The organism is Brucella haematophila (assembly GCF_005938105.1).
GTDB classification, from domain to species: Bacteria; Pseudomonadota; Alphaproteobacteria; order Rhizobiales; family Rhizobiaceae; genus Brucella; species Brucella haematophila.
Map to the genome: position 1 here is coordinate 229,764 of NZ_VCPE01000001.1, position 367,906 is coordinate 597,669.

A 367,906-nucleotide genomic window follows, 5' to 3' on the forward strand; every position below is an offset into this window, starting at 1 on the left:
TGAGGCCAAAGAGAATGGCGATCGGGACGCTGATGACCGCTGCAAAGGCTGCAAGCGCCATCGTATTCCAGAAACGCGGCCACAGGAGATCGGCAACCGGTTGCTGATTGGCAAGCGAGGTGCCGAGATCGCCGGTCACGAAACCTGCCAGCCACGCGAAATAGCGTGCGAGGACCGGTTGATTGAGGCCGAGGCTTTCGCGCAGCGTCGCAAGCGCTTCCGGCGTGGCATTCTGACCGAGAATGGCGGACGCCACGTCACCCGGCAGGATCTGCGTGCCGGCGAAAATCAACGCCGACACGAGGAACAGCGTGAGGAGCCCGAGCCCCACACGCTTGATGATTAGAACGAACATTTATGCTTCCAGCCAGACTTTTTCGGCAAGGCGCGCACCCATCAGATTGAACATCGGATGCGTGGTCACGCCCTTGAGCTTCTTGGAGGTGGCGTCGAGATAGTCGCCGAACATCGGAATAAGCGCGCCACCATCATTGCTGATCATGGCCTGCAATTCGGCGTAGATTTCCTTGCGCTTGGCTTGATCGAGCATCGCACGGGCCTCAAGCAGCTTGGCGTCGAAATCAGCGCTCTTCCAATGCGTATCGTTTTGCGATGCGTTGGATGCATAAGCGACCGACAGGGCCTGATCGGCGGTCGGGCGACCACCACGATAAGACATGCAGAACGGCGCCTTCATCCAGACATTGTCCCAATATCCGTCTGCAGGTTCACGCTTGATATCGATCTCGATACCCGACTTGGCGGCGGCGGTGCGGAAGATCGCAGCGGCATCGACAGCGCCCGTGAAGGCTGCATCGGAAGCAGACAGCTGGATTTTCAGCGAATCCATGCCGGCCTGTTTCAGATAGAACTTGGCCTTTTCCGGGTCATAGGCGCGCTGCGGCAGTGCTGCGTCAAAGAACGGGTCGGTGCTCGGGATCGGGTTGTCGTTGCCCAGACGTCCATAGCCGCGCAAGGCGGTCTTGAGCATCTGTTCACGGTCGATGGCGTGCTTGACGGCAAGACGGACATTGTTGTCGGTGAACGGTGCCTGCGTGCAATCCATCAGGAAGGAGAAGTGCTGGCCGCCGGACGACTGGACGATGTTGAGGTTCGGATTGCGCTTCAACAGATCGACGGTCTTGAAGTCGAGCTGGTTGATGGCGTGCACCTGACCGGACATCATGGCGTTGGTACGGGCAGACACATCATTGATAACGATGACTTCAACTGCATCAACCCATGCCGTGTTCGGCTTCCAATAGCTTTCATTGCGCGTGAAACGCGAACGCACACCCGGTTGGAAACGCTCGAAAACGAAAGGTCCGGTGCCGACCGGCTTGTTGAAATCGGTCCAGTCTTTCGGAACGACGAGGAAGTGATAATCGGACAGGATGTAAGGCAGATCGGCATTACCGCTCTTCAGCGTGATCTTGACCGTGCCAGCATCGACCTTGGCGACATCGGTGAATTCCGATGCGAGCGAACGCGCGCCAGATGTGGTTTCACCGCGATGCAGGTTGATCGAATAGATGACGTCGTCGGCGTCAAGCGTCTTGCCGTTATGGAAGGTCACGCCCTGACGAACCTTGAAGGTCCATTCCTTGGCGTCGGCTGATGGTTCCCAGCTTTCGAACAGCTCAGGCACAGCCTTGTTATTGGCGTCGATTTCGACAAGGCCGTTCATCAGCATGTAGGCCTGATTGACCGGAACCCAGTCCTTCAGAAGGCGCGGATCGAAATTGTCGGTCGTGCTGCCGCCGCCGATGCCGAGCTTGAGCACTCCGCCTTTCTTTGGCGCGCCTTCGCCTGCCGCCGCAGCGGGCGAGGTGATCAGGCCGCTCATACCGGTGATGCCCACCAGACCGAGGCCGGCTGCGCCCGCCATGAAAGAACGACGCGTCAATTGAAACTGGCTTTTTTGCTCAGGCATTCTGTACCCCTGTGTTTAAGTCATAGCTTATCGGCTTTTGCGGGTGGGGTAGCTTACTGTAGCCCTTATTTTCAAGGGTTGATGTCGGATTTCTGGGTATGACTTTTAAGCATACCCCCATGCGAAATGTGTGTCTTGGCATTTGCGCGAACAGGAATAAAGGAGCGTCCAACAGTACCGGCAGGGGCGCTTTTCCGTAAGGGAAGCTGTCCCTGCTTTTTCAGATTTGGATGATCCTGGAGATCGAAAATGGGTTTGCCGGATGTTATCGGCTTGGTGGGCGCGTTCTTTTACCTTCTTGGCTATGCGCTGATTCAATTGCGTATTTTTACTGTCGACGATCCGGTCATTCCGCTGCTGAATGTGCTGGGCGGCGTCGCCCTGATCTATTCGCTGGCTTGGAACTTCAACCTCGGCTCCTTCATTTCGCAGGTAGCCTGGCTGGTTATTACCGTTTTCGGGTATATCCGCTTCCGCATGGTGTCGCGCCGCCGCGCCGCACTCCCGCAGGAATGATGCGTTTCGCCGGCCCGATCATCTTTACGTGATCGGATCGGTTCCATTGCTTGCAATCAGCCAGTCGGCCACTTCCCGCACGATTTTGCGTTGGTGACGGTCGGCAGGTCGCATCAGATAGAAATAGGCGTCCGACCGCATCATGTGGCTGTGTACGGGCACCAAAGTCCCGCTCGCAAGCTGTTCCTTGATCAGCCATGTCCAGCCGAGCGTGATGCCGATGCCTTGCGTTGCCGCGGCGACGCAAAGGCCGTAATCGCCAAGCCGCCATTCCAGCGCGCCGGCGGGCGGCGACAGTTTGGCATCGTGCCACCATTCCGGCCATCCCTGCCATTCGCGCATTGTATCTTCGATAGCAAGCAGCACCGGCGCTTCCTGCTCCATGATATTGGGCACGCCCGGTGCCGATACCGGCACAACTTCCTCTCGACCCAGCACTGTGAGATTGACGCCGATGGGGCGCTCTTTGCGATAGAACAATGCAAGATCGAACTCATCGAGGCGCAGGTGGGCGACGTCATCCGTCACGCGCAGCCGGATTTCAATGCCTGAGATCTCTGCCTTCAACTTGCCTATGCGTGAGAGAAACCATTGGTCGGCAATGCCGCGCGAACAGGCGATGGTGATCTGCCGGGGGCCGATCCACGCCCGAAGGCCATCTGTGACAGCGCTGAGATCGCCAAGCAATCGACTGACTTCGGAGGCATAACTTTCGCCGATGGCGGTCAGCTGTACGCCGACGGGCAGACGATTGAAGAGCTTGGAGCCGATGAAGGCTTCCAGCTTGCCGATCTGTCGGCTGACAGCGCTCTGTGTCAGGCCCAGCTCCAGACCTGCACGGGAGAAACTGCCAAGTCTGGCCGCGCTGTCGAAAACCACCAGCGCATTGAGCGGCGGCATGGATTGACGACCGACTGCCACAGTTGACTACTCCCGTTTGCCAGAAGGCATGAATTGAAATTTCGGTTTGGTTTTGTGTATCCGAACCGTGTTCGTCAAGCCCTCTCAGGGAATATCCAACCGCTCAGAGAAACGGTTCGCCAGCCTAAGACGCTTTCAGTGCGGCGATATCTTCGAGCAGAGCGGAAGCGTTTGCGGATAAGGTGCAGCCTTTTTCACCGAGATAGCGCACGGCATTGCGTGCCGAGGTGCGATCCGTCGCATTGCCTATGAACGTTGTCAGCGAATCTTTGAACTCCAATACGATATTTTCTGTGCCACGCATGGTGCGATAGTCGACGCGTGACACGCTGGAATATGGCTTGGAGCGTAGGCGAAAAAGCCGGAATTCAATGCGGTCATCATGGAGCGTTAGCCGCGGCCCGATGTTGTTATGGCCCCAAGCTATCCAGGGAAGCGCTTTCCATCCGCCGAAAGATGCCTTCAGCGGTATATTCAGTGAATTCTGCTCGTTCATTGCTTCTAGCTAATGGAAGAACTGAACGGAGGAAAGTCGATTGTCGACAGACACTGAATGCCGCATTGGTCAAAGTGGCTACGGTTGATGTCGTGTTGTGTGGGACAGACCAAACAGAAGCCGATCTGTCCATATTTTCAGCGTCTGGTGCACCAAAACTGCGCGCATAAGAATGGCCGCTATAAACCGCAGCGGCGATGATCGACGGTGCTGCCGACTATGGATTGCGCACGGCCATTGCCGTGACTTCAACCCGCATTTCCGGGGTAGCGAGGCCTGCAACGCCCACGGCACAACGAACCGGAAACGGCTTTTTGAAAAAGCGCAGATAGACTTCGTTAAAAGCCGGGCGTTCATTGATGTCGGTCAGATAGATCGTCAGGTGAATGACATTCGCCAGACTGCTGCCCGCCTTTTCGAGCGATGCTTTGAGGCTATTCAGCGTGCATTCGCTTTGAGCGGTTATGTCGCCGGTCTCCATGGAACCATCTGCCCGGATGGGAACGTGGGTGGTCACCAGGAAATTGCCGATGCCTGCGACATCGGAAGAAATCTCGCTTTCGTCCGTATCCTCAAGGAAATAGGGCGTTGTGCTGTTTGTCATGGCCTTCTCCAATCGTTGGCAAGCATCTGTATCCTGTGACGCGGTTTTCGGATAAGTTACGCGTTAAAACAAGCAGCCAGAGCATTGTTATGGCTCAAACTGCATGCGAATTACTTTTTTGCCATGCTTTGGTAAGGACTGACCCGTGTGAGGTCGCGATAATGTGTAGTCACGCGGTGCGTAAGCTATTGCGATGGTGGTTTGCTGGGGCTAGAAGCGGCGCAAGAGCGCGAGGCTTCCTTCACAACGGCGGCCAATTCTGGTCTGAAAGCAATCCATGACTGAAAAACACTCTCATCGCGGGCTGGTTGTCGCCGCGATTATGGCAAGCATGGCCATGATCGCCGTCGAAGCAACGATTGTGTCGACCGCGATGCCGCAGATCGCAGCGCAACTTGGCCAGCTTAATCTGTATTCCTGGGTGTTCTCGTCATTTCTTTTGACCCAGACGGCGACGACTGTGGTGTTTGGAAAGCTCGCCGATATCTATGGGCGAAAGCCGGTTCTCGTCGTTGGCATTGCCCTGTTCTTGGTCGCTTCGGTGCTGGCGGGCTTTGCATGGTCGATGCCGTCGATGATTGTTTTTCGGCTTTTGCAGGGCATCGGGGCAGGGGCGATCCAGCCTGCGGCCATGACCGTAGTGGCCGATCTTTTTCCGGGAGCGCAACGCAGCAAGGTTCAGGGATATCTTGCCAGTGTCTGGGCCTTGTCAGCCGTTGTCGGTCCGTTGCTTGGTAGTCTGATCATTCACAATTTGAGCTGGGCTTGGGTGTTCTGGATCAATGTGCCAGTCGGTATTCTGGCCGCATCCGGCTTTCTCCTTTTCCTGCATGAAGAGAAGCGGTCAAGTCGCGTATCGGTTGATGTGCTTGGCGCGGCACTTTTCGCCGTCTCCATCTCCTCCCTGATGATTGCACTCACGCTCATGGAGAGCGCGGTTTCGCTGGAGGGAATTCTTGCGCTAGCGCTTTTCGGTGTTTCGCTGGTCGCCTTCATCTGGCAGGAGCGCCGCGCGAAGGAGCCGATGGTTGCGCCTGATTTGTGGCTGAAGCGTCCCATCGCGTTCTCCAATCTTGCGGTTTTCCTGGCGAGTATGTCGATCATGGGACTGACAACATTCCTTCCGATGTATGTGCAGACGGTTCTCAACCGTTCTCCGGTGGTCGCGGGCTTTGCCCTGACCATGTTGCTGCTGGGCTGGCCGTGCGGAGCGACGATTGCATCGCGACAGTTTACGCGTTTCGGATTGCGTCCAATCATGATTGTGGGCAGCATCTGCATTCCGATCGGAACGTCGCTGCTTGTCATGCTCACCCCATCCAGTTCAGCCACACTCGCTGGGGCCGGTTCTTTGATCATGGGGTTCGGTATGGGGCTGCTCAACATCGGGGCGCTGATCCTGACACAGGACAGCGTGAGCTGGTCTGAGCGTGGGAGTGCCACGGCATCGAACGTCTTCTCGCGCAATTTGGGCAGTACGCTTGGAGCGACTGTTCTGGGAGCGGTGCTGACCTACGGTCTTGCGAACGCCAATCACGGTGAGGCGATTACGTCAGAACAACTTCGCGACCTGTTGAATGGTGCGGAGATGTTGATGGACCAGCAGGCGCTTCGGCTTGCACTTCAAAATGCGCTGCACGCGACCTTTGTGGCGATGATGCTGATTGCGGTCTTGATTGTGCCAATCTGCCTTTGTGTCCCACGGGTCAAAAAGACCTATGAAGAACAAGTGGTGACCTGAGCGTTCAGCAAGATCGGCCGGAAAAGCGAAAAGCCGTCGACTTTCATCCAGTCGGCGGCTTCTTTTTTCAAAACCAACGAGGTTTTTAAGGTCGATTATTTGTAAGCGGAAACCACGATCTCAATCAGCGTGTCGCCGCCCAGATCGGCAACGCCAACGGTTGCACGAGTTGGCAACAGCGAAGGATCGATCCATTCCTTCCAGACCTTATCCATTTCAGGCTTCTTGTTGAGATCCGTTACGAAGATGGTGGCTGCCAGAAGCTTGGTCTTGTCCGTGCCAGCCTGCGCCAGATAGCTGTCGAGCTTGGCGAGGATTTCGCGGGTCTGCCCGGCCATATCCAGGCTTTCGTCGTCACAGGTGGTTCCACCGACATAGACAATGCCGTTGTGCTCGACGACGCGATGCATGATCGGCGTCTGAATGAAACGCTCAGCCATAGTTTAATCCTTTCAGATGGTTGGGGAATTTTCCGGTTGCTCGCCGGTAACGGCGAAAACAGCATCGGGGGTTTGAGGAAGTGCTGCGATTTCGCTGAGCGGCACCGGTTTCACCGGGGCACGCAGACGATAGAAGCCGACCGTTTCCGGCGCGCGGTTTTGCACCTCGGCCAGAATTTCCGTGACAGTGGAACTGCACATGCGACCCTGACAAGGCCCCATCCCGCAGCGGAACATGGTTTTCAGTTGGTTCGGGCCGGCGATGTTACAGGTCGCCGCGTCGCGGATTGCGCCTGCGGTCACTTCCTCGCAACGGCAGACAATCGTGTCTCTGTCTACCGGTGCGCGAAATGCCTGTGCAGGCAGGTAGAGCGCATCGATAAAGGATCGCCCGCGTTCAAAGCGCCGCGCCTGCGCACGCAGCTTTGCGATTTGCGAACTCAACGTTGTGGCCAATGCCGGAAAGATATCCCGACAGGCCGCGAGCGCAGCGATACGTCCGCTCTGTTCGGCAACCAATGCACCGCCAATGCCGCTGCCGTCACCAGCAATATAGATGGACGGAACAGACGAACGACCATTCTCGTCGAGTTGTGGTTGAAAACATTTTTGGCTGTCGTTCCACACAAGCGCGCAGCCGGAAGCATTGGCGAGATTGTTATTGGGGATCACACCCTGATGCAGGAACACGCTATCGACAGCAAGCCTGTGCATCTTGCCTTTTGCCGAAAAGCAGATCGCTTCCGCTTCGTCTTTTCCTTCAATGACGATATCGGTGACACCGGAATAAACCGGTACCGACTTGCGCACCTTCAAAAGCAGGGAAAGCCCCTTCAAGGCATAGGGGGAGAAAAGGAATGAGAGCAGGTTTGGCGCAGCTTTCGCGTAATTTGCGCCGGGCGTCGTATCGAGCAGAGCCGCAACCTTGCCCCCCGCCTGTAACAGCTGCGCGGCGAACATGTAGAGCAGCGGACCGGTTCCTGCCAGAACCACACGTCCGCTGGGCAGGAGGCCGGAAGTCTTCAGTGCAATCTGTGCCGCGCCAACGGTCATTACACCCGGCAATGTCCAGCCCCTGACAGGCATCGGGCGCTCCATCGCGCCGGTCGCGAAGATCGCCCGGCGCGCGGGGACAATCCCGCTCTTGCCGCCCACTGACACGCGCAGCGCCACGCTGTCGCCGCCATCCTGTGGTTCCACGCTCCAAACGAGGGCCTGCGGCACATAGGTGGCATTGCTGGCGATGAATGCTTTCAGGACTTCTTTGCCCCGCCAGTAGTCGGTGCCGAGAAACGGTCTGCGGGCAGTCGTATTGTGTTCAATGCCACGGTAAATCTGGCCGCCGGCGGCTGGGTTTTCGTCGAACAGAACCACGTTGGCGCCAGTGGCGCTTGCCTCTGCGGCTGCCGACATGCCTGCCGGTCCGGCGCCGATAATGGCGAGGTCGTAGGCCGCGTCGAGCGCATGAATATCGGAAATTCTCTTGAGCATGGTCGTCACAGTTCCACCCGACGCGCGCCGGTCTGCGAAGAAATGACCATTCCATCGACCACGGGCGTCATGCAGGCCTGGCGGTTCTGAACACCATCAATGGTGACCAGACACTCAAAACAGATACCCATCAGGCAATAAGGCGCTCGCGGCTGATTGCCAACGACACTGTCTCTGAGCCGGGTGATGCCCTCTCCAAGCAGCGCTGCGGCGACAGTTACATTGGCAGGCACCGTCAAGGTGCGCGCATCGAATGTGATCGTCACGGTTTCCTCTGGTGTCTCAGTTTTCAGGAACATTTTAGGAGACATGAAACCTCCGGCCGGAGAACGCATCACCAGCAAGTTGTTTGGCATCGGCTGCTATTTCCTGCGCCACGATCAGGGCGTGGTTGGCTGCAAGCGTGACGCCAGAATGGCACATGACGACATACGCGCCCTTGTGGCTTTCGGATTGTTCGTAGACAGGCAGGCCGTCCGGTGTCTTGACCCGAAACCCGGCCCAACTGCGAATGACATTGACATTGGCCAGATGCGGGAACGTCCGCACCGCTCGGTTGGCGAGAACTGCACTGATATCCTGATTGGTGGCGATCCGATCCGTATGGATTTCCTGACTGTCGCCGATCATGACGCCGCCTTCATCCGCTTGCCGCAGCGTCGCCGCCGTATAGGGAAAGAAGGGCGCGCATTTCTCGGTTACAAGAATTTGACCTTTGCTGCGCACAACCGGCGCTTCAAGACCGACACTCTTGGCGAGCTCTGCATTGCCGTTGCCCGCAGCCAGAACGATGCGTTCGGCAAAGACCTCGCCCCATGCACCGCTTAACAGAAAGCCACCGTTTTGCGGGGTGATGGACGAGACTTCACAGTGCGGTTCGTAGGACGCGCCGAGTTTGATCATGCCCGTATGCAAGGCGCGAAACAGGCGCAGTGAATTCACGTCGCCATCCATCGGCGAATAGATCGAGCCGATCACATCCCGACCGATGGAGGGGACCATCCTGGCCGTTCCCTGATGGTCGAGCACAACATGTTCCGGGGCGTCATTGCCAAGCTCCCGTGCTACTGTTGCGACGTCTTCGGCAAACATTTGAAGCTCGCGCTCGTCGAGGCAGAAGGTAAAAGCACCGGTCTGTTTCAACGCCACATCAAGCCCGGTCACATCCCGCAACTCGTCTGCGAAAGCGGGCCACAGGCGCGCAGATTGCATTGTCCAACGGGCATAGTGTGGTGCCCCTACGCCTTTGCCCTGTACCCAGATGAGCGCGAAATTGGCGCGGGATGCGCGCAGGGACAGGTCTTCTCCATCGAGAAGCATTGGACGCAGACCAGATCGGGCGAGACCCCAGGCGATGGCAGAGCCCACCAGTCCCGCTCCGATAATGATTATGTTTTGGTCCGGCAATCTGCGCATTCGTAAATTCAATCTGTTGTCACAGCGTCGTCAGGGTTGGGCCTGACGAGAGTCAGGCCCGATTGTGTTGGCTCAGTTTTGCGGGCTTACCTCCACCTTGAACCACTTCTCGGAAAGCTTCTTCACCGTGCCGTCGGCAATCGCGGCCTGAATAGCAGTATCGAAGCGACATTCAGCGGCTTGCCGCCTTCCGGCAGATCGGCGAGGTCGCTGTCATCCATGACTGCGAAGGAGTTGATGGCTGCCGCATAAGGCGACGAAAACGCAATCACTTCCTCACGCTTCGGCGTGATGCTCATGCCTAGTTTTCCTTAGCTTCTGCGCGGTCTCTAAGAATTTGCGCAGCTCTGGTCCGATATTTCTCCTTCACCTCGTCGGGCACGCCGCCGCCGACACTTGCGCCACTGACGATTTTGCCAATGGCAGCATCCCAGTCCAGGTCAGGGTCTGGATTTTCGTGTTCAAACAGTTGTTTCGCAAGCTCTTCGATCTCTAACTGCTTTTCAAGTTCGCTGCTCATATTTTCCTTCCTCCGCTGTTTAGGGCAGTCGCCCGCTGCCATCCTCGTGGTGGCGAACCATGTATTTGCGGATCAATAAATCAAGCGCGTCTCTGGCTTCTGCCTCAGTCAAGTGTGCTTGAACATGTCCGTCAATCACGACGACTTCGCCACTGAACTTATCGAAAACGGACCAGGTGTTGTCGGCTTCTTGCCGGACCTCAAAACCATTCTCAATCATGGCATTCCTCCGCGCCACTACCGCTGCCGCCCGTTTCGAGCCTGTTGCTTTTTCCCCGCTCGAAGCGTTTGAGAAAAGTATCAGCGCATCGTGAGCTGGTGTCAGTTGCTGTAGCTCCCCCGAGGAAGCTAAACGAAATTGCCCTGCGTTCGTTCCGGGCAACAAATCACATGGCGTCATGGAAAGGTGCGGCGTGGGCCGTTACGTTCAATCGTCCAGTCTGGGTTGAACGCCGATATGGGTGTTGCCCCATGTGGGGTCGATACCGTGATAGGTGTCGTATAGGCGTATACCGAGCGCCGTCAGGAGAATAACGCCTCCGAGCACAACGATTGAGGCAACGAGTTTTTCAGAGTTCATGAGCGGTTGTTCTGATTGTTTCGATCTGAAGTGCCGTTTGACATATTAGAGGCAACTGGAATAGCTTTTAATACGTGATGCGACGAATCTAAGATCGATGCCCGCCTCGGTAACTTCCTCATAAATATGGAAAAAATAATGGATAGTGCAGTGCTTTTCCTGCATGCACGCGGACGGTCGGCCGATGAGATAAGAAATCTGGATTGGAGCAAAAATCCGATTGGGGAGCCGGATCACTGGCCAGCACCGCTCGTCACCGCTGTGCAGATGATGCTCGCCTCACACTTCCCCAAGGCAATTGTCTGGGGGCCTGAGTATACGACGATCTATAATGACGGCTTTCGGCAGATTCTCGGCGAGAAAGAGAACTGCATGGGCGCATCCTTCCGCGATATCTGGGCGGAAGTATGGGACGAGTTGCTTCCGATGATTGAGCGCGCTTATGCCGGAGAAGCGACATTTATTGAAGACTTTCCGCTGGTTATCGACCGCCACGGTTACTCCGAACAATGCTATTTTACATTCTGCTACAGCCCGATTTTTGATGAAAAAGGGCGTGTTGCCGGGATGATCGATACGGTCATCGAGACCACCTCCAAGGTAGAATCCGAAAAGCATGCCAGGATCCTGAATGCGGAGCTGGCGCATCGGATAAAGAATACTTTTAGTGTGGTTTCAGCGATTGCGAGCCAGACCTTCAACAACAATGCAGATGACGATGTGATCCATACATTTACCAGGCGACTTTTTGCACTGGGGAATGCCCATGATGTCCTGCGGCTTGGGAAAAGTTCGGAAGGTTCACTGCGGGAGATTGTGAACGGCATTACAAATGCGCTGGCGGTCAGCGACCGGGTCCGGCTTGAAGGCAGGGATATTATGATCGGCCCGAAAGGGGCGTCCACACTGTCGCTACTCATTCACGAACTGACCACCAATGCGATCAAATATGGGGCGCTTTCCAATGATAGCGGCCATGTGCAGTTGCTGGCGAAGGTAACGAAAGGCCAGAACGAGCCGACCTTAACGCTTTTCTGGAAAGAGATGGATGGTCCGACTGTTGTAAAGCCGCAAAAGTCCGGATTTGGTTCGAAGCTGATCAGAATGGGGCTTCTGGGTTCGGGTGAAGTCAAGTCGGATTTCAAGCCTGAAGGCTTTGCGGCAGAGTTCTCCGCCCCTCTCCGGCAATTGCAGGGCGAGGGGCGGCTCTTCGATTCTACTTGATATGGCGATACTGGGTGGGTTTGGCTGCAAGGCAGCGCAAATTCACCGCACTTCGAGTACCTCTCCGCTCCGGCTATCGATGACGACGCGCATGTCATTGTCGTCTCGATCTATGCCTCTGACCACGTACACATTTCGGCGTCTGGAAACGCTTTCCACCTCATCCATGCCTTCGTTGCGCGCAATTCTTGCTGCTCGACGCTCGCTGATTGTTTCGCCGTAATCACGGCGATCACGATGCATTCTGCGGTCATCATCTGGATTGACCTGAATGCCGTTTGGTCCGATTTCAATGCTTTGCGCTTGTGCCGGGACGGTGGACACAAGGGCTGTCACTATGACTGCTGCGATTGCCGAAAACCTGTACATGGCAATTATCCATTATTCGTTTAGCGCCCGCCGCAATAATGAACGAGATACCCAGCCGCCGGTTCCTGACGCGACGGTCAACTCTCTTAACAAAACGACACATTCAGCAGTACGTAAGATGGATAGGTAGCACGCTAAGCAGTTCGTGTGTCATCATCAAATAAAATGAACTGTTGAAGCGGATATATTGTGCTAATGCACCTCACCATCGATAGCAGTATGGAAATATTCAAAAGATGGAATGGATTCCGGTATTCTTGATCGCGTTCAAGGTTCTCGTGTTGGGCGCGGCCATGTTCTTCGCCATCAAGTTTCACTACGATGAAGATAAAAAGAAGAAGAATAGCGAAAAAGGCGGGACGTAAGCGCCCGCCGTGGTGCTTAGAAATGATGCTCCGTCTGAGGCGGAGCACGCTATCATCTTGCTGAGGTAGGCGCCGCTGGCTACAAGTGCGCCATGATTTCATTTCCTTGGTGGGTTACCGTTCTCGTTATTATGTCGATCTATTGGCCGGTTACCGTGATGGTAGCGGTGGCGATAGTCGTGACAGCATTTCTTGGAACAAAGAGCATCGGCTGGCGGCTGGCGTGGATCGCGTTGGCGGCACTGATCGTAGCGCCAGTCATATGGTTTTACACGATACTATAAAGGCAGTGCTCGGCTTACCGCCGTCAGATTGTACATCGCGTGGATTTCGACCCACGTATAGGTCTGGGTAAACCATCCGCATATGCCGCGCCTCCTCGTTTGCAAAAAGGTAGGGCGCTTACTGTTGGCGTCTGGTCGTGTGGTCGGATTCTGGCGCAATCATTGATTGGCGTTTGAAGTAGGCGTTGACGCGGCGTTCGCTGCGGTGATGCAGCCAATAAACCGCAATGGGCAGTATAATGAATCCCGCGCAAGTTACACGAAATATCCAGATTGCTCCGGTCGTGCCAAACAGCTTGAGGACCAAAATACCCAAGGGCGCGTTGCTTTGAGTTGGATCGACGAAGATAATGCCAAGCAAGCCAGCCGGTATAAACCCCGCCGCTAGCAAACGAATTTTCCAAATGTCACTCATATCGCGCCTCCCAACTGAGGAGGGAACTTATATTTTCGTGTAAAATCAGTCACGGCTTATTTGCGGCGTCCAGCCAAGGCGTCTTCGCCTTCCTGTTTATGATCGCGGCAGAACCAGAGCTGAGCCGTAGCGGTCTTGTAGCCGAACGATCTCCATGCTTTGCAGCCTTCGCATCGCAGTAGTGCTCAAAGAGCTTTCCGCTCTTTGAAGGGGTGATTCTATCGTCCTTGAAATCGCTGATTGAAGTACCAATAGCTATGTTCAAGACAGGTTCAACGAACCTAAAGAGCACTACTTTTGTGTAACGCTTCCAGTCTGTAAGCCATTGATTTGTTTGGGGATCGAATGGTGGGCGTAACAGGGATTGAACCTGTGACCCCTACAATGTCAATGTAGTGCTCTCCCGCTGAGCTATACGCCCATTCGATGTGCCGCATACACCATATCGCGTTGCGGCCGTCAATGGCCTTTTTTGAAGTTTTTTCGTCTTTTTGTTGAAGACTTTTCAAAAGCCCGGAAAACCGCGACTTGGCCGGTGATCGCCTTAGGCGGCGATCAACATTTTTTCGATTTCGTTCACCAGGTCACGCAGGTGGAATGGCTTGGAAAGCACTTTCGCATCGCGCGGGGCGTCAGAATCAGGGTTCAAAGCAACGGCAGCGAATCCCGTGATGAACATTATTTTCAGGTCGGGATCGATTTCCGTTGCACGGCGCGCGAGTTCGATGCCGTCCATTTCCGGCATAACGATGTCGGTCAGCAGCAGTGAGAACGGCTCTTCCTGCAGTCGTTCATAGGCGCTGGCGCCATTATCGAAATGTGTTACGTGATAGCCCGCCTTTTCCAGTGCCTTCACGAGGAAGCGGCGCATATCGTTGTCGTCTTCAGCAAGAAGAATTCTTTTCATTGGTCCGTCCGAATTTCCCATCGTTCGCTCCAGTGCTCGGGCAGCGTGAACGATTCAATTTTCCACTCTAGAAAACGCTTCTTTGGTAAATATGAAATGAATGCTCGCGCGAATGTTAATTGTTATGGCATGCATTTGGCAACAAGCTGTCATTTGTGACGGGATTGCCGCAGTTTTCGGTTCATGATCGAATTCGGAACTAACTGTTGGTATTTGCACCGGCGCAGCGGTTGACGTAATTTGCCTAGTGGTCTGATTCCAACATTTGCATCCCTTGGTTCAAGCGCTGAGCAAATGTTGGAATCAAAAAGACCACTAGCAAGTATGTGTATCTAGTGGATTTTTCGAATTTGACGTTTGAAACAGCGTATGTGTCAGTCGGGATTCAAACGTCAAATTCAATCCACTAGCCCGGCGGCGTGCTGTGTCCAGTCACCGCGAAGATGACATGCATAAACGGATCAAAATATGAGTTTGGAGCGTGATTTCAGCCTGATACCGCCTTTCGAGGTGAATGCTCCGGCGGAGCAGCGAATTCCGTTCGTATTCAACTCGCCGCATAGCGGTCGCTATTATCCGCAATCCTTTCTGGAATTATCCCGCCTCGACAGCCTTAGTATCCGCCATTCGGAAGATTGTTATGTCGATGAGTTGTTCGCTTCTGCCGTCCGACTCGGTGCGCCATTGCTCAAGGCGCATTTCCCGCGCGCATTTCTCGATGTGAATCGCGAAGCCTACGAGCTTGATCCGCGCATGTTCACCGAAACGCTGCCGCCTTTCACCAACAGCCAGTCGGCACGGGTTGCCGGTGGGCTGGGCACTGTGCCGCGTCTGGTGGGCGAAGGACAGATGATCTATTCGGGACGTATCCCGCTTGCTGAAGCTTTCTATCGTATTGAAGATCTCTATAAGCCCTATCACCGCACGCTTGAAGGCCTGCTGCAATCGACCCGCCAGCAGTTTGGCTATGCGGTTCTGATCGATTGCCATTCCATGCCGGGCGGCGTGCGTCCGGGGGAAGTGGCTTCGCGCCCTGATTTCATCATCGGGGACCGGTTTGGTCGCTCTTGCAGTGAGCGCCTCACACAGGCGGCTATCGAGCTGTTGCGGGATCTCGGCTACACGGTTGCGCATAACAAGCCCTATGCGGGTGGTTTCATCACCGAGCATTACGGTCGCCCAGCCGTTGCGTGCCATGCCTTGCAGATTGAGATTAATCGCAGTCTCTATGTAAACGAGCAATCGCTGCACAAGCTTGCGGGCTTCGATACTTTATGTGGCGATCTGCATCAGTTCCTGAGTGATCTCACATCCTTGCCGGACGATCTGTTTATCGCACCGCCGCTCGCTGCCGAATGAGATGTTGGGCACGGCGTCGCACAAATGCGACAAGCCTATGGTAAGTCTAGGCAATCCAAGTCAGCATGCAGATAAAAAGAACCGCGCTCGTACGATACGAACGCGGCCAAAGACTAGGGAGGAAATGCCCCGAAAGGCATCGACAGGAAGACCTGTCTAGTCTTTAAGCTACGCGCTAAAGCTGGTTGCGTCAAGAAAATGCGCATCTTTTTTGGGCGAATTTTTTCTTGCTCAATAATTGAGCAAAATTAGCATGGATGCACAAGTTGCAGCCATGTCTTGGAAACAGGAGAATGGGGTTGCTCATCGACAAGGCATTTTTTTCCGAAGTGGCAGCGGCAGCAGCGGCTGAAACTTTGTCGCGCTTTCGTCAGTTGAACGAGGTGGACAACAAATACAGTGTCGGATTCGACCCTGTTACCGAAGCGGACCGGGCTGCGGAACGGGCGATTCGTGCCGTTATTGGCCATCGTTATCCGGAACACGGTATTCTGGGCGAGGAATACGGCCCGGAAAATACCGACCGCAGCCATGTCTGGGTTATCGATCCCATAGATGGCACTCGCGCCTTTATCTCCGGTCTGCCGGTCTGGGGCACGCTGGTCGGCCTGACGGTCGATGGTGATGCACGCGCCGGGATGATGTCGCAGCCGTTTACAGGAGAGCTGTTCTATAGCGACGGCGAGGGCTCCTATTTGCTGCGCGAAGGCGATGGTGATGAGCCGCGCCGTCTTTCCGTGCGCAAGGGAGCCACCTTGGCGGATGCGACGCTGTTCACGACGACACCAGCGATGTTCAAAGGAGATAACCGCAAAGGGTTTGATCGGCTTGAAAGCGCCGTGCGCCTGTCGCGTTATGGCGTCGACTGCTACGCCTTTGCGATGCTTGCAGGCGGCTATGTCGATATCGTCGTTGAGGCCGGCTTGCAGCCTTATGATATTGTGGCGCTGATCCCGATCATTGAGCAGGCAGGTGGCGTGGTCACTCGTCGCGATGGCGGGCCTGCCGAAGAGGCTGGTGATATTGTTGCAGCCGCAACGCCGGAACTGCACAAGGCCGCGCTCGATTTGCTGAACGGTTAAAACACTTCGGGGAATCGGTCTGACAGGCTGATTCCCCGTTCCTGCCTGTCAGACGCCGGAGAACTCCGGCTCGATGGTTTCCGGCATGGTTTCGACGTCCGACGATCCGGGAATGAAGGCGTCGAAGGCGGCCCAGAGCTGCTCGCGATAAAAATCGGCTTCCTGCAACAATTCGTGGCGTCCGCCGTCGATCGTAATCAGTGAAACATTGCGGGTGCGCGCAGCAAAGCGTTCAAGCACCGGCGTTGAGACAACGCGTTCGTCGCCCGCTGCAATGATCAGCACAGGCACGCTGGGACTTTCTTCATAAAAATCCGGCTGATTGATGCGGCGCGCCGTTTCGAGTGCACCCCACACCCAGCGCACTGTCGGTCCGCCTAGCGCCAGATCTGGAAAGAGACGCGTGATTTCCGTATTGCGCATAAAACGCGCAGGGTCGCTGGTCAGCGGGTTTCCGGCAAAGGGGCGTGCGGTCAGCCTTTTTCCGCCCGAGGCGTAGAGCGTTCCAAGCCCGACGCGCCGTAGTGTGGCAGCCAGGCGGCGGACGACGTCGTCACTCAGTTTCTGTGTGGCAAGCCCCATGAAAGGCGCACACAACACCATGCGTGTGATACGGGACGAGAGACTGCCCATCGAGGCCAATGCCACCATGGCGCCGGAAGAATGGCCGAGAATGTAGAAGGGCGGCGGACAATCGGGCAGAACAATATCGGTCAGAAAGTGATCGAGATCTTCCTGATAGTCGTCGAAACTGCGGACATAGCCGCGAAGCCTGTCCCGCAGCAACCGGTGCGAGCCGCCCTGGCCGCGCCAGTCGAAGGTGGCAGCGACAAAGCCGCGTGCCGTCAGCTCGCTCATCGTCTCGAAATATTTTTCGATGAATTCGTTTCGGCCTTGCAGCACAATGACCGTGCCGCGCACCGGGCCTGATTCCGGCTTCAGAATGCCATAACGCAGCGTTCTGTCAGGATAATCGGAATGACTCGTGAAAAAGCCCGACTTTATGCCATGCGGAATCGGATTCGCATCGGTTTCGAACAGTAGTTCCGACATCCGTTGCGCAGCCTTTCCCGAATGATAATGCCCTGATCATCTCGAGTATTATGCGCGAAATGATGACAAAAAGTAACCGGAAGTTCGCTTCCGAACTTCCGGCCAAAGGATCGTCAGGTGCAAGGGACGTTGCGGCCAGACGTTCCGACTTCTCAAACTTTTAGTAACCGCCGGGGCGGCGTTCGCCGACGATACGACCGGAGAAGGCATCGACCATAACGATGACGCGACGACCATTCGGACGTGTGGCGCGGACCATATAGGTGTCGCGATCCCGGCGCATGTCGCCGACTGCATAGCCGCGGCGTTCCAGCATGCGGGTTACGTCGCGCGGGCGCAGCGTATCGCGATTGCCCCAATCAGGGCGGCGATCCGGGCGACCATAACCGGGCGGCGGAGGCGGAGCATCCGGGCGCGGCGGGCGTGGGCGATAACCATCATTGTTGTCGTAATACTGAACCTGGACGCGCAAACCCGAGCTGTCAGCGAGGGAAGGGGTCGCAAAGCCGGTAGCGACGGTGGCAAGTGCGGCAAAAGCGAGAACAGCTTTTTTCATAACCGTGATCCTTAATAAAACCTGTCGAGCGACAGGCATGACGGGACATTTATTAGCCCCAAGCAGATGAACGCTCGCGGAAGATGATGTTCATTTTGGGTTCACTGTGCGGTTGCTCCCAAAAATGTAGGCTCCTATGGATCAGGAGTTGTTACGTGAAGTGACATGCCGTGTAGGCAAGGTGAGAGAGATTGTTGTTTGAGAACGGCCTTGAAAAGCAAAACAGCCATTCCCAAATGAGTTTTGCGGTCGCCAAAAAGGGGCCGCCGGCACCAAGGAATTCGCCATTAAGGGAGTTTCGCCGCCATGCATGACCGTGAAACCGCAGAGCGGTTTTCGAAATCGGTCATGCCGAACCATGCATCATGTCGCTCTGAAGGAGGGCTAACACATGCGTCACGTAGATTTTTCCCCGCTTTATCGTTCCACGGTTGGTTTCGACCGGCTTTTCACCATGCTTGATTCGCTCGCTTCGCCGGAGGGCACCCAGTCCTATCCGCCGTATAATATCGAGCGCACGGGTGAGAACACCTATCGCATCACCATGGCCGTTGCGGGCTTTTCCGAAAGCGAACTCGAAATCGAAGCCCATCGCAACCAGTTGACCGTGAAGGGTCAGAAGGCTGACGAAAATGCATCCGATATCGGTGAAGTGCTTTATCGCGGTATTGCTTCGCGTGCTTTCGAGCGCCGCTTCCAGCTTGCCGATTTTGTCGAAGTCGCCGGTGCAAGCCTCAAGAATGGCCTCCTGCACATCGACCTCAAGCGCGAGATTCCTGAACAGATGAAACCGCGCAAGATCGAAGTCGCCAAAGCTGGTTCCGATAGCGCTCAGCAGATCGAAGCCAAAACCGCGCACTAAGTGCGGATAAGCCTGTAGAAATAAGAAAGGCGGCGCTGCAAAGCGCCGCCTTTTCTTTATGCCAACCGGAGTGTTGGTGTCTGAATCAAAAAGCGACAGGCCGTGGCGAAAATGGTGGTTTCGAGAACCGGAGCGCAGCGTACTTTTGGGTACGTGAGCACCGGAAGCACAGAAATTGCCATTTGCAGACCGGCATGGCGACGTTTGGATCAGACACTCAAGCGATCATATCGCCGAACCGGTCCACATCCTCTTCCGTGTTGGCGAAGCTGGTCACGAAGCGTGCGAAAATCTCGCCCTCACCGATGCGGTTTTCTTCCGAATGCGGCGGGTTCCAGTCGTAGAAGATCGCTCCGGCATTGCGCAGGCGGTCATAGACCGACTGTTTCATGATGGCGAAGACTTCATTGGCTTCCGGCTTCCAGGCAAGGCGCATTTGGCTGGACGCGTTGACGTGGCCTGCAAGGCGGGTTGCCAGTGCATTGGAATGACGTGCCAGTTCCAGCCACAGACCGTCTTGCAGATAGGCGTCGAACTGGGCTGCCACAAAGCGGGTCTTGGAAAAAAGCTGTGCTGCGCGCTTGCGAATGAACGGCAGATCCTTTGCGCGCGCCGGGTCCATGAACACCAGCGCTTCCGCGCACCAGCAGCCATTCTTGGTGCCGCCGAACGAGACGATATCGACGCCTTGCTTCCATGTCATTTCGGCTGGCGTCAGGCCGAGCGTGACCAGAGCATTGGCAAAACGTGCACCATCCATATGTAACGGCAGACCGGCATCGCGGCAGATTTCGGAAATAGTGGCGATTTGTTGCGGTTGATAGAGCGTACCGACTTCCGTAGCCTGCGTGATGCTGACGGCCATTGGCTGTCCGGCATGGACGAAAGCCGGGTTGAAGCGCTTCAATTCCCGCTTGAGCAGTTCAGGGTCGATACGACCGAGCGCGCCATCAATGGGGTGAAGACGTGCGCCGCCGGTGAAATATTCGGGCGCGCCGCACTCATCCTCTATGACATGTGCTTCGCGGTGCACCAGCGAAACGCCGCCCGGACGGTTGACGCTGGCCAGCGCCAGCGAGTTGGCAGCCGTTCCGGTGCCGACGAAGAAGACGGCCACTTCGCGCTCGAATACTTCGTTGAAACGCTGTTCGACACGCTTGTCGAGTTCGCTTGCGCCATAGGCGGCGGCAAAACCGGCTGCATGCAGCGAAAGGCTTTCGGCAATTTTCGGATGGGCGCCCGCCCAGTTGTCTGAAGCAAAATGCACGGCTGTCTCCACTCGCAACGATTCCGGTATGTGCAGCGATCGCTGCTGTGGGTTGTGTATAACCGGAGTTGAGGAAGGCGATAATACTGAAAGTGGTGAAAAAACGGACGCCGCCTGTCACTTTTCTATGCTTTGTGCGTTGTCTTGGAGCCGCGCCAAACTGACGCAATCGGCACCATACGCAATTAAAAGTCTCAATGATATGCACATGCGACATTTTATTACGGAAGTGGCTGAGAAAAATTGCGTTTCCATCTTGTGAGGCAATTTGAATTCTGTCATACGTAATTAGGACAGCAATGCTGTCCAATTAAAAGCTGATGCAGGCGGAAAACACGCATAGAACCGTGCCGTCGGTTTCAGAAATAAAAGCGCTGTGCTGGCAGGCCCATGGCTTGACGGTCACCGGCGCTCCGACTGTGACAGGGGAGATTCGAGTGCGCCTTCATCTGGCGGGCTGAGTGTTGTCTGTCCGAGCCTGATGAGAATAAGGCGCTAAACATCGTTCCTCGCACCGGCTTTGCCCGCTTGGCTCTGCCATTTGCCCGGAACCTCGTCCAACGCCTTGTCGATAAGGCTTTCCATAGAATGAATACACCAGCGAGATGGTTGTCACTATCTCGGTATATACTGATCGCGCACCTCATGAAGAGGGCCAAACGGAGGGAATGACGATGACGCATTTGACGCCATCTGTATCGAATGTGGTTTCTCACAACGTACAGAACGGAACGGTCAAAGCTGCGACGACCGCTTCCACCCGAACGACGCGAAAAACTAAGGCGGCGGGTGTCCCGCCAGCTCAAGGTCTCTACGATCCGCGCAACGAACATGATGCGTGCGGCGTTGGCTTCATTGCCCATATGAAGGGCAAGAAGTCGCATGAGGTCGTGGAAAACGGCCTCAAGATGCTGGAAAACCTCACCCATCGCGGCGCCGTTGGCGCTGATCCGCTGATGGGCGACGGTGCAGGCATTCTTGTACAGATTCCAGATCGCTTTTTCCGCGAGGAAATGGCGCGTCAGGGCATCGACCTGCCGCAGCCGGGCCACTACGGCGTTGGCTATCTGTTCATGCCGCGCGACGCCCAGTTGCGCGCCCATGCCGAAGAAATCGTCAAGGAAGTGATCGCTGCCGAAGGCCAGCAGTTCATCGGCTTCCGTGAAGTGCCGGTCGACAACGCGTCTCTGTCGAAGGCTCCGGATATCGCCGCGACCGAACCTTTCCATGTTCAGGTCTTTATCGGCCGCAACCCGATGCTGGAAACCGACGATGAGTTCGAGCGCCGCCTGTTCGTGCTGCGCAAGGTCATTTCCAACCGCATCTATCAGGAAAACGATGGCGACGATAACGGCTTCTACGTCGTTTCCATGTCGGCGCGCACGGTCGTCTATAAGGGCATGTTCCTGGCTTATCAGGTTGGTGCTTATTATCAGGATCTGCGCGATCCGCGCTTCGAAAGCGCGGTGGCGCTGGTTCACCAGCGTTTTTCGACCAACACCTTCCCGTCCTGGCGTCTGGCTCACCCTTACCGCATGGTCGCGCATAACGGCGAAATCAACACGCTGCGCGGCAATGTGAACTGGATGGCGGCGCGTCAGGCTTCGGTCGACTCGGAACTGTTCGGCAACGACATTTCCAAGCTGTGGCCTATTTCCTACGAAGGCCAGTCGGATACGGCCTGCTTCGACAATGCGCTGGAATTCCTGCATCAGGGCGGATACAGCCTCGCTCATGCGATGATGATGCTGATCCCTGAAGCATGGTCCGGCAACAAGCTGATGTCGGATGATCGCCGCGCATTCTACGAATATCACGCTGCCCTGATGGAGCCATGGGACGGTCCTGCCGCTGTGGCCTTCACCGACGGTCGCCAGATCGGCGCCACGCTGGACCGCAACGGTCTGCGTCCGGCCCGCTACATTGTGACTGACGATGATTTCGTCATCCTGGCTTCGGAAGCCGGTGTTCTGCCGGTGGAAGAAAAGAAGGTCGTCAAGAAGTGGCGTCTTCAGCCGGGCCGCATGCTGCTCATCGATATGGAAGAGGGGCGCATCGTTTCCGACGAGGAAATCAAGTCGCAGATCGCGCAGAACCATCCCTACAAGCAGTGGCTTGGCAACACACAGCTCATTCTGGAAGACCTCAACCCGGTCGAACCGCGTGCGCTGCGCAAGGATGTGAGCCTGCTCGACCGCCAGCAGGCCTTCGGTTACAGCCAGGAAGACACCAAGCTTCTGATGTCCCCGATGGCGACCACCGGTCAGGAAGCTATCGGTTCGATGGGTACGGATACGCCGATTTCGGCCATGTCCGACAAGTCGAAGATGCTGTTCACCTATTTCAAGCAGAACTTCGCGCAGGTCACCAACCCGCCGATTGATCCGATCCGTGAAGAACTGGTGATGAGCCTTGTCTCCTTCATCGGTCCGCGCCCGAACATTTTCGACCTTATCGGCAATTCGCGCCGCAAGCGTCTGGAAGTGCGCCAGCCGATCCTGACCAATGGCGATCTGGAAAAGATCCGCTCCATCGGTCACACGGAAGATCGTTTCGACACCAAGACGCTCGACATTACCTATAATACGGGTGAGGGCGCAGCCGGTATGCATGGCGCTATCGAGCGGCTGTGCGACCGTGCCGAAGCGGCTGTTCATGGCGGCTATAACATCGTCATCCTGTCTGACCGTCAGGTTGGTCCGGACCGCATTCCGATCCCGGCTCTGCTGGCGACGGCTGCCGTGCATCACCATCTGATCCGCAAGGGTCTGCGGACTTCGGTCGGCCTCGTGGTCGAATCGGGCGAGCCGCGCGAAGTGCACCATTTCGCTTGCCTTGCAGGCTATGGCGCCGAAGCGATCAACCCGTATCTCGCCTTCGATACGCTGCTCGACATGCATCGCCGCCGCGAGTTTCCGCCGGAAGTCGATGAATATGAAGTGGTCAAGCGCTACATCAAGTCGATCGGCAAGGGCATTCTCAAGGTCATGTCCAAGATGGGCATCTCGACCTACCAGTCCTATTGCGGCGCGCAGATTTTCGATGCGGTCGGCTTGCAGTCGAGCTTCGTCGACAAGTTCTTCTTCGGTACGGCCACCAGCATCGAAGGTGTTGGTCTGGACGAAATCGCGGAAGAAACCGTGCGCCGTCACACCGATGCCTTCGGTAACGACCCGGTTCTGCTGACCTCGCTGGAAGTCGGTGGCGAATATGCCTACCGCATGCGTGGTGAAGCACATCTTTGGTCGCCGGACGCGGTCGCCAAGCTGCAACATGCCGTGCGCACCTCGAACCCGGATACATTCACCGAATATACAAGCATGCTCGACTCAAAGTCGGCGCAGGCCAAGACCATTCGCGGCCTGTTCGATATTCGCTTTGCCGAAGATCGCGGTCTCAAGCCAGTTTCCATCGATGAGGTTGAACCGGCGGTCGATATCGTCAAGCGCTTCTCGACCGGTGCCATGTCCTTCGGCTCGATCAGCCGTGAAGCGCATACCACGCTGGCACGGGCGATGAACGCCATTGGCGGCAAGTCGAACACGGGCGAAGGTGGCGAAGAGCCGGATCGTTTCTATCCGCTGCCGGACGGCACGCCGAACCCGGAACGCTCCGCGATCAAGCAGGTTGCGTCGGGCCGTTTCGGTGTGACGACCGAATATCTGGTCAACTCCGATCTGATCCAGATCAAGGTTGCGCAGGGTGCAAAGCCCGGCGAAGGCGGCCAGCTGCCGGGTCACAAGGTCGATGCGACCATCGCGAAGACCCGTCACTCGACCCCGGGCGTTGGCCTCATTTCGCCGCCGCCACACCATGACATCTATTCGATCGAAGATCTGGCACAGCTGATCTACGACCTGAAGAACGTTAATCCGGCTGCCGATATTTCGGTCAAGCTGGTGTCGGAAGTGGGTGTCGGCACGGTTGCCGCCGGTGTTGCCAAGGCACGCGCCGACCACATCACCGTATCGGGTTATGATGGCGGCACGGGCGCTTCGCCGCTTACCTCGCTGAAGCATGCCGGTAGCCCATGGGAAATCGGCCTTGCCGAAACGCACCAGACGCTGGTGCTGAACGGGCTTCGCTCCCGCGTGGCCTTGCAGGTCGATGGTGGTCTGCGGACCGGTCGTGACGTGGTGATTGGTGCGCTGCTGGGGGCTGACGAGTTCGGTTTCTCGACGGCTCCGCTGATTGCTGCTGGCTGCATCATGATGCGCAAGTGCCATCTGAACACCTGCCCGGTGGGCGTGGCGACGCAGGACCCGGTTCTGCGCAAGCGCTTCAAGGGCACGCCGGAACACGTCATCAACTTCTTCTTCTATCTGGCGGAAGAAGTGCGTGCGCTGCTGGCTTCAATGGGCTTCACCAAGCTGGAACAGATCATCGGCGAAACCGAGTTTCTGGAAAAGCAGACGATGATCGACCATTGGAAGGCCAAGGGTCTCGATTTCAGCCGCATCTTCTACAAGCCTGAGGCCGAAAAGCACGAGATCTACTGGACCGAGCGTCAGCATCATCCGATTGAGGACGTTCTGGACCGTAAGCTGATCGCGGAAGCCATGCCTGCGCTCGAAGAACGCAAGCCCGTCAAGATCGACATCGGCATCAAGAATGTCGACCGTTCTGCCGGTGCCATGCTGTCGGGTGAAGTTGCCAAGCGGTTCCGTCACAAGGGCCTGCCGGATGAAACCATCGCCGTTACGCTTCGCGGCACGGCTGGCCAGTCCTTCGGCGCATTCCTGGCGCGCGGCATTTCGTTCGAGCTGATCGGCGATGGCAACGACTATGTCGGCAAGGGTCTTTCGGGTGGCCGCATCGTTATCCGCCCGCCGGAAGATACGCGTATCGTCGCCGAAGATTCCATCATCGTCGGCAATACGGTGCTCTATGGTGCGCTTGAAGGCGAGTGCTACTTCCGCGGCGTTGCAGGCGAGCGTTTCGCCGTCCGTAACTCCGGCGCAGTCACGGTTGTCGAAGGCGTGGGCGATCACGGTTGCGAATACATGACCGGCGGTGTCGTCGTGGTTATCGGTCAGACGGGTCGCAATTTCGCGGCGGGCATGTCGGGCGGTGTCGCCTATGTGCTTGACGAGGAAGGCGATTTCGCCCAGCGCTGCAACATGGCAATGGTCGAACTGGAACCGGTTCCGGAAGAAGACGACATTCTCGAAAAGCTGCATCACCATGGCGGTGACCTCATGCATAAGGGCCGTGTGGACGTTTCGGCCAATATGACCCATCATGATGAGGAACGTCTGGTGCAGTTGATCGCCAACCACCTGCATTACACAGGCTCGACACGGGCGAAGGATATTCTCGACAACTGGGAGAGCTATCGTCCCAAATTCGTGAAGGTCATGCCGGTCGAATACCGTCGCGCTCTGGAAGAGATGGAGCGCATGCAGATCGGTGTCGCGGCTGAGTGATCCTGACAAGTGGAGCCCGACCTTCGGGTCGGGCGCCCTTCGCCACATGAAGAGATAACAACGCTCTGACATGCCTGCGCGTTCAAGAATGACGCGGCGGACAGGGCAACTTCCGGCAAAGCAGGCCATGCGCTGGTCTCAGGCCGAGGGGAGTAGAAGAATGGGTAAGGTAACTGGTTTTCTAGAGATCGACCGGCAGGTAGCAAAGTACCAGCCTGCGTCGGATCGTATCCGTCACTTCCGTGAGTTCACCATTCCGATGACGGATGGTGAAGTGCAGAAGCAGGCTGCGCGCTGCATGGATTGCGGCATTCCGTTCTGCCATGGGCCGACGGGCTGTCCGGTGCACAACCAGATCCCGGACTGGAACGATCTGGTCTATAACAACAACTGGGATCAGGCGATCCGCAACCTGCATCTGACCAATAATTTCCCGGAATTCACGGGTCGCGTCTGCCCGGCGCCTTGCGAAGAAGCCTGCACGCTGAACCTCGAAGATACGCCGGTTGCGATCAAGACAGTCGAGCAGGCTCTGGGCGACAAGGCCTATGAGCTGGGCTATATCGTGCCGCAGCCAGCCGCCAACAAGACCGGCAAGTCGGTTGCGATCATCGGTTCCGGCCCGGCTGGCCTTGCCGCGGCACAGCAGCTGGCGCGCGCTGGTCACATGGTTGATGTCTATGAGCGCGAAAGCCGTCCCGGCGGTTTGCTGCGTTACGGCATTCCTGACTTCAAGATGGAAAAGCACCACATCGACCGCCGCGTGGCACAGATGGAAGGTGAGGGCGTCCGCTTCCTGTGCGGCGTGAATATCGGCGTTGACAAGCCGCTGCGCGGTCTTCTCGATACCTATGATGCCGTGCTTTACAGCGGCGGCTCCGAAAGCCCGCGCCCGGCAGGCATTCCCGGCGCCGATCTGGAAGGCGTTTTCGACGCCATGCCTTATCTGGTGCAGCAGAACCGCCGCGTCGGTCGCGAGAACATCGAATCCGTCGCCTGGGCTTCGGCTCCGATCCTCGCTGGCGGCAAACATGTCGTCGTGGTCGGCGGTGGCGACACCGCATCGGACTGCGTGGGCACTGCCTTCCGTCAGGGCGCGGTTAATGTCACGCAGCTCGACATTCGTCCGCAGCCGCCGGAAAAGGAAGACAAGCTGAGCGTCTGGCCTTACTGGGCCACCAAGATGCGCACGTCTTCCAGTCAGGCTGAGGGTGCAGCACGTGAGTTTCAGGTCGCAACGCTGGAATTCATCGGCGAAGAAGGCCGGCTGACCCATGTGAAGTGCTGTCAGGTCGATGAAAAGCGCAAGCCGATAGCCGGTTCGGAATTCTTCATCAAGGCTGACCTTGCATTCATCGCCATTGGCTTCGCCGGTCCGGGTGAAGACAGCGTGGTCAAGGAACTGGGCGACAAGCTCGACGTCGCAACCGATCGTCGCGGCTCCAAGTCGGTCAAGGCCAATGAGCAGGACTATCGCACCAATGTCGAAAAGCTCTATGCCGCAGGCGATGTGCGCCGTGGTCAGTCGCTGGTCGTCTGGGCAATCCGCGAAGGCCGCCAGGCAGCGCATGCCATCGATGCCGATTTGATGGGTAGCTCTGTTTTGCCCCGTTAAGAGATAAGAGATTAAAACTGAAAAAGCCCGGAGTTTCCTCCGGGCTTTTTTGTGTCTGTTGGCGGTTTAGCTTTCGCTGCGCCGGGCCTTCATCACCAGATAGGCGATGGCGAGGAACACGAACCAGAATGGCGTGACCTTCAGGGCCGCTGCGGTGTCGGGTTCTTGCGCCAGTGCCCACAGAATGAAGGCGAAGAAGGCGAAGACCATCACGACGGCAGCTCGTCCGCCCGGCATTTTGAACGTGGACTGTTCATGCAGATCGGGGCGCTTGCGGCGATATTGCAGATAAGACGCCAGAATGATCGACCAGATGAAGATGAAAAGCAGCGCCGAGATCGTCGTGACAATCGTGAAGGCTTCAATGATGCTCTGGCCCGCATAAAGCAGAACCACACCTGCCAGCAGGAAAATGCACGAGAAGAACAGCGCGTTGACCGGCACCTTGCGGTTATTCAGCTTGCCAAGCGTCTTCGGCGCCAGCTTCGAAGTGGCAAGGCCGTAGATCATGCGCGAGGTCGAGTAGATGCCGGAATTTGCGCTCGACGTTGCCGAGGTGAGCACGACGAAATTCACGACATGGGCGGCAATGCCGAGACCGGCCAGCGAGAACATGGCGACGAACGGGCTGGAGCTTGGATCGACCTGATCCCATGGGATCACGGTGATGATCACAAACAATGCGCCGAGATAGAACAGCACCACGCGGATCGGGATCGAGTTGATTGCCTTTGGCAGATTACGCACCGGGTCCTTGGTTTCGGCAGCGGCGGTGCCGACCAGCTCAATGCCGACAAAAGCGAAGACCGCGATCTGGAAACCGGCCACAAAGCCGAGGAAGCCATTCGGGAAGAAACCGCCGTGGTTCCACAAATGCGCGACCGATGCCTGGCTGCCGTTTGGCAGGGTGAAGCCGGTCGAGAGCATATACACACCGGCAATGATCAGCCCGACAATGGCGACGATCTTGATGAGTGCGAACCAGAATTCGATTTCACCGAAATTGCGCACGGTGGGCAGATTGAGTGCCAGAAGCGTGAAGATCAGCCCCAGCGCGGGGATCCAGAGCGCCAGTTCCGGAAACCAGAACGACACATAGCCCGACACGGCCACCACGTCAGCCACGCCCGTCACTATCCAGCAGAGCCAGTACGTCCAGCCGGTGAAGAACTGCGCCCATGGGCCGAGATAGTCGCCCGCGAAATCCGCGAAGGAACGATATTCGAGGTTGGAGAGCAGAATTTCGCCAAGCGCGCGCATCACGAAGAACAGCATAAAGCCGATCACCGCATAGACGAGCAGGATCGATGGGCCAGCCAGCGAAATGGTCTTGCCCGAGCCCATGAAAAGGCCGGTGCCGATGGCGCCGCCAATGGCGATCAGTTGCAGGTGTCTGTTGGATAGATTGCGCGCAAGGTGGGTATCCTCCTCCCGATCGGAATCGACAGAAGGTTTGGATGCGATGTTCATTCAAACGCCTCTTTTTATCTGGCAGATGCCAGATAGACCGCATCCGCAATTGTGCGCCCAATTGGGCGAACGGTGCTTTCTGATAAACGATGAGAACGGGGATGGGAACAGCGCGGAATATAATAATTAGGCTAAGATTTGACGGGGAAACCGCTAATCAAGGCGCTAAAATAAGATTGATATATCTAGTAGCGAGCTATTAGTTAGGGAGTTGCACTTGGGCGGGGCCATGAAAAATCGTCGGCCCGACCGGGTGCGGGTTTTTTCTCGACCGGTGCCGGACGTGGTGTTTGCGGTCGAACGCCAAGATTTCCGCCGAGCAGAACGCCGCTATCGTCCTTGTTGATGTCGCGCAGGCTGACAGGCGCTACCCGGTCCACCGGCCTGGATGGGTCTTGTGCCCCGGCAGCAGGCAGGGGCTGCCCCTCTTCCTTGCCGCCGCCCAGATAGGCGCGCAGCGGCTTTTCGGCATAGAAGGCGAGCTTGCGTTTGCCAGCCGAAGTGATGTTGATGCCATCATTCCCGCGCAGGCGTGCGGTCTGACCGTTAATGTCGAAGCCGGTCTGGGTGAAATTGCCGTCCTCGTCGATGAAACCATCCCAGACATCGGCAAACTTGCCGCCAGCCTTCTCCGTGGTGTTGCGGTAGATTTCATTCAGCGCCAGCATATCCTGTGACATGCCTTTCGGGCGGAACGACGGCTGCCCCACCCAGACGAGCGGATAGTGGCGGTCGCTGATCACCTTGACGAACTGCGTCACGCGCTTCTGATATTCGGCGGTCCATTCCGGCGAGCGGGCGACGAGGCTGGCACCATTGGTCGTGATCGCCTGGCGGTCGTTGGAACCGATCATCACGACAACTGCGGCAGGTTTTTCCTCATCGAGTATCTTGCCGATATTGTCCGGCCAGTTGAAATGATCGTCGCGCACGAAACCTGACGAACCGTTGATACGGCTCGCCACTGTCAGGTCCGGGTCGGATGCGAAGGCAATATTGAGGCCTTCGGCCAGTCCGCTGCCGATGAAGTCGCCGACGACCAGAACCTTCTTCGCGTCAGGGTTTTTCTCCACCACAGGCACTGCGGGCACGGCTGGTTCGGGAGCGGGTTTGCGCGAGACAGGCGATGTTGCCTTCGGTGTGCGCTTTGGCTTTGGCCGGCTTTGCTGGGGCTGGGGTTGCTCATATTGGCGCTGGGGTTGCCGCGAACCGAACAGCAAGTCGAGCAGTGTGCGTGGGCGATCCTGTGCCGAAGCGCTGGCCAGACCGGAAATCAGCAGCGCAAATGCCGCCAGCATGACACTGGCAGTTTTCAACATATTGCCTGCAATCCGAGGTTTGCGCATCCATTCCGCTTTCGTTGCAAAGCCACAGTAACCCGGTCGGCCGCAAAATGAAATGGAGCGCGCTTCAAAGGAAACGCGCTCCGATACATCAGCCTGTTGTCTTAACGGCGGCGCAGAACAGACAGCACTTCCTTGCTCGGGTGCCCATCCGGCTGCAAGCCGTTGCGCTGCTGGAACGCTTCGATAGCCTTGCGAGACGTCGAACCGATCTTGCCGTCGATATTGCCGTCATAATAGCCGAGCGCCTTGAGATGCGTCTGCAATTCCTGACGCTCATTCATTGTGATCGGCGTAAAGGGACGGTTCCAGTCCTGACGAAGGCCCTGATAACCGCTGATGCGGTCTGCCAGGAGGCCAACAGCCAGCGCGTATTTGTCGGCATTGTTATAGCGCTTGATGACGAAGAAGTTCTTGGTCATCAGGAATGCCGGACCCTGACGTCCATCCGGCACCTTCAGCGTTACCTTTTCGCTTGGGTCGGGGAATGCGCGTCCATTGGCGCGCACAACACCGCGCTTCTGCCATTCGGCGACGCTCAGCGAACCGGACGGGAATTTGCCGCCAGCCGGAAGCACGACTTCATAACCCCATGTTCGGCCCGGCTGCCAGCCGTTGCGATGCAGGAGATTGGCAGCAGTGCCGAGCGCATCGGGAATGGAATTCCAGATGTCGCGCTTGCCATTGCCGTCCATATCGACCGCATAAGCCTGATAGCTGGTCGGGATGAACTGCGTATGGCCAAGGGCGCCTGCCCACGAGCCGGATAGATGCCCGCGATCGATATCGCCAGTCTGGAGAATTTTCATCGCGGCGATCAGCTGCGTGCGCCCATATTTGGCCCGCTTCGGATCGGCATAAGCCAGCGTCGCGAGCGAACGAACCGCATCGCGCATCACGTCGTCACGCTTGAGAATCTCGCCGTAATTGCTTTCCATCGACCAGATGGCCAGCAGAATATTCCGGTCAACCGAGAAGCGCTGTTCAATGCGCTGCAGCCACGGGCCCCATTTGCGGGCCATGTTCTGGCCGACACCGGTGGAATCTTCGTTCACACGGTTGTCGATGTAGTTCCAGACAGGCTCGGTGAATTCCGGCTGATAACGGGCCTTCTCCAGCACGACAGGATCAGGCGCGTCGACACCGCGAAACGCGCGGTCGAAGGTCGACGGTGAAACACCGGCGTTGATGGCGACCGGACGGAAGCTCGCCACCCACTGGCGAAATTTCGCGTCGGCAAAAGCCGAACCGGTCGAGAGGGCGGATGCCAGCACCGCAACAGCAACCGTCGCGGTTGCCTTGAGCTTCAGCGTCTGTCCCAGTGTGAATGGAAATCGCAGCATTCTGTGTTTCCCTTCTGCAATCGTCTTCATGCCGGAATGTCTTCTCTTCCGGCGCGTGTCTTAAGAATGTCGATGCCGCTCGGTTCAGATTGCATATGCTCACTAATACCATCCACCGTTGAAATTTGGCAGTGTAAAATTGGGCATCGACCAGTTGAACGTTCAAATTAAGCCATGTCGGTTAGCATTTGGTTTACCATGGAGAGGGGGAGGGAAAAATTGCCCGAAAATTGGAAAAATTTTTGAATCAAGCAACATTAAGAATGGGTCATTTAATGTGATGGTATGACTTGTGTAATTTCGTCGTTCTTTAATGAAATAGCCTTATTTGAAATTCAGTTGCTTCAATGCTTTGATAGCAAAGTAGCGTTAGTGAAAATCGAGGAGACGAATGAGTTCGATCCGCAAAATCCGCAAAGCCGTTTTTCCTGTTGCCGGTCTCGGCACCCGGTTCCTTCCCGCCACCAAATCCATTCCAAAGGAAATGCTGACGGTCGTAGACAAGCCCGTCATCCAGTATGTGGTCGATGAGGCGCGTGAGGCTGGCATCGAACACCTGATTTTCGTCACCGGACGCAACAAGGCGGTCATCGAAGATTATTTCGATGCGCAGGTTGAGTTGTATGCCACGCTTGCCGAACGCGGTAAGAAGGCCGAGCTTGATCATCTTCAGGATTTGCAGCCGCAGCCGGGCACGACGAGCTTTACCCGCCAGCAGGTTCCGCTGGGCCTCGGTCATGCCGTCTGGTGTGCCCGCGAGCTGGTCGGTGACGAGCCGTTTGCGCTTCTGTTGCCGGACATGGTGATGCAGTCGAAGAAGGGCTGTCTGGCCGAAATGGTCGAGCTTTACGAAAAGACCGGCGGCAATGTCATCGCGGTGCAGGAATGCGACCCGGAAGAGGCGCATAAATACGGCATCGTCGGCAAGGGCAATGCGATCGGCTCCGGCTTTGAGATCACCCAGATGGTCGAAAAGCCCGCCAAGGGCACCGCTCCGTCCAATCTCTACATCAACGGTCGCTATATTCTGCAACCGGAAATCTTCGAGCTTCTCAGCAAGCAGGAAAAGGGCGCTGGCAACGAAATCCAGCTCACCGACGCCATGCTGAAGCTGGCTGATGCGCAGAAATTCTACGGCTTCGACTATCAGGGCCGCACTTTCGACTGCGGTTCCAAGGCTGGCTTTATCGAGGCCAATGTCGCTTTTGCCCTCTGGCGCAAGGATATCCGGCCGTCGGTGGAAGTCTCGATCAGCGAATTGCTGGAAACGATCAAGCCTGCCTGAGATCGCCAGCTGAAAATCAAAAACCGCCTTCAGTGATGAGGGCGGTTTTTTTTGGATCCAGAGCATTCCCAGCAAAAGTACGAAGCGTTTTTGCGTTGGATAATGCGGTACGAAACAAGACTGCATTTCCAGCAAAAGTGCGTAACGCCTACGCGGGGAAATCAATCCATTGGACTGATTTCTGATCCCGCTGCGATGCGTAGGACACTGCGTAAATGCAAATAGCGTTTAGCGCTGCACTTTCACGCCGAGATAAATGCTGTTGGATTTATACTCGCGCTCCGAGATCTGGCTCGTCAGGAATTCATGACGCAGGCGCGTATCAATCCCCACGAAACGGTTGATCCAGTATGTCGCGCCGATTTGTGCGCCCAGCGTATAATCCGTGCCGGTGCCATCCTTGTTGGCGCGAACCAGTGCGTCGAGCCTGCCATTGAGGCTCAGGTCTGACCGGATGCGATGCGTGACGTCAAGGCTCGCAAATTGCAGCAACGATCCGGCAATGCCTGGCGTGGTGGACATATCCACGGTGGTTTGTGAATAGAGCCGCACATCGGTGCCGCGCAATGGTGACCAGTTGAGCGCGGCGTTGATCGACGGTCCGCTCACCGCGCCAAGCCTGTCGTCATCGCTGGTGGCGCGCATGTAGCCGGCGGCGAATTCGCCGTTCAGTTTTTCGCCCATATCCACCATCAGACCGCCGCGCAGCGCAAATTGCGAACCGCTGCGTTCATAGCCGTTGCTATCCACGCGCTCATCGAAAATGCGTTTGCCAAGTTCGACTTCAGCAAACGGCTTGATGGCCTGTGACATGGAAAAACCGCCGCGCAGCGTGATGCTGGCATAGGTGTTGTCACGGTCCTTCTGGCTGACAGTGCCGCCAGAAGCCATTTCTGCGTCGCCATACATATCGTGTTCGACGCGGGCGGTTGCGCGACCGAAAACAAGCCCGGTATCGTGTTCAACGCCAAGGCTGCCATTGAGTGTGTGAACGAGCGGACGCTTCAATGCGCCGACAACGCCGTTCGGGTTAGAAGCGCTTTCACGCCGCAACCGGTAACCCGCGCCAGTATTGACCGTGGTCTGATCCGTCAGGTCGAGGCGCAGATTGCCCTGAATGTCGATCTGCGGTTCGCTCACATCCTGACCGGAAATCGATTTGCTCAACGTGCCCGATGCATCGAGCGTCGCCTGATGCCGCGCCCAGTCGGACTGCGCATTGAGGCGCAGCGTGGTTTCCGACAGCACCGAGCTGGAGCCGGTTGGGCTGTTGTCGCCGTTCGACGTTGCACGGATGCCTTGTTCGAGTGATGGGCGCAACACAAACGACCCGGCACGCATGCCGACCGGCGCAAAGGGATCAGCCTCTTGTGCCGGGCCGCGACCCTGTTCCGGCGCCTGACGCGTGTTTTCACGCTGTGCTCGCCCGCTATCACTATCCGCTTCGTTGGTTATCGCACCGACGCGCATGGTGTCGGGTTGCAGGGCCTGCTGATCCTGTGCCCGCGCAACCGGGGCCGCTTGCTGCTGACTATCGGCCGCAGCGGCATTGTCTTGTGTCGGTGCATAAAATGCGTCGGAACCGTCATCGCTGCTGGTGGTGGCAGTACTGTCGGAACGGCCAGGCGCGGCCAGCCCCCGCGTGGCGAGCGTATCCGGCGAAGAGGCGGAAAGCACGTCTTCGGGGACACTACCGCGCAAATAGGCGTCCTGAGCATGCGAAAGGGAAGGGATGATAGCCATCGCCGCACCCGCCAGAAACAGGCTTCTCAGCCTGCGGGCAATGGGCGTCGAACCGCCGGATAGGGGCATGGCAAATGGCATATGTGATTTCAAACCGTTGCAACGTGGTAGATGAACGGTAAAGGCACATGGTTAATTCTTGGTTGCCATTGCCGGTGTTGCCGAGCGAAAGCAATTATTTATCGGCAATAAAAGCTTGGACAACGGACAGCGAAGAGGCTAACGCTTTCGGCCATGGAAAAGCTCGATCAGACCCAGATTTCGACGGGTGCGGAAGCGGCCATCGCTTCGGCGCTCCGGACCATTAGAACTGAAAACGAAGGCCTCGCCGCGCTTGAAGAAGCGCTTGGCAACGGCTTGTCCGGCCCCTTCACGGAGGCTGTGAATCAGATCATTGCCGCCAAGGGGCGTCTGGTCGTTACCGGCGTCGGCAAGAGCGGCCATATCGGCGCGAAGCTCGCAGCAACTTTTGCCTCGACGGGAACGGCTGCATTCTTCGTTCATTCGGCGGAAGCCAATCACGGCGATCTTGGCATGATCGACCGCGACGATGTGATTCTGGCGATTTCCTGGTCTGGTGAAACGGCAGAGCTGAAGGGCGTCGTCAATTATTCGCAGCGCTTCGGCATTCCGTTGATTGCGATAACCTCACGCGAAGATTCGGCACTCGGTCGCGCGGCCAATATCGCGCTTATACTGCCCAAGACGGCGGAAGCATGTCCGCATGGTCTGGCACCCACGACGTCGACCATGTTGCAGCTTGCCATCGGCGATGCGCTGGCGATAGCGCTTCTGGAAGCTCGCGGCTTTACGCCGAGCGATTTCAAGACTTTCCATCCCGGCGGTTCGCTGGGCGCGAGCCTTATCCATATCCGCGATATCATGCATCGCGGCGACCGCATTCCGCTGGTGCGGGTTGGCACCGCGATGGTGGACGCAATGAAGGTGCTGGCGCAAAAGAGTTTCGGCTGCGTGGTCGTGGTTGATGAAGGCGGCGCATTGGCCGGTATCGTCACAGACGGCGATATTTCGCGCAATCTGCATCGCAGTCTTGCGGAGCTGGCGGTTGATGACATCATGACCCGCAAGCCCAAGACGGTGGACCAGAATATGCTGGCGACTGCCGCACTCAACGCAATCAACGAAAACCATATTGGCGCATTGATCGTGGTCGAGGACAACCGCCCTGTCGGCCTCGTGCATTTCCACGATCTGTTGCGGATTGGGGCTGCCTGATTAAGGGAGTAGGGGAATAAGGCAGTAAGGGAGTATGTTTCAGTTTACTTGAAACGGATGCCGTGCACCCTATTCCCCTATTCCCCTATTCCCCTATTCCCCTATTCCCCTATTCCCCTAAACCGCCACTTCTATCTCCAGCGAAACCGGATCGAAGGCCACGACGCGAACTTCTGTTCCTGCGGGCAGGTCCGGTCCTTTCACACGCCATGTCGTATCGTTGATGCGAATGCGTCCGCGCCCATTGATAATAGGCTCGGTCAGCGTGGTGCGCTGACCGACGAGCTGTTCGCCGCGCCGGTTAAGCAGAGGTTCGTCCAGATTGTCGCTCTTCGAGCCGAAGAAACGGCGACCCGCCAGTGCGAAAACGACAGACAAAACAAGAAAGACAACCAGTTGGAACTGCCAGCCGAAGCCGGTAGCTGATGACAAGAGGAAGGCTAGGCCTCCGGTCACCAGTGCTGCGAGGCCGAACCAGATGAAGAAAATGCCGGGCGCCAGAATTTCCAGAATGAGCAGGACCAGTCCAAGAACCAGCCAGCTATAGATGCCAAGTCCGGACAGAAGTTCGATAATCATGGCGCTCCGTCCTTGCTTTAGCTGCGGTTGGTCGGCGGAACACTACGCGGACGCGACAGACCCGGTGATGGTGGTGTCGGATCGACAGGCTTGTTGCCGTCGCCGAACACTTCCCGCGCGATGGCGCCGATTCCGCCGAGCGAACCGATAAGCGAGCTTGCCTCCAGCGGCATCAGCACGACTTTCTGGTTCTTGGCGCTGGCGATATTGCTAAGCGCTTCGGTGTATTTCTGCGCCACGAAGTAATTGAGTGCCTGCACATTGCCGTTGGAAACGGCATCCGACACCAGTGTCGTGGCCTTGGCTTCGGCCTCGGCCAGACGCTCGCGGGCTTCTGCTTCGCGCTTTGCGGCTTCCAGCTTGCCCTCGGCTTCGAGAATCTGCGACTGCTTCTGGCCTTCGGCGCGCAGAATTTGCGCATTGCGGTCGCCTTCGGCTTCCAGAACCTGTGCGCGCTTATCGCGCTCCGCCTTCATCTGGCGGGCCATCGAGGTGACGATATCTGCCGGCGGATTGATATCCTTGATCTCCACGCGGGTCATTTTGATGCCCCACGGGTGGGCTGCTTCGTCAACCACACGCAGCAGGCGATCGTTGATCGCATCGCGGTTGGAGAGCAATTCGTCGAGGTCCATCGAACCCATGACCGTGCGGATATTGGTCATGGTGAGATTGAGGATCGCATATTGCAGGTTGGCGACTTGATAGGCTGCCTGCGCGGCGTTCAGCACCTGATAGAAGGCAACGCCGTCGACACCGACAATGGCGTTATCGCGGGTGATGACTTCCTGCGTCGGGACATCCAGCACCTGTTCCATCATGTTGAGCCGCGCGCCGATGCGGTCGAAGAACGGGACGATGAGATTCAAGCCCGGATTGAGCGTGCGCGTATAGCGGCCGAAACGTTCCACCGTATAGTTGAAACCCTGCGGCACCGTCTTGATGCCCGCAAAGAGTGTCGCCAGAACCAGCGCAGCCAGAATAAGCAGCGTGATGTCGAAACCTGTCATTGTCTAAACCTCATCCGTTAGGGGAGTAGGTGAGTAGGGGAATAAGGGAGTATGAAAACCTATTCCCTTACTGCCTTAATCCCCTATTCCCTTATATTACACCCATCCCAGCAATTCGCGCCGTACCATCGTTTCGATGACCTTCATGCCTTCTTCACTGTCGTTGAGGCAAGGGATGTGGCTGAAATTCTCGCCGCCGTTTTCATGGAAAAGATGGGCGGCTTCATTACCGATCTCGTCAACCGTTTCCAGGCAGTCCACGACAAATCCCGGATTGAGCACCGCCACGGATTTGACACCCTGTTTCGCCAGATTTTCCACGGTTTCGTCTGTGTAGGGCTGGAGCCATTCCTCCGGTCCGAAGCGGGACTGGAAGGTGGAGCGGAACTGGTTTTCGTCCATACCGAGCCGGATGCGCAGAAGGCGCGAGGTTTCCAGACATTGTTCGCGATAAGGATCGCCCTTGTCGGAATAGCTTTTCGGAATGCCGTGATAGGAAGCGAGGATCACTTCAGGCTTGAAGGACAGCGTTGCGAGATGGCTTTCAATGGAGCGTGCCAGCGCTTCGATATAGACCGGCTCCGTCTCGTAAGACGGAATGGTGCGGCTTGCGGGCATGAAACGCTTTTTCATCAGCGCTTCGAAAAACTTGTCATTCACCGTCGCGGTCGTGGTGGCCGAATATTGCGGGTAGAGCGGGAACACGACTATGCGCTCGCAGCCCTGTTGCAGCAGTCGGTCAGTCACGCTTTCGATGGACGGCTGGCCATAGCGCATCGCCCAGTCCACGACCACGTTAGGAATGTCTGCGAGTGCGGTGCCAAGCTTTTCGCCTTGAGCGCGCGTATAGGTGCGCAGCGGCGATTCATTCTTCTCGCGGTTCCAGATGCGGTCGTACAGCTTGCCGGAACGCTTGGGGCGCGTGTTGAGCACGATGCCATAGAGAATCGGATACCAGAACAGGCGCGACCACTCGATCACGCGGCGGTCGGACAGAAACTCGGCAAGATAGCGCCGCATCGGGGCGTAACTCGTGCCATCCGGCGTCCCCAGATTGACCAGCAGAACCCCGACTTTGGGCAGTTTCGCGTGCGCGGACTGATCTGGGTTCTGGTGTACTGTATCAATCTTGCTCATGAGCCGACTCCTATCCCGCTGGAAAATAGAGCATTTCCAGCAAAAGTGTGAAACGGTTTTACGCGGGAAATGCGTAGTAAGCAAAGGCCAGAAAAAGCGACAAATTACAATCCTGACAATTGCAGACAACAAAAAATTCAAGCGGCGCGAGCATAGCCCGCGCCGCTTGAATTGGAATGGATGTTAGAGCATTTCCAGCAAAGGTGCGTAGCGCCTACGCGGGGAAATCAGTCCACTGGACTGATTTCTGATCCCGCTTCGATGCGTAGGGTAATGCGTAAAAACAAATAGATAGAGCGGTTCCATGATTCCGTTTTAATCGGAACCGCTCTAATGTCGCTTTTAGCTGGTTGCGCGGCGGTTCAGCGAGAAGCGCGAGCCTGCCGAAGAGGTGCAGTTCAGCTGGTTTTGCGAAACCAGAGCGCAATTGACCTTGGACGAGGTGCCACGCACGATCGAGCGCATGTCGATTTCAACGAGCTGCGGCGACTGATAGCGATAGTTGCCTTCTGCCAGCCGTTCGTTGGTGTCGGTGGTGCGGGTTTCGAAAATGCCGCCGTTGAACGACGAAACGATGCCGTTCGGATCGACCCAGCTGCCCTCGATACCGCTTGGTGCGCGGGAGACAGTTGGGACATTGCCGCCGACCGGTCCGGTCGTTTCGCAAGCCGCCAGCACAAGCGACATGACGGCAAGTGGGGCAACGATGCGGAAGCTTTTCATGTCCATTCTCTCTCCAATGGGGATAATGACTTGTGATGAATCGAAATTTACACGAAAACAAGTCCCCAATGTGAGGATTGGCCGCCGGATCTGTTAATTTATTGGTAATGATGCAAAATCGCCGCGCAGATCACCGTGGACAGCGGCGTTACGCCATGAATATTAGCCCAAAAGATATGAGCATCAGGACGATAAGCAGGCTCGCCGACCATTTGGTCGCGCGGCTGATGAAGGTGCTGCGTGCCGGATTATTCTGGATGGCTCCATAAGAGGCGAGGGACTTCGCCGCCTGATAGATGGCCAGATGGACGACCATAGAGACAAGGCCAATCGTCCATCCAATCTGCACAGGCTGGCTTGGATGGCCCGGCACACCCAGAATCCACGGCAGGATCAGCAGCCCGCTGAGCAAAGCCACGAGATCGGGAAAGCGGTTGGCCGCTATGCGCCTTAATTGACCGGACATTCTGGGAAAATCACATCGATTTCATTCGGACGGCTCAGATGCAAAGGCCCGGTCGATGCCGGGCCTTGCTCTGTTTTATCAACGCACCAGAACGTTGCGGAACTGCCATGGGTCTTTGGTGTCGAGGTCTTCATCGAACAGATGTCCGCGACCCTCAAGCGGCGTCCAGTCGGTGTAATAGCCTTTGACGGGTCCGAGATATTGCATCTGGACTTCGAGGCAGCGGCGATAGTCGATCTCGTCGGTTTCCACGATGCCGCTGTTCGGGTTTTCCAGTGCCCAGACCATGCCGGCGAGAACGGCGGAGGAAACCTGCAGACCCGTTGCATTTTGATAGGGCGCGAGCTTGCGTGCTTCTGCGACGGTCAGCTGCGAGCCGTACCAGTAGGCGTTCTTGTCATGACCATAGAGCAGAACGCCCAGCTCGTCCGAGCCGTCGAGGATTTCCGCTTCTTCGAGCACATGTTGGACGGGTTGGGCTTTGCCGCTCGCGCCGAACATTTCGTCCAGCGAGAGAATGGCGTCATTGCTCGGATGATAGGCATAATGGCAGGTCGGACGGTAATCGAGCTTGCCCTTCTTGTCCCGCACCGTGAAGTAATCGGAGATCGAAATCGCTTCATTGTGGGTAACGAGCAGGCCGTATTGCGCGCCAAGCGTCGGGCACCAGGTGCGGATGCGCGTATTGCCACCGGGCTGCTCAAGGAAAATCGCAGCCTTCGTGCCCTTCTTCTGCTTGCGTGCATTTTTCGGCTTCCACTTTTCGTGGCTGCCCCAGCCGAGTTCGGCAGGCTGCAAGCCTTCGGAAATGAAGCCTTCCACGGACCATGTATTCCAGAACGTGTTGAACGGCTTTGGTTCCTTGGCGCGTTGCGTGTCGCGCTCGGCAACATGCACACCCTTCACGCCAGCCTTTTTCATCAGCTTGGCCCAACCGTTACGGTCATCAGCCGCCGGTTCGGTGAAGTCGAGCTTGAGTTCCGTCGCCAGATCGACAAGCGCTTTCTTGACGAACCACGACACCATGCCCGGATTGGCGCCGCAGCATGCGACGGCGGTCGGACCGCCGGGGTGCTTGCGCTTTTCGGCCAGCAGGGTTTCGCGCAGCGCATAATTGGTGCGTGCGGCATTATCCACCTTGGCGTCGAAATAGAAGCCAAGCCACGGCTCAACAACAGTGTCGATATAAAGTGCGCCGTTCTTGCGGCTATAATGCATCAGATCGACTGATCCGGTATCGACCGACAGATTGACGACAAATGCCTGTCCTTCCGCACCTTTAAGGAACGGATCCAGCACTTCCGCGTAATTATCCTTGGTGATCGCCTGCTTGACGAAACGAATGCCCTTGTCGTCGAGGATCTTGCGGTTCTTCTCGCTCGGGTCGATCACGACCATCCGCGATTTGTCGAATTTGAAATGACGTTCTATCAGCGGCAGGGTACCGCGCCCGATCGACCCAAAGCCGATCATGATTACGGGGCCGGTGATCTCGCTATAGACTTGCCATTTCGCTTTCGCCATTTTCTTCCTCTGTGTGAGCCGCTTAAATTTGCGGCGTTTCGTTCTGTTACCGTTCGTCGGCAGGTTTGAAACCGCAACGATAACACAACTTCATACAAAGAAAGAAACGTCACACCCCTATGACATGCAGACGTGTTTAACGCATTTTAGGAATTTAGCCTTCAATCAGCTTGGCGCGGATCATGCCGCGCAGCGAATTTCCGACCAGAATGTTGCGCGCATTTTTGAGATCGTCGACAGAAACAGTGCCTTCCGAGACCACGCCATTCTTCAGAAGCTCGCGGCGCAGAACGCCATCCAGCAGTCCGCAGGATAGAGCAGGCGTCACACAGGTCGTGCCGCCAATATCGAGGAAAAGCGACGTGATGGTGCCTTCGCAGACCTCGTTGCGGTCGTTCAGCAGGATAACCTCGTCCACTTCCGCTGAAGAATATTCTTCGCGGGCGGCGATATAGGCCTGACGGCGCGTCGTCTTGTAACGAAGCAGGTGGTCGTTGTGATCGAGGCGGGTGCGCGCAATCGCTATGCGCCACGTCGTTTGCTGCGGCAGCGGCTCATAACTGTAGGCCACAACATTGGCAACGCCGTCAGGCGCCAGTGTGAGCCGCAGTTTCAGGGCGCGGTCACCGGAACCTGCCTCTTCAATCTGCTGGCGGATGGCGTCCATATTGCAGGAGAAACCAAGCTCGCGCGCAGACTGTTCCAGCCGCGCCAGATGCAATTGCAGACGCAGAACCCCGGACAGAGGCTCCCATCGCATGGTTTCAATTAGCTGATACTCTGGTTCCGCACTGACGGTGTGTGCCCCGTCGCGAACCGTGCTTTCAGAAGGCATTCCTCATACTCCGCTTGCGCCGTGGAATCGAAAACCACGCCGCCCCCGACATTGAAGATTGCACGATTTTCGTCGAGAAGCGAGATCGTGCGGATGGCGACATTGAAGCGCATTCGTCCGCTTGGCTCAATCCAGCCGAGCGAACCGCAGTAAATGTCACGTGGGTTGGGTTCCAGCTTGCGCAGGATTTCCATGGCGCTGATCTTCGGCGCGCCGGTAATCGAACCGCAGGGGAAAAGGGCTGCAAATAGCGACCGCAGGGGAATATCGCTTTTCAGCCTTGCTCGTACCCGACTAATCATTTGGTGTACCGTTGGGTAAGATTCAACCCGGAAAAGCTCAGGCACGTCGAGTGAGCCGACTTCACTGATGAGCGAAATGTCGTTGCGCAGCAGATCGACGATCATGCGGTTTTCCGCCTGGTTCTTGGGATCGTTCATCAGAAAGGTGCGGTTCGCTTCATCTTCCTCGGGCGTCGCTCCACGCGGCATGGTGCCTTTCATAGGGTGGGTCTCGATCCACCCGTCCGCATCCACCTCGAAGAAAAGCTCCGGTGAGCGCGACAGGACAGTCGGGCCGCCGAGATCGCAATAGGTCGCGTAGCGGACCGGCTGGCGTGCGGCAAGCGCGTTGAACAGCACCAGCGGATCGCCGCCCCATTCCGCATGAACCGGAAAGGTCAGATTGCCCTGATAGCAATCGCCTTCGCGCAGGTGCTGATGCAGGCGTTGAAACCGCGCTTCATATTCGGCTGGCGTCCATTCGGCGACAGGATCGCGCAGATAGGTCGCATTATCATTGCCGCGATGATGCAAATCGTCGTCCGATGGACCGTCGAAGACGCCGAAGCACAGAAGGGGTGCTTTGCGCCCCTCCGGCAGAAGGGGCTTCAGCTTTGGCTCAAGAAGATATCCGGCCTCATAGGAAAGATAGCCCGCCAGCCATTTCCCGTCCGCATGGGCGCGCTGCATCACTTCCCATGCATCATCGAATTCACCCGGCTCGTCGGCGCGGATGATGGTCGAGGGAGCCGCGAAAAGCACGTCGCGGCCCGCCTTGTCGTCCCGAAACAGGATCAGCGGTTTGTTACCCGTTCGGGTCACTTTTGCCTCAGTCTTCCATGGCTTCGAGTTCGTCAATGATGCCTTCGATCACCGACAAGCCCTTGCTCCAGAAGTTCGGGTCCGTTGCATCAAGGCCGAACGGCGCCAGCAATTCCGTGTGATGCTTGGTACCGCCCGCTTTCAGCATGTCGAAATATTTCTGCTGAAAGCCCTTTTCGGAATTCTGATAGACGGCATAGAGCGAGTTCACCAGACAATCGCCGAAAGCGTAGGCATAGACATAGAATGGCGAATGGATGAAGTGCGGAATATAGGTCCAGAAGGTCTCATAGCCCGGATTGAGGTGTACTGCGTCGCCGAGGCTTTCGCGCTGCACATCCATCCAGATTTCGCCGATGCGCTCTGACGTCAATTCACCTTCGCGACGCTCGGTGTGGACGCGACGCTCGAACTGGTAGAAGGCGATCTGGCGCACGACCGTATTGATCATGTCTTCGGCCTTCTGGGCCAGCATGGCCTTGCGTTCACGCTTGTCCTTCGTCCGCTCCAGCAGCGAGCGGAAGGTCAGCATTTCACCAAAGACCGAGGCGGTTTCGGCCAGTGTCAGCGGGGTCGACGCCATCAGTGCGCCCTGACCGCCAGCAAGAACCTGATGCACGCCATGGCCAAGCTCATGGGCAAGCGTCATCACGTCGCGCGGCTTGCCCATATAGTTGAGCAGCACATAAGGATGCGCAGATGGCACGGTCGGATGCGCGAAAGCGCCCGGAGCCTTGCCGGGGCGGACTGGTGCATCGATCCAGTTCTTGTCGAAGAAATCCTTGGCAATCGCGGCCATTTCCGGCGCAAAATTGCCATAGGCCGAAAGCACGGTGTCGCGCGCTTCATCCCACGAAATCAGGGCCTGCGGGGTTTCCGGCAACGGTGCATTGCGATCCCAGTTTTCCAGTTTGTCGAGGCCGAGCCACTTGGCCTTCAGCGCATAATAGCGGTGCGAAAGGCGCGGATAGGCGTCTTCGACTGCTTTGGCCAGCGCATCCACAACTTCGCGTTCGACGCGATTTGCGAGGTGGCGGCTGTCGGCAATATCCTGAAAACCGCGCCACCGGTCGGAGATTTCCTTGTCCTTGGCCAGCGTGTTGGTGATCAGCGTGAAAATGCGCAGATTGGCGCCAAATGTCTTGGCCAGCGCTTCCGAAGCCTTCTTGCGGACCGCGCCATCGGCATCCTGAAGCATGTTCAATGTCGGCTCGATGGCCAGTTCCTGACCGTCGACCTCGAAACGCAGGCCCGACATGGTCTCGTCGAACAGGCGGTTCCAAGCGCCGAAGCCGGTGATCGACTTTTCATGGAAAAGCTGTTCCAGCTTGTCGTCCAGCTGATAGGGCTTGTCCTTGCGCAGATCGGTGAGCCACGGACGGTAATGTCCGATTGCCGCATTGGCATCCATGGCCTTGTCGAGAATTGCGTCCTCGATGCGGTTCAGTTCGAGGCTGAAAAAGATGAGATGCGTGCTGGCGTCGGTCAGTTTTTGTTGCACATCGCCAAAAAGCTTCATGCGCTTCGGATCGGTCGTATCGCCGTAATAATAGAGCCCGGCATAGGAGGCGATGCGCCCCAGCAACTCGTCCAGTGCTTCAAACTGCTTGATCGCATCGGCAAAATTGCCGCCGTCAGCTTTCGCTGCTTCTGTGCCGAGCTTACCCTTCCAGCGCTCTTCAAACGAGACCGAATCCTTCATGGCCTTTTCGATATCGGCCTTGAGCTGCGGGCTGTCGGGCGCGGCATAAAGATCGGCCAGGTTCCATTCCGGCAGCTTGCCGAGATCGGTCTTTTCAGCAGCGGCGCTGTCGCCAGACGGGGCCAAAACCGGCGCGTGAAGAACTGCGTTGAACGAAACAGAGTCTGAAAAACGGGTCATAAGCATTCTCCTGTTGGCCTTCTTCTCGCATGTCTGGCCGGGATCGCCAAGAGGCACAATCACGCGATACAACCGGTGTGATGTAAGCGACCAATAAAATGCCAGTAACTTCCGCGATTACTTTTTAGGCGCTTCAAGCAATGAGTGTTTTTTAGCCGAAAATTTTGTGAATGTAGCGTCAGATACTGTTTTAAGGTCTTGCAATTGTTAGCGGTCTGGCTCCAAATAGCGCGCCTGGAGCATCAAACTTTTATTGGTTTTTTGAACTGTTTAATGTGTTCGGGCGCGGGAACTCCACAGGTTGATTAAAGCTTTTAATGGGCACGCGCATTCTCATAGCGGATGATGATCCGATTCACCGACGCAATATTGAGGCGATGGTCCAGCGCATGGGGTATCGCACGATCCTGACCGACGGGGGCAGCGGCGCGCTCAGCTTCGCGACGCAACGCAAGGATATTGCGCTCATCCTGCTCGACATGGCCATGCCGGATATGGATGGGCTGAGTGTTCTCGCCAAGATGCGTGATGCAGGCGTGACAACTCCAGTGATCGTACTTGTCCAGAACGATGGGCTTAACAGGGCCTTGCAGGCCATCAAACTCGGCGCGATCGATTTCGTGACAACGCCTGTCGTGCCTGAGCGCGTTCAGCTTTCCATTTCCAATGTGCTCAAGCTCGATGCACTTGCACATGAGGTGCGCCGCAACCGCTCGCTCAGAACGCATTTTCCGCTCTCCGATATTATTGCCAGAAGCCCGGACATGGAGCGGGCGATGGTTGCCGCAAGGCGCGCTGCCGCGCTGGATGCGCCGCTTCTGCTCGATGGCGAGCCGGGCAGCGGCAAGGAAACGCTGGCTCGCGCCATTTGCAGCGGCGGCGCAAGATGGCGTGAGACATTCATTACGGTCGATTGCCGCACGCTGACATCGGACAATGTGGATCAGATCCTGTTCGGTGCGTCGGAAACTGCGCGTGTACCGGGGCCTGCGCTCGCAGGGCCGGAGGGCGTTTTCGGCAAACTGGTGAGCCCCGATGGCGGCACGCTCTATCTGGATGAAGTCGGCTTCCTGCCGCGTCATGCCCAGATGCGGCTTTATTCGGCGATGCAGACGGGACAATTCGAAGCGGCAGGCGTTCAATACCCATTCAATGCGCGCGTCATGGCTTCCACGACGCAGCCCCTCAATGATCTTGTCCATATGGGGCGGTTTCACCCCGGGCTTGGCCAGTTGCTGGGTTCGTTCACGCTGCCGGTTCCGGCCTTGCGCAACCGACCTGAAGACATTGCGGTCCTGCTGCATCACTTCACGATGCGCTTTGCCAGTGAGGAGCGGCGCGGTCATATCACCGGCGTTGCGCCGCATGTGTTGGAGCGGTTGAAGACCTATGACTGGCCGGGCAATGTGCGCGAGCTGAAGAATGCGGTTTTCCGTGCTGTCCTGCTATGCGAAACACGCGAGCTGACTATGGCGGATTTCGGGGAGCTGGTGAGCAATACAGACAGCTGGACAGGTGCATCCTACACCGGCCCGAGGACAGCAATGCCTGTCGGCGCCGCATCCGGCAAGGTGACGCCCGGCATCATCAGCGGCATGAATGCCGAGGGTGAAGTGCGCACACTTGCTGCTGCCGAAGAAGAGATGATCCGCTTCGCTCTGGCACATTACGATGGGCAAATCAGTGAAGTCGCACGTCGTTTGGGCATCGGAAGGACCACGCTTTACCGGAAGCTGAAGGAATATGGCATTGATGTGACCTCCATCTCCGGCAGGGGATTCGATGACGGTCATGACGGGGATAACACCCCTTTCAGGCGTACCGCAGGATAATGAAATTAGCTTAACTTATTGAATTTTATAAAGTTCTAATCCTCTTTCTTTAGAGGTCAGGTCGACTGTTGCCAATTAAAGACTGTTAATAGTTTTTTTACCATAGCGAAAATAGATGCGCTCCTGTGTCTTTTTTGCCATGGTGTTTCCGCATTTGTTGTTCACTAAGCGTCCATTAACCATTAAATCCGACAATTGGATCAATGGCGGAACGAAGCGGATTTCGTGCGGCGCTCAGAAAAGGTCACTTGGAAAGAGAGCTGCGGGCGAGACGATTTGCAACTGTTGTGACTGACAGTTGCCGCAAGTTTCGGACTTGTAGCCTCTGGGGGCGGACAAAACTTTAAGGCGATACGATTCGATGAACAGCATATCGACCATGAAAGCGCATTTCGCGAATGTCTGGCAAAAAGCCCGGATTGGTGCGAAGGCGCGTCTGTCTCTCTCGTTTTCCCTTGTTGCGGCGGCAATTGCCCTCGTGGGTACCCCAACGCAGGCTTCGGCTGAAACCCGCTCCCTCAAGCTTTATTACGTCCATACCGGCGAAAAGGCGGAAATCGTCTTCAAGAAGAATGGTCGCTATGTGCCCGAAGGGCTGAAGCGTCTCAATGTCTTCCTGCGCGACTGGCGTCGCAATGAGCCGACCAAGATGGACCCGCGCCTGTTCGATCTGGTCTGGCAGGTCTATCAGTCCACCGGCTCGCGCGAATATATCAATGTTGTATCGGCCTATCGCTCTCCGGCGACCAACGCGATGCTGCGTTCCAGCACGCGCGGCGTTGCCAAGAAGAGCCAGCATATGCTGGGCCGCGCGATGGACTATTACATTCCTGGCGTTAATCTGGCCAAGCTGCGCGGCATCGGCATGCGCTACCAGATCGGCGGCGTCGGCTATTATCCGCGCTCCGGCTCGCCTTTCGTGCACATGGATGTCGGCAATGTCCGCTCCTGGCCGCGCATGAGCCGTCGCGAACTGCTGGCATTGTTCCCGGATGGCAAGACCGCTCACCTTCCGGCAGACGGTAAGCCGTTGCCGGGTTATGAGCAGGCTCTGGCCATGATCGAAAAGCGCAAGGCCGGCGGTGGTGGCGATATCATGGTCGCCAGCAATTCCACGTCGACGCGCAAGAGCAAGACGCTGTTTGGCGCGCTCTTTGGCGGCGGCGCTGACGAAGAAGAAGATAATGGCGATGTGGCCGCTCCGGCAACGGCGCGTCCGGCGCGTGCGACGGCTCCGGCCAAGCAGGCTCCAGCCGCGGCACCGGAAGAAGAAGCGCCTACCCAGCCGACCGAAACGATGGTGGCTGCATTGCCGCCGCGTGAAGCGCCGGTTCCGATGCAGGCTCCGCGTCCTGAAACTGGTTTGAATCCGCAATCGCTCGAATCTCAGGCGCAGACAGGCAATGTAGCCGATCAGGGTGCTGCTGTTGTGGCGATGAATGTACCGATTCCGGCCCGCAAGCCTGAAATGACGCCGCAGGATGCCGTGGCGCTTGCGGCTGCCAATCCCGACGCCGCGCAGGTGGCCGATGCTTCTCCGCTCATGAACGGCTTCGTGCCGATCCCGTCAGCACGTCCGCAGCTTGAAGGTGACGATGCGCAGGCACAGCTCGTTGCCTCGGTCATCCCGTCGCAGCGTCCGGAACGCCCGGGTGAACAGCCTGCCGCTTCCGGTCAGGATGCCATAGCTGCGCTGGTCAGCAATCATGAGAACGATGCCGTGGCTGTCGCTGGTGCGGGTTCTTCGCCAACGAATCCTGGTGAGGCGGGCGCTTTGCCGCTGCCGAAGCAGGCCCCGCGCGCCGAGGCCAATACCCAACTCGCAATGTTGTCCAGGAAGGATGAGATCGGTGAACTGATCGCGCCGCCAAGCGACGACTATGACTCCGAGCCGGTCGCCAAAGTGGAGTTGAAGCCAGCTCCGGTTCAGACCGCCGCTCTGGCGCCAGTCGCGGCGCCGGTTGAACCTGCTGTGGCCCGCACCAAGCAGCCAGTCGCAGTTGGCAAGGCCGTTGATACCGGCGTTCGCACCACTGCCAAGGGTGCCCGTCGCGTTGCCAAGGCGTCTGCGGCCAAGCCGCGTGTCGTGGTACAGCCAGCAGCCGTGCACAATGCGGAAATGGCAATGTCGTCGGAATCCATGTCGCAGAAAGCCCCGGTTACCAATCCGGTTCTGCGCAACGATGCAATGCGTACCGCGCCAGCAATGGTCTATACGGCGGGCTTCCAGCAGGGCGACCTGCAAAGCGAACGCGCCAACAAGTTCAGCGGCAATGCTGTGACCTTCCTGACCGTCGCAAAATTCACCGCAACCAATTGATCATCGATAACAGATCAAACAAAAGGGGCCTTGAAGGCCCCTTTTTTAGTGCACATCCCGAAAAGTGTGAAACGGTTATCGGATAAGATGTGGGTAAAAACAAACGGTTAGAGAGCGTTTCGATCTGACTGAAGCAGATCGAAACGCTCTCTAATGGTCAGTTATCGGAGTGTCAGCCTTTCAGGCTGGCGGCATCGCTCGCAAGCTTGGTGATGGCATCCCATTCGCCCGCTTCCACCAGTTCCTTCGGGGCAACCCACGAACCGCCGACGCAAACGACGTTTGGCAGCGAGAGATAGGTTTTCGCATTGGCAAGGCTGATGCCGCCGGTGGGGCAGAAGAATGTTCCGGCCAGCGGAGAGGAGAGCGCCTTCAGGAAAGACGCGCCGCCTGCCTGTTCAGCCGGGAAAAATTTCAGATGTGTGTAGCCTTCCTCACGCAGCGCAAGCATTTCGCTCGGCGTGATGGCGGCTGGCAAAAGCGGGACGTCGCTATCATTGGCCGCGTCGACAATCTGCTTGGTCGCGCCAGGGCTGACGATAAAGCGCGAACCGGCCTTTGCTGCCTGCTCGTACTGCTTGGCGTTGAGGATGGTGCCTGCACCGACAATGGCTTCCGGCACTTCATTTGCGACAGCGCGAATGGCGTCCAGTGCCGCTGTCGTGCGCAAGGTGATCTCGATGGCAGGCAGGCCGCCCTTGGCCAATGCGCGCGCCAGCGGCACGGCATGTTCTACCTTGTCGATCAGCAGAACCGGGATCACCGGCTGGCCTGTCATGACGGGGACGAGAAGATCGGTTTTCTGAGGCATCGGCTCGCTCGGCTGTTGGAGTATTTCGGCGTCTTTTGCGGAATGTGCAACGATTCCGAAAAAATGGACATGCACGGAATGTGATAAATCGATTTAAATGGATGCGGCGAACTTGTCCACAGCCGGGACAAGCTTGTTTTCAGGCCGCAGTCTTGAGTGTGCCAATCTGCTTTAGCCAGCGCTCATAAGCGGCGGCCATGCGCGTATCGTAGTTGTTGCGGGCGTAGGAGGGGCCGTTATAGCGCTTTGCAAAGCCGCGCCAGTCGCAGATGCGCATGACATCTGCCAGTCCCGCCTTCTCGATAAAGCGCAACATCAGCCGCACCTGACCGGCAACCGATCCACGCGCTTCCGCCACCAGTGCATCGACTGAAGCAAAACCGAGCCATTCCCAATGCGCACCCATGACCTGACCCAATCCCCATGAGGTGGATTCCAGTGCGGCCTTTTTGTCGAGACCCATGGCGCGCTCCAGCAGCAGCCAGCGGTCACCTTGCGATTTCGGATTGGCGATCTTGCCTGATTCTGGTGCCGACAGGCCGTTTTTGCGGGCATAATCGCGAATGCGCCCCGAAAGCCTGCGGTCGAAATAGTGCCCTTCAAAGCGGATCGCCGGTTCCTTGTGCCCATCCACATCATAAAGCGCGCGACCGCCGCTTTCCACTTCCGCAACTGCCAGCAAGGCGGCAGGCTCGATTTGGGCCTGTTTTGCCATGGCGGTCATTGCATCGATGGTTTGTCTGTCGAACATGCATTTCTCCTCTTGGATGGTGGTCTTCGAGGGGATTTTCGCTGCATCCGAGGCCCAGAGGATAAAGTAGTCTTGAATTCGCCGTGTCAGGGGATTAGTTGCGGGGTAGATTTTCAAAGAAGACACAACCGATGAGCAATTTGCCTTTTACAGTCGCCGCCCTTTATTGCTTTGCGCCTCTGCCGCAATATGAAAGCCTGCGTGAGCCGCTGGCCCAGCTTTGCTGCGGCAACGGCATCAAGGGGACGCTGCTTCTGGCTGCCGAAGGGATCAACGGAACGGTTGCCGGTTCGCCAGCCGCGATTGAAAAGCTCGTCCAGCATATCACTGCCATTCCGGGCCTCAGCCAGCCTGAGCTGAAATATTCCCATGCAAGCGAAATGCCATTCAATCGCATGAAGGTGCGGCTGAAGCGGGAAATCGTCACCATGGGCGTCGATGGTATCGATCCGCTGAAAAGCGTTGGCACCTATGTTGCCGCGCAGGACTGGAATGCCCTGATTGCCGACGAAAATACGGTCGTTGTCGATACGCGCAACGATTATGAATATGCCATCGGCACTTTCGAGGGCGCGATCGATCCGCAGACGAAGACTTTCCGCGAGTTTCCGGATTGGGTCGAGCAGAACCGAGATAAGCTGGAAGGCAAGAAGATTGCCATGTTCTGCACTGGCGGTATCCGCTGCGAAAAGGCAACAGCTTTTGTGAAAGGCCTTGGCTTTGACGATGTCTTTCATCTCAAGGGCGGAATTCTCAAATATCTCGAAGAGGTTCCGCAGGAAAAAAGCATGTGGAATGGCGAGTGCTTCGTCTTTGACGAGCGCGTTGCCGTTGGCCATGGCCTGACCGAAAGCGATGTGGAGCTTTGCCGCGCCTGCCGTCGCCCGATTACGCCGGAAGACAAGCTCTCGAAGTTCTTCGAGGAAGGCATTTCCTGCGCTGGCTGCTACGATGAGCGCACGCCGGAAGACCGCGCCCGTTTTGCCGAGCGCCAGAAACAGATCGGGCTCGCCAAAGCCCGTGGTCAGCACAAGCATATCGGCAGTTGATCGCACACAAACCGGACCGGCACTATAGTTGTAAATTCGTCAGGCCGTGGCGAAAAGAGTGATTTTAGAGCACCGGAGCGGAGCGTACTTAAAGGTACGTGAGCACCGGAGCGCAGAAAATTGCTCTTTGCAGCCCGCCATCACGAAGAATACACCTATAGTGCTAGCCAAATAAGTTGCACCGCATTAAGGTGGCTTCGATTCTGGAACGATATGAATTCGTTACAGAATTTTGGGCGGCTTTTGCATGGACGCCCGTGCAGTAAGGGTCTGACGGCATCCGGGTCGCGTTTGCCTCCATCACGCCCATCATCGCAAAAAAAGCGCGCCGGTTCGTTCCGGCGGATGATGGTGTTTGTCCGTTCAAGCGGGCAATATGGAGGGTAGTCATGAAAAAACTTATAGCTGCATTTCTTATCACAGTTGCCGCTGGTGCCGCTTCGGTCGCGCATGCCGCCGAAAAGGTCACGGTATTCGCCGCCGCGAGCATGAAGGATGTGATCGAAGAAGCTGCCAAGCAGATCAAGGCCAAGGATGGCACGGAAGTGGTTGCTTCCTTTGCATCTTCGTCGGTGCTGGCCAAGCAGATCGAACAGGGCGCACCGGCCCAGATTTTCATTTCCGCCGATCTGGACTGGATGGATTATGTCGAGAAGGCCAATGCCATCGACAAGGCATCGCGCAAGGTGATCGCAGGCAATGCGCTGGTTATCGCCACGCAGAAGGATACGCCGAAGGCCGATGCCAAGGAGCTGTTGAGCGCTGGCCGTTTCTCCATGGGCGATCCGTCCAACGTACCGGCCGGTAAATACGGCAAGGCGGCGCTGGAGAAGCTCGATATCTGGAAAGACGTCGAGAAGAACGGCGTATTCGCCGAGAATGTGCGTGTTGCCCTGCAATATGTCAGCCGTGGCGAAGTGAAAGCCGCCATCGTCTATGCATCTGACCGCGCTGCCGCGCCGGATCTGGTCGAAGCCTATCGTTTCCCGGCAACCAGCCATGCGCCGATCCTCTATCCGGCTGCTCTCATTGAAAAGAATGAAAGCGATGCCGCGAAGGCCTTCCTTGCATTCCTTGAAAGCGATGCAGGTCAGGCGATCATCAAGGATAAAGGCTTTGTCGGCGCTGCGGAGGCGGGCAAGTGATGATGGAAGCCGGCGTCTGGCCGATTGTCCTGTTGTCACTCCGGGTAGCCGGAATTGCCATCATCTTCGCTCTGCCAGTCGCCTTCCTTGTCGCATGGATTCTTGCCCGGTTTGATTTTCCGGGCAAGTCTCTGGCACAGGCACTTGTGACCATGCCGCTGGTTCTGCCGCCGGTGGTCACAGGCTATCTGCTGTTGATCCTGTTCGGTGCAAGAGGTGCCTTTGGCGCTCCCTTGCAGGAATGGTTCGGCCTGTCCTTTTCCTTCCGGTGGACAGGGGCTGCCCTTGCCGCCGGTGTCATGGCGTTTCCGCTGCTCGTCCGTCCGATCCGCCTGTCGATTGAAGGGCTGGATCGCGGGCTTGAAGAAGCGGCGCGTACATTGGGTGCCAGCCGGTTGGTGGCGTTCTTCACTGTGATCCTGCCGCCGCTTCTGCCCGGGGTTCTGGCCGGGGCTGTGCTTGGCTTTGCCAAGGCGCTCGGTGAGTTCGGCGCGACCATCACCTTCGTTTCCAATATTCCCGGCGAGACGCAAACCCTCTCGCTTGCGATTTATGCTTTGATGCAAACGCCATCGGGCGATGCCGAAGCATTCCGACTGATTGCCATTTCCGCCGCGATTTCCATCATAGCCGTCGTGCTGTCCGAATGGTTGCAGCGCAGGCTTGCCGGAGATGTAAAATGAGCGGGCTTGTTGTTTCCATAAAGGGCCGCAATGGCAAGTTCGCCGTTGAAGCCGATTTTGCAGCGGGCGGTGGTGTAACTGCTCTGTTCGGTCATTCGGGAGCAGGCAAGACCACGCTTTTGAAAATGATTGCCGGAACGCTGCGCCCCGAAAGCGGACGTATTGCCGTTGGCGATTTTGCGCTGTTCGACGCGGATAAGGGCATCAATCTGCCGCCGGAAAAGCGACGCATCGGCTATGTGTTTCAGGAAGCCCGTTTGTTTCCGCATATGAGCGTCAAGCGCAACCTGACCTATGCACGCTGGGCAGGCCACCGGCAGGCCACGCGTAATTTCGACGAGGTGGTGAAGCTTCTCGGCATCGAACCGCTTCTCGACCGTCGTCCACCCACGCTTTCCGGCGGCGAGCGCCAGCGTGTCGCCATCGGTCGTGCACTATTGTCCGATCCGGCGCTGCTGCTGCTCGATGAGCCGCTTTCCTCGCTGGACCATGCGCGCCGACAGGAAATATTGCCCTTTATCGAACGGCTGCGTGACGAAAGCCATGTGCCGATTGTCTATGTCAGCCACGAGATAGACGAAGTGGCGCGGCTTGCTGATGAAATCGTGCTGCTTTCCGGCGGCAAGGTGACGGCAAGCGGCGAAGCGGCGGAGATATTTCCGCGCATCGGGGCAGATCCAGCCATGAGCGGCGAGGGTAGCGGCGTGCTTCTGGAAGGCACGGTCGCATCCTATGACGAGAACTATAAGCTGGCCGAGATCGACCTGGGCGGTGCGTCGTTCCAGTTGACGGATACGGGTCTGAAGCTGGGCATGCATGTGCGCCTGCGTGTGCGGGCGCGGGATGTTTCTCTGGCCCGTGTCGCGCCGGATGCGATCAGCATTCGCAATGTGCTGCCGGTCACGATTACGGGCATCGAGGCAGGTGAAGGCCCCAATGCGCATGTCTCTCTCGACTTTCAGGGGCGGTATCTGGGTGCGCGCCTGACACGTCGTTCGGTGGACGATCTTGGCTTGCGGACAGGCGACCGGGTGGTTGCGCTGGTCAAGGCCGTCTCGGTCGATCGGGCCGCCATTCGAGAAAAATGAAACGGCTACAATAATCTGGTTTGCGCGGCCCGGCTTTTATGCTCCTGTCGTTCCCGAAATGGGAGGCCCTTCCGGGTAATGACATGAGTGATTTGCAGAACTGGACCCCACGTCCAAGGCCGGAACGAAAAGTGCTGGAAGGCCGCTATGTGCGCCTGGAGCCGCTTGATCCGCAAAAGCATGGCGACGAGCTTTTCGCGGCGTCATCGGTGACCGATGCCGACCAGCGTTTCACCTGGTTGTTCGAATTTCCGCCCGCGACCCGCGCCGAGTTCGAGCCTTGGCTGGAGAAGGTTTCGAAAAGCGAAGATCCGCTGTTTTATGCCGTCATCGACAAGGCCAGCGGTAAGGTGGCCGGTCGCCAGACCCTGATGCGCATCGACCCGGTCCATGGTGTGATCGAGATCGGCAATATCTATTGGGGGCCGCTGATTTCGCGCAAGCCGGCAGCGACGGAAGCACAGTTTCTGTTCATGCAATATATCTTCGATGAGCTTGGCTATCGTCGCTATGAGTGGAAGTGCAATAACGACAACGCGCCTTCCAAGCGCGCAGCGGAGCGTTTCGGTTTCACCTTCGAGGGAATTTTCCGCCAGCATATGGTGGCCAAGGGCAAGAACCGCGACACGGCATGGTATTCGATCATCGACAGCGAATGGCCTGCGCTGAAGAAAGCCTATCAGGCATGGCTTGCACCGGAAAACTTTGATAGTGACGGCCAGCAGATAAAAAGGTTTGAGGAGTTCCGCAATCTTGGCTGAACCGCAGAAAAGCCATCCGGCCATCGCCGCCGCCGTCATCCTGATCGGTTTCGGTGTGCTCGCTTATTTCGTGCCGAGCATCATGCTGGCGCTGGGCGCGCGCTCGCATGTGGCAGCAGCGATCTTCGCAGTTGTTTTCGTACTGGGCTTCTTCGTCATTTTCTGGCTTCGCGCGCGCAGTCAGAAAAAGGAACGATAGTCTGCACTAACAACGTTAGTGCAGGTCTTTCGTATAGACGAATTTGGGCATGCTCCAGTTGAAGCGCAGCGCCAGAAGACGCAGAACAAGCCCTGCCGCCATCGCCACGAAGGCGGCGGGGCCTTGCGGGACATTCAGGTAAAGACCGCCAAGATAAATGCCGCCGGTAACGACCGATACGGTCGCGTAGAGTTCCGAACGGAACAGCAGCGGGACATCATTGCACAGCACATCGCGCAGAACACCGCCGACGCAGCCGGTGATCATGCCCGCTGCAATGACGATGATGATCGGCATATTCATGCCAAGTGCAACACCACAGCCAATCACCGTGAACACCACCAGACCGATGGCATCAAGAAAAAGAAACATCTGCCGCAGGCGGTGCATATAGCGCGCGACGAGGATGGTGGCCAAAGCCGCAAAACCTGTGATCACCAGATAGCTTGGATGCTGCACCCATGACAGTGGATGGTGATTGAGCAGAACATCGCGCACCGATCCGCCGCCAAGCGCGGTAACGCAGCCGAGCAGGAAAACACCAATCCAGTCCATCTCGCGGCGTCCCGCAGCCAGCGCCGCGGTCATCGCTTCAGCGACGATGGCGGTGATATAGAGCACGTGAATGAGTTCTTCGCTTTCCGCGCCGCTCATGCGTTGTTCCTAGTCTGATTGCTCAGACGCAGTATTGGCCTCTATCCGGATAAGATTTGATAAACAGGACCGATATTGTTGGATAATCGAGCGTAAGGGTAAGGGCGGATGAAGCTGCTCAGCGGTTGGATTTGTGAATGCTCGCGAAGATATTGGCTGCGAGATAGCTTTCGTCGAAACTGCAAATCTGCATGAGTGCCGTCCGGTTCAGGAACTTCACCTCGTTATTTCGGAATGTCAGCAGATTGTCCTCGCGCAGTTCCCTCAGCATTCGATTGGTGTGGATCGGCGTCAGTCCGAGCGCGTCGGCCAGCTCACTTTGGGTGATGGGGCAATAGAAGCCGTTCTCGTCGCCAGTGCCATTGGCCCGGGCACGATAGCCGAGTTCCAGAAGAAGATGCGCAACACGCGAGATTGAGGCGCGCCTTCCCAGGCTGATCAGGTGCTCCAGCAGGATGGTGCGCTGGCGCGCTGTCATTTCCATGAAGGCCATGGCCAATCGCGCCGATTTCAGCATGTTTTCGACCAGCGTATCGAGATTGATTTCCAGCACCGAGATATCGGTGATGGAAAACAGCGTGTAATAGTTGAAGCCCAATCCCGTGCGGAAACCCAGAAGGTCGCCCTTCATCGGAAAATCGAGAATCTGCCTGTCGCCATTGGGCAGATCGCGATAGATGCAGCACCACCCGCTATTGATGATGAGCACCGAATTCGTCCAGTCACCTTGTCTCGATATGATTGTATGCGGTGAATAGTGTCTGGTCGAAACCGGCATCGATCGCAGAACATTAAGGTCATTTGCCTCGAAGGTCGCATCGATGGGTGGATTCTTGAGAAGATTGAGCAGCGTGTTGTCTTCGTTATTCAGCCCCATCGGCGTTACCCGGTGCATGGTTTGGATATCAGGATGATTGCCCGGCTCATCCTGCACGAAATCGCGTCATATTGGATGACAAGCTTCCGTGAGGGGCAATGATTTGGCAAGGGGGCATTTTCTACCACTAATTGGGTAGAATAGCGGATACACTCTAAACCATATTTCTATTCGCCCGTTAATCTAGGTTAATGACAGCCCGGGGGAGTTCGGCAATAATTTAGGAAAATAAGATATATAAAAGAACTTAGGGCGACTGAATACAATCATAAAATAGAACATCATGTAATCCACATGTTTAATGAAGGTTAGACATGGAGACGGATTGCGTTCTTGAAAAATTCAGAGGGCGTTAAAATGAATATTTCTGCACAGTTCAAGGATAAGGAAGAGAGCCTCAACTCTCGCAACATGTATACGAGCCGCATTGCTGATCAGCGCGACTATACCAAGGAACGGGAACAGTCTCTGGTTGTCATCATAGACAGCCGCGCACTGGATCGCGAGTGTCTGGCGCATGGACTGACCAATAATTGCGCCGATATGGCCATTGCAACTTTCAGTTCATTCGAACAATGGCAACATCAGCGTCGCAGCCGGACCGCATCCGCAGTGCTCTTCAATGTGGGCGGACAGAAAGTATCCGACCCGGCGGTCGGCAATTATCTCAAGTCTCTCGTCGCCGAATGCGCGCCTGCGCCGGTGATCATTCTCGCCGACAAGGAAGAAATATCGCAAGTCGTTCGCGCGCTTGAGCACGGGGTGAAGGGCTATATCCCGACGTCGGTCAATCTCAATGTCTGCATCGAAGCGCTGCGTCTCGCCATGGCGGGCGGCACCTTCGTGCCAGCGAGCAGTGTTCTGGCTCTCCGCCATGCAACGGAGACGGGTGCGCAGCGTATTCAGCCATTGGGCGGCATGTTCACGCAGCGCCAGGCCGAGGTCGTCAATGCATTGCGTCGCGGCAAGGCCAACAAGATCATCGCATATGAGCTGAAGCTCCGCGAAAGCACTGTGAAAGTGCATATTCGGAATATCATGAAGAAGCTCAAGGTCACGAACCGCACGGAAGTCGCCTGCATCATTAACGAGCTGTTCCCTTCGGAAACCTCATTTTCCGAACTGTAAGCAACGTTAAGTCCTAGCTGATCTTCCCGTGAAGGAGCACTGTTGTGATTATCTCCGACGTTTCGTCAGGAAGCGCGCGGCAGCCGGTTGCCGACCTTCTGGATACTGTTAAGCGCAGAAAACTGATGCTGACCGTGCCCGTTCTGGTGGGCATAGGGGTTGGTTGTCTGGGCTACATGAATGCTCCTGTCTCCTATGTTTCGGAGGCGGTGGTTGTTCTGGATATGCGGCGCTTGCAGGCGCTTCCAAGCGAAAGTGCCATTACGCCGCTGCCGCAAGATAGTCCGGTTTTGCGTTCAGAGCTGGATATCATCAATTCGCGGATGATGGCGCGCAAGGTGATCGATATTTTGCAGGCGGACGGCGTCACGGTGCCCCCCGCAGCCACACCGAATAGCGACGCCGCTGCACGTGAGCGGGATCAGATCGATCTTCTGCTTTCGCGGTTGCAGGTTACCAATGACGGCCGGTCCTACACGATTTTCATTTCGTATCGGGCATCCGATCCGGTCTATGCGGCGAAGGTCGCCAATGCGTTCGCGAACGCCTATCTCGACCATCAGGTGGATGTTCAGCAATCGGCGGCCAAGCGCGTCAGCGAGTGGCTGGGTGAAAAGCTTGTCACATTGCGCAACGATCTCGAAACAGCCGAACGGGCTGCGGAAGATTTCAGGCAGAAATCCGGTCTGGCGGGCGATCAGGGGCAGATGACGTTTCAGGCGCAGCGCGTTGCGGCTTTGAATACGGAGATTGTCGCGGCAACCGGGGCTGTGTCTTCGGCAGAGGCTCGATTGCAGACCGCACAGGCGCTGAAAGGAAGCAGCGATGCACCGGCCTTGGCTGAAGTTCTGGCGTCTCCGGCGATCCAGCAATTACGCAATGAAGAGGCGCGTGTTGAGCGCCAGCTTGGTGAATTGCAGACAAATGGCGCCGTGAAGAGCGCCGAGATACCTGTTTTGACGGCAGAGCGCGACGCGCTGCGGCAGCAGATTGTTGGACAGGTTGACCAGATCGTGCAAAGCCTCGGCAATGAAATCCAGATCGCCCGGCAAAGGCGGACCAGTCTTGAGCAAGCGTTGAAGGCCGCAGAAGCTGACCTTGCCAGCGCCAATCAGGCGCAGGTGACGGCGGCACAGCTCGACCGCGAAGCCAATGCCAGCCGCGTTGTCTATGAAAGTTATCTGACGCGATACAAGCAGCTGATCGAGCAGGATGGTATCGCCTCGGCGGAAGCGCAGCTTATTTCCAGTGCAGAACCGGCCATGGCCAAGGCAAGCCCGAAACTGATGAACTGGCTGTTGCTGGGCATCGGTCTGGGTGGGCTTTTCGCCGTTGCCGGTACGATGCTGAAGGAAACCTTCGACCGGATCAGGCCAGCCCAGACCTCATCGCTGGCCTTGCCGGGCATTCCGGCTGCCACCTTGTTGCCCAACACGCCACGCTTGACCGTACCGCTGTTGATCAATGGCGGGCTGGACCCGGCCAGCGCTTTTGGTCGTGCGATCAAGTCTGTGCATGATCGTTTGCGGGTTCTGACGCGGGGGCGTGATTCACTTGCTTTGTCGGTGATTTCGCTATCCGATGCCGATAGCAAAAGCCTTGTGATCACCGCGCTCGCCCAACAGTTTGCCGCGAGCGGTGTATCGATTGCGGTGATCGATGCGACCAACGGCCAGTCAGGCCTTTGTGCGGCTTTCGGTCTGCCCATCGGGGATTTGCAGCCACCCGCTACAGCCAAAAAGTTGAGCGGAGCGGCGCTGATCCACGACCATGGCTCCGGTATCGATATTATCAGACCGCACCAGCCAGCGCTGGAAGGCGACTGGCTGAGTGGGCTCATTGCGCAGTTGCGCGCCGATCACAAGATCATCCTGGTGGATTTACCGCCCTTCAAGGAAGACAAGCGGTCGATTTTGATGTCGCGCGCTACGGATACAGCGCTTCTTGTGGTCAGCGATGACCGGCGCGATTCCAGCGCAACCAATGCGCTGGTGCAGACGCTGGCATCTTTTGGCCGCAAGCCCGCGCTCGCTGTCGTCAGTCAGGCCCCGGCCATCTATGCCGGGCGGGTGACAAGCACGCTGGCAACGGTCCGCGCCCTGTTTTCCGGGCTGTTCAAGCGCCGCAGCCGAACGCCGGATCTGGCGCCGGATCAAAACCAGAGACAGGTTTAGTTTAGGAGGGGGCCATGCCGAAAATTCCATATAAGCGTCGTTTCGCCCGCCATTTACATGCATCGGTGTTTTCCGCGATGCTGTTCCTCGGCGCGGGCAGCATGGCGCTGGCCGACGGGCAGATTTATCGCATCGGTTCCAATGATGTCTTGCTGGTCACGGTCTACGGCCAGCCTTCGCTGACCGGGCTTTATCCTGTCGATGTGGATGGAAACATCGGCTATCCCGTTGTCGGCAGCATTCCCGTTCGCGGTCTCACGACAACTGAAATCAGCGAGAAGATCGCAGCGTCTTTGTCGCAGCATATTCCGGGCCTGACGGTGACGGCGACGATCAACCAATATGCGCCGGTCTTTGTCGTGGGTGATATCAAGGCACCCGGCAAATACGAGTATCGGCCGGGCATGGTTGCGCTGGAGCTGATGGCGCTGGGTGGTGGCGCAGGCAAGGGCGAAGCGCCTGCCGTAACTGCCGGTATGCAATTGATTGCCGCACAACAGGAATATTCCGATCTGCAATTGCAGATTTCCGCCCAGACAATCCGCCGGGCGCGCTTGGCTGCGGAACTGCAGGGAACCGATTTTGACTACACGCCATCGCAGCAGTCCAACGTATCAAAAGACGATCAGGTGATGGTTCAGCATATGCTGGAGGGCGAGCGGACACTGTTCGATGTGCGTCGCAACAATATGAAAGCCGAACGGCAGGCGCTTGAGGCGCAGGTCTCAAGCTACGGCGACGAAATCAACACCCTGCAGGAAAGCATCAAGCTGCACGATACGGAAATCCAGCTCTTGCAGGAAAATGTCGATTCCAGCCGGTCGCTGGTCGATCGTGGCCTCGCGGCCAAGTCGAACCTGCGTGATCAGGAGCGTGACCTGTCGGCGACACGCCGTGATGCGCTGGAGTTGGCTTCGTTTCTGGCACGGGCACGGCAAAACCAGCTCGCCATGCAGCAGCGCATCGCCAATCTGGAAGAAGTCCGGCGCAGCGATGCGGCAACCAGCTTGCAGGAAGTCGATCTCAATCTGGCGCGGATGGAACGGCGCAGCGGTGCCCAGATACAAACCATGGCGGAAATCGCCAAGTCGTCCGGCAATATCTCGTCAGCCGATATGCGAAAGAAACTGATCTTCACAATCAGCCGCAACGTAAACGGCGCGTTTCAGGATATTATCGGTAACGAACGGACGGAAATCAAACCGGGCGACATTCTGCGTATCGAACTCGATATGAGCAAAATCAACACGTCGCCGTCGTAAGCCAGTTCACATCTGGAACCCTCGTGCTTCGAGACGGCGCTGCGCGCCTCCTCAGCATGAGGGGTGTTGATGCAACATCAGTGAAGGGGGATCGGTCGCGGTCACTATGCCGCGACGGCTTCAGCGTTTTCTTCCACCCAGGCGGAATAGACAGCGCGCAAGCCGTCTTCGAGGCTGATGCGCGGCTTCCAGCCGAGTGCGGCCATGCGAGATGTGTCGAGAAACTTGCGCGGCGTGCCGTCCGGCTTGCTCAGATCGTGCTCGAACCGGCCCTCATAGCCCACAACACGGGCTATCAGCAGCGCCAGATCCCGGATCGAGATTTCCTCGCCGGAGCCGATATTGACGGGCTCGAATCCATCGTGAAACTGCAAGAGATGCAGGCAGGCATCGGCCAGATCATCGACGTGCAGGAACTCGCGCAGCGGCGTGCCGCTGCCCCATAATGTCACCTGTTCAGCGCCCATGATCTTGGCTTCATGGATCCTGCGCAGCAGCGCTGGCAGCACATGCGAAGTCTTCGGGTCGAAATTGTCATTCGGGCCGTAAAGATTGGTCGGCATCGCCGTCATGAAGCGGTCGCCGAACTGGCGCGCGCAAGCTTCGGCATATTTCAGCCCGGCAATCTTGGCGATGGCATAGGCCTCATTGGTCGCTTCAAGCGGCCCGGTCATCAGGGCGTCTTCGGTCAGCGGCTGCGCCGCGTCGCGTGGATAGATGCAGCTTGACCCCAGCCAGAGCAGGCGTTCAACGCCAGTCTGGTGCGCCGCGTGGATGACATTCATGCCGATGGCGAGGTTGTCATAGAGAAAATCGGCGGGTGACTGCGCATTGGCGAGAATACCGCCGACATGGGCTGCGGCGATGATGATAACGTCTGGCCTGCGACCCGTGATGAAGTTCTCGGTCGGTCCCTGACGGGTCAGGTCCAGCGCGCTATGCGCTGCGGTGATGATGTCGCAATCCGTGCCGTGCAAACGGCGCAGGATGGCTGAACCGACCATACCGGTGTGACCCGCAACAAAGACCTTTTTGCCAGCCAGTGAATAGACCGGTTCTGTGGTTACATCATTGTCCGTAGAAGTCATTGCGCCCAGCCTCCCGCATGATATTGCGCAAATCCCAATCCACCATCTCCGCGACGAGGCTGTCGAAGCCCGTCGTATGCTGCCAGCCTAGGCGGTCATGGGCTTTCGAGGCGTCACCCAACAGGAAATCCACCTCATTCGGACGGAAATAACGCGGATCAATCTCGATCAGACAATTGCCGGTCTTCCGGTCAATGCCGATTTCTTCTACGCCATCGCCCTTCCATTCGATCTGCTTGTCGACAGCCTTGAAGGCATGTTCGACGAATTCGCGCACCGTATGCGTCTCGCCGGTGGCGAGCACATAATCGTCGGGCGTTTCTTCCTGCAGGATACGCCACATACCCTCCACATAATCGCGGGCGTGGCCCCAGTCGCGGCGAGCGTTCAGATTGCCAAGGCGCAGCTTGTCCTGCAAACCGCGCTCGATGGCTGCGACGGCACGAGTGATCTTGCGGGTGACGAAAGTCTCGCCGCGCAGCGGGCTTTCATGGTTGAACAGGATGCCGTTCGACGCATGGAAACCATAGGCCTCGCGATAATTCACCGTGGTCCAATAGGCATAGAGCTTCGCTGTAGCATAAGGGCTCTGCGGCATGAATGGTGTATGCTCGTTCTGCGCGTTCGGCGAGGAATTGCCGAAAAGCTCCGAAGTTGAAGCCTGATAGAAACGGCTGGTTTTGCCGAGGCCCAGAATACGGATGGATTCCAGCAGGCGGAGCGTGCCGAGCGCATCGGTATTGGCGGTATATTCCGGCGTTTCGAAACTCACCTGCACATGGCTTTGCGCGCCGAGATTATAGATCTCGTCCGGGCGCACTTCCTGAATGACGCGGCACAGATTGGTGGCATCGGTCAGGTCGCCGAAATGCAGGCGAAAACGCACGTCTTCATCATGCGGGTCCTGATAAAGATGATCGATACGTCCGGTGTTGAACGAAGACGAACGCCGCTTCAGACCGTGAACGCGATAGCCCTTCTTGAGCAGGAGTTCACTCAGATAGGCGCCATCCTGACCGGTGACGCCGATGATGAGTGCGACTTTCTCACGCTGATTATCATGCAAGCTATCGTGCAATCTATCGTTCAAGGGACTGCCCTCCGTCCAGAATATCCATGAGAGCATGTTTACCGATTTCGTGTCGCGGCAGAACGGCTCCAAAACGGCAAGGACAGGCGTGCCGGACCCTCTTCGGGTGAAGCGGCAACGGCGTCCGATATGCACCGATGCACCCAAAGAGGTAGGCACTTCGCCCGCTTGGCGTGCCGCCCATGCCTTTGGGTTTCTTGCGATAAACGACCCGCTGTTGCGATGCTGGCTTCACGAAGGTCGAGAAGACGGGAGACGGGGCTCATGCGCGTTGTGCTTGCCAATCGCTATTTCTATCCGGACCAGTCCGCGACAAGCCGCATGGTCACTAGTCTGGCGCAGACGCTTGTGGGCGAGGGCATTGAAACGGCGGTTCTGGCCAGCCGCAGTTTTCATGACAAACGGAAAGAAACCTTGCCCGCGCGAGAGACGGTTGACGGTGTCGATGTGCATCGCATCTGGACCTCCGGCTTCGGCCGCGGAAAACTGACGGGACGGGCGGTCGACTATGCCACGTTCCACCTTTCCGCTGCGGCCTGGTTCGCAACCCATGCCCGCAAGGACGATATCTGCGTGATTTGCACCGACCCGCCTTTGCTGTCGGTTTCGGCTGCGCTGCCGATCCGGCTTCGGCGGGCAAAGCTCGTCAACTGGGTGATGGATCTTTTCCCGGAAACCGCCATGGAACTTGGGCTGGTCAAACCGGGCAGCGCATCGGCAAGGCTGGCGCTGGCGCTGCGCAACTGGTCCATGCGCCAGTCGGCGCTGACGATCTGCCCCATTGAGCGCATGTCGCGTTATCTGTCTTCAACGGGCATAGCACGCGAGAATTTAAGCGTTGTGCATCATTGGGCGGATCGCAACGAGATCATGCCTGTCGCCCCGTCGGAAAATCCGCTGCGCTGCGCCTGGGGGTTGGGGCGCAAATTCGTCATCGGCTATTCCGGCAATTTCGGGCGGGCGCATGAATTCCAGACTGTCCTTGATGCAGCCGAACGGCTCAAACATATGAAAAGCATCGTCTTCCTGATGATTGGGGAAGGGCAGCAGCGCGGCTTTGTCGAAAGCGAAGTCAAACGGCGCGGCTTGACCAATGTGATGATGAAACCGTTTCAGCCTGTCGAAAAACTCTCCGAAAGCCTCGGCGCCGCCAATGTTCATCTGGTGTCGCTCAAGCCGGAACTGGAACACTGCATTGTGCCGAGCAAGTTCTACGGTGTTCTGGCAGCGGGCCGTCCGACAATCTTCATTGGCGATCCCGATGGCGAGATAGGCTCCATTGTTCGCGATTTTGAATGTGGCGCAGCACTGCGCCCGGGCGAGGTGGATCGTCTGGTTGACGCCGTCTTGCACCTGCGCCATTCGGCGGTTGGGCGCATGACCATGGGCAACAATGCGCGCTATCTGATGGAGACGGCCTATTCCCGTGAATATGGTGCAGCCATGTGGCAAACGGCAGTCGCGCGGCTGGAAGAGAAAAGCGTACCCGCAGCAATGCCGGTTCTGGATCGCAAATTCCAGTCGGGAGAGCTTCGATGATGGATGGCTCGGTTGTCGTCAGCCAGCTTGGGGCGCGTATGCATTATGCCGTACCGCGTATTTTTGCCGACCGGCAGCGGCTCGCGCATTTCTATACCGATATATGCGCGCTGCAAGGCTGGCCGCGTCTGCTGAACGGGTTGCCGCCGACGATGCTTCCAACCGCCGTGCGGCGACTGATCGGACGCGCGCCACAAGGCATCCCGCAGGAGCAGATGACGACTTTTCCGGGCTTCGGCCTGCATTCGGCTGTGCGCAGGCTCGCCAACCAGACCGGACCGAAATCGACAGCCAATGCCATCTGGGCGGGGCAAAGATTCGGACAACTCGTGGCGGGCAGCGGGTTCCATGGTGCGAGCGGGGTTTATGCCTTCAGCGGTGAGGCGCTGGAACAGCTGACCGCAGCGCGACAGGCCGGGCTGTGGACCGCCGTGGAACAGATGATTGCGCCGCGTACCGTCGTTGATCAGTTGGCTTGCGAGGAGGAAGTGCTCAATCCCGGCTGGCATTTGTCCGTTGCAGACGATGTGCATGCCGATGACTTTGCAGCACGCGAAAGGGCCGAATGGGCCATTGCCGACGCTGTGGTCTGTCCTTCGGAATTTGTGGCGCGCCATGTGATCGAGGCCGGATGTCAGCCGGATAAGGTGGTGGTCGTGCCCTATGGAGTGGACAAGCGCTTTCCGCTCGATCGGTCGCCACGCTTGCCGGGACCGCTGCGGGTGCTGACGGTTGGCGCGGTGGGGCTGCGCAAAGGCTCGCCTTATGTCGGCGCGGTTGCCAAGGCGGTGCGGGATATCGCGCAGTTTCGCATGGTCGGGCCGATTGACGTGCAGCCAGAAGCGGTTGCGACCCTGTCGGCCAGCGTGGAGCTGACCGGCCCGATCCCGCGCAGTGAAATGCAGGCGCAATTTGAGTGGGCGGATGTGTTTCTGTTGCCGTCGCTTTGCGAAGGATCAGCCACCGCCGTCTACGAAGCGCTGGCTGCGGGCTTGCCGGTTATTTGTACGGACAATACCGGCAGCGTCGTGCGGCATGGTGTCGATGGCTACATCGTGCCGATACGCGATGTGGTTGAGACGGCGGATATTCTCAAACAACTGGCGGGCAATCCGGCCATGCTGGCCCGGATGAGCGACAGCGCACGCGAGCGCGCCGCCGATTATACGGTTGCGCGCTATGGCGAGCGGCTTGTTGCAGCACTTTCGCAGCACACACGGAGATTGGCGGCATGAAGATCGTTCACGTCATCGGTTCCTACGATCCCGCCAAAGGTGGTCCGCAGGCCGTCATTGTCAGGCTTGCAGCGGCGCAGGCCGCGCTGGGGCACACAGTGACGATTGTCAGCTATAGCGACGAAGACGTGAACCGCCGCGCTGCAAAGGCGGCTGAAACAATACCGGATTTTGACAAGGTGCAGACATTGCTGTTGCCCATGCCCGATTTGCGGGAAATGCTGCTGGGAAGCCGTGCGGCAAAGGCGATGGCGCAACTGATCCGCTCGGCGGATTTTGTGCATCTGCACGGTGTTTGGGAAACAAACCTGCTGCGAGCTTCCATGCTGTGTCGGCGGTTCGGCGTGCCTTACTGCATCTGTTGTTGCGGTATGCTCGATGTGTGGAGCATGCAGCAACGGTCGTGGAAGAAAAAGCTGGCGCTCGCTCTGGCATTTCGCCGGATGCTGGATGGTGCGGCCTTCATTCAGGCGCTCAACCGCGATGAAATCGAGCTGATGCGGCCATTGGGCCTGAAGCCGCCAAGCCTGATCATTCCGAATGGCATTTTCCTCAATGAAGTTGAAGGTGACGCCAGCGGCGCAAACAGTGCAACTCTGGCAAAATTGCCGAACCGGCGCTTTGTTCTGTTTCTGTCGCGGCTGCACTACAAGAAGGGTCTCGACATTCTGGCCGATGCTTATCGGCGGGTTGCACCGATCCTGCCGGATGTCGATCTCGTGGTTGCGGGACCGGATGGCGGCGCCGAACATGATTTTCGCGAACAGATCCGGCAATACGGGCTGGAACAGCGTGTGCATCTGGTTGGCGGCCTTTATGGTCCAGACAAAATTGCAGCGCTGAAACGGGCGGCCTGTTTTTGTCTGCCCAGTCGGCAGGAAGGGTTCAGCGTGGCCATAACCGAGGCGCTCGCCTGCGGTGTGCCGGTGGTGATCACCGATGCCTGTCATTTTCCGGAAGTCGCCGAGGCGGAAGCGGGCGTGGTCTGCGCAGTGGATGCCGAAGCCCTCGCGGCAGGGCTGATGCAGATTCTGGACGATCCCACGCGGGCGGTCTGGATGGGCGAGGCGGGCCACAAGCTGGTGCGTGACAACTACACCTGGCCGCGTATTGCAGCGCAAACCATCGACGCCTATCAGGCCTATCAGAAGCGCAAGACAGGCTCGATCATGGGCGGCAACGGCTATGGCCTCATCCGCGAGCGCCGGATGGGTCCGGTTTAATCCGTAATCATCACACTGCTTTCCGCCTTTGCCGTACGGCTTTTGCCGGGTTTCCGGCATAGACGGTCCATGGTTCCATATCGCGGAAACTGACGCCACGCGCGCCGAGCACTGCGCCTTCACCCACACTTACACCGGGGCCGACGAACGCTTCTGCGGCGATCCAGCCATGCGGTCCGATATGGATCGGCGACGCCGTGAGCGGAAAATCCGCGCGGTCAATGTCGTGACCCGCCGTGCAGAGATGCGCGCCTTGCGAGACGATGGCAAAGGGTGCCAGCGTCACATTGGCGACATTGTAGCATTGTGCGCCGGGGCCAAGCGAGGAATGCGCACCCATGATAAGATTGCCCGGCCACCAGATGCGGGCGCTGCCACGCACAATGGCTGTCCTGTGAATCTTGGCGCCGAACAGCCGCAACACCATGCCGCGCCAGCGCCAGAGAAACGAAGGTGTCCAGGCGGCGAGCGCCAGCCACGTCATTTGCCAGCCGAGACGTTGCAGCCGATGCTGCAAGGTGAATGTCGCCCCGCCTTCCATTGGTCGCGAGGCGCTTTTGCGTCCGGCAATGGGTGCTGCCGACCGGGGGCGGGATGGATTGGGCATGGCGGTCATAATGGTCATCCCCTCAATGGGTGGGGTATCGAGCCGGACGCCGGAGCATGGCGTGGCGGCGATACCGGCAAATGGACGGAGCGGTTGCGAATGACGCAGAGCGACAAGATCGGAATGAGAAACAGGGCCATATGGATCCAGACTGTGATCACCCAATCCGTCTGATGCGAAATGGCGTGCATGGCAGGCACGATGGAGAACATGTAGATCAATTGGCCGAGCATTTCGCCCGCCATGGCCGTTTCCCAGAGACGCCTTATGATCCATGCCAACAGCAGGAATTTCAGCGCGCCGAAATACCAGAATGATGAAAAGGCATCGATCAGGCCGGTTTCAGTGGTGCCGGTCAGCGGGTTGTAATTGCGGTCGGGCTTGGGTGTGGACAGGTATAGGCTGTCCTTGATCTGGCTACCGACGAACTGCGCGGGAACATAGGTGAAGATAACCCGGTTCCAGTGGAACTTGCCGTAATCGAACTCCAGCCGCCGGTCGATCTCATCCATGCGCAACACGGCATTGCGCATTTCCGGGCCGCCGCGTTCGAGCGTTTCCTCGAAATTGGCGGCATAGTCGATGTCGAGAATCTGGTCGAGCACGAAGCCGGATGCAGCACGTGTCACCTGCCGGTAATCGCCCATACTGGTCATCAGGAATGTCCCTGCAAGAATGCCGATGAACATCAATGTGCGAGGCACCACCCAGCGCCGATAGAACCAGAAGGCGAGCAAGAACATCAACAGAAGCTGGATGGCCTCGGCGCGTTTGCCGGTGACCACAATGCGGTCCAGATAGAACACCAGATCGAACAGGATGATGCCCAGTGCGAGCCAGGAACTGCGCCGCGCAAAGCACAGAAGCGCGATGGCGAGGCCATAGGGCATCAGCTGCGCGAAGAAAAGCCATATCACCGGCATGCCCGTCATCTGCACGCCGATGGACACTTCGCCGGGCAGGCGGCTCAAAAGGAAATAAAAGGACGCGCCGAAAACCGACAGCCCGGCTGCGGCCCATAAGAGCCGTCTTTCGCTAAAACTCATGGTGAGGAATTTGAGAGGCCGGTTCCCCATCTGCCAGCCCATCGCCAATGCGAGGAAGGCCAATATGCCCATGACCATCGTTTTCGCATAGGCTCCCGCTGGCAGAAACGGGTCGTTCACGAGCGCGGGTACCTGCGGCAAGATAAAGCCGAATGTCATCACACCGGCCAGAAACGGAAACTGATACATGCGTTCCGGACGTCCGAGAAAGCCGACCGCCAGAAATGCCGCGACGAGAAGAACGAATATCCAGGTGAGGGAAAGATTCATTGCTCGCCCTCCGTTGATTGGCAGATTGCGGACATGGAGCGCGCGGGGCTGTTTCCGGTCAGGTCCTGCGGGAAGATGCGCCCCGAAAGCAGATACCAGCCAAGCTTGACATATTCCTTCGCGATCACCTCCGCATCTGTGCGTGTGGTGGGAAAGCCGATATGGACGTCGCTGTCATTGACAGGCGCTGACATGAAATGCATCTGCGGGCAAACGGCGCGAAAACTCGCGACGGCGCGGCGCGAGTGGTACCAGTTGGTGACGATGAGCGCGCTCTTCGCGTTGATTTCACGCATCATAGGGGCCGAATAGAGCGCATTCTGCCAGGTGCTGCCCGAATAGCATTCCGCCAAAATGGCCGATGGCGGCACACCCTCCCGCACGATGATCTGCTTGTTGAACAGGCAGTCAACATCGCCCGTGACGAGGATATAGGGCGAGCGCCCTTCCTTCCAAAGACGGGCTGCCTGTTCTGCCCGTGGCGGACCATCGCCGCCCGGCACGACGATCACGTCGGCCCGGCTTCCGTCATCCGGCAGTGCCAGCAACGGTTCGGAAAAGAACATGGCGGCCAGTCCGAAGAACACGGCGCAGGGCAGAATGGCGAGCAACATCATACCATGCGTCGCTCCGGTTCTTTGGCGTCCAGCGTTCGCTGTTGCACTGAAGGGCGGGCAGGCTGCGCATTCTGGCGGCTGCGCTGCTCTTCCATCTTCACCACGATCATGAACTCATAGGCTGCGAGAAGGCGGCAATAGAGATAGCCGGGCTTGCCGTCGAGAAAGCCGCGCCGCAGCACATACATGTAGAAAAAGCGCAGGCTTGGACGGAAAGGCATATTGTAGGACAGCGATTTCAGGGCGCGCCGCCGTCTTTCCGGTTGGGTGGAGAAAATGCCGCCCCAGTCAATGCTCCGTTCAAGAAGCCGTGCCGCGGATAGATCCGCTTCCACCGAGGAATAGCGGTTGTGTTTCGCGTACCAGGCTTCCAGCCCCTTGTTGAAACTGTAATGGATGAAATGCGCCTGCAATTCGCCGCCCGGCCCGCCGCTGGCGCGTGAATGCACGGAGCGTTCGAAGCGGACACGATCGGGCCTGACAAGCCGGGTTATCCATGTCGGGTAAAGGCTGGCATGGCGAATCCAGCGCCCCATGAACATGTTCTTGTAGCGCGCCTTGAAGAACACTTCCGGCCGGTCCGGGTCGGCGGCAATCGCCAGCATTTCGTCGCGCAGATCCGACGGCGTCACTTCATCGGCATCGGGCGTATAAACCCAGCCATGCTTGAATTTGATTTCCGTCAGTCCATACATGCGCTGGCGGTCTTCCGTATCATAAGCGTGGCTGTAGACGCGGGCGCCCGCAGCCTTGGCAATTTCCACGGTTCGGTCGGTGCTGAATGAATCGAGAACGACGATATCATCGCACCAGGCGAGCGATTCCAGACAGGCGGGGAGGTTCATTTCCTCGTTGAATGTCATGATGAGTGCAGAAACGGTCATGTCGTGGTCCCTGGAAATGTAAGATTGGGTTTGGCCGTTTTGGTCGTCTCGGCGATTGTCGCGGCAACCACGACAGCGGGACGCTGGCCTCGGGTCATGCGCCGCACGAAAAGCGTGTGCAGTATCGCTGGCAGCAGCAGCGAGACCAGCATGATCCATGCGGGAACACCGGTTCGGATCGCGATATAGGCGACCGCTCCGGCAAGCAGATTGAGCGCCATCACGGCCATGGCTGTCTGCCCGCAACTGAGGCCCGCATCCATCAACAGGTGATGCAGATGCTGGCGGTCGGCGGAAAACGGGCTGCGTCGCACGGCGAGCCTGCGGATGATGAGGCTCAACGTATCGATAACGGGAACGGCGACGACCCACAGCAAAACAGGGAAGGCGATGGCGGGTTCTCCACTTGCGAGGATGAGGGATGTGCCCGCAAGGGCCGCACCAAGAAGGGTGCTCCCACCATCGCCTAGGAAGAGGCTGGCCTTCATGCGCCAGCGATGGCGCATGTTGAAGACGAGGAAGCCGAGACACGCTGCGGCGAGCGCCAGCGTCTGAAGGCCGAGCCGATGCTGTCCAAAGTCGAAGCCAATCACGGCAAGCCAGAAAAAGGCGGCGGCACTCGACGCGCCTGCCAGCCCGTCAACGCCGTCACTCATATTGACCGCGTTGATGAGGCCGACAATGAACGTCAGCGCCAGCAACAGGAAAAGTGGACCGGCCAGAAAGATGGTGCCGCTTTCTGCGGTCAGGCCGGTGGAAGGCAAGGCGATATTCATCCCGAGACTGAGCCGCTCAATACCCGCCATTCCGATTATAAGAGCGGCGGCAAGCAACTGTGCGCTAAGACGCGGCATCACCGGAAGGTTGAAGCGGTCATCCAGTACGCCTGTGACAAGAACCAGCGCCAGACCGGGAAGCAATTGCAGAATATTTGCCTGATCGGATGTGCCCTGCACAATCGAAGCGGCGATGGCGAAGGCAAGAAAAATCGCAATGCCGCCGCATAGCGGCACTGCGCCGTCGTGCCGCTTTCGGTCGTCTGGAATATCGATCAGATACCATTCGCGGGCCAGCTCGCGGAAGCCGATGCAAAAGGCGACCGAGAGGACGAAGGCCAGAAGCGTGATCCAGGAAAGATTGCTCATGTCTCCTCCGAGGCGCGAAACAAAGTCTACCGCTCAATTTCCGTGCTGCTTTTCCCAACCGAACCGCGTCGCGATTCCATTGAGGATGTTCTGGAATTTTTACCCAGTCGGATGGGGTCCCACGACTTGGCTTTAGAGCGAGCGGCATACCCCTTTCAGGTCAGGCGCTAATACCAACGGTGACATTTCCCGCTGTGGGCGAAAGGCTATTCTGAAAGGCGCCGGGAAGCCGGGCGGACTTTACCGCCCTGCACGGTTGCGAGGGGGTATCGCATCTTGGAAAACTGTCTGCCGGAAATGTCGGCGCTCCCGGTGTTCTTCATTGCACGGAGCGGATCATGAAAAATCATCGCAGAGGCTTCGTGATTGCCACGCTTGAGCAATATGCCGGATTACTGTGCAACTTTCTGACTGTTGTTGCGGTCTCGCGTTTTCTGGGGCCGAGCGAGACAGGCATGGGCGTCGTTGGCCTAAGCGTTGCGGCAATTGTGTTTTCGCTGCGCGAATTCGCAAGCGCTGAATTCCTGATCCGGATCGAGAAGGTCGAGGATCGCGATATCCAGACGGCATTCACGTTTTTGATGAGCGTTACGGCGGTTCTGGCGGTGGCGCTCTTTCTGGCGCGCGACTATTTCGCCGTCACCTATCACGACCCCATGCTTTCACTCTTTCTCACAGTCACCATCATCGCGGCAGTGATTGAAAGCGTTTCATTGCCGGTTGTCGCGTTATTGCGCCGCGACATGGCCTTCGGCGCTCTGGCGCGCATTCGCACGGCAGGTTCGGTTTGCGGCGCAGTTGTCACGATCGCAATGGCCTGGTGGGGTTTCGGTCATATGTGCTTCGCCTTCGGTTCACTGGCCGCGGCGGCAGTCACCACTGCTTTCGCGGCAGCGCTCTACCCATTGGCCCGCCTGTTGCGCCCGTCACTTGCCAGCATCGGCACCGCCTGGCAGTTCAGCATGTATCTGGGCAGCAGTGCGGGCTTAAGTAAAATTTGCGAGACGTTTCCGCAGCTTATGCTGGGGCGTTTCATGCCTGCTGCCTCCGTCGGCATCTATAATCGCGCCAATACGCTGAGCGGTTTGCCCGACCGGGTGTTTCTATCGGCGATCTTCACTGTCGCTTTTCCAATGTTGTCCGCGCAGGTGCGGGCGGGTGTGGATATAGCGCAGTCTTATGTGCGGGCGCTGTCCTATATTTCGGTGGTTTACTGGCCTGCGCAGATGCTTCTGGCGTTGCTCGCCTACCCGGCAGTGCATATCGTGCTGGGGCCTGACTGGTATGACGCAACGCCGATTGTCGTGATCATGTGCCTTGCCAGCGTGTTCTGGATTCCCATCATCCTGACCTATCCGTTGCTGATGGCGCTGGGAGCCAATCGCGATGCCTTCGTGTCCAACCTGATTTCGCGTGTAGTGACCACAGTCATTCTCTGCGTCGCCGCCTATCATGGCCTGATGGCGGTCGCGCTTAGTCTGTTCATCAGCACACCGTTCCAGATGGTGATTTCAGTGGTCTATGTGCGCAAGCACGTGCCGTTCTCCTACCGCATGTTGGGGGCGGAACTGTTGCGCAGCGGCTTCGTCACGCTTCTCACCATGGCCATTCCGCTCGCAATGGTTGCGGCTGCAGGCACGTTTGAAGTTCATTGGGGCATGGGCATCGCCATCGGCCTTGCAGGCATGGCCAGCTGGCTTGGCGCAGTGTTGATCACGCGCCATCCTTTCGCATCGGAAATCACGCCGGTTCTCGGATGGGCGTTGAGCCGGGTTGTAAGCCGCCTTGGCCGGTTTGGGCGCGGGCGTTTTCCCACCTCCACGCCAGCTGAATAAGGAGATCGAGGATGGGGTCGCCACGTGTCGATGTTGTCATTCCGAATTACAATTATGGACGCTATCTCGGCATCTGTGTTCGCAGCGTGCTGTCGCAGGATATTGAGAACCTGCGGGTGCTGATCATCGACAATGCCTCAACAGACGACAGTGCCGATATTGCGCGTGCTCTTGCTGCCGAAGATGCGCGGGTGGAGTTGTTGCTCAGGCCTGTCAACAAGGGGCAACACGCCTCGTTTAACGACGGTATCGATTGGGCGAGCGGCGACTATTTTGTTCTGCTCTGTTCTGATGACTTTATTGTTCCCGGTGCGTTGCGCCGGGCGCTGACCGTCATGGAACCGGACCCGACGATTGCCTTTTCCTATGGACGCGACGTTGCCGTGAATGGTGATGCGCCGATCCCTCCCATACCGTCCCAGCCGGACGATGTGCCTTGCCGCGTCGAGACCGGCACTGCCTTCATCGAGCGCTTTTGTCGGCTCGGCGTGTTTCAGTTGCCGGGTTCTGCGATGGTTGTCCGTACTGCGGCGCAGAAAGCTGCGGGACACTATGTCGAGGCGTTGCCGCATAGCGACGATTATCACATGTGGCTGCGACTTGGATTGAAGGGGAGGATTGCCGAACTGGACTGTGTTCAGGGCGGAACGCGCTCGCATGGGCAGAACCGTTCGCAGCAATTGCGCGATACGCATCTCTTGCATATCCAGCACACGGCGGATGCGGGCGAGTATTTCTTTGCCCGAGAAGGGCGTGTTCTGCCCGATTGCGATACCTTGCATCGTATGGCGCGTCGGGGCATCGCCGAACGGGCCTATTGGTCCGCCATATCCCACATGATGCGTGGTGATCCGGCGTGGTGGCAGCTTTTGAAATTTGCGGTGGCGCAGCGGACGCAGACGGCCTTTATCCCGCCAGTCAATTATCTCCTGCATCGGCCCGATACGAAGCGACGATTGCGCAGCTATGTCGATACGATGCTAGCTCGCCCTCTGGCGGCGGCTGGGCGCCGTTAACAGGACACCCTTCCGTTTTGTGAGAAGTTGGGCGCGCAGCGTTTCTTCCTGCTGGGCAAGCTTCAGCCGGTATTGCGCCACTCCGGCTTCGACCTTTTCGGCCAGTTCTTCACGCCGCTCAAACATGTCGTCGATTTGGGCCAGAATGGTTTGCGTATCGAACCGTTCGATATGATGGCCAAAGCCGTCCAGGCCCGTATCGTGCAGCAATGCTTCGTTTTTCGCGGCATAGCCGAGCGAGATTGCCGGACGCCCCATGGCGAGGGCGCAGACGATGTTGTGATAGCGGCTTGCCACCACAATATCGGTTTGCGCGATTTGCTGCATCAACTCATGCAGGGACGCGACGGGCTCGACGATGATCTTCGCTGCATCCGGTGATTGAATCCGCGGCAGCAGATCGTTGATGGCCTGAAGATCACCCTTGTCGCCGGTGAGCAGCCGCACTTCGCGCCCGCTGGCCAGAAGCTTGTCAGCCAGTTCGGCGATTTTGCCGAGATAGGTTTCATAGATATTCGAGGCATTGGCCTCATGCCGTTTCCAACCACGATAGGTCATGACGCCGAGGCCCACGCGTCTGGCAACGCTGTCATGCGCCGCGTTGCTGGCGGGGGGCAGCGCAAAGGCTATGTCTGCGCTCACCACATCGCTGCTTGAATTGACTCCGAGCGATTTCATGAAGTCGTGGGAGATTTCATCGCGATAGGAGCGGAATGCCGCCGTGAGTGCGGCCTTGCGGAAGAAGAAACGGCTGACCGGATGGTCGGCAGGCCCGGCGCCAACGGAAACGAAGGCGAGTTTGGCACGACCGAGACGTGCGGCCAGACACCAGCGCATGATGACGAAAGGCCAACCGAACGGCCCTTCGTTGAAATCGTCGAGAATGCCGGTGCCGGGCACAATGATGAGGTCAAGACCATGCGCGACCGAGATGGCGGTGAGAAAGCCAGCCAGTCGTCGCGGCAGCTTCAGCAGCGCCTTGTCGAGCAGGCGGAACAGGTCGCTTTCGAGCGCGGGGTTTCCCACCGGCACTGTAGCGACATTGTATTTTTCTGAAATGATATCGGGCCGCGCGCAGATGCATAAGAGATCCGCATCGGGGCAGTTGCGTTTCAGTAATTGCAGCATGGCTTCCAGAGAGCCGTCATTGCCTGCATTGCCGGAACCGAACTGTCCGAAAAGGCCAATTTTCATGCGGGTGTCTCCAGAAGCGCGTCCAAAGCGCCCCCAAAGCGCCATGTGCACGGTACTCTTGGATTACCGCGCGGGAAAACTGGCAGAAGGGGGAAGCCCATCGTCTAATGTAGGATGGTGCATACCTCTCTTACCCCTCATGGCCAGAATGCGCCTGCCTGCAAATTCGATACACTGGCAGCGGTATATCAACTTGCCCCCTCGATATACCGGAACAAGGCTTCGAGGGACATTTTCCCTCGAAGTCTGTTTCCGGGGCTATGGGGTGTTTACGATGAAATGTGCCTACTTCGTGCGCCCGCACATCGGCGGGACATATTCGGTATTCACGCGGATGCGTGCGTCGCTTGCGCGCTCGGATATTGAGTTGCGCTGGCTTGCGACGGGTGCTGCGGGCGATACCGTCAGCGTGCCCGAAGGGCAGGGGCTGGAGGATGCCGAACGGCAGGGCGATGCCATTGACCGGATGGGTGTTCTCGATGAAGAAACCCGGGCCAAACGCATTGTAGATTTTCTGCGCGATAATTGCTTCGACGCCGTTTTCGTCAACGTGTTGTCGCAGCGCTTCGAAACCAATCTCGTGCGCTATCTGCCCGCCGATATTTTGCGCATCATGATCGTCCACAGCATCACGCCCGGCACCTACGAGGCGGCGCGGGCAATTCGGGATCATGTTCACGCGACGGTCGGCGTGTCCAGGCGCTGCCGCGATGATCTTGTGCGCAGCTATGGCTTTGACGCCGGGCGCACGCTGGTCATCCCGAACGGGTTGAGCCGCGATCCGCATGTCGGACGTGCGCCATCGCGTAGCGCGGATGGGAAGCCAATCCGGCTTTTGCATCTTGGCCGTATCGACGACAGTTCCAAGGGTGTGTTCTGGCTGCCGGGCATTCTGCGGCGGCTCACCTGCAATTACCATTTGACGATTGCAGGCGATGGACCGGACCTAGAAGCGCTGCGCCACAAGCTCGAACCGTTTGGCGACAAGGTCAGCTTTACCGGCTGGGTTGCACCCTCTGATGTGTCATGGCTGGTCAGCCAGCACGATGCGCTGGTCATGCCGTCGCGCTACGAAGGGTGCCCGATGACGCTGATGGAAGCGATGAGTCAGGGTTGTCCTGCCATCGTATCGCGCATTACGGGTGTGACGGATATGATCGTCACCGATGGCGAAGACGGGATGCTTTTTCCCATTGGCGATTGCGGGCGGGCAGCGGCGCAGATCGACCGGCTAGCTGGTGATCCGCATCTCCACAACCGCATGGCGGAAGCCGCCGTCCAGAAGGTCACGTCAACTTTCGACAGCGATATTGTCGGGGGCGCCTACGTAAACCTGCTGCAACAGCTGCACCGGGAGCGCCCCGAAATTGCGCCACCATTGGCGTTGTCGCAATGGTCCATGCCGAATGCGCTGCATAAGAATTTGCGTAGTCACTTGCCGCAACCTGTCAAGAACTGGCTGCGTCGCGTGCGGGAGAGGGTAAATGCTGGATGGTCCGCCGCGTAATCAATGCGCTGTAAGCCCTGGCAATTGAAGGATTTCGCCATGAATCTGTTCACATCGCAGTTTCGCAATTCCCAATTGCTGGGCAGCAAGGCCCATGCGCTTATTCCCGGTGGTTGCCACACCTATGCCAAGGGCGATGATCAATACCCGGTTCTGGCGCCGGGATTCATCCAGCGCGGTTGCGGTTCGCATGTCGTCGATGTCGATGGCAATGAATATATCGAATATGGCATGGGCAACCGGGCGGTGGGGTTGGGCCATGCCTATCCGCCGGTCCTGAAGGCTGTGCGCGATGCGCTGGAGGACGGGTGCAACTTCACGCGCCCAAGCGCCATCGAGGTGGATTGCGCGGAACGCTTTCTCGAACTGATCGACACTGCCGAAATGGTCAAGTTCTGCAAGGATGGTTCGGACGCAACATCCGGCGCAATGCGTCTGGCACGCGCCTATACCGGGCGTGACATGATTGCCTGCTGCGGGGATCATCCGTTCTTCTCCACCGATGACTGGTTCATTGGCACGACGAAAATGAATGCTGGCATTCCGGCATCGGTCTCTGCCCTGACTGCAACCTTCCGCTATAACGACATCGCCAGCGTAAAGGCTCTGTTTGAGGATTATCCGGGGCGTATTGCGGCCATCATTCTGGAACCGGCCCGTGTTGATGATCCGAAGGACAATTTTCTGCATGAAGCGATGCGCATCGCCCATGAAAATGGCGCGCTTTTCGTGCTCGATGAAATGATCACTGGCTTCCGCTGGCACAGGCAGGGGGCCCAGAAACTCTACGATATCGTTCCGGATCTTTCCTGTTTCGGCAAGGCGCTCGGCAATGGTTTTGCCATTTCGGCGCTTGCAGGCAAGGCGGAATATATGCAGCTCGGCGGTCTCAGCCAGACCGAGTTTCCACGTGTGTTTCTGCTGTCGACCACGCATGGCGCCGAGACCCACGCCATGGCCGCTGCCATGGCGACAATGGCGGTTTATCGCGATGAACCGGTCATTGAGCACCTGTACGGACAGGGGGCCAAGCTTGCGAGCGGTATGAACCAGGCAATCACCCGCCATGGCTTATGCAAATATGTCAGCACGGTTGGACGCGGCAGTTGCCTCGCCTATGCGACGCTGGACGAAACCGGTGCGCCATCACAGGCATTTCGCTCCCTGTTTCTTCAGGAGACCATCCGGCGCGGCGTGCTGATGCCTTCACTGGTGGTCAGCTATACCCATAGCGATGACGATATTGCGAAGACGATCGATGCGATTGACGGTGCGCTCGCCATCTACGCGCGGGCGTTGAATGACGGTGTCGGGACCTATCTGACCGGACGTCCATCGCAGGTGGTCTATCGCCGCTTCAATGAAAGCGCGAATGCATGTCCGCCCGCGACGCTGTGAGAGGAATGCTGGCAGGTCTATTTGGACTCCTGGCGCTGGTTGGAGCGGCGCAAGCGTCCGCAGAGGCCAGGCTTCCGATCCATGTCAGCGCAAATCACCGCTATTTTGAAGATGCGTCGGGCAAGCCATTTTTGATGCAGGGCGATACGGCCTGGTCACTGATCGTCCAGCTCAAACGCGATGACGCTGATCTCTACTTGAAAGACCGTCGCAAACGCGGCTTCAACACCTTGTTGGTCAATCTTCTGGAACATCAGTTTTCCAGCAATCCGCCTGCCAACGCCTATGGCGACAAACCGTTTAAAGACACGGCATTTGGCGAAGTCAATCCACGCTATTTTGACCACGCCGCATGGGTGATCGAACGGGCGCAGGCGCTTGGTTTTGTCGTTCTGCTGGCCCCAGCCTATCTCGGTGCCAATGGCGGCGGGCAGGGCTGGTATCTGGAAATCGAAGCCGCGGGGCCGGAACGGATGCGCGCCTATGGCGAAGCCATTGCGCGACGTTTTGCCAAATATACCAATATTGTCTGGGTGTTGGGCGGCGATTTTGATGCACCGGATAAACGGCTGGTGTCCAGTCTGGCCGAAGGCATCGCGGCGGTTTTGCCAAATGCGCTGCAAACCGTGCATACGCGGCGCAATACCAATACCGCCGCGGTCTGGTCCGACGCCAAGTGGCTCTCCATCGATACCGTCTATGATTATGACGATGTTCATAGCGCGGTGCTTGCCCAGACCAAAGATAACCGACTGCCGGTCATTCTGATCGAAACGCTCTATGAAAACGAGCACGGCACAAAGGCGCAATTGATACGCCAGAATGCCTATGGTGCGCTGCTGGCTGGAGCAGTTGGGCAGTTCTTCGGCAATAGTCCGATCTGGCACTTTAGCGGACCGGGCGTGTTCGACTCTGATCGTGACTGGCGGCAGGAGTTGAACAGTCCGGGTGCGCGGTCGATGACGGTTCTGCGAAAGCTGTTTGCAGTGCTGCCATGGACCGATCTTCAGCCCGACCGCAGCGGACAGATTACCAATGCGCGAAACCTCTATGCCGCATCGTTTTCAGGCGGGACGGGAGCCGTGATCTACGGTGAAGGAGGCAGCTTTTCCGTCAGCAGGGCTGTTGTGAAAACAGGCGATGATGTTGTCTGGATCGACCCTTTTTCCGGTGTGGGAACTCAAGCGGCCACACCGCAGAAGGATGGCCAGACGCTGACCTTTCGTACCCCCGCAGAAAAGAATGCTGGCGGTGATGGCGACTGGATATTGCTGATCGGCAAGCCCGGCCAGTTTGGCCCTGACCGAAAGGGGTAGGCGCTACGCCCTTTCGCTGCTGTGCACCCCGCTTGTCTTTAACCGGATATGCCTTCGGTCAAATCGCTACCCCCACTGGTGCGTGATTAACTTGGATTATTGGGGATGCAGAGGAAACGAACATGAAAGTGCTGGTTACCGGAAGTCAGGGTTACATCGGATCGGTCATGGTGCCGATCCTCGTTCATGCGGGCCACGAGGTGTCGGGCTACGACATCGGTCTTTACGAACATTGCCTGTTCGAAGAAGGTGGAGCGGTCGTGAATGTACCCACGCTGCGCAAGGATGTGCGCGATGTGTCGCCACGCGATCTGGAAGGTTTCGATGCTGTCATTCATCTGGCCGCGCTGTCGAATGACCCGTTGGGCAATCTCAATGAAGAACTGACCTATGACATCAACCACCGCGCCAGCGTGGCGGTGGCTAAAGCCGCCAAACGAGCGGGCGTGGGGCGTTTTCTTTTCGCATCGTCATGCAGCAATTATGGCATCAGCGATGCCGACCTGATCGATGAGACCGGCGAGCTGAAGCCGGTGACGGCCTATGGTCGCTCGAAGGTGCGCGCCGAGCAGGAGATCCGGGAACTGGCCGATGCAGATTTCTGTCCGGTCTATTTGCGGCCCGCGACAGCCTATGGCGTGTCGCCTTTTCTGCGCTTCGATATTGTATTGAACAATCTCGTCGCCTGGGCCGTGACCAAGGGACTGATCTATCTCAAGTCGGATGGCACGCCATGGCGGCCGATCGTGCATATTCGCGATATTTCCCGGGCTTTCATGGCGGCCATGGAAGCACCACGCGAGAAGGTCTTCAATGAAGCCTTCAATGTTGGTTCCACCGAACACAATTACCGCATTCGCGACATTGCAGGCATTGTCGCCGAGACAGTGCCCGATTGCCGGATTGAATTTGCGGAAGATGCCGGGCCGGATACCCGGTCCTACCGTGTCAGCTTCGAGAAACTTGCGCGGGTTCTGCCCAATGCAAAGCCGCAATGGGATGCTGCGGCCGGTGCGGAAGAACTGCTCGCGGCCTATAGCCGCTCGACCTTGACGCTTGAGGAATTCGAGGGGCCGCGGTTCCAGCGCATCGCCCATATTCGAAAGCTTCTGGAGGAGGGCGTTCTCGATAGCGATCTGCGGCGCGTAGAGCTTATACAGCAGCCGTTAAGAGCAATCGCATGATGGATGCGCGGCCTGGTATAGTCGACATGCGCCGGTCTCCGGACGGACAGGCGATCTACGATCTGGCCGCGCAACTTTATCCGATCTGTCGCAGTCTGACGGGCGAAGGCGTGCGGGAAACGCTCGCCACTATCGGCGGATATCTGCCGCTGGAGATCCATGAAGTGCCGACCGGCACGCCGCTTTTCGACTGGAAAGCACCGCAGGAATGGGTGATCCGCGAAGCCTATATTGCAGATAGCAACGGCCAGCGGATTGTCGATTTTGCGCGGCACAATCTTCATGTGGTGAACTTCAGTATTCCTGTGCGAACAAGGCTTTCTATGGAAGCCTTGAAGAGTCACATTCACACACTGCCCGATCAACCCGACCTCATTCCTTACCGCACCTGTTATCATGCAGAGGACTGGGGTTTCTGCATGGCGCATACCGACTTTCTGGCAATGGCCGAGGGCGAATACGATGTGGTCATTGACGCCGAGCGGCGCGACGGCGCGCTTGTCTATGGAGAGTTCAAGCATCGCGGAACAACGGACGAGACTTTTCTCCTGTCAGCGCATCTCTGCCACCCCTCGCTCGCCAACGATAATTGCTCCGGACTGGCATTGCTGGCGCTTCTGGGAGCGGCGTTGAAAGCTCGCTCCACGCGGCTGACTTATCGCTTTCTGTTTGGTCCGGCGACATTCGGCGCACTTGCGTGGCTGAGCCAGAACGAGCCTCATCTTGATCGCGTCACCCATGGCCTTGTCCTGTCCTGCGTCGGCGACGATGGCGGGCCGAATTACAAGCGAAGCCGTCGTGGTAACGCGGCGATCGACCGGATCATGGGGCAGGTGCTCGCGCAGTCCAATCTGGCTGGCGCGACGATGCACGACTTCTGGCCCTATGGATATGACGAAAGGCAGTTCTGTTCGCCGGGATTCAACCTCCCGGTCGGCATGTTCCAGCGCAGCCTTTATGGCACTTTCCCCGAATATCACACCTCAGCGGACAATCTGGATTTCATCAAGCCGGAATGTCTTGAGCAATCCTTCAATCTCGTCATGCAGGCCATTGAAATAGCGGAACGAAACTGGGTTCCGCTCAACACGTCGCCCAAGGGTGAACCGCAGCTTGGACGCCGTGGGCTCTATGGCAAAACCGGCGGCGACGGTCGTGCCGCACAGGAAGCCATGGCCATGCTCTGGGTTCTCAATCTGGCCGATGGCAGCGCGTCACTTCTCGATATGGCCGAGCGCTCGAAACTGCCTTTCGCAACACTCGCCGGTGCTGCGGACAGACTGCGCGATGCGGGATTGCTGATCGAGGGAAGGTAACGGTCCTAGATTAAGGGCCAGGAGCGATCCTTGTCCGAAATGACACTGGGCTGGTTCGGCCATGGTATGCCGAGCGCCGGATCGTCATAGCGCAGGCCCGTTGCATGGTCCGGTGTGTAGGGGTGCGAGATCATGTAGCGGATGAGGACATTATCGGTAAGCGCCTGAAATCCATGAGCGCAGCCTTCCGGGATATAAAGCTGCACGCCGTTCTCCGCCGAAAGCTCCAGGCCAACCCAGCGCATATAGGTGGGCGATTTGGGGCGTATATCCACCAATACATCCCAGACGGTGCCTTGCAGGCAGGTCACCAGTTTCGTTTCAGAATGCGGATCGTTTTGGTAATGCAAACCGCGCAAGGTGCCTTTCTCCCGCGAGAAGGAAAGACTGTGCTGCGGATAGTGCGTTTCCATCTGCCGTTCGGCAAAAGCCGCTTCGGAATAAACGCGCGTAAACCAGCCGCGTTCATCCTCCATCCGATCCGGCTCGATAGACCATGCACCATCGATGTTTAAAGAAGTAAACCGCATCTATTTGCCCCGTTTCCGCCTGCCAACATTCTGACAGCGTGGTCAGGGCCCGGTAGAGCCTTCTTCGAGGGACGATCTTCACCTTCCGGGGTAGATGCCTCCTCCTGATAGGTGATCCGCCTACGCCCTTGCTCGCCCTATGACGCAAGGCGGGTGAGGATTGGCAATATCCCTACGGCGATGGCTGCGCCCAATGGTATGTGCGTCGCGCTCCAGATGGCAGTCTCGGCAATCTTTAGACCGCTTAGTAGTTTGGGTCATCCGGTGCGGCGCGCGTATCTGGCCGCGACGGTGCCTGCTCAAAGCAGCCAAGTCGATACCAGTTTTGGGACCAGTGTATTCGTGGCCATTGTAAGGGCCAGAGCCGAGGGGGTGTGTATGACCATCCAGACACCGGATATTTCGCGGAGCAAAAGCATGACGCAAGAGCGGACCGGCTGTCGCCTGTGCGGTAAGTTGCTCAAACACACATTTGTGGATCTGGGCATGTCGCCGCCCTGCGAAAGCTTCGTTGCCGCCGATCAGCTAGACCGCATGGAGCCTTATTATCCGCTCTATGCGCTGGTCTGCGATCATTGCTATCTCGTGCAGCTGAAAGAGTATTTTTCTCCTGCCGAGATTTTCACGGAATATGCCTATTTCTCGTCCTTCGCGACCAGTTGGGTGGATCACGCCAGAGTTTATTGCGACGCGATCACCGAACGGCTGGAACTGGACGAGAACAGTTTCGTTGTGGAGGTTGCCAGCAATGACGGCTATCTGCTCCAGCATTTCCTGCCGAAGGGCATTCCGGTGCTGGGGATAGAACCTGCCGCCAATGTGGCGCAAACAGCTATCGCCAAGGGCGTGCCAACCCGGGTGGACTTCTTCGGCGCACAACTGGCGCTGGAAATGCTCGGCGCGGGCCAAAGCGCCGATCTCATCATCGGTAACAATGTTCTGGCGCAAGTGCCTGATCTGAATGACTTTGTGCGCGGTATGCAGCTTCTGCTCAAGCCCGAAGGTGTCATCACTCTGGAGTTCCCGCATCTTGCCAATCTGATCGAGTTCAACCAGTTTGACACCATCTATCACGAGCATTTTTCGTATTTCTCGCTGCTGACAATCCGCTTCATGGCGCACAGGCACCACCTGAAAATCATCGATGTCGAGGAAGTGCCAACCCATGGCGGATCGTTGCGGGTTTATCTGGCGCGCACCGGCAGCAAGCGGAAGGCGTCGCCCCGGGTGGCGGCACTTCTCAAGAAGGAAGAGAGCTTCGGCCTCAACGATATCTCGACCTATGAGCAGTTTGCGGAGAAGACGCGCCATGCCAAGCGCGATCTCCTGTCCTTCCTGATCGCAGCCAAGAATTCCGGCAAGAGCATTTGCGGTTACGGCGCGCCGGGCAAGGGCAATACGCTTCTCAACTATTGCGGCATCGGCACGGATTTTCTGGATTTCACTGTAGATCGCAATCCTTACAAGCACGGGCGCTACACGCCCGGCATGCATATCCCGATCTATGACGTATCGGCGATAGACAAGTACAAGCCGGACTACATCCTCATCCTGCCATGGAACTTCAAGGATGAGATCATCCGGCAGATGCAGCACGTGGTCGAATGGGGTGCGAAATTCATCATCCCCATTCCCCATGTCCGATTGATCGATCCAGCTCTGATTACTGAGGAGCGTTAGTCATGAAAGTCGTTCTGTTTTGCGGCGGTCTTGGAACCAGAATCCGCGAATATTCGGAAAATGTACCAAAGCCGATGATCCCGCTCGGCCATCAGCCGATCCTGCATCATGTCATGGAATATTACAGTGATTACGGTCACAACGACTTTGTGCTCTGCCTCGGCTACAAGGCCAATGTCGTGAAGGACTTCTTCCTGACGATCCGTCCGCAGACTTTTGCGGATTGCGTGGTCTCCAATGGCGGGCGCAATGTTGAATTGCTGGAAGAGGTGGACCGCGACTGGAGCGTGACGCTGCTCGACACCGGTATCTGGCGCAATATCGGCGAACGTCTGTGGAGCGCGCGCAGCCATGTCCAGAATGAGGACATGTTTCTAGCCAATTACAGCGATGGTCTGAGCGACGTCGATCTCGACGATATGACGCGGCGTTTTGAGGCGAGCGGCAAGATAGCCTGCTTCCTCGCCGTGCGCCCACCGCTGACCTATCATCTGGCGGATATCGCGGAGGGTGGGGCTGTGCGGGCTTTCCGGACATCGAACACCTCCGATATCTGGATCAATGGCGGCTATTTCCTCTTCCGCAAGGAAATCTTCGATTACATGCGGGAGGGTGAAGAGCTGGTGCTGGAGCCGTTCAGCCGTCTTATCGCCGACAATCAGTTGATGGCGTATAAATATGAAGGCTTCTGGCGGTCCATGGACACACTGCGCGACTGGCAGACGCTGGAAGACATGGTCGAGAAGGGCGATATGCCCTGGAAAAAACACAAGGCGGAGCAGCGCGCAGCCAACATCGCCATAGCGCTATGATCGACCTGCGTTCACTCGCCAATCCGGGGCGGCCGCTTCAGGTCCTGTGTCTGGGTGCGCATTCGGACGATATCGAAATTGGCTGCGGGGGAACGCTCCTCAGCCTCATAGAAGCAGGAACGCCGATGCACATCGAATGGTGTGTGCTGTCCGGCAATGAAGAACGGCGCGTCGAGGCGGAGGCTTCGGCGCGCGATTTTCTGCGCGGTACGGAAAATCCAGGCATCCGTCTTGCGATGTTCGAGGATAGCTACTTTCCGGCGCAGATGCGCGAGATCAAGGCATGGCTGATCGAGCAGCGCAGTCGCCAGACGCCGGATATCGTATTCACCCATCGCCAAGGCGACGCACATCAGGATCATCGCACGCTCAACGAGCTGACCTGGAATCTTTTCCGCGACCAACTGATCCTTGAATATGAAATACCGAAATGGGATGGCGATCTCGGCCAGCCCAATGCCTACTCAGCGCTTTCGGCGGCGATCATGGAGCATAAGGTCGAGCTTTTGATGAAGCATTTCGGCACGCAACGCTCGAAAGACTGGTTCGATCCCGAGACCTTTCGCGGTCTCGCGCGATTGCGCGGCATGGAATGTCGCGCGCCGGAGACCTATGCCGAAGCGTTCCATATGCGCAAGCTGCGACTGTTCTAGCTCTGTCTTGAGATACGAAAAAGCCCGTCGCGCTGGGAGGAGGAGTGCGCAACGGGCTGATTGGTAAAGCGCGATTGGGAGGAGGAGTATCGCGCTTCGTGTCCGGTTTCTGGGAGGAGGAGTGAAACCGAACAATGTGAAAATAGGTGCGGAGTCAGGTGTTTACAAGGGAACATCCTGCAGGGCAGCTATGCAAATTTTGAAGGGCTAAGTACCTGGTCCAAAAGTCGCCATGCCGGTCTGCAAATGGCAATTTCTGCGCTTCCGGTGCTCACGTACCCAAATGTACGCTCCGCTCCGGTTCTCGAAATCACCATTTTCGCCGCGGCCTGTCGCTTTTTGATTCAGGGCTAAAAAAAGAAACCGCCCCGCAGCGGTCTAGCGCGCTGGGGCGGTCACTCCCTCCTCCAAGTGGAGCACACAATAATGAGGGAGTTTCCAAAAGCAAGCCCCTAACAAAACTCTATAAATTTCAGAAAATACTGAAATCTATGAAGCTAATTGAGCAGATGGCATATGTTCTGCGGATGGCTGGCCTTGTCTCGACTGAGTTGCCGGAAGTTCACGCCAGGATCATGACTGCATACGCAGCAAAACACCTGCCTAATATTTGATATAATTTGTAGACTACCTAATTGTTGCGAGGGCGCGTGGAATGGTCGGGGCTATGCAAGGCGGGTGACAGTTGTGAATTTCGGTCGCGGTCGCCCCGTTTTTTGCAATTGCCATTTCCATTTTGGAACAGGTGTGATTATGTGCGGTCGCACGAGCCAAAGGAATCAATGCTCGGATTTCTATCGTCCGATATGCCTTTGCAGGTGAATTTTAGACGGCTCTTTAAAAAACTGCCGTTGGGATCGGGTTTCAAAAAACCCCTGTGATCTCGGATATTTAGTCGGGAAATCACCCCAATTAATTGGGTGAATTATCTGGTTTGATCACGCAATCTTTCACGCTGGAACCCTTTGTTGGTTTTAGAATCGGTCTTTACCCGCCATTTTTTCCCTGCGTGCACTCCTGAGAGCTCGCCCGCCTCGCGCCCCTAAGCCCCCCGCCCAAACGCGAGGCGGTTCCTTGTTTAGGAACCACTGATTTTTCCCCGAAAATACAACTAAGCACTATTGCCGGAATCAGTTGGCTTTGTTCCGCCTCTTTGCCGTTGCGATGCGCGCGGCCTCGGTTTTGGATAAAAACCACGGTCACGTTTTAAGACTTAACGCAGCGTCAGATTTGATTGGGATTTAAGCGTAAATCTGAAGCGCTTTCTTCTGTGGAAGACGCCGAATAGCCCGGCTGACGCCCTATTCTTCGGGTACGTTTGAAGCAGTTGAGTCGATTGGCGCTTGAAGCGCACCACGGCTTTGAATGCATGCAGCATCGGGTCCGGCTTCATGCTTGCGCGTCTTCGCCTCTATTGAGGGCGCGCATGGGCAGGACGCCAGCCAAAAATTAACCATCTGTTAACCATTCCGCATATAGATCGAGTAAACCGTTTTTTAACCAAGATGAATCAAGTGCTAACACAATCCCGTCCGATCCGTTTGAAAGGGCGCTCCTTTCTTGCGCTGGTGCTCTCGCCTGAACTGCCGCTGGACGGCTGGCTCGACAGGCTGGACGATCTTGCCGCGCGCTCGGCGGGGTTCTTTCTGAATCGTCCGGTCGTGCTTGATCTTGAGAATCTCGTTATCGAACGGATGCAGCTGGTTCAGCTACTGGAAGATCTTGCAGGTCGCGGTGTCTGGATCACGGGTTTTGAAAATGCGCGTCCTTCGCTTCTCGGTCCTGGCATGCCGCCAGCGCTGCGCGGCGGGCAGGTGGCCGCAGATTTCAATCCCGAGGTGAGCGAGCCTGTGGCACCGGCAAAGCCCGTTGCAGCTGCAGCACCTGCCAATGTGCAGCTGGTCAAGGCCGTGCCGTCGATGGTGGTAACGGAGCCTGTGCGCTCCGGCCAGTCCATCTATTTCCCGGACGGCGATGTTACCGTTGTCGGTTCCGTGGCTTCGGGTGCGGAAGTGGTCGCGGGCGGTTCGATCCATGTCTATGGCGCGCTACGCGGTCGTGCGATGGCTGGTACGGCGGGCAATTCCAATGCGCGCATTTTCTGCCGCAAGATGGAAGCCGAGCTTGTTGCGATCGACGGCCTCTACAAGACGGCTGAAGACATGGAACCCAGATTGCGCGGGCAGGCGGTGCAGCTGTGGCTCGATGGCGATTATATGATGGCCGAAACGCTCGGCTGATCGATTTGTTGAAAAGAAATCATGCCCGGTTGGGCGGGCAATACTCTCATAAGGCGTGCGGGAGCTACAGGAGACCAATATGGCAAAAGTAATTGTTGTAACTTCCGGCAAGGGTGGCGTTGGCAAAACGACATCCACTGCAGCCATCGGCGCCGCTCTTGCGCAGCGCGGCGAAAAGACTGTCGTTATCGACTTCGATGTCGGTTTGCGTAACCTTGATCTGGTGATGGGTGCCGAACGCCGCGTGGTGTTCGATCTGGTGAATGTAATTCAGGGCGATGCAAAGCTGCCTCAGGCGCTCATTCGCGACAAGCGTCTCGATACCCTGTATCTGCTGCCTGCCTCCCAGACCCGCGACAAGGACAACCTCACGACCGAGGGTGTCGACCGTGTGATCGAAGACCTCAAGAAGGAATTCGACTGGATCATCTGCGACAGCCCGGCTGGTATCGAGCGCGGCGCGACGCTCGCCATGCGCCATGCCGACATGGCCGTTGTGGTGACCAATCCGGAAGTGTCGTCGGTGCGCGATTCAGACCGCATCATCGGCCTTCTCGACGCCAAGACTCTCAAGGCCGAACGTGGCGAACGGGTTGAAAAGCACCTTCTGCTGACCCGTTACGACCCGATCCGCGCCGAACGTGGCGACATGCTGAAAGTCGAAGACGTTCTTGAAATCCTGTCTATCCCGCTTCTGGGCATCATCCCTGAAAGCCAGGATGTGCTGCGCGCATCCAATATCGGCTCTCCAGTGACGCTTGCCGACCAGCGCAGTGCGCCGGCTCTGGCCTATCTGGATGCAGCACGCCGTCTGGCGGGCGAAGAAGTGCCGATGACCGTCCCATCCGAAAAGCGCAGCCTTCTGGGCAAAATTTTCGGAAGGAGAGCGGCATGAGCCTATTTCGATTCTTCACCAAGCAGGCTTCCGCGCCCATGGCGCGCGAACGTCTGCAAGTTTTGCTGGCGCATGAGCGAGCGTCCGAGGGACATTCCGACCTCGTGGCTGTGCTAAGGGAAGAGATCCTGGCGGTCATCGCCAAGCACATCCAGATCGATCGCGACAAGGTCAGCGTGAAGATGGACCGGGGAGATCAGATGTCGACTTTGGAAGTCGATATCGAACTGCCCTTGAAGAAAAAGGTGCGGGCAGCCTGATCTTCAAAGCATTTCCGGCAAATTGTGTCTGGTAGTGCCTCAATACAACGTGCGGGGGCGATAATGGAGGAATATTTCCATGAACCGCGGCACACTTCTTATCCGTCTGAAAGAGCTTCAGGAACTGCCTAAGTTTCAGAAGCGCGATATCTGTACGGTAAGCGCCTTTCTACCTCTCGAAGCACTGGCAGAACATGTCAGGGTGTGCGAGGAGGCGGCAGGCGTAGCGCAAACGGGGCAGGATCATTGATCCTGCCTTTTTTCCTTGGCTCATGCGCCTTTTACGGCACGGCAAAGTGCGTCTGCAAATAGCAGCCGAGAAGCAGAAGGACGACCGCAGCCGCTATGAGAGCCAGGATTTTCATAAAATAGCATTCGCTCAATCTCCGCTCACGTTCAATAAAACTGATGGTGATCAAAGGGCGGGTGCTTAAATGACTGATCAGGCGGCGTTCTGGAGCAATTCACGCCGCGCTGTTGCTACAACCTGCTGTGTCAAATCAGAGAGCCGGTCTGCGGCAAGGCGATTGACCTGCCAGTAGAGCGGCACGTCGAGCGGTGTATCGGGTACAAGCTCGACCAGCTTGCCGGATGCAAGGTGGTCCTTCACCAGCACGATCGGGTTCACGCCCCAGCCCATGCCGTCAAGACTCGCTTCGACAAACCCTTGTGTGGACGGCAACCAGTGGGTTGGACAATTGATGTCCGCCTTCAGGTTTTCCTTGACCCAGCGATCCTGTAGCCGGTCTTTCTGGTTGAAGGTCAGGGCAGGCGCGGTGGCCAGCGCTTGGCCCGTTACCCCGTCCTTGAAATATCGCTCAATAAAATCCGGTGACGCCGTCGCGTGATATCGCAGCGTACCGAGCGGAACGATCCGGCAGCCTTGCACCAGCTTTGCGTGAGATGTCACCGCGGCCAGCACACGTCCGCGCTGAAGCCATTCGGCTGTATGGTCCTGATCGTCCACGGCAATGTTGAGAAGGTGATCGGACTGCTTGCTAAAGGCCGAGATGGCTTTCAGAAACCAGGTGCCGAGACTGTCCGCATTGGTGGCGATGTTCAGTGTAACGCGCTGCTTGAGATCATCCGCACCGGCAAGGGCGGGCAGTTCTTCAAGCAATTCGCGTTCCAGCATGCCAACCTGTTCGATATGGCGGCAAAGCCAGTCGCCTTTTTCCGTCGCCGTACAGGGTGTGCCGCGCGAAATAAGCACCGTGCCGAGCCGCTCTTCCAGATGTTTCACCCGCTGGGATATGGCTGATGGCGTGACATTCAGGGCGCGGGCCGCTTTCTCGAAACTGCCGGTTTGTACGACCATGGCCACGGCGCGCAGTGCGGAATAATCGATCATTAGTCTATCTTAATTTGGATTAGTATCTTTAACTATACTAATCCAATGGAGGCATATATCCAAGCGCTACCAACCATCACAGATTGCGTGGTGTTCAGCGGATCTGAGCCATGCTTCCACAGCGAGCCGAAATGAATTTTTCCATCTATCTGACAGGCCTGACCATGGGCTTTAGCCTGATTGTAGCCATCGGTGCACAGAACGCTTTTGTTCTTCGTCAGGGGCTGCGCGACGAGCACGTTTTCGCCGTTAGTCTCGTCTGCGCCGTGTCGGATGCATTGCTGATCACGCTTGGGATCACCAGTTTTCAGAAAATCGCGGCCGCACTGCCCGCCATTGATCCGATCATGCGTTATGGCGGTGCCGCTTTCCTGATTTGGTATGGTGCGCGGAGCCTCTATTCGGCAATAACCTCTTCTTCTGCACTTTCGACCGGTAATGGAAGCGCGACCGGCTTAGGGAAGACTATTGCCACCTGTCTTGCTCTCACATGGCTCAATCCGCATGTCTATCTGGATACGGTTGTTCTGCTGGGCACCATATCCACCCAGTTCCCCGGCCTGGAAAACTCGTTCGCTTTGGGCGCGATTACCGCTTCGTTCGTCTTTTTCTTTTCGCTGGGCTTTGGCGCGCGTTGGCTGCGCCCTGTCTTTGCCAGACCATCGTCCTGGCGCGTACTGGAAGGCGTTATTGCATTTGTAATGTGGGCAATCGCTTGGAAGCTGCTGAGCGGCGCATAACCGCCAGTCGTTTCAGATTGTCAGGATTGTTCTTCCGGCTGGCGTTGCTGAATGCGCTCGGAAACAAAGGTATGCAGTGTGAAGGACGTTGCCGGGTTGTGATCCGGTGATTTTGGAAAGCCCTTGAGGTCCTGCGGGGCAATGCCAAACCGTTCCTTGAAGAATTTGGTGAACTGCGCGCGGTCGGAGAAGCCGCAGGCATAGGCGACTTCCTTCATGCTGAGGCGTCGTCCACCATCATTGATCAGGCGTCGATAGGCAAGATCGAGCCGCTTGTTGCGGATCAGCTTGGTGACACCGCTGTCAGGTTCAAATGCGCGATAAAGATGTGAATGCGACAGTTTGAACTGCTGCATAATGCTCTTGGGCGACAGGTTCGGGTCGGCCAGATTCGCGTCAATATGGTCGAGCACACGCTGGCGCAGCGGTAAGCTGACAGCGAGATATTCTTCCAATGTGAAAGCCTGCCGGTTGATGGCGGCTTTGAGCAGCACCATCAGGGATTCCTGTATCTCAGGATAATCATTCTGGTCGATCGTATCGATGATCCGGTCGAGCGTGAGAATGAAGTTGAACAGGATTTTGTTGGTTGCAACATTGGAAGGGAGCACCAAGCCGTGCAGGTTCTTGCCCGGAAAGGCTTTGTTGAGTTCCTTGCGTGGAATGGCCAGTGTCACACGTGCGCCAGCTTCCTTTTTGCTGGTCATGACCTGGGTCAGATCGAGAAGGAATATGTCGCCCGGCTTAACGTCGACATTCTTGCCGTTGAAATCTCCCCGGTAATCGCCAGCCAGAACGAGCTGCAACAGATAGAGGTCGAGGTCGGTTCTCGCGATAATTTTAGGCGTCCTATTGCAGAACTGATTGCTGAATGTGGTATTGCCAACCACCATATCGCCGAACAGTCGCGAACGGACAGAACCGCTCATGACCTTTTCGTCGTTTTCAAGGGTCGGCGTCACCTCATAAATGATGGACGACGTATCCCGCCAGAAATCATTGCGGTTTTTCTCGTCAACCATATCCGCCGATATATAATGGCCGCTCTTCATCTGCCCCCACCCGCGACAATTATCAGCCGATAGCGCTGCATGCGGGTACTCCCATGCAGTCGGCAGGCTTCAAGCTGTGTCGTATTACTCCCGAGTTATTCCCGAATCTATCAAATTTGCACCCCAAAACGCAATATGGGACAAAGTCGCTCTAGATTGGGGATTCTAATGTATTGCCAGCGGGCTTCTGTAGGATATTTCTACGTATTTGAGATATCTATTATTAGTTCTTTATAAAATCTCGATTTCTAAAAATAAAATTAGGTAAAAATCGAATTTTTGTAGCCAGTAATTTCTGGTAGAAATATGATATTCGGGATAGATATACAGTGATTATTGAATTTAAAGAGAGAATTGTTCTTATATTTGAAGAATTTTGCATGCAGATGGGGTGATTTTATACATTGGATGCAATCCTGGATTGTCAAAATATCGTTCTATTTACGACAAAAGAAGTCGCTTTTTACATGTCCGCTGTTGAGATTATCCCCTGCAAAAACTTGATGCCGGCTAACCAGTAAAGGCGCTGCTGGTGTTCTGCGAATAGGAGCAAGCTCGTGAGACGAAAGAGCTTTGCTCGGATGAGGCCGCTTTTGCATTAAACCGCTTTATCAGAAAGGATCGATAATGATCATAAAGCGAAAAAGGCAGTTGCTTGCTTGCATGGTGGCGCTGGCGCTTGCCTCGCCGGTGCAACTGGCGTTTGGTCATGACTGGGGCCATGACCACTGGGATCATCACGACCACGATTTCCCTCCTTTCGGGCACGATCATGATTTTCATCACCATCATGACCATGCAGGTGCTGCCGTAGCAGCGGGGATTCTCGGTCTAGCGGTTGCTGCGGCCATTGCCGACAATGGCAGCAACCGTCATCAAGACGTCTATGCGCCCCCGCAACCTTATTATGCGCCACCACCGCCTTATCGTTTGAGTAATGGCAACACCTGCTACCCGGCGCAGCGGGCTTGTTACCTTCCAAACGGCCATTATGCGGGCATCACGACCCATACGCAGTTCGGCAATTAGGACATACGACTATTATGAAATTTCACCACTTCTTGCTGGGTGCAGCATTGCTTGCAGCCTTTCCAAAAGTAGCTTTCGCCGAAGACGCGTCCAATCCTCGTCTTCATGCCGCATGGGATGCATTGGCCAAGGGCGAGGGCGAATTTCTCACATCGAAGCAATTCGCGAGCCTGAACAACCTCGCATATCAGGCGGCCATCGTGAGAATCTGCGACGGACATGAGCTTGACCATGACGCCTTCCGCGATAAAATCGAAGACGTCATCAACGATACCGATAAAAAGCTCAGCGACGAGCAGGCCGACTTGCGTGAAGCAGCCGTTCTCGTGGCTTTTGGTGCGCGTTTTGGTCTGTTTCTGGCCGAAGGCAGCGATGACAGCAAAGCTGGCTTCTGCGCATCCGCCGACGAGATCAAAGCCTCTCAGGACATTTCTGTCCTAGCCAAGTAAGATCTCCCGATAAAACAAAGCCTCCCGCGTGGTTGAACATCCGCGCGGGAGGTTTATTGCATCGGCTGTCAGGCCGTATGAGGTTCGACTTTCCGCCTGCGGAACCAGCGGGCGCTGGCCAGACGGTCGATCTCGACAAAGATCACCGGCGTAATGAACAGTGTCAGCACCTGACTGAGCAGAAGACCGCCCACTACTGCCACGCCAAGAGGCTGGCGCAGTTCCGACCCCTGGCCGCTGCCAAGGGCAACAGGAACAGCTGCGAGAAGCGCGCAGAACGTTGTCATCATGATCGGTCGGAAGCGGCGAATGGCGGCCTGATGGATTGCTTCTTCCGGCGCATGGTTTTCATCGCGTTTCAGAAACAGCGCCACGTCGACCATCATAATCGCATTCTTCTTGACGATGCCGATCAGCATCAGCAGTCCGATCAGCGCAATGATCGACAGGTCGAAACCCGATAGCTGCAGCGTGATCAGCGCGCCGAAAGCTGCTGAAGGCAGGCCGGAGAGAATGGTCAGGGGATGCGCGAAGCTTTCATAGAGAACGCCGAGCACGATATAGATTGTCGCAACGGCGGCGAGGATCAGCAGGCCCATATTGCCGGTCGATTGGGCGAAGATCTGCGCCGCGCCTGACGGTTGTGCCGATACGGATGCTGGCATTCCGATATCGGTGCGCAGCGCCGTCACGCGGTCGGTGGCGGTGCCGAGCGAAACACCTGCGGGCAGGTTGAACGACAACGTAACCGATGCGAGCTGTCCGGACTGATTGACGGTCACCGGCCCGTTGGTTCGCTTGATTGTTGCAAAGCTGGCGAGCGGAACCAGAGTACCCGACGATGAGGGCACACGCAGGGCGCCAAGCTGGGTTTCATCCCACTGACGGCTTTGATCGAGTTCCAGAATGACGTCATAGCTGTTGCCAGTGGTCTGGATTTGCGAAACCGTCAGCGTTCCATAGGCCGCCTCCAGCGTACTGCGGATGGCTTGCGAGCTGATGCCGAGGCTTCCGGCTTTGTCCCTGTCAATGTCGATACTGGCTTGCAGTGCGTTGTTTTGCAGATCGGAAGCCACATCTACAAAGGTTTGCGGCTCGGCTTTCATGGCATCGGCCAGTTTCACCGACCAGGATCGGGCTTCATCGGCATCGAGCGATTGCAGCACAATCTGATACTGGCTCTGGGTGCTGCGCCCGCCAAAGCGCAGATTCTGCACCGGCGTTATATAGGCGGTGATGCCGGGAAGGGCGGCGAGGGATTTGCGCAGTGCACTCAGGGTCTGGTCTAGCGGCGGGCGCTGGTCGCGAGCTTTAAGCTGTACCAGAAGCGAACCTGTGTTGAAGGTTGAGCCGCCGGGCCCGCTACCGAGCGAGGCCGTGACGTGCTGAACGGCGGCGTTATCGGAAACAATGGAAGCTGCCTGCTGTTGCAGGGTGCGCATCGCCTGATAGGAAATGTCCTGCCGCGCCTGTGTGGAAATGGTGAGAAGGCCAATATCTTCCTGCGGAAAGAAGCTGCGCGGCAAGGTCGTGAATGACCAGATCGAACCGAGGAAACTGAGGCCGAAGACCAACAGCACAAGCGCCCGATGCTTGAGGCACCAGCCGACAGCGCGTCCATAGGCTTCGGTGACTTGATCGAACAGGCGGGCGATTCGACCGGGTTTGACTTCCTTGTGTGGCAGGCGTGCGGCCAGCATCGGCGTCACGGTCAGCGAGACGAGGGCCGAGGAGAGGATGGCGAGTGTTACCACCATGCCGAATTCGTTCAGCACGCGCCCGACGATGCCGCCCATCAGAAGAATGGGCAGGAACACCGCCACCAGCGACAACGACATGGAGATGATCGTGCCGGTCACTTCCTGGCTGCCCTTGATTGCAGCTTCAAATGGCGGCATCCCCTGTTCAGTATAGCGCACGATATTTTCGAGCATCACGATGGCATCGTCCACCACGAGGCCGACCGCCAGTGTGAGTGCCAGAAGCGAAATATTGTCGATGGAAAAGCCGAACGCATACATGGCGGCAAATGTCGCGACCAGCGAAAGCGGCACGGCGAGGCCCGGGATCATCGTCGCCCAGAATTGGCCGAGAAACAGAAAGATAACCAGCACGACAAGCGCAATCGTAATGCCCAGCGTCTTTTGAACATCGGCTACGGCATCGCGGATCGACCGGGATACGTCGTTGACAACAGAAATATGCATCTGTGCGGGCAGGGCCGCTTCGATCTCCGGTAGCTTGGCTTTGATGGCGTCGACCACGGCAACCGTGTTCGAACCCGGCTGGCGTTGAACGGCAAGCGCGATAGACTGTTTGCCATCGAGCCAGCTACCCTGATTGACGTTTTCCACGCTGTCGAGAACCGTGGCGACATCCGATAATCGTACCACACGGTTACCGCTGCCCGACACGATAAGGCTTTTGAACTCATCGGCATTGGTGCGTTGGGTCTTGGCGTTGACGGTGAGGGCCTGCGATCCGTTCTGCAATGTGCCGACAGGCGTCTGGCTGTTTGCGGCGGCGATGGTGTCGCCCAGGCCTGACAAGGAGAGGTTACGACTGTCGAGCTTGTCGGGATCGACCTCGACGCGCACGGCATAGGTTTTGGAGCCATAGACCTGCGCCTGCGCCACACCCGAAATGGTGGAAAGCGCTGGCGATATGATGTTCTGCGCAATGTCGTCCATCTGCGTCAGGCGCGCGCCATCGCCGGTGAGTGCCAGAATTATGACCGGCGCATCGGCGGGATTGGCCTTGCGATAGCTGGGCGGGGTGGTCAGATTGTCGGGCAATTGACGCTGGGCGCGTGTAATTGCCGCCTGCACATCTGCCGCAGCCGCGTCAATATTGCGGGACAAGTTGAACTGGAGCGTGATCGACGTGTTGCCGAGCGATGAGGTGGCGCTGATCGTATCAATACCCGCAATCGTCTCGAATTGCTTGATGAGCGGGGTCGCGACAGACGATGCCATCGTATCAGGCGACGCGCCCGCCAGCTGCGCGGATACGTTGATGGTTGGAAAATCCGCTTCCGGCAGGGCCGCGACGGGAAGCTGGATATAAGCCGCAATGCCGCCGATCAATCCGCCGATAACAAGGAGGATCGTTGCAACCGGGCGGCGAATGAAGACTTCGGAAATGTTCATCGGCTTGATGCCTTGATTCAGTTGGAAGAGACTTTTGTCTCTGCATCGTTGCTGCTCAGCTTCACCTTGCTGCCATTGGCAAGCGAGGCCTGACCTTCCGTCACCACTTTTTCACCGGGTTGCAGGCCGGCACTCAGACCGGCCATGCCATTGGCGCGGAGCGCGACCGTGACGGGGCGCACCTCGATGCTGTTGTCGGTCTTCACGACATAGCTGATCGAACCATTTTCCTGCGGCTGCACGGCAACGCTGGGCACAAGCACCAGATTGTCTGCTTGTCCGGCTTCCACCAGCACACGCAGCGACTGTCCGGGCCAGAAATTGCCGGATTGATTGTCCAGCGTGGCGCGCAGACGGACGGTGCCGCTGGCGGCATCAATTGTGTTGTCGAGGAAGCCGACGGGACCACTTTCCGAAATATCCCTGCCGTCAGCCGATACGGCAGACGCGGTGGCTTTCAGCGCGCCAGTGGCAAGCGTTTCGCGGATAAGCGCGATATCCGTCTCTGGCAGTGTGAAATCCGCATAAATGGGCTTCATCTGCGTAATGGTCGCGACCGGTGAACCGGCGGAGAGATAGGCGCCAACAGAGACGAGCACAACGCCAAGCTGACCGTCGAAAGGCGCTATAATTTTGGTATTGTCAAGGGTCACCTGATCGGCGGCCAGCTGCGCCTGATCAACCTGCAACTGGGCCTCCGCCACTTTGAGGGCGGCCAGCGCATCGTCGCCAGCCTGCGACGTGCTCACGCCTTTGGTGACAAGATCCTGCATCCGCTTCAGCAGGATTTGCGCATTGTTCAGCGTGGCCTGCGATTTGGCGACGGAGGCCTGATCCTTCACAACGGTGGCGCGGATAGCCCGGTCATCGAGTTGGGCGATCAGATCGCCCTTCTTGACGATAGCCCCGTCTTTGACGTTGAGAATGGCCACATTACCCGGTTCGGGACTGTTGACCGCCGTAGAGGCGACGGCAACAACCGTGCCGATGGTGCTGCGCTGGATCGGCAGCGAGCCAGCGGTTGCAACAGCCACCTTGACAGCGTGCTCGGCATTGGCCGAGCGGCTGCCACCTTTCCGACTATCTGTCTGAACTGTGTTCGGAGCGCTGGCGCCGTTCTGTTTCGTGGCATGTTGCCAGCCGACATATGCGGCACCTGCAACCAATAAAATTGGGACACCCCAAACAACCCAACGCTTCACTCAAAGCTCCTGTCAACGAAGGGATACACCGCAAGACCGGCTATCCGAACGCTAGCACAAAGCAGCCGCGCGGCAATTAAATTGATTGAGAGCGACAGTTGTTCAGTTCGTGATAATTAGCGCAATCACCATTTGCGGGCTGACTGTGCGGCAGTCGCCCGCGAATTGGGGGGCCATTATTTGAGGATGCCGAGAATATCGCGCACGACTTCCGCCTGTAGCGGGCGTTGTTTTTCGATATTGAAATGGCCGACTTCTTTCACTCCGGAGAAATCGCGATTTTCCAGCTTGCCCTTGAAACGGGGGCCGGGCACCAGCGGCAGTCCCCAGCCGTGCTGCGAGAAATAGAAATTGACGACGCGACGAATGTTCCCGGGCAGAGGATCGGGTGCTGTCGCGGCGAAAGACGCCATATAATCCACGCGAATGCCGCGCTTTTCCAGAACTTCCGCAATGGAAATAATAGCGTTCGCGCCCAGTGAGTGACCGACGAGAATAACCGGCTGCGGGCCGTATTTCTGCCGGTCAGAAATGATCCGGTTGGCGACAAGACGCCACGCCGCATTGCCATCGACATGGGCGTCGACGCCTGCTGCCTGCAATTCAGCGCCGATTTCATCAATGCCAGCGGAGAAAATATTGGCGAAGCCGCGCAGGAGATAGACGTCTGGTCGTCCCGCCTTCGCGGCGTTTCCTTGCTTATCATTCGTATTGGGAGCCTGTGCAGTGGGCTTTGCAGTCTTGGCGAGCGCCGCGACTGGCATCGCAGCCAGCACAAGGCCGGAGGCCAGCCCGGAGAGCAGCAGAGAACGGCGGCTCATAAAATATTTCGCCGAATTGCCTGATTTTTTCGTCATGTAAATTTACCAAGGTTATGGCCAAGGTTTCGGAATGACACGTCCGGTGCGCCTGGCATATTCGTCATATGAAGCGCCGAAAGCCTTTCGCATCATCGCTTCTTCATGGCCTACGCGGTAAAAATAGAGAATGCCGACACCAACAAGGCCCGCCAGACCGGCGAACCAGTTGGGGAGCAGGCAAAACTGCGCTATCGCCCAAAGCCAGAACGATAAATACATCGGATGGCGGACATATTTATAGAGCCCGTCCGTCACGAGTTTGTGTTCCTTGCGGATTTCCAGCGAGACAGACCAGTTTTTGCCGAGCTGGCGATGGCTTGCATAGAACAGCCAGAGAAAGGCCAGTTCGACCACAAGGCCGATCCAGCCGAGCCATGGCTGAAAGGTATAATCCGCAGCAGCCGGAAAACCCGTTGCGACATAGATGATCGGGATGAGCGACAGGCCGATGCTCGCAGCGCTCAACGCTGCTCGATCCGGCAGCGTCTTGGCGTTGGTCGTAACTTTGATCTTGCGGGCGCGACGTTGATGCGGCACCCGGATGACCACCCAGGCGACAAGACCAATTGCCCAGACGATCATTGCCAGAGTGGGCGTCATTCGGAAGCTACCTTTTCTGGCGACAAGCCGCCCACAATATGGTCGCTCACACGCTCGGACAGATAGTTCGGACCGCAGCAGACCTGAAAGAAATCATACCAATAAGGCTTCGTATTGCCGAATACATATTGATAATGCACGCGAAAAAGGTTGCGCTTCACCCGCTTGTAAGTCTCGGCCTGCAGCATATCCTTAACGCGCACCTGGCGCACGAAGGGAAACCTTCGACCTTCGTCCCGCTTGAGCTTCATTTCCGCCACCGGGTCGGTCTTGTAGAAATTGATGGCGTCGGTCAGGCACTGGATTTCAGCCCATTCGAGCTTACCATCATCGGTAAGCCGTTGCACAGCTTCACGAAATTTCGTTGCAGCGGGATGATATCCGGCCTTGAGTGCAGTGGAACCGAGCGTCAGAATTGTCACCTTCGGCGCGCGCGTTGAAAACGTGCTGTCGAGGGCCAAACAGCGGGCGGCGACATCCAGCATCAGCATGCCGCCGGTGCTGTGGCCGATCAGGATGACCTCGTCATATTTGCCCGCGCTGACGCGCTGGACAATGCCTTCAGCAAAGCGCTGCATCAGCGTTTCGGCGTCTGGTCGCCTGCCGCGAAAGAAGTTCAGCGAAAACGACCAGAGATCCATCAGATGGTTGGTGGACCAGCGTTTGCCGAGCACCATCAAGGCGACTGAGAATACGATCAGCCCGATGATCCAGCTCAGGGTTCCCAGCCAATGCGCCGTCAGGCGAGCAGCCGCCAGTCCCAGAAGCGCAAACAGAACGATCGCGAGGAAAGGATAGAGGAAATAAAGCCCGAAGCGCCACGCTTTGGAAAAGAAATGGAAGGCCGTCCCGGAAAAGACGAAGTCGGCAAAGGCACGCAGATATTTGCCAAGCCGCACGGGCAGGGGGCGGGCGAAATCTGCCAGTACGATTGAATCGAGGGCGAGGAAATTAAAGTGGGTTGTCGTCGACCAATCTTCGCGTGCAGCGCGGGTTTCGATGGTCGCAAGACCGATCTCGTGATCAGGCGTGTCATCGACTGTGGAGACCGTCGACTGGTAACCCCAGAGCGTGTCGAAACGAGAAATTTCCTTACGCAGCCGCTTGAAAAACGCGTCCGGCGTTTTTGGATCATACCCGCCAATGAAGAATACGGCACGCCGCTGGACCGACTGATTCATGCGAAAAGCGTAATTTGCATCTTAGGCATTGTCGAGATCAAACCGCGCTGTGTTTTAGTGAAATTCTCTGATGCCTTTTTTGTGCAGTGCAACCTTTTGAGGAGAAAAGGTTTCGGAGGCATTTAAGCAGATTCGTATAAGAGCTTTGTCTCAGAAGTTTTTTGAAACAATTGGATAGCGAGCTTTCTTAAGTTGTAACATTGAAGCATAGGTTTTGGACTGCCGTGTAACGGCCAGTTTGCAACGAACGAAAACGTGATATGGCGAAGGCTGGGCGATCCGGGGAGGACGCTGTCAGTCACGCATTTGGTTGCAAGTTCTGGATCGCATAGTATGAGCCGCACTATTCTCTGCCTGGGCGCTTTGACGCTCGACACAATCCTTCGCCTCGACGCTTTGCCGGAACATGCCGGGAAATTTCTGCCCAGCGAAGCTGTGCAGATCGCTGCGGGTATGGCCTCAAGCGCGGCTGCCGCAATCGCCCGTCTCGGCGGGGATGTGGCGCTTTGGGCTTCGACGGGCGATGATGCCACCGGTGAACGTGTGATTGCGGAACTGCGGGCGGAAGGGATCGACTGCACTCCTATTCGCAGACTTGCAGGCGCACGTACCGCTTTTTCTTCGATTCTGGTCGATCCGTCGGGCGAGCGCGTCATTGTACCGTTCTACGACCCGCAGCTGGGCAGCCCGGCTTCAATCGTGCCGCCCGTCGAGGCGGGTGCGTTTGCGGCGGTTATGGCCGATGTTCGCTGGGCGTGGGCTGCCGAAACTGGTCTTAAGGCCGCCCGTCGCGCCGGTATTCCGGCGATTCTTGATGCTGATACGGCCCCGGTCGAACTCCTTGAGCGGTTGTTGCCGCTTGCAACGCATATTGTTGCTTCCGAACCCGCCGCCATCAGCCTGACCGGCACGGCAGATTTGAGCGAATGCGTCGGGATATTGGCCAGCCGATATGATGTTTTCACCGCTGTAACCGCCGGTGCGAACGGATGTTACTGGACGGAACGGGCCGGGCATTCGGTGCAGCATGTCGCCGGTTTCCGGGTCAAGGCTGTCGATACGCTCGCTGCGGGCGATGTTTTCCACGGCGCCTTCGCGCTTGGCCTCGTCGAAGGCGGGGCGATGCACGACATTATCCGTTTTGCCAATGCCGCCGCCGCCATCAAATGCGCACGCTTTGGCGGGCGTTCCGGTTCGCCAAGCCGTGCAGAGGTCCTGGCGTTTATGGAGAGCGGACTGCTTCCAGCCTAGGACACAAATCCCCCAGAATTTGCATAAATACACAGTGAACCCGAATTGACTATTTACTAACATGTTAGTATGTGCCAACTTACGGTTCAATCTTGGGAGGAGACGGCTTTGCCGCAATATCATTCTGGGCAGGAGCGCTTCGGGCTCTCTGCAGCGCTTACGACGCCATTCGATGCTGATGGCAAAATCGACGTCAGCCGTGCGCTCAAGCATGCACGTGCGCGCCTCGATCATGGCTGTTCCAGCGTCACTTTGTTCGGCACCACCGGCGAAGGTTCGTCGATTGCCGATGCGGAACGCGCAGCTCTTCTTGATGCATTCATTGCGCAGGGCTTTCCGGCATCCAAAATTGTTGTCGGTGTGATGGAAAATTCGGTTGCCGATGCTGTGCTTCAGGCTGGCGATGCGCTGCGTCGTGGCTGTAAGGCCATTCTTCTGGCGCCGCCTTCCTATTTCAAGAATCTCTCCGACGACGGCCTCTTCAACTGGTTCTCCGCCGTGTTGAAAGGTCTTGGTTCGGATGCGCGCGATATCATCCTTTACAACATCCCGTCGGTGACGGCTGTTGAGCTGTCCGTCGACCTGATTGGTCGTCTGCGCGATGCTTTCGGCGCGATTATCTCTGGCGTGAAGGATTCGTCGGGCAATTGGGCTTACACCGAGAAGCTTCTGGCCGCGCATAAGGACATTGCTATCCTCATCGGTGACGAGCGCGATCTCGCCGCTGGCGTCCGTCTGGGCGGGCAGGGTGCAATTTCCGGCATGGCCAATCTGTTCCCGGACCGTCTTCTGCGCATGGTCAATGATGGACAGGACGACGCCGAGTTGGTCGATGCCGTGCGCAAGCTGCTCAACTATCCGGTAACACCTGCGGTGAAGGCGCTGGTGGCGCGTCATACTGGCGATATGGAATGGCGTCATGTCCGCGCGCCGCTGGTTGCGCTGAATGATGCGGATTTCGATGCAATTGGCAGTGTATTTGACGGATTGCATATGGCAAAGGCTGCCTGAGCCGGGCATAAGCGATGCAGACATGCTGCGGAAAAGTGGGAGACGTTTCCGCAGTATAACCAAAGCGGTTGGGAGAGGACAAAGCCTTGGCGGAAGATCAGAACGAGCCGGTGAAATTGCGGGACAAAGCCTATCAGAGCTTTACCCAGCATTTGCTGGCGCGCGATTTCCATCCGGGCCAGTTCGTCTCGCAACGCCAACTCGTGACCATGACGGGTCTGCCGCTTGGCGCAATCCGTGAACTGATCCCACGTCTTGAGGCGGAAGGTCTGATCAAGACCGTGCCACAGCGCGGGCTCCAGATTGCCCATATCGATCTCAATCTCATCCGCGAGGCTTTTCAGTTTCGCTTGTTCATTGAGAAGGAGTCTGTTGCGATTTTCTGTCAGTCGGCTTCCGATGAATTGCTGCGCTCGCTGCGTGCCGAGCATGAAGACACGCTGAACCGGGCCATGAGCGAAGGCGAGACGCCGGAGCTAGAGGAACGGGCGCAGAATATCGACTGGAGCCTGCACGACACCATTGTCGCCTCGCTCGACAATGAAATCATCTGGCGCGCCTACCAGACGAATACGATCAAGATGCGCCTGATCAATCAGGAGCGTTTCCGGATCACCGGACGCGTCATCCCGGTCATGCAGGAACATCTCGCGGTTCTCTCGGCGATTGAAACCCGCGACCCGCAAATTGCCATGGATGCTATCGCCGTTCACATCAACAATGCACGGACGCTGGCATTGCATATTTAGCCAAATAGAATCAGTGGCTTGGCAAGAGGAGTTGCCAAGTTTGGAACATAGGGGAGGAGAAGCATGAAACTATTTCATCCAACACGCCGCCAGTTTCTGGCGGGTTCTGCGGCAATCGCCGCATCGGGCGTGACAGGCATCAGCCCGTCTTTCGCCGCTTCCACGGTTGACTGGAAGAAATATGCGGGCACCACGCTCGAGGTGAACCTTATCAAGAGCCCGCGCGGCGAAATCCTTCAGAAGCATCAGAAGGAATTCGAAGAGTTGACGGGCATCAAGGTTCATTCCGAACAGATGCCGGAACAGCAGCAGCGCCAGAAGGCGGTCATCGAGCTGACCTCCGGTCGCCCGAGCTTCGACGTCATTCATATCAGCTATCACGTTCAGAAGCGTCAGTTCGAAAAGGGCGGCTGGCTCGCCGATCTTAATCCGTTCCTGAAAGACCCGACGCTGACCGACGCCTCGCTGACTGAAAGCGATTTCGCAAGCGCTGGTCTGACCTTCGCCAAGGATGCCAATGGCCGCTTCGGTGCACTGCCGTTCTCGGTTGATTACTGGATCATCTACTGGAACAAGGATCTGTTCGCGGCCAAGGGCATCGAATATCCGAAGACCTTCGAAGAGCTGGTCAAGGCCGCCGAGGCGCTGACCGATCCCTCTTCGAATACCTACGGCTTTGTGGCCCGCGGCATGAAGAATGCCAATGTTCCGGTCTGGACGAGCCTGATGCTCGGCTATGGCCAGAGCGCGGTCGATGCCGACGGCAATCTGAAGACGGATTCGGCAGAAGCCATCGAAGCCGCCAAGCTCTACCAACGCCTGATGACCAAAGCTGCACCTCCCGGTGTTGCCGGTTTCAACTGGGCGGAATGCCAGTCGAGCTTCCTTCAGGGCAAGGTTGGCATGTGGCTCGACGGTATCGGCTTTGCGCCGCCGCTCGAAGACCCGAACAAGTCGCGTGTTGTTGGCAAGGTCGGCTATGGCGTTATTCCTGCCGGACCAAAGGCCCAGGCCGCACCGACGACCGGCGACGGTATCGGCGTGACCGAAGCGTCGACCAAGAAGGAAGCCGCTTATCTTTACTGCCAGTGGGCCATTTCGAAGGAAATGGGCGCACGTCTGCTGCAGACGGGTTCGGGCGTTCCGTTCCGCAAGTCGATCATCGACGACGCGGAAGTGCGCAAGGGCGTGACCATGCCGGAAGGCTGGGTCGAAGCCCTGTCGAAATCTGCACCGATCAGCCAGCTCTGCCTGCCAGTCATCGTTCCTGTCACGGAATTCCGCGACATCATGGGCGTTGGCCTCACCAATCTACTGAATGGTGCTGAAGCAGAAGCTGAAATGAAGCGCGCGACGGAAGAATTCCGTCCGGTCCTCGCACGGAGCGAAGGAAAATGACATCTGCCGCCCCGACAGGAGCAACAAAGAGCATGAATGGGGAGGCCGCCACAAAGGCGGTTTCCACAACGAAAGCTGGTGGCAAGGCTGGCAAAAGCCATCTGAAACCGAGCTATTGGCCATTTGTGCTTCCCGCCTTGATCATCGTCGGGGCGGTGATCGTCTTCCCTTGGCTTTTCACCCTCTGGATGAGCGCTAATCAATGGCAGCTCGGCGGCGGCATCAGCTTTGTCGGCTTCGAGAATTATATTCGTCTGGCAGGCGATGCCCGCTTCTGGGATTCCATGTGGCACACGGCTGTCTATACGGTCCTGTCCGTGGTGGCGCCCATGGTGCTCGGCACGATTGCCGCTCTCATCTTCGACAGCAAACTGCCGATGCGCGGATTGTTACGCGGTATCTTCGTCATGCCGATGATGGCAACGCCGGTTGCGGTCGCGCTGGTCTGGACGATGATGTATCACCCGCAGCTCGGTGTGTTGAACTATGTCCTGTCGCTGGTCGGCATTGGCCCGCAGGAATGGATTTTCAACCAGAACACGGTTATTCCGTCGCTGGTTGCGGTCGAGACATGGCAATGGACGCCGCTGGTTATGCTGATCGTGCTCGGTGGCCTTGCCTCCATGCCGCGCGATCCGTTTGAAAGCGCTGAAATCGACGGCGCGAATGGCTGGCAGAAATTTCGCTACATCACGCTTCCGATGATCCTGCCTTTCATCATGGTGGCCGTCATCATCCGCTCGATCGATGCGCTGAAAAGCTTCGACATCATCTTTGCGATGACACAAGGCGGCCCGGGCACGGCATCGGAAACCATCAACATCTATCTCTATAACGTGGCGTTTTCTTATTACGACATCGGATATGCTTCGGCGATTGCCGTGGTGTTCTTCATCGTCATTATCGCCATGTCCATGATCCTGCTGGCGCTTCGTCAGCGGACCAAATGGAACGCTTGAGGACCGGCTAATGGCACGCAAGTCAATTCTGTCGAAGCTCGGCACTGCGCTTCTTGTTTTCATCATCGTTTCGCCGGCGCTTTTCTTCTTCATCTGGATGCTGTCGCTCTCGCTCAAATATGAAATCGACAATGGCGCTTATCCGCCGATCCTGATCCCGGAACGTTTCGCCTGGTCGAACTACACGCAGATTTTCGAAGCCAATGATTTTCTGCTGTACTTCTGGAATAGCCTTCTGGTGACCGGCATGGCGACGCTGCTCGCCCTTCTGGTCGGTGTTCCGGCGGGCTATGGCATTGCGCGGCTTCGGGCGCATAAATCGGCGATTGTCATCATGATCGCCCGTATGACGCCGGGGCTGTCCTATCTGATCCCGCTATTCCTTCTGTTCCAGACGCTGGGTCTGTTGGGCACGCTCTGGCCCCAGATCATCATCCATCTGGTCGTCACGGTACCTATCGTGATCTGGATCATGATCGGCTATTTCGAAACGACGCCGATGGAACTGGAAGAGGCGGCGATAATCGACGGTGCGTCCTCGTTGCAGGTGTTTCTCAAGGTGGCGCTGCCCATTGCCAAGCCCGGCATCGTGGTGTCGCTTATCCTTGCGGTGATCTTCTCGTGGAACAATTTCGTGTTCGGGATCGTGCTCGCAAGCCGCGAAACGCGCACGCTGCCGGTCGCCGTCTACAACATGCTTTCCTTCGAACAGGTGAGCTGGGGTCCGCTTGCTGCCGCAGCACTTGTGGTCACTCTGCCTGTTCTGTTGCTTACCGTCTTCGCACAGCGCCAGATCGTTGCAGGTCTGACCGCAGGCGCCGTCAAATAAGAGTTGGGGTTCAAGATGGCATCTGTATCCATCCGTAATGCAGTCAAGAAATATGGCAATGTCGGCGTTCTGCACGGCGTGTCGGTCAGCATTGAAGACGGCGAGTTCGTCGTGCTCGTTGGTCCTTCGGGCTGCGGAAAGTCCACGCTTCTGCGCATGATCGCAGGGCTTGAGGAAATCAGCGACGGCGAGATCGCAATTGGTCCGCGTGTGGTCAACGACCTGCGCGCCAAGGAACGCGATATCGCCATGGTATTCCAGAACTATGCGCTTTATCCGCATATGACGGTCGCCGACAATATGGGCTTTGCGCTCATGCTCAAGAATGCGCCGAAGGATGAGCGTGAAAACCGCGTCGCCCGCGCGGCCGAAATCCTCGGCCTCAACAAGCTGCTCGACCGGTTTCCGCGCCAGCTTTCCGGCGGTCAGCGCCAGCGCGTTGCAATGGGCCGCGCCATTGTGCGCGATCCGCAGGTCTTCCTGTTCGACGAACCGCTCTCCAACCTCGATGCCAAGCTACGCGTACAGATGCGCGGCGAAATCAAGGGGCTGCATCAGCGCCTGAAAACCACGACCATCTACGTGACCCACGACCAGATCGAAGCCATGACCATGGCCGACAAGATTGTGGTTATGCGCGATGGTCTGGTGGAGCAGATCGGCGCGCCGCTCGATCTTTATGATCGTCCGGCCAATATGTTTGTTGCGGGTTTCATCGGCTCGCCGTCCATGAACTTCATCAACGGCAAGATCGAGGAAGGTTCGTTTGTGGCCGATGGCGGCTTCCGCCTGTCGCTGCGGCAGGGTGATTATGCAAGCCTTTCGGCTAAGGCCGTCTATGGCGTGCGCCCAGAGCATATGAAGATCGCTGAAGGCGGCGTTCCGGTTACGGCAGAAATCGTCGAGCCGACGGGTTCGGAAATCATGGTTATGGGCAAGCTCGGCACGCAGCCGATCACCTGCCTGTTCCGCGAGCGTCTGACTGTGCGTCCGGGCGACGTGCTGCCGATTGCGATCGATCCGGCGACGAGCCACGTTTTCGAGCCGGAGAAGGGTATGCGCGTCAGCGCCTAACCCACGTGATCTGCATTGTTTCAAAAAGCGGTTTTGGCGGACATGCCGAAGCCGCTCTTTGTTTTTGTTCGGGCATTTATCTGGTATTTCCTTTTAACGCCGAATTGCACTAACACTTTCTCTGAAATCCAGGAATGTGGAGGGTTTTATGCAGCCAATCTGGGCCGTAGGTCTGATGACCGGCACTGTTCTCGATGGAAATATCGACGTCGCGCTGTTGAAAACCGATGGCGAAACAGTTGATATATTCGGTACTTACGCGCTGAAGCCTTATCCGGATGGTATACTTGCACTTTTGCAACAGGCGCAGGCCGAGGCGCGGGTCTGGAATTTCGAAGGCCCGGAACCCGCGATTTTTGCCGAGGCGGAAGATGCCTTGACGCGGGCGCAATCTGCCGCCGTGCGCGAGCTGGTGGAAGAAAGCGGTCTCATCATGGCCGATATTGGCGTTGTCGGCTTTCATGGCCAGACGGTGCTGCACCGCGCCCCGCAGCAAGGACGGCTTGGCGATACGCGCCAACTTGGCGATGGCGCGCTGATGAGCGAGCTGCTTGGCACCAAGGTCGTCTATGATTTTCGAACCGCCGACATTCGCGCTGGCGGGCAGGGTGCACCGCTGGCTGCAATCTATCATGCGGCTTTGCTGCGCAGCGCCGATTCCAGCGGCGATACGGCCATTCTCAATCTCGGCGGTGTCGGCAATATTACATGGTGGGATGGCGACGACACGCTGGTCGCTTTCGATACCGGCCCGGCCAATGCGCCGATCAATGATTTCATGAAGGCACGCGGTCTGGGCGAGATGGATCGTGACGGTGCGCTGGCCGCTCGCGGCCATGTGGATGAGGCGCGCCTCGCCAAGCTGCTTGAGCATCCCTATATGACAGCGCCTTTTCCAAAATCGCTCGACCGGTTTGATTTTACCGCCGCAATGGCTGACGGTCTCAGCGACGAGGATGGCGCGGCGACGCTCACAGCCTTCACCACGTCGGCTGTGGCAAAGGCGCTCGACATTCTGCCCCATCGCCCGAAGCGCTTGGCCGTGTCCGGTGGCGGGCGTCATAACCCGACGATGATGCGAATGCTGGTCGAGCGTGCGGGTGTCGAGCTTGTGCCGGTCGAGACCCTGGGCTGGCGTGGCGATGCCGTCGAGGCGGAGTGCTTTGCGTTTCTCGCTGTGCGCGCATTGCGCGGTTTGCCGATCAGCTTTCCAAGCACCACGGGCGTGCCCGCGCCGATGACCGGCGGAACGATCGGGGGCTGAAACGGCTCGCGTCAACGATCAGTTTTTGAAGAGCGGTCTGTAAAAGGGAAATCTGGATAGCAAAACGCCCGCAGCAATTTGGGAGGAGGAGAAGTTGCTGCGGGCGGATTGGTAAAGCGCGATTGGGAGGAGGAGGAGTATCGCGCTTCAGGTTCGGTTTTTGGGAGGAGGAGTAAAACCGAACAACTGCAAAATAGAGCCGTGGGCTGATCGTTACAATGACCGATCCTGCAACCGAGATATGCGTATTTTGCAAGGCCCTAAAACTAAACCGCCCCAGCCGCGAATAAACGCGCTAGGGCGGTGAATCTCCGCCAAAGCCCCCAATGGCGAGACGCGAGATTAATAGCATGAGTCGCGCCCGGGTAAACGTTGTCAAGAGGCATTCCCGACAGAAAGACGCGCACTATGTCAAAACGGCAACAATGTGGCGGAGATCAGTGCAGCTTTTCTGCATCAAGTCTGGGGAGCGTGGCCAGCACCTCCGGCAGGTCTCGCACTTCACATGCCGCGCTGAAATACCAACCCTGCAAATGATCGCATTTCATGTCGCTCAAAAGGTTGATTTGTTCGATGGTCTCGACGCCTTCGGCGGTGACTGTCTTGCCCAGACTATGGGCGATCTGAATGACGCCGCGCACAATGGCGCGGTCTTCCGGCGAAGCGGCGATATTGGCAACGAAGCTGCGGTCGATTTTCAGGCGGTCTATCGGCAGGCGGCGCAAATGCGTCAGCGAGGCGAAGCCGGTGCCAAAATCGTCGAGGGCGACTTCGACGCCCGCCATATGAAGCCGTTTGAGACCCTGTTCCACACGTTTCTGCGCGAGGCCGAGCAACATGCCTTCCGTCATCTCTGCGCTGAACCTCTCCGGTCCAATCCCGGTTTCGGCGCATAGTTCAAAGAAGCGGTCGAGAAAGATGTCCGAGCGGAAATCGGAATTGGTCAGGTTCATTGCAATGCGGTGCAAAGGCGCTTCAGCCTTGAGCAACGATTGAACGTCGGCAAAAATCCGCTCCAGCATGAACATGCCGAGTGCTGCACGGATTGCCGGGTCTTCAAAACCCTCTCCGAAATAGGCTGGGGTCAACAATCCCCGTTCGGGATGACGCCAGCGCATGAGCGCTTCAAGCGAAAATGCCTGACCGGAGATGAGTGGAATGATGGGCTGATAATGCAGTTCGAATTCGCCGTGCTCCAGCCCGCCTTCGATTTCTTCATAGAGTGCGGATTTTCGCCGGGCGACTTCGCGCAATTGTGGCTGGAAAACCTCCACTCGGTCGCGTCCCAGTGCCTTGGCCTTGTAGAGCGCAAGATCTGCCGCCTTGAACAGATTGCCGACATCCTTGCCGTCACGCGGAAATCGCGCAATGCCAAGGCTGGAGGATATGCGCCGTGGCGTAGAGCCTATCACCATGGGCTGGCGAATGGCCTCCAGAATTTCTTCAAACAACATGTCGGCTTCGTAATCCGTCGCGCCGACGAGGATGAGGCTGAATTCATCGCCGCCCATGCGTGACATGAACAACCGGCTATCTTCGAACGAGCGCAAACGCTTGCCAATATTCTGGAGCAGAACATCGCCCGCGTGATGGCCGAACGTGTCGTTGACCTCCTTGAAGGAGTCCACATCAAGCAGCGCCAGATGAAATATGCCATTGGAGCGCTCGTGGTCCTGCACCTGCATTTCCAGAAATTCCTGGAAACGGCGGCGGTTGGGCAGTCCGGTCAGCGGGTCGAGATTGGCAAGCTGGTCGAGATGTTCCTTGCTGGTCCGCAAGGCGCTTTCAAGCTCCTTGCGCGCTGAAATATCGAACCGAATGGCGGTGTAGCTATCCACTTTGCCAGCAGGCGACAGATGCGGAACGATGGTCGTATCCACCCAGTAGCGCGAGCCATCCTTGCGCCGGTTGCAAATTTCGCCGTGCCAGATCTTGCCATGCGCAATATCGCGATACATGTCGCGAAAGAAGTCCTTGTTATGGATACCCGAATGCAAGATGCGGTGGTTTGCGCCGATCAGCTCGCGGGCAGTATAGCCGCTGATCTCGCAGAACTTGCGGTTGACATAGGTGATGGTGCCGCGAACATCCGTGTGGGCGACGATGGCGGCGCTGTCGAGCGCATAGCGGATGAAATCGTCTTCAAGGTCGGGCTGCAAGGGCTTTTGCAGCTTCCGCGCAATCTCTTCAACAGCGTCGGTAAAGGACGATGTCTGTTGTTCCAGCGCGTGCTTCTTTTCCGGCGCCGTTCTTTTTTCGGTCATGCGGTATGTCTCAGCATGGGGGATGTTGCTGCTTAATCATATCAAATTTAGTCCGTATTTTCCAGAATAGAGTATTATTATTTAGAAACATATAAGCTTATGAAGAATTTGAAATTACATAACTATCCTTGTTCTATTTAGATTGAGTTTCAACCCACGGTAATCAATTGTATTTCCAGGTTGCGTCTATGCATGGTTGTTTAATTGATCGCTGTTGAGCGTTGCCTATTTCCGCAAACGTTCGGCAATACGGGCTCGGTTGATCGCCATGGCTTCGTCGGAAGGCTCCCAGTCGCAGCACCATTCCGGCGGGATGTCGATCAGCAATTCATGGGTTGCCGTAAACTGGGGCGCGTAACCTCTGGCCTGCATTTCGGCCACGAGAGAGGCCTGACGCTTCGCCAGATAGCCAAGTCGCGTATAGAAAAACCGGACGTGGCCGGTTCCAAGTGTGTAGGCATGCGGATTTCTGCGATCTGTGGGCGTCTCGCCGCGCAGGATCGCGGCTTTCACAAGGGCGAAAATACGTGGCAGTTCCCGGTATTCCGCAACAAGATGCGGCCCGGTCAGCTCTGATGGGGGAATGCAGTTAATACGTGTCAACTCTCAAAATCCCGCTCGCCCTGAGATTGAATTTGAGAATCGAATAGGCGAAGTCTGCGGGATGCTCAAGCTAATTTAGCTAGTAATAAGATTAATCGGAACGACAATACACAATAAGATAAGCTCTTGAGAACAAATGGAAATGGCGGCAAAGCTGCCGCCATCGCCGTTCGGTTATAGGCTCGGTGACCGCTCAATGCGCGATCATGATATGGCGCACGGCGGTATAGTCCTCCAGCGCGTAGATCGACATGTCCTTGCCATAGCCGGATTGTTTCAATCCGCCATGCGGCATTTCATTGGTCAGCATGAAATGGGTGTTGATCCAGGTGCAGCCATATTGCAGGCGGGCTGCGGCCTGCATGCCCTTGCTGACATCTTTGGTCCAGACCGATGAGGCTAGCCCGTAATCGCTGTCATTTGCCCATCGTACGGCTTCATCGACATCGCTGAAGCGCGTGACCGATACAACCGGGCCAAAGACTTCGCGGCGCACGATTTCATCGTCCTGTGTCGCACCGGCAATAACCGTCGGCTCAAAGAAGAAACCGTTCGCACCGGCAGTTTTTCCGCCCGTCGTTATCTCGATATGCTTGTGCTCGCGGGCACGGGCGACAAAGCTCTCAACGCGATCACGCTGGCGGCGGGAGATAAGCGGCCCGATTTCGTTCTGGCTGTCGTCTTCCAGATTGTAGCGGATGCTGGAAACGGCGGACGACAAGTCCGCGACGAAACGGTCGTAGATGCGCGCATCGGCATAAATGCGGCAGGCGGCGGTGCAGTCCTGTCCAGCATTGTAATAGCCGAAAGTGCGAATACCGTTGACGACGGCTTCAATGTCCGCATCGTCGAAGACAAGGACAGGCGCCTTGCCGCCAAGCTCCAGGTGGGTGCGTTTCACGCTCTTGGCCGCTGCCTGCAAGACCTTCTTGCCTGTTGCAACATCGCCGGTGATCGACACCATGTCGATACGCGGATGATTGATCAACGCGTTGCCCACGGTTTCGCCGCGTCCCAGCACGATATTGACGACGCCCTCCGGCAGAATATCCGCCAGCAGTTTGGCCATTTTCAGCGCTGTCAGCGGCGTCTGTTCGGACGGTTTGAAAACCACCGTATTGCCGCCCGCAATGGCTGGCGCGAGTTTCCATGCCATCATCATCAGCGGATAGTTCCAAGGAGCGATGGAGCCGATAATGCCGACCGGATCGCGGCGGATCATCGATGTGTGGTTCGGAATATATTCGGCGGCAATCGGTCCATGAAGATTGCGCACTGCGCCTGCAAAGAAGCGATAGCAATCGACAATGGCCGGAATTTCATCATTGATGACGGCATTGATCGGTTTGCCGCAATTAAGCGCTTCCAGCGTGGCGAAGGCTTCTGCGTCCCGCTCGATCGCATCCGCAATCTTCAGAAGATAGTTGGAGCGCTCGCCGGGTGTGGTGCGCGACCAGGTTTTGAATGCCTTGTCGGCAGCGGCCACGGCGGCGTCGATCTGACCGAGCGAGGCTTCCGGCAGTTTGAGAACGGTTTCGCCGGTCTTGGGATTGAGGACGTTTTCCTCGACCTCCGTGCCAGCTTCAAAGCGTGAGCCAATCAGCATTTCGGTGTTCATGTCGTTCTCCCTTGTGTCATTTCCCGTGACCGGCGACCTGATCGCCATCGCGGGTGAGATAGTAGGCGGCGAGGATGGGCAGGAAGGTCACCAGAACCACCACCATGGCCACCACATTGGTGACGGGGCGCTGGCGTGGCCGGATCAGTTCCTGAAGCATCCAGATCGGCAGGGTCATCTGCTGGCCGCCGGTAAATGTAGTGACGATCACCTCGTCAAAAGACAGTGCGAATGCGAGCATGCCGCCTGCGAGCAGGGCTGTTCCGATATTTGGCAGGATCACATAGCGGAAGGTCTGGAACCCGTTTGCACCAAGGTCCATCGAGGCTTCGATCAGCGAACCCGACGTGCGCCGAAAACGGGCGACAGCATTGTTGTAGACGACCACCACGCAGAAGGTTGCGTGACCGAGCACGATGGTCCACATCGAAAACGGAATGTCGAACAGCGAGAAAGCCGAGCGCAGGGCGATGCCAGTGACAACGCCGGGCAGCGCGATGGGCAGGATGACCAGCAGCGAGATGCTTTCGCGTCCGAAGAAGTGGGTTCGGCTGACGGCAGCCGCACACAGCGTTCCCAGCACGAGCGCAATCACGGTCGCAATCGTGGCCACCTGCACGGAGAGTGCAAGCGACGACCACACATCGGCGCGGTTCCATGTGACGGCGAACCATTGCAGCGTGAAGCCCGGCGGCGGCCATTGATAGCTCTTTTCTTCCGTCGTGAAGGCATAGACGAAGATGAGCACGATCGGCAGATGCAGGAAGGCGAGGCCCAGTCCGGCAGCAAGTTTTAATCCGAAAGAAGCGCGGTTGTTGCGATCAGAGCGCATCGAAAGCCCCCTGTTTCTTGGCGAGCCAGAGATAGATGGCCATGATGACGATCGGCACGACGGAGAAGGCGGCGGCGAGCGGCACGTTGCCAGCTGTTCCCTGCTGGGTATAGACCGCTTGTCCGATGAACAGGCGCGACGAACCGATGATCTGCGGAATGATGTAATCGCCAAGCGTCAGCGAAAAGGTGAAGATCGACCCGGCGATGATGCCCGGCATGGCGAGCGGCATCAGCACGGTTCGGAAAGTTTGTGCAGGCGTTGCGCCGAGGTCGGACGAGGCTTCCACCAGATTGCCCGGCACACGCTCCAGCGCGGCCTGTGTCGGCAGGATCATATAGGGCAGCCAGATATAGACGAAGACGATGAAAGTGCCGAGATAGCTGACCGATAGAGAATTGCCGCCGATGATTGGCAGGGACAGAACGCCGTCGAGCAACCAGGACAAATGCAGTTTCGCGAAGATCCAGGTCAGGATTCCTTCCTTGGCGAGGATCAGTTTCCAGGCATAGACCTTGACCAGATAGCTCGACCAGAGCGGCAGCATGATGCCGAGATAGAACAGCGCCTTCCAGCGGCCGCGAGCATAGCGGGCGGCGTAATAGGCAATGGGGAAGGCGACGAAAGCAGATGCAATCGTCACAAGCGCCGCCATCAGCACCGTGCGGATGATGATGTCGAGATTGGCGGAGTTTAAGAGCTGCGCATAGGTCGCGAGCGTGAAATTATAATCGATCAGCCCGGAGAAATCGTCGACCGAGAAGAAGCTCTGCAAGAGCAGAGCGATCAGCGAGCCGATATAGATAATGCCCAACCACAAAAGCGGCGGCGTGAGCATGAGAAACAGGAGCAACCCCGGACGACGCCAGAACAGATCGGAGAGGCGACCAAGCATCCCGCCGCGCTGCGGCAGGATGGAGGTCGGATTAGCCCCGGAGTTTCCGAGTGTGGAAGCCTGCGCGCCGCTCATGCTGCCTGATCCATGTAATGAACGTCACCCGGATTCCAGACGATGCGGATATCCGATCCGGTCTCGGGAACGCTTGCGCCAGCGGGCAGCATGACATGCAGTCTGGCGCCTTCGGCTTCCACACCGAGACGTGTGGAGGAGCCGAGGAAGCTGGCGGTTTCGATCCGCGCAGCGACGCCGATCTTGTCGCCCTTGTCGGCAAGGCGAATGGATTCCGGCCGGAGGCTGGCCCAGCGCCGCTCACCGCCAAATGCGGCCATGATTTCGGGTGCGACGACATTGGACGAGCCGACGAAATCCGCAACGAAGCGGGTTTGCGGGCGATTATAGATTTCCTGCGGTGTTCCGGCCTGAACGATGCGGCCATTATTGAAGACCGCGATGCGGTCAGCCATGGAAAGCGCTTCGCCCTGATCGTGCGTCACGAAAACGAAGGTGATGCCCAGCGCCTTTTGCAGGCTCTTCAGCTCTTCCTGCATCTGCTCGCGCAGTTTAAGGTCGAGCGCTCCGAGCGGCTCGTCGAGCAGCAGCACTTTCGGCTTGTTGACGAGGGCGCGGGCCAGTGCAACGCGCTGCCGCTGCCCGCCGGAAAGCTGGCTTGGCTTGCGGGCGCCATAGCCGGGCAGTTTGACCAGTTCCAGCATTTCTTCGGCGGCGCGGTGGCGCTCGGCCTTTCCGGTGCCGCGCACCATCAGCCCATAGGCCACATTGTCCAGAATGCTGAGATGCGGAAACAGCGCATAATCCTGAAACACCGTGTTGACGTTGCGCCGATAGGGCGGAACGCCACCAGCGCTTTCGCCAAAAATCTCTATTCTGCCATCGGTCGGCTGTTCAAAACCCGCGATCAACCGCAGGCAGGTCGTCTTGCCGGAACCGGAGGGGCCGAGCATGGCAAAGAATTCGCCGGGCGCGATGGTCAGGTTGACGTGATCGACGGCCCGAACTTCGCCGAAGTGCCGACTCACATTTTCAAAACGAACTGCTGCGGTCATGGTTCTACCCATCATGGAGAGCGCCAGCATCTGTTTGGTGTGCGGGCGCGTCTGTCCGTTCCCTTCCTTCAGCTGAAGGAAGGGCAATCTTCGTGCTTACGATAGTCGAAGTCAGCGACCGCCAATGACGCCGATATAATCCGACACCCAGCGATGATAGGGCACGCATTCGCCCTGGCTTTCGCATTTGGCTGTCGGTGTGCGCCAGAAGCTAATCTTGGCAAAATTGTCGTAGCCGTTGGTGGCGCAGCCTTCGTCGGTCAGGAGCGCATTGCCCTTACAAGCTGCCGGAACGGATGGTACCGCGCCGAACCATGCCGCGGCATCACCTTGCACTTTCGGTTTTAGCGAATGCTCGAACCACTTATAGGCGCAATTGGGGTGCTCGCTATCCACATGCAGCATGGTGGTGTCGGCCCAGCCGGTCGCGCCTTCCTCCGGGAAGGTCGAGCCAACCTTGGCATTTTCCGACTTCAGGAGGTTGACCTGGAAGGGCCACGAGCCGGAAGCCACGACGCCTTCATTCTTGAAGTCATCGATCTGGATCATGGCGTCGTGCCAGTAACGGCTGACGAGCTTGCGCTGTCCACGCAGGAGATCGAGCGCCGCCTTGTACTGGTCTTCGTTGAGTTCGTAAGGATTTTTGATGCCGAGTTCCGGCTTGTGCTTCATGAGATAAAGCGCTGCGTCGGCGATATAGATTGGACCGTCATAGGCCTGCACACGGCCCTTGTTGGATTTGCCGTCTGGCAGGTTCTGCTCTTCGAACACAACGTTCCAGCTCTTCGGCGCTTCGCCCTTGAAGACGTCGGTATTGTACATCAGCACGTTCGGGCCCCAGAGATAGGGCACGCCGTAATGCACGTCCTTGACGGTGAACCACGGCGCATTTTGCAGCCGCTCGTCCACGGTTTTCCAGCTTGGAATGAGGTCGGTGTTGATGGGTTGCACGCGCTTGCCTGCAACAAGACGAAGCGAGGCATCGCCGGAAGCGGTGACGAGGTCGAAACCGCCTTCATTCATCAGCGCCACCATCTCGTCGGAGGTGGCGGCGGTCTTCACGCTGACCTTGCAGCCGGTTTCCTTTTCGAAATCCGTGACCCAGTCGTAATTCTTGTCGGTTTCGCCGCGTTCGATATAGCCCGCCCAGGCCACGATGCTCAGCGCGCCTTCACCTTCGCCAATCGCTTTCAGCGGTTCGGCGGCAATGGCCTGCGTGGCAAAGCTCGCGACGGCCATCAATGCGGTACAGGATTGCAGAAATTTTCTCATCGACCTCTCCCGTTTTATTCACATTCAGTGATTTTGTTCCCGGAGCGGATGGTGTGCTGAAACCCTGCCTTTCGCAAATTCATTTATCGGAAAGCTGGTATCGGTTTTTCCGATACCGGAGCCTAGCACGACAGTTGTAAATTCGTCAGGTCGAGGCGAAACGAGTGATTTTCGAGCACCGGAGCGGAGCGTACATAGAGGTACGTGAGCACCGGAGCACAGAAAATTGCTCGTTGCAGCCCGGCATCACGAAGAATGCAACTGTTGTGCTAACGTAGTCGGCCAGAGCGGGCAGCCTCGGCAATGCCGATAAAGTCCCGCGCGGATTGGGGCAGGCTGGACCCCTTGCGCCAGGCCATGCCGATCTGCACGACGGGCAGCGATCCTGAAACATCGCGGCTTTCGATCCGGTCACCCTCCAATGACCAAGGGCGATAGACGAGATCGGGGAGGAGAGCTATTCCCGCACCCGTGGCGACGAGGCTGCGCACGGCTTCCACTGAACGCGTGCGGAAAGCCACATGCGGGCGCGCACCGAGAGCGGCCAGAAGCTTACCGGTGTTTTCCTCGATTTCATCCACGGTCAGCATGATCAGCGGTTCTTTCGCGATATCGCTCACTGAAATGCTGTCGATGGAGACGAGTTCATGGCCGAGGGGTAACCACAGCCGATAGGGCGAGGTTTCGAGAATTTCCGCGTGCAGCGCCATGCGGTCGCGCAGGTTGGAAATCACCATCACCGCCACGTCCAGCTCGCCGCCGACCAGCAAATGTTCCAGATAGGAGCCATTGTCTTCGATGGCGCTGATTTCAACGCCGGGAAAGGCGCGGCGATAGCGGGCGAGCAGGTCGGACAGCACATAACCCGCCACCAGCGAGGTGACACCCAGATTGAGCTTGCCCTTCTCCTGAATGCGCTGGTCGGCGAAGGAGCGTCGGGCGTCCGATACGCCGGTCAGAATCTTTGTGGCATGGCGGAGAAACTGGTGGCCGTTATGCGTCACTGTCAGACCACGGGGATGGCGCTCGAAAAGCTCGACATTCAGGTCGGTTTCCAGTTCCTTGATCGCTTCCGTGACCGAAGATTGCGAAATCGACAGCTTTTGCGCCGCACGGGTGACAGACCCTTGCTCAGCAACTGCAACGAAATACTGTAACTGCCTTAATGTAAACGCCATTTAGGCAGTTAACCGTGGCCGGCAAAGGATTGCAAGAGCGGTGGATAGGAACTAAAAGCGGATGATCTGGCCAGCGTTGTATGCTAGTTTTGCAACACTGATAGATGAACAGCTAAAATAAAAATAATTCACTTTCTTATTTTCACCAGTTTGAGTAGTGGCCTGCGCCAATAGCGGTCTTCTTCACCCGCAGTGAACGGTTCGACGACAGATTATGCCTCATTGCAGGCAAGCGTGCCGCCTAACGCGTATAATTGCCCGTTGATGCTCGACCTTTGGTCAGTGAGTGTTGAAAATGAACTATGAAAATCGTGGCGCTGGACACGGCGAGGCCGCAGCGACAACAAGCGATAATGGTCTGCCCATCGATGATGCGCAGGCACAAGGGGCGCAGGGCGGGACGAATCGTCTTTCCGCTCACGGGCAGATTCTGACTGGTGCCGATTTCGCCGAGCCTGGAAAACCGGGCGAGCGGCTGGACCTGTTTTTTGAGCAACTGGCCGACAGGTTTTCGGATTCTGTCGCTGTTGTCTCAGACGGGCGTAACTGGACCTATCGGGAACTCGACAACCGCGCCAATCAGTTTGCGCGGCTGCTGATCGAACGCGGCGTTCGTCCGGGCGACCGCATCGGCCTGCTGCTCGACCGCTCCGCCGATACCTATATTGCGCTGCTCGCTGTCATGAAGGCGGGCGCGGCCTATGTGCCGCTGGCAACCGCTTTTCCGGAAGATCGCATGGCCCTCATCATCGAGGATGCCAATGTCCGGCTCGTCATTTCGCTGGAGGCCTATACGGCCCGCGTCGAACAGATGCCTGTGCCGCATGTGCTGATCGATGGCGCGGGCGCGGAAATTTCCAGGCAATCGGTCGCACCGCTGGACAAGGACGCCAGAGCCGCCAACCCTGACCAGATCTGCTATATTCTCTATACGTCAGGAACGACCGGCAGGCCGAAAGGCGTCGCGATCCTGCATCAGAGCTTCTGCAATTTCCTGCGTGTTGCGGCGATGTCCTACGGCTACAAGCCGGGGGACCGTGTTTATCACGGTATGACCATCGCCTTCGACTTCTCGGCGGAAGAATATTGGGTGCCGTTTACAGCAGGCGCTACCGTCGTGCCTGCGCCGGGGCCGATGACGCTGGTGGGTGAAGAACTCGCCGATTTCCTGCGGACGAATGACATCAACTGCATGGCGTGCAGCCCTACGCTGCTGTCTTCCATTGAAACGGATGTGCCGAAGCTGCGCCTCCTGATGGTGGGTGGCGAGGCCTGCCCGCTCAATCTGGTAACGCGCTGGACAAAGCCGGGTCGACTGCTCCTCAACACCTATGGTCCGACGGAAGCGACCGTGACTGCGACGATGGGTGTTCTGACGCCTGACAAACCGGTGACCATTGGTGCGCCGCTGCCGACCTATTCGATTGTCATCATCGAGCCGACGGAATCGAAGCTGACCGACCCGGATGAGCTGGGCGAAATTGGTATCGCCGGTATCGGCCTTGCTGTCGGTTATCTCAATCGGCAGGATCTGACCGACCAGAAGTTCATTCCCGACTTTATCGGCCTGCCCAACAACCCGTCCGCGCGTATCTACCGCACGGGCGATCTGGGTCGCATCAATGCTGCGGGCGAGATCGAGTATCACGGGCGTATCGACACGCAGGTGAAGATTCGCGGCTATCGCATCGAGCTTGGCGAGATCGAAGCCGTTCTGCTCGATCAGCCGGGTGTTGCACAGGCCGCCGTCACCACCTGGGAAATCGAGCCGGGCCGGGTGGAACTGGTTGCCTATTATGCGCCGAAATCGGGCGTGCCGCCGTTGCAGCGCGCCGATATTGCGCGCGAGCTGAAGCGCCGTCTGCCATCCTACATGGTTCCGGCCTATCTCGAAGAGCTGGCCGCCATTCCGATGACGGTCTCCAACAAGGCCGATCTGAAGCGCCTGCCGAAGCCGACCAATGTTCGTCTGTCAGCGGAACGGGAAATCGTGCCGCCGAGCAATGACGATCAACGCTTCATGGCGGATGCGTTGGCGGAAGTGCTCAATCTGGACGAAGTTTCGGTCGAGGATCATTTCTTCGACGATCTGGGCGCGAATTCCCTGCTCATGGCGCGTTTCTGCGCCCGTGTGCGCACGGCGCAGGGCTGGGAAACGGCATCGATGCGGGATATCTACCTGCATCCGACAATCGCAAGTCTGGCGACGCATTTGCATGCGCCGCAGCAGAAAACGGCGGCTATGGTCGAGCGTCAACTTACCCATAAGGCATCCAATTTCGCTTACTGGGCGTGCGGCGTTGCACAGCTCGCCTTCTATGCAGTCTATGCTTATATCGCGCTGGTTTTCTTCGATGGTGGTCTAGACTGGGTCTACGACGCGCTCGACAATCCGCTTCAGCTTTACTTCCGCTGCGTTGTGCTGGCGGCGGCAAGCTTCTTCGCGACGACCGGTTTTGCCATCGTTGCAAAATGGGTGCTGATCGGCCGCTGGAAGACGGAGAGCTTCCCGATCTGGGGCTTGCGTTACTATCGCTTCTGGGTGGTCAAGACGCTGATCCGCACCGCGCCGGTTGTCCTGTTCCGCGGCAATCCGCTCTATAGCCTCTATCTGCGGCTTCTAGGCGCAAAACTCGGACGCAACACGGCCATTGAATGCCGGGCAATTCCGGTCTGCACGGACCTGATTTCCATCGGCGAGAATTCCATTCTGCGCCGGGAATCCAATATTCTCGGGTTCAAGGCCGAAAGCGGTTATATCCACACGGGCAGCATCACCATTGGCGATGGCGCTTTTGTGGGCGTCGGTTCGACCATCGATATCGACACCCGGATCGGTAATGGAGCGCAGCTCGGCCACGCGTCGTCGTTGCAGCGCGGTCAAAGCATCCCGGATGGCGAACATTGGCATGGCTCGCCTGCCGCGCCGACCACGGCGGACTATTGCAAGGTGCGCAGCATCACGCTTTCCAAAACCCGCCGCATCATCTTCGAGATCGTGCAGCTGGTCGGGCTGTTCATGCTGGTCACGCCGTTCCCGTTTCTGTTCCACAGCTACTGGCAGAATGTCAGCGACGACTATCAGGAAACCATCGGCATCGTGGCAATCGGCACGACTGTTACATTGTTCGGCGCGTTGGCAGCCGCGTTTATCGCCGCGGTTGCAGTTCCGCGATTGGCCAGCCTGTTCCTGAAGCCAAACCGCACCTATACGCTTTACGGCTTCCATTACTGGCTTCAGTCGATGGTGGAGCTGGCCAGCAATTCGCGCCTTCTCAATCTGCTGTTCGGCGATAGCTCGGCGGTGGTGCACTATATGCGGGCTATCGGCTGGAACCTGAACAAGGTTGTACAGACCGGGTCCAATTTCGGCACCAACCAGCAGCATGAAAACCCGCTTCTGTGCGAAATCGGCAGCCAGACCATGGTGTCGGATGGTCTGTTCATGATCAACACGCATAAATCGGCGGCTACGTTCCGGCTGGAACACACGAAGGTCGGTGAGCGGAACTATTTCGGCAATAATATCTTCTATCCGTCCGATGGACGAACCGGGGAAAACTGCCTGCTGGGCACCAAGGTTATGGTTCCGATCGAGGGGCCAGTGCGTGAGAATGTGGGGCTTCTGGGTTCGCCTTGCTTTGAAATCCCGCGCATGGTCAATCGCGATAAGGAACTGATTGCCAATATCGACGAAGATGATCGCCTGCGTCGTTTGCGTCGCAAGAACTTCCACAATTTCCGCACCGGACTGATGTTCCTTGCGGAACAATGGCTGATGCTGTTTGCCACGCTGGCAATCTGGGACCGCGCGCTGAACTACTACGACGACTGGAAATATAACGCGCTGTTCGTGGCCGTGGTTCTGACGGCAGGCATTGCGATACCGTTCTATATATTCATCGAACGGCTTTCGCTGGGCTTCGGTAAGCTTAAGCCGCGCATGACGACGATCTATGATGAGGCCTTCTGGCGACATGAGCGCCATTGGAAACTGTCGGATTCGCCGATTACGCAGCTCTTCGCCGGGACACCGTTCCGTCCGATGATCCTGCGTTGCCTTGGCGTGAAGGTCGGTCGCCGCGTCTATGATGGCGGCGCCAATCTGACCGAGCGTTCGCTGGTCGAAATCGGCGACGATGCGACCTTGAATGAAGGTTGCGTAATCCAGCCGCATTCGCTGGAAGAAGGCGCTTTCAAGTCCGACTTCATCCGTATCGGCAATGGCTGCACACTCGGACCATCGGCATTCGTGCATTATGGCGTGGTGATGGGCGACGGCTCCATCGTTGATGTCGATTCCTTCGTCATGAAGGGCGAGGTGCTTGAGCCTTATTCTGTCTGGCGTGGCAATCCGGCCAAGCTCAACCGTTTTGTCGTCCCGGTGACGCAAGATGGAACAGTACTGGCCAATGTCAAGCAGGCAGCGGGTTCTGCTGCTCTTCGTCCGGTGGGGGCCTCCGCTTGACCGATCCGACTTCCAGCACCAGTGATATCCGGCTGCAATCCGTAACGGATGACTTGCGGTCACGGATTGCAGCGCTGGAGCTGGCACCGGGACAGGAAAACCTTGTCGCGGATAATGCCAGCTCGCTGGAAGAGGCAGATGAAGATGAGGATGCCCGGCCACGCGCTGTTTTTGCAGGCGGCGCGTTGGTCGGCTTCCTCATGTATGATGCGACGAGCGATGACGACAATGCGCAGATTTATCGCTTCATGATTGACCGCGCTTTTCAGGGGCGCGGTTACGGAAAGGCTGCATTGCAGCTGGTCCTGGCCGAGATAAAGGCGCTCGATCACATTCGCCGCGTTTCCATCTGCTACGAGCCGGAAAACGAAGGCGCGCGCCAGCTTTATGCCAAGGCGGGCTTTGTTGAAGACGGTCTCGACGAAGACGGTGAGATGATCGCCCATCTTGATCTTCGCGGGTGAGAATACCGATATGGCAGAACCTCAGTCCGGCTTTTCCGAAACGTCGCTTTTGGAAAAGGCGCTGAACGAAGCCATGCGCGCAATCGCGCCCAAGGGCATTTCAACCGCTTGCCGGGTCATTCAGGACGGGGATGAAACCCGCTTACTGGGTGATGAGACTGCTACGCTTCCGGCACGAAATCCGGTTCGTCGTCGCGCCAGCGGCGCGGCACGCCTTGCAGCGCGGGAATTGCTCAAAGAGCACGGCAGGGGCGACTTTGCGATTTTGCGCGGCGCTTCGGGCGAGCCAATCTGGCCATCGGGCATTGTCGGCTCCCTCGCTCATGATGACGATATGGCTGTTGCTGCTGTGGCAAGCAGCGCCGTTTTTCTCTCAGTCGGGATTGATGTGGAACCGGCTATTGCGCTGCCGGAGGATATTGCCGCGTTGGTGAAACAGCCGGGCGACCGGTTACCAGAGGGCACGGGCGATACAGATCGTATTCTGTTTTGCGCCAAGGAGGCGGTCTATAAGGTCGTCTATCCGCTGGACCGCATGATATTGAACTATGACGATATCATCGTCGATCTTCAGCACGGCCATGCGCGCACCACGACGGGCAGAAATGTCCGGGTCGTTTTTTGCTGCGCGCCGAAAATTGTGGCGCTGGCCTATCTCTAAAAAGCATCGAAGGCCGGAACCTGGCGGGCTTCCGGCCTTCGACATGTGTGGAGACGTATCAGGAATGAGCTGATACGAACTCCGACATTCTGACGATCAGGAAGGTGCCGACAGTGGCGCCAGCGTCTTGAAGACCAATGGTCTTTTCCTGGAAGGCTGCAGCCTTGCCATGCTGGGCAACCAGAGACTTGGTTGCTTCCAGCGCGTCTTCGGCAGCCTTGGCTGTAGCAGCCAGTGCGTCGGGCAGGGAAGCACCCGCAGCAGCCTGAGCTTCAAGCGTGACAGCAATCGGGTCGAGGACGTCAAGCAGGGTCTTGTCGCCAACCTTGGCCTTGCCACGTTCTGCAACACCGTCGCGATAGGCGCGCCAGAAGGCCGCCATTTCGGCAGTGCCAATCGCGTCAACGCCTTCGCAGGCCTTGCTTGCACGCAGGAAACCCGTTGCCGTCAGCGTGCCCATGGTGGACGGAGCGACGCGGGCCATAGTGGCGCCGGCCAGACGCAGCAGCTTGGCAATACCAGCAGCTTCGCCTTCTTCGGCGGTTGCTTCAGCAGCGGCTGCGAAAGCCTTGCTCATGGTGATGCCCAGATCGCTATCGCCAACCTTGCCGTCGAGCGAGATCAGGAATTCGCGCTGTTCTGCGAAGAGCTGTTTCCAGCTGTCGAACAGATTGATGAGATCGGAAGCCTTGATGGTGTTCATGGCGTCACCTCAACCGGCAATATGCTTGAAGAACGGCGTGTTCGCCGAAGCAGCGATAAGCGGCTCCAGTTCGTCGTCGAGATGCAGCACGGAGATCGAAGCACCGGCCATTTCCATGGCGGTGGCGAATTCGCCGATCCAGATATGCTTTACCTTGACGCCACGCTCGTCGAAGAGCTGCGCCACGCGGCGGAACATGATATAAAGTTCTTCCAGCGGCGTGCCGCCGAGACCATTCAGCAGAATGGCAACTTCATCGCCCTTGGCATAATCCTGTTCGGCGAAGATGCGGCCCAGAAGCTGATCGACAACGGAGTCTGCCGGAGCAAGCTTGGTGCGGCTGATGCCCGGCTCGCCATGGATGCCCATGCCGATTTCCATTTCATCGTCGCCGATGGAGAAGGTTGCATGGCCGATTTCCGGCACAACGCAGCTCGACAGGGCAACGCCCATCGTGCGGGTGCGCAGGCGAGCCTTGTCGGCGAGACGGGTCACTTCGTCGAGCGACAGGCCGTTGGCTGCTGCTGCACCGGCTGCCTTGTAGATGAAGAAAATGCCTGCAACGCCGCGGCGCTTGTGTTCTTCACCAACAACCGACGAGGCGACGTCGTCATTGCCGACAACCTGCTTGACGGTGATGCCGTCGAGATCGGCCAGTTCGGCAGCCATGTCGAAATTGATGATGTCGCCCGTGTAGTTGCCATAGATGTAGAGCACGCCTGCGCCCTGATCGATAGCCTTGGTGACCTGATACATTTGTTCAGCACTTGGCGACTGGAACACACCGCCGACGGCTGCGCCGTCGATCATGTTCTCGCCGATATAGCCGAGGAATGTCGGCAGGTGGCCCGAGCCGCCGCCGGTTGCGATGCCGACCTTGCCAGCCTTCGGCTTGGCAGTGACCATGCAGCGCTTGTCGTCGTTGACAAAGGTCAGTTCGGGATGGGCCCGATAGATGCCTTCCAGCATCTCATCAACGAAATTGACTGGATCGTTCAGGAACTTCTTCATGATTTCCTCTTGAGATTATCGGGTTATTTCTTGCGTTGCTGGGTGACGAAGAAGGCGGCGGCCAGAAGAATGAAGCAGCCGACGACGAGACGCTGCCACGTGCTGGGAATACCGACCAGGACCAGAACGCTGTTGATGACGGTGATGAGCAGAACACCCAGAATGGTACCGAAAACGCTGCCCGTGCCGCCGGTAATACGTGCGCCGCCCAGAACCACAGCAGCAATGACGCTGATTTCGGTTCCGACAAAGTCGAATGGGCTCGACTGACGGTTGGCGCAAACATGGATGATGCCTGCAAGACCGGCGAGACCACCGGCATATCCGAACAGGAACAGATGAATGGTGCGCAGATTATAACCAAGGCGGCTTGCGATCTGGCTGTTGCCACCCATGGCGAAAATGGCGCGGCCCATCAATGTGCGGTTCAATATCCACCAGGTCAGGATCGCTGCGGCTGGCAGGATCAGGAAGTAGAACGGCATGGTGATGGTTGCGCCGTTGGCGGATTCGAACTGGAACAGGGGCAGGCGGCCAAAAGCGCCCATCGTTGGCGGCAGCGACATGATCCAGACCGTGCCGACAAAAGCCAGCAGGAAGCCACGGAACAGATATTGCGTGCCGATGGTGACGATCAGCGACGGAACTTTCAGACTATGCACCAGAACGCCGTTGATCAGGCCGAGAAAGACACCGCCGGCAATCGCCATCAGGATGACGAAGACGATGGGAAGCGTCGGCATATAGGCCTGCACCAGCAAGGTCAGCGAATAGACCGTACAGGCGGCAATGGCCGTAAACGATACGTCGATGCCGCCAGCGGCGAGAATGATGAAGACGCCAAGCGCGAAAAGGCCCATCACGACACTGGCGCGACCGATATCGATCAGTGTCGAAGCCTGCAGGAATGCAGGATTGATGATCGACACGATCACACAGATCGCGACCAGAAGAAAGAAGGTGATGGATTCAGGGCGCCTGCGAATGAAGTCACCCAGCTTGAAGGATCGGGTCTGGCCCAGTTCCTGCTGATATTGCGACGCGCTCATTGCGGTAGTTCCTCTGGGAATTTTTCTTTTTGGGACGACATCATGGCTTGGTAGAGCTGGTCTTCCGTCGCCTCGGCGGCGTCAAATTCCTTGACGATGCTTCCCGCATTCATGACGAGAATGCGGTCGGCGTTTTGCAGCAGTTCCGGCAGGTCATCGCTGACGATAATGAGGCCCATGCCCGCTTCGGCCAGTGTCTGGATGGCACGGTAGATCGTATCCTTCGATCCGACATCGACGCCCACAGTCGGGCCGTGCAGCACGAGGAGCTTCGGACCGATGCTGAGCCAGCGACCGATGAGAACGCGCTGCTGATTGCCGCCCGAAAGGGCGCCGACCGGCAGATCCAGGTTCTTGGTGTTGAGGCGCATCTGCTCCATCAGCGAGGCGGCGATTTCGCGGCCCTTCTTCTGGTTGATGACGCCGAGGCTGTTGCTGAGGCGGGTCAGGATCAGCGCAACTTCGTTTTCGAAAATCGATTTGTCGAGGAACAGTCCCTCTGCGAGACGATCTTCCGGCACGTAACCAATACCGAGTTCAATGGCTTCGGCAGGGCTCTTGACGTTGATCTTGCGGCCTTCGAGCGTGATCGCGCCATTGGATGCCGGATCAACGCCAGTGATCGCCATCGCCAGCTCGTTGCGGCCTGAATCGGCCAGACCTGTAATGCCGAGCACTTCACCCTTGCGGAGTGACAGGTTGATATTCTTGAAGTCCGGCGACGACAGGCCGTCCAGCTTCAGTAGTTCCGCATCGCCCGGCGTACCGGTGCGATAGCGCTCGGCGTCGATTTCGCGGCCGATCATCAGCTCGGAAAGCTGCTTCTTGGTGTAGTTTTCAATCGGCCCCTGCGCCACGCATTGGCCATCGCGGAAGACGACGGCGTTGCCGCCGATGCGGTAGCATTCATCGAGCTTGTGGGTCACGAAGAGGACGGCGACATTGTCTGCACGCAGGCGATTGACGACTTCGATGAGGTTATCGACTTCGCGGCGCGTCAGCGACGTGGTCGGCTCATCCATGATGACAAGCTTGGCGCTCGTCGCGATCGCACGGGAAATGGCGACCAGCTGGCGCATGGCAAGCGGCAGTTCGGAAACGATGGTGTTCAGGAATGCGCGGTCCGTCGGCAGACCGACAGTGCTCAGCGCACGTTCCGCCGTCTGACGCAGCTTGGTGCGGTCGAAGCGGCGCAACAGCTTGCCATTGCCTTCGACGAGCTGCTGATTAAGCGCGACGTTTTCGGCAACCGTGAGGTTGGGGATCAGCGAAAGGTCCTGATAGACAGTCTCGATGCCCGCAGCCAGCGACTGGATCGGATCGAGTTCTTTATAGGTCTTGCCATTGAGAACAATTTCACCCTCGCTCGGACCATGCGCGCCGGACATGATCTTGATGACGGTGCTCTTGCCGCATCCATTCTCGCCGAGAAGGTGATAGGCCTCTCCGAGATTGAGCGTGAGGTCGATGCCGCGCAATGCATGCACGCCGCCGAACCGCTTGTGGATGTTGCGCAATTCGAGAAAACGCTCCGGTGTCCGGCCGTTTTCCGTCTTATTGTTCATCGTAGTTGACACGTTAATTCCTCTGCCACAACGCATCATCGCGCTTGCGCGCAACGGTTCCGCTGTCGGCTGGTTGGCGGCATTAAAGCACTAAAATCAACCGGGGTTGGTTGCCCGGATGCTTTCCATTCGCGGAAAGCATCCAGGCTTTGACGCTATATGGCGGGGGTGAACGGAATCCACACCACTAGCAGTCGGATCTTCTAAGGCTTCTTAGAACAGGTGTTCCTTGTAGGAATCCTTGTCGGCAATAACCATGCCGTTGCCGATGACGAGGAGGCCTTCGCCTGCACCCTTCTTCACCGAAACCTTGTTGTAGCCTTCAACGCCGAGGTCGATACCGTCCTTGACTTCCTTCTTTTCCAGAAGAAGCTTGGCAACAGCATTCATCGCCATGCCAGCCTTCTGCGGATCCCAGAAGCCGATAGCCGTGATGGCGCCGGATTCCAGAAGGTCAGCCGAAGGGTTCGGAAGGCCGGTGCCGACGAGGCAGACCTTGCCGCTCAGACCGGCTTCATCGATCGCGCGGCCAATGCCGAGAACGTCGTTGCCAGCCGAGCTCTGGAAGCCCTTCAGGTCAGGATGCTTACGCAGGATTTCCTTGGCCTTTTCGTAGGTGCCGTTGGCATCGTCGAAGGATTCGTTGTTCGGATCGACAAGCTGCATGTCCGGATACTGCTTGGCGTTTTCTTCAGCCGAGCCAACCCACTGCATATGCGTACGGCTGCCGAGCGAGCCGACGAAGGTCGTCCACTTGCCGCTCTTGCCCATGCACTGTGCCAGGCGTTCGTTCAGGGCTTTGCCGTAGTCGGCGTTGTCGAAAGCTTCGACGTCGGCCATGGTGTTGATCTGGTTGTCGGCTTCGTGGGTCACGACAACGATGCCGCGTTCGATGGCGCGCTTGAACGTGCCTTCGAGAACAGCCGGATCCATCGGAACGACGGCAAGCGCGTTGACGCCCTTGGCGACCAGATCCTGAACGATCTGAAGCTGCTGTGCTGCGTCGGCAGTTGCCGGGCCGCTCTGGGTTGCAACCACATCCGGGTTGGCCTTCTGGTAGGCTTCAACGCCGGTGTTCATGCGGTCGAACCACGGAATACCGCTGATCTTGACAACGGTTGCGATGACCGGCTTGTCCTGCGCGGCCAGCGTGCCTGCGCCGCCTGCAAGTGCAGTGGCAGCAATGAGCGTTCCAGCGAGCAGCTTCTTCGTCTTAGCTTTCATGACTTCCTCCTCAGTAAGAGTCCCTCAGTATTACGGTTTGGTGCTTGAGGGTTGAGCACCAATTGGTGCCTTGGTGCGATTGCCCAAGTTAAAGAAACTGGCGACGTCGTATCGTCCGACAGCGAGGAATGCGAGCAGCAGCAGGCCCCAGGCGAAGTCGCGGACAAAGTTGGACAGTCCACCGAAATTCAGCAGGCTCGACATGAGCTGCAAGGCGATGGCACTCAGCACCACGCAGATGATGCGACCGTAACCACCTTCAGGCTTCACACCCGCCATAACGACGATGAGAATGGCGACCAGCAGATAGGAGCTGCCATAATCATATTTCACGTTGACGTTGCGTGCGGCGATGATCACGCCTGCAATGCCAGCCAAAAGGCCACTGGTTGCGTAGGTTGCGATCAGAACGCGGGCGCGGGGGAACCCGGCGAAGACAGCCGCCTTCGGATTGGTGCCCATCAGCATCAGCCATGCGCCGAAAGGCGTGAAGCGAACCACAGCGCCGATCAGAATGGCGACCGCCAGGAAAATCAGGAAGCTGATCGGCACAGCGAGGAACATGTCATTGCCGATGCGCGACAGAAGGTCGGGGCTGCCGACCATGACGGCGCGGCCTTCCGAAACCACGACAGCAAGACCCATGAAGGCCATCTGCGTGCCAAGCGTGCAGAGAATGGGCGTTATGTTGAAACGCGCAATCAGGATGCCGTTGATGATGCCGCCTGCAAGGCCGATGATCAGCGCAAGCACGATGAATGCGACGCTGAAGGCGAGCGGGTTCACGGAGGCGGACACGAAGGACGAAGCGATAACCGCTGCTACCACGCCTGCCAGATTGGCAAGCGCGATGCCCGACAGGTCGATGCCGCCGTTGCCGGCGCACATGGCCAGCATTACGCCGATGGCAAGAAGGCCGATTTCAGGAACCTGGCCAGCCATGGACTGCAAGTTGAACAGGGAGAGAAAAGACCCGCCGGAGATGTACGCGCCAAGAGCGAGCAATCCCACATTAATGACAACAAGCATGGCAAGCGGGTTGCTTGTCCTCTGCATGGTCTCCTCCTACAGCGTTTACTAAACAAAAATTTATTTCACTAAACCTATTGCCTTGCTAACGGCGATGTCAAGCGGAGCCTGCCTAATTTTTGGTTGATTTGCGCAGGTTTTCAGCTTAATCGTTTTAAAACACGGCAGTTGTGTTTACTAAACAAATAGTGTTTTATCGCCGTGCTTTCTGAGTGGCGTGATGCAGATTTCCGAATAAGATACGCATTGAAGAGGAATCCAGCCTGTCATTCTGGCGCTGCCAAAGCGGGCCAGTCGGGCGGGTGAGGCCTGAAGCGGCCAAAAAGGGGAATGACGTGCTGATGACGGCAGCCGTGCGGAGCGTATGAAAAAGAAGAAATCTTTTACGATCAGGGATATTGCCGAGAATGCGGGTGTTTCTCCGGCCACGGTTTCGCTTGTGCTCAACGGCAAGGGCGAGATTTCAGGTGAGACACGAGCACGCGTTCTTGAGGCTGTATCGCGGTTGAACTATGTGCCGCGCGTCGCCAAAACCGGCAATGGCACCAGCGGACCCGGCGAAACCATCCGGTTCCTGAAGATTTCCAAACATGGCGGCACGGTCAATCGTGATCACAGCGTCTTCGTTTCGGACTATATCGACGGCATGTCGTCGGAAGCATCCCGCCGCAATTATACGCTGGAGGTTGCCAGCTTCGAAGGGCAGCCGGTCAGCGCTGTGGCGGAATCACTCGCAGGCGCGCCGGTTCGTGGCGTCATTGCGCTCGGCACCGAATTGTCGGCAGTCGATATCCACATGATACAGGGCATGGGCCTGCCCACGGTTTTCATCGACACATTCTATGATGTCGTCGAGGCCAATTTCGTGGACATGAACAATGAAGACGCCGTCTTTAAAGTCCTGTCGCACTTCAAACAGTCCGGCTTTTCCCGGATCGGCTTTGTCGCCAGCCCCACCGAGACGATGAACTTCCGTCTGCGCCGCGAAGCTTATGTGAAGAACATGCAGCGGCTCAACCTCAAGGTTCAGCCCGAGGATATCCTGTCGGTCGAATCGACCTATGAAGGCGCCTATCGCGATACGCGAGAATTGCTGAAATCCGGGCACGATCTCGCTGAATGCTATTTCTGCACCAATGACATCATTGCCTATGGCTTCATCCGGGCGTTGAAGGAAAGCGGCGTCCGCATTCCGGAAGATGTTTCGGTGATCGGGTTTGACAATCTGCCGCAAAGCGCGACCATGGAGCCGATGCTGACCACGGTTGACGTTTCCAAGCGCAAGATCGGCAATGTCGCGGTGTCGATACTGGACGATCTGATCAATGCGGCCGACAAGCAGCCTGCGGTTAAGGTTCTCGTCGGCGCTGACCTCGTGATCAGGCAAAGTGATTCCGTTCTGTCATCCCGCAAAAAGAAGCGCCAGCAACTGGAAGCTGCTGGCGAGTAACGCCCCTATTTTTCAGGGCGTTTCATTGTCATTCATGATGGACCAGAGCCGGTAATTTTGAGGGCCGTGAACAGGCGCGCCGGGCTGGTGCCGCATGCGCGCCCAATCCATCAGTTTGCCTTGCCGATGAAGTCGCTGGCAAAGCGTTCGGCGATGGCCTGAATGGCCGCATGAATGGGGCCAGCCGTCAGGCTCGGCAGAACAGAGCCATCCACGACATAGACATTATCCAACCCATTCAGCCGCAGATCGGGATCGACCACTGCGGCATCGTCCTTGCCCGTGCGACAGGTTCCCGATGGGTGATGATGCGTGATGGCAGCCTTGGCGATAAAGGCGTCGATATCATCCTCGGTTTCCACAGCTCCGGGAAGAATTTCATGGTCGCGCCACTCATCCAGTTCGGGGCGGTGCCCGATCTCCCGTGCTGCCGCGAGGGCCGCCCGAAACAATCGCCGGTCGTTCTCGGTCTGGAGATATTGCGGGTCGATCCTAAGGGGATCGTCCAGACCTGCGCCAGTTATGCGTATTTCCCCACGGCTTGTGGGATGCGTGACGCCGAACAGGAAGGAATAGGCGCTGCCCGGTGCTGGCGCCGTGAAAAGTTCCGACACAATGGGCGCAACACCGCATCCGACGACGATTTCGGGCTGGCCGTCCGTCGCGGTGCCATCGGCACGCATATAGGCCATGCTCTCCGAATGTTGCAGACGGGATGGCGCCAGCTTTTGTCTGGCAGCATAGAGATTGCCTGCGCCAAGCAGGTGATCCATCAGATTGCGACCCAGTTCAGGTGCTTTGATGCGGCAGGCCACGCCAGCCTCATGCAACACGTCTTCCGGTCCAATGCCGGAACGCATGAGAAGGGCGGGGCCTTCCAGCGAACCCGCCGAAAGGATGATTTGGTCAGCGGTGATTGTGGCAGGCCCTTGCGGGCCGATAACCTCAAAACCGGCGGCACGAGCATTGTAGAAACTGAGATGTCGGGTCTTTGTGCCTGTCAGTATCGTCAGGTTGGGACGCGCGCGTACGCTTGGTGTCAGCCATGCTTCGGCGACCGTTACGCGTCGGCCATCGCGGATCATCAGCGAGTTCGGCGTGACGCCAATCATCTGGCCGCTGCTGTGACCGGGAATGCGGGGCAGGCCAAGTGCAGCACCCGCTTCTATAAAGGCGCGGGTCAGGGGGCTGACCTCCTCGTGCGGTATCCATACCGGCATCGGGCCGCCCCTGCCGTGGATACCATCGCCGCCCAGTGCGTGGTCTTCATTTGCCATGAAGGCTTTCTGCAAGCCTTCCCAACTCCAGCGTTCATCGCCCGTCGCTTCCGCCCATGCAGCAAAGTCGGCGGGGTGGCCGCGCATGTAACCCATGGCATGCAGCAGGCTGGAGCCGCCCAACGCCTTGCCGCGCGCCCAAGCAAAACTGCGACCGGCAGCACCTGGCTGCGGGACGGTATTATAGTCCCAGTCGTAGGGGCGATGCTGGATCGCGGGCCACATGGCCGGTTTCCAGATATCGGGGTCTGTCGGCTCGCCACCGGCCTCGATCAGCACGACTTGCCGTGCCGAATCTTCGCTCAGCCGTGCGGCGAGAAGGGCGCCAGCAGAGCCGGCGCCGATGATTGCCACGTCGTATTGTGCCATGGCCTTACTTCTGATCCGCAGGAACCACGACGCCTTCCAGTGTCATGACTTCGCCATCGAGGGAGACAGAGCAATTGCGCAGCGGAATATCGAGATGGCACGGCGTATCGCGATCACCGCCTGCTTCGGTATTCGGACCCGACGACCACAGGAAATTGCCTGCGAAGGAACGCGCATCCATGCCGAGCTGGGCCTCAGGGTTGTAAAGGCCGAGCACCGTCCAGTTGGCGCGGTTTTCCAGGCCCCAGCCGACATGGGCCATCGCATAGGCGCGGGGATCATTGAAGCTGTCCATGAACTTGCGCATGAACTCGGCGTCGTAACCGCCTTTGATATCGACGATAAAGCCCTTTTCGATGGTGACCGTAATCGGCGCGCGTGCGTATTTCTTGAACGGCAGCAGGATGTCGCCTTCGTCGATGACGATGGTGCCTTCGGCACTCCCTTCATCCGGCCAGCGAGCCGAAAAGCAGCTCGGCCAGTGGTCCCAGCGGCCCGGCTCATCGGCCAAACCATATTGCGTGAGAACCGGATATTGCCCGAGGCGGCAGCGGAAATCCGTACCGGCTTTCGAGGTCACGTGCATTTCCTTGGCCGCACCGATCTTCTTGGCGGCAGCGAGAACGCGCAGCTTGTCTTCCGGGCGTGGAATCTGGCGCATCATGATTGCCGGTGGTTCCACCGCCAACAGCATGCGCGTGCCGGTCTTCAATACCTCTTCCTGTTCCTTGGAAAACAGAAGCTGCAATGTGTCGATGACCATGTCGGACGCCATGAGGCAGGCCAGCGCTGCCGAATTGCCGTCGAGTGGCGTCTTGCCGATATAGCCAGACTTGTCCGGCGAGATCGCTTTTTCAGCATTGACCGGAGCAAGGTTCAGTTCGGTAACAACCGCACCAAGATCGGAAGCTGCAAGCTTGGCGATATAGGCGATCTGCTTGTTGCTGTCGTCACTCGTCAGAATGGTGACCTGTTCGCCAGCTTTCAGGTTGCACATTTCGAGCACCTGTCTCCAGCCCTTCAGGAACTGAGCGTCGCTGATTGACATGATATGATACCTCCATTGGGCGTCTGCCCGTTTGACATTGTGGCTGCACCAGAGAGCACGTCGGCCAGTCCCGATGAAGAAAGTGCTCTATCTATTTGTTATTGTGTTTATTCTGGTGCAGCCGGTTCCCACTCTGTCGGATTGCTAGAGCACATCCCGAAAAGTGCGAAGCGGTTTTCGGATAAGATGTGCGACAAAACAAAAGGCTAGAGCGGTTATTACGATTCAACCTCTGCTGAGACCGCTCTAAAGTGCATTTTGGTTTGCCAGTGTGAAAAAGTTGCGGTTGTAGTGCAGCAGCGGCGATGTTTCGGGTCCGAAGCGAATGGCCTTTACATTACCGATGAAAATCGAATGGCTATCCGTCTCGGAAACCGTGGCGATCTCGCAATCGAGATTGGCCATGGCGTCATCGAGAGCCGGAGCACCTGTCGCAAGGCTTGTCCAGCGATAGGGCGCAAATTTGTCTTCACCCATCTGGCCGATCTGGCCTGCGAAACGCATGGCGACTTCACGCTGGCGGTCGGCGAGAATATTGACGCAGAAGCTGCCCGCCGAGGTGATCGCCTTGTGCGCCTCGCCGAAGCGATTGACGCAGACAAGCATGGAAGGCGGCGTCAGCGACATGGAGCAGACGGCAGTTGCCGTCAGGCCGCGCCGCTGATCCCCTTCACCGGCGGTGATGATGTTCACCGTCGCCGCAAGCTGGCGCATGGCGGAGCGAAAATCATCGGTCAGCTGATCGGTGGCTGGCTGGATCATAGGGTGCCTCCTTTTGCAGCAAGCACGGTTTCAAGAAAGAGTGCCGCTGAGGCGAGCCGGTGGTCGGCGCCGCGCGCGCCGACAAGCTGGACACCGACTGGCAATCCCTTCGGGCCTTTGCCTGCGGGGAGGCAGATGAGCGGCACTTGCAGGACACTCCACAGCCGGTTGAAAATCGGGTCGCCAGTTGGCGTTCCTTCCGGCGCTTCGCCCGGAGCGGCAAGCGTCAACACCGCATCGAAACGCGACAGGATCGCGTCCATCATCAGGCGAATGCCCGGAATCTCACCCATGGCGGCACGATAGCGGGCTTCATCGACGCGCCCCTGATCTTCCATCATGGCCCGGGTAACGGGTGTCAGCCGATCCCAATGGCGGCTGGTCTCTGAGACGAGCGACTGGGTGACTTCCCAGCCCATGACGGCTTCATGCAGGTCGAAAATGCCGTCAAACCAGGACGGAGCGGCCAGCACGGTTACGTCTGCACCGGATGCTTCCGCAAGCGAAGCCAGCCGGTTGACGATGTCGATCGCATAGGCTTCTGCCTTTTCAAGTCGCGTGCCGAGCAGGACACCGATGCGAGGGCGCGCTGGCGGTGTAAGGGCGGCGAGTTCGGATTTACCGGTCAGCACTGCGGCGCAATGGGCGGCATCGCCAATGTTGCGGCTGAGAATGCCGAGCGTATCCAGCCCATGGCAGAGCACCTTGATCCCGACCGTGTTGATCGCACCGAAGGTCGGCTTGAAGGCTGTCACACCGCAAAAGCTTGCGGGGCGGATAACCGAACCGGAAGTTTGCGTGCCATAGGCCAGAGGCACCATGCCAGCGGCAACAGCAGCACAGGAACCGGATGACGATCCGCCCGGCGTATGGGCCGGATTGTGCGGGTTGCGGGTCTTGTTCGGGCTTGCCATGGCAAGTTCCGTGCTCACCGTTTTGCCCAGGATCAAACCGCCTGCATTGCGGGTGATCTGCACGGCCGGCGCATCCCATGGCGGCTGAAAGCCCTCATAGATGCTCGTGCCATAGCCCGTGGGCATGTCGGCGGTGTCGATGACGTCCTTAACGCCAATCGGGACGCCAGCCAGCGGTCCCTTGGCTCCAGATGCATCCATCGCATCGGCAGCGGCGCGCGCCTGCGCGGCATCAAGATGCTGCCACGCCATGACCGGGCCGTCTCTGTCCGCAATGCGTTCAAGATAGGCTTCCGTGACCGCACGGGTGCTGAGCGCACCGGAGGCTACGGCAGCAGCAATGTCACGAGCATCAAGGGCAAGGATTTCAGAGTTGTTCATCAAACATTTCCTCAGCCGAATATGGATGGGCGCCGGTCGATCCACGGAGCGGCGCGTTCAAGCTCCGCAGCCAGCGCGAAAAGCAATGCGTCGTTTCCAAAGGCCGCACCGAGATGTGAGCCGATGGGCAGGCCATGAGAACTCATGCCGAGTGGAACCGACATTGCCGGGCAGCCGGATGTGTTGAAAACGGCAGTGAACGGCGAATGCGACCAGAACAGATCGTAGAATTCGTCGATGTTTTTGCCCTGACCGGCAAGCTTGCCCAATAGCGGCGCGGGTTCTGCCGCAGCCGGGGTCAGCATGACGTCATATGTGCTGAAGAACCGCCCTAGCGCTCGTGCCGAAGCGTGAAGCTGGTTGACGGCCCACAAATAGCGAGTGCCGGGTATTGCCAGCGCTTCGCGGACCCATTGCTGATTGACGGGTTCAAGCTTGGCGATGTTGGCAGAGGCTGCATCGCCGCCGCTGACACCCAAAGCCACGTTGACGCCGACGATGATGCGCCATGCCGCTTTCAGCGCTTCCGCGTCATAGCCTGCATCTGCAACTTCTTCGACACTGTGTCCGAGGTCTTCCAGCAACCGCGCGGTGGCGCGCACGCTTTCGACCATTTCTGGATCAATAGGACTGCCGTCCGGCGCAGCGACAATCATCGCGACCTTGAGGCGAGGCGGTGTTTTGTCGAGCGCTGCCAGATAGCTGCCCGGCGTGGCCGGCGAGGCCCATGGGTCACCAAGATCGCTGCCGCCTGTCACGTCGAGCATGGCTGCATTGTCACGCACCGACCAGGTGACGGCGTGTGGTGTGGACATGCCGCCAATGGCTTCAGCGGCAGCCGGGCCAACGGGATTGACCAGCCGCGACGGCTTGAACCCGAAAAGACCGCAATGGCTGGCAGGCAGGCGCGTGGAACCTGCACCGTCCGAACTGTTGGCAAGCGGCACCATGCCGCTGGCGACAGCCGCAGTCGAGCCGCCGGACGAGCCGCCCGCCGTGCGGTTGATATCCCACGGATTGCGCGTCGGGCCGAAGGCATCGGATTCGGTTGTGAAGCTGAGCGCAAATTCCGGCGTGTTGGACTTGCCGACAATCACCATGCCTGCCGCTTTATAGCGCGCGGTGATGGTGGAATCGCGTTTGCTGACGACATTGCGCAGCAGTTCTGACCCGCTCGACAGGAGCATGCCTTCCGCTTCGAAGCCGGTGTTCTTCAACAACATCGGAACGCCCGAAAGCGGGCTTTTGGCCAAGCCGTCGGCGACCTGCTTGCGCGCGAGATCGTAATGCGGATGCACGACGGCGTTGAGCTGCGGGTTGAGCCGCTCGATCCGTTCAATCGTGGTTTCAAGGACTTCGCTTGCGCTGATCTCTTTGTTCGAGATCAGACCGGCAATCGCGATGCCGTCGAGTTTCGCCAGATCATTCATCGTCTCAACTCATCTGCGCTTTGAAAAGATCGAGGTCCCACATGTCCTTGGTGCCCACCAGCAGACCGTCCTGGAACTCGAATATATGCAGACCGTCAAGCGCGATCTGGCGTGGTTCAACATTGTCGCCACGCGGCGTGAAGGTGCCGGTCATGTGATAGGGAACAGCAACCTGATTGCCAGAACGGATATAGCCGCGCCGTTCCCATGCAACGTCAGGCAGCATGCGCCAGAAACCGGTCAGCCCCTCGGCCAGCGCGGCGCGTCCCTGACGCCGTTTCGCCATGGCGACTTCCTCGTGCCAGCCATCGGCGTGATAAAGCGAAGCCGCTCCCTCGGCATCGCGCGAAGTGTATGCGCTATAAAAGCGGTCGATAAGCGTGGACTGGTCCATCGCAATCTCCAACATGTCGCGAAAGAAGAAACCCCGCCCGATTGGCATCAGGCGGGGTCGTCAGAGCTTTACTCGATCCCGGCGATCTTCTTCACCTGGGCGACATAGCCGTCGCGCTTGACCTCATTATAAAGTCGGGCGCGCAGGGCCGGAGCCGGTGTGGCGTTGACGTTTTCAAACAGCGCAACGCGGCCAGCCAGCGAACCGGAGGTCATGTCCCAGATGAAATTCATCAGCTGTTCCTTGACCATGGCCGATACGCCATGTCCGGGCAGCAGTTCATGCAGGAAGTGACCGACTTCCGGATTGTCGAACGCTTTCTTGCCAAAACGCATCACCAGACCCTGACCACACAGTTCCTGAAGGATATGGATGATCTTCGGGTAGTTTTCGATCGAATAGAGGCGACCGGCGGTCAGCATGCCGACATCGGGGCGCATGACATCGCCTTCGGTCGGGACAGCCAGTGCTTCGGCAGCGGTGACGAAGGCGCGGAGCGTCTGCGCATATTCGACCAGCTGGCCCAGCATCATCTGGACAGCCGGAATTTTGCCGGTGCCGAGATAATCGAGAACCATCTGGCCTGCACCGACGAACAGTTCAGCCTTCACCGCGAGGCGGGTCAGAACATGCCAATGTGCGAAGACGCAGACCGGGCCGTAATAGCTCATAGCCGTCGGATCGCCGAGGTTGAAGAGCCGTTCCTTCGGTACGAAAACATTGTCGAACACGATGAACTGGTCGGCTTCTTCGCCGAGGCTCGACACCGGATGGTCGAACTTGCTCGACAATGGCTGCGAAACCATTTCACGCGAGATCATCTTGATGCCGGGCGTGTCGATTGGCACCGAACCCCAGATGCAGGCATCCGCAGGAGTTTCCTGAATGCCGCCGAGATTGGTGAAGAAAATATCATTGGCCTGAGCGGCAATCGAGCCGACAGTCTTGGCGCCATAGATGTAGACGCCGTCCTTCGTGACCTTACGCGCCTTCAGGAGCGAGGCTTCCGAGGCCTTGGGCGACGAGCGGTCGGCCTGCGGTCCGGCGAGGCTTTCCGACGCGGTCAGATTGTTGTTCTGACCATATTCCATGTAGCGTTCGATGTTTTCGGCGAAGTCCGGATCAATGCCGTCGATGAGCGACTTCTTCTTCTTGAAGGTCGGCAGATAGGCGTAGAGACCAACAACGATGGATGGTGCGAGATCTGGCGGACGTCCGAAGGTGCCTGCGGTCTTGAGCGACGTATATTCGATCATGCGACGGCGGGCGGCCAGGTCTTCCTTGGTGCGCGGAATCTGCCACGAACGGCTGAGAACAGCGCCTGCCTTCTCGTCGTAATAGGTGGTGGCGTCGGCATGTTCTTCGGTGAACTGATCGTCGAACATCGAGGCCAGAAGGTCGATGCCCTTGGCCAGCGCGGGTTCGTCATAGACGGAGTTCAGTTTGGAACCGCCGACCCAGATCTGGCGGTTGTCCTTGAGGGATTCCTTATACTCCGCGCCGGTCTTCAGCCGATGCGGCGTGCTGGCTGGTTTTGTAGCTGTTCCCTGTGTCATTGGGCCTCCTATTTGCAATTGGAATCGCCGGTGTTCCCCGGTTTTATGGAGCGTTTCCGGTTATATAAATCAGGCGCTTTCGGCCTTTTCTTCACGCATTTGCCGGATCACATCCGAAGCAACACGCATCGCGTCGAGCGCGGCAGGCACACCGCAATAAATCGCGGCCTGAAGAATGACCTCAACGATCTCGTTTTCGGTCACGCCATTGTTCAATGCGCCGCGAACGTGGATCTTGATTTCATGCGGGCGGTTCAGCGCCGTCAGCATGGCGAGGTTGAGAAAACTGCGGGTCTTGCGCTCGAGACCGGGGCGGGTCCAGATTTCACCCCAGCACCATTCGGTGACGAGCTTTTGAAGCGGTGCGGTCAGGTCATCGGCATTGGCCAGCGATGGCGCGACATAAGCCTCGCCAAGCACTTCGCGCCGAACCTTCAACCCCTTCTGGAATTGTTCACCGTTGAATTCAGGACGAGTCATACATCTCTCCGTTAAGGTGGCAGTGTGCCAGCTTGTCCCCGTGGTTTTGTCTTTCTTATTGACCCAAGGTTAGACATGCCGGACTTGACCTGTCAATAGATTGTATGACAAGATTACGGTCATACTGTAGGCTAAGATGAAATTGTTCGGCGCATCGACGTCGAATGTGCTTGTGGGGCGGGAGGATCATGGCGGAGCCGATAACGGGATCTGACGGGGAAATAGTACCCTTCGAGCTTTATGCCTTACGTTACGCCACCCATGGCGGGCGAACGATCAAAGACAATTTTCTACATGTCTCTGATCCGCATGAGTCGGGAGCAGATCTCGACTATTTCGTCTGGCTCGCCCGGCGCGGTGACGAGGTTTTCGTTATCGATACCGGCTTCGGGCAGGACGCCGCCGATGCGCGCGGGAGAACCTTGCTGCGAAAGCCGGTGGATGCGCTGGCGCTTCTCGGTGTGGATGCAGGTAAGGTGTCCCAGGTCGTGCTGACACATCTCCACTACGATCATGCGGGAACGCTTGGCGATTTTCCGGCAGCGCATTTTCATTTGCAGGTTGATGAGGCGGGACACGCCACCGGCCCCTGCATGTGCGACCCGAAAGCGCGTGCTCCTTTCGATGTTGAAAACATCGTTGCCTATATCCGCAGCCTTTATGCGGGCAGGATTGAGTTTCACCGCGGCGACCGGGAGCTTTCGCCCGGATTCTGGCTTCATGCTGTGCCGGGCCACAGTGCCGGTTTGCAGGCGGTTCGCGTCTATACCGCGCGTGGCTGGGTGGTGCTGGCTTCCGATGCGACGCATTTTTACGCCAATATGGAGCATCGCAATCCGTTTCCCGTGCTCTACGATGAAGCTTCTCTCATTCGCGGCTATGCCCGGTTGACCGAACTGGCACCAAGCCTCGATCATATTGTTCCGGGCCACGACCCGGCGGTTATGCAGGCCTATTCAGCACCTTCGGCTGAACTGGAGGGGATCGTCGTTCGGCTCGACGTTGCGCCAAGTTTGAGGTGGGAGGAGCTGGCGCGATGACGCTTGCAACAGGACGTGGTGTTCTGATCACCGGTTCGGCCCTTGGTCTCGGGCTGGAACTGGCCCGCAGCTTTGCAAAGGCCGGTGATCGTGTGTTTCTCACCGATATTCTGCCCGAAGTGAGCAATGCCGCGACGGCGCTGAGCCGTGAAACAGGCCAGCCGGTCGGCTCATCAGTGATCGATCTGTCTGAAACCGGTGCAGCCGATCACCTTGCAGCTATTGCAACCGAACAGTTGGGCGGGATCGATATTCTGATCAACAATGCGGTCATTCGCAAAATGTCGCCGGTGCAGGCGTTGGCCGATTCCGATTGGGACAAGGCGCTGGAGGTCAATCTGTCTGCTCCTTTCCGGCTGATTCGCGCCTGTCTGCCGGGCATGCAGGCCCGGGGTTGGGGGCGGATCGTCAATATGGCGTCGGTTTACAGCCTGATCGCGCTGGCCGGTCGTGCGGATTATGTCACCACCAAACACGCAATGATTGGCCTGACGCGGACGGTTGCGCTGGAACTGGCCTCATCCTCAATCACCTGCAACGCGATCTGCCCCGGGCTGATGGCAACCGATTCCGCCCTTGGCCGCATTGAAGTGCTGGCTGCGGAAAAGGGCATCAGCACTGAAGAGGCGACGCGTCTTTTCCTTTCCACCCGTCAGCCGGGTGGCAAATTTATTCCGATGGAGACGGTGACCGCCTTGGCGCTGTTCCTTTGCGGCGCTGCCAGCGAAGGAATCAACGGTGCGGCGATACCGGTGGATAATGGCTGGTCGTTTGCCTGATGGCGCGACCGCGATAACAGGAGAGTGGAATGAGTGAAGTCGGTTTTGTCGGCCTTGGCAATATGGGCCGCCCCATGGCGGAGCGCATCATCGGCGCAGGCTATAAACTTGCCGTCAATGACCGTGCCGAAGCGGCTGTGGCGGCATTGGTTGCCGCAGGGGCGGAAGAGGCTGGCACCATCGGCGAATTGACCGCGCGCGCAGAGACGATCTTCCTGTCTTTGCCGACGCCCGAGGTGGTGATCGCTGTCGGGCGCAGCATTGCGGCCAATCCCGGCGTGGTGAAACGCGTCGTCGATCTGTCGACCACCGGGCCGAAGGCCGAGATGGATCTGGCTGAAATATTGTCGGCTGCGGGCATTGCTCTGATTGATAGTCCGGTTTCGGGCGGTGTCGCAGGTGCCAAGAAGGGCACACTTGCGCTTATGGCCGCCGGACCTTCGGCGCATTTTTCGGTCGTTGAGCCGATGCTGCTCGCGCTTGGCAAGGTGATCCGTGTTGCCGAAGAGCCGGGCAAGGCGCAAGTGATGAAGCTTATCAACAATATCTGCTCGGCTGCCGCATTGGCGATCACGTCAGAAGCCATGGTGATGGGTGCCAAGGCTGGTCTCGACGCCGATGTCATGATCGAAGTCCTGAATGCCGGTTCCGGGCGCACCTCCGCCAGCGCCGATAAAATCCCGCGCTTCGTGCTGCCGCGCGGTTTTGATTTCGGTTTCGCAATCGGCTTGTCGCTCAAGGATATCCGTTTGTGCCTCGAAGAAGCCGAACGGCTCGGTGTGCCGATGATGGTGGGTAATGCGGTGCGCATGCTCTTCTCGATCACCAAGGCCGATCTCGGTGCGGATGCCGACATGACCGCAATCATTCGCCCGCTCGAGAAGTGGGCGGGTGCCGAAGTGCGCGGCAAAGCTGCTGGCGCGTGACATGAAGGGTATAAGCCTCACTCTGGCGGCGTTTGTCCATGCACCGCCAGTTTTGCCGGAAGCAGTGCGCGCTGCGGGACGGCGCTCATTGCTCAATATGGTCGGCACGGCCATTGGCGGCTCGAACGAAGCGGCGATACAAAAGCTGGTGGCCATGCTGCCAGCCTTTTCTGGACCGGCGAAAGCGAGCATCATTGGCCGCTCCGAGCGGGCCGACATGCTTTGGGCAGCCTATATCAATGCGGCTTCCGCGAACATTTTCGACTTTGACGACACGCATGTGCCGACAGTCATTCATCCATCTGCACCAGTCGCGCCAGCTATTCTGGCGCTGGCCGAAGCCATGGCCGGGGAAGGGCGTCCGGTAACGGGTGCGGCACTGATTGAGGCCTTCGTGCTTGGTGCGGAAGTGACGTGCCGGCTGGGCAATGCGCTTCATCCGGTTCATTATGCACGCGGCTGGCACATTACCTCTACCTGCGGGACATTTGGTGCCGCGCTGGCCGCGGGTCGACTGCTGGGGCTTTCTCCGTCGCAACTCGTCGATGCGCTGGGCCATGCTTTGGCACAGGCATCCGGCTCGGTCGAAACACTGGGCACCATGTCCAAAAGCCTTTCCGTAGGGCAGGCGGCACGAGCAGGCCTTATGTCCGCTTTGCTGGCCGCCGATGGATATACCGGTCCGGCGGAGCCGCTGGAGGGTGCGCGCGGCTTTCTGGCTCTGCATTCCGATGCGCCGGACTATGATGCGCTGACCGGAGGACTTGGCAGCGACTGGGAAATCCTGAAGAACACATTCAAGCCCTATCCATGCGGTGTAGTGCTCAATCCGGTGATTGAAGCCTGCCTTGAACTGCATGGTGAAGGCGATCTGCGGGCCGATAAGATTACCGCTGTAACACTGACCGGCCATCCGCTACTCCGCCAGCGCACGGACAGGCCCGGCGTTACCACCGGGCGGCTGGCGCAGGTCAGCGCCCAACACGCCGTTGCAGTCAGCTTGCTGTGGGGCAAGGCCGATCTGGCGGCTTTCTCCGATGCCGCTGTCGCCGATCCTGAACTGAAGGCGCTGGGTGAAAAACTATCCTTCGTCGACGATCCGTCGTTTTCTTTCGAGGCGGTCGAGGTTTGCGTTCTGTTCGAAGATGGGCGCAAACTGGTGCGCAGGATCGATGGCGCCAAGGGCGGGCTGGCTCATCCAATGAGCAACGCTGAACTGGCGCAGAAATTCAAGGCGCAGATCGACTGGCGCGGAATTGCAATCGACGGCGAGGCGCTGATCGCTACCCTTGAAGGGATAGAGAATGCCGCCGACGCCACGTCATTTCTCAGCCTGGCAGGAGCCAGATAGCGCATCGAAATAAAAGCATAAGCAAGGGAGAACGAAATGAATGCAGGAAAAATTGCCGACCCGATTTTTACGCTGACCACCGGCCCTGTCGATGCCTATCCGGCTGTATTGCGGGCCTTGTCGCGACCGGTTCTCTATGATTACGATCCGGCATTTCTTGCGTTCTACGAGGCTGTAAATGCCAAGGTGCAGCGCGTGTTTCACACCAAAACACCGCCGGTTATCCTGCATGGAGAGCCTGTTCTTGGGCTGGAAGCGGCTGCCGCTTCGCTGATCACCAGAAACGATGTGGTGCTCAATCTCGTTTCGGGCGTCTACGGAAAAGGCTTCGGCTTTTGGGCTGCGCGCTATGCGAAGGAAGTGGTCGAGCTGGAAGTGCCCTATAATGAGGTGCTGACCGCCGAAGCAGTGGCTGATTTCCTCAAAAAACGTCCTGATGTTGCGATTGTGTCGATCTGCCACCACGATACGCCATCCGGCACGGTCAATCCTGTCGCGGAAATCGGCGCGGTTGTTCAGGCTGCGGGCAAATTGTTCATCGTCGATTCCGTATCGGCATTCGGTGGCATGGATGTGCTGCCTGAAACGGCGCATGCCGACATGTTCGTGACCGGTCCGAACAAGTGTCTCGGCTGCCCGCCAGGGCTAACGCTCCTGCATGTCAGCGATGCGGCCTGGGAGAAAATCGCCGCCAATCCCGATGCGCCGACGGCTTCCATCCTGTCGATCGTTGATTGGAAACGTGCCCATGAAGCGCACAAGCCTTTCCCTTTCACGCCATCTGTTTCCGAAATCAACGCGCTGGATGCGGCGCTCGATCTCTATCTGGACGAGGGCGAACAGGCCGTCTGGGCGCGTCATGCATGGACTGCCAAAGCCTGCCGCGCAGGCATTCAGGCAGCCGGTCTGAAACTGTGGGCTGCGCGGGAAGAGATCGCGTCGCCGACCTGTACCGCTGTGGCGATCCCGGAAGGGGTGGATGAAGCCAAGCTGCGGGCGGCGATCCGTGACCGTTATGGAGTTGTCTTTTCGTCAGGGCGCGGTGAAACGCTCGGCAAACTGACCCGCATCGGACATATGGGGCCGACAGCACGTCCGACCTATTCGCTCGTCTCGGTTGCTGCCATTGCAGGCGGTCTCAAGGCGGCAGGCGTGCCGAATATCGACGTTGGCGCAGGCGTTGCGGCGGCGATGGCGGTGATTGAAGAGGCACCCGCTTAACGTTCTGCACCTAAAACGGGCAGAGAGAACAAGGGGATGCTTTCAAAAAGTGCAGTTATCGTATAGTAATACGGTAATATGCCCGCTTTTCGCTTATGGGGCGCAAACTTATGGCGATATTGATGAACGGAAAAAACCCACCTATTGATTTCAAAGTGATAAAGGCTGCCGCACCTGTCCGTCATAGCGTTACGGAAAGTATCCGTAACTCTATCGCGATTGGGTATTTCACCGCCGGGCAGCGCATCACGGAACGTGATCTGTGCGAAATGACTGGCGTGAGCCGCACGGCTGTGCGCGAAGCGCTGCGTCAGCTGGAGAGTGAGGGCCTTGTGGAAGTGGTGCCGCATCGCGGTCCCATCGTCGCGCGGCTGAAGCCCGAACAGGCCGAGGGCATCTATCAGGTGCGTATCGAACTGGAAGGTCTTGCCTGCGAACTGTTCGCCCAAAATGCGACCGATGATGACATTGCAGCTCTGAAGGCAGCATTCGAAGTGCTGAAGAACAGCGACAAGATCACCGATCCTCTGGAGCGGCTGACGGCCAAGAACGCTTTCTATGACTGCCTGATCTACGGTGCGCATAATGAGGCGCTGGGCCATACGCTGTCGTCATTGAACGCTCGCGTCATGGTTCTCCGCGCAACGTCGCTCGGCGCGCCGGGCAGAACGCGCGAAAGCCTCACCGAGCTGGAAGAGGTCGTTGGCCATCTGGCAGCCAGACGCGGCAAGGAAGCCCGCAAGGCGGCGGCTTATCACGTCATGAATGCGGGCAAAGTCGCAATCGCCATTCTGCGCGAGCGGCTGGCCGAAGAGGCCAGCGCTTCTTAAAGTGGAAGTTCGGCGCCGGGGTCATATTCCCGGCGTCGCACCACCGTCGACATTGATGACCGTGCCATGCACATAGGCAGCCGCAGGGCTGCAAAGAAAGCGCACGACGTCGGCAACTTCTTCTGCTTCTCCATAGCGCTGGATGCCTTGCGCTTCACGCAGCGCATCGCGTGCTGCATCCAGAGAAATACTCCGTTCCTTCGCCAGCACTTCGATACGACGCAGCAGCCGGTCGGTCACGATATGGCCGGGGCAGAGCGTATTGATCCGCATGCCGGTGCCTTGGGCGCGCTTTGAAATCGCCTTTGTAAAGTTGATCAGGGCTGAGTTGACCGAGCCGCCAATCGTGAAGTCGGGCTCAGGCGTATGCGCGCCGACGCCCGATATATTCACAATGCTGCCTTTGCTCTCGACAAGGGCCGGCCATGCCGCTCGGCAAAAGCGCACGGTGGCATGAAACTTGAGCGCAAAGCCTTCCAGAAAGTCATCATCGCTCAGCGACAGAAAGTCGCCGCGCTTGGTAGCGCCTGCATTGTTGATCAGCGCATCGATCTGTCCGGTGACGGCGAGCGTATCGGCGACAACTTTTTCTGCAGCACCCAGCTGTGAAAGATCGGCGGCAATGACGACGACTTCCGGCGCACCAGCGGCGCGTGCAGCCTCCGCAGTCTCTTCCAGAGCTGCCGCATCACGGGCGCAAAGACCAAGCGCGAACCCGTCTTTTGCCAGTCCGATAGCGAAGGCTTCCCCTAATCCGCGGCTCGCTCCGGTAACAATTGCTGTGCGCATTTTCTCTCTCTTATGAATGCTGATCTGCGGGCATTTTTGAAATTTTCCTTTATATCCAAATGGATGCAAGGACTTTCTGCAAATTCACCGCTAGTCGATTTTCAATATTGTATTACGGTATGATCATGCTATCGTATTCTCGCACTGTCAATCGGGGTGAGGTTCATGCGCAGCAGAGATCTTTCGGTGATCTGCGTTTCGGACCCGCTTCGTTCCAAATGGAGGGGTCAGATGCGAGGCTGTAACAGATTGGCAATTCGCCCAATCCAGGGCTTGGTCGAGCGCCGCTATGGGGCGGCGCATCGGGTTGCCTTGACGCCTGCCTCGCAGCGCAGATGCACGGGTTCCGGCGTCACGCCTGCGCGGCGCTCCATCGGAATTTCGGCGCGTGTTGCCCAGTCATCGCCCTTGTGCCCGCACCAGATGCGCTGCACGGCCATCTTGTCGCCGACCGAGTTCAACTGGAAGACATTGCCTGTCTTCACATCGACACCAAAGCTGAATGAACGGCTCGCGCCGGGTGCAACTTCGCCAAGATCGGCGGAGAACCAGTGCGCAAAAGCAGCCGAACATGCCAGTGAAGTCTTTCCACTGTTCTCGACCGTAATGTCGAGCGACTGGCCGCTGATGGCGGCCTGCGCGGTGTTTAATCCAAGAAGTGCTGTAGCAAGAAAGGTAAGGTGAATTCGCATTTTCAAACTTTGCTCCCGTTTGTACTTAAGATTCAACCGGAGAGTAAGAAATAGTCAACAAAATTCTACAATAGGGAACGACAAAATGAAGAAAATGGGAATCAGTACAGTAAGTAAAGCTGTGCTTGCTCTTGCAGTAAGCGGCTGGATGGCCAGTACTGCATTGGCGGAAGATATCAAATCAATTGCTATTCTGGCCCCGGAAATGGGAACCGACATGGGCTGGAACCAGCAGGGCGTGGCCGCTGCCAAGGCCGCTGGCGAAGCTGCCGGTGTGAAGGTCGTGGTTGCGGAAAATCTCGGCTATGGCGACGTGCGCCCAACGCTGCGCGAGCTTGCCGAAGATGGCGCCGGTCTGCTGATCGCGCATGCTTCCGGCTACAACACGGCCGCGCCGGAAATCGGTGAGGAAATGAAGGTTCCTGTCGCGATTGTCGACAGCCCGGACAAGCTTTCCGCAGGCAAAGTGGCCGATTATACCGCTGCCGGTAGCGATGGTGCTTATCTCGCCGGTCGTCTCGCCGCCAAGGTCAGCCGCACCAAGGTCGTCGGTATCGTCGTTTCGGGTGAGCCGCCATCGTGGAACAACATGTCGGTTGCTTTTGCTCAGGGCGTGAAGGCCGAAAATCCGGCGGTTGAAGTTCGTTACGCTGTCATTGGACCAGCTGCCTATGCGGACGCCGCAGGCGGCAAGCGTGTGACGGAAACGGTTATCGCTTCCGGCGCGGACGTTATCTTCGGGCAGGGCAACGGTTCCAGCTTCGGCATGTTGCAGGCCGTTGAAACTACGCCTGCCACTGATGGCGGCAAGGCCTATTTCATCGACGTCATCGGCGACAAGAGCCCGATCGACAAGGGCTTCCTTCTGTCTTCTGTTATCTGGGATCTGAAACCCGTTTATGCGGCGATGATTCAGGACCTGAAAGACGGCAAGTACGGCAGCCACAACTATAATATCAAACTGGATGACGGCAGCCTGCGTCTTCTGAAGACCAAGAACATCCCGGACAATGTATGGAAGGAGATCGAAGATCTTCAGGCCAAGGTTGTCTCCGGCGAGATCAAGGTTGAGCCGAAGTTCGATGCCGACAGCGTGCATGCGTTGGTGAAAACGGTCGCTTCCAAGTAACCGGCTTGCTCAGGCATCGGCACAGAAATCGGGTTCGATTTCTGAAAAGCAGGATGCATGGATAAAGCAGTGAGAGCGAATTTTGTGCGTCCGCAAGGACGCACGGCGCTCGAATATCCGTCTCGTTGCTTCCGGGCATTGTCGTGATCCATCCGGTCGCGACGAGGCGGACTTCCATGAAGGACAGTTTGATGCAGGCGACAACAGAAAAAGTAGTCCCTCTTCCATCACACGCAATAAATTCTCCGGTCAGTTCTTCGGGCATGCCCTTTGTCGCTCTGCGCGGCATAACCAAGCGCTTTCCGGGTGTCGTCGCCAATAATAATGTCAGTACAGATATCTGGCCTGGAGAGGTTCATGTTCTCCTTGGCGAAAACGGCGCAGGTAAATCCACACTTGTCGGCATGCTGTCAGGGCTACAGCAGCCCGATGATGGCTGGATTGAGGTGGATGGCGCACAGGTCAACATCACATCGCCCCGCCATGCCTTGTCGTTGGGGATCGGCACTGTGTTCCAGCATTCCATGCTGGTGCCGAGTTTGACGGTCGTCGACAATTTTACGCTGGGTGGTGCTTGGTGGCGGAAACCGGATCGCAGCGGCGTTGCGAAGCGTATCAACGAAACGGCAAGCCGCGTGGGGCTGCGGGTCGACCCTTTCGCGCTGGTCTCCAGCCTGTCGCTGGGCGAACGCCAGCAGGTGGAAATTCTGCGTGCCTTGATGCGCGGGAGCCGATGCCTGATCCTTGACGAAGCGACAGCCATGCTGACGCCAAACGAGGCCATATCGTTGGGGCAACTGATGCGGCGGCTCGTGGCGGAAGGGCTGGCGGTCATATTCATCACCCACAAGCTCAACGAAGCGCTTGCCTATGGCGACCGCATTTCCGTTCTGCGCCTTGGCAAGAACGCTGGTGCTATCGCGCCGGAAGAGCTGAAATCCCATACCGACGCGGAAAACACAGCCAATATCATCCAGCTCATGTTCGGTAATGCCGCCACGGGCGACGGTGAAACCGCGCCACGTGTCAGTCGCGATCTGGGGGCGACGGTACTGACGGTCGAAAAGCTGAATTCCAGCGCGGGGCGTATTCCGGTTCGCGATGTTTCGCTGACCATCCGTGCTCGGGAAGTTCTGGGAATTGCCGGGATCGACGGCAATGGCCAGAAGGAGCTGGCAGAAGCGCTTGCGGGTCAGGCTCCATCCGTTGGAAGCGTTCGTTTGCACGGAACTGAAATCGGCGCGCTTTCGGTGGGTGAACGCCGCACGGCAGGGTTGCGCTACGTGACGGATGATCGTCTTGGCGAGGGAACGGTGGGCGCTTTCGCGGTCGCCACCAACTTTCTGCTGAAAGACATCGGCGCTGCGCCATTCTGGCGCAAAGGGCTCGAAAAACCGCAACAGATCCGCGCGCAGGCTGCCGAACATGTTCGCAATTTCGATATCCGCACGCCGGATGTCCAGACGCCGGTTGGCACTTTGTCGGGCGGCAATATCCAGAAGGTTCTGCTGGCGCGCGAACTGACGGGCGCAGCCGAAGCGGTGATTTTTGCAAAGCCGACCTATGGGCTCGACGTGAAAAACATTCGGGCCACCCGTCAGCGTATTCGCGATGCCGCAGATGCTGGCAAGGCGGTGTTGCTGATTTCCACCGATCTGGACGAGCTTCTGGAGCTTGCCGACAGAATAGCCGTGATCGACCAGGGCAGAGTGCTCGGCACGGTCCAAAATGGAGCAGGCGCGCGCGATGCCATCGGCCGTCTGATGAGTACCGGAGAAGAAGAATGAGCGATCAGCAAGCCGGCACGGCTGGGATGGCTGGACAGATGACACGTCCGCCTTTTTCCGCGTGGGGCAGAATCCTTGCCGTCAGCGTTGGACCGCTGGTCGCGGCCCTTGTACTGGGCGGGCTGATCCTGCTCGCCATGGGCGTCAATCCGCTGAGTTACTATGCCTATGTGGTCGAGCGGGGGATTTTATCGCCGTCCGGTCTATCGGCAACGCTGACCCGTATGGGACCGTTTCTGCTGATCGCGGCAAGCCTGATCGTGGCTTTCCGTGCTGGCATCTGGAATCTTGGCGGCGACGGGCAGTTTCTTCTGGCTGCGGTGATTGTCGCGGCTACCACACCGCTTTTGCACACGGCCGGATTGCCAATCTGGCTCAACCTTGCTGTCGGTCTGGTAATTGGTCTGGCTGTTGGGGCGGTCTGGGGCCTGTTGCCTGCTATGCTGAAGGCGTGGCACGGGATCAATGAAATCATCACCACTTTGATGATGAGCTTCCTTGGTGTTTCGCTGGCCAATGTGCTGGTGAAGCTCGCTTTTCTCGATCCGGCGACCACGACCCCGCAAACGCGCACGCTTCCGGTGGATGCGCGCTTGCCGAAACTGTTCGATACGACCATTTCATCGGGCCTGATCATCGGCCTCGTCGTTATCATCGCCATGCATCTGATGATGACGAAAACCTCGTTTGGCATGAAGCTGCGTCTGGTCGGGGCCAATCCGCGCGCTGCTGTTCATGCCGGTCTGTCGGTTCCGAAGCTGACCATCGCCGTCTTTGCCATTTCGGCGGGGCTTGCCGGGCTGTCCGGCGCCGTGGATATTCTGGGTACGCAAGGCAATGTCCGCGCGGACTGGAACCCGGCCTACAGCCTGACGGTGGTGCCGCTGGTTTTCCTTGCGCGGCTTAACGGCTTTGGCTCCATCGCCTATGTCTTCCTGTTTTCCGCCCTCACAATCGGTGGGGAAAGCGCAGCGCGTCGGCTTGGTGTCCCAAGCTTCTTCTCGCTCGTCATCGTGGCGCTGTTGCTGATTACGCTGGCGCTGGCGGAATATTTTGACAAGAATCGCCGTTACCGGGCGAAGGTCTGAGGACGAGAAAATATGGCGCTTTTTACGGAAAGTTTCATCATCACCCTGTTCCTCGGCGCAATCGCTGCGGGTACGCCACTTTTACTGGCCGGGCTTGGCGAGCAATTGTCGGAAAAGGCAGGTGTGCTGAATATCGGTCTCGAAGGCATGATGCTGGCCGGTGCCTATGCCGGTTTTCTGGTGGCATGGACCACCGGCAGCATGGGGCTGGGCTTTGTCGGCGGCATCGCTGCGGGCGCGTTTATCGCATCCTTCATGGTGCTGTTTTGCGTGCGGCTCGGCCTCAATCAGATCGTCATCGGTATTGCCCTGACGCTCGCCGTGCAAGGTCTGACCGCACTCCTGCATTTCGTACAGTTTTCGCAGACATATCCACGTCTGGACGGTGCTCCGAAATGGCCGGTCTGGCCTTTGTCCGAAATCCCCGTGCTGGGGCCAATCCTGTTCAACCATAATCCGGTTGTCTATGTGGCGGTCATTCTGGTTGCGGTTTTCGCCTGGATTTACCGGATGACGCATCTCGGTACTGCCTTGCAGGCAGCTGGCGATAAACCGGCGGCGCTTGATGCAACCGGTGTGGATGTTGTCCGCACACGAAGTGTCGCGGTGCTGATAACGGGCGCATTGGCCGGTCTTGGCGGTGCCTTCATGTCGGTCGCAGTTGCGGGCGTGTTCATTCCGTTCATGAGCCATGGCAACGGCTTTATCGCTATCGTGCTTGCCATGCTGGCGCGCGGCAGGCCGCTATGGGTATTGGGCGGCGCATTGCTGTTTGGTGTCAGCCTGTCGCTGGCAACGGCATTGCAGGTTGCTGGTGTCAATGTGCCAACAGACGTGATCCAGATGTTGCCATTCGCCATGGTCATGCTGGTGCTGCTGATCGCTGGCCGTAAGGCAAGCTTGCCGCAGGCGCTGGGCGAAAGCTTCGTGCGCGGAGCACGCTGAGCCAGACTTTCTGCACGCTGTGCAAAGCATAATTGAGGGGCCGGGGCATCACTTTGATGGTCCGGCCCTTTGTCCTTGGATAGGTCGTTTTTTCCGCTCGCGGTTGTATTGCAACGCTTGGAAAAAATATCTGCCTGATTGCTCTTACGAACTTCCTTGCGCCAGAGCGACACGGCAGAAGTAAAGAATTTTCCCCAGACGGTATGAGGTTAGACGTTCGTTCCTGTGGCTGCGCTCAATTGCCTTTAACATAAGAACAACAGGCAACCGGTGTGTTCAGGAGCAGTATTGATGCGCATTTCAAGACGTAAATTTGCAGGTCTTCTCGCCGGTGCAGCCGCATTACCATTGGTGGGCAGTGTGCCTGCTTTCGCGCAGGAAAAAGTGCTGCGTATCGGCTACCAGAAATATGGCACGCTTGTTCTGCTCAAGGCGCGTGGCATTCTCGAAGAGAAGCTGAAAAAGATTGGCTTTGATGTGCGTTGGACCGAGTTTCCAGCGGGGCCGCAGCTTCTGGAAGCGCTGAATGTTGGTGCCGTCGATTTTGGCACCACTGGCGAAACGCCGCCAATCTTCGCGCAGGCGGCAGGTGCGCCGCTTGTTTATATCGCGCATGAACCTCCAGCACCCACCGGCGAGGCAATTCTGGTGCCAAAAGACAGCCCCATCAAGTCGGTCGCTGAGTTGAAGGGCAAGAATGTCGCGCTGAATAAAGGCTCGAATGTTCACTATCTTCTGGTCAAGGCGCTGGAAGATGCCGGGCTTGCCTATACCGATATCAAAACCACCTTCCTGCCGCCCGCAGACGCACGCGCCGCTTTCGAGCGCGGTGCAGTCGATGCATGGGTCATTTGGGATCCGTTTCAGGCGGCTGCGGAAATTGCCATTGAAGCGCGCGAATTGCGCAATGGCGAAGGCCTCGTGCCCAACCACCAGTTTTATCTTGGCGCGCAACCTTTCGTGGATGCGAACCCGGAAGCCATCGATATCGTCGTCGATGCGATTGCCGAAATCGATGACTGGATCAAGAACAACACGGCAACCGTCGCAGCCGAGCTTGCGCCTTCGGTCGGTATTCCGGAGAATGTTCTTGTCCGCGCCGTCGAGCGTCAGTCCTATGGCGTCAAGCCGCTTGACGCATCGGTTATCGCCCAGCAACAGGCAATTGCAGACACTTTCTTCAAACTCGGCCTCATTCCGAAGGAAATTTCCATTGCCGAGGTGACGCGCAAGGGAGCGGCCTGATGGCGGATTCAACAATTTCCGGCTTTGCCGGAAAGAGCAGGACAGCCGACGGCCTGCGTTTCAAGACACTCGGCAAGGCGCTCGCACCATGGGCGCTACCGATCGTTCTTGTGATCCTCTGGGAAGTTGCCGCGCGCACGGGTTTGATCACGGCGCGATTGATGCCTGCACCCAGCACGGTCGCGGCAGCGTTCTGGAAATCGCTGCTGGATGGCACGCTGATCTATCACACCTATATTTCGACGCAACGTGCCCTGATCGGTCTGGTTATCGGCGGTGGGCTGGGCTTTATCGCCGGTATCGTCAACGGTCTGTGGAAGCCCGCCGAAACCTTGCTCGACAGTACCTTGCAGATGCTGCGCAACATACCGCATCTGGCGCTTGTTCCGCTTGTCATCCTGTGGTTTGGCATCGACGAAACCGCCAAGATATTTCTGGTTTCCATCGGCGTTTTCTTCCCGATCTATATCAACACGTTCTACGGTGTGCGAACCATCGATCCGCAATTGATCGAGATGGCGCATGTCTACGGATTGGATCGTAAGGCTCTGATCCAGCGAATTATTTTGCCCGGCGCGCTGCCGTCGATCCTTGTAGGTCTGCGCTATGCTCTGGGCTTCATGTGGTTGACGCTGATCGTTGCCGAGACCATCTCCGCCACCAGCGGCATCGGTTACATGACCATGAATGCACGCGAATTTCTGATGACCGATGTGGTGCTGCTGGGCATCATCATCTATGCCCTTCTGGGCAAGGTGGCCGACACGGCAACCCGTCTCATCGAAAAACGTGTGCTCGTCTGGCATCCGGCCTATCAGCCGGAAAAAGGCAAAAGCTGATGGCCGCGGTTCAGGACACATATGATGCGGAAGCGGTCGCTCATGGCGCGGATGCGAAGGGCGGATCGCCTATTTCGCTTTCCCATGTTGACCGTACATTCGGCAGCCTCAAAGTGTTGCGGCACTTCAATCTGGAGGTGCCATCCGGGCAGTTTCTGGCCGTTGTCGGGCGTTCCGGTGGTGGCAAGTCCACGCTTCTGCGCCTGATCTCAGGGCTGGATCTGCCTGATGGCGGGCGCGTAGCCGTTGGCGGAGAGGCGTTGACCGGTATCAGCCCGTCCGTGCGTCTGCTCTTTCAGGAAGCGCGGCTCGTGCCGTGGCAGCGTGTGACCGACAATGTGGGCATAGCGCGCGGTGAGAACTGGCGTGAGGCCGCACTTTCGGTTTTGTCCGATGTCGGGCTGGAAGGGCGCGGCAATGACTGGCCCTCCGTTCTGTCCGGCGGCCAGCGCCAGCGCGTGGCGCTCGCTAGGGCGCTGGTCAGTGATCCGAAAATTCTGCTGCTGGACGAACCTTTCGGCGCGCTTGATGCGCTGACACGGATCGAGATGCACCGTCTTCTGGAACGCATCTGGAGGGAGCGCGGCTTCACCACGGTGCTGATCACCCATGATGTGGCTGAAGCCGTGGCTCTTGCGGATCGTGTGATCGTGTTACGCGAGGGGTCCATTGCGCTCGATATCGACATTGATCTGGAGCGTCCTCGACGTGAGCTTGCCGACGCCCGCGCGATTGATTTGCAGAAGCAGATTTTGGACGCAGTCTAAGAGCCTGTTCCAAAAGTCGTCCTGTGGGGCTGCAAATGGCAATTTTCTGCATTCCGGTGCTCACGTACCCAAAAGTACGCTCCGCTCCGGTACTCGAAAATCACCATTTTCGCACTCACATGCCGCTTTTTGATTCAGACTCTAAGCGATATCCCCCAAAACATGATATACAAACGCTGCGATCAGAATTGATCGCGGCGCGAAGCCTTGCTGGCTCTTGACAGCAACTGCGATATCGATAAATTCCAACTGGACTAGTGGAAAGACCAGTGGGTCAGTGGGAACTGCGTTGATCGTCGCACATAATCTTCTGCTCGATAAAAATACGGGTCTGGGGCGAAATCTGGAGCGACGCACCATCAAGGATGTGATCGCCGACAAGATTGCCGCCCTGATTGCGTCCGGTTTGCTGGCGGTTGGTGATGAACTGCCGGGCGAGCGGGAACTGTCCGCAGCCCTTTCGGTCAGCCGTCAGACGGTGCGCAGCGCTATCCAAACGCTTGCTGCGCGTGGCGTGCTGGAAGTCTCGCACGGATCGCGCACGCGCGTTGCCAAGGCTGATCTTTCCGGTATGGCGGTTGGCATAACATCGCGGCTCAATGTCGATCTTTATGATGTTCATGCCGTACATGCGGCGCGGCTTCTGGTTGAGCAGCAGATTGTCGGCGATGCCGCCGAGCGCATTTCGGACGAAGCGCTGGATATATTGCGCAGCTCGCTCAAAGCGCAGATCGACTGTCTGAACGACCCCGTGCGCTTTTTGATCTGTGACCGAGAGTTTCACGTCACGATCTATCGCGAATGCGGAAATCCGCTGCTCGCCGACATCGTAACCGATCTATACACCTATATGCTTGAGCATCGCCGACGTGCCGTCGCGCAGCCTGGCGCGATTGATGGCAGTTTTTCCGACCATCAGGCGATCCTGCAGGCGCTGGAAAAGCGCGACCGGAACGCAGCCATGGCGGCCTTCGCCGCACATGAAGAGCGGATTTACGTTTCAACGAAAAACTTGCTTGCCAAGGTGCGCGACAAGCGCGGTTGAGGGCGCTGGATGCGGGCAGCATCCGTGAATGGGAAAGGCAGAATTGCATGCATGTTTTGATTATCGGCGCGGCAGGAATGGTTGGCCGCAAGCTTTCCGAAGCAATTGCTCGAGACGGCGGCATTGACGGAAAGCCCGTCGAACAACTGACGCTGGTGGATGTGATTGCTCCGACGCCGCCAGAAGGCTTTACCGGCACAGTCCATGCAAGCGCCGGGGATATTTCCGACCCCGCTGTCACACGCGCGCTGATTGCCAAGCGTCCGGACCTTATCTTTCATCTCGCCGCCATCGTTTCCGGGGAAGCGGAGCTCGATTTCGACAAGGGCTATGCGATCAATCTCGACGGCACGCGCTATCTGCTCGAAGCGATCCGCAAGGAAGGCGAAAAAGCGCCGTACAAGCCGCGCGTTGTCTTCACATCGTCCATTGCCGTGTTCGGTTCGCCGTTCCCGGAAAAGATCGACGACGAGTTCTTCCTGACGCCGCGCACCAGCTATGGCGCGCAGAAGGCAATCGGCGAACTGCTGCTCGCAGATTATGCCCGCAAAGGCTTTCTGGATGGCATCGGCATTCGTCTGCCAACGGTCTGCATTCGTCCCGGCAAGCCAAACAAGGCGGCATCAGGCTTCTTCTCGAATATTCTTCGCGAACCTCTGGTCGGGCAGGAAGCGATCCTGCCGGTCGATGAATCGGTGCGGCATTGGCATGTAAGCCCGCGCCGCGCGGTTGGCTTCCTGCTGCACGCTGCGACCATCGATCTGGCTAAAGTCGGTCATCGCTGCGTTCTGAACATGCCGGGTTTGTCTGCCACCGTTGGCGAGCAGATTGAAGCCCTGCGCCGTGTCGCTGGCGACAAGGCAGTTGCGCTCATCCGTCGCCAGTCCGATCCGTTGATCGAAAGCATCGTGTCCGGATGGGCACAGGATTTCGATGCAAGCCGCGCCACCGCGCTTGGTTTCGTGGGCGACAAGTCCTTCGATGAAATCATCCGCATCCATATCGAGGATGAGCTCTCCTAGAGCCTGAACGGCCTCGATATCCATGGGCGGTAACGTAGAAAATAACGGGAGGTTTCGCATGGCGCCGGGCAATACGGCAACCGTGATTGGTCTTGGCTCGATGGGGTGGGGCGCTGCCCTGTCCCTGTTGCGCGCAGGTTTTCACGTCAAGGGCGTGGATATCCGCGACGAAGTGCTGAAGCGGTTTGCGGCGGAAGGTGGCGAAGCTTTTTCCGCGCCAGTGGATGCGGGCAAAAGCGATGTCGTCTTTGTCTTCGTGGTCAATTCCGATCAGGCGAAGGAAGTGCTGTTTGGCCCGAAAGGCGCGGTGCAGACCGCTGCACCTGGCACGGTGTTTCTCCTATGCGTAACGATGGCGCCGAGTGTCACGGTCGAGATCGCAGCCAAGCTTGAAGCCGCGGGCATGGCGGTCATCGATGCGCCGGTTTCCGGCGGCTTTCAAAAGGCGCTGACTGGCGAAATGACAGTTATGGGGTCTGGTGCGGATGCGGCTTTCGCCAAAGCGTCATCTGCTCTTGACGCCGTTGCGGCCAAAGTGTTTCGGCTTGGCGAAGAGCCGGGCCTTGGCTCAAAAGTGAAGATGATCAATCAGTTACTGGCAGGTGTTCACATTGCTGCTGCCGCGGAAGCGTTGACGCTTGCCGCCAAGGTTGGCCTTGATTTGCAAACTGTGTTCGATGTTATCCGCGTTTCCGCTGGCTCATCATGGATGTTTGAAAATCGCGGGCCGCATATCGTCGATGGCGATTACACGCCGCGCTCTGCGGTCAATATTTTCGTCAAGGATATGGGCATCGTGACGGGCGAAGCATCCGATGCAGGCGGCTCCACGCCGTTGAGTGAAGCCGCACTGGCGCTGTTCAGTCAGGCGTCCGAAGCCGGTTTCGGCCTTGAAGATGATGCCGCCGTGGCCAAGATACTGGCCGCCCGTAGCGGCATTGTCCTGCCGGGCATGCCGGACACGGAGAAATAAGTATGGCTATCGTATTGGGCGCTATTGCCGATGACTTCACGGGAGCCACGGACCTCGCCGGGCTGTTGGCCCGCAGCGGTTTCCCGGTTTCGCTCCGCTTCGGATTGCCCGATGAAACGGAAGCACCCGATGCGGCAGCGACCGCGCCTTTCGAGATCATTGCGCTGAAATGCCGGACAATTCCCGTTGATGAGGCCGTCAGTCAGGTGCGTGCAGCCTATGCGTGGCTGAAAGCAGCCGGTGCGCAGCGGTTCTACTGGAAATATTGCTCAACTTTCGACAGCACCGCAGAAGGCAATATAGGGCCGGTCGCCGAAGCTCTGATGGCTGATATCGGCACGTCGCAGACAATCTATTGTCCGGCTTTTCCAGAGAACGGCCGCAGCATTTTCATGGGGCATCTTTTCGTCGGTGAGCAGCCGCTGGATGAAAGCCCGATGAAGGATCATCCGCTGACGCCGATGCGGGATTCCAGTCTGGTACGGTTGCTGCAACCGCAGGTCAAAGGCGCGGTTGGGCTGGCCAATCGCCTCGTTGTGGCGCGCGGCGTTGATGCTTTGAAGACGCGGCTTTCGGAACTGGCCGGGCAGGGCGTGGCGCATGTTGTTGTCGATGCGGTTGCCGATGAAGATCTCGGAACCATTGCCGAGGCGACGCTGGATCTGCCTTTGCTCACCGGCGGCAGCGCGCTTGCCATGCCGTTGCCCGGCCTTCTCGCTAAAGCAGGACAATTGCGGCAAAGCAGACAAGAGGCGCAGGCGCCTGTTGTTGGCGAAGGCCAGATTGTGCTTTCCGGCAGCTGTTCGGCGATGACGCTGAAACAGGTCGCGCATTATGCGGACAGAGCCGCAAGCTACCGTCTCGATCCACTGGAACTGGCAGAGCATGGCGCAGGCGAGGCTGTCGCCTGGCTGCGGCAGCGTCCGCTGGAGGAGCCGAAGCTGATCTATGCCAGCGCGGAACCGGCATCGGTCCGTGCCGCGCAGGAAAAGCTCGGCGTGGAGCGCGCAGGCCGGATTGTCGAAGAGGCGCTTGCTGCGCTGGCACGTGAGGCTTTCAGCCTCGGCATTCGCCGTTTCGTGGTGGCGGGCGGTGAAACATCCGGCGCAGTCGCACAGTCGCTCGGCGTTTCCCGCGTGATGGTGGGGCAGGAGATCGCGCCCGGCGTTCCATGGACTTTCGCCTCGGTGGAAGGCGATACGGTCGCGCTTGCGCTCAAATCCGGCAATTTCGGTTCCGAGACCTTCTTTGAAACGGCGCTGCGCAAGCTGGAGGCCGCATGAGCGAAGAAGCGAAACTCCGCGAAAGCATATGCTTGATGGCGAAGTCCATGTTCGACCGAGGGCTGACCGGTGGCTCGTCGGGCAATATTTCGGCGCGCCTGTCGGACGGACGGTTGCTCGTCACCCCGACCGGTAGTTCTTTCGGCAATCTCGATCCGTCAAGGCTGTCGCTTTTCGATCAGCAGGGCAACTTCGTCGGTGGCGACAAGCCGACCAAGGAAATGCCGTTGCACGCCGCTTTCTACGAAACGCGGGCGGCCAAAACGGGCGCTGTGGTGCATCTGCATTCCTGCCATTCCGTCGCGCTGTCCATGCTGCCGGATGTAGATCCGGACAATATGCTGCCACCGCTGACGGCCTATTCGATCATGAAGCTCGGCAAGGTCAAGCTGCTGCCCTATTTCATCCCCGGCGATCCCGCCATGGGCGATGCGATCCGCGGTCTGGCGGGCAAGCGAAGCGCCGTAATGCTGGCCAATCACGGGCCGGTCGTTGCCGCTAAAGATCTGGAAGCGGCTGTCTATGCCGTTGAAGAACTTGAGGAAACGGCGAAGCTCGCCATGCTCACGCGCGGCCTGAAACCGAACATGCTGACAGAGGCGCAAATTCGCCAGATCGTCGACAAATTTGATGTGGAGTGGGATTGATATGGCCAGTTTTTCAGCCAATCTCGGCTTTCTCTGGCAGGAATTGCCGCTGCCTGATGCCATTCGTGCGGCCAAAGCCGCCGGGTTCGATGCCGTGGAATGCCACTGGCCCTATAATTTTGATGCGGGCGCGGTTGCGGCAGCGCTGCGTGAAACCGGGCTGACGATGCTCGGCCTCAACACAAGTCGCGGTAATGTCGAGGCCGGTGATAATGGTCTGGCAGCGATTCCGGGACGGGAAAACGAGGCGCAAGCAGCGATTCGTCAGGCAGTCGATTATGCGGTCGCGATTGGCGCCCTCAATATCCATGTCATGGCGGGAAAGGCGGAAGGCGAGGCGGCGCACCGCACATTTGTCGCCAATCTTGCCTATGCCTGCGAACAGGCCGCTGCACATGACATAACGATCCTGATCGAGCCGCTCAATCACCGCGATGCGCCGGGATATTTTCTGAAGACATCGGGACAAGCCATTGTAATCATTAACCAAGTGGCAGCAAGCAACCTGAAATTGATGTTCGATTGCTACCACCTTCAGATCATGGAAGGCGATATCAGTAAGCGGTTGGAAGCGTTGCAACCGCATATCGGCCATGTCCAGATTGCCGCTGTACCTGACCGTGCAGAACCCGACCACGGGGAACTGGATTACCGGCATATCGTGCGTTTGCTCGATACGCTCGGCTATGAAAAGCCGGTTGGTGCCGAATATCGCCCGAAAACCACAACTGACGCCGGGCTGTCTTGGCTGTCGGAGTTGAAGGCTTTGTGATGATGGCAGCGGGTCGCGCAATCTCTTTAGCCAGAGCGCATTTCGATCTGATTGAATCAGATCGGCGCTCTAGCTATCTGTTTTCACGCACATATTTTCCGAAAACCGTTTCACACCTTTCGGGATGTGCTCGAATGTTTCGCTATTGCGGCAAAACGAGATTGACTCACGGCGTTTGACCCGCCATCAATGGACAAGTGGTCCGTTCACCTTACCAGTTAAGGGTAGAACGGTACCGGCAGGGAATTGACGGCATACGCAGTAAGCGCGCCGAGTATCGGCTGCGCAGCATCGACCTAATATTGAAATTCGATAATGCATGCAGGCCGAAGCATATCCGCCCTCCGGGTTACGAGGATCGACAGGATCTTGCTTCAATAGAAAATTCAGATTGAACGCGCTCTGAGGCCGGAGCCGCAACACGGAGGAATGCTGCGATGAGTGAGGCAACAGGTGCGAAGAGTGGGGCCATTGCGCTTGTCACCGGCGGCGGTACAGGTGTGGGGCGCGCTATCGCCAAGGCCCTCGGAGCACAAGGTTATCATGTCGTGATTTCCGGTCGTCGCATCGATGTGCTGGAAAAGGCGGCGTCCGATCTTGCATCGCAAACCGGGGGAAGCTTTCACCCAATCGCAGCCGATGTGGGTGATCCGGTCGCCGTGCGCAAACTTTTCGATGCGATTGTTGAAAAGTTCGGGCGGCTCGATCTTCTGGTCAACAATGCGGGCGTTCTCGTTCCAGGTGTGCCGCTTGAAGACGTCACATTCGAAGATTGGAGTGCGATTGTTGGCGCCAATCTGACGGGCGCATTTCTGTGCACCCAACAGGCTTTCCGGGTGATGAAAGCGCAAAATCCGCGTGGGGGCCGCATCATCAATAATGGGTCCATCTCTGCGACCACACCGCGCCCCAATTCGGCGCCTTATACCGCGACGAAGCACGCTATTGCGGGGCTCACCAAATCGACCGCGCTCGACGGTCGCAACTTCGATATCGCCTGCGGCCAGATCGATATCGGCAATGCCGCCAGCGATATGACGCAGAAGATTTCAACCGGTGTCATTCAGGCGAATGGAACCATGGCGGCGGAACCGACCATTGATCCGGCGCATGTCGCCAATGCGGTGGTCTATATGGCAAGCCTGCCGCTGGACGCCAATGTGCTGACCATGACCGTCATGGCAACCAAGATGCCCTTTGTGGGCCGCGGTTAAAAACCTGCGAAACAAGAACAGGCGCCGGAAGAGGAATTCGGCGCAGCAAATACCGAAGTAAGGAGAATATTCGCGCGTACGCATCCCGAGTGTGTGAAACGGTTTTCGGACAAGATGCGTACCAGGGAAGATGGGCATGACGGAAGTGAGGAGCCGTTGTTCACATCTTCTGAAAAAACAGAATGCAGTCTGGGAGGAGATGCATGGCCACTGTTCAGTTCGCCGAAGTGAAAAAGTCTTTCGGCAATTTCCCCGTCATCAAAGGCGTCAATATTGATATTGAAGACGGCGAGTTCGTCATTCTCGTCGGCCCCTCGGGTTGCGGAAAATCGACCTTGCTGCGCATGTTGGCCGGGCTGGAGAATATCTCCGGCGGCGAAATCCGCATCGGTGGACGACCGGTCAATAACCTGCCGCCCAAGGAACGCGATATCGCCATGGTGTTCCAGAACTATGCGCTCTATCCGCATATGACAGTCGCCAAGAACATGGCGTTCTCGCTGATGCTGAATTCGGCACCGCAGGCGGAGATCGACAAGCGCGTGAATTATGCCGCGGGCATTCTGGGCCTGACCAATCTGCTCGACCGTTATCCACGTCAGCTTTCAGGCGGCCAGCGCCAGCGCGTGGCCATGGGCCGCGCCATCGTTCGCGATCCGCAGGTCTTCCTGTTCGATGAGCCTTTGTCGAACCTTGACGCCAAATTGCGCGTGGCGATGCGTGCCGAGATCAAGGAACTGCATCACCGCTTGAAAACAACGACCGTTTACGTGACACACGACCAGATCGAGGCCATGACTATGGCCGACAAGATCGTCGTCATGCATGACGGCATTGTGGAACAGGTCGGTTCGCCGCTGGAACTCTATGACAATCCCAACAATCTGTTTGTAGCTGGCTTTATCGGTTCCCCGGCCATGAACATGATCAAGGGCAAGCTTGATCCGCAAAATCCGCAGGTGTTCGTGGCTACCGATGGCACAAGGCTGCCATTGTCACGCAGCTATCCGCAGGCGGCGGGACGAGACCTCGTTTACGGCCTGCGTCCGGAATATATCCGGCTTGATGGTGCCGGGCTGGCTGCGCCCGTGGTGGTGATAGAACCAACCGGCTATGAAACGCAGATGGTGGTGAATTTCGGTGGTACCGAAGTCACCTGTGTTTTCCGCGAGCGCGTCGATGTGCGCCCCGGAGAGGCGATCAATATTTCGATCGATCCAGGCAATGTTCACCTTTTCGACGAAGAGAGTGGCATGCGTCTTATTGCATGAATTTACACAAGACACGCCGAAGGAGGGGAGAGCCCGAGGCTGTGTCTTTTCTGGGAAAGCGCATTTCACCAGATACCCGTTTTCGCCTGTAGGGACAGCGAATGCGGCGTAGCAAAGTCCCATTTTTGGAGGAGGAGCATAATGACTATCAGAAGAAGAACATTCCTGACGGGAACGGCAAGTCTTGTTGGTGCCGCTGGTCTTTCGGGCATTGGCATTCGTCCATCTTTCGCAGCCGAACCGGAATATAAGCCGGAAGCTGGTGCAAGCCTGCGCGTGTTGCGCTGGACGCCTTTCGTGAAGGGCGACGAGGACAGCTGGCTCGCTAATACCAAGAAGTTCACCGAAGCCACCGGCGTCGAAGTCCGTATCGACAAGGAAAGCTGGGAAGACATTCGTCCGAAGGCTGCGGTTGCCGCCAATGTGGGCTCCGGCCCCGATATTGTTATGTGCTGGTTCGACGATGCCCATCAATATCCCGACAAGCTGGTCGATCTGACCGAGCTTGGCACCTATCTCGACGGAAAATATGGCGGCTTCTATGACGGCCTCAAGGGTTACGCGACCCGTGATGGCAAGTTCATTGCCATGCCGCTGACGGCCATCGGCAATGCGATTGTCTATCGCGACAGCCATATGAAGGCGGCTGGTTTCAACGAGTTCCCGCAGGACACGAAAGGCTTCCTTGAGCTGTGCAAAGCCATGAAGGCCAAGGGAACGCCTGCCGGTTTCCCGCATGGCAAGGCTGTCGGTGACGGCAACAACTATGCGCATTGGCTGCTCTGGAGCCATGGTGCCCAGATGGTCGATGAAAGCGGTAAGGTGACGATCAATTCGCCGGAAACGATTGCCGCCATCAACTATGCCAAGGAGCTTTACAAGACCTTCATTCCGGGTACGGAAAGCTGGCTCGACATCAATAACAACCGCGCTTTCCTTGCGGGCCAGGTGTCGCTGACGGCCAATGGCGTTTCTATCTATTACGCCGCGAAGAACGATCCGAAACTGGCGGAATTTGCGGCTGACATGCGCAGCACCAACTTCCCAGTCGGTCCGGTCGGCAAGAGCGTGGAGCTGCACCAGACCAGCTCGCTTCTGCTATTCAAGCACACGAAATATCCGGAAGCAGCCAAGGCTTACATCAAGTTCATGATGGAAGCCGACCAGATGAATGCCTGGCTCGAAGGCTCCAGCGCCTATTGCTGCCAGCCGCTCAAGGCGTTTGCAGATAATCCGGTGTGGAAGTCCAATCCGATCCACGCGCCTTATGCCCGCGCTTCGGAAACGCTGCGCCCGAACGGCTATGCAGGCCCACTCGGCTATGCTTCGGCAGCCGTCATGGCCGACTATGTTCTGGTCGACATGTTCGCTGCCGCCGTCACAGGCGCGTCCACGCCGGAAGAAGCTGTCGCGAGCGCAGAAAAGCGCGCCAACCGCTATTATCGCGTCTAGTCGCTAGAGCTGAGGCGCGAGGGTATACCCCGCGCCTCGTTTCTTTTGTGGTTCTGGAGATGTGTATCCATGACGATGACCAATTCTACCGGTGGCGGACTATCCGGAGACCCCGGTGCGATAAAACGGCCTTTCATGTCTCGCCTGGCGAACAATCACAACATGCTGGGCTTTCTGTTCATGTTGCCCGCAGCGGTCTTTCTGGTCTGCTTTCTGACCTATCCGCTCGGTCTTGGCGTGTGGCTCGGCTTTACCGACACGAAGATTGGCCGCGATGGCATTTTCATCGGCTTGGAAAATTACGAATTCCTGTGGGATGACAGCGTCTTCTGGCTGTCGGTGTTCAATACGGTGCTCTACACGACCGTTGCGTCGGTGCTGAAGTTTGGTCTCGGCCTCTGGCTTGCGCTGCTGCTGAACGAGAACCTGCCGTGCAAATCCTTCTTCCGCGCCATCGTGCTGCTGCCATGGGTGGTGCCGACCGTGCTTTCAGCGCTGGCATTCTGGTGGATCTACGATTCCCAGTTCTCGATCATTTCATGGTCGCTGATCAAAATGGGTCTCATCGATCAGCCTATCAACTTTCTTGGCGATCCTACCAATGCGCGGCTTTCGGTGATTGCGGCCAATGTCTGGCGCGGCATTCCCTTCGTGGCAATCTCGCTTCTCGCTGGTCTCCAGACCATTCCGGCCTCATTGCAGGAAGCGGCTTCGCTTGATGGCGCCTCAAGCTGGCAGCGTTTCCGACATGTGACATTGCCGATGCTGACGCCGATCATCGCCGTTGTGATGACGTTCTCCGTGCTGTTCACCTTTACGGATTTCCAGCTGATCTACGTTCTGACCAAGGGCGGCCCGGTCAATGCAACCCATCTGATGGCGACCTTGTCTTTCCAGCGCGCCATTCCCGGCGGCCAATTGGGTGAGGGCGCTGCGATTGCCGTCGCGATGATCCCGTTCCTGCTTGCCGCCATCATGTTTTCTTTCTTCGGCTTGCAACGTCGCAAATGGCAGCAGGGCGGGAGCGACTGACAATGGAGATGACCATGAAGTCCAAGGCACCTTCCAATGAAGCCGCTTTGAAGGACGATAGCCAAGGCATGTCCTATCTCAATCGCCTGCCGAGGCGGGTGGTGACGATCTACATACCCATAGCGCTGTTCGTCTTCGTGCTGCTGTTTCCGTTTTACTGGATGGCGATAACCGCCGTAAAGCCGAACTCGCAGCTGACGGATTATGACAATTTCAGTCCCTTCTGGGTGGTGGGGCCAACACTCGACCATATCAAATATCTGCTGTTCGAGACCTCTTATCCGGGCTGGCTGTGGAACACGATGCTGGTGGCGACGGCTTCCACATTCCTGTCGCTGATTGCATCGGTTTTGGGAGCTTATGCTATTGAACGAATCCGGTTCACCGGCTCACGCTCTGTCGGCCTGTTCATCTTTCTGGCCTATCTGGTGCCACCATCGATCCTGTTCATCCCGCTGGCGTTCATCGTGTTCAAGCTCGGCATCTATGACTCGCGTCTGGCGCTGATCTTCACCTATCCCACCTTCCTCATTCCGTTCTGCACATGGCTGCTGATGGGATATTTCCGCTCCATTCCTTTCGAGCTGGAGGAAAGTGCGCTGGTGGATGGCGCCAATCGTTGGCAGATCCTGCTCAAGATCATCCTGCCGCTAGCTGTGCCGGGCTTGATCTCGGCGGGCATCTTCGCCTTCACGCTTTCCTGGAACGAGTTCATCTATGCGCTGACATTCATTCAGTCTTCGGAAAACAAGACTGTTCCAGTAGGCGTGCTGACGGAACTGGTGCGCGGCGATATTTTCGAATGGGGCGCGCTGATGGCAGGGGCTTTGTTCGGCTCGCTGCCGGTGGTGATCCTTTATTCCTTCTTCGTTGACTACTACGTGTCGTCAATGACCGGAGCGGTGAAGGAATAGGCGGCGTCGCAGCTTCAAGAGCGCCGATCTGATTGAAGCAGAGCGGCGCTTTTGGCTTCTGTCTTTACGCGCAACCCGGGAACTGTTTCACACTTTTAGGATGCGTGCTCATCAATCATGCCGCAACTGGCCTAGAGTGGTTCCGGTTAAAACGGAATCGTGGAACCACTCTAGGCCAGTTGCGGCATGCGGCTTTAGGGGCTTGTTGAAGATTGCACGTGCATTGCGGGCAAAAATTCCGCGTTTTAGCAATTCCTTATTGCAATTCATTCGCAATTGCAGAATATGAGAGCTAAGAGGATTCATTCCGGTGTGCAAGTGATCCCGTTTGCAGGCCGGAATACTATATTTCAGTTGCAAATAATTCTTAATAGCAAGAGTGAGGAATAGATGTTCAACAAGCTGAGACGATTGATCCTGACCGGAATGGCGGGAGCGACGCTGGCGGCAGTATTGGCCGTTGCACCCTCCGCAGCGCAGGAAAAGTTCACGGCTGTCACAACCTTCACAGTCATTGCCGATATTGCACGAAATGTTGCAGGCGACGCTGCGGTCGTGGAATCGATCACCAAACCGGGTGCGGAAATCCATAATTATCAGCCCACACCGGGCGATATAAAACGGGCGCAGGGGGCACAGCTTATCTTATGGAACGGGCTTAACCTCGAACTCTGGTTTGAAAAGTTCTTTCACAATCTGAAGGACGTGCCGAGCGTGGTGGTTTCGGATGGTGTAGCGCCGATTGGCATTACGGAAGGGCCATATAGCGGCAAGCCGAACCCACATGCCTGGATGTCGCCGACCGTGGCACTGATCTATGTCGATAATATCCGTGATGCTTTCGTCAAATACGATCCGGCAAATGCCGACACCTATAAGGCGAATGCCGAAGCCTACAAGCAGAAGATCCGGGCCGCGATTGAGCCGATCAAGGCAAAGCTTGCCATCGTTCCGGAAGACAAGCGCTGGCTCGTTTCGAGCGAAGGGGCTTTCTCCTATCTCGCGCGCGATTTCGGTCTGAAGGAACTTTATCTGTGGCCGATCAATGCCGATCAGCAGGGAACGCCGCAGCAGGTGCGCAAGGTAATCGATGCGGTGCGCAAGAATGGCATCACCGTTGTCTTCTCCGAAAGCACGATTTCGTCCGCTCCTGCTGAACAGGTGGCTCGGGAAACCGGGGCCCGCTATGGCGGCGTGCTGTACGTGGACTCCCTGACTGACAAGGACGGCCCGGTGCCAACCTATATCGATCTCTTGCGCGTCACCTCCGACACCATCGTCAAGGGACTGACCAATCAGTCCTGATCCGATCATTGCCCATGCCGGTGCCCGCCATTGTGGCGGGCGCTTACTCGATCCTTATGAAAGATTTATCCGATGAATGCTCAACCCGACTGGCAGAGCCATTTCGGTTCCGGTTCTGAAGATGGCGGCATTGCCGTCGATGGCGCCACCGTCACCTATCGCAACGGCCTGACTGCTTTGCGCGATGCGAGTTTTCGCATCCCGACCGGCACGATTGCGGCGCTTGTCGGTGTCAACGGGTCGGGCAAGTCAACCTTGTTCAAGGCGATCATGGGCTTTGTGCGTGTTGCGCGTGGCTCGATCCGGGTGCTGGGCATGACGGTTGAGGAAGCCTTGCGCAAGAACCTCGTCGCCTATGTACCGCAATCGGAAGAGGTGGACTGGAATTTTCCGGTTCTGGTCGAGGATGTGGTGATGATGGGCCGCTATGGCCATATGGGCATGATGCGGATACCAAAAGCTGCCGATCATGAAGCCGTGGCCAATGCGCTTGCCCGCGTGAATATGAGCGAGTTTCGCAAGCGCCAGATCGGGGAGTTGTCCGGTGGACAGAAAAAGCGCGTCTTCCTTGCCCGCGCTCTGGCACAGGACGGTCGCGTCATTCTACTCGATGAGCCGTTTACCGGCGTTGACGTCAAGACCGAAGAACAGATCATTACGCTGTTGCGCGAACTGCGCGACGAAGGCCGCGTGATGCTGGTTTCAACGCATAATCTCGGTTCCGTGCCGGAGTTCTGCGACCGCACGATCCTGATCAAAGGCACAGTGCTGGCCTATGGGCTGACCTCGGACACGTTCACCCAGAACAATCTGGAAAAGACCTTTGGCGGCGTTCTGCGCCATTTCGTTTTGAACGAAACGCAAGGCGGAGCTTCCGCCTCGATTGGCGTGATTACCGACGATGAACGCCCGCTGATCCTTCAAGGTGGCAAGGCAGCCATTCGCAATACGGGCGATGCGGAAGGAGGGCAGGAATGATGGAAATGCTTCTCCAGCCATTTACCTATGGCTACATGCTTGATGCCATGTGGGTGTCGGCGCTGGTCGGCGGGGTCTGCGCTTTCCTGTCGTGCTATCTAATGCTCAAGGGCTGGTCGCTGATCGGCGACGCCTTGTCCCATTCCATCGTTCCCGGTGTTGCCGGAGCCTATATGCTGGGACTGCCGTTTTCCATCGGCGCGTTCTTTTCCGGCGGGCTGGCGGCGGCAGCCATGCTGTTCTTGAACCAACGAACCAAGCTGAAGGAAGACGCCATTATCGGCCTGATCTTCTCGGGCTTTTTCGGGTTGGGCCTGTTCATGGTGTCGATCTCGCCAACCTCGGTCAACATCCAGACCATCGTGCTCGGCAATATTCTGGCGATCACGCCAGGCGACAAGCTTCAGCTTGGTATCATCGGCTTCGTGTCGCTCGCGATTCTGCTCGTCAAATGGAAAGACCTCATGGTCACATTCTTTGATGAAAGCCACGCGCGTTCGATTGGCCTCAATCCGACAGCCTTGAAGATCATGTTCTTCACGCTTCTCTCGGCATCAACGGTTGCCGCGCTTCAGACGGTTGGCGCTTTCCTCGTCATTTGCATGGTGGTGACACCGGGCGCCACGGCCTATCTGCTGACGGATCGCTTTCCGCGACTGCTGGTCATCGCCGTGATGATCGGTGCGGCCACCAGTTTTCTGGGCGCTTATGCAAGCTATTTCCTCGACGGCGCAACGGGTGGCATCATCGTCGTGTTGCAGACGGCCATTTTCCTGTGCGCATTCTTCTTCGCGCCGAAGCACGGCATGCTTGCGAGCCGACGCCGCGCCGCTGAGACCCAGGCACTGGAGGCGTCACAATGAGCATTATCGACACGCTTCTTTCGCCATTCGAATTTCCGTTCATGGTCAATGCGCTGGTGATCTCGGTCACAGTCTCTATCCCCATGGCGCTACTGTCCTGTTTTCTGGTTCTCAAGGGCTGGTCGCTGATGGGCGATGCAATCAGTCACGCGGTGTTTCCTGGCGTCGTCCTCGCCTATGTCGTGGGCTTTCCCTATGCGGTCGGCGCGTTTGTCGCGGGCATGTTCTGCGCCATCGCGACAGGCTTTTTGAAAGATAACAGCCGCATCAAGCAGGATACGGTCATGGGTGTGGTGTTTTCCGGCATGTTCGGGCTGGGGCTGGTGCTCTATGTCAAAGTGAGGCCGGACGTCCATCTCGACCACATTCTGTTTGGCGATATGCTCGGTGTTTCGCGGTTCGATATCGGACAGGCGGGCCTCATTGCTCTCCTCACTGTGGCGATCATCGGCATCAAATGGAAAGACTTCCTTTTGCACGCCTTCGATCCCGCGCAGGCGAGGGCCGTGGGCCTTCGGGTCAACCTCCTGCATTACGGGCTGCTCAGCCTCATCTCGCTGACGATTGTGGGCGCGTTGCAGGCCGTTGGCATCATCCTTGCCATCGCCATGCTGATCGCGCCGGGCGCCATTGCGTTTCTTCTGACACGCAAGTTCAGCACCATGCTGGTTCTGTCGTCGGTCATTGCTGCGGTTGGTTCTTTCACAGGCGTCTATCTGTCGTTCTTCATCGACAGCGCGCCTGCTCCGACGATTGTGCTTTTGCTTTCAATGATTTTCGTGGCGGCCTTCATTTATGCCACGCGCAAGGCAACCCGCGTCGAGGCGTCGGAGATGGCTTGATCGCAGGGGCTTCTTCGAATCTCCCAATTTCTGCATAGTGGCGAGATGAAGAAAGAAGCAACGGCATTGAAGATCTATCTGAAGCGCGGATTATCCACGGTGGCCATGATGCTCGTGGCGGCGATGTCCTGTCCGGTTCAAGCGCAGGAAACAGACAAGCCGGGGATCTGCGAGGCGGATAGTTTCGAAGATACGAAATATATCATCTGCAAGCCTGATAACGGCGTCGCCGGGTTGAGGCTGTTCTGGAAAGGGGCTGATGGCCAGCCTTATCGGACATTCTCCGGTGTTGCCAAGGCCGTCGGCAATGACGGCCACACGCTTGCTTTCGCGATGAATGCCGGAATGTACGGAGCTGATTTTGCGCCGATTGGCCTTTATGTCGAGAATGAACAGGAACTGCGTCCCGCCAACAGGCAGAAAGGCGAAAGCGCAGGCGGTCCTGTGCCGAATTTCTACAAGAAACCGAATGGCGTTTTCTTCTGGGATGAGAAGGGCGCGGGAATTCTCCCCACCGACACGTTCTTAAAACGCAAGCCGAAGGCCAGTTTTGCGACCCAGTCCGGGCCCCTGCTGGTCATCCGCAACAAATTGCACCCGGCTTTCATTGCAGGCTCGACGGACCGCACGCGCCGCAGTGGCGTCGGTGTTTGCGAGAACGGTGCCGTGCGTTTTGCGATCAGCGAAGCCCCGGTGAATTTCCATGATTTCGCGCGCATGTTCCGGGATCATCTGAAATGTCCGAATGCGCTGTTTCTCGATGGCGGAAACGGTACAGGCATTTATAGCCCTGCACTGGGCCGTAACGACATCTCCTGGCATGGTGGTTTTGGCCCGATTGTCGGCTTCGTGGAATAGGAGTATCCGCCGCGTCAACGGTCGTTAGGTGTTTCGATGAGTTCCATCGCAAGTGCCCGTGCTCTGTCGGAAATGTCTGGATTGAAGACCAGCCAATAGCCGTTATCGCTTGTCTGGGATATATCGCAGGCATGGACAAGTTGTCCGCGCTGCACCGCGCCGTCGATCAGCCCGGACCAGCCAAGCGCGACACCTTGATCGGCAATCGCCGCCTCAATCACCAGATTATAGGTATTGAAAACGAGGCCATAATTGCCGTCGACGATTTCCTCACCAATGGCATTCAGCCAAGACTGCCATGTGAACCAGCGATCCCCCTGCAATGTGTCGAGATGCAGCAGCGAGGCTGCGCCAAGCCCTTTGCCGTTGGGAAAACCGCCGCTTTTTTCGAGAAAAGCGGGTGAGCAGACTGGCACTACTTTTTCGCCGATGAAAGGGACGGAGCCCTTGGGGAAATCATTGCGTCCGCCAAACAGGATTGCGATATCGGCCTCGCGATAGTCGAGCGGCTGGAGCATGGAGGAAGCCGTGATACGCACGTCGACCTCGGGATGTTTCGGCCTGAATTGCGCCACGCGGGGCATTAGCCAGAAAGTCGCAAAGCCGTAATCCGTTGCAATCCGCAAACCGGGTGAGCGCTGCCTGCGCCTGATCTGCTGCACGGCGTCTTCGATTCCATCCAGACCAGCCCGCACAGCCGCATAGAGAATTCGCCCATCGGGCAGAATTTCAACGCCGCGTGCCCGCCTAGCAAACAGGGTGACGCCCAAACGGTCTTCCATCCGTTTTATTTGATAGCTGACGGCAGGTTGTGTCATGCCGAGTTCACGCGCTGCGAGGGTCAGATTTTCCAAACGTCCGACCGCTTCGAAAACGCCAAGGCTGCCAAGATCCCAGGATGGAGAAACCATAAAGAGCCTTTATATCGTCGATAAAAAATGAATGGGTTTTTCCTTAGCGCAAATGGTGTTTTCCTGAAAGTCGAAATGCAAGCCATAACGGCTTTTGATTGTACGAGATGCAGAATGCATCCATCAACGAGGGGTCTCCGATGCGTTATTTGAAGATGACTGCACTGGCGTTTACGGCGTTCACGGGGCTGGCGGGATCGGCTTATGCTGCCGATCCGGCTGCATGCGAAACCATCCGCCTGTCCGATCCAGGCTGGACCGATATTACCTCGACCAATTCCATCGCAAGTGTGCTGCTGACCGGCCTTGGCTATAAGCCCGATGTGAAGACAATGTCTGTGCCGATTGGCTATGAAGCCCTGAAGACCGGCAATCTCGATGTCTTCCTCGGTAACTGGATGCCCGCACAGCAGAAATTCCGCGATGATCTCGACAAGGCCAAAGCCGCCGAAGTGATTGTCAAAAATCTGGAAGGCGCAAAATTCACGCTTGCAGTGCCGGATTATGTCGCGAGCGAAGGGATCAAGGATTTTGCCGACCTTGCTGCCCATGGCGATAAATTCGGCAAGGAGATTTACGGTATCGAGCCGGGTGCTCCGGCCAACCAGAATATCCAGAAGATCATCGAAGATCCGAAATTCAAGCTGAACGGCTGGAAGATCGTGGAGTCCAGCGAGCAGGCCATGCTTGCGCAGGTGGACCGCAAGAACAAGGACAAGGGTTGGGTCGTGTTTCTCGCCTGGGCTCCGCATCCTATGAACACCAAGCTGAAGATTGAATATCTGTCGGGTGGCGATGATTATTTCGGCCCCAACTATGGCGGCGCGGAAGTCTACACGCTGGCCCGCACCGGCTGGCCGGCGAACTGCCCGAATGCTGCAACCTTCTTCAAGAACCTTACCTTCACCGTCGATATTGAAAACGAGCTGATGGGCAAGATTCTGGACGAAGGTGCGGAAGGTCCAGCGGCTGCGAAGGAATGGCTGAAAGCCCATCCGGAACAGATCGACAAATGGCTGGCTGGCGTGACCACGCTGAAGGGCGAACCCGGCGCTGCCGCCGTCAAGGCAAGCCTCGGTCTCTGATCGTCAAACGTAAAGATTGCAAGGCGGGCATTTCGATGCCCGCCATTTCGCGTTTCACTTATGCCAGATGGTTCCGCACAGATGAAAAAGCCGAATATCCTCATTCTCATGGTCGACCAGTTGAACGGGACGTTTTTCCCGGATGGCCCAGCCGACTTTCTGCATGTTCCGCATTTGCGCAAGCTTGCCGAGCGCTCCACCCGTTTTGGCAATTGCTACACGGCGAGCCCGCTTTGCGCTCCGGCGCGTGCTTCTCTGATGTCGGGTCAATTGCCGTTTCGCACCGGCGTTTATGACAATGCAGCCGAATTCTCATCCGAGATACCAACCTATGCACACCACTTGCGCAATGCCGGCTATCAGACAGCGCTTTCCGGCAAGATGCATTTTGTTGGTCCCGACCAGTTGCACGGCTTCGAGCAGCGTCTGACGACGGATATCTATCCTGCCGATTTTGGCTGGACGCCGGATTATCGCAAACCGGGAGAGCGCATCGACTGGTGGTATCACAATCTGGGTTCCATCACCGGGGCCGGTTCTGCGGAAATCACCAATCAGCTCGAATATGATGATGAAGTCGCCTATCAGGCTGAGGCAAAGCTCTACGATCTGGCGCGAGGCCATGATGAGCGTCCGTGGTGCCTGACCGTCAGCTTCACCCATCCGCATGATCCTTACGTGGCACGCAAGCGCTTCTTCGACCTTTATGCGGATATTCCCGAACTTGACCCGAAGATCGGACTGCTGCCGGAAAACGAAATCGATCCGCATAGCGAGCGGTTGCTTCGCGCTTCCAAGGCTGAGGATTACGAACTGACCCGTGAGCAGATCAGGGCAGCGCGGCAGGCCTATTTCGCCAATATTTCCTATGTCGATGAGAAGATCGGCGGTCTGCTGGATGTGATCGAGCGTTGCAACATGGCAGACGATACGATTGTCATCTTCACCTCCGACCACGGCGATATGCTGGGTGAACGCGGCATGTGGTTCAAGATGAGCTTTTTCGAAGGCTCCGCACGTGTGCCCTTGATGATCGCCGCGCCACAAATGCCCGTGGGCCTGATCGATACGCCCGCCTCAACGCTGGACGTGTTGCCGACACTGGCCGATCTGGCAGGGATCGACCTCAACGGTATCATGCCATGGACGGACGGCGTTTCGTTGCTGGAGGTTGCGACCGGCACGAAGGAACGCGGTGCGGTGCCATGCGAATATGCGGCTGAAGGCACGGTTGCGCCGATGGTTTCGTTGCGTGACGGACAATGGAAGATCAATCTCTGCCATGTTGACCCACCGCAATTGTTCAATCTCGCGGATGATCCGGATGAACTGCACAATCTGGCGGAAAGCCCGGAACATCGCGTGATACTTGAACAACTGATGGAAAAGGCGCTGGGGCGCTGGAACCTCGATCTCTACGATGCGCATGTTCGCGCCAGTCAGGCCCGCCGCCATGTGGTCTATCCGGCTTTGCGCAACGGGGCATATTATCCGTGGGACTACCAGCCGCTGCAAAAGGCGTCGGAACGCTATATGCGAAACCACATGGACCTGAATGTGCTGGAGGACAACCAGCGCTTTCCGCGCGGATAAGACACGCGTTATGAAAGCGCCAGCAGCGTGTCAGCGGCGTCGCCATCGATGATGAGGCCGTTGACGATGCCGCTTTTCAGAAGCGCCTTGGCCGCCGCTGCTTTCTCCTGTCCGGCGATGAGCAGCACGACCTGAACCTTCTTCAGCTCGGCAAAGCTGAGTGCGATGGTGCGCTGGTTCATCTCGTGCTCGACCTGCTGTCCGTCCTTGTCGAAGAAAATGCCGTTGGTGTCGCCGATTGCACCGGCGGCACGCAGGCTTTCCAGTTCTGATCTGCTAAGCATGTTCTGGCGGCGCAACAAGGAATCCTCCGTCAACTCGCCAGCGCTGATGAAGCAAACAGAAGCCGTGCGGGCAATCTCGAGCGCACGCGCCACAGAGCGCTGCGAAATGAGCACTTTTCGGTCTTCTGCGGAATCAGCGATGAACGGAACCGGCAGGAAAAAGCCTTGCCCGCCCGTCCGCCGCGCCAGCATGTGCACAACTTCAAATGGATTATAGGCGGAGTTCGCGGTCAGCGATCCCATGACGGAGATGAAGCGCGCCTGTGGCGCGCGTACACCTGCAAGTTGCAATGTCATCTGCTCGATGGTTCGGCCCCAGCCGGTGCCGATGGTGGCTTCCTCATTGTCGGCCAGAAAGCTTTTCAGATAGGTGGCGGCAGCAACACCGACGGCCCGGAATGAAACCTGCTTGCGGATTTCCGATGCCGTATCTTCATCGGCATGAAAGCCAAATGGCGGTGTTGAAATACAAAAATCCAATCCATGGCGGTGCATCAGCTCGTTTTCCACGGGCAATGTGCCTGCGTTCTGGTGGTCAATGGAAATGCTGACAAGGCCGCTTTCGCGGGCCTCGCCCAATATCTTGTTCACGCGCGCCCGGGTCAGACCCAGTCGGGATGCAGTCGCCTCCTGGTTGAATCCGCCAACGTAATAGAGCCACGCCACGCGCACCATGAGGCTGTCTTCGGATTCACTCATCTGTCCCTCGTTCAATTTCTGCACGACAAATTACAAATGTATTTCTGTTTGACATTTGTAATTTGCCGACGCTTAATACCAATCGTTCCGGCGGACAAGAGCGCGAAAGAGCGGGCAGGTCAATCGGAATGGAACCTGAAGCACAGGCAACCGAATGGCGTTTCTGGAGGAGCAGAGACCGACATTCGCCAGTGCATCGGGTGTGGAGGAGTGCGGAAGGCGATGGCGCCATCCGTAACAGGCACTGACCAGCTCGAACTGAACTGCATGTGTGCCGGGAAACAGTAATTCAAAGCCAGTTGTGGAGCCAACCACATGGCTTGTGGGAGGAAAAAATGGGTTCGGGACTTTTCAGGAAAACCATGGCTGTCGCGGCTCTGGCCATGCTCATGGGCACGGCAAGCGCGTCGGCCACCAATGTGGCCTGGGTGCATTCCAACGCTGCGGCGCAGTCCGAGCAGCGTGCAAAAGCTGGCTTTGATGCCTGGCTCAAGGAAACCAACAAGGATTGGAGCATTAGCGTTCTGGATAGTGGCGGCTCGGGCGAACGCACGGCGTCGAACATTCAGGATGCTGCCTCGCGCGGTGTAGACGCGATCATCGTCAGCATGTCGGATCTGCGCGCCTCGCGTGCCGCCATCGATTCCGCTGTTGCGGCCAAAATCCCGGTATTCGCCATCGATAGCGGTCAGGTTGACGGCGTTGTGGTCGATGTCACGACCAATAACTGGGCCATGTCGGCTGATGTGTCGCCCTATCTGCTCAATGAAATGGGCGGCAAGGGCAATCTGATCTTCCTGCGCATGGCAGAGCACCACGGCACCCGCAAGCGCGGCGATGTGATGGAAACCGTGCTGAAGGAATATCCGGAAGTGAAGGTCATCGCCGAGCACAATATCGATTACACGGCCTTCTTCGAAGACACGACCAAGACCATGCAGGACTATGCATCGCGCTTTGGCGAAGACATCAATGCCGTCTGGGCGCCTTGGGATGAGCCTGCACAGGCAGCCATCAACGCGCTGAACGCCGCCGGGTTGAAGAATGTCAAAGTCATCGGCATCGACGGCCATCCGCAGGCGATCGAAGAGGTCTGCAAGCCTGACAGCCTGATGATCGCAACGGTTTCGCAGCCATTTGAAAAGATGGGCGCACAGACCGGCGAATGGATCGAGAGCATTGTGGTCAAGAAGGAAGACGCTGCAAAGGTCATTCCGTCGAAGACTGTTTATCTCGATGCGCCGCTCGTCACCAAGCAGAACTGCAAGGATTTCCTCCCGAAGAAGTAGGCAAGCCCCCAAAGTTGCCTGCATCTGGCCGGAGCGTGAACGTTCCGCGCTCCGGCCCCTTTAAAGTAGATTGAATTCATGGGAGTTCTCCGATGGCGGTAAGCCTGTCGCAGATCGTTATGTCCTATCCCGGAACGCTGGCGCTGGATCAGGTGAGCGCCGAGTTTCGGTTTGATGAGGTGCATGGACTGATCGGAGAAAACGGCGCCGGAAAGACCACTCTGGTCAGTATTCTTGGCGGCAGCAAAAGCCAGACTTCGGGCACGATCACCATTGATGGCACTGAAGTGAAGCTTGCAAGTGCCGGTGATGCGCTGCGCAAGGGTATCGCGCATGTGTCGCAGGAGGGCAGTCTCGTTCCCGGGCTGACCGGTGCGCAGAATATTCTGCTGGGCGACGAGCCTCGCATGGGCCTTGGTGTGATCGACAAGCGCAAGCTGCTGTCGCGCGCCAATGACTTGCTCAAGCGCTGGTTCCCGCAGGTTTCCATCGACCTCGACGAGCAGGTCGATATGCTGCCTATGGCAGATCAGAAGATCATCGAAATTGTCCGCGCACTGCGTGGCAATGTTCGTCTGCTCATTCTCGATGAACCCACGGCGACATTGCCTGCACGCGAAAAAGAGAGCCTTTGGGAGATCATCAAGACCCTGCCGCAGCAAGGGGTTGGCATCGTTTTGATCAGCCATTTCCTTTCTGAAATCAAGGCGTTGAGCGATAGAATTACAGTTCTGCGCGATGGCCGTCACATTGCGACGCTTCAGGCTACGGAAGCGAGCGAAGCCGGGTTGATCGACATGATGCTGCAACGCTCGGGCGGCAAGACGGCGATGGCGCAGGAGACCAGTCAAAACCGCAGTTTTGGCCCCGTTGTGCTGGAGGTCAGCGATTGGCATGCCGGCGGTCTGCACGTTGACAATTTTTCCATCCGTGCAGGTGAGATCGTCGGTCTGATCGGCTTGACTGGCGCTGGCCATTTTGGCTTTGCCCGTTCGCTTTATGCGGCAAGCGGTATCACCAGCGGCACATGCCGTTTTCAGGGTGAAACGATTGCCCGGATCGATGCGCGCACCATGCAAAAAAAGGGTGTTGCGCTGGTTCCCGATCACCGCATGGAATATTCGCTGATCGGCGATTGGGATGTGCGTGAAAACCTTGCCATGGTGCATCCGTCCTTTGCGGCCTTGGGCGGCACAGGCGTGCTGTCGATGCGCCGTGAAGCGCAGGAAGCCGACCGCACCATGCAGCTTTTGAACGTGAAGGCGCATTCGCGCAATCAGTTCGTGAAGGATCTGAGCGGCGGTAACAAGCAAAAGGTGTCGATCGGCAAGTGGCTTTACGGTGCAGACGATCACTACCGGCTGATGATTTTCATCGAGCCGACCGAGGGTGTCGATATCGGTGCCAAGCGTGAAATTCACGCACAGATGCGCAGGCTCGCCGACAAGGGCGTGGCCATTCTGGTCACCTCGTCCGACCTTCTGGAAATTGCCGACGTGGCAGACCGCGTCATCCCCTTTGTGAATGGCTCTCCGGGCGCGGAAATTCCGCGTGAGGCCTTTTCCGAAGCGAAGTTTATTGCCGCAATGGCAGGAGTCATCCAATGAATACACAGAACCCCGCCGTTGCCCCGCAATCGTCGCGTCATGCGCAGAGCTTCGGCAAGAAGCTCAAGGGCGAATGGCTGCTGAAATATTCAACGCTCTTCGTGTTGCTCCTGCTGTTCGCGGGCTTTTCGCTGACAGTGGACCGCTTTCTGACAGCCAACAATCTGCTCAATATTCTTCAGCAGATCGCCATGCTCACCATCGTCGGTGCGGGCCTGACCTTCGGTTTTGCCGCACGCGAAATGGACCTTTCGGTCGGTTATATGGTCGGCATGGCGGGCATTTTGGTGCCACTGCTGCTGGTCGCGGGTACACCTTTGCCATTGGCCTTGCTGGCTGGATTGGGGGCAGGGTTTGTCGTGGGGGCCGTCAATGCGGCGCTCGTCACCCTTGTCGGAGTGCCTTCGCTGATTGCCACGCTTGCCATAGGCTCCATTCTTTATGGCATCAACTTTCTGATGACCGGCGGACGGGCGATCTATGGTGGCCTTCCGGCCAGCTATCTCTGGCTGGGACAGGGACAGCTTTTCGGTATTCCCGTGCTGGCTTATGCAATGGTCATCGTCGTGTTTGTCGCCTGGTTCATCATGGAGCGTACCGTCTTCGGTCGCTACATCTACGCGGTTGGCGGCAATCTCAAGGCTGCCGAACTTTCGGGCGTCAATGGTCGCTTCTATCGTGCGGCTGCACTCATCGTCTGCTCGATCTTTGCGGCGGTCGCGGGTGCGCTTCTGGCGGCGCGTCTCGGCTCCGGCCAGCCCAATGCCGGTGAGCGCTATCTCCTCGACGGTCTTGCAACAGTTTTCATTGGCATGACCATGTTTCGTCCCGGCACGGCAACGGTTGCCGGAACCTTCTTCGGGGCGCTGTTCATCGGCGTCATCAATAACGGCCTCAATCTGATTGGCATGGACACCTACATCCAGAGCATCGTGAAAGGTCTCATCATTCTCGTCGCGGTCGCGGTTGTTTCGCGCACCACCAAACTAAAGCTCCTGTGAGGGCACTGAACCGGACATCATGAAAAATTTGCAACAGACAGGTCTGTCGGAGGCGCACGTGCAAAATCCGAGTAATTCCAATCTTCTCGAACTCTATAGAACGATGCGTCGCATCCGCACTTTCGAAGAACGCGTCGGCGAACTCTTCGTGCGCGGCCAGACGGCAGGTTCGATGCTTCACCTTTCCATCGGTGAAGAAGGCGCTGCCGCCGGTGTTTGTGCCGCCATGCAGCCGCAGGACACGTTCACAACCCATCATCGCGGCCACGGTATCTTTCTGGCGCGTGGCGCTGATCCGAGGCAGATGATGGCCGAAATCGGCGGCAAGGAAACCGGCTATTGTCACGGCAAGGGCGGTTCCATGCACATTGCCGACATGGCGCTCGGTCATCTGGGTGCCAACGCCATTGTCGGTGGCGGTATTCCCGCCGTCGTGGGTGCGGGACTGTCGAGCAAATATCTGAAGAAGAATTCCGTTTCGCTCGCTTTCTTTGGCGACGGCGCGATGCAGCAGGGCATTCTCTATGAGAGCATGAACATGGCGGCTCTGTGGGGTCTGCCGGTGGTGTTCGTCTGCATCAACAACCAGTACGGCATGGGAACGCGGGTCGATCAGGCGACCGCCAACACGGCTTTCGATCAGCGCGCGCATGCGTTCGGCCTTAACGGGGCTGTTGTCGATGGCATCGATGTCGAGGAAGTCAAAAATACCGCTCAAGGGTTGATTGACGATGCGCGGCTCGGCAAGCCGGGCTTTCTGTCGGTCACCTGTTACCGGTTCTTCGGTCATGCGCGCATGGACAAGAGCCCATATCGCGCAGAGGCAGAGGAACTGGAAGGACGCAAGAAGGACCCGGTGAAGTTCACCCGCGATCGGCTTGTTTCATCCGGATTGGCGCAGGAAGCTGCACTCGACGCCATGGATGGCGACATCACGGCCGAGATGGACGCCACCATCGATTTCACTGTCGAGTCCAAGGCGCCGCCGCTCACCTCCATGTTCAAGGATGTTTACGCGGTGGGCGAACCTGAGCCCGAACCCGTTCGCACCCGTATCGACCGCGTACTTTCCAAGGATGAAGCATAATGGTTGCCATGACTTACCGCGACGCGCTGCGCAAAGCGCTGGATGACGCCATGGCGGAAGACAACACCATCGTCGTGATCGGCGAAGAGGTGGGACGCTATGGTGGCGCTTATGGTGTTACGAAGGATCTCATCGGCAAATACGGCCCTGAACGCCTGATCGACACCCCGATATCCGAACCGGCCATTGTGGGTGCCGCGGTTGGCGCTGCCATGACCGGGCTGCGTCCGGTTGCCGAGCTGATGTATATCGATTTTCTCGGCATGACGATGGATCAGCTTGCCAATCAGGCAGCCAAGATCCGCTATATGTTTGGCGGTCAAATTGGCGTGCCGATGGTTCTGCGCACCCAGGGCGGCACCGGACGTTCCGCTGGTGCCCAGCACTCGCAGAGCCTCGAAGCCTGGATCATGCATACGCCGGGTCTGCGTCTTGCCATGCCAGCCACGGTTCAGGACGCTTACCATCTGCTGCGCCAGAGCCTGACGAAGCCCGACCCTGTGGTCTTTATCGAGCACAAGGCGCTCTACACCCGCAAGGAAGAGGTCGATCTCGACGCCGAGCCGCTGGCATGGGGCAAGGCCGCTGTGCGCCGTACCGGCAAGGACCTCGTCATCGTCACCTATTCGCGCCAGCTGCATTACGCACTCGACGCCGCCGAGAAGCTGTCCGCCAAGGGCATTGAAGCGACGGTCATCGACCTGCGCACGCTCAATCCGCTGGATTTCGACACCGTGCGCGAACATGTCGAACGCGTCGGCAAGGCGATGGTTGTCTCGGAAGGCGTGATGACTGCCGGTGTTGCGGCAGAGCTTGCCGCTCGCATTACCGAGGAATGCTTCGACTACCTCGAACAGCCGGTGGTGCGTGTTGCCGGTGAGGACATTCCGATTTCAGTTTCGCAGGAGCTTGAAACCGGTAGCGTTCCGACGACCGATTTCATCCGCTCCGTTGCCGAGAGAATGTTGTCATGAGTGAACGGATTCTGAAAATGCCACGCCTTGGCGAGACGATGGAGGAGGGCAAGATTGTCGGCTTCCTCGTCAAGCCGGGTGACAGTTTCAAGCGCGGGGATTCGATCATTGAAATCGAAACCGACAAGACCGTAGCCGAGTTTCCGGCATTGGGTGACGGCACGCTCAATGAGTGGATCGGCGCTATTGGCGATCATGTGGTTGTCGGTGCGCCTCTGGCCCGCATCGACATCGGCACTGGACCCGATTGGACCAGCGACGGTGAAGATGAAGCGCCGGAAGCCCAAGCGGCGACCGCTCAAGACGCTGAAGCAGTTCAGGATTTGGTGGAAACTTCCGTTGCCAAACCTGCGGCTTCGCCAAACAGCGGCGAGCGTGTTCGCGCAACGCCGCTTGCTCGCAAGGTTGCTCGCCAGAATGGCATCGACATCAATTCGCTTTCGGGCAGCGGGCGTCGGGGACGGATCGAGAAGGAAGACGTGCTTGCGGCTTCCAGCGGTTCGAAATCCAATAGTGCTGCGCATTTTGTCGATCTTGCAAATGGTCGTGTGGCCTATCTGGATCAGGGGCCGAAGAACGGTCGTACAATCCTCTTGCTGCACGGTTTCTCTGGCGACCGGACGACCTGGAGTGGCATTGCAGCGGGTCTGCGACGCGCGAATTGCCGCGTTATCGTGCCTGATCTGCCTGCCCACGGACTGACGACAATCGATGCTACGAACGCGGCTGAACTCAGCGCCTTCCTGCCTGCGTTCCTTGATGCTCTGGGAGTTGCCGAGGTTGATGTCGTCGCGCATTCTCTTGGTGCCGTTGCTGCAACGCAATTTGCTGATGCCCATGCAGACCGCATTTCGAGCCTGACGCTTATCGCGCCTGCGGGACTTGGTTCCGAAGTCGATGCCGGCTTTATATCCGGTATGGCCAATGCAACGACGGCTGGCGAAGTCAGCCATCTGTTGCGCCGTATCGCGGCCAAGCCAGTCGAGCTTTCGCCGGAACTGGCGGCTGAATTTGCGAAAACCATGGCCAAGGGGCGTCTCAAGGCGCTTTCCGCAGCGATTGTCGGCCCTTCGGGGCAAACCTCCGACATCGTTCCGGCGCTGGAAAAGCTTTCCCGTGTAAAGCCGGTTCGTGTTCTGGTTGGTCTGTTAGATCGCATCATCCCATGGCAACAGGCGACCGCATTGCCATCGTCGATTGCCGTGCATTTTCTCGGCCAGTCCGGCCATATGCCGCAATGGGACCAGTCCAAAGAAGTGCTTGATCTGATTATAAATTCCACGGGAGGCTCCCATGACTGACGATGTCAGGCTTCGTCTGAAAGAAGCGCAAGCACGGCTTGGTGCATTTGCAAAATCTGCACCCGAACTGATGAGCGGCTTTGCCAAGGTCAGCAAGACCGCAACGGCGGTTGGCGCGTTTTCATCGGCGCAGCGCGAATTGATCGCGGTCAGCATTGCCGTGGTGAAGGGATGTGAAGACTGCATTCTCTACCACGTGGACGCGGCCATCCGGCACGGCGCAACCGAAAAGGAACTGATCGAAGCGCTTGAAGTCGCGGTTGAAATGGGGGGCGGCCCGGCAGTTATGTATGCGGGCAAGGCGCTGGAAGCATTTCGCGGACTGAGTTGAAAATTGCGCGATGAGGCATGCGAAGACTGGAGGAGTTTTCGCAGCCGCCTCGGGAGGAATTGAATGGCTTATTTTCTCACCGCCGACGGAGGAACGGAAAGTATCCGGGCGCGGGTTTACGACTTGTCGGGCACTTGCCTTGCAAGCGCAGCGGTTCCCTATGAGACGAAGTTTTCCAGCGGCGCGCGCGCGGAGCAAAATCCGGAAGACTGGTGGTCATGCTTTGTCCAGGCCGCACGCAAGGCGATCGCGGAATCGGCTGTCGACCCATCGGCAATTGAAGCCATCACGCTGGCGACGACAAGCTGTACCGTCGTGGCTCTGGATGCCGACGGCAAGCCACTGCGTCCGTCGATCATCTGGATGGATGTTCGCGCAAGTGCCGAGGCGGATGCCGTGCTTGCCACCGGCGATCAGGCCTTGCAGGCCAATGGCGGCGGGCGAGGGCCGGTTTCAGCGGAATGGATGATCCCGAAGGCGCTGTGGATCGCGCGCAATGAGCCGGAGATCTTCGAAAAGGCAGATACAATCTGCGAATATCAGGATTTCATGACCCTGCGCCTGACCGGTGAAAAGGCGGCGAGCCTCAACAACGTCTCGCTTCGCTGGCACTATTCGACGGATCGCGGCGGCTTTCCGGTCACGCTTCTGGAGAAACTCGGCCTAGCTGCCTTGCTACAGAAATGGCCGTCCCGCGTAGTCGCGCCCGGGGAGATTATCGGCGGACTTTGCGCATCGGCTGCTTCCGAACTTGGCCTTTCGCAGAGCGTGAAGGTGGTACAGGGCGGGGCCGATGCACTCATCGGCATGATCGGTCTCGGTGTTGCCAAACCGGGTCAGCTTGCGCTGATAACCGGTTCATCTCACTTGCAATTTGGTGTTGCAGACAAGCCTCTGCACGCACCGGGCATCTGGGGCAGCTATCCCAATATGGTCTATCCGGACCGCTATATTATCGAGGGCGGCCAAACTTCAACCGGGTCGATTATCGCATGGCTTGGGCGCATGATGAACGGCACCATGGATATGGAAGCGTTGAACGCCAAGGCGGCGGCGCTGGAGCCGGGCGCAGAAGGCCTTCTGGTGCAGGATCATTTTCAGGGTAACCGCACGCCCTATACCGATGCCTTGTCTCGCGGCGCAATTGTCGGTCTGACGTTGGCGCATGAACCGCACCACATCTTCCGTGCGATCATGGAAGGTATCAGTTTCGGCACGCGCGCCATTCTCGATGCAATGGCCGAGGCCGGTTATCGCGGGCAGGAAATCACCGTTGGCGGTGGCGCCAGCGCATCGCCGCTCTGGCTGCAAATCCATGCGGACACGGCTGGGCTGCCGGTCTGCGTGCCGCAATCGCGCGATGCGCCTTCTGTCGGGGCTGCGGTTCTTGCTGCGCATGGGGCTGGTCATTTTGCGAGCATAGATGATGGCATTGCCGCCATGGTGAGGCCGGGCAAACGCATCGAGCCACGCCCGCGCGAGACCGCGCTCTACAATGAAATCTATCAGCAATATCGAGCGCTCTATCCGGCATTGAAGGCCGTGCAGGCTGCCTGAGGCATAGTAGCGGGAGGGCAGAATGCTCAAAGATTTTCAACTAACCGGTAAGCGCGCTGTCATAACCGGCGGCGCAAGGGGTATCGGGCGAGCCATTGCCGAGCTTTTCGTTGAAGCCGGCGCAACGGTCATTATCACGGACCGCGATGAAGCGGCGGGCAAGCAGACGGTCGCGGAACTCAATGCGCGCCGTCCGTCATCTGCAAGCCTCTACATTCTGGATGTCACGGATCGCGATGCAGCGGAGCGAACAGCCGAAGCGATTGCTGCCGAGGTCGGCGTTCCCGACATTCTGGTCAACAATGCGGGCATTGTTCGCAACGGCCCGGCGAGCGAAACCTCTGAAGCAGACTGGTGCGCGGTGATCGACGTCAATCTTAACGGCGTCTTTTATTGTGCTCAGGCCTTTGGCAAACGCATGGCTGCTGTCGGGCGCGGCGCTATCGTCAACATCTCTTCCATGTGCGGCGAGATCGTCGTCTATCCGCAGCCGCAGGTTGCCTATAACGCCGCCAAGGCCGGGGTAAACCTCATCACCAAGTCTTTGGCTGTTGAATGGGCAAAGCAAGGCGTGCGGGTCAATGCGGTCGCGCCAGGTTACACCGCAACGGAACTGACGCTCGCTGGCCGCAGCAACGAAGAATGGTTTTCAACCTGGATGCGCATGACGCCACAGGGGCGGCTGGGAGAGCCGCGTGAGATCGCGAATGCCGTTCTTTTTCTGGCATCCGACGCCGCAAGTTTCGTGACGGGAACAGTACTTGCCGTAGACGGCGGTTACACCGCGCTTTGATTTTGGGAGAATGAAATGACTGAACAGGCAAAAATTGCTCTCGTCACCGGCGCAAGTCGCGGTATTGGCCGAGCCATCGCAATTGGCATGGCCAAGCGTGGCTTCGATGTGGCGATCAACGATATCGAGCGTCAGAAAGATGCATTGCAGGAAGTGGCGCAGGAAATCGAGGCCACCGGTCGCCGCGCATTAATCGTCTATGCCGATGTGAGCAATAAGGCTGACGTCGAGGCGATGGTCAAGAAGACGGCTGATGCATTTGGTCGTATCGATGCAATCGTCAACAATGCGGGTATTTTGATCGCCAGCGATGTCGAACACCTTAAGGAAGAGCACTGGGATAGCGTCCTCGATGTCAATGCGAAGGGAACGTTTCTCGTTGTGCAGGCTGTGCTGCCTTATATGAAGCAGCAGAAATACGGTCGCATCGTCAATATCGCTTCCATCGGCGGCAAGCACGGCGCGCCTGAACAGGCCCATTATTCCGCATCGAAAGCTGCCGTCATGGGTTTTACCCGCGTTCTCGCGCAGGAGGTTGGCACCTATGGGATTACAGCCAACTGCATCTGCCCGGGGATTATCCTGACCGATATGGGGCGGGTCAATCTGGATGATGTTGCCGTGCGCCAGTCCTGGCAGGAAAAGACAGCCATGCGCCGCATTGGCGACCCGGAAGATGTCGTCGGACCGGTCGCATTTCTCGCTTCAGATGACGCGGGCTTCGTGACTGGCCAGAGCCTCAACGTCGATGGCGGTATCGTGTTGAGCTAGAAGCAGGATAAGGAAAAAATGGTCTGGAACGCCTTCGATCAAGCACTACATGATCGAAGGCGCTCGGCCACAAACATTGTCGGTGCAGACCGCGCTCAAAGCAGCCCATTGCGCAGTTTGAAGCCCCGGAGACCACCAACATTGACGCTTCGGCCTCGATTGAGCAATTCGCGCATAATGGGTTCGCGCTGCTGCTCTGGCATATAATCCAGAATGCGTGCACAGTCATGCTCGTAGAGGAGGCCGCGAAGAAGCAGATCGCGCTTGATCAGCGGGCTGCCCATGATCCTGTGAAACAGTCCAAAGCCGTAGTGAACCTGGCTGCCGTTCATGATGATCCCGATCATATGGTTGACCAGAACCTCTTGTCTCACTTGTTCGCCGACAAGCCGAGCACGGTCATCCGCAGGTGGCTTTTGGTTTAGCCCCTGCATCGCCTTTGAGTATTGGCTGATGGTTGGCGTCAGGCCAGCAGTGCTGATGTTCGCGGGAGCTGCATGCCGCTTGGAGCGTTTGGACAGCATTCTCCCGGTGTAGATCGCGCCTGCCAGAAGCGGTTGAAGTTCATAGCTGCGGAAAGCACCATGCGGCAGATAGCGAAGGCTCGACACAATGTCCGGCATTGCCATTTTGTCGAGTTTGAGGGCCAGCTTATCGGTTGAGTAAAGCACATCCATGCTGTAGCCACAGCGCGCGAAGCACTCTGATAATGCAACCTCGCCCTTCCTGATGGCGTGAGGTCTGATATCGTAAGGGCGATATTGCGACCAGAAACGTTGCACAGCAGCGTCACTAAACACTCCACCGGACACGCTAAAGGCGTAACTGCCGACGTGGTGGACGAACTCGTGATTTTCGTTGGTGCCGACGACGTCATACTTGCTGTCGACAAGCGAAACGATCATGTCTCGAAGACCATCTCCGGGAACATACATGACGCTGTCGTTAAAATAGAGCAGCCGCCGAGGCTTCAGACCTTCAGCATTCAGTAACAATGTAGCTGCGCGGTAGGCGCCGAAATCACGACCGATGTTCTGCCGAACAAGAATGCGCTGAGCACTGGACTTGATTGCATCATATTCCGGCTGTGTCATTCTGCCATTACAGATGACAATGGTATTTATATTGTGATTGCGCAGTTCGTTCAAGAGATGCAGAAAATCAGGTGTAACACCAAACTTGTTATACTTTACAACGACTGCATATAGATCCCCATTCGGCTGACGAATGACTTCATCAGCCAGGAAAGTCGGCTTTTTCTGCGCGAAAATATGCGGCATCTGAACAAGCTTGGCACTGCGTATATACGCGCGCACAGCCAACCAGTTCATTGCTTTCCCAATGCCCATTCTTGCCCCCTCGGCCCAATTTCTTTGTGAATAACACCGGGTCTCGCTAAAATAAATGGTCCTAATGAGATATTTAAAAAAGAACTATTTAAGGGGGCGGGTAATCGATGGACTTTCGGGGCTTGATAAGAAATGAAGTGGGGAAAAACGCGCGCGGCATAGAAATAGGCGCGTCTTATTCTCCGATTTTACCAAAGAGAGAGGGGTTCAAGACGCTTGTTATCGATCATACCGATACGCAATCCCTGCGTCTCAAGTATAACAATATCGGCGTCGATACTTCCAGGTTGGAGGCCGTCGATGCGATTGACGATGGCGGCGAGTTCAGCGAACTCGATCTGACCGGGGAAGGGTTCGATTTTATCGTTGCCAGCCACGTTTTCGAGCACCTGACCGATCCGATCCATTTTCTTCAGCGTTGTGAGCGGGCGCTCAAGCCGGGCGGTAAGGTTTATCTTCTCCTGCCTGACCGACGATATACGTTTGACTATCTGCGCCCGAGCACCACTGCGGGACATATGCTGGCGGCATATCTTGCAGAACAAAAGCGGCATGGAACGGCAGCACTCTTTGATCACCATGCCTCTCATGCGACGCGAGGAGGGATACAAGTCTGGATGGAAGGGCATAAGGGCGATTTCGCTTTTGCAGGTATTCCATCATCGGGCTATGCAAGCGCGACAAGCAAGAGTGACGAGTATGTGGATTGTCATGCTTGGGTCTTCACGCCGTCGAGTTTCCGCCTTGCAATGCAGGATTTATACAGTGCAGGCGTTCTGGGGCTTAAAGAAGAGCTGTTTTACCCGAGCTTTGGGTGCGAGTTCTTTGTGGTCATGAGCCGCAACCCCTCTGTGACAGTTCAGCCGGACAGGCTGACCCTTGCATTGAATGCGATTACGGAAGCAGGTCCTGAGGCACTCCCGACAGTGCCAGCGACTGGCTCGCAAGTGGACATTGCCTCAGGCTATGAAAGTGCGGCGCCTTCGGCACAAAATGCCATCAATATATTCAAGGATGGATGGGTGTCGGCGTTTCCTTCAGAGATGGGGCTACAGGCCGGAAGCAGATCTCTGTTCGCAGATGCCAGAATCCTCTGGCTCACAGAACAGTTGAAGGGGTGGCTCGAAGGACAAGATGTTCTTGAACTGGGGCCTTTGGAAGGTGCCCACACGGCAACCTTGCTCTCAGAAGGGGCTGCATCCGTGACTGCTGTTGAGGCGAAACGAGATGCCTATCTTCGCTGCCTGGTAACAAAAGAAGTCATGCAGTTGAAAGGCGCATCCTTCCTGCTGGGGAGTTTCCTACCCTACCTGGAAGAGGTGGACAGACAATGGCCGCTGATTGTGGCCAGCGGCGTGCTTTATCATATGTCGGACCCTGTCCGTGCACTTGAGCTTCTATCCAGCCGCACGGACCGGCTATATCTCTGGACACATGTTGTCGATCCGGTTGCGCTGCGTCCCGGTGATCCACGGCTCGCGGCACTCGGTGAAACCGAAATCCGCGATTGGAATGGGCATCCGATCAAGCTCCACAAACGGCCTTATCTGGAACACAAGGAAAAGACCTTTTGCGGCGGCATGGAGCCCGAACCGCGTTGGATCGACCGGGAAGATTTGCTGTGGCTGCTGAAGCAACTTGGCTTCGATGAGATCATCATCGGGCATGACACACCCAATGCCGAGCACGGCCCATCCTTGTCGATCCTGGCCATGCGTTCGAGATCGGGTGATCTGGTGGTCTGATTCCAACATTTGCATCCCTCGGTTCAAGCGCTGAGCAAATGTTGGAATCATAAAGACCACAAGCAAGTATATGTATCGAGTGGATTTTTCGAATTTGACGTTTGAAGCAGCATATGTGTCAGCCGGGATTCAAACGTCAAATTCAATCCACTAGACCACTCCTGAAACACCGAGCCAATCACATCGGATAAAGATCATCGCCGAGAGCGGAAAGCGAAACGGACCAATCCAGGTTCGTTTCGCCTGTCTTTTTGAAAAGAACCGCCGACATCAAAGCGCCCGTATAATGTTCACCGAAGCTTGTCGCCAGATTGTGAACTTTGGCCACGATATAGGCTTCGCAACCGTCCACGGCTTTGATGATTTCAAAACCTGTTACCCGGTTGAGCAGCGCTTTCCACGAATGACGTGAGAAACGGAAGTAATCACAAGGCTCTTCATGTAGCGGCCATGTCTGCGGCGCGAGTATGATGCCAATTGCGCCCTGCTTCATTACCCGGTTCATTTCGATTGCTGCTTTCCAAGGCATCAGCAGGTGTTCAAACACCGCGAATGACATGACGGCGTCAAACTGATTTCTAGGCAGAAAGCTGCTCGCTTCGTGGGCGTCGCCAACGACGTCGACATTCTCTCCCTCCAGAATGTCGAAGCCGGTATATTGCCAGCTCGTGGGCAGGCGATCACGCCACATGGCACCGGTTCGGTTGCGGGATCCAATTTCGAGCATGTGCCCGTTTGGGCGCTGGTGAATCTCATCGAAAAAGTGGTTGGTCAGCGCCAGCACTGGATCATTCGGGTCTGATGCAGAAAGCGGCTGTTCCATTCTGGTGCCGCTTGCGAGACAGACTTCTATCGAAGCATTCAACATCTGCGCTGTTTCAAGGCCGGTAAAAATTCGCTCATCGAAACGACATGCCGCTGCGGCGCGTCCGTATATGCGACTGAGGTCCGGGCTGGGTAGGCCATACTGCGAGATCGGCAATTCGCGCCCATCGGGTAGCTTGAGATTCAGACCCAGCACTTTGTTGTTGTCTGCAATAACGAAGCCGGAAAGATGTATTGCCCCCTGAAAACAGGAATTTCGTTCCACGATGCAAAGGGGTGCGCCTCCGAGGTTTTTCGGACGCAGGTGAATTGCCGGATCAAGTGTCATGATGAGTGGGTCTGCTTGTATTGTTTGTTGATTGAAGCGGGAACGGAAGCCGGTATTCGGATAACGGCCTAACGCGGTTCATACCCAGAGCTCATGTTTGGGGGGCACCAATACTGGTGCTAAAAATAAATCCGCCGTCAACAAATAATCTAGATCGCGCATTTCCTCGCCCCCAACGATTCCATGCGTTAGATTGCTGTTCTGTCTAGGGTTTTGTCAATTGATCAAAGCTAATAAGGGGCGCAACATTTGCTGTCTTCAGCGCGGCAGTTGCGGGCTGCCGCGCATGTAAGCTTTTACTGTGTCGAGTTTACAGATCGACCGGACGCCCCGAGGCTTCTTCCTCAAGCGTGATGGCCACATCTGCATTGGCTGAAAGCCTGACCTTGTCACTTTCGATATCGGCGACAAAGCCTAGCTCGATGTAATGATGATGGTCGCTGTGTTGCCCGGAATTATCGGTCTTCTTGAGCTTTATCCGGTTGCCCTCCAGGTGATCAACCGTGCCGACATGCACGCCGTCGGCGCCGATCACTTCCATGTTCTCGTGAATTCTATGCTGCATGGGGATTTCCTCCGCTTGAGCTTCAGATGAATTCAGCAAACTGCAAATGGGATTGCCGTCTCTAAACTAGTGCACATTCGCCCGTTGGCCATGGCAAAGAGAGGCGGAAATTCTGTTACGCAAAATTCAGCGCCACATGGGGCTGAAACGGAACGTGGTTGATCAGCACTATTCAAATACCCGCGCCAGCTCCGAGGCGCGCTGCGCTGTGAGTTCCGGGTCGTGATCACTGTCTTCGAAGGTTCGTATGACGACCCGTGCAAGCTGGTCTTTGTCATCGTGAGCCGATGGAGACCTGCCCAAAAGTTCGCAACTGCGGTTATAAGCCTGTTGCAACAACGACAATTCTGCCTGGCTGAATATGCCACGGTAAGCTTCGCTACGAAATGGCATTGGTTTTCTCCTCTGACTATATCAGAGCGCCAATTAACGCGCGTCAGCAAGGAACATTCGCGTGAACTGAAATCGAACGGTTTGTTTTCCGGGCAGGTGCTGTGACGCACCGCATTTGTCAGAAGAAACGCAAATAAAAGACTGGCGATAAACTTAAGATCAGGCCGACAAGGGCGATGGTGCTTCGCCAGTAAAATAGCCCCCATAGGCCAAAGATGGTGCCAGCCAGTGCCGGGAAAATGCAGAAAATCACAGCATATCCATCATCACCAACCCCAATGAGAACGATGTAATAGAAGACAAAGGCCGTTGCGGTTCCGAAGATCAACGATAGAATCGCAGAGAGACACCAGTCTTGCTTTCTGATTGGTTTTGTTTGTTGCATATAGTTATTTATATTCGAGCGTACCGATTGAAAACATCAATTTTTTCCAGAGGCAGCGCCGCGCTACAGCTACGTTAAGAAGGTTTACGTCTACAAGTATATGGTGAGTGTGAGCTGAGACCCATTTCTCCTCCAGTATTCAGGAGAGCCTCGGATTATCAATCTGGCCTTACGCGGCCTGTTTTTCCATAGCCATTTTCATTGCAAACTCGCTGGGAGGGATGGGTGTGGTCTGTTTCAGTTATAGTCCTCCTTCCATGCTCGTCATCTCGGTGCCATTGCCGGAAACGATGGGCTTTGGTTTGCCGCGCCTGGGCGATGATGGGCTGTTGCACGAACGTTGAACATACAACGAAAATCCGTTGTACTTGCTGCCCGTTCGATGGCGGAGCCGCAGGCATTTTAGTGGAGTGTCTGGCTTGGAATATGTTCTCCAATGAATGCTCAAATCTGTCGAGTTTTCACATATGGCAAAATGTGAATCTTGTCATATGTCATCCTTGTCGAATGATGCCTCGTAACGAGTCCGGAGATTAAACCGCTCGGTCAGCGCAAGCTGGCGCGGCTTGCCAGTTCCGCAGTAAGCCGAACAGATGAGCCATCTCAAAAGCAGACTGATTTGGACTTTCGAGACGGAATCTTGACCGCGCGAGCTTTCCGTCTGCAGTCGAGTTGCTCGTGTCTGCGTTGATTCAACAAACCGGAATGTTGGTTGGTCCCAAAACTCTTGCCGGATTCAATAGTTTAGCAAATCCTCGGATGTGACGAATAACATTTGGCGGGCGATTGCGAATGAGCAATTTGGGCTGGCGGGACTTGCCTCTCGGCAAGCAGGATGTCGATAGCGCGGATGGGGCATCGGCGAACAGCAGGCAATGGAACCGGTGGAAACGGCGCTTCGCAAATTCGACTGCGCTGGGCCGCATTCTGTGCGCGCTCATGGTTCCCGCCGCCATCATCAGTACACCCTCATTGATAGGGCAAGCCGGTGCACAGCAACAATCTGGCTCTGGTGGTGCGGGCGGTGCGGAAGGCACGCCCCCATCGCATTTCGACGCCAAGGGAAATCCGGGAGGACAGGGCTCCGGTGCCTCCGCCATATCCGGCGGTGGTGGTGGCGGAGGTGGAGCAGGCGGTGCCGCAGGTGGGGATCACGACGGCAATAGCGCTTCTGCAGGAAACGGTGGCGCTGGTGGTGAAGGCGCAAGAAGCGCGCATGGCGGCGCGGCAGGCATCAGCGGCATCATCGGTTATACAGGGGATGTGGCGCCCGATGTTACATTGGTACGCGGTTTTAACGGCGACAGTGGCAAACCGGGCGATGTCGGGAAAAAGGGGCAAAGTGCATTTGCAACCGGCAATGGCGCTTCCGGTGGTGGCGGCGGCGGTGGTGGTGGCGGTGGCACCGGCGCAATCTTCACCGGTTCTGTGACGACGCTAACCGACCAGATGATCATCGGTGGTGCAGGTGGCAATGGCGGTGCTGGCGGAAAGGGTGGCGACGGCGTTACCGTATGGAACGTCTTCACCGTTTCCCCGGGGGAGGGTGGCAGCGGTGGCGGCGGCGGCGGAGGTGGCGGTGGCGGCATCGGCATATCCACGGCTTACGACCTGACTGTCAGCAGCGGGAGTAGCATTCTGGGTGGCGCAGGCGGTGCGGGTGGTGCCGGTGGTATATCGGGCATGCACGCGGATGAAAACAACGATGGCAGCATCATGGTCTGCGAAGACGATGAGGGTGAGATCGAATGTTCCAGCCCGATTTCGCTTCCGTCTGCACCCTATGACACACTCACAACAGGTGGCGGACGCAGTGGCGATGGCGGCAGCGGCGGAGACGGTATCGGCAGTTCGGGTCAGTCTGCTATCGCGATTGAAGCCGGTGTCACGGTGCGCGGTGGGGATGGTGGGCAGGGCGGTGTAAGTCTGCCGGGCGGCAATACGGCATCCGATGGTGGCGATGGCGGGCGTGGCGGCAACGGCATCACGTCGACCGGTACGGCTGCAACGATCACTAACGCTGGTGCCGTTAGCGGCGGCGATGGCGGCAATGGCGGGCGCGGCGGTGGCGGTGCGGATACGGGCGGCAATGGCGGGAAAGGCGGCGACGGCGGCATCGGTGTATCCATGGCGGCCGGTGCCACGCTGACCAACGTAGCCGGTGCAAGTATAACGGGTGGCAATGCGGGCGCGGGCGGCAAAGCGCCTTCGGCTCCCTTCAATCCGCCATCCTGGTGGTACAGGGGCACGGACGGGCAGAACGGAACGGCGGGCGTCGGCGTCTATTTCGCGTCCGGCGATGCGACATTGGTCAACGCCGGTACGATTTCTGGTGGTCTCAATCAGGACGGTTCGCGCGCGGCTGCGGTGGTGTTTTCCGGCAGCAATAACACGCTGGTTCTTGGAGCTGGTTATGCCTTCAATGGCAAGGTTGTCGCAGATCCGAGCGGCCAGAACACGCTGGTCTTCGGCGGAACCGGTACGGCCCAGTTCGATCTGACCGGTTTTGAAAAAAGATTTCAGGGGTTCGATGCGCTGGAAAAGCGCGACAGCAGTACATGGACTTTGACTGGCTCGCCGGAAACTTTCAGCGGCGATCTCGGTGTGCATGGCGGAACGCTGGTTCTGACCTCCGCTGCGCAGCTTAATACGGCGGATGTGATCATTGGTTCGGTGCAGGGCGAAAGCGCCTTGCTGGAGGTGACGGGCGCCGGCACAAGCCTCAATATAAGCGGCACATTGAGTGTCGCTGGCTATGGCGACGATTCACTGACCGTCGCAAATGGTGGGCGGGTTAATGTCGGCGGGGATCTTTCGGTTGGAAGTACAGCATCCGTAATCGCAGGTTCGCGAAACGCGCTGACGGTCAGCGGGAAGGGTTCCACACTGCATTTCGGCGGCACGGCCGATATAGGCGCTCTTCTTTCAGTGGCAGATGGCGGTGCGGTTCAAGGGGGGCAGTTGCAGATCGGCGCCGGTGATCCGGGCAGCGATGCGGCGCAGGTCACTGTGGATGGAGCCGGTTCGCTCCTGAATGTTGCTGAAATTGATGTCGGTTCCGTCGGTAACGGTTCGCTGACGGTATCGAATGGCGCAAGCGTTGGACTGGCGGCAGGCGGCAGCGTCTTGCAGGTCGGACAGAACGGCGCGCAAGGTATCGTGAATATTGGCGCGGCTGCGGGCGAGACAGCGGCTGCAGCCGGAACAATTCACAGCACTGTAGTGCTCGGCAGTCAGGGTACGCTCAACCTCAATCATGATACGACCGGTTACCGCTTCGATACGACGGTGCAAGGCAACGGCACGATCAATTTCCGCGGTGGAACGACGACAATCTCCGGGCAGGGACTGGCCCAGTTTTCCGGCCAGTCGAATATTGGCAACAGCAGTGTCGTACTGACGAGTTCGGCTGTGGTCGGTGGCACGGTCGCCGTCAACGCTGGCGGTACACTGGGTGGTTCCGGCATATTGGGCAGTACCACGGTCAATAGCGGCGGCACGATTGTTGCCGGTTTGCAGTCGCAGCTTACGGTCGATGGCGACCTGACGCTGCAAAGCGGTGCGACCTTTAATTATGGTCTGGGTACATCCAGCGCCCAGAAGGCGGCATCTATTCAGGTCGATGGCGATCTGACGCTGAATGGCGCGACGGTAAACGTCAGTGGCAATTCGGACAGCACGCTGATCGGCTATCATCGCCTGATTTCCTATAGCGGAACGCTGACGACGGCCAATGCCGGTTTGATGGTGGGCGAAACGCCGATTACCAATCCCATCGCCTATTCATATGCCATCGATTATGCGCCGAATGTCGTGGATCTTCTGGTACTGCCAAACGGCCTTGACCTTCTTCAGGTTTGGGGCGGCAATGCGTTGACGCTCGACGGTGGCGATGGAACATGGTCGGCATCGGATCAGAACTGGCTCGATCCGCTGGGCGGCAGCAGCACACTGGGATCGACATGGGGACAAGGTTACGCAGTGTTCCGCGGCATTGGCGGTACCGTCACGCTGGATGGAACGCAAACAGCTGTCGGTCTTCAATTCGTGAGCGGCGATTATACCATCACCGGCGGTACGGCTTTGAACCTTGTCGGCTATTCGGGCAATGGCATCACCATTGCCGTGCCGGAATTGCGGGTACTGGCGGGTGAAACAGCGACCATTGCGTCGACCATTACTGGCAACGACGGGTTGGAGAAAACTGGTGACGGCTTGCTCGTTCTGTCCGGTTCCAACAGCTATTCCGGCCAAACGATAATCAGCGCGGGAACGCTACAAATTTCCGCGGCGAATAATCTTGGGCAGATATCCAATGGCCTTACCATCAACAACGGCACATTACAGACGACTGGCACCATATCGCTTGGCAGCCTTGTAACGCTCGGCGGTGAAGCGGCATTTGATGTCGCATCGGGCACAGAACTGCAATTGACCGGAGTTATTTCCGGTTCCGGTTCATTGACCAAGCAGGGCGAAGGCTCATTGCTCGTCGAAAATACAGCCAATAGCTGGTCTGGCGGCACGCTGATCGAGGCGGGCACATTGCGCATGGCGGCAGGTAGCGCCGGTGCGCTGCCGAACATGACCGATTATGTGATGATCGGCGGCACACTCGATCTCAATGGCAATGCCTTGACCATGGGGTCATTGTGGGGCAGCGGCGGCACGATCTCCATCGACAGTGCCAACCTTACAGTCAATCAGGATACGGACACGGTTTTTGCGGGAGATATCACTGGCGCCAGCGCAAGCAGCAGCCTGACCAAAGACGGCGATGGTATTCTCGTCCTGACCGGCAATAACAGTTTTCAGGGGCAGACCAGTATTCTGGGCGGCACGCTGGCAATATATGAAGCACAGAATATCGGCACCGGTGCGGCGGCCATTTCAATCAGCGATGCAACCCTGGCGACGCTTGGCAATATCACGCTGGCACGTGGTGTTGAATTGTCTGGTACGGCTACCATTGACACATTGCTTGCGACGGCGCTCGAGCTGTCGTCTGATGTGTCGGGAAGCGGTGCATTGTACAAGGAGGGGGCAGGTTCGCTTATTTTAAGCGGTGACGCCAGCCATAGCGGCGGCACCACGATTGCCAACGGTTTTCTGCAAATCGGCAATGGCGGCACCACGGGTTCGATTGCCGGTAATATCGTCAATAATGGCGGTCTCGTCTTCAACCGGCAGAATAGCTACACCTATTCCGGTGTGGTTTCAGGCGCTGGCGCGCTGATCCAGGCAGGTGCGGGCACCACGGTCCTCACTGGCGAAAACAGCTATACCGGCAACACGTTTATCGCTGGCGGTACATTGCAGATCGGTGATGGCGGAACCACAGGCTCCATCATCGGTGGCGTTTTGAACGAAGGCACTCTGGCCGTCGACCGGTCGGACAGTTACAGCCTCGACGGTCTGATCGTCGGTACCGGCTCCTTCGTGCAGGCGGGATCCGGCACAACCATTCTCACTGCCGACAACGCTTATTACGGCGGGACGACCATTGCCAACGGCACGCTGGAATTGGGAGCAGGCGGCAATTCCGGCTGGATCGAAGGCGATGTCCTGAACAATGGCACGCTGGTCTTCAATCGCTCGGACGCGGTGCTTTTCTCCGGCGATATCACAGGCAATGGAGCGGTGAACCAGATCGGCGCTGGTACTACCGTTCTTGCTGGCGACAACACCTATACCGGTGGCACGAACATTCTGTCCGGCGCGCTGGTCATCGGCAATGGCGGAACATCCGGCGCGATAACAGGCAATGTCGACAATGACGGTATCCTTGCCTTCAACCGGTCCGACACAATGGCGTATGCAGGCACGATCAGCGGCTCCGGCAGCGTGCAGCAGATCGGTACAGGGACAACCATCCTGACCGGCAGCAACAGCTATACCGGCGCGACGATGATCGCGGCCGGGCGTTTGCAAATCGGCGATGGTGGTACGTCCGGTTCCATTACCGGCCACGTGCTCAATGACGGCACGCTGGCTTTCAACCGGTCGGATACCGTTACCTTCGATGGCATGGTGTGGGGTGACGGCAAACTGGAGCAAGCGGGCACCGGTACGCTCGTTCTGACCGGCAGAAATCAATATGGCGGCGGCGTCAGCATATCCTCAGGCACATTGCAATTGGGCGAAGGTGGCGAAAGCGGCACGCTTGCGGCAAATGTCGAGAATAGTGGGCATTTCGTTGTCAATCGTTCTGGAACCGTTGTGCTGAAAGGCGATATTTCCGGTTCCGGTTCATTCGAGCAAGCCGGCAGCGGCGTGACGGTGCTCGCAGGCAATAACAGCTATGGCGGCGGCACGACGGTTCAGTCCGGTACGCTGGTGGTCGGGCTTGGTGATACCGGAAGTATTGCTGGCAATATCATCAATAATGGTACGCTCGCCTTCAATCGCTCGGACAGGTACAGCTTTTCGGGCGCTATCTCCGGGACCGGCGCATTCTGGCAGATCGGCGAGGGCACAACGGTTCTTAGCGGCAACAGCAGCTATTCGGGCGCGACCGGCGTTTATGACGGTCGTCTGGCGGTCAACAGCTCGATTACATCTTCATCGCTGGTCACCGTCTATGAAGGCGGCGAACTTGGTGGAAACGGCATCGTTTCCACGACCCATATCGACGGCGGTACTCTTGCGCCGGGCAATTCCATCGGTACCCTCACCGTCAACGGCGATCTGAGCTTTACCGGCACATCGACCTATGCCGTGGAGGTCTCGGCATCGGATGCCGACCGGGTCAATGTCACAGGTCAGGCCGATCTTGGGGGCGCAACGGTAGCAGCGACGTTCGCGCCTGATAAATATGTTATGCGTCGCTATGCGATCCTCAATGCGGAAGGCGGAATTGGCGACAGCCGGTTCAGCACGGAATTGACAACCTATCTGCCGCAGAGCTTTACCTCAAGTCTGAGCTACGATGCTGACAATGCTTATCTCGATTTGACCCTGAACATGATCGGTCTCAACGTGAACCAACGCAATGTTTCGGCGGCGCTGGTTGGCTATTTCAACCGTGAAGGACAGATTCCACTGGCCTATGGCGGGTTGGATGCGGAGGGACTGACGGTCGCATCGGGCGAATTGGCGACGGCTGTACAGCAAACGACCGTGGATGCAATGAGCCAGTTCATGGCGACGCTGACTGATCCATTGGTTGCGGGAGGGGCGAAAACAGGAGCCTCTGTTGAAGGTGATCCCTTGAAGGCACGCTGGAATGTGTGGGGTGCCGGGTTTGGTTCATCGCGCTCGCTGGATGGTAACAACGTCATCGGTTCACATGATTTGCGCAGCAAGATCAACGGTGTGGCCGTCGGCGCGGACTACCGGCTGTCGCCCGATACCTTGCTCGGCTTTGCCGTGGCTGGCGGACATAGCAGTTTCAGTCTCTCCGACGGTTTGGGCAGCGGCAATTCGGATCTGTTCCAACTCGGCCTTTATGGTCGTCAGACGGTCGGCAATGCCTATTTCAGTGCGGCCCTGGCTTATGGCTGGCAGGATATCGAGACAGAACGCGCCGTCGCGTTGAACGGTTTCGATACGCTACAGGCCGGTTATGACGCCAATGCTTGGTCAGGCCGTCTGGAAACCGGTTATCGTTTCGACACGCCATGGATAGGGATTACACCCTATGCCGCCGGGCAATTCGTCAGCTTCGATCTACCGTCCTATACGGAAACCGTCGGTAGCGGTGCGGATACCTATGCATTGCGATATGCATCGAAGCACGAAACGGTCGGGCGCGGCGAAATGGGCCTGCGAGCAGACAGATCCTTCGCACTCACCGACGGAGTTTTCACCCTGCGCGGCAGGGCTGCGTGGGTGCGAAACGTCAACAATGATCGCATCATGTCGGCAATGCTCACCGGATTGCCCGGGGCTGGATTTGTGGTGAACGGCGCTTCGGTATCGCGTGATACGGGCCTTGCCAGCATTTCAGCGGAAATGCTTTGGAACAACGGACTGTCGCTGGGCGTGGCTTTCGATGCGGAATTTTCGGGAGCGAGCAGCAATTATGCCGGAAAGGGCGTGCTGCGCTATAAATGGTAAGATCGTCGGGCTGACGAAACGCGCCAGCCCGACGTTTTCTAATTACGAACGCGGGGCCTTGGTCCAGTGGCCCGTGCCGCCGCCATTGTAGAACTCGATGTCAAAACCCTGCACCTGACCCTGATCGACCTTGAAGACGACGGATGCGAGTGAACCGACCAGTTCTGCCTCTCCGACCGGGACAAAGGCGAAAGTATCGCCGTCCCAATGTTGCAGCGGGAACTGCATTTCCTTCGGACCGAGAACGAGTGTCAGCGTTCCTTTGATTTCCTTGATTTCCGTCTTGCCGAAATAGGCATTGTCGAAGCTGCCGGTATATTCCTGCAAGGCTTTGGATGGTAATGGCGCGGCTGGCTTTTCCTTGAAGGACAGGTCGCCCTGTGGCTGGAAAAAGCCTTTCATGACGCCGTTATAGGCGGCGAACCAGTCGCGGGAGGATTTGCCGTAAAGGGCTATGTCGGTGAACTGCGCGACCACCGATTCCGCAGCCCCAACCGGCGCGCCATTGGTCAGGACGATGATGCCGATACCGGCCGACGGTACGATCTTGAACGCTGTGCCCGCGCCGAGCAGGAAAGCGCCGGAATGGCCCATGGACGGGCGACCGCCGAGTTCTGTGCTGACGTTGAAGCCATAGCCATAGAAGCCAGAGCGGGCGCCGGTGTCGTGCGCGCGAGCGCTGAAGGATTGCGGCGAAAGCGCCGGCAGAAGCGCATCTTCTGCGATCAGGCGCTTGCCCTTGTACTCGCCATTGGCAAGCAGCAGTTTCAGCCATTCCGCCAGATCGACGACAGTGGACGACACACCGCCAGCTGGCGCCTGTTCATCCGCATTGCGCTGTCCAAGTGGCAGGAACGCGCCGTTCTGATAGACATGGAGTGAGGCGCGATTGTCATGCGCCGTATAATCGGCATAGCGATAGCTGGTCGATTTCATGCCCAGCGGCTGGAGAAGTTGTTCGTCCGCCAGCTTGTCCCATGGTTCACCCGCTGCCGCTGCAACCGCCTCAGCACCGATGGTCGTGCTGAAATTCGCATAGTGATAGGAGGTGCGGAACGGATCGAGCGGCAATTGTTGCAAGCGGGCGATGACGTCATTGCGCTTGAAACCGAGGTCTTCGAGATCATCGCCTGCCGTGCCGGGCAAACCGCTGCGATGCGCGAAGAAATCCCCGATGGTTCCGTATTGCGACACATAGTCGTTGTTCAGTTTGAAACCGGACAGATGTTTTGCTACCGGATCGTCCCACGCAACCGCGCCCTTCGTCACCTCGATGGATGCAACGGTCGCGGATATGGATTTCGAAATTGAAGCGATCTGGAACACGGTATCGGCATTTACGGCGGCATCCTTGCCCATTTCCCGTTTGCCATAGCCTTTCGCAAACACGGTCTTGCCGCCGCTGACCACAGCAACCGCCATGCCGGGCACATGGCTGCGTTTCATAATATCGGCAATAATCTGCGGCAGAGCCTTGAGCGCCTTTTCGGTGCTTCCTTTCGGAATCTGTACAACATCGGCAGCCGGATTGGGCTGGCTTTGAATGGACACCGACTGTGACAGGGCCGCTGTCGAGCAGCCGAGCGCGAACAGACAGGCAAGGACGATGGACGACGTTCTGGTTCTCATGCTGGTCTTCATGTTTGCCTTAAAACCCCGTTTGATAAGCGATGCGGAAAACACCCTGATTGATGTTCAGGGTCTGGTCACGTTGATGGACAAGTCCTGTTTGCAGAATGACGCCGATGGGCGTGACATAGGTGACAGTGCCCGCCACGCCCCAGTCCCAGTCGGACTGAAGCCCGTATTGCGCCAGTTTTTGATCTCTGCCAGATAATTTGCGCATCGCGGTTGTCGCCGTGAACTGCCAACGATCATAAGACAGTGATAGAGATGTCACTCCGTTACCGTTGGAAACCGGTGTGCCGCGAAAGGCGCTGGAAAAGGTGGCTTCGTTGAACCAGCTCAGGTTCCATTTGTCAGTCAGGGCCGTATCGTAACGTAGTCGGGCGGAGATCGTGTTGGCACTTTCGCCATAACCAGGTTCCGCTTCCAGCCGTCCGACATCCACGCCGCCGGATATGTTTTTCAAGCCGGGCACATTGCGGAAATCATAGGACAGGATGAACGAATTCAGATCGTTGCTGAAGGCAGGCGGCTGACCTTCGGTGGGAGAGATGAAACCGTCGTCGAGGCTGAGGCGGCGGCTTAGAACTGTATCGTCGCGCTTAAACACCAGACCGGCGAATGAATGCGCGCCTATACTCTCGGTGTTGAATGTATAGCGTCCGCCAAGTCCGATTGAACCAATATACTGAAAATCGTCGGTGAAGCCGTTATAAAGACCGTCAATGGCGTGCCAGCCATCGCCGAAACCGATATCCATCTTGCCGCCATAGAGCGCAAAATTGTCATGGGTGTAAGAGGCAAACAGGTTTTTCAGATTGAAGCCGAGATCGGAAAAGGCGTTGTCTTCCGTCGCCTCGACGGACGAGTCGAAGGTGATTTTCGATAGGATGGAGAATTGCTGTGACAATTGCCAGACGAGCGCAGCTTCCGCTGTCGGCTGTACGCTGTTCCAGTGTGAACGCGGAATCTGGCCGTTGCTGTCCTTGATTCCGAAATAGCCGGTATAGCCGGTCATGAACAGCAACTGGCCGTTCAGTTTCGGGTAATCGCCCGCAGCATCTCCATCGCCGAGCTTGCTATAGGGTGTCAGGAATATTTCGGTTTTGAAAATGTCGCGCTTTTCTTGCGCAAATGCGTCGGGCATGCCGGACGCAAGCAATGCTGTGGCACCGAGCAGGGTTCTGTATAGCAGGCGACGGGAGAAGATTACTTTCCGTCGCCGGCCGAATTGCCGAAGCAGTGCGAAACTCTGCATGATTAGCGGGCCAGTTCAGCCGCCAGTTCGCGTACCTGCGAATGGATATTCTCGAACATGCCAAAATTGACCCGGCTGGCGACGACAAATATGCCAAGCTTGCGGGTGGGCGACAGAACCGCATAGCTCATGAAGCCGCCAAGGCCACCACTTTTGCCGAGCAGAAACGGCGTTTCATCACGAGGCAGGGTGGCGACCCAGCCAAGCCCCATGCCGTCGCCTGCCGTCACTTCGGTTCCGACCACATGTTTCAGTCCGTCATATGGCAGCCAAAGCGTATGATCGAGCAGCGCATCTTCCCGGGACTGGGCCGCGCCGTCGAGATGCCAGCGCATCCAGCGCACCATGTCGTCCGCTGTGGTGTAGATCCCGGCGCTGGCATACATGATGTCGGGAACGGGGCTGTTCGCATCCGGCTTGTTAAGGGGGTCGAGCCCGGTCATCAGCCGCTTCTTCTGCTCGTCGCTCAACACATTGGTCGTGTCGGTGAGCCCGGCCGGTTTCAGCACTTCGTTGGCGAGGACGGTGGAATAATCCGCACCACCAGCTTTGGCGAGCGCATCGCCCAGAAGACCGTAGCCAAGATTTGAATAAATCGTGGTGGTGCCGGGCACATAAGCCGGCTTGTTGCTTCCGATCCACTTCCAGTAATAATCACGGTCGAAAGCGGCAAAGGGGTTATCCGTGATTTTCGTATCGGGATTGGGCAATTCGCGCGGCAGACCGGCAGAATGTGTGGCCAGATCGAGCAGGGTGATCGGACGTCCGTTGACTTCGACTTTGGCACCTTCAGGTGCATATTTTTCCAGCGGATCGGTCAGCTTGAGTTTGCCTTTCGCGGCGAGCGCTGCCAGCAAATCACCGGCAAAAACCTTGGAAACGGAGGCGATACGGAAAACCGAATGCGCGTCCGGCTCGACATTGCTGCCGGGGGCAGTCTCACCATAGGCCTGAATGATGCTGTTATCGCCCTGCACCACGGCGATGATCAGCCCCGGTGCACCGGAATTGAGGAAAAGCTGCATCCCCGCCATGGAGACGGCATCCTTCAAGGCAAGGTCTTCGGCTTTTGTCTGACCGTTATTGGCAAGGAGAATGCTGGTGGTGACCAGCGAGAGGGCGGTAAAATGCGCTAGCATCCGAGACGACATGTGGAGACCCTTAAAGAACCGTGGAGAACGTTCTGATGCAAGCACCATCCAAGAAATTGCGGGAATGACAATATTTCAAGGACGAAACGACGTGCCGGTCTGACGAATGACATGATGCTAAAAGTGTAACGGTCACAATGGACTAGGCGGCTATATTCCCATGCGTTCGCGTAGTTGCTTCCGGTAGGAGCGCGACACTGGCCATGCGTGGTCGATGGAGCGCATCTTGATCTGCCATTTGTCGATTTTTCTGCGGTCGACATCGATGACATGCAGCGTATTCACGAAGGCGGTTCTGTGTATCCGGAGAAAGACCTTCGACGGCAGCAGGCTGGACCACATGCCGAGCGAGCGCGAATCGAGCAACATCGATCCATCTTCGAGCCAGATTTCGCTGTAATTGCCAGCCGAGCGCACCCCGACGATGATTTCGGGATGAACGCCGCGCACCACGCCGCGATTTCTCAGATAGACGAGGGGGGCCGCGTTTTCCGGTGCGATTGTCTTCTCAAGGGCGTGACCGGTCGAATATTTTGCCTGTCCGATGAGATTGGCGCACTGGAACAGGGCTTTGACTTCGCTGGCCGACCATATCTTGTTTGCGACGGTCGTATCGAAGCCGATGATGCCGCGCAGTTTATTGTCATAGAATATGGGCACGCTCAGGACACTTTTATTGCTCTGTCGGAGAAACTCCACCTGAATCGCCCGCGCTGTCCGGGGCAGGTCTGTCACGTCGTGGACCGCCACCGCATGGCCCAGAACCAGATATTTGTGCAGCCAGGCGATGAGCGTGGTCGGCGTTTCCTGAAGCTCTGAGATATAGGCTTTGGTTTGCCCCCGGCACCATTCATGGGTGTTACAAAACCGAAGCAGGTCTGGCCGGTACTCGATCATCCATGCCCGGTCGGCGTTCGATGCCGTGCCCATCAGGGCGAGTTGTTCGGAGATAGCTTCATCGACAGCATATTTGAGCAGGCTCATGCCGCAGAGATAGGGCCAGTCCAGCGATGCGCTGCGCTCAAGATCCGCCTTGGCATGAATCCTGTAAGAGCCTAGGTCTTCTGACACGTCGGTCTGGAGCATGGCCTGTCCCCCGCCCAGCCCGGAAATCGAGTGAAATGGCGTGGGGTGTTTCCCTATCCGATTGGATGCCCCCGCATCATTTGCACCAACCAAAAGGGGTGAGCCTACTGCTGATGAATTAGCAACATCAGTTTTGCTCCAACGAAGGGCTTAGTCAAACCTTAGATGTGAATTGAATAGGTTGTTAAAATCACGCCGAGAAGAGTTGAAGGTTTTTGTTGGCGCAATGAGATAAAATGATGGAGCGGATCGTGTAACCCGCAATATCATATGGCAGTGACCGGGATTATCCGGGAACAAATGGGATTTCGCGATTTAGAACGGAAAAACCCCGGAAAAGCGGGGCTTTCAAGAAATCAGCAGTGCGCCAATCACAAAAAGGCGGCGCAAGATCAAATGGCAGGGCGAGCCTTTGACATCAAATTTAAATTGAACGCCCGAACCACATTACTCGCCCTGCGACGTGCAGCTGTTCTGTTTCGCCTGCCGAGATTTCTTCGGCCGGATAACGCGGATTGTCACTAATCAGCTGTAAAGAGCCATTTAAACGCCCATGAACGCGCTTTACGAGCACCATGTCGCCATAGACGATCACGTAGATGGTATTGTCCCTAATGCGATTAACCGAAGTGTCAACCAACAAGACATCTCCGTCGCGAATCGTCTCCTCCATACTGTCCCCACGTGCCGTCAAAATCCGGGCAAATGCTGGATTGATGTTCCGGCTACGCAACCATGTAGACTGAAAAGCGAGGTACTCCAACGGGTCCTCGCCTATAGAAACGCGACCAGCGCCAGCTGAAGCCTGGACATCAAGGCGTGGGACCAGCGTAAACTCGGAATTCGCTTCTAAATCAGCAGCTTGTGTTCTCTGAGGAAGGCGCGGAGGCTCGTGCAAATTCATGCCGCCTTCGCCATTAATTAGCCAATCAAGTGCAACGCCCTTGGTTTTGGCAATTTGCGCCACCTTATCAATACCAGGCGTCGCACCAGCAAGATACTTGCGCATCAGGCTTTCGCCAATATCGACCTCGCGAGCGAACGCGTTGGCCGATTGATTCCCAATAAGCACTTTAAGGCGATCTGCAAAGGTGTCATTCACCAAAGTACGAACTCCGAAATTGGTTCGGACTTAGACTGCCAACGCCATTCTCCTGATAAGTCACTGTTTTTACACAATAATGCAACTTCAGGCACTAAAGTAATCGGCACATCAACTCCGAACTGGAATTGCGCCGTATAGGGCTTGACTATTGAGCACTATATTGCGAATATCCGTTACGACAACGTTTTAACACTGTTTGAACACCTACCCCCACGCCAACCGACCTCTTGCACAGGTCAGAAAACAGGGAGCAATCATGACCAACCCCAAAAAGTGGGACCGTGCAGCGATCAAAGAAGAGCTACTGCGTCAGAATAAAACCCTGACCGGTATAGCCCGCGATGCTGGCATGTATCCCGCCGCTTGCCGTCAAGGAATTATCGGAGCCAGTCGCCCTGGAGCAGAAGCGATAGCAACTGCACTTGGCGTCCCGTTCCGCGAGATGTTCCCAGACATGTTCACGCGCGGTCGTCATGACGGCTCGGATACTAGCAGCAAGAAGAATGGCAGCGGAAGGGCAAAACGTCCGCCGCTCGCTGACGATGCACAGACAGCCGCATAGGCGTTCCGTCAGCCATTCCGTTTCTTCCTGACAACTTACCGAGACTGAAAATGAAGACAGATATCATTTCCACCACGTTGATCGACATTCCGTCCGACTTCAAAAAGGTATCAGATGATGCTGCTCGTGCGATTGCCGACAGCTTCTTGCAGATCGGCCAACGGCAACCAATCGAAGTCATTTCCACCACCACTGACCGTTTTCAGCTTGTGTTCGGCGCGAAGCGCCTGGCAGCGGCCAAGCTCATCGAACGCGATGTGATGGTGATCATTCGTCAGCCAGACGAGTTCAAACACGAAGCTGAAACGCGGTTAGTCGGCATAGCAGAAAATTTCTACCGTCACAGTCTAACCGCGCTGGAACGCAGCGTAGATGTTGCCGATTGGTGCACGATCTGGCGCACCGCACATCCGGTAAAGCGTGGTCCCAAGGCCAAAGCCGAATTAAGTACCAACTTGGAACTTAATTCGAATGACACCGAATTGCTTGAAGTCAGCAGCGAGTTTTCGCTTAGCTTTTCTGAGGCAGCGCAGCGGTTCCTGACGATCAGCCGTAATGAAGTTTTCCGCTCATTCAAGATCGCTGGCATTCCCGCCGATCTTCGTGAGCGCATCTCGATCTTCCAGCCTCTCGCCAACAATCAGCAGGCATTGCTTCTCATTGCCGCTGAACCCTATGAGCGCGCGTCACGCATCGTCGAGTTGATCCTCGACGGAAAAGCCCAAACCGTCGCGGACGCTGTAACGATCATTGACGAATTGCCACCCATTAACGAACAGGCCGCTTGGGAGAAAATCGCCGATCGGTTTGCTCGCCTGAAGCCAGCAGAACAGATTTCGTTTTTCGTACTGCACGAAGCCGCGATCCTGCGTTGGGTGGCTGACCGGAAGGTCAAGCACTAATGAGCCGACGCCGCGACCCTCTCACCAAAGACCTTTTCGAGTGGAAGCCGCCGCAGGTGGCAATCCGCTACGAAGAAGGCGTGACCGGTCGCGGGTCACTCGACAGCCAGATTGCGCGTCTTATTGGCCGTGCTCTTCGTGATGCGAAGGACGAAGGCAAGGCTCGGACCGAAATAGCGGCAAAGATGTCTCACTATCTGGGCAGGCCGATCTCTGCGGCAATGCTCGATAAGTGGGCTTCTGAAGCCAGCGACGAACATCGCATACCACTCGATGCATTTATCGCTTTGGTTGATGCGACTGGCGCGCGCGAACTGCTCGGCTTTATTCCCAACATGTTCAACCTGACCGTCATTGAGGACGAATACGCCGACCTCATCGAAGACAGGCTTCTTGAAGATCACATCGAAGAATTACAAGCGCGACGGCAGATGCTGTCCGCGCAGCGAAAAAAGGCACGTCGATGAACGAGCTAACACGCGTTGCACCATTTGAAATTACCCGCCCGAAGGAATGGCTGACCGCTCGCGAGATCGCGGACGAAGCGCTTCCCGATTTGCCGGATAGTGAGCGCGGCATGCAAATCTATGCAGAACGGGAAGGTTGGACCAATAATCCTGGCTGCGTTCGCCGCCGTAAGGGCCGTGGTGGCGGCCTTGAGTACAATTACCGGCTTCTGCCTACTCTCGCTCAGGTGACCTACGTGCAGCGCTACATGGTTACTGGCCGTGTAGAGCCACTTGCACTTATACCCACGGCAAATAGCATTGTCCCGGTTTCCCTGACCGATCGTGCACAGCGTGAGCGCGATGCTCGCCTCGCGGTTATCGCGGCGTTTGAACTGTTCTTGAAGGGCCTTAATCTAAGCGTTCAAGGCGCATTGTTTATTTTCTGTGATCGCTACAATACCGGAATGATCCAGGTTGATCGGTGGGTCAAAGAAACCTTACCTAGCATTTCTCAGCGGTCAGTTTTCCGTTGGCGGTCCACCAAGGCCAAGGGTGCAAAAGATTCTCTCGGCGTTGATCGCTCGGAAGCTCGCAAGGGCAAGGGATTGTTGGAAACGGCCAACGGTGGCGAAGTCCGCGCCTTCATACTGGCTTGGATTGCTTCCAACCCGCACCTGTCTGCCGACATCATTCGCGGATATTGCGAGGATCATTTCGGTTCGTTTCTCGTTGATCGCCACGGTGTGATGACACCGTTGCCGCCGCTACGCACTTTTCAGCATTTCATTTCGGCACTTAAGGCCGACGAGAAGCTCGTACTCACCAAGATTACGGACCCGGACAAGTTCCGCTCGACCATGAAGCTGTCTGGCACCGGCACCTATCGCCATGTTGATGAACCGAACGCGCTCTGGATGATCGACGCTTCGCCGGTTGACGCCCTTTGCGTTGACGGTCGTCATTCGATGTATGCCTGCATCGACATCGCCACCCGTCGCCTTGTCATCACATTGTCGAAAACGCCTCGCGCATCTGCGGTGGCTCTTCTGATCCGCAAATCCACCCTAAAGTGGGGCGTAGCAACGATTATCAAAACGGATAACGGCTCCGATTTCGTTGCTATTGCCACCAAGCGGCTGTTTGACAATCTGGATATCACACCGGACATCTCCGACGCCTATACACCGGAACAAAAAGGCCATGTTGAGCGCGTCATCAAGACATTTCAGCACGAGGTATGCCCGCAGTTGCCGGGATATATCGGCCACTCAGTTGCTGATCGTAAGGCAATCGAAGGTCGGAAGAGCTTCGCGCAACGTCTCGGTGCCGACGAAAAGGAATTGTTTGAGGTCGATCTTACAGCGGCGCAACTTCAGCAGCACATTGATGACTGGTTAGAGTATCGATACCACGAGCGCGAACACGGTGGCCTTAAAAAGCGCACACCGAATGCGGTCGCGCAAGCATCGAACGCCGTCATTCGCCGCGTTGATGAACGCGCGCTCGACACGTTGCTCATGCCGGTTGCCGGGAAGAACGGCCTCCGCAAGATGACCAAGCAAGGCATCAAGGACAACGGCCTACACTATGTCGCCGGTTCCATCATGGTCGGCACGGAAGTGTTCTGCCGACGCGATCCGCTCGATATGGGCAAGATGTATGTTTTTGCAGCCGATGGCGGAATGTTCCTCGATGTTGCCCTATGCCCCGAGTTGGCGGGCGTCAATCCGCAGGATTACGTCAAGGCTCAGAAGGACATCGCCGCCGATATCGTTCGCCAGCGTGAACGCGAGATCAAGGCTGATATCCGCGAGCTGAAGAAAGGCCCATCCGGCATCGAGCGCACCATACGTCTCGCCAAGCGCAAGGTCGCTGAAAAGGCCGGGCAGACCGCCAATGTCATCCAGTTGCCAAAGCGGGAAGAGCAGCACACCACGCCTGCCATTGCAGCTGCACTTGATGCCGCCACCCTTCCGCAGATGGGTGTTCCAGTAAAGCCGCTGAACGAAAAGGCGGCGGAGCTGCACGAAGCCATCATACGTGAGGCCGAGGACCGCAAGGCATCCAAGGTTGTTCATCTCGACCCGGACGCGGGCCTGAGTGCCAACGCGCGCCGCTTCAAATGGGCCATGGACCTCGAAACCAAGATTGCCGCTGGCGTCCAACTGGATGACGACACTGCCGCGCAGCTCGTCCGTTTTCAGGCCACGGCCGCATACCGAACCATCAAAGACACAGCAAAGGATTTTGGACTGGAGCAAGCGCTGAAGATAGCTCGCTGAAAATAAAAAACCCCGTTGGAGCGGGGTTTCAAATTCAATTTCCAAGTCAATGAGGAAAAAATGACTGGTAAAGAACCGATTGTCAATGGCGGGGACACCGCACCGATCAAGAATGTGGCCGCATGCCTCAATCTGGTCAGGTCGCTTCAGAACCGCCATCCGCTTCAGCCAAACCTCGGCGTATTCGCCGGGTTTTCGGGCTACGGCAAGTCTGTCGCGGCGCTCTATGCCATGAACAAGACGGCTGCGGCCTATGTCGAGGTCTCCGACACCTGGACGAAAAAGAAGCTGCTCACTTCCATCCTGTCCGAACTTGGTCACCCGGACGCGAGAGGCACGTTGTCCGATCTGGAAGATGAGATCATCGGCATTCTGGCGCGCGATCCTAAGCGCCCGCTCATCATTGATGAATCCGACAAGCTTGTCGATCGCAACATGATTGAGCTGGTCCGCATGATAGCGAAGAAGAGCAACGTTCCGGTGTTGCTGATTGGCGAAGAGCTGTTTCCGAAGAAACTGGAGCGTGTCGATCGGTTCCGCGACCTCGTGCTGGAATGGGGATATGCGCAGCCATGCGATCTGGACGATACACGCACACTGGCTAAGACTTTCTGCCGCGCCGTTGCCATTGATGACGCGCTGCTGGATCAGGCACGTATGGAAGGCGATGGTCGTGTCCGCCGCATTTGCAACACTCTCCATTCCATCGCCAATGCCGCCGACGAACTCGGCCTGACGAAAATCAGCCTGGACGAGTATCAGAAGGGTGCAGGCTATTTTTGCACCGGCGCTGTTCCTTCGCGCAATCGGAGGGCCGCATGATGTCGATCGCACTCAAGCTCACCGTTGATAAGAACAAGTCGGCTATGCGCGGCATCGATCATTATTGGTCGGTGATGATGGACCACGAAATGCGCGGCATGACCTTCTCCGCGCCCGACATTATGGCATTTTCCAAGAATGCCCACCGTGACGACGTTTCAGACTTTCTTCGGCGATTGTTGAAGGCAGGCATCATCGAGCGTGTCGGCCAGAAGGAAACGCGGGCGATCATTTATCGCATCGTTGCCCGTCAGACGGCCACGCCAAAAGTCCGCCGTGATGGCACCGTCATCGAAAGTGTCTCAAAGCAGCGGGCCATGTGGAACTACATGCGCACCAATGCCGGTGCTCAGAGCTTCACCGCCCAAGACATCGTTGCGTGGTCATCGACCGACGATGTGCGCATCAACGTCGAGACAGCCAAATCATACATCGCAGTTCTGGCAAAGGCTGGCTACCTGATCGAGATGGTCAAAGGTACTCCAGGCAAGCTTGGCATATGGCGCTTGGCTCCGCACATGAACTCCGGCCCGTTGCCGCCGATGATCTTGCGCACGAAAGCTGTCTTTGATCAGAACCGGCATGAGATCGTCGGCCCCGTCGAGACGGAAGAGGTGCAACCATGATGGCTGCAAAGCTCTCCAACATCGACAAGGCGCGTGCAGCCTGGGGCGAAGCCATCCCGGAATGGATCGTGATCCTCGCCGAAGCCTGCGACCGTGACAGTCAATCCGCCATTGCCCGCAAAGTTGGCTATTCGGCTTCTGCCATTAGCCAGGTGCTATCGAACAGCTACCAGAATGGCGACATCAGCCGCGTAGAGGGTGCCGTACGCGGCGCTCTTCTCGCCGAAACCGTCAGTTGCCCGATCATGGGCGACATCCCCCACAACACATGCCTCCTGTGGCAGCGCAAGCCTTTTGCCGCCACCAACTCCAACCGCGTCCGCATGTATCAGGCTTGCCGGTCAGGATGCCGGTTCAGCCGCTTGAAGGAAGGATCGTAATCATGCTTTCCGAAAGTATCCGTGAAATGCGCAAACTGTTCCAGGAAGCCCTGCTGGAAGCTGGCGATTGCGTTCAGATTTCCAACCTCACGATGCAGAGCATCGTTGTTTCCCTGGTCGCCTACGAAGATGCGGCCAGCGGCATGGAACAGCAGCTCGGGCTGCAACCCATGTCGGTCCGACAGCGAAATTCAGGCAGCAGCATTCTGTCATTCCCACCTCAGCCAACCAAGCGCCCGAAGCTCGTCGTCATCCAGGGCGATGGCGGTGATGTGGCCTGATCATTCAATCCATCTTTAAGGAAGCTAAAATGACCGAAGTAATGACCACCGCTGCATTCGCAGGAAATTCAGATCAGGGCGTCACCATGGTTGGAGACAAGCCCTACATGGCCAACGCCAAGGGCGCACTGGTACCGCTCGAACTGGTGAAGCCCGCCGACAAGCTTCGTGACGAGACCGTCCGCAAGGTGATGGGTTACGCGAAGGACATCTCGGCGCAAATCAGCCGGTTCCGCAAGCACAGCATGACCGACCTCGACAGCCTGGATGAAGTTCTGGAGCAGGAATACAACGCCCGTCCAGGCGGCGTGAAGGGAAACCGGACCTATCAGACCATAGACGGTCTGATGATGGTCAAGGTCAGCATCAATGATTTCGAGGTCGCAGGCCCGGAATTGCAGGTTGCGAAAAGCCTCATTGATGAGTGCCTGAACGAATGGACGGACGGCGCACGCGCTGAAATCCGCGCCATCATCACTCGCGCATTCGATACGGACAAGGAAGGTAAAATCAACCTGAAGGAAATCAAGAAGCTGACCAAGCTCGATATTTCCGATCAGCGTTGGAAGGACGCCATGCGCGCCATCGAGGACGCCATCGACGTTCAGTATTCCAAACAGTACGTGCGCTTTTACAAACGCGCTTCGGTTCAGGATGACTGGATCGCTGTCACTGTCGATATCGCGAAGGCGTGAGGTAACGTGATGGAAAACTCAGCCCAATCCTATAATGCCGCTCTTCAAGCTGTAACGAAGGCTATCCGTAACGCCGGTTCCTCTTACACGGCGATGGCCGAAGCCGCGATTGCAGTTGCTGTACCGCTTCTGCAAACTCCGACCATTCAGCTGCCAGTTCATAGCTGGCAGCTATTTCAGAGTGCACCGAAGGATGGGACATGGTTTCTCGCCTATCGGCCTCAGTCGAATGGCGGCACATGGGATCGCATATGCATCGTTCGTTGGTCAGACGAGGAAACCGATTTCGTTTGGCCAGAAGGTATTTTCGATATCTATCTGGATGATCTCTCAGACAGGGATCAGCTTGGTTATTTGAAGCATGACACTTACTCAGCTGGCGGTAGTTTCACCCACTGGTGTCGACTTCCTGCTGCACCGGAGGTGTCGGCATGAACAAGCGCACCGGCCGTGCAGGTGAAGTGTCCGGCGTTCTGCTGTCGAACGTATGCGTCGTTTATAGCCCTGCGGGCACGGAGTTTCTGTCCGTGCCTGAAGGAGTAGACGGCCCAACTTTCTGCAAGTTGATGGTAGATCGCCGCGCCCACCCGTTCATTCCAATTCCGCCAGCTGAAAAACGCAGCCGCTCAAGCCGATGGCAGCACGCGATCCATTCTGGGCTTCGCGCTGTTGCTTCCGTTCTCTTCAGCCGAAAGGTCATATCCAAATGAGCAACCATCCCAACAGACTGTGGACCGATGAGCGCAAGCTCTCTGTTGCCACTTTGCTTCACGAAGGTCTCTCGGCCGGACAGATCGGTACTCGCCTAGGTGTGAGCCGCAATGCTGTTATCGGCATTATCCACCGCGACACGATGCTGAGCGAGATCGGCCTTGGTGGTGCCCGCCAGCCGAAGAAGGAGTCATCGCCCTATAAGCCCGGCCGCATGAAAACCGCTGCGCGTCGGTCTTCAGCTCGGCAGTCACAACCCGCGCCAGTAGTCGTTCCGGCAGTCGAGCCGGAGCCGGTTTTCGTTTGTGAGGAATTGCCCGCATTCGATCCGGCCATCGAGCCGCTTGGCTTACCATTGGCCGATATCTCGCTGCGCCAATGCCGGTTTGCTGTCAACAACGCAGCCAAAGGCGAACAGCATCTGTTTTGCGGCCACCCCGTGAAAACTGGTTCCAGCTTCTGCGAGCATCATCATCGCCGCGTCTTTGTGCGTACTTCGAAGGCAGGTGTGTAATGAAGCGCCCGATCACCAACTTCCCTGATGTTTTTGGTGTCTGCTTGCAGAAAGACTGTGTGATTTACACGCCTGATGGCCTCGAGTGGCATTCCATTCCGTCAGGTGCCGATAGAAAGGCCTTTCTCAAAGAACTGATCGACAATCGCGAGCGCCTTCTCAACGAGAAGAAGTTCAGTTTCAGGATCAAGCGATTCATTAGAGTGAGTATTTTTCAGGTCGTTTCTTATCTGATCAATCAAATCCGAAACGTCCTCCGGCGATGGTTTGGTGGCAAGCCAGCGCTCAAGAATGCCGCGATTGATTGCCAGATAAGCAAGAGTTGTGACGAGCAAACCTCGATCGATTTCGTGCACGATGAATTCCCCCTGACCGTTTCAGATCAGCAATTTCCATCTGAGTCGAAGAGGCGTGGCAAGGCAGGTGTAGCATGAGGACCACCGCCGCCATACACGTCGCGAAAAAGCAGCTCGGTCTAGATGATGACACCTATCGCGCCATCTGCATCCGCGTCACCGGCAAGCATTCGTCTGCGGCAATGACCGAAGGCGAACGCCTGAAGCTGATCGATGAATTTCGCCGTCAGGGTTTTAAGTCAGCTTCAAAGGGCGTTCGAAAGCGCCTTGAAGGCAAGTTCGCAGGCAAGCTTCAGGCGCTCTGGATTGCTGGATGGAACCTGGGCGTTTTTGAGAACCGATCCGACGAAGCACTGATTGCTTTCGTCCAACGACAGACTGGCGTCGATGATGTTCGTTTTGTGCACCACGCGGGTGATGCCCGCTCTGCCATTGAAGGGCTGAAAAAGTGGATCGAGCGCAAGGTGGGGCCGGTCTGGATGGAAACGGCTGATATGGAACCTTGGCGGCGCTCGGATGCTGCCAAGGTGGCGGCAGCTCAATGGAGCGTTCTATCTCAGCTTGGCAGATTGCCAGAGCCAGGTGGGCTTGAACGCTACGTCCGCAATCTGTGCGGCTTCGGGAATGAGGCGTTCCGTCTGACCGAAATGACGAGCCAAGACTGGCAGTCTGTCATGAATGAGCTTGGCAACGAGATCAGAAAGGCTGTGCAGTCGTAATGATCTCCAGCTGCCCTACTATAGGATTTAAAGCCATGCGTCAGCTATTGGCTGACGTGTTGGTGTCACTGTTTGACAAATCCAAGCTTGGCAGCTGTTTGGCGAGCGGTGGCGCAGTAGGCTACCTTTTCGGACGGCGTCATATCACCGACCCTACTTTTCTGCATTCGCGTCCATCGTGTGAGGGTTGCAGGAAAGCCTACATCCTCTGCAGGAACATTATCCGCGACATATTTTTCGATGGCCGCCGGTTCATAGGACATTCCACACGGCTCCTCAGCAGCGAGAATAGTACCGAAATTAATCGCCGTCAGCTCTGCATTGAACTCTTCGGCGTGAACGGTCGCGCTAAGTGCGATGAGTGCCAGTCCAGCGAGTACCAGTTTCATATCAACCCCCTGCGAATTTCCCCTAATAAAGCGCGGCTCCCGCACTTTGGCAATGGTGAGGGCATGATTATGGTTCAGCATTCAGCATCACTGGTTAACCTGCCTCTTTTTATCGCGCCGGAACAAGCCGAGATCAATCGCCTTCAGTCCGAGCGCGAAACCCTTCAACGCCGTATCAATCTGATGCGGCCGCATTCCCATAAACGTGTCGAGCTGGAAGCCCGTCTGCGGACTGTCACCGCGCGCCAGCTGGCTATATCGGCACAGATCGAGAGGCCGCAGTGAAGGAGGAAAACAACAGCCTCATTGCAGAACTGATCGACCTTCTTGGAGAAGAAGGATTGATCCGCCTTGCCGATGCACATGCAGGTATCCGACTTTATGTTCCTTCGCCGTCCAACGTTAGTCGGTCGCAGCTGGTTGATAGTCTCGGGTCTGATATTGTAACCAAGCTTTCCCGGCGTTATGGCGGTGACGGCTTCACGGTACCATTGATCCGCGATATGCGTGCGAGGCGGGATCGTGACCAGGGCTTGTCGAACGCGCAGATTGCACGTAGGTTGGGCATCCGTGAGGATGCCGTCGAAAAGATTTTCAACCGCTCTCCGGTCAAGTATCGTCCCAAGAAAAAGGACGATCGCCAGATAGAAATGTTCCCCTCCGAATAGTCCAGAAGTGCCGCCCGCCAGAGCGGGCGTGAACCCCATTATAGCCGCCGTGTAAAACTTTGTTCATGCCCATCATAGCGGGCCTGTTTCTTGAACACTGTTTCGCGGAGGGCGTGATGTGACCGATCTAGCATCTCAAATCAATCACACGGTTCTTGCCGCGCTTGCGCCCCGTGTCGCTGTTAGCAAGATTAAAAACCAGCAGTCGATTATTGCCTCTTTCGGCCCGTTGCTGCCCGACTTCCTGAAGCGCTTTCAGCTTACGACCGGACTGCGCATCGTTCATTTCCTCGCGCAGCTCGCTCACGAGAGCGACGGCTTTTGTGCGATCGAGGAATATGCCAGTGGTGCCGCCTACGAGGGCCGCGCCGATCTAGGCAATACACAGCCTGGAGACGGCAAGCGCTATAAGGGCCGCAGCCCGATCCAGTTGACCGGCCGCGCCAATTATCGAACCTTCACCAAATGGGTACGTGGGTACGTTCCCGACGCGCCGGATTTCGAAGCAAAGCCTGAATTAGTGGCCACTTGGCCGTGGGCTGCGTGGGCTGTCTTTTATTTCTGGTCAACTCGGAACCTCAACGATCTTGCCGATAAGGATGATTTGGTTGGAGTTACGAAGCGCATAAACGGCGGCACCAACGGCCTAGCAGATCGCGCAGCGTACCTTGCCAAGGCAAAGGATATTGTTGCCGAGCTTCAGGCCGACAACCTTTCCTCAAATCCGGGTGATATCGTTCTGCGGCGGGGAATGCGCGGCCTTGCTGTCGCGGACCTTCAGCGCGCGCTACGTAGTGCCGGTTTTTATCATCTATCGATCGACAGTATTTTCGGCCCTGGCACCGAGCAGGCGGTGATTGCATTCCAGCGCGATTATCGACTGGTGGCTGACGGGCTTGTCGGTGCAAAGACCTTCGCACAGCTGAAGCGTTTCATGCCGGAGGTTGCGGCATGAGCGAGCCGATCAAAGAACCGGGCTACCGCTCGACCCGCCGCTATCTCTGGGGCAGTTTCTATCTCGCCTGGGCGGTCATACTGATCCTCGTCGGCGCTGCCTCGATTGGCTCTGAACAGGCCGTGGCGATCGCGCCCATCGTCGTGCCATCGATGGTGGCATTGATCGTGGGCGTACTCGGCGTCCATCGCGGATTTGGTTCGGTCGATTTCCGGTCCCAGACGCTGGCGCAAAATCCTGATCCGCGCGGGGGCCGACCATGATCGCAGCTCTTACTGCATGGTTCGCCAAGTGGACATCGCAGATCATGATCGCCGCCGTTGTTCTTCTGGCGGCTTCGGTTTTGGCTTTCGGTGCTGTCCGCACCTTGCGCGATACGATCGGCGATGCGGTCGCCATCGCCGAGAAAGCACGCGATGCCCATTGGTCCGCGCAAATTGCCACGGCCAATGAAACGGCTGCAAAGAACATCATCGAGCAGATGAAAGCTGCGAACGCCTTGAACGAAAAGGCGCAAGCGGAAATCTCCCGCCTCAAGAACCAAGTTTCTCAATTGGAGGATGCCAATGCGGCACTTTCTGACACTCCTGGTAGTGGCATCGATGTCGATCGCTCACGGCTGCTCAACAACCAGTTCCTTGGAGGAAAAGCCAATCCTCCGTACTGAATTCATCAGGGGTCAAGTGCCGTCTGAAGCGCGCAAGCCATGCGACCCACCTGTCACCCTGCCTGATCGCGCGCTGTCAGCGAAAGAGCTAACGCCACTTTGGGGCAAGGATCGCGCCGCACTTGCCGTCTGCGAACAACGGCGCGGTGCAGCCATTGCTGCCATCGACGCGGTGCCCGTGCCAGCGGAGCGGCCGAAGTGATGGAAGCCGGCAACAGGGCACATGAGCTTGCCGATCTGCGCGCCGAGCAAGAGCGGGACGCGGGAATCGCTGCCGCGTCAGCTGCATTGATTGGAGACGGATCAGACATTTGCGTCCGCTGCGGCGAAGAGATCGAACCGGAGCGGCTTGCAGCTCTGCCATCGGCGCGTCGGTGTGTGGATTGTCAGAGCAAACTTGAACGCGAGCAGTCCAGGGGGCGTCGTTAATGCTGGAGAATATCTCACTCGCCCAGATCGGGCAGCTCATCAATTTCTTGCTGGCGGCTGCGGCCTTCCTTGGAGTGGTCAGCGGTTACATCGGCAAGGGCGCGAAGGAGATATCCGCCAGGGTTTCGGATCACGAGCATCGCCTGTCAAAGGTCGAGAATGATCTGTCGCACATGCCGAATACCGAAACCGTCCATCAGCTCCAGCTCGCGATCACGGAGATCAAAGGCCAGATGGGAATTATGGCGAAGTCATCGGAGGCAACCGAACGGACGACGCGCCGTGTTGAAGAATTTTTGATGCAGAAAGGACGTTAGGAATGACGGCGGGTTACAAGGATTTTGTCGATCAGAATGTACGCCTCATCATCCTGAAGGCGCTCGCGATGGAGACGAATGCCAGTCTGAACGACAGCCTGCTTGAACGCGAGCTGGAGGTGTTCGGCTACAAACGCACCCGCGAATATCTGCGCAATCAGATGCGCTGGCTCGAATCCGAAGCTGGCGCTGTTCGTATCAGTGCCGCAGGCACAGCCCTCATCGCCACGTTGACCAGGACCGGCCGCGATCATGTTGAGCGCCGTCTCGTCCTCGAAGGCATCCAGCGACCGGGCGATGTGGAGTAACATACCATGGCAAACGACAGGCGCGGCCGTTCCCGGCTCGACAGCATGGAATTGTTGCCTGAAGAAGCCCAGGACGATGTTGTCTGGGCAATCAGTCAGCTCAACGAACGCCGCCGCAGTCAGGCGGATATTCTTTTTGAGCTGAATGATCGTCTGGAGGTCAAGGGCATTGGCCCGATATCGAAGTCGGCTTTTAATCGTAAATCCACTCGTCTTCGTCGTCGAACCGATCAACTGGAAGAGCGCCGTTACATCTATGCTGGTATCGCCGAGAAGCTAACGCCTGAAGAAATCGGTCGGTCCGATATAGTTCTCGGTGAGTTCCTCAAAACGCTCATCGATGAGCTGCTCGACGGCGATGGTCTTAATTCTAAAAACGCCATGGAACTGGCGCGCGCGTATAAGGAAACCGTGGTTGCGCAACGCCATTCTGCTGAGCATCGCCGCAAGGCCGAACAGGAAGCCAGTGCCAAACTGGCGAAGGCGGTCGGTGACGCGACGGACGCTGTCGAGAAAGCAGGTCGCAAGGTGGATGGCGAAGAAATCCTGCGCATGATCCGTGAAGCTTATGGGACATCCTGATGACACAACCTTTGCTTTACGGTTATCAGCGCCGCTGGCTCACAGATAAAAGCCGTTTCAAAATTGGCAAATTTGCCCGCCAAACCGGCAAGACGTTCACCACAACACTTGAATGCGTTGATGACAGTTTTGAGCATGCGATCAAGAGCCAGCGTACACGGTGGGTGATATTGAGCCGTGGTGAACGTCAAGCCCGTGAAGCCATGTTGGAAGGAATATACCCTCACGCCAAGGCTTACGGCATGGCGTTCGACGCCAACGAGTTTGATTGGCAGGGTGATACCGGCAGCTACAAGGCGCTGGAAGTGACATTGCCGCATGGCACCCGCATCACGGCTCTTCCAGCAAATCCCGACACGGCGCGCGGCTTCTCTGCCAACGTATTCTTGGATGAGTTCGCTTTTCACAAAGACAGTAACGCGATCTGGAAAGCGCTCTTTCCGGTAATCTCGGCCAACTGGAAGCTGCGCGTCACATCGACACCGAATGGCAAGAGCGGGAAATTCTTCGAACTGGACACTGCCAACGACGATACCTGGTCACGTCATGTTGTCGATATCTATCAGGCGGTCAAAGACGGTTTGCCACGCAACATTGAGGAACTGCGTGCCGGTATTGCCGACGAAGATGCCTGGGCACAGGAATATGAGCTGCAATATCTCGATGAGGCAAGCGCCTGGCTGTCCTACGAACTGATCTCATCGGTCGAAGACGATGATGCAGGAAGCCCCCAAGGCTATCAGGGCAACGCTTGCTATGTCGGGCGCGATATCGGCCGACGCAACGACCTTCATGTGATCTGGGTATGGGAAGAGATCGGCGATGTCTTGTGGTGTCGCGAGATCATCGAGCAAAAGCGCGCCACCTTTGCCGACATGGATGCCGCTTTTGATGATGTGATGATGCGCTACCGTGTGGCGCGGGCCTGCATCGACCAGACCGGCATGGGCGAAAAGGTGGTCGAGGACGCACAGCGCCGCTACGGTCGTCGTGTCGAGGGCGTCCTGTTTAGTACCGGCAGCAAGCTGATCATGGCAAACGGCGGCAAAGAGCGTTTCGAAGACCGGACCGTCCGCATACCGATGGGCGATGTTCCGCTTCGCTCCGATCTGCACAAACTGCGCAAGGTCACATCGCCAACCGGCGCGCCGCGATTTGTTGCCGAGAGAGACGACGATCACGCCGACAGGACCTGGGCTGCTTTCCTTGGCATCCATGCCGCCAGTACACCGCATATGGAATACGGCTACGAAACACGCCGCAATGTGCCGTCCGATGGCCGCAGCCGATCAGATGATCGTGAGCGTTCGATTAATCCACAATTGAGAGGTTCGCTCTGATGGCACAGTTGGTCGATCAGTATGGCAATCCGCTGAAGCGGCAGGAAGTCACCAGACCCTATGCGGGGCCGACAACCGGCGGCGTTCGTCCCGTCATATCCGGTCATCCGGCCGAGGGGCTTAACCCGCGTCGTCTTTCCGCCATTCATCGCGCAGCTGCTGAAGGTGATCCGCTCTCCTATCTGGAGCTTGCCGAGGACATCGAGGAGCGCGACCTTCATTATTTCGGGGTGATGTCCACACGCAAGCGATCCGTGGCGCAGCTCCCGATTACCGTGAAGTCTGCCAGTGACGCGGCCGATCACAAGAAACACGCCGAGTTCGTCCAGTCGTGGATCAATGATGATGTGCTGCGGGCATGCCTTTTCGATATGCTCGACGCGATCGGCAAAGGATTCTCCGTCATGGAGATCGATTGGCAAACCCGGCTTAGCCGGTGGGAGCCGCGCGAGATTACATATCGGCCGCAGCGGTGGTTTACCTTTGCCCGTGCCGATGGTGAAACAGTCGTGCTTCGCGATGATCCGACTGAAGAACCGTTGCCAGCAAACAAATTTATCATTCATCGCCACCCATCAAAGTCGGGCCTGACGATCCGTTCGGGTATCGCCCGTGTGGCATCGTGGGCATGGATGTACAAGAGTTTCACGCTCAAGGACTGGGCGATCTTTGTGCAGAACTTCGGCATGCCGATCCGTATCGGCCGTTACGAAGGTGATGCCAAGGAAGAGGACAAGGACGTCCTCTGGCGCGCGGTGACACAGATCGCGGGCGATATGGCCGCGATCATGCCCGACAGCATGAAGATCGAGTTTCAGGAAGTGGCCGCAAAGGGCACTTCAATCGACCTTTACGAACGTCGCGCCGACTGGATGGACCGGCAGATATCAAAGGCTGTCCTTGGCCAGACCACAACGACCGACGCTGTTTCCGGTGGTCATGCCGTCGCCCAGGAACATCGCCTCGTCCAGGAGGATATCGAACGTTCCGACGCCATGATGATCACGGCCACCATCATTCGCCAGCTTATTCCGAATCTGGTTGCGATGAACTTCGGGCCGCAGGATCATTATCCGATCGTGCGGGTTGGTCGTCCTGATGAGGTGATGCTGAAGGAGTTCTCGGAAGCCTTCGACAAATTTGCCAAGCACGGGCTGACGGCCGGAGCGTCATACATTCGCGAACGTCTTGGTGTCCCGGCACCGCAGGAGGGTGAAGAACTGATCGGTGGTCGCCAGCCATCGGCAACGGATCGTCTTTTTGATGCCGAGGGCCGCGCACCGGAACTCAATTCAATTCGCAAGATGCTCAACGCTCGCGAACAGCAATCCCCAACCGAAGGCATCATTGGCAAGCTGACCGACCGACTCCAGGATGATGCTGCCGGAGCACTAGGTGGCCTTGCTGAAGAAATCCGTAAGGTACTCATGTCAGCGGAAACAATAGCCGATGCGGCTGACCAGCTCGCCCGGATGAAGCTCTCACCAGATGAGTTGTCACAGGCCATGGCGCGCGGAATGGCCCTGTCACATCTCGCCGGACAGGCCGCTTTGATCGATGACATTGTCGGTCGAAAATAACGCCCCACAGGCGCGCGTTCGCTTCCAATGTGAAGTGTGCCCGCAAAAATTAGAAAACGCGCGCCAGTGGCCTTCAATTCGCCTTCAATTTTGATGCTTCCGGAGCCTCGGACATGACGGATACGATTTCAGCACTCGATCTGCCCTTTGATGAGGCCATCCGCTTTTTCCGTGGCAAGGCCAACGTCAAGACGCAAGTCTGGACCGATGTTTATGCAGCGGCCCATTCACGGGCTTTTATGGTCGCCGGAGCCGCCACGGATGCGCTGCTCCATGACTTCCGTCGCGAGATCCAAAGGGCGCTTGAAGAAGGCACAACAATCGAAGAGTTCCGCCAGGCGTTTGATGGCATCGTTGAAAAGCACGGCTGGGACTATCGCGGCAAGCGGAACTGGCGCACTCGCATAATCTTCGACACCAATCTGCGGACCGCCTATGCTGCCGGTCGCTATGCCAAACTCACCGAGCCAGAAACGCTCGAAGCCTTTCCCTACTGGCAATATAACCATTCCGGTTCGCTTCATCCGCGCAAGGAACATTTGTCCTGGGACGGTATGGTGCTTCGTGCCGACGACACTTTCTGGCGCACGAACTATCCGCCGAACGGCTGGCGCTGCGGTTGTTTCGTGACGCCGGTTTCTGATGGTGGCCTGCGCCGTCAGGGAAAATCCGCTCCCGACCATTCCCCCGATCTGGTGTTTCGCGCCGAGGAAGTGGGCGGGCGCACCGTCCGTGTTCCCCAGGGCGTCGATCCGGGCTTTGAATATAATCCCGGCATGAGCTGGCTTGATGGAGAGGCGCAATGAGCGGTGTTTCCATCAATGTCCAGATCGAGGACAAGGCCGTCCATCAAGCCTTCACCCGGCTGATTACCGCAATGGGCGACACAACCCCGATCATGAGCGCAATTGGCACCGGCCTGGTCGGGTCGACACATCGTAGGTTCGTTTCGCAGAAATCACCGGATGGCGTGGCCTGGAAGGCTCTGAACTCCGAATACAAGAAAACCAAGCGCAATAGCCGTATCCTGACGGAAAGCGGGCGTCTGCGCGATAGCATCAATCATCGCGCAGGCCGTGACCAGGTGACGGTTGGAACCAACACGATTTATGCCGCCGTTCACCAGCTCGGCGCGACCATCAAGCCGAAAAGTGCTTCACATCTTGTTTTTCGTCTGGCATCTGGCATTCTGCTGGCAAAGTCGGTTACGATAGAAGCCCGTCCATTCCTCGGCATTTCCGACGATGACCAGGTCATGATCTCCGAGACGGTTTTCAGCGCACTTCAACGCCGTATTTAAAGCCCTTTCATGGGTGCCCGCCGTCGCGGGCATGATAAGCTTTTGCCGAACGTGGTTTTCTCACGTTCATGAAAAAGCGTCTGACCTCCCTTATGATGAACCTTCCGACCGTCGATGACGTGTCGGTAACCGCTGTGCCGGAATGGGTGCACCTGATGCCTGCTGGCACCTTCAGCGGCGCAGACGGTCGCGGCCCGTACATTGCCGGTGATCTCCAGCAGATCGTCGCACAGTTCCGCAATTCCGGCCGCAAGCTACCACTCGATATCAATCATTCCACAGACAAGCTCGGCACGCAGGGATTTGAAAGCCCTGCGGTTGGCTGGATCGTGGACATGGAAGCTCGCGAGGACGGCATCTGGGGCAAGGTCGAATGGAACGCTCGCGGCAAGAGCGCCATCGGCGACCGCGAATATGGCTACCTGTCGCCAGCGCTCTTCGTGACCGAAGGCAAGCCGCACCGCGTCATTGAGATCGGCCGGGCTTCGCTCACCAACGATCCGAACCTCAAGCTCAACTCCCTTCATACAGCCAACCTAACCGGAGAACCGGACATGGAAGAAGAACTGCGGAAGGCGCTTGGCCTTCCAGAAGACGCCGACGCGGCTGCGATCCTCGCCGCCGTTGCGGAGAAAACCTTGCATTCGGCAACGCTTGCCAAGGTCGTAGAAACAGCTGGCGTCAACATTGATGCCTCTGGCGAACAGATCGTCACCTCGTTGCAGTCCCGCCAGTCGGGCGACGATGCCGAGAAGGTCGAGCTGCGTAAGACCGTCACCGAGCTTCAGTCGAAGGTTACCATCCTGACCAACGACACTGCGCGCAAGACGGCAGAAGCCGTCATTAATCGCGCTGTTGAAGAGGGCAAGGTGGTCCCTACGCTCCGCGAGCATTTCATCAGCCGCCATATGAAGAATGCCCAGGAAGTCGAGGACGAGATCAAGCTTCTCCCTTCGCTGCATTCGACCACGCTTCGCGGCTACACCCCAAAGGAAGGCGGCGATCCAGCGCTTACTCCAGAAGATCGCCACCTTTGCGAACTGATGGGGCTTGATCAGGCCGAGTTCGCCAAAACCAAGAAGTCCCAGAAGGAGATGTTCTGATGGTTGCTACTCGCGATCTCGAAATCCCGAGCCGCGACGGTACCCGGTTCGGCTATCCGGTTAAGGCGGGTATCCGCTTTTTCGGTCGGGCGATCGTCGCCGTCACCGCCGCCGGTCTGGCGGTTCCGGCAGCCCATGCCGACGCGGTTGCGATCGTCGGGCTGGCGGAATTCCATGTCGACAACCGCGATGGTGTTGATGGCGATCAGACCGTTACCGCCATCCGCGACACACGCGGTTTCGAATTTGTGGCCGCTTTCGCCGACATCGGCAAGCCGGTCTACGCCACCGATGATGCAACTCTCACGCTCGACGCTACGGGCGGCAAGCTGAAGGTCGGCACCATTGCCGGTCTCGGCGATGACCGCACGTGGGTTTCTGTCGGCGCATAAGGAAAAACTACCCATGGATATCACTCCATCCACAATGCGCGGCCTCTACACGGCCCTTTCGACAGCGTTCAATACCCAGCTTGGTTCCACGACGACGCATTATCAGACCGTCGCCATGACCGTTCCATCGACCACAGCGGCCAATGAATATCCGCGCATGGACGATCTGCCGGGTATTCGTGAGTGGGTCGGCGACCGTGTCGTGCACGATTTGTCGATGCAGACCTACACGATCCGCAACAAGGAATTTGAAGGCACGATCGGCGTTCGCATCAGTCAGGTCGAGGACGATCAGCTGGGTTTCCTGTCCTCGACAGCGTCACAGCTCGGCCAGAACGCCGCACAGTTCCCCGACCAGCTGGTGTTCCCGCTTCTGAAAAAGGGCGAAACCACCAAGTGCTATGACGGTCAGAACTTCTTCGACACCGACCATCCCGGTTACGATGAGGACGGCAAGGAAACGTCGGTCTCCAACTTCGCTGCCGGTTCGTCTCCGGCCTGGTATCTGGTCGATGACAGTCAGGTCATCAAGCCGATCATCTATCAGAGCCGCAAGAGCTTCCAGCTTATCCGCAAGGATCAGGCGACCGACGATACCGTCTTCTTCGGTGGCAAGGCGGTCTATGGCGTCGATGGTCGTTGCAATGCCGGTTATGGCCTCTGGCAGCTGATCTACAAGTCCAAGCTGCCGCTTAACGGAGAGAACTACGCTGCCGCCCGCGCCGCGATGACCTCCATCCGCAAACGCAACGGCGAAGTGATCTCCATCAATCCGCGCAAGTTGCTCGTGCCGTCCACGCTGGAGGGTGCCGCCCGCAAGCTGCTGCTCAACGAGCTGATCAATGGCGAGAGCAACGAATGGAAGGGCACAGCCGAGCCGGTTGTTATCCCGCTGCTGGCCTGATGTAGCGCGCTTCAAGAGTTCCGCCCGCACCGACTGCGGGCGGTGCATACCGGACTACCCTGTCACTGCACTTGAACCCGGAGTTTTACCATGAGGAAAGTGGGTATTCTTTTCAGCAGCATGTTTGCGATGATGGCCATCCTGGCCTTCACGTCGATTGCCCCGGCATCGGCTGTTGATATTCCCGCCTATGAGAAAATCCTCTCCAATCCTGTCGATTTCTATCTTGGCAACCACGAAGCGCTTGTGCCCGTCACGGCACTGGTGGCGACCGTCAGTCAGGACATGCGCCTTGAACCTGCATCAGGTCTGGCCATGGTCGCGATGTTACGACCGGCAGATGTTTCCATCCTTTCCAAGTCGAAAACCATGGATATGCGCCTGCCGCTTCCAGTTCCCCGAACGCTCATCGAATAGCCGATCGAGAAGAACTGAAAAGCACTCCCGCCATAACGGGCGGGAGGGTTTCTCAAAAGGGTCTCAAGACCCCTTTGAAAAGCCCTGAAACAACGGAGCAAGAACATGGCAAAAGCTGCAAAGCCAACCGACGACACCAAGAAAGTGCCTGCCGCCGAGCCGGTTGGTGGCCCACTGCCGAACAACCCGGACAGCACCGGCCAGAACAGCGGTGCCGTCCAGCGCGATGCCTCGACCACCAATACCCGCCCGGCGACTGCGACCAATGACGGGACCGGCAATCCGGTCGGTCCCGTCAACGATACGACGGCGGCGGGTTCCGAGATCGAAATCGATGCGATTGTCGCAGCATCCGTCCAGGCCGCGAAAGAAGCGGGCTTTGATTTCATCGCAGCTGCTGTCGAAGCCTATGTCGCCAAGCACGGCAAGTTTGGATGCAACGGCATACGCATCACAGCAAAGGTCGAAGGCATCCGCCGTGGCGGTCGTCGCCACAATGGCACGAGTGAATATCCGACCGACATGTTTGAGCCGATCCAGCTCAACCAGATTTTGGGCGATCCCGATCTGGTCACTGAACTGATCGAACTCGAAGACTAATAACGGGCCGCCGCTGAAACAGGCCATGACCCGGAAGCCGTCGCGGCAGGCGGCTTCCACCTTAAACCGGAGAACGGCACTTGTACGCCACAGTCGCAAATATGGTCGAGCGTTTCGGCAACACGGAAATGGTTCGGCTTTCCATGCCGGAAGACCGTGAAGCCGAAACTCTTGATCCGGCCAAGATCGAAGTTGCCCTGGCAGACGCCACGGCGCTGATCGACGGCTATCTGCGCGGCCGTTACAAGGTGCCACTCGCAGAGGTGCCGAAGGATATCGTGCGCGCTGCATGTGTGCTCGCCCGTTACGATCTGGCAAAAGGCGAGCGTACCGAGCCGACCGAACAGATGCGCCTTGAACGCAAGGAAGTCATTACCTGGCTGGAAAACATCGCCAAGGGCCTGATCTCCATCGAAGCGGCATCCGCTGGTAATTTTGGGAAGTCGAACGGCCCACGCTTTTCCGGCCGTCCCGCCATATTCACCGATGAATCCATGAAGGGCTGGTGAGATGGCTGAACCTGAACTCACCAAAGCGCCGATCCGGGTCATGGAAGCCGCCATTCTCGCACGGTTGCGCCTCGCATTCCCGGAAAAGAAATTCCAGATCGCCCGCGTTCCAGCCGTTCTGACCGTCAAGGAATTTGAGCGCATCGTTCGTCTGAAGCCATTCATCGGTCTCGCATGGATGGGCCTTCAGCCCGATCGCGACCATGGGCGCTTGCTGTCGGGCGTAGCCAACTGGCGGCTTGTCCTGGTCGTGAAGGCGTCGAGCAATCTTGATGCCCGGTTCAAGGGCGACAAGTTCGATATCGGCCTTGATGCCATGATCGACGTATCGAGCGTCCTTTTGAGCGGCTGCACACTGCCGGACATTGGCACCTGCACGGTTACACGCGCCGAAGCCATCTATGCCGATGGCTGGGCCGATGATGCCACTGTTCTTGCGCAGGTCGATTTCGACGTGCGTTTCACGTCACCGCTTTCCGCCTTCCAGATCAAGACGCTCGATGACCTCAAGTCGCTCGGCATCACCTGGATCACGAACGGCGAAGAAGAACCTGTCATTTCCGACACCATCAACACCGAGGAAAGCCATGCTTGAGAAAAAGCTGAAGCTCGCGCCCGGCCGCAACGTGCCCATGGAAGATGGCCGTGACTGGCCAAAGGACGGCGCGATGGTTCCTGTCACTCACTATATCCGCCGCCGCCTGAAGGATGGCGATCTGATCGAGATCGGAGCGAAGGCCGTAGCTTCCGCGCCTGCCGTGACGGAACCGGAAACCAACACTGAAGAGACGGCCAGCAAGGCCAAAACCGGAGGTAAATAAGAATGGCCGACTTCACCTTTGACGAAATCCCTTCCGATTGGCGTTCTCCTGGTACGTTCCTTGAGATCAAGCCGAACTACCGCAATCTGGGCATCTTCGATTATCCGGTGCAAAACCTGATCATCGGCCTGAAGCTCGCCACCGGCACTTTGCAGCCTGGAACCATCACCGAAGTGGTGCGTGGCACCGAAGGTCAGGCGCTGTTCGGTCTTGGCTCGATCGGTGCCGAACAGGTTGCTGCCTTCCGCAAGGCCAACACCACGCAGGCATTGTTCGTGATGGCGGTTGCCGACGACGCGGATGCGGTCAAGGCAACAGGCTCCTTTACCTTTGCCGGTGCTGTTTCGGCCTCGGTTGTGCTGCGCTTCAAGGTTGCCGGTCAGCAGGTCCGATTCACTGCCAAGTCTACGGACACTATCGCGCAACTTGCAGCAGCTCTTGCCGCAGCCGTCAATGACAATGCCAGTCTGCCAGTCACGGCCGCAGCTGCGGCGGGTGTTGTCACCGTCACCAGTCGTCACGGCGGCGAAGTCGGAAACGATATCGATCTGCGCGTTGATGTCGAAGCGCAGCCACTGCCGTCCGGCCTGACGGTCGCAATCGCGCCAATGTCTGGCGGTTCGGGCAATCCCGATTTGACCGACGCGCTCGATGTGATTGCCAACACCTGGTACACGGCTATCCAGCATCCCTTCAGCGACCCGACCAATATGGGCATCTTCGCTGACTTCCTGACAGGTCGTTTCACCGCCATGTCCAAGCTCGATGCGCATGGCTATGTCGGCAAGAGCGGTACGTTTGCCGAGCTTGGTGCCTGGGGACAGTTGACCAATTGCCCGTTCCTGACGGCCGTGGGTCTGAATGGGTCGCCAACCAGCTCGTGGGTGCTGTCGGCCGCAGTGATGGGCCTTGCAAGCTTCCATCTGGCAAACGATCCTGCCCGCCAGCTCCGGTCGCTCACGGTTCCAGGTGCAGACGCACCGGGTGCCGTCGATCAGTTCATCGATACCGAACGCGACCTGTTGCTCCGCCGTGGCGTTTCGACCTTCGAATGCCTGTCGGATGGCTCGGTCACGATCTCGCGCCTAATCACCACCTATCGGAAATCCAATCTCAATGTGGATGATGAAGCGTGGCTCGACATCATGGTACCCGCCACGCTCTCGCGCATTCGTTACGACTGGCAGTCCTATGTTTCGCTGCTCTATCCGCGCGCCAAGCTGGCTGACGACGAGGAAGGCGCAGCGTTTGCCACCAATATGTCCGACGACGCTACCGGCAATGCGGTGGTCACGCCACGTCGTATGCATGCCTCCTGGGCAGGCCGGTGCCGCGCCTACGCTGATCTCGTCTGGATCGAGAGCGTCGAGGACACCATCAAACAGAGCGTGTTCCAACGCTCCTCCAGCGACAAGAACCGCCTCGAAAGCCGCCAGCAGATCAGGATGGTGGGCAATTTGATGGTTCTGGCCGGTTCGCTGGAATTTCAGGTCTAAGAGCAAGGATAGGATCACATGGCACAGGTACTTGGCATTGTGGACATCATCTGGCGGGGACAAAACATCCCCGTCGAAAAGGGCGCGAAAATCCGCCCAGGCGGCATCAAGAACAATGCCGTCACCTATGGTCGTAAGACCGCCCGCGCGCAGGAGGTCCAGGGATCGGAAGTCACCGCGACCACCAACCTCGAAAAGGATCAGCGATGGGGCAATCTCTGGGATGCTGGCGAAGGCGAATTGCAGGTTGTCTGTGACACTGGCCAGACCTTCGTCATCGCAGACGCTTTCCTCGTTGACGATATCCCGGAGATCACGGGCGGCGAAGGCGGCAAGATCGAACTGAAATGGGCGGGCAGCGCCGCTGAAGAGGTGGTTTAATGGCTAAGAATATTGTTGATCTCGACCTTACCGATGAAAACGACACCGTCAGGGATACCGCAGTGGACGAAAACGCTCCGGTCACGCTTCCGGGATCGGATGCTGATGTCGTTGAAGGTGTCGATGCGAATAGCGGTCTGCCTGAAAATGCTGTCCAGAACCTTGATGGCAGCGTTACGCTGACGCTTCTCTATCCGCAGTCTCTGACGATCAAGGGCACGGATAGCACTCGCACTGAAAGCTATACCACGCTCACGTTCCATCGTCTGAATGGTGCCGATCAGCGAGCCATCGCCTCGGCATCTGATGCGATGCTGAACGTTGTCGCCTTCGCTCGCTCGACGCGGATGCGCGAAGCGATCATGAACAAGCTGTTCGACAAGCTCGATGCAGCCGACATCAACGCGGCCGCCCAGGTGCTTTCATCTTTTTTGAACAGTGGCCGGAAGACTGGCAAGTAGTTCTCGGCGGTCTCGCCGAGTGCTCCGGGTTCACTGCCGCTGAAATCGAAATGATGGACGCGGCAACCGCCATCTTCTGGTGGAACTGCATCATGGCATTTCGCAAGTCTAACCAAGCGGACAGTTGATCATGGCATCAAAAACTATGGCTCTCGACGTTCTGGTCAGACTGCGCGACCAGCTTTCCAGCCCGATGCGTCGTCTCACGGGCAACCTTCAGAAATTGACTGGCTTTGCGCGCCGTATCGGGGTTCTCGGTACGGCGATCGCTGCTATCTCTTTCATGGGACCGGTTCAGGAAGCGGCGGCATTTCAACAGCAACTGCTCGATATTGCAGGCACGGCGGAATTGTCAGGCAAGGCCGCATTCGACTTCGCGGCAAAGGCAAAGGTCCAGTATGAGGAGCTCGCGCTTGCGGTTGGTCAGATGTCGGAAACGGTTGCCGCCGGTGCAGGTCAGATGATTGCGGCCGGTGTCGATCGCAGTCTGATCGATGCAACGCTTGGCGATATCGGTCGGGCCGCAACAGCCGCCAATGCCGAATTTTCGGACATGGCAGGTGTCACCACGTCTCTTCTCAACAACCTGAAGGTTCCAGCCGACCAGATCAAGGATAGCCTGGGCGCACTCGTTATGGCCGGTAAAGCCGGGTCTTTCGAGTTGAAGGACATGGCGAAGTATTTCCCGCAGCTGACGTCTCAGGCTGCGAAGTTTGGTGTCAAGGGGCGCGAGGCCGTAAACTTCCTCGCCTCGTCGCTTCAGATCGCGATGAAAGGTGCCAGCGATCCATCGGTTGCGGCCAACAACTTTAACAATTTTCTGTCCAAAGCGCTCGCTCCCATGACGCAAAAGAATTTTGCGAAGATGGGCGTCGATATTCAGGCCGTCATGCAGGATGCTGCTTCGAAGGGCATCAACCCGCTGGAAGCCATGCTTCAGAAGGTCGGCAAGCTAACTGGCATCGGCGAAAACGACATCGCCAAATACATGAAGGCCGCAGAAAAGAACGGCCTCAAGGGTGCTGACGCAGTCGCTGCTGTTCGCCAGCAGCTTGAAGCAATCGGTGCAGCCGGAAAGGTCGGCAAGCTCTTTGGAGATCAGCAAGTCCTAGACTTCCTGATTCCGTTCCTCGCCAACGTCGATGAATACAAAGACATCAAGAAGTCTGTCGCGGCAGCTACTGGCGCGGCAATCGATGCCGACTTCGAAACCCAGATGGCAGGCGATAATCGCCAACTCGCAATCTTCCGCGAGATCGGCACGCAATCCGTTCGCGAGGTTGGTTCCGCTTTTGCGTCGTGGCTTCCGACCATCAATCCATTGCTCATGTCCGGCATACGTGCTCTGCGCGAGTTCGACCAGGCGACAGGCGGTTGGGTCAAAACCCTTCTAACGGGCGCAGGCGGCGTGGTTCTTTTCGTGACCGCACTTGGTGCGCTCGGCCTTGCGCTTCCAATTGTTGGCGCTGGACTTGGAGCCATCGGTGCGTTGATCGGCGTGATCCTGTCACCGCTTGGTGTTGCCATTGGCCTTCTGGCTGGTGCCGGTGTGCTGATTGCCAAGAATTGGGACAAGGTGAAGCCCACTCTCATGAAGTTCTGGGACGGCCTGAAGGATCGGGCGTCGAAGGCATGGGAAGGCACCAAGCGCTTGTGGGGACAGGCACAGCCTTATCTTTCCCGCATCTGGTCGCGCGTGTCGGATGGTGCTGTTCGTGCCTGGGACTGGATTGCTGATGCAGCACCGCGCGCGTGGTCGCGGATTTCCAACGGTGCCAAGTCGATTTTCTCCAACATCAATTTCGATAGCCTGAAGGTCGGCAGTTTGAAGGTGCTTGAAGGCGTCTTCAATGGCCTTCAAACCGCCTGGACCGCGCTGAAAGATATTGGCAAAGGCATCGAGCCGTCGCTGGCGCCGATCGGTGAAAGCCTGAAGCGGACCTTCGGCCACATGGGCGACACCTGGAACAACCTCAAGCAACTCGGAAGCGCATTGGGAACGCTGGCGAGCAATCTGCTTCAGTTGGTCGGTTTCGATACCGGCAAACTTGGCGGATTTGCACAGACCATGGGTGAATGGATCGGCAAGCTGGAGCTTATCAAATTCACGGGGCTTGAGAAAATCTGGCAGGGAATCTCTGCGCTCACCAAAGGTCTCGCGGAACTCGCCGAGTGGGCAGCTGGAACTAGTGCGATGCCAGACTGGGCAAAATGGTTTCCAGAGAAGGCTGGCCAACTTGTCGGGGCGCTCGCTTCCGGCGTCGAAAAGCTTTGGGGATTTTTGAAGATGCCGATTGAACTGCCCGTGCTTGCCTGGGACGCGCTCGCGGCTGGCTTCGAACCTGTCTACAACAAGATCAAGGGCTGGCTGGACAGCATCGTTGGAGCTGTTCAGGCCGTAAAGGCTGCAATCCTTGGCGTGCCGAACGATGTGCAGAACTTCAACGGTCAGATTACGGGCAAAGATGCTCGCGGTGCGTTGAATGGCAACCTCGTGGTTCCGCCAATGCCAGAGCTGAAACGTCCACCGTCTGCCAATTCGAACGAACCGGAAAAGCGGGCAAGCCTTGAGACGCCGACGCGCATGGCTGCGATTCCCTCATCGCAACAGTCGGTCAATGTCGGCGGCGATATCCGTATCAAGGTGGATGGTCCGGGCAAGGTTGTCGGCGGTTCATCGGATAACAAGCGGGTGCCGATCACGACAGATCGCGGCCGATCAGTGGGGCTAGCATGATTTTCGATAGCGTGAGCGACATGCTGCCGGGGCTTCTCCCGGCCTCCTACCGGGGCATTTCCTTCTTCGTGCCGGATACCTCGACACAGGTCGGTCGCCGCGTGGCCGAGCATCTGTTTCCCGGCATCGATGTTGCCGCCTATGATGATCTCGGCCTCGCGCCGCAGACCGTCCAGATCGAGGGCCTGATCGTCAGTGATAGCTATATCGCTGAAGCGCAGGCGCTGAAGGCCGCTTTCGAGACAGCCGGACCCGGAACGCTCATTCATCCGTGGTTCGGGCCGATGCAGGTCATCATGGAAGAACCGGCTGAGATTTCGTTCTCGGCCTTCGAGCTGCGCGTGGTTCGCTTCAACGCCACCTTCAAACGCTATAATGGTGCGAGCCTTCTCGGGTCGTTTTCCACCGCCTCGTCCCTGATTAGTGCCGCGTTGTCGCTCGTATCGCTGGCGCTTTCGCTGACCGCGTCACCATCCAAGCGAACACTCTCGCGTCTTCGTACCGACGCCACGCAGCGGACCTCGCGCCAGATCGTTTCCTATTGGCAGTCAAGCGCAGGTCAGGCATCGAGCATTATTGCAGCTGCTTTGCCGCAGACCTTGCCTGCCACACCGGAAAGTCTCAGCCGTGCGGCAAGCACCGTCACTGACACGATCGTCAATATGGTTCCTGATCTGGCGGGCACTCCAGCCGTCGCGCCTGCCGCCGAGGCCGTTAGCTCATCGACCGGACTGACCGCTAGCCAGGCGCTCAATATTTGCGCTTCTGCCGGCAGTGAATTTGTCAGCCTTGCAGGCGATACGCCGTCGCGTCCGGACACGGTTCTCCTGACGGGCGTTGCGGGCGATGCCTTGGCGAAAGCCGCACAGCTTGCCGCTTATGTCGAATTCGGCTCCCGGTCGGAAGCCACGGCATTACGCGATCAGCTGATCGGCCAACTCATTATATATATGGACCTGCTTTCCAGCCTGTCCGATTCCGATTTCGCAGCGGAAGTAAGCGCCACCATTCGCGGTGTTCGTGACGTTCGGCTTTGCCTGATCGCCGACATCAATGAGGCGATTGGCCGACTGCCTGTTACGCGTGTCATCGATACCGAACGCGCCACCGATGCCTTCCAACTCGCCAACCATCTTTATGGCGATGATCCAACATCGATCGAGGATGGCTATCAATCGATTATCGAGCGCAACCGGCCACGCCATCCCGCATTGATCCCGGCCGGACGCATTGAGGTGACGGAATAATGTCCCGTGCGATCTATCTGAAAGTGGACGGGCAGATTTTTGACCAGTGGACGAGCGCCAGCGCCACCCGCGATCTGAAGGACTTGAGCGGTGCTTTCAGCTTCGAGCTGCGGGATTATAACCGGTCGCTTGCCAGCTTCGAGTTCGCTTCGCCTTCCAATGCCGTCTTCTATCTCCGCCCTGGTATGGCGGCAGAAGTCTACGTCGAAGAACAGCTCGTGCTAAAAGGCAACATTGAGACGGTTGCGCCCGACATCGATGGCGAACATGCGGCCGTCACCATCACGGGCAAGGACAAGGCGGGCGATCTGGTGGACAGCACGGCCGCGCCGAATGGTCCATCCGAATTCAACAACATCAAGCTGGAAGACGCCGTGAAGCGGATTGCCGAACCATTCGGCCTGTCCGTTCGATCCGAGATCGACACCGGTGATGCTTTCCCGCGTTATGGCATCGACCTTTCCGAAACTGGCATCAGCGCAATCGAAAAAGGCGCGCGCCAACGTCATGCTCTGGTGATGTCGGATGGCGTGGGAGGCATCGTTTTAACCCGCACCGGCGCACACCGCGCTCCGGCTTCGCTGACGCTTCCGGGCAACGTCAAGGCATCCAGTGGGCAATATTCCCACAAGGACCGGCATTCGAAGGTGATCGTGCGCGGACAATCTGAAAAGGCCGCGACCGCCCGCGATGGTCGAGCCGCTGCATTGACGGCGGGTGACGCGCCGGTCAGTCCGGATGATCGGCAAGCAACGGATGGTTCGGCCACCGAACGCGAACGGCGGGGTGTGGTCGCAGCTGGCGAAGCCGTGGATGATGAAATCAACCGCTATCGCCCGATCGTTCACCTCGCGCGCTCCAAGGCCGACGACAAAGCGTGTGGCGAGGAAGCCGACTGGCGGATGCGCACCAGGCGCGGCGAAAGCGAAGAGATTGCCTATCGGGTTAAAGGCTTCAGCGCCAACGGCCGTCTTTGGCGCGTCAATGAGATCGTGCCGATTGAGGACAGCTTCCAGGACGTGTTCCGCGACATGCTTATATCCCGCGTCACGTTCCTGATGGATGACAACGGATGCGAAACGGAGATCGCTGTAACGTCGCCTGAAGCCTTCGATAACAAGCCTGTAAAGGGCCGGCGAAAGAACCTTAAAAGCCGCAAGAAGTCGGTCAAGAAGAGCAAATCGGGCAAGTCGAGCGGGCCACTGGACGGCACGGCTAGCGCATTGTGAGGTCTCGCCATGGATAAAGATACTGCCGATAAGGTGCGGGGCATGGTGCGCCGCGTTGTCCTGAAGAACATCGTGGACGATGGCGAGACGCAAACGGCCTCCGTCGAGATCGCACCGGGCATCTGGCGCGATAAGGTCGAAATCCAGCAGCCTTATGGTGTCGCCAGCTCCGTGCCTGAAGATGGTGCCGTTGGCTTGGCCATCGCCGTTGGCGGCAACGAGGACGATCTTGCCATCGTGTCGATCAGCAATCCTTCGTCGCGCATGGGTAACTTGAAGCCGGGCGAAACTGCTCTTTATAATCAGCATGGCGATGGCATTCATGTCGGTGCCGACGGGATAGTCACCATTCAGGCCGGTGCTTCGATCGTCTTCAAGGTGGACGGCGTGACCGTCACGATTTCAGCTGGTGGCGTTGCCATCGAGGGCGGTACAATCACGCATGATGGCGTCGTAATCGACAAAACCCATACACATACCAATGTTGTGCCAGGCGGCGGTCTCAGCGGACCTCCTCCCGGTGGCTGAGAAATAATCTGTTTCGTGCCCGCTTCGGCGGGCATGATTGTTTTCGCGCGCGCGCGATAAAACCGGGCATGTTTTACGATGTGGCACTCATCTATGACCCGGAAACGCGCCGCGCTGATCTCGAAATCGGCGAAGATGGCGATCTTGTTATTGATGAAACGCCCGTAACAGCCGTTTTGCTTTCGGTCGGTCTAGACCGCCGTGCCAATCCTGACGATCCGTTGCCACTTGGCCGATCTCAATTCCTGACACAAGCTGGCATCGATGAGCGCCGGGGCGCTGCCGCAGATGCACTCGACCCGTCCGGTGACCGTATCGGTTCGCGCTGCTGGCTCCTCGATCGCGCTAAGGAAACCGAAACCACCCGCCTCCTTTATCTGAGCTGGCTTGGCGAAAGCCTCGATTGGGTGCGCCGGGACTTCGGTACCGCTGCCGAGATCGAGGCAAGCTGGATTGCTCCGCAGATGCTGGCATGGCGCGTCCAGGTCGATGACACAACCATTTCCGGTCGGAGGACTGCATAATGCCGTGGCCCGTTCCAACCGCGAAAACCATCGCTGAGCGCATTGCAGCTGCTCTGGAATACAGCATCTCCATCGTGCGGCCTTTGGTCGATCCGCTGGCAATATCCCGCGCCGTGCGTTCTGCGCGTGGCATGCTCGCCATGATCGGGAGGGCCGTCTCGTTGGAAGTGCGGGAGATTCACGATCATATCGCGTGGTGGGGCCGACAATATTTCGTTGATACCGCCGAAGACGAGTTCGTTTCTCGGCATTCCAACATTTGGGGTGTCTCGGCACGTCCGGCCACCTTCGCAGTGGGCAAGATCGATATTGAAGGTGCGGCCGGAACCCCAATTCCCGCCGATCTCGAAATTGCTGGTTCCGATGGCACGATCTTCAAAACCACGGAAACTGCGGTTATTGGCCCGAACGGCGGTGTTTCGGTTTCGATCATCGCTTCTGTTGCTGGTCCTATCGGCAATCTGGAAGCTGGTATTCGTTTGCGCACAGTTACCGCGTTTCCAGAAATCAACCGCATCGCGGTTGCCGATGGCGGCTTTGCTGGTGGCGCTGAAGCAGAAACGCCTGCGGAGCTTGGCGCGGCGACCATCGCCCACATTCGCCAGCGTCCGCATGGCGGCGCAGGCTTTGATTATCCGACCTGGTTGCGTGAGCAATTTGACGTGCGCGCAGTCAAGCCGGAAACCGATTGGGTGGGGCGTGGCTCGGTTGGTGTTATCGTCGCCATGAAAGACGGTACATCTGCCCGCGCTCCGACTGAATCGGAAATGGCCGAGCAGCTCAGCTATCTGGGCGCGCCTGGATCATCTACCGGCGTTCGACCCGTCACGGCCTATGTTGTGATTGTCCCGGCAGAGATGCGCGAGCTTCCGATCACGGTTCGGGTTCGTCCCGACACCGTGGCCACCCGTGCTGCTGTCGAAGAGGCTTTCGCAGCCTTCGTTGCGACGATCGGCGACGAAAACGACGATCAGAACGAAAGCCCCATCGGAGCCATCATTGAACCGTCGCGCATATCTGAAGCGATCTCGGCCGCGTCCGGTGAATATGCGCATGACCTGCTTTCTCCATCGGCGCGCTTCACGCTTAACCGCGACCAATATCCGCTTCCGGGCGAAATCACTTTTGAGGACCCGCTATGACACGGCCGCAGTCCTCAATCCTCGCCAGTCTGATCGGAAAACTACCACGCGGCTTCGCTCTCGGCCGACGCGGCGGCGTTCTTGACGCGGTCCTGGACAGCATCGCCAAGGTGCTCGTTGAAGGCGAAGCCAGCGCCGAGCAGCTCATGAACGAAATCGATCCGCGCACCGCCGTTGCCCTGTTGCCGGACTTTGAGCGCGTTCTTGGTCCTGATCCTTGCGGCCGTGATCTCGGCAATCAGACGCTGGAGCAGCGCCAGCGCCGGGCGCATCAGCGCTGGATCGCCAAGGGTGGCGCGAGCATTCCTTACTTCGTTCAGATGGCCGCAAGTCTCGGTCACTCAATCGAGATCGAAGAATTCTGGCCGTCGAATGCCGGTGTCCTTCATGCCGGTCAGCCGCTGATCGCTGAAGGCGAGCAGTTCACATGGCGCGTCAAGCTTCAGCTCATTTCAGAATGGGTTTTCCGCGTGGGCGTCAATCAGGCGGGCCAGCCGCTGGGCGGTTACGAAATCAGCGACATCGAATGCGAGCTTCGCCGCTTGAAGCCTGCGCACACACAACTCGTCTTCTCATACGTGGAGAACTGACATGGACCGCGTCAACGGTAATAATTGGGTTGATATCGGCGACGGCAAGCGTGGCTTTCGTTCGCAAAATGCTGCCGCTGGTATCGCCGGAACCGAGGTGACAGATAAAATTCTCAATGACATGCAGGAAGAAATCTGTGCAGTCATCGAGAATTCCGGGTTCGAACTCAACTCGGAAAATCAGCAGCAGCTTTGGGAAGCGCTTCAGACAATTGCAGCGCCGGGTTTTTCCAACCGCCTACCGTTTTTGCCAATCTTGTCTTCGACAATGGCTAATCCGCCGAACGATGCCACCGTAGGCGATGCCTATATCGTTCCAGCGGGCGCAACTGGGGCTTGGGATGGAATGTCACAAAAGCTAGCTGAGTGGACTGGCTCTTTCTGGCGGCTGGTCTCAACGAAAGACGGCCACGGCGTCGGTCTGCCTGATGGTCGCAGCTTGATGCGGGTTGGTGGCGTATATGTCGAAAAGACTGCTTTGGATGTGCAGTCGGGCACGTGGCTTTATGGCGTTGCAAGCGGTAGTGCAAATGCTTTGACTGCCGTGCTTAATCCAGCGCCTCCTGCGCTCGTTGCGGGAATGTCAGTTCGTCTGTTAGTGGCGACAACCAACACCGCTGCAGGGGTGACGCTCAATCTTAATGGGCTTGGCGCAAAGTCGATTTTCCGCAAGAACGCCAACAGCCTTATCGCGGGTGACATTAAACCCGGGCTGATTGAGCTGATCTATGACGGCGCGTATTGGCGGCTTATGAGCCTGCCGATCTCAGCAGTGAATCTTGGTTCAAACGGCGCGATGGACCTGCAGGGCGGAGTGACCATGCAGTGGGGAATTGGCCAGTTTGTAGCTGGAGATGGCGGCAAAAAGGTCGTGACATATACACAATCATTTTCCGGCGCTCCCCTTGCAGCCACCGCTGTTGATTCCGGTGCAGCTAGTTGGTCAACGACCAATGCCACTTTTCTCGGAACCGGCACCAAAACAGCAAGCACGATTCAGGTCGTTGGCGTGAACTGGAATGGCTCAGGCATGCAAATGTCAGCGAATGCGGCGTTCAATTTTATAGTTATAGGTCCGACTTAAAGGTTACTCGAATGAAGTATTCAGCCTCTACACGCGGCTTCTATAAAGATACCGCTCTCAATGCTCCAGCCGACGCCGTTTCGGTATCCGATGAGGATTACGCGGCTCTATTTGAAGGCCAGTCGTCAGGTCTTGAAATAGTTCCAGATGAAAAAGGCTATCCGGTTCTCGCTGATACACCTGATCTGTCACTCATGGAACTTCAGGCCAATCTGAAGCGCGATATTGATAGTAAGGCCGAAATTGAACGTCTGAAATACATCACACCCGGCGCAGGCCAGGCGATGACCTATCAACAAAAGGTTGCCGAGGCGCGGGCGTTCAAGGCGGAGACTGATCCGAATGCGACCGAATATCCTCTGATGTTGTCCGAAGTGGGTATTACCGCACCTACAATCAACGGCGTCGCAGATGTGGTTCTCGCTGCCTATGCGCAATGGCAACAGATTGGTGGGGCCATCGAAGCCATCCGGCTCGCTGCCAAGCGTGACATCGACACGACTACAGACAAGGCCGCAGCCCGCGCTATCGTTGATGCCACCGTATGGCCTTCGGAACAGGTGCAGGCATGACGGCCGTGGTCGGAGTGCTCCTGGACGAGCTGCGCGGCCTGTTATCGATTGAGCATGACGGTTCGATCACATGGGACGAGCTTCAGGAACTGAAGAATGAGTATTTTGGTGCCGAAGCCGTGGCGATCGAAGTTTACCCGCCGCACAGCCATGTCGTGAACAGCTTGCCCATGCGCCACCTCTGGAAGCTTGGATCGGGCGAATATTGGCCCGACCTGACCGGCCAGAAGCTTGTTGGCGATCTGACCTTGCGCGATCGGGAAATCCTAACGCGAACCGAACTGGAGTTTCTCAGCCGAAAGCCGAGCTAGGGACGGCCACGTCAATTCGTGGCAGCGGGGCAATCAGCCAAGATAAGACCCGCCCGACAGCCATCCAAGATAACCGTCGCATCCTTGCCCTTACGGGCAATTGGTTTGTGACCGATTCTCTTAGGAACGTACATGAGCCAGAAGGCCGATTTTGTTGCCGTCGATCCTGTTTCGCCGCCTGCTGCCTATATCGGTGGGAAGCGTCAGCTCGCCAAGCGCATCTGTCAGAAGATCGATAACATGCCGCATTCGCTGTATGCAGAGCCGTTTGTGGGCATGGGCGGAGTATTCTTCAGGCGCACTAGCGCACCGCGCGCCGAGTTCATTAATGACCGTTCGAAAGACGTGGCGAACCTTTTTCGCATTCTCCAGCGTCATTATCCGCAGCTCATGGATACGCTCCGGTTCCAGATCACGAGCCGAGCGGACTTCGAACGCCTGACCGTTACTGATCCCGAAACGCTCACTGACCTGGAGCGGGCTGCACGCTTTCTCTATCTCCAGCGCCTGACGTTCGGCGGGAAAGTTGCTGGCCGGACCTTTGGCGTGGATTACAGCCGCAGTTCACGCTTCAACCTTACGACACTTGCGCCGATGCTCCAGGAAGTTCACGAACGGCTTGCCGGGGTGGTTATCGAGAACCTGGACTGGAAGGCCTTTATTGAGCGCTATGACCGGCCAGAGACGCTTTTTTATATAGACCCGCCTTACTGGGGATCAGAAGGATATTACGGGAAAGAGCTTTTTGACCGTACTCAGTTTCAGGTTCTTGCCGATATGCTGATGGAGATCAAAGGTCGTTTCCTTCTCTCGATCAACGATGTTCCTGAAATACGTACCACCTTCGCCGCCTTTAAGATCGAAGATGTTGCGCTAACTTATACCGCAGCAGGTGGGGCCGGAAAGTCGGTCCGAGAACTGATCATCTCCAACTAGGGGCAAAAACATGGAGCCGGTGCTCGAAAGTGTGTGGCAGGACGAAAGACGAGGCACTGAATATCTGGTGGTTCGTATCGCGACGGAGGACATGGCGAGCCGATGCAAGGATGGCGATCAGGCATACCTCTGGGGTTGGTCGGATACGCGAGACGCGTACAGCCTGATTGCTAACTCGCTGCGGAACCTGAGCAACACTTCTACACTGTTTATGAAGATACCCGTTTCGATCCGTTTGGAGGATGACACGGCTCGTTGGGGAACCATCGTTGTGTACCAGGATCGGAAGGACAACCGCCTCTGGGCAGAGTATGCCGATGAGTTTCTTGATGGTCGATATAAGAAACTAAGCGCTCCTGATCAATGATGAGTGAAGCTGCGTTGAACTGACCTTCAAGGAGCGTTTCGCTCAGTTCTTTGACATCGTAAAACTGTTGCCACTCGATCTTGCGCGCGCTGCCACGCGATTTTGCGCGCTACAGATCGGGCTTATCAAAAGTGATTGCTATTTGATTTCTAGCATCAACAAAGCGAAAATGAAAAACAGCTAAGCTATTGATTTTTTGGTGCCGCTTGCGTGACTCGAACACGCGACCCCATCATTACGAATGATGTGCTCTACCAACTGAGCTAAAGCGGCCCGGGAACCTGCGTTCCAACTCCTGAAGGAGATTCCATTCGTTTCCGTCCGGACGGTGCGCTGATAACCAAAAGCAGAACGGAAAGCAAGACCGAAATCGAACAAAGCGTCAGATTGTTCCAACCTTGTGAAAACAGGGCCTTCCATTGGAGAGGCCCTGTTCGAAACTCGCTGGCACTATGGCTTATGCGCCTGCGCAGATCCGGTTACGCGCTTCCTTATATTCGCGCTCCAGACGGTCGATCAGTGCTGCTGCCGGAGCGATTTCATGAATTGCGCCAATGCCCTGTCCGCAGCCCCAGATATCCTTCCAGGCCTTCGCGCCTTCCTTCTGTGCCTGATCAAAATCCATTTTCGACGGATCGGCCTCCGGCAGATTGTCCGGGTCCAGGCCGGACTGGGCGATGGAGGGCTTAAGGTAATTACCGGCGATGCCGGTAAAATAGTTCGAATAAACGATGTCGGCTGCGGTCGAATCGACGATCATCTGTTTGTAGGCATCAACTGCGCGCGCTTCCGACGTCGCGATGAATGGCGAGCCGATATAGGCGAGGTCTGCGCCCATGGCCTGTGCCGCGAGAATGGATCGGCCATTCGCGATGGCGCCGGACAAAAGCAGCGGCCCGTCGAACCATGCCCGGATTTCCTGCACGAGTGCGAAGGGCGATAGAGGCCCGGCATGGCCGCCAGCGCCCGCGGCAACGGCGATAAGCCCGTCTGCGCCTTTGCGAATGGCGGAATTGGCGTGGCGATTGTTGATGACATCATGCAGCACGATGCCGCCGTAGGAATGGATCGCGGCATTCACCTCGGGCACTGCACCAAGTGAGGAAATGACAATCGGCACTTTGTATTTGACGCAGAGACCGAGATCGTGCTCCAGCCGCTTGTTGGAGCGGTGGACGATCTGATTAACCGCGAAAGGTGCTGCCGGGCGGTCTGGGTTGGCCTTGTCATGTGCGGCGAGGCCCTCGGTGATTTCGGCCAGCCACTCATCGAGCTGCGCCTCCGGGCGCGCATTGAGGGCGGGAAAGGAACCAACAACGCCAGCCTTACATTGCGCCATCACAAGTGCCGGATGTGAAATGATGAAAAGGGGCGCGCCGACAACAGGAATGCGCAATCTGTTCTTCAAACTATCCGGCAAGGCCATATCATTCTCCTCAAAAATTGACGTTTCCGTAAACGTAATATCTGTATCACGCCTGCATAGAACGGCAATACGAAAGATTAGGAGAGATTCGCCCGAAGAACCAAGTGAAAGCGTCTGTCAGGCCCATGGCAAATGCTCGGATAAAAGGGCTACGGACGGATAAGGTCACTCTTCAAAGCCTCCGCCGATGATTCTGCTGGAACAGACATGATTTTACAGTGTGATTCCGGCATGGGGCTTTTGATGTTGCGAGGGATGCAGGTGAATGGCGCGTTCAGAAGTCGTCGCTAAGATTATGAAACTGGTCGATATTTTGTTCTTCGAGGCAGCCCTGGTTGGTCTCTCGGGAGAGATTCCTGCATCAGATTCAATCTGCTAAGGTGAGACTATTCGTCGAAAGGTTCGGGGAAAAGAACGTTGAAAGTCGATATTTGACGGCAGGGCGTGTCTTATCAGGTAGCCAAATCGGTTATTGAACGGCTAAATGCCTTGATTCAGACGTTAAATTCGCTGAGGCTTGTGAAAAGCCGCTTCCTGAAAGTCGGTTTTGGTCTTTGGGAATGTGCATAAGGCGGGAAACGTGAACACGGGGACGAGCGGCCTTTGGATAGTATAGAACGCGCCATCAGAAACGCATTTGCCAAAGCGGATGCCTATAACCCGGCGACCCGTCAGCGTATCTACGAATCCGCATGGGGTGCCCATGAACGCGCGCTTGCGGCCAATACCGCACTGAGCGATGCTCAAAAAGAACAGCGCCGCCAGAAGCTGAAAGATGCCATCTCCGACATCGAGCAGGAATTCTCTGCGCCGCGCCAAAGCGAAGAACAGGGAGAGCCGTCGCTGGATGCGCCGCATCGCGATGACCCTGTCCTCGGTGGTGCTGCGGCTGTGGGCGGCGCTCCGGCGCTCGATACCGGCGATATTCGGTCCCGCGCATCGAAGAAAAAGGGCGGCAGTGCCGATCTTGGCTATGAAGGCGGCGTATCGCGTAAGGAAAAGCGCGGCAAGAAGAAGCGCCATTCGCCCTTTTATAGCTATGGCATTCCGGCGCTCGTGTTGTTTGTCGCCGTCATGATCGGCTATTCGCTCTATAGCAGTTTCATTGATCTGAGCCGTGGCCCGTCCAGCAGCCCGTTGCATAGCGATGGGGGCGGAGCACCGTTAAAGGATGGCGAAGAGCCGGGCGGCGCCAAGTGGATTACCATTTTCCAGCCGTCTGAAGCGACGCGCATGTCGGTGCAGGGCAGCGCCACGGCAGAAATCCTGCGTGATGGTCCGAGCAGCTTTGCCCGCGTGAAATCCTCGGGTGAAGGCGATACCGTCAAATTTGACGTTGGCGAAGGCATTCTGGACCAGCTCGCTGGCAAGACGGCCACGTTCGATATCATCGCCAAGGCCGATGGCGGCAAGATAACGCAAATGTCCGTCAGCTGCGATTTCGCAGGCTTCGGCGATTGTGGACGCCGACGTTATGATGTGGGTGAATCGCGCAACGATTTTCTGTTCGATCTGGATTTTGCAGGTGGCAAGAAGGCCGGTCGCGCGGGTGTCATCACGATCAATTCCGACCTGAGCGGATCGGGTAAGCCGGTTGACATCTACGAAATCCGCGTGTCGACGAACGCACAATAATTACGGAGAAACAACGGGCTGGTAGCTTTTCTTCTCGTCTGCTTTAGGAAAGTCAGCTCAGCAGTTTTTCCAGTGTTTCAAGCCGATCCGCTTCGCGGGGCGGCTTGTCCCAACGCAGTCGGGAAAAGCGCGGGAAGCGCATCGCGACACCGGATTTATGGCGCGTTGACCGGTTTAATCCTTCGAAGGCCACTTCCACGACGAGCCCGTGATTGGGTTCTGCACGGACTGAACGCACGGGGCCGAAACGCTCGATGGTGTTTTCGCGAACAAATTTATCCAGCAGTTTCAACTCTTCGTCAGTGAAGCCAAAATAGGCCTTACCGACTGGCACCAAGGCCGGTTCGTCCTCGGGTCCCGTCCAGACTGCAAAAGTGAAGTCGGAATAATAGCTCGACCGCTTGCCGTGGCCACGTTGCGCATAGACGACCACCGCATCAACGGTGAAAGGATCGCGCTTCCACTTGAACCACGGCCCCTTGGGGCGTCCGGGAAGATAGGCGCTATCATGCCGTTTCAGCATCACGCCTTCGATCACCGGGTGCGGAGGGTTGACGCGCAAGGCGGCCAGTTCGCTGAAATCGGTAAAAGGCAGCACGGGCGATAGATCGAACCGGCGTGGATTGAGTTGGCTGACGAAGGCCTCAAGCCGCCTGCGGCGCTCGGCAAAGGGCAGGGCGCGTAAATCCTCACCGGATTGCTGATTGCCGTCTTGCAGAAGATCATAGGCGCGGATGAAAGCCGGATAGTCGCGCAACTGTTTGGCACTGACGGTCTTGCGATTCAATCGCTGTTGCAGGTCCGAAAAGGTGGCGGTTTCGATGCCTGTTTCACCGTGGTGCCCGACAAGCAGCTCGCCGTCGATGGCGCCTTCAAAGTCCATCGCCTCAAGTACATCCGGAAAAGCGCCGGAAATGTCATCGCCGGTGCGCGAGTAGAGCTTGCGCGTTCCGTTTTCCGAGACGGCTTGCACGCGGATACCGTCCCATTTCCATTCCGCGCTGAATGCGGTGGGATCGAGCGAGGGTATCTCCGCTTCATCCAGTGCAGTGGCCAGCATGACCGGGCGGAAGGGCGCATCTGCTGTCGCTGCGGGTTTTGGGGTGTGCCCCTCAAGCCAGGCGAAAAGAGCCGTGTAGGGCGGCGACTGTCCGTGCCAGAGTTCTTCGATTTCTGTCACATCCACACCACCGAAATCGGCGAGCGCCTGTTTGGCAAGGCGTGCTGAAACCCCGATGCGCAAGCCGCCGGTTACGAGCTTCAGCAGGGCGTAGCGTTCCGATATGCCGAGAAGGTCTAGCCAGCCTGCAACCAGCAACGGGCCTTCGCGGCGCGAGGCATGTTGCAATTCATGCACCACCACGCCGAGCGAAAGATTGGTGCCGGGCGAGGTTTCGCTGGGGCCAGGCCAGATCAGTGAAATGGTTTCAGCCAGATCGCCGACATAATCATAAGAATAGGCAAAAAGCGTCGGGTCCGTCCGCTCGGCGATCAGGGCGCGCAGCATGGCGGGTTTTACGCTTTGCAGTTCCAGATCGCGCGTGATGGCGGCCAGCGCCAGTCCACGGTTGGGGTCTGGCGTGGAGCGAAAATAATCGGCAAGCAGGCGCAGCTTGCCGTTACGCTGCGGTGTGAGAACCAGACGGTCGAGAAGTTCGGCGAAGGCACGCATCAATCGCCCTCATCTTCATAGCCAATAAGATGCAATGGCTTTGCCGGGATGTTCTGCAATTCGCACCAGCGAACCAGAGCCTCCTCCCGCCCATGCGTGACCCAGACTTCTGCCGGTGCGATCTCTGCAATCGTCTCCGTCAGTTCGTCCCAGTCACAATGATCGGAGATGATCAGCGGCAGTTCGATGCCCTGTTGCTTGGCGCGCTGGCGGATGCGCATCCAGCCGGAGGCAAAGGCCGGAACAGGATCGGGAAAGCGCCGCGCCCAGCGATCGGAAAAGGCGGTTGGCGGGCCGACGATAATCTTGCCTGCAAAATCAGGCTGTTTCTCACCGCGCTCCAATGTTGCGGGTTCAAGCGGACCAAGGTCGATACCGCGCATCTGGTAATAGTCGCACAATGTTTCCAAAGCGCCGTGAATGTAGATCGGATCGCTATAGCCAGCATTGCGAATGAGCTTGATCACGCGCTGCGCCTTGCCGAGCGAGTAAGCGCCGACGAGATGCGCGCGCTCTGGAAATAGTGAGAGTGATTTCAAAAGCTTTGCGATTTCATGCGATGCATCGGGGTGGCGAAATACCGGCAGTGCAAATGTCGCTTCGGTGATGAAGACATCGCATTTGATAGGCTCGAATGGCGCGCAGGTCGGGTCCGCAGCGCGTTTGTAGTCGCCCGACGCAACGATGCGGGTTGCATCTTTTTCAACGGCTATCTGGGCTGAGCCGAGCACATGGCCAGCACCATGGAAACTGATGCGAACGCCGTTGATCGTCAGCGTTTCACCCAGAGCCATCGGCTGCACGGTTTCGGCGAAGCCTTCGCCATAGCGAAGCCGCATGATGTCGAGCGTTTCCTGCGTGGCCAGAACATGGGTGTGTCCTGCGCGGGCATGATCGGAGTGACCATGAGTGATCAGCGCGCGCTCCACCGGACGCACCGGATCGATATAAAAATCGCCGGGCGGACAATAAAGACCTTTCGGAGACGAACATAAGAGCTGGTTGAAGCGCATAAAGCCAAGATAGGTCAGCACCTTCTTGCTGAAAAGAGATGGGCGGCGTCATTGCTGACAAAATGAGAACAAAAGTGAACAAACATCTTGGCGTGGTGCTGCGCGGCTATTAGATTGGGGGCGTGACACTGAATTTGAAACCCGCCGCTGCATCTGCCACTTTTGCCCTGCCGGACCGTTTTATCGAATGGTTCGGTTCCAAGGGCTGGTCGCCGCGCGCTCATCAGCTTGAATTGCTGGGACGTGCCGAAGAAGGGCAATCGACCTTGCTGATTGCGCCGACCGGCGCGGGCAAGACGCTGGCCGGGTTTTTGCCAGCGCTGGTGGATTTGGAACGAAATGGCCGTAAAAAGCCGGGCGTGGCGAAGCGCGGCGTCCATACGTTGTATATCTCGCCGTTAAAGGCGTTGGCCGTTGATATCCATCGCAATCTCACCGTGCCAGTCGAGGAAATGGGGCTTGATATCACCATTGAGACCCGCACCGGCGATACGCCCGCGCATAAGCGCCAGCGGCAGAAACTGGCACCGCCCGATATTCTGCTGACGACACCCGAACAACTTGCCCTGCTGATTGCGTCCAAAGGGGCGGACCAGTTCTTCAAGGGGTTGCGCTATGTGGTGCTGGATGAGTTGCATTCGCTGGTGATTTCCAAGCGCGGCCATTTGCTGGCGCTGGGCCTGGCGCGGCTGCGCCGCCTGCAACCGCAATTGCAAACCATCGGCCTGTCCGCGACCGTGGCAGAACCGGACGAGTTGCGCCGCTGGCTGGTGGAGCAGGACGGTACTGGTCCCAAAGCCGGTCTGGTGACGGTGGATGGTGGCGCGAAACCGGAAATATCCATTCTCGATTCCGAGGAGCGGGTGCCCTGGGCCGGACATTCCGCGCGCTATGCGATTGCAGATGTTTATGAGGCGATCCGGACGCATCGGACCACGCTGCTTTTCGTCAATACGCGCAGCCAGGCGGAAATGCTGTTTCAGGAGCTGTGGCGCATCAATGATGCTACGCTGCCGATTGCCTTGCATCATGGCTCGCTCGATGCCAGCCAGCGCCGCAAGGTCGAGCAGGCCATGGCCGCCAATACGTTGCGGGCGGTTGTCGCGACGTCCACGCTCGATCTGGGTATCGACTGGGGAGATGTCGATCTGGTTATCCATGTCGGTGCGCCCAAGGGGGCGAGCCGTCTGGCGCAGCGTATCGGTCGCGCCAACCACCGCATGGACGAACCGAGCCGCGCCATTCTGGTGCCCGCTAACCGTTTCGAGGTTATGGAGTGTCGCGCCGCACTCGACGCCAATTATCTGGGCGCGCAGGATACGCCACCGCTGATCGACGGCGCGCTTGATGTGCTGGCGCAGCACGTACTGGGCATGGCCTGTGCCGAACCATTCAATGCCGATCAGCTTTTTGCAGAAGTACGCAGTGCTGCACCCTACATGAACCTTTCGCGCCAAAGCTTTGATCGCATTCTGGATTTTGTCGCAACGGGTGGTTATGCGCTCAAAACCTATGAACGCTTTGCCAAAATCCGCAAGACGGTGGATGGGACATGGCGGGTGTCCAATCCGCGGATTGCGCAGCAATATCGCCTGAATATCGGAACGATTGTCGAAGCACCGGAGCTGAATGTCCGGCTCACACGCGGCGGCAAAAAGGCCAGCGCCTATGGTGGCCGGGTTTTGGGCCGGATCGAAGAGTATTTTCTGGAAACGATGACACCGGGCGATACTTTCCTGTTTGCTGGAAAGGTGTTGCGCTTTGAAGGCATTCGCGAAAATGAATGCATCACGACCAATGCCGCCGGACAGGATGCGAAGATACCGGTCTATGCAGGCGGAAAATTTCCGCTTTCGACCTATCTCGCTTCGCAGGTACGGGCCATGCTGGCCGACCGCACGCGCTGGCAGTTTTTGCCCGAGCAGGTGCGTGAATGGCTGGAAGTGCAGGAATTCAAATCCGTGCTGCCGCGCACCGATGAATTGCTGATCGAGACTTTTCCGCGTGGTGGACGGTTCTACATGGTGGCCTATCCATTTGAGGGCAGGCTTGCCCATCAGACGCTTGGCATGTTGCTGACGCGCCGTCTGGAGCGCATGGGCGCACATCCGCTGGGCTTCGTCGCCACCGATTATTCGCTGGGTCTGTGGGGGCTCAAGGATATGGGCGCGATGATCCGCTCCGGCGCGCTCAATCTCACACGCCTGTTCGATGAGGACATGCTGGGCGACGATCTCGAAGCATGGCTCGATGAAAGCTATCTTTTAAAGCGCACTTTCCGCAATTGCGCCGTCATTTCCGGCTTGATCGAACGGCGTCATCCGGGACTGGAAAAGACCGGGCGGCAGGTGACCGTTTCCACCGATCTGATCTATGACGTCCTGCGCGGTCATGAACCGGACCACATCTTGTTGCAGGCGACGCGGGCGGATGCAGCGACAGGACTTCTCGATATCAAGCGCCTCGGCGATATGCTGGCGCGCGTGAAAGGACATCTTTTGCACAAACCGCTTGATCGTATTTCGCCACTGGCCCTGCCGGTGATGCTGGAAATCGGGCGCGAGCGTGTGGCGGGTGAGGGCGATGAAATGCTGCTCGAAGAAACGGCCGACGATCTCATCCGCGAGGCGATGGAATGAGGACGGGGGAATGAGGATCGGGAAATGAGAACCGCTGTCTGGAGCAATGGCGAGGCTTATAGTCTGGCGCATATGGAAGTGCGCGGGACTGCTGCCGTTTGCGATCCTTCAGGCGCGCTTTTCCTGCCGGATTTGAACATGCTGGTCGTGTCCGATCTGCATCTTGAAAAGGGCTCGTCCTTTGCGCGGCGTGGGCAACTCATCCCGCCTTATGACACGGCAGCTACGCTCGACATGCTGGCTGCGGCGATTGCCCGTTACCAGCCGAAAACGATCATCAGCCTCGGCGACAGTTTTCACGATCCGAAAGCCAGCGAACGTCTGCCGTCGCTTTATGCCATTCGGTTGAAATCGCTGATGGAACAGCGCGACTGGTTCTGGATCACTGGCAATCATGATCCTGAACGTCCGGTCGATCTGCCGGGCGATTGCGTTGGGGAGTTGGCTGTCGGACCGCTGGTTTTTCGGCACGAACCTTCGCTCAAGCTTGGACAGGGCGAGATTGCGGGGCACTTGCACCCGGCGGCGCGCATCGTACGGCGCGGGCGCTCGGTGCGCCGCCCCTGTTTTGTCAGCGATGGCGAAAGGCTGATCATGCCCGCCTTTGGTGCCTATACCGGCGCGCTTAATGTGCTGGATCGCGCTTTTCGCGGCCTTTTCGTGGATGAAACGCTACGCGCTTATATGTTGGGGCAAGGCAAGGTCTATCCGATTGCCCGTGGCGCACTACATGGCGGGTGATTAGTTTGGTTTTACGGATTCTAATTGCAGTTTTTTCTGTTAATTTAGAGAATAAAGACTACAACTATTAATTCGAAGCGCTTGGGATTATAGCTGGACCTGACACAGCTGCATCCGTTATATCTAGGGGTATATAACCGTTTCCTTCTCTGTCTGTATAGATTCCGCTTAGTATTAACATTGAATTCTGCGATATTGCAATTTGCGATAGTTTGATAACATCTTTTTGAAATTCATCGATTTCAGATCTTCTATATATGACATTGAAAAGATAATTACCATCAATTAGAGTTAATTGATAAGAATATCTGTCTGTGTATAATTTAAGCATGCCGAATGGATGATTGGATAGATATTTCATTTTATAATCCTGATAAAATCAATTTGATCATTGAAAACTGTAGATCGTACAAAGGCCTGGCACATCCGATTCAAGAACGGTTCCTTCTAGAACGAAATGTGTCCGAACCAACCGGTGAGGATCGCCAGAACAACTGTGACAGGCAATATAGCAGCATATAGTGGTGAGTGATGTTATAGGAATATTCAGTATCATATTTGAATATTCAATAATAATACAGGATATTTCCAAAATTGCTTTAGATAAATCTAAGCTTTAGCTGACAATAGTATGTCAGTTATATTTAAAGATATGTAACCATTTCCATCTATGTAGTTACCACTTAATGTTAGCGTCGATTTTTGCGCTATCGCAGATTGCGCTGATCGAATGATATCCTTTTGAAATTCGTTCATATGAGATGAATCATATGAATTCAGGAAATAATAATTTGAGTTAACGTCGACAAGTGTCAGCTGATAAGAATTTTCCGATATGTATACCTTAATTGTACGGAAAGGATGATTTGAGAAAGAAGTCATTTTTATATCCTTTTATAGAGAAATATCTATTTTTACTATTCAAGGCTATCAGTTTTGCGGATGGCTGCAACTGTTAGTTGTTACTGCATTTAATGCTCTTTCTGCTTGGAGATTTTAGTCTTTCCGGAACAGGATACGTCCGAACCAGCCGGTGAAGACCGCAAGGAAAACCGCGAACAAACCATAGAGCAGGCTATATTGGTGGGCGGCGTTATAGACGCTTTGTTCCAGACCGGCCTTGACGATTTCGAGGCTGGCATTGGCTTCACGCAGAAAGACGCCATTACGAAACAGGAGCGCGCGCGCCTTGTGTCGCCCCACCGGAACATTGGCGGGCAGGTTCAACGTTGCGCGAAACAGGGTGCGAGATACGAATTCCACGCCGCCGATGCGCTGGCTGTAAAGACCCTGCCGGATTTTCATCTCGCGAAGCTCGGTGCCGAATTTCGGAATATTGCCTGAAAGGCTCGAAGGGTCTTCCGGGTTCAGATAGAAATTGCGAACCCCAACTGAAAGCTGGCGGTAGATTTTCTCATCCGCGATATCCTGCAGATTGCGCGTCGAGGCGAGCGAATAAGACAGCGGAACGCCGAGAAAGGTTTCGGAGCTGGCGTTGATCCAGACGCCCAGATAACGCTCCTTCTTGCGCACCACCAGATTGCGCTCAGGTCCCTGCAAAACCACGATGATATCGTAGCGTCCCTGTCGCTGGATCATCGGATCAGCATTGTCCAGTGCGCCGAAAATCGTCAGGTCCGTGCCGCCGAAATTGGAGGTAATGGCGATGGTTTCGGTCGAAAGGCCGATATCGATGGTTTCTTCCGCAGGGGTCTGCAATTGCGGCACCGTGTTGCCGTCACCGCTGGCATTGACCTGTGCAAAAGCCGCGCCCGCGATCAGCGATAGCGCCATTGCCGAAGTGAGAGCAGCGGCCCGCATCTCAAAAATCCGCTATTGTGATCGAGAACAGATTGTCCGGTCGTACGAACAGGCCAAAGGCAAGGCGCAGTGCAACGGCTAAAACCAACAGGGCAAGCAAGAGCCGCAACTGTTCGCCGCGCAGCTTCTGCCCGGCGCGTGCGCCATATTGCGCGCCGATCACGCCGCCCACCATCAGCAGGAAGGCCAGCACGATATCGATCGACTGGTTGGTCGTTGCCTGCATGACCGTGGTGAAAGCGGTCACGAATGTGATCTGGAAGAGTGAGGTGCCCACGACCACATTGGTCGGCACATGCAAAAGATAGATCAGCGCTGGCACCATAATGAAGCCGCCGCCGACACCCATCACCGACGACAGAAGGCCGATGAAAAAGCCGATGCCGAGAACGGGGATGATGCTGACATAGATGGTCGAGGCTCGGAACCGCATCTTGAACGGCAGCTTGTGGATCCATGTGTGCTGGCCGGGTCGGCGTATCGCACCGCCTTTCTTGACCCGCCGCAAAGCGCGCAGGCTTTCCACCAGCATCAGTCCGCCGACGCTGCCGAGGAAAAACACATAGAGGATCGAGACGATCAGATCGAGCTGACCCAGTTCGCGCAGCCACGAGAAGACGAAAATACCAAGTAGCGATCCGACAATACCGCCAGCCACGAGAAACAGGCCGAGCTTGATATCGAGCGTTCGCCGTTTGAAGTGGACGAGCGCGCCGGAAACGGACGAAGCGATAACCTGATTGGCGCCGGTCGCAACGGCGATGGCAGGTGGAATATTGTAGAAGATCAGGAGTGGCGTGATCAGAAAGCCGCCGCCAACACCAAACAATCCGGACAGAAAGCCAACCGCAGCGCCCATGCTGAGCAGAACCAGCATGTTGACCGATAATTCTGCAATGGGAAGATAAATACCCAATTCCGAACCCGGCTCTGACGGACGCATACGCTCTACGGCCCGCTGCGGTCGCGCAATTCCGCGAGGCCTGTTCACCTACCGTCTTGCGCTGCCGGGACCGTTAAGTCAAACGCCGATTGTCATTACGGTTACCTTGCGCCGGACGTGTTACTTTCCTGCAATGGTATGCCGCGTTTAGCGGCATTTTCTGAGCTCTCTGCGACAGATCTTACGTGTTCTTCTGCAACAGCAGCTGAACCAGCTTCTGATCGACATTACCGGTCGGTTGCAGACCATTGGCCTTCTGGAACGAGGCAATGGCCGTGCGGGTCTTACCACCCATCACGCCGTCGGCGGTGCCGACATCATAGCCGTTCTTCTGAAGGATGAGCTGGATGTTGCGAACCGCCTTCTTCATGTCGACCGAGCCGGTGGTGGTTGGCTTGGCTTCCGTCCATGCGTCCGGCACGTCAATGGAGTTGGTGGCTTCGTTCAGCGGCTTCGGCTTCCACGACTGGACGGTGGCCTTGGCCTGTTCCAGTTGTTCCGGTTTCAGCACTTCGGCAATCTGATCGCGCTTCTGTGCCGCGTCCTTGTCGCCGGAATTGGCGGCCAGCGCAAACCACTTGTAGCTTTCTTCCAGGTTAACCGGAATGCCGAGGCCCTTGGCTGCGAGGATGCCAAGATTGAACTGGCTGTCCTTCACGCCAAGATCGGCAGCTTCGGTAAACCAGCGAGCGGCGGAGGCATTGTCCGGAGCGCCATTTGCGCCGGTTGCAAACAGGACGGCGAGATTGTGCATCGCGCTTGCATTGCCCTGCTGCGCGGAAAGCTGATACCAGGTCTTGGCCTTGTCCAGATCGCGGGGCATGCCGAGGCCTTTTTCATTGAAATTGCCAAGGCGATATTGCGCCGGGGCAAAGCCCTGACCGGCGGAAATGTCATACCACTGCGCGGCTTTGTTAAAGTCGGCGGTAACGCCGCGACCTTCCATATAGCGATTGCCGATTTCGAACAGGGCGCGTGCGTCGCCCATGGCGGCTGCCTCGCGCAGAGCTGCCGGGCCAGCTTCTTCCGGAATGGCCGGGATAGCGACCTGAGCCGGTGCCGAAGGCGAAGCAGCCTGTTCAGGGGCAGAGACTTCGACCGGAGTGGTCGGCGCGCTGGCAATTACCGTTTCAATGGTGGGCGATTGGTCCGATGCAGCTGGCGCTTCCGCCTTTTCCTGACGCGGCTCGGTAATTTGTGGTGTCTCGGTCTGGGCCGGTGCTTCAGCCTGTGCAGGAGCCTGCGTTACTGCTGGCGTTTCGGCGGCAGGTGTTTCCGGCTGCGGAGCTAGATCGACGGTCGCGTCGGTCGGTTCATCGCGGGTGAGGAACGCACTGCCAACTTGCAGACCCGCCATGGCGATCATGACGGCGCCAATTGCCATCAGGATCGGCTTGCGCTGGCGCTGCATAATGTCGCCAACGGATTTCTTCTTCTTGCCTGCGCCCTTGGTGGAACCCTTCTGGAGCTGTTCGGATTCAGCGGCGGCAAGCTGTGCGGCGCGGCGCGCGGCGGTGATGAAATCAACCTTGCCGTTGGCTGCCAGAGCAGCGTCGGCGGCATCTTCGCGCTGGCGGCGTTCTTCGCGCACGCGCTTCATGATGGAGTTGAGGTCGGGCATGTGATCGCCGCCGAACCGTGCATCCGGTTCGTTTTCCACGATTGGCTCGACGGCGGCCATTTCGCTTTCAAAAGCCGGGGCGTCGTTCTTGTCGAAGTTTTCGGCCTTGAGATCGTTGTCGGTATTGACGTCGTTCTTCTCGGCGCGACGTCCGCGCATTGCCTTGGCAAGGCCACCGAACAGCGACGACTTGGCCGAAGCCTCGCCAGTCGGTGCGGTAACGACAGCGGTTTCGCCCTGAATGGTTGCGAAGGCAGCCTCGGCAGCAGCGGTCGCAGGCGAGCGGGAGGTGTTCAGGCGTGGCGCATTGGTTTCCGGAGCAGCGAAGCGGGGTGCTGGTTCCTCAGCCAAAGCCATTGCCGGGCGGGCATCGTCTTCACGCTTGTCGAAGCCACGATTGCCGAAGCTATCAGCATTTACGCTTTGGCTGCCCATGTCCTGTTCAAGTCGGGACAGGCGATCCACGATCTTGACCAGCGTGTCGTGCACGGCTTCAAAAGTCTTGCTGTTGCGCTCGTCCGTGTTGCGGGCCAACATTTCCAGCGACTTCATATCGTCGGCCAACTGACGGGCAATGGTCGTGTCGCCCTGATTGCCGTGCTGGAGCACTCGCGCGACGGCACTTTCCGCAGCTTCGCGGGCTGCATCCAGAACCGTTTCGCGGTTCGTCGCAATCGAGCGCTCGATGGAGTCGAGGCGCGGCTTGATCTGGGCGAGTTCGGCAACCGGCTGGGCGAGATGGTGAGCAATATTGGCAATCTGGTCTTCCAGATTGCGGATCGCTTCGTTGTCGGCCAGATTTGGCATTTCATATTGCGGCGCTTGCAGCAATCCGAGCGAAATCTGTTGCGAAATATCGTCAAGGCGCCCTTCGAGCGTATGGATGGCGTCGCTGTCGATGGAGCGGTTGCCGTACTGCGCGTCCAGACGTTCGGTCAGTTCTGCAAAGCGGCGGTCAATGGTGTCGAGAACGGCAGGGTCTGGCTCCTGGCTGCGGCGTTCGGCATTTTCCAGCTTCTGGCCAATGGCTTCGAGGCGCGCCTCAACGCTGCGATAATCGGACTGGCTCAGATTTTCCGTAACCTTCGCGACTTGATTGGCCAGAAGGCTGATCTGATGCGCGAGCTGCTCGGCAATCCGGTCGGGCAGGGCCTGTCCGCTTGAGAGCACGTCGATGCGCTGCGAAAGCTCGCTGAGCTTCTGGAACAAGACATCGGAGTTCTGGCGGGAAGCCGAACCGTCGATCTGGTCTGCAAGCTCGGCAAGGCGCTTCTCAATGCGCTCCAGACGGCGCGCATCTTCCTGATCAGGGCGCTGTGCGCGGCTGGTTGCGATGATCGCACGGCTGATTTCATCCAGCCGGGTGTCGATCTGGTTCAGCATATCCTGTTCGAAAGGTGCGGCATTCTGCGGGTTCAGCGCATCTTCGATGGAATGGGTGAGCCGACCGATCCGCTCTTCAATCGCGCTGAAAGCGTGGGATTGGGGCAGGGTGCCGATAGCCTCACGCATCTGCTCAAGACGCGAGCCAATGGCGTTCAAGGCCGGGTTAACGGCATCGTGACGCTTTTCGAAAGCCTGCATCTGCTCGTCAAAGCGGTCCCAGCGGTTGTCGAGACGGCGCAGGGTTTCTTCACGGGCGAGTGTGTGAACAGTGCGGTTCAATTCGTCGAACTGACGGCGCAGAGCCTGCGCATTGGCCTCGCTGCTGCGTTCCGCAAGCAGGTGGACGCTTTCGCTGAGGCGATCGAAATCGTCGCTCATACGTTGCGAGAAACCTTCTTCGCTGGCAGCGCGTTGCATCCGCGACATTTCGCGGCTGGCATCGCTGATCTCGATGCTCGATGCGAAGCGGGGCTGCGCTTGTTCCTGCTGCTGGCGCTGGCTGTCACGGCGGCGGCGCAGATTGTCGGCGATCTCTGCGAGACCGGCTGCGGTGTCGTCCGTATAACGCGGGGCGGCGGGTTGGTGAGCAGCAAAGGAGGGAGCGTTCGGATGCGGTGCTTCGGGTGCGTCCTGTTCCAGCTCCATAAGGCGACGCTCAAGACCGGCAAGGGTACGGTCGAGCTCCTGCATGGCTGCGGAGGTTGGACGGCGCTCGCGATGCGCGTTCAAATCATCAATTCTGGAACGCGAACCGGAAGCTAGCTCTGGATTTGCCATGAGAAATTCACTTTTCCAAATGATAAGGGTCGCCGGACGCAAATTCAGGAACGCAGAACCGCAGAAACTTGCTGCACCTACATTTGTACAAACGTAGTAAACAAGTCGTTAATATGCGGGTTTTCAGCTTGTTTTTGAACGCAATTTGTCCGGTCTGATGGCCTGAGCAGGTGTGGTAGGCACCAAATTGCCCGGGTTCGGAAGTGACCGGGTCTGTCATGACAGTATGGACAACCAGAATCGACGGGCTGGCCCGGTCATTTTGTGACCGAAGCTTTGTCCTGAGTCGGTTCTCAACGAGGTTCCATCGCGCTCCGGTGCGGTGGACGGGCGTTTCCGGGGGCGGAAACAGGGATGAATATGAGTGAAACGGCCATTGAGCCTGTAACGATAGCGGAGCTCCTGACGGGGAGCAGCTTGAAGGTCAGAGAAGAAAACCAGCAACGCAGCCAATTGTTCAGAATAGGCGATCTGGCGCACGAATTCGGGCTTTCGTTGCGTGCGTTACGTTTCTACGAGGATAAGGGACTTTTGAGCCCAAGGCGGGCCGGGATCACGCGTCTTTATGACCGTGAAGACCACACACGCCTGCGTCTCATTTTGTTCGGTCGTCAGATCGGCTTTACGCTCGCAGAGACGAAACAGCTTATCGATCTCTGGAAAGAAGGCGCAAGCGATCTGAGCCAGCTCGACGACTTGCGTGCGACGCTTTCCGGAAAGCTCGGTGAACTTGAGAAGAAGAAACTCGAAATTGACCGTTCGATAGAAGAGCTGAAAGCGCTTCTGAGACGGCTGGTTGCGTCATCGACGTAACAATGAATGGCAAGCCGCCCTTTCGCGGGGGCGAAAAGGCGGCCTTTGTCTTTTATGCGACGTCTTCGACCTGATCGAGATAATCGCCATAGCCTGCGGCTTCCATCTCTGCTTTCGGAACGAAGCGCAGGGAAGCGGAGTTGATGCAGTAACGCAGACCACCGCGGTCAACAGGACCGTCCGGGAAGACGTGTCCGAGATGGCTGTCGCCATGGGCTGAACGCACTTCGGTGCGAACCATGCCGTGCGAGATATCATTCAACTCGCTGACATTGGCGGGTTCAATCGGCTTGGTGAAGCTTGGCCAGCCGCAATGGGATTCGTATTTGTCGCTGGAAGCAAATAACGGCTCGCCGGAAACGATATCAACGTAGATGCCGGCTTCCTTATTATAGAGATATTCGCCCGTTCCCGGGCGTTCCGTGCCGCTTTCCTGCGTAACGCGATACTGTTCCGGTGACAGCTTGGCGATGGCCTCCGGATTCTTGCTGTAGCTCATGGGTATACTCCCTGTCATTCGGGATAAATCTAGGCCGTCTGTCACGACTATTCCAGAGGGAGGCACAGGAATTTGAAGTGTTTCAGCTGTCCTGCGGGACCAGAGCGAATTCAGCCGTACGCGTGACTTCCTGCAACACGAAAAGCGCATTTTCCAGCGACTGCCGGTCGATCTTTTCAAGAAGTTCGGCACGAATGTGATGGGTCACATCCTGAAGTTCGCGAACCTGTTCCTGCCCTTCTGCGGTCAGCTCGATGCGTTTGGCGCGGCGGTCGCCTTCCACCGGAACACGGCGGATAAGCTCTTGTTTCTCAAGCCCATCCAGCAGGCGGACAACCGACGGATGCTCGATTTCCAGTGCATCGGCCAGTTCGCGCTGGTTCCAGTCGCGGTCCTGCGCGAGCAACAGCATCACGCGTGCGCGCGACAGCGTCAGGCCTAGCGCGCGAACGCGGGAATCAAAAAGGTTGCGCATTTTTCGGGCCGCAGTGGATAGGCCCATGGTGAACGCGGCGTGCAGTTCCTGTTTTGGGTCGTACATTACTTAGCAATCTAAAATATGGGTGTGCTATACATATAGCGATCCCTGGCGTGATCGCAAGGGTGCGACCGGTTCATTGCAGGTTTGGGTAAATCTGAAATGACAACGTTTGTACAATTTTGCTTTACGTACCTCAAAACGAAAGTTAAGCTCCCAATTGTGAGGCTTTGGGAGGAGTTCACGTGCGATCTGATTATCAGGATCAATGGCTGGGATTCTATGGCCGCAAGCGTGGCGCATCGAATGGTGCGCGCTTATGATTTCTGCTGCAAAAACCGATAAAGCGGGGCTTCTTGAAGCCCGATCCCTGTCGAAATCTTTCGGCCCTGTGCAGGTGCTTAAGAATATCAATCTGCAGATTTACGGCGGCGAAGTTCACGCGATCATCGGCGAAAATGGCGCCGGAAAATCGACGCTGATGAAGCTTCTTGCGGGCAATGAACGCCCGACGGCGGGCGAAATCCACATTGATGGCAAACCAATCGCGTTTGCCAATCCGGTTGAGGCGGAAGCGCAGGGCATTGTTCTTGTGCATCAGGAAATATTGCTCGCTCCCGATCTGACGGTTGCGCAGAATATTTACCTCGGCCGAGAGCTGACGAACGGCATTACTGTCAACGACCGTGCCATGCGTGAGGGTGCGCGCAAGGCGATCCGGGATCTCGGTGCGGATATCGATCCTGACGCGGTGGTCGGCAGCCTGTCGATAGCACAGCGCCAGCTGGTGCAGATTGCGCGTGTTCTGCTGGTGCCGCATCGCGTGGTGATCTTCGACGAGCCGACGGCTTCGCTAACGCCGGTTGAAACGGAAGCCTTGTTGAAGGTTATTCGCGATATCCGGGCCAAGGGCGTTGCTATCCTCTACATTTCGCACCGCCTGCCGGAAGTGAAGGAAATTTCCGACCGCGTGACGGTGTTGCGTGACGGAACGCTTGTTGCCGCGCATCTGGCATCGGAGCTTCAGCCCGCTGATATGGCGCGGCTGATGGTGGGGCGTGATGTGGCGAAGCTTTATCCCGACCGTGCAACGCAGCATGGCGGGGAGGCTGTCCTGGAAGTCAGCGACTTTTCCGTGCCGGGTCATGTCAAGGAAGCGAGCTTCCGCCTCAACAGAAGCGAGATACTCGGTTTTGCAGGGCTGGTCGGCGCGGGGCGTACTGAGCTGATGGAAGGTGTCGTGGGTTTGCGTCCCGGTAAGGGGGATGTGCGCCACAACGGTAAGCCCGCGCATTTCCGCGATGCCCATGACAGTCTGACGGCGGGCATCGCCTATCTGAGCGAAGACCGTAAGGGCAAGGGGCTGTTGCTGACCAAGGATCTGGGCATCAACCTGACGTTGGCCTCACTGAAAAAATTCGTCAGCCGCTTCCAGATTGACCGCAACAAGGAGCGGGTGGCGCTGGACGATGCGATCCGTGAGTTCGACATTCGCACCGGGAGCAAGGATATTCTGGCCGGGCAATTGTCTGGCGGCAACCAGCAGAAGCTGCTTCTGGCCAAGATGATGATGCTCGATCCCTCCATCGTCATCATCGACGAGCCGACCCGCGGCATCGATGTCGGGACCAAGGAACAGATTTATCAGTTCATCGCCAATCTGGCGGACGAGGGCCGGTCGATCGTTGTTGTGTCATCGGAAATGCCCGAACTGATCGGCATTTGCGACCGTATCGTCGTGATGCGCGAAGGGCGGATCGCCGGGGAGGTCACGGGCGAGCGGATGACAGAACACAATATCGTCGTTCTGGCGACCGGTGTTGATGCGGCAGAAGCAGCCTGAACGGCAATAAACAGAAAAAGACAATGAGTGGGAATTCAATGACACAGGTTGCGACTGACAAAAGCCGGGCACCGAAAACGTCCAAGGATTGGGACCTGAGAGCCATCGCGCCGTTCATCGCGCTCGCTCTTTTGCTCGTTCTGGGAACAGTCGCCAATCCCAATTTCATCAGCATCGATAATCTTATGAATGTCGCCACGCGTAGCGCTTTCATCGCCATCATTGCGCTTGGCGCGACCTATGTGATCTCGTCTGGCGGTCTTGATCTTTCTGTCGGCGCAATGGTTGCTTTTGTCGCCAGCATCATGATCCTGTTCATGAATAGCGGCGTCATTGCTGATCCGGTGCTGATGCTGATCGCAGCCGTCATGCTGGCGGTTGTGGTCGGCGCGGCCTGTGGTCTCCTGAACGGGTTGATTACAACAGTTGGCGGGATTGAACCTTTCATCGCAACGCTTGGTACGATGGGCATCTATCGCGGCTTGACGACGTGGCTGTCGCAGGGCGGCGCGATTACGCTCCGAAATCCGGAGATACAGTCGCTCTATCGCCCGGCCTATTTCGGTACGGTTCTGGGTGTGCCGGTGCCGGTGATCGCCATTTTCGTCACGGCGGCGATTGCTGCCTTCGTCCTCTATCGCACGCGTTATGGACGCCATGTGATTGCAGTCGGCTCCAGTGAGGATGTGGCCCGTTATTCCGGCATTTCGGTCAAGCGCGTGCGCACGATAGCCTATGTGGTTCAGGGGCTTTGCGTGGCGGTCGCCGTGCTGCTGTACGTGCCGCGTCTGGGCTCTACCTCGGCCACGACCGGCATCCTTTGGGAATTGCAAGCCATCACGGCTGTTGTGGTTGGCGGAACTGCGCTGCGCGGCGGTGTCGCCCGGGTTTGGGGGACGATCTGCGGCGCTTTCATTCTGGAGATCGTCGGCAACATCATGTTGCTGTCGAACTTCGTCAGCGAATATCTGATCGGGGCCATTCAGGGCGCGATCATCATCATCGCCATGCTGGTGCAGCGGTCACTGTCACGACGATGACATGCAGGAATTGACGGGATTGCAGGGGCGATTCCGGCAAAAGGGGTATGTCTCCCGAAACCAGATACGGTGCTGGGAACAAGGCATGCGTCCATTGAAAGAGACAAGCCCCGTTTTTTGGGAGGAAAACATGCGAAGGAAATTTTTGGGCGTTGCTTTCGCCGCTTTGGCTGCAAGCGCCATGGCATTTACCGGTGTCGCGAGTGCACAGGACAAGAAGGTCACCATCGGCGTTTCAATTCCGGCTGCCGACCACGGCTGGACGGCGGGCGTCGTCTATCACGCCGAGCGCGTGGCAAAGCTTTTGATGCAGGAGCATCCGGGTCTGAACGTGATCGTCAAGACCTCGCCGGATGCGGCCAATCAGGCCAATGCGTTGCAGGATCTTGCGGTGCAGGGCCTTGATGCGCTGGTTGTGCTGCCATCTGACCCGGATCCGCTGGTCAATGCGATCAAGGAAATCAAGGACAAGGGCACGTTTGTGGCGCTGGTCGACCGTGCGCCGAGCAACAATGACAACTCGATCCGCGATCTTTATGTTGCCGGTAACAATCCGGCTCTCGGTCAGGTTGCAGGCGAATATATCAAGAAGACCACGCCGGATGCACAGGTTGTTGTTATTCGCGGCATGCCGATCCCGATTGACCAGCAGCGTCAGGACGGTTTCGACAAGGGCATTGCAGGCTCCAACGTCAAGGTTCTTGACCGTCAATACGGCAACTGGAACCGCGACGACGCCTTCCGCGTGATGCAGGACTTCCTGACCAAGTATCCGAAGATCGACGTGGTCTGGTGTCAGGATGACGACATGGCTGTGGGCGTGCTCGAAGCCATCAAGCAGGCCAACCGCAGCGATATCCAGTACATCGTTGCCGGTGCCGGTTCCAAGGACATGATCAAGAAGGTCATGGACGGCGACAAGCTTGTGCCGGTCGACGTGCTCTATCCGCCAGCGATGGTAGGCACCGCCATGCAGCTCACGGCCGGTCATTTCTACGACCAGACCCCGGTTAGCGGCAATTATATCCTCGATGCAACGCTCGTCACGAAAGACAATGCCGAGCAGTTCTACTTTCCGGATTCGCCATTCTGATCCGTTGCATGCGCCCGTCCTTTTGGCGGGCGCATACCATTCTGGAGCCCGGTTTGATCTGATTACATCAGATCGGCACTCTAACTATTTGTTTTGAGGCACATTTTACTCGACACCACGTCATTCTTTTCGGGATGTGCTTTTCTGGAGGAGTTTCGATGAAGACGATCAAGGGGCCGGGGATTTTCCTCGGGCAGTTCGCCGGCGATGCAGCACCGTTCAACACATGGGACGGCATAACCAAATGGGCCGCCGAAAAAGGTTATCTCGGCGTGCAGGTGCCCACCTGGGCAAGCCAGCTGATCGATCTTAAAAAAGCCTCCGAATCCAAGGATTATTGCGACGAATTCGCCGGTGTGGCGAAGGAAAACGGGGTGGTGGTCACCGAGCTTTCCACCCATCTGCAAGGCCAGCTTGTTGCTGTTCATCCTGCCTATGACGAAGCCTTTGACGGCTTTGCGGTGCCGGAAGTGCGCGGCAATCCCAAGGCCCGACAGGCTTGGGCTGTCGAGCAGGTCAAGATGGCAATCAAGGCATCTCGCAATCTCGGCATTGGCGCACACGCGACCTTTTCGGGCGCGCTTGCATGGCCGTTTGTCTATCCATGGCCGCAGCGACCTGCCGGTCTTGTCGAAACGGCGTTTGACGAACTCGCACGCCGCTGGACGCCGATCCTCGACCATGCGGAGGAGTATGGCGTCGATATCTGCTACGAAATTCATCCCGGCGAAGACCTGCATGACGGCGTGACATTCGAGATGTTTCTGGAGCGTGTGAAGAACCACCCGCGCGCCAATATGCTCTACGACCCGTCGCATTATGTGCTGCAATGTCTCGATTATCTTGACAATATCGACATCTACAAAGACCGGATCAGGATGTTCCACGTCAAGGACGCGGAGTTCAATCCGACTGGACGACAGGGCGTCTATGGCGGTTATCAGGGCTGGGTCAACCGCGCTGGTCGTTTCCGTTCGCTGGGCGATGGGCAGGTTGATTTCGGCGCTGTCTTCTCCAAAATGGCCGCGAATGATTTCGATGGCTGGGCCGTGGTCGAATGGGAATGCGCGTTGAAGCACCCGGAAGACGGCGCGCGCGAAGGCGCGGAATTCGTAAAGGCGCATATCATACGCGTCACCGACAAGGCATTCGACGATTTTGCATCGGGCGGCACTGATGATGCTGCCAATCGCCGTATGCTGGGCCTTTGAGACGAAATGAGGAATCCATGACGATTGAAGCCAAAACCAAGGAAACTGCAACGCCACGTATCCGTCTCGGCATGGTTGGCGGCGGGGCAGGGGCTTTCATTGGCGGCGTGCACCGTATGGCGTCGCGGCTCGACAACCGTTTCGAACTGGTTGCAGGCGCCCTGTCCTCATCGCCGGAAAAGGCGCAAGCCTCGGGGCGTGAACTGGGGCTGGCGTCGGACCGCATCTATTCGGATTTCCTGGAGATGGCGATCCGCGAAGCGCGATTGAAAAATGGCATTGAAGCCGTTTCGATCGTGACGCCCAACCATGTGCACTATGAAGCCGCGAAAGAGTTTCTGAAGCGCGGCATCCATGTCATTTGCGACAAGCCCCTGACTTCCACGCTTGCTGATGCCAAAAAGCTGAAAAAAGCTGCGGATGAGAGCGGTACGCTGTTCGTGCTGACCCACAACTATACCGGCTATCCGATGGTGCGGCAGGCCCGCGCGATGGTGGCCAGTGGAGAACTTGGCGATCTCCGTGTCGTGCAGGTGGAATATGCGCAGGACTGGCTGACGGAAGCTGTCGAAGCCACCGGCGCGAAGGGCGCTGTCTGGCGGACTGACCCGGCCCAATCCGGCCTTGGCGGTGCCACGGGTGACATTGGAACCCATGCCTTCAATTTGGCCTCCTTCGTGACCGGACTGACACTCGATAGTCTGGCCGCCGACCTCGACAGTTTCGTCGCGGGGCGTCGTCTTGATGATAATGCGCATGTGATGCTGCGTTTTGCTGGCGGCGCGAAAGGCATGCTCTGGTGCAGTCAGGTTGCACCCGGCAACGAAAATGCGCTTCGTCTGCGTGTCTATGGCACAAAGGGCGGCATTGAATGGGCGCAGGAAGACCCGAACCGGCTGTGGTTCACGCCATTTGGCGGCGAGAAGCGGCTCATTACGCGCGGCGGTGCGGGTGCCGGGCCTGAAGCTGCGCGGGTAACGCGTGTGCCTGCCGGTCATCCGGAAGGTTATCTTGAGGCTTTTGCGACGATCTATACCGAAGCAGCCAATGCCATTGAGGCACATCGCGAAGGCAAAAAGCCGGACAGTGCGGTGGTTTACCCGACTGTTGACGATGGGCTACTGGGCGTGAGCTTTATCGACGCTTGCGTACGCTCGTCCAAGAGAAATGGCGCCTGGGTCAGTCTCTGACGCACAAATCAAAATGTTGTGGAGCGACCGTGGTGCGGTCGCTCCGCCGTAGAAAAACCATTTTAATTTCATTTTTGTAAGCGAACGCTTGCTAAGGCGTATTGGTCATATTGATCTGCCCGTTTTGCGGCAGGTCCCGCACAAAGCCGCTTGAGACATACGCCATGCAGAAATTCCGTCCCACAATCGCCAGCGGCCTATTGTGCCTTCTGACGGTGCTCTACGTTTTCATCTTCACCAATGCTTCATTCTGGCACGCAATCGGCACTTACTATGCCGATGCACCGTGGAAACTCGTGGGCATAGCGGCAGCACTTGTGTTGTTGCACACCGCATTGCTTCTCGTCTTCTCGGCGAAATATGTCATCAAGCCGATCCTGATCCTGTTTGTCCTGATCGCGGCTGGCGGTTCCTACTTCACCGATACATTCGGGACGATCATCGACAAATATGTGGTCGAGGCCGCGCTGACGACAACGCAGGCCGAATCCGGCGCGCTGCTGACGCCAAGCTTTGTCTGGCACATGGTGCTGTTCGGTGTCGTACCGTCGTTGCTGATTGTCTGGGTGCGGGTCAAGCACCGGCCTTTGCTAGGCAAGGTCGCGGTGAATACCGGCATTATTTTCGCCTGCCTCGCGGCATCGATTGCAATTTTGGGCGCGAATTACGCAGCCTACTCGTCGATGTTCCGTGAACACAATGCCGACATCATGCAAAAGCTGATGCCGGGAACGCCGATCACCAGCACGGTTCAATATGTTGCGCATACGATCAAGAACCGCGACATACCGATGGAGCCGCTTGGACTGGATGCCAAGCAGTCGGCGACGAAGCTGCCTGCTGATAAAAAGCTGCTGACGGTGGTGGTTGTCGGCGAGACGGCACGCGCCCAGAATTTCAGCCTCAACGGCTATTCGCGAGAAACCAACCCGGAATTGAAGCAGCGCAATGTCGTTGCCTTCACCGATACGACAAGCTGCGGAACGGAAACCTCGGTTTCGGTCCCTTGCATGTTCTCGCCTTTCACGCGGGAAGAGTTTTCCAATACCAAGTTCCGTGGTTCTGAAAATCTGATGGATGTGTTGCAGCATGCGGGCGTGCAGGTGGCCTGGTATGAAAACAATACCGGCAGCAAGGGCGTTGCCGACCGCATCAAGACAATCGATCTGCAAAACGCCAAGGATACGCGCTACTGTGAGGGCGGGGAATGCATCGACCAGATTCTGGTCGATAGTCTTGATAAGGAACTGAAAGAGCTGACCGGCAACGCCACCATTGTCCTGCATATGACAGGCAGCCATGGCCCGGCCTATTATCGCCGTTATCCGGAAGAATTTGCGAAGTTCAAGCCGGATTGCCGCTCAAACGATTTTGCCAAGTGCTCGCATGAAGAGATCGTCAATGCCTACGACAATTCAATCCTCTATACGGATCACATCCTGTCGGAAGTCATCGATCTGCTGAAAGCGAATGAAGACAAATTCGCTTCATCAATGATCTACATGTCCGACCACGGTGAATCTCTTGGCGAAGACGGCCTTTATCTCCATGCCGCGCCTTATTTCATCGCGCCGTCGCAGCAGACCCATGTGCCGTTCATCACGTGGTTTGCGCCGGAATATGTATCCGGCACGGGGCTCGATGTCGATTGCCTGAAGAAGACTGTTGCCGAACCATCGTCGCATGACAATCTGTTTCATACCGTGCTTGGAATGATGCAAATCAAGACATCGGTTTACGATCAAAAGCTTGACCGTTTTGCCGCCTGTCGCACGCCTCATAGCGTGGCGTTGAACTAAATCCAAAACCCCGCCGGAAGGCGGGTTTTCGTTATCCAGTCTAGTGGATTGAATTTGACGTTTGAATCCCGGCTGTCACATAAGCTGCTTCAAACGTCAAATTCGAAAAATCCACTAGATACATATAGTTGCTAGTGGTCTTTTTGATTCCAACATTTGCTCAGCGCTTGGAACTCAGGGATGCAAATGTTGGAATCAGACCACTAGCCAGCCAGTGAATGCAGGGCCGGGTAGAGTGCGCGATAGCGCTGATAGGCTTCGTCATAAGCGGAGAGAAGCGCCTGTTCAGGCTCGATAGTGCGAGCGGTGCGCGGCGGCGTGCAAATTGCGAACGGATAGGCCCCGCTGGCCGCAATCAGCCCCAGACGAGCGGCGCCGAAGGCGGCGCCAAAGTCACCTTCTTCTGGCAGCGAAACGGGCGTGTTCAGCGCTGTGGCAATGGATTTTAGCCAATAGGCGGAGCGGGAGCCGCCGCCAACCGCGATGAGAGAATGGATTTCCGTGCCTGCCGATTGAAGCGCGGCGAGACTGTCGCGGATGGCAAAGGACACACCTTCCAGAACGGCCTGTGTCATGGCGTTTCGGTCGGTTTCATGCTCCAGACCGTTAAAGCTGCCGCGAATTTTTGCGTCATTATAAGGCGTGCGCTCGCCGGACAGATAAGGCAGGAAGGTCACACTGCCGGGCGCTTTAACAGTGTCGCCCAGTTCCTGATCGAGCACATGCGGCGTTGCGCCGACGACGCGCGCGAACCAGTCAAGCGCGCTTGCCGCCGAGAGAATAACGCCCATCTGATGCCATGTGCCGGGCAGCGCGTGGCAAAAGGCATGGACGGCACTTTCAGGCTTCGGCTGATAGGCGCCATTGGCGGCAAACAAGACGCCGGACGTGCCAAGCGACACGAAAGCATGACCGGGCTTTACAGTTCCCATGCCGCAAGCCGAGGCGGCGTTGTCGCCTGCGCCGCCTGCGACCACAGGACGACCGTCTATGCCCCAACGCACTGCAAGTTCAGCACGCAATTGTCCCGTAGCGTCGCTGCCTTCCGCAAGTCGTGGCATCTGGCTTTCGGTCAGCCCGGTCTTTGCAAGCAATTCGGATGACCAGTGACGTCCGCCGGTGTCAAGCCAGCTTGTTCCGGCTGAATCCGACATGTCTGATACGTGTTCGCCAGTCAGCCAGAGGCGCAAATAATCCTTCGGCAACAGGATCTTGCGCGTTTTGGCGAAGGTATCGGATTCATTGTGGGCGACCCACACGAGTTTGGGTGCGGTAAAGCCGGGAAAGACGATATTGCCGGTAATAGTGCGGAAGGCTGGATCAGCATCAAGCTCTGCGGCCTCACGATAGCTTCTCGTGTCGTTCCAGAGGATGCAGGGCCGCAGCACTTGATCGGCATCGTCCAGCAATGTCGCACCGTGCATCTGGCCTGAAAGGCCGATGCCTTTGATGGCTCCGAATTCTTTCGGATGAGCTTGCCGCAAGGCGTCTATAGCGGTTTCAGTCGCGCTGATCCATTGGGCGGGATTTTGTTCACTCCAGCCCGGATGCGGGCGGGATACGTCCAACTCGCCATGCGCCGAGCCGACAAGCCGCTGATTGTCGTCGATCAGAAGCGCTTTGACGCCGGATGTTCCAAGATCGAGGCCGAGATACATGGTTGCTCCTGTCGGAAATTCACGATGGCCAACGGTTTAGCAGAACTGCGGCAGGTTATCTTTGAGAAAGATTTCGATGCGAATATGTTCCTGCCCCGGAATAATTGGTAGCCGATCCGCAGAGGCTTTCAGGATACGAATAGCGCTGCGGATTTCATGCCCGGCATCTTGTGCCAGAACACCATGCACCAGTCCTTGTTCCAGCGCCTGCGAGGTCGCGTCGTCGCGCTCATGGGCGATCACCAGAGGACGCTTTCCCGTATGGGTGGCAAGCGCACGTAGCAATCCGCCATTGCCGGCGCCGAGGCTGTAAATGCCCGCAATATCGTTGCGTTCGCGAAGCAGGGTGCGTACCAGATTTTCCACCCGCGCATCTTCATCGAGCCCTTCAAGGGCAGGGAGGATGGAGCGTTCAGGAAAATTGTTCCGCATGGCCGAAGTGAAACCATCGAAGCGCTCGCGATGATCACGCACTTTCAACGACCCGGTCAGAATGGCGATGACGCCTTCGGTTCCATTGGCGAAGAGACCGAGAAGTCGAGCTGCCGTGCGTCCGGCCGCAGTATTATCCACGCCGACATAGTGTTCGCGGGCCGAGTGGCCGAGATCGGAAACCAGTGTCACGGCATGCACGCCGCTTGCGCGCAGCCGGTCGCAGGCCGCCCGAACCGGATCGGTATCAAGCGCGACGAAAGCCACGCCGTCAGGCTTGCGCAGGCCGCTGGCGTCGAGCGCCGCGACCAGTGCAACCTCATCAAATGCAGGAACCAGAATGAGATTGATCGAGACGCGCTCGGCTAGCGCTCGCTCGGTCGCAATAGCGATCTCGTCGCGAAGGCTCAGCATGAAGGTGTTGTCATTGTCGGGCACAATGAAATCGAACTGATAAAGCCGGCTGCGCGCCAGATTGGCGGCACCCACATCGCGGACATAGCCAAGCGTATTCATGGCATCCACCACCCGCTCACGGGTTTTGGATCGGACGCCAGGGCGGTCGTTCAAAACGCGATCAACCGTGGCGAGGCTGACGCCCGCAGTGCGCGCTATATCATGAACGGTGGGTTTCATTCCTGCTCCTCCAAACAAACCATAGGAGCAAAAATGAGGTACGTAAATCAAAAAATTCCAGTTTCAATTTTCATTGCGATATCAATAGGGTTCAGCAAGGAACTGATATTGCGTGAAGCGGAATCGATGAAGCATTGAGAAGAGAAAGGGCGGCCTTGGCCGCCCAATCTAATGACATGAAATCAGTCCCAGTAAGGGCGCGGTCTGTGACGCGGTGGCCGGTCCCGATATTCGTCGCGCCAATGGTGACGACGCCAGTCTCTCGGCGGCGGTCCCCAGCCCCAGCGTGGCGGAGGCGGTGGACCCCAGCCCCAACCGGGAGGTGGTGGTGGGCGGCGATAACCGGGGACGCATACACCGTCATAGGTCATGCGCCAGCCGCGACCGCAGCGGTAATCAGCCTTTTGCAGCAGTCCGGATTGCACGGTTGCTTGCAGATTGCTGACCGGGGCAGCTTCGGCATTGAAGGCGAATACTGCCAGTGCCGCAGCTAAAGAAAGTACCGACACTCTCATGCCGTTTCTCCATATCGTTTAACGGCCTCAGTCTGATCTTGCATTTGGGGCTATTCGCGGCAGCTGAAATCAATTTGCCTGTACGGCGGATATAATCGCGCTACCAGTGAGCCATCTGACTATTGGCCGCCCAATCGTTTCATCGTCTTTTTCAACGTCGAAACACTCTGATAACCCGCTTCGACGCTGGCGATGGCAAGCGGCATGCCTTCTGCGCGTTTGCGCATGACATGAGATACGCGCAGACGCTGTCGCCACTCGACAAAACTCATGCCTGTCTGGAGACGGAATTTACGCGTCATGGTGCGACGGCTCATGCCGACTTCGTCCGCCCAGTCATCAATCGTGAGGTCGAGACCGGGATTGTCGAGCAGGCTGCGGCAAAGCTTGCGCAATTGCTTGTCGGTCGGAAGCGAAACCACATAAGGCTGCTCCTGTGCCGAGCGAACCTCGTCCAGAATAAGCGCGCTGAGATGTTGGCCACGGCCATTCTCATCGTAAAGCACCGGTTCCTCAGCCAGAGCCTGCACGCTGGCGTCCAACAGGGGCGAAACTTTCAGAACGCGCGTCGGCTCCCAGTGCTCGCGCAAGACCGATTCTTCGATAAAGACGGCATGCATTTCCACTGCGCCATAGATGTCGACAGTGTGCGGTACATCGGGCGGAAGCAGCACGGCATAGCCGCTCGGCAGCATGAAAGCGCCATCCTCGGTCTGCGCCGTCATATAGCCACTATTGCTGTAGAGAAGTTCGCCGCGCCGGTGACTGTGCCAGCCGGACGACGCGCTTTTCTTATAGTCGCGCCGCATCACCGCCAGAGGGCGTGCAATGTCCTGATAGTCGATGGCGTGTTTCGGTCGCGTGCGAATTTCCATTTTGGCCCAATTTGACTGAAATTGTCATATTTAAATGGAATTGCAAAATTTTGACCCGAATGCAACTCAGATTGGCCTGACTCACCAAACGGTCCCGAATATATTCGCTCGCGCAACACATTGAATTGTGTGAGTAAATTAGAATTATTCTGAATTCTGGACTTACGCAACAATAAAAAATAATCGCTATAACCGCTGCTTTGACGGGCTGCGGGCAGTAGCCGTTTTGCAGAAAACGGCAGGAGAACAGGGTTGAAGACGAGCAGGGACACCGTGCGTAACACAGATCGCATTCACAACAGCGGGCACGCCGGATCGCTGCTCAAAACCGTGCTTCTTGGAAGCGTGGCGCTTGGCGCCGTCGCGGTTCCGGCGATGGCGCAGGATACGGGCGTCATTCAGCTCAACACCATCGAAGTGCAGACTTCCGGTGACAAGGGGCCTCGCGTCCCGGTCAAGGGCTACATCGCCGAATATAGCCGCGCAGCCACCAAGAGCGACACGCCGATCCGCGAAACACCGCAGTCGATTTCCGTCGTCACGCGCGATAACATGAATGATCGCGCTGTTTCGTCGGTGAGTGAAGCGTTGCTTTACAGCGCTAATGTGAACGGTCAGCGTTATGGCGCCGATGTGCGCTCGGATTACTATACTATTCGCGGCTTCCCGGCTGATCTCTATCTGGATGGTATCCGTATCCCGCAGATCGCCAACCAGACCGGCGGCTATTCGGGCTTTGTGGTCGAACCCTATTCGCTCGAAAGCGTGGAAGTGCTGCGCGGCCCAAGTTCAGCGCTGTTCGGCCAGAGCAATGTCGGCGGTATCGTCAACATGGTCAGCAAGCAGCCACAGGCTGAAGCGTCCAATGAAGCCTATCTGCGTGGCGGCAGTTTCCAGCGCAAGGAATTCGGTTTCGATCTGACAGGTCCGATCAACAACGATCCGCGTTTCACCTATCGCCTGAACGGTATGATCCGTGATGCCGATACGTCCTACGATCTGGGCAAGAACAACCGTATTGCGATCAATCCAAGCTTTGCCTGGCGTCCAGATGCCGATACCAGCCTGATTGTTTCCGGTGGCTATCTCAAGGATGATCTGGGGCAGGCGGGTGTGATCATTCCGGCATATGGCAGCGTGTTGCCCAACCCGACCGGCCAGAGCATTCCGCGCGATTTCACCGATGGTGATCCGCGCAGCGCGACCTATAAGAAAGAAATCGGCTATGTCGGTTATCAGTTCGAGCATCGTTTCAACGATACGTTCACGCTGCGCCAGAACTTCCGCTATTCGCATCTGAAGACCGATTACCGCAACCTGTTTGCAGGCGTGCTGCCAACCAGTGGCTGGAATGGCACAACGCTGCCGCGCACCAATTATCTGGCCCAGCCGGAACTCGATGCCATCGCCTTCGACACGCAGCTTGAATCGCGCTTCGATACGGGGCCGCTGGAGCACACTTTGCTGGTCGGCGTCGATCAGCAATGGCAGCGTCTCGACAATTATACCGGCTCGGCGACCGGTCCGTCGCAGGACCTGTTCAACCCGACCTTCAATCAGCCGCTGACGCCGGTCAAGGCCACGACGCGCCTTCTCCAAAACCAGTATCAGACCGGCATTTATGTGCAGGATCAGATCGAGGCAGGCAATCTGCGCGTGACGCTCGGCGGCCGCAAGGACTTTGTGAAGGTCGATTCCGAGCAGACGACGCTTTCGTCGGGCCGCACGGTTGACTACGAACAGGACCCGGAAAAGTTCACGGGTCGTGCGGGTGTAGCCTATGTGTTCGACAGTGGCTTTGTGCCTTACGCGCTTTATTCGACTTCGTTCCTGCCGACGCTGACATTGGCGGATACGCCGCTCAAGCCGACGACCGGCACGTTGAAGGAAGTGGGCATCAAATATGCCCCGGAAGGTGCGAATTACAGCGTAACGCTTTCGGCCTTCGAAGCTGAACAGCAGAATGTCGTCAATCGTATTTCCGGCGTCTATTATCAGACGGATGAAGTGCGGGTGCGCGGCGTCGAACTGGAAGGCACTGCCCAATTGTGGGATCGCCTGAACCTGACGGCTGCCATGAGCTTCCAGGATCCGGAAGTCAGCGAAAGCCAGACCCCGGCCCAGGTTGGCAAGCTGCCTTACACCGTGCCGAAGGACCAGCAGTCGCTGTTTGTAAGCTATAACGTGCCGCTTCCGAACAATATCGACGGCAGTCTCGTTCTTGGCGGCGGCGTGCGCCGCATCGGCAAGACCGCAGGCGACACGCTGAACACGTTCTTCGTGCCATCCTACACGCTGGTTGATGCCTTCCTGCGCTACGATCTTGGCAACTATCGCCTTCAGGTGAATGCCTATAATCTTGGCGACAAGAAATATGTGGCAGGCTGTAATTCGACCAGCCAGTGCTATTACGGGCAGGGCCGCTCCATTGTGGCGACAACGAGTGTGAAATGGTAGTGAGTTTCTCACGACGTGAATTTCTTGTGGGGGCGGCTTTGGCCGCCCTTACGTCTTCCGTTCGGGCTGAAGCGCCGCGCAAAATCGTAACCCTTGAATGGGCGGAAACGGAAATTGCGCTTTCGCTCGGCATTCGCCCGCTGGGCGTCGCCGATCTGGCGGGCTATCGCCAGTGGGTCAATATCGAGAATGATGGACTTGCCGATGCGACCGATGTCGGTGGGCGACAACAGCCGAGCCTCGAAGCGCTGACGCGACTGAAGCCGGACCTGATCCTGACCTCCGCGCTGCGCCACAAGGCGATTGCCGAGCGCCTCAAGGCAATTGCGCCGACTGTGCTGCTGGATGGCGCGTCCGATAGCGCCGATCTCTTTCAGGATATGAAATCAAATCTCGCCGCTGCCGCAACCGCACTGGGGCGCGAGGCGGAAGGCAAGGCCGAATGGCAGTCTTTCGAAGATGGTCTGTCGGCGGCACGGGCGAAACTTTCCGGCCCGCTGCCTGTCGTGATTGCGCAGCCCTTGCCCGGCGTGGCGCGATTGAGAATATTCACAACCAATTCGGCGGTGATGAAAACACTGGTGCAGGCTGGTTTCTCGGAAGCGGTTGACCGTGGCATGCAGCCCTTTGGCTTCACGACCTTTGGGCTGGAAGAGCTTGCGTCCCTCGGCACGGAAACACGGCTTTGCCTGCTGGATGAAGCGACGCCGAAGGAATTGACTGAAAGCGCTATCTGGCCGGTCCTGCCGGTGGTCAGCGCTGGCCATATTTATCATCTCGGAGGCGATATCTGGCCTTTCGGCTCGACGCGTTCCATGGCGCGGCTGGTCGAGCGGGCCTTATCGGCGCTCACCGCCTGATGCATAAAAAAAAGCCCCGGTTAAACCGGGGCTTTGTTGTTTCAGGCAGCGGCGCGGACGCATTCGGCGAGAATACGCAGCACTTCGGCACGCTCCTCGATTTGCGGCATATGTCCGCAACGCTGGAAGATATGCACTCCAACTTTTCCGGGCAGGCCATGGGCATGGCTGACAGGAATGACCCGATCTTCCGCACCGAAGATGAGCCGCACCGGGATCGGCAATCCGGCGATAGCCGACCGGACGTCGAATGTCTGGGTACTGTCGGTGAAGAACCGTTCTGCAATGGCGCTTTGCGCGGCACGCAATTCGGTATCGGCAGCTTGAGCGACCGTGGCATTGATGAAAGGCCGCGTGAGCAGGCTTTCATCGCTGACAAGGAGCTTCAGCCACGGCGTAATGCTCGCCTCGCTTTTGGCGGCGATCAGGCCCTTGGTGAAGGCGCCGTTGATCTCGGGACCGAGACCAGCGGACGAAATCAACACCAGCGAGCGCACATCGACGATGCCACGTGCTGCAACAGTTGCGGCAACGCCGCCACCGAAGGAATGGCCACCAAGCAGGCAGGCATTCACGCCAAAGGCGGCGAGTGTGGCTTCAACAGCTTCTGTGATAGCATCGATGCCATCCGGCACCGCACGCGTGGACGCTCCATGACCGGGAAGGTCAAGCGCCAGAACCGGGTGGCCGAGTGTCGCCCCTGCAAGCAGGCCGCGCCACGAATTGAGATCGGCGGCGAAGCCATGGATCAGGACAATCGGCAGTTTTCCGGCTTCACCCTCACGCAGCCAGACGGCATTGAGCGGGGCCGCGGAACCTGCGGAGAAAGTCGCCACAGGTTTGGACAACGGAGCTGATACTGGAGCCGAAGGCTGTGCCGGTGCGACAGCAGCCGGGGCAGAGCCAATCTTCGCCTCGACATCCTTTTTCTGCACGCGCCCCTTTGGACCGGAACCCGCAATCGCCTCCAGATCGATACCGGCCTCGCGGGCCAGTCGGCGTGCAAGCGGCGTTGCACGCACGGCTGCGTCCTGAGCGGCAGCACCTTGGGAGGCGGAAATGACCGGTTCGGCAGGTTGGGGTGCAGCCTCCCGAACCGGTACAGGCGCGCTCTGCGAGGGAGCAGGCTGCGCATCGGCGGTGAGCCCAACGGATGGTGGTGTTTTGCGCTCTTCGCCTTCTTCGTAAATCCAGGCGACTGCCTGACCGACTGGCACGACCGTGCCTTCGGCGGCAGTCACATTGCCGAGAATGCCGCTGGCCGGTGCGTCCACTTCCATGGCCGCCTTATCCGTTTCGATCTCGAACAGGAGCTGGCCCTTCGTGACGGTATCGCCATCCTTGGCGTACCAGCGCGAAATCTGGCCGGTCTCCATATCCATGTCGACTTTCGGCAGGATGACTTCCACTGCCATGGTCAGCGCACTCCCTTGGCAAGATCGCGGGCGCTCTTGAGGATGTCAGGCACCTGCGGCACGGTCGCGCGTTCCAGATCCGGGTTGTACGGAATTGGTGTTTCTGCGCCGCCAAGACGCACGATGGGGGCGTCGAGATAATCGAAAGCATCGCTTTCAGCGACGATGGCCGAGATTTCTGCACCAATGCCGAGCGTTTTCACGGCTTCATAGACGCAAAGCAGCTTGGAGGTCTTCTTGACGCTCTTGATGATCGTGTCGCGGTCAATCGGGCGCACGGTGCGCAGATCGATGACTTCGACGTCGATGCCTTCCTTGGCCAGTTCTGCTGCCGCATCCAGCGCCTTGTGCACCATGATGGCGGTCGCGACGATGGTGAGATCGCGGCCTTCGCGCACCACTTCGGCCTTGCCGATTGGCACGGTATAGTAGCCTTCAGGCACTGGGCCTTTCATCTTGTAGAGCAACTTATGCTCGAAGATCATGACCGGATCTGGGTCCTCAACGGCTGCCAGCAGCATGCCCTTGACGTCATGCGGCGTGGATGGCTGCAAGACTTTCAGTCCGGGCACATGGCCGAGCCAGGCTTCGAGGCTCTGGCTATGCTGTGCAGCGGCCCCCGTGCCGGAACCGGCGGGAAAGCGCATGACCAGCGGCACCGAAACCGCGCCACCCAGCATGTAGCGGATTTTTGCGGCCTGATTGACGATCTGTTCCATCGCCAGAGCGGCAAAGTCGGAGAACTGGAATTCGAAGATCGGGCGCATGCCGGTCAGCGCTGCGCCGACGGCGACGCCAGCGCCGCCCAGTTCGGAAATAGGCGTGTCCATGACGCGGTCTTCACCGAAGCGATGCACGAGATCGCCGGTAACCTGAAACGCGCCACCATAGACGCCGATGTCCTCGCCCATCAGGAAAACGCGGTCGTCGCGCTCCATGGCAATCGCCATGGCTTCCTGAATGGCTTGCGAATAGCTCAACTCGCGGATTGTGGTGTCCATGATCAGATTTCGTCCGTATATACGTCGCGGGTCAGGTTGGTGAGGTCAGGAGAAGGACTGTTCTTCGCGAATTCAATCGCGTCAGCGATTTCCTTCTCGACATTGGCTCGAATGGCTTCGATCTCCTTGTCGTCGATCACGCCATAAGCCTTCAGATCAGCCTCGAAATGCGCGATAGGATCGCGATTATTCGCCCAATCCTCGATCTCTTCCTTGGTGCGATAGCGGTTGCGGTCGCTCTTCGAATGACCGCGCAGTCGGTAGGTCTTGTTTTCGATCAGCGAAGGGCCTTCGCCGCGCCGTGCACGCTCCACCGCCTCGTTGATGGCCTCGGCCACGTCCGAGAGATTGTTGCCGTCCACGACCTTGCCCGGCATGTTGTAGGCCGAGGCACGGTCCGCGACATTGGCCACCGCCGTTGAACGCTTGGTTGAAGTAGACATGCCATAGCCATTGTTTTCGCAGACGAAAACGACCGGCAGCTTCCAGACGGAAGCCATGTTGAGCGCTTCATGGAAAGCGCCTTCATTGTTGGCGCCATCGCCGAAGAACGACACGACAACCTTGTTGTTCTTCTGCTTCTTGGCGGAAAGGGCAGCACCGACTGCGATCGGAATACCGCCGCCGACAATGCCATTGGCGCCGAGATTGCCCTTGGAAACGTCGGCAATGTGCATGGAACCGCCGCGGCCCTTGCAATAGCCGGTTTCCTTGCCGAAGAACTCGGCAAACATGCGCTTCACATCTGCGCCCTTGGCGATGCAATGACCATGGCCGCGATGGGTCGAGGTGATCATGTCATCTTCGGTCAGCGGCAGGCAGGAACCCATGGCGCTTGCTTCCTGTCCGATGGACAGGTGCATTGTGCCGTGAATAAACCCCCGCGTGTAACTTTCTTCCGCGCCTTCTTCGAAGCGGCGGATGAGATACATCTTGTGCAGCGCTTCCTTCAGCTGTTCCGGAGAATAGGTGCGGAAAGCGAAGGGCAGGTTGTGGCGATCTGCGGCCTGCGCATCAATCTTTCTGGCTTGAACCATGGTGCGGCTCCTTATGCTCCGTAAACGAGCTTGTCCTGGCGGGCGCGCAGTTCGGCAATCTTCGAACCTGGCGCGACGGCTGCATTGTCATAGGTGATGAGTTCGCCCTTCTTGATCGGCTTCGTCACGCTGCCGCCCTGAAGAAGGCCGCAAGGGATGGCATGCGCAGTGCGCGCTTCGCCAGACGTCATGATCCAGGCGCGGTAGCAATATTCGCCAATGGCATCGAGCTTTTCGCCCGGCTGCATGTCCTTCTTGGCGACAGCGCAGACTTCGGCAACGGGCTTGGCCAGCGGCACCATATCCGGCTTGCCGTAAAGAACAACGCGGGCGCAGGTCAGCGGAACTTCAAGCGAGGTCAGGTGATATGGACGGTGGAACGTGAAATACGGACCCTTGCCCATTTTCAGATCTTCCATGCGTTCGGAAACGCGCGGATGCGACATGTCGGCGACAACGAAGACGCCGGGTGCAACACCCTTGCCGATGGAATAATCCACCACGCCGACCTTCGACAGAACGCCGCCATCCTTTTCCGGAATCAACGTCTTGTTGAGCTGGTCCAGCGTTGCGGCAGGGCCATGCATGCCCGGCTTGTCGGGCACGAGACCGGTAGCATTGGCGATGGCTGCCATTTCCACCATGGTCTTGGAACCGTCGACGAACTCAACCAGCATACGCACATTCATGTTGCGGCGCTTGGCTTCTTCCAGATAATCATCGGGAATGGCGTCGATATTGAGCGGGTTGTTCTTGCCCTTGCCAGCAGCAACGATGGGGTGACCCATGGCGGAAACGAATTCGATCAATTCCATGCAGGAAGACGGTTCGTCGCCAGCGCCGAGCGAATAGGTAACGCCCAGACGATCGGCTTCAGCCTTGAGGTAAGCGCCGATGGTGACGTCGGCTTCGACATTCATCATGACGAGATGCTTGCCATGTTCCATGGCGCGCAGACCGATTTCCGCGCCGACAGCCGGAACGCCGGTGGCGTCGATCACGACATCGATCAAGTCATTTTCGAGGATCAGATTGGCATTGTCTGTAACGGCAACCTTGCCGCCTTCCATGGCCGAGGTCAGTTCGGAGGCGTTCGAAACTTGCCTGCCGTGACCCTCTTCCTGATAGGCGATGTTGACCGCTTTCAAGGCGTTTGGAACGCGCAGTTCGGAAATGGCGCCAATTTCGATGCCAGGCATATGCGCCACGCGCGTTACGATATCGGTGCCCATTTCGCCGGAGCCAATCAGCCCGATACGGATCGGCCGCCCGCTGTCCGCACGCGCCTGCATATCACGTGCCAAGCCCGTCAACGCCACATTCGTCGCCATCTTTTCCTCCTGATGTTCCTCCAGGCGCCTTCACGCCTCTCTTCCAATAGTCGATAATGAACATTTGTTTCCAAGTCAATACGAGTGTACATTTATCACACTCGTCGAACCTGTTATTCCTTACCGTGCTTTAGCGCTTGTGAACAAACATTGGTCTGATATAAAAAACAAATGTTCTGCCTGGTGTTTCAAAATGCAACACAACAAAATCGATTGTGGGGGCATACGGCGCGGAACTTGATACAAGCGTTCGAACGGCCTGGCATTCGTTGGAGAATGACTGGGGGGAGGAGAAAACTATGGACGCATTTCTAAGCGGCCTGAAATCTGCCATCGATACGTTGGGAGCGACGGTCCTGCTTCCCATCGTCATCTTCATTATTGCCGTGGTTCTTGGCGCAAAGGTGGGCAAAGCCTTCCGTGCGGCCGTCACCATTGGCGTCGCCTTTATCAGTATCAACCTCGTGCTGGGGCTGATGTTCACCTCCATCGGCGAGGTGGCTCAGGCCATCGTCACCAATACAGGCATCAAGCGCGACATCGTTGATGTGGGCTGGCCTTCGGCTGCCGCCATCGCTTTCGGTTCGTCCGTGGGCCTCTGGGTGATTCCGGTCGGCATTCTGGTCAATATCGCGCTGCTTTTGATGCGCTGGACCCGCACGCTCAATGTCGACGTGTGGAATTTCTGGCACTTTGCCTTTGTCGGCTCGCTCGTCGTCGCCGCAACGGACAATCTGGCCTATGGCATTATCGTTGCAGCCCTCGTTGCGGCTCTGTCGCTTCTGTTTGCTGACTGGTCGGCACGCGCCGTGCAGCAGTTCTATGGCGTTCCGGGCGTTTCGGTGCCGCATCTGGCATCGGCGCAGATCCTGCCGATTGCTATCGTGCTCAACTGGATCATGGATCGCATTCCTGGCATCAACAAGATCCACATCAGCACCGAAACCATCGAGCGCCGCTTCGGCGTCTTCGGTGAGCCTGTGGTTCTGGGTCTGATCATCGGTCTCGTGCTCGGCCTGATCGCTTTCTACAATGCAGGCGATTTCGGCCATGTGCTGGCCAAGGTGCTCGGCACCGGCATGACGCTTGCCGCCGTGATGCTGCTTCTGCCGCGCATGGTCAAAATCCTGATGGAAGGCCTGCTGCCAGTATCTGATGCGGCACAGGAATTCGTGCGCAAGCGCACCGGCGACCGCGAACTGCTGGTTGGTCTCGATTCGGCAATCCTGATCGGTCACCCGGCTGCAATCTCGTCGTCGCTGATCCTCGTGCCTATCGCGATCATCCTGTCGGTGATTCTGCCGGGCAACCGCGTCATCCTGTTCGCCGATCTTGCGGTTATCCCGTTCATCGTCGCCATGACTGCGCCGCTGTTGAAGGGCAATGTGTTCCGCATGGTTGTTGTCGGTACCGTGACGCTCGCCATCGGCTTCTATGTGGCCAATGCGCTAGCTCCGCTCTTCACGAGTGCTGCCGTTGCGTCCGGCTTCAAACTGCCGGAAAACGCGCTGCAGATCACTTCTGTTGTCGACGGCTTCCTGTGGGTGCCTTATGTCATCATCGCCGCAATCCAGTGGTTGGGCGTGGTCGGCATTGCGGCTCTCGCAGTTGTCATCGCAGTGCTGTTCATTCTCTATCGTCGCAACACCGATGGTTGGGAACGGGCAGCCGGTGCAGAAGACGAGCCAGCCGAGCAGAACAACTGGTAAGGCACAAAAGCAATACTGGCCGCATACCGGAGAGGTATGCGGCTATCTGAAATGGAGGATGGAATGGCGAACGGCCTGATGGCTTTTCTCGACCCTGAAGCGATAGAGCTGCAGAGCGAGGCCAAAACCAATGAGGAGATCATCCGTGTTCTGGCGGCAAAGCTGGAACGGCTCGGCTATGTCAAGCCAAGCTATGCGGATGCAGTCGTAAAGCGGGAACAGACCATGCCAACCGGTCTGCCGCTGGAGCGCGAAGAAAACGTCGCCGTTCCGCATACCGATCCTGAGCATGTCCTGAAAGCGGGCATCGCTTTCGCTACGCTGAAATCTCCCGTCGTCTTTTCCAATATGGAAGATCCGGAAGAGGAAGTGCCTGTCGGTTTTGTTTTCCTGCTTGCCATCAATGACAAGGACAAGCAGATCGAGACCCTGCAGCAGGTTATGGCGACGATTCAAAATGAGGACGCGCTGGACAATTTAAAGAATGCGCGCACGCTCGCTGACGTTGAAGTTGTGCTGGGCTAATCGGAGGAAACACAATGGCCAAAATGAAAACGATTCTCTTTGCCTGCGGCACCGGCGTGGCAACATCCACCGCTGTGAACGCTGCTGTTACCGAAGAAATGAAAAAGCGCGGGCTGACCTTCAACGCGCAGCAGGCCAAGGCTACCGAGGTGCCCTCACTGGCCGATAATGTCGATTTCATCGTCTCGACGACGCCGATTTCCGCGGCAGTCGAAAAGCGGGTGATCAAGGGTCTCGCTTTCCTGACCGGTATTGGCAAGGACAAGGTTCTGGACGAAATCGAAGCCGAACTGCGCAAGTAACTTCGCCGCGGCGACTTTGGCTGAATTGAATAGAGCGCTTTCGTGTAAGATCACGAAAGCGCTCTATCTGTTTGTATTATCTGTATTTCGCGCTTCAGTTCGGAACGGAATGACCGATGCGGCGGAGCATTTCGGCAGCGCTTTCCTCGTCGGTGATGAACACCGTTGGACGCAGAAGCTTCATCGCGCCCAGAAGCGCCTCGATTTTTTCCTTGCCGCCGGATGTGAGAATACGTTGTGGCGTTTTCTGCAAGCTTTCGATGCTGGCAGACATGACGCGCTGGTGGACAGGATCGTCGACGATACGACCTTCGGCATCGTAGAAGTGGAACAGAACGTCACCGACTGCGCCATTGGCGAGCAATGATTGCTTCTGCTGGTCATCCACAAGCCCCACACGATAGGACGTGCTGCTGGCCGTTTCGATGCCGCCGATGCTGAGAAGCACCATGTCGAGTTCTTCGGCCATGTCCAGAACCGTATTGAGACCGCAGCGCTCGATCAGTGCGGTACGGGTCTCCTTGCTGTCCACAAGGGCAGGCGCGGGGATGAGGTAGCCTTCGCCTTGCAGCATTTGCGCGAATTGCCAGGCAAATTCCGGCGGGTTGGAGCGTCGTGGCTGCACAATGCCACCCAGCAGCGAAATAACCTTCAGATCGTTGACCGGGCGCGAGCCGATATGCTGCAAGGTGCTGGACAAGGTGCGGCCCCAGCCGACGCCAATGCGCATGCCATGCTGGATTTTTTCCGAGAGATAAGCGCCTGTCGCAGCACTGATCGGGGGGATCGGGTCGGTTTCGACAGAGGACAGGGGGGCGACAATGGCCTGTTCCAGACCGAATGCCTTTTCAAGAGCTGCTTCCAGCGCTGTCAGTGCCGAAAGCTTGCCCTCAATGGTGATCTTCACCTCGTTGCGGGCGCGGGCATCGGCAAGAAGACGCACGATGGTCACACGACCGACACCCAGCGCATCAGCAATATCGCTCTGGGTCATCTGCTCGACGTAATACATCCACGCCGCACGGGTTCTGAGACGGCTGGTGCGGTTTTCCGCTGCAACGCCTTCGGATCCCACCAGAAGGTCGTTGGTTTCAGCTGCGTTCCGTTTCCCCTTGGCGGTCTTTTTCAAATCGATTCCCCAAAATTCTTACAGTTTGCGTCTTTGTGAATATGGAACCTATTGCTTTTCCCGGACGAGGAAAACAATACTTCTTTTGTATCGGTTAAGATACGATTGTTGGCCGAGCAAGGAGCGAAGAGATCAGTCATGCTGCGCACACTTTCTGATGAAATCGCTGTCAGTCTGAAAGACCGTCTGCGGGACGTGCGCTATGTCATAAGGCGCGCCCGGCAAACTGCGCGTGCGCCCGAAAACAGTCTGCCTGCACCGGAAGCTCTGCTCGGCCATGCCGCAGGCGTGATGGATACGGCGCTGACCGCCGCAGAAGCGATCTCGATCTCGTTCATCTCGTCCGAACCGGCCAAACATCATGGCGCGCCGCAGATGCGCAGCCTTTCCTTCTATTTTGGCACCGGCGCGGAAGGCGCACGCGGCTTCCGCAGCGATATGTATTATTTCCTCAAGGGAACGATGCGCCGTTACGGACTCGAAAACGCGCTGATCCACGAAGCGGCTTTTTCCGTGATCCACGGGCGTCTGCTGCGCAAACATGCAGACGTTTTGCGTGATGCTGCAACGGTTGCCCAGGCGCTGACCGCGCTGTTTCTGGAGTCTCTCGCTGAAAGGCCCGTGCGCTCGATGTCGTCTGAAGCCTCGTGCGACCCGGAAAATCTGCGCAAGGCGGAAGTGATCGGGCTCGCCGCCGCTTGCCTGTCCTGCGGGCTGGCTACCGAAAAACCTGCCGATCTGGCCGATATCGATCCGCTGGAAAGCGTGTTTTTGGTGCTGGAAGCAAGATATGAGCGGCTGGTGGACGCGGCGGAGACCCGCGACGCGAAGAAGCTCGAAACCCTCTTCGCGACGCTGATCGCCCATTTGCCTTAACCGAGGCGGTTCATGCGCCGAACAGGTCGGCGATGATCTTCTTGGCGCGCGGAATAGAAGCCGGACTCATGCTGAGTTCGGTCAGTCCCATGCGGATAAATTCCGGAATGAGATCGGGCTTGCCAGCCGCTTCACCGCACATGCCCACCATGATGCCCGCCGACGTGGCCGCTTTCGCAGTCATTTCAATGGCCGCCATCACGGCTGGATGATGCACGTCGTTCAGCTTTGCCACCGTCGGGTTGAGCCGGTCTGCCGCCATCACATATTGCGTCAGATCGTTGGTGCCGATGGAGAAGAACGCGGATTCCTTGGCCAGCTGATCGGCGGCAAAAACCGCTGCCGGTGTTTCGATCATCACGCCGAGTTCAAATGTGCCGTAAGGCTTGCCTTCCGCCGCCAGCTCGCGCTCGCATTCGGCAATAAGAACCTTTGTCGCCCGGATTTCCTCAATATCGGAAACCATCGGCAGCATAACCTTCAGATTGCCATGCACGGCAGCGCGAAGCAGGGCGCGCAATTGCGGCTTGAACACTTCCGGGCGATCAAGGCACATGCGGATGCCGCGCCAGCCGAGGAAGGGGTTTTCCTCTTCAGGAAACTCAATGCCGGCGACGGGCTTGTCACCGCCGATATCGAGCGTGCGGACAATGACGGACTGTGGTGCAAAAGCCCGCAGAAGTGCCGCATAGGTTTCCATCTGCATGTCTTCAGACGGCAAATGGATATGTTTCATAAACAGAAGCTCGGTGCGGAAGAGGCCGACGCCCATCGCGCCAGCAGTCTGGGCAGCTTCGATTTCCTCCAAAGCGCCGAGATTGGCCGCAACCTCAATCGTCACGCCATCGGCACGCCGCGGGATGAAATCACGATACTTGTCCAGCGCACGCTGTTCTTCCGTGGCCTTGGCAATGCGGCTTTCGATATCAGCCAGAATGGTGGCGTCGGGGTCGTGATGAACAATACCGGCGCTGCCATCGACGGCAACCTTGCGCGCCGTCTTCAGCGTATGAACGGCGTCGCCAAGCCCAAGCACTGCCGGAATTCCGTGCGTGCGTGCAATGATGGCGACATGCGAGGTTGCACCGCCATGGCCGCAGACCACACCGCGAATGCGCTTCAGCGGTGCACGCGCCAGATCCCAGGCGCCGATGTCTTCGGCAATCAGAATGGCGCCGTCTGGCAGGCCATCGAGATTGAGATCTTCCTGACCGAGCAAGGCGAGGCATATCTGGCGGCTGATCGCGTGCACATCATCGGCACGCGCATTGAGATAAGGATCGTCGAGGCTTGCGAATTGCTGGGCGACCGTCGATGCGGCACCGAGCGTCGCAGAGACGGCATCCATCCCGCCGCGAATGAGCGCAAGTGCTTCATCCCGCAGGCTGTCGTCGGAGGCAATGTCCTTCAACGCGGCAACGATACCGCGATCGCTTTCGGCCAGATCGCCACGCGCGAGCGAATGTTCCATCCGTTCCTGAACGGTCGCGACGGCGGCCTCGTAACGGCTGATTTCCGGTCCGATTTCGTCTGCTGCCAGCTTGCCGGTTCCCGGCGTGATTTCGGCAGGGAAAAACGGAAATGCTTCACCAAGCGAAAGACCTTCGCTGGCGGCAACGCCCTTGATCTGCCCTTCCGGCAACACTGTAACCGCAACGTTTGCGACTGGGGCAACGACGACGGGAGTAGCTTCTGCGACGGCAGCAACCGCTGCGCCTTCGTTTTCCTCAAGCCCGGCACGCGGGTTTTCGAGATAGCCGATCAGCGCTTCCAGCGCTTCAATTGCGTCGGCCCCTTCGGCACGCACGGTGACTTCGTCATTTTCCTTCACGCCGAGCAGCATGAGTTTGACGGAGCTTTTCGCGCTGACGCTTTTGCCGCTCTTTGCGATCTCGATATTACACTCGAACCCCTTGGCGAGCTTGACGAAACGGGTTGCGGGGCGTGCATGCAGCCCTTCATGCACCCGGACGATGGTGGAGCGTTCCATTTGAGAGCCTTGGATCATGAATGCTTCTTGAGATCAGTCGCTGATGACGATCGTATGTCCTTCGCGCAGCACAGCAACCAGAGCGGCACCGTCAACTTCGCTGGCACAGATTTCGCCCGGGCGATCGGTCGAGTCGGCGCCGGTAAACGATATCACCACGTGACCGATGTCACGCACTTTCTGCCAGGCGCTTGTTCCGACAGCCGTAATGCGTGCCGTGAGGTCGCCAATGGCGATGAGCGCGCCAACCGGCGGTGCGGCTTCCTGCGGACCGTCTTCGACGGCGTGCATGACCGAGACTTCTGCCAGCTCAGGCGGGGAACCCTCGGCAAACAGGATCAGAACGCCGCCCTCGGCGAGATCAGCCACTTCGGGACCGATTGCGGTGATCCGTGTCTTGAGATGTATCGGCATGGCGGCAGTCCTTTTCAATTTCACTCAACCGACACCCTCCAATTATTGGGAGATGAGGATGTCGAATATTAAAAGGTAGATATTTGAGCGCATCCCGAAAAGTGTGAAACGGTTTTCGGAAAAGATGCGCGTTAAAACAGAGGATTAGAGGAACGGCTCGCCGCGTTGATGCGACGAGCCAGTTTGCGTCAAAGCACGGCGAGGCTGACGAGCCAGGCGATGAGCACCGAGACAGGGCCCATGATCTGGCGGCTGATCAGGATCGCAGGCACGCCGATTTCAATCGTCTTCGGCTTGGCTTCACCGAGCGCCAGACCGACCGGCACGAAGTCGCAACCGACTTGCGTGTTGTAGGCGAAGAGCGCGGGCAGGGCCATTGCCGGAGCGATGGTGCCATTGGCAATCTGCGGGCCGATGATGGCCACACCCACCACCTGGGCGATGACCGCGCCCGGTCCGAGGATCGGAGACAGGAATGGCAGGCCGCAGATGGCCGACAGAACGAGCAGGCCGACGATATTGTTGGCGAGCGGTCCCATTGGCTGGGCGAGAATATCGCCGATGCCGGTGTAGAGAATGAGACCGATCAGCATCGTCACGAACGCCATGAATGGCAGAACGTTGCGGATCACCTGATCGATGGTGCGACGACCAGCATTGAAGAAAATGCCGACGACACGACCCATGGCGCGACCGATGCGGCTGATAAAGCCGACCATGCCGCCATCGTTCGAGGTATCAACAGGTGCTGCTGGCTTTTCTTCGGCCTTGGCAGCGGCAGCTCCAATGGAAGCAGCGGCAGCCGGAGCCTCGGAGCCATCGGCAGGAACGACATTTTCGGGCTTCACGCCGGAGACATAAATGTCTTCGGTGATAAACTGCGCCAGAGGGCCGGACTGGCCGACGGGCGTCAGATTGACGGTCGGAATGCGCTTGCGTGGATAGACGCCGCAACGTGCGGTGCCGCCGCAATCGACCACGACAACGGCCATTTCGCTTTCAATGGGCGGAGCGCGGAAACCGTCTACGGCTTCGCCCCCGGTCATTTCGGCGATCTGCTTGGCAAGCGGATGAATGCCGCCGCCGGTCACGGATACGATCTTGTTGCGCTGCTCGGTCGGCTGAATGACGAGCGGGCCGCCCCAACCACCGGAGCCGTGAGAAATTTTGACTGACTTATAGGTCTTGGCCATGATGTCCTCCCGCGCGCCTTAGAGCTCGACGCCCTGACGGCGCGCCATGATGGCGGTGATGCGTTCGGTGAGCATGCCCTTGAGCAGGATCACGACGAGGCCGACGAGGGCGTACCAGATAGCCACATTGATGTGATAACCATTGGGCACGGCACCCTTTTTTTCCAGCTCAAGCAGAGCCACCAGCACGCCACCCCAGACGAAATATTCGCCGGGATTGATATGCGGGAAGAGGCCAAGCGGCGGATGCACATAGGACACTGCCGCGTCGTAGAAGGCAGGCTTGTGCTTTTCCTCAAGGAACGAACCGAAGGTATAGGCCATCGGGTTGGTCAGGAAGAACACTGACAGGACCGGCAGAACCGTATAACGGGTCAGCGCGATGCGGCCCGCGCCCTGTGCAAGACCATGCACGCGCTTTTCACCAACCAGTTCGGTGATCGCGTAGAAGGCGGTCATCAGAACCACCAGCGTCGGAATGATGCCGGTCACGAAACCGGAAAACACTTCGCCGCCCTTCTGGAAGATGCCGATGAAGTGCTTGCCGATAGAGGCAAGCCAGCCCAACTGTTCTTCCTGCGTGACGTGTTGCAGACGCTCCTTGAACTGATCGACAGTCAGATTGTCCGCGCCGGTCGCCTGTGCGAGCTGCACAAGGTTATTGCTGCCGTGTTCGACGGCGAGCTTGCCGTGAAACACTGCATCCGTTGCCATGTTGGCCGCCATCTGGCTGGCCACATGCAGGGATTGTAAGGTCGTATCGGCGCCTTGCGCCAGCATTGCAGCTATAGACATTTCTCCTCCTCGACGCCCGTCCTCGTCGGGCGATACCCCTTGAGCATTTCCACCCGCCAGGACATTGGAAGTGCTCTATCTGTTTGTTTTGCCCCACATCTTGTCCGAAAACGTTGCACAGTTTTCGGGATGCGCCTGTTTGTTTACCCACTTCCAGATTGGACACGCTCTCAGGCGTGTGCCAGTTTCAGTCCTTCGAGAGACGCGCCGTCGGATTGTTCCCTGATGCGGTCGATCTGGTCCATCGCCTGCTTTGCGGCAGCATTGACGGGCGATTTTTCGAGCGCTTCCTGTTCGCGCCGCAAGGCGTTGAGCGACATGCCCTCATAGGCTTCCTGCCGCTTGAATTTCGCAAACACGGTTCGCCCGCTCATTTCCAGGAAACGGCGGACTTTCAGGTCGCGGTCGACCACAATCATGACAATGACGCCTTTGCCGAAGCGCCCGCGCACATGGCCCGCACCGACGAATCCGTCAGAGTAGCGGGATGTGACGCCTTTCAGCACGTCGGAGTAATGGCGCATCTGAAACCAGACGCCCAGCGACTGGACTCCCCATAAAAGAGCCAAAGCCAGTAAAGCCCATTGCCAGATAGCCATTTTCTCCTCCTCCACCGGAGGCTTGATGCGTCTTCAGGCGCCGCCAGTCTCCGTCTCTTCACAGAACATTTGTTTTCTTAAATGTCAATATGTATAATTATGAGGTAAATATCGCCGGACGGACAAGCTGACAACAGCTGTTGTTTCGCATATGGTCTGTCGGCGTTGGAGGCGTGGAATATGGATTTGCTTTTGAAGAACCAGATGGCATCGATGCCGGACTTGCGACGCCGCTTGCGGCAGTTGCGCTGGTTCAGGGCGACGTTTCGCAAACACGCCAGTCTTCTCAACGATGTTTATGGTGTCGATTATGACATCGACGAGCAGAAACTGACGGAAGCTTTTCTGAACTGGGTTGAGCTGGTCGAGCAGAACAAGCGCTATGCCAAGGTGGACCGCAAGGATTTCATCACCTTTGCCGCCGGTCTGGTTCTGCGTGAATTGATCCGTCTTTCGCCTGCCCGGGCGCTATCGATCCCGAAAGCAATCGAGGGTGAAAGCACGCCGCAACACGACATTATCGCCTTCTGGCCGGAAGGGTTCCTCTATACCAACTACTGCATCTGCGCGATTGCCGCTGTGCAGGAGCAGGAATTCGGCGTGGCACAGGATATTGACGCCTGTGCGGACGATCTGCGGACCTGGTGGTCTTACCGGGAAAACGTGGCTGACATGCCGGGCTATGCCATCGCCTTCCTCGACAAGTTTCTGGGCGGTGAGCCAAATTGGGTCATGCCCGATCTGGCGTCGGCCCGCGTGGCGGTTCAGCGCGCGCTCGGCGCGCAAAATCCGTCAGGCGCGATAAAGGGTTAGCCGTTTTGACAATCTGGCCCGTCAGCTTGACGGGCGCGGAGGCAAACCGGCGCGAGCGCGCATCTTGTCGAGTAGGGCTGCTGCAATCGGCTCGTAGTTTTCGTCGAAGTGGTGGCCGCCAGCCAGCTTCATGACCTCCATGCCCTTCAGCTCTTTTGCCGTGCAGGCGGTGTCCTCTTCCTCTTCGCCGTAGACGCAGACGACGCGGTCGAGCGGAATGCTGGAAATCGCCGGAACGACATCCTTGTCGCCATCCATGCCAAGCCAGCCTTCGATGGAAACCTGGAAGGTGGTCGTGGTTTCGACGCCAAGCAGCCCGATCATTCTGGTGCGATCCTGAATGGACGGATCGAGAAATTTCCACGCAAATGGGAATGTGTCGGCCCCGAAGGAATAGCCGAGCACGGCAACGGGCAATTTGCCTGTCGGGTCGGCCTTCTTGATCATGGCCGTCGTGTCTTTGGCGATTTCTTCCGGTGTGCGTTCCGACCAGAAATAACGCAGCGAATCGACGCCGATGACATGCACGCCATTGGCCTGAAGCCATTCGCCGATGGACTTGTCGAGATCGCGCCAGCCGCCGTCGCCGGAATAGAACACAGCAACCATATCGCCATTGCCGCCCTTGGCGGGAAGATCGACAATCGGCAGAGCCTCGTTCTTGGCGTCCTGATCGGCCATGGCGACGATATTATCCACCGCCATTTTCATGCGCGTTGGGAAATCCTTGCCGCTCTGGAGAACGGCAATATTCTTTTGCCGGGCTTCGACCGGGTTGTTGGTTTCGCCTCCGAGAGGGCTCATCACAAGCGCAGGCGCAGGTATCTGGGCATCATAGGCATAGGTGAAGGCACCATCCGGCGTCTTCGTCGCGGCTGCCTTTTCCGTGCAGGAGGGCAGGCGGGTCTTGGCGGGAGCCGGGTCGAGCGAGACAGCGCCTGCAATGGTCGCATCGGGCGAATCCGAAGCGGCGGCATAGGCGATGGTCGCGCCTTGTCCGATGCCGGTCAGCACCGGATGGAAATAGACATCGAGATCAAGCCCGCGCAGTGCTTCCTTGGCAATGGCCTCAAAATCGGAGTCGAGATAGTTGCACTCGCCGTCTTCCTTATCGAGCGAAGCGCGCCATGGGCCGAGTTCAACCGGCAGAACGATCATGTTCTTGGCCAGCAGCGCATCCGTATAGGCGCGCTCCTTTTCGCCGATGCCTGCCTCGTCGCTGAGCAGTATCGTAAGCCCGACCGGGTCGCCGTTGGGCATATAAACCGGGATGTTCGACAACCGTTCGGCGCTCGCATGAATGACCGGCTCTTCGGAACCCGTGAGCTTGGTCCACATGCGGGCGATCTTGCCGGTATGCAGCGTGCCGTAAACGCCTGCTGCTCCCAACAGCGCAAGCCCGACCACGGTAAAGAGGACGCGTTCTTTCTTCATTTACGGATGAACTCCAATGGGCTGCCATTAATCAGGGTTGTCGCATCGAGCAGGGCGCGTGGTGTTTCCAGTCCACCGGGGCAGACCATGTAATGCGGGGTCCAGACAGGATCGAATTTCTCCTTAAAGGCTTTCAATCCGTCGAAATGATAGAGATCGGCACCGCGCTTGTAGATAAAGGAGCCGAGCCGGTTCCAGCGCGAGGCGAGCCTGCTGCCGCTCAAGCCGGAAAGCGGGGCTGCGCCGAGATTGAACCATTTATAGCCTTCGGCCTTGCTGGTCATCAAAAGCTTGGCGAAAAGCGCGTCCATCAGCAGCTTGTGCACATTGGGCATATAGCGCATCAGGTCCACGGTGATTTCGTGCTTGTCGGCACCGCGCCACAAATTGGCGAAAGCGACGATCTCGCCTTCATGTTTCAGCACGGCGACATCGAAACGCTTCATATAGTCGTCGTCGAAATAACCCAGAGAGAAGCCTTTTTCGCTGCCGGACTTGAAGTCGAGCCAGGCATCGGAAATTTCACGCAGACGCGGAATGAGCGGCGCAACCTCGGCAGCCGGAATGATTTCGAAGGTGAAGCCGTCCTTGTCGATCTTGCGGTCGGCATAGCGGAATGGCTGGCGGCGCGGTCCTTCGAGCGAGAAGTCAGTCAGGTTCACGCGGGCGACTTCGCCCAGTTTAAGCGCGACCAGCCCCATATCCAGAAACAGCGGCAGACTTTGCGGGCCAACGCCATAGAAAACCGTGCGAACGGCCAATTTGTCGGCAAGTGCATGGAACGACCAGGCCGCTTCCTTGCCGGTTTCAGGATTGCCGATCGGCTCACCGAGTGCGATCAGGCTGCCGCCGGACTGCGCATACATGATGAACGCGCTGTTATCCGGCGCCATCAGGAACTGCTTGTCGCCCAGCATGGCCAGTGCGGCATCTGTGTGCGGGCATTCCGCAACCAGATTTGGAACGGCTTCCGGGATCGAATAATCGACCTTGCGCCTGCGGTGGCTGTTGCGATTGATGATCGAATGCAGGCCGACAGCGGCCACGAGTGCAAAGACCAGCACGGTCGCACGCAGGAAGCGGGGCGCGTTGCCGCTCCATGCAAAGTCCCACCACAGGTCGCTTGAATATTCGACATGGCGATAGACGAAGAAGCCAAGCCATGTGGAAACAAGCACTGTCGTGCCGACAGTGGTGATCCAGTTCCAGCTTAGCTCGAATGGTCCTGATATCGGGCGGCGATAGAAGGAATCGCGGAAGCTCCAGAGCGTCGCGGCGAAGATGCAGAGAATGACGGCTTCTTCCCAATCGAGGCCCTTGGCGAGCGAAAACACAGCACCGCTTAGCAGCAACGTCATGGCCGCCACCCATGCTCGCTCCAGCCGCTTGGACAGGCCGCGCGCAACAATAAGCAGCGCGACACCCACGAGGCTTGCCGCAAGATGCGACATTTCCATCAGGAATTCCGGCACGATGTCGGAAAGCAGTTCGACACGATAGCGCAAATTGGGCGTTGCGCCCGAAATCAGGAGGATGATTCCGCCCAGAAAGATGATGCCAGCGGAAAGGCTTGGCACCAGTGGCTCGAACAGCCGTTTGGCGAAGGCAGCCTGCTTGCCCAGCATCTGCCGCCGCCGCATCGCTTCCCAGACGAGAATGCCAGCGGTTGCGACGACCAGAGGCATGACCGTGTAAATGATACGATAAGCGAGCAGGGCGGCAATGGCATCCGGCTTTCCGCCAAGGCCCAATCCGGCGATGATGGTCGCCTCAAAAGCGCCCAATCCACCGGGCGCGTGGCTGGCAATGCCCAGAACAATTGCGATCACATAGACGAGCGCAAAGACGGCAAAGCTTGGCACTGCGTCGGAAGGCATGAGGACGTAGAGCGTGGCCGCAGCGGCGCCGACATCGACCAGCCCGGCACAGATCTGGATCAGCGCGCCCTTGGAATTGGGAAGGCGGAGGCTGAACGAACCTATTTTGACGCTACGCTCACCATGCGACAGCCAGTAGATCAGCCAGCCAATGCCGCCGAGGATGACGACGCCAGCAATGATATCAATGCGCGAATCAATCGTGGACAGCCACGGCACATCTTGCGGGTCGATGAGGAGTGCAGCGCCGACCATGATGATCAGCGCGAACCAGATCGCAAACCACGATGTGCCGACAATTTTGCCAATATCCGCAAGGCTGACGCCTTCGGCAGCATAAATGCGGTATCGCAGCGCACCGCCCGTCAGAAGCGAAAAGCCGAGCGCATTGGAAATCGCATAGCCCGCAGCACCGGCGACAGCAGCGATGCGGCGCGGTATTTGATTGGGCGCGATGGTATCGACCGCGACGACGTCGTAAAGGGCGACGGCCGCATAGCTCAGCACGGTAAAAAAGACCGCGAGCGCCAGCGTCGTCCAGGAAATGCTATGCAGCGCCGCCAGCGTTTCCGACCGCGACGTGTGCTGGAGCATTGTCTCCAGAACATAAATTGCCAGCAGAGCGATGGCGATACCCGCCACCGGAAACAGAAAATGCTGGTATCGCCTCAGCCAACCAAAAGGTCGGGGCGACACTGTTGTTGGGATGGAAGGTGTATCATCATCAATCAAGCTCATCGGTGCATTGTTCCGTTGGAGCAATCAAATAATTTATATTAAGGCGCGGAATGATCCTGATTTAGGGCAAACTTGTGATCTAACGAGATGTTCCATTGAAAATATTCAATGGTAATCACAACTTGGTCTATATAAGCCCTTGGATTACCGGGGCAGCAAGCAATTTGACGAACGAATGAGGTTATCGTGCTCGATGTTTCCTACATGACGGCGGCTGGTGCGGGGGCTCTGTCCTTTCTGTCGCCCTGCGTTTTGCCGCTGGTGCCGCCTTATCTTTGTTACATGGCTGGCGTGAGCGTCGAGGATTTTCGCGCCGATAAAGCCGCCCGGGTCGCCGCCGAGCCTTCTGCCCGCCGTTCACTCGCCTTTGCCGCAATCTGTTTCGTGCTCGGCTTCACCACTGTTTTCGTCGCGCTTGGCGCTGGCGCATCGTCCATCGGCGCATTCCTGCGCGCCTGGCAGCAGGAGATCGCGATTGTCGCCGGTGTTGTCATCATATTGATGGGGCTAAATTTTCTGGGACTGCTGCGCCTGTCGTTTCTGTCGCGCGAGGCGCGCTTTCAGGCGCGCAATGCCCCGGCGTCGCCGCTTGGCGCCTATGTCATGGGGCTGGCCTTTGCCTTTGGCTGGACACCGTGTATCGGCCCGGTTCTCGGCCCAATCCTGACACTGGCTGGCGGTAGCAGCACCGTGGGCGAGGGCGCGCTTCTGCTCGCAGTCTATTCGCTGGGTCTCGGTATTCCGTTTTTGATCGCAGCACTTTTTTCCGGTGCTTTCATGCGCTTCCTGTCCCGCTTCCACGTGCATCTCGGCAAGGTGGAAAAGGCAATGGGCGCGCTTCTGGTCGTTGCAGGCGTCCTGTTCCTGACAGGCGGCATGCAATCCTTCTCATTCTGGTTGCTCGAGACGTTCCCGGTTCTGGGGCGGCTTGGCTAATTCCGTAAGCTTCCTTATACGCTTTAGTGATAAAGCGGATGAACACATCGTATTTCTGGACAATGCCATGACAGACCGTACTTGCCTTTCCATCGTGCTTGCTGCCGGCGAAGGCACGCGCATGAAATCCAGCTTGCCGAAAGTGCTGCATGCGGTCGCGGGATTGCCGCTGGTCTGTCATGTGGTCAAAGCCGTGCAGGGGACAGGCAAGAGCGATGTCGCGCTGGTCGTCGGACGCGGTGCGGAAGATGTGCGCGGCGCTGTCGAGAAGATCGCAGGCCCTGTTTCAGCATTCGAACAGACAGAACGTCTCGGTACAGCACATGCCGTGCTTACTGCGCGCGAGGCGATCGCAAATGGTTATGACGATCTGCTGATCGTGTTCGGCGATACGCCGCTGATTGAAGCGCAATCCCTGCAAGCGGCGCGTGCGCGCCTGGCCGATGGCGCGGATATCGTGGTGATCGGTTTCCGCCCGGTAAGTCCGCATGGCTATGGCCGCCTGATCGAGGATGGTGACCAACTGATCGCCATTGTCGAGGAAAAGGAAGCGACAGACGCCCAGAAGCAGATCGGCTTCTGCAATGGCGGCCTGATGGCCGTGCGCGGAAGCGAAGCATTGGCACTGCTGGATGCCGTTGGCAACGACAATGCCAAGGGCGAATATTACCTTACCGATATTGTGGCCATTGCACATGGCAAGGGCTTGAACGTCACGGCGATTGAAGTGCCGGTCGATAACATCATCGGCATCAACAATCGCGCAGAACTCGCGGAAGCCGAGGCCATCTGGCAGAACCGCAAGCGCCGCGAGATGATGCTGGCCGGTGTGACGCTGATCGCGCCCGAAACGGTGTTCTTCAGCCATGACACGCTGGTGGAAGCCGATGTGATTATTGAGCCCAACGTGTTTTTCGGTCCCGGCGTGCACATTGCGTCAGGTGCGCTCATTCATTCCTTCTCGCATATGGAAGGCGCGAATGTTGGTCCCAGTGCCGAAATCGGACCTTTCGCGCGTCTGCGTCCCGGCGCGAAGCTTGGCGAGAAAACCAAGGTTGGCAATTTCTGCGAGGTGAAGAATGCCGATGTGCGCAAGGGCGCCAAGATCAATCACCTGACCTATATCGGTGATGCGACCGTCGGCGCATCCAGCAATATCGGGGCAGGGACGATCACCTGCAATTACGACGGCTACAACAAATATAAGACGATCATTGGCGAAAACGCCTTTATCGGCTCCAATTCGTCGCTGGTTGCGCCGGTGGAAATCGGCGACAACGCCTATATCGCTTCGGGCAGCACAATCACCGACAATGTTCCCGCTGACGCACTGGCTTTCGGTCGCGCGCGACAGGAAACCAAGGAAGGTCGGGGAAAGATCCTGCGGGAGAAGTATGCCGCCATCAAAGCGGCTAAAACCTCATCGAAGTAAATCGACTATCAGACGACCCGAGTGGTTACAGCTCATATTGCTGTTCTGCTCTGGAATCTTTAAACCGGCTGGTAAAAGCAAGCGACCCAGATCTGGAGCAGATGCATGTGTGGAATTATCGGTATTATCGGCAAGGATGAAGTCGCGCCGCTTCTGGTCGATGCTCTGAAACGACTGGAATATCGCGGTTACGATTCCGCCGGTATCGCCACTTTGCAGGGCGGAAAGCTTGATCGCCGTCGTGCGGAAGGCAAGCTGGTCAATCTGGAAAAGCGTCTGGCCGGCGAGCCGCTTCCCGGCGTGATCGGCATCGGTCATACACGCTGGGCCACGCATGGCAAGCCGGTGGAGCGCAATGCGCACCCGCATATTACCGAGCGTCTCGCGGTGGTTCATAACGGCATTATCGAAAATTTTGCCGAACTGCGCGCCATGCTCGAAGCCGAAGGCCGCAAGTTCCAGACCGAAACCGATACGGAAGCCGTCGCGCATCTCGTGACGCGTGAGCTGGATAAGGGTAAATCGCCGATTGAAGCCGTCCGTGATTGCCTGCCGCTGCTGCATGGTGCTTTCGCACTGGCATTTCTGTTTGAAGGCGATGAAGAACTGCTCATTGGCGCCCGTCAGGGACCGCCGCTCGCTGTCGGCTATGGCGATGGTGAAATGTTCCTCGGTTCCGACGCGATTGCGCTGTCGCCCTTCACCGACACTATTGCCTATCTGGAAGATGGCGACTGGGCTGTGCTGACCCGCAAGGGCGTCACCATTTATGACGAGAGCAACAATCAGGTCGAGCGCGCGATCCAGAAGACGCAGACCGCCAATATGCTCGTTTCCAAGGGCAACCATCGTCACTTCATGCAGAAGGAGATGTTTGAGCAGCCGGAAGTGATTTCGCACACGCTTGCCAATTATCTCGATTTCACCACCGGCAAGGTGCGCCAGGAAGCTGTTGGCGTCGATTTCAGCAAGGTGGATCGCCTGACGATCTCCGCTTGCGGTACGGCATTCTATGCCGCATCGGTCGGCAAATACTGGTTCGAACAGATTGCCCGTCTGCCTGTGGACAGCGATATCGCATCGGAATTCCGCTATCGCGAAATGCCGCTGTCGAAGGATTCGCTGGCGATGTTTGTTTCGCAGTCGGGTGAAACGGCGGATACGCTGGCCTCGCTGCGTTATTGCAAGTCGCAAGGCTTGAAGATTGCCGCTGTCGTCAATGTCACAGGCTCGACCATTGCGCGTGAATCCGATGCGGTGTTCCCGACGCTTGCCGGTCCGGAAATTGGCGTTGCCTCCACTAAAGCCTTCACCTGTCAGCTTTCGGCCATGGCGTCGCTCGCCATTGCCGCCGCCAAGGCGCGTGGCGCGATTGACGATGCGCGGGAGCAGGAACTGGTGCGCCAGCTCTCCGAAGCGCCGCGTTTCCTCAATCAGGTGCTGAAGCTGGAAGACGAGATCGCGGCAGTTTGTACCGATCTCGCCAAGGTCAATCACGTCCTCTATCTGGGTCGTGGCACATCCTTCCCGCTTGCTATGGAAGGCGCGCTGAAGCTCAAGGAAATCTCCTATATTCACGCCGAAGGCTATGCCGCCGGTGAGTTGAAGCATGGACCTATCGCCCTGATTGACGAAGCCATGCCGGTTATCGTCATTGCGCCGTCCGACCGCCTTTATGAAAAGACGGTCTCCAACATGCAGGAAGTGGCGGCCCGTGGCGGTCGTATCATCCTGATCACCGACAAGAAGGGTGCTGAAAGCGCCAGCGTCGATACGATGGCGACCATCGTTCTGCCGGACGTGCCGGAATTCATCACGCCACTGGTCTACGCCCTGCCGATCCAGATGCTGGCCTATCACACTGCTGTCCTGATGGGCACGGACGTCGATCAGCCGCGCAATCTGGCAAAATCGGTCACGGTTGAATAAAATCAGTTCGTTATCGAACTCGCTTTATAAAGTGATTGAAATGGCCGCGTGAGCGGCCATTTTGCTATCCAGCTCTCAGCAGCCTTATCGCTTCATCGCGCCCGAAGAGATAGAGCAACACGCGCAATGCCTGTCCGCGCTCGGATTCCAGATCGGGATCGCTGGTCAGAACGTAGCGGGCATCTTTGCGGGCGATTTCCAGCAGATCGCCATGCGCTTCGATGGAAGCCAGACGGAAACCCGGCGTGCCGGATTGGCGCGTGCCGAGCAACTCGCCTTCGCCGCGCAGTTTCAGATCTTCTTCAGCGATGCGGAAACCATCTTCCGTCTCGCGCATGACCTTCAGTCTCGCCTGGCCGATTTCGCCCAGCGGTCCCTTGTAGAGCAGGAGGCAGGTCGACGGCTTGTCGCCGCGCCCCACACGCCCGCGCAACTGGTGCAACTGCGACAGGCCGAACCGTTCGGCGTGTTCGATCACGATGATGGTTGCGTCGGGCACATCCACACCAACTTCAATGACAGTTGTGGCAACCAGAAGCCGCGTTTCGCCCTGCTTGAAGGCGCGCATCGCTTCATCTTTTTCAGCGCCATTCATGCGGCCATGAATAAGGCCGATCCGGTCGCCGAAGACGGATTTGAGGCTTTCGAAACGCTCTTCCGCCGATGTCAGTTCAACGACCTCGGATTCCTCCACCAGCGGGCAGATCCAGTAGATCTTCTGGCCTTCCTGCACCGCTTTGCGGATACGTTCTACCAGTTCGCCCATGCGCTCCATCGGCAGAATTGCCGTGGTGATGGGCTGGCGTCCGGCGGGCTTCTCGGTCAGCTTTGATACGTCCATGTCGCCGAAAGCGGTCAGAACCAGCGTGCGCGGGATCGGCGTTGCCGTCATCACCAGCATATCGGGGGCGGAGCCCTTTGCCGTCAGCATCAGGCGCTGATGCACACCGAAACGGTGTTGTTCGTCGATGATGACCAGAACAAGGTCGTGATACTCGACCTTTTCCTGAAACAGCGCATGGGTGCCGATGACGATATTAACCTCGCCGCTTTTCAAGCCTTCCAAGACGGCATTCCGGTCACGACCTTTTTCGCGGCCCGTCAGCAATGCGGCTTTCAACCCGGCTTTTTCTGCAAGCGGCGCAATGGTCGCAAAATGCTGGCGGGCGAGCACTTCGGTTGGAGCCATCAGGGCGGATTGACCGCCGGATTCCGCAGCATGCGCCATGGAAAGCAGACCCACCACCGTTTTGCCGGAGCCGACATCACCTTGCAAAAGCCGCAACATGCGCTCCGGCGATTTGAGGTCTGCGATGATCTCGCGAACGGCCTGATCCTGTCCCTTGGTCAAGCTATAGGGCAGGTGACGCATGATTTCGGTTACGATACGGCCTGTGCCTTCCAGCGGACGACCGGACAGTCGGCGTGTCTTGGCACGCACGAGGGCAAGGGCAAGCTGACCGGCCAGAAATTCATCATAAGCAAGCCTGCGCCGCGTAATGCCTTCAAGTGCAATGTCGGAGGGGTCTTCCGGCTGGTGCAAAGTGTTGAGCGCGTCCTGAAAACTCGGAAAGCGTTCACGCGCCAGCAAGGGGCCGTCTATCCATTCGGGCAGCGGTGGAACACGCGTCAAAGCTTCCTTGACGGCACGGCCCAGTGTTTTTGGCGATAGTCCAGCCGTCAGCGGGTAGACCGGCTCGACCATCGGCAGATTGGCGGCATCTTCGAGGCTCGCAATATAGTCCGGATGCACCATGGAGGCGCGCCCGTTGAACCATTCCACCTTGCCGGACACGATGACGGTTTCGCCTTCGGGCAGCATCTTGTGCAGCCATGGCAATTGCGCATGAAAGAAAGTCAGCGCAATCTCGCCGGTATCGTCGTGTGCAAAGACACGATGCGGGACATTGCCTCTGCCGGACGGTGCGGGCTGGTGCTGATCGATCACCACTTCGAGTGTGACGATAGCCCCTTCCTGTGCAAGCGCAATGCCGGGGCGGTTGCGCCGGTCGATGACGCTGTTCGGCGGCAGGAACAGAAGCTGGCCGACTTTCGGTTCCGCGCCGGGCACATCGGTGCCCAGCAGTTTACCAAGCAAAACCGCCACCTTCGGACCAATGCCGGAAAGCGAACGGACGGAAGCGAAAAACGGATCGAGCATGGATGGACGCATGGCGGCGAGCATTAACTGCTTCGCTGTCAGGTGCAAGCCTGCGCCTCATCTTTTCGTGCTCTTTTTGTTCTTGTCTCATAAACAGGTTCCCTGTTCGGTCCCAGATGCTATATACCGGCAGCGATTTTGATAAATGGAGCAGTTCCGACATGACTGGCAGCACACTTGCGACGGGAAATCTGGATGTACGGCGTCGCAAGCTTTTGTTTCGCGCCTGGCATCGCGGCATGCGCGAGATGGATTTGATTCTGGGCCAATATGCGGATGCGTATATTGTGAGCTTCACCGATCCCCAGCTCGATGAGTTCGAACAGATTCTGGAAGTGCTGGATCGCGATCTTCTCAAATGGGTGACGGGTGAAAGTCCGATCCCGGCAGAACATGACACACCGCTTTTCCGCGATATCGTCGCTTTCCGTGACCGCATAGAGTTTTAAAAAATCCATGCCCGTTTTCAGCAAATTTGGTCTCAAGCCCAATACGGATACGAAAGCCGGACGCCGCATCGTCATTGACGGTGTTGCCGATGGCTTCGAGGCTTTCTGTCTCGCGCGTCTGGTGGATGAGATCGGCGAACGCGGGCCCATCATGTATATCGTGCGCGACGGGCAGCGCATTGCTGACCTTGAGCAGGTGTTGGGCTTTGTTGCGCCGGATCTGCCGGTGCTGCATCTGCCCGCATGGGACTGCTTGCCCTATGATCGTGTATCGCCCGGTGCCGACGCATCGGCGCGCAGACTGACTGCGCTCGGCGCTCTGGCGGCGCTCAAGAAGACACCGCATCCGGCCATCGTGCTGACTACGGCCAATGCGGTGCTGCAAAAATTGCCGCCGCAGGCTGCCATTGCCGAGCAGGTGATTTCGGCTCGCCCCGGCAACCAACTCGACATGAATGATCTGGCCTCAAGGCTGGAGCGCAATGGCTTCGAGCGTGTATCGACCGTGCGCGATATCGGCGAATTTGCCGTGCGTGGCGGTATTCTCGATCTTTATGCGCCGGGCGCGGAAGAACCTCTGCGCCTCGATTTCTTCGGCGATACGCTGGAAACGATCCGCGCTTTTGATCCCGCTTCGCAGCGCACGACGGGCACGCGCAAGGAATTCGTGCTGCAGCCGATGAGCGAAATCACGCTCTCAGCGGATATGATCAGCCGTTTCCGCAAGAACTACGTGGCGATGTTCGGCGCGCCGCAGCGTGACGATGCGCTCTATCAGGCGATCAGCGAAGGCCGCCGCTTTGCCGGTATGGAACACTGGCTGCCACTGTTTTACGATCATCTGGAAACGGTTTTCGACCATGCGGGCGGCATGCCGGTGGTGTTCGACCATCTGGTGCATGAAGCGCTGACCGAGCGCCACACCATGGTGGTGGACCATTACGAGGCCCGGCTGCGTCAGGCTGAAGGCAAGGAAGCTGGCAGCGATGCCGTTCCCTATAAGCCGGTCAAGCCGGAAACCCTCTATCTGACGCCGCAGGCGGTCGAGGATGCCGTGCAGGCCAGCGGGCTTCGCATCGACCTCACACCCTTTGGCGCGCCGGAAGTGTCGAACCGCATCATTGTTCATGCCGATGCGCACAAGGGCCGCAACTTTGCGGAGGAGCGTGCTGCAACTGATGTGAACCTGTTTGAAGCGGCGGTGAAGCACATTGCCGATCTGCGCGCATCGGGTAAAAAAGTGCTGGTTGCCGCCTGGACGGAAGGCTCACTCGACCGACTGTTGCAGGTTCTCGACGAGCACGGGCTGGAAAAGATTGAGACGGTTGACCGGCTCTCAACCGTCAAGGCGCTGTCGCGCGATAAGGTGACGGCAGCGGTGCTGGCCGTTGAAAGCGGCTTTGATGCTGGCGATCTCGCAGTCGTTGCCGAACAGGATATTCTCGGCGACCGTCTTATCCGCCGGTCCAAGCGTCGCAAGCGCGATCAGGACTTCATTTCGGAAGTGGCTTCGCTGACGGCTGGCGATATTGTCGTCCACGTTGATCATGGTATCGGTCGTTTCATCGGCCTCAAGACCATCACCGCAGCGGGCGCGCCGCATGATTGTCTTGAACTTCACTATGCGGGCGATGACCGGCTGTTCCTGCCGGTTGAAAATATCGAGCTTCTTTCGCGTTACGGGTCGGAAGGTTCCGACGCTGTTCTCGACAAGCTTGGCGGCGGCGCATGGCAGATGCGCAAGGCAAAGCTCAAGAAGCGACTGCTTGAGATTGCGGGCCATCTGATCCAGATCGCCGCCGAACGTCAGATGCGTGGCGCGCCGGTGATGACGCCGCCGGATGGGCTTTATGCGGAATTCTCTGCGCGCTTCCCCTATGACGAGACCGAAGACCAGATGACGGCCATTGAGGCTGTGGCAGACGATCTTGCCGCGGGCAAGCCGATGGATCGCCTGATTTGCGGCGATGTCGGTTTCGGCAAGACGGAAGTGGCGCTGCGCGCTGCCTTCATCGCGGCGCTCAACGGCGTGCAGGTCGCGGTGGTTGTGCCGACAACGCTTTTGTCGCGCCAGCATTTCAAGACTTTCTCCAAGCGCTTTCATGGACTGCCGATCACCGTCGCGCATGCTTCGCGGCTGGTTGGAACCAAGGAACTGGCCGCGACCAAGAAAGGTCTGGAAGAGGGCACCGTCGATATTGTCGTCGGCACGCACGCGCTGCTCGGCAATTCGATCAAGTTCAAGAATCTCGGACTGCTCATCATCGATGAAGAGCAGCATTTTGGCGTCAAGCATAAGGAACGGCTCAAGGAGCTGAAATCCGATGTGCATGTGCTGACCCTGTCGGCAACGCCAATCCCGCGCACCTTGCAGCTTGCACTGACCGGCGTGCGCGAACTCTCGCTCATCACCACGCCGCCAGTGGATCGCATGGCGGTGCGCACCTTCGTTTCCCCGTTCGATCCGCTGGTCATACGTGAAACGCTGCTGCGCGAACGTTATCGCGGCGGTCAGAGTTTCTATGTCTGCCCCCGTATCTCCGATCTGGGCGACATCGAGGAATTCCTGAAGGAGCATGTGCCGGAACTGAAGGTCGCCGTTGCGCATGGCCAGATGGCGCCGGGCGTGCTCGACGATATCATGAATGCCTTCTATGACGGTCAGTACGACGTGCTTCTTTCCACGACCATCGTGGAATCCGGCCTCGATATTCCGACCGCGAACACCATGATCGTGCATCGTGCCGATATGTTCGGTCTGGCGCAGCTCTATCAGCTACGTGGTCGCGTCGGGCGCTCCAAGCAGCGCGCTTTCGCGCTCTTCACGCTTCCGGCAGGCAAGATGCTGACACAGATGGCGGAACGTCGCCTGAAAGTGCTGCAATCGCTGGATACGCTAGGCGCGGGCTTCCAGCTTGCCAGCCACGATATGGATATTCGCGGCGCAGGCAATCTGTTGGGTGAGGAACAGTCAGGCCATATCAAGGAAGTGGGTTTCGAGCTTTACCAGCAGATGCTGGAAGAAGCCGTTGCGACACTCAAGGGTTCCGGCGAAGTGGAGGACAGCCAGTGGTCGCCGCAGATCGCCATTGGCACGGCGGTCATGATCCCCGAAGCCTATGTGCCGGACCTGCAATTGCGTCTCGGCCTTTATCGCCGCCTTGCCGATCTGGAAGAACCGCAGGATATCGACGCATTCGGCGCGGAACTCATCGACCGCTTCGGCCCGATGCCGGAAGAGGTGCAGCACCTGCTCAAGATCGTCTATATCAAGGCGCTGTGCCGTCGCGCCAATGTCGAAAAGCTGGATGCCGGCCCGAAGGGCGTCGTCATCCAGTTCCGTCATGCGACATTCAACAACCCGGTCGGTCTGGTGAAGATGATTGGCGAGCAGGGCTCTATGGCAAAGATCAGGCCGGATCAGAGCATTGTGTTCATCCGCGATTGGGCGACGCCGGAAAAGCGTCTCAACGGCTCGGCTGTCATCATGACACAGTTGGCGAAGATTGCGGCGGGTTAACCCGCCGCGTGATCTCTTTTAGCGATCTTCAGAAATTCCCGGTTCGAAGCCTTCCGCCGTCTGGCGGATGGCGTCGGCCAGAACGTCCGCAGTTTGTGCACCCATGACGGCATATTTCTGATCGATGATGAAGCACGGCACGCCGCGCACGCCGATACGGTTGGCGGTGTCGATTTCCTCGCGGATTGTTGCCTTGTCGGCGTCGCTTTCCAAAAGGCGGGCGACAACGGCTGCATCCATGCCAACGCTTGCCGCGGCATCGACCAGCACCTCATGGTCGCCGATATCCTGCCCCTGCTCGAAATAGAGCGAGAACAGTGTGCCGACGAGCCTGTTCTGCGTATCCGGAGCAGCCTGAGCGGCCCAGTGGATGACACGGTGTGCGTCGAGTGTGTTGGGCGCGCGGGTAATCGCCTCGAAATCGAAGACAATGCCGTTTTCGTCGCCCAGTTCGGTCAGTTGCTTATGAACATCGTCGATCTTGGAGCCGTTGCCGAATTTCTCGCGCATATAGGCGCCACGGTCCTTGCCTTGCGGTGGGAGCGTCGGGTCAAGCTGAAACGGGCGCCAGCGAATTTCCGCTTCCACTTCGGGTAGCATGGCCAGAGCGTTTTCAAGCCGCTTGCGCCCGAGAAAACACCATGGGCAGACAACATCGGATACAACGTCGATGGTGATTTTCTTTTCACTCGTGTTTTCGCTCATGGGGATGCTCCGTGTGGTTGCGGGAGGCTGTGCCTCCCGCATCGATATCGCATAATATTGGAAGTGGATTTAGGGCGAATTACGGTCTTATCAAAGAGAACTTGGAGCACATCCCGAAAAGTGTGAAACGATTTTCGGAAAAGATGCGCGTTAAAAACAAAACCTTAGAGCGCAGATCTGATTCAATCAGATCTGCGTTCTAGGGCTGGGCTTGCCACCAGGTCGGCAGCTGATAGCCATAAAGCGAAGTTTTTTCGGGATGGCCGATCCGGTCCCACCGCGCCACCCACTGGTAAGGCAGATGGTAGAGGGGAATGTAGTAATCGCCCGACAGCAGCACCCGATCAAGCGCACGCACGGCGCTGACGAAATCGGCACGGCTGCGCGCCGCAAGCAGTGCGTCGATCATCGCATCGACGGCGGGGTCCGCGACACCTGCATAGTTGAAGCTGCCTTGCGCATCACGCGAGGCTTTACCCCAGCGCATCCACTGCTCATTGCCGGGTGACAGCGAACTGGAAAGAGCGCCCAGGATCATGTCGTAATCAAAGGTCTGGAGCCGTTGCTGATACTGTGCGTCGTCGGCTGTGCGGATTTCCACCGTGATGCCGAGGCGGGCGAGATTACGCTTGTAGGCAAGCCCGATCTTCTCTTCATCCGCTGAACGCGTCATGATCTCGAATTGCAGCGGCTTGCCGGAGGAATCGACGGCAAGTCCGTTGTGGAACTGAAAGCCGGCCTCCATCAGAAGATCATAAGCCTGTTTCGCTGGCGCACGGTCATGGCCGGTCCCATCGGTAACGGGCACATGCCATGTGCCATTCATCACGTCTTCACGCACTGCATTGGGATAGGGGGCCAAAAGTTCCTTTTCACGCGCATCGGCAGGCTTGCCGACGGAGGAAAGGTCCGAACCCTCCCAGAAGCTTTGCGTGCGCTTGTACTGGCCTGCGAAAAGATTGCGGTTCGCCCATTCGAAGTCGAACAGCAATCCCAGCGCCTGCCGCACGCGGCGGTCGGCGAAGATCGGGCGACGTGTGTTGAACACGAACCCCAGCATGTTTGCGGGCGTGCCCTTTTCGAAGCTTTCCTTGATGACTTTGCCTTGCTGTACGGCCGGAAAATCATAGGATTTTTCCCAGCGCGTCGGATTGCCCTCGATGAAGACGTCGAGCAACCCCTTCTTGAAGGATTCGAACAGCGAGGTTTCGTTGCGATAATATTCGATGGTCAGCGTGTCGAAATTGTCCGTGCCGCGCTTCGATGGAATATCCTTGCCCCAATAGTCCGGATTGCGCTTGTAGATGATGCGCTGGCCGGGCTGCACGCCGGACACCAGATAGGGGCCGCTTCCGATTGGCGGCTTCAACGTCGAGTTGCCGAAGGTGGCGGGGTCCACGGCATGTTTCGGAAGAACCGGCATGACCGATGCGATCAGCATCGGAAATTCGCGATCCGACTTGTCGTTGAAGTTAAATCGTACCGAGCGTTCGCCAGTCTTCTCGATCTTGTCGATTCGACTCATCCGATTGTTGAAGGGAGGGCGGCCCTTTTCGGTGAGAATCTGGTAGGTGAAAATAATATCATCCACCGTCACGGGCTGTCCGTCCGACCATTTCGCCTTGGGATCGAGGGTAAATTCCACCCATGTCCGCGCGGGATCAATGGCTACTTTTTCGGCCAGAAGCGGGTAGAGTGTGAAAGGCTCGTCGCGCGAACGCTGCATGAGGGTCTCGTAGACCAGACTGCCGAAGTCGCCATCGGTGAACAAACCACGCGCAGTCGTGCGCATGCTTTTCAGCACAAAGGGATTGAGGCTGTCGAAAGTGCCGACAACGCCCATGGTGAGCTTACCGCCCTTGGGCGCATCGGGATTGGCATAGGGAAAATTCTTGAAATCGGCGGGAAGCGCCACGTCCCCATGCATGGAAAGAGCATAATCCGGCGTCGTTGCTGTTTCGGCCTGTGCCGCGCGCACGGCGATTCCCGTCGCCGTGACGGCAAAAGCCGCCAGGAGCCCTAATTTGAGTCCCTGAGAAATTGTCGGCAGGAATTTTCTGCGCAAAAGAGCGATCAATCCGTTCAACTTCATTCGTCCATTGTAAGTAAGCGTGATGCGCTTGTTTTTAAGGAAATACGAAATAGCATTGATTCGTTAGGCGAAATTACCATGATCGTACAATATATGGGTATTTGGGGCGTGTTCCGTACGTTACAGTACAAATGAAAATGGTGTTTTTGCGAGATTCGGAGCCTTCCGAATTGAAACTGGTCTGGATTCGCGTCCACAGTCGTTGTAACACCGCCCCGGAATAGGATGGAGAGTCCTTAAGGTCACGCTGTTGCCGCATTTTCAAACCAGTGACGGTCTATCGCTGACTATACCAGAATACGGGAACTACAGATCAGAGCGTTGAAAGGAACCTGTTGATCATGTCCAGCACGAAGACAATCGCTGCCACAGCGTCTATGGCTGGGGCCATCGCTGGCGCGTTCGCCTTGCTTGCCTCCGCAACGATGCCTGCATCGGCCCAGCAGCCGCCGCAGGGTTGGTTCAAGGTCTGCTCGAAGCAGGAAGACAACGACATCTGCAACACGCAGAACATTGTCACTGCCGATTCCGGCCAGTTGCTGACGGCTGTTAACCTCATCGAGATCAAGGGCAAGATCAATCGCAAGATCTTCCAGGTCACCGTGCCGATTGGCCGCCTGATTCCGGCTGGCGTTGGCATGCAGATCGACAACAACAAAGCGGTAAAGCTTGAATACGGTATCTGCTTCCCGGATCGCTGCATTGCTGAAGCACCGCTGAACGACGATCTGATCAAGGCTCTTCAGAAGGGCAGCAAGCTGACGCTGACCTCGGTCAACTATCAGAACAAGCCGAACCCGATCCCGGTCGCTCTCACCGGCTTCTCGCAGGCTCTCACCGGCCCGGCTCTGAAGCAGTCGGAACTGGAAGACCGCCAGAAGGAACTTCAGGACGCAGTCCAGAAGAAGCAAAAAGATTTCGAAGCCAAGATGAAGGCTGAGCAGGACAAGGCCAAGGGCGCTGCCAACTAATCGGCAGAACCTCGGTAATGACAAAAGGGCGCTTTGGGCGCCCTTTTTCTTTGATTATCACTTTAAAAAGCGAAGCCATTTTAGTTGGAATGCTGCGATTTCACCCGATAGGTGCCGTTGTCGAGCCGGTCGAAAATCTCGTCGATCTGTGGATGACGCAAAGGCTCGCCGCTGACATCGGGCAGCAGATTCTGCTCTGACACATAGGCTACGTATTCGGATTCCGCATTTTCCGCGAAGAGATGATAGAAAGGCTGGTCGCGCTGAGGACGTGCATCTTCAGGTATCGACTCATACCATTCTTCTGTATTCGCAAATTCAGGATCCACGTCGAAGATAACACCCCTGAACGGGAACAGCCGGTGCTTCACAACCTGGCCGATTTGGAACTTCGCGTGTTTTATCTGTGTCATACCCATGAGACGTTATGTAGTTCACTGCCCGCCAAATTAAAGCGGGCGTGAAACATGAAGTTTTTGAAAGCAAGTGGTTATTTGCTGGCGTTGTCGCGTTGACGGTCTGCCAGCTTGGGGAGTTTGGGGAGAAAATGGCTGAAACCGCTGCCTGGACGCAGGCCTTCCCGCATGAAGAATGACCGCAATGGCGCGAAGGAACGCAGCATTTCCAGCCCGACACCGCGCGCAATCTGTGCAGGCAGCATGGGCGAAAGAAGCGAGCGGTTGAGCGCATCGACCGAGCTGGTACGAGCAAGAATATCGGGACGGCGTGCCCGATCATAAGCGCGGATCACACGATCCGAGCCCGGATCGACAGGATCACTTTCGATGGCTTTGACCAGGGTTTCCACGTCGCGCGTGCCAAGATTGAGGCCTTGCGCGCCGATGGGCGGAAAAACATGGGCTGCTTCGCCGATCAGGATGGTCCGCTTTGCAGCAAATGCACTGGGCACCAGACCGGATAGCGGCCAGGCTTGCGGGCGCACATCAATCTCGATCTGGCCGAGCATCGATTGCATCATTTCCTCGACCTGCGCGGCAAGAGCCTGATCATCCAGCGCGAGCAGGGCTTCGGCGCGTTCCGGGTTCACCACCCAGACAAGACTTGAACGCTTGCCTTTCAGAGGCACCTGCGTGAACGGGCCATGCTCGGTGTGAAACTCTGTAGAGATGTTTTCGTGGCTGATACTGTGGGCGAATGACAATACAACGGCGGTCTGCGGGTAGTTCCAGCGTCGCGCGCGAATGCCTGCGGCTTCGCGTGCGCCGGAATTGCGCCCATCGGCAGCGACCAGCAGACGGGCATGCAGCGTGTCGCCGCCCGTTACTGTAACCGTTACATGATCACCATTGGGGCGATATTCGATAGCGGATGCCGTATTGCGCTCGATATTGGCGCTTTCAGCGACGGCTTCAGCGAGCTTCGCATTCAGCACGGCGTTTGGAATATTATAGCCGAATGCCTCTTCGCCGATTTCACCGGCACGGAATGTGACTGTGGGGCTACGGACAAGGCGTTGCGTCGCATCGACTATGCGCATGGAAGCAAGCGGCGCCGCTTCAGGTTCAATGGACGACCAAACGCCGATTTGTTCAAGAAAGCGGATGGCGGGCATCATCAGCGCGGTGGTGCGGCGGTCGCCCTTATCCGTTTCGGGGCCGAGAAGAACGGTGCGGTAGCCTTTCGCGCCAAGCGCCAGCGCTGCCATCATGCCGGCAGGGCCGCCGCCGCTGATCACGATGTCAGTCATCGGCTTGTTCGCAACCAGATCGTTCATTTCGTTTCATCCTTCGTCGGGACGTATAGGCCAGAAGTGTGGATATGGAGATGATTCTTCCGTGCCGTTCTTAAGCAGCACTTAGACCGAAACGCAGGCAAAGGCCATTCTTCCGTGGAATTAAGGCTGATTTGCCTCACGCCTTACTTGCTCTTTGGAGCTTATTCGGGGAAAGCTTCCAGCAAGAACACGGCTTTTCTGGGATAGATCGCTTCACGATCCAACAGAACGGTTGGGGCGTCAGTTTGTTTGGTGTACATGCCCCGATGAGCCCAAGGTGAGCCCAGAGTAAGATTGAAATATAATCGCTGTATCTTCTGCGGAAATTGCGCGGCGACAAAACGGAATGGCGGACAGCGTGAAAACCAAACTGACCGGAAAACTTAAAGCCAAGAAAGTCACCGCGCCACAAGCCAAGGCGTTTTCCGTCCATCTGTTGACGGCATCCGGGTCTTTTCTGGCATTTCTGTCCATCGTCGCGGCAAGCGACGGGCGATATACCGCGATGTGGTGGTGGCTTGGCCTCGCGCTGTTCGTGGATGGCATCGACGGCCCGATCGCGCGCAAGCTCGAAGTCAAATATGTTCTGCCCAACTGGTCGGGCGAATTGCTCGACAATATCATCGATTACGTCACCTACGTTCTGATACCCGCCTTTGCGCTTTATCAAAGCGGCTTCATGGGGACGAACCTCTCCTTCATATCCGGTGCGATCATCGTCGTATCGAGCGCGATCTACTATGCCGATACCGGCATGAAGACGAAGGAGAACTTCTTCAAGGGCTTTCCGGTGGTCTGGAACATGGTGGTTTTCACCCTGTTCATCGTCAGGCCGGGAGAGTGGGTGGCATTCGGCACCGTGGTTGCTTCGGCGATTCTGTCGTTCCTGCCGATCAACTTCCTGCATCCGGTGCGCGTTGTGCGGCTCCGGGCGATCAATCTGACGGTGTTCCTGCTCTGGTGCGCCTTCGGTGCTATCGCGCTTTATTACATGCTGGATGCGCCACTTTGGGTTCGCGTGGGCATTTCGGTGACTGGGCTCTATATCTATTTCATAGGTGCAATCATGCAGTTCTTCCCAGGTCTCGGGCGCACAGCCGCCGTTATTGAGGCCGAGAAAGCTGCAGCTGCAAAAAAGAGCGGAGACGTATGATGATCAATGCCATTCGCGTTCATCAGAACGGCGGGCCTGAAGTTCTGAACTATGAGCAGATTGAAATTGGAGAGCCGGGGCCGGGTGAAGCGAAGGTCCGGCATGAGGCGGTAGGTCTCAATTTCATCGACGTTTATTTCCGCACGGGTCTCTACAAGGCGGCACAAATGCCGTTTACGCCCGGCAATGAGGGCGCAGGCACGGTTACTGCCATTGGTGCAGGCGTTGAAAATGTGAAAATCGGCGACCGCGTCGCTTATGTGGCAACGCCGGGCTCCTATGCGGACGAGCGCATCTTGCCCGCCGACCGTCTGGTGATCGTGCCGGAGAGCATTGATCTCAAGACCGCCGCCTCCATGATGCTGAAGGGCATGACCGCACAATATCTGCTGCGCCGCACGTTTCGCGTTGAAGCCGGGCAGACGATCCTTTTCCATGCTGCGGCTGGCGGTGTCGGCCTGATCGCAGGGCAGTGGGCCAAGCATCTTGGCGCAAGGGTCATCGGCACGGCCGGATCGCCAGAAAAAATCGCGCTCGCGAAAAAGCATGGCTATGACCATGTCATCAATTATCGCACGGAAAATTTTGCCGAAAAGGTGCGTGAACTGACCAATGGCGAAGGCGTGGATGTCGTCTACGACTCTGTCGGTCGCGATACCTATATGGGCTCGCTGGATGTCCTCAAGCCGCTTGGCATGTTCGCCTGTTTCGGTCAGTCGTCGGGCGTTATTCCGCCTTTCGACCTCGGTTTGCTGGCGCAGAAGGGTTCGCTTTTTGCAACCCGCCCGACGCTGTTCAACTATGTTGCCAAGCGTCCCGATCTTGAAAAGACCGCAGCCGAGCTTTTCGACGTTGTGGGCAGCGGTGCTGTGAAGATCGAAATCAATCAGACTTATGCCCTGAAGGACGCCCGCAAGGCGCATGAGGAATTGGAAGCACGCAAGACTACAGGAACCAGCATTTTACTCCCGTAATGCTCGACACTGACAGGGTGAAGCCTGACAGCTATCAGGAGCCGGTGTGCATATAGCTCGCACAATCTGATTTTGTTCTTCCCAAGAGCAAATTTGCTAGCTAATGTTTAAGAAAAATATCGGGGAATAATGTCAGCTAATTTAACCGACCGGCCTCTTCTGGATGTCCGCCGGCTCACGAAAGTATTTGGGCAGCTCAGAGCTTGCGATGGGGTTGATCTCACCATTGCCAAGGGTGAAATTCACGCGCTGCTGGGTGAAAACGGCGCCGGAAAATCCACTTTCGTCAAAATGCTGTTCGGTGCTTTGCAGCCGCTTGAAGGCGAAATCGTCTGGAAAGGCCAAAGCGTCGTCATTGGTGAACCTGCCGCCGCAAGAAAACTCGGCATCGGCATGGTTTTTCAACATTTTTCGCTGTTTGACTCGCTGACTGCCGCTGAAAACATCGCCCTATCGCTGGATCGTTCGCTGTCCTTGTCGGATGTGGCGAGGCGAGCGGGTGAAGTCGGCAAGACCTATGGCTTGCCGGTCGATCCGCAGGCTCATGTCGGCGACCTTTCAGTTGGTGAGCGTCAGCGTATCGAAATCGTACGCTGTCTGTTGCAGGAACCGGACCTGATCATTCTGGATGAACCGACCTCGGTTCTGACGCCGCAGGAAGCCGACCGCCTGTTTGAAACGCTGGAGCGGCTGAAGGCTGAAGGCAAATCTATTCTCTATATCAGCCACCGTCTGGAAGAGGTAAAGCGCCTTTGCGACCGCGCGACGGTGTTGCGCCACGGCAAGGTGGTCGGGCATTGCGATCCGCGCAAGGAAACGGCGGCATCGCTCGCCCGCATGATGGTTGGTAATGACATCAAAGTCGTGGCCCGCAGCCCGATGGATGCTCCGGCAACACGGACCGAAGCGCTGTTTGATATCAAGTCACTGTCTCAGCCGCCACGTGGACCATTCTCCACAGCGCTGAAGAATATCTCGCTTTCGGTGGCGGCAGGCGAAGTTGTCGGCATTGCTGGCGTTGCGGGCAACGGGCAGGGCGAGTTCTTCGAGGCGATTTCCGGTGAGGTGCTGCAATCTGCGGCCTCGACCGTGCGCATTCGCGGCAAGGATGCGGGCAGGCTTGGCATCAGCGAACGGCGGATGATGGGTGCAGCTTTTGTGCCGGAAGAGCGGCTCGGCCACGGTGCTGTACCATCGCTGCCGCTGACCGATAATCTGTTTTTGTCGCGATACAAGACCGACGCGAAGGCCTTCTTGCGTGGCGGCGCACTGAAGCTCATAGCCGAAAGCGCGCTGCATTCCGCCGCCCGGCGTATCATCGAGCGCATGGATGTGCGTAAAAGCGCGGAAAATCCGCCAGCTTCTGCATTGTCTGGCGGCAATTTGCAGAAATTCATCATCGGTCGCGAACTCGACCGGTCTCCATCGGTCATGGTCGTCAACCAGCCGACATGGGGCGTCGATGCGGGTGCTGCAGCCCATATCCGGCAGGCCCTCGTGGATTTGGCCCGTTCCGGCTCTGCCGTTCTCGTCATCAGCCAGGATCTCGATGAACTTTTTGAAATCAGCGACCGGATTGCCGTCATGAATCACGGTCAGCTTTCCGACCCTATGCCTGTTGCTGAAGTAACGCTTGAGAAGATTGGCCTGCTGATGGGCGGCATTTCCGATGAGGCGTCGGCGAATACAGCTGAGACACGTGCAGCCTGATGCGGATCGAACTCGTCAAACGTCCCCAGCCGTCGAAAATTTTCAGCGCCTTGTCGCCTTTGCTGGCTTTGGCGCTTACCTTCATTTTCGGGGGACTCGCCTTTGCCTTAATGGGCAAAGACCCTTTCAACGCGCTTTACGTGTTCTTCGTCGAGCCTTTGTTCGATATCTGGTCGTGGCATGAATTGCTGGTCAAGGCTGCGCCGCTGATCCTGATCTCGGTTGGCCTGTGCGTCTGCTTTCTGTCGAATAACTGGAATATTGGCGCCGAAGGGCAATTCATCATGGGTGCCGTCGCAGGCTCCATCTTGCCGGTGCTGTTTCCCGACTTCCAGTCATGGATTGTTCTGCCGCTGATGATGCTGATGGGCATGGCGGGCGGCGCCGCCTATGCGTCGGTTCCGGCCTTCCTCAAAGTGCGCTTCAACACCAACGAAATTCTCACCAGCCTGATGCTGGTCTATGTGGCGCAGCTCTTTCTCGACTGGTTGGTGCGCGGACCGTGGCGGAACCCGGAAGGCTACAACTTCCCCGAAACGCGCCAGTTCAACGAAAGCGCCATTCTGCCGGAAATCTGGAGTGAATCGGGGCGCGCTCATTGGGGCTTCCTTCTGGCGCTAATCGCCGCCGTGCTGGTCTGGTTTATGCTTAAGCACACGCTAAAGGGCTTCGAGGTCAAGGTTATTGGCCAGAGCCCGCGGGCGGGGCGTTTTGCAGGTTTCAGTTCTGGCAAGTTGGTTTTCTTTGTCTTTGCCGTTTCGGGCGCGCTTGCCGGGCTTGCCGGTATTGCGGAAACATCCGGTGCTATCGGGCAGCTTCGTCCGGTGATTTCGCCGGGTTATGGTTTCACCGCAATCATCGTCGCGTTTCTGGGGCGGCTCAATCCGCTCGGTGCAATCGCGGCGGGGCTTGTGTTGGCGCTGTCCTATCTTGGCGGCGAGGCGGCGCAGGTTGCCATTGGCATTTCAGAAAAATCGGCGCGCGTGTTCCAGGGGATGATCCTGTTCTTCGTGTTGGCTTGCGATACGCTCATTCTCTACCGCATTCGTTTTGTAAGCGCGCGAAAAGCGGGAAAGGCCTGATCCGATGGAACTGACCCAGGCCATTCTTCTTACAATTGCCACCGCCGCAACGCCGCTGCTGATCGCAGCCATTGGCGAACTGGTTGTGGAACGCTCCGGTGTGCTCAATCTCGGCGTTGAAGGCATGATGCTGATGGGCGCTGTTTCCGGCTTTGCCGCAGCGCAGCTTACTGGCTCTGCTTGGCTCGGCCTTTTGGCGGGCATTGCCGTTGGAACCTTGTTTTCAGCCATTTTCGGTTTCCTGACGCTCACACTTGTTACCAATCAGGTGGCGACCGGCCTCGCGCTGACCATTCTGGGCATCGGCGCTTCGGCTATGCTGGGCGAGAGTTTTGTCGGTATTCCGGGCGTGCGGCTCGACGCTATCTATATTCCTTATCTCACAGACATTCCTCTGGTCGGGCGGTTCCTGTTCGGGCAAGACCCGATCTTCTATTTCTCGCTGTTGCTGGTTGCTGGCGTGACGTGGTTCCTGTTTCGGACACGCGCGGGTCTTACCTTGCGCGCCATCGGCGATAGTCACGGTTCCGCTCATGCGCTTGGCGTGCATGTGGTGCGCACACGCTATCTGGCGGTGTTGTTCGGCGGGGCCTGCGCTGGCCTTGCGGGCGCGCAACTCTCGCTCGTCTATGTGCCGCAATGGGTGGAAAACATGACGGCCGGTCGCGGCTGGATCGCACTTGCGCTCGTGGTTTTCGCCTCGTGGCGGCCATGGCGGGTGCTGATCGGGGCTTATCTTTTCGGTGCGGTCACCATCGGGCAGTTGCATGCGCAGGCACTTGGATTTGGCATGCCATCACAGTTGCTGTCGGCCTTGCCTTATCTCGCGACCATCGTGGTGCTGGTGATCATCTCGCGCAACAAACGCCTGACGATGATGAACACGCCCGCATCGCTCGGCAAGCCGTTCGTACCGGACAGGTAGGGGTTAAACGAAAGCTGCTCCCAACAGTTTTTGTTTTGAATATTGGGTGTCAACAAGGAGTGCAGGGAACATGAAAAAGACGCTTATGGCCTTCGCTACAGCTGCGAGCTTTATGCTCGGCGGCGCGGCGCATGCGGAAGAAAAACTGAAAATCGGCTTCATCTATATCGGACCTCCGGGCGATTTCGGCTGGACCTATCAGCATGATCAGGCGCGCAAGGAACTGGTTGAGGCTCTTGGCGACAAGGTCGAGACGACCTATCTCGAAAACGTGCCGGAAGGTGCTGACGCCGAGCGCTCCATCGAACGTTTGGCGCGCGCCGGTAATACCCTGATCTTCACGACCTCGTTTGGTTACATGGACCCGACGATCAAGGTCGCCAAGAAGTTCCCCAAGGTGAAGTTCGAGCACGCCACCGGTTATAAGACCGCCGACAATGTCTCGGTCTATAATGCGCGTTTCTATGAAGGCCGGTATGTTCAGGGACAGATCGCCGCAAAGCTCTCCACCAAGGGCGTAGCAGGCTATATTGCCTCCGTGCCGGTGCCGGAAGTGGTGCAGGGCATCAACGCTTTCATGCTGGGTGCGCAGTCGATCAACCCGGATTTCAAGGTCAAGGTCATCTGGGCCAATTCGTGGTTCGATCCGGGCAAGGAAGCCGATGCCGCCAAGGCGCTGATTGATCAGGGCGTCGATATTCTGACCCAGCACACCGATTCCACTGCCGCCATTCAGGTTGCAGCCGAACGCGGTATCAAGGCCTTCGGTCAGGCTTCGGACATGATCAAGTTTGCGCCAAAGACGCAGCTGAGCGCCACCATTGACGAATGGGGTCCATATTATATCGACCGCGCCAAGGCTGTTCTCGATGGCACATGGAAGAGCCAGGACATCTGGTGGGGCATGAATGAAGGCCTCGTCAAGATGGCGCCGTTCACCAACATGCCGGATGACGTGAAGAAAATGGCCGAGGAAACCGTGGCCAAGATCAAGTCCGGCGAGTTGAAGCCGTTCACCGGTCCGATCAAGAAGCAGGACGGTTCGGAATGGCTCAAGGCTGGCGAACATGCTGACGACAAGACCTTGCTTGGCATGAACTTCTACGTCGCGGGCGTGGACGACAAGCTGCCACAGTAAGCCCCTTATACAGGCTAAAAAAGAAGGGTGCTTTCGGCGCCCTTTTTCTTTTGGATATTGAAGACTGTGCTGCTTTCTTAAAGCGCATCCCGAAAAGTGTGAAACGGTTTTCGGACAAGATGCGCGTTAAAATAAAGGAATAGAGCGCGTTTCGATCTGATTCAATCAGATCGAAACGCGCTCTAAAGCGATAGTTTAAGGCCTTCGTGGCTGTCGGTGAAGCCGAGCGACTGATAAAAGCGCAGGGCATCGGAGCGGGATTTGTCGGTGGTAAGCTGCACCAGTCCGCAGCCCCGTTCACGGCATTTCTCGATGGCCCATTCGATCATCTGACGACCGATGCCGCCGCCACGAATATCGCTGGCGATGCGCACGCTTTCAATCTGGCCGCGCCATTGGCCCATGCGGGACAGGCCCGGAATGAAGCTCAGTTGCATGCAGCCGATAATCCGCTCGTCTTGCTCGACGACCGCCAGAAACTGGTTCGGGTCGGCATCAATGGCAGCAAAGGCGTTCCGGTATTCGTCGCGCAACGGCAGGCCTGGGTCTTCCCGCTTTACGCCAAGCGCATCATCGGCAAGCATGGCGACGACTGCCGCCACATCTGCCGATGTTGCTTTTCTGATGGCAATGGCTGCCGAAGCCGCCATTAGACCGCGATGCCGTGCAGATCGTATGCGTCGCTCGCTTCGACCTTCACAGTAACGATATCGCCAACGCGCAGCGGACGACGCGACTGGATATGCACACTGCCGTCGATTTCCGGCGCGTCATAGCGGGTGCGGCCCTTGGCAATCGTGCCGTTCGCTTCATCGATAATGACGGGCAGGCGCTTACCAACCTTCTTCTTGAGAAGATTGGTGGAAATCTGCTGCTGCTTGGCCATGAAACGATGCCAGCGCGATTCCTTGATTTCTTCCGGCACCTGTTCGAGGCCGAGATCATTGGCTTTTGCGCCCTTGACCGGCTCATATTTGAAGCAGCCAGCGCGTTCGATCTTGGCTTCGTCAAGCCAGTCGAGCAGCAGCTGGAAATCCTCTTCTGTTTCACCGGGATAGCCGACGATGAAAGTCGAGCGAACGGCCAGATCAGGGCAGGTTTCGCGCCATGCCTGAATGCGGCGCGAGGTCTTTTCCTGATGCGCCGGGCGGCGCATGTTTTTCAGAACAGCAGGCGAAGCATGCTGGAACGGAATGTCGAGGTAAGGCAGGATTTTGCCTTCCGCCATCAATGGAATGACTTCATCGACATGCGGGTAAGGGTAGACATAGTGCATCCGCACCCAGACGCCCATGTCACCCAGTTCGCGCGACAGATCTAGGAACTTTGTGCGAACCGTGCGGTCCTGCCACATGGCTTCCTGATACTTGATGTCGAGGCCGTAGGCGCTCGTATCCTGCGAAATGACGAGGATTTCCTTGACGCCGGCAGTCACCAGCTTTTCGGCCTCGCGCAGCACCTGATCAATCGGGCGCGAGACGAGATCGCCGCGCAGCGCCGGAATGATGCAGAAAGAGCAGCGGTTGGAACAGCCTTCAGAAATTTTCAGATAGGCGTAGTGGCGCGGCGTGAGCTTCACACCTTGCGGCGGCACCAGATCAACGAACGGATCATGTGCTGGCGGGGCGGCTTCGTGCACGGCGCTCATTACACTTTCATAGGCCTGCGGGCCGGTGATGGCGAGCACGTTCGGGTGACGTTCGCGGATGACATCCGGTTCCGCACCGAGGCAACCGGTAACAATCACCTTACCGTTTTCGTTGAGTGCGAGGCCGATGGCGTCAAGCGACTCGTCGCGTGCGGAATCGAGAAAGCCGCATGTGTTGACGATTACCAGATCGGCGCCGTCATGCTTGCGGGAGATTTCATAGCCTTCCGAGCGGAGGCTGGTGATGATGCGTTCGGAATCGACCAGCGCCTTCGGGCAGCCAAGTGAAACGAAACTGACGCGCGGTGCGCTCATTGGGGGAACCTTGCAAATTTCGGAAATTGCGGGCGCAATACCACGACAAAGGGGCCAAGGTAAAGCTTGGATGCCATGAGTGGTTGCCGCAGCGCGGCAATAAAAAAGCCGGGACTGGAGGTCCCGGCTTCGGAGCACCTGGAAAAACAGGCTTATTCGGCTGCGTCCGCAGGAGCGGCGTTCAGCTGGCCGTAGCGCTCTTCACCGATTTTCGCCAGCAGGTCGAGCTGGGTTTCGAGGAAGTCGATGTGGCCTTCTTCGTCTGCCAGAAGCTCGTCAAAAAGCTGCTTGGAAACGTAGTCGCCGAGCTGATCGCAGATTTCGCGCGACTTCTTGTAGGAAGCGCGGGCGTCATATTCACCGGCAAGATCGGCTTCCAGAACTTCCTTGACGTTCTGGCCGATGCGCAGTGGTGCGAGAGTCTGCAGGTTTGGGTGACCTTCGAGGAAGATGATGCGGTCGATGATCTTGTCAGCGTGATGCATCTCTTCGATGGATTCTTCGCGCTCTTTCTTGGCAAGACGCGTGAAACCCCAGTCGTTCAGCAGGCGGTAGTGCAGCCAATACTGGTTGACGGCACCGAGCTCAAGAAACAGAGCCTCGTTAAGCCGCTCGATGACCTTTGGTTCGCCTTTCATTCCATGAACTCCCGAATTTTTCGCGTAGAGAACGTACACGATCCATGAACTGGATGACGTTTTCGTCCATTTGGTTGTGACGAAGATGATACTCTTCAGTCACCCTTATGATCGTTTCTACGACGTTTGGGAAGCAGCCGCAGCAGCGGCCGCGCTTGGACATGGCATTATAGACGGTGCCGGGAACGATAAGCTGCCAGCAGTCCTGATCGAGAAGTTCGATCACAACGGCTTCGATATCTTTATCGGTAATGACGTTACAGCTGCAAACTAGCATGAGACGAATACTCCCATACCGTTCTGGCAGTAAAAACCTGACGCGGAATACGAAAAATGGAGGAAGTCTACCTGATTGCCCGGTACTTCTACTTCAAGACTGCTGCTGGAAACGCGCAGCGTTATTTTACTGGTGGCGCAAGGCCAAGATGAACCGGACAATGGTTCCTCCAATTGCAAGGGTTAAAGGCCCGAACATTAAAGGTCTATTTAGGCGGTCTATTAAACTCACCAAACTAGGTCAGGTTATGGCTGGGGAGCAGGGTATCTGTCAAATTCTATGTTTTTGAAATGTTCTAAAAAACAATTACTTAGAATCATTCTAAATATGAGTTAACTACCCATGTTTACACATGAATTGGGTGTTTAAATGCTTCGTCGGCAATGGTGTAAAAGCATCGCCGACAAAAGTTGCGCCATTTCGCCGCACCTTGTGGAAAAGGTGCTCGAGACAGTGGCTTACGCGCCTTCGACGGCGCTGAAGCCTTCGAACTGTGGTGGTCCGAGATAAAGAGGCTTGTTGGTTCCGGCATTGCGGTGCGCATCGCGGAACTGTTCGGACTTGGTCCAGAAGGTGAAATCGTCACGGCTGCGCCAGACCGTATGGGAAGCATACAGCGTATAGCCTTCCTCTTCATTGGTCGCGCCGCGCAGCAGGTGGAACGTTTCGAAGCCCGGAAGCTCGGAAAGCGTGGAATCGCGATTTTTCCAGACGGCTTCGAAATCGGCTTCACTACCGACGCGTACCTTGAAGCGATTCATGGCTATGAACATGGCTCATCCTTTTCCATTGGGTTTGGACTGGCTTTCGATCGACTATAACGGGTTTTCTGGTCGGCATGGCCAGAAACCTGAATTCGAATTTCCGGCGCGTGCGGTGGTAGTGCCGCACGCGCCGCGTCACATCTCGGGATCAGAAGGCCGCAGCCGCGGTCAGAGGTTGGCCAGCCTTCAAAGATGCGACGGTTAGATCATGTCCCGGGCACATTGGGATGGTTGTGCCCGGGCACTTGCCTCGGATCAGAACTGGAACTGTGTCGCCACGAGGAACGTACGTCCCTGACCCGAACCAGACGTGCTCAGGAATGGCGTGTAGCTTTTGTCGAACAGGTTGTTGACCTTCAGCGTCAGGTCCACGTTGTCGGTGAACTTGTAGTTTGCGAACACATCTACAAGGCCATAGCTGTCGGACTGGGTAACGCCAGCGTAACCGACGGTATCGCCGCCCGAAACATAGGAGTAGCGACCGCCAACCGTCAGCTTGCGTTCGAGGAAACGCGCACCGCCGCTAACCGAGAAGACATCATCCGGCATATACTGACCTGCACCGAGACCCGGGGTCTGCGCCGGAAGATCCGACTTCGAGTGCGTATAGGTAATGCCGCCGAAGGCCATGCCCGCGTCATACATCGCTTCGAGTTCGAAGCCGCGCACCTGCGAGGTGCCGTCGACATTGACGAACTGGTACTTGCGATAGGTCGGGTTGAACGTGGACGTGATGTAATCCTCGACATCCATGTCATAATAATCGGCCTTCAGGCGCAGCGAGTCTCCAGCAAGAAACAGATCGTCTTTCTTGACGTTGACGCCGATTTCCCAACCCTTCTGGGTTTCAGGCGAAAGGGTCGGATTCGGCAGGAAGCTGACGCTTGTCGAGCCGGGATGGTTGCCGCCCAGCATGGTTTCCTGAAGGGTTGGCGAACGCATGCTCTGAGAATAGGTTATGTATGGCTGTAACCAGTCGGTCGCGTTGATCGCCAGCGTGATTTTTGGATCGAGACGCTGCTTGGAAATATCGACGTCATAGACGCCGTTTTCGCCAAAGCCAGCCAGTCCAGTGTCGGCGCTGCCCGACGTTTTGAAGAAGTCGTAGCGCAGGCCCGCGATCAGGTCGACAATGCCATAGCTGAACGTGGTTTCGGAGAACACCGCGCCGTTGCTGCTGCGTCCGTCCACTGGATTGACGCCGGAATTGTCGCCCGAGATATCATCACGGAAATACTCGACGCCGTAGTTCCACTTGACGCCGACTTCGCCGACATTGAAGCGCGATGTGTTCGAAATGTCGAAACCATAGCCCTTGTCGGTGATGCTACGGCCTGTCGCGCTGCCCGGAAGGCCCGTGGACAGGCTGTTGTAATAGGTCATGTCAAGGCGGTTGTAGTAAGCGTTGACATGCAGGTCGATCAGGTCGTTATCCGACGGATTGTAGCTGTAATTGGCTGTGAACGTCTTGTTCTTGACATTCTGGTCGTAGGAATTGGCGCCAAAGTCGTTGTTGTAGAAAACACCGCCAAGCGACAGCTTGTGATCTTCGCCGAAACCGAATTCGGTCTTGACGAGGCCGGAGGTCAGTTCCTGTCCGGTATCCGGCTGCTCGACGCCATCGCCATCCTTGTAGTTCTTGGAATCGCGGCGGCTGATGGCTGCGGCAACACCCATCGAATTGACGCGTGCACCGGCAGCGAGCATTTCGGAGAAGCCGACGCCATTGCTGCCCCAGGAGGCACGTCCGAGAACACCATATTGCTGGCCCTGGCGGACGATGTCGTCCACGCCAAGCGTGCGGAAGTTGACGCTGCCTGCAAGCGCGCCGCCACCGGCACCAGTCACTGCGCCGCGCGAAATGTCGATATCGGCGAGAAGGTTCGGATCGACATAGGTGAAGCCCTGTGCCTCATGGCCGGTGAAGCGGAAGTTCTGGCGAACACCGTCAACCATCATGTTGACGCGTCCGGAACCTTCAAAGCCGCGAATATTGACGGCAACGCCCGGCTGGGAGCCGTTCGTGCGGGTGAAAACGCCCGGCTTGTCGCGCAGCACATCATCCAGCTTCACATCGCCATTACGGCGCAGCTCTTCACTGGAAACGGTGCTGACTGCGGCGGGCGTATTGTAGGTCGTATCGCCCTTTGCACCATCGCCCTTGATGGTGATCGTCTTTAGCTTAACGTCGCTTTCGCTCTCGGCTGCTTTCTGTTCCTGCGCGAGTGACTGCGATGCCATCGCGACAAGAATGACGGCGAGCCCGCTGCTCGCCAGGAATGAACGCTTGTGTACCCCACCAGTCGCCCGCATTGCTGTATTTCCTCTGCGCAAGTGTGCTCCCACCGACCTGAGACTCGGCAGGAAAGCCTAAGAATTCAATTGTTTAGAATGCTTCCAATATGGAGGCTGCTCTGCTGGCTGGCGAAGACGAATTCTTCGTGGCTTGCGCTGGAAGGGCGAGATTTAAACTTGACTCGATTAATCCAGTAATGCAGTGATTAGTAAACATGACTAACGATGTCAACAAATCAATTTCGTCACTAACAGACGGATATCGTTTTGTGAAAAACGTGGCTTCCCAGCGAAGCTTTTAAGTCAAAGGCAGGCAGGAAAATGAACAGGCGTATTCATATAGACATGCAAGTGCGTTTGCCCCGCGGGCACGCCGCCGACCGTTCTGCCAACCGCATGATCGACGGTCCGGCGATCGATAACACCGGTGAACGCGCCGCGCCCACGATTCGCGCGACCCTCAAGGACGCGCAGATCAAGACTTATGGCAGCCGCGAACTTTTCGACGGCTCCCGCGAGGTAGGGATAGAGCATGGCGGATCGCTCTATCGCCTCAAGATTACCCGCCAAGGCAAGCTCATTTTGAACAAGTAGGCACGACTCTCATGACGCAACATTCCAAGCCCTCCCCAGAGCAGATTCTCCAGGCACGGGCGGACAACCCGAAGGCGCGCGAACGCGATTTCGCACAAAGCTTCGGTATTTCTGAAGCCGATTTCGTTGCTGCCCATTGCGGTCTCGACGATGATGCCGCCATCTCGGCCCGCCGCATTCGTGCCGATGTCGAGACATTGCTTAAGCACGCTTCGAGCCTTAGCGAAGTTATGGCGCTGACGCGCAATGAAAGCGTGGTGCACGAAAAGATCGGGCCGTTTGAAAAGGCCGTTTGGGGTCCGCATGCATCGATCGTGCTGGGAAAGCAGATCGACCTGCGTATTTTCCCAAAGCATTGGGTACACGGTTTTGCCGTTCGTAAGAAAGACGGTGAAGAAGTGCGTCGCAGCCTTCAGTTCTTCGATGCGTCCGGTGAAGCGGTGCACAAGATCCATCTGCGTCCGGCATCCGATGTTGATGCCTATGAGGCACTCGTCACCGAACTTCTGCTTGATGATCAATCGGGTTCTATCGAAACGACCGCGATTGCGCCGAAAGGTGCAAAGGCCAATGTCGCGCTTGTCGATACCGATGCCTTCCGCGAACGTTGGAGCGCTTTGACCGATGTGCACCAGTTCATGGGGCTGTTGAAGGATTTTGGCGTGGATCGCCATCAGGCCGTGCATCTTGCTGGACAGGATTTCGCGTGGCGCGTTGATCTTTCATCTGTGGAAGCCATGATGAATCATGCCGTGCAGCAGCAGTTGCCGATCATGTGCTTTGTCGGCAATCGCGGTTGCATCCAGATTCACACCGGGCCTATCCATGAGATCAAGATGATGGGTCCGTGGCTCAATGTTCTCGATCCGACCTTCCACATGCATCTTCGTATCGATCACATTGCCGATGCGTGGGTTGTGCGCAAACCGACCAAGGACGGTCACGTCACCTCGCTGGAAGCTTATGACGCCAATGGCGAACTGATCGTTCAGTTCTTCGGTGAGCGTCATGAGGGCGAGGCGGAGCTGGCCGACTGGCGCATGATTGCCGAAAATCTGCCGCGTCTTCCGCGGTCGACGGCTGCATAGGACGCGCGTCATGTCTGTCATTTCAGCACGTTTCATGCGCGTTGCCGCTGTCGCCGCTATGGTTTGGTCGCTGGGTGCTTGCATTGCCGGTGCCGATACCGTCGAACGGTTTGCCGATACGTCACGCATTGTCTCTGTCGGCGGACCGCTGACGGAGATCGTCTATGCGCTTGGCGCGGAAAAAATGCTCGTCGCACGCGACCAGACCAGCACATATCCTGCGGAATCGAAGGCTCTGCCAGATGTCGGTTACATGCGCCAGCTTGCACCGGAAGGGGTGTTGTCGGTCAATCCGACGGGCATTCTGCTTATCCAAGGCAGCGGGCCGCAAGACACACTGGAAGTTTTGAAAAAAGCCTCTGTGCCGATGGTTATCGTGCCGGAAAACTACACCGGCGAAAGCGTCATCGCGAAGATCGAGGCTGTCGGCAAGGCGCTTGGTCTTGAAGACAAAGCCAAGGTGCTGGCGGATAGCGTCGCGGGTGATCTTCAGGCTGCCGAAAAGGCAGCTGCCGCGCACGAAAAGCGCAAGCGCGTGCTGTTCGTCTTGAACGGTGCTGGCGGACGCCTGATGGCATCAGGAACCGGCACGGCGGCTGACGGCATGATCAAGCTTGCAGGCGGCGTGAACGTTATCACCGAATATCCCGGTTACAAGCAGTTGACCGACGAAGCCATCGGCAAGGCCGCACCGGATATGATTTTGATGATGAATACCGGCGGCGACGGTGTTGGCCCGGATGATCTTCTCAAGAATCCGGCGATTGCCAGTACGCCTGCCGGACGCGCCAAAAATGTCGTCGCCATGGACGCGCTTTATCTGCTGGGCTTCGGCCCGCGCACGGGCGCTGCCATTCGTGAACTGTCGGCGAAACTCTACGATACGCCAGCAGGACAATAGTCGGATCAGGCATCCGAATGAGGAATAAGCAAATGACCAGCCAAGGTCGTGTGGCAGGCGGAGAGCCCTTCACCATGCGTCATCGAGCCGGAGACAGTCGGAAAAACACTGGTGCAGCTGGAAAGGCCGGGGATCGCACGCAGCGCGCGCGTATCGTGCTGGCTGCGCTCGGCGTTGCGCTGTGCCTTACGGCCCTGTTCAGCCTCACGGCTGGCGCTTCGGATGCTTCCATTCTCACGCTGCTGCGTGGATTTGTGAGCGGTGAGGGGGCGGAGACCTTCCAGCGCGATCACCTGATCATCATGGAAATCCGCCTGCCGCGTATCATCCTTGGCATGTTGATCGGTGCGGGGCTCGCCGTATCCGGTGCCGTCATGCAGGGGCTGTTCCGCAATCCGCTGGCTGATCCCGGTCTGGTGGGCGTGGCGTCGGGCGCCAGTCTCGGCGCTGTGTCGATGATTGTGCTCGGCGGCAGCGTTCTGGCGCCGGTTATCGCGGTTCTGGGTATCTACGCACTGCCATTGGCGGCCTTCTTCGGCGGGCTTGCCACAACCTTGTTGCTATACCGGGTTGCGACGCGGCGCGGGCGCACATCGGTTGCCACCATGCTTTTAGCGGGCATTGCGCTTGGCGCACTGGCGGGTGCTGCAACTGGCGTTCTGGTCTACATGGCTGATGACCGCCAGTTGCGGGATCTGACTTTCTGGGGGCTTGGCTCGCTTGCAGGCGCGACCTGGAGCAAGATCGTCGCAGCCGGGCCGATCATCGCCGTGGTGTTGATTGCAGCGCCGATGCTGGCGCGTGGTCTCAACGCGCTTGCACTGGGCGAAGCCGCTGCTGGACATCTCGGCATTCAGGTGCAGCGCATCAAGAATGTCGCCATCGTCACCGTTGCTGCGGCCACTGGGGCAACAGTTGCGGTAGCTGGTGGCATCGGCTTTATCGGTATCGTGGTGCCGCATATGCTGCGTCTCAGCATCGGCCCGGATCACCGCTATCTTCTGCCCGCGTCGGCGCTGCTGGGCGCTATCCTGCTTCTGCTTGCCGATGCGGTCAGCCGCACCATCGTTGCACCGGCGGAACTGCCCATCGGTATCATCACCGCCATGTGCGGTGCGCCGTTCTTCCTCTGGATATTGCTGCGTCAGCGCGGCCTTCTTGATCTGTGAGGTTGCCATGATTGAAACGAGGTCACTCAGCGTTCGTCTTTCGGGCAAGGCGATCATCGAGAATATCGATTTCACGGCGCGGGCCGGTGAAATCACGGCAATTGTCGGCCCGAATGGATCGGGCAAGACGACACTCTTGCGCGCACTGTCGGGCGATGCGCCGTTCACGGGTGAAGCGCTGCTGGACGGTCGGCCCTTTGCGGATTTCAAGCCATGGGAAATGGCGGCCCGCCGTGCGGTGCTGCCGCAGGCCAGCGCCTTGTCCTTTCCCTTCACGGTGCGTGAGATCGTCGGCATCGGTTTGACTGGTGGTTACAGCGGCCTGTCACGCGATCTTGAGATAGGCTTGCCCGATCTCGCCTTGCAACGGGTAGACCTTGGCGGTTTCGGCGGCAGGCTTTATCAGGAGCTTTCCGGTGGCGAACAGCAACGGGTACAGCTTGCCCGCGTGTTGTGCCAGGTCTGGATGCCGGTTGTTGACGGCTCCGCGCGTTATCTTTTTCTGGATGAGCCGATTTCAAGCCTCGATATCAGGCACCAGATCGTCGTGATGGAAATCGCACGGGATTTTGCCGCCGAAGGCGGCGGGGTGATCGCCATTCTGCATGATCTCAATCTCACGGCGATGTTTGCCGACCGGATTGCGGTCATATGTCAGGGCAAACTTGATACAATCGGCACACCGCAAGAAGCGCTGACCGATGAGCGGCTGGAGCGCGTTTATGAATGCGCGCTGCGGGTAGGGGTGCCGCCTGCGCGGGGTGTGCCGTTCGTTTTGCCGCAATCGGCCTATCGCGCCGCCGCCGAATAAAAGCAGACGCATTAAAAAAGGTCCGGTTTTCACCGGACCTTTTGATTTGCGCTATCTATGAGCTTAACTCGCGACGCGCTGTTCTTCCATTTCGTCTAGACCGAGCAGCGCGCGCACATTCGGACGGGCCTTTACGAGGTCTGAAATGCTATATTTCATCAATACGCCGAAGAAGGCGTTGAGCGCTTCACGCAGAGCCGAGTTCAGGGCGCAGCTGTCGACCAGCGGGCACTCGGTCGCATCGTTTTCGAAGCATTCCGCCATGGCGAAGTTTTCTTCGGTGACGCGCACCACATCGAACAGGCTTATGTCATTGGCTGCTCGGCCAAGGCGCACACCGCCATTACGACCGCGCACGGTTTCAACCAGTCCGTTTTCCACGAGCGGCTGCAGAATCTTGAAAAGAAACAGCTCCGAAACGCTATAAGCGCGAGCGATTTCCGGAATGCGGCTCAGCTTGCCTTCATTCGCGGCACAATACATGAGTATCCGAACGGCATAATTCGTCTGGCGAGTAAGGCGCATGACAGTTCCTTTCAGCACGTCCCAGAGCATTTTCAAACCCGACCAAGTCAGGTCGGAAAATGCCCTCGCTCTTATGTTCCGGTTCCAAAATCTGGATTGAAATTCCGGTTTCAGTTCCACACTGCCCGCGTCGATAACGCTCTCCGCTTCTGGCATATGTATGGAAGCCGGATTTTCGTGATGATCCAGTTTAGAATCGTTCTTAATATATAGAAAGTCTTTTCCCATATTTAAAGTGGAAAAAACGAGTCGAATTTATTCCCATAGCGAGCCCTCCCGTGCCCGGTTTGCGTTTTACTGGCAAACGTCGATCCATTCAGCGGTGACCAATGTCGCCATTCTGTCTGGCGCGATACGGACCGCGCTGTTGGTTGCACCGGCTGCCGGAACCACTTCCTCGTAAGCTTTCAGCGAAACATCGCAATAGACGGGAAGGGCGCTCGGCAAGCCGAAGGGGCATACACCGCCAACCGGGTGGCTGGTCTCGGCGAGAACCGTTTCGGCATCCAGCATACGCGGCTTGGTGCCGAAGCGATCTTTGAATTTGCGATTGTCGATGCGCGCATCGCCGCGTGTGACAATGAGAATTGTCTGGTCCTTGGTCGAGAAGGAAAGCGTCTTGGCGATCTGGCCCGGCTCCACACCATGCGCTTCCGCAGCCAGGGCTACAGTGGCGGTGCTGGTTGGCAATTCGATGACTTCGACTTCCGGCGCCTTGTCAGCGAAAAATGCCTTTACGGATTCCAGACTCATAGCTTCCCTTTATGGTGACAACTCAACTCAAGTTTACGTCTCATTAACGATGAGAGCAACCCTAGAACAGTTATAATTTTGAGGGAATTGGTCAAATGCGGAGAAAACGCAGATGTCACGCATTTCTGATTGCTGAAGCGAAGATATTACGCCCACTTGAGCGGAGTTTTACACATAACAGGCCTCTTGAGCACAAATTGAATTGTTTTGAGCCGGCGATCTGTCGCCGGCCTGTATTTTATTGAATGCACCCGGGGCGGGGCACTCCGTTGACGGCAAGAAATTGTGCGGACTGCAACAATCCCTGGAAATCCCGATTGCACTTGTGTGGTGCGCTCGATTATTTGTGCGGAATGTTCTTTTTATCTCCGCCTTTAGCGTTGGGCTTCGGGGCGGCCTTCTTGGTTGCCGCGGGCTTCTGGTCCTTTCCCTTCTGTTCCTGTTTCAAGGGGAGGACACCTTGCGCGGCAAATGCTGCCGGTGTCGCAAGAAAAGAAAAGGCGATAGCTGCTGCAATGACTTGGTTCATATCTGATATCCTCGTTGATCTTAGCGAGAATATAGTAGGGAAATAGAAAGGCCGGTTTTTGACCGTTATGTAACAGATTGTTTCCGTAATGATCAAATAATTCTGTGCACCGTTCTTTCATAATTCAGATGAATGCACGAATTATAGATATATAAGAATATGAATGCTCGCACGTATCATTAGTTTGATTTTGATTTAGTTTCATTAAAGAGCGATAGGGTTTGGAGTTGCATATAAAGTTTTCTTTCGTTTCGCTCATGGCGGCGATTTCTATATTTTTATTATTGTGTGCGCTGGCAACGCTTGGCGCTGGGCTGGGCTGGATAAGAAGCTTCGCCGGCGACGTGATCGCTGTCATTTTCGTCTATGCGGTTTTCCGTATCGGTATTGACGGCAACCGGTTCATATTGGCGGCTGTCGCATTTCTCGTCGGCGCCTTCGTTGAGTTTGGGCAATATCTGGCCAAGATCTACGATGTTCAAATTGCAAACCGCGCTTTGCGAATAATTCTTGGCGCGACACCCGACTGGCTCGATGTCCTGGCCTATGGGATTGGTGCGCTGATCATCGTGGCCTATCTGGGATCCCGTCGTTACTTTGTCGCGAGAACTGAGCCGTGATGGCGATCAGCGCTGCCATGGCATGATTTTTTGCGATGTGGACTTGTTTTGAACACATTGCCCACCTATATCGCTGTCATCGGCATAGCTTAAGAGCGCTGGACGCGTCTGTTGCTCGCTATAGCCGCCATCGTTTGATGCTTTTGACCACGGATGTACTGGCACTGGTAGGAAAGCGATGGATCAGGAAGGTCGGTGCGTTTTCGCCCCGGCCTTTTTTGTTATTTGGGCTTGAAGCTATCCACCTGAGAGATCGTACAGAACGGCTTCGACCAAGTTGACGCGGCGATAAAAGCTGCTAAGAAGTCACCCATTAAGTGACTGGTTGGCAAATCACTGATTTGCGGCTTTTCCCGTCTAAGGAAAAGATATCATAACAATCACTTGGAGGGGTGGCCGAGCGGTTTAAGGCACCGGTCTTGAAAACCGGCGTGCAGGAGACTGTACCGTGGGTTCGAATCCCACCCCCTCCGCCATTTCAGACCGCCTCTGGGCACGCCAATCGCCGCCGATTGCCGCCCTTGACCCGCAATAAGCGTCTTTAGCAGCTCCGTTTTCGATCCCATGATGCGAATTGCATCGTCTGCGACCTCGACGCGCTGCGCCAGGGCGCGCAGATGATCCCGCCGATAGCCGCCCTCGTGACCGCGAATGCGCTCCAGCGCGCGGCGTGCAAACCCTTCGATCATTGCGGGGCTAAGGGCGCTATGGCCGGGGCTTTCAAGCATTGCCTGCGCCCGGTCGGCGTCGGCCCTGGCCTGATCGCGCAGAACCTTGAGACCGGCTATCCGCTCCTTGAGCGCCGGGTCGTCCAGATCGGCGACGCCAGCCTCGATGGCGTCATAGAGCCGCTTGAGGCGCGATTCCGATTCGGTGGCTTGCCGCTGCAAAGAGGCGATGTGTTCGCGGCGGCGCTCGGCCTGATCCTCGCGGCGGCCGAGGATGCTGCCAAGCAGCTTCTCCAGACGCGCGGGATCAAGCAAGCGTTCCTCGATATGGCTGGCGACCATCTTATCGAGCTTGTCCATGGGGATCGCGCGGCCCTTGCAACCGGTCTCGCCCTGCCGTGCCTTGATCGAGCAGGCATAGTAGCGGTAGCGGCCACTCTTGCCGGTGCGGATGGTCATTGCTCCCCCGCAATTGCCACAATAGCAGATGCCAGTCAGCAGGGTCGGCCCGATCACGACGCGGGCCGGCAGTTCGGTCTTGGGGTTGCGCGCCTGCAAAAGAGACTGAACGGCGTCGAAGGTCTCCCGCTCGATGATGGCGGGCACCGGGACGATGACGACTTCGCCGGGCGCGCGCGGGTCGTTGTGCTTGCTGCGTTTCCCCCATTCGTGCTCGCCGATATAGGTCCGGCGGGTCAGGACGCGATGGACCTGGCCGATGCCCCACCGCCCGCCGTCGCGGGTGAAGATGCCCTTCGCATTGAGATGCTTGACGATGGCCTTGACGCCCATCTGGCCGCTGTCGCCCTGACCTTCCAGAGCGAGGCGATAGATCAGACGGATCGTGTCGGCGTGCAGCGGGTCGATTTCCAGCTTCTTCTTGGTCTTGGCCCCTCGCTGTTCGGCGGCGGCGATCCGGTAGCCGATCGGCGGCAACGCGCCGTTCCAGAAGCCCTGCCGGGCATTCTCCTTCAGGGCGCGCGTGACGTGCTTGCCGTTCTCCTTGGACTGGTATTCGTCGAACAACGACATGATCCGGCGCATCATGTCGTGGATCGGGTCGTCCCCCAACTCCTGCGTGATGGAGATGAGCCGCACGTCGTTCTTGGCGAGCTTGCGATAGTAATATTCCATGTCGAAAGCATCGCGGAAGAAGCGCGAGAAGCTGTGAACCAGCACCACGTCGAAGGGCGCGGGCTTCGACGTGCCCGCCTCGATCATCCGCTGGAACTCCGGGCGGCGGTCGTTGGTGGCGGTGTTGCCCGGCTCCACGAAGATTTCGACAAGCTGATAGCCGCGCGCCGCGCAATAGGCTTCGCCCTGTTTGCGCTGGTCCGGGATCGACACGTCATGCTCGGCCTGCCGTGCGGTCGAGACGCGCAGGTAAAGGGCGGCCCGCAAGGCGACGTTGGGAGATTGTGCGTTCATTTGCGGGTTCCATTCGACTTGCGCCGCTCGATCAGGGGCAAGACCAGTTCCACGCGATCATGAACGACCTGGGGGACCAGCTTGCGGCCCTTGCCCTTGTCCATGCGAACAAGGCCGTAGCCGGCCATGGCTTTAAGGGTGCGGGACAGGTTGGATTTTGCGCGGCCGGTGATCTGCGCCAGTTCCTCCAGCGATTCCGGCTCATGCTGATGGATGATGCGAAGCAACTCGCAATTGTTGGGCGACAGGAACTTGGCAAAGGACATGGTGGACGCGAACCAGACGGTCGGATCGCCGGGCGCTGGCTTTTCTTCGCCTCTGGCGATCCGCATGGTGCGGGCCTTCATTTCATCAAGTTCGGCGATCCCGACCTTCAGTGTCGTCATGGCGTGGCTCAATCATCAGTTACGGCTTTTAATTATCATACAGAGATAACTTCTTCAAGCCTTCTGGCAGATCGACAGAGCCGAACATCTCGTCGAAAACATCGGCGAACCAGCGCTCGAACACCTGAATCTCGGCCTCGGTGATCGGCACTTCGTCGGGCCAGTCATCAATGACGGGTAGCTTCTCCACGTCGAAGACATGAGACGGACTGCCGCGCGACGGGCTGATGCGCGGCGCGGGATCGTCTTCATAGTCGTAGAGATCGTCGGGGAGCGTTCCGGGGGCCGGCTGTCTTGGGCGGCCCCGTTGGGCGCGGCGGTGCTCTGCGCACATGGTATCCTCCGTGTTTCGCGGGTGGCATCCGGCGCGCTAAGGCCCCGGAATTAAGCGAAGCATGGAGGGGGATCGGCGGGGTGTAGCGTGCCGCATTCGCGCCTGTTCGCTCGCGGCACCCCCGTCGTGACGGATCAGGTCGCCTGCCGTCGTGCCTTGGCGAAGCCGCGATCCGTGGCGATGAACCGCTCCAGCATCGGCACGATAAGTCTGGCTGGCTCGATCGGGGCACCGCCATCAGCCAACAGAGCGCCATAATCGATTAGGTCACGGTGGAGCTGCGCGGGCAGTTCCACCGTCACCTTCACCGGCTTGTTGTCGGCCAGCGGGCCAAGTTTCAGCTTCGCCATGGTCAATTCCTGTAGGGTTCGAGGACTAAATCTCGGGTCACAATGACCCTGACCGGAAAGCCCGGCCGGATGGTCAGCGTGGGTGCGACCTGCAACTGGCGCTGGACGATCTGCTGCCCGGCCTGATTGATGGTGTCCTGCGCGCCGTCGCGGATGGCGCGGATCAGCCGGTCCTCGTCGTCGGTCGCCAATTCCGTGCCGATGCCGAGCAGCGTGGAAAGGCCAGCGGCCTTCATCAGACCCCACCAGTGATAATCGACGCCATCCTCAAGCCCGGCATAGCCGGAGGCGTCCGCGCCGGGCTGGCGCTCCAGCACGATGGAGCGGCCGTTCGGCAGGATCAACCGGTTCCAGACAAGCAGCACGCGGCGTTGGCCGAAGGTCACGCCGGCATCATATTGGCCGATGATGCGGGTGCCCTGCGGGATCAGGAGCAGGCTGCCGGTCGGGCTGTCATAGACATTCTCCGTCACCTGCGCTGTGATCTGCCCCGGAAGGTCCGAACGGATTCCGGTAATCATCGCGGCCGGGATCACGGCTCCGGCCTGAAGGATGTAAGGTGATGCGGGAGCCATGATGCGATCCAGGGCAACAGTCTGCCGGTCCACCGGACCGTTGAGAAAGGCCGTATGTCGGTCCTGCGTGCCGGCAGCACCGGGCTGGCCGTTGAGGCCGAGGCCGGCGAGGCTCGGGCTTGCTGTTCCCGCTCCCGGTGCAGTCTGGAAAAAGACGCGGCTGACGCGCGCGGCTTCTTCCTCGGCAAGACGGCGTTCCTCGGCAGGATCGCGAGCGGGCGTCGCCATTGCGGGTGGAGTGACGGGCTGGCCCCGGTTCTGCGCGTCGAGGATCGGGCCGCCGAGATCGCCGGGCAAGGCCGGCCCCAGGACAGGTCCGGTATAGTCGCGCGGCAGGCCCGACAGTCCGTCCGCCGTGGGGCGGTTCTCGGTCGAGTAGAGTTCTTCGCCGTTGCCGCTCATGTCACGGGTCTGGAGCGCATAGATCAGCGCCCCGCCGATCCCAAACAGCGCGACGGCTCCGACGCCAGCCAGCATCTTGCGGGACAGACGAGTGACGCGCGGCGGTTCGGCACGCAGCCGCATGGGTGCGGTGATGTCCGCTGCGGTTTCTACAGGGGTCGCTTCTTCGGTCATGATGGGGATTCTCCGGTCGCCTTTGCCGGCTGTGCAGCCTGCCGTTGCTCGATGCGGACGATCCTGACCGTCTGCTGGCGATCGCCGCTGCCAAGGCGCAACTCTGCCGCGCCGAATAGGCGGTCCACGATCAGGATGTTCTGGTGGATGCGGCTGTTGACGATCTGGGTCTCGCCATCGGAACCGATGACGAAGATCGGTGGCATCTCGCCCTGCACGATGCCGCGCGGGAACACGACATAGACGCGGCGGCCATCATCGAAGACGGAGATAGGCTTCCAGGGTGGGTTATCGCCGGTCAGGCCGTAGCGATAGTTGCGCGCGGCCTCGGCCGGGATGATCGGTGCGGCCGGAACGGTCTGGCGCTGGCCTGCCGGCTGCGCCGGATAGGCCCAGGCGACCGACGGCATATAGAGAGCTTCGCGGGCGCGCAGCTCGATCATGTAAGTGCGACGGTCTGTGGTCACGACGAGGTTGGTCATGATGTCCGGCCGGGTTGGTTTCACGAGGATATGGACGCGGCGCGTCGTGCCCGATCCGCTCTCGGTGTCGCCGATGATCCAGCGGGCGGTATCTCCTGCCGCAATTGGTCCCGCGCCGGTCAGGCTCTCGCCTGGCTCCAGCGCAATGGTGGTGATCTGTCCCGGTGCGGCATAGACCTGATAGAGCGCGCCTTCGCTCCACGGATAAATCTGGATGGCGTTGTAGTAGCCCTCGCGGCGCGGCTCGACGCGCGCGGCGGCGTTGGCGTTCTCGACACGGCCTGCCGGTGTTCCGGCAGCGGTCCCGCCGCGCGCGACCGTCCATGCGGGTGGCGTGTGCAAAGGCCGGGGCCGGTCGTCGGTGACGGCGGCCTGCACGGCCGGGAGCGAAGGCACGTCGGCATCGTAGCTGAACTGCGGCGGCTTGTTGATGGCGCAGCCCGCGAGCATGGCGGCGGACAGCATCAAAGCCGCGAAAGCGGGTTTACGGAGAAACGTAGTTTCGCAGCCGGAAGCCTGCTCGGGGAGAAGTTTGCTCATTGGCTCATCTCCCGCGACCATGAGATTGCATTGACGTAGATGCCGAGCGGATTGGCGCGCAGGCGCTCGGCGTCGCGCGGGGTCTGGATCACAATGGTCAAGATCGCGGTCCAGCGCTCGGTGGTGGAAAGCTGGCCGCTCTCATAATGCCGCTCCGTCCAGGCGACGCGGAAGCTGTCGTCCGATGCCCGGATGACGCTGGACACCTCGACAGCAACCTGTTGCCGTCCGACCTTGGTGAACGGGTCGTTGCTTCGGGCGTAGTCATTGAGGGCGGCTGCGCCGCGATCCGTGGTCCATTCATAGGCGCGGAGCCAGTTCTGGCGGACGATGATGGCGTCTGCCGGGATCGCGCGGACCTGTTCGATGAAGCGGCCGAGATGGAACGCAATCTGCGGATCGGTCGGCCGATAGTCGGCAACGGCCGCCGCGACGGTCTGCGCCTGACCGAGCTTATCGACCTGCACCACCCACGGCACGACAGTCCCGCGCGCGGACTGCCAGACAAGGGCGGCGGCGAAACCGGCGGAGAGGATCAGCGAGCCGAAGGCCATGAGCCGCCAGTTCTTCGCCTGCACGCGGGCCGAGCCGATGCGCTCGTCCCAGACCTGTGCGGCCTTCTGATAGGGCGTCTCTGGTTCCGGCGATTTGCCGTAATGGGTGGCTGGTCGTTTGAAGATGCTCATGAGCGGTCACTTTCGGAAAGATTGACGGAGGAGCCGCCGCCATGGCTGTCGCCGGAGCGAACCGCATGGGCGGCCATGGTGGTGCCGTGGCTGACAGACTGTGAGCGCCGCATCCTCTGCGCCCAGGCGGGAGGACCGGCAGGCGGGGACGATGGCACTGCGGCTTCGGGAGCGGCGGTAGTGCCGCCGACACTGCCTGCGGTGGATGAGCCGCCCGTCACGCCGAAGGCTGCGCGCGCGCCATCGGAAAAGCTGGATTTGACGCTTTCGGATGCTTTGGAAGCTGCGCGCTTCAGGGGCGATACGGCAGCGGAGCCTGCGGCGCTGGCGACACCGCCAAGGCCGGAAGCAACGCCCGCCGCGCCGGACTGGCCGAGCGACCCCATGCTGTAGGCTGCGGAGGCCGCGCCTGCTGCGGTTGCGCCGCCGCGAACCGCCGCGGCTCCACCGGACAGAGCGGCGGCACCTCCCTTGACGGCGAGACCGGCCGCACCGCCTGCGACAGCGCCGCCGGCGAGCACCATGCCGCCAGCCGCCAAGCCGGTGCCGACTGCTGCACCAGCGCCAAGCTGCGGGCCGCCCGAAACGAGGCCGGACGCAATGCCGGGTCCGAAGATGCCGAGGCCAAGCAGCGACAAGGCAGCGAGCACGACAGCCATCGCGTCGTCGATACTCGGGGTCTGGCCGCCGAAGCCTTGGGTGAACTGCGAGAACAGCGTCGAACCGATGCCGACGATGACGGCCAGCACGAGCACCTTGATGCCGGACGAGATCACGTTACCAAGCACGCGTTCGGCCATGAAGGCGGTCTTGCCGAACAGGCCGAACGGGATCAGCACGAAGCCGGCAAGCGTGGACAGCTTGAACTCGATCAACGTCACGAAAAGCTGGATCGCCAGGATGAAGAAGGCGAGGATTACCAGCGCTCAGGCGAACAGCAGGCAGGCGATCTGGATGAAGTTCTCGAAGAACGCCACCCAACCCATCAGGTCGGAAATGGAGTCGAGCAGCGGCCGCGCCGCGTCGAGGCCGGTCTGCGCCACCTTGCCGGGGCGCATCAGATCCTGCGCGGTGAAGCTGGTGCCGGATGCCTTGAGGCCGAGGCCGGCGAAGCTGTCGAAGACGATCTTCGCGAGGTTGTTCCAGTTGCCGATGAGATAGGCGAACACGCCGACGAACAGCGTCTTCTTGACCAGCCGGGCGATGATGTCGTCATCGGCGTTCCAGCTCCAGAACAGCGCAGCGAGGGTCACGTCGATGACGATGAGCGTTGTGGCGATGAACGCCACCTCGCCGCCGAGCAGGCCGAAGCCGGAATCGATGTATCGGGTGAAGACCCCGAGGAAGTTGTCGATGACGCCCGCACCGCCCATGCGTCACCGCCCTTCGCTGGAGGACGGCGCGGCGGGCGCAGGCGAGCGGCCAAGGAAACGGTCGCGGGTTTCGGCCCAGACGCGCAGGCATTCGGCGTCGCTGGCGGCCGTCGTTCCGAGCTGCTGACACCGGCGCTGCCCTTCGCGCAGCGGATCGCGTTCGGGCTGGACAAGACGCGACGGTAATGCCGGCGCATCTTCCTTGCGCGTCATCTCGATGGCCGTCGCGGTGATGGCGATCGCCACGAATAGGATTGCGCCCAGCCGGGCCAGCATCTTGCCGTCCATGTCGCTCCCCTCCCGTCCGGTCAGTTGTTGCCGTTGTTGAACATCTGCGCATTGCCCGGCTGATAGCCGCTGCCCGGCGTCAGGAACCGGCGGCGCTGCTCGCGCCCCTGTTCGGCCGCTGCCGCACGTTCGGCCTCGGTCAGCGCGCCCGCCCGACCGTTCGCGGCGAGAAGCGCAACAAGGTCTGAAAGCTGCTGCGACTGGAGGGCGAGAAGCTGGTTGCCGGCCTGCGTTGCCTGAAGAGCGCCAGTCGCCGACTGGCTCTGGCCGACAAGCTCCGACATCTGTGTGCGGTTGGTATCGATGTTGCCGACGACGCCGGCCTGCACCCGCATGGCGTCCTGCAAGCCGCCGACCGTATTCTGCCAGCGGGATCGCGCGTCGGCGAGAAGCTGGCCGTCGGTCGCGGACAGCGAGACGTTGCCATATTGGGTCTGGAAGATCTGATCGACCTTCTGCACGTCGAAGGCGATGTTCTGCGCCTGGCTCAAGAGCTGCTGCGTGCGCTGGACGTTCTGCTGCAACGCCTGAAGCGAGGAATATGGCAGGCTCGCCAGATTCTTCGCCTGATTGATGAGCATGGTCGCTTCGTTCTGAAGCGACGTGATCTGGTTGTTGATCTGCTGCAACGTCCGCGCGGCGGTGAGCAGGTTCTGGGCGTAGTTGCTCGGGTCATAGACGATGCGGCCGAATTGCGCGTGGGCCGGGCTTGTCAGCATCGGGGACAACGAGAGTGGCGTGGCCAGGATGGTTGCGGCCATGAAGACGGCGCGCGAGCGGGAACGGCGAATGGTCATGATTGGGACTCCTTCTCGGTTTGGGGGATGAGATTGGTAAGGTCGGGGATCAGGTCGGCCGCCCAATCGACGCCGCGCAGGCGTAACCAGGCGGCTAGGAAGCCGTCGCGGCCATGCTCGGCGACGATGCGCTCGATGGCGGTCTGGTCGGATTTGGAGGAGGCGGCGCAGAGCGCGAGACCGACTTCGGACAGGCCAAGCTCGAACAGCCGGTTGCCGCGCCGTGACTGGCAGTAGTAATCCCGCTTGGGCGTGGCCCGTGCGAGGATCTCGATCTGCCGGTCGTTCAAGCCGAAGCGCCGATAGATGGCGGTAATCTGCGGTTCGATGGCGCGTTCGTTCGGCAAAAGCAGCCGCGTTGGGCAGCTTTCGATGATGGCGGGCGCGATGTTGCTGCCGTCGATGTCGGAAAGGCTCTGTGTAGCGAAGATGACGCTGGCGTTCTTCTTGCGCAGCGTCTTCAGCCATTCGCGGAGCTGGTTGGCGAACCCCTCATCATCCAGTGCCAGCCAGCCCTCGTCGATAATGAGCAGCGTTGGCCGACCATCGAGCCGGTCGCCGATCCGGTGAAACAGATAGGCCAGCACGGCCGGGGCCGCGCCGGTTCCGACCAGCCCCTCGATCTCGAACGCCTGCACATCGGCTGAGCCGAGATGTTCGGTCTCGGCATCGAGCAACCGGCCATAGGCCCCGCCGATGCAGTAAGGCCGCAATGCCTGTTTCAGATCGTTGGATTGCAGCAGCACCGTCAGGCCGGTAATGGTGCGCTCCCCGACCGGAGCCGACGCCAGCGAGTTCAGCGCCGTCCAGATATATTCCTTGGTCTCTGGCGTTACCGGCACACCTTCCCGACCGAGAATGGCGGCGATCCAGTCGGCCGCCCAGGCGCGTTCATAGGTATCGTCGATACGGGCGAGCGGCTGGAGCGAGACCGACGCCTCGTCCCCTTCCGTCAACCCTCCGCCAAGGTCGTGCCAATCGCCGCCCATGGCGAGCGAGGCAGCGCGGATCGAGCCGCCGAAGTCGAACGCGAAGATTTGAGCATCGGCGTAACGGCGGAACTGCAAGGCCATGAGCGCCAGCAACACGGACTTGCCCGCGCCCGTGGGGCCGACGATCAGGGTGTGGCCGACATCGCCGACGTGAAGGGAAAACCGGAACGGGGTCGAGCCTTCGGTCTTGCCGAAGAACAGCGGGGGCGCGCTGAAATGCTCATCCCGTTCCGGCCCCGCCCACACGGCCGAAAGCGGGATCATGTGGGCAAGGTTGAGCGTCGAGATGGGCGGCTGGCGGACATTGGCGTAGGCATGTCCCGGGATCGAGCCGAGCCAGGCATCGACGGCGTTGACGGTTTCGGGCATCGCGGTGAAGTCGCGGCCCTGGATGATCTTCTCGGCCAGGCGCAGTTTCTCGTCGGCGATGCGCGGGTCGGCATCCCAGACGGTGATGGTGGCCGTGACATAGGCCATGCCGGCAACGTCAGCCCCAAGCTCCTGCAGGGCCATGTCGGCGTCGGCGGCCTTGTTCGCCGCGTCGGTATCCACGAGCGCGGATTGCTCGTTGGTCATCACCTCTTTCAGGATGGCGGCGATGGACTTGCGCTTGGCGAACCATTGCCGCCTGATCTTGGTGAGCAGACGCGTGGCGTCGGTCTTGTCCATGAGGATCGCGCGCGTGCTCCACCGATAGGGAAACGGCAGCCGGTTCATCTCGTCGAGCAGGCCGGGCGTGGTCGCTGTAGGAAAACCGATGATGGTCAGGACACGCAGATTCTGGTCACCAAGACGCGGCTCCAGCCCGCCGGTGAGCGGCTGATCGGCGAGCAGCGCATCGAGGTGCATCGGCACTTCGGGCACGCGGACGCGATGCCGGTTGGTCGAGATGGTGGAATGAAGATAGGTCAGTGTGCCGGCGTCATCGAGCCAGCGGCATTCCGGCATGAAGCCGTCGAGCAGCGCCAGAACGCGGTCGGTGCGATCCACAAAGCCGCGCAGGGCTTCCCATGGATCGACCCCGGATTGCTCGCGGCCTTCGTATAGCCAGGTTTCCGCGCGGGCGGCGTCCTCGGCCGGCGGCAGCCAGAGGAAGGTCAGGAAGTAACCCGACACGAAATGCGTGCCCGCTTCCTCGAAACCGGCCTTGCGTTCGGCGTCAAGCAGCGCGGATGCCGCTTCGGGAAATTGGCTCGCTGGATAGGTCGCGGCTTCGCTGCGCTGCGCCTCGACAAAAATGCTCCAACCCGATCCGAGACGGCGAACGGCATTATTGATCCGGCCGGCGACGGCGACCAGCTCGGCCGCGACGGCGGAATCCAGATCGGGACCGCGAAACTTCGCCGTCCTTTGAAAACTTCCGTCCTTGTTCAGCACGACGCCGGAGCCGACCAGCGCGGCCCAGGGCAGGAAATCCGCGAGGCGGCTGGTGGTGCGGCGATATTCGGAAAGGTTCATCATGGCCGCGCCCTCACACCGACAGATGACCGGGGATGCGCAGATGCCTGCGGCCCACCTCGACAAAGAGCGGGTCGCGCTTCGCTGCCCAGACGGCTGCGAAATGGCCGATGGCCCAGATGGCGAGGCCGACCAGCCAGAGGCGCAGGCCGAGGCCCACGGCCCCGGCGAGCGTGCCATTCAGAATCGCGATGGAGCGCGGAGCGCCGCCGAGCAGAATATGCTCGGTTAGCGCCCTGTGGACCGGGACCGTGAAGCCCGGCACTGCATCGAGCTGTTCGAGGCCACCCGCCATCAGACGAGCGCCCCGCCGCCGAACGAAAAGAACGACAGGAAGAAGCTCGACGCTGCGAACGCGATAGACAGACCGAAGACGATCTGGATCAGGCGGCGGAAGCCGCCCGACGTGTCGCCGAACGCGAGCGCGAGGCCAGTGGCTATGATGACGATCACCGCGATGATCTTGGCGACCGGCCCCTCGATCGACTGAAGGATGCTCTGGAGCGGCGCTTCCCAGGGCATGGACGAACCGGACGCATGGGCGGCCGGGGCGAGCATCAGGCTGATGGAAACGGCAGCCGCCGATGTCGCCATGAAGCGGCAGGCGCGGGAAAGTGTGGGGATCATGAAGGGTCTCCTTTCGGGGTGGTTGCCAAAGTGATGGGATGTGTGATGCGGTAGTCGCCGTCCGGTCCCAGCCCTTCGACGCGGGCGAGTTCGGCCAGCCGGCGCGCGGAACCGCGACCGGACAGCACGGCAACAAGGTCGATGGTCTCGGCGATCAGCGCGCGCGGGACCGTGATGACGGCTTCCTGAATGAGCTGTTCGAGACGGCGCAGCGCGCCGATGCCGGAACCGGCATGGATGGTGCCGATGCCGCCCGGATGGCCCGTGCCCCAGGCTTTGAGTAGGTCGAGGGCTTCGGACCCGCGCACCTCGCCGATGGGAATGCGGTCGGGGCGCAGGCGAAGGCTGGAGCGCACCAGATCGGAAAGCGTCGCCACGCCATCCTTGGTCCGCATGGCTACAAGGTTGGGCGCGGCGCATTGCAACTCGCGCGTATCCTCGATGATGACGACGCGATCCTGGGTCTTCGCCACCTCGGCGAGCAGCGCGTTGGTCAAGGTGGTCTTGCCGGTGGACGTGCCGCCCGCGACGAGGATGTTGGCGCGGGACGCGACGGCTTCGCGCAGGGTCGCGGCCTGGTCGGCGGACATGATGCCTGCGGCCACATAGTCGTCGAGCGTGAACACCGCGACGGCAGGCTTACGGATCGCGAAGGTCGGTGCTGCGACCACGGGTGGCAGCAGCCCCTCGAAGCGTTCGCCGGTCTCGGGCAGTTCCGCCGAAACGCGCGGGGATCGGGCGTGAACCTCCGCGCCGACATGGTGCGCCACCAGCCGGACGATGCGCTCGCCATCGGCGGCGGACAGCATCTCGCCCGTATCGGCCAGCCCTTCGGACAGTCGGTCGATCCAGATTCGACCATCCGGGTTCAGCATCACCTCGATGACGGCCGGGTCTTCGAGAAACCGCGCGATGGACGCGCCAAGTGCTGTGCGCAGCATCCGCGCGCCGCGCGCAATCGCCTCCGGTTTCTGGTGATGTGTCGTCATGTCGGCCCCTTGTTCTCGCGGGGCGCGACAGACGGACCCCGCAACGGGGTCGATTAAAAGAGCCTGAAATCAGGCCGATTCAACAAGTATCTAAGAGGATGCGGTGATCGGCGGCTATCGGCGGCAAATAGGATGGGTTGAAAATCTAAACAGCGTCGCCATCGGTCTCGGTCTGATCTTGCGACAGACTGTCGTGAAACGAATCCATGTCGCGCGACAACTCTTTCAGGAACCTGTCTCCGGTCGCCAGCCTGCGACCGAGATTCTGCATGAAACCCTCGAACCGTTCGTTGCCCTTGATCCGTGCGGATTGCTTAGCGCTGTCCGGCAACGGCGGGGTCATCGTCAGCCAGAAATGGACGAACAGCGAAAGCGTCTCGCCGAGCACGGCGAGGTCTTCGTCCAGAGTGCCGATCTGCCGGCCGATCTTGTCGAGGCGGCGCGACATGGCCGCTTCCAGCCGATCCGACGTGTCGCCCGACAGGAAGGACGCGACGGCGGCCTCGACGATGGCGGACTTTGAGACCTGCCGGCGCAGTGACAGCGCCTCGACTTGGCTGAGCAGTTCGGGATCGAAATAGACATTCATGCGGGTGCGGGTCGTCATTGGCTCCCTCCTCAAAGCTCGATGCCGTCATCGGGATTCATGGACGCCTGCCGGGCGATCATCCGCATCCGGGAGCGCAGCGCGCGGGTCTTGGCCGCATCCACGTCCGGCTCGTCGTCCAGAATGTCGAACTCCTGAGCCGGCGGGGTTGGCGGCGGGACGATTTCCTCTTGGCTTGGCAACTCCGGCTCGCGGCGGATGCCGGAGTTGTCGGGATCGCCCTCCGCGCCACTGGCAGCGGTCGTCGCTGACCTGTCCGCTGTTGCGATGACGCGGCTCGTCCAGTCGTCGGTTGCCGGCTTCGTTGCTGGAATGGATGGCAGCTCGGGTGGCGGCAGGATTCGCTCCTGCAATCGCGCATCCTCGAAATAGCGCGCCTTCTTCGCCCGGATTGGCGGCGTTCCCGCGACCATGACGATTTCGTCGGCGGGCGGAAGCTGCATGATCTCGCCGGGAGTCAACAGCGGGCGCGCTGTTTCCTGCCGCGATACCATCAGATGCCCGAGCCAGGGCGCGAGCCGATGGCCGGCATAGTTGGTGGAATCGCGCATCTCCGTCGCGGTGCCGAGCGAGTCCGACACGCGCTTGGCCGTGCGCTCGTCGTTTGTGGCGAAGGCGACGCGCACATGGCAGTTGTCGAGGATGCTGTTGTTCGGCCCGTAGGCACGCTCGATCTGATTAAGCGATTGGGCAATGAGGAAGGATTTGAGGCCGTAGCCGGCCATGAAGGCGAGCGCCGATTCAAAGAAATCGAGCCTGCCCAATGCCGGAAATTCGTCCAGCATCATCAGCAGGCGATGCCGCTTGCCGGATAGGGTCAGTTCCTCGGTCAGCCTGCGGCCGATCTGGTTGAGGATGAGCCGGATCAGCGGTTTCGTGCGGTTGATGTCGGATGGCGGGACGACAAGGTAGAGTGTGACCGGCCGACGGCTGCCGACCAGATCGGCAATGCGCCAGTCGCAGCGGTCCGTGACGCGCGCCACGACCGGATCGCGGTAGAGGCCGAGGAACGACATGGCGGTCGAAAGCACGCCCGAACGCTCGTTCTCGCTCTTGTTCAGCAGCTCGCGCGCCGACGACGCGATGACGGGATGCACCCCGGCTTCGCCCAGATGCGGCGTGTCCATCATCGCGCGCAAGGTTGCCTCGACGGGGCGACGGGGATCGGACAGGAAGTTGGCGACGCCGGACAGGGTTTTGTCCTTCTCGGCATAGAGGACGTGCAGGATCGCGCCGACCAAAAGCGAGTGAGAGGTCTTTTCCCAATGGTTTCGCTTGTCGAGGCTGCCTTCGGGATCGACCAATATGTCCGCGATGTTCTGCACGTCGCGGACTTCCCATTCGCCTTGTCGCACCTCCAGCAACGGATTGTAGGCGGAAGATTTGGCGTTGGTCGGATCGAACAGCAGGACGCGGCCATGCTTGGCTCGGAAGCCGGCGGTCAGCGTCCAGTTCTCCCCCTTGATGTCGTGGACAATGCAGCTTCCCGGCCAGGTCAGCAGCGTCGGCACCACAAGGCCGACGCCTTTGCCCGACCTCGTGGGAGCGAAACATAGGACGTGCTCCGGCCCGTCATGGCGCAGATAGTCGCGATCGTATCGGCCGAGCAGGACGCCATCGGGACCGAGCAGCCCGGCGCTGCTGATTTCCTTGTCTTCGGCCCATCGCGCCGAACCATAGGTGGCGACGTTGCGCGCCTCGCGTGCCCGGATGATCGACATGAGGATGGCGGCGGCAATGGCGAGGATACCGCCCGATGTGGCGATGGCCGCACCCTCCATGAAAATCGCGGGTGCATAGGCGTCGAAGGAGAACCACCACCAGAAGAAGGCGGGTGGATGGTAGAACGGCCAACCCGCCAGATCGAACCAGGGGTTCCCGAGCTGCGGCTGGAAGCCAAGCCGGAACGCCACCCATTGCGTCGCCGCCCAGGTCATCACCAGAACAATTATGAAGACGACTGTGATCTGACCCCAGAGTATTCGGCCTCCACGCATACAGGCTCCAAGTGGCAAGAGAGACGGAGCCGATCAGAGAATAGGCAATCATCGGGTCTGCAACAGCAAAGGGATTGCCGGAGGGCTATAGGATACTATCGGCGGCGAATAGGACGGGTTGTCGCGGCACTCTTTCGGCACTGCGCTGCTGGATTGATTGCGATTCGGTCAGCGGGAAAATCAGCGCATGTTCGTCGCGAGCGCGAGCAAGTTGAGAAGCGCGGGCGCGCGATTGGAGGGCGACCAGACGGCCGAAAATGGAATGGTTTCTGGCTCGTCCCGGATAGGCCGGAAAGCGACATTCGCCGTGTTCGCCGCCGCGCCTTCCTCGACGAAGAGCGAGACGCCATGCCCGGCCGCAATCATCGACACCAGCGCGCTTTGACCGACATCAAATCGGCGGATCGTCGGGGTTGGCCATTTCCCGGCCGAGCGCGTAACGATCAGGTCGTGAACCTGCGGGCCGGTCCCGCCACGGCGGACGAGGAAGATTTCCTCGGCGAGTTGTCGCCATTCCACATCCGATTGTGCTGCCAGAGGATGCCTCATCGGCAGCGCAACCATCAGGCGGTCCCGCCAGATCACGCGGGAGTGGAGATCGGGAATCTGGTGGGTGCAGGCCATGAAGGCGAGATCGAGCCTCCCTTCGCGCAGCATAAGTTGCGCCCCTCGCGCGGTGCCTTCGGTGATGTGAAGGCGAACGCCTAGATAGTCTTCATGGAAGCGCTCGAACAGCCCGTCGAGAAAGCAGCCAGGGGTGAGCGCATGCACGCCGATACGAAGTTCTCCGGCCTCTCCGCGCGCCTGCATCCCGGCGATCTTGATGGCGCGGTCGAGGATGTCCATGGCCTCACCGACCTGACCGACGAAGCGGCGTCCGGCCTCAGTCACGCGGACGCCGCGCGTGTTACGGTCGAAGAGCACAATGCCAAGGTCTTCCTCCAGCGCCTTTATCCGAGCGCTGACGCTCGACTGGCTGACGCCGAGCGCCAGGGCGGCGCGGTGAAAGCTGAGATATTCAGCGACAGCGAGCGTCTGAACGAGGACGACCATAGGGAAGCGACCGCCGCGCAAAGAAGATAATGTGGTCGCTACACCGATATATTCGCTCCGCTTGCGCCGCCGCATCGCTACTCCGCTTGCTTCAGATGTAGCCTAAAGCCAACTTGATCGATGGGTTCTAGTTCGGGCCGAAGCTCAAGGGTCGGGATCAGATAGTCGCCGCCGTTCTGGCGGCGGAACGGGATCGGCGCGGTGCTTTCGAGTGTTCGCATCCGCTTGCGCAAACGGTCGGCGGTCTGCTCGAAACCGGCCTCGTCGAGACGGTCCGCCCTGTATGTCACGAAGGGCGGCAGCACATCGTAACCGGGATAGTGCAAGATGCCGTGATTGATCGGGAACAGAAGTTCGTCGATGGGGCCGTTGATGCCGCGCGGCGAGTAGTGCTGTTCCCAGCCGCCGGCCGTGACGATCAGCATGGCGCGTTTGCCGGCGAGCGTGCCTTCCCCGTAGCGGTCGCCCCAGCGTTGGTCGCTGTGTTCCCCCACGCCATAGGCGAAGCCATAGGCATAGACGCGATCCACCCAGCCTTTGAGGATCGCCGGCATCGTGAACCACCAGAGCGGGAACTGAAGGATCAGCACGTCAGCCCGGAGCAGCTTTTCCTGCTCGGCCTTCACGTCATCCGTCAGCGCATTGGCCGCAAAAGCATCCCCGGATGCCGCCGCGACTTTCAGGCGTGCGTCGGGATCGAGTGAGGGAAAGTCGGCACGATCCACCTCGGCCTTCCAGCCCATGGCGTAGAGGTCCGACACCTCGACCGAATGACCTTCCGCCTCCAGTTCCTCTACAGCGACGTCGCGCAGGGAGGCGTTGAGGGATCGGGGGTCGGGATGGGCAAAGACAATCAGCACGTTCATGGCAGGCACCTGCTTGTTGGAGACGATCTGCTCCCAAACTAGGCGTGGGCCAATTATTCCGGTATAGATTGAATATGGATAAGATAATGCCGAATAATGGATAAGTCTGACATAACGCTCGAACGCATGCGCACCTTCGTCCGCGTCGCGGAGCGCGGGAACCTTTCGGCCGTCGCGCGAGAGATGAACATCGGCCAGTCCAGCGTAACGCGGCATCTTCACGAACTGGAGGAAGCCCTGGGTGTGGTGCTGTTGAGCCGAACGACGCGGCGCGTCATGCTGACCGAGGAAGGCAACCGCTACTATGCCAACGCCCTCCAGATTCTGCGTCTGGTGGAACAGGCAGGCGACGAAGCACGGAGCGCACGCGGGGCGGCTGCGGGCACGGTTCGTATATCCTGCACGGCGGCGCTCGGCGTCCGGCATATGAGCCGTCTGATCTTCGCGTTTCAGGACCGCTATCCCGAGATTTCCGTCGATCTCAACCTGACCGATGAGCGCATCGACCTCGTGCGTGAGGGCGTGGACATAGCCATCCGCCTCGGCCCGCTGACCGACAGTTCCATGAAGTTGCGGGCGCTTGGTGATAGTCGGCGCATCCTCGTCGGCTCGCCCGATTTTCTGGCGCGGCATGGACGGCCGACAACCCCGGAGGAGCTTTCGGCGCTCAATGGCATCCGTATGTCCAACATCGCCGGAAGCGATGTGCTCGCGCTGGAAGGGCCGGACGGCGAAACCCATGTCGTGTCGCTCGGCGGAAGCTTTCGGGTCGATCACGGGCTTGCCGCACGGGAAGCATTCCTTGCTGATCGCGGCATCGGCCCGGCACACGTTTGGCTGGTCGACGATCTGCTTTCCGAAGGGGGGCTCGAACCGATACTGCCGGACTATGCGCCTCCATCCGTGCCGCTCAACATGCTCATTGTTCCAGAACGCGCCGGTATTGCCCGCGTCAGGCTGCTGGTCGAATTTCTGGCCGAAGAGGTGCTGACTATCCCCGGTATCGAACGTTCGCGGACGACGAACTAACCCGGCACCTGCCACAACAGCCGAGATTGAGCGTTCATAGTAATCATGAACGGCTACCATCGCGGTGCTCGCAGGTGCTTTTCAACAGGAGCTTCAAGCGCCACGATCTCATGACTGGAGAGGTCCAAGGATAGCGCACTAAGGGCATCGGACAGGTGATGCGGTTTGGACAGGCCGACGATGGGCGACGTGATGCCTGGCCGGGCCAACACCCATGCGAGCGCGACCCGTGCAGGCGCAACGCCGCGTGCCGCAGCAATACTTTCCACGGCGGCAACGGTCTCACCGACCTCGGCGCGGCCGTCATACCACTGCCTGACCTGCTCGTCGGTATCGGCGCGCAGCGTGCCAGCCTTACGCGCACCAGCCAGAATACCACGGCCAAGCGGCGACCAGGGCGTCAGGCCAATCCCTTCCTCCCGGCAGAGCGGGATCATCTCTTCCTCGTCCTCGCGCGTGATGAGATTATATTGGCTCTGCATGGAGACGAAGCGCGCCAGCCGGTTGTGGCGCTGAAAGGCCAGCAGCTTCATGAACTGCCAGGCGTACATTGACGATGCACCGAGATAACGGACCTTGCCCGCCCGAACCACGGCATCGAGTGTTTCGGCGGTTTCCTCGATGGGGGTTTCCGGGTCGAAGCGATGGATGACGAACAGGTCGATGTAATCCGTGCCAAGCCGTTCCAGCGAGGCATCGACGCTGGCGAGAATATGCTTGCGGGACAGGCTCCGGTCGTTCGGCTTGTCGCTCATCGGGAAGAACGCCTTGGTGGCGATCACCACGTCGTCGCGTCGCGCGAAATCCTTGACGGCGCGGCCGACGATCCGCTCGCTTTCGCCGCCGGAATAGACATTGGCCGTATCGAGGAAGTTGATGCCTGCTTCCAGCGCCTCGCGGATGAACGGCCGAGCCTCGTCTTCCTTGAGCACCCATGGCCTCCAGGCCGGATCGCCATAGGTCATGCAACCAAGGCAGAGCCGGGAAACCTTCAGCCCGCTATTGCCAAGACGGACATAGTTCATTCTTCACCTCCTTGCGATGGCCGGCTTCGATGCGACCGGCCGCGCTGTGATTTCGGCATCTCCATTTTAGCCAGTTCCGCTCATTCGAAGGGCACCTTGACGATGCTGAACTCGGTCGTTCGGTCAGCATTGGCAGGATCGGCAAAGATCCGAGGGAAGCGGGAATTGACGATCCATACCTCGCCGTCCTTCAGCGTCGCCGTGGTCGGCCCATCCAAACCATCTGGAATGACGACTGCCTCGATCTGCGCGCTTACCCACGAGTCGGACGAGGCCAGAAGCGTCACATCGCCCGCTATGCTGCCATCGTCCGCAGGAAAGGACTGAACGGCGACCAACTCCGTGGGGCTTTTCAGCAATAGCCCGTCAGGTCCCTTCAGCGGCTGCGGAAGCTGCACCTGAACCAGCGCTTCCGGATCGTTCAGCGGCACCTTCCACAGCAATCCTCTGGAATAGTCCGACGCCATCAGAAACCCGTCAGGATGATAGACGATGCCATTCAGATAGGGCTTCGTGCCGACAGCTTCCGCAGGGTCGGCAGGCATCAGACGCTCCGAGCGCACCAGCACGGAGACTGCCTTGGTAGCGTGATCGACCTTATAGATTTGCGGCTGGAAACTGTCGGTGACGTAGATATTCCCGTCCCGGTCGATGGTCAGGTCGTTGGCGAGGATCGGCCCGCTGGTCAGCTGCGAGAAATCATGGACATGCCGCACAGCGCCGGTGTCGAGATCGAACTCGACAACCTGAGCGACCCGCGTTCGCGTGCTGTCCGACGACTTACTGGAGATACCGACATCCTCGTTGCAGACGAGGATGCGGTTGCGCGCGGCATCGACGACGATGCCCGATGTCGTGATGAGGGCGCTATCGTCCGAGAACTTTGTGTATTCGCCAGTCGGCGAGACAAGGCCGACCTGTCCGCCGCGAAGTGATGACACCATGAAGGCGTTGGCCGTGGGGTTCCAGGCGATACCTTCCGGGTATCCTCCTTGCGCGCCGGGAGCAAAAGAGATTGCGGACCAATCTTGTGCCTGCGTAGGACCAGCGAGAAGCAGACCCAGCAGAAGGCATGATTTCCAAGTGATATTACGCATGGCGGCTCCTCAACGCAGTCCGGCGATGGTGTAGCCGCCGTCCACCAAAATGCTCTGGCCGGTGACGAACCGGGCTTCATCGGTCGCAAGCCAGACCGCCACATCGCCGGCGTCGCCGGGCTGGCCGGCGCGCTTGGCCGGTGTGTGCTCGATGAAGGGCACGAAAGCGGAATCGTCGGTCCAGCCGCTACGCGCCATCGGCGTGTCGATGATGCCGGGATTGATGTTGTTGATGCGGATGCCCTTCGAGCCGTATTCGATGGCAACCGCGCGGATCAGTGCATCGAGCGCGCCCTTGCTGGCGGAATAGCTGGACGATCCAGCCAGAGCGCCCTTCGCCAGCCAGGACGAGGTATTGATGATCGAGCCGCTCGTGCCCTGTGCAAGAAAGGCTTCGACCTCGTATTTGATCGACAGCCACACGCCCCGGAGATTGGTGGCGATCACCGCATCGAAATCCGCACTCGTCTGCTCGGTGATCGGCGCGAAGTTTCCAAGAATACCTGCATTGTTGAAGGCGGCGTCGAGCCTACCATAGCGATCGACGGCCGTGTCGATCAGGCGGCGGATGTCGTCTTCCTTCGATACGTCCGTGGGCACCGCCAGCGCATCCCCGCCCGCTGCGACGATCTCTTGAGCAACGCTTTCGATCTCGGCGGGGCGGCGTCCGGCGAGCACGACCCTCGCACCGTCCCGCGCAAAAGCCAGCGCAGCGGCGCGGCCGATGCCGGTGCCGCCGCCGGTAACGAGCGCAACGCGACCTTGAAGACGACGGACAGAGGAAGGAGAAGCGGTGTCGGGCATGGTGATCCTCATGGAAGTTGACGTTGGACTACCAAGATAGGCCGGCGCACTGTTCGGAATAATCCACCTTGCATCGCATGGCTTGTTGGGTCAGATTCATCAATCATGCGAACTGGCGATCTCGGAGAACTGGCGGCCTTCGTGGCCATTGCGGAGGAAGGTGGCTTCCGCCGCGCCGCCGCGCGGCTGAACCTCACGCCTTCGACACTTTCTCATTCGTTGCGCTCGCTCGAAGGCAAGCTCGGCGTGCGGCTGGTCAGCCGCACCACGCGAACGGTCGCACTGACAGAAGCGGGGCATGCGCTGCTGCGCCAGATCGGCCCTGCCTTCGCCAGCATCGAAACGGCGGTCGAGACCATCAACGACTTCCGTGACCATCCGGCCGGCACGATCAGGATCAGCGTGCCGCGCACCGTAGCGGTGCGGGTGCTGACGCCGAAGTTTCGCGCGTTTACCGACCGCTACCCCGACGTGACGCTGGAGGTCGCCGCAGAGAATGGCTTCGTCGATATTGTCAAACAGGGCTTCGATGCCGGCATCCGCCTCGGCGAAAGTCTCGAACGCGACATGATCGCTGTGCGGGTGACGCCGGACCTCGATACCGCCGTGGTCGCCTCGCCGGACTATTTCTCTCGCTTCCCGCCGCCTGAGACGCCGCGCGATCTGCACCGGCATCGCTGCATCGGCTGGCGTCAGACCGGAAGTGGCGCGCTTTACCGCTGGGAGTTCGAGAAGGACGGACGGGTGTTCAATGTCGCCGTGAACGGCCCGCTGGTCCTCGACGATCCCGATCTCATGGTCACGGCGGCGCTCGATGGAGTCGGGATAGCCTATTCCACCGAGCAGCACATCGGCGAACACCTCGCCTCGGGCCGTCTCATCCGCGTGCTTGAAGACTGGTGCCCGCCCTATCCGGGTTTCTTTCTCTATTATCCCGGCCGCCGACAGGCACCCGCTGCCTTGCGCGCGCTGGTGGAGATACTTCGGGTGTCGTCGGATTGAGCCGCCTGTCATGGCGTTTCCTTACGCCATCGGCGGATTGAGCCGGGCAAAGCCCTCTTGCCGGCGATAGGGGAAGTGAGGATAGGGCGCGGTAACGGCACTGGCCTGGTCCAGCTTCGCCACCTGTTCGCGCGTCAGGCTCCAGCCAACAGCGCCGAGGTTCTGGCGAAGCTGTTCCTCGTTGCGCGCGCCGACGATAACCGAGGAAACGGTCGGGCGTTGCAGCAGCCAGTTGAGCGCGACCTGGGGGACCGTCTTGCCGGCTTCCTCTGCTACAGCATCGAGCGCATCGACAACGCGATAAAGATGCTCGTCGTCCACCGGCGGGCCGAAGCTGGCGGTTTCGTGCAGGCGGCTGCCTTCGGGCAGCGGCGTGCCGCGCCGGATTTTCCCCGTCAGCCGGCCCCAACCAAGCGGACTCCAGACCAGGGCCCCAATGCCCTGATCTGCGCCCAACGGCATCAGATCCCATTCATAGTCACGGCCTACCAGCGAGTAATAGACCTGATTGGCGACATAGCGCGGCCAGCCGTAACGGTCGGCGACGGCCAGAGCTTTCATGATCTGCCAGCCGGCGAAATTGGAGACGCCGACATAGCGGACTTTGCCGGCGCGAACGAGCGTATCGAGCGTCGAAAGCACTTCCTCGACCGGGGTGCCCGAATCGAAGGCATGAAGCTGAAGGATGTCGATATAGTCGGTCTGGAGGCGGCGCAGCGCATCCTCGACGGCGCGGATCAGCCGGAAGCGCGAGGAACCTGCATCATTCGGCCCATCGCCCATCGGCAGACTGGTCTTGGTCGAGATCAGCACCGCGTCGCGCCGGCCCTTGATGGCCTCGCCAAGCACTTCCTCGGACGCACCATCGGAATAAACATCGGCGGTGTCGAACAGGTTGACGCCGGCCTCCAGGCAGATGTCCACGAGGCGGCGGGCTTCGGTGGAGTCCGAAGTGCCCCAGTTGCTGAAGAGAGGGCCAGAGCCACCGAAAGTGCCTGCGCCGAAGCTGAGGGCCGGCACTTTGAGGCCGGAGCGGCCGAGAACGCGATATTCCATGATACGTTCCTTTTGATTGTTCTATGATGGGTCAGCGACCGAGCAACGCATCCAGGTCGATGGCTTCCGCCATTGCCCGATTGCCTTCGTCGCCGGGGTGAAGGTGGTCGCCTGAGTCGAACGCAAAGCGGAGGCGCGCGTGGTGCTCCGGATCGCGGAGCACCGCATCGAAATCCACGACGGCATCGAAATCGCCGCTTTCCCTGATCCAGCGATTGATTTCGTGGCGCAGCGCGTCCTTGTCGGGATTGTAGTAGTTTCCGAGCGGCGTTCCGCTGAGCGCCCCTTCAAACGGCGGCAGCGTCGCTCCGATGATCCGAACATTGTGGGTATGCGCCAACGCGATGAGCTGTTGATAGCCGGCAATCATCTCGTCGGCGGACGGCGACGTCTGCTGCGGAGCGAAGTCAGTGCCGGGCCAGGAAATGTCGTTGATGCCGATAAGGACGATCAGCGCCCTCACATTCGGCTGGGAGAACACATCCCGCTCCAGACGCGCCGCTGCGTTCACGCCCATCTTGTCTTGCAGCAGGCGGCCGCCGGAAATTCCTCCGTTGACCACCGCAATATGATGCGGGGCGAGCCGCTCGGCGAGGAAGTCGGGCCAGCGGGTATCAGTATCGACCGTCGCTCCGTTTCCATCGGTGATCGAATCTCCGATGACGACAACCGCGCCCTCGTTCGGTGTATCGACCAGCACGTCGCTTAGAAAAACACGGGCATCCGTGGTGCCGGTTGCTGGAAAATCGCTGGCGCGGGTAAGATCGCCGTCGCCGAACCATGCCGTCTGGCGGCCATCCCAATGGAAGGTAGTCAGCGGCGTTTCGTCTGGCAGGTAAATCGAGACGACGAGCCGAGCCAGTGCATCGACGGTCAGTTCCACCGGATCACTGATGGCCGGAGCGCCGGGCGGAACGACGATGCCATCCTTGCCGCCAAAGGTGATCCTGCGGATCGTGTCCGGTTCGGCCCCTCCACCTTGGCCGGCGAGTCCCACGCTCGCGCCGCCGATCCTCAACGGGCGGTCGCCATAGGCATTGGAGAAGACAAGGCGCACGTGCGAGCCGCCGAGGCTTATCCGCACAACCTGCCGGATCGTCTGATCCTGAACGGATGCGGGGATTTTGGTTGGAAAGGGAAAGTCCGCGCCCCAGATCGGTTGCGGGCTCGCCATCCATGATCCGACCCATGTTCCCTCATCGGCCCGCGCTGGCGACTGCCCAAGCAGGACAGATGCGAGGGCAACTGCGCCAACAAGGATTTGGGAACGGATCGTTCTTCCGCGGGGTTGACGGCTGACAGTCGTCGTTCGGGATTCAATCGGCATTGTTGTTCGGTCCTATGGGTTGCTGGGCGAAAGCCGATTGCGCGGAACGCCGGTCAGCCGTCGCGGCGAAGGCGGCAACCACAATGGCAGCGGCCGGGAAAAGCGCGGCGACCAATGGCACGAAGGCAAGGCCGGGGCCTTGGGCGATGACCATGCCGCCCGCCCACGCGCCGATGGCGTTGCCGAGATTGAACGCGCCGATGTTGAAGCTCGATGCGAGGCTCTGACCCGCGCCTTCCGCTTTCGAGAGCACCCACATCTGCAAAGGCGCGACAGTTGCAAAGCCTGCCGCACCGAGCAGGCCGGCGAAGATCACGGCTGCAATCTGGTCGTTTAAGGCGAATGTCATCAGCCCGAGCACGAGCGCGAGAACCGCCAGGGTGCCGAGGATGGCGCGGATGAGGTTGCGGTCGGCGAGCCTGCCGCCCAAGAGGTTGCCAGCGACCAGGCCGCCACCGAAGACCAGCAGGATCGGCGAGACGGCGCTGTCGTCGAACCCGCTGATCTCGGTCAGCAGCGGCGCGATATAGGTGAAGACGGCGAAGACACCGGCATAGCCCAGCACGGTCGTCAAAAGACCGAGCAGCACGGGGCGGCGAGCGATGGCGCGCAGATCGCTTCGCCAGTCGGACGCTTCCGGCTGCGCCTTGTCCTGCGGAACCAGCGCGGCGAGGACGATCAGTGCGACGATGCCGACAAGGGTGACGGCCCAGAAGGTCGAGCGCCAGCCATAATGCTGGCCGAGCCACGTGCCGAAGGGCACGCCGAGCACGGTGGCGACGGTCAATCCGGTGAACATGATGGCAATGGCCGAGGCGCGCTTGTCTTCCGGGACCAAGCCCGTCGCCACCACGGCGGCGACGCCGAAGAAGGTGCCATGGGTTAGCGCCGTTAGCACGCGCGCCGCCATCAGCCAGCCATAGGTCGGCGCCAGTGCGCAAGCTGCGTTGCCGATCACGAAGATGACCATGAGCCCGACCAGCACATGCTTGCGCGGCCAGCGGGCGGTGAACCCGGTGAGGACGGGTGCGCCAACGGTGACGCCGAGCGCGTAGCCGGAAATCAGCAGGCCGGCGGCGGCGATGGTGACATCCAGTTCGCGGCTGACCTCTAGGAGAAGGCCCATGATGACAAATTCGGTGACGCCGATGCCGAAGGCTCCGGCCGTCAGGGCGTAGAGCGCCAGAGGCATGATGTGGTCCGATCTTCTTTCGCAGCAATTGCCCAGAAGATAGACCTCCAACTCTGGATGAGATAGAATGCTGAAAAGAATATCACTTGTGAGGTGAAGTCATCATGGCGCGGCTTGAGGTCAACCGATCCGGCGAAATGGATGTGTTCGTGCGCGTGGTCGAACTCGGCGGCTTCTCGCCTGCCGCGCGTATGTCCCGCATGACGCCTTCGGCGGTCAGCAAGCTCATCGCGCGGCTGGAAGCGCGGCTCGGGGCAAGGCTCCTCAACCGTTCGACGCGGCAGCTCCAGCTCACGCCCGAAGGCTGCGCCTTTTATGAGCGGGCCACCCGCATCCTTGCCGATCTGGAGGACGCGGAGCGCGCGGCGGGCCTCGGCGAGCAGCCGGTCGGCCGCGTGCGCATCAACACCAGCGCCTCCTACGCCAACCATGTCCTCGCGCCGCTGCTGCCGGACTTCCTTGCGCTGCATCCGGGCGTCACGCTCGACATCGTGCAAACCGATGCGGTGGTCGATCTGCTTGCCGAGCGGATGGACGTGGCGATCCGGGCGGGACCGCTCAAAAGCTCCAGTCTCGTGGCGCGCAAGCTGGGCGAGACGGCGCTGACCATCGTCGCCGCGCCGTCCTATCTCGAACGCTGCGGCGAGCCGCGCACGATTACCGATCTCGAACGGCACAATCGCCTCGGCTTCGGCTATGCGCGCGCCGTCGATGGCTGGCCGCTGCGAGAAAATGGCGAAACCATTGTCGTGCCGGCGACGGGCCGCGTGCAGGCGAGCGATGGCGAGGGCCTGCGGCATCTGGCGCTTGCCGGTGTCGGTCTCGGCCGACTTGCTGCTTTCACCGTGCGCCAGGACATTGCCGCCGGACGGCTTATCCCGGTGCTCGGCCATCTCGATGCAGGCGACCGGGAAGCCTTCCACGCCGTTCATGTCGGTCAGGGCGGCCCGCTGCCCTCGCGCGTCCGTGCGCTGCTCGACTTTCTTGCTGAGAAAGGCAGGGTATCGTGAGCCGACTGCCATCACGCAGCTCTGGTGCAAGGCGATGCGATCGGACTAACTCTAAATGCCCAATCCCCGTTGGCGCCCCAACTGCCACGACACCGACCCGCCCTGCACTGTGCCTGCGACTTCGCGGCCGAGTTCCCGGTCGATGACGGGCCGCCACGGCACAAGGGTGAACTCGTGGCTCTGCTCGACCACGGCGAACTTGCCGCTGGATAGCTGGACGGTGCCGGTGAACTTGCCGCTGATCTTCTCGCCATCCGCAGCCGCCCGAAATGGCAACGACTTTGCCTCGGCCATCTCCGCGCCAGCGCGGGCGACCTCCCGCTCGCGCAGCGCGGCAAGAAGATTGCGCCGGTAGAAGATGCGCCCGTCGCGCTGGCGTCTCGCGTCACCCTGTTCGATATGATGCTCGCGGCGCTGGTCCATGGCATCGCGCACCTGCTGGCCGAACCCGGCCGAAGCGAGATCCGATGCGTCAGGCGTCACCAGCCGCCGGTCGAGCCAGGTCGCGCCATCGGACCCGATCTGGCTTTCCAGATTAAAGGTCGAGATGACGCGGATGCTGGCCTGCCGGTTTCGGCCGACATCGTAGGCGGCGGCGCGGCTCTCGAAATCTTCGGGTATGCGCCATTGATCGGCGTCGATCCGCTCGACGATTTCGGCGCGGCGCAGCGCCTCCAGTCGTCGGACATGAGCATCGACGAAACCCTCATAGTCGCCGCCCGGAACGCGGCCGTCGAACTTGGCCTGTTCCAGATGGCGGCTCGGCCGGTAGATGCCGTCCTCGGCGATAGCGGCAATGGCCCGGTCGGATGGGCGCTGCGCCGTGTCGGCCGGGCCGATCTCGATAACGCTGCCGACCCGCGCATCCTCGACGCGGGTGGGGTCGATACCCGGAACATGATGTGTCCGGCCGTCGATGCCGTCCACCACAAAGGTCAGGTTCTCGCCCATCTCGTCGGTGAGATACTTGTCCACGACGCGGCCGACGATGGGCGTCTCGGGCGCGGCATCATGAAGCTGGAACGTCATCAGATCGCGCTCCAACCCATCGGCCTTCAGCGCCTTGTGCATATTGCGGATGATGTCGCCGCGTTCGCCCAGCTCGCGCAAGGTCGGCTCCATGCGCTCGCTCAACTCCCAGACGCCCGGCGCGTGTTCGGTGGCGAGGCCCATCTGCTCCAGCTTACCCAGGCGGCGCAGGCGTAGCGTCCGGTCGAACTGGCGACGCGGATCGTCGGGTTCATGGCGCAGGTCGATGAAGCGTTCATCGGCCTCCTCGGTCATCGCCCGGTCAATGCGGGTGAAACGGTCCTGATCGACTTCGGCGGACAGCTTGCGGGTCTGCTCGATCTCGGTGACGGGACCAAGCTCCAGTGTGGTCAACTCGGTGGCCCTCTCGCGAATCCCGTTGGCGAGGTAGTCACCGTTGATGACCAAATTCTCGCCCAGATCGTCCTTGCCCCGGACGATGACATGCACATGGGGATGACCGGTGTTGTGATGATTGACCGCGACCCAATCGAGTTTCGTGCCAAGGTCGGCCTCGATCCGGCTCATGAGGTCGCGGGTGTGCGCTTTCAGGTCGGTCAGGTCCGCGCCATCTTCCGGCGAGACGATGAACCGGAACTGGTGGCGATCGTCCTTGCCGCGATCAAGGAAGGTATTGCCGTCCGCGCGGTCGTCGGTCGCGGAATAGAGCTGGCCGCGCTCGCCGTCGCGGGACGTGCCGTCGCGCTGGATATAGCGCAGATGGGCCGCTGCCTTGCCGTTCTTTCCGGCCTGCTGGACATAGCGGGTTTTCACGACGACGCGACGCATTCCCGGCGTGCTGTGTTTCCAGCCGCCCGACAAGGTTCGGGAACGCACGAACGACGCGCCGCGTCCACGCTTGAGGCCCGGCCCACTGTTAGTCCGCGATGCCTTGCCGCCCTTGGTGGCGGCTGACGATCTGGAGCGTGGCGAGGATGATGCGGATGACCGTAATGGGCTGTTGCTGTGCTGGTGGGCGAGTTTCTTTGCCTGCGTCAGAAAGCTCTTGGCCTTGCCGAGCTTGGGAGCATCGGCGCGGATGCGACCGGGCTTCGGTTGGAAGCGGTTTTCGTCGTCGGCGCTCATGGACGCGCCTCCGGCCAAAATCGTGGAAAATCGGGCAGTCGGCGGCCATGGTGCCGGTCAAAACCCAGCAAAGCTAAGGCTTTGCGCAGGATCACGGCTCGCGCCGTCCAAAAACAGGGTGCCGCTCGCGGCTCCTCTAACCAGTGTGCAGACAACAACAATTTCGAGAACATTGGCGACGTGGTGCCATGTTCCTTTATCTTGCCCTCCACCTTTACTGCCCTTTCCGCCCTTCCTGCCGATAATCCAGCCAGGCGAAACCCCGCATGACTGGACACCGGAACGGATCGCGCCGAGCGCGGGAACACGTCTCTCATGGCGCACTCCCGTCGTCGGCACGGGCCACGAAAAAGCTGCCGGTCGGCGGCTCCGTATCGGCGGCATCGCGCACCGGAACGGTCGCGCGGATGTCGCCGGATTGCGCTTCGGATGACGGCGCGGCGGCAGCCCGCATGTCGGTCAAGCGCGTGACGAACAGCGGAGCCGCGCGCCAGTCGGGCGGCGGTGGCGGTGCTGGCGCGGGTGGTTCACTCCCGGCCGAGCCACCCAGAACCGGGGCGAGCGCGGTGACATAGGCGCGCGTCTCGGCGGGCAGTGCGCGGCCACTCGCACGATGTTCGTCGTAGCGGCCGGGACCGGCATTGTAGGCCGCGAGCATCGCGGGGACATTGCCATAGCGGTCCCACATTTCGCGCAGATAAGCTGCGCCCGCCATGATGTTGTCGCGTGGGTCGTAGGGATCGCGACCGAAGCCATGACGGACGCGCAGGCCCGCCCAGGTGTCGGGCATGACCTGCATCAATCCCATCGCTCCGGCCGAGGAGATTGCGCGCACGTCGCCTGCGCTCTCGGCGCGCAGCACGGCGCGAATCCAGTGCTCGGGAATACCGAAACGCTGCGCGGCTTCGGTGATGAAGCCGGCATAGGGATCGGCCGGATTCGCGCGCGCGACGGGTGTAGCCTGTGCCGACACGGCGACCGGACAGGCTGCGACCGCGAGCACGCCAGCCAGCAGCAGACCGGCATATCGCGCGATCTCCCTGCCTCCGTTCGACCTCCAGCCTGCCAGCGTGCTCGCTGCGGTCAAGGGCAAGGCGCGAGCGCCGGCCAGAGGCCGCCCCTGACCTTCGCTGCGCGCGCCGGCCGTCCGGTGGCCGAGCGGGACGACGGGATGAGACGGCTTTTCCGCGAACAACGGGATGAGGGTTTTGAACGCGGGGATAACGCAGAATCGCATGGCTTTCAGTCCCGCCCGCCGCGCGGCTTCGGGCGGCTCCAGTGCAGCGACCACGCCGTCTTGTCGTTGCTGTTCTGGAAGAGGTTGGCGCGGATCGGTTGGGGCAAGGCGGGATCGTCGATCACCAGCGAAATGTAGTCGCCAGCCTTTTCGCCGACTTCCTTCCAGCCCGCGCCGACCTCCGGGCCATCTTCGGCACCGTGATGGACGCGGTAGGCGGGCGCGTTCTCCGCGTCCGATGGTTCGGCGGCAACAATGGTCAGTTCGCGGTAAAGGGTGAGCGTGTGGATACGGCCGACGAAGTTTTCGTTTTCGGCGGTGAATTGACCGATCTGTGGCATGACAAGTCTCCAAGGGTTGCAGGTTTCAGGGGGATCAGTGCGTCGGCGCGCGCCATTCGTAGCGGCCGTCGCCTTCCTCATCGGTCCAGAGCGGCAGCGCCCGGCCGATGACGGAACTTGCGGGGATGGGTCCGAAATAACGGCCGTCGAGGCTGTCACGGACTTCCCAATTCATGAGGAAGATTTCGCCGTCGCCGATGACGCGGCAGCCCTGCCAGACAGGCAGATCGCGGCCGATCCGGTCGCGCTCCAGCGCTTCGCCCGTCTCCACGCCATCGACGGTGATCGTGCGGCCGCTGCGGCAAACCCGTTGTCCGGGCAAACCGAGGACGCGCTTCAGCAGCGGCACGCCGCGTCCGACATAACCGCGCTCGACCATGAAGGCGGCGAGCGGTTCGGGCGGCATGATTGCGACCAGCTCGGGCACCTCGATCCGCTCGGCGGGTTCGACGGTGTAGAAGCCGATGGGCGCGCTGGCGGTGGCGTTCCAGATCAGTTTTGTGGGCGTCGGGATGAACGCCGCGACAGCGACGCCCATCACCGCGAAATACGTCACCATGACGTAGCCGAACCGCGTCATGGCTCGATCCTCCGGCGATGGAGCCAGGCGGCATGACGTTCCGGCGTGTAGTCGCGCGGCTCCAGACCGGCGATCAGGCGGTTGTGGACATGCCGCCAGTGATCGGGCGCGGCGTCGGCCGGATCGAGGCCGAGCGCTTCCACCGCGTCGATGGCGGCAAGCGCGCGCTCCACCTTCGCCCAGCTATCGAGGCGCAACAGGATGTCGCCGCCGGGGCGGACGAAAGGCAGTGTCTGGAACGGCTCGCCACGGCCGATCGCGCGCACGATGTCGATGCGTGAAATCACAGTGCCGTGCTCGCCCGCCGCCCAACGGACGAAGGCGAAGACGCTCTCCGGCGCAAAGCCGACGAGGCTGCGACGACGGTCGATGATCTGTTCGTAGCTCTTGCGGCCGAAGCGTATCCAGCGCTCGACCTTGCGCTTGTCGAAAGTCAGTTCGACCAATGTGGTGAAGGGCGCGGGACCGTCCGGCAGCGGACGGCCGTGCAAGCGGCGGGCCGCGTTGCCGGTCATATCGGATCTCCTTCGGAGGCGGGAAATTCACGCGCGAGCAGGTCACGCAGCATGTCGGCGACCGTGATGCCCCGTCGGAAGGCCGCGACCTTGATGCGGCCGCGCAGCTCGGGCGCGATGTCGATGGTCAGCCGGGCGGTGAACGCTTCGCCAGCGGCGTTGCCGGTCGCCGGCGTGTCGGTAGCCTTGATCCAGCTATCGGGATTGCCCGGACGGGAGGCGAAGCCGGGCTTGCGGGTGCGTCCGGTCATGGCGCGGCCCTCCCGACGCGCAGCCGGTCGATCTCGGCGGCAAGCGCTGCGATCTCGCGCGTGGCCCGGCTGTCGGCGTCGATCTCGGATGCGAGCCGGCCGGACTGCGCAGCGTCGGCGAAGACGACACGCTGGCCGATGGTTTGGCCAAGCAAGGGCGGATCGTGGTCCCCGAGCGTCTCGGCCGTCTCGCGGGCGATGACGGTGCGCGCGCCGCAACGGTTGAGCACGAAACGGGCGGCAAGGTCGGGCCGGTAGATGCGCGCTTCCCGTAGAAGCGCCAGCATCTCGGCGGAGGCCCAGCCGTCGAAGGGCGATGGCTGCACCGGGATCAGCACAAGATCGGCGGCAAGCAGCGCCGAGCGCATCAGAGCGGCGACACGCGGCGGACCGTCGATGACGACGTGATCGGCGTCGCGGGCCAGATCGGGGGCTTCACGGTGCAAGGTGTCGCGGGCCAGGCCGATGGTGCTGAACAGCCTTGGCAGCCCCTCATGGCTGCGTGTCTGCGACCAGTCGAGCGCAGACCCTTGCGGGTCGGCGTCGATCAGGATGACGCGCCGTCCTTCGGCCGCCCAGGCTCCGGCGAGATGCAGGGCCAGCGTGGTCTTGCCGACGCCGCCCTTCTGGTTGAGGAGCGCGACGATCATGGCGCACCTCGCCGACCAAAAGCAGCACTGGCACCGGCACCACGGATCGCGTCCGCGCGCGTCAAAGAAGAAGAGTTAGATTCTTTGTTAGATTCTTCTATAGAGTCCGGCGAAGGATTTGCGCCTAATGTCCCGATACTGCGTGCGCCTAATGTCCCGATAGGATTCACATGGTTATCCACAGGCACTGTGGATAGATTTTCGGGCAGGAAACGCAGCAGTTCGCGCCCGTCTTCCCATTCGCTCTGGAGCTGGTAGCCGGGCAGAGATTGACGTGCCGCGATCCGGCGGAGGTCGAGCGCAAAGTCGGACGGCCGCGCCGCACTGCCGGATTTTTGGTGAAGGTGCGCTACCTCGAACGCCCAGCCTTCAGGCTGGCGTCCGGCATGCTTGCGGGCGACGCGGTAAAGCCAGCGCTCGATGCCGCCGGTCAGCCGGAAATAGGCCGGGTCGATTGTCAGGACCAGCGAGCGGTCGATGACGCTGTTGTAGAACCATTCGGGCAGGACGAACTCCATGCCCTCGACGCGACCGGTGCGCGTCGTCATTTCCTCCCACTCGTTGATCCACGAGAACTGACGCCGCCGCCAGTGCTTGCCGTTGCGGATGGTCGTGGCGATAACGGTGGATTGCAGGCGTGCGAGCGCGGCCTTGAGCAGCAGATAATCGCGATTGCCGGTGGCTCGCCCAATCGAGCGCAGAAGCTGATAGGGCATGAAGCGGAAGAACCGCGATGTGGAGATGGCGTTGTTCTGGGCCGCGACGATTTGCGACGCGGCCCAGATCAGCACATCGGCATCCCAGATCGTCGCCATGCCATGTTCGGGCATGGCGAAGACCTGCACCTCGACATCGGCGGCGCGGTAGAGGATCGGCGTGGTGCGGGGCCGCTTCGCCAACGAGAAGAACGGCCGCTCCATCAAATCGCGCTGGTCGCGCGGGGCGGCGTCGCCGGTCGCCACCACGAAGGGGGCCAGGCGGTTGCGCTCGCTGTCCTCGGTCGGCTGCGCGGGTCTGGGATCGTCGTCGCGCAGCATTTACAGCTCGTCCCGCTCTTGCGGCGTCAGCGGACGCGCGGGAAAGACCGTGCCGGCGTTTTCGTCGCGGGTGGATTTGCGGGTACCGATGGCGCTCCACGCTTCCAGATCGCGGACGGCATAGAGGACGCGACCGCCGATCTTGCGGTAGGTCGGGCCGGTGCCATAGGTGCGATGCTTCTCAAGGGTGCGGATGGACAAGCCGAGGAAGCGCGCGGCTTCCTGTGTGCGCAGCAGGCGCGGCGGCAGGTCCGCATTGGGGCGGATGGCCATGGAATCTCTCTCCGGTTCGTCAGACAGGCGGCTGTCGAAGCGACAGCGGGCTGTGGCGGACGATGGCGAGGGATCGGCGGCCTGTAGCGTGCCGCAGTTGCGCCCATGCGCTGGCGGCACCCCCTGACGGGTGATAGTCAGCCGGAAAAGGCGAGAGATTTCAGCGATTCACCGACTGCCGCGCGGATTCGGTCAAGACAATCGCGCACGTATCGGCTAAGGGTGAAAGCGGAGCAGACGCACTGCTCTGGGGCTTAGTAACCCCTGTTGACGGTTGGTGCCGGCCGTGACGGCACCACACTCCTTGACCCTATGGTCGGGTCTCTAGCCGCGCGGGTGTCAATCACCCTATTCTTTCTTCCTAAGTTTCTGTTTCTGCGCGTATTTCTGCTCATGGGCAGTATTCGCAAGA

General features: G+C 57.9%; 344 protein-coding genes, 3 tRNA genes and 4 pseudogenes (1 of these 351 running past the window's edge). 186 read left to right on the plus strand and 165 right to left on the minus strand.

From position 1 onward, the window contains the following. Positions 1-355: the start of an ABC transporter permease gene (locus FGI60_RS01045; RefSeq protein WP_078338919.1), read on the minus strand. The gene continues 593 nt to the left of window position 1, outside the view; 355 of the gene's 948 nt are visible here — the first part of the coding sequence; its start codon is at positions 353-355; the stop codon falls past the left edge of the window. After that, positions 356-1,933: an ABC transporter substrate-binding protein gene (locus FGI60_RS01050; RefSeq protein WP_121539576.1), complete on the minus strand. Its 1,578-nt coding sequence runs from the start codon at positions 1,931-1,933 to the stop codon at positions 356-358. Positions 1,934-2,182: 249 nt separating this feature from the next. Between FGI60_RS01050 and FGI60_RS01055 the strand changes: the two genes are divergently transcribed. Then, entirely contained in the window at positions 2,183-2,449 is a 267-nt protein-coding gene (locus FGI60_RS01055; protein WP_061348194.1) for a CBU_0592 family membrane protein, read from the plus strand. A 24-nt stretch (positions 2,450-2,473) separates the two neighbouring features. Here the strand turns inward: FGI60_RS01055 and FGI60_RS01060 are convergent, their stop codons facing one another. From FGI60_RS01060 to FGI60_RS01070, 3 genes are all read right to left on the minus strand, one after another. Further along, positions 2,474-3,370 (minus strand): LysR family transcriptional regulator, encoded by an 897-nt coding sequence (locus FGI60_RS01060; RefSeq protein WP_138783549.1) that lies wholly within the window; start codon positions 3,368-3,370, stop codon positions 2,474-2,476. A gap of 124 nt (positions 3,371-3,494) precedes the next feature. Continuing rightward, positions 3,495-3,866, minus strand: coding sequence for a hypothetical protein (locus FGI60_RS01065; RefSeq protein ID WP_138783550.1), 372 nt, complete (start codon positions 3,864-3,866; stop codon positions 3,495-3,497). A 217-nt stretch (positions 3,867-4,083) separates the two neighbouring features. Beyond that, the gene (locus FGI60_RS01070) at positions 4,084-4,470 is read right to left on the minus strand and encodes a RidA family protein (protein ID WP_078338912.1); all 387 of its coding nucleotides are present in this window, start codon (positions 4,468-4,470) and stop codon (positions 4,084-4,086) included. 277 nt (positions 4,471-4,747) lie between these two features. Here FGI60_RS01070 and FGI60_RS01075 point away from each other — a divergent pair, with 277 nt between their 5' ends. Beyond that, positions 4,748-6,211: an MDR family MFS transporter gene (locus tag FGI60_RS01075; RefSeq protein WP_138783551.1), complete on the plus strand. Its 1,464-nt coding sequence runs from the start codon at positions 4,748-4,750 to the stop codon at positions 6,209-6,211. A gap of 95 nt (positions 6,212-6,306) precedes the next feature. On the opposite strand, the gene FGI60_RS01080 is transcribed toward FGI60_RS01075, so the two are convergent. The 9 genes and pseudogenes from FGI60_RS01080 to FGI60_RS26190 all read right to left on the minus strand — a co-directional run bounded on the left by FGI60_RS01080 (position 6,307) and on the right by FGI60_RS26190 (position 10,658). After that, positions 6,307-6,651, minus strand: a complete 345-nt coding sequence (locus FGI60_RS01080) for a RidA family protein (protein ID WP_061345658.1) — start codon at positions 6,649-6,651, stop codon at positions 6,307-6,309. Positions 6,652-6,663: 12 nt separating this feature from the next. Beyond that, positions 6,664-8,151 (minus strand): FAD/NAD(P)-dependent oxidoreductase, encoded by a 1,488-nt coding sequence (locus FGI60_RS01085; RefSeq protein WP_138783552.1) that lies wholly within the window; start codon positions 8,149-8,151, stop codon positions 6,664-6,666. After that, positions 8,148-8,441: a (2Fe-2S)-binding protein gene (locus FGI60_RS01090; RefSeq protein ID WP_138783840.1), complete on the minus strand. Its 294-nt coding sequence runs from the start codon at positions 8,439-8,441 to the stop codon at positions 8,148-8,150. Before FGI60_RS01090 ends, FGI60_RS01085 begins: the two co-directional genes overlap by 4 nt. A 1-nt stretch (position 8,442) precedes the next feature. After that, positions 8,443-9,558: an NAD(P)/FAD-dependent oxidoreductase gene (locus FGI60_RS01095; RefSeq protein WP_138783553.1), complete on the minus strand. Its 1,116-nt coding sequence runs from the start codon at positions 9,556-9,558 to the stop codon at positions 8,443-8,445. 72 nt (positions 9,559-9,630) lie between these two features. Then, positions 9,631-9,726: pseudogene (locus FGI60_RS26460) on the minus strand (ABC transporter substrate-binding protein); the annotation flags it as partial. Then, positions 9,681-9,857 carry a hypothetical protein gene (locus FGI60_RS01100; RefSeq protein WP_171058662.1) on the minus strand — a complete coding sequence of 59 codons (177 nt, stop codon included), beginning with the start codon at positions 9,855-9,857 and terminating at the stop codon, positions 9,681-9,683. The gene FGI60_RS01100 and the pseudogene FGI60_RS26460, both read right to left, overlap by 46 nt. A 2-nt stretch (positions 9,858-9,859) precedes the next feature. Next, entirely contained in the window at positions 9,860-10,078 is a 219-nt protein-coding gene (locus FGI60_RS01105; protein WP_138783554.1) for a hypothetical protein, read from the minus strand. A gap of 19 nt (positions 10,079-10,097) precedes the next feature. Continuing rightward, positions 10,098-10,298, minus strand: a complete 201-nt coding sequence (locus tag FGI60_RS01110; RefSeq protein WP_138783555.1) for a DUF480 domain-containing protein — start codon at positions 10,296-10,298, stop codon at positions 10,098-10,100. Positions 10,299-10,505: 207 nt separating this feature from the next. Continuing rightward, entirely contained in the window at positions 10,506-10,658 is a 153-nt protein-coding gene (locus FGI60_RS26190) for a hypothetical protein (protein WP_162762630.1), read from the minus strand. Positions 10,659-10,796: 138 nt separating this feature from the next. Here FGI60_RS26190 and FGI60_RS01115 point away from each other — a divergent pair, with 138 nt between their 5' ends. Beyond that, complete coding sequence (locus FGI60_RS01115) at positions 10,797-11,882, plus strand: sensor histidine kinase (RefSeq protein WP_138783556.1); 1,086 nt, start codon at positions 10,797-10,799, stop codon at positions 11,880-11,882. A gap of 42 nt (positions 11,883-11,924) precedes the next feature. Here the strand turns inward: FGI60_RS01115 and FGI60_RS01120 are convergent, their stop codons facing one another. Beyond that, the gene (locus FGI60_RS01120) at positions 11,925-12,251 is read right to left on the minus strand and encodes a PepSY domain-containing protein (RefSeq protein ID WP_138783557.1); all 327 of its coding nucleotides are present in this window, start codon (positions 12,249-12,251) and stop codon (positions 11,925-11,927) included. Between the two features lie 236 nt (positions 12,252-12,487). Between FGI60_RS01120 and FGI60_RS26640 the strand changes: the two genes are divergently transcribed. Both FGI60_RS26640 and FGI60_RS01125 read left to right on the plus strand, forming a co-directional pair. Next, a complete protein-coding gene (locus tag FGI60_RS26640) occupies positions 12,488-12,616 on the plus strand; it encodes a hypothetical protein (protein WP_268898779.1) in 129 nt (42 codons plus the stop codon). Between the two features lie 92 nt (positions 12,617-12,708). Then, complete coding sequence (locus FGI60_RS01125) at positions 12,709-12,900, plus strand: hypothetical protein (RefSeq protein ID WP_138783558.1); 192 nt, start codon at positions 12,709-12,711, stop codon at positions 12,898-12,900. 118 nt (positions 12,901-13,018) lie between these two features. On the opposite strand, the gene FGI60_RS01130 is transcribed toward FGI60_RS01125, so the two are convergent. The 3 genes from FGI60_RS01130 to cpdR form a co-directional block, all read right to left on the minus strand. Next, positions 13,019-13,315 carry a hypothetical protein gene (locus tag FGI60_RS01130; protein ID WP_138783559.1) on the minus strand — a complete coding sequence of 99 codons (297 nt, stop codon included), beginning with the start codon at positions 13,313-13,315 and terminating at the stop codon, positions 13,019-13,021. A gap of 346 nt (positions 13,316-13,661) precedes the next feature. Continuing rightward, positions 13,662-13,736 (minus strand) — tRNA-Val (locus tag FGI60_RS01140). Positions 13,737-13,859: 123 nt separating this feature from the next. Continuing rightward, positions 13,860-14,222, minus strand: coding sequence for a cell cycle two-component system response regulator CpdR (gene cpdR, locus FGI60_RS01145; RefSeq protein WP_002966536.1), 363 nt, complete (start codon positions 14,220-14,222; stop codon positions 13,860-13,862). A 468-nt stretch (positions 14,223-14,690) separates the two neighbouring features. On the opposite strand from cpdR, the gene FGI60_RS01155 reads away from it, so the two are divergent. Continuing rightward, on the plus strand, positions 14,691-15,581 hold the full coding sequence (locus tag FGI60_RS01155; RefSeq protein WP_138783560.1) for an N-formylglutamate amidohydrolase: 891 nt from the start codon (positions 14,691-14,693) through the stop codon (positions 15,579-15,581). Positions 15,582-15,880: 299 nt separating this feature from the next. Then, entirely contained in the window at positions 15,881-16,663 is a 783-nt protein-coding gene (gene hisN, locus FGI60_RS01160) for a histidinol-phosphatase (RefSeq protein WP_138783841.1), read from the plus strand. Between the two features lie 48 nt (positions 16,664-16,711). Here the strand turns inward: hisN and FGI60_RS01165 are convergent, their stop codons facing one another. After that, the gene (locus FGI60_RS01165; protein ID WP_138783561.1) at positions 16,712-17,716 is read right to left on the minus strand and encodes an alpha/beta fold hydrolase; all 1,005 of its coding nucleotides are present in this window, start codon (positions 17,714-17,716) and stop codon (positions 16,712-16,714) included. A 160-nt stretch (positions 17,717-17,876) separates the two neighbouring features. Continuing rightward, on the minus strand, positions 17,877-18,272 hold the full coding sequence (locus FGI60_RS01170) for a PepSY domain-containing protein (protein ID WP_138783562.1): 396 nt from the start codon (positions 18,270-18,272) through the stop codon (positions 17,877-17,879). 391 nt (positions 18,273-18,663) lie between these two features. Between FGI60_RS01170 and FGI60_RS01175 the strand changes: the two genes are divergently transcribed. Further along, positions 18,664-19,134, plus strand: coding sequence for an Hsp20 family protein (locus tag FGI60_RS01175; RefSeq protein WP_138783563.1), 471 nt, complete (start codon positions 18,664-18,666; stop codon positions 19,132-19,134). A gap of 217 nt (positions 19,135-19,351) precedes the next feature. Here the strand turns inward: FGI60_RS01175 and FGI60_RS01180 are convergent, their stop codons facing one another. Then, positions 19,352-20,401 carry a threonine aldolase family protein gene (locus FGI60_RS01180; RefSeq protein ID WP_138783564.1) on the minus strand — a complete coding sequence of 350 codons (1,050 nt, stop codon included), beginning with the start codon at positions 20,399-20,401 and terminating at the stop codon, positions 19,352-19,354. A gap of 674 nt (positions 20,402-21,075) precedes the next feature. Between FGI60_RS01180 and gltB the strand changes: the two genes are divergently transcribed. Together gltB and FGI60_RS01190 are read left to right on the plus strand one after the other, a co-directional pair. Further along, positions 21,076-25,827: a glutamate synthase large subunit gene (gene gltB / locus FGI60_RS01185; protein ID WP_138783565.1), complete on the plus strand. Its 4,752-nt coding sequence runs from the start codon at positions 21,076-21,078 to the stop codon at positions 25,825-25,827. A 160-nt stretch (positions 25,828-25,987) separates the two neighbouring features. Continuing rightward, positions 25,988-27,442, plus strand: a complete 1,455-nt coding sequence (locus FGI60_RS01190) for a glutamate synthase subunit beta (RefSeq protein WP_138783566.1) — start codon at positions 25,988-25,990, stop codon at positions 27,440-27,442. A 66-nt stretch (positions 27,443-27,508) separates the two neighbouring features. Here the strand turns inward: FGI60_RS01190 and FGI60_RS01195 are convergent, their stop codons facing one another. From FGI60_RS01195 to FGI60_RS01205, 3 genes are all read right to left on the minus strand, one after another. Further along, positions 27,509-28,912, minus strand: coding sequence for an amino acid permease (locus FGI60_RS01195; protein WP_138783567.1), 1,404 nt, complete (start codon positions 28,910-28,912; stop codon positions 27,509-27,511). 203 nt (positions 28,913-29,115) lie between these two features. After that, positions 29,116-30,258, minus strand: coding sequence for an SGNH/GDSL hydrolase family protein (locus FGI60_RS01200; RefSeq protein WP_138783568.1), 1,143 nt, complete (start codon positions 30,256-30,258; stop codon positions 29,116-29,118). A 101-nt stretch (positions 30,259-30,359) separates the two neighbouring features. Then, positions 30,360-31,598, minus strand: coding sequence for a lytic murein transglycosylase (locus FGI60_RS01205; protein ID WP_078339260.1), 1,239 nt, complete (start codon positions 31,596-31,598; stop codon positions 30,360-30,362). A gap of 391 nt (positions 31,599-31,989) precedes the next feature. Between FGI60_RS01205 and galU the strand changes: the two genes are divergently transcribed. Next, positions 31,990-32,883 (plus strand): UTP--glucose-1-phosphate uridylyltransferase GalU, encoded by an 894-nt coding sequence (gene galU, locus FGI60_RS01210; RefSeq protein WP_078339237.1) that lies wholly within the window; start codon positions 31,990-31,992, stop codon positions 32,881-32,883. Positions 32,884-33,111: 228 nt separating this feature from the next. Here the strand turns inward: galU and FGI60_RS01215 are convergent, their stop codons facing one another. Continuing rightward, the gene (locus FGI60_RS01215; protein ID WP_138783569.1) at positions 33,112-34,707 is read right to left on the minus strand and encodes an outer membrane beta-barrel protein; all 1,596 of its coding nucleotides are present in this window, start codon (positions 34,705-34,707) and stop codon (positions 33,112-33,114) included. A gap of 153 nt (positions 34,708-34,860) precedes the next feature. Here FGI60_RS01215 and FGI60_RS01220 point away from each other — a divergent pair, with 153 nt between their 5' ends. Continuing rightward, positions 34,861-35,862 carry a KpsF/GutQ family sugar-phosphate isomerase gene (locus FGI60_RS01220; RefSeq protein WP_138783570.1) on the plus strand — a complete coding sequence of 334 codons (1,002 nt, stop codon included), beginning with the start codon at positions 34,861-34,863 and terminating at the stop codon, positions 35,860-35,862. Between the two features lie 109 nt (positions 35,863-35,971). Here the strand turns inward: FGI60_RS01220 and FGI60_RS01225 are convergent. The 9 genes and pseudogenes from FGI60_RS01225 to FGI60_RS01265 all read right to left on the minus strand — a co-directional run bounded on the left by FGI60_RS01225 (position 35,972) and on the right by FGI60_RS01265 (position 45,121). Then, a pseudogene (locus FGI60_RS01225) lies at positions 35,972-36,441 on the minus strand (NfeD family protein). A gap of 17 nt (positions 36,442-36,458) precedes the next feature. Then, positions 36,459-37,451: an SPFH domain-containing protein gene (locus FGI60_RS01230; RefSeq protein ID WP_078339234.1), complete on the minus strand. Its 993-nt coding sequence runs from the start codon at positions 37,449-37,451 to the stop codon at positions 36,459-36,461. 96 nt (positions 37,452-37,547) lie between these two features. Further along, complete coding sequence (hemH, locus tag FGI60_RS01235) at positions 37,548-38,588, minus strand: ferrochelatase (protein WP_138783572.1); 1,041 nt, start codon at positions 38,586-38,588, stop codon at positions 37,548-37,550. 342 nt (positions 38,589-38,930) lie between these two features. Continuing rightward, positions 38,931-39,311: an outer membrane lipoprotein Omp10 gene (omp10, locus tag FGI60_RS01240; RefSeq protein ID WP_078339259.1), complete on the minus strand. Its 381-nt coding sequence runs from the start codon at positions 39,309-39,311 to the stop codon at positions 38,931-38,933. Between the two features lie 148 nt (positions 39,312-39,459). Next, positions 39,460-39,777, minus strand: coding sequence for a hypothetical protein (locus FGI60_RS01245; protein ID WP_138783573.1), 318 nt, complete (start codon positions 39,775-39,777; stop codon positions 39,460-39,462). Between the two features lie 78 nt (positions 39,778-39,855). Then, positions 39,856-41,301, minus strand: a complete 1,446-nt coding sequence (locus FGI60_RS01250; protein WP_138783574.1) for a homospermidine synthase — start codon at positions 41,299-41,301, stop codon at positions 39,856-39,858. Between the two features lie 154 nt (positions 41,302-41,455). Further along, a complete protein-coding gene (locus FGI60_RS01255; protein WP_138783575.1) occupies positions 41,456-42,136 on the minus strand; it encodes an aminotransferase class IV family protein in 681 nt (226 codons plus the stop codon). Then, entirely contained in the window at positions 42,070-43,239 is a 1,170-nt protein-coding gene (locus FGI60_RS01260; RefSeq protein WP_138783576.1) for an aminodeoxychorismate synthase component I, read from the minus strand. The genes FGI60_RS01255 and FGI60_RS01260 overlap by 67 nt, the downstream gene beginning before the upstream one ends. A 7-nt stretch (positions 43,240-43,246) precedes the next feature. Continuing rightward, positions 43,247-45,121: a M3 family oligoendopeptidase gene (locus tag FGI60_RS01265; RefSeq protein ID WP_171058663.1), complete on the minus strand. Its 1,875-nt coding sequence runs from the start codon at positions 45,119-45,121 to the stop codon at positions 43,247-43,249. A 317-nt stretch (positions 45,122-45,438) separates the two neighbouring features. Between FGI60_RS01265 and FGI60_RS01270 the strand changes: the two genes are divergently transcribed. Beyond that, positions 45,439-46,953, plus strand: coding sequence for a sigma-54-dependent transcriptional regulator (locus tag FGI60_RS01270; protein WP_138783577.1), 1,515 nt, complete (start codon positions 45,439-45,441; stop codon positions 46,951-46,953). A gap of 379 nt (positions 46,954-47,332) precedes the next feature. After that, the gene (locus tag FGI60_RS01275; protein ID WP_138783578.1) at positions 47,333-49,273 is read left to right on the plus strand and encodes a DUF882 domain-containing protein; all 1,941 of its coding nucleotides are present in this window, start codon (positions 47,333-47,335) and stop codon (positions 49,271-49,273) included. A 172-nt stretch (positions 49,274-49,445) separates the two neighbouring features. Here FGI60_RS01275 and FGI60_RS01280 read toward each other — a convergent pair whose 3' ends face one another. Both FGI60_RS01280 and FGI60_RS01285 read right to left on the minus strand, forming a co-directional pair. Next, positions 49,446-50,084, minus strand: coding sequence for a 2-dehydro-3-deoxy-phosphogluconate aldolase (locus FGI60_RS01280; protein ID WP_138783579.1), 639 nt, complete (start codon positions 50,082-50,084; stop codon positions 49,446-49,448). A 139-nt stretch (positions 50,085-50,223) separates the two neighbouring features. After that, a complete protein-coding gene (locus tag FGI60_RS01285; RefSeq protein WP_138783580.1) occupies positions 50,224-50,835 on the minus strand; it encodes an N-acetylmuramidase family protein in 612 nt (203 codons plus the stop codon). Between the two features lie 131 nt (positions 50,836-50,966). Here FGI60_RS01285 and trhO point away from each other — a divergent pair, with 131 nt between their 5' ends. From trhO to FGI60_RS01315, 6 genes are all read left to right on the plus strand, one after another. Beyond that, positions 50,967-51,884: an oxygen-dependent tRNA uridine(34) hydroxylase TrhO gene (trhO, locus tag FGI60_RS01290; protein WP_138783581.1), complete on the plus strand. Its 918-nt coding sequence runs from the start codon at positions 50,967-50,969 to the stop codon at positions 51,882-51,884. A 389-nt stretch (positions 51,885-52,273) separates the two neighbouring features. After that, complete coding sequence (gene modA, locus FGI60_RS01295) at positions 52,274-53,029, plus strand: molybdate ABC transporter substrate-binding protein (RefSeq protein WP_138783582.1); 756 nt, start codon at positions 52,274-52,276, stop codon at positions 53,027-53,029. Continuing rightward, on the plus strand, positions 53,029-53,712 hold the full coding sequence (gene modB / locus FGI60_RS01300; RefSeq protein ID WP_138783843.1) for a molybdate ABC transporter permease subunit: 684 nt from the start codon (positions 53,029-53,031) through the stop codon (positions 53,710-53,712). Before modA ends, modB begins: the two co-directional genes overlap by 1 nt. Continuing rightward, the gene (modC, locus tag FGI60_RS01305; protein ID WP_138783583.1) at positions 53,709-54,800 is read left to right on the plus strand and encodes a molybdenum ABC transporter ATP-binding protein; all 1,092 of its coding nucleotides are present in this window, start codon (positions 53,709-53,711) and stop codon (positions 54,798-54,800) included. Before modB ends, modC begins: the two co-directional genes overlap by 4 nt. 83 nt (positions 54,801-54,883) lie before the next feature. Further along, on the plus strand, positions 54,884-55,561 hold the full coding sequence (locus FGI60_RS01310; RefSeq protein WP_138783584.1) for a GNAT family N-acetyltransferase: 678 nt from the start codon (positions 54,884-54,886) through the stop codon (positions 55,559-55,561). Continuing rightward, a complete protein-coding gene (locus FGI60_RS01315) occupies positions 55,554-55,760 on the plus strand; it encodes a hypothetical protein (protein WP_078339220.1) in 207 nt (68 codons plus the stop codon). Before FGI60_RS01310 ends, FGI60_RS01315 begins: the two co-directional genes overlap by 8 nt. Positions 55,761-55,775: 15 nt before the next feature. On the opposite strand, the gene FGI60_RS01320 is transcribed toward FGI60_RS01315, so the two are convergent. Beyond that, positions 55,776-56,414: a trimeric intracellular cation channel family protein gene (locus tag FGI60_RS01320; protein ID WP_138783585.1), complete on the minus strand. Its 639-nt coding sequence runs from the start codon at positions 56,412-56,414 to the stop codon at positions 55,776-55,778. A 118-nt stretch (positions 56,415-56,532) separates the two neighbouring features. Beyond that, complete coding sequence (locus FGI60_RS01325; RefSeq protein WP_138783586.1) at positions 56,533-57,291, minus strand: Crp/Fnr family transcriptional regulator; 759 nt, start codon at positions 57,289-57,291, stop codon at positions 56,533-56,535. A 357-nt stretch (positions 57,292-57,648) separates the two neighbouring features. Between FGI60_RS01325 and FGI60_RS01330 the strand changes: the two genes are divergently transcribed. Genes FGI60_RS01330 through FGI60_RS01340 form a run of 3 tightly spaced genes read left to right on the plus strand, consistent with a single transcriptional unit; the run spans position 57,649 to position 61,855 of the window. After that, the gene (locus tag FGI60_RS01330) at positions 57,649-58,419 is read left to right on the plus strand and encodes a response regulator transcription factor (protein ID WP_138783587.1); all 771 of its coding nucleotides are present in this window, start codon (positions 57,649-57,651) and stop codon (positions 58,417-58,419) included. 44 nt (positions 58,420-58,463) lie between these two features. Continuing rightward, on the plus strand, positions 58,464-60,593 hold the full coding sequence (locus FGI60_RS01335) for a GumC family protein (protein ID WP_138783588.1): 2,130 nt from the start codon (positions 58,464-58,466) through the stop codon (positions 60,591-60,593). A gap of 14 nt (positions 60,594-60,607) precedes the next feature. Further along, entirely contained in the window at positions 60,608-61,855 is a 1,248-nt protein-coding gene (locus FGI60_RS01340) for a polysaccharide biosynthesis/export family protein (protein WP_138783589.1), read from the plus strand. Between the two features lie 104 nt (positions 61,856-61,959). On the opposite strand, the gene FGI60_RS01345 is transcribed toward FGI60_RS01340, so the two are convergent. Next, a complete protein-coding gene (locus FGI60_RS01345) occupies positions 61,960-62,943 on the minus strand; it encodes a GDP-L-fucose synthase family protein (RefSeq protein ID WP_138783590.1) in 984 nt (327 codons plus the stop codon). Further along, the gene (gene gmd / locus FGI60_RS01350; protein ID WP_138783844.1) at positions 62,924-64,009 is read right to left on the minus strand and encodes a GDP-mannose 4,6-dehydratase; all 1,086 of its coding nucleotides are present in this window, start codon (positions 64,007-64,009) and stop codon (positions 62,924-62,926) included. The genes FGI60_RS01345 and gmd overlap by 20 nt, the downstream gene beginning before the upstream one ends. A 288-nt stretch (positions 64,010-64,297) precedes the next feature. On the opposite strand from gmd, the gene FGI60_RS01360 reads away from it, so the two are divergent. From FGI60_RS01360 to FGI60_RS01370, 3 genes are read left to right on the plus strand one after another with little or no spacing between them, the layout of a single operon-like run. Further along, positions 64,298-65,572, plus strand: coding sequence for a glycosyltransferase family 4 protein (locus FGI60_RS01360; RefSeq protein ID WP_138783592.1), 1,275 nt, complete (start codon positions 64,298-64,300; stop codon positions 65,570-65,572). Further along, complete coding sequence (locus FGI60_RS01365) at positions 65,572-66,807, plus strand: glycosyltransferase family 4 protein (RefSeq protein WP_138783845.1); 1,236 nt, start codon at positions 65,572-65,574, stop codon at positions 66,805-66,807. The genes FGI60_RS01360 and FGI60_RS01365 overlap by 1 nt, the downstream gene beginning before the upstream one ends. Then, complete coding sequence (locus FGI60_RS01370) at positions 66,804-68,030, plus strand: glycosyltransferase (RefSeq protein WP_138783593.1); 1,227 nt, start codon at positions 66,804-66,806, stop codon at positions 68,028-68,030. Before FGI60_RS01365 ends, FGI60_RS01370 begins: the two co-directional genes overlap by 4 nt. Before the next feature lie 10 nt (positions 68,031-68,040). On the opposite strand, the gene FGI60_RS01375 is transcribed toward FGI60_RS01370, so the two are convergent. Genes FGI60_RS01375 through FGI60_RS01395 form a run of 5 tightly spaced genes read right to left on the minus strand, consistent with a single transcriptional unit; the run spans position 68,041 to position 72,599 of the window. Beyond that, positions 68,041-68,637, minus strand: a complete 597-nt coding sequence (locus FGI60_RS01375) for an LbetaH domain-containing protein (RefSeq protein ID WP_138783846.1) — start codon at positions 68,635-68,637, stop codon at positions 68,041-68,043. Positions 68,638-68,651: 14 nt separating this feature from the next. Continuing rightward, a complete protein-coding gene (locus tag FGI60_RS01380) occupies positions 68,652-69,953 on the minus strand; it encodes a hypothetical protein (RefSeq protein WP_138783594.1) in 1,302 nt (433 codons plus the stop codon). Beyond that, entirely contained in the window at positions 69,950-70,567 is a 618-nt protein-coding gene (locus tag FGI60_RS01385) for a YdcF family protein (RefSeq protein ID WP_374843205.1), read from the minus strand. Before FGI60_RS01385 ends, FGI60_RS01380 begins: the two co-directional genes overlap by 4 nt. Continuing rightward, positions 70,567-71,454 (minus strand): glycosyltransferase family 2 protein, encoded by an 888-nt coding sequence (locus FGI60_RS01390; RefSeq protein ID WP_138783596.1) that lies wholly within the window; start codon positions 71,452-71,454, stop codon positions 70,567-70,569. The genes FGI60_RS01385 and FGI60_RS01390 overlap by 1 nt, the downstream gene beginning before the upstream one ends. Continuing rightward, positions 71,451-72,599 (minus strand): MraY family glycosyltransferase, encoded by a 1,149-nt coding sequence (locus FGI60_RS01395; RefSeq protein ID WP_138783597.1) that lies wholly within the window; start codon positions 72,597-72,599, stop codon positions 71,451-71,453. The genes FGI60_RS01390 and FGI60_RS01395 overlap by 4 nt, the downstream gene beginning before the upstream one ends. Before the next feature lie 338 nt (positions 72,600-72,937). Here FGI60_RS01395 and FGI60_RS01400 point away from each other — a divergent pair, with 338 nt between their 5' ends. Further along, a complete protein-coding gene (locus tag FGI60_RS01400) occupies positions 72,938-74,434 on the plus strand; it encodes an oligosaccharide flippase family protein (RefSeq protein WP_138783598.1) in 1,497 nt (498 codons plus the stop codon). An 11-nt stretch (positions 74,435-74,445) separates the two neighbouring features. After that, positions 74,446-75,450 carry a glycosyltransferase family 2 protein gene (locus FGI60_RS01405; protein WP_138783599.1) on the plus strand — a complete coding sequence of 335 codons (1,005 nt, stop codon included), beginning with the start codon at positions 74,446-74,448 and terminating at the stop codon, positions 75,448-75,450. On the opposite strand, the gene FGI60_RS01410 is transcribed toward FGI60_RS01405, so the two are convergent. After that, positions 75,415-76,644 carry a polysaccharide pyruvyl transferase family protein gene (locus FGI60_RS01410; RefSeq protein WP_138783600.1) on the minus strand — a complete coding sequence of 410 codons (1,230 nt, stop codon included), beginning with the start codon at positions 76,642-76,644 and terminating at the stop codon, positions 75,415-75,417. The genes FGI60_RS01405 and FGI60_RS01410 overlap by 36 nt on opposite strands. A 274-nt stretch (positions 76,645-76,918) precedes the next feature. Here FGI60_RS01410 and FGI60_RS01415 point away from each other — a divergent pair, with 274 nt between their 5' ends. The 5 genes from FGI60_RS01415 (at position 76,919) to FGI60_RS01435 (ending at position 83,365) form a co-directional block, all read left to right on the plus strand. Next, a complete protein-coding gene (locus FGI60_RS01415; RefSeq protein WP_138783601.1) occupies positions 76,919-78,151 on the plus strand; it encodes a glycosyltransferase family 4 protein in 1,233 nt (410 codons plus the stop codon). A 39-nt stretch (positions 78,152-78,190) separates the two neighbouring features. After that, on the plus strand, positions 78,191-79,549 hold the full coding sequence (locus FGI60_RS01420) for a glutamate-1-semialdehyde 2,1-aminomutase (RefSeq protein ID WP_138783602.1): 1,359 nt from the start codon (positions 78,191-78,193) through the stop codon (positions 79,547-79,549). Beyond that, a complete protein-coding gene (locus FGI60_RS01425; protein WP_171058665.1) occupies positions 79,528-80,865 on the plus strand; it encodes an apiosidase-like domain-containing protein in 1,338 nt (445 codons plus the stop codon). The genes FGI60_RS01420 and FGI60_RS01425 overlap by 22 nt, the downstream gene beginning before the upstream one ends. A gap of 122 nt (positions 80,866-80,987) precedes the next feature. Beyond that, positions 80,988-82,049 carry an NAD-dependent epimerase/dehydratase family protein gene (locus FGI60_RS01430; protein ID WP_138783604.1) on the plus strand — a complete coding sequence of 354 codons (1,062 nt, stop codon included), beginning with the start codon at positions 80,988-80,990 and terminating at the stop codon, positions 82,047-82,049. Further along, positions 82,046-83,365, plus strand: coding sequence for a DUF4910 domain-containing protein (locus FGI60_RS01435; RefSeq protein ID WP_138783605.1), 1,320 nt, complete (start codon positions 82,046-82,048; stop codon positions 83,363-83,365). The genes FGI60_RS01430 and FGI60_RS01435 overlap by 4 nt, the downstream gene beginning before the upstream one ends. A gap of 5 nt (positions 83,366-83,370) precedes the next feature. On the opposite strand, the gene rfbC is transcribed toward FGI60_RS01435, so the two are convergent. Next, on the minus strand, positions 83,371-83,895 hold the full coding sequence (gene rfbC / locus FGI60_RS01440; RefSeq protein ID WP_138783606.1) for a dTDP-4-dehydrorhamnose 3,5-epimerase: 525 nt from the start codon (positions 83,893-83,895) through the stop codon (positions 83,371-83,373). A gap of 378 nt (positions 83,896-84,273) precedes the next feature. Here rfbC and FGI60_RS01445 point away from each other — a divergent pair, with 378 nt between their 5' ends. The 7 genes from FGI60_RS01445 to FGI60_RS26195 all read left to right on the plus strand — a co-directional run bounded on the left by FGI60_RS01445 (position 84,274) and on the right by FGI60_RS26195 (position 90,685). After that, positions 84,274-85,575 (plus strand): class I SAM-dependent methyltransferase, encoded by a 1,302-nt coding sequence (locus FGI60_RS01445; RefSeq protein WP_138783607.1) that lies wholly within the window; start codon positions 84,274-84,276, stop codon positions 85,573-85,575. 2 nt (positions 85,576-85,577) lie between these two features. Further along, entirely contained in the window at positions 85,578-86,387 is an 810-nt protein-coding gene (locus FGI60_RS01450; protein WP_138783608.1) for a sugar phosphate nucleotidyltransferase, read from the plus strand. Next, positions 86,384-87,040 (plus strand): PIG-L deacetylase family protein, encoded by a 657-nt coding sequence (locus FGI60_RS01455; RefSeq protein ID WP_138783609.1) that lies wholly within the window; start codon positions 86,384-86,386, stop codon positions 87,038-87,040. The genes FGI60_RS01450 and FGI60_RS01455 overlap by 4 nt, the downstream gene beginning before the upstream one ends. Positions 87,041-88,545: 1,505 nt before the next feature. Continuing rightward, positions 88,546-89,280 (plus strand): septum site-determining protein MinC, encoded by a 735-nt coding sequence (minC, locus tag FGI60_RS01460; protein WP_138783610.1) that lies wholly within the window; start codon positions 88,546-88,548, stop codon positions 89,278-89,280. Between the two features lie 79 nt (positions 89,281-89,359). Beyond that, entirely contained in the window at positions 89,360-90,175 is an 816-nt protein-coding gene (minD, locus tag FGI60_RS01465; RefSeq protein WP_109367680.1) for a septum site-determining protein MinD, read from the plus strand. Then, positions 90,172-90,435: a cell division topological specificity factor MinE gene (gene minE / locus FGI60_RS01470; RefSeq protein WP_138783611.1), complete on the plus strand. Its 264-nt coding sequence runs from the start codon at positions 90,172-90,174 to the stop codon at positions 90,433-90,435. Before minD ends, minE begins: the two co-directional genes overlap by 4 nt. 79 nt (positions 90,436-90,514) lie before the next feature. Next, positions 90,515-90,685 (plus strand): hypothetical protein, encoded by a 171-nt coding sequence (locus tag FGI60_RS26195; RefSeq protein ID WP_171058666.1) that lies wholly within the window; start codon positions 90,515-90,517, stop codon positions 90,683-90,685. A 192-nt stretch (positions 90,686-90,877) separates the two neighbouring features. On the opposite strand, the gene FGI60_RS01475 is transcribed toward FGI60_RS26195, so the two are convergent. Next, complete coding sequence (locus tag FGI60_RS01475; protein ID WP_138783612.1) at positions 90,878-91,786, minus strand: LysR family transcriptional regulator ArgP; 909 nt, start codon at positions 91,784-91,786, stop codon at positions 90,878-90,880. A gap of 131 nt (positions 91,787-91,917) precedes the next feature. Here FGI60_RS01475 and FGI60_RS01480 point away from each other — a divergent pair, with 131 nt between their 5' ends. After that, on the plus strand, positions 91,918-92,526 hold the full coding sequence (locus tag FGI60_RS01480) for a LysE/ArgO family amino acid transporter (protein ID WP_138783847.1): 609 nt from the start codon (positions 91,918-91,920) through the stop codon (positions 92,524-92,526). A 20-nt stretch (positions 92,527-92,546) separates the two neighbouring features. Here the strand turns inward: FGI60_RS01480 and FGI60_RS01485 are convergent, their stop codons facing one another. Beyond that, on the minus strand, positions 92,547-93,578 hold the full coding sequence (locus FGI60_RS01485; RefSeq protein WP_138783613.1) for a helix-turn-helix domain-containing protein: 1,032 nt from the start codon (positions 93,576-93,578) through the stop codon (positions 92,547-92,549). A gap of 627 nt (positions 93,579-94,205) precedes the next feature. Here FGI60_RS01485 and FGI60_RS26395 point away from each other — a divergent pair. Further along, the gene (locus FGI60_RS26395; RefSeq protein WP_192799716.1) at positions 94,206-94,607 is read left to right on the plus strand and encodes a hypothetical protein; all 402 of its coding nucleotides are present in this window, start codon (positions 94,206-94,208) and stop codon (positions 94,605-94,607) included. Between the two features lie 14 nt (positions 94,608-94,621). Further along, positions 94,622-95,056 carry a hypothetical protein gene (locus tag FGI60_RS01495; protein ID WP_138783614.1) on the plus strand — a complete coding sequence of 145 codons (435 nt, stop codon included), beginning with the start codon at positions 94,622-94,624 and terminating at the stop codon, positions 95,054-95,056. Positions 95,057-95,124: 68 nt separating this feature from the next. On the opposite strand, the gene FGI60_RS01500 is transcribed toward FGI60_RS01495, so the two are convergent. The 5 genes from FGI60_RS01500 to FGI60_RS01520 form a co-directional block, all read right to left on the minus strand. After that, positions 95,125-98,205 carry an efflux RND transporter permease subunit gene (locus FGI60_RS01500; RefSeq protein ID WP_138783615.1) on the minus strand — a complete coding sequence of 1,027 codons (3,081 nt, stop codon included), beginning with the start codon at positions 98,203-98,205 and terminating at the stop codon, positions 95,125-95,127. Positions 98,206-98,222: 17 nt separating this feature from the next. Then, positions 98,223-99,209 carry an efflux RND transporter periplasmic adaptor subunit gene (locus tag FGI60_RS01505; RefSeq protein WP_235889717.1) on the minus strand — a complete coding sequence of 329 codons (987 nt, stop codon included), beginning with the start codon at positions 99,207-99,209 and terminating at the stop codon, positions 98,223-98,225. A 374-nt stretch (positions 99,210-99,583) separates the two neighbouring features. Beyond that, the gene (locus FGI60_RS01510; RefSeq protein ID WP_138783617.1) at positions 99,584-100,228 is read right to left on the minus strand and encodes a lipase; all 645 of its coding nucleotides are present in this window, start codon (positions 100,226-100,228) and stop codon (positions 99,584-99,586) included. A gap of 51 nt (positions 100,229-100,279) precedes the next feature. Next, complete coding sequence (locus tag FGI60_RS01515) at positions 100,280-100,867, minus strand: protein-S-isoprenylcysteine O-methyltransferase (RefSeq protein ID WP_138783618.1); 588 nt, start codon at positions 100,865-100,867, stop codon at positions 100,280-100,282. Then, positions 100,864-102,048 carry a lipase gene (locus FGI60_RS01520; protein ID WP_138783619.1) on the minus strand — a complete coding sequence of 395 codons (1,185 nt, stop codon included), beginning with the start codon at positions 102,046-102,048 and terminating at the stop codon, positions 100,864-100,866. The genes FGI60_RS01515 and FGI60_RS01520 overlap by 4 nt, the downstream gene beginning before the upstream one ends. Positions 102,049-102,381: 333 nt before the next feature. On the opposite strand from FGI60_RS01520, the gene FGI60_RS01525 reads away from it, so the two are divergent. The 8 genes from FGI60_RS01525 (at position 102,382) to FGI60_RS01560 (ending at position 110,583) form a co-directional block, all read left to right on the plus strand. Then, positions 102,382-103,299, plus strand: a complete 918-nt coding sequence (locus FGI60_RS01525; RefSeq protein ID WP_138783620.1) for a PfkB family carbohydrate kinase — start codon at positions 102,382-102,384, stop codon at positions 103,297-103,299. Positions 103,300-103,407: 108 nt separating this feature from the next. Further along, a complete protein-coding gene (locus FGI60_RS01530) occupies positions 103,408-104,310 on the plus strand; it encodes a dihydrodipicolinate synthase family protein (RefSeq protein WP_138783621.1) in 903 nt (300 codons plus the stop codon). Between the two features lie 86 nt (positions 104,311-104,396). After that, the gene (locus tag FGI60_RS01535) at positions 104,397-105,059 is read left to right on the plus strand and encodes a GntR family transcriptional regulator (protein ID WP_138783622.1); all 663 of its coding nucleotides are present in this window, start codon (positions 104,397-104,399) and stop codon (positions 105,057-105,059) included. A 63-nt stretch (positions 105,060-105,122) separates the two neighbouring features. Then, a complete protein-coding gene (locus FGI60_RS01540) occupies positions 105,123-106,457 on the plus strand; it encodes an ABC transporter substrate-binding protein (protein WP_138783623.1) in 1,335 nt (444 codons plus the stop codon). Continuing rightward, positions 106,454-107,416: a carbohydrate ABC transporter permease gene (locus FGI60_RS01545; protein ID WP_138783624.1), complete on the plus strand. Its 963-nt coding sequence runs from the start codon at positions 106,454-106,456 to the stop codon at positions 107,414-107,416. The genes FGI60_RS01540 and FGI60_RS01545 overlap by 4 nt, the downstream gene beginning before the upstream one ends. Positions 107,417-107,426: 10 nt before the next feature. After that, entirely contained in the window at positions 107,427-108,245 is an 819-nt protein-coding gene (locus tag FGI60_RS01550; protein WP_113533863.1) for a carbohydrate ABC transporter permease, read from the plus strand. Positions 108,246-108,260: 15 nt separating this feature from the next. Continuing rightward, positions 108,261-109,319: an ABC transporter ATP-binding protein gene (locus tag FGI60_RS01555; RefSeq protein WP_138783625.1), complete on the plus strand. Its 1,059-nt coding sequence runs from the start codon at positions 108,261-108,263 to the stop codon at positions 109,317-109,319. A gap of 148 nt (positions 109,320-109,467) precedes the next feature. After that, on the plus strand, positions 109,468-110,583 hold the full coding sequence (locus FGI60_RS01560; protein WP_138783626.1) for an anhydro-N-acetylmuramic acid kinase: 1,116 nt from the start codon (positions 109,468-109,470) through the stop codon (positions 110,581-110,583). A gap of 437 nt (positions 110,584-111,020) precedes the next feature. Here FGI60_RS01560 and FGI60_RS01565 read toward each other — a convergent pair whose 3' ends face one another. The 8 genes from FGI60_RS01565 to FGI60_RS01600 form a co-directional block, all read right to left on the minus strand. Further along, entirely contained in the window at positions 111,021-112,847 is a 1,827-nt protein-coding gene (locus FGI60_RS01565) for a putative bifunctional diguanylate cyclase/phosphodiesterase (RefSeq protein ID WP_138783627.1), read from the minus strand. Between the two features lie 225 nt (positions 112,848-113,072). Then, on the minus strand, positions 113,073-113,450 hold the full coding sequence (locus tag FGI60_RS01570) for a pyrimidine dimer DNA glycosylase/endonuclease V (RefSeq protein WP_138783628.1): 378 nt from the start codon (positions 113,448-113,450) through the stop codon (positions 113,073-113,075). A 193-nt stretch (positions 113,451-113,643) separates the two neighbouring features. Continuing rightward, positions 113,644-115,068, minus strand: a complete 1,425-nt coding sequence (locus FGI60_RS01575) for a gamma-aminobutyraldehyde dehydrogenase (RefSeq protein ID WP_138783629.1) — start codon at positions 115,066-115,068, stop codon at positions 113,644-113,646. Between the two features lie 16 nt (positions 115,069-115,084). After that, entirely contained in the window at positions 115,085-115,900 is an 816-nt protein-coding gene (locus FGI60_RS01580; RefSeq protein WP_138783630.1) for an ABC transporter permease, read from the minus strand. After that, entirely contained in the window at positions 115,890-116,870 is a 981-nt protein-coding gene (locus tag FGI60_RS01585) for an ABC transporter permease (protein WP_138783631.1), read from the minus strand. The genes FGI60_RS01580 and FGI60_RS01585 overlap by 11 nt, the downstream gene beginning before the upstream one ends. Further along, positions 116,867-117,865, minus strand: a complete 999-nt coding sequence (locus FGI60_RS01590; RefSeq protein ID WP_138783632.1) for an ABC transporter ATP-binding protein — start codon at positions 117,863-117,865, stop codon at positions 116,867-116,869. Before FGI60_RS01590 ends, FGI60_RS01585 begins: the two co-directional genes overlap by 4 nt. A gap of 111 nt (positions 117,866-117,976) precedes the next feature. After that, complete coding sequence (locus FGI60_RS01595; RefSeq protein WP_078339173.1) at positions 117,977-119,137, minus strand: ABC transporter substrate-binding protein; 1,161 nt, start codon at positions 119,135-119,137, stop codon at positions 117,977-117,979. A gap of 269 nt (positions 119,138-119,406) precedes the next feature. Beyond that, complete coding sequence (locus FGI60_RS01600; RefSeq protein WP_138783633.1) at positions 119,407-120,315, minus strand: LysR family transcriptional regulator; 909 nt, start codon at positions 120,313-120,315, stop codon at positions 119,407-119,409. 295 nt (positions 120,316-120,610) lie between these two features. Between FGI60_RS01600 and FGI60_RS01605 the strand changes: the two genes are divergently transcribed. The 3 genes from FGI60_RS01605 to FGI60_RS01615 are packed head-to-tail and all read left to right on the plus strand — an operon-like array spanning position 120,611 to position 125,908. Beyond that, complete coding sequence (locus FGI60_RS01605) at positions 120,611-124,783, plus strand: Pls/PosA family non-ribosomal peptide synthetase (protein ID WP_138783634.1); 4,173 nt, start codon at positions 120,611-120,613, stop codon at positions 124,781-124,783. Further along, a complete protein-coding gene (locus tag FGI60_RS01610) occupies positions 124,780-125,247 on the plus strand; it encodes a GNAT family N-acetyltransferase (RefSeq protein WP_138783635.1) in 468 nt (155 codons plus the stop codon). Before FGI60_RS01605 ends, FGI60_RS01610 begins: the two co-directional genes overlap by 4 nt. A 10-nt stretch (positions 125,248-125,257) precedes the next feature. After that, positions 125,258-125,908 (plus strand): 4'-phosphopantetheinyl transferase family protein, encoded by a 651-nt coding sequence (locus FGI60_RS01615; RefSeq protein WP_138783636.1) that lies wholly within the window; start codon positions 125,258-125,260, stop codon positions 125,906-125,908. A gap of 58 nt (positions 125,909-125,966) precedes the next feature. Here the strand turns inward: FGI60_RS01615 and FGI60_RS01620 are convergent, their stop codons facing one another. From FGI60_RS01620 to FGI60_RS01645, 6 genes are all read right to left on the minus strand, one after another. Next, the gene (locus FGI60_RS01620) at positions 125,967-126,611 is read right to left on the minus strand and encodes a dihydroxyacetone kinase family protein (RefSeq protein ID WP_138783637.1); all 645 of its coding nucleotides are present in this window, start codon (positions 126,609-126,611) and stop codon (positions 125,967-125,969) included. A 9-nt stretch (positions 126,612-126,620) separates the two neighbouring features. After that, positions 126,621-127,622, minus strand: coding sequence for a dihydroxyacetone kinase subunit DhaK (locus FGI60_RS01625; protein ID WP_078339167.1), 1,002 nt, complete (start codon positions 127,620-127,622; stop codon positions 126,621-126,623). Between the two features lie 23 nt (positions 127,623-127,645). Continuing rightward, positions 127,646-128,671, minus strand: a complete 1,026-nt coding sequence (locus tag FGI60_RS01630) for an ABC transporter permease (protein WP_138783638.1) — start codon at positions 128,669-128,671, stop codon at positions 127,646-127,648. Continuing rightward, the gene (locus FGI60_RS01635; RefSeq protein ID WP_138783639.1) at positions 128,668-130,236 is read right to left on the minus strand and encodes a sugar ABC transporter ATP-binding protein; all 1,569 of its coding nucleotides are present in this window, start codon (positions 130,234-130,236) and stop codon (positions 128,668-128,670) included. Before FGI60_RS01635 ends, FGI60_RS01630 begins: the two co-directional genes overlap by 4 nt. A gap of 213 nt (positions 130,237-130,449) precedes the next feature. Continuing rightward, positions 130,450-131,460, minus strand: a complete 1,011-nt coding sequence (locus tag FGI60_RS01640) for a substrate-binding domain-containing protein (protein WP_078339163.1) — start codon at positions 131,458-131,460, stop codon at positions 130,450-130,452. Between the two features lie 30 nt (positions 131,461-131,490). Further along, entirely contained in the window at positions 131,491-132,516 is a 1,026-nt protein-coding gene (locus tag FGI60_RS01645) for an ABC transporter permease (RefSeq protein ID WP_138783640.1), read from the minus strand. 337 nt (positions 132,517-132,853) lie between these two features. Between FGI60_RS01645 and FGI60_RS01650 the strand changes: the two genes are divergently transcribed. After that, on the plus strand, positions 132,854-133,939 hold the full coding sequence (locus FGI60_RS01650) for a LacI family DNA-binding transcriptional regulator (RefSeq protein ID WP_138783641.1): 1,086 nt from the start codon (positions 132,854-132,856) through the stop codon (positions 133,937-133,939). 110 nt (positions 133,940-134,049) lie between these two features. Here FGI60_RS01650 and FGI60_RS01655 read toward each other — a convergent pair whose 3' ends face one another. The 8 genes from FGI60_RS01655 to FGI60_RS01690 form a co-directional block, all read right to left on the minus strand. Further along, the gene (locus FGI60_RS01655) at positions 134,050-135,585 is read right to left on the minus strand and encodes a GMC family oxidoreductase (protein WP_138783642.1); all 1,536 of its coding nucleotides are present in this window, start codon (positions 135,583-135,585) and stop codon (positions 134,050-134,052) included. 4 nt (positions 135,586-135,589) lie between these two features. Next, positions 135,590-136,633 carry a M29 family metallopeptidase gene (locus FGI60_RS01660; protein ID WP_078339159.1) on the minus strand — a complete coding sequence of 348 codons (1,044 nt, stop codon included), beginning with the start codon at positions 136,631-136,633 and terminating at the stop codon, positions 135,590-135,592. Positions 136,634-136,879: 246 nt separating this feature from the next. Next, entirely contained in the window at positions 136,880-137,395 is a 516-nt protein-coding gene (locus FGI60_RS01665) for a flavin reductase family protein (RefSeq protein WP_138783643.1), read from the minus strand. Next, positions 137,392-138,690 (minus strand): amidase, encoded by a 1,299-nt coding sequence (locus tag FGI60_RS01670; protein WP_138783644.1) that lies wholly within the window; start codon positions 138,688-138,690, stop codon positions 137,392-137,394. Before FGI60_RS01670 ends, FGI60_RS01665 begins: the two co-directional genes overlap by 4 nt. Before the next feature lie 11 nt (positions 138,691-138,701). Beyond that, on the minus strand, positions 138,702-140,120 hold the full coding sequence (locus FGI60_RS01675) for an amidase (protein WP_138783645.1): 1,419 nt from the start codon (positions 140,118-140,120) through the stop codon (positions 138,702-138,704). 4 nt (positions 140,121-140,124) lie between these two features. Then, positions 140,125-140,514 (minus strand): nuclear transport factor 2 family protein, encoded by a 390-nt coding sequence (locus FGI60_RS01680; RefSeq protein WP_171058668.1) that lies wholly within the window; start codon positions 140,512-140,514, stop codon positions 140,125-140,127. Positions 140,515-140,582: 68 nt separating this feature from the next. Next, the gene (locus tag FGI60_RS01685) at positions 140,583-142,070 is read right to left on the minus strand and encodes a 4-hydroxyphenylacetate 3-hydroxylase N-terminal domain-containing protein (RefSeq protein WP_078339153.1); all 1,488 of its coding nucleotides are present in this window, start codon (positions 142,068-142,070) and stop codon (positions 140,583-140,585) included. Between the two features lie 69 nt (positions 142,071-142,139). After that, complete coding sequence (locus FGI60_RS01690; RefSeq protein ID WP_121539385.1) at positions 142,140-142,550, minus strand: carboxymuconolactone decarboxylase family protein; 411 nt, start codon at positions 142,548-142,550, stop codon at positions 142,140-142,142. A gap of 188 nt (positions 142,551-142,738) precedes the next feature. Between FGI60_RS01690 and FGI60_RS01695 the strand changes: the two genes are divergently transcribed. From FGI60_RS01695 to FGI60_RS01720, 6 genes are all read left to right on the plus strand, one after another. After that, positions 142,739-143,590 carry an N-acyl homoserine lactonase family protein gene (locus FGI60_RS01695; RefSeq protein WP_138783647.1) on the plus strand — a complete coding sequence of 284 codons (852 nt, stop codon included), beginning with the start codon at positions 142,739-142,741 and terminating at the stop codon, positions 143,588-143,590. Next, positions 143,587-144,369, plus strand: a complete 783-nt coding sequence (locus FGI60_RS01700) for an SDR family oxidoreductase (RefSeq protein WP_138783648.1) — start codon at positions 143,587-143,589, stop codon at positions 144,367-144,369. The genes FGI60_RS01695 and FGI60_RS01700 overlap by 4 nt, the downstream gene beginning before the upstream one ends. A gap of 29 nt (positions 144,370-144,398) precedes the next feature. Further along, a complete protein-coding gene (locus tag FGI60_RS01705; RefSeq protein ID WP_138783649.1) occupies positions 144,399-145,295 on the plus strand; it encodes an NAD(P)-dependent oxidoreductase in 897 nt (298 codons plus the stop codon). After that, on the plus strand, positions 145,261-146,646 hold the full coding sequence (locus tag FGI60_RS01710) for an MmgE/PrpD family protein (protein ID WP_210238403.1): 1,386 nt from the start codon (positions 145,261-145,263) through the stop codon (positions 146,644-146,646). Before FGI60_RS01705 ends, FGI60_RS01710 begins: the two co-directional genes overlap by 35 nt. Positions 146,647-146,682: 36 nt before the next feature. Continuing rightward, complete coding sequence (gene ppaT / locus FGI60_RS01715; RefSeq protein WP_138783651.1) at positions 146,683-147,867, plus strand: pyridoxamine--pyruvate transaminase; 1,185 nt, start codon at positions 146,683-146,685, stop codon at positions 147,865-147,867. A gap of 122 nt (positions 147,868-147,989) precedes the next feature. Then, complete coding sequence (locus tag FGI60_RS01720; RefSeq protein WP_210238404.1) at positions 147,990-148,697, plus strand: GntR family transcriptional regulator; 708 nt, start codon at positions 147,990-147,992, stop codon at positions 148,695-148,697. A gap of 21 nt (positions 148,698-148,718) precedes the next feature. Here the strand turns inward: FGI60_RS01720 and FGI60_RS01725 are convergent, their stop codons facing one another. Together FGI60_RS01725 and FGI60_RS01730 are read right to left on the minus strand one after the other, a co-directional pair. Next, positions 148,719-149,486 carry an SDR family oxidoreductase gene (locus FGI60_RS01725; RefSeq protein ID WP_138783653.1) on the minus strand — a complete coding sequence of 256 codons (768 nt, stop codon included), beginning with the start codon at positions 149,484-149,486 and terminating at the stop codon, positions 148,719-148,721. A gap of 287 nt (positions 149,487-149,773) precedes the next feature. After that, entirely contained in the window at positions 149,774-150,178 is a 405-nt protein-coding gene (locus tag FGI60_RS01730; RefSeq protein ID WP_078339143.1) for a hypothetical protein, read from the minus strand. Between the two features lie 85 nt (positions 150,179-150,263). On the opposite strand from FGI60_RS01730, the gene FGI60_RS01735 reads away from it, so the two are divergent. From FGI60_RS01735 to FGI60_RS01845, 23 genes are all read left to right on the plus strand, one after another. Next, positions 150,264-151,307 carry a putative B6 ABC transporter substrate-binding protein gene (locus tag FGI60_RS01735; RefSeq protein WP_078339141.1) on the plus strand — a complete coding sequence of 348 codons (1,044 nt, stop codon included), beginning with the start codon at positions 150,264-150,266 and terminating at the stop codon, positions 151,305-151,307. A 176-nt stretch (positions 151,308-151,483) separates the two neighbouring features. After that, positions 151,484-153,094: a putative B6 ABC transporter ATP-binding protein gene (locus FGI60_RS01740; protein WP_328592638.1), complete on the plus strand. Its 1,611-nt coding sequence runs from the start codon at positions 151,484-151,486 to the stop codon at positions 153,092-153,094. After that, the gene (locus FGI60_RS01745) at positions 153,091-154,182 is read left to right on the plus strand and encodes a putative B6 ABC transporter permease subunit 2 (RefSeq protein WP_078339139.1); all 1,092 of its coding nucleotides are present in this window, start codon (positions 153,091-153,093) and stop codon (positions 154,180-154,182) included. Before FGI60_RS01740 ends, FGI60_RS01745 begins: the two co-directional genes overlap by 4 nt. A gap of 12 nt (positions 154,183-154,194) precedes the next feature. Further along, complete coding sequence (locus FGI60_RS01750) at positions 154,195-155,127, plus strand: putative B6 ABC transporter permease subunit 1 (RefSeq protein ID WP_138783654.1); 933 nt, start codon at positions 154,195-154,197, stop codon at positions 155,125-155,127. 291 nt (positions 155,128-155,418) lie between these two features. Further along, on the plus strand, positions 155,419-156,372 hold the full coding sequence (locus FGI60_RS01755; protein ID WP_138783655.1) for a sulfonate ABC transporter substrate-binding protein: 954 nt from the start codon (positions 155,419-155,421) through the stop codon (positions 156,370-156,372). Next, entirely contained in the window at positions 156,372-157,211 is an 840-nt protein-coding gene (locus FGI60_RS01760; RefSeq protein ID WP_138783656.1) for an ABC transporter permease subunit, read from the plus strand. Before FGI60_RS01755 ends, FGI60_RS01760 begins: the two co-directional genes overlap by 1 nt. After that, a complete protein-coding gene (locus FGI60_RS01765; protein ID WP_138783657.1) occupies positions 157,211-157,978 on the plus strand; it encodes an ABC transporter ATP-binding protein in 768 nt (255 codons plus the stop codon). The genes FGI60_RS01760 and FGI60_RS01765 overlap by 1 nt, the downstream gene beginning before the upstream one ends. Positions 157,979-158,267: 289 nt before the next feature. Beyond that, complete coding sequence (locus FGI60_RS01770; protein ID WP_113533857.1) at positions 158,268-159,023, plus strand: FadR/GntR family transcriptional regulator; 756 nt, start codon at positions 158,268-158,270, stop codon at positions 159,021-159,023. Between the two features lie 47 nt (positions 159,024-159,070). Next, positions 159,071-160,045, plus strand: coding sequence for a D-erythronate dehydrogenase (gene denD / locus FGI60_RS01775; protein WP_138783658.1), 975 nt, complete (start codon positions 159,071-159,073; stop codon positions 160,043-160,045). 58 nt (positions 160,046-160,103) lie between these two features. Then, a complete protein-coding gene (gene ltnD, locus FGI60_RS01780; protein WP_138783659.1) occupies positions 160,104-161,018 on the plus strand; it encodes an L-threonate dehydrogenase in 915 nt (304 codons plus the stop codon). Between the two features lie 2 nt (positions 161,019-161,020). Next, positions 161,021-162,301 (plus strand): 3-oxo-tetronate kinase, encoded by a 1,281-nt coding sequence (otnK, locus tag FGI60_RS01785; RefSeq protein ID WP_138783660.1) that lies wholly within the window; start codon positions 161,021-161,023, stop codon positions 162,299-162,301. Beyond that, positions 162,298-162,948: a 3-oxo-tetronate 4-phosphate decarboxylase gene (gene otnC / locus FGI60_RS01790; RefSeq protein ID WP_138783661.1), complete on the plus strand. Its 651-nt coding sequence runs from the start codon at positions 162,298-162,300 to the stop codon at positions 162,946-162,948. The genes otnK and otnC overlap by 4 nt, the downstream gene beginning before the upstream one ends. A 1-nt stretch (position 162,949) precedes the next feature. After that, positions 162,950-163,720, plus strand: coding sequence for a hydroxypyruvate isomerase family protein (locus FGI60_RS01795; RefSeq protein ID WP_138783662.1), 771 nt, complete (start codon positions 162,950-162,952; stop codon positions 163,718-163,720). A gap of 437 nt (positions 163,721-164,157) precedes the next feature. Beyond that, positions 164,158-164,934 carry an SDR family oxidoreductase gene (locus FGI60_RS01800; RefSeq protein WP_138783663.1) on the plus strand — a complete coding sequence of 259 codons (777 nt, stop codon included), beginning with the start codon at positions 164,158-164,160 and terminating at the stop codon, positions 164,932-164,934. Positions 164,935-165,137: 203 nt separating this feature from the next. Next, complete coding sequence (locus tag FGI60_RS01805; RefSeq protein WP_138783664.1) at positions 165,138-166,205, plus strand: ABC transporter ATP-binding protein; 1,068 nt, start codon at positions 165,138-165,140, stop codon at positions 166,203-166,205. 141 nt (positions 166,206-166,346) lie between these two features. Further along, on the plus strand, positions 166,347-167,657 hold the full coding sequence (locus tag FGI60_RS01810; protein ID WP_138783665.1) for an ABC transporter substrate-binding protein: 1,311 nt from the start codon (positions 166,347-166,349) through the stop codon (positions 167,655-167,657). A gap of 69 nt (positions 167,658-167,726) precedes the next feature. Further along, complete coding sequence (locus FGI60_RS01815) at positions 167,727-168,689, plus strand: carbohydrate ABC transporter permease (protein WP_374843162.1); 963 nt, start codon at positions 167,727-167,729, stop codon at positions 168,687-168,689. Positions 168,690-168,703: 14 nt separating this feature from the next. Next, a complete protein-coding gene (locus FGI60_RS01820) occupies positions 168,704-169,603 on the plus strand; it encodes a carbohydrate ABC transporter permease (protein WP_138783666.1) in 900 nt (299 codons plus the stop codon). A gap of 390 nt (positions 169,604-169,993) precedes the next feature. Continuing rightward, a complete protein-coding gene (locus FGI60_RS01825; RefSeq protein WP_138783667.1) occupies positions 169,994-170,908 on the plus strand; it encodes a metal ABC transporter substrate-binding protein in 915 nt (304 codons plus the stop codon). Positions 170,909-170,980: 72 nt separating this feature from the next. Then, positions 170,981-171,886, plus strand: a complete 906-nt coding sequence (locus FGI60_RS01830) for a manganese/iron ABC transporter ATP-binding protein (RefSeq protein ID WP_138783668.1) — start codon at positions 170,981-170,983, stop codon at positions 171,884-171,886. Beyond that, positions 171,883-172,749, plus strand: coding sequence for a metal ABC transporter permease (locus FGI60_RS01835; RefSeq protein WP_328592639.1), 867 nt, complete (start codon positions 171,883-171,885; stop codon positions 172,747-172,749). The genes FGI60_RS01830 and FGI60_RS01835 overlap by 4 nt, the downstream gene beginning before the upstream one ends. After that, on the plus strand, positions 172,746-173,591 hold the full coding sequence (locus FGI60_RS01840; protein ID WP_138783669.1) for a metal ABC transporter permease: 846 nt from the start codon (positions 172,746-172,748) through the stop codon (positions 173,589-173,591). Before FGI60_RS01835 ends, FGI60_RS01840 begins: the two co-directional genes overlap by 4 nt. Before the next feature lie 45 nt (positions 173,592-173,636). After that, entirely contained in the window at positions 173,637-174,449 is an 813-nt protein-coding gene (locus FGI60_RS01845; protein WP_171058669.1) for a phosphodiester glycosidase family protein, read from the plus strand. Positions 174,450-174,463: 14 nt separating this feature from the next. On the opposite strand, the gene FGI60_RS01850 is transcribed toward FGI60_RS01845, so the two are convergent. Next, positions 174,464-175,360, minus strand: a complete 897-nt coding sequence (locus FGI60_RS01850; RefSeq protein ID WP_138783670.1) for a LysR substrate-binding domain-containing protein — start codon at positions 175,358-175,360, stop codon at positions 174,464-174,466. A gap of 155 nt (positions 175,361-175,515) precedes the next feature. On the opposite strand from FGI60_RS01850, the gene choX reads away from it, so the two are divergent. Both choX and betC read left to right on the plus strand, forming a co-directional pair. Next, a complete protein-coding gene (gene choX, locus FGI60_RS01855) occupies positions 175,516-176,445 on the plus strand; it encodes a choline ABC transporter substrate-binding protein (RefSeq protein ID WP_235889720.1) in 930 nt (309 codons plus the stop codon). Positions 176,446-176,526: 81 nt separating this feature from the next. Next, on the plus strand, positions 176,527-178,038 hold the full coding sequence (gene betC / locus FGI60_RS01860; RefSeq protein WP_138783672.1) for a choline-sulfatase: 1,512 nt from the start codon (positions 176,527-176,529) through the stop codon (positions 178,036-178,038). An 8-nt stretch (positions 178,039-178,046) separates the two neighbouring features. Here betC and FGI60_RS01865 read toward each other — a convergent pair whose 3' ends face one another. Beyond that, positions 178,047-179,021 carry a sugar-binding transcriptional regulator gene (locus FGI60_RS01865; RefSeq protein ID WP_138783673.1) on the minus strand — a complete coding sequence of 325 codons (975 nt, stop codon included), beginning with the start codon at positions 179,019-179,021 and terminating at the stop codon, positions 178,047-178,049. Between the two features lie 335 nt (positions 179,022-179,356). On the opposite strand from FGI60_RS01865, the gene FGI60_RS01870 reads away from it, so the two are divergent. From FGI60_RS01870 to FGI60_RS01915, 10 genes are all read left to right on the plus strand, one after another. Continuing rightward, a complete protein-coding gene (locus FGI60_RS01870; RefSeq protein WP_078339114.1) occupies positions 179,357-180,310 on the plus strand; it encodes a sugar ABC transporter substrate-binding protein in 954 nt (317 codons plus the stop codon). 92 nt (positions 180,311-180,402) lie between these two features. Next, positions 180,403-181,917, plus strand: coding sequence for a sugar ABC transporter ATP-binding protein (locus tag FGI60_RS01875; RefSeq protein ID WP_138783674.1), 1,515 nt, complete (start codon positions 180,403-180,405; stop codon positions 181,915-181,917). Continuing rightward, on the plus strand, positions 181,914-182,918 hold the full coding sequence (locus FGI60_RS01880; RefSeq protein ID WP_078339112.1) for an ABC transporter permease: 1,005 nt from the start codon (positions 181,914-181,916) through the stop codon (positions 182,916-182,918). Before FGI60_RS01875 ends, FGI60_RS01880 begins: the two co-directional genes overlap by 4 nt. Before the next feature lie 58 nt (positions 182,919-182,976). Continuing rightward, positions 182,977-184,005 carry a thiamine pyrophosphate-dependent dehydrogenase E1 component subunit alpha gene (locus FGI60_RS01885; protein WP_138783675.1) on the plus strand — a complete coding sequence of 343 codons (1,029 nt, stop codon included), beginning with the start codon at positions 182,977-182,979 and terminating at the stop codon, positions 184,003-184,005. After that, positions 184,005-184,979, plus strand: a complete 975-nt coding sequence (locus FGI60_RS01890; protein WP_171058671.1) for an alpha-ketoacid dehydrogenase subunit beta — start codon at positions 184,005-184,007, stop codon at positions 184,977-184,979. The genes FGI60_RS01885 and FGI60_RS01890 overlap by 1 nt, the downstream gene beginning before the upstream one ends. After that, positions 184,976-186,280: an acetoin dehydrogenase dihydrolipoyllysine-residue acetyltransferase subunit gene (locus FGI60_RS01895; protein WP_138783677.1), complete on the plus strand. Its 1,305-nt coding sequence runs from the start codon at positions 184,976-184,978 to the stop codon at positions 186,278-186,280. The genes FGI60_RS01890 and FGI60_RS01895 overlap by 4 nt, the downstream gene beginning before the upstream one ends. Next, entirely contained in the window at positions 186,273-186,611 is a 339-nt protein-coding gene (locus FGI60_RS01900; protein WP_138783678.1) for a carboxymuconolactone decarboxylase family protein, read from the plus strand. Before FGI60_RS01895 ends, FGI60_RS01900 begins: the two co-directional genes overlap by 8 nt. 63 nt (positions 186,612-186,674) lie before the next feature. Beyond that, positions 186,675-188,168, plus strand: a complete 1,494-nt coding sequence (locus FGI60_RS01905) for an FGGY-family carbohydrate kinase (protein ID WP_138783679.1) — start codon at positions 186,675-186,677, stop codon at positions 188,166-188,168. 22 nt (positions 188,169-188,190) lie between these two features. Next, positions 188,191-188,961 carry an SDR family NAD(P)-dependent oxidoreductase gene (locus FGI60_RS01910; protein WP_138783680.1) on the plus strand — a complete coding sequence of 257 codons (771 nt, stop codon included), beginning with the start codon at positions 188,191-188,193 and terminating at the stop codon, positions 188,959-188,961. Between the two features lie 15 nt (positions 188,962-188,976). Further along, entirely contained in the window at positions 188,977-189,732 is a 756-nt protein-coding gene (locus FGI60_RS01915) for an SDR family NAD(P)-dependent oxidoreductase (RefSeq protein WP_138783681.1), read from the plus strand. 95 nt (positions 189,733-189,827) lie between these two features. Here the strand turns inward: FGI60_RS01915 and FGI60_RS01920 are convergent, their stop codons facing one another. Continuing rightward, positions 189,828-191,081, minus strand: coding sequence for a rhamnan synthesis F family protein (locus FGI60_RS01920; RefSeq protein WP_138783682.1), 1,254 nt, complete (start codon positions 191,079-191,081; stop codon positions 189,828-189,830). Between the two features lie 107 nt (positions 191,082-191,188). Here FGI60_RS01920 and FGI60_RS01925 point away from each other — a divergent pair, with 107 nt between their 5' ends. Beyond that, positions 191,189-192,826: a methyltransferase domain-containing protein gene (locus tag FGI60_RS01925; protein WP_138783683.1), complete on the plus strand. Its 1,638-nt coding sequence runs from the start codon at positions 191,189-191,191 to the stop codon at positions 192,824-192,826. A 178-nt stretch (positions 192,827-193,004) separates the two neighbouring features. On the opposite strand, the gene FGI60_RS26465 is transcribed toward FGI60_RS01925, so the two are convergent. From FGI60_RS26465 to FGI60_RS01950, 4 genes are all read right to left on the minus strand, one after another. Next, on the minus strand, positions 193,005-193,610 hold the full coding sequence (locus FGI60_RS26465; RefSeq protein ID WP_235889707.1) for a class I SAM-dependent methyltransferase: 606 nt from the start codon (positions 193,608-193,610) through the stop codon (positions 193,005-193,007). 679 nt (positions 193,611-194,289) lie between these two features. Next, entirely contained in the window at positions 194,290-194,544 is a 255-nt protein-coding gene (locus tag FGI60_RS01940; protein ID WP_138783685.1) for a DUF2171 domain-containing protein, read from the minus strand. A gap of 168 nt (positions 194,545-194,712) precedes the next feature. After that, entirely contained in the window at positions 194,713-194,937 is a 225-nt protein-coding gene (locus tag FGI60_RS01945) for a hypothetical protein (RefSeq protein WP_138783686.1), read from the minus strand. 118 nt (positions 194,938-195,055) lie between these two features. Further along, a complete protein-coding gene (locus FGI60_RS01950) occupies positions 195,056-195,322 on the minus strand; it encodes a hypothetical protein (RefSeq protein WP_138783687.1) in 267 nt (88 codons plus the stop codon). 792 nt (positions 195,323-196,114) lie between these two features. On the opposite strand from FGI60_RS01950, the gene FGI60_RS01960 reads away from it, so the two are divergent. Then, on the plus strand, positions 196,115-203,380 hold the full coding sequence (locus tag FGI60_RS01960) for an autotransporter-associated beta strand repeat-containing protein (RefSeq protein ID WP_171058672.1): 7,266 nt from the start codon (positions 196,115-196,117) through the stop codon (positions 203,378-203,380). A 42-nt stretch (positions 203,381-203,422) separates the two neighbouring features. Here FGI60_RS01960 and FGI60_RS01965 read toward each other — a convergent pair whose 3' ends face one another. From FGI60_RS01965 to FGI60_RS26470, 5 genes are all read right to left on the minus strand, one after another. Further along, positions 203,423-205,009 (minus strand): serine hydrolase, encoded by a 1,587-nt coding sequence (locus tag FGI60_RS01965; protein ID WP_138783689.1) that lies wholly within the window; start codon positions 205,007-205,009, stop codon positions 203,423-203,425. A gap of 19 nt (positions 205,010-205,028) precedes the next feature. After that, positions 205,029-206,153 carry a hypothetical protein gene (locus FGI60_RS01970; RefSeq protein ID WP_235889708.1) on the minus strand — a complete coding sequence of 375 codons (1,125 nt, stop codon included), beginning with the start codon at positions 206,151-206,153 and terminating at the stop codon, positions 205,029-205,031. A gap of 113 nt (positions 206,154-206,266) precedes the next feature. After that, a complete protein-coding gene (gene ampH, locus FGI60_RS01975) occupies positions 206,267-207,415 on the minus strand; it encodes a D-alanyl-D-alanine-carboxypeptidase/endopeptidase AmpH (RefSeq protein WP_235889709.1) in 1,149 nt (382 codons plus the stop codon). Between the two features lie 150 nt (positions 207,416-207,565). Further along, positions 207,566-208,501 (minus strand): LytTR family transcriptional regulator DNA-binding domain-containing protein, encoded by a 936-nt coding sequence (locus FGI60_RS01980; RefSeq protein ID WP_171058673.1) that lies wholly within the window; start codon positions 208,499-208,501, stop codon positions 207,566-207,568. Positions 208,502-208,925: 424 nt separating this feature from the next. Further along, on the minus strand, positions 208,926-209,603 hold the full coding sequence (locus tag FGI60_RS26470; protein ID WP_235889722.1) for a LexA family transcriptional regulator: 678 nt from the start codon (positions 209,601-209,603) through the stop codon (positions 208,926-208,928). 259 nt (positions 209,604-209,862) lie between these two features. Here FGI60_RS26470 and FGI60_RS01990 point away from each other — a divergent pair, with 259 nt between their 5' ends. The 11 genes from FGI60_RS01990 to FGI60_RS02040 all read left to right on the plus strand — a co-directional run bounded on the left by FGI60_RS01990 (position 209,863) and on the right by FGI60_RS02040 (position 217,830). Next, positions 209,863-210,168 (plus strand): helix-turn-helix domain-containing protein, encoded by a 306-nt coding sequence (locus FGI60_RS01990; RefSeq protein WP_138783691.1) that lies wholly within the window; start codon positions 209,863-209,865, stop codon positions 210,166-210,168. A 50-nt stretch (positions 210,169-210,218) separates the two neighbouring features. Continuing rightward, the gene (locus FGI60_RS01995; RefSeq protein WP_138783692.1) at positions 210,219-211,070 is read left to right on the plus strand and encodes a ParB N-terminal domain-containing protein; all 852 of its coding nucleotides are present in this window, start codon (positions 210,219-210,221) and stop codon (positions 211,068-211,070) included. Continuing rightward, positions 211,070-211,537, plus strand: a complete 468-nt coding sequence (locus tag FGI60_RS02000) for a hypothetical protein (RefSeq protein WP_171058674.1) — start codon at positions 211,070-211,072, stop codon at positions 211,535-211,537. The genes FGI60_RS01995 and FGI60_RS02000 overlap by 1 nt, the downstream gene beginning before the upstream one ends. Continuing rightward, positions 211,534-213,801, plus strand: coding sequence for a Mu transposase C-terminal domain-containing protein (locus tag FGI60_RS02005; protein WP_138783693.1), 2,268 nt, complete (start codon positions 211,534-211,536; stop codon positions 213,799-213,801). The genes FGI60_RS02000 and FGI60_RS02005 overlap by 4 nt, the downstream gene beginning before the upstream one ends. Before the next feature lie 60 nt (positions 213,802-213,861). After that, complete coding sequence (locus FGI60_RS02010; RefSeq protein ID WP_138783694.1) at positions 213,862-214,623, plus strand: AAA family ATPase; 762 nt, start codon at positions 213,862-213,864, stop codon at positions 214,621-214,623. Beyond that, positions 214,620-215,249, plus strand: a complete 630-nt coding sequence (locus tag FGI60_RS02015; RefSeq protein WP_138783695.1) for a hypothetical protein — start codon at positions 214,620-214,622, stop codon at positions 215,247-215,249. Before FGI60_RS02010 ends, FGI60_RS02015 begins: the two co-directional genes overlap by 4 nt. Continuing rightward, the gene (locus FGI60_RS02020; RefSeq protein ID WP_210238405.1) at positions 215,246-215,629 is read left to right on the plus strand and encodes a transcriptional regulator; all 384 of its coding nucleotides are present in this window, start codon (positions 215,246-215,248) and stop codon (positions 215,627-215,629) included. Before FGI60_RS02015 ends, FGI60_RS02020 begins: the two co-directional genes overlap by 4 nt. Positions 215,630-215,631: 2 nt before the next feature. Further along, entirely contained in the window at positions 215,632-215,910 is a 279-nt protein-coding gene (locus FGI60_RS02025) for a hypothetical protein (protein ID WP_138783696.1), read from the plus strand. Positions 215,911-215,939: 29 nt separating this feature from the next. Further along, positions 215,940-216,605 (plus strand): DUF3164 family protein, encoded by a 666-nt coding sequence (locus tag FGI60_RS02030; protein ID WP_235889710.1) that lies wholly within the window; start codon positions 215,940-215,942, stop codon positions 216,603-216,605. A gap of 9 nt (positions 216,606-216,614) precedes the next feature. Beyond that, a complete protein-coding gene (locus FGI60_RS02035) occupies positions 216,615-217,040 on the plus strand; it encodes a hypothetical protein (RefSeq protein ID WP_138783697.1) in 426 nt (141 codons plus the stop codon). Positions 217,041-217,311: 271 nt separating this feature from the next. Continuing rightward, entirely contained in the window at positions 217,312-217,830 is a 519-nt protein-coding gene (locus FGI60_RS02040) for a GcrA family cell cycle regulator (protein ID WP_171058675.1), read from the plus strand. A gap of 101 nt (positions 217,831-217,931) precedes the next feature. On the opposite strand, the gene FGI60_RS26200 is transcribed toward FGI60_RS02040, so the two are convergent. After that, positions 217,932-218,186, minus strand: coding sequence for a hypothetical protein (locus tag FGI60_RS26200; RefSeq protein ID WP_171058676.1), 255 nt, complete (start codon positions 218,184-218,186; stop codon positions 217,932-217,934). A 74-nt stretch (positions 218,187-218,260) separates the two neighbouring features. Between FGI60_RS26200 and FGI60_RS02050 the strand changes: the two genes are divergently transcribed. After that, complete coding sequence (locus FGI60_RS02050) at positions 218,261-218,905, plus strand: gp16 family protein (RefSeq protein ID WP_138783700.1); 645 nt, start codon at positions 218,261-218,263, stop codon at positions 218,903-218,905. Between the two features lie 65 nt (positions 218,906-218,970). On the opposite strand, the gene FGI60_RS02055 is transcribed toward FGI60_RS02050, so the two are convergent. Beyond that, positions 218,971-219,294 (minus strand): hypothetical protein, encoded by a 324-nt coding sequence (locus tag FGI60_RS02055; protein ID WP_138783701.1) that lies wholly within the window; start codon positions 219,292-219,294, stop codon positions 218,971-218,973. A gap of 69 nt (positions 219,295-219,363) precedes the next feature. Here FGI60_RS02055 and FGI60_RS02060 point away from each other — a divergent pair, with 69 nt between their 5' ends. The 37 genes from FGI60_RS02060 (at position 219,364) to FGI60_RS02240 (ending at position 245,791) form a co-directional block, all read left to right on the plus strand. After that, complete coding sequence (locus FGI60_RS02060) at positions 219,364-219,579, plus strand: hypothetical protein (protein WP_138783702.1); 216 nt, start codon at positions 219,364-219,366, stop codon at positions 219,577-219,579. Continuing rightward, positions 219,576-219,962: a hypothetical protein gene (locus FGI60_RS02065; RefSeq protein ID WP_235889711.1), complete on the plus strand. Its 387-nt coding sequence runs from the start codon at positions 219,576-219,578 to the stop codon at positions 219,960-219,962. Before FGI60_RS02060 ends, FGI60_RS02065 begins: the two co-directional genes overlap by 4 nt. A gap of 118 nt (positions 219,963-220,080) precedes the next feature. Continuing rightward, the gene (locus FGI60_RS02070) at positions 220,081-220,917 is read left to right on the plus strand and encodes a peptidoglycan-binding protein (RefSeq protein ID WP_210238406.1); all 837 of its coding nucleotides are present in this window, start codon (positions 220,081-220,083) and stop codon (positions 220,915-220,917) included. Continuing rightward, complete coding sequence (locus tag FGI60_RS02075; protein ID WP_138783704.1) at positions 220,914-221,180, plus strand: NAD(P)+ transhydrogenase beta chain; 267 nt, start codon at positions 220,914-220,916, stop codon at positions 221,178-221,180. Before FGI60_RS02070 ends, FGI60_RS02075 begins: the two co-directional genes overlap by 4 nt. Positions 221,181-221,224: 44 nt before the next feature. Then, complete coding sequence (locus FGI60_RS02080) at positions 221,225-221,584, plus strand: hypothetical protein (RefSeq protein ID WP_138783705.1); 360 nt, start codon at positions 221,225-221,227, stop codon at positions 221,582-221,584. A 16-nt stretch (positions 221,585-221,600) separates the two neighbouring features. Continuing rightward, the gene (locus tag FGI60_RS02085; protein WP_235819048.1) at positions 221,601-221,786 is read left to right on the plus strand and encodes a hypothetical protein; all 186 of its coding nucleotides are present in this window, start codon (positions 221,601-221,603) and stop codon (positions 221,784-221,786) included. Further along, on the plus strand, positions 221,786-222,013 hold the full coding sequence (locus tag FGI60_RS02090; protein ID WP_138783707.1) for a TraR/DksA C4-type zinc finger protein: 228 nt from the start codon (positions 221,786-221,788) through the stop codon (positions 222,011-222,013). The genes FGI60_RS02085 and FGI60_RS02090 overlap by 1 nt, the downstream gene beginning before the upstream one ends. Then, complete coding sequence (locus FGI60_RS02095; protein WP_138783708.1) at positions 222,013-222,330, plus strand: DUF2730 family protein; 318 nt, start codon at positions 222,013-222,015, stop codon at positions 222,328-222,330. Before FGI60_RS02090 ends, FGI60_RS02095 begins: the two co-directional genes overlap by 1 nt. 2 nt (positions 222,331-222,332) lie before the next feature. Further along, a complete protein-coding gene (locus FGI60_RS02100) occupies positions 222,333-222,638 on the plus strand; it encodes a VpaChn25_0724 family phage protein (RefSeq protein WP_138783709.1) in 306 nt (101 codons plus the stop codon). 6 nt (positions 222,639-222,644) lie between these two features. After that, positions 222,645-223,220 carry a phage protein Gp27 family protein gene (locus tag FGI60_RS02105; protein ID WP_138783710.1) on the plus strand — a complete coding sequence of 192 codons (576 nt, stop codon included), beginning with the start codon at positions 222,645-222,647 and terminating at the stop codon, positions 223,218-223,220. Continuing rightward, on the plus strand, positions 223,220-224,560 hold the full coding sequence (locus FGI60_RS02110; RefSeq protein ID WP_138783711.1) for a terminase large subunit domain-containing protein: 1,341 nt from the start codon (positions 223,220-223,222) through the stop codon (positions 224,558-224,560). The genes FGI60_RS02105 and FGI60_RS02110 overlap by 1 nt, the downstream gene beginning before the upstream one ends. Continuing rightward, positions 224,560-226,140, plus strand: a complete 1,581-nt coding sequence (locus FGI60_RS02115; protein WP_138783712.1) for a DUF935 domain-containing protein — start codon at positions 224,560-224,562, stop codon at positions 226,138-226,140. The genes FGI60_RS02110 and FGI60_RS02115 overlap by 1 nt, the downstream gene beginning before the upstream one ends. A 113-nt stretch (positions 226,141-226,253) precedes the next feature. After that, positions 226,254-226,946, plus strand: coding sequence for a phage head morphogenesis protein (locus FGI60_RS02120; protein ID WP_138783713.1), 693 nt, complete (start codon positions 226,254-226,256; stop codon positions 226,944-226,946). Continuing rightward, the gene (locus FGI60_RS02125; protein WP_138783714.1) at positions 226,943-227,440 is read left to right on the plus strand and encodes a phage virion morphogenesis protein; all 498 of its coding nucleotides are present in this window, start codon (positions 226,943-226,945) and stop codon (positions 227,438-227,440) included. Before FGI60_RS02120 ends, FGI60_RS02125 begins: the two co-directional genes overlap by 4 nt. 68 nt (positions 227,441-227,508) lie before the next feature. Then, a complete protein-coding gene (locus FGI60_RS02130) occupies positions 227,509-228,543 on the plus strand; it encodes a phage protease (RefSeq protein ID WP_138783715.1) in 1,035 nt (344 codons plus the stop codon). Next, entirely contained in the window at positions 228,543-228,935 is a 393-nt protein-coding gene (locus FGI60_RS02135; RefSeq protein ID WP_138783716.1) for a hypothetical protein, read from the plus strand. Before FGI60_RS02130 ends, FGI60_RS02135 begins: the two co-directional genes overlap by 1 nt. Before the next feature lie 13 nt (positions 228,936-228,948). Then, positions 228,949-229,839 (plus strand): Mu-like prophage major head subunit gpT family protein, encoded by an 891-nt coding sequence (locus FGI60_RS02140; RefSeq protein WP_138783717.1) that lies wholly within the window; start codon positions 228,949-228,951, stop codon positions 229,837-229,839. Between the two features lie 90 nt (positions 229,840-229,929). Then, the gene (locus FGI60_RS02145) at positions 229,930-230,256 is read left to right on the plus strand and encodes a hypothetical protein (RefSeq protein WP_138783718.1); all 327 of its coding nucleotides are present in this window, start codon (positions 229,930-229,932) and stop codon (positions 230,254-230,256) included. A 105-nt stretch (positions 230,257-230,361) separates the two neighbouring features. Further along, the gene (locus FGI60_RS02150; RefSeq protein WP_138783719.1) at positions 230,362-230,856 is read left to right on the plus strand and encodes a hypothetical protein; all 495 of its coding nucleotides are present in this window, start codon (positions 230,362-230,364) and stop codon (positions 230,854-230,856) included. A gap of 80 nt (positions 230,857-230,936) precedes the next feature. Further along, positions 230,937-231,365: a gp436 family protein gene (locus tag FGI60_RS02155; protein ID WP_138783720.1), complete on the plus strand. Its 429-nt coding sequence runs from the start codon at positions 230,937-230,939 to the stop codon at positions 231,363-231,365. Position 231,366: 1 nt separating this feature from the next. Further along, complete coding sequence (locus FGI60_RS02160; RefSeq protein WP_138783721.1) at positions 231,367-231,960, plus strand: hypothetical protein; 594 nt, start codon at positions 231,367-231,369, stop codon at positions 231,958-231,960. Continuing rightward, positions 231,953-232,186 carry a DUF2635 domain-containing protein gene (locus FGI60_RS02165; protein ID WP_138783722.1) on the plus strand — a complete coding sequence of 78 codons (234 nt, stop codon included), beginning with the start codon at positions 231,953-231,955 and terminating at the stop codon, positions 232,184-232,186. Before FGI60_RS02160 ends, FGI60_RS02165 begins: the two co-directional genes overlap by 8 nt. A gap of 2 nt (positions 232,187-232,188) precedes the next feature. After that, the gene (locus tag FGI60_RS02170; protein WP_138783723.1) at positions 232,189-233,682 is read left to right on the plus strand and encodes a phage tail protein; all 1,494 of its coding nucleotides are present in this window, start codon (positions 232,189-232,191) and stop codon (positions 233,680-233,682) included. An 18-nt stretch (positions 233,683-233,700) separates the two neighbouring features. Further along, the gene (locus FGI60_RS02175) at positions 233,701-234,063 is read left to right on the plus strand and encodes a phage tail tube protein (protein WP_138783724.1); all 363 of its coding nucleotides are present in this window, start codon (positions 233,701-233,703) and stop codon (positions 234,061-234,063) included. Beyond that, positions 234,063-234,524, plus strand: coding sequence for a phage tail assembly protein (locus FGI60_RS02180; RefSeq protein ID WP_138783725.1), 462 nt, complete (start codon positions 234,063-234,065; stop codon positions 234,522-234,524). The genes FGI60_RS02175 and FGI60_RS02180 overlap by 1 nt, the downstream gene beginning before the upstream one ends. 130 nt (positions 234,525-234,654) lie before the next feature. Further along, positions 234,655-237,261, plus strand: a complete 2,607-nt coding sequence (locus tag FGI60_RS02185) for a phage tail tape measure protein (RefSeq protein WP_138783726.1) — start codon at positions 234,655-234,657, stop codon at positions 237,259-237,261. Further along, the gene (locus FGI60_RS02190) at positions 237,258-238,508 is read left to right on the plus strand and encodes a DNA circularization N-terminal domain-containing protein (RefSeq protein ID WP_138783727.1); all 1,251 of its coding nucleotides are present in this window, start codon (positions 237,258-237,260) and stop codon (positions 238,506-238,508) included. The genes FGI60_RS02185 and FGI60_RS02190 overlap by 4 nt, the downstream gene beginning before the upstream one ends. Continuing rightward, positions 238,508-239,737: a phage baseplate assembly protein gene (locus tag FGI60_RS02195; protein ID WP_138783728.1), complete on the plus strand. Its 1,230-nt coding sequence runs from the start codon at positions 238,508-238,510 to the stop codon at positions 239,735-239,737. The genes FGI60_RS02190 and FGI60_RS02195 overlap by 1 nt, the downstream gene beginning before the upstream one ends. 9 nt (positions 239,738-239,746) lie before the next feature. Further along, the gene (locus tag FGI60_RS02200; RefSeq protein ID WP_138783729.1) at positions 239,747-240,265 is read left to right on the plus strand and encodes a phage baseplate assembly protein domain-containing protein; all 519 of its coding nucleotides are present in this window, start codon (positions 239,747-239,749) and stop codon (positions 240,263-240,265) included. Positions 240,266-240,333: 68 nt separating this feature from the next. Next, the gene (locus tag FGI60_RS02205; RefSeq protein ID WP_138783730.1) at positions 240,334-240,789 is read left to right on the plus strand and encodes a phage GP46 family protein; all 456 of its coding nucleotides are present in this window, start codon (positions 240,334-240,336) and stop codon (positions 240,787-240,789) included. Then, entirely contained in the window at positions 240,789-241,931 is a 1,143-nt protein-coding gene (locus FGI60_RS02210) for a baseplate J/gp47 family protein (RefSeq protein ID WP_138783731.1), read from the plus strand. Before FGI60_RS02205 ends, FGI60_RS02210 begins: the two co-directional genes overlap by 1 nt. Then, entirely contained in the window at positions 241,928-242,521 is a 594-nt protein-coding gene (locus FGI60_RS02215; RefSeq protein ID WP_138783732.1) for a YmfQ family protein, read from the plus strand. Before FGI60_RS02210 ends, FGI60_RS02215 begins: the two co-directional genes overlap by 4 nt. A gap of 1 nt (position 242,522) precedes the next feature. Then, complete coding sequence (locus tag FGI60_RS02220; protein WP_138783733.1) at positions 242,523-243,605, plus strand: DUF2793 domain-containing protein; 1,083 nt, start codon at positions 242,523-242,525, stop codon at positions 243,603-243,605. An 11-nt stretch (positions 243,606-243,616) separates the two neighbouring features. Continuing rightward, positions 243,617-244,177: a hypothetical protein gene (locus FGI60_RS02225; RefSeq protein ID WP_138783734.1), complete on the plus strand. Its 561-nt coding sequence runs from the start codon at positions 243,617-243,619 to the stop codon at positions 244,175-244,177. Next, positions 244,174-244,488 carry a DUF7694 domain-containing protein gene (locus tag FGI60_RS02230; protein ID WP_138783735.1) on the plus strand — a complete coding sequence of 105 codons (315 nt, stop codon included), beginning with the start codon at positions 244,174-244,176 and terminating at the stop codon, positions 244,486-244,488. Before FGI60_RS02225 ends, FGI60_RS02230 begins: the two co-directional genes overlap by 4 nt. A gap of 132 nt (positions 244,489-244,620) precedes the next feature. Next, on the plus strand, positions 244,621-245,424 hold the full coding sequence (locus FGI60_RS02235; RefSeq protein WP_138783736.1) for a DNA adenine methylase: 804 nt from the start codon (positions 244,621-244,623) through the stop codon (positions 245,422-245,424). A gap of 10 nt (positions 245,425-245,434) precedes the next feature. Next, positions 245,435-245,791 (plus strand): hypothetical protein, encoded by a 357-nt coding sequence (locus tag FGI60_RS02240; RefSeq protein ID WP_138783737.1) that lies wholly within the window; start codon positions 245,435-245,437, stop codon positions 245,789-245,791. Positions 245,792-245,988: 197 nt separating this feature from the next. Here the strand turns inward: FGI60_RS02240 and FGI60_RS02245 are convergent. Then, positions 245,989-246,064 (minus strand) — tRNA-Thr (locus tag FGI60_RS02245). A gap of 184 nt (positions 246,065-246,248) precedes the next feature. Then, positions 246,249-247,217: an NAD(P)H-dependent flavin oxidoreductase gene (locus FGI60_RS02250; RefSeq protein WP_138783738.1), complete on the minus strand. Its 969-nt coding sequence runs from the start codon at positions 247,215-247,217 to the stop codon at positions 246,249-246,251. A gap of 603 nt (positions 247,218-247,820) precedes the next feature. Between FGI60_RS02250 and FGI60_RS02255 the strand changes: the two genes are divergently transcribed. Next, on the plus strand, positions 247,821-248,852 hold the full coding sequence (locus FGI60_RS02255) for a hypothetical protein (protein ID WP_138783739.1): 1,032 nt from the start codon (positions 247,821-247,823) through the stop codon (positions 248,850-248,852). A 52-nt stretch (positions 248,853-248,904) separates the two neighbouring features. Here FGI60_RS02255 and FGI60_RS02260 read toward each other — a convergent pair whose 3' ends face one another. Together FGI60_RS02260 and FGI60_RS02265 are read right to left on the minus strand one after the other, a co-directional pair. After that, the gene (locus FGI60_RS02260; RefSeq protein ID WP_138783740.1) at positions 248,905-250,524 is read right to left on the minus strand and encodes a cisplatin damage response ATP-dependent DNA ligase; all 1,620 of its coding nucleotides are present in this window, start codon (positions 250,522-250,524) and stop codon (positions 248,905-248,907) included. Next, on the minus strand, positions 250,524-251,537 hold the full coding sequence (locus FGI60_RS02265) for a ligase-associated DNA damage response exonuclease (protein ID WP_138783858.1): 1,014 nt from the start codon (positions 251,535-251,537) through the stop codon (positions 250,524-250,526). Before FGI60_RS02265 ends, FGI60_RS02260 begins: the two co-directional genes overlap by 1 nt. A 122-nt stretch (positions 251,538-251,659) precedes the next feature. On the opposite strand from FGI60_RS02265, the gene FGI60_RS02270 reads away from it, so the two are divergent. Both FGI60_RS02270 and pdeM read left to right on the plus strand, forming a co-directional pair. Beyond that, complete coding sequence (locus FGI60_RS02270) at positions 251,660-254,176, plus strand: ligase-associated DNA damage response DEXH box helicase (RefSeq protein ID WP_138783741.1); 2,517 nt, start codon at positions 251,660-251,662, stop codon at positions 254,174-254,176. 24 nt (positions 254,177-254,200) lie between these two features. Then, the gene (pdeM, locus tag FGI60_RS02275; RefSeq protein ID WP_138783742.1) at positions 254,201-254,917 is read left to right on the plus strand and encodes a ligase-associated DNA damage response endonuclease PdeM; all 717 of its coding nucleotides are present in this window, start codon (positions 254,201-254,203) and stop codon (positions 254,915-254,917) included. 67 nt (positions 254,918-254,984) lie between these two features. Here the strand turns inward: pdeM and FGI60_RS26205 are convergent, their stop codons facing one another. The 4 genes from FGI60_RS26205 to FGI60_RS02290 all read right to left on the minus strand — a co-directional run bounded on the left by FGI60_RS26205 (position 254,985) and on the right by FGI60_RS02290 (position 261,465). Next, complete coding sequence (locus FGI60_RS26205) at positions 254,985-255,278, minus strand: hypothetical protein (RefSeq protein WP_171058678.1); 294 nt, start codon at positions 255,276-255,278, stop codon at positions 254,985-254,987. A gap of 635 nt (positions 255,279-255,913) precedes the next feature. After that, positions 255,914-256,738 (minus strand): TIGR02186 family protein, encoded by an 825-nt coding sequence (locus tag FGI60_RS02280; protein ID WP_138783743.1) that lies wholly within the window; start codon positions 256,736-256,738, stop codon positions 255,914-255,916. Between the two features lies 1 nt (position 256,739). Next, positions 256,740-257,615 (minus strand): sulfite exporter TauE/SafE family protein, encoded by an 876-nt coding sequence (locus FGI60_RS02285; protein ID WP_235889723.1) that lies wholly within the window; start codon positions 257,613-257,615, stop codon positions 256,740-256,742. Between the two features lie 247 nt (positions 257,616-257,862). Further along, a complete protein-coding gene (locus tag FGI60_RS02290) occupies positions 257,863-261,465 on the minus strand; it encodes a peptidoglycan-binding protein (protein ID WP_138783745.1) in 3,603 nt (1,200 codons plus the stop codon). A 360-nt stretch (positions 261,466-261,825) separates the two neighbouring features. On the opposite strand from FGI60_RS02290, the gene FGI60_RS02295 reads away from it, so the two are divergent. Further along, positions 261,826-262,278 carry a MerR family transcriptional regulator gene (locus tag FGI60_RS02295; protein ID WP_138783859.1) on the plus strand — a complete coding sequence of 151 codons (453 nt, stop codon included), beginning with the start codon at positions 261,826-261,828 and terminating at the stop codon, positions 262,276-262,278. Positions 262,279-262,330: 52 nt separating this feature from the next. Here FGI60_RS02295 and msrB read toward each other — a convergent pair whose 3' ends face one another. Continuing rightward, a complete protein-coding gene (msrB, locus tag FGI60_RS02300) occupies positions 262,331-262,777 on the minus strand; it encodes a peptide-methionine (R)-S-oxide reductase MsrB (protein WP_078340315.1) in 447 nt (148 codons plus the stop codon). Positions 262,778-262,859: 82 nt separating this feature from the next. After that, positions 262,860-263,318 (minus strand): MarR family winged helix-turn-helix transcriptional regulator, encoded by a 459-nt coding sequence (locus tag FGI60_RS02305; RefSeq protein ID WP_138783746.1) that lies wholly within the window; start codon positions 263,316-263,318, stop codon positions 262,860-262,862. A 256-nt stretch (positions 263,319-263,574) separates the two neighbouring features. On the opposite strand from FGI60_RS02305, the gene FGI60_RS02310 reads away from it, so the two are divergent. The 6 genes from FGI60_RS02310 (at position 263,575) to FGI60_RS02335 (ending at position 271,431) form a co-directional block, all read left to right on the plus strand. Next, complete coding sequence (locus FGI60_RS02310) at positions 263,575-265,098, plus strand: sugar ABC transporter ATP-binding protein (RefSeq protein WP_138783747.1); 1,524 nt, start codon at positions 263,575-263,577, stop codon at positions 265,096-265,098. Positions 265,099-265,136: 38 nt separating this feature from the next. Further along, positions 265,137-266,138, plus strand: a complete 1,002-nt coding sequence (locus FGI60_RS02315; protein WP_138783860.1) for an ABC transporter permease — start codon at positions 265,137-265,139, stop codon at positions 266,136-266,138. Positions 266,139-266,268: 130 nt separating this feature from the next. Continuing rightward, complete coding sequence (locus tag FGI60_RS02320) at positions 266,269-267,231, plus strand: substrate-binding domain-containing protein (RefSeq protein ID WP_138783748.1); 963 nt, start codon at positions 266,269-266,271, stop codon at positions 267,229-267,231. A 158-nt stretch (positions 267,232-267,389) separates the two neighbouring features. After that, positions 267,390-268,442, plus strand: coding sequence for a sugar phosphate isomerase/epimerase family protein (locus FGI60_RS02325; protein WP_138783749.1), 1,053 nt, complete (start codon positions 267,390-267,392; stop codon positions 268,440-268,442). A 17-nt stretch (positions 268,443-268,459) separates the two neighbouring features. Next, positions 268,460-269,632 carry a Gfo/Idh/MocA family protein gene (locus tag FGI60_RS02330; RefSeq protein WP_138783750.1) on the plus strand — a complete coding sequence of 391 codons (1,173 nt, stop codon included), beginning with the start codon at positions 268,460-268,462 and terminating at the stop codon, positions 269,630-269,632. 164 nt (positions 269,633-269,796) lie between these two features. Next, positions 269,797-271,431, plus strand: a complete 1,635-nt coding sequence (locus FGI60_RS02335) for a phosphoethanolamine transferase (protein WP_138783751.1) — start codon at positions 269,797-269,799, stop codon at positions 271,429-271,431. 203 nt (positions 271,432-271,634) lie between these two features. On the opposite strand, the gene xylB is transcribed toward FGI60_RS02335, so the two are convergent. From xylB to FGI60_RS02355, 4 genes are all read right to left on the minus strand, one after another. Beyond that, complete coding sequence (gene xylB / locus FGI60_RS02340; RefSeq protein ID WP_138783752.1) at positions 271,635-273,089, minus strand: xylulokinase; 1,455 nt, start codon at positions 273,087-273,089, stop codon at positions 271,635-271,637. Between the two features lie 36 nt (positions 273,090-273,125). Beyond that, positions 273,126-274,157 (minus strand): LacI family DNA-binding transcriptional regulator, encoded by a 1,032-nt coding sequence (locus tag FGI60_RS02345; protein WP_138783753.1) that lies wholly within the window; start codon positions 274,155-274,157, stop codon positions 273,126-273,128. A gap of 182 nt (positions 274,158-274,339) precedes the next feature. Further along, a complete protein-coding gene (locus FGI60_RS02350; RefSeq protein WP_138783754.1) occupies positions 274,340-274,672 on the minus strand; it encodes a hypothetical protein in 333 nt (110 codons plus the stop codon). A gap of 119 nt (positions 274,673-274,791) precedes the next feature. Beyond that, a complete protein-coding gene (locus tag FGI60_RS02355) occupies positions 274,792-275,547 on the minus strand; it encodes an AraC family transcriptional regulator (protein ID WP_078340324.1) in 756 nt (251 codons plus the stop codon). 252 nt (positions 275,548-275,799) lie between these two features. Between FGI60_RS02355 and FGI60_RS02360 the strand changes: the two genes are divergently transcribed. Together FGI60_RS02360 and FGI60_RS02365 are read left to right on the plus strand one after the other, a co-directional pair. Further along, positions 275,800-278,004 (plus strand): TonB-dependent siderophore receptor, encoded by a 2,205-nt coding sequence (locus FGI60_RS02360; RefSeq protein ID WP_328592640.1) that lies wholly within the window; start codon positions 275,800-275,802, stop codon positions 278,002-278,004. Beyond that, complete coding sequence (locus FGI60_RS02365; protein WP_138783755.1) at positions 277,998-278,864, plus strand: iron-siderophore ABC transporter substrate-binding protein; 867 nt, start codon at positions 277,998-278,000, stop codon at positions 278,862-278,864. The genes FGI60_RS02360 and FGI60_RS02365 overlap by 7 nt, the downstream gene beginning before the upstream one ends. 41 nt (positions 278,865-278,905) lie before the next feature. On the opposite strand, the gene FGI60_RS02370 is transcribed toward FGI60_RS02365, so the two are convergent. Genes FGI60_RS02370 through FGI60_RS02385 form a run of 4 tightly spaced genes read right to left on the minus strand, consistent with a single transcriptional unit; the run spans position 278,906 to position 283,648 of the window. After that, a complete protein-coding gene (locus FGI60_RS02370) occupies positions 278,906-280,279 on the minus strand; it encodes an acetoin dehydrogenase dihydrolipoyllysine-residue acetyltransferase subunit (protein WP_138783756.1) in 1,374 nt (457 codons plus the stop codon). Between the two features lie 2 nt (positions 280,280-280,281). Then, positions 280,282-281,280 carry an alpha-ketoacid dehydrogenase subunit beta gene (locus tag FGI60_RS02375; RefSeq protein ID WP_078340327.1) on the minus strand — a complete coding sequence of 333 codons (999 nt, stop codon included), beginning with the start codon at positions 281,278-281,280 and terminating at the stop codon, positions 280,282-280,284. Between the two features lie 2 nt (positions 281,281-281,282). Then, positions 281,283-282,317: a thiamine pyrophosphate-dependent dehydrogenase E1 component subunit alpha gene (locus FGI60_RS02380; RefSeq protein ID WP_078340328.1), complete on the minus strand. Its 1,035-nt coding sequence runs from the start codon at positions 282,315-282,317 to the stop codon at positions 281,283-281,285. Positions 282,318-282,328: 11 nt separating this feature from the next. Continuing rightward, positions 282,329-283,648 carry an NAD(P)H-dependent oxidoreductase gene (locus tag FGI60_RS02385; protein WP_138783757.1) on the minus strand — a complete coding sequence of 440 codons (1,320 nt, stop codon included), beginning with the start codon at positions 283,646-283,648 and terminating at the stop codon, positions 282,329-282,331. A 299-nt stretch (positions 283,649-283,947) separates the two neighbouring features. Between FGI60_RS02385 and FGI60_RS02390 the strand changes: the two genes are divergently transcribed. The 3 genes from FGI60_RS02390 to FGI60_RS02400 all read left to right on the plus strand — a co-directional run bounded on the left by FGI60_RS02390 (position 283,948) and on the right by FGI60_RS02400 (position 286,184). Beyond that, on the plus strand, positions 283,948-285,357 hold the full coding sequence (locus FGI60_RS02390; RefSeq protein WP_138783758.1) for a PTS galactitol transporter subunit IIC: 1,410 nt from the start codon (positions 283,948-283,950) through the stop codon (positions 285,355-285,357). A 63-nt stretch (positions 285,358-285,420) separates the two neighbouring features. Beyond that, positions 285,421-285,882, plus strand: coding sequence for a PTS sugar transporter subunit IIA (locus tag FGI60_RS02395; protein WP_138783759.1), 462 nt, complete (start codon positions 285,421-285,423; stop codon positions 285,880-285,882). A 14-nt stretch (positions 285,883-285,896) separates the two neighbouring features. Continuing rightward, positions 285,897-286,184 carry a PTS sugar transporter subunit IIB gene (locus FGI60_RS02400; protein ID WP_078340332.1) on the plus strand — a complete coding sequence of 96 codons (288 nt, stop codon included), beginning with the start codon at positions 285,897-285,899 and terminating at the stop codon, positions 286,182-286,184. Between the two features lie 94 nt (positions 286,185-286,278). On the opposite strand, the gene FGI60_RS02405 is transcribed toward FGI60_RS02400, so the two are convergent. Further along, the gene (locus FGI60_RS02405) at positions 286,279-287,313 is read right to left on the minus strand and encodes a sugar-binding transcriptional regulator (protein WP_138783760.1); all 1,035 of its coding nucleotides are present in this window, start codon (positions 287,311-287,313) and stop codon (positions 286,279-286,281) included. A 138-nt stretch (positions 287,314-287,451) separates the two neighbouring features. Between FGI60_RS02405 and FGI60_RS02410 the strand changes: the two genes are divergently transcribed. Continuing rightward, positions 287,452-288,189, plus strand: a complete 738-nt coding sequence (locus tag FGI60_RS02410) for a hypothetical protein (protein WP_138783761.1) — start codon at positions 287,452-287,454, stop codon at positions 288,187-288,189. A 10-nt stretch (positions 288,190-288,199) separates the two neighbouring features. Here FGI60_RS02410 and ptsP read toward each other — a convergent pair whose 3' ends face one another. The 5 genes from ptsP to FGI60_RS02435 form a co-directional block, all read right to left on the minus strand. Next, positions 288,200-290,179: a phosphoenolpyruvate--protein phosphotransferase gene (gene ptsP, locus FGI60_RS02415; protein WP_138783862.1), complete on the minus strand. Its 1,980-nt coding sequence runs from the start codon at positions 290,177-290,179 to the stop codon at positions 288,200-288,202. A gap of 33 nt (positions 290,180-290,212) precedes the next feature. Beyond that, on the minus strand, positions 290,213-290,593 hold the full coding sequence (locus FGI60_RS02420; RefSeq protein ID WP_078340336.1) for a PTS glucitol/sorbitol transporter subunit IIA: 381 nt from the start codon (positions 290,591-290,593) through the stop codon (positions 290,213-290,215). 188 nt (positions 290,594-290,781) lie between these two features. Then, positions 290,782-291,786 carry a PTS glucitol/sorbitol transporter subunit IIB gene (gene srlE / locus FGI60_RS02425; RefSeq protein WP_138783762.1) on the minus strand — a complete coding sequence of 335 codons (1,005 nt, stop codon included), beginning with the start codon at positions 291,784-291,786 and terminating at the stop codon, positions 290,782-290,784. 18 nt (positions 291,787-291,804) lie between these two features. Then, complete coding sequence (srlA, locus tag FGI60_RS02430; protein WP_113533482.1) at positions 291,805-292,581, minus strand: PTS glucitol/sorbitol transporter subunit IIC; 777 nt, start codon at positions 292,579-292,581, stop codon at positions 291,805-291,807. A gap of 170 nt (positions 292,582-292,751) precedes the next feature. Further along, positions 292,752-293,180, minus strand: a complete 429-nt coding sequence (locus FGI60_RS02435; protein ID WP_138783763.1) for a transcriptional regulator GutM — start codon at positions 293,178-293,180, stop codon at positions 292,752-292,754. Between the two features lie 180 nt (positions 293,181-293,360). On the opposite strand from FGI60_RS02435, the gene FGI60_RS02440 reads away from it, so the two are divergent. Next, positions 293,361-293,993: a hypothetical protein gene (locus FGI60_RS02440; protein WP_138783764.1), complete on the plus strand. Its 633-nt coding sequence runs from the start codon at positions 293,361-293,363 to the stop codon at positions 293,991-293,993. Between the two features lie 21 nt (positions 293,994-294,014). Here the strand turns inward: FGI60_RS02440 and FGI60_RS02445 are convergent, their stop codons facing one another. Together FGI60_RS02445 and mprF are read right to left on the minus strand one after the other, a co-directional pair. Next, complete coding sequence (locus tag FGI60_RS02445) at positions 294,015-295,427, minus strand: AcvB/VirJ family lysyl-phosphatidylglycerol hydrolase (RefSeq protein ID WP_138783765.1); 1,413 nt, start codon at positions 295,425-295,427, stop codon at positions 294,015-294,017. Continuing rightward, positions 295,424-298,042 (minus strand): bifunctional lysylphosphatidylglycerol flippase/synthetase MprF, encoded by a 2,619-nt coding sequence (mprF, locus tag FGI60_RS02450; RefSeq protein ID WP_138783766.1) that lies wholly within the window; start codon positions 298,040-298,042, stop codon positions 295,424-295,426. Before mprF ends, FGI60_RS02445 begins: the two co-directional genes overlap by 4 nt. A 204-nt stretch (positions 298,043-298,246) precedes the next feature. On the opposite strand from mprF, the gene FGI60_RS02455 reads away from it, so the two are divergent. The 3 genes from FGI60_RS02455 (at position 298,247) to glmS (ending at position 302,339) form a co-directional block, all read left to right on the plus strand. Next, positions 298,247-298,978 (plus strand): cytochrome c biogenesis CcdA family protein, encoded by a 732-nt coding sequence (locus tag FGI60_RS02455; protein WP_456236763.1) that lies wholly within the window; start codon positions 298,247-298,249, stop codon positions 298,976-298,978. 67 nt (positions 298,979-299,045) lie between these two features. Next, entirely contained in the window at positions 299,046-300,410 is a 1,365-nt protein-coding gene (glmU, locus tag FGI60_RS02460; RefSeq protein WP_138783768.1) for a bifunctional UDP-N-acetylglucosamine diphosphorylase/glucosamine-1-phosphate N-acetyltransferase GlmU, read from the plus strand. A gap of 105 nt (positions 300,411-300,515) precedes the next feature. Continuing rightward, complete coding sequence (gene glmS, locus FGI60_RS02465) at positions 300,516-302,339, plus strand: glutamine--fructose-6-phosphate transaminase (isomerizing) (RefSeq protein WP_113533480.1); 1,824 nt, start codon at positions 300,516-300,518, stop codon at positions 302,337-302,339. Positions 302,340-302,403: 64 nt separating this feature from the next. Here glmS and recG read toward each other — a convergent pair whose 3' ends face one another. Continuing rightward, positions 302,404-304,524, minus strand: coding sequence for an ATP-dependent DNA helicase RecG (gene recG / locus FGI60_RS02470; RefSeq protein WP_171058684.1), 2,121 nt, complete (start codon positions 304,522-304,524; stop codon positions 302,404-302,406). Between the two features lie 137 nt (positions 304,525-304,661). On the opposite strand from recG, the gene FGI60_RS02475 reads away from it, so the two are divergent. Beyond that, positions 304,662-304,949 carry an FAD assembly factor SdhE gene (locus tag FGI60_RS02475; protein ID WP_138783769.1) on the plus strand — a complete coding sequence of 96 codons (288 nt, stop codon included), beginning with the start codon at positions 304,662-304,664 and terminating at the stop codon, positions 304,947-304,949. Between the two features lie 7 nt (positions 304,950-304,956). Further along, a complete protein-coding gene (gene mfd / locus FGI60_RS02480) occupies positions 304,957-308,469 on the plus strand; it encodes a transcription-repair coupling factor (protein ID WP_138783770.1) in 3,513 nt (1,170 codons plus the stop codon). Between the two features lie 18 nt (positions 308,470-308,487). Here the strand turns inward: mfd and FGI60_RS02485 are convergent, their stop codons facing one another. Together FGI60_RS02485 and FGI60_RS02495 are read right to left on the minus strand one after the other, a co-directional pair. Beyond that, a complete protein-coding gene (locus tag FGI60_RS02485) occupies positions 308,488-309,174 on the minus strand; it encodes a DsbA family oxidoreductase (RefSeq protein WP_138783771.1) in 687 nt (228 codons plus the stop codon). 199 nt (positions 309,175-309,373) lie between these two features. Further along, a complete protein-coding gene (locus tag FGI60_RS02495) occupies positions 309,374-311,266 on the minus strand; it encodes an extracellular solute-binding protein (RefSeq protein WP_138783773.1) in 1,893 nt (630 codons plus the stop codon). Positions 311,267-311,607: 341 nt separating this feature from the next. Between FGI60_RS02495 and FGI60_RS02500 the strand changes: the two genes are divergently transcribed. Continuing rightward, positions 311,608-312,237, plus strand: a complete 630-nt coding sequence (locus FGI60_RS02500) for an invasion associated locus B family protein (protein WP_138783774.1) — start codon at positions 311,608-311,610, stop codon at positions 312,235-312,237. Positions 312,238-312,317: 80 nt separating this feature from the next. Here FGI60_RS02500 and hspQ read toward each other — a convergent pair whose 3' ends face one another. Continuing rightward, on the minus strand, positions 312,318-312,656 hold the full coding sequence (hspQ, locus tag FGI60_RS02505; protein ID WP_078340348.1) for a heat shock protein HspQ: 339 nt from the start codon (positions 312,654-312,656) through the stop codon (positions 312,318-312,320). Positions 312,657-312,727: 71 nt separating this feature from the next. Continuing rightward, complete coding sequence (locus tag FGI60_RS02510) at positions 312,728-313,972, minus strand: UbiH/UbiF family hydroxylase (protein ID WP_138783775.1); 1,245 nt, start codon at positions 313,970-313,972, stop codon at positions 312,728-312,730. A gap of 346 nt (positions 313,973-314,318) precedes the next feature. On the opposite strand from FGI60_RS02510, the gene pcsA reads away from it, so the two are divergent. The 6 genes from pcsA (at position 314,319) to FGI60_RS02540 (ending at position 320,954) form a co-directional block, all read left to right on the plus strand. Next, complete coding sequence (pcsA, locus tag FGI60_RS02515) at positions 314,319-315,125, plus strand: phosphatidylcholine synthase (RefSeq protein ID WP_138783776.1); 807 nt, start codon at positions 314,319-314,321, stop codon at positions 315,123-315,125. Then, positions 315,125-316,099 (plus strand): quinone oxidoreductase family protein, encoded by a 975-nt coding sequence (locus FGI60_RS02520; RefSeq protein WP_138783864.1) that lies wholly within the window; start codon positions 315,125-315,127, stop codon positions 316,097-316,099. Before pcsA ends, FGI60_RS02520 begins: the two co-directional genes overlap by 1 nt. A gap of 129 nt (positions 316,100-316,228) precedes the next feature. Beyond that, positions 316,229-317,809, plus strand: a complete 1,581-nt coding sequence (locus tag FGI60_RS02525) for an ABC transporter ATP-binding protein (RefSeq protein ID WP_138783777.1) — start codon at positions 316,229-316,231, stop codon at positions 317,807-317,809. Then, positions 317,809-318,891, plus strand: a complete 1,083-nt coding sequence (locus tag FGI60_RS02530; RefSeq protein ID WP_138783778.1) for an ABC transporter permease — start codon at positions 317,809-317,811, stop codon at positions 318,889-318,891. Before FGI60_RS02525 ends, FGI60_RS02530 begins: the two co-directional genes overlap by 1 nt. A 4-nt stretch (positions 318,892-318,895) precedes the next feature. Further along, a complete protein-coding gene (locus tag FGI60_RS02535; RefSeq protein WP_138783779.1) occupies positions 318,896-319,816 on the plus strand; it encodes an ABC transporter permease in 921 nt (306 codons plus the stop codon). A gap of 70 nt (positions 319,817-319,886) precedes the next feature. Continuing rightward, the gene (locus tag FGI60_RS02540; RefSeq protein ID WP_078340355.1) at positions 319,887-320,954 is read left to right on the plus strand and encodes a BMP family ABC transporter substrate-binding protein; all 1,068 of its coding nucleotides are present in this window, start codon (positions 319,887-319,889) and stop codon (positions 320,952-320,954) included. A 182-nt stretch (positions 320,955-321,136) separates the two neighbouring features. Here FGI60_RS02540 and FGI60_RS02545 read toward each other — a convergent pair whose 3' ends face one another. The 6 genes from FGI60_RS02545 to FGI60_RS02570 form a co-directional block, all read right to left on the minus strand. Next, positions 321,137-321,604: a GNAT family N-acetyltransferase gene (locus FGI60_RS02545; protein WP_138783780.1), complete on the minus strand. Its 468-nt coding sequence runs from the start codon at positions 321,602-321,604 to the stop codon at positions 321,137-321,139. After that, on the minus strand, positions 321,604-322,917 hold the full coding sequence (rimO, locus tag FGI60_RS02550; RefSeq protein ID WP_138783781.1) for a 30S ribosomal protein S12 methylthiotransferase RimO: 1,314 nt from the start codon (positions 322,915-322,917) through the stop codon (positions 321,604-321,606). Before rimO ends, FGI60_RS02545 begins: the two co-directional genes overlap by 1 nt. 152 nt (positions 322,918-323,069) lie before the next feature. After that, the gene (bfr, locus tag FGI60_RS02555; RefSeq protein WP_078340358.1) at positions 323,070-323,555 is read right to left on the minus strand and encodes a bacterioferritin; all 486 of its coding nucleotides are present in this window, start codon (positions 323,553-323,555) and stop codon (positions 323,070-323,072) included. Next, the gene (locus FGI60_RS02560) at positions 323,521-323,832 is read right to left on the minus strand and encodes a (2Fe-2S)-binding protein (protein WP_138783782.1); all 312 of its coding nucleotides are present in this window, start codon (positions 323,830-323,832) and stop codon (positions 323,521-323,523) included. The genes bfr and FGI60_RS02560 overlap by 35 nt, the downstream gene beginning before the upstream one ends. Before the next feature lie 458 nt (positions 323,833-324,290). Further along, positions 324,291-324,605 carry an antibiotic biosynthesis monooxygenase family protein gene (locus tag FGI60_RS02565; protein ID WP_138783783.1) on the minus strand — a complete coding sequence of 105 codons (315 nt, stop codon included), beginning with the start codon at positions 324,603-324,605 and terminating at the stop codon, positions 324,291-324,293. A 246-nt stretch (positions 324,606-324,851) separates the two neighbouring features. Beyond that, positions 324,852-326,909 carry a TonB-dependent receptor domain-containing protein gene (locus tag FGI60_RS02570; RefSeq protein WP_138783784.1) on the minus strand — a complete coding sequence of 686 codons (2,058 nt, stop codon included), beginning with the start codon at positions 326,907-326,909 and terminating at the stop codon, positions 324,852-324,854. A 303-nt stretch (positions 326,910-327,212) separates the two neighbouring features. Between FGI60_RS02570 and hemP the strand changes: the two genes are divergently transcribed. From hemP to FGI60_RS02595, 5 genes are read left to right on the plus strand one after another with little or no spacing between them, the layout of a single operon-like run. Next, a complete protein-coding gene (hemP, locus tag FGI60_RS02575) occupies positions 327,213-327,485 on the plus strand; it encodes a hemin uptake protein HemP (RefSeq protein WP_138783785.1) in 273 nt (90 codons plus the stop codon). A gap of 11 nt (positions 327,486-327,496) precedes the next feature. Next, positions 327,497-328,573, plus strand: coding sequence for a hemin-degrading factor (locus FGI60_RS02580; protein ID WP_138783786.1), 1,077 nt, complete (start codon positions 327,497-327,499; stop codon positions 328,571-328,573). Between the two features lie 10 nt (positions 328,574-328,583). Then, positions 328,584-329,474, plus strand: a complete 891-nt coding sequence (locus FGI60_RS02585) for a heme/hemin ABC transporter substrate-binding protein (RefSeq protein ID WP_138783787.1) — start codon at positions 328,584-328,586, stop codon at positions 329,472-329,474. Between the two features lie 32 nt (positions 329,475-329,506). Beyond that, positions 329,507-330,643, plus strand: coding sequence for a FecCD family ABC transporter permease (locus tag FGI60_RS02590; RefSeq protein WP_171058679.1), 1,137 nt, complete (start codon positions 329,507-329,509; stop codon positions 330,641-330,643). A gap of 7 nt (positions 330,644-330,650) precedes the next feature. Next, the gene (locus FGI60_RS02595) at positions 330,651-331,454 is read left to right on the plus strand and encodes a heme ABC transporter ATP-binding protein (RefSeq protein ID WP_138783788.1); all 804 of its coding nucleotides are present in this window, start codon (positions 330,651-330,653) and stop codon (positions 331,452-331,454) included. A gap of 63 nt (positions 331,455-331,517) precedes the next feature. On the opposite strand, the gene rirA is transcribed toward FGI60_RS02595, so the two are convergent. From rirA to FGI60_RS02610, 3 genes are all read right to left on the minus strand, one after another. Then, a complete protein-coding gene (gene rirA, locus FGI60_RS02600; RefSeq protein WP_109367509.1) occupies positions 331,518-331,979 on the minus strand; it encodes an iron-responsive transcriptional regulator RirA in 462 nt (153 codons plus the stop codon). A gap of 294 nt (positions 331,980-332,273) precedes the next feature. Further along, positions 332,274-332,732: a YbaK/EbsC family protein gene (locus FGI60_RS02605; RefSeq protein WP_138783789.1), complete on the minus strand. Its 459-nt coding sequence runs from the start codon at positions 332,730-332,732 to the stop codon at positions 332,274-332,276. 340 nt (positions 332,733-333,072) lie between these two features. After that, a complete protein-coding gene (locus FGI60_RS02610; protein ID WP_138783790.1) occupies positions 333,073-333,261 on the minus strand; it encodes a hypothetical protein in 189 nt (62 codons plus the stop codon). Between the two features lie 227 nt (positions 333,262-333,488). Here FGI60_RS02610 and FGI60_RS02615 point away from each other — a divergent pair, with 227 nt between their 5' ends. Next, positions 333,489-333,881, plus strand: coding sequence for a ribosomal maturation YjgA family protein (locus tag FGI60_RS02615; protein ID WP_235889712.1), 393 nt, complete (start codon positions 333,489-333,491; stop codon positions 333,879-333,881). A gap of 386 nt (positions 333,882-334,267) precedes the next feature. Then, a tRNA-Ser gene (locus FGI60_RS02620) sits at positions 334,268-334,357 on the plus strand. A gap of 576 nt (positions 334,358-334,933) precedes the next feature. Here the strand turns inward: FGI60_RS02620 and FGI60_RS26715 are convergent. The 18 genes and pseudogenes from FGI60_RS26715 to FGI60_RS02710 all read right to left on the minus strand — a co-directional run. Further along, positions 334,934-335,977, minus strand: a pseudogene (locus tag FGI60_RS26715) (recombinase family protein); the annotation flags it as partial. After that, positions 335,974-336,363 (minus strand): HVO_A0114 family putative DNA-binding protein, encoded by a 390-nt coding sequence (locus FGI60_RS02630; RefSeq protein WP_138783791.1) that lies wholly within the window; start codon positions 336,361-336,363, stop codon positions 335,974-335,976. The pseudogene FGI60_RS26715 and the gene FGI60_RS02630, both read right to left, overlap by 4 nt. Before the next feature lie 28 nt (positions 336,364-336,391). After that, positions 336,392-336,697, minus strand: a complete 306-nt coding sequence (locus tag FGI60_RS02635) for a hypothetical protein (protein ID WP_138783792.1) — start codon at positions 336,695-336,697, stop codon at positions 336,392-336,394. A 134-nt stretch (positions 336,698-336,831) separates the two neighbouring features. Further along, a complete protein-coding gene (locus FGI60_RS02640) occupies positions 336,832-337,047 on the minus strand; it encodes a DUF2274 domain-containing protein (RefSeq protein WP_138783793.1) in 216 nt (71 codons plus the stop codon). Between the two features lie 2 nt (positions 337,048-337,049). Then, complete coding sequence (locus FGI60_RS02645; RefSeq protein ID WP_138783867.1) at positions 337,050-338,147, minus strand: TrbI/VirB10 family protein; 1,098 nt, start codon at positions 338,145-338,147, stop codon at positions 337,050-337,052. Between the two features lie 47 nt (positions 338,148-338,194). Beyond that, on the minus strand, positions 338,195-339,220 hold the full coding sequence (gene trbG, locus FGI60_RS02650; protein ID WP_138783794.1) for a P-type conjugative transfer protein TrbG: 1,026 nt from the start codon (positions 339,218-339,220) through the stop codon (positions 338,195-338,197). After that, positions 339,217-339,906 carry a conjugal transfer protein TrbF gene (gene trbF, locus FGI60_RS02655; RefSeq protein ID WP_138783795.1) on the minus strand — a complete coding sequence of 230 codons (690 nt, stop codon included), beginning with the start codon at positions 339,904-339,906 and terminating at the stop codon, positions 339,217-339,219. The genes trbG and trbF overlap by 4 nt, the downstream gene beginning before the upstream one ends. Then, positions 339,903-341,279: pseudogene (gene trbL / locus FGI60_RS02660) on the minus strand (P-type conjugative transfer protein TrbL). The gene trbF and the pseudogene trbL overlap by 4 nt, the downstream one beginning before the upstream one ends. A 3-nt stretch (positions 341,280-341,282) precedes the next feature. Beyond that, entirely contained in the window at positions 341,283-341,567 is a 285-nt protein-coding gene (trbK-alt, locus tag FGI60_RS02665; RefSeq protein WP_138783796.1) for a putative entry exclusion protein TrbK-alt, read from the minus strand. A 20-nt stretch (positions 341,568-341,587) separates the two neighbouring features. Beyond that, positions 341,588-342,364 (minus strand): P-type conjugative transfer protein TrbJ, encoded by a 777-nt coding sequence (gene trbJ, locus FGI60_RS02670; protein ID WP_138783797.1) that lies wholly within the window; start codon positions 342,362-342,364, stop codon positions 341,588-341,590. Further along, complete coding sequence (gene trbE, locus FGI60_RS02675) at positions 342,361-344,817, minus strand: conjugal transfer protein TrbE (RefSeq protein ID WP_138783798.1); 2,457 nt, start codon at positions 344,815-344,817, stop codon at positions 342,361-342,363. The genes trbJ and trbE overlap by 4 nt, the downstream gene beginning before the upstream one ends. A gap of 10 nt (positions 344,818-344,827) precedes the next feature. Next, positions 344,828-345,109: a VirB3 family type IV secretion system protein gene (locus FGI60_RS02680; protein WP_138783799.1), complete on the minus strand. Its 282-nt coding sequence runs from the start codon at positions 345,107-345,109 to the stop codon at positions 344,828-344,830. Continuing rightward, positions 345,109-345,441 carry a TrbC/VirB2 family protein gene (locus FGI60_RS02685; protein WP_138783800.1) on the minus strand — a complete coding sequence of 111 codons (333 nt, stop codon included), beginning with the start codon at positions 345,439-345,441 and terminating at the stop codon, positions 345,109-345,111. The genes FGI60_RS02680 and FGI60_RS02685 overlap by 1 nt, the downstream gene beginning before the upstream one ends. Next, entirely contained in the window at positions 345,438-346,430 is a 993-nt protein-coding gene (gene trbB, locus FGI60_RS02690) for a P-type conjugative transfer ATPase TrbB (RefSeq protein ID WP_138783801.1), read from the minus strand. Before trbB ends, FGI60_RS02685 begins: the two co-directional genes overlap by 4 nt. Before the next feature lie 145 nt (positions 346,431-346,575). Beyond that, entirely contained in the window at positions 346,576-347,037 is a 462-nt protein-coding gene (locus FGI60_RS02695) for a ribbon-helix-helix domain-containing protein (RefSeq protein ID WP_138783802.1), read from the minus strand. A gap of 11 nt (positions 347,038-347,048) precedes the next feature. After that, positions 347,049-349,034, minus strand: a complete 1,986-nt coding sequence (locus tag FGI60_RS02700; RefSeq protein WP_138783803.1) for a conjugal transfer protein TraG — start codon at positions 349,032-349,034, stop codon at positions 347,049-347,051. Between the two features lie 180 nt (positions 349,035-349,214). Beyond that, positions 349,215-350,162 (minus strand): LysR family transcriptional regulator, encoded by a 948-nt coding sequence (locus tag FGI60_RS02705; RefSeq protein ID WP_328592641.1) that lies wholly within the window; start codon positions 350,160-350,162, stop codon positions 349,215-349,217. Positions 350,163-350,164: 2 nt separating this feature from the next. Next, positions 350,165-350,953 (minus strand): NAD(P)H-dependent oxidoreductase, encoded by a 789-nt coding sequence (locus FGI60_RS02710; RefSeq protein ID WP_138783804.1) that lies wholly within the window; start codon positions 350,951-350,953, stop codon positions 350,165-350,167. A gap of 96 nt (positions 350,954-351,049) precedes the next feature. Between FGI60_RS02710 and FGI60_RS02715 the strand changes: the two genes are divergently transcribed. Beyond that, entirely contained in the window at positions 351,050-351,982 is a 933-nt protein-coding gene (locus FGI60_RS02715) for a LysR family transcriptional regulator (RefSeq protein WP_138783805.1), read from the plus strand. Between the two features lie 53 nt (positions 351,983-352,035). Here the strand turns inward: FGI60_RS02715 and FGI60_RS02720 are convergent, their stop codons facing one another. From FGI60_RS02720 to FGI60_RS02730, 3 genes are all read right to left on the minus strand, one after another. Further along, positions 352,036-353,007 (minus strand): aldo/keto reductase, encoded by a 972-nt coding sequence (locus tag FGI60_RS02720; protein WP_138783806.1) that lies wholly within the window; start codon positions 353,005-353,007, stop codon positions 352,036-352,038. An 80-nt stretch (positions 353,008-353,087) separates the two neighbouring features. Beyond that, complete coding sequence (locus FGI60_RS02725) at positions 353,088-354,104, minus strand: SMP-30/gluconolactonase/LRE family protein (RefSeq protein WP_138783807.1); 1,017 nt, start codon at positions 354,102-354,104, stop codon at positions 353,088-353,090. 9 nt (positions 354,105-354,113) lie between these two features. Continuing rightward, positions 354,114-354,908 (minus strand): SDR family NAD(P)-dependent oxidoreductase, encoded by a 795-nt coding sequence (locus tag FGI60_RS02730; RefSeq protein WP_138783808.1) that lies wholly within the window; start codon positions 354,906-354,908, stop codon positions 354,114-354,116. Between the two features lie 105 nt (positions 354,909-355,013). Here FGI60_RS02730 and FGI60_RS02735 point away from each other — a divergent pair, with 105 nt between their 5' ends. Continuing rightward, positions 355,014-355,910 (plus strand): LysR family transcriptional regulator, encoded by an 897-nt coding sequence (locus tag FGI60_RS02735; protein WP_138783809.1) that lies wholly within the window; start codon positions 355,014-355,016, stop codon positions 355,908-355,910. Positions 355,911-355,931: 21 nt separating this feature from the next. Here the strand turns inward: FGI60_RS02735 and FGI60_RS02740 are convergent, their stop codons facing one another. From FGI60_RS02740 to FGI60_RS02750, 3 genes are read right to left on the minus strand one after another with little or no spacing between them, the layout of a single operon-like run. Then, positions 355,932-356,966 carry an aldo/keto reductase gene (locus FGI60_RS02740; protein WP_138783810.1) on the minus strand — a complete coding sequence of 345 codons (1,035 nt, stop codon included), beginning with the start codon at positions 356,964-356,966 and terminating at the stop codon, positions 355,932-355,934. Between the two features lie 31 nt (positions 356,967-356,997). Further along, complete coding sequence (locus FGI60_RS02745; RefSeq protein WP_138783811.1) at positions 356,998-358,293, minus strand: SGNH/GDSL hydrolase family protein; 1,296 nt, start codon at positions 358,291-358,293, stop codon at positions 356,998-357,000. After that, positions 358,283-359,485: an MFS transporter gene (locus FGI60_RS02750; protein WP_138783812.1), complete on the minus strand. Its 1,203-nt coding sequence runs from the start codon at positions 359,483-359,485 to the stop codon at positions 358,283-358,285. Before FGI60_RS02750 ends, FGI60_RS02745 begins: the two co-directional genes overlap by 11 nt. Positions 359,486-359,589: 104 nt before the next feature. Here FGI60_RS02750 and FGI60_RS02755 point away from each other — a divergent pair, with 104 nt between their 5' ends. Continuing rightward, positions 359,590-360,495 (plus strand): LysR family transcriptional regulator, encoded by a 906-nt coding sequence (locus tag FGI60_RS02755; RefSeq protein ID WP_138783813.1) that lies wholly within the window; start codon positions 359,590-359,592, stop codon positions 360,493-360,495. A gap of 51 nt (positions 360,496-360,546) precedes the next feature. Here FGI60_RS02755 and FGI60_RS26720 read toward each other — a convergent pair whose 3' ends face one another. The 9 genes from FGI60_RS26720 to FGI60_RS02800 all read right to left on the minus strand — a co-directional run bounded on the left by FGI60_RS26720 (position 360,547) and on the right by FGI60_RS02800 (position 367,494). Next, positions 360,547-362,610 (minus strand): relaxase/mobilization nuclease domain-containing protein, encoded by a 2,064-nt coding sequence (locus tag FGI60_RS26720; RefSeq protein ID WP_138783814.1) that lies wholly within the window; start codon positions 362,608-362,610, stop codon positions 360,547-360,549. Positions 362,611-362,923: 313 nt separating this feature from the next. After that, positions 362,924-363,847, minus strand: coding sequence for a lytic transglycosylase domain-containing protein (locus tag FGI60_RS02765; RefSeq protein ID WP_138783869.1), 924 nt, complete (start codon positions 363,845-363,847; stop codon positions 362,924-362,926). Positions 363,848-363,852: 5 nt separating this feature from the next. Continuing rightward, a complete protein-coding gene (locus tag FGI60_RS02770; protein WP_138783815.1) occupies positions 363,853-364,188 on the minus strand; it encodes a DUF736 domain-containing protein in 336 nt (111 codons plus the stop codon). Between the two features lie 34 nt (positions 364,189-364,222). Further along, positions 364,223-364,768, minus strand: a complete 546-nt coding sequence (locus FGI60_RS02775; RefSeq protein WP_138783816.1) for a S26 family signal peptidase — start codon at positions 364,766-364,768, stop codon at positions 364,223-364,225. After that, on the minus strand, positions 364,765-365,283 hold the full coding sequence (locus FGI60_RS02780; protein ID WP_138783817.1) for a DUF2840 domain-containing protein: 519 nt from the start codon (positions 365,281-365,283) through the stop codon (positions 364,765-364,767). The genes FGI60_RS02775 and FGI60_RS02780 overlap by 4 nt, the downstream gene beginning before the upstream one ends. After that, entirely contained in the window at positions 365,280-365,534 is a 255-nt protein-coding gene (locus tag FGI60_RS02785; RefSeq protein WP_138783818.1) for a hypothetical protein, read from the minus strand. Before FGI60_RS02785 ends, FGI60_RS02780 begins: the two co-directional genes overlap by 4 nt. Then, positions 365,531-366,184: a ParA family partition ATPase gene (gene parA / locus FGI60_RS02790; RefSeq protein ID WP_138783819.1), complete on the minus strand. Its 654-nt coding sequence runs from the start codon at positions 366,182-366,184 to the stop codon at positions 365,531-365,533. Before parA ends, FGI60_RS02785 begins: the two co-directional genes overlap by 4 nt. Continuing rightward, positions 366,181-367,221 carry a replication initiator protein A gene (locus FGI60_RS02795; protein WP_138783820.1) on the minus strand — a complete coding sequence of 347 codons (1,041 nt, stop codon included), beginning with the start codon at positions 367,219-367,221 and terminating at the stop codon, positions 366,181-366,183. The genes parA and FGI60_RS02795 overlap by 4 nt, the downstream gene beginning before the upstream one ends. Continuing rightward, positions 367,222-367,494, minus strand: a complete 273-nt coding sequence (locus FGI60_RS02800) for a helix-turn-helix transcriptional regulator (protein WP_171058686.1) — start codon at positions 367,492-367,494, stop codon at positions 367,222-367,224. Between the last annotated feature and the right edge of the window lie 412 nt (positions 367,495-367,906).

What these genes read in the sequence shown, in the direction of transcription:
- FGI60_RS01365 (WP_138783845.1), top strand. Translation starts at nt 65,572, where the DNA reads ATGGATGGCTCGGTTGTCGTCAGCCAGCTTGGGGCGCGTATGCATTAT.
- FGI60_RS01110 (WP_138783555.1), bottom strand. Translation starts at nt 10,298, where the DNA reads ATGATTGAGAATGGTTTTGAGGTCCGGCAAGAAGCCGACAACACCTGG.
- FGI60_RS01940 (WP_138783685.1), bottom strand. Translation starts at nt 194,544, where the DNA reads ATGCAGCATAGAATTCACGAGAACATGGAAGTGATCGGCGCCGACGGC.
- FGI60_RS02060 (WP_138783702.1), top strand. Translation starts at nt 219,364, where the DNA reads ATGGTTCAGCATTCAGCATCACTGGTTAACCTGCCTCTTTTTATCGCG.
- FGI60_RS01420 (WP_138783602.1), top strand. Translation starts at nt 78,191, where the DNA reads ATGAATCTGTTCACATCGCAGTTTCGCAATTCCCAATTGCTGGGCAGC.
- FGI60_RS02230 (WP_138783735.1), top strand. Translation starts at nt 244,174, where the DNA reads ATGACGGCCGTGGTCGGAGTGCTCCTGGACGAGCTGCGCGGCCTGTTA.
- FGI60_RS01380 (WP_138783594.1), bottom strand. Translation starts at nt 69,953, where the DNA reads ATGAATCTTTCCCTCACCTGGATATTCGTTCTTCTCGTCGCGGCATTT.
- FGI60_RS01950 (WP_138783687.1), bottom strand. Translation starts at nt 195,322, where the DNA reads ATGCAACAAACAAAACCAATCAGAAAGCAAGACTGGTGTCTCTCTGCG.
- FGI60_RS01435 (WP_138783605.1), top strand. Translation starts at nt 82,046, where the DNA reads ATGATGGATGCGCGGCCTGGTATAGTCGACATGCGCCGGTCTCCGGAC.
- FGI60_RS02280 (WP_138783743.1), bottom strand. Translation starts at nt 256,738, where the DNA reads ATGCGGGCCGCTGCTCTCACTTCGGCAATGGCGCTATCGCTGATCGCG.
- FGI60_RS01170 (WP_138783562.1), bottom strand. Translation starts at nt 18,272, where the DNA reads ATGAAAAAAGCTGTTCTCGCTTTTGCCGCACTTGCCACCGTCGCTACC.
- FGI60_RS01555 (WP_138783625.1), top strand. Translation starts at nt 108,261, where the DNA reads ATGGCATCTGTATCCATCCGTAATGCAGTCAAGAAATATGGCAATGTC.
- FGI60_RS01605 (WP_138783634.1), top strand. Translation starts at nt 120,611, where the DNA reads ATGAACTATGAAAATCGTGGCGCTGGACACGGCGAGGCCGCAGCGACA.
- FGI60_RS02215 (WP_138783732.1), top strand. Translation starts at nt 241,928, where the DNA reads ATGACACGGCCGCAGTCCTCAATCCTCGCCAGTCTGATCGGAAAACTA.
- minC (WP_138783610.1), top strand. Translation starts at nt 88,546, where the DNA reads ATGAATCAAGTGCTAACACAATCCCGTCCGATCCGTTTGAAAGGGCGC.
- FGI60_RS01485 (WP_138783613.1), bottom strand. Translation starts at nt 93,578, where the DNA reads ATGAAGAGCGGCCATTATATATCGGCGGATATGGTTGACGAGAAAAAC.
- FGI60_RS01285 (WP_138783580.1), bottom strand. Translation starts at nt 50,835, where the DNA reads ATGTTCGACAGACAAACCATCGATGCAATGACCGCCATGGCAAAACAG.
- FGI60_RS02510 (WP_138783775.1), bottom strand. Translation starts at nt 313,972, where the DNA reads ATGAACGATCTGGTTGCGAACAAGCCGATGACTGACATCGTGATCAGC.
- FGI60_RS01360 (WP_138783592.1), top strand. Translation starts at nt 64,298, where the DNA reads ATGCGCGTTGTGCTTGCCAATCGCTATTTCTATCCGGACCAGTCCGCG.
- FGI60_RS02410 (WP_138783761.1), top strand. Translation starts at nt 287,452, where the DNA reads ATGCTGCGCACACTTTCTGATGAAATCGCTGTCAGTCTGAAAGACCGT.
- minE (WP_138783611.1), top strand. Translation starts at nt 90,172, where the DNA reads ATGAGCCTATTTCGATTCTTCACCAAGCAGGCTTCCGCGCCCATGGCG.
- glmU (WP_138783768.1), top strand. Translation starts at nt 299,046, where the DNA reads ATGACAGACCGTACTTGCCTTTCCATCGTGCTTGCTGCCGGCGAAGGC.
- FGI60_RS01400 (WP_138783598.1), top strand. Translation starts at nt 72,938, where the DNA reads ATGAAAAATCATCGCAGAGGCTTCGTGATTGCCACGCTTGAGCAATAT.
- FGI60_RS02120 (WP_138783713.1), top strand. Translation starts at nt 226,254, where the DNA reads ATGACGGATACGATTTCAGCACTCGATCTGCCCTTTGATGAGGCCATC.
- FGI60_RS01445 (WP_138783607.1), top strand. Translation starts at nt 84,274, where the DNA reads ATGACCATCCAGACACCGGATATTTCGCGGAGCAAAAGCATGACGCAA.
- FGI60_RS02535 (WP_138783779.1), top strand. Translation starts at nt 318,896, where the DNA reads ATGGAACTGACCCAGGCCATTCTTCTTACAATTGCCACCGCCGCAACG.
- FGI60_RS02305 (WP_138783746.1), bottom strand. Translation starts at nt 263,318, where the DNA reads ATGTACGACCCAAAACAGGAACTGCACGCCGCGTTCACCATGGGCCTA.
- FGI60_RS01730 (WP_078339143.1), bottom strand. Translation starts at nt 150,178, where the DNA reads ATGCGAATTCACCTTACCTTTCTTGCTACAGCACTTCTTGGATTAAAC.
- srlE (WP_138783762.1), bottom strand. Translation starts at nt 291,786, where the DNA reads ATGGCCAAGACCTATAAGTCAGTCAAAATTTCTCACGGCTCCGGTGGT.
- FGI60_RS01720 (WP_210238404.1), top strand. Translation starts at nt 147,990, where the DNA reads ATGAACGGAAAAAACCCACCTATTGATTTCAAAGTGATAAAGGCTGCC.
- FGI60_RS01830 (WP_138783668.1), top strand. Translation starts at nt 170,981, where the DNA reads ATGAATGCTCAACCCGACTGGCAGAGCCATTTCGGTTCCGGTTCTGAA.
- xylB (WP_138783752.1), bottom strand. Translation starts at nt 273,089, where the DNA reads ATGTATCTCGGCCTCGATCTTGGAACATCCGGCGTCAAAGCGCTTCTG.
- gltB (WP_138783565.1), top strand. Translation starts at nt 21,076, where the DNA reads ATGACGCATTTGACGCCATCTGTATCGAATGTGGTTTCTCACAACGTA.
- modC (WP_138783583.1), top strand. Translation starts at nt 53,709, where the DNA reads ATGAGCGGGCTTGTTGTTTCCATAAAGGGCCGCAATGGCAAGTTCGCC.
- FGI60_RS01595 (WP_078339173.1), bottom strand. Translation starts at nt 119,137, where the DNA reads ATGAGAAAATTTCTGCAATCCTGTACCGCATTGATGGCCGTCGCGAGC.
- FGI60_RS01275 (WP_138783578.1), top strand. Translation starts at nt 47,333, where the DNA reads ATGAAAGCGCATTTCGCGAATGTCTGGCAAAAAGCCCGGATTGGTGCG.
- FGI60_RS01845 (WP_171058669.1), top strand. Translation starts at nt 173,637, where the DNA reads ATGAAGAAAGAAGCAACGGCATTGAAGATCTATCTGAAGCGCGGATTA.
- FGI60_RS02640 (WP_138783793.1), bottom strand. Translation starts at nt 337,047, where the DNA reads ATGGCGAAGCTGAAACTTGGCCCGCTGGCCGACAACAAGCCGGTGAAG.
- FGI60_RS01695 (WP_138783647.1), top strand. Translation starts at nt 142,739, where the DNA reads ATGGCGGAGCCGATAACGGGATCTGACGGGGAAATAGTACCCTTCGAG.
- FGI60_RS01740 (WP_328592638.1), top strand. Translation starts at nt 151,484, where the DNA reads ATGAAGGACAGTTTGATGCAGGCGACAACAGAAAAAGTAGTCCCTCTT.
- FGI60_RS01220 (WP_138783570.1), top strand. Translation starts at nt 34,861, where the DNA reads ATGGAAAAGCTCGATCAGACCCAGATTTCGACGGGTGCGGAAGCGGCC.
- FGI60_RS01755 (WP_138783655.1), top strand. Translation starts at nt 155,419, where the DNA reads ATGCGCATTTCAAGACGTAAATTTGCAGGTCTTCTCGCCGGTGCAGCC.
- FGI60_RS02695 (WP_138783802.1), bottom strand. Translation starts at nt 347,037, where the DNA reads ATGACGACCCGCACCCGCATGAATGTCTATTTCGATCCCGAACTGCTC.
- FGI60_RS02095 (WP_138783708.1), top strand. Translation starts at nt 222,013, where the DNA reads ATGCTGGAGAATATCTCACTCGCCCAGATCGGGCAGCTCATCAATTTC.
- FGI60_RS01430 (WP_138783604.1), top strand. Translation starts at nt 80,988, where the DNA reads ATGAAAGTGCTGGTTACCGGAAGTCAGGGTTACATCGGATCGGTCATG.
- FGI60_RS02240 (WP_138783737.1), top strand. Translation starts at nt 245,435, where the DNA reads ATGGAGCCGGTGCTCGAAAGTGTGTGGCAGGACGAAAGACGAGGCACT.
- FGI60_RS02335 (WP_138783751.1), top strand. Translation starts at nt 269,797, where the DNA reads ATGCAGAAATTCCGTCCCACAATCGCCAGCGGCCTATTGTGCCTTCTG.
- FGI60_RS02735 (WP_138783809.1), top strand. Translation starts at nt 355,014, where the DNA reads ATGCGAACTGGCGATCTCGGAGAACTGGCGGCCTTCGTGGCCATTGCG.
- FGI60_RS01495 (WP_138783614.1), top strand. Translation starts at nt 94,622, where the DNA reads ATGAAATTTCACCACTTCTTGCTGGGTGCAGCATTGCTTGCAGCCTTT.
- FGI60_RS01865 (WP_138783673.1), bottom strand. Translation starts at nt 179,021, where the DNA reads ATGAGTGAATCCGAAGACAGCCTCATGGTGCGCGTGGCGTGGCTCTAT.
- otnC (WP_138783661.1), top strand. Translation starts at nt 162,298, where the DNA reads ATGAGCGAAGAAGCGAAACTCCGCGAAAGCATATGCTTGATGGCGAAG.
- FGI60_RS01615 (WP_138783636.1), top strand. Translation starts at nt 125,258, where the DNA reads ATGGCAGAACCTCAGTCCGGCTTTTCCGAAACGTCGCTTTTGGAAAAG.
- FGI60_RS02745 (WP_138783811.1), bottom strand. Translation starts at nt 358,293, where the DNA reads ATGCCGATTGAATCCCGAACGACGACTGTCAGCCGTCAACCCCGCGGA.
- FGI60_RS01115 (WP_138783556.1), top strand. Translation starts at nt 10,797, where the DNA reads ATGGATAGTGCAGTGCTTTTCCTGCATGCACGCGGACGGTCGGCCGAT.
- FGI60_RS01705 (WP_138783649.1), top strand. Translation starts at nt 144,399, where the DNA reads ATGAGTGAAGTCGGTTTTGTCGGCCTTGGCAATATGGGCCGCCCCATG.
- FGI60_RS02145 (WP_138783718.1), top strand. Translation starts at nt 229,930, where the DNA reads ATGAGGAAAGTGGGTATTCTTTTCAGCAGCATGTTTGCGATGATGGCC.
- FGI60_RS01270 (WP_138783577.1), top strand. Translation starts at nt 45,439, where the DNA reads ATGGGCACGCGCATTCTCATAGCGGATGATGATCCGATTCACCGACGC.
- FGI60_RS01410 (WP_138783600.1), bottom strand. Translation starts at nt 76,644, where the DNA reads ATGAAAATTGGCCTTTTCGGACAGTTCGGTTCCGGCAATGCAGGCAAT.
- FGI60_RS02135 (WP_138783716.1), top strand. Translation starts at nt 228,543, where the DNA reads ATGGTTGCTACTCGCGATCTCGAAATCCCGAGCCGCGACGGTACCCGG.
- FGI60_RS02750 (WP_138783812.1), bottom strand. Translation starts at nt 359,485, where the DNA reads ATGCCTCTGGCGCTCTACGCCCTGACGGCCGGAGCCTTCGGCATCGGC.
- hemH (WP_138783572.1), bottom strand. Translation starts at nt 38,588, where the DNA reads ATGAGCAAGATTGATACAGTACACCAGAACCCAGATCAGTCCGCGCAC.
- FGI60_RS02150 (WP_138783719.1), top strand. Translation starts at nt 230,362, where the DNA reads ATGGCAAAAGCTGCAAAGCCAACCGACGACACCAAGAAAGTGCCTGCC.
- FGI60_RS01425 (WP_171058665.1), top strand. Translation starts at nt 79,528, where the DNA reads ATGTCCGCCCGCGACGCTGTGAGAGGAATGCTGGCAGGTCTATTTGGA.
- FGI60_RS01630 (WP_138783638.1), bottom strand. Translation starts at nt 128,671, where the DNA reads ATGAGCGCGTCGCAATATCAGCAGGAACTGGGCCAGACCCGATCCTTC.
- pdeM (WP_138783742.1), top strand. Translation starts at nt 254,201, where the DNA reads ATGAGAACCGCTGTCTGGAGCAATGGCGAGGCTTATAGTCTGGCGCAT.
- FGI60_RS02385 (WP_138783757.1), bottom strand. Translation starts at nt 283,648, where the DNA reads ATGGCGACGAATGTGGCGTTGACGGGCTTGGCACGTGATATGCAGGCG.
- ppaT (WP_138783651.1), top strand. Translation starts at nt 146,683, where the DNA reads ATGAATGCAGGAAAAATTGCCGACCCGATTTTTACGCTGACCACCGGC.
- FGI60_RS02310 (WP_138783747.1), top strand. Translation starts at nt 263,575, where the DNA reads ATGATTTCTGCTGCAAAAACCGATAAAGCGGGGCTTCTTGAAGCCCGA.
- FGI60_RS01325 (WP_138783586.1), bottom strand. Translation starts at nt 57,291, where the DNA reads ATGGGGCTGAATAACGAAGACAACACGCTGCTCAATCTTCTCAAGAAT.
- trbE (WP_138783798.1), bottom strand. Translation starts at nt 344,817, where the DNA reads ATGATGAACCTTTCCGAATATCGCCGCACCACCAGCCGCCTCGCGGAT.
- FGI60_RS01825 (WP_138783667.1), top strand. Translation starts at nt 169,994, where the DNA reads ATGTTCAACAAGCTGAGACGATTGATCCTGACCGGAATGGCGGGAGCG.
- FGI60_RS02210 (WP_138783731.1), top strand. Translation starts at nt 240,789, where the DNA reads ATGCCGTGGCCCGTTCCAACCGCGAAAACCATCGCTGAGCGCATTGCA.
- FGI60_RS01625 (WP_078339167.1), bottom strand. Translation starts at nt 127,622, where the DNA reads ATGAAGAAGTTCCTGAACGATCCAGTCAATTTCGTTGATGAGATGCTG.
- FGI60_RS01805 (WP_138783664.1), top strand. Translation starts at nt 165,138, where the DNA reads ATGGCCACTGTTCAGTTCGCCGAAGTGAAAAAGTCTTTCGGCAATTTC.
- FGI60_RS01915 (WP_138783681.1), top strand. Translation starts at nt 188,977, where the DNA reads ATGACTGAACAGGCAAAAATTGCTCTCGTCACCGGCGCAAGTCGCGGT.
- FGI60_RS02365 (WP_138783755.1), top strand. Translation starts at nt 277,998, where the DNA reads ATGGTAGTGAGTTTCTCACGACGTGAATTTCTTGTGGGGGCGGCTTTG.
- glmS (WP_113533480.1), top strand. Translation starts at nt 300,516, where the DNA reads ATGTGTGGAATTATCGGTATTATCGGCAAGGATGAAGTCGCGCCGCTT.
- FGI60_RS01880 (WP_078339112.1), top strand. Translation starts at nt 181,914, where the DNA reads ATGAATACACAGAACCCCGCCGTTGCCCCGCAATCGTCGCGTCATGCG.
- FGI60_RS01510 (WP_138783617.1), bottom strand. Translation starts at nt 100,228, where the DNA reads ATGAGCCGCCGTTCTCTGCTGCTCTCCGGGCTGGCCTCCGGCCTTGTG.
- FGI60_RS01320 (WP_138783585.1), bottom strand. Translation starts at nt 56,414, where the DNA reads ATGAGCGGCGCGGAAAGCGAAGAACTCATTCACGTGCTCTATATCACC.
- modB (WP_138783843.1), top strand. Translation starts at nt 53,029, where the DNA reads ATGATGGAAGCCGGCGTCTGGCCGATTGTCCTGTTGTCACTCCGGGTA.
- FGI60_RS02565 (WP_138783783.1), bottom strand. Translation starts at nt 324,605, where the DNA reads ATGTTCATAGCCATGAATCGCTTCAAGGTACGCGTCGGTAGTGAAGCC.
- FGI60_RS02375 (WP_078340327.1), bottom strand. Translation starts at nt 281,280, where the DNA reads ATGGACACCACAATCCGCGAGTTGAGCTATTCGCAAGCCATTCAGGAA.
- FGI60_RS02710 (WP_138783804.1), bottom strand. Translation starts at nt 350,953, where the DNA reads ATGAACGTGCTGATTGTCTTTGCCCATCCCGACCCCCGATCCCTCAAC.
- FGI60_RS02260 (WP_138783740.1), bottom strand. Translation starts at nt 250,524, where the DNA reads ATGCGTGCCTTCGCCGAACTTCTCGACCGTCTGGTTCTCACACCGCAG.
- FGI60_RS01890 (WP_171058671.1), top strand. Translation starts at nt 184,005, where the DNA reads ATGGTTGCCATGACTTACCGCGACGCGCTGCGCAAAGCGCTGGATGAC.
- FGI60_RS01580 (WP_138783630.1), bottom strand. Translation starts at nt 115,900, where the DNA reads ATGCGCTCTGATCGCAACAACCGCGCTTCTTTCGGATTAAAACTTGCT.
- FGI60_RS02560 (WP_138783782.1), bottom strand. Translation starts at nt 323,832, where the DNA reads ATGCTAGTTTGCAGCTGTAACGTCATTACCGATAAAGATATCGAAGCC.
- FGI60_RS01760 (WP_138783656.1), top strand. Translation starts at nt 156,372, where the DNA reads ATGGCGGATTCAACAATTTCCGGCTTTGCCGGAAAGAGCAGGACAGCC.
- FGI60_RS01840 (WP_138783669.1), top strand. Translation starts at nt 172,746, where the DNA reads ATGAGCATTATCGACACGCTTCTTTCGCCATTCGAATTTCCGTTCATG.
- FGI60_RS01585 (WP_138783631.1), bottom strand. Translation starts at nt 116,870, where the DNA reads ATGAGCGGCGCGCAGGCTTCCACACTCGGAAACTCCGGGGCTAATCCG.
- mprF (WP_138783766.1), bottom strand. Translation starts at nt 298,042, where the DNA reads ATGAGCTTGATTGATGATGATACACCTTCCATCCCAACAACAGTGTCG.
- FGI60_RS02785 (WP_138783818.1), bottom strand. Translation starts at nt 365,534, where the DNA reads ATGACCGGACGCACCCGCAAGCCCGGCTTCGCCTCCCGTCCGGGCAAT.
- FGI60_RS02355 (WP_078340324.1), bottom strand. Translation starts at nt 275,547, where the DNA reads ATGGAAATTCGCACGCGACCGAAACACGCCATCGACTATCAGGACATT.
- FGI60_RS01665 (WP_138783643.1), bottom strand. Translation starts at nt 137,395, where the DNA reads ATGATCCAGCCAGCCACCGATCAGCTGACCGATGATTTTCGCTCCGCC.
- FGI60_RS01800 (WP_138783663.1), top strand. Translation starts at nt 164,158, where the DNA reads ATGAGTGAGGCAACAGGTGCGAAGAGTGGGGCCATTGCGCTTGTCACC.
- FGI60_RS01670 (WP_138783644.1), bottom strand. Translation starts at nt 138,690, where the DNA reads ATGAACAACTCTGAAATCCTTGCCCTTGATGCTCGTGACATTGCTGCT.
- FGI60_RS02010 (WP_138783694.1), top strand. Translation starts at nt 213,862, where the DNA reads ATGACTGGTAAAGAACCGATTGTCAATGGCGGGGACACCGCACCGATC.
- FGI60_RS02540 (WP_078340355.1), top strand. Translation starts at nt 319,887, where the DNA reads ATGAAAAAGACGCTTATGGCCTTCGCTACAGCTGCGAGCTTTATGCTC.
- FGI60_RS02765 (WP_138783869.1), bottom strand. Translation starts at nt 363,847, where the DNA reads ATGCGATTCTGCGTTATCCCCGCGTTCAAAACCCTCATCCCGTTGTTC.
- FGI60_RS02730 (WP_138783808.1), bottom strand. Translation starts at nt 354,908, where the DNA reads ATGCCCGACACCGCTTCTCCTTCCTCTGTCCGTCGTCTTCAAGGTCGC.
- trbK-alt (WP_138783796.1), bottom strand. Translation starts at nt 341,567, where the DNA reads ATGGACGGCAAGATGCTGGCCCGGCTGGGCGCAATCCTATTCGTGGCG.
- FGI60_RS01920 (WP_138783682.1), bottom strand. Translation starts at nt 191,081, where the DNA reads ATGGGCATTGGGAAAGCAATGAACTGGTTGGCTGTGCGCGCGTATATA.
- FGI60_RS02015 (WP_138783695.1), top strand. Translation starts at nt 214,620, where the DNA reads ATGATGTCGATCGCACTCAAGCTCACCGTTGATAAGAACAAGTCGGCT.
- FGI60_RS01590 (WP_138783632.1), bottom strand. Translation starts at nt 117,865, where the DNA reads ATGACCGCAGCAGTTCGTTTTGAAAATGTGAGTCGGCACTTCGGCGAA.
- FGI60_RS02025 (WP_138783696.1), top strand. Translation starts at nt 215,632, where the DNA reads ATGCTTTCCGAAAGTATCCGTGAAATGCGCAAACTGTTCCAGGAAGCC.
- FGI60_RS01050 (WP_121539576.1), bottom strand. Translation starts at nt 1,933, where the DNA reads ATGCCTGAGCAAAAAAGCCAGTTTCAATTGACGCGTCGTTCTTTCATG.
- omp10 (WP_078339259.1), bottom strand. Translation starts at nt 39,311, where the DNA reads ATGAAAAGCTTCCGCATCGTTGCCCCACTTGCCGTCATGTCGCTTGTG.
- FGI60_RS01415 (WP_138783601.1), top strand. Translation starts at nt 76,919, where the DNA reads ATGAAATGTGCCTACTTCGTGCGCCCGCACATCGGCGGGACATATTCG.
- FGI60_RS02495 (WP_138783773.1), bottom strand. Translation starts at nt 311,266, where the DNA reads ATGAAGTTGAACGGATTGATCGCTCTTTTGCGCAGAAAATTCCTGCCG.
- FGI60_RS02520 (WP_138783864.1), top strand. Translation starts at nt 315,125, where the DNA reads ATGATCAATGCCATTCGCGTTCATCAGAACGGCGGGCCTGAAGTTCTG.
- FGI60_RS02500 (WP_138783774.1), top strand. Translation starts at nt 311,608, where the DNA reads ATGTCCAGCACGAAGACAATCGCTGCCACAGCGTCTATGGCTGGGGCC.
- FGI60_RS02160 (WP_138783721.1), top strand. Translation starts at nt 231,367, where the DNA reads ATGGCTGAACCTGAACTCACCAAAGCGCCGATCCGGGTCATGGAAGCC.
- FGI60_RS01990 (WP_138783691.1), top strand. Translation starts at nt 209,863, where the DNA reads ATGACCAACCCCAAAAAGTGGGACCGTGCAGCGATCAAAGAAGAGCTA.
- pcsA (WP_138783776.1), top strand. Translation starts at nt 314,319, where the DNA reads ATGGCGGACAGCGTGAAAACCAAACTGACCGGAAAACTTAAAGCCAAG.
- rirA (WP_109367509.1), bottom strand. Translation starts at nt 331,979, where the DNA reads ATGCGCCTTACTCGCCAGACGAATTATGCCGTTCGGATACTCATGTAT.
- FGI60_RS01560 (WP_138783626.1), top strand. Translation starts at nt 109,468, where the DNA reads ATGCAGCCAATCTGGGCCGTAGGTCTGATGACCGGCACTGTTCTCGAT.
- FGI60_RS02100 (WP_138783709.1), top strand. Translation starts at nt 222,333, where the DNA reads ATGACGGCGGGTTACAAGGATTTTGTCGATCAGAATGTACGCCTCATC.
- trhO (WP_138783581.1), top strand. Translation starts at nt 50,967, where the DNA reads ATGAGCAATTTGCCTTTTACAGTCGCCGCCCTTTATTGCTTTGCGCCT.
- FGI60_RS02420 (WP_078340336.1), bottom strand. Translation starts at nt 290,593, where the DNA reads ATGCCGATACATCTCAAGACACGGATCACCGCAATCGGTCCCGAAGTG.
- FGI60_RS02345 (WP_138783753.1), bottom strand. Translation starts at nt 274,157, where the DNA reads ATGAAACCCACCGTTCATGATATAGCGCGCACTGCGGGCGTCAGCCTC.
- FGI60_RS02265 (WP_138783858.1), bottom strand. Translation starts at nt 251,537, where the DNA reads ATGCGCTTCAACCAGCTCTTATGTTCGTCTCCGAAAGGTCTTTATTGT.
- FGI60_RS01195 (WP_138783567.1), bottom strand. Translation starts at nt 28,912, where the DNA reads ATGAACATCGCATCCAAACCTTCTGTCGATTCCGATCGGGAGGAGGAT.
- FGI60_RS01265 (WP_171058663.1), bottom strand. Translation starts at nt 45,121, where the DNA reads ATGACCCGTTTTTCAGACTCTGTTTCGTTCAACGCAGTTCTTCACGCG.
- FGI60_RS01835 (WP_328592639.1), top strand. Translation starts at nt 171,883, where the DNA reads ATGATGGAAATGCTTCTCCAGCCATTTACCTATGGCTACATGCTTGAT.
- FGI60_RS02590 (WP_171058679.1), top strand. Translation starts at nt 329,507, where the DNA reads ATGACCAGCCAAGGTCGTGTGGCAGGCGGAGAGCCCTTCACCATGCGT.
- FGI60_RS02200 (WP_138783729.1), top strand. Translation starts at nt 239,747, where the DNA reads ATGGATAAAGATACTGCCGATAAGGTGCGGGGCATGGTGCGCCGCGTT.
- FGI60_RS02320 (WP_138783748.1), top strand. Translation starts at nt 266,269, where the DNA reads ATGCGAAGGAAATTTTTGGGCGTTGCTTTCGCCGCTTTGGCTGCAAGC.
- FGI60_RS01810 (WP_138783665.1), top strand. Translation starts at nt 166,347, where the DNA reads ATGACTATCAGAAGAAGAACATTCCTGACGGGAACGGCAAGTCTTGTT.
- FGI60_RS26395 (WP_192799716.1), top strand. Translation starts at nt 94,206, where the DNA reads ATGATCATAAAGCGAAAAAGGCAGTTGCTTGCTTGCATGGTGGCGCTG.
- FGI60_RS01980 (WP_171058673.1), bottom strand. Translation starts at nt 208,501, where the DNA reads ATGCTCCAGACCGACGTGTCAGAAGACCTAGGCTCTTACAGGATTCAT.
- hspQ (WP_078340348.1), bottom strand. Translation starts at nt 312,656, where the DNA reads ATGGGTATGACACAGATAAAACACGCGAAGTTCCAAATCGGCCAGGTT.
- FGI60_RS01075 (WP_138783551.1), top strand. Translation starts at nt 4,748, where the DNA reads ATGACTGAAAAACACTCTCATCGCGGGCTGGTTGTCGCCGCGATTATG.
- FGI60_RS01745 (WP_078339139.1), top strand. Translation starts at nt 153,091, where the DNA reads ATGAGCGATCAGCAAGCCGGCACGGCTGGGATGGCTGGACAGATGACA.
- FGI60_RS02685 (WP_138783800.1), bottom strand. Translation starts at nt 345,441, where the DNA reads ATGATCCCCACACTTTCCCGCGCCTGCCGCTTCATGGCGACATCGGCG.
- FGI60_RS01515 (WP_138783618.1), bottom strand. Translation starts at nt 100,867, where the DNA reads ATGACGCCCACTCTGGCAATGATCGTCTGGGCAATTGGTCTTGTCGCC.
- FGI60_RS01680 (WP_171058668.1), bottom strand. Translation starts at nt 140,514, where the DNA reads ATGGACCAGTCCACGCTTATCGACCGCTTTTATAGCGCATACACTTCG.
- FGI60_RS02075 (WP_138783704.1), top strand. Translation starts at nt 220,914, where the DNA reads ATGAGCGAGCCGATCAAAGAACCGGGCTACCGCTCGACCCGCCGCTAT.
- FGI60_RS02400 (WP_078340332.1), top strand. Translation starts at nt 285,897, where the DNA reads ATGGCCAAAATGAAAACGATTCTCTTTGCCTGCGGCACCGGCGTGGCA.
- FGI60_RS02350 (WP_138783754.1), bottom strand. Translation starts at nt 274,672, where the DNA reads ATGAGAGTGTCGGTACTTTCTTTAGCTGCGGCACTGGCAGTATTCGCC.
- FGI60_RS01250 (WP_138783574.1), bottom strand. Translation starts at nt 41,301, where the DNA reads ATGGCGAAAGCGAAATGGCAAGTCTATAGCGAGATCACCGGCCCCGTA.
- FGI60_RS01540 (WP_138783623.1), top strand. Translation starts at nt 105,123, where the DNA reads ATGAAACTATTTCATCCAACACGCCGCCAGTTTCTGGCGGGTTCTGCG.
- FGI60_RS01520 (WP_138783619.1), bottom strand. Translation starts at nt 102,048, where the DNA reads ATGAATCAGTCGGTCCAGCGGCGTGCCGTATTCTTCATTGGCGGGTAT.
- FGI60_RS02570 (WP_138783784.1), bottom strand. Translation starts at nt 326,909, where the DNA reads ATGCGGGCGACTGGTGGGGTACACAAGCGTTCATTCCTGGCGAGCAGC.
- FGI60_RS02180 (WP_138783725.1), top strand. Translation starts at nt 234,063, where the DNA reads ATGGCTAAGAATATTGTTGATCTCGACCTTACCGATGAAAACGACACC.
- FGI60_RS02330 (WP_138783750.1), top strand. Translation starts at nt 268,460, where the DNA reads ATGACGATTGAAGCCAAAACCAAGGAAACTGCAACGCCACGTATCCGT.
- FGI60_RS02325 (WP_138783749.1), top strand. Translation starts at nt 267,390, where the DNA reads ATGAAGACGATCAAGGGGCCGGGGATTTTCCTCGGGCAGTTCGCCGGC.
- FGI60_RS02185 (WP_138783726.1), top strand. Translation starts at nt 234,655, where the DNA reads ATGGCATCAAAAACTATGGCTCTCGACGTTCTGGTCAGACTGCGCGAC.
- FGI60_RS01685 (WP_078339153.1), bottom strand. Translation starts at nt 142,070, where the DNA reads ATGACACAGGGAACAGCTACAAAACCAGCCAGCACGCCGCATCGGCTG.
- FGI60_RS01125 (WP_138783558.1), top strand. Translation starts at nt 12,709, where the DNA reads ATGATTTCATTTCCTTGGTGGGTTACCGTTCTCGTTATTATGTCGATC.
- betC (WP_138783672.1), top strand. Translation starts at nt 176,527, where the DNA reads ATGAAAAAGCCGAATATCCTCATTCTCATGGTCGACCAGTTGAACGGG.
- FGI60_RS01850 (WP_138783670.1), bottom strand. Translation starts at nt 175,360, where the DNA reads ATGGTTTCTCCATCCTGGGATCTTGGCAGCCTTGGCGTTTTCGAAGCG.
- FGI60_RS02580 (WP_138783786.1), top strand. Translation starts at nt 327,497, where the DNA reads ATGACGCAACATTCCAAGCCCTCCCCAGAGCAGATTCTCCAGGCACGG.
- FGI60_RS01910 (WP_138783680.1), top strand. Translation starts at nt 188,191, where the DNA reads ATGCTCAAAGATTTTCAACTAACCGGTAAGCGCGCTGTCATAACCGGC.
- FGI60_RS02595 (WP_138783788.1), top strand. Translation starts at nt 330,651, where the DNA reads ATGATTGAAACGAGGTCACTCAGCGTTCGTCTTTCGGGCAAGGCGATC.
- FGI60_RS01525 (WP_138783620.1), top strand. Translation starts at nt 102,382, where the DNA reads ATGAGCCGCACTATTCTCTGCCTGGGCGCTTTGACGCTCGACACAATC.
- FGI60_RS02290 (WP_138783745.1), bottom strand. Translation starts at nt 261,465, where the DNA reads ATGGCAAATCCAGAGCTAGCTTCCGGTTCGCGTTCCAGAATTGATGAT.
- FGI60_RS01255 (WP_138783575.1), bottom strand. Translation starts at nt 42,136, where the DNA reads ATGCCTTCTGAAAGCACGGTTCGCGACGGGGCACACACCGTCAGTGCG.
- FGI60_RS01650 (WP_138783641.1), top strand. Translation starts at nt 132,854, where the DNA reads ATGAAAAAGAAGAAATCTTTTACGATCAGGGATATTGCCGAGAATGCG.
- FGI60_RS01385 (WP_374843205.1), bottom strand. Translation starts at nt 70,567, where the DNA reads ATGTTGCTCGCCATTCTGCCCTGCGCCGTGTTCTTCGGACTGGCCGCC.
- FGI60_RS02740 (WP_138783810.1), bottom strand. Translation starts at nt 356,966, where the DNA reads ATGGAATATCGCGTTCTCGGCCGCTCCGGCCTCAAAGTGCCGGCCCTC.
- FGI60_RS02315 (WP_138783860.1), top strand. Translation starts at nt 265,137, where the DNA reads ATGACACAGGTTGCGACTGACAAAAGCCGGGCACCGAAAACGTCCAAG.
- cpdR (WP_002966536.1), bottom strand. Translation starts at nt 14,222, where the DNA reads ATGAAAAGAATTCTTCTTGCTGAAGACGACAACGATATGCGCCGCTTC.
- FGI60_RS01995 (WP_138783692.1), top strand. Translation starts at nt 210,219, where the DNA reads ATGAAGACAGATATCATTTCCACCACGTTGATCGACATTCCGTCCGAC.
- FGI60_RS26190 (WP_162762630.1), bottom strand. Translation starts at nt 10,658, where the DNA reads ATGAACTCTGAAAAACTCGTTGCCTCAATCGTTGTGCTCGGAGGCGTT.
- FGI60_RS01565 (WP_138783627.1), bottom strand. Translation starts at nt 112,847, where the DNA reads ATGACCGAAAAAAGAACGGCGCCGGAAAAGAAGCACGCGCTGGAACAA.
- FGI60_RS02005 (WP_138783693.1), top strand. Translation starts at nt 211,534, where the DNA reads ATGAACGAGCTAACACGCGTTGCACCATTTGAAATTACCCGCCCGAAG.
- FGI60_RS02390 (WP_138783758.1), top strand. Translation starts at nt 283,948, where the DNA reads ATGGACGCATTTCTAAGCGGCCTGAAATCTGCCATCGATACGTTGGGA.
- FGI60_RS01340 (WP_138783589.1), top strand. Translation starts at nt 60,608, where the DNA reads ATGCCGAAAATTCCATATAAGCGTCGTTTCGCCCGCCATTTACATGCA.
- FGI60_RS01795 (WP_138783662.1), top strand. Translation starts at nt 162,950, where the DNA reads ATGGCCAGTTTTTCAGCCAATCTCGGCTTTCTCTGGCAGGAATTGCCG.
- FGI60_RS02030 (WP_235889710.1), top strand. Translation starts at nt 215,940, where the DNA reads ATGACCGAAGTAATGACCACCGCTGCATTCGCAGGAAATTCAGATCAG.
- FGI60_RS01245 (WP_138783573.1), bottom strand. Translation starts at nt 39,777, where the DNA reads ATGTCCGGTCAATTAAGGCGCATAGCGGCCAACCGCTTTCCCGATCTC.
- FGI60_RS01070 (WP_078338912.1), bottom strand. Translation starts at nt 4,470, where the DNA reads ATGACAAACAGCACAACGCCCTATTTCCTTGAGGATACGGACGAAAGC.
- FGI60_RS02680 (WP_138783799.1), bottom strand. Translation starts at nt 345,109, where the DNA reads ATGGCGGGTGGCCTCGAACAGCTCGATGCAGTGCCGGGCTTCACGGTC.
- choX (WP_235889720.1), top strand. Translation starts at nt 175,516, where the DNA reads ATGACTGCACTGGCGTTTACGGCGTTCACGGGGCTGGCGGGATCGGCT.
- FGI60_RS02715 (WP_138783805.1), top strand. Translation starts at nt 351,050, where the DNA reads ATGGATAAGTCTGACATAACGCTCGAACGCATGCGCACCTTCGTCCGC.
- FGI60_RS02780 (WP_138783817.1), bottom strand. Translation starts at nt 365,283, where the DNA reads ATGACCGGCAACGCGGCCCGCCGCTTGCACGGCCGTCCGCTGCCGGAC.
- FGI60_RS02055 (WP_138783701.1), bottom strand. Translation starts at nt 219,294, where the DNA reads ATGAAACTGGTACTCGCTGGACTGGCACTCATCGCACTTAGCGCGACC.
- FGI60_RS02775 (WP_138783816.1), bottom strand. Translation starts at nt 364,768, where the DNA reads ATGACGCGGTTCGGCTACGTCATGGTGACGTATTTCGCGGTGATGGGC.
- FGI60_RS02020 (WP_210238405.1), top strand. Translation starts at nt 215,246, where the DNA reads ATGATGGCTGCAAAGCTCTCCAACATCGACAAGGCGCGTGCAGCCTGG.
- FGI60_RS02440 (WP_138783764.1), top strand. Translation starts at nt 293,361, where the DNA reads ATGGATTTGCTTTTGAAGAACCAGATGGCATCGATGCCGGACTTGCGA.
- FGI60_RS02525 (WP_138783777.1), top strand. Translation starts at nt 316,229, where the DNA reads ATGTCAGCTAATTTAACCGACCGGCCTCTTCTGGATGTCCGCCGGCTC.
- FGI60_RS01480 (WP_138783847.1), top strand. Translation starts at nt 91,918, where the DNA reads ATGAATTTTTCCATCTATCTGACAGGCCTGACCATGGGCTTTAGCCTG.
- galU (WP_078339237.1), top strand. Translation starts at nt 31,990, where the DNA reads ATGAGTTCGATCCGCAAAATCCGCAAAGCCGTTTTTCCTGTTGCCGGT.
- ptsP (WP_138783862.1), bottom strand. Translation starts at nt 290,179, where the DNA reads ATGGAACGCTCCACCATCGTCCGGGTGCATGAAGGGCTGCATGCACGC.
- FGI60_RS02080 (WP_138783705.1), top strand. Translation starts at nt 221,225, where the DNA reads ATGATCGCCGCCGTTGTTCTTCTGGCGGCTTCGGTTTTGGCTTTCGGT.
- FGI60_RS01205 (WP_078339260.1), bottom strand. Translation starts at nt 31,598, where the DNA reads ATGCTGCGATTTCCATTCACACTGGGACAGACGCTGAAGCTCAAGGCA.
- FGI60_RS01230 (WP_078339234.1), bottom strand. Translation starts at nt 37,451, where the DNA reads ATGACAGGTTTCGACATCACGCTGCTTATTCTGGCTGCGCTGGTTCTG.
- denD (WP_138783658.1), top strand. Translation starts at nt 159,071, where the DNA reads ATGCATGTTTTGATTATCGGCGCGGCAGGAATGGTTGGCCGCAAGCTT.
- FGI60_RS01675 (WP_138783645.1), bottom strand. Translation starts at nt 140,120, where the DNA reads ATGAATGATCTGGCGAAACTCGACGGCATCGCGATTGCCGGTCTGATC.
- FGI60_RS01130 (WP_138783559.1), bottom strand. Translation starts at nt 13,315, where the DNA reads ATGAGTGACATTTGGAAAATTCGTTTGCTAGCGGCGGGGTTTATACCG.
- hemP (WP_138783785.1), top strand. Translation starts at nt 327,213, where the DNA reads ATGAACAGGCGTATTCATATAGACATGCAAGTGCGTTTGCCCCGCGGG.
- FGI60_RS01550 (WP_113533863.1), top strand. Translation starts at nt 107,427, where the DNA reads ATGGCACGCAAGTCAATTCTGTCGAAGCTCGGCACTGCGCTTCTTGTT.
- FGI60_RS02000 (WP_171058674.1), top strand. Translation starts at nt 211,070, where the DNA reads ATGAGCCGACGCCGCGACCCTCTCACCAAAGACCTTTTCGAGTGGAAG.
- trbJ (WP_138783797.1), bottom strand. Translation starts at nt 342,364, where the DNA reads ATGACCATTCGCCGTTCCCGCTCGCGCGCCGTCTTCATGGCCGCAACC.
- FGI60_RS02755 (WP_138783813.1), top strand. Translation starts at nt 359,590, where the DNA reads ATGGCGCGGCTTGAGGTCAACCGATCCGGCGAAATGGATGTGTTCGTG.
- FGI60_RS02485 (WP_138783771.1), bottom strand. Translation starts at nt 309,174, where the DNA reads ATGAGCGAAAACACGAGTGAAAAGAAAATCACCATCGACGTTGTATCC.
- FGI60_RS01750 (WP_138783654.1), top strand. Translation starts at nt 154,195, where the DNA reads ATGGCGCTTTTTACGGAAAGTTTCATCATCACCCTGTTCCTCGGCGCA.
- FGI60_RS01965 (WP_138783689.1), bottom strand. Translation starts at nt 205,009, where the DNA reads ATGAGAACCAGAACGTCGTCCATCGTCCTTGCCTGTCTGTTCGCGCTC.
- FGI60_RS01405 (WP_138783599.1), top strand. Translation starts at nt 74,446, where the DNA reads ATGGGGTCGCCACGTGTCGATGTTGTCATTCCGAATTACAATTATGGA.
- srlA (WP_113533482.1), bottom strand. Translation starts at nt 292,581, where the DNA reads ATGTCTATAGCTGCAATGCTGGCGCAAGGCGCCGATACGACCTTACAA.
- FGI60_RS02455 (WP_456236763.1), top strand. Translation starts at nt 298,247, where the DNA reads ATGACGGCGGCTGGTGCGGGGGCTCTGTCCTTTCTGTCGCCCTGCGTT.
- FGI60_RS02110 (WP_138783711.1), top strand. Translation starts at nt 223,220, where the DNA reads ATGACACAACCTTTGCTTTACGGTTATCAGCGCCGCTGGCTCACAGAT.
- mfd (WP_138783770.1), top strand. Translation starts at nt 304,957, where the DNA reads ATGCCCGTTTTCAGCAAATTTGGTCTCAAGCCCAATACGGATACGAAA.
- FGI60_RS02115 (WP_138783712.1), top strand. Translation starts at nt 224,560, where the DNA reads ATGGCACAGTTGGTCGATCAGTATGGCAATCCGCTGAAGCGGCAGGAA.
- FGI60_RS02175 (WP_138783724.1), top strand. Translation starts at nt 233,701, where the DNA reads ATGGCACAGGTACTTGGCATTGTGGACATCATCTGGCGGGGACAAAAC.
- FGI60_RS02205 (WP_138783730.1), top strand. Translation starts at nt 240,334, where the DNA reads ATGTTTTACGATGTGGCACTCATCTATGACCCGGAAACGCGCCGCGCT.
- otnK (WP_138783660.1), top strand. Translation starts at nt 161,021, where the DNA reads ATGGCTATCGTATTGGGCGCTATTGCCGATGACTTCACGGGAGCCACG.
- FGI60_RS02235 (WP_138783736.1), top strand. Translation starts at nt 244,621, where the DNA reads ATGAGCCAGAAGGCCGATTTTGTTGCCGTCGATCCTGTTTCGCCGCCT.
- FGI60_RS02170 (WP_138783723.1), top strand. Translation starts at nt 232,189, where the DNA reads ATGGCCGACTTCACCTTTGACGAAATCCCTTCCGATTGGCGTTCTCCT.
- FGI60_RS01875 (WP_138783674.1), top strand. Translation starts at nt 180,403, where the DNA reads ATGGCGGTAAGCCTGTCGCAGATCGTTATGTCCTATCCCGGAACGCTG.
- FGI60_RS01175 (WP_138783563.1), top strand. Translation starts at nt 18,664, where the DNA reads ATGCGTCACGTAGATTTTTCCCCGCTTTATCGTTCCACGGTTGGTTTC.
- FGI60_RS02165 (WP_138783722.1), top strand. Translation starts at nt 231,953, where the DNA reads ATGCTTGAGAAAAAGCTGAAGCTCGCGCCCGGCCGCAACGTGCCCATG.
- FGI60_RS02445 (WP_138783765.1), bottom strand. Translation starts at nt 295,427, where the DNA reads ATGAAGAAAGAACGCGTCCTCTTTACCGTGGTCGGGCTTGCGCTGTTG.
- FGI60_RS01455 (WP_138783609.1), top strand. Translation starts at nt 86,384, where the DNA reads ATGATCGACCTGCGTTCACTCGCCAATCCGGGGCGGCCGCTTCAGGTC.
- FGI60_RS02630 (WP_138783791.1), bottom strand. Translation starts at nt 336,363, where the DNA reads ATGACGACACTGAAGGTCGGGATCGCCGAACTTGATGAAATGAAGGCC.
- FGI60_RS02250 (WP_138783738.1), bottom strand. Translation starts at nt 247,217, where the DNA reads ATGGCCTTGCCGGATAGTTTGAAGAACAGATTGCGCATTCCTGTTGTC.
- FGI60_RS01905 (WP_138783679.1), top strand. Translation starts at nt 186,675, where the DNA reads ATGGCTTATTTTCTCACCGCCGACGGAGGAACGGAAAGTATCCGGGCG.
- FGI60_RS02475 (WP_138783769.1), top strand. Translation starts at nt 304,662, where the DNA reads ATGACTGGCAGCACACTTGCGACGGGAAATCTGGATGTACGGCGTCGC.
- FGI60_RS02370 (WP_138783756.1), bottom strand. Translation starts at nt 280,279, where the DNA reads ATGGCAGTGGAAGTCATCCTGCCGAAAGTCGACATGGATATGGAGACC.
- ampH (WP_235889709.1), bottom strand. Translation starts at nt 207,415, where the DNA reads ATGTCGTCTCGGATGCTAGCGCATTTTACCGCCCTCTCGCTGGTCACC.
- FGI60_RS01450 (WP_138783608.1), top strand. Translation starts at nt 85,578, where the DNA reads ATGAAAGTCGTTCTGTTTTGCGGCGGTCTTGGAACCAGAATCCGCGAA.
- FGI60_RS01815 (WP_374843162.1), top strand. Translation starts at nt 167,727, where the DNA reads ATGACGATGACCAATTCTACCGGTGGCGGACTATCCGGAGACCCCGGT.
- FGI60_RS01900 (WP_138783678.1), top strand. Translation starts at nt 186,273, where the DNA reads ATGACTGACGATGTCAGGCTTCGTCTGAAAGAAGCGCAAGCACGGCTT.
- FGI60_RS02225 (WP_138783734.1), top strand. Translation starts at nt 243,617, where the DNA reads ATGAAGTATTCAGCCTCTACACGCGGCTTCTATAAAGATACCGCTCTC.
- FGI60_RS01120 (WP_138783557.1), bottom strand. Translation starts at nt 12,251, where the DNA reads ATGTACAGGTTTTCGGCAATCGCAGCAGTCATAGTGACAGCCCTTGTG.
- FGI60_RS26640 (WP_268898779.1), top strand. Translation starts at nt 12,488, where the DNA reads ATGGAATGGATTCCGGTATTCTTGATCGCGTTCAAGGTTCTCGTGTTG.
- FGI60_RS02435 (WP_138783763.1), bottom strand. Translation starts at nt 293,180, where the DNA reads ATGGCTATCTGGCAATGGGCTTTACTGGCTTTGGCTCTTTTATGGGGA.
- FGI60_RS01970 (WP_235889708.1), bottom strand. Translation starts at nt 206,153, where the DNA reads ATGCCCGACGCATTTGCGCAAGAAAAGCGCGACATTTTCAAAACCGAA.
- FGI60_RS01500 (WP_138783615.1), bottom strand. Translation starts at nt 98,205, where the DNA reads ATGAACATTTCCGAAGTCTTCATTCGCCGCCCGGTTGCAACGATCCTC.
- rimO (WP_138783781.1), bottom strand. Translation starts at nt 322,917, where the DNA reads ATGAGCGCACCGCGCGTCAGTTTCGTTTCACTTGGCTGCCCGAAGGCG.
- FGI60_RS01310 (WP_138783584.1), top strand. Translation starts at nt 54,884, where the DNA reads ATGAGTGATTTGCAGAACTGGACCCCACGTCCAAGGCCGGAACGAAAA.
- FGI60_RS26205 (WP_171058678.1), bottom strand. Translation starts at nt 255,278, where the DNA reads ATGAAATATCTATCCAATCATCCATTCGGCATGCTTAAATTATACACA.
- FGI60_RS01370 (WP_138783593.1), top strand. Translation starts at nt 66,804, where the DNA reads ATGAAGATCGTTCACGTCATCGGTTCCTACGATCCCGCCAAAGGTGGT.
- FGI60_RS02635 (WP_138783792.1), bottom strand. Translation starts at nt 336,697, where the DNA reads ATGTGCGCAGAGCACCGCCGCGCCCAACGGGGCCGCCCAAGACAGCCG.
- FGI60_RS02380 (WP_078340328.1), bottom strand. Translation starts at nt 282,317, where the DNA reads ATGGTTCAAGCCAGAAAGATTGATGCGCAGGCCGCAGATCGCCACAAC.
- FGI60_RS02770 (WP_138783815.1), bottom strand. Translation starts at nt 364,188, where the DNA reads ATGCCACAGATCGGTCAATTCACCGCCGAAAACGAAAACTTCGTCGGC.
- FGI60_RS02530 (WP_138783778.1), top strand. Translation starts at nt 317,809, where the DNA reads ATGCGGATCGAACTCGTCAAACGTCCCCAGCCGTCGAAAATTTTCAGC.
- FGI60_RS01200 (WP_138783568.1), bottom strand. Translation starts at nt 30,258, where the DNA reads ATGCGCAAACCTCGGATTGCAGGCAATATGTTGAAAACTGCCAGTGTC.
- FGI60_RS26720 (WP_138783814.1), bottom strand. Translation starts at nt 362,610, where the DNA reads ATGAGCGCCGACGACGAAAACCGCTTCCAACCGAAGCCCGGTCGCATC.
- rfbC (WP_138783606.1), bottom strand. Translation starts at nt 83,895, where the DNA reads ATGCGGTTTACTTCTTTAAACATCGATGGTGCATGGTCTATCGAGCCG.
- FGI60_RS01155 (WP_138783560.1), top strand. Translation starts at nt 14,691, where the DNA reads ATGAGTTTGGAGCGTGATTTCAGCCTGATACCGCCTTTCGAGGTGAAT.
- FGI60_RS01475 (WP_138783612.1), bottom strand. Translation starts at nt 91,786, where the DNA reads ATGATCGATTATTCCGCACTGCGCGCCGTGGCCATGGTCGTACAAACC.
- FGI60_RS01645 (WP_138783640.1), bottom strand. Translation starts at nt 132,516, where the DNA reads ATGCAGAGGACAAGCAACCCGCTTGCCATGCTTGTTGTCATTAATGTG.
- FGI60_RS01345 (WP_138783590.1), bottom strand. Translation starts at nt 62,943, where the DNA reads ATGACTTCTACGGACAATGATGTAACCACAGAACCGGTCTATTCACTG.
- FGI60_RS01655 (WP_138783642.1), bottom strand. Translation starts at nt 135,585, where the DNA reads ATGGCACAATACGACGTGGCAATCATCGGCGCCGGCTCTGCTGGCGCC.
- FGI60_RS02795 (WP_138783820.1), bottom strand. Translation starts at nt 367,221, where the DNA reads ATGCTGCGCGACGACGATCCCAGACCCGCGCAGCCGACCGAGGACAGC.
- FGI60_RS01600 (WP_138783633.1), bottom strand. Translation starts at nt 120,315, where the DNA reads ATGGCGTTTACATTAAGGCAGTTACAGTATTTCGTTGCAGTTGCTGAG.
- FGI60_RS01690 (WP_121539385.1), bottom strand. Translation starts at nt 142,550, where the DNA reads ATGACTCGTCCTGAATTCAACGGTGAACAATTCCAGAAGGGGTTGAAG.
- FGI60_RS02700 (WP_138783803.1), bottom strand. Translation starts at nt 349,034, where the DNA reads ATGCGTGGAGGCCGAATACTCTGGGGTCAGATCACAGTCGTCTTCATA.
- FGI60_RS02720 (WP_138783806.1), bottom strand. Translation starts at nt 353,007, where the DNA reads ATGAACTATGTCCGTCTTGGCAATAGCGGGCTGAAGGTTTCCCGGCTC.
- FGI60_RS01280 (WP_138783579.1), bottom strand. Translation starts at nt 50,084, where the DNA reads ATGCCTCAGAAAACCGATCTTCTCGTCCCCGTCATGACAGGCCAGCCG.
- FGI60_RS01960 (WP_171058672.1), top strand. Translation starts at nt 196,115, where the DNA reads ATGAGCAATTTGGGCTGGCGGGACTTGCCTCTCGGCAAGCAGGATGTC.
- bfr (WP_078340358.1), bottom strand. Translation starts at nt 323,555, where the DNA reads ATGAAAGGCGAACCAAAGGTCATCGAGCGGCTTAACGAGGCTCTGTTT.
- FGI60_RS01640 (WP_078339163.1), bottom strand. Translation starts at nt 131,460, where the DNA reads ATGAAAGCTAAGACGAAGAAGCTGCTCGCTGGAACGCTCATTGCTGCC.
- FGI60_RS01725 (WP_138783653.1), bottom strand. Translation starts at nt 149,486, where the DNA reads ATGCGCACAGCAATTGTTACCGGAGCGAGCCGCGGATTAGGGGAAGCC.
- FGI60_RS02195 (WP_138783728.1), top strand. Translation starts at nt 238,508, where the DNA reads ATGTCCCGTGCGATCTATCTGAAAGTGGACGGGCAGATTTTTGACCAG.
- FGI60_RS02090 (WP_138783707.1), top strand. Translation starts at nt 221,786, where the DNA reads ATGGAAGCCGGCAACAGGGCACATGAGCTTGCCGATCTGCGCGCCGAG.
- parA (WP_138783819.1), bottom strand. Translation starts at nt 366,184, where the DNA reads ATGATCGTCGCGCTCCTCAACCAGAAGGGCGGCGTCGGCAAGACCACG.
- FGI60_RS02040 (WP_171058675.1), top strand. Translation starts at nt 217,312, where the DNA reads ATGAGCAACCATCCCAACAGACTGTGGACCGATGAGCGCAAGCTCTCT.
- minD (WP_109367680.1), top strand. Translation starts at nt 89,360, where the DNA reads ATGGCAAAAGTAATTGTTGTAACTTCCGGCAAGGGTGGCGTTGGCAAA.
- trbF (WP_138783795.1), bottom strand. Translation starts at nt 339,906, where the DNA reads ATGAGCATCTTCAAACGACCAGCCACCCATTACGGCAAATCGCCGGAA.
- FGI60_RS01095 (WP_138783553.1), bottom strand. Translation starts at nt 9,558, where the DNA reads ATGCGCAGATTGCCGGACCAAAACATAATCATTATCGGAGCGGGACTG.
- FGI60_RS02725 (WP_138783807.1), bottom strand. Translation starts at nt 354,104, where the DNA reads ATGCGTAATATCACTTGGAAATCATGCCTTCTGCTGGGTCTGCTTCTC.
- FGI60_RS02050 (WP_138783700.1), top strand. Translation starts at nt 218,261, where the DNA reads ATGAGGACCACCGCCGCCATACACGTCGCGAAAAAGCAGCTCGGTCTA.
- FGI60_RS02190 (WP_138783727.1), top strand. Translation starts at nt 237,258, where the DNA reads ATGATTTTCGATAGCGTGAGCGACATGCTGCCGGGGCTTCTCCCGGCC.
- FGI60_RS01545 (WP_138783624.1), top strand. Translation starts at nt 106,454, where the DNA reads ATGACATCTGCCGCCCCGACAGGAGCAACAAAGAGCATGAATGGGGAG.
- FGI60_RS01925 (WP_138783683.1), top strand. Translation starts at nt 191,189, where the DNA reads ATGGACTTTCGGGGCTTGATAAGAAATGAAGTGGGGAAAAACGCGCGC.
- FGI60_RS02295 (WP_138783859.1), top strand. Translation starts at nt 261,826, where the DNA reads ATGAGTGAAACGGCCATTGAGCCTGTAACGATAGCGGAGCTCCTGACG.
- FGI60_RS01165 (WP_138783561.1), bottom strand. Translation starts at nt 17,716, where the DNA reads ATGTCGGAACTACTGTTCGAAACCGATGCGAATCCGATTCCGCATGGC.
- FGI60_RS02220 (WP_138783733.1), top strand. Translation starts at nt 242,523, where the DNA reads ATGGACCGCGTCAACGGTAATAATTGGGTTGATATCGGCGACGGCAAG.
- FGI60_RS01620 (WP_138783637.1), bottom strand. Translation starts at nt 126,611, where the DNA reads ATGAACACCATCAAGGCTTCCGATCTCATCAATCTGTTCGACAGCTGG.
- FGI60_RS01390 (WP_138783596.1), bottom strand. Translation starts at nt 71,454, where the DNA reads ATGACCGTTTCTGCACTCATCATGACATTCAACGAGGAAATGAACCTC.
- FGI60_RS01660 (WP_078339159.1), bottom strand. Translation starts at nt 136,633, where the DNA reads ATGTCAATCAGCGACGCTCAGTTCCTGAAGGGCTGGAGACAGGTGCTC.
- FGI60_RS01820 (WP_138783666.1), top strand. Translation starts at nt 168,704, where the DNA reads ATGAAGTCCAAGGCACCTTCCAATGAAGCCGCTTTGAAGGACGATAGC.
- FGI60_RS01895 (WP_138783677.1), top strand. Translation starts at nt 184,976, where the DNA reads ATGAGTGAACGGATTCTGAAAATGCCACGCCTTGGCGAGACGATGGAG.
- FGI60_RS01735 (WP_078339141.1), top strand. Translation starts at nt 150,264, where the DNA reads ATGAAGAAAATGGGAATCAGTACAGTAAGTAAAGCTGTGCTTGCTCTT.
- FGI60_RS01395 (WP_138783597.1), bottom strand. Translation starts at nt 72,599, where the DNA reads ATGAGCAATCTTTCCTGGATCACGCTTCTGGCCTTCGTCCTCTCGGTC.
- FGI60_RS02545 (WP_138783780.1), bottom strand. Translation starts at nt 321,604, where the DNA reads ATGGCGGCTTCGGCAGCCATTGCCATCAGAAAAGCAACATCGGCAGAT.
- modA (WP_138783582.1), top strand. Translation starts at nt 52,274, where the DNA reads ATGAAAAAACTTATAGCTGCATTTCTTATCACAGTTGCCGCTGGTGCC.
- FGI60_RS02585 (WP_138783787.1), top strand. Translation starts at nt 328,584, where the DNA reads ATGTCTGTCATTTCAGCACGTTTCATGCGCGTTGCCGCTGTCGCCGCT.
- ltnD (WP_138783659.1), top strand. Translation starts at nt 160,104, where the DNA reads ATGGCGCCGGGCAATACGGCAACCGTGATTGGTCTTGGCTCGATGGGG.
- FGI60_RS01575 (WP_138783629.1), bottom strand. Translation starts at nt 115,068, where the DNA reads ATGAACACCGAAATGCTGATTGGCTCACGCTTTGAAGCTGGCACGGAG.
- FGI60_RS01100 (WP_171058662.1), bottom strand. Translation starts at nt 9,857, where the DNA reads ATGAGCATCACGCCGAAGCGTGAGGAAGTGATTGCGTTTTCGTCGCCT.
- FGI60_RS26195 (WP_171058666.1), top strand. Translation starts at nt 90,515, where the DNA reads ATGAACCGCGGCACACTTCTTATCCGTCTGAAAGAGCTTCAGGAACTG.
- FGI60_RS02645 (WP_138783867.1), bottom strand. Translation starts at nt 338,147, where the DNA reads ATGCGGCTGCGTGCCGAACCGCCGCGCGTCACTCGTCTGTCCCGCAAG.
- FGI60_RS02285 (WP_235889723.1), bottom strand. Translation starts at nt 257,615, where the DNA reads ATGCTGGTTCTGCTCAGCATGGGCGCTGCGGTTGGCTTTCTGTCCGGA.
- FGI60_RS01375 (WP_138783846.1), bottom strand. Translation starts at nt 68,637, where the DNA reads ATGCCCAATCCATCCCGCCCCCGGTCGGCAGCACCCATTGCCGGACGC.
- FGI60_RS01870 (WP_078339114.1), top strand. Translation starts at nt 179,357, where the DNA reads ATGGGTTCGGGACTTTTCAGGAAAACCATGGCTGTCGCGGCTCTGGCC.
- FGI60_RS02395 (WP_138783759.1), top strand. Translation starts at nt 285,421, where the DNA reads ATGGCGAACGGCCTGATGGCTTTTCTCGACCCTGAAGCGATAGAGCTG.
- FGI60_RS01190 (WP_138783566.1), top strand. Translation starts at nt 25,988, where the DNA reads ATGGGTAAGGTAACTGGTTTTCTAGAGATCGACCGGCAGGTAGCAAAG.
- FGI60_RS01945 (WP_138783686.1), bottom strand. Translation starts at nt 194,937, where the DNA reads ATGCCATTTCGTAGCGAAGCTTACCGTGGCATATTCAGCCAGGCAGAA.
- FGI60_RS02105 (WP_138783710.1), top strand. Translation starts at nt 222,645, where the DNA reads ATGGCAAACGACAGGCGCGGCCGTTCCCGGCTCGACAGCATGGAATTG.
- FGI60_RS01700 (WP_138783648.1), top strand. Translation starts at nt 143,587, where the DNA reads ATGACGCTTGCAACAGGACGTGGTGTTCTGATCACCGGTTCGGCCCTT.
- FGI60_RS02605 (WP_138783789.1), bottom strand. Translation starts at nt 332,732, where the DNA reads ATGAGTCTGGAATCCGTAAAGGCATTTTTCGCTGACAAGGCGCCGGAA.
- FGI60_RS01065 (WP_138783550.1), bottom strand. Translation starts at nt 3,866, where the DNA reads ATGAACGAGCAGAATTCACTGAATATACCGCTGAAGGCATCTTTCGGC.
- FGI60_RS01055 (WP_061348194.1), top strand. Translation starts at nt 2,183, where the DNA reads ATGGGTTTGCCGGATGTTATCGGCTTGGTGGGCGCGTTCTTTTACCTT.
- recG (WP_171058684.1), bottom strand. Translation starts at nt 304,524, where the DNA reads ATGCTCGCCGCCATGCGTCCATCCATGCTCGATCCGTTTTTCGCTTCC.
- FGI60_RS01330 (WP_138783587.1), top strand. Translation starts at nt 57,649, where the DNA reads ATGAATATTTCTGCACAGTTCAAGGATAAGGAAGAGAGCCTCAACTCT.
- FGI60_RS01090 (WP_138783840.1), bottom strand. Translation starts at nt 8,441, where the DNA reads ATGTTCCTGAAAACTGAGACACCAGAGGAAACCGTGACGATCACATTC.
- msrB (WP_078340315.1), bottom strand. Translation starts at nt 262,777, where the DNA reads ATGAGCTACAGCAAGAATCCGGAGGCCATCGCCAAGCTGTCACCGGAA.
- FGI60_RS02705 (WP_328592641.1), bottom strand. Translation starts at nt 350,162, where the DNA reads ATGCGGCGGCGCAAGCGGAGCGAATATATCGGTGTAGCGACCACATTA.
- FGI60_RS01635 (WP_138783639.1), bottom strand. Translation starts at nt 130,236, where the DNA reads ATGAACAATAAGACGGAAAACGGCCGGACACCGGAGCGTTTTCTCGAA.
- trbB (WP_138783801.1), bottom strand. Translation starts at nt 346,430, where the DNA reads ATGACGACACATCACCAGAAACCGGAGGCGATTGCGCGCGGCGCGCGG.
- FGI60_RS02610 (WP_138783790.1), bottom strand. Translation starts at nt 333,261, where the DNA reads ATGAACCAAGTCATTGCAGCAGCTATCGCCTTTTCTTTTCTTGCGACA.
- FGI60_RS01080 (WP_061345658.1), bottom strand. Translation starts at nt 6,651, where the DNA reads ATGGCTGAGCGTTTCATTCAGACGCCGATCATGCATCGCGTCGTCGAG.
- FGI60_RS01105 (WP_138783554.1), bottom strand. Translation starts at nt 10,078, where the DNA reads ATGAGCAGCGAACTTGAAAAGCAGTTAGAGATCGAAGAGCTTGCGAAA.
- FGI60_RS01215 (WP_138783569.1), bottom strand. Translation starts at nt 34,707, where the DNA reads ATGCCATTTGCCATGCCCCTATCCGGCGGTTCGACGCCCATTGCCCGC.
- FGI60_RS01765 (WP_138783657.1), top strand. Translation starts at nt 157,211, where the DNA reads ATGGCCGCGGTTCAGGACACATATGATGCGGAAGCGGTCGCTCATGGC.
- FGI60_RS02125 (WP_138783714.1), top strand. Translation starts at nt 226,943, where the DNA reads ATGAGCGGTGTTTCCATCAATGTCCAGATCGAGGACAAGGCCGTCCAT.
- FGI60_RS02035 (WP_138783697.1), top strand. Translation starts at nt 216,615, where the DNA reads ATGGAAAACTCAGCCCAATCCTATAATGCCGCTCTTCAAGCTGTAACG.
- FGI60_RS02130 (WP_138783715.1), top strand. Translation starts at nt 227,509, where the DNA reads ATGAAAAAGCGTCTGACCTCCCTTATGATGAACCTTCCGACCGTCGAT.
- FGI60_RS02800 (WP_171058686.1), bottom strand. Translation starts at nt 367,494, where the DNA reads ATGGCCATCCGCCCCAATGCGGACCTGCCGCCGCGCCTGCTGCGCACA.
- trbG (WP_138783794.1), bottom strand. Translation starts at nt 339,220, where the DNA reads ATGAGCAAACTTCTCCCCGAGCAGGCTTCCGGCTGCGAAACTACGTTT.
- FGI60_RS02140 (WP_138783717.1), top strand. Translation starts at nt 228,949, where the DNA reads ATGGATATCACTCCATCCACAATGCGCGGCCTCTACACGGCCCTTTCG.